This window comes from Pseudonocardia hierapolitana, assembly GCF_007994075.1.
In the GTDB taxonomy this organism is placed as follows: Bacteria; Actinomycetota; Actinomycetes; order Mycobacteriales; family Pseudonocardiaceae; genus Pseudonocardia; species Pseudonocardia hierapolitana.
This window is the reverse complement of the sequence record NZ_VIWU01000001.1, coordinates 4,753,367-5,214,739: the sequence shown is the minus strand read 5'-3', so window position 1 is coordinate 5,214,739 and position 461,373 is coordinate 4,753,367. Positions and strand designations below refer to the sequence as shown.

Sequence of the window (461,373 nt, the reverse complement as noted above, 5' to 3'; positions counted from 1 at the left end):
AGCCGATCGGCGGCATCCCGATCCGGCCGCGCGAGGAGCTGGACCAGGTCGAGTCGGTGTGCCCGTACTGCGGTGTGGGGTGCGCGCTCACCTACAACGTCGACCGCGAGCGCGGAGCCATCGTCTTCGCCGAGGGCCGCGACCAGCCGGGTTCGCAGAGCAGGCTGTGCGTGAAGGGCCGCTACGGCTGGGACTACGCCGCCTCGCCCCAGCGGCTCACGGTGCCGCTGATCCGCAAGGACTCCTCGTACCCGAAGGGCGCGCTGTCGGCTGACGTCCGCGGTGACGGGAACGGCTACAACGACCGGGGCCGCGCAGGGGCGGGCGGCGATCGCAGCGGCGGAGGCATGAGGCCGGACGGCCGGCCGGGCAAGGACCGGGGCCGCAAGCCCGGCGGGCTCGTCGACTACGACGAGGTGCTGCCGCACTTCCGCGAGGCCACCTGGGAGGAGGCGCTCGACCTCGTCGCCCGGCGCCTGAAGGAGATCCACGCCGAGGGCGGACCGGGCGCGATCGCAGGCTTCGGGTCGGCGAAGTGCTCCAACGAGGAGGCCTACCTCTTCCAGAAGCTCATCCGCACCGGGTTCGGCACCAACAACGTCGACCACTGCACGCGGCTGTGCCACGCATCGAGCGTGGCGGCGCTGTTCGAAGGGGTCGGTTCCGGCGCGGTCTCCACCACGTACGGCGACGTGATCAACGCCGACGTCGTGATCATCACCGGCTCCAACCCGACCGCCAACCACCCCGTCGCGTCTTCGTTCTTCAAACAGGCCCGCCGCCGCGGCACGAAGATCATCTACGTCGACCCGCGCGCGTCCACCGTCGCCGAGCACGCCGACGTGTTCGTGCAGCTCAAGCCCGGCACCGACGTCGCGTTCTACAACGCGCTGATGCACGAGGTGATCCGGAACGGGAACATCGACCGCGACTTCATCGCCAACCGGACGTCGAACTACGACGCGCTCGCCCGGACGGTGGCGGAGTACCCGCCGGAGCGGGCCGCACAGATCACCGGGGTCGACGCCGACACGATCCGCGAGGTCGCGCGGCTGTGGGGAGAGGCCCGCGCGGGCGTCGTCTACTGGGGGATGGGGATCTCCCAGCACACCACCGGCACCGACAACGCGCGCTGCCTCATCGCGCTGTGCTCGATCACCGGCAATGTCGGGCGGCCCGGAACGGGCCTGCACCCGCTGCGCGGGCAGAACAACGTGCAGGGCGCGTCCGACGCGGGGCTGATCCCGATGTTCTACCCGGACTACCAGGGCGTCGACCGCGAGGCGACGCGCCTGCGGTTCGAGCAGGCGTGGGGCACGCAGCTGGACCCGAATCGGGGGCTGACGGTCACCGAGATCGTCAAGTCGGCGCTGGAGCCCGGCGGTGTGCGCGGCATGTACATGCTGGGCGAGAACCCGTTCCTGTCCGACCCGAACATCAACAAGGTGCGCAAGGCGCTCACCGCGCTCGACTTCCTCGTGGTGCAGGACATCTTCCTCACCGAGACCGCCGAGTTCGCCGACGTGATCCTGCCCGCCACCTCCTACCTGGAGAAGGACGGCACCTACACCAACACCGACCGGCGGGTGCAGCTCGGGCGCAAGGTCCTCGACGCGCCGGGCCAGGCCCGTCCGGACTGGGAGATCGTGCAGGACATCGCGCGGCGCGTCGGGCTCGACTGGCAGTACGAGAGCCCGAGCGACGTGTTCGACGAGATGGTCGAGCTCATGCCGTCGTACGCGAACCTGCGGTGGGACAACCTGGGCGCCTCCGGCAAGCTCTACCCGAACGCCGACCCGGAGCACACCGACGGCACGGTCGTCATGTTCGACGAGCGGTTCAACACCGAGGACGGTCTCGCCCACCTCGTGCCCGCCGAGTGGCTGCCGGCCAAGGAGCTGCCCGACGCCGAGTACCCGATGGTGCTCAACACCGGGCGGCTGCTCGAGCACTGGCACACCGGGTCGATGACGCGGCGGTCGTTCGCGCTCGACGCGATCTCGCCCGTCGCCGAGGTCTACATGCACCCCAAGGACGCCGCCGACCGCGGCCTCGTCCACGGGGAGCGGGCGCGGGTGCGCTCGCGCCGCGGCTCGATCGAGCTCCTGGTGCGGGTGAGCCACCGCGAGCAGCTGGGCAACGTCTTCATCCCGTTCCACTTCCGGGAGGCGGCGGCCAACCTGCTGACGATCGACGAGATCGACCCCTTCGGCAAGATCCCGGAGTTCAAGTTCTGCGCGGTCCAGGTCGAGGCCCTGTGAAGGTTGGGCCCCGGCCCGCGGGCAGGGAGTTCTTCACTGCGCGCACGGTGGCCGAGGCCCTCGCCGGGTTCCGGCCCGCCCGGCGCACCGCGGTGGGGGGCGTGCCGCTCGCCGACGCCCTGCACCGGGTGCCGGCGGGCGCCGTCCCGGCCACGGGGCCGCTGCCCGGCTTCGCCCGCTCCACCGTCGACGGTTACGCGGTGCGCGCCGCCGACACCTACGGTGCGTCCGAGTCCCTGCCCTCCTACCTCGACCTGCTGGGTGCGGTGCGGATGGGCGAGGCGCCGACGGTGGCCGTGCGGCCGGGCGGGGCGGTCGGGATGCCGACCGGCGGCGTCCTGCCCGAGGGTGCCGACGCCGTGGTGATGGTCGAGAACACGGCCGAGACGATGCCCGGCACGATCGAGGTCACCCGGCCGGTCGCGCCGGGCAGCGGGATCGTCCGCGCCGACGAGGACGTCGCGGCGGGCGCGGCGCTCGTCAAGGGCGGGCGACCGCTGCGCGCCCCCGACCTGGGACTACTCGCGGCGGCGGGCGTCACCACGGTGCCGGTGCACGCCCGGCCGCGGGTGGTGATCCTCTCCACCGGCGACGAGGTGGTGCCGCCGGACACGGCGACGCTCCTGCCGGGCCAGGTACGCGACGCGACCGCCCCCGCCCTGGCCGGCCTCGTCCGGGACGCGGGGGGCGAACCGGTGATCGCCGGGATCGTCTCCGACGAGCCGGGCGCACTCCGGGCCCGGCTGCAGGAGGTCCTTCCCGGGGCCGACCTCGTGGTCGTCTCCGCGGGCTCATCGGTGGGCGCCCGCGACGAGACCGCGGGCGCCGTGGCCGCGCTCGGCGACGTCTGGTGCCACGGCCTCGCGATCAAGCCGGGCAAACCGACCCTGCTCGCCGAGTGTTCCGGCGTGCCCGTCGTCGGCCTGCCCGGCAACCCGCTGTCGGCGCTGGTGGTGTTCCGGCTGGTCGGGGTGCCGCTGGTGTGGCGGCTGGCCGGGTGCGCCGCCCCGCCTCCCGAGCCGTCCACCCGCGCCCGCCTCGCCCGCGACCTGCCCTCGGCCGCCGGACGGCTGGACGTCGTCCAGGTCGCACTGCGGGACGGCGAGGCGGAGCCGATCTTCGGCCCATCGGCTCTCCTGTCGGTCCTAACCCGGGCGGACGGCTACCTGGTGGTTCCGGAACCGGCGACGGGCCTGGACGCCGGGACGGAGGTAGAGGTCACCCTCTACCGCTGACGTGTTCCTGCCTTACTGGAACAGGCCCTTCGGATCCCGTTCCGCCGCCAGCTCCGCGCGGCCTGCCACCTCGATCGGCCAGTCCTTCGCGGCCTGCTCGCCGAAGCGGAAGTTCGGCGTGCGGCCCGCCGTCCACGGGGCCACCGCGTCCATCAGTTCGCGGTGCAGGCGGCCGGGCACGTCGGTGCCGTCGACCAGCGAGAGGATCTGCAGGAGGTACGGGGCGTCGCGGTGCGCAACGGCGTCGGGCACGGCGGGCGGGCGGGCCAGTGCACCACCCATGTGTCGCAGTCCCAGCACGCACATCACCGGCGCGTCGGGCCCGGTGATGTCCAGCGCCGCGTCCAGCACGGCCGGGTCGAGCTCGCGCAGCATCGCGTTCGTGCCGGTGTAGGGGTGCGGCTGGTCCGGCTCGTTGAAGATCGTCGCTGCCTGCGTGTACGGCAGCTCGCCGAGCGATCCCGTCGTCGGCACGGCCGCGCGCAGGGGTGCGACGAGCCGTTCCCCCTCCGCCGCCGAGCCGGTCCAGGCGATCCGCACCTGCGCGACGTACCGTCCGCGCAGGTGCTCCGGCACCATCGGCAGGTCGGGGTAGGGCAGCGCGCCGATCGACGAGGTGAGCCCGTCGGGCAGGTCGGCCGTCCACTCCCGGTACGCGCCCAGCAGGGCGCGCACGTGCTCGCCCGCGACGGACAACGCGCCGCCGTAGATGCGGTCGCCCGGCGCGAGCTCGATCTCCATCGCCGTCACGACGCCGAGGCCGTGCCCGGCCCCGCGCAGCACCCGGAACAGCTCCGGGTCCGAATCGGCGGTGACGCGACGCAGCAGGCCGTCGGCGGTGACGAGGTCGATCGTGCGGACCCGGTCGCTCGCCCATCCCAGCTCGCGGGCCAGCACACCGATGCCGCCGCCGAGCGTGTAGCCGACCACACCGGCCTCGGGCGAGGAGCCGCTGGGCGGCACCAGGCCGTGCGCGGCCGCCGCCGTGACCACCTGCGCCCAGCGCGTGCCCGCCTCGACCCGTGCCACGCGGGTCACCGGGTCGATGTGGACCCCGTCCATCCGCCGCGTGCTGATCAGCACGCCGCCCGTGAGCGGCACCGCACGCCCGTGGCCGCTGGTCTCCACCGCGACGGGCAGCCCGTGGTCGGCGGCGTACCGCACCGCGGCCTGCACGTCGTCGGCGGTCTCCGCCCCGACGACGAGGTCCGGCCGGTGCGGGTGGGCGGCCTGGTACCCGGCGAGCTCCCCGTCGAACCCACCGTCCTCGGGCCGGAACACCGGCCCCTTCACGTTCTCGATCCCCTTCATGCAGCCGACGCTACGGACCCTTCCGGACAGGACCTGTCCGGAAATGGTCGCTGCCGACGATCAGCCGCTCGCAGGTCTGGACGAGCACGGCGGCCGCCTTCCGCAGCTCGACCCCGGTGAGCGGGTTGGCCGCGCGACGCTGCCAGCTGGCCAGCTGCTCGGCCGCCGCATGCGCGACCTCCTGCTGCGCCGCATCCGGCGCGAGTCCGAGCCGCGTCCGAGGGTCCGCTCCCGCCGCGCCGAGCAGCCGCTCGACTGCTCGGCGCTCGCTGTCCGGGAGGTCCAGCTCTCCCGCCCGCACCGCGTCCACCACGTCCAGCTCGGTCAGCTCGAACGCCCTGGAACGGATCCGGTCCAGCCGATAGCGCAGCCCGTCGCCACCCACGGGTGGCGGCTCGTGCCGCACCAGGTCCTCCAGGGCGAGCAACACCCCGCGTGACTTGACCGCATCCGCGCGCCGGGTCAGCCGCTCCGCCATGAGCTCGCGCAGCCTGGGCAGCCCGCTGCCCTGCTCGAGCGCGGCAGCGAGCGCCTCCCGGGTCGGGGCTCGCCCGGACCGGATCTCCGTGACGGCGAACCGCACGGCCGCACGCTCGAACGGGACCGGCCGCTCCCGCTCGGGGACATCAGCTGCGGGCACGACGAACGCCGGAGCACCCGCGCCGCGACCGGCCGGGACGGCGCGACGGCCGTCGGCCCGGATCGGGCCCGAGCCGACAGCCGCCACGGGAACGGTCGCCGCCTCGCCCAACGGTTCCGCGATGTCGTCGTCGAAGCCGCCGTCCGCGGACCCGCCCTCCGCCCGGACCTGCAGGATGCGGAACTGCTCGTCGGACAACCGTTCACCCGCCCGCGCGAACGCAGGTGCCACGGGCACGACGACATGGCACAGCTGCCGCACCTCGGGCCCCGCCGCGCACGCGACCGCCACCCGCTGCGCGGCCTCGTCCACCGGCCCGTCGACCAGGAGCGCCCCGATCGCGTGAGCAGAGCGATGCCACGCCGTGCCGAAGGGCTGATCGGGCAGGAGCACGTTGCCGCCGGCGTCACGGCGCAGCAGCACCACGAAAGCATCGGCATGCGGCGCCGGGCGTCCCGCCGGTACCGCGACATCGATCAGCGCAGCATCGCCCGGTGTCCCGTCCGGGCCGAGTGCCGCGAGGGCCTGCCGTAGCGCCACCGACGCCGCGCCGTCGCCCGACACCCCGATCCGCAGCGGCGCGTCGAGTCGCTCTGCGAGCACGCCCACGGCATCGGCGCGTGGGGTGCTGCGGTAGCGGTCTCGTGCCTCCCGGACGGCGTCGCGTACCTGGTCGATGAGGGGATGGGTCGCCTCGGCGGCGACGTCCGGAGCAGCCGGACGGTTCCCGGCGGCCGCCGCGACGGGGGACGGGCCACCGGTCGACGTCGCGGACGGCTGCGGAAGGGGCACCGAGCCGTCCACCGTCGTGCCTTGCCCGGGAGCGGACCGGACGTCGATCCGTCCGCCGACGGTGGAGATCCGGGTGGTGACGTTGCGCAGGCCCCGCCCCGGCGACCCGGTCGCGCGGCTCTGGTCCCAACCCGGACCGTCGTCCTGCACGACGAAGCGCAGGTGGCCGTCCTCGGTGTACAGGCGCACACCGATCGTGGCCCCCTGCGCGTGCTTGCGCGCGTTGTTCACGGCCTCCAGGCAGCTGAAATACACCGCCGACTCCACATCGTGGGAGAACCGGCCGTCCCCGGCCACGCCGCTCGCATCCACCGCGACCGGTGGCTCGCCCCCCGCCAGCTCCTTCTCCAGCGCCCTGAGGAGCCCCAACTCGGCCAGCAGCGGCGCCGACACCCCCATGGCGGTCTCCGCGAGGATCGACTCCGCCACGTCGATCTGATCGCTGACCTGCTCGAGCCGCGCCCGCGCCTTGCCGAACTGGGCCGTGGAGACCTGGTGCTCCACCAGGCCGAGCGCGAGCCGCAGCGACACGAGGTGGTGCTGCGCACCGTCGTGCAGGTCTCGCTCGATGCGCCGCCGCTCCCCGTCCATCTCGGCGACGACGGCACGCCGCGACGCGGCGATCTCACTCGCGTGCGCGAGGGCAGCCCGCAGCTGCCGCTCCAGCTCGATGCCGTACCGGCTCGCCTGCAACACGGCGCCGAGGCTGTCGGCGACGTCCTCCAGCAGGTGCTGCCGCTGCTCCTGCAGACCCGCGACGGCGGCGTAGTCCACCGCGAGCGTGCCGATGGCCTCCGTCCCGTGGCGGACGACCACCTGGACGAGCTCGTCCGGATCGCGCGCCTCCCCCTCGGCCCAGGTGTAGCTGCGGTCGCGCAGCCCGGGCCGGGTGACCGTCAGCCGGCAGGTGGCGGCCCCCAGCCCGCGCCCGACGGCCTCCGCGACGCGCGCCAGGTCCGGGGCGTCGGTCGCGGTGACGCGGGAGAGCGCCGTGACCCCGGCGAGCACGCTGTACGGGGTGGGCCGGGTGCCGAAGAGGAGCCGATCGGTCCACCGTTCGACCCGCACGTAGGCAGGACGCAGCGTCACCGCCGCCAGGACGGTCGCGAGCACGGCGGAGAGGAGCACGCCGTCCTCGAGCAGCAGACCCGCCGTGCTGGTGCGCACCAGGCAGTAGCCGCCTCCGATCAGCGCCGCTGTCAGCCCCGCCGCCAGCCCGCGGCTGAACAGGCGCTCTGCGTTCCACAAACCACCGGGCCGGGTCGCGACGAACACCGCACCCGCGATCGCGATGCTGGCGAGCCGGGAGAACCAGAACAGCAGCGCGGTCGGCTCGCCGCTCGCCTCGGCGGTCGGGTCCGCCAGGAGGAGCAAGCTGCCCCAGCCGGTCGTCCACATCAGGATCGTGATCACGGCGAGGACGATCGCGATGGCGGATGCGACCGCGACCACGCTGAACAGCAGTCGCGCCTGCGTGCGCGCCGTCGCCGTCGGGGCGGTCCTGATCTGACTGGGCAGGACCATGACACCGACGACCGGCCCGAGGAACCCGAAGAACAGCACGCAGCTCACGATGGGCGACAGCAGTACGGAGCCGAACCCGGCCAGCAGCAGCGCTCCGGCACCGGCCAGTACCAGTGCGGTGCGGGCCGACCGGACGGCGCCGGGCTCGCGCTCGGGCGGGAAGACCAGCAACGCGAGGACGTAGGCCGCAACCGCGATCGCCGGGAGCAACTCCTGGTGGAACAGGCCGATCTGCAGGCCCGTCGCCACGTCGACCACCATGACCACGGCAATCGCCTGCACGTTGAAGGCCCCGGCCGACGCGACCATCGCGAGCAGCAGCAGCCGGCTCGACCAGCTCTTGTCCCTGCCGGCGACCAACACACCCGCGGCGACGAGCGCGAGCACGCTGAGGCCGTAGTCGAGGACACCCTGCAGACCGAGCCAGCCGATCAGCGGTTCCCGGGACGCCGCCCACCCGACCGCGCCGGCGGCGAGCGACAGCAGTGACAGCACGGCGCAGGCGACCACGAGCGCCCAGAAGGCGGCGACGGCGAGGACACGGCGCGCGACGGCGGTCATGGTGTCCTCAGCTCATCGCCGACACTGCTGTCGACGACCGGCTCGAGCCGGTCGGGCAGGCGGATGCACAGCTCGACCGAGCCTCCCGCCGCCTCGGTCGTCATGGTGTCCGCCGTGATCGTGAAGTCACCGCCGAGCGCCGTGAGCCGCTCGCGCTCGTCGGCGAGAGCGCCGCGGAGGGCCTCCGGGCTCTTGGTCGCGGCCGGGTCCTCGATGCGCACCATGACCGTGCCGTCCGCGCGGTCGAGGTGCACGTGCAGCTCACCGTCACCCGCGCCACCCGCGAGAGCGGCCAGAGCCGCCGTGACGACGTAGTAGACCCCCGATTCGATCTCGTAGTCCAGGCGACCGCCGAGGCCGCCGGTCAACCGCACCGGCCGGGCCAGGTCGGCCGCGACGTCGTCGAGGGCCGCCGCGGGCCCCTGGTCGCGCAGCACGGCCGGGTAGACGCCGCGGGCGATCAGGCGGAACCGGTCGAGGAGCTCGTCGAGCGCGACCCGGGCCCGTGTGAGCGCACGCTGCACCGACTCCGCGTCCTCGGGGGTGTGGCAGAGCTCGGCACCGGCGGCCGCGACGTCGCTGCGCAGGGCAGCCAGCCGGACGCTCGTCGCGTTGCCCAGCTCCATGACCAGCCGCCTGCGCTCCACCTCCCGCGCCCGCGCGAGGCGTTGCCGCGATGCCTGCAGCTCCTGGGCGAGGTCGTCGGCGCGGCGCACCCGCTCCGCGAGCTCGGCGTTGAGCGCCACGCCGCGCAGCAGCAGCGCGGCACCGTTGGCGACGTCCCGGACGAGCTCCTTGTCGCCGGGGGTGATGGGCGCGCCGGGCTTGGTGATCGTGAGCGCCGCGCGTAGGACCGTGCCGTCCAGCACGGGGACGACGTGGTCGACTTCCGGTCGAGCGAGCAGCACCGCCAGGTTCTCCACGGCATCGGCCCGGTTCTCGGAGCCCGGCGACGGGTGCTCCGCCGCTCCCACCAGCCGGTCGCCGACGGCGAGCCACACGACCGCCCTGGTGGCGCCGGTGCCGTCGGCGAGCACCTGCGCGAGCCCCGGCAGCGCCTGCTCCAGCGCTCCCGCCCGGATGCGCGCCGCGGCCGCCGCGAGCGACGAGTACGGCGTGACCTCGCGGTGGTGGGTGAGTCGTTCGACGACGCGATCGATCCGCGGCTGGACGGCCCCGAGCCCGAGCGCGGCGAGAACGACGGCCACGAACGGCATCAGGATCTCGAGCGGGCCGGGCCCGAGCACTCGGCCCGACCATTCGACCACGACGACGAGCACGACAATCACGCCGCAGGCGACGAGCAACGCCCGCAGCGACCGCGCCACGATCGTCCGATTCATGGTGCTCCCGATCCACGCCTGATCGGGTCCGGGTCCAGCTTCGTCACGCTATGCGCCACGGCGACGCAGGCCAATCGGGCGGACGGGCGAGGGGAAGCCATCGATGGTCGTCAGTCGCCGTCGCGCTGGGAGCGCAGGTAGGTGAGCACAGCCAGCACCCTGCGGTGGTGCTCAGTGGTGTCGGCGTGCAGGTTCAGCTTCCCGAAGATGTTGGCGATGTGCTTCTCGACCGCCTTCGGCGTGACGAAGAGCTGCCCGGCGATGCCGTTGTTCGACCGGCCTTCCGCCATGAGACGCAGCACGTCGAGCTCGCGCTCGGACAGCGTGGAGATGACCCCCTTCCGCTCCCCGCGCGGACGCTCCACCAGCCGCCTGGCGAGCACCGGCTCGATGACGATCTCACCGCTGCTGATCCGCGCGAGCGTGTCGCTGAGGACGTCAACGCTCCCGACCTTCTCCTTGAGGCGGTAGCCGATGGCCTCCGTCCCGATCTGCAGGATGCGCATCAGGTAGTGCGACTCGGCGTAGTGGGACAGGAACAGCAGCCCCATGTCCGGGTGCGCGGCACGCAGGCGTTCCGCCGTGACCAGGCCGCCGTCCGGCTCGGGCGGCATGCGGATGTCGAGGATGGCGATGTCCGCCGGTTCCTCGGCCAGGAGCTTGACGAGGGAGTCGCCGTCGGCGGTGCTGCCCACGACCTCGTGCCCCGCCGCCTCCAGGAGCATGAGCAGGCCCTCGCGGAAGAGAGCTCCGTCCTCGGCAAGCGCTACTCGCATGGGATCCTCACAGTGATAGTGCCGAAGTGCGGTCCGCCCGCCACGTCGATCGCACCGTCCAGGCGCCGGACGGCCCCCAGCATCGCGTCGGCGTGGCGCACCTCGACGCCGACGACGTCCACGGCGAGCGTGTGGTCCTCCCGCCGCACGACGACGTCGAGAGTGGCTGTGCCGGCCGGAAGGGCCTCCAGGCACCCGACCACGGCGAAGTAGGCGGCGCCCTCGGCCGCGGGTCCGAACCGGTCATCGGGGGCGTCCACCCGCACCGGCACGTCCATCCGGTCGGCCGCCTCACGCAGGGCCGGCCCGAGGCCTGCCTCGTCGAGCAGCGGGGGGTAGATCTTGCTGGAGACGTCCCGCAGTTCCTGCAGCACGGCGTGCAGCTCGTTCTGGAAGTCGTCGATGTGAGCATGGAGGTCGCATTCGGCCTTCGCGGCACGATGGCGCAGCAGCCCGAGCTGCAGCGTGAGCGCGGAGATCCGCAGTGCTGCGCCGTCGTGCAACTGCCGTTCCACGCTGCGGCGCATCCACCACTGCTCACGTTCGGCGCGGAGTCGGGCCTCCCTCGTGGGGGCGGAGAGTCGGGTGACGGGTTCGGGGGACGGCGCCGGGGGGCGCGGCGATTCAGGAGACGGGCCCTGCTCGGAGGCGGTGCGGGGAGCGTCGCCGGCGCGCTGCGCTGGCTCGAGCATCATGCAGTCATCGTCCGGCGACGCCATGTATCAGTGAATGGGGTGCACCCCACCTCGGGTAGGGCTGTCCCCCTTGTTCGCCCAGGATCCGGCCAGAACGGTAATAGCAGGCCCCCGGGCGGCGACGGGGCACACGAGCCGTTCTCGGGAGGAGACGTGGGCTATCACCTCGGAGTGGACCTCGGAACGACGTTCGTCGCGGCCGCGCTGGCCAGCGACACCGGAGTCGAGATGTTCACCCTCGGCGACCGCTCGGTGGTGACACCCGCCGTGGTGTACCTGCGCGAGGACGGCGCCCTCGTCTCCGGCGACGCCGCCGCCCGCCGGGCGGTCAGCAGCCCGGACCGGATCGGACGCGAGTTCAAGCGCCGCCTCGGCGACCCGACGCCGGTGATGCTCGGGGGCACGCCGTACGCGGTCACCGTGCTGCTCGGCACCCTGCTCCACGACGTCCTCACCCGGGTCACCGAGACCGAGGGCATCAAGCCGGACAGCGTGGTTCTCACTCATCCGGCCAACTGGGGGCCGTTCCGGAGGGAACTGTTCGACGAGGTCCCCCACATCGCGGGGCTCACGGCACCACGGATGGTCACCGAGCCGGAGGCCGCGGCTGCCCACTACGCCGCGTCCCGCCAGCTGTCCGACGGCGAGATCATCGCCGTGTACGACCTGGGCGGGGGCACCTTCGACGCCACCGTACTGCGCAAGCACGCCGGCGGCATCGAGATCCTCGGCGTTCCCGAGGGGATCGAGCGCCTCGGCGGCGTCGACTTCGACGAATCGATCCTCTCCCACGTCAACTACGTGGCCGGCGGTGCGCTCAGCGAGCTCGACATGAGCGACCCGCAGACCGCCGTCGCGCTGGCCCGGCTGAACCAGGACTGCGTGCTGGCCAAGGAAGCGCTCTCGATCGACACCGAGACGACGATCCCGGTGTTCCTTCCCAACCGACATTTCGACGTGCGGCTGACGAGGGCCGAGTTCGAGGACATGATCCGCGCCCCCGTCGAGTCCACGATCGGCACGCTCGTTCGCACGCTGCGCTCGGCCCAGGTCGAGCCGAGCCAGCTCTCCGCCGTGCTGCTGGTCGGCGGATCGTCACGGATCCCACTCGTGTCGCGAATGATCTCCGAGGAGCTCGGCCGTCCGACGGTGGTCGACGCACACCCGAAGTACGCCGTTGCCCTGGGTGCCGCCGGCCTCGCGCGCGTCGGCGGGGGCACGGTGCGCGGCGATGGGGCCGGTGGGGCCCCGACCACGCCGGTCGGCGAGTTCCCGAAGGCCGTTCCCGCTGATGCGCCGGCCGGCGCATCAGCGGGAGGTCACGGCGCACCTGCGGTCCCGCAGGAACGCGACGAGGGCGGTGGGCTCGCGGCAACGCGCATGACACCGCCCCCCGTGGCCGGGACGGGCGCTCCACCGCACCAGGCGGCGCCCGCCGGGCACCCGGGATCCGATCGTCCACGATCGGGCGCTCCCGACGTGACGCAAGGCCGACCGGGGTTCGGACCACCCCCCGGTCCACCGCCGCCACCCCCTCTGGGCGGCAGCCGGAGCGGCCGGAACCGCGTTCTGCTCGTCGTGGCAGCGGTGATCGCACTGCTCGCCGTGGTCGGCGGGATCGGTTACGTCGCGGTCGATCAGTTCCGGGCCGACGAGCAGCCGCCCACCGCGCAACCGGCACCTCCGGCGGCTGTGCCGGAGCCTCCGGCAGCCGCGCCCGGGCCACCGGCAGCAGCGCCGTCACCCGCCGCCGCTCCGGCGTCGAGCGTGCCGGTGCCGTCGCTGGGCCCCACGGTTCCGGCCGGAGCCACCTCCGGATTCGTCGTCGTCTCGCCCAACGGGCGGCAGGCCTACATCGCGAACCGCGCTGCCGGTGTCGTCACGGTCGTCGACACCGCGGTGAACCGGGTGACGGCCACGATCCCGGTGGCGGCGGGCCCGCCGCAGTTCCTGTCGTTCGCACCGAACGGCAGGACCATCTACGTCAGCATCTGGAACGACGCCCGCACGATCGCCGCCGTCGGTGTGCTCGACACCACCACCAACTCGATGGTCGCCACGATCCCCGTGCGCACCAGGCCGTACCTCGCCGCCGTCACTTGCGACGGGAAGTCGCTGTACGTGCCCAACCACGACTCGGGCACGGTCTCCGTCATCGACACCGCGACCAACACCGTCACGACCGAGATCACGGTGGCCCCCAACCCGCACTGGATCGAGTTCTCGACCGACGGCACGCGCGGCTACATCGCGAACCACGAGTCCAACGTGGTGTCGGTGCTCGACATGTCGAACAACACCGTGATCGCCGAGGTACCCGTGGACACCAGCCCGCACAGCGTGGCGGTGCATCCGACGCGACCGCTCGTGGCCAACGTCAACTACGACTCCAGCACCGTCACGATGATCGACACGGGCACCGAGCAGGTCGTGGCGAGGATCCCGGTGGGGAAGAAGCCCCAGGACATCACCTGGGCACCGGACGGCCGGTTCGCCTACACCGCCAACGTCGAGGACAACTCGGTGTCGGTGATCAACGTCGACACGATGACCGTGACCGCCACCATCCCGACCGGGGCATCGCCCACGTCCGTCGCGGTGCACCCGGACGGCACCACCGGCTACGTCACGAACCTCGAGGACGGCACGCTCACCCTGCTGAACCTCGCCGGCTGAGCCGGGTGGGGTTGACCCCACCCGAGAATGGCGGGTCGCCCCTCTGGTTTGGTAGGGACACCGTCATGTATCAACTCATGATCGGCGGGCATCCTTCAAGGGTCACGGAAACTCCGGCCCGGAAGGAGAACGACGATGAGCACCACCGCCGCCCCCCTCACCAATCGTGATCGTGCTGTTCTCCGGGCCGTCGCCGCCGGCCGGTGCCGAATTTCCCCGGCCGGCGGTGCACTAGTCGTCGACGGTTTGTATTTCGCCGACCAGTTCGCCGGGTCCCGTCTCACCGAGGCCGGCCTGATCGCCGCTGCCTCGGACACGGGATCGGCCCTGCTCACCGCGTCCGGCCGTGCGCTGATCGGGACGGAGGCGGCGTGATGACCACCGCCGTCGCCCACACCGTCCACGCCGCGCTCACCCGCCACGACCGCTGCGACCGCTGTGGCGCTGCAGCGCAGGTCAGGGCGCTACTGCCGGCCGGAGGGGAGCTCCTGTTCTGCGGCCACCACGCCCGTGCGCACGCCCCGCGGCTGCGCGAGATCGGTGCCGACCTCAGCCCCGGACCCTGAACCACCAACGCCTCGTCCCGAGCCCGGTCGCCTCCCCGCGCGGCCGGGCTCGCTGCATGTCCGGCCTCGTCGGGAGGAGGGGTGTCCCCCACGGGAGCGCGGGTGCCAGCTCCCCGGGTCGTGGGGTCTGCTCGATGTTTTCGGCGCCCGTCGTTCGCCATTCTATTCCCGGGCAGAAAAACTGCGGGAATCGGTCCCGCGGCCCGTTTCCACCGAAAGGCGGAGAGCATGTCGGACTGCGAAGACTACGAAGAGGTCGACTTCGAGGACGAGCACGAGGACGAGGACGAGGAGGACTTCGAGGAGGTCGACTACGAGGACGAGGACGAGGACTGCGAGGACTACGAGTACGCCTGATCCTCGCCACCGCACTCGGACCGAGATCATGAACGCGCAGCCCGTGCCGGAGACCGCAGCTCGGACGCCTCAGGACGTCCCGGGTGCGGCCAGCGGCGCAGCGCGGGCCGGAGGCCGGTCGGACCTCACCGACCGGCCCCCGGCGTCTCGGCACCACGCGGCCACCCCGATCACCGTGCAGGTGGCCGGCGGCACGCAGCAGGACCGGACCGCACTCGCGACCGCCCTGCTGAGCGCCGGGTCCGACCGTGTCACGTTCACCGGAGACCACCCCGGCGGCCCGCTGGGCACCGCGGTCGACGCCGTCGTGCTCATCGCCTCCGCCACGCACGTGATCGGGGCCGCCGAGCTCGACCTCGTGCGCACCCTGCGCCGCCGCTCCCCCACCATCCTGCTCGCCGTCACCGCGATCGACCGGCACTCCTCCTGGCGGGAGGTGCTCGACGCCGACCTCGAGCGGTTGCGGGCCACCGGCACCGCCGTCGCTCCCTTCGCGGTGTCGGTCGACGTGCACGGCCAGGCCGTCGCCGCGGGCGACCGCGCGCTCGCCGCTGCGTCCGGCATCCCCGCGCTCGCCCGGCGCCTCGACGACATCGCCGAGCGGGTTGCGCACGACACCGGCCGGACCGTTGTCCCTCCCTCGCCCCGCACCGCCGGACGCCGGCCTCGCACCGCGTCCGACCGCAAGAGCCCCGAGCGCCCGCGCTGGCAGCAGGTGCTCTCCGACGGCATGGCCGCCGCGTCCTCCGACGTGGACTTCGACCTGCGCTGCCGCGTGCGCGCGGCGATCGCCGACGCCGAGGGCGTCGTGGAGGCGAGCGACCCCAGGCGGGACTGGAACGACCTCGACACCTGGCTTCGCGCCCGCCTCGCGTACGAGGGCGAGCAGACGGTCGCGCTGCTGGCGGACCGCACCGCTGAGGTCACCGCGGCACTGGAGCGGGAGCTCGGCGGAGAGCCGTTGCCGCGGCCGGCACCTGCCGAGCCGCCCGACCTCTTCGGCCACCTGCCGGCCCGCGACGCACCCAGAGGGGTCCGCCGTCCCCTCGCGACGCGCAGCCGCAGCCTGGTGATGTCCGCGTACGGCGGCCTGATGATGGCGCTGATCCTGCCGCGCTTCGCGGGGGTGAGCCTCCCGGTGTGGGTGATCGTGGCCGGCGCGCTCGCCACCGCACTCCTGCTGGGCGGCGCCACCCTGACCGGGGAACGCAAGCGGCAGCTGGAGACGAGCCGCACGAGAGCGAAGTCACGCGTCCGCCACTACGCCGACGCCTTCCTCCTGGTGGCGACGAAGGCAACCCGCGACGGTCTCCGCCGCACCCAACAACACCTACGCGACGAATGCACCCGGCGCACTATGGAGCCATAGTGCTGTTTCCACGGGCCGAGAACAGCACTGTGGCTCCATAGTGCTCAGCTCGGGATTGCTGCTCGTACCGTCTGCAGCATTCCTTGCACGTTGCGTAGCAATGGGGCCGTTACGAAGACCACTCGCCAGTTCAGCGCGTGGACGCGGTTCAAGCGGTCTCGGTCGCGGTTCAGCGCCCACGACTCGCCGTCGCGCCAGTCGCCGTCGTACTCGATCGCGAGCTTGTGCTTCGGGAGCGCGAGATCGACGCGGGCGATGCGACCGCCGGTGTCCTCGATCCAGTACTGGGGCACGGGTCGAGGCCATCCAGCACGAGGTGCACACGCATCTTCGACTCCGGCAGCGACTCGGCGCGCGGATCGGTGAGCTCGACGGCGCGGCGCGCGAGGACGATCCCGTTGTCGGACCGCTCCGCGACCATCTGCGCAACGGCCGCTCGCCCGACCTTCCCGGCGCGCAGCACGGCATCCAGGTCTGCGACCGCATCAGGCAGCGGGCGGGCGAGCAGCAGGTCGAGGGCCATGCGGAGAGGTGTGGCGATCCGGCCATTCGACCACGGCTCCCATTCGTCCGGCGCGATCGCGGTCCGCCGAACGTCCAGACCGCTGCGTCGGCCGAGCCGCGCCTCCAGCGGCGCGAGGACCTGAACATCGTCCTCCGGCCAGCACAGGCGCACTCCACGCAGCGTGGCGGCCGATCGACCGGTGATCACGGTGCCCTGCGGGAGCGCCATCGCGACTGCGCGGCAGCGCAGCTCGTGAGTGAGCCGCGTACCGGACGCCGTGTAGACGTCCCGGCAGAGCCTGCGCACCCCGGTTCCGCGCAGCTGGGCGCGCGTGAGTACACCGCATGCCACGGCCTCGGACCCACACAACAGCGGAGGCAACGGAGGAAGAGCCACAAGAGCAAACTGCAGCAGAAGCCAGTGCAGGTCAAACAGCCATCCACAGGCTATCCACAAGCACACTATGGAGCCATAATGCGGTTTTCAGCCTTCTCAGACAGCACTACGGCTCCATACTGCGGTCCAGGTGGCGGCGTTGGCGGCGGGACAGCGCCCTCAGGAGCATTACCAGGGCCGTTGTGGCGGCCAGCACCGCAGTCACCGTTGTCGCTTTGCCTGCTGGGGTCGCCGGGGGCGGCGGGGGGACGGCGATCGCCTTACCGTGGTGGTCGCCGTGATCGGCCGCCACCGGCGCGGGTCGGGGGGTGCCCAGGGCGAGTTTCAGCGCGTCGTGCGCCGGTTTCGGACCGCCCTCGGCCCAGCTGTCCGTCCACTCGACCGTGCTCCCGGCCGCGTCCGTGCGGGACGCCCGGAAGCGGACCGGACCCGCCCCTTCCGGCATCAGGTCCACGTGCAAGGTGAAGTCCACCGCTCCGGCGGCCCGGGGCTCCGTGGCCGTCCACGCGACAGCCGACACGATCTCGGTCACGGGGCCGTCCGCGCTCGGGGCGGGACCCGGGAGCACGGTCGTGGTGAGTTCCACCGCCCACCCGGGCGGGGTCGGCGCCGTGACGCCGACCAGCGGCCGCCCGGTGGGCAGGAACAGCCGGAACCCGGTGGCGGGCGCCGCGCCGTCGGTCATGTGGAAGACGAGCGTGACGTCCCGGGCGCCGGGCTCGACGTGGTCCGGCTCGATCACCAGCCCGGACCCGCCCGGCGCCGCAGTGGCGATCCCGGCCCCCACCAGCAGCGACGCGAGCGGGACCAGGACCGCCACGAGCCGCAGCGCGGCAGACAGCACGAGTACCCCCCAGGCAGAGTGCGCCCGCCGAGCCGTCAGCCGTGGCGGCTCAGGTCGTGGAAGAAGCCGTCGATGACGTGCAGCTCACCGGAGCGGGCCACCTCGTCGTAGACGTACTTGCCCACCGCGAGGTCGAGCACGCCGAGGCCGAACGGCGAGAACACGACCGGGCGGTCCGCCGGCACGCTCAGGCGCCCGGCCATGACGTCGTCGAGTGTGCCGTGGAGGAAGTCCCGGCTGCCGGTCAGCTGCTCGACCAGGTGCGGCGAGGTGTCGGCTTTGAGGCAGTGCTCGACGTCGTCGACGATGTTGGTCGACGCGAGCAGGATCTCCGGCGCGAGGTCGCGCAGGGACACGTGCAGCACCACCGGGTTGTGCGCGAACCACGACACGTCGTGGATGTACGGCTTGCTCGCCACGGTGGCGAAGACGACCAGGTCGGACGACCGGATCAGCTCCTCGGCGGTGTCGTGCACGGTGATGCGGCCCGCCACCCCGGACCGCTCCAGGTGCGCGCGGAAGCCGGCCGCGCTGTCGGCGGACAGGTCGTGCACGCCGATCTCGTCGAACGTCCAGCCCGTACCGGCCAGGAAGGTGTGGATGTAGCGGGCGATCAGGCCCGTCCCGACGAACCCGATGCGCGCCGGACGCGCCCGCCCCCGCGTGAGCCGGTCGGCCCCCAGGGCTGCCGACGCCGCTGTCCGCGTGGCGCTGATGATCGAGCTCTCCAGACAGGCGAACGGGTAGCCGGTGTCGTGGTCGTTGAGGATCAGCACGGCCGAGGCCCGCGGGATCCCGGCAGAGACGTTCTCCGGGAAGCTGGAGATCCACTTGAGGCCATCCACCTTGATCGGCCCGCCGATCGACGCGGGAAGCGCGATGATCCGGGCGGTCGGGCGGTCCGGGAACCGCAGGAAGTAGGACGGTGGGTTCACCGAGTCGCCGGCGCCGTGCAGCCGGTAGGTGGCCTCGACCAGCTCCACGACCTGCTTCTCCCGGCCCTGCAACGCGCGCTGGACCTGGGCACCCGAGATCACCGCGAACGGCGGCACGCCGGTCACTGGACACCCGCCGGCACCGGCATGCGCAGCGGTGCGCTCATGCCCACGAGCACCTCGCGCTCCCCCTCGTAGGGCTCGCGGCTGTGCGCCATCCGCACGTTGTCGACGAGCAGCAGGTCACCGGCCTGCCAGGGCTCGCGGAGGGTGTTCGCCTCGTAAACCCGGTTGAGCAGCTCGACGATGTCCGCGCCGACCGGTTCGCCGCCGCCGAAGCAGGTCGTGAACGGCAGGCCGTCGGCGCCGTAGGCCTCCACCAGGTACTCGTGCACGTCGGGGTCCATCGTCCACTCGTTGAGGAAGGCGATCTGGTTGAACCAGCACGCCTGCCCGGTGGTGGGGTGTCCGACCAGCGCGTGGCGGCGCTGCCGGGTGCGCAGGCCGCCGTCCGGCCGCCACTCGAACTGGATCGCGTTCGCCCGGCAGTAGGCCTCGACGGCGCCGCGGTCGTCCGTGCCGAACGCGTCGGCGTAGGACGCGCCGATCTCGTCGTTGTAGTTGCGGACGAGCATCCACCCCTCACGCGCGAACCGCTGCACCAGGTCCGGGGGCAGTTGGTTCATCACGGCCGACGAGTCGGCCACGCCGGTCACTCCGCCGGCCTTCGGCGGGGTGAGACAGGCGAACAGCATCAGCGACGGGACCTCGAGGGTGTAGCTCAGCTCGTGGTGCATGCACATCGGCTGGTTCGCGGGCCACTTCGTCGAGGAGTAGATGCCCTCGACGTAGGTCTGGCGCGGCGCGAAGGCCTCCCGTTCGGCCATCAGGCCGGTGCCGAGGCGCTGGTACACGGCGGCGACCTCGGCGGCGTTCCGCAGACCCAGGCCACGGACGAGAACGGCGCCGTGCTGCGTCACGACGGCCCGCAGCCCGTCCCGGTGCTGGGCCGTCCAGCCCGCGGCGTCGGCGGTGGGCTCGACGTGCAGGAGCGGGGTCCGCCCGGGACGCAGCTCGACGTCGAGCGGTGGCGCCAGGTGTGGGGACGACATTGCGATCTCCTCTGGTCGGGTTCGTTCGCGTGGTGGACTCGGATCGGATCAATCAGGCGTATCGGCAGGAGACGGCGAGGTTCCGGTCGGTGTCCGCCGGCTCCTCGGCCGGGGGCCTGCTGTCGATCAGTTCGGCGAGATCGGCCAGCACCGGGTGCTTGATGACGTCCTTCAGGGACACGACGCGATCGAGAACGACCGCGAGCTTCACCGCGGACAGCGAGGATCCGCCCAGGTCGAAGAAGTGGTCCCGCCGGCCGATCCGGTCCGCCTCGACACCGAGCATCTGCGCCCACACGGTCGCGAGCCGCACCTCGGTGGGCGTGACCGGCGGGGTGCGGTCGTCCTCGTCGGTCGTGACCACCAGGTCGGCGGCCAGGGCGGTGAGCGCCTTGGTGTCGATCTTGCCGTTGGCCGTCAGCGGCAGGCTCTCCCGCCAGTGGAACGCGACCGGGACCATGTAGTGCGGGAGCGACGCCCCCAGCCGGGCCCGCAGGAGGTCCACCTCGACGGCTTCCTCGCCGGCGTAGAAGGCGATCAGGTGCTTTCCCCGGTCGGGCCGCTCGGCCACGACGACCGCGCCGTCGCGGACGCCGGGCACGCGCAGCAGGGCGTTGTCGATCTCGCCGATCTCGATGCGGAAGCCGGAGATCTTCACCTGGCTGTCGCGACGCCCGAGGAACTCCAGCTTGCCGTCCGGCCGCCAGCGGCCGTAGTCGCCGCCCTTGTAGAGGCGTTGGCCGGGGCGGTGCGGGTCGGTCAGGTACGCGGCGGCGGTGCGCTCGGGATCGTTGATGTACCCGCGCCCCACGCAGACGCCCGAGAAGGCGATCAGGCCCGGAGCCCCGAGCGGCACCGGATCGAGGTGCTCGTCGACGACGTAGACGTTGACGTTCTGCACCGCGGGGCCGAGCGGCATGCGGTCCCCGTCGGGCGCGCTGTGCATGACCTCGTGGTTGGTGTCGTCGGAGGTCTCGGTCAGCCCGTAGGCGTTGACCAGGGCGGTCCCGGGCCGGGCGGCGAAGAAGCGCTGGGCGAGCTCGATCTTGAGGGCCTCGCCCGTTGCCGAGACGCAGCGCAGATGCGGCAGCTCGTGGGGGTGCTGCTCCAGGTAGGAGAGGACGACCTCGAGGTAGGAGGGCACGACCTGCGCGACCCCGACCTGCTGGCGCTCGACCGTGTCGATGAAACGCGCGACGTCCAGGATCACGTCCTGCTCGACCAGGACGGTCCGCCCGCCGACCAGCAGCGCCGACACCAGCTGCCACAGCGAGATGTCGAAGCACTGCGGCGCGACCTGCGCGACCACATCGCCCTCGCGGATGCCGAGGTCGGCGATCTTGGCGTGGAGGTGGTTGAGCATGCCGGCGTGCTCGCACATCGCGCCCTTCGGCTCGCCGGTGGAGCCGGACGTGAAGTAGATGTAGGCGAGCTGGTCCGCCGTCACCACCACGCCGAGGTCGTCCTCGCCGTGCTCTTCCGCGTACGCGGCGTCGACGAACACCTGCTGCACCCCCGGGAGGCTGACGAGGGCCTTGTCCAGCGTGGTGGTGCTGCCGAGCTCGGTCAGCACCAGCGTGCAGTCCGCCCGGGACAGCGTCCTCGCGATGCGGTCGGCTGGGAAGTGCGGCTCGATGGGCAGGTACACCCCGCCTGCCTTGAAGATCGCGATCACGGCGGCCATCCAGTCGAGGTTCCGCTCGGTCACCACCGCGACCACGCCCTCGCGGCGCAGCCCGCGCGCCAGCAGCGCCCGCCCCAGCTGGTTCCCCCGCGCGTTGAGCTCCCGGTAGGTCCACTGCCGGTCGCGGTGCACGGCGGCGACGGCGTCCGGATGCATCCGCACGCGCTCCTCGAACAGCTCGTGGAAGCGGCGGTCGGGCAGCTCCCGGCGCGGTCCGGCGAGCCCGTCGAGCTGGATGCGCAGCTCCTCGGCCGACAGGAGGCGCGCCCGCCCGTGCTCGGCGTCCGGGTCGGCGGCCATCGACGCGAGCGCAGCGACGTGGTAACCCGCGATCCGCTCCACGCTGCGGGCGTCGAGCGCGTCGGCGCGGTACCTCAGCCGCAGTGCGCCGCCGCCGTTCGTCAGCCCGACCCGGAGCACGACGTCATCGGCGAGATCGGGCCCGGTGACGAGGGTGTCGATCGGGTCGAACTCGGTCTCGAACCTCGGCCCGGCGACGCCCAGCTCGTCCTTCAGCTCGTCCACGTCGAACGCCCGGTGCCGCACGACGTCCATCTCGACCGGCGCGGCGGCCTCCAGCATCGACCGCCACGAGCGGGGCTCGGTGGTGAGCGGGCAGGGCAGTGCCCGCCCGGCCGGCCCGGCGGCGTAGCCGGTCACGACGTCCTGCTCCCCGGACAGCGCCGCCAGCACCTTCGCGTGCGCGGTCAGCACGAGCGAGTGCAGCGGCAGCTCCATCCCGCCGGCCAACCGACGCATCGCTGCGACGAGGTCGCCGGACAGCGGCGTGACGTGCTCGGCGACGCCCGGGACCGGGTCGAGCGTCCACCGCGGGATGGCGGTCGCGCCGCCCGCGGAGAGGACTCCCCGCCAGAACTCCCGGCCGGTCTCGATCTGCGTGTTCATCGAATCGTTCCTCTCCTTGCCGGGTCCTGTTCGCCGCGGACGAGCACAGCGGCGCGGTTGTCGTCGATGCTGATCCGGCGCACCTGCAGATCAGCGGATTGCTCGCGCATCTTCTTCGCGGGGTTTCCGCCCCACCGCGCGTTCGGCGGCATCTCCTCGCCCTTCATGAGGAAGGAGTCGGCGGCGAGCACCGAATGCTCGCCCATCGTCACGCCGTAGTGGACGAATGCGCCGACACCGAGGGTGCAGCCGGCACCGATCGCGGTGCGGTCGGACTTGAAAGCACCGTCCTCCTGCGAGTGGCACTGCACGATGCTGCCGGCGTTGAGCGTGCACCCGTCGCCGATGCTGACGAAGGTCTTCTCGACGAACGCGCAACCGTCGTCGAACACCCGCTCGCCGATCCGGACGCCCAGCATCCGCCAGATCACGTTCTTGAACGGCGTGCCGTTGAACATCAGCAGGTACGCCTGGGCAGGCACCTTCCAGAAGCGTTCGTGCCGCCAGAAGGAGCGGTCGTAGATCGAGCAGCCATCCGGCCGCAACGCCTGCAGTCCGGTGACGGCCCGCTCGACCAGTACGAACCAGGTGACCCCGACCAGGAGGGCGAGGGCGTTGGCGGGCACGACCACCGCTGCACCCCACGAGTGGTGGAGGTCGGCGGCGAGCATCGCGATGAGCGTCAGCGCGAAGACGTAGAACCACCGGACGAACAGGAACAGCACCATCGTGACGAGGTTGTGCCTGTTCTTGGCGGCGAGGCGACGACGCTGCTCGCCGCTGTCCAGGTCGAACCCGATGTCACGCTGCACCGATCGCGGGATCTCGAAGCTGGGCGAGCCCAGCAGCCCGACACCTTCCCGGATCGGCCCGTCGATCGGGACCATGACCTTCGTGGCGAGCAGGCAGTTGTCGCCGGTACGCCCCTGGGACGGGTACGCGATGTTGTTGCCGAGGAAGTTGTGGGCGCCGATCGACGTCCGGGACACCCGGAACGAGGTGCTCGAGAAATCGGCATTGATGATCGACAGCCCGTCCGCGACCACGGTTCCGGTGCCGACCGAGCTCAGGAACGGGTTGTCGTGCTTCACCCGCTGGCCGAAGTTCGAACCGGTCTGTTCCACGCGGGAGAGGTCGTAGCCGAGGCCACGCAGGTAATGGACGATGTACGAGCTGTCCCCGAAGAGGAACGCGAAGAACTTGACGTTGGTCAGGCGCGCGATCGTCCGGTGGGCCCAGTAGTGGAAGCCGTACAGCGGGTAGACCTTGCCCGGCCGGATCGCGAGACCGAGCACTCGCGGGACGGTGAACACGAACACCAGTCCGACGAACAGGAAGCCGAACATCAGCGCGGCCGATGCGACCAGCGCGTACAGGTAGAACGTCCAGTCCCACAACGCCAGCGGTCCGTTGCCGAGCAGTGCCGTGACCTGCGGGACCGCGGCGAGCAGCAGGATCACGCCGCCGGTCGCCAGCGGCAGGGTCAGCAGGAGCAGGTTCAGCAGCTGCACGACCGTGAACACGACCCGGCGCACCGTGCCGCACGCCGTGTCGCCGACGCGGCGGTAGTCGACGTCCGTGCGCTGCGCGGGGGAACCGTGCCAGCGCTCCCCGTCGGGGACCGTCTGGCCTGCGTGCAGTGACGAGGAGTGGCCGAGCTGGGCACCCTCGCCCAGGGACGTCCAGATGTCGAGCACGGTGTGATCGCCGACGAGGGCGTCCTTGCCGAGGGTGACCGCGCCGGTCTGGACCACGCCGTTGTGGGCTCGGTAGCCGGTGAAGAACGAGTCCTTCATGATCACGGCGCCGTCGCCGAGGGTGAGCAGGTCGGTGCAGACGGGCACGTTCTTCGAGAAGACCGCGACGCCGCGCCCGACCTTCGCACCCAGCATCCTGAGGTAGAACGCGTAGAGGGGCGTGCCGACGAACAGGGCCATCGGGTTCCGCTGGACCAGCGTCCTGACGACCCAGAAGCGGAAGTACGCGAGGCTCCAGACGGGCACCTCCTGCGGCTTCCACCGGCCGACGAGCACCCACTTGAGCAGGACCGGAAGCCCGCAAAGGCCTACGAACGACGCGACACCGACCACGACCGACCGCAGGTAGATGTCGACCGGCGCGGTGGCGTCCGCGATCCAGTCGACGCCGCCGATGAGGGCGTAGCCGGTGAGGGACGGGTAGGCGACGAGGAACAGGAGCTGCAGCGCGCCGCAGAGGAGGTACCGCTGCTTGCGGGTCGGCGCCTGCCGGTGCCGCGCGACGCGGACCGTGCGGACCGCCCGGACGGCACTCAGGATCTGCGTTCCGAGCACCGGCGGCTCCGACGAGTCGGCCGGGCCGGCGGTCGCGGACGCCCGCGTGCCGAACGCCGTGGCCAGCTGGGTGACCGTGGGATGCGCGTAGACGTCCTTCATCGCGACGGAGGGCAGGTCGTCGCGCTTGCGGAGCCTGGCGCAGAAACGCGCCATCACCATCGAGTCGGCGCCGAGGTCGTCGAAGAAATGCGCATCGACAGGGACCTCGGCAGCGACGACCTCGGCAAGAACCGTGGCGAGCGCGGTGGCCAGACCCTTGTCGACGGAGCCGGACGTCGGCGCGAAGGCACGTGCGAGGGCCGCGATGCTCGGGTTCGCGTAGACGTCCTTCATCGCGACGGAAGGCAGGTCGTCGCACTTGCGGAGCCTGGCGCAGAAACGCGCCATCACCATCGAGTCGGCGCCGAGGTCGTCGAAGAAATGCGCATCGACAGGGACCTCGGCTCCGATGACCTCGGCCAGCAGGCCCGCGAACTCCCGCTCCACGTCCGACGTCGCCCCGCCGGCGGGCGGAGTCGGCGACTCCACCACGTCGACGGCCCCGACGGCCGCGATGACCTGCGTCGGCTGGGTGTCGACGAACGGTGTCGGGGGGGACGCGTTCTGCGGGACGGGGAGTTCGAACGCCCGTGGCACCGGAAGCGCGACCGCCTGCGGAACAGGCAGCTCGACCGCCTGCGGCACGGGAAGCTCGACCGCCTGCGGCACGGGAAGCTCGACCCCCTGCGGCACGGGAAGCCCGACCGCCTGCGGCACGGGAAGCCCGACCGCCTGCGGCACGGGAAGCCCGACAACCTGCGGAACCGGCAGCGGGGCGGCCTGCGGCTCCGGGAGCGGGGCGGCCTGCGGCACCGGGAGCTCGATCGCCTGCGGCACCGGGAGCTGAACGGTCTGCGGCGTGGGCAGCTCGACCGCCTGCGGCACCGACAGCTGCACGGCCTGCGGAACCGGCAGCGGGGCGCCCTGCGGCACCGGGGCCTCGCGAGCCGGCGGCATCGCGGACTCGCTCTCGTCCAGCTCGGCGCGGTAGCCGCACGCCGCTCCCCGCCGGTCGAGCCGGCCGTGGTACTCGATCTCGCCGTCCGGGTTGACCCGACCGAGGTCACCGGTGCGGAAGATCCGACCCGACGGGTTCGCCGGGATGCCCAGGAAGTCGGGGATGAAGGTCTTCTCGGTGAGGTCATCGCGGTTCTGGTAGCCGCAGGTCAGCCCGATGCCGGCGATGCCGATCTCACCGATCTGCCCGTGCGGGAGGGCGTGGAACGGGTCCGCGACGTCGAGGACGACCGTGCTGTAGGTGGGCAGGGGGATCCCGATGGTCGCCGGCTTGTCCGGGTGCAGCTCGGTCCACGCGGCCGAGACCGTCGCCTCGGACGGACCGTAGACGCTCAGGAACCGCCGGCCGGGCTTGTACCACCGCCGGACGAGGTCCGGTGGGCAGGGCTGCCCGGCCACCAGCAGGAACCGCAGGTCCGGGAGATCCTGCTCGAGCGTGGCGAGCAGGCTCGGGATGCCGCACATCGCGGTGACGCGTTGCGCGGTCAGGAAGGCGTGGAGGTCCTGGCCCAGCAGGTTGACGCCGGCGGGTCGGGGCACCAGTGTCGCGCCCACGGCCCAGGGCACCCAGATCTCCTCGACCGAGAAGTCGTCGGCGACCGGCACGCCCTGGTAGACGCGGTCCCACGGCCGGATGCCGTACATCTCGGCGGCGACCTTGACGAAGTTGCAGACGCTCCGGTGGTCGACGGCGACGCCCGTCGGCGTCCCGTCCGGACCCTGCCGGTAGGTGATGTAGGCGAGCGAGCAGTCCCGCGTGCCCCGCTCGGCGTCCGTGAGCCGGTACGACCTCTGCTCGTTGATCAACCGCGCTGCCTGGTCGAGGCGAACGATCTCGGCACCGAGCAGTCCGACCTGCTCCACCCGGTCGACCACGTCCGAGGACGACAGCACGGTGCGCACCCGGGCGTCCTCGACGATGGCGGCCATGCGGTGTGCCGGGGAGCCCGGGTCCACGGGGACGTACACGGCCCCGATCTTCAGGACGGCGAGGATCGCCAGGTACGCGTCCGCGGGACGGTCGAACAGCAGGCCGATGCGGTCGCCGGCGTTCGCACCGCGCAGGCGCAGGAAGCGGGCGAGTTGGTTGGTCCGGGCGTCGAGCTGGTCGTACGTGAGCGACTGTTCGGCGGAGTCGACCGCGAGCTGGCCCGCCCGGCCGTAGGTGCGGACCCAGTCGCAGCGTTCCTCGAACAGGCGGTCGAGGCGCTCGTCGTTGCGGACCCGCCAGCCCTGCGCCTCGTACCGGTCGACCAGCACGAGCTCGGACATCGGGATGGACCGCCGGATGTCGTCGCGCTCGGCGAGCGGGACGAGGTGCTGCGTGCTCTGCTCCCGCGGGGCCTGCAGCTCGGCCGCGGGGTCAGGCATCAGCGTGCTCATCTCATGCCTCTCAGGCTGCCCGGGCACCGGACAGCTCGTCGACGTCGAGCACGTCGCCGTAGAGGTCCTGCACCCAGTTGCTCTGGTAGATCGTGTCGAGGTAGCGCTCACCGAGATCCGGGGCGATGGCGACCGCGGTGAGGTCACGCGCGTCGTGGCGGGCCAGCCAGGCCGTGGCGCCGCTGACCACGGTGCCGGTGGAGCCGCCGAACAGGAACCCGCGTCGGGCCAGCTGGTGGCAGGTGCGGATCGCGTCGGCCTCCTCGACGTGGAGGACCTCGTCCACGTAACCCTCGTCGAGCAGCGGCGGGCGGACGTTCATGCCGAGGCCCGGGAGCATCCGGCGGGCCGCGGGCGTGCCGAAGCTGACCGAGCCGACGGGGTCGATGGCGACGATCCGGACGGACGGGTGCCGGTCCTTGAAGTAGCGCGCGCAGCCCATCAGCGTCCCGGTCGTGCCGGCCCCGACGAAGAGCACGTCCAGCCCCGGGAATTGACGTGCGATGGCGGGGCCCGTGGTGCGGTAGTGCGCCTTCCACGCATTGGCGTTGGTGTACTGGTTGAGCCACACGTAGCGCTCGTCGGAGGCGCAGAGATTGCGGACGTAGTTCAGGCGCGCGCCGAGGTATCCGCTCTCCGGGTCGGGATCGCTGATGACGTGCACCTCGCTGCCCAGAGCCTCCATCAGCAACCGGGTCGCCAGGTTGCAGCGGGAATCGGTGACACACCGGAACCTGTAGCCCTTGCTCGCCGCGATGATGCTCAGCGCCACGCCCAGGTTCCCGGACGAGGACTCGACCAGCACGGACCCCGGCCGCAGGACACCGCTGCGCTCCGCGGCCTCGACCATCTCGTTCGCGGCCTTCAACTTGACCGAGCCGGCGAAATTGAATCCCTCGCACTTCAGGAACAACGGGTGACCGAAGATCGGTCGCAAGTCGACGTAGAGGTCGTCCTCGTTGAACTCCTGGGGAACGGAGATGATCGGCATGATGCCCCCTCATTGCTGAACCGACCTGGATGCCCTGATCGGTCGGTGCGCTGTTGGGCACAAGAATGCTTCCGGGGACGGCGTGGAACGATGGGGGCAGCACGCCGCTCGGTGCGGGGCACCCCCGGATCCACGTGGGGTTGTCCCGACCGCGGTGAGCGGGGGGTGGACCCCACCCGCCCGGAACGTCGTACCGTTCCCAAGTGGTCGCCGACTCGCCGTTCGTGTCCGACGTCCCCGCCGATCAGGCGCTCGACGCGTGGCGGGACGCGTGTGCGACCGCGGGGTGCCCTCCGCGGGTGGACGCCGTGCGGGTGCCCGTCGGCGAGGCGGTCGGGCGGGTGACGGCCGAGCCCGTGTGGGCCCGGCGCTCCTCCCCCGCGTTCGATGCGGCCGGCATGGACGGGATCGCGGTGCGCGCCGCCGACACCGTCGGGGCGGCCGAGACCACACCCGTGCTGCTCACCGACTTCGCCGTGGTCGACACGGGCGACCCGCTGCCCGACGGCTACGACGGCGTGGTCATGCGCGAGCACGTGCACCGCGTCGGGGACGCCGCCGAGGTGCGCGCCGCCGTGCCGCCCTACCAGCACGTGCGCTCGATCGGCGAGGACGTCTCCGCGTCCGAGCTGCTGCTCCCGGCAGGCCACCGGCTGCGGCCGGTCGACGTCGCGGCCGCCGCCGCGGCCGGTGTGGTGGAGCTGGCCGTCCGGCGGTCGCCGTCGGTCGTGATCGTCCCGACCGGCGACGAGATCCGCCCCATCGGCACCGAGCCGGCACCGGGCGAGATCGTCGACACCAACTCGCTGATGCTCGCGGCGCAGGCCCGGGAGCTGGGCTGCACCGCGCGCGTCACACCGATCGTCCCCGACGACCCTGCGCTCATCACCGAGGCGATGCGCAAGGCCGCGGCCGACGCCGACCTCGTGGTGCTCGTCGCCGGCTCGAGCGCGGGGCGCGACGACTACACGGCGCGGGTCGTCGCGGGGGCGGGCACGCTCGCCGTGCACGGCGTCGCGGTGCGTCCGGGCCACCCGGTCGTCCTCGGCACGGTCGACGCGACCCCGGTGCTCGGCGCCCCCGGCTACCCGGTGTCGGCCGCGCTGACCTTCGACATCTTCGCCGCGCCGCTGCTCGCCGCCCTGGAGGGGGCCGCACCCCGGGAGCGGCCGGTGGCGACGGCCCGGCTGGCCCGCAAGCTCGCCTCCAACATCGGCATGGACGACTGGGTGCGGGTGCGGCTCGGGCGGGTCGGCGGGGAGATCGTCGCCACGCCGCTGCCGCGCGGGGCAGGCGTGCTCACCTCGCTCGTGCGGGCCGACGGGCTGCTGGTCGTCCCGGCCGGGCTGGAGGGCCACCACGCCGGGGAACGGGTGCGGGTGGAGCTCCTGCGCGGGCTCGGCGAGATCGGGCGCACCATCGTCGCGATCGGGTCGCACGACCTCGTGCTCGACGTGGCCGCGTCCGCGCTGCGGGCCGACGACCCGCTGGTCACCCTCGCCGGCGCGAACGTCGGGTCCCTCGGCGGGCTCGTCGCGCTGCGGGACGGGCTGTGCCACCTCGCGGGTTCGCACCTGCTCGACCCGGCCACCGGCGAGTACACGCTGCCGTACGTCGAACGGGTCCTCGGCGACGAGGACGTCGCCGTGGTGCGGCTCGTGCACCGCGACCAAGGCTTGATCGTGGCGGCCGGCAACCCGCTCGGCCTCACCGGGATCGACGGCCTCACCCGGGTCCGCTACGTGAACCGGCAGCGCGGCGCGGGCACCCGGGTGCTGCTCGACCACGAGCTGGCGAACCGGGGCATCGACCCCGCGGCGATCGACGGCTACTCCCGGGAGGAGCACACCCACCTGGCCGTGGCCGCGGCCGTCGCGGCCGGCCGCGCCGACGCCGGGCTCGGCATCCTCGCCGCGGCGCGGGCGTTCGGGCTGGACTTCGTGCCGGTCGCCCGCGAGCCCTACGACCTGGTCCTGCGCGCTTCGATGGTCGACGACCCGCTGCTCGCACCACTGTGGGAGCTGCTGGCCCGCCCGGAATTCCGGGCGGAGGTGGAGGCGCTGGGCGGCTACGGGTGCACGGAAATGGGCCGCAGGATCCGCTAGCTCCGTTCCGACGAACGGCGCGTTGGTCGGAACCTATCCGGCGAACGCGCCGTTCGTCGGAATCCGCCCCGTGACGCTACTGGGATCGGGCAGCTACCGTCAGTGTCTGGAAAGAGATCGTGTTCGGCGTCATGGACGCAGTAGGTTGCCGAACCGTGCCCGGCACTCGTCCCGAACATCGGCAGCTCGACCACGGAGTCCGGCTGGAGTGGGGCCGCGAGGGCGCGGCCCTGCTGGCCGCGGACTGCGCGGTCGTGATCGTGGTCGACGTGCTGTCGTTCTCCACCGCGGTCGACGTCGCCGTGGGCCGCCGGGCGGCGGTCCTCCCCCTGCGTTCCGCGGAAGCCGACCGGCCCGTTCCACCGGACGTCGTCCGCGCCGGTCCGCGGCGCGGGCCGGGTCCCTCGCTCTCCCCCGCGTCGCTCACCGGGCTGCCCGCCGGCACGCGCCTGGCCCTGCCCTCCCCCAACGGCGCCACGCTCTGCGCCGCGGTGGCCGCCACCGGGGCCGTGCTGCTCGCGGGATGCCTGCGCAACGCCTCCGCCGTGGCCTCGGCGGCGCGGGCGGTGGGCGGGCCGATCGGGATCGTCCCGGCCGGCGAGCGGTGGCCGGACGACACCATGCGCGTCGCCGCCGAGGACGCGCTCGGCGCAGGCGCCGTCGCGGCCGCGCTACGGGACCGCTCCCCGGAGGCCGATCTCGCGGCCGCGCAGTTCGCCGTCGCGCGCGACCGGGGGCTCGGTGCAGTGCTCGCGGCGACGTCCTCCGGGCGGGAGCTGCTCGCCGAGGGCTTCGCGGCCGACGTGGAGCTCGCGGCCGCCCTCGACGCGAGCACCGCCGTCCCACGCCTGCAGGACGGCTTCCTGCGGGCGGAGTGATGGACGGGCGCTGGGTCGAGGTCGGCGACGGCGTTCTCGCCCGCCGGTACACCGAGCTCGACCTCACCGTCGGGCTGGTGCTCGGCGCCGAGCGCGCGCTCGTCGTCGACACCCGCGGCGATGCAGGCCAGGGCGCCGAGCTCGCCGCCGCGGTACGCGAGCTCACCGCGCTGCCGCTGACCGTCGCGATCACGCACGCGCACTTCGACCACTGCTTCGGCACCGCCGCCTTCGCCCCGGCCCCCGTGCACGCGCTACCCCGCTGCCGCGCGGTGCTCGCCGCCACCGCGGCGGCCCAGCGGACCCGGTGGGCCGCGTACTACCGCGACCACGGCGACCACGGCACCGCCGACGCGCTCGCCACCACCGAACCCCCGCTGCCCGACGCCGACGCGCCCGCCACGCTGGACCTCGGCGGCCGCCCGGTCGAGCTCCTGCACCTCGGCCGCGGCCACACCGACCACGACCTGGTCGTCGCGGTGCCCGACGCCGGCGTCGTCTTCGCAGGCGACCTCGTCGAGCAGGGCGCCCCGCCCGACCTGGAGGACGCGATCGTGCCGGAGTGGCCCGCCACCTTGGACGCGCTCCTCGCGCTGCGGCCCCGCACGGTCGTGCCCGGCCACGGCGATCCGGTCGGCCCCACCTTCGTGGCCGGGCAGCGGGCGGAGCTGGCCGAGGTGGCGGCGCTGCACGCCGCGGTGGCAGCGGGCACGCTGTCCGCGGCGGACGCCACCCGCCGCTCCCCCTACCCCCGCGTCCCGTGGCCCGAACGCCCGTGACCGACGTCCGAGATTCCGCCTGCCTGCGATGCCAGCATGCCTAGGTCATCGCGTTGGGCCGCGGGGCCTCCGTGCGGCTGTCGCTCACGCTGCGGAGCGTTCGGCGACCGGCCGGCGACGCAGGCTCACGGTCGTGACGGGCGGCGGTGCGTAGGTCACCTCGTTGGGACCGGCGTCGGTACCGGGCGGGGCGACCTCGTCGATCCGGTCGAGGATCTCGTCGTCCAGGGTGACGTCGGCGCCGGCCAACAGGTCGTCGAACTGTTCCATGGTGCGCGGCCCCATGATGGCCGAGGTGACGCCGGGGTGAGCGATCGCGAACGCCATGGCGAGGTGGGTCATCGGCAGGCCCGCCGTCTCGGCGAGCGGGATGAGCTGTTCGACGACGTCGAGCTTGCGTTCGACGTCGAAGTGGTGCGGCATCAGGCCGTAGCGGTGGCTGTCGTACTGCTTGCCCTTCCGGAACCGTCCGGTGAGCAGGCCCTGGCCGAGAGGGCTCCAGACCAGCGTGCCCATGCCGTAGCGCTGGCAGACCGGCAGCACCTCGCGTTCGATGCTCCGATTGATGATCGAGTATGCCGGCTGCTCGGTCCGGAAGCGCTCAAGGCCACGACGCTCGGCGACCCACTGCGCCTCGACGATGTCGGAGGCGGGGAAGGATGACGTGCCGATGGCGCGCACCTTGCCGCTGTGAATCAGATCGGACAGCGCCGACAGTGTCTCCTCGATATCGGTTGTCGGGTCGGGGCGGTGGATCTGGTACAGATCCAGGTGGTCGGCCTGGAGACGTCGCAGAGAGTTCTCGACCTCGGAAATGATCCAGCGCCGTGAATTTCCCCGGTGGTTGGGATCATCGCTCATCGGCAGATGCGCCTTGCTGGCGAGTACGATGTTGTCGCGGCGACCCTTGAGGGCCTTTCCGACGATCTCCTCGGATTCACCGAGGGAATACGCGTCAGCAGTGTCGATGAAATTGATCCCCGCGTCCACAGCCTTGTGGATGATGCGAATCGATTCGTTGTGGTCGGAGTTTCCCATGCGCCCGAACATCATGGCACCCAGACAGTAGGCGCTGACCCGGATCCCGGTTCGGCCAAGTGTGCGGTACTTCATGTGTCGTATCCTTCGACTCGTCTTGTGCGCGCTCGTTGAATGATCAACCCGCCGCCTGGTGGTCCTGCTGCTGCGCATCGGACAACAGGCATGCCGGTCAGGTGCCAGCGGCCGTCGATGCGGCTGCGGTACTGCACACCTCTCCCCTTTGGCGCCACTCGGCGATCGTCCCGGAATCAGGGGAGCGTTCCGGTATCTCCATGCAAGCATCGCCGCCGACGGAAGGCTAGCAAGATGGTCTCGCTTCCTTGCACGATCCTCTTCGCTCAGAAGATCTTCATGGCAGCGCCGCGGCGACTGCGCCCGCCTCGTCGCGCATGCGAACCGCGTCGATGCTGGGCGGGACGCCGAATTGGCGGCGGTATTCCCGGCTGAACTGGGAGAGGTTGTCGTATCCGACGCGCCGGCTGACGCTGGTGACGTCGCGCGGCCGGTTCGCCAGCAGCAGCCTGGCCACCTGCAGCCGTATGTGCTTCTGGAACTGGATCGGGGTCATCGCGGTCACTGCCTGGAAGTTCCGGTGGAAAGCGGAAACGCTCATCCCCGAAAGCCGTGCCACTTCCTCGACCCGGAAGGGCTTGGTGTAGTTGTCCCGGATCCAGCCCACCGCGCGTCTGATGTGGCTCAGGCTGCTGTCGGCCAGGCCGAGTTGACGCACGAGGTGACCTTGTTCCCCGGTGATCAACCGCCACAGGATTTCGCGCTCGACCAACGGAGCCAGGGCCTTGCGGTCCCGTGGCCGGTCGAGCAGACGCAGCAGCCGCACGAGGGCGTCGAGCAACTCGTCCGGGGCGTCACCGACCGCGATTCCCGGTCCCGGGGCTCCGGGAGACCGCGGCAGGTCACCGGGTCCGGCGGCCAGCAGCAGCTCCGCGATGGCAGCGGGGTCCAGGGTCATCCCGAAGCCGAGTGACGCCTCGCCCGGCACCGTGTCGACGAAGTGGCCGGTCAGCGGGAGATCCACCGAAGCGACGAGGTACTGGCCTGCGCCGTATTCCACGACGCGGTCGCCCAGCGCCAGGCGCTTGCGACCCTGGGCGATGATCGCCAGCACCGTGCCGGACATCGCGGTCTCCGGTCCGACGGCGTGGTCGGCCCTGCAGATCCGGACGCTGTCGATCGCGGTGGTCCCGTCGGGGCGCACATGGCGGTCCAGCAGATCGCGAAGCTGGCCCAGCAACATGTCACGAATTCCAGCACACGATCCACCGGTGGCCGTCGGATGCGAGAGGATCGTGCAAGAACGCACGAGTTCTGTCACAACGGCGTGGAGGGCTCATAACGGCGGTTCGGATCACTAGGGTCGCCCCCGTGACGTTCTCAGCGCAGCTGCGGGAGATGACCGCCCCCACGTGGGACGCCGCCGTCGGGCACCGGTTCGTCGACGAGATCTGGCGCGGCGGTGTCGACACCGACGTGCTGACGACCTACCTCGTGCAGGACCACCAGTTCGTCGACGCGTTCCTCGCGCTGATGGGCGCGGCCGTGGCGTCGGCCGACCGCGCCGACGCGCGCGTGGTGCACGCCCGCCAGCTCGGGATCGTCGCGGGTCCGGAGAACGACTTCTTCGCCCGCGCGCTGGACACCCTCGACGTCCCGCTGGCCGACCGCACCGAGCCCGAACTGCTGCAGCCGACCAGCGACTTCATCGAGCTCATGGACGACGCCCGCCGCAGCGCCGACTACCCGTCGTGCCTCGCCGTCCTGCTCGTCGCCGAGTGGCTGTACCTGGAGTGGGCCACGCGCCCCGAGGAGACGCCGCCGGACGAGCCGCTGCAGGCCGAGTGGATCACCCTGCACAGCGGCCGCGCGTTCGCGGGATGGGTGGAGTTCCTGCGCACCGAGTTCGACCGCGTGTGCGCGGACCTGGAGCCGACGCACCGGGACCGGGTGCAGGAGCTGTTCGTCCGCGCCGTCGACCTGGAGCTGGCGTTCTTCGACGCGGCCTACACCTGACCCGGCGCGGGAGACGCGCGTCACATCCCTTCCCGTCGACCTCACATTCCGCCGGGCCCCGGTGTCGATGACGTACAGCCACCGACAACCGGAGGGAACCCATGCAGTCCGCTCCCGGCTCCGTCGCCGTCCCGGACTACCGGGCCGGCACCTGGAAGGCCGACCCGGCGCATTCCGAGATCGCGTTCTCCGTCCGGCACCTCATGATCAGCAAGGTGCGCGGCCGGTTCACCGGCTTCGACGTCACGATCGTCACGAGCGAGGACCCGATGGGCTCGTCGGCCACGGCGACGATCGACCTCGCGTCCGTCGACACCGGCAACGAGACGCGCGACAACCACCTCCGCTCCGCCGAGTTCCTCGACGTCGAGAAGCACCCGACGATGAGCTACCGATCCACCGGCATCCGGCGGGCCGACGACGGCTGGATCGTCGACGGCGACCTGACGCTGCACGGCGTCACCCGGGCCGTGCCTCTCACCGTCGAGATGAACGGGTTCGCCGCGGATCCCTGGGGCGGGCAGCGGGCAGGCTTCTCCGCGTCGGCGCAGGTCAACCGGCGCGACTTCGGCGTCGGCCCCACCGTCGCGGCCGACGGTGGTGGCGTCGCGCTCGGCGAGAAGGTGTCGATCACCCTCGAGATCCAGGCAGTCCTCCAGGAGCAGCTCCCGCCTCCCGTGTGACAACCGAGCAGCACGGACGTCACATCCGTGTGGCAGCGTCAACCCCATGAGTGACGTGCCGCTGCTCGGCGTCGAGGAGGAGTTCCACGTCGTCGACCTGGAGACCCGCCGCTCCGCACCGGAGGTCGACGCGCTGCTCGCCCAGCTGGACGGCACGGAGTTCGCCCCGGAGCTGCAGCGGTCGCTGGTGGAGACGAACACACCGGTGTGCGGCACGCTCGACGAGCTGCGCGGGCACATCAGGCGGCTGCGCAGCCGCCTCGAGGCCGTCGCCGAACCCCTCGGGCTGGGAGTCGTGGCCGCCGGCACCGTTCCGCTCGCCGAGACGGGCGGCGACGCCATCTCGGCCGGGGCCCGCTTCGAGAAGATGCAGCACGAGTACCAGATCCTGGTGCGCGAGCAGCACATCTGCGGCGCGCAGGTGCACGTGGACGTGCCCGACCGCGACCTCGCGGTGCAGGTCGTGCGCCGCGTCGCCCCGTACCTGCCGATCCTGCTGGCGATCTCGGCCAGCTCGCCGTACTGGAACGGCCGCGACTCGGGCTACGCGAGCTTCCGGTCGATGGTCTGGTCGCGCTGGCCCACCGCGGGCCCGCCTGCGCACGTCGAGACGGCGGCGGACTACGACGCGCTGGTCGCCGACCTCATCGCGTCCGGCACGATCAGCGACCCCGGGATGGTCTACTTCGACATCCGGCCCAGTGCCCACCTGCCCACCGTCGAGCTGAGGGTCTGCGACGCCTGCCCGGACGCCGAGGACGTCGTGCTGATCGCCGGGCTCTTCCGAGCCCTGGTCGGGAAGGCCCGGGCGGACGCGGAGGACGGCCTGCCGCTGCCCGACGTGCGCCACGAGCTGCTGCGCGCGGCGTCGTGGCGGGCGGCGCGCTCCGGGCTGGAGGGCGACCTCGTCGACCTCGTCGGGCCGTCCCTCGTCGCACCGCCGCTCCTGATCGGTCAGCTCGTCGACCAGCTGCGCCCGCAGCTGGAGGAGCTCGGCGACTGGGAGCAGGTGCTCGAGCTCTCGCAGGCGGCGCTCTCCCGCGGCAGCGCGGCGGCCCGCCAGCGCCGCGCGTTCGGCCGCAGGGGCGAGCTGAGCGACGTCGTGGACGTGCTGATCGCCCACACGCAGGGCCGCACGGTGCGCACCGAGCCACCTGCCACGGTGCCGAGCACCCCGCAGCTGCTCGTCGGCTACCACGCGGGCGGCGGTGAGCTGGCCGCGTTCGACGAGGCGGTGAGCGAGGGCGGCACCGTGCTGCCGCACTACGGGTGGATGTTCCGCACGCTCGATCGGCTGGGCACCCGCGGCATGGTGGCCGCAGAGTCGGCGCTGCGCACCGAGCAGCAGGCGCGCGGCGTCACGTTCCGGGTGGGCAACGGCGACACCGACCGGCTCTTCCCGCTCGACCTCATCCCGCGGATCATCACCTCCGAGGACTGGGAGAGCCTCACCGCCGGGCTCGCCCAGCGCGTGCGGGCCCTCGAAGCCTTCGTGCGCGACGTGTACGGCGAGCGCCGGATCATCGCCGACGGTGTGCTGCCGACCCAGGTCGTCGACGGCGCACCGGGCTGGAGCCGGCTGGGCAAGCTCGTGCCGGCCGACGCCGTGCGCATCGCGGTCGCGGGCATCGACCTCGTCCGCGACCGAGCCGACCACTGGTACGTGCTGGAGGACAACCTGCGCGTGCCCTCCGGCATCGGCTACGCGCTCATCAGCAGGCGGCTGATCCGCAGCGCGATGCCCGACCTGGAGCCGCCCGCGGGCGTCGTCGGGCTGGAGGCCGTGCCCGGCATGCTGCGCTCGGCCCTGCTCTCGGCCACCGAGCCGGACGCTCCGGGCCACGACGAGGTGGCACTGCTGTCCGCAGGCCCGTCCGACTCCGCGTACTTCGAGCACCGGCTCCTCGCCGACCGGATGGGCGTGCCGCTGGTGACCCCGCGCGACCTGCAGGTCACCGAGGACGGCGTCTACCTCGTGAGCACCGGGGCCCGGCGGAGGCTGTCGGCCCTCTACCGCCGCCTCGACGAGAAGGAGCTGCTCACGGCCACCGGCGCCGACATGCGCCCCATCGGGCGGGCGATCTCCAACGCGGTGGCCCGCGGCACCGTGGCCGTGCTCAACGCGCTGGGCAACGGGGTGGCCGACGACAAGCTCGTCTACGCCTACGTGCCGCAGATGATCCGGTACTACCTGGGCGAGGACACGCTGCTCGACAACGTCCCGACCTACCCGTGCGTCGACCCCGACCGGCGCGAGGAGGTGCTCGACCGACTCCACGAGCTCGTGCTCAAGCCCGTGGACGGCTACGGCGGGCAGGGCATCGTGATCGGCCCACAGGCCGACCGCGCCGAGCTCGCCGAGGTGGCGGAGAAGGTGCGGGCCGAGCCCGCGGGCTGGGTGGCACAGGACCTCGTGCAGCTGTCCACCCACCCCACCTTCGCGAACGACCACCTGGAACCGCGGGCGGTGGACCTGCGCGCCTTCGTGCTCCAGTCGCGGGTGGGCGACCGCACCGCCGTGGACGTCGCCCCGGCCGCCCTGAGCCGCGTGGCACCGGGCGGGAGCATGATCGTCAACTCCTCGCGCGGGGGCGGGGCGAAGGACACGTGGGTGCTGCGATGACCTGCACGAATCGGTGCCGCGCTCGTCGTGGCAGCGGGTCGGGTCAGAGTGGGGCGGCCGGGGTGCCGACCCCGCGGAGCAGGGTGTCGATCAGCTGGGTGGCGAGGGTGTCGATGTCGGGGTCGGACTCGGCGACGACGTCCTGGCAGGCCTCGTGGATCAGGGCGTAGTACACCCGGCGGGCCCAGACCGGGTCGACGTCGGCGCGCAGTGCCCCGGTGTCCCGCAGGCGCCGGAACAGCCGGTCGCACGTGTCGAGCATCCGGCACTGGATCTCCTCGACCTCGTCGCCCTTGGCGAGAGCGGTGTCCATCGCGAAGCCCCACGAGGTCTTCACCCGGAGCACGTTCGCGGTCGCCTGGTACAGCGCAACCAGGGGCGGCGCGGTGTCCGGGCGGGCCTCGTCGACGGCGGCTCCGAGCTGCCGGCTGGCCCAGCCCGCGAGTGAGGCGATCAGCGCTTCGCGGGTGCTGAACCGGCGGTGCACCGTCGTGCGCGCGACCCCTGCGGCGGCGGCGATCTCCTCCATCGTGGCCGCCGGATCGCGCGCGAGGACCCGCTCGGCCGCCTCCAGGATCGTCCGCACGGTCCGCTCTGCGTCCGCACGCAGAGGGCGGGTGCTGACGTCGCTCACCCTTGGAGCCTACTCGACTGTCTCGAATTCAGACATAGTTGCAACATCGTTGATGCAACTTGTACGTTCATGAGGTCAGTCACGACGCAACTCGAGAGAGGGGTCCAGCGTGGATCTCCAGTTGAAGGACAAGACCGCGCTCGTCACCGGTGCCAGCCGGGGGATCGGCCTGGCGACCGTCGAGCGGCTGGTCGAGGAAGGTGTCCGCGTCGTGGCGGCCGCCCGGACCGAGACGCCGGACCTGCAGCGCACGGGCGCGCACGTCGTACCGGTGGACCTGACCGATCCGGACGGGCCGGAGCGGCTGGTCGCAGCGGCCCGGCAGGAGCTCGGGGAGCTCGACCTGCTGGTGAACAACGTCGGCGGCGGTGAGGGCGACGCGACGGCAGGCTTCCTCGGGGTCGACGACCAGATGTGGCAGCAGATCTTCGGGCTGAACTTCTTCGCGACCGTGAAGACGACCCGGGCGGCGATGCCGAGTCTGATCCGCCGGCGCGGTGCCGTCGTCAACGTCTCGTCGAGCGGTGCGCGGATCCCGTCGGGCGGGCCGGTCGCCTACACGACCGCGAAGGCCGCGCTGACCGCTCTCGGCAAGGCGCTGGCCGAGGAGTTCGGACCGCAGGGCGTGCGCGTCAACACGGTGTCGCCCGGGCCGGTGCGGACGGCACTCTGGGAGCATCCGGAGTCCTACGGCGGCCAGCTCGCGGCCAAGCTCGGCGTACCGCACGACCAGCTGCTGGCAGCCCTGCCCGCACAGTCGGGGATGCTGACGGGGCGGCTCATCGAGGCCGGTGAGGTCGCTGACCTGATCGTGCAGCTCTGCTCGCCGCGCGCCGGCAGCATCACGGGCGCCGACCAGCTGATCGACGGCGGACTGGTGAAGAGCGCGTAGGGCCGACCCCGCGGACGCACCTCACGCCCACCACCCAGGGCCGGTGCGTGGCCGGTGGGCTCCCACCGATCCTCGAAGGACAGCACTCCTTGCCCCGTCAACGGATCACAGAGCAACAGCGACGTGACGCTGGAACGCTCTGGCGCTACCACCAGCTCGACCACCCGATACGTGCCTGCGATGCCGCCATCGGCCTCGGCAGCCATGATCTGGGAGTCGCCACGTGCGCGGCGGACCTCTACCTTCGCGGGCTGTTCCCGGTCGTCGTCTTCACCGGCAGCACCTCCGCCACGACCCGGGCGCGGTTCCCGCGTGGGGAGGCGGTCCACTACCGGGAGCACGCTCTCGCACTCGGCGTGCCGGGATCGGCGGTCCTCGTCGAACCGACGGCCACGAACACGGGCGCGAACATCACCAGGTCACGAGCAGTCCTGGAAGCGGCGGGCCACCACCCCGCGAGCGTTCTGCTGATTTGCAAGCCCTACGCCCAGCGCCGCAGCCACGCGACGATCCGCAAGCTGTGGCCGGAGGTGGACGTCGTGTGCGCCTCGGCACCGACCGGCTACCAGGACTACGTGGCGGCCATCGGGGACGAACATCTCGTCATCAGCATGATGGTGGGCGACCTGCAGCGGATCCTCGAGTACCCGGAGCGGGGGTTCACGGTTCCGCAGGAGGTGCCGCGAGCAGTCGAGGATGCGTATCGGCGACTTCGCGACGCGGGCTTCGACGCCCGTCGGGTACACGCGGGCGCCGCTGCTACCGGCCCCGCTTCGCGCAGGCCGCGATGAGCGGCAGCGGGTCGGGCGCCTCCCCGGTGGGCTGGAACACCACCGTGCTGGCCCCGACCTCGGCGAAGGTGGCGATCGACGCGTCGATCCGTTCCGCCAGGTCGGAGGAGGCGGTGTCGACCTCGACGAAGACGACCGTGTCGAACGGCCCGTCGGTCCGCCCGGCGGCCTTGCTCGCGGCCGCGGCGTTCGCCACCCCCTCCCGGACCTGGTCGAGGCTGAGCACCGAGTCGAGGATGACGCCGTCGGCCACCTCGCCCGCGAGGCTCACCGTCTTGGGCCCGCGCCCGCCGACGAGCAGCGGCGGCGGGGACGCGGGCGGCCAGTCGAGGGTGACGTCGCGCAGGTGGACGTAGCGCCCGTCGACGTCGACGGTGCGGCCGTGCAGGAGGTCGCGCACCGCGGTGGTGTACTCGCGCAGCAACGTCATCGGCGACGGGACGCGCGCGCCGACCTGCTCCATCCACTCCAGCACGCCGTGGCCGAGCCCGGGGCGGAACCGGCCGGGGAACATCCGGGCGACGGTGGCGATCTCCATCGCGGCGAGCGCCGGGTTGCGCAGCGGCACCGGCAGCAGCCCGACGGCGACCTGCAGCCGCTCCGTCCAGGCCAGCGCGGCGGTGGCCGTGCTGAGACCGCCCTCGCAGAAGCAGTCCTCCCACAGCCACAGCTGCGCGATGCCCGCCGCCTCCGCCGACAGCGCCACCTCGCGCAGCGCTTCGGGCGGGGACTGCGGGCGGAAGGTCACGCCGATCGTGGGATCCGTCATGCGCTGATCACACCACGGAGTCCGACACGAACCTGAAACACGCCCCACCTTGCGCACACCCCCCGCGCCGTCGTCCACTCGACTGTCGAGGAGCGGAGGACGGGCATGTGCGGTATCGCCGGCGAGATCCGGTTCGACGGCGCCGAGCCGGACGTGCCGGCGGTCGCGCGGATCACCGCCGAGATGCACCGCCGCGGCCCGGACGGGTCGGGCGTGTACGCCACGGGCGCGGTCGCTCTCGGGCATCGGCGGCTGAAGATCCTGGACCTGTCCGAGCGCGGCGCGCAGCCTATGGTCGACCCCGAGCTGGGCCTCGTCGCGGTGTTCAACGGGCTGATCTACAACTACCGCGAGCTGCGCGCCGAGCTCGAGGCCGCGGGTTACCGGTTCTTCTCGACCTCCGACACCGAGGTGCTGCTCAAGGCGTTCCACCGGTGGGGGCCCGCGTGCGTGGAGCGGTTCCTGGGGATGTTCGCGTTCGGGATCGTCGAGCGCGACAGCGGTGTGCTGACGCTCGGGCGCGACCGGCTGGGCATCAAGCCGCTCTACGTCAGCGAGGCGCCGGGGCGGCTGCGGTTCGCCTCGTCGCTGCCCGCGCTGCTCGCCGCAGGCGGGGTCGACACGACGATCGACCCGGTCGCCCTGCACCACTACATGACGTTCCACTCGGTCGTCCCGGCACCGCGCACGATCCTCGCAGGCGTACGCAAGCTGCCCCCGGCCACGGTCCGCACCGTCCGGCCGGACGGGAGCAGCAGCGATCGGGTGTACTGGCGCCCCGAGCACGTCCGGAAGCCCGAGCACGCCGGCATGAGCGCCCGCGACTGGAGCGACGCTTTGCTTGCGGCGCTGCGGCTCGCGGTGCGGCGGCGCATGGTCGCGGACGTCCCGGTGGGCGTGCTCCTGTCCGGAGGCCTGGACTCCTCGTTGGTGGTCGCGCTGCTGGCGCGGGAGGGCCAGACCGGGCTCGGGACGTTCAGCGTCGGCTTCCACGGCACCGCGGGCGAGGCGGGCGACGAGTTCTCCTACTCCGACCTGATCGCGCGCGAGTTCGCCACCGACCACCACAAGATCCTCGTCGACCCCGCGCGGATGCTGCCCGCCGTCGACGCCGCGATCGGCGCGATGGCCGAGCCGATGGTCAGCCACGACTGCGTGGCGTTCCACCTGCTCGCCGAGGACGTGTCGAAGTCGGTCACCGTGGTGCAGTCCGGCCAGGGCGCCGACGAGGTGCTCGCGGGCTACGACTGGTACCCGCCGCTCGCGGACGTGCCGCGGGAACGCGGGCCGGAGGCGTACGCGGCGGTGTTCACCGACCGTCCGCACGCCGAGCTGGCGGAGATCCTCGAACCCGAGTGGCTGCTCGACCACGATCCCAGCCGCGCGTTCGTCTCCGAGCACTTCGGCGCCCCGGGCGCCGACGAGACGCTCGACGCGGCACTGCGGCTCGACTCGACCGTCATGCTGGTGGACGACCCGGTGAAGCGGGTCGACAACATGACGATGGCGTGGGGGCTCGAGGCGCGGGTCCCGTTCCTCGACCACGAGCTGGTGGAGCTGGTCGCGGCCTGCCCGCCCGGGCTGAAGCTCGCCCACGGCGGCAAGGGGGTGCTGAAGGACGCGGCGCGCGGGGTGGTACCGGACGCCGTCATCGACAGACCGAAGGGGTACTTTCCGGTTCCGGCGATCAGGCACCTCGAAGGGCCGTTCCTGGACCGGGTGCGCGACGCCGTCACGGATCCGGTCGCGAAGGCGCGCGGCCTGGTGCGCCGGGACTGGCTGGACACCATGCTGGCCGACCCGAACACGAAGAGAACGAACCTGGGATCCAACGCGTTGTGGCAGGTGGCGCTGTTGGAGATGTGGCTGCAGGAAAGGGGGCTGTGAGGATGGAGCAAGCGGGGTTCACCGAGCGACGGCTCGCGCGACTCGGCGGCGCCACGGATGCGCCCGGGCTCTTCCCCGTGCGCTACTCCCATCCGGCCCCGTCACCGGACGGCGCACTGCTGGCCTGGATCTCCGACCGCGACGGCCGGCCGCGCGCCTGGGTCGCGCCCCTTCCGCCCGGCGGCAGGCAGGTGGTCGAACCGGACCGGCCGCTGCCCGCAGGCGGCGATGTCGAGACGATGTGCTGGTCACCCGACGGCCTGTGGATCGCCTGCCAGGTCGCGCCGCACGGCGGCGAACGCACCGGCGTGCAGGTGGTCTCGCCGGACGGCAGCCAGGTGCGTGACCTCGCACCCGGCGCGGCGGCCGCCACCCTCGGCGTCTGGTCGCCCACCGGCCGCCAGCTCGGCGTCACGATCTACGTGGAGGGCTCCGGCGACGGTCAGGCCTGCCTCGTCGACCTGCGCGACGGCACGTCCACCGTGCTCGCCTCCGGCCCGGCGGCCCGGGTCTGCGCGGTGAGCGGCGACGGCAGGCGCGCGGTCGTGCGGCTCGGCCCGCGCGGCGCCCGCAGGCTCGAGCTGGTGGACCTGCGCAGCGGCCGGCGCACCGAGCTCCTGCCCGGTGGCGCGAACGTCGCCGACGCCCGGTTCGGCGTCACCGGCCGGCAGCTGTACGTGCACACCGACGCGGGGCGCGAGCGTCCCGCGCTGCTCGCCGTCACGCTGCGCGGCTCCAGCGGCGTGTCCACCGTCTACCCCATCGCGGAACGTCCCGACGACGACCTCGACCTGGTGGCCCTCGACCCCGCGGGCGTACGCGCCGCGCTCTCGTGGAACGTCGACGGGCGCAGCGAGGTCGAGCTGCTCGACCTGCGCTCCGGCCTGCTCGAACCGGTCGTCCCGGTGCCCGGCGACGTCGTCACGAACCTCGCGTTCACCCTCGACGGCACGGCCCTGCTCGTCGCGAACGAGGGACCCGCGGTGTCCCCGCGGCTCTCGCGGATCGGGCTCGACGTGCACGGGGTCGCCACACCGCTGCTGCGCCCCGTCAAGCAGTTCGGCTCGAGGGACCTCGGAAGGACGCTCGTGGAGCCCACGCTGCACGAGTTCCGCGCCGAGGACGGGCTGCGCCTGTCGGGCTGGCTGTTCCGGCCGAGCGGCGCACTCGGCCCGCTGCCCACGCTGCTCTGGCTGCACGGCGGTCCCGAGGCGCAGGAGCGGCCCACGTTCCAGCCGCTGTTCCAGGCGCTGGTGGCCGAGGGCGTCGCCGTCTTCGCCCCGAACGTGCGCGGCTCCGGTGGCTATGGGCGCACGTTCACCACGGCCGACGACGGCGAGCGCCGCTTCGCCGCCATCACCGATGTTCGCGCGGCCGTCGACTTCCTGGTCTCGGCCGGTCTCGCCGACCCGGCCAGGGTCGGGGTCTCCGGCCGCTCGTACGGCGGCTACCTCACCCTCGCGGCGCTGGCCTGGTTCCCCGACCGGTTCGCCGTCGGCGTGGACGTGTGCGGCATCTCCGACTTCGCCACGTTCTACGCGCACACCGAGCCGTGGATCGCCGCCGCGGCCACCACCAAGTACGGCGACCCGCACGCCGACGCCGCCCTCCTACAGGAGCTCTCCCCGCTGTACCACGCCGACCGCATCGCCGCCCCCCTGCTGGTGGTGCACGGCGCGCACGACACGAACGTGCCGGTCGAGGAGGCCCGACAGGTGGTCGACGCGCTGCGCGAGCGCGGTGCGAGCCCGGGGTTCCTGCTGTTCGAGGACGAGGGCCACGAGGTGCACGGCACCGACAACCGGGTGGTGTTCGTCCGCGAGGTGGTGCGCTGGGTGACCGCACACCTGATGGGACTGTCCGAGCAGACCGCCTGAGCCGGGATGGCCGACGAAGCGACGCTGCGGGCGTGGTGGCACCACCGGCAGGGCCTCGACGGGCACCTGACCGGGCTCGCCGCCGCCGACGTGCTGGCCCGCACGGGGTGGGCCCGTTCGGTGGGCGGCTCCGCGCCGTACCTCACGCTGTTCGCGCGCGCCGGGATCGGTCGGGACGAGGTCGACGAGGCGGTCGCCGCCCAGGAGATCTGCGAGCTGCCGTCCGCACGCGGATGCACGTACGTGCTGCCCGCCTCCGACTTCCCGATCGGGCTCACCTGTGGCGCTGGCACCGCCGAGGCCGAGCTCGCGGCGGCGGTGAAGCACCTCGGCGTCACCCGGCCCGAGGTCGGGGAGCTGTGCGACGCAGTGCTGCGCATGCTGGAGGGTGCCGGCCGGCCGCTGGAGCCGTCGGCCCTGCGGCGCGAGCTCGGCCCGGCCGTCCGCAACCTCGGCGAGGCCGGCAGGAAGCGCGGCACCACCTCCACGCTCCCGCTCGCACTCGGCCTGCTGCAGGCACGCGGCCGGATCCGCCGGATACCGGTGAACGGGCGACTCGACGAGCAGCGGTTCGGGTACGTGCCGTGGGTCCCGTCGCCGCTCGTCGACGCGCCGAGCGGCGAGGCGGCCCGCACTGTGCTGGCCGCCCGCTACTTCCACTGGGCCGGTCCCGCGTCGCTGAAGCACTTCCGCTGGTTCTCCGGGTTCGGCGCGGCGGCCGCGGCGGCCGCCGTCGCGCCACTCGGTCTGGTTCCGGTCGGCGACCTGCTGGCGCTGCCCGAGACCGCCCGCGAGCTGGCGGCCTTCGAGCCGCCGGACGAACCGTCGTACGCGCTGGTCAGCTGGATCGACGGCATCCACCTCCTGCACCGCGACCTGGGGCGGTTGCTCGATCCCGTCGACGCGGCGCGTCCGGAACCGGCGTCCACCCGCGGGCGCACGCTGGGCGAGCTCACCGACCCGCCGTGCCAGCTGATCGTGGACCGCGGTCGGGTGGTCGGGCTGTGGGAGTACGACCCGGAGGCGCGGGAGGTGGTGCGGCAGCTGTTCGTGCCGGAGGACGACGCCCTGCGCGCGGCCGTCGAGCGCACCGAGGAGTTCGCCCGCGAGCAGCTCGGCGACGTGCGCGGCGGGAGCCTCGACTCGCCCGCCTCCCGCGTGCCGCGCCTGGACGCGTTGCGGTAGCGCTTTACAGGCGGCTGAACGACTCGATGATCGTCTGGCCGTCGGAGCCGGTGCCCATCACGAACCGGTACGGCTCGCTCGATGTGGAGCCGTCGCGGCGGGTGAACACGACCGTGCCCTCGACGGTGCTGTCGCTGGTGCGGCGGACGTTCTGGAGGTTCACCGACGCCATCTCCGACCAGAAGCGGTCGTAGCCGCCTCGCCCGTTGGACTGGCGCTGTGCCTCCGAACCGAGCAGCTGCCACGCCGAGTCGGTGTCGCCGGGCAGCAGGCCGTAGTAGCTCTGCACGAACGCGACCGGGTCGGAAGGGGGCGTCGACGGCGATGTGGGCGCGGTGGTCGGCGCTGTCGTGGCCGGCACGGTGGTGGCCGGGGGCGGCGTGGACGCCGCCGGGTCGCTGGTCGGTGCGGGGACGGCGGGTGCGCTGGTGGCAGGCAGGGCGGCCGGGGTGCCCCCGGACTCGGCGCCCCCGCCGCTGGTGAGGATCGCCGCGGTGACACCGGCGCCGAGGGCCAGCACGGCGACCAGTACACCGAGGAGCACCGGTGTCCGCCGGTTGCGCCGGGGCCCGGGACGGCCCGGCGCCGGGCTCGGCAGGTCCGACAGGGTGGGCGGCCCGGACTTGGCGGGCGGCGTCATCACGGCGGTGCTCGCCGGCGTGGCCGCGAGCGGCGCGAGCCCGGCGTCGCCGCCGGTACCGATGGCCGCGAACGCGTCGCGGGCCTGCGCGGCCGACGGCCGGTCCTCGGGCTCCCGGCTCAGCAGCCGCATGATCACGTCGATGACCGGGCCCTCCTGCTTCGGCGGCCGCACCTGCTCGGTGGCGACCTTGTGCAGCAGGGCGTAGGCGTTGTCGTCGAGCCCGAACGGCGGAGTGCCCTCGGCGGCGGCGTAGAGCGTGGCGCCGAGCGCGAACACGTCGGACGCGGCCGTCGGGGTGAGCCCGCGCGCCACCTCGGGGGACAGGAACGCGGGCGTACCGGCGATCAGGCCGGTGCGGGTGAGCTGCACGTCGTCGACGGCGCGGGAGACGCCGAAGTCGGTGAGCTTGACCCGGCCGTCGTCGGCGATCAGCACGTTGCCCGGCTTGACGTCGCGGTGGGTGACCCCGGCGAGGTGTGCGGCGGCCAGGCCGTCGGCCACCTGGCGGCCGATGTCGGCGACCTGCTCCGACGGCAAGGGGCCCTTCTCGCCGAGCAGCTGGGCCAGCGACCGCGACGGCAGGTACTCCATCACCAGCCACGGCCGGTCCTCGTGCACCACGACGTCGAACATGCTGATCACGTGCGGGTGCTGCAGCCGCGCGCCGATCCGGCCCTCACGCAGGATGCGCTGGCGCGACACCTCGAGCGCGTCGATACCCGCCGCGGTGGGTGGCGCGGCGGCCGCGAGCAACTCCTTCACCGCCACCGTGCGGTTGAGCAGCTCGTCGGTGCCTCGCCAGACCGCACCCATGGCACCGGCGCCGATGCGCTCGTCGAGCCGGTAGCGGCCGCCGACGCGGACGGGGGTGTCATCGGATGCGGGGCTCATCGCCCGCAAGGGTAGCCAGGAGCGCTGAGAGCATGCTTAGCACGGGGCACACCCCCGGTCGAGTGAGCACGGATAGCCCAGAAGGGCTAACGGCGACGCCGGGAGAGTGCCCACAGGAGTGCGGTGACACCAGAGGTGAGAGCGGCGCAGAGGAAGGCAGGACCGTCGGCGAGGGTGCCCATCACCGCGACGCCGACGGTCGCGCCCGTCTGGCGGACCGCGTTCAGCAGGCCGCTCGCCCTTCCGGCAGTGCCCGGCGGGGCGGCCGCCACCACGACCGTGACAAGGGCGGGCAGCGTCAACGACACCCCGGTGCCGATCAGGAGCAACCCCGCGGCGAGTACCGGGTACTGCGCCTCCGGCCAGGCCGCGAGCAGGGCCGGGCCCGCCGTGAGCAGCACGAGCCCGGTGAGGACGGGCAGCCCGGGACCGCGAGCGGCCACGACGCGCGCCGTGAACACCGGCCCGGCCGCGGTCGGGAGCGTGAGGGGCAGGAACGCGAGGCCCGCCTGCAGCGGAGTGAGGTGGTGGGCGCCCTGCAGGAGCAACGTGGTGGTGAACAGAACGCCTGCGAGCGCGAGGTTGACCGCCGCACCTGCCAGCAGGCCGGGGCCCACCCCCGGCGCGCGCAGGAGTGCCGGCGGGACGGTGGGCGTCTCGCTGCGCCGCTCCCAGCGGACGAACAGCAGAGCCCCGATCACCGCAGGCACCACGGCGAGCGGCTGCGCGGCGACGACCCCCTCCGTCACGGAGGCGAGGACGAGGCACGCGGCGAGCTGCTGCCGCCAGCCGACCCGGCCGGACATCGGGCGGTCGAGCCCGCCGACGCGCCCGGTCAGGACCAGGCTCAGCGCGGCGAGCGGGACGTTCACGAGGAAGACGGCCCGCCAGCCGCCCAGGTCCACGAGCACCCCACCGGTGAGCGGCCCGGCGACGAGCGCGGTGCCCGTCGTGGCCGCCCAGGCGCCGAGCGCCCTCGCCCGGCGCGCCGGATCCGGGTACAGCTGCGTGATCAGCGCGAGCGAGCTCGGCAGGCATGCCGCACCGGCCACCCCGAGCAGCGCGCGCAGCCCGATCAGGACGCCCGCCGTGGGCGCGCCCGCGCAGACCAGCGACAGCAGGCCGAACGCCCCGACGCCCCAGCGGAAGACGCGCGAGGCACCGAGGCGGTCCGCCGCCGCGCCGCCGCCGAGGAGGAACGCGGCGAACGTGACGGTGTAGGCGTCGACCACCCACTGCTGTTCGGCGAGCGACCCGCCCGTCGAGACACGGAGATCGGGGAGGGCGACGGTCAGGACCGTCGTGTCGAGGAGAACGAGGAAGTACGCGAGGGAGATCCCCAGCAGGCGCGGGGTGGAGGCCCGGGTGGCCGGAACGGTCGTCACGCCGCCGACTCTGAAGACGGTCGACGCCCTCACCAACCGGGCGGCCCGGACAGCGCGTTCGGTGTTCCCGAACGCGCGCGACCTAGGCTGAGCACGTGGACCTGCGTCACCTGCGCGTCTTCCTGGCCGTCGCCGAGACGGGCACCGTGGCGGCCGGCGCCGAGCGCGCCGGGCTGTCCCGCGCCACCGTCTCCGAGCAGGTCCGCGCCCTCGAGGGCACGCTCGGCGTCGCGCTCTTCGAGCGCAGGCGTGACGGGATGGCGCTCACCGGGCCGGGCAGGAGGCTCGTGCCCGCCGCGCGGCAGCTGCTGGAACACGCCGACGCCGTGCGCCGCCTCGTCACCGGCGTCCCCGCGACCGTCCGGGTGGGCGCGCTGGAGACGCTGGTCGCCACCCGGCTCCCCGCCGTGATCGCCCGGCTCGCCGACCGGCGACCCGACCTCCGACTCGACGTGGCGTCGATGATGCGCGGGCCGCTCCTGCGGGCCGTCGCCACCGGCGAACTGGACGCCGCGCTCCTGCTGGACGCCGGGACATCCCTCGGCGAGCTCGGATTCGACGCCGGGGGTGGTGCGCTGCAGTTCGTCGACATCGGCACGGTCCGGCTGCACCTCGCCGCGCGGCCCGGGCACCCGCTCGCGACGGCCGGGCCGCTCGCGCCCGCGGACCTGGCCGACGAGCCCGTGCTCGTGACGCCGCCCGGCTGCTCATTCCGCATGGCCGCCGACCGGCTCCTCGGCGACGGCGGCCGGCGCACCGAGCTCGCCAGCGTGTCCACCGCGAAGGCCTGGGCGGGGCAGGGCATCGGCGTAGCGCTGCTGCCGGACTTCGCGGTGGCAGGCGAGCTCACCGACGGCACCCTCGTGTCGCTCCCGTTGCAGGGCCCCCCGGTGGAGCTGGCCCTGCGCCTCGTCTGGCGCGGCGCCGACGAGAGCCGCGAACTGCGTGACGCGCTCTATGCAATTGCGTCTTGATCAGAGAGGTCCCGGCCGCACCTACCGTTCGGCGCACAGGATCAGGCATCGGTGACGGACCGTGCGTCTTTCCGGTGACGACGCCCTCGCGTGGAGGCGGGACGGGCCCCGCGGGGGCACGATGGTCACACCGCGCAGCGCGGGCGGGCGCTGGGCGAACTCACCGCAGCCGGCAGCGAAGGGGAGAAGATGAAGATCGCCGACATCCTCGACACCAAGGGATCCACCGTTCACTCCGTGCTGCCGTGGCTCACGGTGTCAGAAGTCGTCGAGCGCCTCGGGAGGCTCGAGATCGGGGCCGTGCTGGTGTGCGACGAGCACGGCGCCATGAAGGGCATCGTGTCCGAGCGGGACATCGTCCGGAGCCTGCGCAAGCACGGCACCGCCCTGCTCACGATGCCCGTGAGCGAGGTGATGACCCGCTACGTCCAGACCGCCGGCCCGGAGGAGACGGTCGCCCACGCGATGGCCCGGATGACCTCGGGCCGCTACCGGCACCTCCCGGTCGTCGAGGGCGGCCGCCTCGTGGGCATGGTCAGCATCGGTGACCTGGTCAAGCACCGGGTGCGCGAGATGGAGCTGGAGACGGGCGTCCTGCGCGACGCGCTGATCGCCCGCTACTGACCCGTCCGCGCCCTACTGCTGGTCGCCGACGATCTGGTCGAGCCGGGTGGGGGTGTTGCTGTCGAGCGCGTCGAGCACGAGGCCCAGGCGCTGGCTGAAGCCGGTCACCATCCCGTCGAGCGTGATCCGGGTCTTCAGCCCGGCCTGGAAGATCGGATCCTGCGGTATCTCGAGGGTGAAGTTGTCGAACTGCTGCAGGCCGTCGAACGCCATCTCGAGGGTGAGCAGCGGGCTGAAGTGCCCGCCGCCGGCCAGCAGGTGCTTGAGCGCGTTCAAGGCGCGGGTCAGTCGGTCCGCATCGACCGCGCCGGACCCCCGCTCCATCTCGACGAGCCTGGTGAGGCCCGTGCGGAGGTGCAGGTCGGCGTTCTCGTAGTTGCGGGGCTCCACCTCGCACAGCAGGACCCCGAGGCGGAACCGCGTCTCCTGCGCCGCCAACCGGCCCTCGACGGCGTGCGGTGGGATGAACTGCTCCGAGTCGAGCGTCACATCGGCGAGCGCGAGTGCCACCAACCGCACTCCGGTGTTGTCGATCCGCTGCAGCAACGCCATCAGATCGGCAGCGGATGTGTGGAGCTCGGTGGCGAATCGGAGGTAGGGCCAGGTCAGCTCCGAGATCATCTGGATCTTGCGGTCCGCTGGCGCGTCGGCGAGCGGCTTCAGCCGGTCGCTCTGCTTCTTGCCGGCCTCGAAGATGCGCAGCAGCATGTCGTTGGCCGGGAAGGGCGTCGCCGGCTGTTCGGTCGCGTCGTGGACGATGGCCAGCTGCAACGCCCGCATCCAGAAATGCACGGTGAGGTCGAGCTGCTCGCCGCCCAGTGCCGCCTCGCCACAGGTCCAGAGGACGTTGGGCGCTGCGGCGACCGTCGCGTCGTGGCGAGCGAGGCAGTCGAGGGCGAACGGGACGAGTTCGCGCCGGGCCAGATCGAGGGCGGTGCCCGGCGCCCCCGAGCTGAGCCGGCCGGATACCTGCTGTGCGATCTGGTCGAGCTCGGCGAGTTCGGTATGACGGCTCGGCTGCCGTCTCGCCTTTCGAAAGAAACTCATGCTGGCCCCCCGGAACGGCGTCGTGTAGCTCCGCCTGATCAGCATGGCATTCCCCGGAGCGTCCGCAGAACCCTCGACGAGGCCGCCGGCGCGGCACCGGGGCCTTGATAGGTGGTCGGGTGCCCACATCCAGGCCCACCGGATCCGTGCCAGGCCGGTGGCTCGCCCCGAGTTCCTCGTCGTAGTCGGTGCTGGTGGCAACCTCGGCGAGGGAGGGCGGCAGGAGCTCGAGACAGGCGTCCTCCGCGACGCCCTGATCACCCGCTACCGACCCTCGAGGTCAGCGAAGCCACTTTCATGTCATCTCGTGGCGTGAAAGTGGCTTTGCTGACGTCGGGGTCGGGGATCAGCGCGTGACGAACGCGCTCAGGAGTGCCTGCACCTCGTAGACGTCGACCCCTTTGCCGAACTGCTTGGCGATGGGCGTCGGGCTGCCGGAGAGCCAGATCTTCAGCTCGGCGTCCAGATCGAACGTACCCGCAGTCTCCACGCTGAAGTGCGTGATGCTCCGGTACGGCACGGTGTGGTACTCGACCTTACGTCCGGTCATACCCTGCTTGTCGACGAGAATGAGCCGGCGGTCGGTGAACAGGAACGCGTCCCGCACGAGCTGGTACGCCGCGTGCACCTGCTCCCCGTGAGCCAGGAGCCGGCCATACTCCCGTGCCGCCGCGGCCGGGTCGATTCGGGACGCATTGCCGATGATGCCGTCGAGGATTCCCACGCCGGGGCACTCTCCGATCCGTGGTTGGGGAGCCGAGACCTGTGTGGATCTCGTGCTCCTCTGCTGATGCGTTAACCGGCCCTGCCAGCTTCACGCCGAGGGCCCCATCCCGGCTCCAGTGGCGCACCGCAAGTCGGCCGACGCGACCCGTGGACGGCGCGCATGGCCGAGAACAGGGTGCGTCCGCCGAATCGAGGTGCGCGAGCAGTCCCTCTGACGTACCTCGCCTCCGGCCCGCACCCCCTTCTCGGCCCACGCGCCCATCGACGAGGCGCGTGGGCGGAAACGGGGTGCGGTTCGGGCCGGCTAGTCGAACGCCGGGTCCTCCGTGCGGGTGCGCTTCAGCTCGAAGAAGTGGGGGTAGGACGCGAGCAGGCGGGCGCCGTCGAAGACGCGACCGGCGTCTTCGCCCCGCGGGATGCGGGAGAGCACAGGGCCGAAGAAGGCCGTCCCGTCGACGTGGATGGTCGGAGTGCCGACGTCGAGGCCCACCGGGTCCATGCCGCGGTGGTGGCTCGCCTTGAGCTCCTCGTCGTACTCGGTGCTGGTGGCGGCCTCGGCGAGGGCGGGGGGCAGGCCCAGCTCGGCGAGCGCCTCCTTGATCACGACGTCGAAGTCCTTGTTGCCCTGGTTGTGGATGCGGGTGCCGAGGGCGGTGTAGAGCGGTTCGAGGATCTCGTCACCCTCGGCGCGGGCGGCGGCGATCGCGACGCGGACCGGGCCCCATCCGCGGTCCATCACCTCGCGGTAGCGCTCGGGCAGGTCACGGCCCTCGTTGAGCACGGAGAGGCTCATGACGTGCCACTTGAGCTCGATGTCGCGGACCTGGCGCACCTCGAGCATCCAGCGGGACGTGATCCACGCCCACGGGCAGAGCGGGTCGAACCAGAAGTCGACGCGGGCGGTCTCACCGGCACTCGTCACGGCCACTCCTCGGGTCAGGTGCTCGCTGTTCCCCGGCACCAACCCGATGGGTGTACCCGGCATTCCGTGACGTGCCCGATCTCGACGGCGCGCGCCGAGCTCACGTGGTTGGATCGGCAGCCAGTCCGAGCCGTCCCACCGACCCAGGAGTGCCGAGTCCGTATGGCCCCTCCCAACCTGACCCGCACCGACGCCGAGCGCCGGGCCGCGCTGCTGGAGGTCGTCGACTACGCCGTCGAGCTCGACCTCACCGACGGCGCTGGAAAGCCGGGCGACGCGACGTTCGCCACCACGACGACCGTCCGCTTCCGCTGCGCCGAGCCCGGCGCCGAGAGCTGGATCGACTTCGTGGGTGCCGGGGTCGCCGAGGCCACGCTGAACGGCGAGCCGCTCGACGTGTCCGGCTACCGCGAGGAGGACGGGATCGCGCTGCCCGGGCTCGCCGCCGACAACGAAGTGCGGGTCGTGGCCACCGGCCGGTACATGAACACCGGTGAGGGTCTGCACCGGTTCGTCGACCCGGTCGACGGCGCCGTCTACCTGTACTCCCAGTTCGAGACGGCCGACGCGAAGCGCATGTTCGCCTGCTTCGACCAGCCCGACCTCAAGGCGCGCTACACGCTCACGGTCACCGCGCCGCAGGACTGGAAGGTCGTCTCCAACGCGGCCGCCGAGAGCGTCGCGGACGGAGTGCACCGGTTCGCCACCACCGAGGTCATGAGCACCTACCTGGTGGCACTGATCGCGGGCCCGTACAGCGAGTGGCGCGACGAACACGACGGGATCCCGCTCGGCATCTACTGCCGCGCCTCGCTCGCCGAGCACATGGACGCCGAGCGGCTGTTCACCGAGACCAAGCAGGGTTTCGACTTCTACCACCGCAACTTCGGGGTGCGGTACCCGTTCGGCAAGTACGACCAGCTGTTCGTGCCCGAGTTCAACGCGGGCGCCATGGAGAACGCGGGCGCGGTGACGTTCCTCGAGGACTACGTCTTCCGCTCCCGCGTCACCCGCTTCCTCTACGAGCGCAGGGCCGAGACCGTGCTGCACGAGATGGCGCACATGTGGTTCGGCGACCTGGTCACCATGCGCTGGTGGGACGATCTGTGGCTGAACGAGTCGTTCGCCACATGGGCGTCGGTGATCTGCCAGGCCGAGGCCACCGAGTACCGCAACGCGTGGACCACGTTCGCGAACGTGGAGAAGTCGTGGGCCTACCGGCAGGACCAGCTGCCCTCCACGCACCCCGTCGCCGCCGACATCCCGGACGTGCAGGCCGTCGAGGTGAACTTCGACGGCATCACGTACGCCAAGGGCGCGTCAGTGCTCAAGCAGCTCGTCGCGTACGTCGGGCTGGAGCCGTTCCTCGCGGGCCTGCGCACCTACTTCCAGCGGCACGCGTGGGGCAACGCCACCTTCGACGATCTGATCAAGGCGCTCGAGGAGTCGTCGGGCCGCGACCTGTCCGACTGGGGAACCCAGTGGCTGAAGACCACGGGGCTGAACCTGCTGCGCCCGTCGTTCGAGCTGGACGACGAGGGCCGGTTCACCCGGTTCGCCGTGGTGCAGGGCGGCGCGCGGCCCGGCGCGGGCGAGCTGCGCACCCACCGGCTCGCCGTGGGCGTCTACGACGACCGCGACGGCAAGCTCGTGCGCACCCACCGCGTCGAGGTCGACGTGTCGGGCGAGCGCACCGAGGTGCCGGAGCTCGTCGGGGTGCCCCGGGGCAAGCTCGTGCTGGTCAACGACGACGACCTGACCTACTGCGCCCTTCGCCTCGACCCGGGGTCCCTCGCCACGCTCGTCGACCGCATCGGCGACATCGCCGAGCCGCTGCCCCGCACGCTGTGCTGGTCGGCCGCATGGGAGATGACCCGCGAGGCCGAGCTCAAGGCGCGCGACTTCGCGGCGCTGGTGGCCGGCGGGTTCGGCGCCGAGTCCGAGGTGGGCGTGGTGCAGCGGCTGCTGATGCAGGCGCAGACCGCGGTGGCGTCCTACGCCGACGAGCAGTGGGCCGCTGAGCGCGGCTGGCCGATGCTGGTCGACGCGCTGCTGTTCCGCCTGGACACCGCGCCCGCGGGCTCCGACGCGCAGCTGGCGGTGGTCAACGCGCTCACCGGCAGCGTCCTCTACACGACGGTGCTCGACGGGATGCGCGGCTGGCTGGACGACGTCGACGTGCCGGACGGGCTGACCGTCGACACCGACCTGCGCTGGCGGCTCCTGCACGCGCTGGTGGCGCACGGCTACGCCCGTGAGCCGGAGATCGACGCCGAGCTGGAACGCGACCCCACCTCCACCGGGCAGCGGCAGGCCGAGCGCGCCCGCGCGCTGATCCCGACGGCCGCGGCCAAGGAGCGGGCCTGGACCCGGGCCGTGCACGACGACGACATCCCGAACGCCGTGCAGGAGGCGATCATCAGCGGCTTCTCGCACCCGGTCCAGCGCGGGCTGCTCGGCGGGTACGTGGAGCGCTACTTCGCCGAGGTGGCCGAGGTGTGGTCCCGGCGCACGAGCGAGCGGGCCCAGCAGGTCGTGGTGGGCCTGTTCCCGTCGTGGTCGGTGGACAAGTCCACGGTCGAGGCCGCCGACGCGTGGCTGGCCGACGAGTCCCACCCGCCCGCCCTGCGCCGCCTGGTCTCCGAAGGCCGGGCCGGCATCGTCCGCGCGCTCGGCGCACGGGAGTTCGACAAGTCCTAGCCCCACCCGCGCACGTTCCGACGAACGGCGCGCTCGTCGGAACCCATCCGACGAACGCGCCGCTCGTCGGAACTCAGGAGGCGCCCAACGCCTTCGCGAGGGCGTCGCGGACCTCGTCCTCATGCGGGGCCTTCTCGCCTCGCTCCTCGGCCAGCACCTGCAGGGACGTGATCGGGTCGGCCAGGCCGCAGGAGACGAACTGGTCGAAGGCCGTCATGTCCGGGTCGACGTTCAGGGCGAAGCCGTGGCTGCTGACCCCGCCGCGGATCCGCATGCCGATCGACGCGATCTTGCGATGGACTGTGTCCGTTTGCCGCGGCTCCGCCGCGGCGTGCGAGCGGGCCTGGGAGAGGCCCGCTCGCGGTGTCCACACGCCGACGAGGCTGGATCCGCCGGGCGGGGTCTGCCTGCGGACGGCGGGGACGCCCAGCTCGGCCAGGGCGGCGATGATGCCCTGCTCCATCCAGCGGACGACGTCGGCAGGGCCGCGCTCGCGCACGTTGGCCACGAGGTAACCGACGATCTGGCCGGGGCCGTGGTAGGTGGCCTGCCCGCCGCGGTCGACCTCGACCACGGGCAGCCCGGACGCGGCTGCGGGGAGGTCGGCGGGCGAGGTCCTCGAGCCGTAGGTGACGACCGGTGGGTGGGACAGCAGGAACAGCCGGTCGCCCGCGGTGCCTGCCTGGCACTGCGCAACCCAGCCGTGCATGGCCGCGACGGCCGCCTCGTACTCGACCTCGCCCAGGTCGACCCTGCTGAGGCCGGGGAAGACCTGCACCGTCAGTGGGTGAACCCCATGCTGCGCAGGAAGCGGCGCCAGGCGCTGTTGGCCGGGCGGTACTCGGCGCAGGCCCTGCGGCCGCAGGCGCCGCAGTCGGAACCGGGCCGGTAGTGCTCGTGCGCCTCGGGACCGTGGCCGCACGTGCACGGATCGACGACGGTGTGCTGCGCGGGCGGCTGCGGCGGGTCGGCGGGGATCGGCAGGGACTCCCGCCGCTGCACCGGGAGGGAGCTCTCGAGGTTCGGGATGACCGGCATACCCGTGGGTGGCGTGAGGACGGACGAGCCGGCAGTGCCCCGCCGGCCGCGACGCTGCCCATCGCCGGCTGAGTGTCCCGTTGCCGCGTCACCCATGTAGGTCCCTGCCCTTCATCAGTCCGTGGCCCTCTGAGAAGGCCGTGGACGCACAGTATGCGACGTGGGCCACTGCGTCGACCACCGCCAACTCGGGGCGAAGCTCGAAGGTTACGGCTGATCTGTCACCGGTCGCGCTCCGCGCATGAGCCGGGAACCCCACGGTGAGCGGTCGGGAAACGGCGGCCTGCCTTCGGAGGGCGAGCTCAGCGGGTGCGGCGGGCGCCGGCCTGGTCGGCCAGCATGCGCAGGCCGCTCAGCAGGCCACCGAGCAGGTCGCCCTCCTTGAAGGAGGCCACCATGCTCATGACGGCGAGCTTGGCGCCGCGGTCGGGCAGGCGGGTGCGGGCCTCGGCACCGCTGAGCACCTCGACGAACCGCTGCTCCGGGCTCACGGCCACGAGCACGGCGTCGGCGGAGCCCTCGAGCTGGTCGTGCAACGCGGCCACGCGGGCCGACGGGTCGGGGCCGAGGTCACCGAGGTACACGCTGAAGAGCAGGCCGGTCTCGCGGCTGGCGAGGGTGAGCGCCTCGTCGAGGCGGGCCATCTGGACCGGGGTGAACGGCTGCTCGGCCCGTGACGGCTCCTGGTACTCCTCCGCGCGCGAGATCCGGCCCGACGCCGTGACGACCGCCCCGACGGGCAGGTCCTCGCTGCCCGGCCGGACGACGGCGGTGCCGGTGCCGCCGTGGTCGGTGGTGCTACCCGGGTGTGCCTCACCAGCTGCCACGGGCACCTCCTCGCTCGGCGCCGGCGCGCGCACCCACGAGGGCGGGGCCGCGGTCGGCGGTGTGATCATCTGAGTGGTCGACGGGCGGCAGGTGCGCGCCCTGCGGGTTGGCGGTCCACCACATCGGCTCGTGGGGCCACGGCTGCCCCACCCGGTATCGGGGCCTGCGGGCCATCCGCGGTGCGACCACCAGCAGCGCGATACCCAGGTACAACGCCACCGAGGGCACCACGAAGTAGAGGATCGTCTCCCACACGCTCACGTGCGAGGACGATAGTCGACAGGGCCGCGGCGGCCGCACCCGGCGGGCGGGCACAGGGTCACAGTCGCTCCGCCTCGGCCGACCTGACCCGGTTGCGCGTGTCGAGGATGCGGGCGGACCACCGTTCGAGCAGTGACCAGTCCAGCGCGTCGTGGTCGGTGAGCACGAGCACGAGGTCGGCACACTCGACGTGCTCGGTCGTGAGCGGCACGACGCGGACGAACGGCGGCACCTGCTGGGGATCGATCAGCGGATCCACGGCGGTGAGCAGGGCCCCGCGATCCGCCAGCCGGCGTGCGACCTCGAGTGCCGGCGACTGGCGGGCATCGCCCGAGTTCGCCTTGTAGGCGAGGCCGACCAGCAGGATCGAGCTGCCGTTGACGGCCTTGTACCTGCGGTTCAGGTGCTCGGCCACGCGCGTGACGACGTAGTCCGGCATGTGATCGTTGATGTCGTTGGCGATGTCGATGAACCGGAAGTTGCTCCCCACCGCGCGCCGCACCTGCCACTGCAGGTAGGAGGGATCGATCGGGAGGCAGTGGCCGCCGACGCCGGGCCCGGGGGTGAACTTCATGAACCCGAACGGCTTGGACGCCGCGGCATCGAGGACCGACCAGATATCGATCCCGAGCCCGTGGCAGTACATCGCGAGCTCGTTCACCAGCGCGATGTTCACGTGCCGGAACGTGTTCTCCAGCAACTTGGCCAGCTCGGCCTCGCGGATCGTCCGGACCGGCACGACCTGGTCGACCAGCTGCTCGTAGAACCCGACGACCGCATCGAGCGACCGCTCATCCAACCCGGACACGATCTTCGGCGTGTTCTTCAGCGTCCATCTCGGGTTGCCCGGATCGATCCGCTCCGGGCTGTACCCGACGCAGTAGTCGCGCCCAGCTCGCAGCGCACTCCCCGCCTCCAGCAGCGGGATGAAGACGTCCTCCGTGGTGCCGGGATACGTCGTCGACTCCAACACCACGCAGCAGCCGGTCCGCAAGTGCGGGCCGAGCTCGACGGCGGCGGCCTTGACGTAGCTCAGGTCCGGCACACCGTCTCGCAGCGGCGTCGGGACCGACACGACCGCGACGTCGAACCCTGCGAGAACCGTGGCGTCCGCCGTGGGGCGATACCGGCCGGAGGCCAGCATCGTCGCCAGCTGCGCATCGGTGACATCGTCGATGAACGTTTTCGCGCGTTGGAGCAGATCCACACGACGCTTGTCGGTGTCGTAGCCCACGACCTCGAACCCCACCTCGACCGCGCGAACCGCGAGAGGCAGCCCGACGTAGCCCTGTCCGATCACGACGATTCGAGTCATTGGTCGGCCCCCTCGCCTAGATCGACTCGCGGTACCACGCGAACGTCCGCCGCACGCCTTCCTCCAACGGCACCCGCGGCTCGTAACCCGTGAGTGCGCGGAGCTTGGTCAGATCGGGAACCCGCCGGGCGACCGCGCCGGGCGGCGCCGGCAGCACTTGGAGGTCGGGGTTGAAGTCGGCCAGCCGGAGCACCAGCTTGGCGAGGTCCGCGATGACCGTCTCGGTGTCGGAGCCGATGTGCACGATCTCCCCGACCGAATCGTCTGTGGTCATCAGGCGGACGATGGCGTCGGTCGCGTCGTCGACGTAGCAGAATGCGCGGGCCTGGTCGGCCCCCCACACGCGGAACGGGTTCTCGCGACGAATCGCCCGCGCCGACATCTCACCGATCACGTGGTCGGTGCCCCCTCGCGGGCCATAGACGTTGTGGAACCGGCCGATCACGAAGGGGAACCCCTTGGCCCGCGACGTGTGTACGACCGCCGCCTCGCCCCACATCTTGCTGATCGCGTAGGTGAACCGGGGTGCCGTGACGTCCTCGACCATCAGCGGGACGGTCTCGGGCGTGGGAACGCCCACGATCCCCGCATTGACCCCGCCTGCGTAGGTCTCGCTCGTCGATGCGAAGAACAGGCGCGCGTCCGGCTCGATCCAGTCGAGCATGTTCATCACGGCGAGCGTGTTCACGTGGAGCACCCGCGCCGGATCGTTGATCACGTTCCGCACCCCGAGGACGGCCACGAGCATGTATACCTCGTCCCAGCCGCGCGGAAGCTGGTCATAAGCGTCGCGGTTGGTGAGGTCCGCGTGGACGACGGGGACGTCGAGCCGGGCCAGGTCCTGGTCCTGCCGGCCGCGGGAGAAGTCGTCGACGATCGTCACCGACCGCCCCGCCTCGAGTAGCCGCCGTGTGAGGTGCACCCCGATGAAGCCGGCCCCACCCAGCACGAGCGCTCTCACGCGAACACCCCTCCCGTCGGTGCCGGAGACCTGTCCGGGCCCTTGAAGCCGAGTGCCGCGTAGTGCACGCCGCAGGCGGTCACCTGGTCGGCGTCGAGGATCCGCCACGAGTCGAACACGAACCGGAGCCTCGAGCCGGCGATCGCCGCGGCCACGTCCATACCCCGGTATTCGGGATGGTCGGTGACGATCAGAACGCCGTCGGCCGCCCGGAACCCCTCCGCGAGACCGACGGGCTCCCCGCCGTAGGCACGGATGACCTCGCCCCGCACCCGCGGATCGTGTCCCAGCACCCGGATCCCGGCGGCGGCGAAGACGGGCATCATGGCCGCGATCGGCGTGCCGCGCATGTCGTCCGTCGGCGGCCACCCCTTGTAGGCCCAGCCGAGGACGGTCAGCGTGCCGCCGCGGCCGTCGGGCATGAGGTCGACCACGCGTCGCGCGACGTGAACCGGCAGGTTCTCGTTCAGCGTGCGCGCAGCTTTGATCAGCTGCGGGGTGTACCCGTGGCGCTCGGCTCCCGAGAGCATGAGGTACGGGTCTTTCGACAGGCATCCCCCGCCCACGTACCCGGGCTTCGCGATGTCCGGCCGCGGGTAGTCCAGGTTCGTCGCCCTGATGACCTCCAGCGGGTCCAGACCGAGGCGCTCGGTCAGCATGGCGATCTCGTTGCCGAACGAGTAGATCACGTCCGTGTGGCAGTTGTTCGCGAGCTTGACCAGCTCGGCGGCCTCCAGGCTCGACACCGGGACCAGCTGCCTGGCCAGCCCGCTGAAGAGGTCGACACCGAGTTCGAGGCTCTCCTGGTCGAGCCCCCCGATGACCTGCGGCAACTCGGCCAGCTCACGGAGGGCCTGCCCTTGGATCGTGCGTTCCGGCGCCATCACGAGACGCGCTTCCCCCCAGGCCTGCAGCAGCGGCGGGAGGACGAACTGGCGGCTGGCCCCCACCGGGACCGTGCTACGCACCACGACGAGCGTGCCGGGCCGGCACCGCTCGGCCACGTGTTCGGCCGCCGCAACGAGGTTGTCGAGGTACGGCTCGTGCGTCGCGCCGTCGACGGGGGTGGAGACGCAGATGACGACCGCGTCCAACGCGCCGTCCGGCAGCTCCGACGCCACGAAGATCTTCTCACCGACGAGTTCCTCGAAGGCCTCGCCCACCCCCGGCTCGAAGATGTGCGGTTCACCCCGTGACAGGCTTTCGACGACCGCGGGCTGCACATCGACGCCGTGCACCTCGTAGCCGCCCCTGCGGGCCATGGCCGCGGCCAGCGTGAGGCCGACGTACCCCATTCCGACGATTCCGACTTTCCAGCTCCGTGTCACGGACGGTCTCCAGCCATTTCCTGCATTTCCGCTCACGAGGCGAAACCAACCTGCGAAACGGGTCGAACGGGCGGCAGGAGGATGGACCGGTATTCCTCGAAGGAACGGTTTGCCTCGTCGTAGTCCTCCGGACGACCGATGTCGAGCCAGTAGCCGTCGAACTCGAACGCACGCGGCTTCTGACCGCGGGCCAGGAGGTCCAGGACGAGATCGTCGAAGCCGAACGGCACGTTCCGCGGATACGGCGCGAGCGTTTTGCGGGACATCGCGTAGACACCCATGCTCACGCGATAATTCAGTGTGGGCTTCTCCTGGAACCGCACGATGTGGCCACCGTCGGTCTCCAACGTGCCGAAATCGATCTTCACGTTGCGCTGGTACGTGGCAACCGTCAGCGGCGCACGGGTGTCGATGTGGCATTGCAGCAGCTCGGCGTAGTTGAGATCCGTGAGGACGTCCCCGTTCATCACGATGAAGTGCTCCGGAAGTCGATCGAGGAAGTTCAGGACCGGCCCGATCGTGTACAGCGGTCTCCGTTCCTCGGAGTAGTCGACCTCGAGGTTCCACCGCGACCCATCGCCCACGAATGCGCGTATCAGCGAGCCCAGGTGGCCGATCGCGAGAGTGATTCGGGTGAATCCCTGAACCCTCAACTGCTGCAGGATTATGTCGAGGACCGCATACTCCTCGCCGATGGGCACCAGCGGCTTCGGAAAGGCGGTGGTGTAGGGCCTCAGCCGAACCCCCCGGCCTCCGGCAAGAATCGCAACGTGCATGGTCTATCTCCCCCTCACGTACGCCTTTCTCGTGCATCTGTGGTTTGTAACGCCCCGTACGCATGCAGAGACGCACGGACACCGCGTGATCACGGCTTGCTCGGGCCGCGCAGGATCTGCTGCACGAGCCGGTGGGCAAGTCACCCCGCTCTCAGCGGGCCCACGACTCCCGGTCGACGAGTTCGGTGGACATGCTCGGGCAAAGGCATCGTTCCCCCAATCCGGCTGGCAGCCCCCTCACTACCATAAAAGCGTTATCGCGCGTCCCCGGCACGGCGTTTCCGAGCCTCGCGGCCGTTCACCCGTTCGCTAGGCCGGATCACGGGCGTCCGCCAAGCGTGGAAGGCAGGCCCGTATGAGGCACACGCAGCCGTAAGGCTGTGTTACTCGGATCACACGCCAGCTGCAGCCCGGAGGCGACCACTCGATCAGTCGAGCGCGCTTCACCCTGCTGCCGTCCTGTACGAACGTGCTACCCCGGGTTGAGCCCGTTCGTGTGGATACTTCAGGGGTAGCCCAGAAGAACCAATTGCTTGGTCTGATCCGGTCAGCAAGGCCGGCTTGCTCTCAGGGAAATCTCAGACCGCCACGCCGACGGCCCGGCACAGCGCCGCCACGACCCTCTCGACGTCAGAAGTGTCCAAGGCCGGGTGTAGCGGCAGTGTCAGCTGGCGGTCGCTGAACCGCTCGGTGTTCGGGAGGGAGGTTTCCCCACACGAGCGGCGGTAGTACTCGAACTGGTGGATGGCCGGGAAGTGCACGCTGGTCTGCACGCCCTCCGCGCGCATCTCGGCCATCACCTTCGCCCGGTTGCACCCCTCCGGCAGCAGCACCGGCATGATGTGCCCGGACGTCCGGTGCGCGGGATCGAAGGGTACGACGATCTCCGGCGCCCCTCGGCCCAGCTCCGCGCGGTAGTGGGCCACGAGCTCGCGGCGGGCCTTGTTCCAGCCGGCGAGCCGTTCGACCTGGACGAGCCCGAGCGCGCCGCGCAGCTCGTCCATCCTGAAGTTGTGGCCGCACTCGACCACGTCGTACCCGACAGCACGGCCACGCGTGCGATCCAGGGTGTTCGCCGTCATGCCGTGCGTGCGGAGCAGCCGAGCTCGCTGCCGCCGCTCGGCATCGCGCATCACGACCATCCCGCCTTCGGCGGTCGTCATGTTCTTGTTCGTGAAGAAGCTGAAGGCCGCCGCATCGCTGACGGCACCAGGCCCCACCAGGCCGGCCACGTGAGCAGCATCTTCGAAGAGCAGCAGATCATGGCCGTCGGCGAGCGCACGCCATGCAGCGACGTCCATCTCGTAACCGCCGTAGTGCATTATCATGATCGCTCGGGTGCGATCTGTGATGTGCCGGCGGGCGTCGTCGATCGACATGTGCGGGCGATCGACGCCCTCGACGTCGACGAACACCGGCGTGGCGCCAACGTGGACGACGACGGAGGCGGTCGCCACGAAGCTCATCGACGGGACCAGAACCTCCATGCCCGGACCGATGTCGCAGGCAGCGAGGCTCAACTGCAGTGCCGCGGTCCCCGAGTTGACGGCCACCGCGTCCTCGACCTCGTGCAGCCCGGCGAAGGCCTGCTCGAACCTCCGCACCCGATCACCCATCGTGAGCCATCGACCGTCGATGACCTCGGCCAGCGCCTGCTTCTCCGGTTCGCCCAGCATCGGAGCAGCGAGTTCGATGACGGGCAGTCCTGCTTGGATCATGCTCCCCCGCTCCCCCACACCGACCTCCCGGTAGTCGTTGTCGCGCGCTGGCCAACACCGTCCCACGTCTTCGTCGCCTCGCACCACGGTGCAGGTTCGGGGCATGTTCGAAAGAGCCGGTCGTGCGATTTACTACCGGGCAGGGGTGAGCGCAGGCCCGAGGAGGGGAAATGGCGCGACGGGGTAGGACGGTCCTGATGCTCCACGACGTGCTTCCCGACGATCGGCAGCTCGGCGAGAGCGGCTTCACCGGTCCGGGACCCGACCGCTACAAGATCAGGCAGTCGCTGTTCGAGTCGATGGCCGGGCGGGCTCGTGCTTCCGGCACGATCCTCACCTTCGACGACGGTGGCCGCAGCGCCCTCGACGTGGTGGCGCCGGTGCTCGCCGAGCACGGCCTGCGCGGCGAGTTCTTCATCGCGACGGCGCGGCTCGGCACGCCTGGGTTCCTCGACCGGAAGGGCCTGGGCGAGCTCGCCGCGGCGGGCCACGTCATCGGCAGCCACTCGCACACGCATCCCGAAGTGATGACGGAGCTGTCCGACGAGGAGATCCGCACCGAGTGGCGGACGAGCATCGCGGTGCTGGAGGATGCCACCGGCATGCCGGTCGAGCGCGCCTCCGTCCCCAACGGGTTCACGAACCGGGCCGTCCTCGCGGCGGCGCACGAGTCCGGGATCCGGACGCTGTACACCTCGACCCCCACCCGGCGCCGACGGACCTACGCGACCATGGACGTCATCGGCCGGTTCGCCGTGCTGGGGGTGGACGGCTCGGGCTGGGCCGTCGCACTCGCCTCGGGTGCAGTGGCGCCACGCCTGAAGCAGCAGGCCCGCTGGAACACGCTGGCGCTGTCCAAGAAGCTGCTGGGCGCGCGATACCCAGCCGTTCGGTCCAAGATCCTCGGGGTGCTGTCAGGGAGGTCGGCATGAGGGCGTCGGCGACCTCGACCGTTCGCGCGATCACGGTGCCGGCCGGCACGCCGACGGTCTCGATCATCTTCCCGGTCCGCAACGAGGAGCGGTTCATCGAGGCCTGCCTGGAATCCGTGCTCGCGCAGGACTACCCGGCGGATCGGGTCGAGATCCTCCTGGTGGACGGCAAGTCGAGCGACCGGACCCGCGAGCTGGCCGCCGCCGTGCTCGCCGACCGGATCGCCTGCGGCAGTGCCCGCATCCTGGACAACCCGCAGGGCATCGCCCCGACCGCGATGAACATCGGGATCGGCGCGTCCACCGGAGACGTGATCGTGCGGGCCGACGGGCACACCGTGCTCCCACCCGACTACGTGCGCCGCTCCGTCGAGGTGCTGCAGGAGACGGGGAGCCAGTGCGTGGGGGGCGCGATCCGGACGCTCGGATCAGGCGCGGTCGGGCGAGCCATCGCCGCCGCCCAGAGCTCGCGGTTCGGGGTCGGCGGCGTCGCGTTCCGCACCGGACGCGCCACGGCCGGGCCGGTCGACACCGTGCCGTTCGGGGCGTGGCCACGCGAGGTCTTCGCCTGCATCGGTGAGTTCGACACCGAGCTCGTCCGCAACCAGGACGACGAGCTGAACCACCGGATCCGGCAGGCGGGCGGCACGGTCTGGTACGACCCGGCGATCTGCACGGACTACTTCGCCACGCCCACGCTCCGCCGGTTCTGGCGCCAGTACTTCCAGTACGGCGAGTACAAGATCATGGTCGCGCAGAAGCGCAACGGGTTCGCCTCCGTCCGCCACGTCGTGCCGGCGACCTTCGTCGTGGCGACCGCGACGTCCCTGCTCCTCGCCGTCGTCCGGCGCGATCCCCGGTGGGCACTCGCGTTGCTCGGGCCGTACGCCGTGGCCAACGGCGCGGCCAGCATCGCGGCGGCCCGGCGGACGCAGGCCCACCCCGCACGCATCGCCGTCGCCTTCGCAGTGCTGCACACGAGCTACGGCACCGGCTTCCTCAAGGGCGTGTGGCGCTGGCGGCGGGCCGCTGGGTGGCGGCCGTAGCAACCTCGCCCCTGCCGCCCGGCCCGTCCTCGGTGGTCGGCGGCCAGTCGCGGGGAGCGAGGGCGCACAGGACGATCAGCGCGAAGAAGCCGTGCGTCAGGATCGCGGTGAGGATGGCCGACTCCGCGAGCGATATCGCCGGCACCACGAACATCATGCAGGCGAAAGGCGCGGAGAGCCCGCGGGCGGCGTCGTCGACCGCCCACAGGAGCAGGATGAGCACGATCGTGGCGGCGAGCATCCCGAGATAGCCGAAGTTCGCGTAGCCGTCGGCGAGCCAGTTCCCGTTGGCGTGCGTGTCCGGGTTGCCGAAGAATCCCGCACCGACGAGGTCCGGCGGCTCCTTGTCGTACGGGTAGTGGACGTACGACGACAGGACCGAGTGGCCGAGCTGAGCCTTCGGGGCGTCGTCGAAGACCTGGACGTAACCGGCCGTCGTCAGGCCGGGCAGCACCAGCGTCCGCCGGATGAACAGCGACGTCAGGTCGTTGGACGCGAGCAGCCAGTCCACCGTCATCACGACGACCGACCCGATCGAGGCGGCCACCAGCACCGTGCTGCCGGTCGGCCGGCGCATGCGCAGGAACAGGAAGGCCGCGACCAGGGCGATCGGGGCGAGGGACGCAGTCTTGTTGCCCTGCTCGGCGTACAGGTACAGCTCTCCGACCGTCCCGGCCAAGGCCCAGCCCCAGCGCCGGGTGAACAGGCCACGCACGATCATGAGCGGGTTGACGATCTTGTCGAGCATCGGCACGACGTAGCCCAAGGCGGGGAACTCCGCCTCTTCGATCCGGAACTCGCCGCGCACGCCGTAGACGTCGTTGAACGACGGCAGCGTCCAGTTCACCCCGATGGCGAGCAGGACGTAGCAGTTCAGAACCACGAACAGCAGCGCGATGAGCGCCCACCACGTCCGCGGCCGCAGCGGCATGAGCGGGACGAAGCCGCGCAGCGGCTGGCGGGTTCCGATGACCGCGACCAGCAGGAAGCACCCGCCGCCCCACAGCGCAAGCTCCAACGCCGCCGGCCTGCTCAGGGCGGGCGCGTACTGCGGCACGACGAGGCTCGGCAGCACCGCGATGAGGAACAGCACCCATGCGATCAGGTGCGAGGGCCGCGCGATCTGCCGCGGGAGCACCAGTGCGATGGCGACGACGAGGGCGATCGCCACGGCGTAACCGAACGGATCCGGACTGCGGTAGCCGAACTGCAGGTACGTGAAGATCGGCGCGATGTGGTTGGCGTAGGCGTAGTGCAGGATCGCGACGTAGCCGAGAACGACGAGCACGGCGACCGGTGCGCGCCCGAGCACCGGTCGCCGGGCCGGAGCTACGGCCGTCGGCGGCACGCCTCGGACAGTAGCAATTCGAGCCTGTGACCGGCGGCTAACGTGGAGGGCGTCCCGGGCGATCCCGTCCACGTGGGCTCGTCGACCGAAGTCACATCGCGGAGGCACCGGGGGCGCCCGGTCGTGGGGAGCAACCGCACGTGAACGACATCGCACATGTCCGTCCGAGGATCCGGCACCTGACCTCGGTGCACCGCGTGGAGGACACGCGGATCCTGCACCGGGAATGCGCGAGCCTGGTGCGGGCGGGCCACGACGTCGCGCTGATCGCCGGCCGGCCGGCCCGCGAACCCCTGGCCGGGGTGCGGGTCGTCGGGGTAGGGCTGCCGCGCAACCGCATCGACCGGGCGTTCCGCCTGTCGTGGCGGGTGTTCCGGGCCGCGCGGCGCGAGCGCGCCGACATCTGCCATTTCCACGACCCCGAGCTGATCTGGGTCGGTCTGCTGCTCAAGCTCCTCGGCTGCCGCGTGGTCTACGACGTTCACGAGGACGTCCCGCTGCAGATCATGAACAAGTGGTGGATCCCGTGGTACGCGCGGCGGTTCCTGGCCTGGGGTGCCGCCGTGGCCGAGTGGATCGGTGGCAGGGCCTTCGACGCGATCGTCGCCGCCACGCCGACGATCGCCGAGAAGTTCCCGGTGGCGAAGACGGTGGTGGTCCAGAATTTCCCGGAGGCCGAGATCGCGCAGCGACCGGAGCCGGTGCCCGTGGAGGAACGCCGGTACGCGTTCGCATACGTGGGCGGGCTCAAGGCCGTCCAGGGCGCTCGGGAGATCCCGGAGGTCGCCGCGGCGCTACCCGAAGGGGCGAGGGCGGTCGTCGCGGGCTGGTTCGACGACGAGGCCGTGGAGCGCGACGCGCGGTCGAGCGAGGGCTGGCCGCGGGTGGACTACCTCGGCGGCGTCGCCCACGAGCGTGCGATCGAGGCGATCCGCGACGCGGTGTGCGGGATCGTCGTCGACCACCCCATCAGCAACTACCTCGACTCCTACTCGACCAAGATGTTCGAGTACATGGCTTGCGCCGTGCCGGTGGTGTGCTCGGACTTCCCGCTGTGGGTCCGGCTCGTCGGCGACGCCGACTGCGGGATCACGGTCGACCCGATGGATCCGCGCGCGGCCGCCGCGGCGATCGAGAAGCTGCTCACGGATCCGGACGAGGCACGCAGGCTGGGCGCCAACGGCCGCCGCGCGATCCTCGAGCGCTACAACTGGGAGACCGAGTTCGCGAAGCTCGACGCGCTCTACCCGCGTCTCGTGTAGACGGTGTCCGGCTCGCGGCGGCGGTCGGCCAGTGCGTCGATCAGCAGGGCGACGCCGAGCACGGCGGCGACCGCGACGAGGAAACCGCCGACGGCGTCGGTCGCGTAGTGCCAGCCGGCGGCGACGAGCAGCACGGTCATCGAGGTGCCGGCCAGCGCGCCGATCCCGGCGATGAGCGCGGCCGCCCGCGGCGGGTCGGGCCGCAGCAACGCGGCCAGCACGAACGCCGCGAGGAGGGCGAGTGACGTCGCCCCGGCGGTGTGACCGCTGGGGTAGGCCCAGTCGCCCTCGATGGTGCGGCCGACCAGCGGTTGGAACAGCATCGCGCACGCGCCGGCCGCGCCGGGCCCGAGGACCGCGAGCAGCGCCAGCCGGCGACGCCGGAGCAGCAGGCACACGAGCGCGGTCAGGAAGGCGGTGACGACGACGACCAGCGGGCTGCCGACCTCGATCAGCAGGACGATCCAGCGGCTGCGCGGCGTGAGCTCGTCGACCAGTTTCTCGGTGCGGTGGTCGAGCCAGCGGGCACTCGACCCGCCCGCGTACCGCGCGGCCAGCAGGGCGAAGACGACGACGGCGACCACCACGACCACGGTGGTCCGGCGCCGCAGGGCCGTCGGGAGAAGGGGCGGCTCGACGCGATCACCCACCACCTCGTCCACGCTACCGATCAGCGCGCAGGACCCGCCGGAACCTGAAAACCCGCTGAGAACCGGGACGAACTGAGGTGGAAAGTGCTTCCCCGAGCGAGTAACGGTTGGGCCTCGAGCGCGACGACCTGTATGGGGAGTTGTGAGATTGCCAACAGATCCTGGGCGCTGGCGCCCGGGAGACGGGGGTTGCGTGTGACACCGCGGGAGTGTCTGGACGTACTCGGCGCTCGATGGCGGTCCGTCATAGCCGGGCTTCTGCTGGGCCTGCTCGTCGCCGTTGGTGTCACCGTGCTCGTGCCGCCGACGTACGCGGCTTCGGTCACCATCTTCGTCTCCGCGCGATCTCCCGGTGGTGACGTGGCCGCGGCCGTTGAGGGCGGTGACCTGTCCGCTCAGCGGATGGCCACCTACCTCGAGGTGCTGCGCAGCCAACGGGTCGCCTCGCAGGTGGCGGAGCGGATGGGGGGCGGGATCACCGCCGACGAGGTGCTGGACAAGATCAGCGCGAGCACCACACCGGACACCCTGTTGCTCACCGCGACCGTCGAGGACGAGTCGCCGCAGCGGGCCGCGGACATCGCGAACACCCTGGCCGAGAGGTTCAACGCCAACGTCGCAGAGCTGGAGCAGCCGGACCCGCAGACCCCACCGGTGGTCACCGCCCGGACGTTCGAGTCGGCCGTCCCACCGACATCGCCGACACAGCCGCGGCCGCTGCTGAACATCGCGCTCGGTCTCGTTCTCGGGCTCCTCGCCGGAATCGGCTACGCGCTGTTGCGCAACGCCCTCGACCGGTCCGTCAAGTCCCGCGATCAGCTGCGCCGCGCCGTCGACGCCCCGGTGCTGGGGGTGATCGCCGACGACAACGACGTCCGGGCGCACCGCCTCGCCTTCCGCGAGCGCCCCAGGGGCCGGGTGGCCGAGGCGTTCCGGCAGCTGCGCGCCAACCTGCAGTCCATCAACGTGCACGACGCCCACCGGACGATCCTGCTCACGAGCGCCGGCCCGGACGAGGGCACGACGACGACGGTGTGCAACCTCGCCCTGGCGATGGCCGACGCGGGCAAACGCGTGCTGGTGATCGAGGCCGACTTCCGCCACCCCCGCGCCGCGGACCTGTTCGGGATCGACCGCACCGTCGGGTTGACCAATGTCCTCGCCAGCCGCGTGAACTGGATGCCGGCCGTGCACCGGTGGCACGACGCCGTCGACGTCCTGCCCAGCGGGCCGCTGCCACCGAACCCCAGCGAGCTGCTCAGCCAGCCGACGATGGACCGGCTCCTCGCTGACGTGCGCGCCCGGTACGACGTCGTGATCATCGATTCGCCACCTCTGGGCGCCGTGTCGGACGCATCCGTCCTCGCTCCGCGGGTGGACGGTGTCGTGCTGGTGGTGCGCTGGGGGAAGACGACGACGTCGGCGGCCGAGGAAGCGACGCTTGCCCTCCGCACGGTGTCCGCACGGCTGCTCGGCTCGGTGCTGACGATGGTTCAGGGCAAGAACGACGGCGGGGACGACGCGTACCTCGCCAGCAGCGTCGGCACCCAGTACGCCGTCGGGCCGTGGTCTGTGTCGCCCGGCTCCTCATCGCCGGTGCCGGGAGGGCGCGACGGTCCGCCCCCGCCGCCGCAGGCACCGGCACCGGTGGCACATCCGCCATCCGAGGCGGTGCTCGCCGCCACCGCGCAGCGCCCGTCGCCGCGACCGCGTCCACGGCCTGAAGGGGGATGAGGGGGCAGATGTCCGCAGAGACGACCGCCGGACCGGCACCGCGGGTGGTGTTCATCGGAGGGCTCGACGACGGTCGCCGCGCCGTCGAGGTCCTCCTCCGGCACCCGCGGGCCGACCTGGTCGCCGCCTTCGTCCTCGACGATTCCGAGGCGTCGCGGGTCTCGGGCTTCCGCGCATTCGACGACCTGGTCGAGCCCGGTCGGCTGCGCAAGATCAGGCGCATCAAGCACCACGTCGACGAGATCCGGGAGCTCGCCCCGGATGTGATCATCGTCGTCGGCTTCTCCCAGGTCATCCCGCCGGCGATCCTCGACGTCCCGCCCGGCGGGGTCATCGGCTTCCATTCGGCCGTGCTGCCGGGCCGCCGCGGCTGCTCGCCGCTCATCTGGGCCATGGTCGACGGGCTGACCGAGACCGGCATCTCGATGTTCTACATGGACGAGGGGATCGACACCGGCGACGTCATCGCGGTCGAGCGGTTCGCCATCGAGGAGGACGACGACGCCGCGGACGTGCTGCGCAAGGCCGACGACGCCACTGTCCGCCTGCTCGAGAGGCATCTCGACGCCGTCCTCGACGGCACGGCACCACGCACCCCGCAGCCGGAGGGCGCTGGCACGTACACCCGCAGGCGCACGCCCGCCGACGGCGAGATCGACTGGACCAGGCCTGCCCACGAGGTCGTCAACCTGATCCGGGCACTCGCGCCGCCGTACCCGGTGGCCCACACCTACGCCGGCGACGGCGTACCGGTGCTGATCGAGAAGGCGCGCGCAGCCCCCGAGCTGCAGCTCCCGCCGCCGCGGCGGCTCCAGCACGACCCGATGTACCAACAGGTGCTCTGCGTCGTGGCCCATCCCGACGACGAGACGCTCGGGGTCGGCGGCACGCTCGCGCTGCACGCCGAGGCCGGCAGCGAGGTCACGGTCGTGATCATGTCGGAGGGCGAGGAGGAGAAGCTCGCGCACACCCCCCGGTGCGAGACACGCCGTGAATGTGCCCTCGCCGCGGCCGAGGAACTGGGCATCGCGACGGTGGAGTTCCACGACTTCCCCGACCAACGGTTGGACTCGGTCCCCTTCATCGAGCTGATCAAGACGGTCGAGGCGGCAATCGGGACGCACCGTCCGACCGTCATCTACACCCACCACGGCGGCGACGCGAACACGGACCACCAGGTGGTCTTCAAGGCGGTCTACGCGGCCAGCAGGCCGATGACCCCGCTGGGATCGACCGTCAGCCGCTTCCTGACGTTCGAGACACCGTCGTCCACCGACCAGGCGCCACAGGTCGGAGACTACGTCTTCAACCCCACCACGTACATCGATGTCGAGTCCGTGTGGGACCGCAAGGTCAAGGCGCTGGAGTGCTATCCCACCGAGATGATCGGAGGGCGGCACCCGCGCAGCTTCGAGTACATCGAGGCCCTGGCGAGAGTCCGCGGTGGACACTCCGGGTACATGCTCGCCGAGGGCTTCGTGTCGGTGCGCGAACGGCTAACCAGGCCCGTCTTCCCCGGTCGGGCCTGATTCCCCACCCCTGGCCCGACGAGCGTCGGCCGCTGCGCGCGCGAGGCGTGTCGCAGCACTGCGGGCGGCGAGCATCGGCCGCACGTGCGGCCGAGTACGTGAAACGAAGAAGTACGGCACCTGGCGCGCTCCGAAGGCACGGTTGAACCGCTCGACGGACTCGATCATCGAGCCGAGGAAGTCGAAACTCTGCGACGTCTCACAGGCCCTGCGGATCGCCTCCCAGACGACGAGGCTGTGCGCACCGCTGGAGCGCAACTCCGGATCGGCGCCGCCGAAGAGCGAGTAGGTCGTCGTCGCGTCCCGCACGAAGAACTGGGCGGCGTGGACCCGCTCGCGAGCGTCGACCGCGGCCAGAACGCTCCGCACCCCCCGCGCCTGGCAAGCGCGGTCGAGCCGGTGTGCCAGCGCGTCGCTGAAGGACACCGGCAGTCCCTGCCGGGCGAAGACCTTCCGGTTGATCCGAAGGACGTCGTCGACGCCCAGGTCGGTACGCACCTCCAGCAGCCGGCTCGCGCGGCGGACGTGGTTGCGGACGTTCTTGCCGACGCCGTCCCACAGGCGGTCGGGATCGCTGAGATCGTCGAGCCGGTAGGTGTACCGCACCGTGGCGTCGAAGCCGGCCCAGTAGAACGGCAACCAGTTCGTGACAGTCGGGGCGAAGCTCGCGCGGTACGCATCGAACCTCGGCAGCTTCGCGATCAGCTCGGTCATCAGATCGCGCTCGTTCCTGAGCCGAGCCTCGTACCTGCTTGCCGAGGCATGAAGCCACGGACCGAAGAAGCGGGTCAGCGGCGGCTGGCTGAGCACGGTGACACCCAGCCGACCGCGGCGCACCCAGGGAAGCCTGGCCACGATCTTCCCCTGGCGCTCGACGAGCGTCTCCCCCCACTGGCCGGGGGCCACGGCCTCCAACCACCACCGCTGCTCGAACGGGGTGTGCGCCCAGGGGATCTCGTCGATCACGCCAGCTTCGCTCGGTAGCTCATCGGCAAACGGGCATGGTGTCATCGGACGCAGCGCAGACACAACCGCCACGCGAGCTCACCTGCGAAGTGCGCTCAGCCAGACGTGCCTTCCCCCGTCGGGGTCGACTCCTCGCCTCCACGGCGACGGGCGTCGGTCAGTGCGCGCGCGAGGCGTGCGGCGTCGCGGGCCCCGAACAGCAGCCGCGCGTGCGGCCGAGTACGCGAAACGAAGAAGTACGGCACCTGACGGGCGCCGAAGGCGCGGTTGAACCGCTCGATGGGCTCGATCATCGAGCCGAGGAAGTCGAAACTCTGCGACGTCTCACAGGCCCTGCGGATCGCCTCCCAGACGACGAGGCTGTTCGCGCCACTCGAGCGCAACTCCGGATCGCCGCCACCGAACAGCAGATAGGTCGTCGTCGCATCATGCACGAAGAACCAGGCGGCGTGGACCCGGCCGTCGGCGTCGACCGCGGCCAGGACGCTCCGCGCCCTCCGCGCCCGGCATGCGTGGTCGAGCCGGTGTGCCAGCGCGTCGCTGAAGGACACCGGCAGCCCCTGCCGGGCGAAGACCTTCCGGTTGATCGTCAAGACCTCGTCGACGCCCAGGTCGGTGCGCACCTCCAACTGCCGGCTCGCGCGACGGACGTGGTTGCGGATGTTCGAGCGGAGACCGTTCCACACCCGGTCGGGATCGCTGAGATCGTCGAGGCGGTAGGTGTAGCGCACCGTCGCGTCGAACCCCGCCCAGTAGAACGGCAACCAGTTCGTGATCGCCGGGGCCAAGGATGCGCGGTACGAGTCGAACCTCGGCAGCCTCGCGATCAGCTCCGCCATCAGTTCGTGCTCGGCGACGAGCCGGGTCTCGTACTTGCCCTCCCCGGTCTGGATCCACGGACCGACGAACCGGGTCAGCGGCGGCTGCGTGAGCACGGTGACTCCGAGCTTGCGGCGGCGCACCCAGGGAAGCCTGGCCACGATCTTCCCCTGCCGCTCGACGAGCGTCTCCCCCCACTGACCGGGGGCCACGGCCTCCAACCACCACCGCTGCTCGAACGGGGTGTGCGCCCACGGGATCTCGTCGGTGACGCCGGCTCCGGTCACGAGCTCGTCTGCCGCCGACGTTGTGCCACCTGCGTCACTCCGGACCGAGCTCGCTTGCTCCACATACGCTAACGCGTTGCCCCGAGTGCAGACGTTACAGGGCATCGCGGATTCACGCCGAACGGCTCATCGACACCGCCGTGGTCAAGTCCATCCGGAGCACGTGGCACGATGCGGAGAGATTCCTCGGTTGCGGCATCGATCACGCACCCATAGAGGGAGATGGGAGCATTGCGCCTCAGCGGGCCACTGCGTGGGGTCGCCAGCATCGTCAGCGGCAGCGTCGCCGGACAGGCCGTCGTGATCCTCACCTACCCGCTGCTGACCAGGCTCTACGATCCCGGCGACTTCGGCCTGTTCACCGTGTTCGCCTCCGTGGTGAGCATGATCGCCGTCGCGAGCACCGCCTCGCTCGAGTCCGCGGTCCCGCTGCCGGTCGACGACCGGGACGCCGCGGCCGTGGCCTGGGCGGCCCTTGCTTTCGTGGCGGCAACGGGCCTGGTCACGGCGCTGGTCGGCGCCGTGGCGGCGGCGCCGCTGGCCGCGTTGCTCGGCGCGCCCCGGCTCGCCGGGTACTGGTGGCTGGTCGTGCTCACCGTGCTCGCCTTCGGGACCTACCTCGTGCTGTCGGACTGGATGGTCCGCGACCGGAGCTACGGTGCGCTGGGCAGGCGGAACCTGCTGCAGGGCATCGGTCAGGTCGGCACGCAGCTCGGCCTCGGACTCGCCGGCGTGCGGCCCGTCGGGCTCCTGATGGGCCTCGGCGTCGGCCGTGTCATCGCGCTCGGGGGCCTGGTCTCCCGGAGAGGACTGCTGCGCCAGCCACGGCCGACCGTGGCCGCGATCCGGGCCGCCGTGCGGCGCTACCGCCGGTTCCCCCTGATCGCCATGCCGTCCGCTCTCGTCAACTCCGCGGGGCTCGAGGTTCCTCTGCTCCTGGTCGCCGCCCTGTACGGCGACGTGCGCGCGGGATTCCTCGGCCTGACCGTCCGGGTCATCTCCGGACCGTTCACCGTGATCGGCCAGGCCGTCAACCAGGTGTTCGCGGGCGAGTCCAGCGCGGCGATCCGCACGCCGAACGGCACGCTCGGCCGGATCGTTCGGACGTCGGTGCGCCGGCTCCTGCTCGTGGGAGCAGTTCCGGCCGCCGTTCTTCTCGCCGCCGGCCCGGCATTGTTCGGCGTCGTGTTCGGCCAGGAATGGACCGAGGCCGGCGAGTACGCCCGCCTGCTGGCGCTCGCCTACCTGGGTCAGCTCGCCGTGGTCCCGGTCTCCTCGACGCTCTTCCTGCTGGAGCGGCAGCACCACGAGCTGGCCTGGGTGGTGCTCCGGTTGCTGCTCACGGCGGGCGGCCCCCTCGTGTGCGGGATCGCCGGCGCTCCCGTCACCACGGCGATCGCGGCACTGGCGGCCGGGCACGCTCTGTCCTACGTCCTGCTGTACCTGTTGTGCATCCGAGCCGCGGACGACGCCGACCGGCGCTTCCGCGCGGGGTCTTCGTGACCTCACGACGATCAGATGGTTCGTCTATAGCATGGTCGGGTAACTGGGCGTGCGCTGGGGCTCCCCGGCGCTGCAGGTAGCCATCCCGACGGGACGGAGCCGGATGAGGTACGGGCGGACGATCACCGCGGCACTGGTCGTGGCGGCCCTGGCGGCGTGCGCCCAGGAATCCCCCGAGCCATCACCGCAGAGGCCACCCAACAGCGTCTACCCGGCGCCGCCGACGGCACCAGCCCTCGACGCCGCCGCGCTCGTCGTCGCTCTCGACGGTGACGACGCCGCGGAGGGCACGGCCGCCGCGCCGCTGCGCACGATCGACGCGGCCGCGGGGCGCGCCCAACCCGGGGACACGATCCTCGTCCGGGCCGGCACCTACGAGGGCGACGTCCGCACGGCGGCCAGCGGCACCGAGAGCCAACGCATCACGTTCATCGCCGAGTCGCCCGACACCCGGATCGTCGGCGTCGGAGGCACGGACGGAGCCTGGGAGAACGAGGGCGCCTACGTCGACATCGTGGGGTTCGACATCACGGGACCGAACGCGGACGGGCTGTACAACAAGGGTTCGCAGGCGCGGCTGATGAGGAACCGGGTGCACGGCATCGCCGGCAACTGCATCTACGTGCAGAACGAGGACTACAGCGTCACCGACGTCGATGTGCTCAGCAACGTCACGTTCGACTGTGGGGAGGACAAGCTCGACCACGGCATCTACGTCACCCACCGGGGTGGCCGGGTGGCCAACAACATCTCCTACGGCAACACCGGTTACGGCATCCAGTGCTGGCACGCCTGCAACAGTCTCGCGATCGTGAACAACCTCGTGTTCAACAACCCGGAGGGCGGGATCGTCGTCGGCGCGGATGACGACGAGTACGAGACCGGCAACTCCCTGATCGCCAACAACATCGTGGTCGACAACGGTCGCGAGGGTATCCGGGAGACCGGGGAGTCGGGCGACGGCAACCGGTTCGTGAACAACCTCCTGTGGGGCAACGACCGGGACGCCATCCAGATCAACGGCGGCGACGAGGCGGGCACGATCGTCGCGGACCCGCAGTTCGTGAACTTCGCGGCGGACGGATCGGGCGACTACCGGCTCGCGCCGACCAGCCCGGCCATCGACACCGGGGAGCCGGAGGTAGCCCTGCGATTCGCATTCGACCGTGCGCCGCGGCCCCAGTCTCAGGGGTTCGACGTCGGGCCGTACGAACAGTAAGCAGCGGATGACCCTCCTCGTCTCGGCTCCAGCTGGATACCAGGAGGAGCGCCGCTACGTCCTGGGCGTCGTTCTCGGCGACTGGCTGGGGCTCGACTGGAGCCTCGTGACGCACGAGCGTCCGGACGTCAGGATCGGCCTCGCCGAGGATCCGGACGGTGCAGCCGTGACGACGCCGGATGCCCTCTTCAGCACTGCGCCCGACCAGTGGTTGACCGACTCCGCGCTGCCGTCGAGACCGCTGCCGAGACGGCGAGTGGGTCAGGCCGCGGCCGGGGTGCTGGATGCCGAGGAGCAACTGCCCGTCCTCTACGGCGGTTCCTCGCCCCCGTCGGCCAACCTCGCCGAGCAGTGCGAGCAGGGTGTGCGCCTCGACGTCGACGTGTTCGGCAGCGCATTCGCGATGCTCACGAGGTACGAGGAAGTCGTCATGGCTGCTGCGCGCGACACCTACGACCGCTTCCCCCTGGCATCGACGCTCGCGTTCGCCGAGGGCTTCGTGGAGTCACCAGTGGTCGACGCGTACGTCGCACTGCTCGCCGCGGCCCTCGGCAGGGTGTGGCCGCGCATGGAGTTCCGGCGCCACCGATACCAGGTGATGTTGACCCACGACGTGGACGACCCGTTGTCGACCGTAGGACGCCGCCCCCGCATGCTGGCCCGTCAGTTTGCGGGCGACCTGGTCCGGCGCCGAGACGTCGGGCTCGCGCTGCGTCGGGTGCGTGCGGTCGTCGACGCACGCCGCGGGCGCTACGACACCGACCCGAACAACACTTTCGAGTTCCTCATGGACGTCAGCGAGCGTCACTCCTTGCGCAGTTCCTTCTACTTCCTCGCCCGAGGCGACGCGGATCCGGCAGCTCCGCGCTACCAGTTGTTCGATCATCCCTGGGTCCAGGACCTGATGAGACGCGTCCATCGGCGCGGTCACGAGATCGGATTGCACGCGGGGTTCGGCACGTATCGCGACGCTGCGGCCACGGCGGAGGAGTTCGACCGCCTGCGCACCGCGGCCGAGGGTCAGGGCATCGCTCAGGAGTCCTGGGGCGGCCGGCAGCACTACCTGCAGTGGAGGAATCCGCACACATGGCGGAACTGGGGTGCAGCAGGGCTCAAGTACGACTGCTCGGTCGCCTTCAGTGAAGCCGTGGGCTTCCGGACGGGCACGAGTCGTGAATTCCCCGTATTCGATCTGCTGGCGCGCACACCGCTGGACCTCGTCGAGAAGCCGTTCCAGGTGATGGACGTGTCCCTTTTCGGCCATATGTCTCTCGTCCCGGACGACGCCGCCCGCGCGACGCTGCGCATCGCCCAGCAGTGCCGACGATACGGCGGCACCATCGGCATCCTCTGGCACAATGACGAGGTACTACGCACCGCGCGGGAGAAGCACTGGTACGAGGAGTTGATCGCGACTGTCGCCGCTCTCTGAATTCCAGCGGTAGATCGTGATCAGATGTCGGTCGGCGACTGAGGGGGAGCTGAGGTCATCAGCGAGAACGCCCGGGTGCCACGTTCGCCGCAAGCCCGCGACAGCCGGGGAGCGGTGGACCGCGGGCGGAATGCCGGCCGAAGCCCGAAGAAATCGGTCCACTGGATGGATCCGCCTTCTGCTTGCCTTCATCTCGCCGGGCGACCACCGGTCGGTTCCTGCCCGACGCCCCCGGATCGACGTCACTCAGCCATCCGCCTGAGCGCAGGTGCGGCGGCAGGCCCCTGACCTGCACGAGGGCCTGAACAACGGAGAGGAGCGAGGCATGTTCGCGAGGCGCATCGCGGTCATCGGCGCCGGCTACGTCGGACTGACGACTGGGGCGTGTCTCGCCTCACTCGGGCACAGTGTCGTGTGCGCCGATGTCGATGCCGCGAAGGTGGATCGGCTCCAGCAGGGGCAGGTGGACATCCGGGAGCCCGGCTTGCCGGATCTGGTGACCGAAGGGGTTGCAGCAGGTCGGCTCTCCTTCGTCGTCGGCGCGCGTGCGGCGATGTCCGGACCGGCCGGGCCCGTCGATGTCGTCTTCCTCTGCGTCCCGACCCCGATGGGGGTAGGCGGCATCGCCGACCTCACCGCTGTCGAGGCCGTGATCGACGAGATCCGCGATGCACTCCCACCCGGCTGCGTCGTTGTCAACAAGTCGACCGTCCCGGTGGGCACCGCGACCAGGACCGTAGAGCTGCTCGACCGCGACGAGGTCGCCGTCGTGAGCAACCCGGAGTTCCTGCGCGAGGGGTCGGCCGTCCGCGACTTCCTCAACCCCGACCGGATCGTGGTCGGTTGCGACACACAGAACGCCGCCGAACGGGTCGCGGCGCTCTATGCGCGGCTCGGCGGGCCGACGGTGCTCACTGACGCCGCGAGCGCGGAGATGGTCAAGTACGCGGCCAACTGCTTCCTCGCCATGAAGCTGTCCTACGTCAACTCGCTGGCGGAGTTGTGTGAGCGACTCGGCGCCGACATCGTCGACGTAACCGAGGGAATGGGCTACGACCACCGGATCGGACAGGCGTTCCTCAGCCCGGGACCCGGCTGGGGCGGATCCTGCCTCCCCAAGGACACCCACGCGATGCTGCAGGTCGCCGACTCCGCCGACTTCGAGTTCCGGCTGCTGCGCGCCGCCATCGAGACGAACACTCGGCAACGCCAGCGCATGGTCGAGAAGGTTCGGCTCGCTGTGACGGGCTCCCGCACCGGAACGCTGTCGCGGACCCGACTCGGGGTGCTCGGACTGACCTTCAAGGCAGGCACCGACGACCTCCGCGACTCACCGGCACTCGCGGTGGCGGCTATGCTCCGGCAGGCCGGTGCGGAGCTCCTCGGCTACGACCCCGTTGTGCCCGCGTCCGCGAGCTCGTCCGAGTTGGCATCGATCACCGTGGTCGACGACCCCGCGGCGAGCGCAAAGGACGCCGACGCGCTCGTCCTACTCACCGACTGGCCGGAGTTCCGCAGCCTCGACTGGTCCGAGCTCGCGACCGTCGTCCGTCGGCCGATCGTCATCGACACCCGCAACCTGCTCGACCCCGATGTGATGCGGCGCGCCGGATTCACCTACCACTCACTCGGCCGACGCTGAGCCGCGGCGTGGCCGCGACCCAAAAGGCGACCAGGCAAAGGAATTCCGACCAGAAACCGAGGCCCCCGTGTCGAACGATGTCATCGGAAAACCTCACGTAACGGTGATCATGCCCATCCGCAACGAGGAGCGGTTCATCGCGCGCAGCCTCGGCGCCGTGCTGGGCCAGCACTACCCGCCGGACCGGATGCAGGTGCTCGTCGCCGACGGGATGTCCGAGGACTCCACCCGCGCTGTCGTCGAGGACCTGGCAAGGACGCATCCGCAACACGTGGTTCGGATCGTGGACAATCCTGGACGCATCGTCCCAACCGGGTTCAACGCCGCACTCGCGCTCGCCGACGGCGACGTCATCGTTCGTGTCGACGGTCACACCGTCATCGAGCCCGACTACGTCGCCGAGTGCGTCCGAGCGCTCGATCGGTCCGGCGCAGACAACGTCGGTGGGCGGATGGCGGCGGTTGGCGACGGCCTCGTCGCCCAGGCGATCGCCCTGGCGACCTCATCGCCCTTCGGCGTGGGCAACTCCCACTTCCACTACGTCCGGGGTGAGAAGTGGGTGGACACGGTGTACATGGGTGCCTGGCCCCGATCTGTGTTCGACCGCATCGGACCATTCGACGCCGAGTTGGTCCGCAACCAGGACGACGAGTTCAACTACCGCCTGAGGTCCGAGGGTGGGCGGATTCTCCTCACGGACAGGATCCGGTCGGTCTACTACAGTCGCAGCTCATTGCGGACGGTCTTCCGGCAGTACCGGCAGTACGGCATGTGGAAGGTCCGGGTGCTGCAGAAGCACCCTCGGCAGATGAGTGCACGCCAGTTCGTGCCCCCCGCGTTCGCCGCGACGCTGCTGGCCGGCACGGTGCTCACCCCGGCCAGCGGTGCGGCGCGACGAGGACTGCTCGCCACCATCGTCGCCTACGGACTCGCCGCAGGGGCGGCGTCGGTCTCGATCGCCCGCGAACACGGCTGGCGACACCTGCCGGTGCTACCAGCCGTGTTCGCGGCGCTGCATGTCGGCTACGGCATGGGTTTCCTCGGCGGGCTCGTCAAGTTCCGCACGCGGTGGACCCGCCCCAGAGACGGAACCCGACGTTCGCGAGGTAGTCGAGGCAACTGAGCCCTGGGGCGAACGGCGGGAACGCTTGCGGGTACTCGAACGGCTCGAAACGGTGGTACTGCAGCTTCACTCCTTCGGCGGGGAACATCTCCGGCTCGAGGTAGTTGCTGCCGCTGGGACCGGACAGGTACGTCTCGCCGCCGACCGCTTTGGTCAGGTTCAGCATGAGCCGCGACGAGCTGCCTTGACAGCCGAGTTCCGACGCCATGAGCAGCTGCGTCGTGATACCGAGGCGCTCGACGACGCCGCGGATCAGCGCGGTGTTGAAGTCCGCGAGGTTGTGCAGCTCCTCCTTGGCGTAGATCGGATCGAGGAAGTCCAGCACCTCGTCGCGGTGCGGAGCCTTGGCGAGCACGCTCTGCAGCGTCCGGAGGTGCACGCTCCGCCAGCCGCGGCTTTCGTCGATCTCGACGTCACGGGTGAGCTGGTCGTACCGTCCCTTCGAGATGACGGGGATCGTCAGCCACTGCGGCCCGCCAGTCCCTTTGATCTTCGCCCGGTTCTGGTACCCACGCTTGATGAACTGGACCGAGTCCAGCAGGACCATGACGTCGGAGTGCACCATCTTGTCGAAGAACCCGAGCCACGGTGCGAAGTTCGGTTGGTGCACCGAGACGATCACAGACGGATCCTGATCATCTCGTACGCCTCGGCGAACTCGGTCTTCACCTGCACGCCGCGGACCCTCGCCATCGACTCGATGAAGTCGTAGCGGAAGTACGGCCTGGCCATCTCGAGCTGGCTCTCGTACTTCGTCAAGGCGGCCCACTTCCGGCGGAGGTGCTCCTCCTGGAGCACCACGAACGCCTGAGTCGGGAACGTGATGTGGTTCCACGGCAGCTCGTAGCCCATGATCGTCAGATGTCGGAACACCCGGACGCACTCGTTGTGGACCACGGCGTGGTCCTGGTGCAGGTCGGTTCCGGACGGCGAGAGGATGACCTCGGGCTCGAGCTCCCGGTTGAGACGGACCATCTGCTCGAGCACCTCCTGACGGTGGTAGCCGAGCTCCCGGACCGGGTAGTCGAAGATGAACCGGTTCGCCCGTGGGACGCCGATCTCGTCGAGCGCCAGGTGGCACTCGTCCTTCAGGCGGTACTCCTTGGAGCCCGGAGGCAAGGATTTCTCGGCGGTCGAGAACGCGGCCGTGAACATCTCCGCGCCCTCGTCGATCCAACGGGCCATCGTGCCCCCGCAGCCCAGCTCCGCGTCGTCCGTGTGCGGGGACAGGACGAGAACTCTCTTCGGCGTGATCACGACGTGGCTCCCCCCTTCGTCCGTTTCAGTTGACGGCGAACTCCGCGACCATCCCGAGAGCGGCATGCGGAGGGCCCGTGCCGTCCGCCGTCGGCGTCGTTCCCTGCGGGACGGGGCACGCAACCCCGTACCGGCCGGGGATGAGGGTCATGAACTCGGTATCGGCGGCGCCCGGGCTGGCACTGATCTCTCCGACCGAGGTGAGCACGACATCCCTCTGGTCGTCCGGCAGCAGGACGAGCTCCGGGAAGGGCTGTGGAACGCCCTCGTTGATCCGGTACACGTCCAGCTCGTGCGTCTCCGCACCCTGGTTGGACATCGTGAACGCGACGGTGCCCGCCGGAAGTGCCGGAGGGATGCCGTCGAACCGGTACTCGACGGCAGTGACCCGGACCTGTTCGAACCGGCACTCGGTGATCATGAACGCGCGCAGCCTGCTCGCCGCGGTGTCGTATTCGGGAGTGTTGAGCGGTGCCTCGTCGTTGGTGGCGACGGCATAGCGCGCCTGCCGAGCGATCGTGGCGATGTCCTGCTGCAGGGCGGGGGGCACCGACTGCTCCATCGCCGTCAGCGGCGGCTCCAGCCGCGCCTGGTACTCGTCGAAGGCGGCCGCCACGTCCTCCGGGGGAGGTGGCGGGTTGGGGACGTCGGGGCCGTCGTTCACCACCGCCGCGAGGTCGACCGCAGCGGTGCAGAACCCGGCCGTCTCCGCGGGCAGCCCCTGCCCGGTCGGCGGAACCGGTGCGTTCGGGCCCGGGCCCGTTCCTCCCCCGCCACATGCGGATGTGACCACGGCCAGCAGAAGCACCAACGCTGACGCGGCGCCTCGGCGCGGCACCGCGCGGATCTCGGTTCTCGCGACCATCCCGGCCCCCTGGGCTCGCGAACTGTGAGTCGCCCAGTATCTGCCCCAGCCAGCTGACGTGCACCGCCCGAGACCCGGCTCGACAGCTGCAGGCCTCATCTGCTGCCGCGACCCAGGCGCAAGACCGGTACTCCGGGCCACCGCGCGGGGTCCAGGACCCCCCGTCCGTCGAGAACCACCTTCACCCCGGGTAGGTCGCTCGGCGTCAACTCCTGGTACTCGACGTGGTCGGCCTGCAGCACAGCGGCGTCGACGACCGTGCCGGAGCGGTACGGCTCCAGGCCGAGACCGGAGAGCTCCTCCGCGGTCAGCAGGGGATCCTCGACCTGGGGCCGTGCTCCGCGCCGGCGCAACGCGTCGACCGTCGCGAAGACCCCCGAGAACGCCGTCTCCTTCACCCCGCCCCGGTAGCACGCGCCGAGCACCACGACGACCGCTCCGGTCAGGTCGCCGTACCGCTCGGCCAGCATGTCCACACAGCGTTCCGGCATCGCCCGATTCGCCTCGCGAGCAGCACGCACGATCGTCGCCGCCGGGTCACCACCCAGGTAGAACCACGGGTACACCGGGATGCAGTGGCCGCCGACCGCGATACCGGGACGGTGCAGGTGGCTGAACGGTTGCGAGTTGCAGGCCGCGGCGACCTCGAGGAAGTCGACGCCGATGCTCTCCGCGTACAGCGCGAACTGGTTCGCGAGGCCGATGTTCACGTCGCGATAGGTCGTCTCCGCCAGCTTGGCCAGCTCGGCGGCTTCCGCCGACCCCAGGTCCCATGCCCCGTTCCGCCGCGGGAGGTCGTCGCGTTCCTCGAAGTCGAGCGCGCTGTTGTAGAAGTCGACGGCGCGCCGGCCGCTCTCGTCGTCGATACCGCCGACGAGCTTGGGGTACCGGGCGAGGTCACGGAACACGCGGCCGGACGACACGCGCTCCGGGCTGAACGCCAGGAAGTAGTCCCCTCCGGCACGCAGCCCGCTCGCCTCCCCGAGCCGAGCGGCGATCCGGTTGCGCGTCGTACCGACCGGGAGTGTCGTCTCGTACGTGACCAGCGTGCCCGGCCGCAGGCCACGGCCGATGTCCCGGGTTGCCGCGTCGATCGCGGAGAACTCCGGCTCCCCACGGGCATCGACGTACAACGGGACCACCACGACGACGACCTCGCCGGCCGCGACCGCGGCGGCGGTGTCCGTCGTCGCCTCGAGAAACCCGTCCGCGACGACCTTGGCGAGTCGCTCGTCGAGATCGGCCTCGTTGGGGAAGGGGGGTCGCGCGTCCTCGACGGCCCGGATCACGGACTCGTCGATGTCCGCCCCGACGGTGTGATGGCCCCGTCCGGCGAACTGCACGGCGAGCGGGAGCCCGATCTTGCCCAGGCCCACGACGGTGACTCTCACAGGACGACCTCGACGGTGCGGCCCGCCCTGGCGGACTCGCGCATCAGCTCGGCCACCCGCACGGTGACGAGCCCCTCCTCCAGGGATACGACCTCCGCGGCCTCACCACGGACGGCTGCCACGAAGTTCGACAGTTCCGTGGACAGCGGTTCAGGTTTGGGGATCGCGTACCTGATCATGTCGCCCTCGGTCACCCCGCGGAAGGACGCCACCCGGTCCCACTGCACCGGCTCGGACCCGTTCTTGAAGAAGGTCAGGTCGGCCGTGACCGTGTCGGCGGTGAAGCACCCGCGCTCGCCCGTCACGGTCGTCACCCGTTCTTTGAGCGGCGACAGCCAATTGACCAGGTGCGTCACCACCACGCCGTTCTCCAGCTCGGCGACGGTGCTCACGAGGTCCTCGTGCTCGCGCCCGCTCCGGTGAGCGGTGCGCGCCGCGATCGAACGGTACGACGATCGGGTCACCCACGCCGTCAGGTCGATGTCGTGACTGGCCAGGTCCATGATCACACCGGAGTCGGCGATGCGCGCGGGGAAGGGTCCCTGGCGCCGGGTGAAAACCTGGTAGAGCTCGCCGAGCTCTCCGTGGTCGAGCCGTAGGCGCATCTGCTGCAGGGCCGGGTTGTACCGCTCGATGTGCCCGACGCAGCCGACCACTCCGGACCGCTGGAAGGCCTCGAGGATCTTCTGCGCCGACTTCGAGCTGTGCGAGACGGGCTTCTCGATGAGCGTGGCGACGCCGGCCTCGGCGAGCTCGAGCGCGATCTCCTCGTGGGTGCCGGTCGGTGAGGACACCACACACAGGTCGATCCCCCGCCGGACGAGCTCCGATACCGACTCCACCACCTCGAGACCGGTCGCGGCGCCACGCTGCCGCACGTCCTCGCGCGCGTCGACCGCCGCGACGAACTCGACGCCCGGCAGGCTCCGGAGCACACGCACGTGATGGCGGCCCATATGACCGAGGCCGACAAGCCCCGCGCGCAGGATGCCGTTCACGAGGACACCGCCCTCTCCACCGCGTCGATGATGTGGTCGAGTTGCGCCGCCGACAGGTTGGGGTGGACCGGCAGGGAAAGGACCTGCCTGGCCGCCTCAGCCGTTCGGGGTAGGTCGAGATCGAGGTCGTAGGCCGGGAGCCGGTGGATCGGGGTCGGGTAGTAGACCCCGGTCGGCACGCCGAGTTCCGACAGCCGCGCCACGACGTCGTCGCGGCGTGGCGCACGGACGGTGTACTGGTGCCACACCGGCTCCGCCGCAGGTGCGACCGAGGGCAGCACGAGACCCGAGCGTGCCGCCACCGCGCCGAGGGCCTCGGTCAGGAACGCCGCATTGCGCCGCCGGGTGTTCGTCCATTCCGGAAGACGGCTCAGCTGCACCCGACCGATCGCCGCCTGGAGGTCCGTCATGCGGGCGTTGTAACCGACCACTTCGTTGGCGTACCGCTTCTCCATGCCCTGGTTGCGGAGGAGCCGGACGCGCCGCGCCGTGGCGTCGTCCGCGCACACCACCATGCCGCCCTCGCCGGTGGTCATGTTCTTGGTCGGGTAGAAGCTGAAGGCCGCAACCGGTCCGAAGGTGCCCACCGGCCGGCCCGCCAGCCGGGCGAGATGCGCTTGAGCCGCGTCCTCCACGATGGCGAGCCCATGGGCGTCCGCGATCTCGGTGAGCAGCGCCATCGCGGCGGGGTGGCCGTAGAGGTGCACGGCGACGATCGCCGCCGTCCGCTCGGTGATCGCCGCGCGCACGGCATCGGGATCGAGATCGAAGTGGCGCGGCTCGATGTCGACGAACACCGGGCGCGCCCCGGCCAGAACGACGGTGTTCGCGGTGGCGGCGAAACTGAACGACGGCACGACGACCTCGTCGCCCGGTCCGATGCCGAGCGCGAGCAATCCGAGCAGGAGCGCGCTCGTGCCGGAGCTCACCGCGACACAAGGTCGCCCGGCCACGTGCTCGGCGAACTCCGCCTCGAACGCCGCGACCTCCGGGCCCTGGGCCAGCATCCCCGATGCGAGAACCCGTTCGATCGCCGCCCGCTCACCGTCGCCGAGCTGGAGGCCACTCGCCGGGATCGGCTCGATCCCGATCTTCTCAGGTGCGGAAGTCATCCAAGTTACCGTCCACTTCGTGGTAACGCTCTCCGGTCTGCGGACAGCTCCACAGACCGTCGTCCCCCTGCCGCAACGGCACGCCCGCCCGCCCGACCCACCCGATCCGGCGCGCCGGCACCCCGACGACAAGCGCGAAATCGGGGACATCCGACACGACGACGGCGCCGGCACCGACCATCGCCCACCGTCCGATGACGACGGGCGCGACGCAGACGGAGCGGGCACCGAGCGACGCGCCCTCGCGCACGGCCACACCGACGGGCGTCCAGTCGTCGCCGGACTTGAGCCGGCCGGCGCTGTCGACCGCGCGCGGGTGGAGATCGTTGGTCAGCACAGCCGCCGGCCCGACGAAGACCCCGTGCCCGAGCGATGCCGGCGCGTACACGAGCGCGTAGTTCTGGATCTTGACGTGGTCGCCGATCGTGACGCCGGGACCGATGCAGGCCCCCCGCCCGACGGTGCACGAACGACCGAGGCTCGCACCGTCCTCGACCTGGGCCAGGTGCCAGATACGGGTGCCGGGGCCGATTCGCGCGGTGCCGGCGACGTCGGCCGTGGCAGCCACCTGGTGGGTGTCCGGCTCCGCCGTCACCTGAGGAGCCCTGTCAGGGTGCGTGCGAGGATCCGGAAGTCACCTCGCAACGTCCAGTTCCTGACGTACCGGAGCTCGATGGCGAGCTTCTCCGGCAGGAGCTCGTTCAGGTAGTAGGTCTCGATGTCTGGCGGGTTGATCCGCTCGATGTACGCCTCCTCGTCGCCGAACCTGAGAAACGCGAGGCTGGCCAGGCCGGGTCGCACGGCGAGCACCTTCCGCTGCTCGGCCGAGTAGTAGGCGGCGTAGCGCGGATCCTCCGGACGCGGGCCGACGAGGCTCATCTCGCCCTTGACCACGTTGACGAGCTGAGGCAGCTCGTTCAACTTGGTCACGCGCAGCCAGCGGCCGAACCGTGTGATGCGCGGGTCGCCGGCTCGGGTGAGGCGTGGCCCGCCGTCACCGGGCGCCATGGTCGTGAACTTGAACATCGTGAAGATCTCGCCGCCCAGCCCCACGCGCTTCGCCCGGTAGACGACCTCACCGCTGGTGAGCATCAGCACCAGAGGGATGACGACGAAGGCCGGGAGGAAGACGATCAACGCGATCAGGGAGAGCGTGATGTCCACGACGCGCTTGGCCCTGCTCTCGACCGCCGCCGGGAGGCGCGTCACCGCGCGGCCGCCGCCCCCCGCCGAGCCTGCCTGCGACGGGATCAGCAGCGCGGCCGGCACGGGCTTGAGCAACTCGGCCAACGGCGCGACGACCTTCACCTCGAGGCCGGCGTCCGCGGCGACGCGCGTGATCTCGCGGATCGCGACGTCGTCGACGTGGTGGCCCGTGATCGCGAGGAGATCGGCCTGGGAACGGGCAGCCACCTCGGCGACGTCGGCGCTCGTGCCCTGCACGCCGACACCGGACACCCTGAGTGCGCGCCGTCGCGGGTCGTCGTCGAGGAACGCGACCGGCAGGTAACGGGCATCCGGGTCGGTGAACATCGACCACGAGAGCTGCTGGCCCTCGACCCCCGCCCCGAAAATGATCACACGTTGCGCGGTGCTGTGATCGGGCCGTGACCTGCGGTCGCGATACAACCCCACCCCGATGCGGGATCCGACAGCGATCAAAAGCATGATCGGAGTGCCGATGATCGCGACCGATCGCGGGATCCACTCGGCGACCGATACGACGTTGGCCACGAACACGACGAAACCGCTGAGAGCGATCGCCGCCGACGTGTCGACGATGTTGTCGACGCTCCCGATGCAATGTCGACCGCGGTATACCTGCAGGGCCACCCCGATGAGGACCTGGGCGACGACGGCGACGGCGATCAGCTGCACGATCCCCGAGACGTCGCGGGCATCGAGATCGAACTCGTACCGCAGCGCCAACGCCAGGGTCAGCGCGATCGCCCATCCGATGGCGTCCCAACCCACGAGCAACAGGCGGCGAACTCGCCAGCCCCCCGAGCGGTACGGCCACCCGGCCCCGCCAAATCCCCCCATTACGACCGTTCGGTCGGTCGATGTTCCTGCGACGACCCCCCTCGTCCCCTGAACACTCCCCTGTTGCTCAGCCGACTCCCCCATGAATCCTCACAATGTCGACTCTCAGTTCTTGCGCGCTGCCCCCACTCCCGCTTAGCGATCCCACCCGGTGGAGTGTTACAGAGCTCACATCATGCAGATCTTGGGGCGAACGCGCACCCTTGAGTAGTCGATCATCTTCAGGGTTTTCACAGGATCGAGTGATGCACCGGCGATTATCGGCAAGTGGCCTACAGTGCGTGAGGCTCTAGTCGGCCGTTCGCCGGAAGAGGGCCTCCATCTTGTCTAGGCACTGCTCCAGGCCGGCCCGGGAGATGTCGCGGGCGTCGGGGGTGCCGTAGCCGAACTCCCGTACGGTCAGCTCGGTGCGCCCACCCTCGGCCGGGCGGAGGGTGACCACGTGCCGGACCGCGCGCGGCACGCCCGGCGGGATGGCCTCGTCCGGCAGCAACGCCCGGTCCGCGTCGGTGAAGTCGAGCACGAACTCGAGCCGCTCAGGAGCCCGGACCTCCTGGTAGGTCCACGTGTTGTACATGTCCTGTCCGCCGTACTCGGCTGGGGCGCGCATGCAGACGAGCGAGGTGCCGCCCTCCCGCACGTCCATCTCCGCCAGCGGCGACGTGAAGCCGGTGGGCCCCCACCAGCGCATGACGTACTCGGGCTCGGTCCACGCCTTCCACGCCTCCTCGAGCGGGGCGTCGAGAACCCGGGTGGCGGCGAGGTCGTGCGTTGCGGGACCGCGGCTGCTGATCTGCTGCAGCGACCACTGGTTGCCGTCCGGGTCGCTGAAGTGCACGAAGCCGACGTTGTCGAGCGCGTCCCCGTCACGGGCCGGCCGGAAGGACGTGCCGTCCTCCGTGACGACCACCCCGCCGTTGTCCACCCCGCGCTCCACCAGCTCGGCGCGCGCGGCGCGGATGTCCGGGACGACCAGGACCAGGCCGCGCAGCGACCCCGGCACCATGTCGTCGAAGTAACCCGCCGCAAGCTGGATCGAACAGCCCGAGCCCGGTGGGGTCAGCTGGACGAACCGGTGCTCCTCGTCGGCCCGCACGTCGAAGTCGACCGCGAACCCGAGCTGCTCGGCGTAGAAGGCCTTCGCCCGGTCCACGTCCGCCACCGGGACCTGCACCACCTCGAGCGTCCACTGCATCGTCTGCCTCCTCGGTTCTCCTCCCGGGAAGCGTGCCGCCGCGGGCCTGGCCACCGGATCCGTGGCGACCACGCGACCGTCACGCGGACGTCACGTGCTCCAGCTCGGCCCACCCCTCTGCGGCGCGGTCGGGCAGGAGCAGGAGGGTGGCGGCGCGCTCGAACGCGGCGCCGATCCGCTCGAAACCGGCGACGGCGGCGGCGAGCGCGTCGTCGTCGCCGCGCAACCGGCCCGCGGCGCGGGCGAGGCAGGCAGCGGCCCAGGGGTGTCCGGCCGTCACGGCCTCGGCCGCCGCCAGCCGGTCGGCGGCGTCGGGCCGGCCGGCGACCACGGCCAGCTCGGCGTGCGCGGCGACCGCGTACGCGTGGTAGCGAGCTCCGGGGGTGCGGGCCGCCGGCTCGGGAACGCCGGCGGCGAACCCGACGTGCACGGCGGTCCGCGCCGCCGTGAACACGCCGAGCGGGGCGTGCTGGAGGTGGAAGACGTTCCCGGTCCCGGCCTCCGCCGCGCGGGCGTTCCACCGCGCGGCCTCCTCTGCGTCGCCGGACAGCCCCCACGCGAGCGCCGTGAACTGGGCCGATCCGGGCAGCCACACCGCGGGCGGGCGCCCGGCCCGCTCCCAGCCCTCCCACATAGCCGGTGCCCGGGGGCGCGCCCACCCGAGGTCCCCGGCCAGCACGAGCGCCGGCAGCACCGTGCTCACCGACAGGTGCGGGGAGTCGCCGTGCACATCGCCGTCGAGGATTCGGCCGGCGACCTCGAGAGCGGCCGCGATCTCCCCGGCCGCCACCGCGTCGGCGCACGCGACCGCGAGCACGTCCTCGATCTCGGCCGCACCCTCGGGGGCGGTGGGGTCGAGCGCCGGCACGAGCGCGAGCCGCTCGGTGGAGAGCCGGTGCGCGTCCTGGAGACGGCCGTCGACGACCGTGGCGCCGCGGAGCGCTCCGAGCGCGGCGCTCAGCAGCAACGGGTCGCCGGTGCGCCGGGCTGCGGTGACGGCCTCCTCGGCGAGCGCGCGGTCGGGCGAGAGCTTCTCCGCCCCCGCGTTCCACGCCGCCGCGATCGCGAGCCGCGTGGCGGCAACCGGGTCCGCCCCATCAGCGGCGCCGGTCGCCTCCGCGAGCAGCCCGCGCAACCGCTCGTAGGGCACCTCGACGGCGAACGTGGCGGGGCAGCGGCACGCCAGGTCGACCGCCAGCGCCAACGCCGTCGCCTTCGCGTTCCCGTCGGCGGCGACCCGGCCGGCCTCGACGAGCAGGTCGTACGCGCCGCCGGTGTCGTGGCCCACCTCTGCGCACTCCGCGGCCGAGCGCAGGTCGCGAGCCTGCTCGTCGGGAGTCCCGGCGTGCGCCGCCGCCTGCTCGTAGCGCGAGCGCGCCTCCTGCAGGAACCCGCGCGCGTGGGTGATCCGCCCGAGCGAGCGCGCCAGTGCGTGTGCCTCCGGGTCGGGCTCCGGCGGGTAGGACGCGAGCGCGTCGCGCAGGTCGTCGAGCACGAGGTCCACCTCCGCGCGGCTCGGCTTGGTGAGCGCCGCGGCTCGATCGACCGCCCACACCCGGTACCGGTGTTGCACGTCCGCGGTCTCCCCCGCCTCCCGCAGCTTGTCCGCGGCCACGGCCCGGATCGTGGCGAGCAGCCGCCACCGACCCTGCTCGTGCACCACGAGGCTCTTGTCCACGAGCCGGCCGAGCACGTCTGCGGCCACCGGGAGTTCGACCCCGCCGACGGCCGCCGCGGCCGGCAGGTCGAACCCGCCTGCGAAGGCGGCGAGCCGGCGGAACAGGGCGCGCTCCTCGTCGTCGAGCAGGTCGTGGCTCCAACCGATCACCGCGCGCAGCGACCGGTGCCGCACCTCCTGGCCGCGGCCCCCGGCGAGGAGCCGCAGGTAGTCGCCGAGGCCGGTGAGCAGGCCGGGTGCTCCCAGCGCCGCGCTGCGGGCCGCCGCGAGCTCGATGGCGAGTGGGAGCCCGTCGAGGCGGGCGCAGAGGTCCGTGACGGCGCCGGGATCGATGGGTGCCACCGCGCGGTCGGCGAAGAGCCGCTCGGCGTCCGACCCCAGCGGAAGGGGGCCGACCGCCACCACCCGCTCCCCCGGGACCGCGAGCCGCTCCCGGCTGGTGGCGAGCACCGTGACCGTGGGACAGGCGGCGAGCAGGCGCTCGACGAACCCGGCCACCGCGTCGACGACGTGCTCGCAGTTGTCCAGCACGAGCAGCGAGCGGCCCCGGCTCAACCTCCCGCCGATCGCGGCCTCGAGCGGCTGCTGCGGTCCCTCGGCCACGCCGAGCGCGGCCGCCACCGCCTGCGGCACCGAGTCGCCGCGGGCCGGCACCAGGTCGACGAACGCGCCGCCGAACGGGAACGCCGCGGCAGCGGCCGCCACCACCGCAAGTCGTGTCTTGCCCACGCCACCCGGCCCGGACAGCGTCACCAGCCGGTGCTCGGCCAGCGCGGCGAGCACCGCGGCCTGCTCGGCGGCCCGCCCGACGAACGACGTCCGCGCCGCAGGCAGCCCCGCCACCCCGCCCGGTGGCGGCGCCGGGCCGGCCTCCGGACCCACCAGCGCAGCCAGCTCCCGGCGGTCGGCCACCCCGTACTTGCGCAGCAACGACGAGACATGCCCCTCGACCGTGCGCACCGACAGGTGCAGCCTGCCGGCGATCTGCGCGTTGCTCAGGTGCGCGCCCACAGCCGCGAGAACCTCGGCCTCTCGGCCGGAGACCTCGACGGGATTCGCCATCGGTCTATTTTCGCCGACGCGCGGTAGCTTCGATGAGGTGTCGGCCATCGCTCCCCGCCCGGATCGGGCGATCCTCCCGCCCGGGCTGCACGCACCGGCCGCGGCCGTCTCGGTGCTAGCGCTCCTCGTCTTCGGCGTGTTCGCCGCGCGGTACGCGGACGACTCCACCGCAGGCCGGCTCGACCGGCGCGTCCAGCGGCTCGTCGGCTACCCGGACACCACACCGTCGCTGCCCGACATCGTGATCGCCTCCGGCGGCCTGGATGGGACCGTCGTGCTCGCGGTGGTGCTCTGCGGCATCGCGCTCGCGCTCGGCCACCGCAAGCTGGCCGTGCTGGCGATCGTCGGGCCGGGGCTGACCGGCGTCGCGACCACGACGCTCAAACCGATCATCGGACGGACGATCGACGGGGAGTTCGCCTTCCCGAGCGGCCACACCGGCGGGGCCACCGCGCTCGGCGTGGTCGCCGCGATGCTGCTCATCGTTGTACTGCGCACCCCAACCGGTGCAAGCGCCGTCCTCATCGTGACAGGTGCGGTGCTCTTCGGAGGCACGATGGCACTCGCGCTCGTCGCCGGCCGGGCCCACTACGCCACCGACACCCTCGGCGGGTTCTGCGTGGCGGTCGCGGTGGTGCTCACCAGCGCGTTGGTCATCGAGCGATGGCCCCGCGAGTTACCTCGATGGGGAGCGCGATAGCCCTCGGTCCATCATGGCTGTGGTGATCCATGACGACGAAGGTGCACGCATGACGGACCCGTCCCTGCCGAAGTCGGCGGCGCTGAACGCCCGCCTGCACGCCGCGGTGCCCGGCGGCGCCCACACCTACGCCAAGGGCGACGACCAGTACCCCGAGAACCTCGCGCCCGTGATCTCCCACGGCCGCGGCGCCCACGTCTGGGACGCCGACGGCAACCAATACATCGAGTACGGCTCCGGCCTGCGCGCCGTCTCCCTCGGACACGCCCACCCCCGCGTCGTCGAGACCGTCCGCCGCGAGCTCGACAAGGGCAGCAACTTCGTCCGTCCCGCGGTCATCGAGGTCGAGGCCGCCGAACGGTTCCTGCAGAACGTTCCCACCGCCGACATGGTCAAGTTCACCAAGAACGGCTCCGACGCCACCACCGCCGCCGTCCGGCTTGCCCGCGCCGCCACCGGCCGCACCCTCATCGCCCTGTGCCGCGACCACCCCTTCTTCTCCACCGACGACTGGTTCATCGGCGGCACCCCCATGTCCGCCGGCATCCCAGACCAGGCCACCGTCACCTTCCCCTACGGCGACCTCGACGCCCTCTCCTCGGTCCTGGAACAGCACGAGATCGCCGCGATCTTCCTCGAAGCCGCCACCCAGACCGAGCCGCCGCCCGGCTACCTCGACGGTGTCCGCGACCTCGCCACCCGCCACGGCGCCATCCTCGTCTTCGACGAGATGATCACCGGCTTCCGCTGGAGCGAGCACGGCGCACAGGGCGTCTACGGGGTCACCCCCGACCTGTCCACCTTCGGCAAGGCACTGGGCAACGGCTTCGCCGTCTCCGCCCTCGCCGGCAAGCGCGAGCTCATGGGACGCGGCGGGCTACGCACCGACGAGGAACGCGTGTTCCTTCTCTCCACCACCCACGGCGCAGAAACCCACTCCCTCGCCGCCGCCATCGCCGTGATGGACACCTACGCCGAAGAGGGCATCGCCGATCAGCTGCACTACCTCGGCGACCGACTCGCCGCCGGGGTCCGCAAGGTCGCCGCGAATGCAGGCGTCGCCGACCACGTCGTCGTCCGCGGCCGGGCCAGCAACCTCGTCTTCGCCACCCTCGACGCCGACGGCGAGTCGTCGCAGGACTACCGCACGCTGTTCCTGCGCCAGCTCATCACCGGCGGCGTGATCGGTCCGTCCTTCGTGGTCAGCGCCGCGCTCAGCGACGAGGACATCGACCGCACCATCGACGTCGTCGCCCAGGCCTGCGCCGTGTACCGCGAGGCGCTCGACAACGGCGATCCCAGCCCCTGGCTGGGCGGCCGGCCGGTCAAGCCGGTGTTCCGCCGCTACGCGTGACCGACTGATCAGAACACCGGGTGTTCGAGCGGACGATCAGCCGGCGCGGGCGACACCACCTCGAGTTCCGGAATCGGGAACACCAGCTTGCCGCCCCACTCGCGCACGTAGGACAGCTGGTCGAGCAGCTCGGCGCGCAGGTTCCACGGCAACACCAGCACGTAGTCCGGACGATCAGCCGCGATCCGCTCCGGCGCGTGCACCGGGATCCGCGTGCCCGGGGTGTATCGCCCGTGCTTGTACGGGTTGCGGTCCACCGTGTATGCCAGAAGATCCGGCCGGACGCCGCAATAGTTCAACAGCGTGTTGCCGTTGCCTGACGCCCCGTACCCAACGACCTTCTTCCCGGCCCGCCGTGCCTCGATCAAGAACGACACCAGATCGTCGCGAACCCGCGACACCGCCTCGGCGAAGCCGTCGTGCCCACGCGCCACGTGTAGTCCTGCGGCCTCCTCCGCGGCCAGCACCTCGGTCACCCTCACGCTCGGCTCCATGGCGCACTCGGTCGGCCGCGCCCAGATCCGGATCGCCCCACCGCGGATGTCGACCAACTCGACGTCCACGACCGACAACCCACCCGTGGCCAGCGCCCGCTGCCCGGTCAGCAGCGTGAAGTACTGGAAATGCTCGTGGTAGATCGTGTCGAACTCGGTGCGCTCCACCAGGGTCAACAGGTGCTGCACCTCGATCGACGCCCACCCGTCGTCGGCCACCAGCGACCGCAGCCCCCGCGTGAAGTCGGTTACGTCCGGGACGTCGCCGTACACGTAGTTCGCAATCACCAAGTCGGCCGGACCGTGGATCGCCCGCACCAGAGCACCGGTCTCCGCCGTGAGGAACTCGGTGAACGTCGGCGCCCCCTTCTCCCGCGCTGTCTCCCCCACGTTCACCGACGGCTCGATCCCCAGGCACCGGATCCATCGGCGCACCAGGTGCTGCAGCAGGTAGCCGTCGTTGCTGCCCACCTCGACCACGAACGAGTCGAGCCCCAGCCCGAGCCGCCGGACCGCGTCCTCGACCAAGGTGCGGGCCTGCTCCACCCGTGACGTCGAGTACGAGGAGAAGTAGGGGTAGTCGGTGAACGTCTCCTCCGGCGTGAACAACGGCGGCAGCTGCACCAGCAGGCAGCGTTCGCACACCCACACCTGGAGCGGGTAAGACACGTCGGGGGCAGCCACCGCCTCGGGAGTGAGGAACAGCTCGCACCGGGGTACGACCCCGAGGTCGAGGAACCTGCGCAGCTGGTTCGAGCCGCACAATCGGCAGGTGCGCCCGGCGGGACGCTCCAGCGGTCCGGTGCGACCGTCCTGCTCGGCAACAGCCGCAGCGGACATGGCGCCCCTCCCCCGCGTCGTCATGGTTTCGGCGTGGGTCTGACGTCGCCACCTCGGGCACCTTCGTTAGCCCCGGTGATTCATGAGGCCCCGGTGCCAGCCTCGGCCTCGTGATCATCTCCGGCTTTCCGGGTGGGATCGTGCGGAAGCATCCGGCCTGCCGTTCTGCCGGGTGCCTTGTGCCGTTCGTGTCGATCGGGAGTGGAGTTCAGCCGGCAGGGACGGGCAGGGCGTGGAGGCGGGCGAACGCGGACGTGAGGTCGATCGCCCAGGGCCAGATCCCCTGGATCCTGGCGAAGGTGCGGCGCTGACCTCGGGTGATGCGGGCGGCGACGTGCAGCAGCCGGTAGCGCAACGTCTTGGGCTCGGCCTTCGCGAGGGCGCCGTCGAGGAGCAGGTGCCGGGTCCAGGAGATCAGATCAACAGCGAGCATCACCACCGTCAGCCAGGCCGAGTTGATCGCGAGGGTGCGGGAGGGGAAGTGGTTCAGTCCGGTGTCCTTCGCGGTGCGGATGCGGTCCTCGACGCGGGCGTAAGCGCGGTGGCGGGCTTCGAGGAACGCCGACTGTCCGGCGGGGGTGTCGGTGGCGAAGCAGGTGTAGCGCCAGCCGTCGCGGGTTTCCATCAGGTCCAGCTGTGCGCCCGGGTGCGGGCGCTCGCGGCGGACGATGACCCTTGTGCCCCTTGGGTAGCCGTCCAGCGAGGCGGCGGGGAGCAGCCCGGTGAGCTCGGCGAGCCCGGCGCCGTCACGGTGACTGCCGTCGGCCTCGACCGCATCAGCCCACACCTTGTTCGGGACCGCGGCGATCGCGGCGCGTTCGCGGTCGGTGATGGCCCAGCCGACGGAGAACTCCACGGCGACCGCCTTGGCCTGCTGGTCGCGGCCGTGGGCGTGGGCGTGGGCGAGGAAGGCTTTCGTGCAGCCCGCGATGTCGGCGCGGATCAGAATCGGGCGGCCGTGGCGGTGTGGGTCGGGGATCTGGGCGAGGGCTTGGTCGAGGACCTGGATGTGGTCGGCGGAGGTGTTCGCGCCCGCGTTGCCGCGGCGTAGCACGCCAGCGAGGAACTCGGAGGTGTTGTCGCAGAACGCGAGCAGCGGGTGATAGCCGAAGGGTTCGCTTCCACGTCGGCGCGGCCTGTTACTTCTCCGAGTGGCAGATCACGATCGTCGCGTCCAGGTCGATGACGAGCAGGTTGAGCTCGTGTCCAGCGACCCGGGCCGGCGGGAACGCTCGCCCACGGTGTTCGGCGTGCTGGTCCCAGACGACCTCCCGCGCTCGGGCGCGAGCCGCCGCCACTGCCGCGAGCACGCTGCCGTCGAGGCGATCGAGCAGCCGCCAGCACGTCGAGTCCGACGCCACCTGGCCGAACAGCTCCGCCTGCTCGCCCGGCACCGCGATCTCCGAGATCGTCGTCGCGCCGCCGGCGACCGCGACGGCGAGGTCCACCAACACGCGGCCCGGGTCATGGCACGCCCGCGCCGGTCGCAACGGGTCCAGGGCCTGCGACAACTCGCCGGTCAGGGTGGTCCGGTCGGCGACGTCGGCCGGCAGGCGCGACCCGGCGTGCGACACCACCCCGCTCCCGTCGGCGATCACGATGATCTTCGGACGGGTGGTTGTAGCCTGCACTCGGAAAGTGCCTCCTCAACCGCGGCGGACATGGCCCTCAGCAAGCCCTGTCTTACCTGGTCACGAGGCACTTTCTTCTTTCGGGGGTCACCTACCGCGGAGCCCGCCATGAAGAGTCCGGGTTAACGCGATTCCGCGACGGGAGTGGCCTCGCGACGTGATCCTACCAGCTGGCGTTGATCGCATCCGATTCGCCGGGCTCCTCGGCACCTGGCGCCTGCGCAGCCGCGGTCAGTGAGGACTGTCGACCCTTGGCCATTCCGAGCGGGCACGTAGGGAGGGGTCGCGGCCGCAACGGGGTGGCAAGCGATCCTCTGGGCAAAGGGGGGAGGGCTACGAGCCTCACGATCTCGGTGGCATGAGAATCGACGGAGCCCGCGCGCTCCTCTTCGGCTACCCCGGGTCGGCAGCCCGTTTGACCAGGACCGACCTGTTCAATTCCTCCGAGCGCGTTGCTGTGCCCACGGCTGATGGAACTCATCGCTCACCCGCTACGGCGCGGCTACGTCCTCTCGCGCCGGACTCGGGTGGGCGACGACTCGTCACAACGGTGAAGCGAGCGCTGCGAGGGCGGGCGGACGTGATGATCAACGCTCACCACCGCAGCCACTCCCGATACCGGTAATGCCACTGCGTTAAGTCAATGTATTGCCTAGCCGCATCGTTGTACCATTCACCTGAGTAATGCCAGCCAGCGCATCCCCATAAATCACCTGCCGCGTAACTGGAATCGAGGTAGGTGATGTAGCCCTCGAAGCAGCCGCGCAGGACCGCCAGCGAGTAGTCGACGTTGAAGGCCGTATGGTCGCGCGAACCCGGCCACGATCCCGGACGGGTCGTGTACTTCAGCTGGAGGAGGCCGAAACTCGTAGGGCATGGCACCTCGTAATCGCCGAGACACAGCGCAGGGTCATCCACCAGGTCCCCGACGAACGATTGCCGCCAGAATGTCTCGGACACCGCCATCGCCCGCACGACGTTGGCGTCGATGCCCCACTTGCAGGAGCCCCACGCGATGATCTCATTCGTGCTACCGGTGAACTGACCATTTATCCGCGGTACGTACTCCTCGTTCACCTGCTGTGCCCAAAAGCTCGGCCACGCTGGCAGCGTGAGCCCGCCGGGGGTCGAGTTGTTGGGGGCTGTGTTCTCCGGCCGCACCTCGCGTTCGAGCCCGGCTGCACTCACGCGCTCAGCGCACTCCTTGTCGGAGGGGAGTTCCGCGCCTACCGGCAAGGTCGGGAACTGGGGGTCGGCGTCGTTGAGGGTGAAGGCCGGAGCCCCACTCCGGTCCTCGATGAGATCCTCGACGATCGCCGCGATCAGCACTGCGAGGGCTGCCACGACCACCAGCACAGTCCGTCTGATGTGCGTCGATTGGTGCATCTGCGCTCGCTCGAAACGACACGATGGCTGGCCATGCCGGCGGATTCAACATCATAGCCGGCTTGCAACGCGACGAGGGTCGCGCCTCGACCCCAGCGATGGCGAGGTCGACGGCGTCAACCCGAGTCTACCTGTCTGCGTTCTCGAACCAAGCGGTGCTGCGGCGACAGCCGCTTGCAGCTCCGCCGCGAGGTCGATCCCATCGTGCTCGAACTCGACCGGCACCCCGACTGCTGCGCGCGCAGACGAGATGTCCTCCCAGGTGGTGCCGGCCCATGCCGTATCCGTGGCCGCCGAGGTGGACAGGCAAGTGGTCTCACTGATGATCTCTAACTGAGCAACTGCTGATCTTCTTCCCGGTGACGGAGCGGGCCAGATTGGTCGGCCTGCCGTTCTACCGGTGCCTCGGCGCCGCGGGTTCAACCGCCCGGGGCTGATCACAAAGCGGCTGACCGCGATGATGATCGCGAACAACCAGCTCACGCTCTCCCGCGCCTGCGATCGCGGGTAGCTCGCGCTCACCGAGCGCCGCCAGCCGGCGCCGACATGTGGAATCCGCCGCAACCTACCCGAACAACGCAGTCGTCATCCTCGGCGACCGCTGGGAGCCGTGCCGGACGGCGAAGTCGGCGATGCGAATGGAGACGGGTCAGAGCAGGAGTACGGGGCGACTCCATTCTTTACCTTCACCGTGCCCTCGTGATCAATTTGCCGAGGAGGCGCTCAGGCTGGGCGATGAATCGTGCTGCGGAACCGTACCAAACGGTGCGGAGCAGCCCTCCCCGCCTTGTCGTCGAGGCGCGGAGCGCGGCTACGGCAGTCCAGTGGATGACCTCCAAATCGACCGCAGGCTGGTTGTCGATGTCTATCCGTCTAGAAAGCCGAAGCACCTTTTCCACGAGCCGAACAGACTGCTGATGTCGGAGCCTGCAATGCAGCGTCTTAGGGCGGGCGGCCTCAAACGCGGTCGAACCGAGGAGGTTTCCCAGGCTGACGTCAAGTGGCGGCAGATCGTTCAAGCTTTTCACAACAACAGGATCAAAGATATCAGGAACGCCAAAGTCGAAGAATGTAACTAGCCCTGACGGCACCTCAACAGCCATGTTGCGGAGATGGAGGTCGTAGTACGGCTCGGAGAACGTCAGGACATATATACGCAAGGCGTCGACGATTACCGCAGCAAGTTGGTCGAACTGTCGCTCAGTAAGAAGTACTCCCGCGAGATGGCTCGTAAGCGGCGCGCCTACTGCCCGTTCCATGCGGACGAAGGGAGGGCCTATCAGGTTTACTTCTATGGCCTTTGGGCAAGTAGCCAGTGCATATGTTGACAGGGCCGTGCGGTACCGAGACAGATGGTCAAATTCGCGCTCGGCAGCGTACCGCTCGGCAATCAGGTCCGGGCCGGTGAAGGTCTTCCTGACTGTAGCATTGTCGGCCTCTAGAGTGACAACTCTGCCAGGCTCGCACTGAAGCACTTCATCCATAACGGTCACTGCCGGCGGGCAGCCACGAACAGCTCACGAGCGAGCGTGGCTCGGCCGAGGACAGCGTCGAGGGCCCGCTCTGCGACAAGGAGTGACCGAGCGAGGACCGGTCGCGACGCTGCCCTATACACAATATCAGGACTCTTGTTGGAGCCTGACACCTCCAAGAGGTCGCACTCAAGACTCGTGACCAACTGCACTAGCTCGGATCGTGTTGTGCCGAAGTAGGTGATCGAGTAGCCACGCGAGAGGTGGCTGATGGATCGATCGTTGCACATGCTAAGAATAATCACTCCGCCCGGACGAAGACGAGCGGCCAATTTGATCAGAATTTCGGACCAGTTGCGACTGTACTTCAACATTCGAATGGCAGTCACCACGTCGTAAGCAGCTTCCACCGGAGGGTCTTCGATAGAGAGGTCACACACGTGCAGAGCCGCCACCTTGGGGTGGCCTCCGAACTTCTTTCGGCAAATCTCGATCATTTTCGGTGAGATGTCGAGACCGACTAACTGACTGACGTTTTCACAGCAGAGGAGGTGCTCGCTGATGCGGCCGTTGCCGATGCCCACGTCAAGAACGGTCAGGCCGCGACGGCTAGGAATATGACGGTCAATGAATGCAAGTTCTAGCCTGCTTACGCCGCTTCGCGCGGGATGAGACCAGTTGTCGCTATACGTGCTGCCTACGCGGTCCCAGTGCTGCTGGTTGGAGTACTCCATTGTCGCCCTTCTTCCACTTTCCGCGGATGCGCCCGCTCGGCCACGAGACGAGAATGGTGCTGTACTCGTCCCCCGCCGCTTGGCCGTTACAGAGCTTGACATCAAGAGGCCAAGATCGGACTGTATGCGTGATCAGCGGGCGATTGACCTTACCGCCAGAGGCAGTGGTGATGCGATTTAGCAACTCGTGCCGGGCAACGTCCCTGTCCGCGCATGGCCGCTGCCGAGCTGGCGCTGTTGACCATCGTTCCGCCACCTCGATCGGTTGGGACTGCCAGTTGGATGCGCTGGGCAGGACACCAGATGCTGCGGCCCGGCGGACGAAGGCAGCGAAGTCATCAAGCGCGCCCGGCAAATGATCGGTGGCGTAAAGGCCAACGGATCAAGCGGGTCTGGCACCGACGCCAGCAGCAGTGCCACGTCGTGACCTGGCCGGAGACGTCGTGGCCGATCGCAGCACAGGCGTCGTTGACCGAGCGCACCCGGGCCGCGGCCGCGTTGCGGGTCGGCCGCGGGAAGGAGTTCGCGGCCGCGGGGGCCCGCCGTTTCCGGCCGACTGGCGCGCAAATCATGGCTTCGTTGATGTTCGCGGTGCGCGACCCACGGACGCGCTGACAGAGGATCCCGGCCAGCTCGACTGGATCGCAGCAACGAGGGTGGACGAGATCGCGTTCAGCGCGGACACGACCACCGGCACGACCGAGTTCGTGACCGGGATCGTGGCCTGACCCGTCGGCCGGGCGCCGCCGCTCACTGCTGGACGTCGTCGAGGGCCGCTACGTGGCAGTGTTGCCTGCCGGATCACGCAGCGCGAGCCGGGATGGCGGGCGGACCGGGCGGCGGCGTATATGGATCCGTCCGGTCCAGGCGGGGCTAGTCCCAAGGCCGTGTAGTTAGTCGGTTGTTGTGATCGTCAAGGGTCTGTCGCTGCCAGGATGTTGATGGCCGTGGTGGCTTCGTAGCTGGTCCGGTCGATCGCTGGGCCTCGGGCTTGGTATTTGGAGATGGCCCGTTTGACGATGCGGGGACACACCCGTAGTCGGCGGGTGGGCATGAGGTTGGCCAGGACGTGGCGGCCGATTGTGCCGATCAGGTCGATGACTGTGCCGGCGATGACATCGGCGGCCTGGATGAGTTGGTCCGGGCGGTGTGCCAGGCGATGGTGAAGCTGGCGCGGTCGGGGTCGGTGTCGGGTCGGGTGCTGGTGGCGTCGGCGATGGCGGTGCGCAGTAGTTGGTAGACCACCAGCAGGGCGTAGACCTCTTGCTCGACGCCGGTCGGGGTGCGGGCGCGCAGCACGCGTCCGCCGAGGATGCTGGATTTGAGTTCCAGGTAGGCGGTTTCGATCTCCCACCGCTGGTGATACAGGGTGATCAGGTCGCTGGCGGGGTAGCGGCGGTGATCGAGCAGGGTGGTGGCGAGCCGGTAGACACCGGTGTGCCGGCCCGCTGTGGTGGTGATGGTGATCTCGGCCTCGATCACGCGCACGGGTAGGGCAGCGAGGGTGGACAGGTAGGAGCCGTCGGGGTAGCGGGCCAGGACCGGCATGGTGCGGCTGTTCTTCAGCCGCACCAGCACCTGGGCTCCGGTCGCTGCGATCTGGGCCAGTAGCCCGGCCGCGGCGAAGTTGCGGTCGGCCAGAAGGATCATCCCGGCGCGCAGGCTGGCCAGCAGGCGGGGCGTGTAGGTGGTCTCCCCCGCGGTGGTGGGGCCGAACACGGCGTCGATGAGGGTGCGGGTGCCGCAGGCCACCAGTGCGACCAGGCGGATCTGCGGATAGCCGCCGCCTCCGTGGTTGCCGCGCTGCTTGGTGAAGCGGGTCAACATCGCGGGGCTGTCGGGCACGGTCAGGGTGGTGCCGTCGATCGCGCAGACCAGCAGGCCGCGCCACCACGTTCCGGGCTGGCGGGAACTGGCCGTCGGGGTGCTGGCCGCGGGGCCGCGCAGCAGGTCGAACAGCCACCGCAGCGGTGCCGCGCCGATGCGGCGGCGGGCCTGGGCCAACCCGGCGCCGCTCGGCGTGGCGGTGGTGATGCCCTCCAGCCCGGCGACCAGCTTGCGCCACACGCCCAGATACCCGACCTCGGGGAACAGGCAGGCGGCCAGTAGTAGATAGACCACGACCCGGGATGGCAGGTCCCGCAGCCGCGACTGCGTGGTACGGGTGGCGCTCAGGGCCTCATCGACCATCTCGAACGGAACCTGCTGGGTGAGCTCGCCGAGATGGCCGGGAGCGAACCGGCCCCCGGCCACGGTCGTGGTGCGAGTGATGACAGACTTGGTGTCCAACGGAGTTCTTGCTTCTGGTGATCTTGGTCGACACCGTTCTAGCAGGAACTCCGTTGCTTGTTTCCAGGGGTTGACAACCCCACACACCCCTCAACTACACGGCCTTGGTACTAGACCGCCGACTCCGGCAATCTGCGAGTACATATCCGGCGGTTTCGGGGGTTCGGCCCGATCTGTGCCACGTTGTCAGAACACGGAGTACCGTCGCCTCTCTACGTTCTGCGGATGGCCGGATTGCGGCGCTCCTTGTCAGAACAAGCGCACCGACGAAGCAGTGGTCCTTCCCTGACGGCGGTTGTGCTGTCCGCTCGGCTCGATCGGTAGTACGACGCTTTCGACTCCCTCCCGGATCGAGCTGCAAGCCTGTTGTCGGGCCTACTGGCGGCTACCCGGAGCGGGCTTCCACCGGCGAGCGGCGACGAGCATGCGACCAGATCAACACCGCCTACTTCCATTCTGGTGGGCGCACGGAAGCCCTCGGGCAACTGCCGTCAGGAGGGCTCGACACCTGGGCCGCGGTTCTCGACCGTCCAGCTGGTCAGCGTTTCGGCGGGTTGAGCGGTGTCATCAGCCGAGGCGACGCTGCGGTAGTCTGAGCGCCACGCGCTCGGTGTCACGGTGCATCTAACCCATCCACGGTGCTCCCCGTCGAAGAATCGCACGTGCGGATTCGATGGAAGTGCAAGAGTGACATCCGCCGCCCACGGGCAACCTGACGAAATCGAGGGTCCCACGAACTCAGTGGCGACGGTGGGCGAGTCTGGATTCATCCAATCGATCTTCAGCTCGTTGACCCAACTCGAATGCCAATCGCCGGAAAGAACGACTGGGTTGACGACATGCCGGTCTGCGATACCTCTCAGCAGCCTGTCGCGCGCGATTTGAAAACCGTCCCATTGATCTTTATTCAATCTTTCTCCCGATTCGATATCATAATCGAACCTCGCCATCATTGTCTGTTGAGCGATGGCGTTCCATGTAGTGGGACTCCGCGCGAGCCCGTCGAGCAGCCAGTGCTCCTGCACCGGACCGAGCATACTAGCTGCAGAGTCAGGGAGTCGCGGATCCGAGCGGTACTGGCGCGTGTCGAGGACGCTGAGTTCGAGCAACTCACCGAAACGCAATCGACGATATGCCCGCATCCCCTGGCCATCCGGGCGAGCCGACAGGCGGAGAGGGAGGTGTTCGTAGTACGCCTGAAAGGCGGCACGACGTATTTGTGCAAAACGCCGCTGATCGTTGTTGTCGTAACCGGATGACGGGTATGCAGCCGCCCAGTCGTTCTGAACCTCGTGATCATCAAAGGTCGAGACGAAAGGGAACTGGCGATGTGCGAGTTGCAGATCGGGGGACGTCTTATACTTAGCATGCAGTACTCGATAGTCGGCGAGGCTCTCTGTCGCGTCCTCCTCATAGATGTAGTCGCCGACATGGACTACCAGATCGAGGTCCTCCATGGCCATGGTTCGGTAACTCGCATATCGACCACCAACCCACACTTGGCAGGAAGCGAGTGCAAACCGAATGCGTGCCGGAGCGACAGGCATAGTCACCGTCCGACCGACGGGGCTTTGTGCGTCGCCAGCACGGAATCGGTAGAAGTACTCGCGCCCGGAATCAAGACCCTGGACCTCGACGTGCACAGAATGCGCTAGTTCCGGTACAGCATACGCGCAGCCTCTGCGCACGACGTTCCGCACACGGTCATCTGTTGCAAGCTCCCACTCCATTGGCACCGTCACCGGGGGCATTCCACCAAGTCCATCTGGGGCGAGGGGCGCCGGCGCCAGCCTCGTCCAAAGCACGATGCCATCAACGGTTGGTTCGCCGGAGGCAACGCCAAGAGTGAAGGGATCTGAATCGAAGCGCGGGACGGCACGAACTCGCGCCGCACTCAGCCCCTCGGTCGCGAGTACGAATATTCCGAGGCCGCCAGCGGCGAGCACCTGGCGACGAGAGAGTCGGCCCATCGGATTGACCTTCGAGATCCAGGCGGCGTTCTAATCACTGACTCACGATATCAATCGTACTCCTTTCCATCTCGGGATCAAAGCCTCCGGTGTCCCGCCAGATTTATCTCGTCGATCTGTCTTCATCAGGCATCCGCAGGCTGCGCCGCTACGGGAAGGTGACGGCGGGTCACGGCGGTGGTTCTGTGCAGCGGCGGGATCGGCGACTCGACCTGGGCGGTTGGTCCGCTGCAAACTCGGCGAGGAGCCGGCACACCTACGTCACCGGCCTGCTGCTGGCCGGGATCCGCGTGTTCACAGCTCCGCACAGAGGAAGGATGTCCCTCAACTTGTCCCTGATCCGATGAGCGAGGTACTGCCCTCTCTTGACTTTGGCCCACCAGAGCGGCCTCAGTCTGATGGGCAGCGGAATCGCTATACCGTAAACAAGCAAGCCGGTCGCCTTAAAAAGCGACGAATAGAGATCGTCACCAAGCATCGCTCGGGCAAGGGAGGCGTACATCCTACAGAGGTCTCCGCGTGATTTGCCCTCAAAAAGGGAGATCCGGAATCTCGCTTGGAGGTACCGCAGGTTGCGTTCTAGGTCCAGCTGCTGTTGGTCGAGTCGCAACTCAGATAGCCGCTGGTTCACTCCGACAACAGTCCGACTTATCAAGTCCATCAGCTTCCGATCCGTATCCGGATCAGGCACGAGCGTTCCAAAGTTGTTCGCACCGTGGATCCGGTAGCAGGAAAGGGCCTTGTCGACGGCGCTGACCTGGGTGAGGAGTGGAGCCAACGTAAACACCAGAGCATCAGCGTTGGGTCGAAAGATTTCCTCAGGTACGGGGAACACGTATCTCGTTAATTCTGCCCGGAAACACATCGCACTTGTGATCATCGCGCGCCATCGGCCACCCCTTCTTATGACGTTCTCGGCAATCCATCCTTCCTCGAACTTGCGGTCGTGCGGCCACACGTCAATCTCTTGGCCGGTGGCATCAATCAGGGTCATTGGATGGACCGCGAATCCGCTTCCAGGAGCGTGGGCAAAGTGTCGCACAATCGTTTCCAGCTTGTCTGGCACGAAGGTGTCGTCGGCGTCCAACGTGCAGTAGATGTGCCCGCTGCTCTCGGAGTGCGCCGCATTCCAAGCCGAGGCCATCCCACCGTTCTGCTTTCGTATATGCTTCACGCGGGAGTCGCTCCGAGCAAAGCGTGAGATGACCGCATCGGAATTGTCGGTGGATCCATCGTCACAGACGATCAGCTCGAAGTGGCCGTAAGTCTGACTCAGGACGCTTTCTATTGACTGCCGCAGGTAGCGCTCGTAGTTGTAGTTAGCCATGATTACAGAGACCAACGGATTGCCCGGAAGAGGACCGAGACTTATCGGCTTCAGGTAGGAGATCGCATGCTCGCTCAAACGCTTCTGCATCGGGTTAGACCTCCATAGCATCACTTGACGTCGAGGGCAGTACACCTAGCCCTTTGCGCGTCCGCCGCGCAGCGTCCGTTTGACGATCTCGAGGAACCGGCCTCCGGTCCGCGACCGCTTCATGAAGTCGTACGCGAGGCGCAGCAGCGCGGGTGAGATGCGTTCGACCTGCTCGGTGTACAGGAACACCTCGCCGCCGAAGCTCGTCTTGAACAGCTGGGCCCCGGTCAGGTGAGAGGTGGGGTCAGAATTCCCGTCCATGAGGATTCGCGCCGCGTCCGCGGTGATGCCGCCCACGTCGTACGTGTGGTAGCCGTTGGCCTTGGCCCACAACATCGCGTGCCATACGGTCGCCGCGCTGACCCCTTCCTTGCGCGCCCGGTCCGACCGGTCCATCCCCCTCAGACGCTCCCTCAGCACATCATGGCACGGGGTGCAGAGGAGGGCCGCGGCCGGCGTGCCGTCGATCTCTGCGACGAACACAGCGACGTGCTGGTCGTCGTCCAGTTCCCGGTACAAGGTTCGGATGTAGTCCAGTGACAGGGGCTCGAAATGCTGGTGCTCGGACGTACGGGCTATGAGCTCGGCAACGACTGGAACGTCGTCCACTGAGCCCACTCGGACGGTAACGCCACGCTCGGCCCAGATGCGTGACCGACGCCGGTTGGATCTACTCAAGCCGCTACGGAGATCTTCGATGTCGCGAGTCAGATCTATCCGGATAGATGCGGCGGGAGCGATTCCCGACTCGCTATGCCGAAACCCCCGTGTGAGCAGCTCGGCGCTGACGTCGCTCGCGCCGACGGGCGGTTGTACGAATAGCACACGCAACCGCGTGCGCGCAAGGCTGTCCAGTGCTGCAGCGAGTACGTCCACCACCGGGCCGCGAGGAACGCCCGCGGCCACGACCGGGCCGTTCGAGACATAGCCGATAGGGCCGATTAGAGGCAGTCGGCGCTCCAGCACCAGCGCACCTCCCACGAGCCGACCTTCCTGGCGCGCGAAGACGTACAGCGGGCGGAAGCCGGCAGCCCGACGGATGCGGGCCCAGGCGGACAGCTGAGCAACGTCACTTCCGGGTGTGCGATCAACCAGCCGGTCCCATTCCTGCACAGCGGCGCGGCCAGGGTTGGCGCCAGCGGTCAGTACGACCGGCCGGCCGCCCGGCTCCCCGATGTCGATCTGGACATCGAGTTCGGGGCTTTCGTGCCTCACGTGGGGGCCGGTCATGCGTCGCCTCACGAGAACCTCTCCTCCGAACTGATCAACGGCGGTAGCTGCAGACGCAAATACATCTCACACACGACACATGCAGCGGGAGAGGCGACGCCGGCTGCCTCTGCCCCGGGTGTGAGGACAGGTCGCAGCGTCGGAAGAGCCCGAGGTCTATGAACCTGCGCAGCCCGTGTGACTCGCGCAGCCAGCACGTGCGCTCGGCCAGGCGCCGCGGGAGGCCGGTGCGGCCACCCGGCGCAGCGACAGCCACGGCAGTCATGGCGCCCCTCCCCCGCGTTGTGGTGGGATTCGGCGTGCGTCTGAGGTCGCTGCCCCGAGGGTCATCGTTACATCGCAAGATGCGATTGCGCGGCGGGATGAACCCGAGGACTGGTGTGCGGGCACCCGCCGAGTTCAGCGGCCGATACGTCGACGGGAACTGGCAGGCTTGCTCCTTGAGCAGGATCAACTCGCGCCTCCAGCTGATCCGCTCTGCGATCACGTGGCCGGCATCGTCGGACAAGCCTGAAGCTGCCGGCACCCAGCTGCTCGCATAGCACGTTTCGGCATCCCCCACGCCGGTCGGTCTTTCGCGCCCGGCGCCCCGCCCCGACCAGCACTGCCCGACACCGGCCGTTCAGCACCTCCTCAATCGCCGCCCCGCAGCAGCCAACCGTTGACCTCGAAGAGGCAACGCCTGTCCCCGCGGGGAGATCTCGTATAGCCGAACAGCATTGGAGCGGGACCACGCCCTGGTGGGCCTCATGCCCCTAGACGCTTTCACGAGGCGGGCCCGACCGGTCGCCAGTAGCGCTGCCTCCTCTTCTGGGTTTGCGTAGATGAGACGCACTACCCGAGGGTTCCGGTCCACGGAACTCACTAAATTATCGATCACCCGGTCGAACACCGGTCCCCTGAATGGATTATAGAGGAAGACGACTGTCACCTCCGCCGGAATATCATATTCGACCGCATCAGCGCATACAAGCGTCACGTTCTTACACCGAAGACGCCTGTGATTCTGGGCGAGGTTTGCGACGGCGATTTCGTGAAGCTCGCGGGAGAGCTCCACGCCGATGACACGACGAAACGGATAGGTGGCCGCAACAAGTACGATCCGCCCCTTACCTGATCCAATGTCGAGAAAGACGTCGTCTGACCCTACAGAGCTTCGAGGGAGCACTCTCCGCATGCTCAGCCAGCCGCTCGGGAGGTAATCGCTGCGATGTTCATCGTCGATGCCCAGGTCCGATAGCGGAATTCGGCCGTCCGTATCAACACCATAGCGCTGCTCGAAGACGAGCGCGGTGATCCACCCCCGGACCTTCACATACGGTGGCTTGATCAGGAAGCCAAAGACGCTTCGTACCGCCAAGGCCGCAACGTCCCGCAAGCCTGACACCGTTCCTAATTTGCCCGCACCGCTTCCTCGTTGCCTAGCCAACCGCACCTTCACGCTCCTCCCATAGTCCCGGCGGGAGCCAGGATGATGTTGCGCGACGTGTAGAAGCCGAAAATCCAAGACGTGCTGGTCCAGAGGTACTTACCCCCTCGTGCATCAGTTCCTGGTCGTGACCGACCTCGCGTCAGACCGCACCGTCGTCGTGTCGGAGCTGCCTCCGAGGCGGTGGTTGAGCGCGGTCACCGAGAGCGCGAAGAGCGCGACCGCCACGGCACCGAACATGAGCGCCAGCGGCACGTCGACGAGCGGCTCGTACCCCGTCCTACCGACAAGGATCCATCCAGCGCCGACCACGGGGAGCATCGTCAGCCCCGCGAGACCTGCGGTTGCGAGCTGCCTCGCATCGATCAAGCGCTCGGGCTGAATCGTGCGTCGCACCCGCCACAGGACCAGCGCGGCAGCAACGGCCTCGGCCATCAGAGTGGCGAGCGCTATGCCGAGGAGCCGTGCATTGCCATCAGCCAACCAAGCGGCTAAGAACCCAACGACGACCGTCACCGCGAAAGAGGTGGCCGCGGCCACGCACGGCCCCCGCACATCCAGCCGGGCAAACAGAGTCTGCCGGCCGACCTCGTGCACGGCTGCCGGGAGCTGCGCCACTGCGAGCACGGCGATGCACGTCGCGAGCGCGACGATCAGCTCGCGCTTGCTCAACTCACCGTGCGCGAGCGTCTCGGCGATCGCGGGCGCAAAGGCGATCAAGAGCAACGGTGGCGGCAGGCCGACGAGAACAACGTAGTAGAAGACCTGACGCCAGGCCTTCCCGAACCACTGCGCATCGCCGCGCGCGGCGGCTATCGAGAGTCCAGGGAGCGCCGCGGTGGACACGGCCCTGGCGCCCAGCGCGATTGTTGCTTGGTAGAGCTGGTAGGAGAGCTGCATGACGAGCACTCCACCGGGCAGCGTCGCCGCCACCATCAGCAGCGCATAGACGCTGAGGGAGGGGAAGGCTGCGACGGAGACGGAGGCCCGCAGCCGTCGCACGAGATCCCAAGTGGCCGGCTCCGACCGCCAGCCGAGTCGAGGACGCACAGTGATTCCCACGCGAGCCGCCCCGTACAGTTGCACCGTGGCGTGCAGGACGGCTGACCCGGTCGCGCCGCCTCCGAGCAGCACCACCAGACCGAGCGGAACCTCGCCGATCTCCAGCCCAGGTTCGTAGAGCAGGGCGACGGCGACCATCGTTGCCACCAAGCCAAGGTTCTCGAGGGCGGGTGCGGCCGACGCCAGGGCGAAGCGATCGCGCGCCTGCTGCACCGCGGCACCCAGCGTGGCCATGGTGTAGAGCACGACCTGCGGTGCGACGAGAACCACCATCAGCATGGTCAACGTGCGCGCCTGCGAACGTTCTGCCTGTGGAACGCCGACGGTGAGCGTGTAGGCGAGGACGGGAGATGCCAGCATGAGCACGGCTGCGACAGCGGCCGAACCTGCCAGCAGGAAGCCGGTCACGCGGCCGATCAGCTCGGCCGTACCCGGCTGCCCGCGGTCCCTCAGGGCTCGTACGACGGCCGGGACTATGACGGGGGACAAGACCGTACCCACGACCGCGGTGAAGGTGATCCCCGCAATCGTGTTTGCCGACACGAAGATGTTCGCGAAGAAGGTTGGGCCAAGCACCGCCCCGATCACGACTACCCGGAGGACGCCGGTGATCCGGCTCACCAGCGTCCAGATCGCGACGGTCACCGACCCGCGTGCAGTGCTCATCCGAACCTCGCTCACGCCAGCAGTGGGCGGCCACGTGCTCATGCCTTCCTCAGCAGCGCGCCAGTCACCCGCAGGCCCCGGACCGGCTCGTTGTGCTGGCCCGCGACGAGATCGACCAGTCTGATCAGCCGCACCTGATCGCCCTCCCCGGCCGGACGGGGGAAGGATCTTGTTCCGTCGTCGCGGCCATCTCCGCCGCCCCTTGTCGTCCACTGCTAGTCGGCCGGACGACGAACTGCGGTTACCGGACTCTTTGCCCCGAAGACCAGGTCCGCCACCAGGGCCCGGTAACGCCGCCGCTGGATCCTCCACGCGATCTCGTCGACGACTTCGGTCGCCCGCTCGACGTACTTCCGGGCCCGCTCGGGCTCGTCCCGCAATCGCTGGATCGCCCGTGCGAGATCATTTGCGTCGCCCGAGCGGAACTCCTCGAAACAGCCCGCCCCGAATGTCTCCTCGACGGAACGGGTTGTCGCCACGATCATCGGGATGCCCATGACGACGAAATCGAACATCTTCCCGGCAACCGTCAGATCACGGAACGGATCACGGCGCATCGCGACGACACCCACGTCAGCCGAAGCGAGCGCCGACACCAACTCCTCGATAGGCACGAACCCCTCGCTGAACCAAACGCGGTCACCGACCCCCTTCAGCCGCGCGAGCCGTCGCAGCTCTGCACGCTGGCTACCGTCGCCGAAGATCTGCAGCTGAAGCCCCGGCCACTCCGGCGCGAGCAGCGCGATCGCCTCGATCACCGTGTCAAGGCCGTACTGGGGCTCTATCGTTCCATGACTGATCATGACGAACCGGTCAGCGCTGGGAACGTACTCCGCCAACCGCCGCTCGCGATCGAAAACCGACTCGTCGGCACCGTCCATCACGACGTTCACCCGTTCGGCAGGTGCACCACGCTCGATAAACCGTCGCCGCATCGCGTCGGTGACGGTGATCGCAACGTCCGCGAACCGGATGCTCAACTGCTCCGCGACGGCGACGACGCGCACCAACGGGTTTCGAGCACCGACCCCGAACTTTGTCATGAAGAACTCGGGCATGGGCTCCTGGAGATCCAGCAGCACGCGTGCCCCGGTCAACCGCGGTACGGTCGCGACGAAGACCAGCACATCGGGCACCGAGTTGACTTGCACGACGGCGAAGCGTCGGCGCAGGTGCGACGCGGTCACCAGCACCGCGGCGAGCACGAAGAAGCCCGTGTACTCAGCGAGCAACCGCAGGGCTCCGGCGCCGGCGACGTGCCGCAGCGGCAACCGGTGGATGATCAGGGACTTTCCGCGCTCAAGGCGCGGTTCGTCGAGGTCACGCTCGCAGACCACGACGACTTCGTGGCCGGCCTCGATGAGGGTGGCCACCTCCCTCATCACGCGGCTATCGCGGTAGAGGTGGCATCTAACCACACAGATCCGAGCCACGATCCCGCCTTCATTCGTTCATCATGTGTGTCGACATCAGGTGGGCCTCCTGTGCACGAGCAGGGATTGGATCAACAGAAGTAGCGGTAGAGCAACGCTCCGGCCATAGCCGTGACGCGGCTCGGCACGTCGTCCTGGGTGAGCAGACGGGTCAGTTCGGTCAGCAGCCGTGTGACGTCGGCGCCCTCGTCGGACAACTGGTTTCCGGAGCGGATCGTCAGGATCTGGCGCTCCACGCTCGCCCATTTGCGCTTGTATGCGACGAGACCGGGCTGGTCGAGCTCCGAGAGGCCCCAGTCGATCGATGACAACCCGCGCGAACTCGCCCATTGCATCGCCGTCCAGAACAAGGCGTCGTTCGGGCGAGCCGCGAGGTGGGAGGCCAAGGAGGCACCGAACTTGTAGTACGCGACGTCCTGCCAGACGAGGAACAGCGCACCGGCAACGGGCTGCCCGTCGATGAACGCCAGCATGGTCACGATGCCGTCCTCGCGGTGGAACTCCGTCCAGATCCGCTCGAAGAACTCCACCGGCTGCGCAAGCAGCCGGTACTTCCGCTTCCGCAAGTCGAGATGCAGCGCGTGGAACTCCCGCACCGCCTCGAGAGTGGCGCTCACCGAGATCTCGACGCCATTCCGGCCCGCGACTCGGACGTTGCGACGCGCGCTGGGATGGAGGCGACCGAAGAGATCGGCGGGTGAGCCGGTCAGGGAAGTCCCGTGCCACGCCGCCCGGTGCTCCGTCCGGAACATCGGGTCGACCGCCGGCGGCGTGCCGTCGAGGCAGCGGAGCGTGAACGGCGCGTCGCTCCAGACGAGGCCGGAGGCGAGTGGGATCCAGGCTTTGGAGCTGCGCAGCACCGGATCGGCTCGATCGCTGAACGGCAGGCTCGAAATTCGCACGCCGCGGAAATCGCGGATCTCGACGTCTGCCAATCCGGCGATCGGCTCCCCTGCCACGTCCGTCGCCACCGTTCCTCGTGGTTCGAATCCGTAGGTGTCGCAGACCGCACGGATCCACGGCGAGCTCGTGAAGATGCTGCCGGTCGTGCTCCTTGTGAGCTGCTCCCAGCGCCCGTCATACCTCGGATCGACCACGTGGATCGAATCCGCGCCGGGGTGGCATTGTCTCGTCGTCGTCACGGGAGGCGACACCATCGAGTATCGATCATCACGTCATATCGCCCTCTGTCGTTGGACTGGGTCGCTACGCGAGTAGGCGGGACATAACTGTCGTGCTCAGCATGCGCGAGAAGTTCGGCGAGCCGATCTCCGAATATCGATTGATGCGGACAGCGGACCTTCAATTCACGCGGGGTGGGGCTCCCGCGCATCGGCGTGGCCGACGATAGGCAGAAGGGACATGCTAGGTCGGTTGTGATGAATGTCTACCCTCCGGCCAGTAGCGAGGGCGACATCGCTCGCGGCGAGGACCCGTACGATATCGAGCCCCCGCTGTCCGGGTGTGTTGGGCTGCGTCCCTGTCCGCGCACACTCCACGAAGTGCCGGTCCTGCAGTAAGAGCGGTTCCTGGAACTGGATGTAAGGGGATGTGATGTCACCGGTGCGGTACGAGACAGGCATCGCGTGACTCGCGCCCGGTTCGTCGACGTCTCGAGGATCCACCCCGATGTCGTAGACGCGGATGCGCTCGTTGTCCGAAAGATCGTCGTAGACAGCCATCTTCCGCTCTCCGACCACAGTAACCTGGCGCACCTTGTTCGGGTTCAGCCAGCTGACGTGGATAAATGCGTGTGTGGCGGCGCGCTCGAAGTCGAGCCGCAGGTAGGCGACGTCAGCATGGCGGATCCCGATGTTGCGGTCGGCCCAGACGGCTGCGGCGCTCGGGATGTCGTCGAGCAGGTAGGAGACGATCGAGAGGTCATGCGGGGCGAGATCCCACACCACGTTGACGTCACGCTGGTAACGGCCGAGGCTCAGGCGCTGCGCATTGATGTAGAGGATCCTCCCCAAGCTCCCCGCCTGAATTATTTCCTTGAGCTTCCACACAGCTGGGTTGTACTCGAAGGTGTGCCCGACCATGAGCACGGTACCGTTGCGCTCGGCTGATTCGACTAGAATTTCGGCCTCCTCGACCGACGTCGTCAGCGGCTTTTCGACAAGAGTAGGCTTTCCCGCCTCGCTGGCCAACGCGGTCAGGACACAATGCTCCGCCGGCGGAGTGGCGACGACGACCGCATCGATGTCATCGAGCACATCCTCGAGGGAGCGTGCGAATCGTGCAGCGGGGTAGTAGGCCGCGGCTTCTGCGAGCCGCTCGTCAACTACGTCCACAACGGTCACATCAACATCGGGAAGACTACTGAGAACGCGTACGTGCTTTGATCCCCAGTAGCCGTTACCAACGACCGCGATCCGGATCGATCCACTTCTCATGGTCACCTCCGCGCACGGGTGGCCCAATCAGATCACTGCTTGAGCAGCATGCACGGATGCTCGGCGACTGGCCGCAAGAGCGTTACACGCAGAACCTTGATCAGAGAACGACTCCGCCAAAGGTGATCAGTTGGCTCCGCAAAAGGTGATCAAGAGATGCTGGAGAGTGATCGACCCTGCCACGACCGATCAAGATTCGGCCCGATCAAGAATCCATCACCTCTTGTCCCCCACAGGGCCGCGACGCCTACGCCATGCAGCCCTGACCTGATAGCGATATAGGCGACCAGACGAGTGAACCTCCGGCGAAGGCGGAGATCGAGTATCACCGAGGCCGTAACAGTGCCCGCCACGCCATCGAGCGACCGGGGCAACTGGAGGTCCGCGGCGAGCAGCGACCTCCTGTTTGGACGATCGGGGAGCACGTTGACTCAGATCAAATTGGCATGGATCAAGCAGGTCCCAACAGCACGGATCATCCTGCTCCGGCCACCACGGACCGGATCGAAATGGCTCACCAGCCGCCCGGAGCTCGGCACGCGGCTCGTCCGCCCATGGGGCTCCGTCTGCGGAACACAGGGGCGACTCCCATGACCGCAGTGCCGTTCTTCGATCTTACAGCCATCAACGGCAGGGTTCGCGAGGATCTCGACCTGGCATGGAAATCGGTCCTGCAGCACTGCAAGTTCGTCGGTGGGCCGGAAGTCGCGGCGTTCGAGAGCGAGTTTGCTGCCTACTGCGGTGCCGACGGCTGCGTCGGCGTCGCGAACGGCACCGATGCGCTAGAGCTGATCTTCGCCGCGCTCGGCATCGGAGCGGGCGATGAGGTGATCGTCCCGGCCAACACCTTCGTCGCGACAGCGGAGGCCGTCGTCGCCGCCGGGGCGCGCCCCCGATTCGTCGATGTGCTCCCGGACACGCTGCTGATCGACCCGGATTCGGCGGCTGCCGCGGTGAACTGCCGCACGGCGGCGATCGTCGGCGTGCACCTGTTCGGCCAGATGGTCGACGTCGATGGGCTCTCCTCAATCACGGATCGACACGGGCTGGCGCTCATCGAGGACGCTGCTCAGGCACATGGCGCGCGGTTCGGCGGCCAGCGGGCAGGCAGTGTGGGCGCCGCAGCGGCGTTCAGCTTCTATCCCGGAAAGAACCTGGGGGCACTGGGGGACGGAGGCGCGGTCGTGTCGAACGACTGCGAGCTCATCGGGCGTGTCCGGTGCCTCGCCAACCACGGCCGATCGGCTGTGGAGCGGCATCGGCACGACGAGCGCGGTCGCAACAGCCGCCTCGATTCGATCCAAGCAGCCGCTCTTGCGATCAAGCTGGGTCACCTCGACGAGGAAAACGAGGCACGCCGGGCTGCAATGCGTCGATACGCGCGACAGCTGCCAAGTTGGTGCGAGCTCGTCCAGACCCATCGAAAAGCGGAGCCCGTGCACCACCTCGCAGTGGTGCAAGTGCCGAACCGTGCCGTCGTCGGCAAGTCTCTCACCGACGCTCACATCGGCTGGGGCGTTCACTACCCAATCCCTTGCCATCGGCAACCTGCGTACGCGGAGTTCGTCGAAGAACTGCCGGTCGCCGAAGCGGCCGCAGAAGCGGTCATGTCGCTTCCACTCTCACCGGGGATGCGCGGGGAAGAAATCGAACGAGTGTGCGACGCCCTAGCGAGGATCCAGTTATGAAGACGCCGGCCTCTGACTTTGACCCTGCGTCATCGCCATTGTCCCAGGAAGACGTTCGCGACGGGCAGAATGCGCGAGAACTCTCGTCCGACGAGACGACTGGCAAGTCGCTGCAGGCGCGCCTCTCGGTGCGAGACGTGATCAAGCTGGCCATCTTGGGCATCGTGATCACGATGACGGGCGTGGGCGTGGCGCTGGTCGTGACCTCGTTCATCCCGCCGCAATACGCCGCGCGAACGGAGCTGCTCTACCGGATCAGCTCTGAGTCGCCGACCGGGTTCCTGCGCGAGGACCGTACCTTGACCACGCAGGCCTTGCTTCTGGAGAGCCAGAGAGTGCTTGAGCCGGTCGCCGTTGCACACGGGATGGGTGTTGAGCAGCTCGCGGAGCAGGTGGACGTGAACATCGCGGAGGGCAGCCTGATCATAGAAGTTCAAGTGCGCAACGCCGATCGGGCGACCGGGTTGCAGTTGGTACAGGCAATCAGTGACCAGTACTTCGAGACTGTCGGGGTTCCGGACCAGCCGGAGCTACGGCAGTACTTCGAGAATGAGCTGCAGGAGATCAAACGGCGGCTGAGCGAACTTCCGGTCACGGCCGCCGAGCGCCCGGCGCTGGCTGTTCGGGAGGTGGACGTCAAGCGCCAGCTCGATGAGATCCGGCTCGGTGTTTCGGAGGCATCGCGAGCAGATGTTGTGATGCCGCCGTACTCCGTCGGATCCCCCGTATCCCCGCGTCCGATGCTGGCAGTCGCCACAGGTGCTCTGAGCGGACTGATGATCGCGCTCGTGGTCGTTGCGGTACTGGCCCGGCTTCGTTCCAGGGCCGGACGTTGATCGCACTTCGAGGCGAAGCCCGGCTCCGGGCGACCTCTGATCATGCAGCGGACGCTTGCGACGAGGAGAGGCGCCCAGGGTAGGCGAAAAAGGGGCGAGGCACATGACCAGGAGGGGTCAGCTGATCCGCGCCGACAGCGCGGAGAGGCTCGTTGTCGTGCTGGCATTGACCGGCTCCGCGGCAACTGCCTCTGTGCTTGCCGTGCTGGGGGCGAGTGCCTCGGGCACCATCGGTGGGCGGTACGTCGTGCTGGGCGTGGCTGCACTCGGCGTGGCTGCGCTGACCGCCTACCGCCCCATCGCGGCCACCTACATCTACCTTGCGTTGCTTCCGTTTCTCGCGGGGATCGAACGAGGGGCTCTCCTGCCGCTCGTGCGGCCGAACGAGGCGTTGCTCGTGCTACTGCTCGCGGGAGCCCTGGTCGGCGGTTACGTGCGATTCCTGCGAGGAGAGTCGATCCCATTCGGGCGAGACCGGCTGGATGCATCACTCGTGGCGTTCCTCGTACTCGCGACTCTCTGGCCGATCACATCCATGCTGCTGCGCGGTGTCCAGCCGGTTGGTGCGGATCTTGCTGCCCTCCTGCCCATCTGCAAGCAAATGGCGGTCCTGCTGCTGGTCCGCGCCACCGTGGTCTCGGACATACAGATGAGACGCTGCCTCCAGCTCGTGGTGCTCCCAGCCGCAGCAGTTGCGCTCATCGCCGTCCTGCAGACACTCAGGTTCGGACCTGTGCTTGATCTGCTGGAAACCTACTGGAACGCCAAGACGACGTCCTTCGACGAGAACGTGCGGGGCTCGACCACGCTCGCTCACCCAATCGCGACCGGAGACTACATCATTATCGGACTGATCCTGCTCGTCGTCGGGCGACTGAAAGGGATGTTCCGGAGCCGATACTGGTTGATCCCCGGCGCCCTGCTGACTGTCGGCGTTTTCGCTGCCGGGCAGTTCTCGTCCTGGCTGGCAGCAGGGATCGCGGGGGCAGTCCTGCTCTGGCGCTTCCCTGAAGCACGTCGGAAAGCTGCGCTACTAGTTCCACTAGCGCCGTACGCCGCAGTGCTGGGCGCTCCGGCAGTCCTCGGTCGGCTTGCGGACTTCCAGAGCGGTGAGCTTCCGGTCAGCTGGCGGGTCCGCTGGGACAACGTGACCCACTTCTACCTGCCGGAACTGACGGGGCACAGCATACTGCTCGGCGTATCGCCGAATTCCGTGATCGAGGCGCCCGAGACGTGGCGGCAGACGATTTACCTCGAGGCGGGCTACGTCCAGTTCCTGTGGATCGGTGGCGTCCCGCTCCTGCTCGCCTTCCTCTGGCTGTCCCGAGAGATCCTCAGACAGGCCGGACAGAGCCGGGATTTACCAGGTCCGTACGGTGTCTGTTGTGCGGGCCTCGAGGTGATCTGGTGGATCGTACTCGTCCTCACCGTGCTCGATCCGCACCTTTTCCTCCGCGGCGTCGGGGATCTGTTGTTCATCCTCATTGCCATCAGCACTAGGAGAGCTCATGAGCGCGAGCACTACTCGCAGGTCGTCCCGGGGTAGCGACTACGAGTTCTTTCAACGACTCACCGATCTAATCATCGCGACAACCGCGCTGGCTGTGCTTGCTCTACCTATGTTTGTGATCGCCGTCTGCGTGCGCGTGACGAGTCCGGGTCCGGCGTTGTTCCGTCAGGAACGCGTCGGTTACAGCCGCGAACCGTTCACACTGTACAAGTACCGCACGATGCGGATCGACGGCGATGACCGAGCTCATCGTGACCTCATGCTGCGTGAGCTTCGTGGCGAAGACACGTCCGTGGACGGAAGCTGCAAATTGCATGCAGATCCGAGGATCACGCCGCTCGGGCGATGGCTGCGCAGGACCAGTCTCGACGAGCTGCCGCAGCTCATCAATGTCGTGCGCGGGTCCATGTCGCTCGTCGGCCCCCGACCCTGCTTGGTGTGGGAGGCTGAACTGTTTCCGGAGGAGTACGAGGCACGCTTTTCTGTGCGCCCGGGTATAACCGGGCTTTGGCAGGTCACGGGACGCAGCACGCTCGGAACCCTCGATATGCTTCGACTCGATCTCGTGTACGTCGAAGAGCGCAGCCTTCGACGTGACATCGGCATTCTCATGCTGACCGTCCCAGCATTGCTGAGGGGACTGGGCGCCCGGTGAGGACAAACTTTCACCATCTGACCTTGAGCCTGCTGGTTCCTAGCCTGTCAGATGATCAGGAGGCTCGCGATCCTCTTGGTGCTGGCCGTGTGGGTCCTTCTCGCAGGATCATCCCGCCCGCATGCACGGCACCGCCAGTGGCACATCACCAACCTCGGCGGCCACCGCTTCGGCGTGATGCGCATCCACGACCTTCGACGACGGCCCGTCGGAACACGATGAGAGCACCGGTTGTGCGGATCCTGGTCGCCACCTGCGCGCTACTCGTCTCCGGATGCACGACCACGCCCGTCTCTACTGCTGCGCCCCCGCCGAAGACGTTCGTCAGCCTGACGTTCGACGATGGCCACGCGTCGCACTACGCAGCGGCCATGCAGATGCGTGCCCGCGGCCTGGCCGGCACGTTTTACATCAGCTCCGGTCTCATGGGTAGCAGTACCTACTACATGCCCTGGTGGCAGGTCTACAACATCGCCGAAGCCGGCAGCGAGATCGGCGGGCACACCATGCATCACGCCGACCTCAGCACGGCGGACGCGGTGACCGTCCGGAGGGAGGTTTGCGACGACCGCTACACGCTCTTGAACCAGGGCTTCTCGCCCGTCAGCGGCTTCGCCTACCCCGGTCCCGGGCTCAGCCCGGTGACCCAGGAGCTCGCCAAGGAGTGCGGCTACTCGACGGGGCGAGGCGTTGGCGGCCTGTTCAATCGTTACTGCGTGCAATGTCCGGCCGCGGAGACGATGCCGCCGGAGGACCCGTACAAGCTCAAGACGGCGTTCCCGGCCCGGGCAGCGACGACACTGGCCGATCTGCAGGCGGTGATCACCAACGCGGAGACGAACGGCGGGGGATGGGCCATCCTCGTGTTCCACGGCGTCTGCGACGACGGGTGTACCGCGGACCTCTCGGTGGCTACGGCGACGTTCACCGCCCTGTTGGACTGGTTGGCCCCACGTGCTGCGAACGGCACCGTGGTGCGAACAGTCGGCCAGGTCGCCGCCGGTGGAGCTGTGACGCCACAGGTCACCCCCTGGCTCTCCTGCACCTGATGGCAACCCCGCCTCAGCTCGACCTCGGCACGAGGCTGGGAGCGGCGAGCTGGACTTCTGACGATCCCCGTCAGTGGGCCGCCGCGCCCAGCACCGACGCCGTGGCCTCCGGCAGGTCAGTACGCCACGGCATCCACGGCGTGTGGCCGGCCTGGTACATGGCCTCGAGCGCGATCCGCTCCTTCAGCGTGTCGGCGGGCTGCCAGAACCCGCTGTACGGGTACGCGGCAAGGCGGCCCTCCTTGGCCAGCACCGCGCAGGCGTCGGCCACGAGGTCACAGTTCTCGGGCAGGTAGTCGAAGACCTCCTGCCGCAGCACGAGGTACCCGCCGTTCTCCTGCAGCCGCATGTCCTTCAGCGCGGTGATCGCCTCGATGCGGTTGCCGTCGTTCACCTCGACGACGTGGAACGCCGCCTGCGGCGGCACCGCGAGGAGCTGCCCGACCGCGTCGGGCGTGGCGGCGAACTGGTCGACCATCGCGTCGATGGGGGCGTCGGTGAGCACGTCGGCGTAGTTCGCGAGGAACATCTCCTCGCCATCGAGCAGGCGCCGCACCCGGCGCAGCCGCTCCCCGATCGGCGACTCGAGGCCGGTGTCGACGAACGTGATCGTCCAGTCGGCGATGTCGCTGGTGAGCAGCCGCACCTCCCCGCCCTGGAGGACGAAGTCGTTGGAGCCGGTCTCCTGGTAGTCGAGGAAGTACTGCTTGATGTGGTGCCCGCCGTACCCCAGGCAGAGGATGAAGTCCTTGTGCCCGTAGTGGGCGTAGTAGCGCATGACGTGCCAGAGCAATGGCCGCGGCCCGACCGGCACCATGGGCTTCGGGGTGTCGGAACTCCCGTCCCGCATGCGCATCCCGTAGCCGCCGCAGAAGAGCACGACCTTCACCGCTGTACCTCCTGCACGTCGCGACCGTCCGTATCCGACGCACTAGTCGGGCCGCCGACGAGGGCCGTTACACGCGCCCTCCGGCGTAACGGTGTACGGCGGAGGGCCGAGTTCGCCCTTGACCGCGTCGGTCCGCACCCTACGAGGAGACATCTGTTGAACCCTGCGTGCCGCCTGTGCGCCGCGCCGCTGACGCGCACATTCGTCGACCTCGGGATGTCTCCACCCTGCGAGAGCTACCTGCGGCCCGACCAGCTCGACGAGCCCGAGACCACCTACTCGCTCCACGTGCGGATCTGCGAGCGCTGCCTGCTCGTGCAGCTGCCTGCCCACGTCGCGGCCGAGGAGATCTTCACGGCCGACTACGCCTACTTCTCCTCCTACTCCGACAGCTGGGTCGCCCACGCCGGTCGCTTCGTCGACGACATGGCGGCGCGGCTGGGCCTCGGCGCGGGGAGCTTCGTCGTCGAGGCGGCGAGCAACGACGGCTACCTCCTGCAGCACGCCGTCGCGCGGGGGATCAGGGTGCTCGGCGTCGAGCCGTGCGGGGGTGTCGCCGACGCGGCGCGGGCACTTGGCGTGCCGACCGAGTCGGTGTTCCTCGGCGAGCGAACCGGAACCGAAATCGCCGAGCGCCACGGGCCCGCCGACCTCGTCGTGGCCAACAACGTGCTCGCGCACGTGCCCGACCTGCTCGACTTCGTCCGCGGACTGCGGGCGCTCGTCGCGGACGGTGGGACGGTCTCGCTCGAATTCCCCCACCTGCTGCGGCTCATCGAGGGCCGGCAGTACGACACGATCTACCACGAGCACTACTCGTACTTCACGCTGCGCACGGCCGCGGCCGCCCTCGCGGCGGCCGGCCTCGCGGTCGTCGACGTCGAGGAGCTGTCCACCCACGGCGGCTCCCTGCGCGTGCTCGCCCGGCCCGGCGAGCAACGGCCGTCGGAGATGGTGGAGAAGGTCCTCGCCGACGAGCGGGCCGCCGGGCTGCACACCGTCGAGGGCCACACCGGGTTCGCCCAGGAGGTCTTCGAGGTGAAGGCGGGCCTGCTCGAGTTCCTGTTGACTGCGGCGCGCGAGGGCCGGTCGGTGGCCGGGTACGGCGCCCCGGGCAAGGGGAACACCCTGTTGAACCACTGCGGGGTGCGGGAGGACCTGCTGCCGTTCACCGTGGACCGCAACCCGCACAAGCACGGGATGCACCTGCCCGGCACGCACATCCCGGTCCACCCGCCGGAGCGGCTCGCCGAGGTGCGGCCCGACTACATCCTGATCCTGCCCTGGAACCTGCGCGCCGAGATCGCCCAGCAGATCGCCTACACGCGCGAGTGGGGCGCTCGCCTGGTGGTACCGATCCCCCGTCTGGAGTTCGTGTGATGGCGCTCCCCCGGTCCGCCGCCCTGAACGAGCGGCTGCACGCCGCGGTGCCCGGCGGTGCCCACACCTACGCCAAGGGCGACGACCAGTACCCCGAGGACATGGCGCCCGTGATCTCCCACGGCCGCGGCGCCCACGTCTGGGACGCCGACGGCAACCAATACATCGAGTACGGCTCCGGCCTACGCGCCGTCGCACTCGGCCACGCCCACCCCCGCGTCATCGAAGCCGTCCGCGGCGAGCTGGACAAGGGCAGCAACTTCGTCCGCCCCGCCGCCATCGAAGTCGAGGCCGCAGAACGGTTCCTCGCCACCGTGCCCACGGCGGAGATGGTCAAGTTCACCAAGAACGGCTCCGACGCCACCACCGCAGCCGTGCGGCTCGCGCGGGCGGCCACCGGTCGCAGCTGCATCGCGCTGTGCCGCGACCATCCCTTCTTCTCCACCGACGACTGGTTCATCGCCGGCACCCCCATGTCGGCGGGCATCCCGCAACAGGACGTCGTCACCTTCCCCTACGGCAACCTCGACGCCCTGTCATCGGTGCTGGAGCAGCACGAGGTCGCCTGCGTGGTCCTCGAGGCCGCCACCCAGACCGAACCTCCGCCCGGCTACCTCGAAGGCGTCCGCGAGCTCGCCACCCGCCACGACGCCGTCCTCGTCTTCGACGAAATGATCACCGGCTTCCGCTGGTCCGAACACGGCGCCCAAGGCGTCTACGGCATCACCCCCGACCTGTCCACCTTCGGCAAAGCCATCGGCAACGGCTTCGCCGTCTCCGCCCTCGCCGGCAAACGCGAACTCATGGAACGCGGCGGGCTGCGCAGCCGGCACGAACGCGTCTTCCTCCTGTCGACGACGCACGGCGCCGAGACCCACGCCCTCGCCGCCGCCATGGCCGTCATGGACACCTACGCCGAAGAAGGCATCACCGACCGGCTCCACGCCCTCGGCGAGCGCCTCGCCGCCGGCGTGCGCGACGTCGCCGCCGGGATCGGCGTGGCCGATCACGTGCAGGTCCGCGGGCGAGCGTCCAACCTCGTCTTCGCCACCCTCGACGCCGACGGCAAACCCTCCCAGCCCTACCGCACCCTCTTCCTGCGCCAGCTGCTCAGCGGCGGGGTGATCGGGCCGTCGTTCGTGGTCAGCGCGGCACTCACCGACGACGACATCGACCGCACCGTCGAGGTCGTCGCCCAGGCGTGCACCGTCTACCGCAAGGCACTCGACGCGGGCGACCCCACACCCTGGATGGGCGGCCGCCCCGTCAAGCCGGTCTTCCGCCGCTACGCCTGAAGCGGGAGCACCAGCAGCCAGTCCGCGCCGCCCGCCGAGTTGCGGCCGGGCGTGGGGACCGTGCCGGAGGGACCGATCGCGGCCTCCACCGGCGGTGCCGTCGCGTCCGCGGGATCGACCCAGCGGGCCGTGGGGCGTGCGAGCTTCGTCGGGTCCACGGTGATCGTGCGCGCGGTCGGGACGTAGGCCACCAGCGAGCCACCCGCCCGGGCCGCGGTGACGTAGTCGCTGCCCATGATCCCGACCACGGCACCGGGGCCGACCGGTTCGCCGCGGCCGCCGACGAGGACCTCGGCCGACTCGTCCGGCACGAGCGTCCACCAGTCGAGAGACGCGAAGAATTCACGCAGCCGGCTCAGCTGAGCGACCGCCGGCGTGTCCAGCCGCCCCTCCCAGCCGGGGAGGAACTCCCAGTCGTCGGAGCCGTAGAAGTAGCCCGGCGAGCCCGATGTGAGCGCCCACACCATCTGCCTGCGCAGCACCTCGTCGCCCGTGACCGGCGTGCCGGGCAGGTTGTTCTCGCCCTCGTAGTTCGCCTCGGACAGCAGGGCGGGCAGGCGGTTGCGCCGGTACGCGTCCAGCACCGCCCGGTACGTCGGGAGGTAGGTGTAGACGAAGTTGAAGTCGACGTGCGGCGACCACTGCGGGCTGTCCGTCGAGATCGATGCCGGGTACCCGAGCTGTATCGAGAACGGCCGGGTGTCACCCGTCGACCGGATGCCCGAGAGCACCTCGTCGAACAGCTCGTCGTGCACCGGCGGCGAATCGTTCCGGCCGGGGAGGTCGCTCGGGAAGTGATCTCCACCGGCCATCCAGACGATGTTCGGGAAGCGCGCGTACCGGCTCGCGACCATCTCGCCGTAGCGTCGGGCGTCCTCACGCGTCGCGTTCCGGAACGCGTTGCCGGCGGTCCAGCCGTCGATCGGGTACAGGAACAAGGTGTTCCCGTGGGAGCACGCCGACCGGGCGTACTCGTCGACCCGCTGCCAGTACGCCTCGTTCCACCGGGTGACGTCGTCGCCGTCGAACGGCAGGAGGCCGTCGACGGTGCGACCGTCGTCATCTGGCCCGCCGTTCGCGCTCGCACCGATCAGCGAGATGATCGACGCGTTGAAGCCACGCGCCTCGCGGTCGGCGAAGTACAGCTCCGCCTGCTGCGGTGACCACCGCACCATCCCGGCCCACGGGGAATCACCGAACACCAGGAGCGGTGCGCCGTGCTGGTCGGTGAAGTACCGGCCGCTCGGGTCGACCGCGCTGACGTACCTGTGCTCCTGCATCTTCGCCTCGTCGCATGCCGCCTGCCCTCGCGTCACGGGGAGCGTTGGCACCGGCGCGCACGTTGCACCGACGCCGACGACCAGCGACAGGCCGACGAGCACCAGCGCGTGACGCACCCGGATCAGCGTATCGACGGATCGTCGACGAGCGAGAAGACGCGCTCGTACGCCGCCTTGCCGCGCTCGATCTGGGCACTCGCCCGCTCACGCAGCCCGGACCGGAGCGCCGGTGCCCGCTCCCACGCCGACCGCGCCGCGGACGCGACCCGGTCCTCGAGATCGGGGTCGTCCAGCCGGACGAGGTGCAACCCCTCCCCGCCGAACATCGCGTCGAGTCCGAGGAGCTTCTCGTCGTAGTAGCGGGACGACGACAGCCCAACCACGGGAATGCCCTGCGCGAGCGCGAACACCGCCAGGTGGTACGCGCCGGTCACGACCAGCCGGCAGCCGCCGACCCGGCGCGCGACCTCGACGGGAGTCACGAACCGCCCCTGCACCGGCGCCACGTCGAGGTACTCGGCCACCAGCGGCAGGGTGGACCGCCTGTCCTCCGCGCCCTGCTCCGAGATGACCAACGGGACCAGCCGCGCGCCGAACCCGCCCGCCACCGCACGGACTGCCCGTCCGACGGCTTCCTGGGCCCGCACGGCGACCGGCGAGTAGCCGGCGACGCGCAGACAGACGCCGAGGCCGGTGCCCAGCTCGTCCTGGCGGACCGCGTACGCGAGCTCGATCGCGTCGTCGCCGGTGACCACGATGCGGTCGGCGGGCACGCCGAGGCCGGCCAACAGGTCGGGCCCCACCCGGTCCTCCCGCAGCGCGATCAGGTCCACCCCGGGGAGCACCTCGGCGGCCCGAGCCACCAGCGAAGGCTCGGTCAGCGGGCCGAAGCCCTGCCCGACCATCGCCGTGGGAACACCACGCTGCATTCCGTGGTGCAGCAGGTCGAGCGTGCGGTGGAACTGCCACGGATCGACGTCGTTCATGTATCCGCCGCCGATCGCGAGCACGAGCGACGCTTCCCGAAATGCCGCTTCCACCGCCGGACGGCTCGAAATGTCCGGTCCGGCGCCGTCCGAGTCGCTCACCTCGGCGGACGTTGTCACCGGGGCGGCCCGCGGCGCATTGCGCAATCGCTCGACGACTCCCAGCAGCCCCTCGCGAGCACGGAGCGATCCCATCGATGCGAGCCCCGCGACGACCAGCCCGAGCCGCGATCCCGCGGCGGCGAGCGGCTCCCCGAGGAACCGGGGCATCCGGCCGTCGGAGACCGGCTGGATGTCGGGGTGGTAGGCGCGCAGCAGGGCCGGCGCACTGGTCATCACGTGCAGCGACGCGCCGGACCAGTGCTCCCGCATGCGGCGCAGCGCGACGGAGAGCATCGCCAGGTCGCCGATGTTGCGCATCCAGTGCTCGCCGTTCTGCACCACGACCCGAACGGGTGAATTGTCCACATTTCTCGTCATCGGACTCCCGCGGGACAAAATCAAGTGCCTGCCCGTCCGAACTCGCCGGACCGCTGTTACTCGTTCTCCGGCCGGCAGCGGTTAGCCGGAAACCCGAGTGACCTACGACTCGCGGTGGTGTTAACGCCGCGGGCCGCCGCAGCGAGCTTCGTAGCGAGCCACGCCGACCCATCCCCACGACCCCCCGAGGGAGCAGGTGGACACACCGCAGCCGGGCAGCACGCAGCTGCGGAAGAAGCTCACCCGCGTGGCGACGGCCTCCGCGGGCGCGCAGTTCATCACACAGGGTGTCTCACTCCTGCACACCATCGTGCTCGCACGCCTGCTGAGCCCGGCCGAGGTCGGCATCTTCGCGGCGGGCACGGTGCTCACCGCGCTCCTCGTCGAGTTCTCCGAGGGCGGCCTGCGCGCGGCACTGGTGAACCGGCAGCGCGACGTCGAGGCGGCGGCGGAGACGGTGTTCTGGGCGACGCTGGTGAGCGGCGTGCTCATCAGCGTCGGGGCGCTCGCAGCGGCACCCCTGATCGGCCTCGTGTTCAGCGACTCGACGGTCGGGCTCGTCGCGGCCGCCTCCGCGGGGGGACTGCTCCTCCACTCGCTGACGAACGTGCCCGAGGCACTCCTCCAGCGCGAGTTCAGCGTGTCGCGCAACATCGTCCTCGGCCCGGCCGTCTCGATCTCCTTCGCCGTCGTGGCCGTGGTCTGCGCCGCGCTGGGACTCGGCGTGTGGAGCCTCGTGATCGGCACGTACGCGTCGTCGGTGACGTTGCTGGTCGGCGTGTGGGTGCTGGTCTCGTGGCGCCCGGGGCGGGCGAAGGCCTCGGTGGCGCTGTGGCGCCAGCTCGCGCGCTACGGCTACCCGCTGCTGATCGACCACGTCGCCAGCCAGGTCCGCACCACCGCTGAGCCGGTGGTGATCGGTCGGCTCCTCGACACCGCGGCGCTCGGCTTCTACCGCTACGGCCTGCGCATCGCCCGGCTGCCGGTCAACGTCATGATCAGCGTGGTGGCGTACGCCCTCTTCCCGGCCTTCTCCCACATCGCGGCGGATCCGGACCGGTTACGCCAGACCTACCTGAAGGCACTGCGCTGGGTCACCTTCTGCGCGGCGCCGGTGTCCGGCCTCATGCTCGCGATCGGGGAACCCGCCGCCGTCGTGGTGCTGGGCGAGCCGTGGCGGGAGGCCGGGGTCGTGCTCGTCGCCATGGCAGGGCTGGGAATCGGCAAGGCGTTCGCGTCGGTCAGCGAGGAGGCGATCAAGGGCTGCGGCCGCACAGCGTTGATCAACTTCGCGACCGCCGTGGAGTTCGCGCTCGGGCTGTCCCTGCTGGTCCTGATCGTGCCGTTCGGCCTGCCCGGAGTCGGCCTGGCGATCTCGGTGTCGGCACTCGTCGTCGGTGTCCTCTGCCTCGGGCTGGCGCGATCGGCGCTCGGCGTGCATACCCTGCAGATCGTCCGCGCGACGCTGCCCTCGATGGTGGCCAGCCTCGCTGCCACGGCGACCGCCTACGCACTCGAACAGCTCGTCCTGCACTCCGACACCCGCGGCATCGTCGTCGCCGTGGCCTTCCTCGTGCTCGACGCCGTGGCGTTCCTGGTGGTGTACCTCGCGGTGCTCGCCGCCGCCGCCCCGTCGATGGCGGTCACGATCTGTCGTGTTGCCCGGTCGCGGCGGCTCGCCGGACGGGTTCAGCGCTCGGGCACCAATTGACTGTCTCGGGCTCGGACGTGGCCAGGCTCGGCAGCGCCGCTGACGATCCGAATCGCGTTGCCGACTTCCCGTACGCAGGCGTGCATGCGCCGGCCGATTTCGCCGAAGGAGATCGCGCGCAATCGGTGGAGATACCAGGAAAAGGGGGCGTGGATGACGATGCCGGTAAGCTGTGAGCCCGGACGGGGCAAGACCACGGTGACTCGCGTGAGGCTGGTACTCGTCACGGCGTTCCCGGTCGATCCGGGCGCGCCGCGCGGCGGTGTCGAGGGTGTGAGCGTGGTGCTCTGCGGCGCTCTGCGGGATCGTCGCGATCTCGACCTCCACATCGTGACGACCGGGGGCGTCGACGCGGTGCAGGTCGATGACTGGGGTGCGGCGCGCATTCACCGGTTGCCGTGGACCGCCCCGCGCCTGCTCTCGGGGGTGCTCGGGCGCGACGCCCGCCGCCTGCGCGAATATGTCAGCGGTCTCCGCCCCGATGTCGTGCACGCGCACGACACCTACGGGATCATGATGGAGCCGATCGGCACGCCGCGCGTACTGACGATTCACGGTTTCATCCATGCCGACACCCGGGTCTCGGGTACCTCGTTGGCCCGTCCGCGCGCACTTCTCTGGAAACGGATCGAGACGCGCGCGTGGGCGCGTTATCCGCACATCATCTCCATCAGCCCGTACGTGCGTGAGCGGCTGACCGGTATCGCGACCGGCGCGGTGCACAACATCGACAATCCCATCGCCGATGCATTCTTCGACGTCCGACGCACCGACGGTGCGGCGCAGGTGTTCTGCGCCGCGACGATCTCGCCGCGGAAGAACACGCTTGCTGTGGTGGACGGTTTCGCGCGGGCGAGAGCGCAAGGCCTGCGCGCCACGTTGCGGCTCGCCGGTCCGCAGCCGGTCCCCGCTTACGCCGAGGCGGTCCGCGCGCGTATCCGCCAGCACGGGCTCGACGATGCGGTCGTCCTGCTCGGCCAGCTGAGTACCGACGCCGTGCTCAGCGAGCTGGCCGGCGCCAGCGTCTCGGTGCTGATGTCGGTCGAGGAGAACGCGCCGCTGGCCGTGCAGGAGGCGATGGCCGCCGGTGTTCCGGTGATCGCCTCGAGCCGGTGCGGCATGCCCTATCAGATCGACGACGGTGAGAGTGGGTTCCTGGTCGAGCCGGACCGTCCCGATGACCTGGCGGCACGGCTGCTGCAGGTCATCGGCGACGACGGTCTTCGCGATCGGCTGGCGCGGCGCGCGCGCGACGTGGCGCGCGAGCGGTTCCACTCCGAGCGCGTCGCGACGAGGACCATCGGGGTCTACCAGCGCGCCTGCGGCATCCCCCCGCCGCCGGCCCGCCGATCGCCGTCGGCGCCACGTGCGGCAGCAACAACTGGTGGACGGCTGCCGGACTGAGCCGGTTCGGATCGCGGGGTCGAGGAAAGCAGTTTTGGTTACACCCGGCGGCCCGGCGGCGAGTACCTCGACGTGCCAGCAGACGACGCCGCGGCCCAGCCCGCCCTGACCATCCTCTCCGCTGTCGACGGCCCCGCGCCGCATCTCGCCGAAATGATCGACTCGGTGGTCGCTCAGACCGTCGACGACTGGGAGTTGGTAGTTGTCGCCAACGGGACGTCCGACGACGTCGAGCGGATCGTCGCCGAGTACGCCGAGGACCCCCGCATCCGGATGTTGCGCCAGCCCTACCAGGGTGTTGCGGGCGGGGTCAACGCCGCTGCGGCGGTGGCCCGCGGCGCCTACTACGCCGTCTTGCCAGGTGACGGACGACTCGAGCCCACGTTCTGCGGACGGGTCGCGGAGGTGCTCGCCGAGCATCCCGAGATCGACGTGCTGTGCATCGACGCGCTCCCCTTCCTCGAGGGCACGGACCAGTGGCCGAGCTTCCGGCAGCGTTGCGGGATCACCGATGAACCGGGGGTCGGGCACCGGGTCGGGCTGGCCGAGATCGTCCGTCGCCCCGCGCTGTACACGACGGCCGCCATCCGCGCGTCGGTCTGGAAGGCTGCCGGTGGCTACCCGGCGGACACGCCGCAAGTCGAGAGCCTGGCGATGTGCCTGCGCATGTCGGTCGCCGGGTGCGATCTGCGGGTGTTGCCCGAGCAGCTCGGCGGCTACCGCCTCCACGCCGACAACCTCGAGCACAGGCCGCGCGACCACGGCGAGTACGACGCCAGCGTGGAGCGGGCCTTCCTGCGGGTCGCTGCCATCACCGATGACCCGCAGGTGCTGGCCGAGCTGCGCTCGACGCTGCGACGGCACCGCTACGAGACGGCGTTGCGGCTGGCTCGTGCGGCGGTGCGCGAATCCGACCCGCGCACTGCGCGGGAGCATGCCTGGCTCGCGCTCCGGCAGCGTCCTTCGGTACGGCCTGCGGTCATGTGGGCCTTGCTCCGGGTGGCGCCGGGTGGCATCGACACCGTGAAGGCCGCGAAGCGGCGGATCACCGGACTGGTGCACTCCGGCGTGCAGCGGGGGTGATCGTCCTCCGGTACCGCTCGACGACAGCAAGAGCCCTGGGCGCGGAGGACGTCGATCCGCTTCGCCGCTGCCCCTGGACGCGGAGCACCAGCAGCCGGTCCTGCCGACCCGCGGAGGTGCGCCCTGGCCTGGTCATCGCGGCCGGACGCCGTGTGCCGCGAGTCAGCGCTCGCCGATGAGCCCGCGCTCGCGTAGGGCGGCGGCCCGCGCCAGCACCTGCGAGACGCGCCGCGTCAACCGTTGCTTGAGCGGCCGGATCACGCGCAGCGCACCCGGCGCCACGGTGACCCCGACGAGCACGGCCGTGCTGCGCGGGGTGCGCCGCGCGGCGAACGCCGCACGAGCCGCGGCGCGCGCACCGGCCACGTCCCCGTTCACGAACGCCCACCGGGCGCGCCGCAGCCCCTGCTCGTAGCGGAAGCCGCGCAGTCTCCGGTCGAGCAGGGCGAGCGTGGCCGCGTCCCCCGACTCCTCGGCGGCGGCGGTGTACACGCGCTGGCACGCCGCTTCGAACGCCTCCACGCTGCTCGGGTGTCGCGACGTCGAATCGCCCCTGAGCCGGTACCTCGTGAGCCGCTCGGGAAGGACGCGCACGTCGTAGCCTGCGACGATCAGACGCAGGTAGAGCGCGATGTCCTCGACGAGCTCGGTGCCGGCGGCGTACCCGCCCGCGGCGGTCCACGCCGCGCGCCGGAACGCGGCGAAGTACGGGATCACGTCGTGCTCACCGATCATGTCGGCCAGCGTGATCCGGTGCTCCAGGCCGAAGCGCGTGCGCAGGAACGAGCCGTCATGGTCCTCGCCCTCGCGGAAGACACGGGCGTCGCACGAGAGGACGTCGATCTCCGGCCGGGCGTCGAGCACCTCCGCCATCCGCTCGCAGAACCTCGGGGCGAGCATGTCGTCGCTGTCGAGCGGCACGAGGTACCGCCCGGAGGACGCCTCGACCGCGGTGGCGATACCACCGATCAGGCCACCGTTCTCCTGGCGGACGAGTCGGACGCGGGGGTCGCCGGTGTAGCGCCGGACGATGTCGGCGATCTCGTCCGACGGCCCGTTGTCGACGACGATCAGCTCCCAGTCCGGCAGCGTCTGCGCGACGACCGAGTCGATCGTCTCTGCGAGGTACGCCTCGCACTGGTACGCCGAGCACAGGACGCTGAACGCCGGTGCTCTCCTCTCGTCAACCATCGCTGGGGCTACCACCCGATCCCGACGTAGTTCGCGCTGCCGCGCCTGGTGTCCGCGTCTGCCATCCGCACGAGGTCGACCACCGCACGGTCGTCGATCCCGGTCATGGCCACCGCGATCTCGGGTGCGGCGGAGCCGACGATGAAGACCTCGGCGTGCGCGAGGACCTCGTCGAGATCGTCGGTGAGGAGCTGACCGATGTGCGGGAGGTGTTCCGCGATGTGCTCCCGGTTCGCGCCGACGAGCCGGGACACGGAGACGTTGGCGTCGTAGATGCGCAGGTCGTACCCCTTGCCGATGAGCCGCTCGGCCAACTCCACCAGCGGGCTCTCGCGCAGGTCGTCCGTTCCGGGCTTGAAGGAAAGGCCCATCAGCGCCACCCGCCTCCGTCCGCACGCGACGACCAGGTCCACGGCACGCCGCAGGTGGGCGTCGTTCGCGGGGATCACGTTGGCGAGCAGCGGCACGTCGACGTCGTGGCGCCGTGCGGTGTGCACGAGCGCGCGGAGGTCCTTGGGCAGGCAGGAACCGCCGAAGGCGAAGCCGGGCCGCAGGTAGGCCGGGCTGATGTTGAGCTTGGTGTCGGCGAGGAAGACGTCCATGACCTGGTGGGAGTCCAGGCCGGCGGCGCGGCAGACGGCACCGATCTCGTTGCCGAACGCCACCTTCAAGGCGTGGAAGGAGTTGTCGACGTACTTCGACATCTCCGCCACCGCGATCGACACGCGGAACCGAGGACCGGGCATCCCCTCGTACAGGCCCATCACCACGTCGCCGCTGCGTGGGTCGCTCTCCCCCACCACGGTCTTGGGCGGCGACTCGAAGTCGCGCACGCTCGTACCCTCACGCAGGTACTCGGGGTTGATGCACACGCCGAAGTCCACGCCCGCCCGCTTCCCGGAGGCGCGTTCGAGGGCGGGGACGAGGAGGCCCTCGCACGTGCCGGGCGTCATGGTGCTGCGGAAGACCACGACGTGCCACGACCGCTTCGCCGCGAGCGCCGCGCCGATATCGGCGCACGCCCGCTCGAGGAACACGGTGGAGAGGCTGCCGTTCGGGGCAGACGGGGTTCCGACGCACACGAGCGTGACGTCGGTGGCCGACACCGCCGCCTGCGTGTCGGCGACGATCCGCAGCCGCCCGGACCGCACGCCGTCGGCGACGATCTCGTTGATCCGTTCCTCGACGATCGGCGAGCGCCCGGAGCGCAGCAGTTCCGCCTTGTGCTCGTCGACGTCGACACCGACGACGTCGTGTCCGCGTGCCGCGAAGCACGCCGCCGACACGCACCCGACGTAGCCGAGACCGACGACGCTGAGCGCCGGGAGCGGCGCCGCGTGTTGCGAGCGGGTCATGCATTCACCCTCATCCTGCTAGGGAGCCGACGGACCGTTCTTCGGAGATGGGCGGACCACGTCCACGGACGTGCCGATCCGCCACTCGTCGAAGACGATCCGGCCGACCGAATCGATGCTGCGGTAGCGGTAGTACCCCGTCTTCACGGAACTGCGGGCAGAGCCGTCGTCCGGATTGACGTACAACGTCCCACCGGGCGGCGCGAACCGGGGGAGGACGAGCTGACCGTCGCGCCACACCTCGACGTAGCCGACGGTCGGATCAGGCGAGAACTTCACGTGCAGGATCCAATCGATCCAGCGGTCCTTGTCGGCATGACCGACCGGTTCGAGGAACAGCCGGGGGCCGTCCGGGTGCCCGTATCCCCCCTCGATGCGGAACTCGCCCTCCTCCACGGTCATCTCGAGGGGAGGTGAACCGTCGAAGTTCTGCTTGAACTGCATGATGGTCTGGAAATCGGCGTAGTACGTGGGGAAGTTCGCGTCCAGGTAGGTCGAGAACCCGAACCAGAGGTCTTCTCCTTCGACCATGTCCCGGAACTTCGGCTCGATCTCGTTCCGGGAGCCGCAGCAGATCCCGTCGTCGGGCGCCGTCGCTCCGACGAGCGACAGTTCGACGGCGTACCGGCCGCTGCGCACCGGTTGCTCGACGACCTTCGGCGGAGGACCACCGACGGTGTTCCACGGCGTCTTCTGGAACTGGGAGACATCGCCTGTTTCCATGTCGCCCGACCACAGGAGCATCCCGGGCGGCTCCGATGCGGTGCCCTGGCTGCACGCGGCCAGGACCGCCAGGGCCAGCAGGACCGACCCCCACCTGCTTGCTCGTGCGATGACCCTGCTCGTCATGCCAGCACCGGCAGGCTGTAAGCGACCGCGCCCGGCGTGCCCGTGTCGACCCGCACCGCGGGCCTCGTCGTTCCGTCCGTCCATGTCACTTCCACCCCGCCCGACTCGTCGCGGGCGATAGAGAGGTCCTTTACCCGGAGTTCGCGGTCCTCCGAGACGGTCAGCACCGTGGCGATCGCCACCGGGCACTCCGCGCTCTCGACGACCGCACCGATGAGCCAAGCCGGCGTGCGCGACTCGAAGCGCGGCGACCACCAGCCGAGCCCTTCGTCGTCGTCACCGCGCGCCCGGTACGGCCGCATCGCTGCCGTACTGGTGGTCACCACCTGCAGGACCGCTGACCCGTCACGCTCCACCACCTGCGTCGTCCCGTGGTCCTCGACGCCGAGGTCGGGGTGCAGGGGCCAGGACGTCCGGAAGCGGTGCTGCCCCGTTCCCTCCAGCAGGTCGAGGACGAGCGCCCAGTCCTGCTCGGGCGGAGCCACGAGGTAGCGGCGGTGGCGCACCGGGTCGTCGAGCCGGGTGTACCCGTCGTGCTCCGCCTCGACGACCCCACGTGCCAGGTCGATCCCGCGCACGCTTGTCGCCGCGTGTCGCGTCCACATGAAGGGTCCGCCGGCCACCGACTGGTCGAGGCCGTCGACCTCGACGGTGGCGTGCATCCTGGTGCGCCGGAAGGCGGCGCGCCAGGACGGCTCGGCGTAGTAGCTGCCGGTACCCGGATCCCCGACCAGGTCTCGGCCATCGGCGGCGATCGTGACGGCGAGGGCGTCGGCGTGCCCGTGCGCGGCCAGGGAGAGGTAGCCGAGCGGTCCGACGTCCATCATGATCCGCTGCTTCGGCCTGCGAAGGACCACCACGCCGCCTTGCGGGGCGTACCAGCTCCCCGTCCGCACCTCCGTGCGGGGCGCGCGGTCGGCGCCCGGGGCGGTGAGCCACCGCGCAGGCAGGTCGGCGGATGCGGCGAGGGGTCCGCCTGTGGTGCCCCCGACCAGCGCGAGATGGCGTTCGAGCGTATCGACCGGCTCCGGATGCAGCCGGAGGGCGAAGCCACCGTCCTCGTCGCCGTACCGCGGCAGTGGATCGCCGTCCCCGACGAGGTCGGCGAGGTACCCGGCGCTGCGCTCCACGGCGGCGCGGATCGCCGCGGGCGGCCGGTCGCCCCGCAGCTGCAGGAGGGCGGCGGGCACGAGCAGCAGCTGTGCACTGAACATCAAGTAGACCGAGGACTGCTCGGCACCGGAACCGTCGGGCAGGATCTGCCGGTCGGCCTCCCGCGCGAGGGCCGCGAGGGCGCGCCGCTCCCACCGCTGCGCCCCCGCCAGCTCGGGGAACAGGATGCCGACGGTCGCCGCACCGGCGAGCTCACCGAGCAGGTGGTTGTTGGCGGAGCTGAACCGGGAGCGGTCCCGCCAGCAGAGCTCCGCGCTCTCGGCCAGCATCGTCACGATCCGCCGGTACCGCTCGAGGGTCATCGCCGACGAGTCCCGCAGGCCCTGCACCGCGATCGCGACCGAGATCGCCCGCAGTCCCGCCTCGAACCCGCCGCGCCACGCGATCCCGCGGCCCGTCGGGTTCTGGTCGAGCCAGCTGTCGAGCTGGTCGAGCGCCGCTTCCGCGTAGGTCTCGTCCCCGGTGAACAGCCAGGCCTGGGCGAGCCACGGCAGGTGCTGCAGCCGGTTGAGCTCCCAGATCCACTTCGCGTCGCCGCGGTGCGTGCGGTGGTTGATGCGCGCCGCCGGCCTGTCCGGCCAGCGGCAGCCGGTGCGCGGGTCGAGGTTCCAGTCGATGCGGCCGGGGAACCGGACCGGGGGGTTGCCGAAGAAGGCGAACGTGCCGTCGCGGGCGGCGTCCGCCGCCCGAACGACCGCGCTCGCCTCGTCGGGCAGCTCTCGGGCGATCGCGGCGGCCCGGGCCCGGTCGAGCACGACGGGCCGGTCGGTGGCGTCCCGGAAGTTCCGGAACGCCCGCCCCCACGCCGAGCCGGTCGGGTCGCTCAGCACCCCCCGAGCGCGGACACGGGAGGTGAGCGTCCGCGTCGATCCGCCCGCCACCTTGGCGATCCGCCAGCCGACCTCGCGCGGCCCCATCATCCGGGCACGCGTCGCGTACCAGCCCAGCCTGCCCATGGTCACCGTGCTTCCTCGCCCTCCGTGCGTGCCCCGCTGCTCCCCCATCGACGACGGGACAGGGGCGATCCGTGCGTAGAAGTCCGTGAGGTTCCGCTGCGAGTGCGCCCACGACAGCTCACCCTCGACCCTCGCCCTCCCGATCTCGCCCATCACCTGCCGCCGGTGCGGGTCACCGAGCAGCTCGTCGATGCACTTCGCGAAGGCGAGCTCGTCGTCCGCGGGGACGTAGACGGCGGCACCGCCCGCCGAGACCTGCGCCTCGACGAGGTCGAACGCGACGATCGGCCGTCCGATCGCCATGTACTCGACGATCTTGTTCATCGAGGAGACGTCGTTGAGCGGCGTCCTCGGGTCCGGCGCGAGGCACACGTCCGCCGTGGACAGGCAGCGCTGCACGAACTCGTCCGGCACCCGTCCGGTGAACTCCACGCACTGGTCGAGCCCGAGCCGCGTGCACAGCTCGCGCACCTCGTCGAAGCAGTCCCCGCTGCCCATGAAGATCGTGTGCAGATCGTCGCGGCCGAGGTCGTGCCGCACGTGCGCGAGCGCCCGCAGCGCGTAGTCGATGCCGTCCTGGGGCCCCATGACGCCGAGGTACGCCGCCAAGTGGCGCTTGCCGCGGCGGAGGTCGGGATCGGCGTCCGTCGGCGTGAAGCGCTCGAGGTCCGGCGCGCTGCGCACCACCTGCACCAGGGCCGGGTCCTTGCGGCCCCGGTCGATCGCGACCTGCCGGTAGCTCTCGTTCGTGCTGATCACGGCGTCGGCGAGGGCGAAGGTCAGCCGCTCGCACAGCAGGGCGACCTGGAGCAGCCATCTCCCGCCGTCCGGGAACCGGGAGAGGAACAGCTCGGGCACGAGATCGTGCTGGTCGAAGACGAACTTCGCACCGAGGAACTTGAGCGGGAGGACGGCAGGTAGCAGCAGGTCCGGCGGGTTGCAGGCGTGCACGGCGTCGATGCGCCCCTCGCGGCGGACGCGCAGCGCGAGACGCGCGGTGTGCCACAGCGCCGTGCCGTACTCACGCACGTAACCCGCGGGGCCGGCGGACGCCGCCCGCAGCGGATAGCGCAGGATCCGCACGCCGTCGAGGACGACCTCCGGCTCCGCGTCCCGGCCGATCCCCATCGGGCAGATGACGACGACGTCGTAGCCGGCGTCCACCAGCGCCGAGCACTCCTGCCAGACCCGCCGGTCGAAGGGGACCGAGAGGTTCTCGACGAGGACGAGCACCCGCGGCGTGTGCTGACGCTCGCTCATCGGGCCACCAGCCCCACGAGCAGGTCCTGGTAGCCCTGCACCGTTCGCTCGATGGAGAACTCCCGTTCGGCGCGCGCCCTCGCCCGGGCGCCCATCTCCTGTCGGAGCGCGGGGTCGGCGAGCAGCGCGGCGAGCCGGCCGGCGAGCACCTCGGGGTCGCCGACGGGCACGATGTAGCCCTCTCGGCGGTCGGCGAGCAGGTCTCGAACTGCCCCGACGTCAGTGGCGACCATCGGAACGCCCGCGGCCATGGACTCCAGCACGGCGAGCGGTGCACCCTCGTGAACAGAGGACAGGCAGGAGACGTCGAAAGCCGGGAGGATCTCCGCCACGTCGTCGCGCAGGCCCGTGAGCAACACCCGATCGGTGATCCCCAGCTCCTCGACGAGTGCGCGGATCCGGTCCTCCTCCGGCCCGTGGCCCACGGCGACCAGCCGGAGCCGGGGATGCGTCGGAGCGAGCTGCGCGATGGCCCTGAGCAGGACGTGGTGGGCCTTCTGCTCTCTGAAGATCGCGACGATCCCGACCACGAGATCCGATGGATCGAGGCCGAGGCGGGCGCGAGCCGCAAGCCGATCGTCCGGCGTCGGGGCCGTCCCGAGCTCCGTCCCGTTCGGGATCACCACTTCGCGCGTCCGCCGCCAGGGGAACCGTCCGACGCCTTCCTCGTCGTGGAGGTACCGCCCCTGGCTGGGCGCCAGGAGCACCAGCGCGTCCGAGAGGAACAGGGTCTCGACGACGCTGCGGGGCAGCACGCGGTCCCCCACCCGGGTGACGTCCATGTCGTGCGCGGCGACGACGTTGGCGGGCACCCGGGCGAGCCGGGCCGCGATCCGGCCGAGCACCATCGCGGCCCTCTGGTGGTGGGTCACCAGGACCACGTCCGTCCCGGCAGCCCGGAACGAGCGCAGCAGCCGCACGAGGGTGGTCGGATCGAACCGTCCGCGGCGTCCCAGGTTCTCCACCGGCACGCCCGCTGCCTCGAAGTCGGCCCCCATCTCACCGGCCCGGCGGAGGCAGATCAGGTGCGGTTCGACCAGTGAACGGTCGATGCGCGCGCAGAGATCGAGCAGCAGGATCTCCACACCACCGGCTGTGAGCTTGTCCTGGACGATCGTCAGCCTGATCGGCCGCGCCGGCCGTTCCCGACCCGCGGTGCCGAACAGCGTGCGCCGAGCCTCGCCGGGACGCAGGTCGGGACCGACGAAAAGGAGTCGCAGCGGCCCTCTCCGCCGCACCTTCCTCCGCAGCAGGCTCATCGCTCGATCACCTCCAGGTACAGCGCGTCGAGCCTGCGCCAGATGACGTCGACGTCGAACTCCGACAGCACGCGTCGCCGTGCCGCACCGCCCAGGCGCTCACGCAGGTCCCGGTCGCCCACCACCCGGCGCAGTGCGTTCCCGAGGGAGCCGACGTCGTCGGGTGGCACGAGCAAGCCCGAGCGACCGTCCTCGACGAGTTCGGGGATCCCGCCGACCCCGCTCGCCACCACGCAGAGGCCATGGGCCATCGCTTCGAGGACGGACATCGGCTGCCCCTCGGAGCGCGAGGGCAGGACGAAGACGTCGGCGGACGCGAGGAGCGCGGCGACCTCGGACGCCGGCAACCAGTCCAGGACCTCTGCCGACCCCTCGATCCCGAGGTCCGCGATCGTGCGGCGCGCGTCATCGACGCCGCGGTCCCCGGCCAGTGTCAAGCGGACGGGAATGCGCCCGTCCCACTCCGCGGCGAGCTTCGCCCACGCCTCCAGCAGGGAGAACGCACCCTTGGCCTCGCAGATCGCGCCGAGGAACACGACGCTCAGCGGCCCATCGGCGGGCGGTGGCGCAGGCTCCGGCACGACGACGGCGTTGGGGAGGATCTCGACACGGGCCCGAGGAGCGATCCGACTGATGCGGGCCGCCCATCCCTCGCCCAGGGTCACCACGACCGCGGCCTGCGTCAGCATGCTGCGCACCGCCCAGCGGAGCGGAGCCGGTAGCCGGTCGTGGAACCGGTCGAACCGCCCTGAGTGGATGTGGACGAGCACCGGGACGCGGAACGCACGCGCGATCCAGAACAACGCCGCCTTCCGGAAGAAGCTCCCGGCCGAGGACATGTGGAGGTGGACGAGATCGGGCCGCACTCCCGCGAGGGTGCGCAGGTACCGCGGTACCGCCGAGGCGAACGTGCCGATCTTCCGCGCCCGACTCCCGTCGCGATGGGTGACCACGTGGTGGGTCTGCCACCGCGTCCAGAGCGGCGTTCCGCGGATGGTCCGCACATAGCTCGCGATGCCGCCGCGAGTGTCCAGGCTCGTCGAAACGCAGAGCACCCGTCCGACCGGTGCCTCCTCCATCGCACGGTCGTCCATCACACAGCCACTCCGTCCCGTCGTTCGATCGAGCTCGCGGTCGGATTCCGCGGATCTTCGGTCGAGCTTTCGATCGAGGCACCGACCGCGGCCCCGGCGATGAGGAACACCATCAGGTTCGCGAAATCGAAGAAGCGCAGGTCGACGGTCGCCCCACTGCCGAACCACACGAGGAGGGCAACGATCGCGATCACCCCGATGACCCGCCCGTTCATCCCTCCGGTCGGCAACCGCCGGAAGGCGCCGACGACCTGCCGCGCCAGGAGCGCGAGGACCGTGAGCCACAGTCCGAGCCCGACCAGTCCCAGTTCGACGGCGATGCCGAGCTCGTTCTCATGGGAGGAGTACCCGTACCCCGACTCCCACTTGACGTCGCTGGACCACTGCTTGTGGTGGTGGGTGTTGACCTGCTGGAACCTGGCGAATCCCCACCCCATGACGGGTTGCTCACCGATCGCCCAGAACGACGTCGTGATCATGTTGAGCCGATCGTGGATCTCGGACGCCGAACCGAGCCCGCCCTTCGTCCGGTCGGCACTGGTGATCGTCGCCCATTCCGCCGCGAGGAACACGCACGCCGCGATCAGCATCGCGACGAAGACGGTACGTGCCCCGCGCGCGATGAACGCGCACAGCACGAGCGCGAGGCCGAACACGATGAGCACGGCTCGGGTGTGCGTCAGGTAGACACCGACAACGCACATCGGCGCCACGAGGGCCGACAGCACCCGCTGCCACGTCGGCAACGACCGCTCCCGGGCGAGCAGTACCGCCGCGACGAATCCTGCCGACATGACGAGCCCGTTGCACACGGGCTGGTTGAAGACGCCGACCGCCCGTTCGGGCCACGAGGGGGAATCGACGATGTAGCGGGGCCAAACCAGTGCTTTCGGTCCCGTGAACTGCAGGACGCTGACCACCGCCGAATATGCGGCGAATGCGAGCAAGCTGAAAAGCAGGACCCGGATCCTTGACGCACTGCGGAAGTACGCCCGGCCCACGACGTACCCGACGAACGGGAAGACGGTGCCCATCAGGAGGAAGCGGTAGAGGACGATCTCCTCGCCGGTCTTGGGGACGACCGCCGGATACAAGTGCGGCCATACCATCGACACGATGTTCCAGAGCACGTACGCGGCCATTGCCGCTTCGAGCGGGCCGAAGTGGAAGCGGGTCCTTCCGCGGAGGCCGGCGATTGCTGCCGATGCGACGAGCGCGACGAACAGGAGTGTCATCGGCTCGGCCGGGAGGCCGCCCACCTGGATCGCCATCCGCACGAACGACGCGAGCAGCAGCAGCACGGTCGTGACCAGCGGCGAGCCGAGGACGACCGCACTGAGGGCGCACCCGGCGACGGTGAGCAGCAGGCCCGACGGCCCCGGCATCGGCCCGGCGTAAACCAGGCCGATGATCATGACGACGCCGATCGCCACTGCCAGCGCCGTCCGGCTGCGCTCCGACTGCGGCGCGAGGGACGGGACCGCGGCACTGCGGGGCCTGACGCGCTCCCTCAGCGGGAGCAGCGCGCTCAGCAGAGCGGTCACATCCCGTCCTTCGACCCGTTCGACTCGATCGACATGACGGCGGCACCGACCAGGCCGACGCGCGGGTACGGGGTGGGGGTGGTTCGGTCGTGCGGCGAGTCGCCGGGACGCTCGCTCGACTCGGGTCCGACGGCGGCACCGGCGCGGGGAGCCAGCGAACGCGCCTGCGGGGCCGCGTCCGCCGTGGTCGACGCGGGCAGGCGGGTGGCGAGCTGACCCCCCGTCCCGTCGATCACGATGCCTGCGACGTGCGCCTCCGCGGAACGGAGCAGACCGACGGCCTTCTGGACGTCGTCGCCGCGGGCGTGCTTCGCGTCGACCAGAAGGATCACCTGATCGACCGCCGCACAAAGCAGCTGGCTCTCGGGAGCCTCGAGCAGCGGGGGTGCCTCGACGACCACCAACGCGACGGCGCTCGACGCGTCCCGGAGGACACCGGCGACCAGCCGGGGGTCGGCGAGCGCGTAGGGGTCGAGGCCGGTGGCATCTCCCGGAGGAAGCACCCAGAGGCCCTCCGTCCGTGCGACCGCGGTGTCGAACACGCTCTTGCGGCCGTCCAGCACGTCGACGAGGCCTGGCATCTCGTCGTACGCGGGGCGGGGTGACCGCAGGTCGGCGACGACGTGCAGCGAGCCGCCCCGCCGTGCCGGCCAGGCGCTCGCGAGCTCGTGGGCGAACGCGGACAGGCCCTCGGTCCTGCGCGCGCAGACGACCGCGACGACCGTCGTCGCGCCGCCCGCGGTGGTCACACTGTTGAGGAGGTTCTGCATGCGGATGCTGCCGTCGTCTCCGCGCCGCAGCTCCGCGAGCACCGGCACTCCCGCCGCGTCCTGCACCTCCGCGGCGTTCCGCACCCGCCGGTCCATCGCCGCGAAGACGAGTGCGATGAGGATTCCGAGAACCGCACCACCGAACACGCCGCTGACGATGTCCACAACCGGGCTGGGCGTTGAGCTGTCGACGCCGGGTTCGGGCTGGAGTTGCTTGAGGTGGTTCGTGTCGTCGGCCAGGAACTCCGTGAGGCGGCCCTGCAGCGACCGGATCTGGTCGAGGAGCACGTTCTTCTCGACGTCCGTGCGCGCCAGCGAGTTGAGGGTCTCGACGTTCTTGTCGATCTCGGCCTGGAGGTCGTCCGCCGCTCGCCGGCGTTCCGCGACGAGGCTCTGCCGCACGTCCTCGCGGAACGCCTCGGTGGCCGACGTCGCGGCCTCGCGCACGACGTCCTCGGACGGACCCGATGCCGAGACGTAGATGATCGGACTGGACGCCCCGGTCTGCGCGGACAGCGTCACGTCGTCGGGAACGCCCGCCTTCGCGCGCAGCACCTGCTGATAGCTCTCCTGGTTGAAGTAGTCGACGTAACCGATGGCGAGGACACCGTCCTGCTCCGGCGCCCGGAGCTGCGACTGGCTGCTGAGCGCGGTTGTCGCGGTCCACGTGGTTGTCGCGGTTGAGACCGACCACACCGCCGCGAGGACACCGCCGGCGACGGCCAGAACCACAACCACGACCCACCATTCGGCGACGCGCAGGGAGTACTTCCGTAGGGGGCTCATCGGCTGCCTTTGCTGAAGTGCGGGAACGCCCATGTGCTCCGATACGAGCCGGAGTCCGGGCGTGGTTGCAGTGGAGTACTCGCCGCCCGGGGCCCGACCATTACGGGCCGCCGCGGATCTGTTCTCGCCGTGCCCATCAGTAGGCTCCGTGCCCCCTGAGCACGATCCCCAGGGTTTTCCACAGGATGAGCAGGTCGAGCGCCGGACTCCAGTTCTCGACATATCGCAGGTCGAGCCGGACCGACTCGTTCCACGACAAGTCGCTACGACCACCAATCTGCCACAAGCCGGTCAGGCCGGGTTTCACCAAGAGCCTGCGCCGCGCGTCCGCGCCGTAGTTCGCCACCTCGACGGGCAGCGGAGGACGCGGCCCGACGAGCGCCATCGTGCCGGCGGCCACGTTGAGCAGCTGCGGGAGCTCGTCGAGCGAGTACCGCCGCATCAAGGCGCCCACGCGGGTCACGCGGGGGTCCGCACGCATCTTGAAGAGCGGCCCCGCCCCCTCGTTCTGCTCGACGAGCGACTCCAGGCGCTGCTCCGCGTCCACGACCATCGAGCGGAACTTCAGCATCCGGAACTCGCGGCCGTGCCGGCCGATGCGCGTCTGGCGGAACAGGACAGGACCCCTGTCATCGAGCTTGATCGCGATCGCCACGGCGAGCAGGACGGGCAGGAGCAGCACGATCAGCACGACGGCGGAGAGCCGGTCGTAGCAGTGCTTCACCATCCAGGGGACGCCGGTGAACACCGGCTTGGTGAGACGCAGCAGCGGCATGCCGTCCACCGGCTCGACGTGCAGGCGCGGGCCCGCGACGTCCATGAGGCCGGGATCGACGACCAGGTCCGCCCCGACGCCCTCGAGGCGCCACGCGAACTCGTGCAGGCGCCGCGCCGACCAGCCGGGAGTCCTGCAGACGGCGACGACGCGGTGCTCGCCCCGCGAGACGACCTCCCCGGCCGCGTCGAGGTCGCCCAGGACCGGCACGCCGCTGATGTGGTCGGTGCCGTCCGCCCCGGTCCCGGTCGGCGTGCAGACCCCCGCCACGACCCAGCCCACGGTGTCGTCGCGTCGGGTGCGCTCGATGAGGTCCGCGACGGAAGCGGTGGTGCCGATCGCCAGTACCGGGACGAGGCACTGCCCACGCCTGCGCCGGCGGTGGAGGCGGACGCGCAGCACAAGACGCCCGATCGTCGCGAGCGCGCCCGCGAACGGGATCAATCCGAAGACCCACGGCCGCGCGGCCGTCGCCAGCAACGCCAGTCCCAGCATGCCCAGGACGACCGCGCTGATGACGAAGCCCTTGATCAACCGGCTGAACTCCTCGGAGCCGTGGCCGAGGACACGGACGTCCCACGCCCGCGAAGCGGTCAACGCCGCGAGGGTGAGCAGCCCGGCCAGTATCCCCACCCCAGGGGCGACGTCACCGAGGACCGGTACCACGTTCCCCAGCCCGAGGAGGTTCCCCACGAGCACGGCCACCGCAACGCCGAAAACGTCGGACGCGATCACGAGGGTTCGGTACTGCTGCTCCCACGCCGGCCGTCCGGGGTCGCGCACGGGCTCGACCTGGACGGACGTTCCCGTCAGCAGGCGCCGCCCGTTCATGGTCGACGACGAGCTACCGCTGGAGCGCGGCCGGTTGTGGCCGAGGTCAGAAGTCACGTGTCCCTCGCTCGTCCACGTCGTAGGAGAGCACGCCGTGGAAGGTGAAACAGGATGGTTGCGGCGATGCGGTCCCCGACCGGCATTGATCGCTGCTGAGGTCGCGCGTGTGCGTCCGGTCGTTACGCCCCCGCGCCCGACCGATCAGTACGCCCCGTCGCCGTGCACCACCGCGCGCGCGGTCAGCAGGAGGATCCGGGCGTCGAGGGCGAGGGTCCAGTTCTCGACGTAGCGCAGGTCGAGGCGCAGCGTCTCCTCCCACGACAGATCGCTGCGGCCGCTCACCTGCCACAACCCGGTCATGCCGGGCTTGACCAGCAGCCGCCGCCACGCCTCGGCCGCGTAACCGGCGACCTCGGCCGGCAGCGGCGGGCGCGGGCCGACCAGGGACATCGACCCGCCGAGGACGTTGAACAGCTGCGGCAGCTCGTCGAGGGAGAACCGGCGCAGGAACTGACCGACCCGGGTGACCCGGGGGTCGCTGCGCATCTTGAACAGCGGCCCCGCGCCCTCGTTCCGCTCCAGGAGCTGGGCACGCATCTGCTCGGCGTTGGGCACCATCGACCGGAATTTGATCATCTTGAACTCCCGGCCGCCCACGCCCACGCGCGTCTGCCGGAAGAACACCGGCCCGCCGTCGAGCACCACGGCGATCGAGAGCGCGATCAGCAGCGGTGCTGTCACCAACAGGAGCAGCAGCGACGCGACCCGGTCGAGCATCCCCTTGAGCAGGCGGGATGCACCCGTGAACGTCGGGTGGGTCAGCCGAAGCAGCGGAAGCCCGTCCAGCGAGTCGACGTGCAGGCGCGGACCGGCGATCTCCATCAGGCCGGGCTCGACGACCAGCTCGGTCCCGGTCACCTCGAGGTCCCAGGCCAGCTGCTGGAGCCGTCGCGGTGACCACCCGGGTGCCTGCGCGACGCTGACGGCGTCGAACTCCGTGCTCCGTGTCAGACCGGCGACCGCATCGAGGTCACCGACCACGGGCACACCCGCCAGGTCCGGGCCACCGCGTTCACCGCGCCCGGTGGGCGTGCACGCGGCGATGATCCTCCAGCCTTCGTGGGGAGCGCGGCGGGTCTGCGCAACGAGTGCGGTGATGGCTTCCTCGGTGCCGACGGCGAGCACCCGCGCCAGCGCCTTCCCGGCCCGTCTCCGCCGGTGCAGCTCCCAGCGCAGCCAGAGCCGCCCGGCCGTCGCAAAGGCGCCCGCGATCGGGAGCACGCCGAAGACCCACGGCCGTCCGGCGGGGAGCTGGCTGGCGAGGCTGACGAGCGCGACGACGACCGCGCTGCCGAGGAACCCGCGCAACAGCCGGCTGAACTCGGCCGATCCGTGTCCGACCACCAGCGGGTCCCACGCCCGGGCCACCCCGAGGGCGCAGGCGGTGAGGCCGAGCACGACCGCTCCCATGACGAGGACGACCGGGAGGGGGGCGCTGCCCCACTGCGCGTAGAGCGCCGCCGAGACGACGACCGCGAGCAGGTCCGTGACGATCGCGGCCCGCCGGTAGCCTCGCTGCCACCGCTTTCGGGTGGGCGTCCGTTGCACCGGCTTCCGCGGCAGCTGCCGGTCGAGCGGCGGATGGATTGTCCGGGACAGCGGACGGTCGACGTGAACAGCGTCACTGCTCATGTGCTGCTTCCCCCCTCACGGACTCCCCGGTCCGACGCTCCAACGGGGTCGATCTCGGCGAGCCGGGCGTTAGCGGCACGGGCATCAACACCATTCCGGGCGAGTCGCGGGGGAACCTCGAGCAGCCACAGCCTCGGTGCCCGCGCCGCTCACCAGCTGTTCGCGTAACAGAAGGAGGCTGAGACGCGACGGCCATCCCGCCAGCGGCTCCGTCAGGCCGCAATGACCGGCCGGATCGGAGTGGGAGAGGCATGCAGCAGCGCGAGGGCGGCCGACTGGTCGTGTTCGGATGGCACAACGTCGAGCCGACCTGGTACTTCGCCCCCCGGAGAGGATCCGGGCCCCACGGACTCACCCAGCAGCTGCGGCTCCTACGGACGTTCGCGAACGTCCTGCCACTCGAGTCCGCGCTGGCGGACCTCACCGCGGGACGCCCGCTGCCGCCGCGCGCCGTCGCGCTCACCTTCGACGACGGTTATCGCGACAACCTCACCGTCGCCGGGCCGATCCTGCGCGATCTGGGACTCCCGGCCACCTGCTTCCTCGTGCCGGGGCTCCTGTCCAGGACCACCAGGGCGTGGTGGGAGGAGCTGGCGCACGCTGTGGCGAACGCCACAGCCAACGAGATCGTCTGGAAGCAGCAGAAGTATCCGCTGCGCACCACGGCCGAGCGGCGCGCGACGCTCTCACCGCTCGCGCAGGCTCTGAAGGATCGGGACCGCACGTCACGGGAGGCCGCGGTGGACGAGGTCGTCGAGCTGCTCGCCCCGCGCCGCCGCTACCACGTCGACGAGACCTTCATGGACTGGGACGAGGCGGCGCGGCTGCGTGACTACATGACGATCGGGTCCCACTCGCTGCACCATGCGATCCTCGCCCAGGAGGACGACGACGCGCAGACGGCCGACCTCTGCTCGGCCCGGGCGCAGCTGCAGGACGGGCTCGGGGTCGAGGCGCCCGTCCTGGCGTATCCCAACGGCAGCGCGAGCGACTACGGAACAGGCACGTTCGAGGCGGCGCACCGCGCGGGGCACTCGCATGCGGTGACCACACGGCCGGGAGTGAACAGGGCCACCACTCCGCGGTACGAGGTCCGGCGGATCATGATGAACCCGGAACGGGGGGCCGTCGAGCTCACGAAGATCCTCCGGGACGCCGTGGCCGGAGGCCGATGACGCGCAGGGCGACGTCACGGGGAGGCAGTTCAGGACTCCGCAATTGCCACCGGGACGAGGTGGCACCCCATCGGGCCGTTCCTGAGTCACCGTCTCACCCACCGCGGTATGCACCTCGGCGACTTGCTCGCATTTCGCCGTGTCCTACACCGCGGCGCACATACCCCGCGATCCGAACCGGCTCAGTCCGGCAGCCGTCCACCAGTTGTTGCTGCCGCACGTGGCGCCGACGGCGATCGGCGGGCCGGCGGCGGGGGGATGCCGCAGGCGCGCTGGTAGACCCCGATGGTCCTCGTCGCGACGCGCTCGGAGTGGAACCGCTCGCGCGCCACGTCGCGCGCGCGCCGCGCCAGCCGATCGCGAAGACCGTCGTCGCCGATGACCTGCAGCAGCCGTGCCGCCAGGTCATCGGGACGGTCCGGCTCGACCAGGAACCCACTCTCACCGTCGTCGATCTGATAGGGCATGCCGCACCGGCTCGAGGCGATCACCGGAACACCGGCGGCCATCGCCTCCTGCACGGCCAGCGGCGCGTTCTCCTCGACCGACATCAGCACCGAGACGCTGGCGCCGGCCAGCTCGCTGAGCACGGCGTCGGTACTCAGCTGGCCGAGCAGGACGACCGCATCGTCGAGCCCGTGCTGGCGGATACGCGCGCGGACCGCCTCGGCGTAAGCGGGGACCGGCTGCGGACCGGCGAGCCGCAACGTGGCGCGCAGGCCTTGCGCTCTCGCCCGCGCGAAACCGTCCACCACAGCAAGCGTGTTCTTCCGCGGCGAGATCGTCGCGGCGCAGAACACCTGCGCCGCACCGTCGGTGCGTCGGACGTCGAAGAATGCATCGGCGATGGGATTGTCGATGTTGTGCACCGCGCCGGTCGCGATACCGGTCAGCCGTTCACGCACGTACGGGCTGATGGAGATGATGTGCGGATAACGCGCCCACGCGCGCGTCTCGATCCGTTTCCAGAGCAGTGCGCGCGGACGGGCCAACGAGGTACCCGAGACCCGGGTGTCGGCATGGATGAAACCGTGAATCGTCAGTACGCGCGGCGTGCCGATCGGCTCCATCATGATCCCGTAGGTGTCGTGCGCGTGCACGACGTCGGGGCGGAGACCGCTGACATATTCGCGCAGGCGGCGGGCGTCTCGCCCGAGCACCCCCGAGAGCAGGCGCGGGGCGGTCCACGGCAACCGGTGAATGCGCGCCGCACCCCAGTCATCGACCTGCACCGCGTCGACGCCCCCGGTCGTCACGATGTGGAGGTCGAGATCGCGACGATCCCGCAGAGCGCCGCAGAGCACCACGCTCACACCCTCGACACCGCCGCGCGGCGCGCCCGGATCGACCGGGAACGCCGTGACGAATACCAGCCTCACGCGAGTCACATTAGCCCCGCTTGTCCTGGCCTACAAGCTCGCCGGCTTCGTCGTTCACGCCCCTTGCTCGAATCTCTGCGGATTTCACTCGACGTTCTCCGGACGAAATCGGTTGGCGAATGCAGGCGGGAGCCAGCGACGCGATTCGGATCGCCCACGGGGTAGATCGGGAGGCGTCTCGACCGATCGACCGGACGACGGGCTCGACCTGATCCAAGATGATCTGCGCCGCGGGTTCGCGGGCCGCGCTCGTAACGGTGCCTGCTCAACCGTCGACATGCCGGATGGAGCTCCCCAGCCCCCGGCCACCCATCCGGCCGCCCCCTGACGTCGAGGGGTCACCACCTTGCGCAGCACCACCCTCGGGCACCGCGGCCTGATCCCCGTCGGCCGCGCGCTCGCCATCGACCTGCTCGTGCTCGCCGCCCTGTTCACGGGCGCCGTGCTGCTCGGTGTCCTGATCCACGGCCGGCACGCCGTCGCCCACGAGGCCGTCGGCGTGCTGGCGCTCGCGGCCGGGCTCGCCGCCGCCATCCTGCTCGCCGCTGTGGCCGGGCTCACCGGCAGCGCGCGCACCGGACGGATCGCGGGCGCCGTCGCCCTCTACGCGGGCGTGGCGCTGCTCGTGCGGGCCGCAGGCCTCGCGGACCCGATGAACATCTGGGTGCTGGCCGGTTCCGTCGCGATGCTCGGCGCCCTCGGGATGCTCGTGCTGGCGGTGCGCGGGCCGGTCACGGGGCGGGCCGGGCGGTGGGCGGCGGGCGCCGTCGGCGGGCTCACCGTGGCGATCGTCGCGGTGATCGGCGCCGTCGCCGTCGCGCTGCCCGGGCGGATGCCACCGGCATGGCTGGTGGCCACGCTCGACGTCGTCGCGTGGTCCGGTGCCGGCGCCGCCGGGATCATCGCGCTGGGTGCCGGCGCCCGGTCGCGACGTGCGCTGATCCGCCGCACCGGGATCGCCTTCGCCACCCTGTCGGCCGCCCATGCCGTGCGGATCATCGCGGGCCTACCGCCCGGGTCCGACCCCGGTGCGATCGACGCCGCGCTCGAGGTCACCGCCGTCGCGATGCTGCTCGTCGCCGCGGTCGCCTTCTTCGTCGCCGTCCTGCGCGGCCTGCGTACGCATGCGGCTGTGCCGGCTCCGGCCCCGGTCGACCCCGTCGAGCGCTCTCACGACCGCCGGGACGCCGACGCCCCGAGCCCGCTCGGCTCCGTCACCGTCGGCCCGGTCACGGACGGGATCCGGATCCTCACGCCTGCGCTGGTGGCCGGCGAACCCGCCGAGGGCCACGACCGCGCCGGTGGACCCCCACGCCGCTTGACCCGGACGAACCCCCACCGCCGCGGCCGCCCCGACCGCGGCCGCCCACCGGGCCGCACCCGCGACTGACCCCGCACCGCGACACGCGCGCACCGCAACTCGCGGCGGATCAGGCCGCGCGCTCCCCCAGCCACGGTTCCCAGGACGGCAGCGGTTCGACGGCCAGCACCAGGATCCCGCCTGCGGCGCGGTCGGGCGCCCGCGGCGTGACGGCGAGCGTCCAGCCGAGCTCCTCGATCAGCCGGTCTGCCTTCTTCGAGTTGCAGGTGCGGCAGGCCGCGACGCAGTTGGCCCAGGTGTGGGCGCCGCCCCTGCTGCGCGGGACGACGTGGTCGATCGTGTCGGCCCGCTTGCTGCAGTAGGCGCAGCGGCGCCCGTCGCGGCGGAGCACGCCGGCGCGGGTCATCGGCACGGCGTGCCGGTAGGGCACCCGGACGTAGCGGGACAGGCGCATCACCGATGGCGCGGGGATGGTGAGGGTCTCGGAATGGAAGGCGGCGCCGCCGCGGGTTTCCTCGACGCACTCGGCCTTGCCGGTGAGCATCAGGACGATGGCGCGCTTCGCCGTGACGACGGCGAGCGGCTCGAAGGTGGCGTTGAGAAGCAGGACCCGGGACCCCTTCGGGACCGCGCTCGGGTGCCGCGCGATCCCCGGTGCCTCCCCTGGATCGGGGTCGGCACCGATGGGGTCCGGTTGTCGGTGCTTCACGCGACCACCTCCCTGCCGCAGATAAGACCACAGCGGAGCGGCTTACGCACGTGTGATAGTGGACCGACTTTCCGATCACGCGGTCGGCGGCCGGGACCGCTAGTGCTTCCCGCCGGAGGTTCGTCGGGGGTATCGGGGGATCCAGCTTCTCGCTGGGCGTGGCGGCGAGCAGCCCTCGTACCGGGCGTACTCGGGCTGTTCGCCGCTGCGTCCAGCGTGGAGCTGGGCCGCCGAGACCCTCGGCGAACCTCCGGCGGGGAGCACTAGGTCAGCGGGTGATTGAGTCCAGCGCCGCGCGTACGTCGGAGACCAGGTCCGACTCGTCCTCGCAGCCCGCGGAGAAGCGCAACAGCCCGGGCGCCACGTCGTCGCCCCAACGCCGCCGGCGATCGACGGTGCTGCGCAGGCCGCCGAAGCTGGTGGCCGAGCCGATCAACCGCGAGGCGGCGAGGAACTCCCCGACGGCCGCCTCCGACGCGAGTGTGAATCGCAGCACTCCGTTCCAGCGCCGCATCTGCCGCGACGCCACGGCGTGCGCGGGATCGGCCGGGTCGCCGGGCCAGCGGACGTCGGAGACCGCGGGGTGCGCGCGCAGCACCGGGACGAGGGCGGCGGCGTTGCGCGCCTGCCGCTCGAGCCGCAGGTCGAGGGTGGCGAGGCCGCGGTGGGCGAGCCACGACTCCATCGGCCCGGGCACGGCGCCGCCGCGCGAGCGCGCCTCCCGCAGCCGCGCGACGAGCTCGGGGTCGCGCGCGCTGACGTGGCCGAGCACCACGTCGCCGTGCCCGGCGAGTGCCTTCGTGTCGGAGGCGATCACCAGGTCGGCGCCCAGCTCCAGCGGGCGCTGCCCGAGCGGCGTCGCGGTGGTGTTGTCGACGGCGAGCAGCGCGCCGGCCGCGTGGGCGGCCTCGGCCGCCGCGACGATGTCGGCGACGTCGAGCCCCGGGTTGGACGGCGTCTCCAGCAGCACGAGCGCCACGCCGTCCAGCGGCGGCAACGGGGCGGCCGTCGGTGTCTCGCGCACCTCGACGCCCAGCGGCGCGAGCTCCCCGTGCGCGAGCGAGCGCGCGAGGTAGTAGCCGTCGGAGGGCAGGACCAGCGCGCCGTCGGGGGCGGCCAGCCGCAGGACGGCGGCGATGGCGGCCATCCCGGACGCGAAGACCACGCACTCGCCGCCGTCGAGGTCCCCGATCGCGGCCTCGAGCGCCCGCCAGGTGGGGTTGTCGGAGCGGCCGTAGAAGTCGGCCGGCGTCGGTTCGGACGGGAGGCCGAGGTGGAATGTGGACGAGAGCACGGGCCCCGGATGCATCGGCGCCCCGGTCTCACCCGCTGGGTGCCCCCCGTGCACGCATCGCGTGCCATCCCCGATCACGCCGGCACCCTACGTTCCGCTCTGACCCCGGACTTCACACACCTGCTGTCTGCTTCACACAAGGCCGGCCTTGTGTGAAGCCAGCACGCGGTTCGTGAAGTGCCCTCACTCGGGGCGTGGGGCCCTGCTGATCAGCTCCTTGCCCATCTCCGCCGCCGAGAGGCCCTCGTGGCAGACCCGCCGCACGGCGTCGGCGATCGGGAGCTCAACACCCAGCCGGTCGCCCAGGGCGCAGATCGACTTGCACGACTTCACACCCTCGGCCACCTGCCCGTGGTTGGCCGCCTCGGCCTGGGCGAGGGACTCGCCGCGGCCGAGGTGCTCGCCGAAGGTCCGGTTGCGCGACAGCGGCGAGGAACAGGTGGCCACGAGGTCGCCGAGCCCGGCCAGGCCGGCGAACGTCAGCGGGTCGGCACCGAGCGCGGTGCCCAGCCGGGCGGTCTCGGCGAGCCCGCGCGTGATCAGCGACGCCATGGTGTTGTCGCCGAAGCCCATCCCGGCTGCGATGCCGCACGCCAGCGCGATGACGTTCTTGCCGGCGCCGCCCAGCTCGCAGCCGATGACGTCGGTGTTGGTGTAGGAGCGGAAGTAGCCGGTGGTGCATGCCTGTTGCAGCTCCACCGCGCGGTCGTGGTCGGCGCAGGCGATCACGGTGGCGGTCGGCTCCTCCGCGGCGATCTCCCGGGCGAGGTTGGGCCCCGAGACCACGGCCACCTGGTCGGCGGGCACGTCAGCGACCTCCCTGATCACCTCGCTCATCCGCAGCAGCGTGCCCAGCTCCACCCCCTTCGCGAGGCTCACCAGAGTGCGGCCGGGCGGCAGCAGGTGGCGCCAGCCCGCGAGGTTGGCCCGCAGCGTCTGGGACGGGACGGCGAGCACCACCGCGTCGGCGCCGTCGAGCGCCTCCGCGGGATCGGACGTGGCCGTCAGCAGCCCCGGCAGGACGATCCCGGGCAGGTAGTCGGGGTTGGCGTGGCGCTCGTTCACCGCGGCGGCCACCTCGGGACGGCGGGCCCACAACCGCACCTCGCGCCCGGCGTCCGCCATGACCTTCGCGAACGTGGTGCCCCACGAGCCGGCGCCGAGCACGGCGACGCGACGCACCGTCACGAGGCGGTCCTCCGGTAGAACTCCTCGGGGGCCGGCTCGCCCCGCACCTCGGCGAGCAGCTCGCGCACCCTCGTCATGATCAGGTCGGTGACCTCGCGCAGGACCGCGGCGTCGACCGGGCGGTCGCGGTAGGCGGAGAGGTCGACGGGCTCCGCGCACCGCACGACGATCGGCTTGCGCGGCAGCGGTCGGAACTTCTTGTTGTACCCGTCCAGCACCTCGCGCGTGCCCCAGTGGACGAAGGGCACCACCGGCACGTCCACCGACAGCGCCAGCCGGGCGACGCCGGTGCGCGCCTGCATCGGCCAGCCGTCGGGATCGCGAGTGATCGTGCCCTCGGGGTAGATCACCACGACCTTGCCCTCCTGGAGCGCGCGCGTGCCGTCGCGCAAGCTCTGCTGCGCGTCGGCCGAGTCCCGGTAGACCGGGATCTGGCCGCTTCCGGCGAGCGCCCAGCCGAGCACCGGCGTGCGCCACAGGCTGTGCTTGGCGAGGAACCGCGGCACCCGGCGGGCCCGGTGCACGACGAGCCCGCTGAAGATCGGGTCGAGGTGGGAGACGTGGTTCGCGACCATCAACGCGCCGCCGGACGGCGGTATGTGTTCCTTGCCCTCGAACCGGGAGCGGGCCACCAGCCAGCTGATCGGATAGAAGAAGACCGCGCAGAACGCGATCCAGAACCCGCCCCTCTCTCGCCTGACCACGCCCAGAGTCTTCCTGGCGCGGCTCCCGAGGTCCACTACCGGGTCAGGCACGATGGAGAGGTGACCTCGATCGACAGGGCGTCCGTGGACCTCGTCGTCCCCGTCAAGCCGCTCACCAAGGCGAAGTCCCGGCTCCGCGGTGCCGCGGACGGCGGCATCGGCGAGCCCCGCGCCCACGCCCGGCTGGCGATGGCCCTCCTGCGCGACACGATCGACGCGGTGCGAGCCGCCCCTTCCGTCCGGCACCTGCTGGTGGTCAGCTCCGACCCCGTCGTGGCCGCCGAGCTGGGCGTCTTCGGAATCGACGTCGCCCCGGACGGCCCGGTGGCCGGCCTCAACCCCGCGTACGACCGCGGCGCCGCCCTGCTGCGCGAACGCGACCCCGCCGCGGTCGTCGGCGCGTTGCAGGCCGATCTCCCCGCCCTGCGCCCCGACGAGCTCGGCGAAGCGATCGAGGCCGCTCTCGGCCTGTTCGCGGCCGGCGCGCGGCGGGCCTTCGTCGCCGACGCAGAGGGCACCGGCACCACCTTCCTGCTCGCCGCCCCCGGGGTGGCCCTCGACCCGCTGTTCGGGGCGGGTTCGGCGCGCCGGCACGAACGGTCGGGCGCCCACCCCCTCCTCGGGGAGTGGCCCGGCCTGCACCGCGACGTCGACACCGCCGCCGACCTGCGCGAGGCCGCCGCACTCGGCCTCGGCGAGCACACGAGCTGCGCCCTCGCCCTGATCCCGGGCTGCTGATCCCGTCCCGAGCAGCACGGTTCGCAACCAACCGTTCACTCCGATGTCCGCACGGACTCGACACATGACGGGTGCGGTGGGGAACAATCGGCGACGTGGTTGACGACTCGGGTAGGACCAAGGCGAACGGCTCGGGCGAGGTGACCACCCCTCGTCGGGCCCGGTCGGCGCGCAGCGCGCCCCGACCGTCGACGCGGCGGGTCAGTCCGGCCGGCACCACCACCACGAACGGGGTGACCGCCCCGGCCGCGCCTGCCACCGGCGCCCGCACGGCGAACGCGCCAACAGCGGCCGCGGTGCCGGTGAGCCCGCCTGCGCGCACCCGCGCCCCGGTCTCGGAGCTGCCGGAGGACCGCTACTTCAACCGCGAGCTGTCCTGGCTGGACTTCAACGCCCGGGTGCTGGCCCTCGCCGAGGACCCGAGCCAGCCGCTGCTGGAGCGCGCCAAGTTCCTGGCGATCTTCGCGTCGAACCTCGACGAGTTCTACATGGTCCGCGTCGCGGGCCTGAAGCGCCGCGACGAGACCGGGCTCGCCGTGCGCAGCGCCGACGGCCTCTCCCCCCGCGAGCAGCTGGCCCGCATCTCCGCGCGCACCCAGGCGATCCAGGTGGCGCACGCACGGGTGTTCCTCGACCACGTCCGGCCCGAGCTGGAGGCGCAGGGGATCCGCATCCTGCGCTGGGCGGACCTGTCCGACGACCAGCGCGCGCGGCTGTCGGCCTACTTCTCAGCCCAGGTGTTCCCGGTGCTCACGCCGCTCGCGGTCGACCCGGCGCACCCGTTCCCGTACATCTCGGGGCTCTCGCTGAACCTGGCCGTCACCGTCCGCGACCCGGACGGGCGCACCGAGCGGTTCGCGCGCGTCAAGGTGCCCAACAACGTGCCCCGGCTCGTGCGCGTCGACACCGAGGACGACACAGTCACGTTCCTGCCCATCGAGGACCTGATCTCCGCGCACCTCGGGGAGCTGTTCACCGGCGTCGAGGTGGCCGAGGTGCACGCGTTCCGGGTCACCCGCAACGCCGACCTCGAGGTCGAGGAGGACCGCGACGAGGACCTCCTGCAGTCGCTCGAGCGCGAGCTCGCCCGCCGCCGGTTCGGCCCGCCGGTGCGCCTCGAGGTCACCGACACCATGAGCGAGCACGTGCTGGAACTGCTCCTGCGCGAGCTCGACGTCGACCCGCACGACGTCGTCACCGTGCCCGGTCTGCTGGACCTCACCGCCCTGTGGGCCGTGCACGCGGTCGACCGGCCCGACATCAAGGACGACCCCTGGGTGCCGGCCACCCACCCCGCCTTCGCGGACCGGGAGACCCCGCGCAGCGTCTTCGCCACGCTGCGGGAGGGCGACGTGCTCGTGCACCACCCGTACGACTCGTTCTCCACGAGCGTGCAGCGGTTCATCGAGCAGGCGGCGTCCGACCCGAACGTGCTCGCGATCAAGCAGACCCTCTACCGCACGTCCGGCGACTCGCCGATCGTCGACGCCCTCATCGACGCCGCCGCGGCCGGCAAGCAGGTCGTCGCGCTCGTCGAGATCAAGGCGCGGTTCGACGAGCAGGCCAACATCCGCTGGGCCCGTGAGCTGGAGAAGGCGGGAGTGCACGTCGTCTACGGGCTGGTGGGACTGAAGACCCACTGCAAGACCTCGCTCGTGGTGCGCCAGGAGGGCTCGACGATCCGCCGCTACTGCCACATCGGCACCGGCAACTACAACCCCAAGACCGCCCGGCTCTACGAGGACATGGGCGTGCTCACGGCCGACCCGACGATCGGGGCCGACCTCACCGACCTGTTCAACTCGCTCACCGGCTACTCCCGCCAGACCTCCTACCGCAGCCTGCTCGTGGCGCCCTACGGCGTGCGGCGCGGGATCGTGCGCCGCATCGAGGACGAGATCGAGGCCAAGCGGGAGGGCCGCGACGCCGGGGTCCGCATCAAGGTCAACTCACTGGTCGACGAGCAGGTGATCGACGCGCTCTACCGGGCGTCGCAGGCCGGTGTGCCCGTCGACATCCTGGTGCGCGGCATCTGCGCGCTGCGCCCCGGCAGGCCGGGGCTCTCGGAGAACATCCGGGTGCGCTCGATCCTCGGCCGGTTCCTCGAGCACTCGCGGGTCTTCCACTTCGCCGCCGCCGACGAGTATTGGATCGGCAGCGCCGACATGATGCACCGCAACCTCGACCGGCGCGTCGAGGTGCTGCTGCGGGTGGCCGAGCCGCGGTTGTCCAAGCAGCTCGGCGACATGTTCGACTCCGCGCTCGACCCGGCCACCCGGTGCTGGACGCTGCATCCGGACGGGCCGTGGGAACCGTCGCCGCCTGCCGGCTCGGACATCTCCCACGTGCGCGACCACCAGGCCGAGATGATGGTCCGCCACGCCGCCAGCTCGCCGACGGACACCGAGTGACGGCGCCTCGCGTCATGGAACCCACCGCGGCGGACGTGCTCGCCGCAGGCGCGGTGCTGTGGCGCGCCGGAACGCACGGCGTCGAGATCGCGCTCGTGCACCGGCCGAAGTACGACGACTGGTCGTTCCCGAAGGGCAAGCTCGACTCGGGCGAGACGATGCCGTTCGCCGCCGTCCGGGAGATCGCCGAGGAGACCGGCCAGGCGTCGCGGCTCGGCCCGCTGCTCGGCGACGTCCGCTACTCCGTGCCGGAGGGCGGCAAGCTGGTGCGGTACTGGGCGGCGGAGGCCCGGCGCGGCGAGTTCACGCCGGGAGCCGAGACCGACGAGCTGCGCTGGCTGGACCCGCCGTCCGCCATGGAGCTGCTCTCCTATCCGCACGACCGCGACGTCCTGCACCGCTTCGCGGAGACCGGTCCGCCGTTCTCGGTGATCGCGCTCGTCCGGCACGGGAAGGCGGGCAGCCGCAGCCAGTGGGACGGCGACGACGCGTTGCGCCCGCTCTCCGGGTCCGGCCGGGAGCAGGCCCTGCAGCTCGACGGGCTGCTCGGGCTGTTCGGCCCGGACCGCGTGGTCTCCGCACCCCTGGTGCGCTGCCGCGACACGGTCGTGCCCCTCGCCGACCGGCTGTCCCTGCCGATCGGTGAGGAGCCGCTGCTCGGCGAGAGCGGCTACCGGGCGGATCCCGCGGCCGCCCTCGCCCGCTTCCGGGCGCTCGCCGCGGCCCCCGGCGTCACCGTCGTGTGCAGCCAGGGCGGGGTGATCCCCGAGCTCGTGGGGACCCTCGCCACCAGCGCCGGTCTGCCCGGGGTCGACCCGGGCGACGTGCCGGCGAAGAAGGGCAGCACCTGGCTGCTCACCTTCGGCCCCGACGCCACACTCCGAGCCGCCGACTACTACGTGCACCCGACCGGCAGCTGATCCTCTAGCTCAACATCAGCGGGGCGTCCCAGACGTCCGGGCCGACCGTGCCGGGGTGGTGGGCGAACGTCGCGAGCACGAGCGCCACGCCCGCCGCGCCCTGGAGCAGGCCGGGTTCGTCCACACCGACGACGCGTCCGGCTCGGGTCCGGTGCGCGTGGCGGAAGCCGAACGGCGCCGTGCGGTCGAGGTCGTAGAGCACCCGCTGCGCGAGCAGGCCCGCCGCGTTCAGCAGCACCGGGTCCGGGTCGCGTTCGCTGACGCGCAGCACGACCTGCAGGAGCCCGGCCGCGCCGTGGCAGATCGTCGGCCCGACGAGGTCCGCCTCGGACCACGGGCGCAGCGCCGCTCCCCGCAGCGCCTGCACCGCCGTTGCGCACAGCATGCGGTCACCGAGCGCGATGCCGGCCAGGTGCAGCGCGCGGGCGACGCCCGCCGTGCCGTAGCACCAGGCCGCCTTGACCGCGTCGGGGACGACCGGCTCGTCCCCGATCTCCTGCGCGAACCCGATCCGGGACGGCCACATCGGCCCGTGCTCGTCGCGCACGGCCCGGCGCAGCAGCCAGTCCACGATCGTGCGCATCGCATCGGGCATGCCCTCCACCCGGTGCCCGCGGTCGTGGGCCAGCGCCATCAGCGCGAGGGGCCCGGCGATGCCGTGCGCGAGGCCGACGTCCAGGTACCCCTGCGGGAACTCGACGCAGTCCCCGGGCCGGCACCACCATCCCGGGACGGCCGCGTCGTGCGCGGTGACGGGGCGGGTGCACGCGACGAGGTGGCCGAGCGCGGTGTGGAGCGCCTCGGAGCTGCGGTCGTCGCCGAGCGCCAGCAGGAGCCTGCCCTTGCCCGCGAGCCCGCTCACCACGTCGTAGTCGGCGACCGCGAGGCCGGGGCCATCGTGTGCGACCCGCCGGGCCTGCGCCTCGACCTGATGCGTGCAGGCCACCGCCACCGCTTCGGCGAGCGTGCGGAGGAGCTTCGGGTAGCCGCCGTGGACGCTTCCGTGCAACACGGCCGCGGGCACGAGGTCCGCTCCCGCTCCACCCGATGCCGCCGCCATGTGGGCGTGCGTGGCCGCGGCCCACGACGGGTCGGCGACCGACATCGTCGCGTGCAGGAGCGCGACGCCCGGGTGGCCGAGCAGCAGCGAGGAGGCGTCCCACACCGGGTGGCCCGCCGGGCGTCGGGCACGGCGGGCCGAGGCGGCGACCGGCTCTGGGGAGCGGAGCCGGTCGGCCACCTCGACGGCCACGGTGATCGCGCGCCGGCGCAGGTCCGGCGACACGGCGAGCGGGAGCGCGGTCACCGCCCGTGCCTCACCCGGTTCGCCCGCACGACCAGCGCCCGGTGCAGGAGCGCGTAGACGCCCCGTTCCCGGGCGCGGTCGACGCCGAAGAGGCGGTTGCAGTGCATGTGCGCGAGGCCGGCGCCGATGTGCGCCAGCCGTTCGGGAGTGCACCCGGTGCGCTCGAGCGTGGCGGCGTACGCCGCCAGTGCGCCGCGCCGGAAGCCGCCGGGGGCGACGAGCCGTCCGCCGGACGCCGGGAGGAGGTCGGCGAGCCGCCCACGCCGGGCTGCGGGCACGGCGTGCCGGTCGGCCACCGGCACCGCAGCGGCGAACCGCGCGAGCACCCCGCCCGAGGGATCCAGCCCGACCAGCAGGTCGTGCACGCTCGCCGCAACCCGCACGTCGGCGTCGTCACCGTCCAGGTACCGGGTGAGGGTGAGCGAGAGCGCGCTGTCGGCGTGGAACACCCGCTCGGCGTCGGCCATCGCCTCCGGCCCTCCGTAGCGCTCGACCTCGGGGTCGTAGCTGTCGAGCACGGCCGTGATCAGCAGCCCGTCCTGCCGCAGCCGCGTGGCCCAAGCGTGCAGGCGGGGCAGCAGCTCGCCCCACAGACCGTCCGGCTTGCCGTGCAACCGCAGCCGCAGGTGCGGGTCGGGGTCGCGGTAGCGCACGTAGAACCAGCCGTCGACGCCCGCCGCGGACAGCGCTGCCTCGTCCACCAGCTCGGGAAGGCGGGAGCGCAGCAGGGCCCGCTGCGCGGGCTCGGTGGCGTAGAGCTTCGCGTAGAGCCACTCGCCGCCGGGCAGCTGGAGCAGGTCCGACTCGCGCCGCAGCACCGGCCGGGCCACCACCGGCGCCGCGGGCTCGGCACGCCTGCGGAGCAGCTGCACCACCACCTCGCAGGTGTGCGTGCCGTGCGGGCCGCGCAGCCAGCCCGCGTCGGTGGGCGCCTCGAGCACCACGAGCTGCGGGTGCCTGCGCAGCTCGTCGCGGAACACGAGCTGGTGCAGCGGGTCGTCGAGGTCGACGGGGATGTGGTTGTCGGCGACCGTCAGCCGGACGTGCCGCGGTACGTCCCAGCGCTCCCGCCACCCGGCGAGGCACCGGACCCACCGATCCGCCGGGAGCGCCGCATCGCCCAGCTCGGCGGGCGGCGACCAGCGGGCGGGTGCGAGCACGGTGCGCCCGTGGCGGACCCGGGGCAGGTACGGCGCGGCGGCGAGCACACCCCAGCTCCACGGCCCGCACTGCGGCGTGTCCTGCCCGCCCAGCTCCAGCAGGAACCGCGCGACCGGCGGCAGGTGCCCGCTGCGGGGGTTGAGCATCGAGCCGGACACCGGGGCGATCCGGGTGCCGGTCGCCGTGTCCACCAGGCGGAGCCGCTGGGTGGTCGCGGTGACCGCGAGCCGGTGCAGCGGCAGGTCGGTCACCGACCCGTCGACCGTGCCGGGCGCCAGCGGGATGCGCAGCGGCAGCCGCTGCGGGACCGCCGCGACGTTCGCCGAGCGCGGTACGAGCGGGCGGAAGGCCACCTGCGCCGCCCGCACGCCGTCCGCGGGCGCGCCGGCGCGCACCAGGTCGGTCAGCTCGGCGTCCAGCTCGGGGAGCAGGTGGGCGAACCGGGCCACGGTGGTGCCTGCGAGCGCCGAACCGAGGCTCTGCCCGACGACGAGGCGGAAGTCGCCCGCGAACAGCCGCTCCCAGCCGTCGGCCAGCACTTCGACGCACAGCTCCATGGACGGCGGGGCGGGCTCGTCCTCGGCAAGCCGGTCGATCAGGGCGTCGTCCAGGACGATCTCGGCGCGCCGCTCGCGGGCCGCGGCCAGCAGCTCGGCGGCCAGCACCGGCGTGCGCTCCTCGTCGGCACCGGGTGCGGACACCGCCTCGTCCCACCGCGGCAGGCCGAGGCCCGTGTCGGCCAGGAGCTCGGCGACGGGCACGGCCCGCTCGGTGCCGTACCGCTCGAGGAACCGCTCGTGGTAGCCCGGCAACCACGGGGCGGCGACGGGCGCGGACAGCCGCCACAGCGCGGTGGCGGCCCGCTCGGCCTCGCGGGCGACCTCGTCCGGGAGGGTGAGATCCACGTCGAGGCGCAGGTCGGTCTGCACCGGCGACGCGTCGTCGCCCCTGTGCAGCCGCAGCATGCGCTCGGTGGCCGGCCTCCCGGCGCGCAGATCGGTGTCGATCCCCCGCAGCTGCGCGAACAGCTCGTGCGCATCGCCACCCGCGGCGAGCACGTGCGCGAGGGGATCGGTGCAGTCCGCGGGTGGATCGAGGTCGGTGAGCAGCGCCCCGAGCTCGACGAGCCGCCGCAGCACCGGCTCGAGCTCGCCCCGCTCGACGTGGAAGCGGCCGGCGAGACCGGCGAGGAGCTCGGGCCAGCGCACGGGCGTGGCCGCGGCCTCCAGCGCCGCGCGGACGACCGGCGTGAACCGGATCGACGCCTCCCGGCGCCGGCCGCCGGGCTCCGCGGGCCGCGCCGGGAGCAACAGCCGCCCGTCGCGCACCGACCGGACCGGGGTGGCGACGACGGTCGCCCGGGCCAGCACCGCGGGCACGGCGCGCACGCGGCCCAGCAACCCGTCGAGCCAGGCCGCGTCCGGACGGCTGACCGGCGCGTGCCGGTCCCCCGCCCGCAGCGCCGGACGCTCCCCGAACCGCACGGGTGCGACGCCGGCGAGGAGCCCGAACGGCGTCGCCCGGCCGGTCAGCCGCAGGTGGTACTTGGTGAGCGCGACGACGGCGCGCCGCAGGTCCTTCGCCTTCACCGGCGCTCCTGCGGCGATCGCCCGCACGTCCCGCGCGAGGCTCGGGCTGGCGGCGTCGACGGCCGCGAGGAGCTGCTCGTCGGCGGTGAGGTCGAGCAGACGTTCCCGCAGCCACACCACCTCGTCGGGCGGGGGCGGGAGGGCCGCCCGGCCGGCCCGGCGCGGCGCAGCCGCGGCCCGCAACAGGCCCACGGCAGCACTCGTGAAGACCGATTTCCGGGTCATGCCCGTTCCTCGTCGCATCGGACCGGCCGGACGGACATGATCACTTCCGGCAGGGCCAGAAGATGGTGGTGCAGATGTCGGTCACGCCGGTCTTCTGCGCGGACATCTCCGACTCCACGATCTCCGCGACCTCGAGATCCAGGTCGAAGTCGGCAGGGGCGAGCGTCTCCGTCGGCATCGTGCTGTCTCCGATCCTCGGTGATGGGTTGAGCGGCGCCGCGTCCATCACAGTAAGGATCGTTCAACGATCCGACAAGACGTTGATCCTTCGATCCTCCGAGGCTAGGGTCGCGCGGGCAGGACGGGGATATCTGCCTGCCCACGCAGCCGTTGTCGGCTCACGCTGCCGATCGGACGGGGAGCGCAGGCGGAGACGGGGTGCGTCAGCGAACGATGCCGGGACAGCACGGCGCGCTCGTCCGCCGAACGCGTTGGCGGCCGCAATCGGCTGTCGTGCACCGAGCGGCCGATCACGCCAGAAGCGTCGCCCTACTTCTTCGCCTTGGCCTTCTTGCCCTTGCCGGCCTTGTCCTGGTCCTTCTTGTCCTGGTCCTTCTTGTCCCGGCCCTTGCCCTTGGACTCCTTGGCGGCGGGCTTCGCCTCCTTGGCCTTGGCCTCGGCTGCCTTGCCACCCTTCGGTTGCTTCGCCGGCGCGGCTGCGGTGGCAGCGGATGCGGCGGGCGCGGACGCGGCGGCCGGCGCGGAGCCGTTCGGCTGCGCCACCGCCCCGACCGCGGCCCGGAACCCGGCGCCGGGACGGAAGGCCGGCACGGTGGTGGCCGGCACGGCCACGGTCTCGCCGGTGCGCGGGTTGCGGGCGGTGCGGGCGGCCCGCGCGCGGCTCTCGAAGACCCCGAACCCGGTGAGCGTCACCGTCTCGCCGGAGCGGACCGTCTCGACGACCGTCTCGAGCAGCCCGTCGACGGCTGCCGCGGCGGTGCGCCGGTCCCCGAGGCGCTCGGCGAGCGCGTCCACGAGCTGCGTCTTGTTCATGGGTTCACGGTAGAACCCGTTCCGGACGCCGCCGGAGGCGGCACGCCGGTCAGACCTGCGCAGTCGTGGGCAGCCGGCCGGGTCGGGTGGCCTCGAAGGAGGTGATCTCGTCCACGTGACGCAGTGTGAGCCCGATGTCGTCCAGGCCCTCCAGCAGCCGCCAGCGGGTGTAGTCGTCGATCTGGAACGGGACGGTCAGGTCGCGCGCCTGCACCGTCTTCTCCTCGAGGTCGACCGTGACCTCGACGCCCGGCTCGTTCTCCAGCAGCTTCCACAGCAGCTCGACGTCGGGCTGGGCGACCTGCGCCGCCACCAGGCCCTGCTTCGCCGAGTTGCCGCGGAAGATGTCGGCGAACCGGGAGGAGATGACGACGCGGAAGCCGTAGTCCATCAGCGCCCAGACCGCGTGCTCGCGGGACGAGCCGGTGCCGAAGTCGGGCCCGGCGACGAGCACCGAGCCGCGGGAGAACGGCTCCTGGTTCAGGATGAACGACTCGTCGTTCCGCCATGCCGAGAACAGGCCGTCCTCGAAGCCGGTGCGGGTGACGCGCTTGAGGTACACCGCAGGGATGATCTGGTCGGTGTCGACGTTGGAGCGGCGCAGCGGCACGCCGATCCCGGTGTGGGTGCGGAAGGCTTCCATCAGACCAGGTCCTCCGGGCTGCTCAGGGTGCCCCGCACCGCCGTGGCCGCGGCCACCAGCGGGGACACCAGGTGCGTGCGGCCGCCCTTGCCCTGGCGGCCCTCGAAGTTGCGGTTGGACGTGGACGCGCTGCGCTCACCGGGCGCGAGCTGGTCGGGGTTCATGCCGAGGCACATCGAGCAGCCCGCCGAGCGCCACTCGGCGCCGGCTGCGCGGAAGACCTCGTCGAGACCCTCGGCCTCGGCCTGGAACCGCACCCGCATCGAACCGGGCACCACCAGCATGCGGACGCCGTCGGCCACCTTGCGACCCTTGATCACATCGGCCGCGGCGCGCAGGTCCTCCATCCGGCCGTTGGTGCACGACCCGACGAACACCGTGTCGACCCGGACGTCCCGCAGCGGGGTGCCGGGCTCCAGCCCCATGTAGGTGAGCGCCTTCTCGGCGGCCACGCGCTCGTTCTCGTCGACGATCTGCGCCGGGTCCGGCACCCGCTCCGCCAGCGGCAGGCCCTGGCCGGGGTTCGTGCCCCAGGTGACGAACGGGGTGAGCGCGTCGGCGTCGATGTCGACCTCGGCGTCGAACACCGCGTCGTCGTCGGTGCGCAGCTCGCGCCACGCCGCCACGGCCTCGTCCCAGTCGGCACCCTTCGGCGCGCGGTCGCGGCCCTTCAGGTACTCGAACGTGGTGTCGTCCGGAGCGATCATGCCGGCGCGGGCGCCCGCCTCGATGGACATGTTGCAGATCGTCATCCGGGCCTCCATCGAGAGGTTCTCGATGACGTTGCCCCGGTACTCCAGCACGTAGCCCTGGCCGCCGCCGGTGCCGATCTGGGCGATGATCGCCAGCACCACGTCCTTGCTCGTGACGCCAGGGCGCAGCTTCCCGTCCGCGGAGTTGACGTTGATCGCCATCGTCCGGAACCGCTTGAGCGGCAGTGTCTGCGTGGCGAGGACGTGCTCGACCTCGGAGGTGCCGATCCCGAACGCCATCGCGCCGAACGCGCCGTGCGTGGACGTGTGGCTGTCGCCGCAGACGACGGTGAGGCCGGGCTGGGTGAGGCCCAGCTGCGGGCCCACGACGTGCACGATGCCCTGCTCGGCGTGGTTCATGGGGTACAGCGGCACCCCGAACTCGGCGCAGTTCTTGCGCAGCGTCTCCACCTGGGTGCGCGACACCGGGTCGGCGATCGGGAGGTTCGTGTCGATCGTCGGCACGTTGTGGTCCTCGGTGGCCACCGTGAGGTCGGGCCGTCGCACCTTGCGCCCGGCGAGCCGCAGCCCGTCGAACGCCTGCGGGCTGGTGACCTCGTGCACCAGGTGCAGGTCGATGTAGAGGAGGTCGGGCTCCTGCCCCTCTCCCTTGCGGACCAGGTGCTGGTCCCAGACCTTCTCGGCCAGCGTTCGTCCCACGGCGGCAGCCTCCTCGCTGGACGTCTCACATTTCGGGAAGTTAGTATCGGCTCGTGAGACAGCATAGCGGCATCGGCGTGCTCGACAAGGCCGTGGGGGTGCTGCGGGCCACGGCTGCCGAGCCCTGTGGCCTCGCCGAACTGTGCGAGCGCACCGGGCTGCCCCGGGCCACGGCCCATCGGCTCGCCGTCGGACTGGAGGTGCACGGGCTGCTGCACCGCGGCACCGACGGCCGGTGGCGGCCGGGGCCCGCGCTCGCCGAGCTCGCCGCCGGGGGCGTCGACCCGCTGCTCGAAGCGGCGGGCGCCGTGCTGCCGAGGCTGCGCGACATCACCGGCGAGAGCGTGCAGCTCTACCGCCGCGACGGGATCCACCGCATCTGCATCGCCGCCGCCGAGCCGGCCAGCGGCCTGCGCGACACCGTCCCGGTGGGCACGCGCCTGCCGATGACGGCCGGTTCGGGCGCGAAGGTGCTGGCCGCATGGGCCGAGCCGGCGGTCCAGCGCGCCGTGCTCGCGGAGGCCACGTTCAGCGACCGCGTGCTGGTCGACGTCCGCAGGCGTGGCTGGGCGCAGAGCGTGGCGGAGCGCGAGTCCGGGGTCGCGAGTGTGTCGGCGCCGGTCCGCGACGGCACGGGTCAGGTCGTCGCCGCCGTCTCGGTGTCGGGGCCGGTCGATCGCATCGGCCGCCGCCCCGGCGTACGGTGGGCCGCCGATCTGCTCGCCGCCGCCGAGGCGTTGCAGCACCGCCTCTAGCGGCGAGGGCCACTAGCTCCCGGGGCTCGGCACAGGGCACAGTCGTCCCGTCGGGGAGCGTCCGACCACGTGGAGGCTCGGGATGGAGGCAGGCGCGAAGCCGCCGGACCGAGATCCACCTGCACCCCACGACACCGTGCACGAGAGCGAACGCACCCGCATCACCCGGCTCGTCCTGTCCGGACGCACCGTCATCTGCAAGGAACCGCTCGGGCCGGACGCCGACCGCCGGCGGCGCCATGAACGGGCCGTACTCGAGCGGCTACGTGGCGTGCCGGGCGTCGCACAGCTTGTGACCTCCCCGAACGACCAGGACGCGATTCTGCTCGCGGACGGCGGCGGCACGAGCCTCGCGGAGCACCCGTTGCCGCTGGCCCCCGGCGAGCTGGTCGGGCTCGCGGCGGAACTGGCACGGGCGGTGGCCGGGATGCACGCGCGCGGCGTGATGCACCGCGACATCGCGCCGGCCAACATCGTCCTCTCCCGCGACGGTGCCCCGTGCCTGGTGGACTTCGCCCTGGCGACGTCGCTCGCCGAGCTCCGTCCCGAGTTCACCCATCACACCGAGATCCTGGGAACGCTCGCGTACATCGCGCCGGAGCAGACCGGACGCACCGGCCGCGCGGTCGATCAGCGCGCCGACCTGTACGCGCTGGGCGCCACCCTGTACGAGCTGGCGACTGGCGAACCGCCGTTCGGTTCCGGTGACCCGCTGCGTCTCACCCACGACCACCTGGCTCGGGTGCCGGCACCGCCCGCGGAGGCGAACCCGGCCGTACCGCCGGCGCTCTCGGCGATCATCCTGCACCTGCTGGAGAAGGAACCCGACAACCGCTACCAGTCGGCCGAGGGCGTGCTGCACGACCTGGAGCAGCTGCGGGCGGGTACCGGCCCGCAGGAGATCGGCGAGCGCGACGTCCCGCTGCGGCTCCCGCCACCCTCGCGCCTGGTGGGCCGCGACGACGAGGTCGCGGTGCTGCGGGCGGCGTTCGAGGAGTCGCTGGCGGGTGGCTGTCGCGGGGTGCTGGTCAGTGGCGCCCCCGGGGTGGGCAAGACGGCGCTGGTCGATCAGCTGCGGTCCGAGGTCACCGGAAGCGACGGCTGGTTCGTGGCCGGCACGTTCGACCAGTACCGGCGAGACCTGGAGTTCAACGCCGCGTACCAGGCGTTCCGGGCCTTGGGCCGGTTGCTGCTGGCCGAGCCGGAGAGCGAGCTCGTGGACGTCCGTGGGCGGCTGAGCGAGGAGCTGGGCCCGAACGCGCCACTGATCGCGGCGATCCTGCCGGAGTTCGCCGCCCTGCTGGCGACGCCGCCCGACCCGGGCGATCCGTTGTCCTCCCAGGTGCGGACGCAGCGCGCGGGCGCCGCGATCCTGCGCGCGATCGCGTCGCGGGACCGGCCGGTCGTGGTGTTCCTCGACGACCTGCAGTGGGGTGATCGGGCCCTGCTCGGCCTCGTCGACCTGGTGCTGAGCGAGGAGCGCGTCGACGGCGTGCTGCTGGTCGCCGCGTACCGCGAGACCGAGGTCGACGCGGCGTACCCGCTCACACCGCTGCTGTCGCGGTGGCGCGAGCAGAACCGGGTGCGGCACCTGCGCCTGGAGAACCTGCCCGGGTCGGGCTCCGTCGCGATGGTCGCGGAGATGCTGCACGTGGACCGGCGCGCGGCGGCCGACCTCGTCGACCTCATCGACGCGCGGACGGCGGGCAACCCGTACGAGATCGTGGAGCTGCTCAACGCGCTCCGCCGCGACGGGGTGCTCACGCCGACGGCCGCCGGGTGGCAGTGGGACGAGCCGGCCGTGCGCGCCCGCCTGGACCGGGCCGAGGTCGCCGGCCTCCTCGCGGCGCGGGCACGGGCGCTCCCGCAGCCCTCGCGCGAGCTGGCGGAGGCGATGGCGTGCCTGGGCGGGCGGGTCGAGCTCACCGTCCTGCAGGCCGCGACCGGAGATCCCGCGGCAGTGGTCGAGGAACGCCTGGCGCCCGCCCTCGGCGAGGGCGTTCTCGTCGCGGAGCCCGGAACGCGCACGGGGGGTGGGCCCGAAGGGCTGGGGGACGGGAAGGACGAGGCGGTGCGGTTCCGGCACGACCGCATGCGCGATGCGGTGCTGAGCGGGCTGAACGCCCGGCGACGACGCACCCTCCACCTGACGATGGCGCGGCGGCTCGCCGGAGTACCGGAGCTGCACGCGGTGGCTGCGGAGCAGTACCTGCCCGTGATCGACGCCGTCACCGGCCCCACCGAGCGGCGAGACGTCGTGCGGCTGCTGCGCCGCGCCACCGACCAGGCCTGGTTGGTCGGGGACTACGCGATGGCGGACCAGCTCCTGACGGCCGCGCTGAACCTGGTGGAGCCGGACGAGGCCGCCACCCTGGTGGAGCTGCACGTCGGCCGCCACCGGGCGCTGTACAGCATGGGCCGCCTGGAGGAGGCGGACGCGGAGTTCCGCACGATCGACGGTTCGGCGCCGTCGGCGACCGCCCGCGCGCTCGCGACGGCCGTGCAGGTGAGGAGCCTGACCCACCGGAAGCGCTTCGCGGACGCCGCCTCGTTGGGCGTCGCCTCGCTGCGCGAGCTGGGCATCACCGTGCCGCCTGCCGACCGGCTCGACGGCGAGCTCGACCGCCAGTTCGACCACCTCTACCGGTGGCTCGACAGCGGGACCGACGACACGGCCCGCCCGGCCATCACCGATCCGAGGCTGCTCGCCGCGACGCACGTGCTCAACGCGCTGCTGCCGACCACCTATTACAGCGACCACGCGATGTTCGGTTGGCTCTCGCTCGAGGCGGTGCGGATCTGGCGCCGGCACGGCCCGAGCCCCACCCTCGTCGGCCCGGTGAGCATCGCCGCGTTCAACGCGATCGCGCTGCGCGGGGACACCGAGGCCGGATACCGGGCCGTGCTGCGTGTACTCGCGCTCGGCGAGGCGCGGGCCTACGAGCCGGGAACGTCGCAGGCGCGCTACGTGTTCGCGTGCCTCGCATGGTGGCGCGAGCCGATCGAGAACGGAGTCGGCTCGGGCCGGCGCGCCATGGAAGGGCTGGTCGCTGGCGACGACCTGGCCAACGCCGGGTACTCCCTCTACGCCACCGTGCCGAACCTGCTGGACTGCGCGCCTTCTCTGGACTCGTTCGTCGAAGAGGTGGAGGCCGGGCTGACGTTCGTGCGGCGGACCGGCAGCGAGGAGATCGGCCAGTGGCTCGGCAGCTACCGCTGGCTGGTCGACGTGCTGCGCGGGGAAGGTCCCGGTCCCGGCGGTCGGGCCGCTCCCGTCGACAGGTTCGCCGACAACCCGGTCGCGCTGCTCGTCGCGCATCTGACCAGGGGGATCGCCGCCGCGGTCTTCGGCGACGCGGACGGCCTGGCCGAGCACGCCGCCGCCGCGATGCCGCTGCTGCCCGCGGCGCTCGGCCTCTACCCGACCGCGGTGGCCCACCTGTTGCATGGGCTCGCACTCGCCGGGCAGGTCCGTGCTGCCGGCGCGGACGAGCGGATCGGCCTGCTGGCCGAACTCGACGACGTGACGCGCTGGCTCGGGGCGCGCGCCGCGGACGCGCCGGACAACTTCCTGCACCTGCAGCGGCTGGTCGAGGCCGAGCGGGCATGGGCGATCGGGGACTTCCGCACCGCCGCGGTCGCCTTCGACGCCGCGCGCCGCGAGGGCGCGCGGCGGCAACGACCGTGGCACCAGGCCCTCATCACGGAACGAGCGGCCCGATTCTCCATCGAGAACGGCCTCGACCACACCGGGTACGAACTGCTCTCCCAGGCCCGCGCGCAGTACGCCGCGTGGGGCGCCACCGCGAAGGCCGGCCGGCTGGACTGGGCCTACCCTGCCGTGCTGCCACCTGCCGGCCTCCCCGAGCGACGCTCCACGGTGACGTCCGGGACGCTCGACCTGCTCGGCGTCCTGTCCGCGTCGCAGGCGCTGAGCTCGGAGACCGGCGTCGAACGGCTGCACACCCGCGTGGTCGAGGTGCTCAGCGCGATGACCGGCGCCACCGAGGTGCACCTCCTTTTCTGGAACGACGACCGGAACGACTGGGTCCTGCCCGCGCCGCAGACCGGCGCCACCGGCCCCGCGGTCCCGACCTCCGTGCTCCGGTACGCCCGGCGGCTGCGCGAGCCGCTGGTCGTCGCCGACGCCACGCGCGACGACCGGTTCGCCCGCGACCCCTACTTCGCCGGCCTCGGCTGCTGCTCCCTGCTGGCCATCCCCGTCCTCAGCCAGGGCGCCCTCCGCGCCGTGCTGCTGCTGGAGAACCACCTCATCCGCGGCGCGTTCACCGCGGATCGGCTCGACGCGGTCACGCTCATCGCAGGCCAGCTCGCCGTCTCGCTGGACAACGCCCAGCTGTACGCCGAGCTCAGCGCGTCTCGGGCGCGGCTCGTCGCCGCGGCCGACCACGAGCGCAGGCGGATCGAGCGCGACCTGCACGACGGTGCGCAGCAGCGGCTGGTCTCCCTCGCGCTCCACCTCGACGCGGCACAGGCCGCCGTTCCGCCCGATCTCGACGCACTCGCGGCGCACCTGCGGCACGCCGTCGCCGAGGCGAACGGCGCCGCCGACGAGCTGCGCGAGACCGCCCGCGGAATCCACCCGGCGATCCTGGTGGAAGGTGGCCTCTCTCCCGCGCTGAGGATCCTGGCCAGGCGCGCGCCGATCCCGGTCGACCTCGACATCCGCACCGAGGGCCGCCTCCCGGAACAGGTCGAGGTCAGCGCGTACTACATCGTCGCCGAGGCCCTGACCAACGCGGCCAAGCACGCACGGGCCTCGAGCGTCACCGTCATCGCGGAGGCCGACCCGGCCCGTGCCGTCCTGCGCATCATCGTCCGCGACGACGGAACGGGGGGCGCCGAGCTCACGCGGGGCACCGGCCTGGTCGGCCTCAAGGATCGCGTCGAGGCGATCGGCGGCCGGGTCCGCGTCGACAGCCCGCCGGGTGCGGGTACCAGGTTGAGCGCCGAACTACCGCTCAGCGCGGTGGGCGGCTCCGTCACCTCCCGCTAGTACCGATCGCGCGACCTGCCCGGCCATCATCCGAGTGGGCCGCTAACGTGATCGAACACCGGCTCGATGTGCACAGAGAGTCGCCACGGATGAAGACGGGGGACGATGAGCTACCTGCTCGGCATCGACCTGGGTACCACGCGCACGGCCGCCGCGATCGGCAGGCGTGACGCGCGCCCCGGCGAGACCGAGATCGTCAACCTCGGCGACCGGGCCAGTGCCGTCCCGTCGGTGCTCTACCTCGGTGACGACGGCAGCGTCGTCGTCGGCGAGGCCGCCGAGCGGCGGGCGCTGAGCTCGCCCGACCACGTGGTCCGCGAGTTCAAGCGCCGAATCGGCGACCCCACGCCGCTGATCGTCGGCGGCCGGCCGTGGGCGCCGGAGGACCTCTCGGCCCGGCTCGTGCGCTGGGTGGTCGATCGGGTGGCGCAGCGCGAGGCCGGGCCCGCCGCCCGCATCGCGGTCACGCTCCCCGCTTCGTGGGGCCCGCACAAGACCGAGCGGCTCGGCGGTGCGCTCGCGGCGCAGGGGTTGCAGGTCTCCTACATCGCGGAGCCGCAGGCAGCGGCGCTGCACTACGCGTCGGCCGAGCGGGTGGAGCCCGGCTCGACGATCGCCGTCTACGACTTCGGCGGCGGCACCTTCGACGCGGCCGTCGTGCACAAGGACGGGAACACCTTCAAGCTGCTCGGCCGGCCGGAGGGCGTCGACCGCCTCGGCGGCATCGACTTCGACGAGATCGTCTTCCAGCACGTCGTCGCGGGGATGCCGGATGCGTTCGAGGGCCTCGACGAGAACGATCCCGCCGTGCTGTCCGCGATCGCGGCGCTGCGGCGCGAGTGCGTGGAGGCGAAGGAGGCGCTCAGCAGCGACACCGAGGTGTCGATCCCGGTGCTGACGCCCAAGGCGCAGGGCTCGGTGCGGATGCACCGCAGCGAGTTCGAGGCCGCGATCCGCCCGCAGGTCGAGGACACGGTCGACGCGCTGCAGCGCGCGGTGGCCTCGGCCGGGCTGGCGCCGCCGCAGCTGTCGGCCGTGCTGCTGGTCGGCGGGTCGTCCCGCATCCCGCTGGTCGGTCAGCTCGTCTCGGAGCTGCTCGGCCGCCCCGTCAGTGTCGACGCCGACCCGAAGAACGCCATCTCGATGGGCGCGGTGCTGTCGCTCCTGCCGACGCCCGCCGGCACCGGGCCCCGCCCACGCGTCCCGGCCCCGCGGGCAGGCGGTTCGGCACGGTTCCCGATCGCGGCAGCCGCCGCGGGGGCGCCGCCCCACGTCGGGGGTACGGGTGGGCCGCAGGGGCCGTTCGGACCGCCCGCAGGCCCTCCGGGCGCATACGGTCCCGGCCCGATGGGCGGGGCCCCCAGCTCGAGCCTTCCGCCGTACCGACCGGCGCCGCCCCCGCGACCGCCGGTGGCACCGCCACCGCGCCCGGCCACTCCCGCCTACGCCGCCGACTTCGACGACGAGCCGCCCTTCGAGCCGCAGTACGACTACGCGCCCGAGCCTCGCGGCAAGTCGCCGTCGTTCCTGGTGACGCTCGGCGCGGTGGCGGCGGCCGCCGCCGTCTTGGCCGCGGTGTTCCTGTGGCCGCGCCCCGACATCGAGCCGGCGAACGCGTCGACGCCGCGTACCCCTGTGACTGCCGAGCAGACCACGGAGCCGGCCCCGACGCCGACGCCGCGGCCGACCCCGTCGGAGGAGCCGCCGGCGACCCGCCCGGTCCCGCCTCCACCGCCGCCGCCGAGGCCCACGGCACAGCCGACCGTTCCGCCGACCTCTGAGCCGCCGCCGACGACCGTCCCGCCGACGTCGGAGCCGCCGGAACCCACTGAGCCGCCGACGCCCACCCCGACCCCCGACCCGTCCGACGCCAACCAGGGTGACGGCAGCCAGACAGCCGAGGCGCCCCCCCTCTGACGCCCGCCGGGCGGCGGGTGGCGCACGTCACGCAACGCGATGTCACACGGATCGAGTTCCCGGCGTCTCGTGCTCGATCGGTTACCCCGACGAGCGTCGCCGGTTCGTCCGGTGGCAAAGGGAGAGACGCGTGATGACAACACCCCCGCACATCGTGGTCCTCGGCGCCGGCTACACCGGCCTGACCGCCGCCAACCTGCTCGCCAAGCGCACGGGCGCCACGGTCACGCTGGTCAACAACCGCGACCGGTTCGTGGAGCGGCTGCGCAACCACCAGCTCGCATCCGGACAGCAGCTGCGCACCCTGCCGTTGCGCGACCTGGTCAGGCGCACCGGCGTCCGGCTGGTCGTCGACCACGTCACTCGCATCGACCCCGAGCAGCGGCGGGTGGAGCTGACCGGCGGCGAGCCGATCGGCTACGACCTGCTGGTGTACGCGGCGGGCAGCCACGAGGATCTGGACACCGTCCCCGGCGCGGCCGAACACGCCACCGCCGTGGCCACGGCCGAGGAGGCCGAGCGGCTGCGCGGCCGGATGCGCACCGCCTCGGCGGTCGCCGTGGTCGGCGGCGGGCTGACCGGTATCGAGGCCGCCACCGAGCTGGCCGAGACCTACCCCGACCGCAGGGTGCGGCTGACCACCAGCGGGGTGCTGGGCTCCACGCTGCTCGAGCGCGGCCAGGAGCACCTGTACCGCACCTTCGACCGCCTCGGCATCGAGGTCCGGGAGCACGCGCAGGTGGCCAAGGTCGCCGCGGACGGTCTGCTGCTGGAGAACGGCGAGCACATCGACGCCGACGTCGTGGTGTGGACCACCGGCTTCCGGGTGCCGCGCCTGGCGCGGGAGGCCGGACTGGCGGTCGCCGACAACGGGCGCATCCTCGTGGACGGCACGATGCGGTCGGTGTCGCACCCGGAGGTCTACGCCATCGGGGACGCCGCGTCGGCCCGCAAGCCCGACGGGCAGGAGGTGCGCATGGGCTGCGGGCCCGGCGGTTTCACCACCGCGTGCGCCGTCCGGGCGATCGAGGACCGCCTCGCCGGCCGCACCCCGCGTGAGCTGCGCCTCGAGTTCGACGGGCAGTGCATCAGCCTGGGCCGGAAGGACGGCGTGGTCCAGTACACCAACGCCGACGGCGGCCTGATCGGGCCGATGCTCACCGGCCGCACGGCCGCGATGTTCAAGGAGGCCATCGTGCGCGGGGCAGGCGGAGTAGGCCTCCGCCACCCCACGCTCGCCCTGGTCACCGCCAGCCGCAGCCTGGTCTAGCGAGCGACGTCCAGGGGGTGCCAACGCGGCGAGGGCGCCGCCTGGACGTCTGTCACGCTCGTCACGTCAGGGATCTCCGCCTATTTCTTGATCTCGTAGCGCAGAAGCACCACACCGTTCTCGAACCCGGTGGCCTCGACCAGCTTCAGGTCCTGCCGATCCTCGAAGATGCGCGTTCCGGCGCCGCGTGACGCCGGGCAGACCAGCATCCGGATTTCGTCGATGACGCCGGTGTCGAGCAGGAAGTGCATGAGTTTCAAGCTCCCCCACAGCCAGATGTCCTTGCCGCTCTGCTCCTTGAGCTCACGGATGGTGGCGGCCGGGTCGCGCGTCACGGTCGCGGCGGGGAACTCGCCCCAGGGGGCGTCATCCAGCTTCGACGAGGCGACGAACTTGGTGAGGTTGTTGAGCTTCTCGCCGTACGCGCCCTGCTCGACGGCGTGCGGCCAGTAGTCCTTGGTCTGGGTGTAGGTATTCGCGCCGAGAATCATGGTGTCGACCGAGTCGATGAACCCCATCAGGTTGTTCTTGAAGGGGTCGTCGGTGACCTCGTCGTCGAACGGTTCCCCTGACACGAAGCTCAGCCCGCCGTCCTCCTCCGCGGCGATGTTGTCGACGGTGACCCACTGCTGGACCACGAGCTTTCGCATGGCACCCCGGTCGGTGTCGTTCATGATGATCTCCCCTCGGCTCGGCCGTGTGTGCCCAGGCGCGCTGGAGTCGTCTCCTCCGCGGATCACCGCCTGGGCGGCGGACACCCCGGGGACGGAGCTGCACGCGGAACTTCGACACCGCCGACTGTGACGTACAACACAACGCGTGCCGCAGGTCAGTTGGCGTTGCGGCGGGCGCCGTTCCCGACCCGGGCGATATCGGTGCGTCACTCCGCGGACCGGCCACTACCGTGTGTCGACGTCATCGGCCGGGCGGAGCCTTGGGGCGCGAGGCGGGGGTCCGGGGGCGGCGCCCGGGTGTCGGCGCCTCCCAGAAGCAAGAAGCGTCGTGCGGTCCACGTCTTCAATGAGCACCCCTCGCCGAGCCACCTCACCGACCGTGCGGAACCTTGGGCCCGAGGCGGGGGGTCCGGGGGGGCGAAGCCCCTCCGGGCGGGGTCTGGGGGCTGCGCCCCCAGAAGAAAAAGCGAAGCGAGGTATGTCCACGCTCTCCGTGGACATACCTCGCCTACTCGCGTAGCCCCGACGGGATTTGAACCCGCGCTACCGCCTTGAGAGGGCGGCGTCCTAGGCCGCTAGACGACGGGGCCGTGGGAATTGCTCCGGTTTTGAGTTTATCAGACCGCTTCTGGAGCGTTTCCGCTGGGGTACCAGGACTCGAACCTAGACTAACTGAACCAGAATCAGTCGTGCTGCCAATTACACCATACCCCAAGGGTCCGCGTTCACCCGGGGGTGTCCGCGCCCTGTGTCCACCACTCTAGCCGAGGCTCGCGGCGCGCTCCAAACCGGCCCTCAGGCGCGCGAGTGAGCGCTCGCGGCCCAGCAGTTCCATGGACTCGTAGAGCGGGGGCGACACCGTGCGCCCGCTCACGGCGACCCGCACGGGCGCGAACGCCTTGCGCGGCTTGAGGCCCAGCCCGTCCACGAGAGCCGCCTTGAGGGCGTTCTCGATCTGCTCGGTGGACCACTCCGGGAGTGCATCGAGGCCGGTCAGGGCGGCTTCGAGCACGGGAGCGGCGTCGGCACCGAGGTTCTTCTCCGCCGCGTCGGGCTCGAGCTCGAAGCCCTCCTCCGGGACGAACAGGAAGCGCAGCATGCGCGCCGCGTCGGACAGGACGACGCTGCGCTCCTGCACAAGCGGGGCCGCCGCGGCGAGCAGCGCGCGCCGCTCCTCGGTGAGCGTGCCGGTGATCACACCTTCTGCTTCGAGGTACGGCTCGACGCGGCGGGCGAACTCCTCGACGGGAAGCGCTCGCAGGTGCGCCGCATTGATCGCCTCTGCCTTCTTGAGGTCGAATCGCGCGGCATTGCTCGACACCCGCGAGATGTCGAACGCCTCGACCATCTCGGCCATCGTGAACACGTCGCGGTCGTCGGCGATGGACCAGCCGAGCAGCGCCAGGTAGTTCAACAGCCCCTCGGGCACGAATCCGCGTTCGCGGTAGAGGAACAGGTTCGACTGCGGGTCACGCTTGGACAGCTTGCGATTGCCCTCGCCGGTGACGAGCGGGAGGTGCCCGTAGCGGAACGGACCGTTCCCGATCCCCACCCGCTGCAGCGCCTCGAGCAGCGCGATCTGGCGCGGTGTCGACGGGAGCAGGTCCTCACCGCGCAGGACGTGCGTGATGCCCATGAGGGCGTCGTCGAGCGGGTTGGTGAGCGGGTAGAGCGGAGTGCCGTCGCCGCGGGCGAGGACGAAGTCGGCCACCGTGCCGGCCTTGAACGTGACGGGCCCGCGCACGAGGTCGTCGAACGAGATGTCGCGGTCGGGCATCCGCAGCCGGAACACCGGCGAGCGTCCCTCGGCGCGGTAGGCCGCCTTCTGCTCGTCGGTGAGGTCGCGATCGGCGTTGTCGTAGCCGAGCTTGGGGTCGCGGCCCGCGGCACGGTGCCGCGCCTCGATCTCCTCCGGCGTCGAGTACGACTCGTAGACCTCACCGGCCTGCACGAGGAGACCGAGCGCGTTGCGGTAGGAGTCGCGGCGCTCGCTCTGCCGGTACGGCCCGTGCGGACCCCCGACCTCCGGGCCCTCGTCCCAGTCGAGGCCGATCCAGCGCAGCGCGTCGAGCAGCGCGTGGTACGACTCGACGGAGTCGCGCCGGGCGTCGGTGTCCTCGATGCGGAACACGAAGGAGCCGCCGTGGTGGCGGGCGTACACCCAGTTGAACAGGGCGGTGCGGATCAGTCCGACGTGCGGGGTGCCCGTCGGCGACGGGCAGAAGCGCACCCGGACGTCGTTGCCTGCAGTCATGATGCGGGTAAGCGTATCGAGGGCTGGCCAGCGGGTTCCGACCGGCGTAGAATTCAACAAATGTTGAGCAGCGAGCGCACGACCTGCATCGTCGTCGGGGGAGGCCCCGCGGGCCTGGTCCTCGGTCTGCTCATGGCGCGTGCCGGTGTGGACGTCACCGTTCTCGAGAAGCACGCCGACTTCCTGCGCGACTTCCGCGGCGACACCGTGCACGCGTCCACCCTCACGCTGCTCGACGAGCTCGGCCTCGGCGAGCGCTTCGCCGCCCTTCCCCAGCGGAGGATCGACCGCGCGCAGATACAGCTGGACCAGGGCGTCGTGCAGATCGCCGACCTGTCGCGGCTGCCCGGGGCCCACCAGCACATCGCGCTGGTGCCGCAGTGGGACTTCCTCGACCTCGTGGCCGAGGCCGCCGAGGAGGAGCCGACCTTCACCCTGCGCCGCAACGCCGAGGTGATCGGCCTCGTCCACGACGGAGGGCGCGTGGCCGGTGTGCGCTACCGCGACCGCACCGACGGCTCCGAGCACGAGGTGCGGGCGAGCCTCACGGTCGCCTGCGACGGCCGGGGCTCCGTGGTGCGTGCCGCCGCCGGTCTCGTTCCGCGCTCGTTCGGGGTGCCGATCGACGTCTGGTGGTTCCGGCTGCCCCGTCGCGACACCGACCCGGTGGGTGGCGTCGGGCGGATCTCGAGCGCGCAGTTCGCCGTCATGATCGATCGTGGCGACTACTGGCAGTGCGCGTTCCTCATCCACAAGGGTGCCGACGCCGTGATGCGCGCTGCGGGCCTCGAGCGGTTCCGCGAGCGGATCGCGGCCCTGCTGCCCTGGATGGCCGACCGGCTCGAGGCGCTGGAGTCCCTCGACGACGTCAAGCTGCTGGACGTGAAGCTGGAGCGGCTGCGCACCTGGCACCGCGACGGGCTCCTGCTGATCGGCGACGCGGCGCATGCGATGTCGCCCGTGGGCGGCGTGGGCGTCAACCTCGCCGTCGCCGACGCGGTGGCCACCGCGAGGCTGCTCGCGCCCGCGCTGCGCTCCGGCGGGATCGTGCCGCGTTCGGTGCTGCGTCAGGTCCAGCGGCGCAGGTGGTGGCCCACCGCGCTGATCCAGGGTGGCCAGCGCCTCGCCCACCGGGCCGTGTTCACCGGCCGCGGTGCCACCGCGAGCACGCCGGCCGTGGACGCCGCCCCGGCGGGCCTCGCCGACGGCGCGGTGCCGATCGCCCCCACCGAGGCGCTCCCGCTCCCCCTGCGCCTGGTCCGCCGCTTCCCGGTGCTGCAGGGCGTGCCGGCGCGCCTCATCGCGATAGGTCCACTGCCCGAACACGCACCGGACTGGGCCCGCCGCACCACGGAAGTCACCGCCCGCTGACCCGCGGCAGGCCTGTCGACGCGGCGGCAGAGGCCCGTAGGGGCGTCTACCACCAGGTGCGGTGGAGATCCGGGTGGCGCTCACCGCCGGTCCGGACGGCTGACGCCATCCGGACCCGGCGGAGCACAGGTGCCGTCGTCGCGATCAGGCAGCAGGGGTGCGATGTCCGGTAGCGGAGTCCTCGCGGTTTCGCCAGAGCCTCGATCCGGCGATGCCTCCGACCGCGGCGGCAGCGGCGGCTGCGCCCAGTCCGAGGGCGGCCCAGCCGGCCGTGTCGCGGGCGGTGTCCAGCGCCCGAGCCGGGTCGACGGCCTGCTGTGCGGCCTGCGCAGCATCGGGTGCCTGGGAGGCGACGCTGGCAAGCGGCCCCAGCAGAGCGGTGCCACCGATCAGGGTGAGGGCGAGAATGCCGAGCACACTCAGCGTCCACACCAGGACACCGTGGAGCATTCCGTCACCTGCCGTGCGCCAGATCGTGCTGGCGCCGGCCGTGAGTCCGCCGACGAAGAAGGCGATGAGCGCCAGGACGCCCGTCACGACCCCCGCGGCGACACCGGACCCGTCGCGACCATCGAGCCCCAGGTCGAGCCAGCCCAGCGCGAAGAACAGCAGTTGCAGCACGATGAACACGGTCAGCACGACCGCCGCACCGGCCCAGATCGGGCCCCACCGCACGCGGTCGCGGCGGTCCTCGGCGCGATCGGTGGCGGGTCGTTGATCGGGATGTGGCGCGACGATCGAACCGGTCGACGTCGCCCGCGCCTGCGCGGGGTAGGGATCAGTTGCGATCGGGAAGTCCTCGGTGCTGGCGTGGGTCGAGCCGGCGGCGCGGTAGGCGCCCTGGTCACGAGTGGACATGTTCTGGTCCTTGTGTTCGGCAGTGCGGTGCTTGGAGTTCGGCGGAGCGGGTGGATGTGGGGCATGCGAGTCCGGTGTCCACCCCAACCGGTTCGTCGTGCTGACTGCTGCCGGCGGCATCGTCATACGGCGGAAAGCCACCGCGCGGGCTTGGCCAAGATCCCGGGTAGCTGCTGGCCGGGTCGCTGCTGCTCGCCCTCCACCGCGTTGAGCACGGCGATTCCGCCGGTGAGAGCGGGAACGAGCCATTGCGCGACCTTGAGCTGCTGCTGGGCCTTCGCCACACCGGCGGGGGTGTCCGACCCGGGGTCGGTGCCACCCTCGACCGGAGCGCCGTCGGCCTGCTCGAGCATCCTGCCCAGCACACGGCTGTAGGCGGTCACGCCGAGCGCTGCGATGGTCAATGCGGTTTTCGCGGCGGTGGAGGCGCCGACGCCACGCTGGGCGGCGACCCGCCCCTTGTTCGCGAACAGCAGCCCCGCGCCGCCGATCAGGTGGGCGGCGATCGCAGCCAGGTTGACCGGAGCCCACCGGGCCCACCCGGCGTTGGCGACGTGCAACCGCTGGTTCGGGTCGGAGACCTCGGCGGCGGCACCGTTGACGGCGACGGCGCCGGCGAGCGTGCCGCCGAACCATGCGGCGAGTCCGAGGTCGTGCATGCTGCGGACGATCGTGTTGCGCTGTGACATACATCTGTCCCTTCGGTGGTCATTCGGGCTGCACGGGCCGTGGCGGGAGCCCCCCTCACAGCTCCCGCCACACCTCGACAGCTCGTTCTCCGGATCCCGAGCCGTTCGCTCGGCTGGCCGAGGAGTGTCAGTTCTCGTTCCGGTCGCGGAGGCCGGAGTCGATGCCGTCGGTCTCGATCTGCTCCTTGCGGATGGTCTCGTCGACCTGCTGCTGCTCGGTGACGGTCTCGGTACCCAGGCGGACCCGCTCGACCGGGACGGTCTCCTTGTGCACCACGGCCCGCTCCTCGGTGAGGGTGATCTCGTGCTCCTCCTCGGACAGGTCCGGACCGGACACCGCCTCGCCGCGGTTGGCGGCGGTGATCGGCTCGCGTTCCACGGTGACCTCTTCGCGCGAGACGGGCACAGTGGTGGAGATGTTCTCGGTGACGATGTGCTTGCGCAGCCGGGCCCGCCCGGACTCGCGCTGCTCGGTACCGACGTGCAGCTGCTCCTCGGAGCGGGTCATCGCTTCGTCGGTCGTCGGACCGGAGATGTCGCGGCCCTCGATCTCGGGCTCGCCCGTGCGGTCGCGCGGCGAGTCCCCGCCGGATCCGACCTGTTCTCCGCCCGCGGGACCGGCGGCGCCGAGCCCGTAGTGGCGGTACAGGTCGTCCTCGTCGGCCGGACTGATCGCGGTGTCGGGATCGTGGTGCGGGGCATCGTTCAGCGCGGCCTTGTCGAACGGCACGGTGAGGGCGTTGCCGTCCCAGCTGCACGCGCCCAGCGGCACCAGCGAGACGTGGCCGCCGAAGATGCCGGTCTTCACCGCGGCCCATGCAGGCCGGTTCGTCTCGTTGTCGAAGTAGATGGAGTCGATCTTGCCGAGGCTCTCGCCGTCGGTGCGGTGCACCGGCGCGCCGATCATCGTGTTCGGGTCGGACATGTTCGCGGTCGTCATGGCGTCCTTCTTCGCCGCAGCACGTAGCGCTACGGCGGTTCGGTCGAAGCCCCGGATCGGGGGGCTGGATCAATACGGGCCAGGATCAACGGGCCAGGATCAATACGGGGCAGAGCACGCCCGGCTCCTGTATCACCCTTGTCCTGGATACCCGCCGGGGTGCCCCCCAACCCATTGCAGCGAAATCAGGTAGGTGATTTTTCTGGCCTTGTCGCCGTGGTCGAACGACGGTCGAGAATGGAGTCGAGTCCGCAGATCACGATCGGTGTCCGCACCGGGCGGTGATCCGTACCGGTGAGAACGAGGCGACCGCCGACCAGGCGCAATCGCGCCGCCAACTGCAGCAGCGCGGTGAGTCCCGCAGCTCCCAGGAAGCTCACGTCGCTCATGTCGAGAATGATCACGGCCCCGCCGTAGAGGCCATCGGCGAGGCCGGCCACCTGCGCGGCGTTGGAGCCGTCGATCTCACCCTTGAGCTGCACCGCGACAGTACCGGTCGGCACCTGACGATGTCGGACCCACATGATCGACAGCTGACTTGCGACCCGCGTCCCCACGTGATCAGCTTTCACCGGACGCTCCGTGTGTCATCAGATCGCCTGCGAGCACGGTTGACATGAGATCGATCATTCGAAACATCGCTCGGAAATCATCGTCTTTTCATCCCAGCGGCCGATGCAGCGAATGGCGTATCGAGTTCGAGGAGGCCGAGAATTCACTCGACGTCCCTCACGGGCGGGTACGCGCCGGACGCGCGCAAGAGGTTCATGGTCCTGACACGGCCCTCGAGATCGGGTTTTCGCCTCCAAAGGAAATGATGCCGACGATCAGCCGGTTCGGGCGCCGCCGGCGGTGACCAGGCGCAGCAGCACGTCGGCGTGCAGCGCGGGCAGGTTCAGGGCCTGTGTGAGGCGAGGGATGGCGTCGGTACCGATCCGGCGGCGGAGCTCGGAGATGTCGGCGTGGTCGTCGGCCGACACGCGGAGGTGCAGGTGCGGGTGCTGGTGCGGGCCCGTCAGGCTGGCGGTCGTCGATCGCACGCCCGGATAGTCCTCGATCTCCTCGGCGAGCGGGCGCACGGCAGCGGCACTGCCGATGTGCGTGGTGCCGGTGCTGGTGTCGGGTGAGAGCTGCCAGTTGCTGCCGGCGGGCCGCCGGACCGTCTGGGCGATCAGCCAGCGCAGCGCCAGCAGCCCGATGATGACGGCTACGGCGGCGGCACCCGGTGGCCCCCAACCCGGGACGACCAGTCCCGGCGGAAGCAACGGCGCATCAGCCGCAACGGGCAGAACACCGCCGAGGCGACCGGTGCCGATCAGCAGGACGACCGCGCCCGCAGCGAGGCAGAGCAGCCCGAGGAGGGCGAGAACGGTGCGGTTGAGCCGCGCGGGACGGTTCGGGTTCATCAGGCGCTCCGATCCGAGGTGACGGTCACCCGAAGTCGCGCGGGTCGGGCGAGGTCGATGTCGTCGAGGCGTTCGGTGACGAGCTCGCGGACCAGTTCGGGCAGCCCGGAGCGGTCCCGGAGCGGGGTGCGGGCGTTCACCGTGACGGTTCGCGCACCGACCCTGACGCGCGCGTCGGTGATGCCGTCCGCGCGCCGTGCGTGACTCGTCAGGTCACGGGCCAGGCTCCGACGAGAGATCCCGGCAGCGGTGAGGTCATCGCCCGGGGCCAGGGCCAGCACCTGCGGGCGCCCCGGAAGCAGGCCACACGCCAGCAACACGAGCCCGACCAGGGAAAGGATCCCACCTGCGGCGAGGACGCGAGGGTCGTTCCAGGTCGTGTCGCGCCCCAGCTCCGCGAGGGTGCGGAACGCAACCAACGGCGGGATACCGGCGATCAGCTGGATGCAGGAGATCGCCACGACCACGGCGGCGACGAGAAGCACCAGACCGACGATCGTCGCGGGCACGGTGCGGCGGGGGCGGCGGATCATCGGATCACCCGCCGAGGGCCGGCCGGGCGGTGCAGGGCGGCGACGATGACGTCGACCATGCCGACGCGCTTTCCGGTGAGTTCCCCGACCCGCTCGACCAGCCTCCGCCGGACCCGGTCGGTCACTTCGTGCACCGGGTCGGGGTAGGTCACCGACAGCCGGATCCGCAGCGACACCGTCTCGCCCGCCACGGTCGACTCCACCCGCGGGGCCTGCTCGGCATCCTCGCCGGTCACCGCCAGACCCAGCACACGCCGGGCCGCGCCGCCAACGCCGGGCTCCTCGGCGACGATCCGGGCAGCGATGGACTCGATGACCTGATGGCCGACCGTGGTCCGACCACGGTCGGCGACCGGGTCCAGCCGGTGCGCGGGCACGGTGAGGTCGACAGCCACGCCGCTCGGACGGACGCTGATGCGCCCGGCCGGATCGGCCGAGGTGGCGCCCCGGGCGGCCTGCCTCATCGCGGGCCGCGGTCTCGGGTGCCTGCACCGAACGCGGACAGGTCGAGCTGCCCGTCGAGGAACCGGCCGACCAACGCTCCGAGCGCGCCCATCAGTGCGACGATGGCCATCGCGCCGAAGCCACCCCACGCGGCCGTCACCCCGAGCACCAGACCCACGGCCAGGCCGATCACTGTGAGTTTCACGAGGATCACTCCTTCTCAGGCGGTTCTGGCGGCGTCGTCGATGGGGGACGTGCGGTCGTCTCCGGGTAGCCGTTCCCCGGGCAGCAGGAGGTCCTCGACGATGACCGTCACCGGCACGCCGGGCACGACCGCTCCCACCGCGGCTCGGACCTGGGAGGCGATCTCGGCAACACTCGCCGGATAGCAGCCGACGACCCCGACCACTGCCTCGTCGCTGGACAGCGTCACGCCGGGTACCCGTCGCCCGGGCAAGTAGGTGGTGCACCGGCCGAACAGTCCCCCGTGCAACCCGGCGACCGCGGGACAGGCCCGCGCAGCCTCGGCGATCAGGTCGACCACGTCGATCGGGTCGACCGGGTCGGGCCGGCCGCTCACGTGACGCGCGCGGGTTCCGAGGACTCGTCGGCGCGGTCCTCCTCGGGCAGGTGCAGGTCGTTGACGTTGATGTTGACCTCGACGACCTCGAGGCCGCTCATCTGCTCGACCGCCCCGATGACGTTGCGGCGGATCGACTGGGCCAACTGCACGATCGGGACCCCGTACTCGACCACGATGTCGAGGTCGATCGCGGCCTGCTTCTCCCCGACCTCGACGGTGACCCCACGACTCGAACTGGCTCGGCCACCCGGGATCCGCTCGGTGAACGCCCCGAGGGTCCGGGAGGCGCCCCCGCCGAAGTCGTGGACGCCGCTCACCTCACGAGCGGCACGACCGGCGATCTTCTGCACGACGGCGTCGGCGATCGTGGTGCGACCCTGGCTGCTCGCCAACGCCTCGCTGCCGGACCCGCCACCGGTCGTCGCTACGGCCCCGCTGGGTCTGGCCGTGTTGGCAACGCTCGTGGAACGCGTTGAGGGCTGCTCCTTGGCAGAACTGGTCATCCGCTCGATCTCCTTCGATCAGAACCGGTGGATCGCCCTCGCTGGTACCCACGAGAAGCGTTGCGGTCATGTCTGGTGGACACGGCGGAAGGGAGGACCTCACGTACGCCTGCTGTGACGTGCAGCACAGCGAGTGGGCGGTGTGGCAGGCAGCCCCGCCAAGACCTGCTGGAACGATGGCCGCGCTCCGGCTGCTCGAAGACCCGGCTATTCGAAGATGTCGTCGATGATGACCGTGACCTGCACCGGTTCGAGATCGGTGAGCGCCCGGACATCGGCGGTCACCGCCTCGCGGACGTGCTCGCCGAGGCGGTGCAGGTCGACTCCGTAGTCCGCGGCCAGGGTGATCTCGATGGCAGTGCTGCGTCCGGCGACACCCGCGACGACCTCGGCGTCACCGGCCGGGTTATCGGCGTTACCGTCGGCTCGGACGTCGGGCCCATCGCCGGTACGGCCGGTGATGCGCTTGCTGAGGGCCACCCGTACACCGGGCACCGCCTGAGCAGACTCTCGGGCGATCACGACCACGACCCTGGCGGAGATGCGGGTACGGCCCCGCGCCGACTCGAGCACCCCGTAGTCCATGTGCTCCACCGCGCCCCGGATCCGACGCAGAGCGGTCTCCACGACGCTGTCCGGTGCACTCGGCTTGTCCGTCGCCAGCTCCGTGAGCGGGGCCCACAGTCGCTCGTACTCGGCCAGGGCCGCGTGGCAGTGCGGGCACCGCCGCTGATGAGCGTCGCGTTCGCCGCCGCGGCCGGCGGCGACCTGAGCCAGCACGTCCTCGGCCCGCCTGCCGCACGTCAGGCGTTCGCCGCGGGCGTCGTCGCTCATGAGCGGTGCTCGCTCATGACCAGTTCCGCAGGGACGCCAGCACACTCAACCGCGCTCGATGCAGACGTCCTCGCACTGCGTCCTCCGAGATGTTGACGACGGCAGCAACCTCCCGATAGGTCAGACCCTCCAACTGGTGTAGCACGATCACGGCCCGCTGGTCAGGGGGTAGAGCCGCGATCGCCTCCATCGCCGCCCCCGCCCGCTGGCGCGCGATCACCGTATCCTCCGCGCCGGCCACCGGTTGTGGATCGCCCTCGAGTACGGGGCGGGTCCAGCGACGGCGTCGGATCTGGTTCAGACAGCGATTGACCACGATCCGATACAGCCACGTGGTGAACGAGCTCGCCCCGGTGAACCCGGCCAGTGCGGTCCACACCTGGATCATCACGTCCTGCGCGATGTCCTCCGCGTCGTGCCGATTGCCCAGCATTCGCAGCGCGATCCGGTAGATCCGGTCGCGGTGGCGGCGTACCAACACCTCGTAGGCGTCCAGGTCGCCGGTCCGCGCCTTGTCGATGAGCCACCTGTCGGCATCGTCATCGAACTGCCCGGCGCTCGCCCGCTCGGTGGCCCGGCCGGCGTTGACCTGATCGGCGTCGTCACGATGCACCGATGATCCGCCCGCTCCTCCGTGGCCGAGGTGAATCGCACCGGGTTCTGTGAAGGCCCTGAAGCCACGGGCGAGTGGACGGTCCCGCCCAGATCGTCCGAGCGCCCCGCGCGGTGCTCGGCCGGGTCGTCCTCAACCCGAGTAGAGGCGGGAACCGGCTGGGCCGGAACCGGTGTCGCGGCCTGCGGGGTGCTCGCTCATGACTCGCCTCCAGACGCTCGGTCTTCTGATACCCCGCATGCACGCGCCGAACCTGACGAAGCCGGCGACCACACCCCCGCCGGCTGCAGCACAGCGCCGACCGCGGTTCCCCGCGACCTGCATCGGAGTGCCCGTCACTTCGCTCGCGGACGAGATCGATCAACTCGGGCCCGAGCGACGGGGAGCAAGCGCCGCATTACCTCCGGAGTCATCGACCGCTGTACCTACGCGGCGACAGGCTGGAGGCCGTCACCGACCGAAGGAGGACGCCCCGATGCCCTACTTCACCAGCCAGGACGGCACCCACCTCGCGTACGAGGACTACGAGACGGGCAGCGGCACCGGCGAGCCGATCGTGTTCGTCGCCAGCTGGGTGCTGGACACCGACATGTGGGAGTACCAGATCCCGTTCTTCGCCGAGCGCGGGTACCGCTGCATCGCGCTCGACCGGCGCGGGCACGGCCGCTCCGACCGCCCCTCGACCGGCTACGACATCGACACCACGGCCGACGACCTCGCCGCGCTGCTCGAACACCTCGACCTCACCGGCGTCACGCTCGTGGGGCACTCGTTCGGCGGCGCCGAGGTGGCCCGATACCTGGCCCGCCACGGCGAGGGGCGAGTGGCGCGCGTCGCGCTCGTCTCCGCGGTCGTGCCGCTGTTGAAGCAGACCGACGACAACCCGGACGGGCTCCCGGAGGCCGCGCTGGAGGCCACGATCGCGCAGTTCCGGACCGACCGGCCGCACTGGTTCGCCCGGCAGGCGCAGGTCTGGTACGCCACCCACCTGGGCAACGAGGTGTCGCCCGCCCTGATCGACTGGACGCTTCGCAAGTGCCTCTCGGCCTCGCCGTGGGCGACCACCCAGCTGATGCGGTCGATGTTCCACGCCGATCACCGGGCCGGCTTGCGCGAGATCACGGTTCCGACGCTGGTGGTGCACGGCGCCGCGGACACGTCCGCGCCCGTCGACCTCACCGGACGGCGCACCGCGCAGCTCGTGCCCGGCTGCCGCTACGTCGAGTACCCGACGGCAGGGCACGGCCTGTTCGTGACCCACGCCGGACAGCTCAACGCCGACCTGTTGGAACTGCTCAAGAGCTGACGGCGACCGGGCCGCGGTCGCGAAGCGCCGCGTAGGCGAGCGCGTCGACGAGCGCAAGCCAGGACGCCTGGACCACGTTGCCGTGCACGCCCACCGTGGTCCAGGAGCCGGCGTGGTCGGTGGACTCCACCAGCACGCGGGTCACCGCATCGGTGCCGTGGCTGAGGATGCGGACCTTGTAGTCCGAGAGCTCCACCTTCGCCAGCCACGGGTAGTGCGGTGCCAGCGCGGCACGCAGCGCGGCGTCCAGGGCGTTGACCGGGCCGTTGCCCTCCTGGGTGGCGATCAACCGCTCCCCGTCCACGACGACCCGGACCGTCGCCTCCGCGACCACAGCGCCGTCTGCGCCGTGCTCGATGATCACGCGGTAGGACTCCAGCCGGAACGGCGCCGGCGCGTCCTCGCCGATCGCCGAGCGCATGAGCAGCTCGAGCGAGGCGTCAGCGGCCTCGAACGACCAGCCCGCCGCCTCCCTCTCCTTGACCGTGCGCGTCACCGAAGACACCGCGTCGGGATGGCCGGCCAGGTCCAGGCCGAGCTCGTTCGCCTTGAGCTCGACGCTGGCCCGGCCGGCCATCTCGGTGACCAGCACCCGCTGCCCGTTGCCCACGTCCACGGGGTCCATGTGGTTGTAGAGCTCCGGGTCCACCTTGATCGCACTCGCGTGCAGGCCCGCCTTGTGGGCGAACGCCGACGTCCCGACATAGGCCTGGTGGGTGTCGGGAGCGATGTTGGCGATCTCCGCCAACGCGTGCGAGGTGCGGGTCAGCTCGCCGAGCGCGCCGTCCGGTAGGACGGGCATGCCCAGCTTGGTCACCAGGTTCCCGACCACGGCGAACAGGTCGGCGTTGCCGGTCCGCTCGCCGTAGCCGTTGGCGGTGCACTGCACGTGCGTCGCGCCGGCCTGTACCGCGGTGACCGAGTTGGCCACCGCGGAGCCCGTGTCGTCCTGGCAGTGGATCCCGAGGCGGAAGCCGGTGCGCGCGGCCACCTCGGTCACCACCTCGGCGATGCCCAGCGGGAGCATGCCGCCGTTCGTGTCACACAGCACCGCGACGTCGGCGCCTGCGGTCATCGCCGCCTCCAGCACGCGCAGCGCCGTGTCCGGGTCGAACTTGTAGCCGTCGAAGAAGTGCTCGGCGTCGAGGAACACCCGCCTGCCCTCCGCGCGCAGGAACGAGACGGTGTCGGCGACCATCGCGCAGTTCTCGGCGACGTCGGTGCGCAGCGCCCGCTCGATGTGGCGCCGGTCGGACTTGGCCACCAACGTCACGGCCGGGGCCTGGGAGTCCAGCAGGGCCCGGACCTGCGGGTCCTGTGCCGCGGTCGTCCCGGCGCGCCGCGTCGAGCCGAACGCGACGAGCACCGCGTGGCGCAGCTCGAGCTCCCCCGCCGCGGCGCGGGCGAAGAACTCGGTGTCCTTCGGCATCGCGCCCGGCCAGCCGCCCTCGATGAAGCCGACACCCAACGCGTCCAGGTGGCGGGCGACGGCCAGCTTGTCGGCCACCGAGTAGCTGATGCCCTCGCGCTGGGCCCCGTCCCGCAGCGTGGTGTCGAAGACGTGGAAGTCGTCGCCGAGCGGGGTTCCGGCCGGTTCGGTTCGGGACATTCGTGGGGCTCCTGGCTGTCGGGGGCGCGATCCGGGCAACAAAAAAGACCCCCCGCGGGTGCGAGAGGTCTGCGCGTCGGCCGTGGTGCTGGTTAGCCGACGCGCTCGTCAATAATGATCACGCAGAGGTGCTGCACGCCGCGAGTGTGGCACGGCGCGTTCCACGGTGTCACACCGGCCGCCCACATGCTGGGATCGGCGTCCCCTTACCGCGCCGCTGCCGCGAGCCGCGGGACGAACTCGTCGAGCAGGTACGGGAGGCTGGGCACGCTGGAGAACGGCAGCGCGTCGTAGTCCGTGCCGACCGGATCACGCGTCGGCTTCCAGGCGCAGGTCGCGGCCGCGCGTCTCCGGCATCCGGATCGCCGTGCGACCCTAAGCGCCCGAGCGTGCTCCCGCAGGCTGGCACATCCGAAGTTCAGGAAAGCCACATTCAGGGCCGCTGAGGGCTTGAATGTGGCTTTCCTGAACTTGGTTGGGCCATTCCGGCCCGTCCATCCTCAGGCCCGGGGATCATCACCGAGCATGGCGTCACCGCGAACCCGCGCCCGCTTCGAGGCGGTGCGCTCCGCCTTCCCACTCGGCGTGGCGACTGCCCGACAGCTCGTCGGGATCGGCTTCAACGAGCGCACGGTGTACAAGCGGTGCCTGCCAGGTGGGCCGTGGCGCCGGCTGCTTCCCGGCGTCATCGGGCTCTTCACCGGCACCCCTACCGTCGAGCAGTACGTGCGTGCGGCACTGCTGCTGGGTGGCCCAGACGCGCTCGTCACCGGTCTGGAAGCCTGCCGACGACACGGCATCCGGCGAGGGCCTGTCCGCGCGGCCGAAATCAACGGGTCGCCACCCGAGGTCCACGTTCTGATCCCGGCAACTCGCCAGGTCCGCTCGGTGGGCTACGTGCACGTCGAGCGGACCAACCGGCTTCCAGCCCCGATCGTCAGGGGCGGCATACCGCTGGCGCCGGTCGCACGGGCATGCATCTACGCCACGCGTCGTCTCTCACGTCCCGGCGATGTGACCGAACTGCTGTCGGACGCCGTGCAGCGCGGGCTGTGCACGATCGGCGCACTCGGCGAAGAGATCGAGGACACCACGCGCCGCGGCACCGCGATCCCCCGCGGTGTCCTGCAGGACGTCGCGGAGGGTGTCCGCTCCGCGGCGGAACGCCAGGCGAAGGCCCTGTGGCAACGCGCAAGGCTGCCGGAAGCGCGCTGGAACGTCTCCGTGTACGACGAGGCCGGGCGCTTTCTCGGTATCGCTGACTGCTGGGTCGACGACGTGGCCATGGTCTGGGAGACAGAGTCCACCGAGTGGCACCTCAGCCCGGCCGATCACGATGCCACGGTCGAGCGGGCTGCAGCGTTCACCGCCGCAGGTGCCGTCTACACGGCGACCAAGCCGAAGAAGCTGCGCACAGACCCGCAGGGTGTCATCGCGATCCTCCGTGCGACTTACGAGCGAGCACGCGCCCGACCGCGGCCCCGTCTCACGGCGGGCCCTCCACGTTCAGGAAAGCCACATTCAGGGCTCGCAAGGCCCTGAATGTGGCTTTCCTGAACTTCCGGAGCCGCGCCGACACCTACGACGTCGGGGAAGGGGTGGCTCGCGCGCTCACCAGGGCTGCCAGGCGGTCGCCGATGGACTGGGTGTGGCCGGTGGCGCTGTGGTCGCGGGTGGCCAGGTCGAAGGCGACGGCGGCCTCGATGCGGCGGGCGGCGTCGCGGTTGCCCAGGTGGTCGAGCAGGAGGGCGACCGAGAGGACGGCGGCGGTCGGGTCGGCGATGCCCTGGCCCGCGATGTCGGGGGCGCTGCCGTGCACCGGCTCGAACATGCTCGGGTTGCGGCGGCTCACGTCGAGGTTGCCGCTGGCGGCGAGGCCGATGCCGCCGGTGACGGCCGCTGCCAGGTCGGTGAGGATGTCGCCGAACAGGTTGTCGGTGACGATCACGTCGAACCGGCCGGGGTCGGTGACCAGGTGGATCGTGGTGGCGTCGATGTGCTGGTATGCCACCGAGACCTCGGGGTGCTCCAGCGAGACCTCCTCCACGATCCGCGACCACAGCCGGCCCGAGAAGCTCAGCACGTTGGTCTTGTGCACGAGGGTGAGGTGCTTGCGCGGCCGCCGCGAGGCGCGCTCGAACGCGTCGCGCACCACCCGCTCCACGCCGAACGCGGTGTTGGTGCTCACCTCGGTGGCGATCTCGTGCGGGGTGTCCTTGCGCAGGATGCCGCCGGTGCCGACGTACGGGCCCTCGGTGCCTTCGCGCACGACGACCAGGTCGATCTCACCGGACGACGCGAGCGGCCCGCGGACGCCCGGGTAGAGCCGTGCGGGGCGCAGGTTGACGTGGTGGTCGAGCTCGAACCGCAGGCGCAGCAGGAGGCCGCGCTCCAGGATGCCGCTGGGGACCGACGGGTCGCCCACGGCGCCGAGCAGGATCGCGTCGTGCTGCTGCAGCTCGGTGAGCACCGACTCCGGCAGCAGCTCGCCCGTGGAGTGCCAGCGTGCGGCGCCGAGGTCGTAGGTGGTGGTCTCGGCCCCCGGTGATACCTCGTTGAGGACTTTGAGCGCCTCGTCGATGACCTCCGGCCCGATGCCGTCCCCCGGAATGACCGCAAGGCGCATTGCCGATGTCCTCTCTCCGTCTGGCCCCGAAGCAGCCGGGCGCACGTTACCGGCCGCGACGGCACCGCTCCGCCGTCCGCCACCCGATCGCGGTCACCCGGTCGCGTGAATCTGATGCGAAAGCGGATCACCACGCCGCCTTCCCGGCGCGGGACACGCCCCCGAGCGGGCCATTCTGCCCCTCCGGCCGACCGCCACGAACGGGGCCCCCGCTCTTGGTCAGCACCCGGTCGGCGGATGCCGATCCGTCCGAACGCGCGCACACAGTTGCGACCGGAACGGTTAGTGATCAACTTCCGGTGAGCGGCCACGACGCCAGCGGTGCGTAGCGGGACGTGCGCTCGGGTCCGGCGCCGAGCCGGCTGTGCACGAGGTGCAGCTCGCCAGCGGTCCAGCTCCGCCCGGTGAAGCCGGCCAGTGCGTCGACGACGGGCCGCAGGTCGGCTCCCTCGCGGCCGCGGGCGAGCGTGAGGTGGGGCCGGTAGGGCCGGTCCTCGACGTCGATCCCGGCCCTCGTGGACGCCGCCCGCACGGAGGCGGCGAGCCCGCGCAGCGCCACGAGGTCACCGGTGACCCGGGTCCAGAGCACCCGATCACCGAACCGGCCCGCCCCGTGCAGCGCGAGCCGCATCGGCGGGTGCCGGGTGGCCGTGCGGCCCAGCCGGCCCGAGAGATCGGCACGCGCCTCGTCACCGACCTCGCCGAGGAACGTCAGCGTGAGGTGCCACTGGTCGGGCCGGGTCCAGCGCAGCTGCGGGTGCGCCGCGCGCATCGCCGCTGTCGCCGAGCGCAGCTCGTCCAGCGCATCGGGCGGCGGGGTCACCGCCACGAAGAGCCGCATCATCCCCGCCTTGGCATCGGCACGCGGGCGAGGTCCTCGGCCACCACGACCTCGCCGCCGAACACCTCCGCCGCCTCGGCCGCGAAGGGTGCGGGGTCGGCGTAGCGCTGGGAGAAGTGAGTGAGCACCAGCCTGCGCACGCCGCAGTCGGCGGCGACCGACGCCGCCTGCCGCGCCGTCAGGTGCCCGTACGTGCGCGCGAGCTTCTCGTCCTCGGTGAGGAAGGTGGACTCCACCACGAGCATGTCCACCCCGTCGGCGAGCGCGTACACGGCGTCGCAGAGGCGGGTGTCCATGACGAAGGCGAACCGCTGGCCGCGCCGCGGCACGCTCACGTCCGCGAGCCGCACCTCGCGCCCGCCCACCACCAGCACCCCCTCCCGCTGCAGCCTGCCCACGTCCGGCCCGGTGATCCCGCGCTCGGCGAGCCGTACGGGCAGCATGCGCCGCCCGTCCGGCTCGGTGAAGCGGTAACCGAAGGCCTCGACCGGATGGTCCAGGCGCCGCGTCTCGAGCACACCGGACGGGCCGGAGGCGAGCACGCCGTCACGTTCGACCGGCTCCTCGCGCAGGTCCGCGATCTCGTGGAAGGAGCTGGCATGCCTCAGCCGCGCGAAGTACTCCCGCCCGGACGCCGGGTAGTGCGCGATCACCGGATGCGCGACGCCGTCCAGCGAGAGCCGCTGGACGACGCCGGGCACACCCAGGCAGTGATCACCGTGGAAGTGGGTGATGCAGATCCGGGTGATCGCGCTGCTGGGCACGCCCGCCAGCAGCATCTGCCGCTGCGCGCCCTCCCCCGGGTCGAAGAGGAAGCCCTCGCCGTCCCAGCGGAGCAGGTAGCCGTTGTGGTTGCGGGTGCGGGTCGGGGTCTGGCTGGCAGTGCCCAGCACGACGAGCTCCCGACCCGCCACCTAGCACCCCCCGCCGGAAGTCCACCGCGTATCTCGACGACCCGGCCTCCCGCTGGCCGCTCCGGCGAACCGGCCGAGTATGTCCAATACGAGGCGCGGTCCGCCGGCACCCCCAGCGAAAGCCTGGATCCGCCGATACACGCAGCGGACTCCCGGCGGGGGGCTATCAGTCGAACGAGATCAGGCGGGTGGTCCTGGCCCCGACGGAAGCGCCGATGGGCTCGAGGACACCCGGGTCCACCGGCCGGTCGACGCGCAGCAGCATGATCGCGTCGGTGCCGTCGGTGGTCTGGCTGATCTGCGCCGCCTCGATGTTGACGGCCGCCTCGCCGAGCAGTGAACCGACCCGGCCCATGACGCCCGGACGGTCGGCGTACTCCAGCAGGAGCACCTCGCCCTCGGCGCGCAGGTCGAAGTGCCTGCCGTTGACCTCGACCAGCTTCTCCACCTGGGCGCGGCCGGTGAGCGTGCCGGACACGGTGATCGACTCGCCGTCCGGCATCGCCGCGCGCAGCTGCACGACGCTGCGGTGGTTCTCGCTCTCCGGCGCCGTGGTCAGCTCGACGTCCACCCCGCGCTCGGCGGCCAGCGCCGGCGTGTTGACGAACGTGACCTGGTCCTCGACGACGTTGGTGAACACCCCGCGCAGGGCGGCGAGCTGCAGCACCGAGACGTCCTCGGAGGCGAGCTCACCGGCGACGTCGACCGTGACGGTGGTGGGCAGCCGCCCGGCGACGGCGTAGAGCACGGTGCCGAGCTTCTGCACCAGCGGCAGCCACGGCCGGACCTCCTCGCCGACCACGCCGCCCACCTGCACGTTCACGGCGTCCGGCACGAACTCGCCGGCCAGCGCCAGCTGCACGGACTTCGCGACGTCGGTTCCGGCGCGGTCCTGCGCCTCGTCGGTGGAGGCGCCCAGGTGCGGGGTGACGACCACCTGCGGCAGCTCGAACAGCGGGCTTGAGGTGGTGGGCTCGGTGACGTAGACGTCGATGCCGGCGCCGCCGACGTGCCCGCTGCGCACGGCCTCGGCCAGCGCGTCCTCGTCGACGAGGCCGCCGCGGGCGGCGTTGACGATGATCACGCCCTTCTTGGTGAGCGCGAGCTGGTCCTTGCCGATGAGGCCGAGGGTCTCGGGGGTCTTCGGCAGGTGGATCGAGATCGCGTCGGCGCGGCGCAGCAGGTCCTCGAGGTCGGTGAGCTCGATGCCCAGCTGGGCGGCGCGGGCCGGTGCGACGTACGGGTCGTAGGCGATCAGGTCGACGCCGAACGCGGCGAGCCGCTGGGCCACCAGCTGGCCGATCTTGCCGAGACCGACGATGCCGACGGTCTTGCCGTTCAGCTCGACACCGGTGAACGAGCTGCGCTTCCACTGCCCCTGCCGCAGGCTCGCGTCGGCGGCGGGGATGCGGCGCGCCGCGGCGAACAGCAGCGCGACGGCGTGCTCGGCGGCCGAGACGATGTTGGACGTCGGCGCGTTGACGACCATGACACCGCGGGCGGTGGCGGCGGGCACGTCGACGTTGTCCAGCCCGACACCGGCGCGGGCCACGACCTTCAGTCGCGTGGAGGCGGCGAGGGCCTCGGCATCGACCTTCGTGGCCGAGCGGACGAGCAGGGCATCGGCGTCGGCGATCGCGTCCAGCAGCGCGGGGCGGTCGGTGCCGTCCACGTGGCGGATCTCGACGTCGTCACCGAGAAGGGCCACCGCGGACGGCGCGAGCTTCTCGGCGAGGAGGACGACAGGGCGGGTTGCTGCCTGTCCTTGGCTGTGGACGGTGCTCACGGCGGTTGCAGGGCTCCCGGATCGAGGTCTGGTACGGCCCCGATCGTAGAGCCGCTGATGGGGCCGGGGACGGCGGCGTGGGCGGGGCGACACCCGAAGGGGACGAACCGCCCGCGCCCGCTCAGACCCGCTCGCCGATCGGAGTGAAGCGGAGGCGGTCAGACACGAGCCGGGCGCACCTGCTCCACGAGCAGCTCGGCGGAGCGGAACCACGCCGCCCGATCGACCACCGGGAACGTCACGATCAGCTCGTCGGCGTCCGCGCGGCGGGCGAAGTCGTCCAGGTACTTCACCACGACGTCGGGGGTGCCCGCGGCGGTGTAGCGCGTCATCGCCCGGATCTGCTGACCGGCGGGCGCCTCGAGCAGGATCTCGGCCTCCTCGTCGGTGAGGTCGTGGCCGCCGCGGGAGAGGAACCGCTTCACGCGGTCGCGCTGAACGGCGTGCAGCGCCTCCGCGGCCTCGTCGGCGGAGTCGGCGACGACGACGTTCACAGCGGCCATCGCGTGCGGCGCGGCGAGCTGCGCAGACGGCCGGAACTCCTTGCGGTAGAGGGCGACCGCCTGTTCGAGGGCGTCCGGGGCGAAGTGCGAGGCGAACGCGTAGGGCAGCCCGAGCGCCGCGGCCACCCGCGCCCCGTACAGCGACGAGCCGAGGATCGTGACCGGCACGTTCGTGCCGCGTCCGGGGTAGGCGTGCACACCCGGGATCAGGCTCTCGTCGGAGAGGAAGGCCTGCAGCTCCTGGACGTCCTGGGGGAAGCGGTCGGCCGCTCCCGGGTCGCGGCGCAGGGCGGAGACGGTGGCCTGGTCGGTGCCGGGCGCGCGACCGAGTCCGAGCTCGATCCGTCCCGGATGCAGGCTGGCGAGCGTGCCGAACTGCTCGGCGATCACGAGCGGTGAGTGGTTGGGCAGCATGACGCCGCCCGATCCGAGGGTGATCCGCTCGGTGTGTGCCGCGACGTGCGCGATCAGGACGCTCGTCGCCGAGGACGCCACCGCCCGCATGTTGTGGTGCTCGGCGTACCAGATCCGCCGGAACCCCCACTCCTCCGCCCGCTGCGCGAACGCCACGCTCGCCTCGAGGCCTTCGCGGATCGTCTCGCCGTCCCTGACGGTGGCGAGGTCGAGGATCGACAGCGGCAGGGGAACGGACACGGCGGCGACCTTTCGTTGCGGGACGCCATGGTCAACCCCCGAGTCCCCCCACGTCTTCCCGCGACGGTCGGCAGCGTCCGCTCACGGGGTCACTCGCCCTCCTCCGAGCGCCGGAGGATCCGCTCGACGATCTCCCCGATCGGCTGGGCGGGACCGGCGTCCGGGGGCCGGATGTTCGCCGGTCCGCCGAAGTCGGAGAGGGTGAGGGTGATGCGGGAGCGGATGTCGTACGAGCCGAACAGCCCGCCCCGGCCGGGCGGGAGCTCGAGCCGGCATTCGGTGACCCGGTCGGCGGCGTCGGTGCGGACCCTCCCGGTCGCGACCGCGTCGAGATGACCGGCCTGGTGGAAGGCCGTGCGGAGCTCGTCGCGCAACGGCGCGGGGCCGGCCTCGACCGCGCGCTGCGCGCTCATCGTCACGGCGTGGTCCCGGCTCTCGGCCGTCCGCACCTCCACCACCCCGTAGAGCCAGCCGAGTACGGCCATCAGGCTCGCCGACCCCCAGCCACCCATGTCCAGGACGTGCCACTGGTCGTCCGCCTCCTGGCTGTAGACGACCCCACCATCGGTGATCTGGAACACATCGGGGACGTCCCGCGGTAGCTCCGTCACCGTGTGGGCGACCGCGCGCCGGTGGGTGAAGTCGCAGATCCCGCGGCTGCGCGACCGCATCATCGCGGCGGGCTCGGACTCGAGCCACATCTCGAAGTACGTCGTTCCGGCGTTCACCGTCGCCTCGACCGCGGCCCGGATTCCCGCGGCGTCCGCCCCCATCGCTCCCCGTCCCCCTCCGCGCCCGTCCTCCACGCGGTTCAGCGCGCAAGGCCGGCGATCACCTCGACCGCGCGGTCCAGCTCGCTCTCGGTGTTGTAGTAGTGCGGAGACAGGCGCACCAGCGGGTGCACGTCGCGCACCTCCGTGTCGAACTGGGTGTCCTCGGGCACGGTGGCGGTCGCGTTGACCCCGGCGCGGGCGAGCGCGGCGACGACCTCGGCGGTCGGCACGCCGTCGACCTTCGCCGTGACGATCGCGCACCGGTTGCTGCCCAGGTCGTGGGTGGACACCCCGGGCACCGCGTCGAGCCGCTCGCGCAGCGTGGCGCCCAGCGCCAGGGTGCGTGCGGCGATGGCGTCCATGCCCAGGTCGAGCGCCTGCCGGACGGCGGCTCCCAGGCCGAGCTGGTTGACGTAGCTGTTCTCCCAGGACTCGAAGCGCCGTGCCCCGTCGGCCCATGTGAAGCCGCGCCCGCCGTCCCAGGTGGCGGAGCGGATCTCGGCGACGTAGGGGTCGAGCCGCTCCAGCGCGGCGGAGCGCACCCAGAGGAAGCCGGTGCCGCGCGGGCCGCGCAGGAACTTCCGCCCGGTGGCGGACAGCATGTCGCAGCCGATCTCGCGCACGTCGACCGGGAACTGGCCCACCGACTGCGTGGCGTCGAGCAGGTAGAGCACACCGGCCTCCCGCGCGATGCGCCCGACCTCGACGGCCGGGTTGACGAGCCCGCCGCTGGTGGGTACGTGGCTGAGCCCGATCAGCCGCGTGCGCTCGTCGACGAGGTCGGCCAGCGCGGTGGTGTCGAGCTGCCCGCTCCCGTCGTTCGGGACGACGACGACCTCGGCGCCGGTCCGCTGCGCCACCTGCAGGTAGGCCAGCACGTTGCTGCCGTACTCGGCGCGGCCGGTGAGGATCCGGTCGCCGGGGCCGAGCGGCACCGAGTAGAACGCGGCGTTCCAGGCGTGGGTGGCGTTGTCGAAGAACGCGATCTCCTCGCGCGCGCCTCCCACCAGCTCGGCGACCGCGGCGTACACCGCCGCGATGTCGTCCCGGGCGGCGTCCGCGGCCTCGTACCCGCCGATCTCCGCCTCCCAGCGGAGGTGCCCGACCATGACGTCCACTGTCGGCTGCGCGAGCAGGCCCGCGCCCGCGTTGTTCAGGTGCACCCGCTGGGCACACCCCGGGGTCCGTGCCCTGAGGGCGTCGACGTCCACCACCCGATCATGCAGGAACGGCCCGTCCGTCCAGTAGGGCTGGACGGACGGGCCGTTCGTGCGATCGGTGGGAGGCTCAGGTGGCCTTGGTGCCCACCCAGCTCATCAGGCCGCGCAGCTTCTCCCCGACCTGCTCGATCGGGTGGTCCTGCCCCTCCTTCTGGAGGCGGGTGAAGTTGGGGCGGCCTGCGTCGTCCTCGGCCACCCACTCGCGCGCGAACGTGCCGTCCTGGATCTCACCCAGGATCTTCTTCATCTCCTCCTTGACCGCGGGCGTGATCACGCGCGGGCCACGGGTGAGGTCGCCGTACTCGGCGGTGTCGGAGATGGAGAAGCGCTCGTTCGCGATGCCGCCCTCGTACATGAGGTCGACGATCAGCTTGAGCTCGTGCAGGCACTCGAAGTAGGCCACCTCGGGCGCGTAGCCGGCCTCGGTGAGCACCTCGAACCCGGTCTGCACCAGCGCGGCAGCGCCACCGCAGAGCACGGCCTGCTCGCCGAACAGGTCGGTCTCGGTCTCCTCCTTGAACGTGGTCTCGATGACGCCCGCGCGGGCGCCGCCGATCGCCGCGGCGTAGGAGAGGGCGAGTGCCTTGGCGTTCCCGCTGGGGTCCTGCTCGACGGCGATGAGGCAGGGCACGCCCTTGCCGTCGACGAACTGGCGGCGCACCAGGTGGCCGGGGCCCTTCGGAGCGACCATCGCCACGTCGACGTTCGCCGGGGGCTTGATCAGCTCGTAGCGGATGTTGAAGCCGTGGCCGAAGAAGATCGCGTCACCCTCCTTCAGGTTCGGCGCGATGTCCTCGGCGTAGATGTGGCGCTGCTTCGTGTCCGGCGCCAGGATCATGATCACGTCGGCCCACGCGGAGACCTCGGCGGGAGTGCCCACCTCGAGCCCCTCGTCCTGTGCCTTCTGTCGCGACTTCGAGCCCCCGGGCAGGCCGATCCGCACGTCGACGCCCGAGTCGCGCAGCGACAGCGAGTGGGCGTGGCCCTGGCTGCCGTAGCCGATCACCGCGACCTTGCGGCCCTGGATGATCGACAGATCGGCGTCGTCGTCGTAGTAGATGTTCACGCTCATGACGGGTGTGGTTCGTCCTCTCGTATTAGCGAACAGCTGCGGCGGTGATGGAGCGGGGACCGCGGCCGACGGCCACCATCCCGGACTGCACCATCTCCCGGATCCCGAAGGGCTCGAGGTTCTTGAGCAGCGCGCTGAGCTTCTCAGCCGTGCCGGTGGCCTCGATGGTGAGCGCCTCCGGCGTGACGTCGACCGCCTTGGCGCGGAACAGGTCCACGATCTCGAGCACCTGGCTGCGCACGCTCGGGTCGGCGCGCACCTTGACCAGCAGCAGCTCGCGCTGCACCGATGCCGCCGGCTCCAGCTCGACGATCTTGATGACGTGGATCAGCTTGTTGAGCTGCTTGGTGACCTGCTCGAGCGGGAAGTCGTCGACGGCGACGACGATCGTCATCCGCGAGACCTCCGGGTGCTCGGTGGGCCCGACGGCGAGCGACTCGATGTTGAACCCGCGGCGCGAGAACAAGCCCGACACCCGGGCGAGCACGCCCGGCTTGTCCTCGACCAGCACCGACAGGGTGTGCCTCTGGATCATGCTTCCCTCGTCATCTGCGTGCTGGCCGTCGCGTCGTCGGCGACGAGCTCGTCCGAGTCGAAGAGCGGCCGGATGTCACGGGCCGCCATGATCTGGTCGTTCCCGGTGCCCGCGGCCACCATCGGCCACACCTGGGCGTCGGCGCCGACCACGAAGTCGATGACGACCGGCCGGTCGTCGATCTCCATGGCCTGGTGGATCACCCGGTCGACGTCCTCCTTGGACTCCGCGCGCAGCCCCACGCAGCCCATGGCCTCTGCGAGCAGCTTGAAATCCGGGATCCGGTGCTTGTGCGTGCCGAGATCGGTGTTGGAGTACCGCTCCGAGTAGAACAGGTTCTGCCACTGGCGGACCATGCCCAGGTTGCCGTTGTTGATGACGGCCACCTTGATCGGGATGTTCTCGATCGCGCAGGTGGCGAGCTCCTGGTTGGTCATCTGGAAGCAGCCGTCGCCGTCGATCGCCCACACCACGGCGTCGGGGCGGGCCATCTTCGCGCCCATCGCGGCCGGCACCGCGAAGCCCATCGTGCCGAGGCCACCGGAGTTCAGCCAGGACCGCGGCTTCTCGTACCTGATGAACTGGGCCGCCCACATCTGGTGCTGGCCGACACCCGCGGTGTAGACGGCGTCCGGCCCGGCGATCTCGCCGATCCGCTCGATGACGTACTGCGGGGAGAGCGAACCGTCGGCCGGCCAGTCGTAGCCGAGCGGGTAGGTCTCGCGCAGCTCGTCCAGCTGCGCCCACCACGGCGTGAGGTCGGCCGTGCCGGCGGCCCGCTCGGCGCGCACGGCGTCGATCAGCTCGGTGATGACCTCCTTGCAGTCGCCCACGATCGGGACGTCCGCGCGGCGGTTCTTCGAGATCTCCGCCGGGTCGATGTCGGCGTGCACGACGGCGGCGTGCGGCGCGAACGTCGACAGCTGCCCGGTGACCCGGTCGTCGAACCGGGCGCCGAGTGCCACCAGCAGGTCGGCCCGCTGCATGGCCGCCACGGCGGCGACCGTGCCGTGCATGCCCGGCATCCCGACGTGCTGCTGGTGGCCGTCCGGGAAGGCGCCGCGCGCCATCAGCGTGGTGACGACCGGGATGCCGGTGAGCTCGGCCAGCTCGAGCAGCTCGGCCGTGGCCTCGGCCTTGAGCACGCCGCCGCCGACGTAGAGCACGGGCTGCCTGGCCGAGCACATGAGCTTGGCCGCCTCGCGGATCTGCTTGCCGTGCGGCCGGGTCGTCGGCCGGTAGCCGGGCAGCTTCATCTCCGGCGGCCAGGAGAACGTGGTCTTCTCCTGCAGCACGTCCTTCGGGATGTCCACCAGCACCGGGCCGGGTCGGCCCGTGGACGCCAGGTGGAACGCCTCCATGATCGCGCGCGGGATCTCCGTCGCGTCGGTCACGAGCATGTTGTGCTTGGTGATCGGCATGGTGATGCCGGTGATGTCGGCTTCCTGGAACGCGTCCGTGCCGATCAGCGGGCGGCTCTGCTGACCGGTGATCGCAACCACGGGGATCGAGTCCATGTGCGCGTCGGCGATCGGGGTGACCAGGTTCGTGGCACCCGGACCCGAGGTCGCCATGCAGACGCCCACCTTGCCGGTGGCCTGGGCGTAGCCGGTGGCGGCGTGGCCTGCGCCCTGCTCGTGGCGCACGAGCACGTGCCGCACCTTCGTGGAGTCGAGCAGCGGGTCGTACGCCGGGAGGATCGTGCCGCCCGGGATGCCGAAGACGACCTCGCAGCCCACCTCCTCGAGCGAGCGCACGAGCGACTGGGCACCGGTCATCGGCACCTCCTCGATGCGCCGTACCGGCTGGCCTGCGGTTGAGGACTGGCCCGCGGTGGTGGGCTGGCCCTGGCGGCCCGGAGGCGGCCCCGGCTTGGGGGCCGGCGGCCCGGGGACCGGGCCGGATCGGGGCGTTGCGGTGGTCATCTGCTGATCGCTCCGCATGGGGGTCGGGATCCGGACAGAAAAAAACCCTCGACCGTCGGGCTGACGGAACGAGGGTGGCGCGTCGACGACCGAGGGCTCGCTCAGGCGTGGACGCGCCTGAGAAGTACGAGCACCCGGATGGCGGACATGACGGCGACGCTAGCCGCCCGATCGTCGGCGCGTCAATTCCGTGAGACGCACGTACCAGATCGTGGGATTGTGGGGTCTCCCGAAGCGGGCGCTGGAGGATCCCGCCATCCACACGCGAGTTCCCCAGGTTGAGGAATGCCACGTTCAGGAACATCAGTGCGGTGCGACCATGATGGGCGTGAGCGCCCAGCCCGAGTCCCCACCGCGCGCCGTCTTCCGCGTCTCCCCGCTCGTCGTGCTGGCGGCGTTGACGTTCGCCGTCTGCGCCACCCCGGTGGCGTGGGCCGGGCCGTACCTGTGGCTGATCTACCTGGTCCCGATCGGGATCATCGTGTGGACGCTGCGGGTCCGCACCGTCGCCGACCCCGAGACCGTCTCGGTCCGCCGGATGGTCGGCGGCCGCGAGGTGCCGTGGAGCGACATCGCGAAGGTGCACCTCGCGCGTGCCCGCAACCCCGCTTCGGCCCGCGTCAGCGCCGTGCTCGCCGACGGTTCCGAGCTCGCGCTCCCGGCCGTGCACGTGCGCGACCTGCCCCGGCTCGCCGCGGTGAGCGGCGGCCGCCTCCCCGACCCTGCGACGAGCGGCGAGTAGCCCGGCACCATTCCGACGAGCGGCGCGCTCGTCGGAACCTATCCGACCAACGCGCCGGTCGTCGGAATCTCGCCGGTCTAGAAGGGCACCTCCACGCCGAGCAGGCCTTCGCCGTGGCCGCGACCGGACAGCACCCGGCAGAACTCGATCGCATCCGACTCCAGCTCGGGGCCGTTCCCCGAGCTCCAGCGCCCGCCGGCGGGGCCGGTCAGCGTGAGGGCGTAGGGCTGTCCGTGCCGGCCGGCCCACTCGGCAACGACGTCGGCGACGATCGCCCCGTCGTGCTCCGGCGTGAGCACGAGGTCGCGGCCCGTGGCACGTGCGGTGTCGACGCGGTGCATCCAGGTGTCGCGCGTGAGGATCGTGGCGAACAGGTACCCGAACGTCCAGCGCTCCGGCACCCCACCGATGGCCTGGGTGCCCGGCATCGGCGCCGCGCCCATGACGGCGCACCGGCGGCGCCTGCCCCGCACCGCCCGGGGCGCGACCTCCGCGTAGCGCGCGAGGAGCTCCTCCGTGCTCAGGCCGGCGTTCTCCTGCACCTGCAGGCCGGTGAGCGCGTCGATGAACACCCCGCCGTGGCGGGTCGCGGTGACGTTCTGCCGCGCCATGACCTTGAGCGAGGCGGCGAACTGCGCCATCCCGAGGCAGTGCCCTGCCATGGCCCGGACGTCGTCCCACGCCGGGCAGTCGGTCGGGCGCGTCCACTCGGCCGCGTCCAGGGAACGCAGCTGTTCGAGGTAGCGGCCGTACTCGGTGGCGGCGAGCCGCATCGCCGTGTCACGGTCGAGGGCGGACCGGCGCGGTGGGGCGGCCGAGCGGGTTCGGGTGGTGGTCATGTCTCCTCCTGGTCATCGTCGACCTGCGGAAGGTGGAGCGCGTCGGCGTACATGTCGACGGCGCGGTCGAGGAGCCGGGCGTAGCGCGTACCGCCCGGGTCGTTGGCCCACTGGGCGTCGGCGAGCCCGCCGACGAGCGCGATGAAGAGGTCGACGTCCCCGTCGTCGGTGATCCCCATGCCGGCCATGTCGGAGCGGAGGCGTTCGACGACCCGTACGGCGGGGGCGTAGCTCTCCGGGCTCGGGGTGAAGCCGGGGATCGTGCGCTGGTTCATCAGCTGGTTGCGGGGGAGGTCCGCCACCGCGAACTCGAAGAACCGCCTGGCCATCGCCCGGAGCGCCGCACGCGGCTGCGCCGGGAGGACGACGCCGTCGGTCAGCTCCTCGTAGGAGCGCCATGCCTGCCCGAACATCGCGTCGTAGATCGCGTTCTTCGACGAGAAGTGCGAGTACAGCGACGGTGCCCGCATGCCGACGCGCGCCGCGACCTCGCGCAGGGTCAGCGCGGCCAGCCCGTTCTCCCGCGCGACGGCCCATGCGGCTGAGAGGATCTCCTGCCGTGCTGCCTCACGTCGTTTGCTCTGCCAATCAGCAGTAGCTTCGCCTAACACAGTTAGAAATTGTCCTCCGCGGAGGACCGCCCGTCAAGAAGGGCTTCGCCCGACGCGTAACGTGGAGTCGATCCCGCTAGCGGCCCGCCCGACCACGCGTCCGGTCCTGCCCGCGCGGAGCGCAGCGACGCCGCCGAGCCACCGCACCCGCGGAGTCAGCGCGCACTTCCGGCCCAGCGAGAGGAAGAGACGTGCCGGCACTCCGGTCCCGAGTCACCACCCACGGTCGCAACGCCGCCGGAGCGCGCTCGCTCTGGCGCGCCACCGGCATGGGGGACGACGACTTCGGCAAGCCGATCGTCGCGATCGCCAACTCCTACACCCAGTTCGTGCCCGGGCACGTACACCTCAAGGACCTCGGCGACCTCGTCGCCGGTGCCGTCCGCGAGGCGGGCGGCGTGGCGCGGGAGTTCAACACCATCGCCGTGGACGACGGCATTGCGATGGGGCACGGCGGGATGCTCTACTCGCTGCCCTCGCGCGAGGTGATCGCCGACGCCGTCGAGTACATGGTCAACGGCCACGCCGCCGACGCGCTCGTCTGCATCTCCAACTGCGACAAGATCACCCCGGGCATGCTCAACGCCGCGATGCGGCTCGACATCCCCACCGTCTTCGTCTCGGGTGGGCCGATGGAGGCCGGCAAGGCCGTCGTCGTCGGCGGGGTCGCCCAGGCGCCCACCGACCTGATCACCGCGATCGCCGCCTCGGCGTCGTCGCAGGTGGACGAGGCCGGCCTCACCGAGGTCGAGCGCTCGGCGTGCCCCACGTGCGGCTCGTGCTCGGGCATGTTCACCGCCAACTCGATGAACTGCCTCACCGAGGCGCTCGGCCTCGCCCTGCCCGGCAACGGTTCCACCCTGGCCACCCACGCCGCGCGCCGCGAACTGTTCCTCGAGGCGGGCCGCACCGTGATGGCGCTCGCGAAGCGCTGGTACGGCGAGGACGACGCGTCCGTGCTGCCGCGCTCGATCGCCAACCGGCACGCGTTCGAGAACGCGATGGCGCTCGACGTCGCGATGGGCGGCTCCACGAACACGGTGCTGCACATCCTCGCAGCAGCGCAGGAAGGTGAGATCGACTTCGACCTCGCGGCGATCGACGAGGTCTCGCGCCGCGTGCCGTGCCTGGCCAAGGTCTCGCCGAACTCCAGCTACCACATGGAGGACGTGCACCGCGCAGGCGGCATCCCGGCCATCCTCGGCGAGCTGTGGCGGGCCGGCCTGCTGCACGAGGACGTGCACACCGTGCACGCGCCGACGCTCGCGCGGTGGCTCTCGGAGTGGGACATCCGCAGCGGCTCGGCGTCGGAGAAGGCCGTGGAGCTGTTCCACGCCGCGCCCGGCGGCGTGCGCACCACCGAGGCGTTCTCCACCGAGAACCGCTGGTCGTCGCTCGACACCGACGCGGAGGGCGGCTGCATCCGCGACGTCGCCCACGCCTACACCGCGGACGGCGGGCTGGCCGTGCTGCGCGGCAACATCGCCCCGGACGGCGCCGTGATCAAGACTGCGGGCATCCCCGAGGACATCTGGCGCTTCGAGGGCCCGGCGCGGGTGGTGGACAGCCAGGAGGAGGCCGTGTCGGTCATCCTCACCAAGCAGATCCAGCCCGGCGACGTGCTCGTCGTGCGTTACGAGGGACCAGCAGGCGGCCCCGGGATGCAGGAGATGCTGCACCCCACCGCGTTCCTCAAGGGCTCGGGCCTCGGTGCGAAGTGCGCCCTGATCACCGACGGCCGGTTCTCCGGCGGCTCCAGCGGCATCTCGGTGGGGCACATCTCCCCCGAGGCCGCGAGCGGCGGCGTGATCGGCCTGATCGAGGACGGCGACACCGTTCTCATCGACGTCAGGGCGCGGCTGCTCGAGGTCGAGGTCCCCGACGAGGTGCTCGCCGAGCGGCGCACCAAGATGGACGCGAGCGAGCGGCCGTGGCAGCCGAAGGAGCGCGACCGGCCGGTCAGCAAGGCGCTGCGCGCCTACGCGGCCCTGGCCACCAGCGCCGACAAGGGAGCCGTGCGGCAGGTCCCGTGAGTCGGACGAGCTGGATCACCACACCGGTCACCGCCGGCCTCCTGCGCGGTGCGCTCGAACTGGAGCGCACCGAGCACGGCCTGCTGCCGCACCGGCTCCCGGCGCGGGCTCGCGCCCAGTGCGGGGACGGGCAGCTGGCGATGGCCGAGGCCCAGCCGTCCGGCGTGCGCCTGGTGTTCCGGACCCGAGCCACCGCCGTCGAGCTGGACACGCTGCGCACCAGGCCCACCTACCGGGGCATCCCACCGCGCGCCGACGGGGTGTACGACCTGCTCGTCGACGGCCGCCTCGCCGGCCGGGCGACGGGGACCGGTGGCAACCTCCTGGTGCTCGACATGGCCACCGGTACCGCGGAGACCCAGCCCGGCCCGGTGGGGACCATTCGGTTCAGCGGCCTCCCCGAGCGGGTGAAGGACGTCGAGATCTGGCTGCCGTACAACGAGATCACCGAACTGGTCGCCCTGCGCAGCAACGCCCCGGTCGAGGCGGTGCCGCCGGGCGGCCGCAGGGTGTGGGTGCACCACGGCAGCTCGATCAGCCACGGCTCGAACGCCGCGAGCCCCACCACGACCTGGGCCGCACTGGCCGCGTCGCTCGGCGGCGTCGACCTGGTGAACCTCGGCCTGGGCGGCAGCGCGCTGCTCGATCCGTTCACGGCCCGCACCATCCGCGACACCCCGGCGGACCTGGTCAGTGTCAAGCTCGGCATCAACCTGGTCAACGCCGACCTGATGCGGCTGCGCGCCTTCACCCCCGCCGTGCACGGCTTCCTCGACACCATCCGCGAGGGCCACCCCAGCACGCCGCTGCTGGTCGTCTCGCCCCTGCTCTGCCCCATCCACGAGGACACGCCGGGCCCGGGCGCCGCCGACCTCAGCACCGGGACCCTGCAGTTCCGGGCCACCGGCGACCCGGCGGAGCGCGCCGCCGGGAAGCTCACGCTGCGGGTCATCCGCGAGGAGCTGGCCCGGATCGTGGAGCAGCGGGCCGCCGACGACCCGAACCTGCACCACCTCGACGGCCGCGTCCTCTACGGCGAGGCCGACTTCGCCGAGCTGCCCCTGCCCGACGGGCTGCACCCGGATGCCGCCACCCACCAGCGCATCGGCGAACGCTTCGCGAAGCTGGCGTTCGGCGCCGGGGGCGCGTTCGCCTAACGGCCGTCCAGCAGGGGACGGGTCGGGTCGTGGCCGGTCCCCCGCTTCTTCCAGGCCAGGCCCGACAGCGCCTCCAGCACCACGCGGTTGGCCAGCGCAGCGGTGATGTCGGCGTGGTCGTGGGGCGGCGAGACCTCGACGACGTCGATGCCGACGACCGGCAGCTCCATGCAGATGCGGCGCACGGAGTCGAGCAGCTGCCGGGCCGAGAACCCACCCGGTTCCGGTGTGCCGGTGCCGGGGGCGTGACCGGGGTCGCAGACGTCGATGTCGACGGACAGGAAGACGCCCTCACACTCGTCCGTGGCGATCGCGAAGGCCTCGTCGAGGCAGGCCGTCAGGCCCCGGGCACCGATCTCGGTCATCTCGAACGAGCGCATGCCCTGCTCGGCCATCCACGCGAGCGTCTCCGGCCCGGGCCAGTACCCGCGCAGCCCGAGCTGCAGAAAACGGTCGCCGCGCAGCGCGCCGGACTCGATCAGCCTGCGCATCGGCGCGCCGTGCCCCCACAGCGAGCCGGACTGGATGTCGCCGGTGTCGGCGTGCGCATCGAAGTGGATCATCGAGACGCGGCCGTGGCCGTGGTGGTTGGCCACCCCCTTCGCGTCGGCGAAGGCGATGGCGTGGTCGCCGCCGAGGACCAGCGGCAGCGCGCCGCTCCGCGCCACCGTCGTGACGGCCTCCTCGAGCACCCGCAGGCTTCGCTCGGCATCGCCGGAGAACATCTCCACGTCGCCGGCGTCGAGCACGTGCAGGTCCTGCAACCCGTCCACCCGCAGGGCGAGGCTGGGGCGGCTCCGGTCGTGCGGCAGGTAGTCGGTCGTCCGGATCGCCTGCGGGCCGAAGCGCGTGCCGGGCCGGTGCGACGTGCCACCGTCGAACGGCGCGCCGAGCACGACGACGTCGGCACCCGCGTAGCTGCCGGGCTCGTCGATCGTGCAGCGGTCGATGCCGAGGAACGTGACGTCAGGGCCGTACATCGGGCCGAAGCGCGGCATGACCGCAGCGTTGCAGGGCAGGACCGAGCTCGTCGAGCGCGCGGGCGGCCGTCTCGACCATGTCGGTGACGCGGGCGGCGCCCAGGTGGTCGGCGGCGAAGCCGAGGTACTGCACGTGCACCTGGACCTGCGCCCAGAGCCGCTCGACCTCCCGCAGCGCGGGCGGGAGGGCCGGCGGGTGGTACGCGGAGGGCGCCGCAACTCCTTGCGCGGCCAGCGTCGCGACGTCCAGCCCGGCCGGTGCGACGCGGGCGTTCCCCCAGTCGATCAGCACCGCCCCGCCGGGGGCGAGCAGCACGTTGCCGCGGTGCGCATCGCCGTGCGTGAGCGTGCGCGGGAGCAGTGCGAGCGCGGTACGCAGGCGGGCGTCGGTGGACCAGGCCTCGAGCAGCCCGACGATCTCGGCGAGCCGCGCGTCGCCGGTGCGATCGCGCGCGCCGCGGACGGCGGGCAGCGTGTGCCCGGTGACCATCCCCCACCACCAGCGCGCGTCGACAACGGGCACACCCCGCGGCCGCTTGCCGTGCCAGTGGGTGTGCACGCGGCCGAGCACGTCCCACACCTCGGCGGGGACCTCGCCGCCGTCCAGCGCCGGGCCCGCGTAGAAGGGCATGACCAGCCATGGGCCGTGCCGGTCGCGGCCGGTGGCGAGCAGGCGGGGCCGGTCCACGCCGGCCACCACCCCCAGCGCGCGCATCGCCGCCACCTCGCTCGGCCGCGCCCGTTTGAGGACGACCACCGCGGGACGGTCACCGGCATCCAGGTCGACGCGCTCGACGGCGGCGGCGACGTACCCGCCCGCGAGCGGCGCCCGCGCGGTCACCGTCACCGGCGCTCCCGCCCACCGCGCCACCGCCTGCAGCCACGCGGAATCCGGCGGTGGGGGCGTCACCGGAGCAGTACGAGCACCAGCACACCGGCCGCCAGGCCGATCACCAGGGCGAGAACCCCCCACGGAGCGGGGCGCAGGTTCCAGGTGCGCCCCTTGTCCACGGCGATCCGGCCGGCCCCGGTGAGCGCGAGCCCGGCCGCGGCCAGTCCCAGCACCACGTCGAGCTCCACCGCGTTCGCCCCGGCGGGCGAGGCGATGAAGAACCCGTTCCCGAACTTGACCGCGACCGAGTTGATCATCAGTGCGAGCAGCCCGGTCGCCGCGAGCGGAGTCAGGAAGCCGAGCACCACCAACGCGCCGCCGACCACCGCCGTGAGCCCGGCGACCCAGGCCAGGACGACGGGCTGCTGGTACGCGAAGCCCTCCAGGGTGCGCGCGAACCCGTCGATGCCCGGGCCGCCCCACAGGCCGGACACGATCTGCATCCCGTGGGCGAAGAACGTGCCACCGACCGCGAAACGCAGCAGGAGCAGCCCGATGTCGGTACCGGGATTCCACGCCAGCGGCCTGCGATTGGGCCGCGTCTGCGCGGGCTCCGGGGAACCGAACCCGCCCGCGCCGGGCAGGATCGACGTGGGCTGGTCGCTCATGGCGCCCGAGCGTAGCCGGGTTGAACGTCAGCAATGCCACTTTGCTGGAACGCGTGCCAGCAAAGTGGCTTTGCTGCCGTGCGGATCCCCGACGGTGGAGCGAGCCTGGTGGACGGCGACGCCCCGGCACTATTCACCGGCCGCTCACCCGCAGCCACATAGCCTGGACCTCGTGGGAGGACGGGTGCGGCGCACGGCCGCGGCGGCGCTGCTCGTGCTGACGCTCGGCGGGTGCGCCACGTTCCCCGAGCAGGGCCCGCGCGAGTGGCACGAGCAGCTCGAGGGCGCAGGCGAGCTGGGCGGGCCACCGCAGGTGCCCGAGCCCTCGCCCGCGCCCCAGACCCCACAGCCGCCGGGCGAAGAGGGGCAGACCGGTCCGCAGCAGGCGCCGTCGGGCTGCCAGGACCCCGACCCTCAGGTCGTCGCCACCTGCTTGGATCCGGTCGGCGCCATCGCCGTCCTCCCGGACGCTGCCTCCGCGCTGGTCGGCGAGCGGCGCACCGGGCGGGTGCTGCGGATCGAGCAGGGCAGCGAGCCGGAACTGGTGGCCACCGTGCCGGTGGACACGACCGGCGGCGGTGGCCTCACCGGGCTGGTGCTGTCGCCGTCCTACATCGAGGACCAGCTCGTCTACGCCTACATCACCACGCCGGAGGACAACCGCGTCGTCCGGCTCGCGGCGGGCGAGCCCGCCAAACCCGTCCTCACCGGCATCCCCCGCGGCCCGGCGAACAACGGCGGCGCGCTCGCCGTCGACGACGACGGCTCGCTGCTCGTGGCCACCGGCAACGCGGGCCAACCCGTCCCCGCTCCCGATTCCCTGGCCGGGAAGCTCCTGCGCATCGACCTGCAGGGCCGTCCGGCCAAGGGCAACCCGGACCCCCTCTCGCCGACGATGAGCTCCGGGCTGCAGTCCCCCGGCGGGATCTGCATCGATCCGCGACGCGGCGCGGCCTGGGTCACCGACCGGCGGGTGGGAGAGGACGCGCTGCACCTGATCGTGCCCGGCCAGCTCCCGGCCCCGGCGTGGCGCTGGCCGGACCGGCCCGGCGTGGCGGGCTGCACGGCGCAGGACGGAGCAGTCGCCGTTGCCCAGGTGCGTCCGCAGTCGCTGTTCGTGATCCGGACCGACCCGAAGAACCAGTTCGTCGGGGCCCCCGAGACCCTGCTGCAGGAGACCTACGGGCGGCTCTCCGCGGCCACGACGGCGCCCGACGGCCTGCTGTGGCTCGGCACCGTCAACAGGGCGGGGGGCTACCCGGTGTCCTCGGACGACCGTGTCGTCCGCATCCTGCCGCTCGCACCGGGTGGGGGTATGGACTGAGCCCGGGAGGCGGCTGATCAGGAGCCGGACGCGCAGCCGGTGCCGACCGGCCCCGCCCCCGAGCCGGCCCGCTCAGCTGCAGCGCTCGATGACCAGCTCCCGCACGCGCTTGGCGTCGGCCTGGCCCTTCGTCGCCTTCATGACCGCCCCGACGATGGCACCCGCGGCCTGGACCTTGCCACCGCGGATCTTCTCGGCGACGTCCGGCTGGGCCGCGAGGGCCTCGTCGACGGCGGCGAGCAGCGCGGTGTCGTCGGAGACGACGGCGAGGCCACGTGCCGCGACGACGTCGTCGGGCTCCCCCTCGCCGGCCAGCACGCCGTCGACCACCTGGCGAGCCAGCTTGTTGGACAGCTCGCCCGCCGCCACGAGCGCGATCACCCGCGCCACCTGAGCCGGGGTGATCGGGAGCCCTGCCAGCTCGACGCCACGGGCGTTTGCCTGCTGCGTCAGGTACGAGACCCACCACGAACGGGCCTCACCAGCGGGGGCGCCCGCCGCGACCGTGGACTCGATGAGGTCGAGCGCCCCGGCGTTGACGAGGTCCCGCAGCTCCAGGTCGGTGAGCCCCCACTCGGCCGTGATCCGGCGGCGGCGCTCCCACGGCAGCTCGGGCAGCGTGGCGCGCAGCTCCTCGATCCACTCCGCGGGCGGCGCGATCGGCACCAGGTCGGGCTCCGGGAAGTACCGGTAGTCCTCGGCGGTCTCCTTCGTCCGTCCCGCCGAGGTCGTGCCGGTGGACTCGTCGAAGTGCCGCGTCTCCTGGGTCACGCGCTCGCCGGCGAGCAGCACGCCCGCCTGGCGCGTCATCTCGTACCGGACGGCCCGCTCCACCGACCGCAGCGAGTTGACGTTCTTGGTCTCGGTGCGGGTGCCGAACTCGGTCGCGCCCTTCGGCATGAGCGACACGTTCGCGTCGCAGCGCAGCGATCCCTGGTCCATGCGCACGTCGGAGACGCCGAGGGCACGCAGCAGGTCGCGCAGCGCCGTGACGTAGGCGCGCGCGACCTCGGGCGCCCGCTCGCCCGTGCCGACGACCGGCTTGGTGACGATCTCGATCAGCGGGACGCCCGCCCGGTTGTAGTCGAGCAGGGAGTACTCGGCGCCGTGGATGCGCCCGGTGGCACCGCCGACGTGCAGCGACTTGCCGGTGTCCTCCTCCATGTGCGCGCGCTCGATCTCCACGCGGAACACCGAGCCGTCGTCGAGCGGCACGTCCAGGTACCCGTTCACGGCGATCGGCTCGTCGTACTGGGACGTCTGGAAGTTCTTCGGCATGTCCGGGTAGAAGTAGTTCTTCCGCGCGAACCGGCCCCACGGCGCGATCGTGCAGTTCAGCGCCAGCCCGATCCGGATCGCCGACTCCACCGCGGAGCGGTTGACCACCGGCAGCGCCCCCGGCAGCCCCAGGCACACCGGACACACCTGGGTGTTCGGCTCCGCCCCGAACGCGGTGGGGCAGCCGCAGAACATCTTGGTCTGCGTGTTGAGCTCGACGTGCACCTCGAGCCCGAGCACCGGGTCGAAGCGCTCCAGCACATCGGCGTAGTCGACGAGCGTCGGCGCACTCACGACGGAACCTCCAGCGAAGGGATGCGATCGATCACGGTGCCGCCCTCGGAGTTGCGCGCGGCCTCGAACGCCGCCGCCACCCGGTACATGACGGCCTCGCCCAGCGCGGGCGCCATGACCTGCAGGCCGACCGGCAGGCCGTCGTCGGCGAGACCGGACGGCACCGACATCGCCGCGGTGCCCGCCAGGTTGGTCGGGATCGTGGCGAGGTCGTTGAGGTACATGGCGAGCGGGTCGTCGACCTTGTCGCCGATCTTGAACGGGGTGGTCGGCGCTGTCGGCGAGACCAGCACGTCGGCCCGCTCGAACGCCGCGGCGAAGTCGCGGCTGATGAGCGTGCGCACCTTCTGGGCCTGCCCGTAGTAGGCGTCCCAGTAGCCGGACGAGAGCGCGTACGTGCCGAGGATGACCCGGCGCTTCACCTCGGGGCCGAACCCGGCCTCGCGGGTGGCGGCCATGACCTCCTCGGCCGACGCCCCGTGCTCGACGCGCAGGCCGTAGCGCATGGCGTCGAACCGGGCGAGGTTGGACGACACCTCGCTGGGCAGGATCAGGTAGTACGCCGCCAGCCCGTACTCGAAGTGCGGGCAGGAGACCTCCACCAGCTCCGCGCCGAGCTTCTCCAGCCGGCGCAGGGCGTCCTCGTAGGACGCGCGCACGCCGGGCTGGTAGCCCTCGCCGGACAGCTCGCGGACCACCCCGACGCGCAGCCCGGACAGGTCGGCGTCGGCGCCGCGGCGTGCGGCGTCGACGACCCCGGGCACCGGCTGGTCGATCGAGGTGGAGTCCATGGGGTCGTACCCGGCGATCACCTCGTGCAGCAGCGCGGTGTCGAGCACCGTGCGGGCGCAGGGGCCGCCCTGGTCGAGCGAGGACGCGCAGGCGATCAGGCCGTAGCGGGAGACGCCACCGTAGGTGGGCTTGGCGCCGACGGTGCCGGTGAACGCGGCCGGCTGGCGGATCGAGCCGCCGGTGTCGGTGCCGATCGCGAGCGGCGCCTCGAACGCGGCGAGCGCCGCCGCCGAGCCGCCACCGGACCCGCCCGGCACGCGGGTGGTGTCCCACGGGTTGCGGGTGGGCCCGAACGCCGAGTACTCGGTGGACGAGCCCATCGCGAACTCGTCCATGTTGGTCTTGCCCAGGATCGTGATCCCGGCCGCCCGCAAGCGGGCCGTGACCGTGGCGTCGTAGGGCGGGTGCCACCCGTCGAGGATCTTCGAGCCCGCCGTGGTGGGCATGTCGATCGTGGTGAACACGTCCTTGAGCGCCAGCGGCACACCGGCCAGCGGCGACGCGGGCGGGTTGCCCGCGGCGAGGCCCTCGTCCACCATCGCCGCCGAGGCGAGCGCTGCGTCGGCCGCGACGTGCAGGAACGCGTGCACCCGCCCGTCGACGGCCGCGATCCGGTCGAGGTGGGCCTGTGCGACCTCGACGGCCGACACCTCGCGGGAGTGGATCGTCGCGGCCAGCTCGGCCGCCGTCATCCGCGTGAGCTCGCTCATGCCTCCTCCCCCAGGATCTGCGGGACGCGGAAGCGGCCGTCCTCCGCGGCGGGGGCACAGGCCAGCGCCTGCTCCTGGGTCAGGCCGGGGCGCAGCTCGTCGGGGCGGAACACGTTCTGCAGCGGCACCGCGTGGGAGGTGGGCGGGATGTCGTCGGCGGCGACCTCGCCGACGCGGGCGACCGCACCGAGGATCACCTCGAGCTGGCCGGCGAAGACGTCCAGCTCGTCGTCGGTGACGGCGAGCCGGGAGAGCCGGGCGAGGTGAGCAACCTCCTCCCGGCTGATGTGCGCTGCCGCGGATTCGGCGGACATGTCCCTCCAGGACGGTGTGCGTGCGGAGGCCCGCAACCGGTGCGGACGATGGCGATCCCGATACCGCGCCAGGCGCCGGCATCGACCCCTGAGAGTCTAGTAGCGGGGCAGGTACGGGCTGTCGTCCGTACCGGATGTCGTGCCGAAACCGCCCGCTCCTGACACAATCCGGGGAGCAGTGCCGCCGCGTGAACCGCCCCGACTGCGGCGGGAGCAGTCCCGCGGTGGGGGGCGTGTACGCGAGAGGACGTGTGGTGTGTCGTTCCTGCTCCGGGTCGTGCTTCCGGACAAGCCGGGCAGCCTCGGGGCTGTGGCCACCGCGCTGGGCAACGCGGGTGCAGACATCCTCGGCGTCGACGTGGTGGAACGCGGCCAGGGCCATGCGGTGGACGACCTCGCCGTCGAACTGCCGCACGGCCGGCCGCCGGACGTGCTCATCACGGCCGCCGAGTCGGTGCCGGGCGTGGAGGTCGAGTCGGTCCGGCCCCACTCGGGCAGGCTCGAGACCCACCGCGAGCTGGAGCTGATCGACCAGATCGCCGGCGACCCCGACAACGGGCTCCAGCTGCTCGCCGACGGCGTGCCACGGATCTTCCGGGCCGGCTGGGCGCTCATCGCGGCGCGCGAGAACGGCTCGTCCTACCGGCTCGCGGAGAGCTCCGCCGCTCCCGAGACGCGCGCGGGCGACCTGCCGTGGCTGCCACTGGAGAAGGCGACGGTGCTGGATCCCGAGGTGCACTGGGTGCCGGAGCCGTGGAGCGCGCTCGACACCGAGCTCGCCGCGGCGCCGTTCGGCCCGAAGGACCGGGCGCTCGTCGTCGGGCGGCCCGGCGGGCCCGCGTTCCGCCCCTCGGAGCTGGCGCGCCTCACCCACCTCACGGGCATCGTCGTCACCGTCCTCGGGCCGTAAGTGGCAGTGGCGATGGACCGCCCCTGGTCCCGGGTACCGAGCTGGGTCGGCACCGCGCTGCGGCCCGAGCTCGCCGGCACGATCGACGGCATCATCGCCGCCGTCCGCGCGGAGGTTCCCGAGTACGCCCGGCCGCTCACCGGGCGCTTCGGCGCCCGGATCACCGAGGGCGTCTCGGTGGCGCTGGGTCAGTTCCTCGATCTGCTGGGCCGCGACGACCCCCTCGACGACGCCACCGTGTACCGCGCGCTCGGCCAGCTGGAGCACCGGGAGGGCCGCACGCTCGCGGCCTTGCAGACCGCGTACCAGGTGGGGACGCGAACGCTGTGGCAGCGCCTCGCCGCCAGCACCACCGCGCGGAGATTGCCCCCGGAGGTGATCTTCAGCCTGGCCGAGGCGCTGTTCGGCTACATCGAGCAGATCAGCGCCGCGTCCGTGGCCGGCTGGGCGGACGAAGAGGCCAGCCAGGCGGGATCGTTGCAGGCCCGCCGGCATGCGCTCGTGGAGCTGCTCGCCCGCCCGACGCCGCCCGTGGCCGCCGAGCTGGAACGGGCCGCCGCGGCGGCGGGCTGGACCGTGCCGGCCCGGGTCGCGGCGCTCGTCGTGGAGGACGCGGTGGCCGTCGCCGCCCGTCTGCCCGGCGCGGTCGGCGCCGACCTGGACCCGGTGGGGCTCGTCATCGTGGCCGCGCGTGGCGAGGCGGACTCGGCCTGGCTGGACCGCGTCCGCGGCGCCACAGGTGCACGGCGGGCCGTGCTCGGACCGGTGGTGGAACCCGCGAACGCACACCGCTCGACCGGGCTGGCCCAGGCCGCGTGGCCGCTGCACGCCGCAGGCCGGCTGGACGGCGACACGCCCCTCGTCCGAGCCGACGAGCACTTCCTTCCGCTGCTGCTCGCGGCGGCCCCTGAGCTCGCCGCCGCCCTCGCCGAGCGCGCACTGGCCCCGCTGCGCGCCCTGCCGGCCGGCGCCGCCGCACGCGCCGAGGAGACCCTGCGCGCATGGCTGGACGCCCATGGCGACGTCACCGCCACGGCCGCCGCGCTGCACGTGCACCCGCAGACCGTGCGCTACCGCCTCGCCTCCCTGCGCGAGACGTTCAGCGGGGCGCTCGACGACCCCACGGCCCGCCTGGAGGTGGCGGTGGCCCTGCGCACCGGCCCGGCCTGCGAGCCGGTCTCCTCATCGTGAGCGGACGCGTTCGGTGTCGCGGGCGCGGGTGACGACGGCCACCTGACAGGGGTCGAGTGCCAGCCGACCGGGTGAAGGCCGAGTTCGCCACGGTCGACGCCCTGTTCGCCAGGCGCGTTCCGCAACGCACCCCACGCCGCCGTGATCAGCGGCTCGGCGCGAACGCGGCTGAATTCAACCGTTCTCGCACCGACCTGCCGATCACGGGACCGGCCCATCAGCACGGGCTCGGTTCGTGACGAGCCCACGCAGGACGATGTCGAGCCCACGCCGGAACTCCTCGTCGGGCGACACCGACCGGGCATCGGTGGCCGTGCGCGCGAGCAACGGGTACTCGTCGGGTGACAGCTCGGACATCACGATCGTGCCGGGCCCCGACAGCGCGGCGAAGTGCTCGTTCTGCAGGAATCCGAGCAGGTGGCCGATCAGCGTGCGCTGGGCGAGCACCCGGTCGGTGCCGTCGAAGCCGCCGTCGGTGAGCACCGCCAGCATGGCCTCGATCAGACGCAGCGAGGCGGGCGCGGCCTGCCGGTGCCGCAACACCAGCGGAACCACCGCGGGATGCCGCGCCACGGCCACGCGCATGCGGTCCAGCAGTACGTGGACGCGCTCCTGCCAGCCGGCGTCCGGCAGCGCCAGGTCGACCGAGCGGAACACGTGGTCGACGACCAGCAGCTCCAGCGCCTGCCGGTCGGCGACGTAGCGGTACAGGCCCATCGTGGCCACGCCGAGCTCCTTCGCGACGGCGCGCATCGTCAGCGCCGACAGTCCGTCGCGGTCGACGACGGCGAGCGCGGCGGCGACCAGCTGGTCGTCGGTGAGCGAGCGGGGTCGGGGCACGGCTTGACAGCGTACAAGGTACGCGCATACTGGACGTACGCGTACCTTGTACTCTTAAGGAGCCGTCGATGCCGTCACCCGCCACCGTGCCCGCCCGCACGCTCGACACCGTCTCCGGCGCCCGCGTGCCGGTCCCCCACCCGGAGCGCCTCGTCCACCTGCAGTTCCGCCGGTTCGCCGGGTGCCCGGTCTGCAACCTGCACCTGCGTTCGGTGGCCAACCGGCTTGCCGAGATCGAGGCCGTCGGGATCCACGAGGTCGTCGTCTTCCACTCCAGCGCCGACGCCCTGCGTCCCTACACCTCGGACCTCCCGTTGGACGTCGTCGCCGACCCCAGCCGCATCCTGTACCGGGAGTTCGGCGTGGAGCGCGGACCGCGGGCCCTGCTCGATCCGCGCGGCTGGCCGGCGATCGCCCGCGCGATCACCCGGGAGCTGCGGGCCGTCCGGCGCGGCGACCGTCCCGCTCCGCCGGCCCACCCCGAGGGCGGTCGACTCGGCCTGCCCGCCGACGTCCTGATCGCCCCGGACGGCCGGGTGCTGGCCGCGAAGCACGGCGCGCACGTCGACGATCAGTGGTCGGTCGACGAGCTGCTCGCGCTCGTCCCCGCCGTGGCGGAGGACCGGCCGTGATGACCGTCGAGGTGCTCGTCACGGGCCGCCCGCTGACCGCCGACGCCGAACGCGAGCTGGCCGACCAGATCCTGCTGGCCCTGACCACCGAGGAGTCGGCGCCCGACGCTGTGCTGGAGTCGGCGCGCGAGCTCGTCCACGTCGTGGTCGGGCAGCCGGGGACCTGGGCCACCGGTGGTCCGTCACCGGACGGGGCGCCCCGCTACCTGGTGAGACTCACGGTGCCGCGGTCGTGGAGCAACGACCGGCAGTTCGGCCGGCACATCGTGCCGATGGTCACCGAGGCGATCGCCGCCACCGAGCCCGACCCCACTCGGCTGTACCGCGACCCGCACTGCGTCGTGCAGATCGTCGGCCTGCGCGAGCACTGCCTCGGCACGCTCGGCCGGGCCACCACGAGCACCGAGATCACCCGCCTCATGACCCGGGGCTACCGCGAGTCCGGCGAGCGTCCCGCCGCCCCCGCGGGCAGCACCGTCGACCCCATCTGCGGGATGCGCGTGGAGTGGGCCACGGCGCGGTTCACGCTCACCCACGACGGCGTCGACTACGCCTTCTGCGCCCCGTCCTGCCGCAAGGTCTTCGCCGAGGACCACGCCGTCGCGTGACTCGCACACCGACTCCGTCGCTCGGACACCGACTGCAGTCGGTGTCCGAGCACCACGATCGGTGTGCGAGGGCACGTCAGCCGGCCAGGCGGACCGGGGTGCCGACCGGCTTCGGGCGCGCCGGGAGCGCGGTGACCCCGGACTTCGGGGCGGCCTTCTCCCCGCCTCCGGGGAACGCGAGGCGGGCGATCTTGCGCAGCACCTTGCCGTACTGCCTCGGCAGCGACCCGGTGGTGTACGGCAGGCCGTAGCGCTCGCAGATGTCCCGCACCTTCGGCGCGATCTCCGCGTACCGGTTGCTCGGGACGTCGGGGAACAGGTGGTGCTCGATCTGGTGGCTCAGGTTGCCCGTCATGATGTGGAAGAGCTTGCCCCCGGACAGGTTGGCCGAGCCCAGCATCTGCCGGACGTACCACTGGCCCTTCGTCTCACCCTCGAGCCGCTCCTCCTCGAACGTCTCCGTGCCGTCCGGGAAGTGCCCGCAGAAGATCACCGCGTGCGACCAGACGTTGCGCACGACGTTGGCGGTGAGGTTCGCGAGCGCCGTGTGCAGGAAGCCCGGGCCGGACAGCAGCGGGAACAGCACGTAGTCCTTCGCGAGCTGCTTGCGGCTCTTGCGCCAGAAGGTCTTCAGCTCCGCCTTGGCCTGCGGCCACGGCTTGGTGCCGTCGCGCACCTTGTCCAGCTCGAGGTCGTAGAGCGCGATGCCCCACTCGAAGATCAGCGACAGGCCCAGGTTGGTGAGCGGCTGGAACAGGTTGGACGGCTTCCACTCCTGCTCCGGCGTGATGCGCATGATCGTGTATCCGAGGTCGCGGTCCTTGCCCCGGATGTTGGTGAACGTGTGGTGCTCGTAGTTGTGCGTCTTCTTCCACGCCTCGGCGGGCGTGGCGTGGTCCCACTCCCAGGTCGTCGAGTGGATCTTCGGGTCGCGCATCCAGTCCCACTGGCCGTGCAGGACGTTGTGCCCGATCTCCATGTTGTCGAGGATCTTGGCCACCGACAGCGCGGCCGTGCCGGCGATCCAGGCGGGCGGGAACAGCGAGAAGATCAGCACGCCACGGCCGCCGACCTCGAGGGCCCGCTGCACCGCGATCACGCGCTGGATGTACCGGGCGTCGCGCTCGCCGAGGCTGCCGACCACCTCGGCGCGGATCGCGTCGAGCTCGGCTCCGATGGCCTCGACCTGCTCGTCGGTCAGGTGCGCCGCAGCGCTGGGGGTGTCAGGCATGTCCGCTCCTACAGCTCGATCTCGACGTCGCCCGCGGCGCCGGAGACGCACGTGCGGACGCTCTGGCCAGGGGTGTCGTGCACGTCGCCGGTGCGCAGGTCGCACACTCCGCCGGAGCGCAGCTTCCCGACGCAGGTGTGGCAGATGCCCATGCGGCAGCCGTTCGGCAACAGGGCGCCGGCCGCCTCGCCCGCCGCCATCAGCGGGACGCCGGGGCCGGCTTCGGCGGTGATCCCGCTCGTGGTGAACGTGACGCGGCCACCGCTGCCGGTGTCCGCGGCGGGGGTGGGCGGCACGAACCGCTCGACGTGCAGCGCGTCCGGGTCGCCGTAGCGCGACCAGTGCTCCGTGAGCGCGTCCAGCAGGCCGCCGGGGCCGCAGGCCCACGTCTGCCGGGCGGCCCAGTCGGGGACGGCGTCGGCCAGCCCGTCTGGGGTGAGCCGTCCGTCGGCCGCCGTGTGCCGCTCGACGAGCCGCAGGCCGGTGGCACCGGCGAGCGCGCGCAGCTCCGGCCCGAACACCAGCTCCTCGGGGGTGCGGTCGCAATGGACGACGACGGCGCCGCCGAGCGTCTCGGGCCGGGTGGCTGCGAGGTCGCGCAGCATGCCCATGACGGGGGTGATGCCGCTGCCCGCCGTGACGAACAGCAGCTTCTCCGGCACCGGTTCGGGCAGCACGAACTCACCGGCGGGCGGTCCGATGCGCAGCAGGGCGCCCACCGGCGTGCGGTGCGCGAGCGCGCCGGACACCGTGCCGCCCGGCACCTCCGTGATCGTGACGGCCAGCAGCGGATCGTCGGGGCAGGAGGTGACCGAGTAGGTGCGCCACTGCCACACGCCGTCGAGCCGGATCCCGATCCCGACGAACTGTCCGGCCCGGTGCGGGGTGCGCGCCCGGCCGGTGCGTAGCAGCAGCGTGGTCGTGTCGGCGGCCTCCCGGCGCAGCCCCACCACCCGCGCGTGCGGTTCAGTGGCGGACCACAGCGGGTTCAGGGTGCCGAGCAGGTCGTCGGGCAGCAGCGGTTGCGTGAACCACGCCGCCGCGCCGCGGGCTCGTCTGCCGATGTCGCCGAGCACTCCCATGTAGGCGACGCTATTGCGCGCATCGCACACAATGCCACGGCTCCGGCCACGGCTACCCGGGCAGTTCTGTGGCGAAAGCCAAAACGAGTGCCCAGGCCCGGTGTGGGGCGCTCAGACGCGGTAGCCGCTGCTCCGGAGCTTGCGGCGGATGCCGAGCGCCTCCGAGACCAGATGGTCGTTGCCCGCGGCGAGATACCCGTTCGGGGTGACGAGCACGTCCTCGAACCCGATCCGAGTGTCGATGCCCAGCATCATCGCCTGCTCCAGCACCGGCCACGCACCCGTGTCCTCGCCGTGCAGCAGGATCGGCACCGGCATCGAGCCGAGTGCGCGGAGGACCCGGAGGCCCTCCGCCACCGCGGTGCTGGGGTCGGTGACGGTGGACTCGGCGAGCACCCGGGTGGTGCCGGGCGGCACACCGTTGGTGCGCAACGTGACGGCGTCGCCGCTGGTCCACACCCCGAGCTCGATGCCGATGCCCACCGAGCGGGCCGCGGCGCAGACGTCGACCCAGCCCTTCTCGTGCACGTTGACCGAGCACACGTCGGGCTTGCCGACGCCGAGGTGCCCCCAGGCGAGCACGGCCTCGATCCGCTTGCGGGGGTCGCGCTCGATCCAGCGGCCGGTGGTGACGCCGATCTCCATCGAGGGCACCTGCGCGCGGATGGCCGCGACCGTGTCGCCGACGAACACCGGGTCGAGCGTCTCGATTCCCGATGGGTCGCGAGGGTGCACGTGCACCGAGGTGATGTTGAGCTCGGCGACGGCGCGGGCGTCACGGGCGAGGTGGCGCGCGGTGACCGGGAGCAGGGGGTGCGCGTCGGCCGGCCACGACCCGTTCAGCACCGCCTGCAGCACGCTGGCACCCCCATTCCCGGGAATCCTAGCCGTCGGACGACCGGATCGTACGTGCTCCCGCTGGAGATGATCATGCCGGTCAGGACTCGACCGTGGCCACCCCCCTCGCGGCGTCGGGGCCCCGCTCCAGCAGAACGCGGAAGCCCGCCTCGTCGAGGATCGGAACGCCCAGCTCGAGCGCCTTGTCGTACTTCGAACCCGGCGACTCGCCCGCGACGACGAACGCGGTCTTCTTCGACACAGAACCCGCCGCCCGGCCACCGCGCGCCGCGATGGCCTCCTTGGCCTCGTCGCGGGAGAAGCCGTCCATCGAGCCGGTGATCACGATGGACATCCCCTCGAGGGTGCGCGGCACCGACGCGTCGACCTCGTCGACCATCCGGACCCCGGCGGCGCGCCACTTGCGAACGACCTCCCGGTGCCAGTCGACCGAGAACCAGTCGCGCAGCGCCGCCGCGATCGTGGGCCCGACGCCCTCCACACTCGCGATCGGGGCCAGCGCCGCGGCGAGCGCCTTGCCCTGAGCGCGAGCGGCGTCGCGCGCCGCGCGTTCCTCGACGGCGGCCCGCTCCTCCGCGGTGGGCTCGCCGTCGGTGACGGCAGCGACGGCCTCGGCGCCGGTGGCGGCCGGAGTCGCGGTGCTGCCGGGCGTGTCGTCGCCCGGGTCCTCCGCCGTGCCGTCGGAGGTGATCACGAGCCCGGCCTCCGCGGTGGCCCGGGCGGCCTCATCCGCCGCGGCCTCGATCGCGTCCATCGACCGGAACTCGCGCGCGAGCGCCTGCGCGGCCGTCGGCCCGACGTGCCGGATGGACAGACCCACGAGCACCCGCCACAGCGGCCGGTCCTTGGCCACCCCCAGGTTGGCGAGGAGGCGGTGGCCGTTGGCCGACAGCTCGCCGTCCTTCTTGCGGAAGAGCTCGACGTCGCGCAGGTCGGCCTCCGTGAGCCCGAAGACGTCGCCCTCGTCCTGCACCACCCCCGACTTCAGCAGTGCGACCGCCGCCTCGTACCCGAGGCCCTCGATGTCGAACGCGCCGCGCCCCGCCATGTGGAACAGCCGCTCCCGCAGCTGCGCCGGGCAGGACCGGTGGTTCGGGCAGCGCAGGTCGACGTCGCCCGCCTTCTGCTGGGCCAGCTCGGTGCCGCACTCCGGGCAGTGGGTGGGCATCACGAACTCGCGCTCGGTGCCGTCGCGCAGGTCGACGACCGGACCCAGCACCTCCGGGATGACGTCGCCCGCCTTGCGGATGACCACGCGGTCGCCGATGAGCACGCCCTTGCGCTTGACCTCCTGCGCGTTGTGCAGGGTGGCCAGCGCGACCGTGGACCCGGCGACGACGACCGGCTCCATCTGCGCGAACGGGGTGACCCGGCCGGTGCGCCCGACGTTGACCTGGATGTCGAGCAGCTTGGTCGTGGCCTCCTCCGGCGGGTACTTGTACGCGATCGCCCAGCGCGGCGCCCTGGACGTGGAGCCGAGTCGCCGCTGCAGCGCGACCTCGTCGACCTTGACGACGACGCCGTCGATCTCGTGCTCGATGTCGTGGCGGTGCTCGCCCCAGTACTCGACGTGGGCGAGCACCTCGTCGATGCCGGTGAGCACGACGCTGCGCTCGGACACCGGCAGGCCCCACGCCCGCAGCGCGTCGTAGCCCTGGGACTGGCGCTCGAGGGTGAACCCGTTGCGCTTGCCGAAGCCGTGGCAGATCAGCCGCAGCTTGCGCGACGCGGTGACCTTGGGGTCCTTCTGGCGCAGCGACCCCGCTGCGGTGTTGCGCGGGTTGGCGAACGGCGGCTTGCCCGCCTCGACGAGGGAGGCGTTGAGGGCCTGGAAGTCCTCCAGCCGGAAGTAGACCTCACCGCGCACCTCCACCAGCGCGGGCACCGGGAACTCGTCGGTGCCGGTGAGGGTGTCGGGCACCTCGTCGAGGGTGCGCATGTTGAGCGTGATGTCCTCACCGGTGCGGCCGTCGCCTCGGGTGAGCGCGCGGGTGAGCTTGCCGTTCTCGTAGAGCAGGTTGACGGCGAGCCCGTCGATCTTCAGCTCGCACAGGTAGTGGAGCTTGCCCTCGCCGACGTCGCGCGTGATCCGCTCCGCCCACGCACGCAGCTCGTCCTCGGTGAAGGTGTTGTCGAGGCTGAGCATCCGCTCGAGGTGGTCGTGCGCCGTGAACTCGGTGGCGAACCTGCCGACCACCTTCTGCGTGGGCGACTCGGGCGTGACCAGCTCGGGGTGCGTGCTCTCCAGCTCGACCAGCTCGCGCCACAACGCGTCGAACTGCCCGTCGGAGATGGCGGGCGCGTCGAGCACGTAGTAGCGGAACTGGTGGTCGGCCACCTCCGCGGCCAGCCGCGCGTGCCGTTCGCGCACGTCAGTGTCAGTGCTCACGAGCAGAGATTAGCGACGGGGACCGACATGCGGAGTCGGCGAGCACGGCCCCGACGGGTGGCGCCCGGCCGCCGGTGCGGAAACGGTAGCGTCCACGACCGCGACGAGAGCCGAGAGGGATGTCCCGCATGACGCTGGAGATCGAGCACCGGCCGTCGGCGTCGCCGTACGTCGAGCGCGTGTGGCGCAGCCGCAGCGACGACGTCGCCCGGATGACGGCGGTCGCGACGCCGCGTTGGAGTCTGGTCTTCTGGAAGCAGTCCGGCCGGACGTACGGTGCGGTGCAGGGCCCGGGGTCGAAGGCGAGCCATGCGCCGGTGCCCGAGGATGCCACGTTCTTCGGGATCGACTTCGCGGTCGGCACGACGATGCCGCACCTCCCGGTCGGCCGGCTGGTCGACGGGCACGCGGACATCCCCGACGCGACGGGCACGTCGGTGTGGTTGGCCGGGTCGGCATGGCATCTCCCCGACTACGACAACGCGGAGACGTTCGTACGGCGACTCGTGCGTGAGGGGGTCGTGGTCCGGGATCCTCTCGTGGCAGACGTGGTTCGTGGGGCGGAGCCGGATGCGTCGGCACGCACGGTCCAGCGGCGGTTCGTGGCGGCCACCGGCCTCACTCGCGGCGCCGTCCGGCAGATCGATCGCGCCCGACAGGCCGCGGTGCTGTTGCGGCAGGGCCTGCCGACTGCCGAGGTGGTCAACCGGCTGGGGTACTTCGACCAGCCTCACCTCGCCCACTCCCTGAGCCGCTACATCGGGCGTACCGCGACCTCGCTGAGGGATGGAGGCGGCGGCGAGCCGTTGTCGCTCCTTTACAAGACGTAGGCGCAGGTGCGCCTCTAGCGTTCCGATCTCGCAGACACGGAACTACAGGGGGCATCGTGCGAAAGCTCGTAGTCGGCTCGTTCATGACTCTGGACGGCGTGGTGCAGGCGCCCGGCGCGCCGAACGAGGATCAGGAGGGCGGTTTCGCCCACGGCGGCTGGACCGTGCCCCTGTTCGACGACGAGCTCGGACAACGCATGGTCGCGCTGACCGACCGGGCCGACGCGCTGCTGCTGGGCCGCAAGACCTACGAGGGCTTCGCGGCCAGCTGGCCGCTGGTCGGGGACGAGGACCCGATCGCCGCCAAGCTCAACCGCATCCCCAAGTACGTCGTGTCCCGCACGCTGACGACCGCCGAGTGGGCCAACACCACCATCCTCTCCGGCGATGTCGCCAAGGAGGTTGCCGAACTCCGGGAGCAGCCCGGCGGCGAGATCCACGTCTCCGGCAGCGGCACCCTCGTCCAGACACTGCTGCGGCACGACCTGGTCGACGAGTTCGTCCTGGTGGTGTTCCCCGTGCTGGTCGGGCCCGGCAAGCGGCTGTTCGCGGAGGGGACGGCGCCGGCCACGCTGGAGCTGGTGGAGACCAGTGCCACCGGCACGGGGGTGGTGATCAGCACCTATCGACGGCGCGGCCCGCTGGAGGTCGGCGCCATGGGTCCTGAACAGGAAGGCAACGCGTAGCCGATGTTCGTGACCGGAGCGGGCATCGTCGCCAGGTGTACGGCGGACGCTCGGACGGCACGCGGCCGCACGGGGCGTCCGGCGCTCACCGTTTCCGGCGCAGGGGCACGACCCGGGCCTTCCCCGTGCGGCCCAGGATGTCGATCTGCTCCACGTAGCGGGCGGGATCTGACGGCCCGCTCCCGGTGAGTGCGCCGTGCAGGTGCTCCACCAGCACCTCCCCGATCGCGTGCAGCACGTCGTGGCGGTCCATGCCGGTGGCCGACAGCCGCTTCGCCGACCGCCAGACCTCGGGCGGGTCGTCGTCCCACAGCTGGTTGGCGACGATCTCGTGCACCGTGATGTGCAGGCGCGGGCTCACCCCGTCCACCGTGTCGGACTCCGGCTCGGCGAGCGCCTCGTGGTACTCCGGATGCTCCCCCTCGATGAGCATGCCGCGGTCGTCCGGGTCGCTCGGGTCGAGGAACGGGAACTCCTCGTCCCCGATCCGGGTGCCGACGGCGGGCACCGCGAACATCCGGCGTTCGAGCACGTCGGGCAGGTCCTCCGGCTGCACGTCGTCCAGGTCGAGGCCTGCGAGGTAGGCGTCGGCGACGTCGGACGGGACGGCCTCCGGATCGCTCGGACGACCGATCGAGCAGACCATGTCGTCCACCTCGTCCAGCAGCACGGCCATCGCCGCCTCGGGCAGCTCGGCCCGCCGCCCCGCCCAGCTCGCCCACGCACGCACGGTGGCGGGCAGCGCCTCGAACTCGTCGTCCGAGATCTCCGGGCCGTCGTTGAGGGTCTCGTCGAGGAACCGGTCGACGAGGCCGGGCCCGACGCGCAGCGGCCGGGCCGGATCGACCGCGGACCCGAACTCGACGAGGAGTTCCGCGCAGCCGCGGGCCGCGGGCTGGAGGTCATGAGCCTCCTCGGAGCCGAGGAACTCGTCCACGACCGCGGTCCGGGCGGTGGCGTCGAGGGGGGCGGGAGCAGGCGCCGGTGCAGGGGCCGGCAGCAGCCGCACCCGGGCCACGGCCAGCGCCCGCGACGGCCCGAACTCCTCGTCCACCGGCGGTTCGAGATCGGCGCCCGCCAGGCGATCGGTCATCGCGAACGCCGGGACCAGGACGGCACCTGCTTCTTCCGGCGTGATGCCGCGGACGTGGGTGACGGCGTCGTCGATCTCCCGGATGTCCGCGAGCACCGCGTCCGGCTCGTCGGTGACGAACACGTCCTTCACGATGCCGTCGAGGGTGTGGTCGACCAGCGCGACCACCCCGTGCCGGGCGCCGGCGCGCTCGACGACGAGCAGCACTCCCGTCTGGTCGCCGAAGACGTCGCCGTACCTCCACGCCTCGGTGACCTGCTCGGTGCCGAGCTCCCGCACCCACCCCGGCTCGCGAACCCCGCTCTCGACGAGCGCGTCGGCGGCCGCGGCGGCCTGCTCCCGCTGCCGATCGGTCCCGAGCACCGCGATCAGCCGCAGCAGGCCGACCGCGCCCGAACGCCGGTTGCGGCCCGCGTACGCGATCAGGGGCTCACCGAACACGACCTCCGGATCGGCGTCGATCAGGTACTTGCCCCACCACACGCCGAGCAGCCCCGACGCGTGCAGCTCGGCCTCCAGCGCGTCGGATGCGGACTCCACGTCGCGGACGGCGGTGCGGCAGATCTGGGCGATCACCGCATCGGGTCCCTGCGGCTCGTTCCGGCGGCGCGCCCCCGACGTCTTGCGCTTCCGTCCCTTGCTCTGCGGACTCACCCCGACCACCGTGCCAGAATCGCTCACCAGTCCTCGGGCGGGTCGACGAACGCCTGCCCGAGATCGCGGACCAACGCCATCGCCCGCCGCGCCCACTCCGGAGTCGACCCGGCCAGCCCGCAGGTGGGCGTCGGAACGGCGAGCGCTCCGAGGCGGGACCGGTCGAACCCGAGCCGGTCGGCGAGCTCGAAAACGGGGCGCGCGACGTCGCGCAGCTGCGGCCGCGACGCCGGTTCGCGCGCAGGCACGAGGCCGAGCAGCAGCGGGGTACCGGCGTCCCAAGTCTCGCCGAGCGCGTCGAGCGCCGCCGGCACCGCCGTCTCCCCGCGGAACACCGGCAGCGTGGCGTCGATCCCGACACCCACCGCGCCGATCCCGGCGAGCAGCCGGACGGGCGGCCGGTCCGCGCAACAGTGCACGACCACCGGCGCCCCCAGCGCCGAGACGAGGTCCCGCAGGGCGTCCTGGGCCTCCGTGCGCCCGACCGCCCGCACCGTGCCGTAGCCGGACGCGGTGGGCAGCGCACCCGCCAGCACCGCGGGCAGCATCGGCTCGTCGAGCTGGACGAGGACGTGGGCACCGGTGCGGGTGGCCACCTCCGCGACGTGCGCGCGAAGCCCTTCCAGGAGGCTCGCCGCGAACTCCCGGACCGCGCCCGCGTCCGTCAGCACGCGGTGACCGCTGTGCAGCTCCACGGCGGCGGCCAGCGTCCACGGCCCGGCGGCCTGCACCTTCACCCACTCCGGCCGCACCGGGTCGCAGGCCTCGTCGAACGCGTCGAGGTCGCCGCGGAGCAGGTCGACGGCCCGGCGGTGATCCCGGCCCGGCCGTGCCGCCACGCGGTAGCCGCTGGGCACGACCTCGACCGCGATGTCGACGAGCAGCCCCGCCGTCCGGCCGATCATGTCCGCCCCGACCCCGCGGGCCGGCAGCTCGGGGAGGTGCGGCAGCAGCGGCAGCTCGCCCACCACGGTGGCGGCGGCTTCCCGGGGGTCGGTGCCGGGAAGCGAGCCCACACCGGTCGCCGCGCCGTCCGCCCAGCGCGCGGGCGGGCCGGCCGGATCCCCTTCCTCGGCGGGCTCGGGCACGACGAACGCGCCGCCACCCACCGTCTCCCCGGGCCTGGTGCCGGCCAGGCCGGCGGCGGCGAGGGCGGCCTCGAGCGGATCGGTACTCACGGCCGGTGTCTACCACCGCCACCCGCGCCCCATTCCACGGGTCGGCAACGACGCGCGCTCTACCGCGCTCGTTCGCCGGACTCGCCGTGCTGATTCGCGGGACTCGCCGTGCTGATTCGTCGGACTCGCCTAAATCTGCGCGCTGCTGTCCCGCGAGTCCGACGTTTCGCCTCGGCGAGTCTCGCGTCTCGTCACGGCGAGTGCGGCGTCTCGGCGCCTCCGGCTAGGCGGTCGCGGTGATCGTGGCGCTGCCCAGGACGACGTCGCCTGCCGGGTCGGGGCGGTACAGCGCGACGGCCTGGCCGGGGGCGACGCCGCGCAGCGGCTCCCGGAGCTCGACGCGCAGGCCGCCGGCCGTCGGCTCGGCGACGGCTGCGGCCACGCCGCCGTGCGCGCGGACCTGCGCGACGCAGTCGAACCGGGCCGCGGGTGCCACGCCCGCGCTCCAGACCGGGCGCGCACCCTCGATCGCGCGGACGTCGAGCGCGGTGGCCGGGCCGACGGTGACGGTGCCGGTGGCGGGCTCGATGCCCAGCACGTACCGGGGGCGGCCGTCGGTGGCGGGCGCGTCGATGCCGAGGCCCTTGCGCTGCCCGACCGTGAAGCCGTGCACGCCGTCGTGGCGGGCCAGCTCGGCCCCGGTGGCGGCGTCGACGATCGGGCCCGGCCGGACACCGAGCCGGGAGCCGAGGAACGTGCGCGTGTCGCCGGAGGGGATGAAGCAGATGTCGTGGCTGTCGGGCTTGTCGGCCACCCGCAGGCCGCGGGCGGCGGCCTCCGCGCGCACGGCCGGCTTCGGGGTGTCGCCGATCGGGAACATCGCGTGCGCCAGCTGGTGCCGGGTGAGCACGGCGAGCACGTACGACTGGTCCTTGTCCGCGTCGACGGCCCGGCGCAGCTCGCCCGCCACGAGTCGGGCGTAGTGGCCGGTGCAGACCGCGTCGAAGCCCAGTGCGAGCGCCTTGTCCAGCAGCGCCGCGAACTTGATCTTCTCGTTGCACCGCAGGCACGGGTTGGGGGTCTGGCCCGCCGCGTACGCGGCGACGAAGTCGTCCACCACGTCCTCGCGGAAACGGGCGGCGAAGTCCCAGACGTAGAACGGGATGCCCAGCACGTCGGCGGCCCTGCGGGCGTCGGCCGCGTCCTCCCGGGAGCAGCAGCCGCGGGAGCCGCTGCGCAGGGCGTCCGGGGTCTCGGAGAGCGCGAGGTGCACGCCCACCACGTCGTGCCCGGCGTCGACGGCGCGGGCGGCGGCCACCGCCGAGTCGACACCGCCGCTCATCGCGGCGAGGACCCTCATCTCGCCACTGCCTTCCCCGCGCGCCTGGCGCGCTCGACGACCGGGCCGATCACGGCGGCCACCGCGTCGACGTCGGCGGCGGTGGACGTGTGGCCGAGGGAGAACCGCAGCGAGCCGCGGGCGGTGGCCTCGTCGGCACCCATCGCGAGCAGCACGTGGCTGGGCTGTGCCACCCCGGCCGTGCACGCCGAGCCGGTGGAGCACTCGATGCCATGGGCGTCGAGGAGCATGAGCAGGCTGTCGCCCTCGCACCCGGGAAACGACAGGTGCGCGTTGCCGGGCAGCCGCGACGGCCCGCCCTCGACGACACCGGTGCCCGGATCACCGTTCACCGTGGCCTCCGGCGCCACGGCGGTGATCCTGGCGACGAGCTCGTCGCGCAGCGCGGCGAGCGCGGGGGCCCGCCGGGGCGCGTCGGCGACGGCGAGCTCCACGGCGGTGGCCAGTCCCACCACGGCGGGGGTGTCGAGGGTGCCGGACCGCACGTCGCGCTCCTGCCCGCCGCCGTGCAGCAGCGGGGTGAGCACCACCTCACGGCCCAGGAGCAGCGCGCCTGCGCCGATGGGGCCACCGAGCTTGTGGCCGGTGAGCGACAGCGCGTCGACACCCGACGCCGCGAAGTCGACCGGGAGCACCCCGACGGCCTGGACCGCATCGGTGTGCATCGGCACGCCGAACTCGTGGGCGATCGCCGCGAGCTCGCGGATCGGGTTGACCGTGCCGACCTCGTTGTTCGCCCACATCACCGAGATCAGGGCGACCCGCTCCGGATCCTTCGCGAGGGCGGCGCGCAGCGTCTCCGGGCGCACGCGGCCGACGTCGTCGACCTCCAGCAGCTCGACCTCGGCCCGCTCGTGCGCGCCGAGCCACTGCGCGGCGTCGAGCACGGCGTGGTGCTCGATGGCCGAGACCAGCACGCGCGTGCGTCGCGGGTCGGCGTCCCGGCGCGCCCAGTACAGGCCCTTGACGGCGAGGTTGTCGCTCTCCGTGCCGCCGGTGGTGAGCACCACCTCGGACGGCCGGGCACCCACGGCGGCGGCGATGCGCTCCCGCGCCTCCTCGACGTCCCGGCGCGCGCGGCGGCCGGAGGTGTGCAGCGAGGACGCGTTTCCGGTGCGGGTGAGCGCCTCCGTCATCGCCGCGACGGCCTCGGGAAGCATCGGCGTGGTGGCGGCGTGGTCGAGGTAGGTCGCGCTCGTGGCGGCCACCTCCCCGGGTCGAATCGATCGGGGCCAAGGATAGTCGCCCGCGATGCGGCACCCGTGGCACGTGGCGTCTTTGCGCACGCTCCCCGTTCCCGGACGCGCCGGGCTATGCCGCCATCTGCGCCCGCGCGCGGCGGGCCGCCGGGTGCCGTACCCCGGTCACCGCGGCGATCGCATCGCCTGCCTGCCGGGCCAGCTCGCGACGGTCGGCGGAGGGCGGGACCGCGGGCAGGATCGTGAGCTCGCAGTCGACGGCGGGCAGGCGCAGCACCCGCAGCAGCGAGTCCCAGAGCGTCTGCTCGCCGATGAACGCCGCGGCCGTCGCCCGCTCGCCGCCGGGCAGCCGCAGGACGACCGCGATCGGCCGCACCGGCGCCGCCGCGTCGATCGCGGCCTGGAACACGGCCCGCCGGAACGGCCCCGCCGCGGCCCCGCACCAGGTGGTGCCCTCGGGGAACACGGCGACGTCGGCACCGTCCCGCAGCGCGTCGGCCGTGGCCGCGACCGTGGCCCGCAGCCCGCGCAGCCCGGCCCGGTCGACGAACAGCGCGCCGCTGCGCCGCGCGACCCGCCCGATCACGGGCCACTCGCCCATCTCCCGCTTCGCGACCATGCGCACCGGGCGCAGCGTCCCGACCGCGAGCACCTCGATCCACGAGACGTGGTTGACGGCGAGCAGCTCACCGCCGTCGCCGAGCTCCCCCGCCACCCGCAGCCGCACGCCGCAGCACCTCAGCACGGCCCGGTAGCACGCGCAGAGCCACCGGGCCCGCGCACGGCCCGGCAGCAGCGCGACGCCGACGAGCGTGGTCACCAGGAGGGCAGCCAGACAGCAGAGCCGCGAGAACACCAGCGGCACCTGCGCACGGCCGGACGGGGGGTGGCAGCCGGCCCCGCACGGCGACACCGGCAGCCAGCCGGACGCAGGGGCCGCGGGGTGGAGCATCAGGGCTCGCCGAAGAAGAAGCGGGCGTAGCGCTCGTCCAGGTGGTCGAGGCCGAGGAGCACGAAGAAGTCGGCGCAGTCGAAGTCGGGGTCGAGGGCGGGCGGCCCGCAGACCCAGGCGCCCAGCCGCAGGTACCCCTGCAGCAGCGGCGGGATCGCGACCCGGCGGGGCCGGCGCAGCACCGGGGGCCGCCACGGCCGGAGCGGCCGGACCCGGTAGGCCTCCGGCGACAGGTGTCTGGCCAGCGCGCGATCCCAGACCGTGGACGCGGCCGCCCCGCCGTCAGCCAGGGGCACGCTCGCGCAACCGGCGAGCCAGCGGTTCCCGGTGAGGAGCATGTACCGCGCGATGCCGGCCCAGACGAGGCCGACGACAGCGCCGTTGCGGTGGTCCGGGTGCACGCACGAGCGCCCGGTCTCCACGAGCGACGAGCGCAGCGGCGCGAGCTCGTCCAGCACGAACTCGCCCTCGGAGTACAGGCCACCGGCCCGCGCGGCCGCTGCGGGCGGCAGCATCCGGTAGTTCCCGACGATCTCGCCGCTGCTCTCGTCACGCACCAGCAGGTGGTCGCAGAACGCGTCGAAGCGGTCGACGTCGAGCCCGGGTTCCGGGGTGTGCAGTGATGCCCCGAGCTCCTCGGCGAAGACGCGGTACCGCAGCCGCTGGGCGGCGCGCACCTCGTCCGGCTCGGTGGAGAGCAGCAGGGAGTAGCGGGTGGAGGTATCCGACTGCGGCGTACGGGCGAGCACCTGCGTCGAGGTCACGGGGGTCTTGGTACGGGCCGCAGGCAACACCCGGACCGGCCCGCACGGAAGCGGGGATGGCAGGACGGTGAACAGCGCGACTTCCCCGGAAGCGCGCGTGCCCCGGGCGAACACCGCCCGGGGCACGTCGGTCGTGCTGCGCTCAGCCCTTGCGCTTGGCGATCTCCTCCTTCAGCTGGGGGGCCACCTTGAACAGGTCACCCACCACGCCGAAGTCGGCGATCTCGAAGATCGGGGCCTCGGGGTCCTTGTTGACCGCGATGATCGTCTTCGAGGTCTGCATGCCCGCCCGGTGCTGGATCGCCCCGGAGATGCCGAGCGCGATGTACAGCTGCGGCGAGACGGTCTTGCCGGTCTGCCCGACCTGGAACTGGTGCGGGTAGTAGCCCGAGTCCACCGCCGCCCGGGACGCGCCCACCGCCGCCCCGAGGGAGTCGGCGAGCGCCTCGACCACCGCGAAGTCGTCGGCCGAGCCGACACCGCGACCACCGGAGACCACCACCGACGCCTCGGTGAGCTCCGGCCGGTCGCCACCGGTGATCGGTTCCCGGCTCACCACCGTGGCCGAACGCCCCGCGCTCGCCGGCACCTCCACCGCTTCCTCGGCGCCCGCGCCCGGCGCCGGCTCGGCCTCCACCGAACCCGGCCGCAACGTGATCACCGGGTGGGCACCGTTCGCCTTCGCCTCCGCGATGTAGGCGCCACCGAACACCGAGTGCGTGGCGCCCTCCGGGGAGACGGCCACGACGTCGCCCAGCAGCCCGGAGTTCGTGCGCACCGCCACCCGGCCCGCGATCTCCTTGCCGTCGGCCGACACCGCGATCAGCACCGCCGCCGGGTCCTTCGACTCCACCAGCGACGACAACACCGCCACCTCGGGCGAGAGGAACTCGCTCGAGTCGGTCTCGGCGACGTAGATCTTCGCCGCGCCGTACTCCTTGAGCCCGTCGGCCAGCTTCCCGGCCGTGCCGGCCGGACCGACCACCACCGCCGACGGCTCGCCCAGCGCCCGCGCCGCGGTCAGCAGCTCGAACGTGCTCTTCTTGATCTCACCCTCGAGGTGGTCGACGAGGACCAGCACCTCAGCCATGACTGTCCGTCTCCCTCTCTCAGATGAGCTTCTGCCCGACCAGGTACGCGGCGATCTTCTGGCCGCCGTCGCCCTCGTCGACGACCTTCTCGCCCGCGCTCTTGGGCGGCTTGGGCTGCGACGACGTCACGGACGTCAGGGCGTTGGCCAGGCCGACCTCCGACGCGTCGATCCCGGCATCGGCGAGCGACAGCGTGGTGACCGGCTTCTTCTTCGCCGCCATGATCCCCTTGAACGAGGGGTACCGCGGCTCGTTGATCTTCTCGCCCACGCTCACCACGGCCGGCAGCTCCGCGGTCAGGGTCGTGATGCCGTCGTCGGTCTCCCGCTTCACCGTGACCGACGAGCCCTCCACCGTGACCTCGCGGGCGTGGGTCAGCACCGGCAGGCCGAGCACGTCGGCCACCATCGCCGGCACCGCGGCGGATCTCCCGTCCGATGCCTCGTTGCCCGCGACCACCAGATCGACGCCCTCGACGGTGCCGATCGCCTTCGCCAGCGCCCGCGCCGTCTGCACCGCGCACGAGCCCGCCAGTGCCTCGTCCGACAGGTGCACGGCCTTGTCGGCACCCATCGACAGGGCCTTGCGGATCGCGTCCGTTGCCCGGTCCGGACCCATGGTCAACACCGTGACCTCGGAGCCGTCGTTGGCCTCCTTCAGCTGCAGCGCCGCCTCGACCGCCCGCTCGTTGATCTCGTCGAGAACCGCGTCGGTGGCGTCGCGGTCCAACGTGCCGTCGGACCGGAGTTTCCGCTCCGAATACGTATCGGGCACCTGCTTGACCAGCACGACGATGTTCATCGGACCTCTTCGACCTCCTGCCGGTGCGGACCTGCCGCGGTGGGTCTGTCGGACGCTCGGCGTCCTGCGCCGAAAAGTGCCACTAAACATGCCACTCCTGGACCGGTTCGGCGCGTCGGACGCCCGGTTCGGGCAATTGTTACCAGCCGGTAGCGGGGCGGCAAACGTCCCGCGGGTGAGACTCCTCACCCGTGCGGGGTGTTGGCGGGCCGGACCGTGGGTAACCCGGACCGATGGCACTTCTACACCGACTCCGCGCGTTCCTCGCGACTCCGCAGGGCAAGCGCCTCACCGACCAGGGCCGGCGGATGGCGGCCGACCCGCGCAACCGCGATCGCGCCCGCGGCTTCCTCACTCGCCTGCGCGGGCGCTGATCCGCGTGCGCTGATCCGTCGGGGCTGATCCGTCCGGGGGCGGACGGGAACGCCTACGGGCGAACCTGCCGCACCGGGTACCTCCCAGGGCCGATCCGCGGGTACTGTCCGGCCACCCCGACCCGCGGAGCGGCCCATGCTCGTACCGGCCCGTCACGGGCGAACCCGCCGCGCCAACGCCCGGCACGGAATCGGTGGCACTGTGGTGGGCGTGGTCGTCCACGCCGCCCGCCGGCCGCCCCGAACCGTTCCCGGGTGGCGCAGATGATCGTCACGGGTTACGACGACCGCCAAGGCTGCGGCTACGTCCTGCGCACCGGCGCGGACGCGGCGGACGGGGTCCCCATCGGCGAGGAGGTCCGCCACGACGGCGTCGCCGTGCGGGCCACCCCGGAGCTCGCCGCGCTGCTGCGGGACGCGCTCCGGAGCCGGCCCACCGCGTTGCTGAGCTGGCAGGGACCGCGGGTGCCGCTGACGCTCGAGGACGGCACGCTCCTCGCCTGGCTCATGCACGACGTCGGCGGCGTCCTGTCCGTCCGCGGCGCGCCCCGCCCCCCGGCTCCCGGCTGAGCCGCTACGCGAGCCTCCGGACGCGCAGGACGTTGTCCTCCCGGTAGCCGGGACGGCCGTCCGGGTCGGGGAAGTCGCGCCGGACGACCTCCTCGAGCTCCACGGCCCACCGCCCGGGCTCGAGGTCGAGCGCGTCGAGCACCTCGGAGGTCGTCGGGAAGTGGTGCTCGAAGGGCGGGGCCTCCTGCCACGACGGCCATCCCGCGTGCCCGGCGACGAGCAGGACACCGCCCGAGGCCACCGCTGCCGCGGCCCGGCGCAGGATCTCCTCGCGCTCGCCGTCGGCCGCGACCGGCGAGTGGAGGAACTGCGCCGAGACGAGGTCGAAGGAACCGTCCGGGAACGAGCGGGACAGGTCGTGCCGCTCCCAGTGGATCCCCGCCCCGACTCCGGCGTCCCGCGCGTGCTCCGCCCCGCGGCGCAGCGCCGTGGCGGAGACGTCGACGGCGGTGACCTGCCAGCCCTTGGTCGCCAGCCAGATCGCGTCCCCACCCTCCCCGCACCCGAGGTCGAGCGCCGTGCCCGGCGGGAGTTGTTCGACCTCCCGGACGAGGAGCGTGTTCGGCCGCCCGCTCCAGACCCTGCCCTCCGCGCCGTAGCGCTCCTCCCAGTACTGCTCCGCGCGCGTCGCGGTGTCGTGATCCATGAACGCACGGTGCCGCCGTTCCGCATCCGACGGCAACATGCCATGCCGTTCCGGCAAGGGGCCTTAGGTTGTGCGGCTGTGACCGTCGCACGCTCCGTCGCCCTGTTCGTCCTGGCCGCGCTCGCCGAGATCGGCGGAGCCTGGCTGGTCTGGCAGGGGGTGCGGGAACACCGGGGCCTGCTGTGGATCGGGGCCGGCGTGCTCGCGCTCGGCGCGTACGGGTTCGTCGCGACCCTGCAGCCGGACCCGCACTTCGGGCGGATCCTCGCCGCCTACGGGGGCGTCTTCGTGGCCGGCTCGCTGTTGTGGGGTGTCCTGCTCGACGGGTTCCGGCCCGACCGGTACGACATCATCGGCGCGGTGATCTGCCTCATCGGCGTCGCCGTGATCATGTACGCCCCGCGCGCGGCCTGAGACGGTGCGGACGTGACCCCCGACCCGCCACTCCCCCTGACCGGCGAACGCACCGTTCCGGGCATCCCGGAGGAGAACTACTGGTTCCGCCGCCACGAAGCCGTCTACGTCGCGCTGCGGGACCGGTGCGCCGGGGCCATGGTGCTGGAGGCGGGCTGCGGTGAGGGTTACGGCGCCGCGATGCTCGCCGAGGTCGCCGCCGGCGTGCTGGCGCTCGACCTCGACCCGGTGACGGCCGCGCACGTCGCCCGCCGCTACCCCCGGGCCGGCGTCGCACGGGCCAACCTCGTCGCGCTGCCGGTGCGGGACGCAGGCTGCGACGTCGTGGTGTCGCTGCAGGTGATCGAGCACCTGTGGGAGCAGGAGCGGTTCCTGCGCGAGTGCTTCCGGGTGCTGCGCCCCGGCGGGACGCTGATGCTGTCGACGCCCAATCGCCTCACGTTCTCCCCGGGTCGCGACACCCCGCTCAACCCGTTCCACACCCGCGAGCTGTCCGCGGCGGAGCTCGCAGGCCTCGTCCGGGACGCGGGGTTCGCCGACGTCGAGGTCCAGGGCCTGCACCACGGGCCGCGGCTGCGCGCCCTCGACGCCCGCCACAGCGGCTCGCTCGTCGACGCACAGGTGGCCGTGGTGCTCGGCGGCCGGAGCTGGCCGGACGCGCTCAAGGCCGACGTCGAGTCGGTGACGGTGGCCGACTTCGTGCTGCAGGCGGCCGGGGTGGACGCGAGCCTGGATCTGGTGGCCTTCGCGTCCCGGCCCCCGGCGCGGCCGTAGCGTCCCCCCGATGACGGAGCCCGTCGGGACGTTCTGCCTGGTGCTGCACAGCCACCTGCCGTGGCTCGCGCACCACGGACGCTGGCCCGTCGGCGAGGAGTGGCTCCACCAGTCGTGGGCGCACACCTACCTGCCGGTCCTCGACGTGGTGCGGCGGCTGGCCGCCGAGGGCAGGCGGGAGCTGCTCACGCTCGGCGTCACGCCGGTGCTCGCCGCTCAGCTCGACGACCCGCACTGCCTGCGCGGTGTGCACGGCTGGCTCGGCGGCTGGCTGCTGCGGGCGCACGGCGCCGCGGCCCGGCTGCCCGAGCTCGCCGCGCGGGAGCACCGGGCGGCGACGGCCGCCTTGGAGGTGTTCGAGCGCGACTGGCGCCACGGCGCGTCCCCGTTCCTGCGCACACTGGCCGGCTCCGATGCGCTCGAGCTGCTCGGCGGCCCGGCGACGCACCCGTTCGGCCCGCTGCTGCAGCCCGAGGTCCGCGCGTTCGCGTTGGAGACCGGGCTCACCGACACGGCCGTCCGGCTCGGTGCCCGACCGGCCGGGATCTGGGCGCCCGAGTGCGGCTACGCGCCCGGCATGGAGGTCGGGTACGCGGCCGCGGGGGTCCGCCGGTTCCTCGTGGACGGTCCGGCGCTGCGCGGCGACACCGCGCTCGCCCGGCCCGTCGGCGACTCGGGCGTGCTGGTGTTCGGCCGGGATCTCGAGGTCACCTACCGGGTCTGGTCACCGCGGTCGGGCTACCCCGGTGACCGGGACTACCGCGACTTCCACACCTACGACCACCCGTCGGGGCTCAAGCCGGCGCGGGTGACGGGTCGGCAGGTGCCGCCGGAGGCCAAGCGGCCCTACGAGCCCGCGCGCGCCGCCGCGGCCGTGGCCCGCGACGCGGCCGACTTCGTGCGCGTGGTCCGGGAGCGGCTCGTCGCGGTGCGCGAGCGCCTCGGGCGGCCGGGGCTCACGGTCGCGGCGTTCGACACCGAGCTGTTCGGGCACTGGTGGCACGAGGGCCCGGCATGGCTGGAGGCGGTGCTGCGCGCCCTGCCCGAGGCCGGGGTGCGGGTCACGACGCTGCACGGAGCCGCCGAGGCCGGGCTGGTCGGCGAGCCGGTGGTGCTGCCGCCGTCGTCGTGGGGGTCGGGCAAGGACTGGCGGGTGTGGGCGGGCCCGCAGGTGGCCGACCTGGTGGCGCGGCAGGAGCGGGTGCAGAAGGCGCTGCTCGGCGCGGCGGTCCCGGGGATCGCGCGCGACCCGGTCCGCGACGCGCTGGCCACCGAGGCCCTGCTCGCGCTGTCGAGCGACTGGGCGTTCATGGTCAGCAAGGACTCGGCGGCCGGTTACGCGCGGGAACGGGCGTCGGGGCACGCCGCGCGCGTCGAGGAGCTCGCGGGCCTGCTGGGCGCCGGCCGGCGCCGCGCGGCCGAACGCCGCATCGCGAGCTGGGGTGGCGACGACGCCGTGTTCGGCCACCTCGACGCCCGCCTGCTGATCGCTCCATGAGCTCCAGGACCCGCCCGACGGGCGCACCCGCCCTCGTCGACTCGCCCGACTCGCCGTACCGAGATGTCGGACTCGCCGCGTCGAGATGTCGGACTCGCCGTGCCGAGACGTCGGACTCGCGGGGTTCTCGGGCCGGGCGCAGGCGAGTCCTGCGTTTCGGCACGGCGGGTACGGCGTTCGGGCACGGGCACGTCGACGGCCGCTACCGAGCGGTAGGTTCGCCCCGTGCGTGTGCTGATGGTGTCGTGGGAGTACCCGCCCGTAGTGGTCGGCGGGCTGGGCCGGCACGTGCACGCACTGGCCATCGAGCTGGCGGCGGCGGGGCACGAGGTCGTCGTGCTGTCCCGGCAGCCCGCGGGCAGCGACGCCGAGACGCACCCGACCTGTGACGAGGTGTGCGAGGGCGTGCGCGTCCTGCGGGTGGCCGAGGACCCGCCGCACCTGGAGTTCGACCGCGACCTCGTGGCCTGGACGCTCGCGATGGGACACGGGATGCTGCGGGCCGCCCTGACCCGGCTGATCCCGCACTGGCGTCCCGATGTGGTGCACGCGCACGACTGGCTCGTCGCGCACCCGGCGATCGCGCTCGCGGACGTGCTCGAGGTCCCGCTCGTCGCGACGATCCACGCCACCGAGGCAGGCCGCTACGCGGGCTGGCTCTCCTCGCCGCTGTCCCGGCAGGTGCACTCCGCCGAGTGGTGGCTCGCGCGGCGCGCCGACACCCTGATCACCTGCTCCGCCGCGATGCGCGCCGAGGTGGCCGAGCTGTTCGAGGTGGACCCCGGCCGGATCGTGGTGCTGCACAACGGCATCGCACCGCGACGCTGGCGGGCGAACGCCGCCCGGGTGCGTGCCGTGCGGGAGCGCTACGCGCCCGGCGATGCGCCGGTGCTGCTGTACTTCGGCCGTCTCGAGTACGAGAAGGGCGTGCACGACCTGATCGCGGCGTTGCCGCGGATCCGCCGTGCCCACCGGGGCACGCGGCTGCTGGTGGCCGGCACCGGCACCGCACAGGACCAGCTCGTGGCCGCCGTCGAGAACCACCGGGTGGGGCGCAGCGTCACCTTCACAGGGCACCTGCCCGATGCCGATCTCGCCGCCATGCTCCGCGCGGTCGACGCCGTGGTGCTGCCGAGCCGCTACGAGCCGTTCGGGATCGTCGCGCTGGAGGCTGCCGCGGCGGGCGCGCCGCTCGTGGCCTCGACGGCCGGTGGTCTCGGCGAGGTGGTGGTCGACGGGGAGACCGGCCTGTCGTTCACGCCGGGGGACGTTCGTGGGCTGGCCGACGCGGTGGGAGCGGTGCTCGCCGACCGGGCGGCAGCCGCCCGGAGGGCCCGCGCAGCGCGGAAGCGTCTGGGGAGCGCGTTCCAGTGGGGCCGGATCGCCGCCGACACCGCAGAGGTGTACGCGGCAGCGACCCGCGGCGGCGCGGCCGAGCTCGGCCGTCCGAAGATCCCTACCGGGAACGTCTTCGGACGGGGGTAGCTCAGGCCGCGTCGCTGCGCAGCACCTCGAGCGCTGCGTCGGGGTACTCGCTGGCGAGCTGCTCCACGAGATCGTCGCGGTTCTCGCCGACGGCCGCATTCACCGCGAAGGTGTACTCCTCCTCGAGTGCCTGCAGGCGGCGGACGGTGGCGTCCTTCATGGTCGGAACGCTTCCTTTCGGAACGGGGTGTGATTCCACCGTGATGAACGGCGGGCGCCCCTTCTTCGTTCCCGGAAGCGATGTTCGCATGCCGGAGGTCACATCGATTCAGACTGCGCCAGCCTCGCCTCGACGGCCGCGGCGGACTTCCGCGCGATGTCGGCGAGCGCGGCACGCTGCTGCGCAGCGGCGTCGTAGTCGGCCTTCCGGTCGCGCACCACGCGCGCGGGGGCTCCGACCGCGATCGAGTATTCCGGCACGTCACCGCGTACGACGGCGTGCGCACCCAGCACCGAACCGCGGCCGACGCGGGAGCCGCGCAGCACCGTCGACTTGACCCCGAGCCAGCAGTCGGGCCCGATCCGCACCGGCGTCTTGACGATGCCCTGGTCCTTGATCGGGACGTGGACGTCATCGGTGCGGTGGTCGAAGTCGGTGACGTACACCCAGTCCGCGACGATCGTGGCGGCGCCGATCTCGACGTCGAGGTAGCAGTTGATCGTGTTCTCCCGGCCGAGCACGACCTTGTCGCCGATGCGGAGCGACCCCTCGTGGCAGCGGATCGCGTTGCCGTCCCCGATGTGGACCCACCGGCCGATCTCCAGCCGCCCGTAGCCGGGGCGCGCGTGCAGCTCCACGCGCTTGCCGAGGAAGACCATGCCGCGCAGAACCACGTGCGGGTTGCCGATGCGGAACCGCAGGAGCCGCCAGTAGCGCACCAGGTACCAGGGTGTGTAGGCGCGGTGGCGCAGCACCCAGCGCAGTGACGCGAGCGTGAGGAAGCGGGCCTGCCGCGGGTCGCGCCGGCCCGCATGACCCCACCTGCGGCGCAGCGGTGCGCCCCACATGCTCGTCATGGGGCGACCCTATGACCGCGGGCTCGGGCGGCTTGCGCCGGTGGCAGGTGATCGGCGAACGTCTGCGGCGTGTCCCGGATCGCCGTGATCGGCAGCGTCAACCTCGACCTCGTGGCCCGGGTGCCACGCCTACCCGAGCCCGGCGAGACGCTCGCCGCGAGCGGGCTGCGGCGCGTGCCCGGCGGGAAGGGCGCGAACCAGGCGCTCGCCGCGCGGCGGCTCGGCGCCGACGTGACGATGGTGGCCGCGGTGGGCGCCGACGCGGCCGCCGACGAGGCGCTCGCCCTGCTCGCCGCCGACGGGGTGCGGCTCGACCGCCTGCGCCGCGACCCCGACGAGCCCACCGGACACGCGCTGATCACGGTGGACGACGCGGGCGAGACCACGATCGTCGTGATCGCGGGCGCCAACGCAACGCTCTCCGTGACCCCCGACGACGTCCGCGGTGCCGACGCCGTGCTCACCGTCCTGGAGATCCCCGAGGCCACCGTGGCCGACACGGTGCGGCTCGCCGCGGGCATGGTCGTGCTCAACGCGGCGCCCGCCCGCCAGCTGGATCCCGAGCTGATCCGCCGCGTCGACCTGATGGTGGTCAACTCCGCCGAGTACGCCGCGATCGACGGGCTCGACGCCGCGGGCGCCGTTGCCGTGACCTACGGCGGCAAGGGCGCGGTGCTGCGCCGCGGGGGGCGCGAGGTGGCCCACGCCGAGCCGCCGCCCGTCACCGTGGTGGACGGCACCGCGGCGGGCGACACGTTCACCGCCGCGCTCACCGTGGCGCTGCTCGACGGCGCCTCCGACGAGGAGGCACTGCGCCGGGCCTGCGCCGCCGGGGCGCTGGCCGTGACCAAGGCGGGCGCGCAGCCGTCGCTGCCGACCGCTGCCGAACTGGAGGCCGTCCTGTGAGCACGCCGATCGTGATCGACACCGACCCCGGCGTCGACGACGCCGTCGCGATCATGCTCGCGCTCGCCTCGCCCGAGGTGGAGCTGAAGGCCGTCACCACCGTCTTCGGCAACGTCCCGCTCGACGCCACCACGGCGAACGCGGGTCGCCTCCTCGCGCTCTGCGGCCGCGCCGACGTGCCGCTCGCCGTGGGCGCGGCGCGACCGCTCGTGCACCCGCAGCGCGAGCTGGCGGCGGAGTGGCACGGCAACGACGGGCTCGGTGGCCGGGCGGGCACGCTGCCCGCCCCGGTCGCGCCGGGGCCGTCGAGCGCCGTCGAGCTGCTCGCCGACGTGCTGCGCGCGTCCGACCGGCCGGTGACGCTCGTGCCGATCGGCCCCCTGACGAACATCGCGCTGCTGCTGGCGGTGCACCCGGAGCTGGCCGGACGGATCGAGCGGCTCGTCTGGATGGGCGGGTCACTGGGCGCGGGCAACACGAGTGGGGTGGCCGAGTTCAACGCGCACTGCGACCCGGAGGCCGCGCACCGGGTGCTCACCCAGGCCGACGTGCCGGTCACGATGGTGCCGCTGGACCTCACGCTGCGCTGCCCCGCGGGCCCCGAGTGGATCGAGGCGCTCGCGGCCGCCGGCCCCCGGTGCGCGGCGCTCGCCGGAGTGATCACGCACTACCGGGCGGCGTTCAGGGAGCGTTACGGGATCGACGCGGTGGCCGTGCACGACGCGGTGGCGGTGCTGGAGGCCGTGCTGCCCGGGACGCTGCGCACCACCCCGAAGCCGATCGCGGTGGCCTGTGACCTGGGCCCGGCCCGCGGCGCCACCGTCGGGATGCCCGAGGGCTCGGGCCCGCCGGTGCAGGTGGCCCTGGACGCCGACACCGACAAGGTGCTCGCCGAGATCCTGGAGCGCCTGCGCCGCCTCGGCTGACCGCGACGCCCTCGAGTTCCTGAACCTCGCGATCGCGGGTCAGGCGAGGCCGCGTTCGATCGCGTAGCGGACCAGGGCGGCCCTGCTGTGCAGGTGCAGCTTGCGCAGCACGTTCTGCACGTGGTTCTCCACCGTGCGTGGGGAGAGCACGAGGCGCGTGGCGATCTGGCGCGCGGTGAGGCCCTCGACGACGAGCCGCACGACGTCGGACTCCCGCTCGGTGAGCTGGCGCTCGCGCTCGGCCGCCGGTCGGCCGAACTCCTCCAGCAGGACGTCGGCGAGACCGGGGCTGAACACCACCTCTCCCGCCGCGGTGCGCCGGACCGCACCGGCGAGTTCGGTGGGCTCGACCGGGCCGGCGAGGTGGCTGGTGGCTCCCGCGCGCACGGCGGCGAGCGCGACGGTGTGGTCGACCACGGCCGAGAGCGTGAGCAGCGGCACCTGCGGCACCGCGGCGGCGAGCTCGGCGACGGTGCCCAGCGCGGCGGTGCCACCGTCGAGCTCGACGACGACGACCTGCGGCCTGCGCTCCTCCACCAGCGGGAGCGCGCCCGACGGATCGGTGCTGCCGGCCACGTCGACCCCGCCGTTCACGAGCGCCGCCGCGACGTGCGGGACGGCGCGCGCGGTGGCGACGAGCACGGCGGAAGGCTGAGCGTTCATCCGGCCGACGCCGCCCACCGCCGCACGATCATGTCCGAATCCTCCCAAAGAGGGACGCCCCGCGGAGCCGGTTCGGAGGTGATCACCCGTACGGCGCACCCGGTGACCGACCGTGGTCACTCCTCGACGAGGCCCTTCTCGATCGCGTACCGGGCCAGCTGCACGCGGTTGTGCAGCTGGAGTTTGCGCAGCGTGCTCTGGACGTGGGTCTCGACGGTGCGGTGCGAGACACCCAGCCGCTCCCCGATCTGCCGCGCCGTCAGGCCCTTCGCGACCAGGCGCAACACGTCGGTCTCACGCTCGGTGAGCGCGGGGACCTCCGGACCGGAGCGCTCCGTGCCGGCGAGCCTGCGGTACTCCCCCAGCACCAGGCCTGCGAGGCCGGGCGTGAACACCGGGAAGCCGTCCGCCGTGCGTCGCACGGCCGCGAGCAGCTCCTCCGCGCTCGCGGACTTCACGAGGTAGCCGGCCGCGCCCGCCTTGACCGCCTCGAGCACGTCGGCGTGCTCGCCACTCGCCGAGAGCACGAGGATCCGCGTCTCGGGCAGCGCGTCCAGGATCCCCTCGATCGCCTGCACCCCCGACGTCTCGCCGAGGTTCAGATCCATCAGCACGACGCGCGGCCGCACGGCACGGGCGATCCGGACGGCGGCGTCCGCCTCCGGGGCCGTGGCCACCACGTCGAGGCCGCGCTCGGTGAGGTCGCGGGCCACGCCCTCGCGCCAGATCGGGTGGTCGTCGACGACCATCACCGTGATCCCGTCCGTCACGCCCCGTCCTTCCGCAGCTCGACGATCCACTCCGTGCCGCGCCCGGGCCCGGTGTCGCAGGAGATGGTGCCACCCAGATCGTGGACCCGGCCGCGCATCGACCGGGCCACCCCGAGCCGCCCCTCCACCTCGGCGGCGGCGAGCCTGCCCTCGGGGATGCCCGGTCCCTCGTCCCGGACGCTGATCTCCACGCCGGAGCCGACGTCCTCGAGCAGCACCCAGGCCGGCGCGTCCGGGCCGACGTGCAGCGCGACGTTCGCCAGCGCCGCGCTCACCACGGCCACCAGCTCGTCGACGGTGTGCGCCGGCAGCTCGACGGGGTGCGCGGGCGTCGACACCGTGATCCGGGAGGACGCGAGCACGCGCAGCGCGGCCGCGAGGTCGCGCCTGCCGCGCTCGTCGACCGGAGCCGACCCGGTGGTGAGCAGCGTGCGCAGCGCGAACTCCTGCTCCCCGGCCAGCGCGCCGAGCTCGCCGGCAGGGCCTCCGAGCGCCGCTCCTCGCCGCCGCACGTACCCGAGCACCTGCAGCACCCCGTCGTGCACGGCGCGGGCCAGGCGCTCGCGTTCGGCCATCGCGGCCTCGGAGGCGACGGCGCGGCGCACCCGCTCGGCGGAGCGGCGCAGCACGGTGGAGGCGAACCCGATGGTCAGCCCGGCGAGCGCGAGCAGCTGGATGTCCGGCAGCTCGGCCGCGACGCGGGCCTGGAACCCCACCAGCGCCGCCGACACGACCGCCGCGCCCGCGATCCCGCCCGGGACGCCGAAGGCGATCGCACAGGCCAGCACCGGGCCGGAGGTCCATATCGAGCCCATCACGGCCGCGTCGGCCGCCAGCTGTGCCGGGGTCTGCACGAGCGGGGTGGCCGCCATCACCGCGAACGTCACGACGACGTCGGCGCAGGCGACCCACGCGCGCCGGTCCGGGCCGGTGGGCCGGCGCAGGTAGAGGTAGCCGGAGCCGGCCGTCCACGCGGCCATCACGACGACCACCGCGATCGCGCCGGCCCGCGAGGCGTACTCGCCGAGGGACAGCAGCACGACGGCCACCGCGCTGACCAGCGTCAGGACCCGGTAGACGAGCATCCCGCGCCACAGGGGCTCGAGCGTGTGCTCGATGTCCGCACCGGGGAAGGTCACGGCGCCAGCATGCCGCGCGCCGCCAACCGGGACCTCAGCAGGATTACGGAGCGCACCGACGAGCCACGGCCGCTGATCGCGTTCGGACTCAGGCTTTCGTGCCGGTCACCAGCGCGTTGTAGAACCACGCCCGCGGCACCACTCGCGCCAGGACGTTCGCGTCCAGCCAGGACAGCCGCTGCCAGGACCGGTAGGCGAACATCGCCCAGCCCCACCCCAGCTTCCCCGGCGGCACCGCGGCCTCGAACGTGCGCACGGGCCAGCCGAGCATCGCCGCCGTGAACTCCTCGGTGGCCACCCGCGCGTCCCGGGCGCCTGCCCGGCGCGCGGTGGCCTCCAGCTCGTCCGGGTCGAACACGTGGATGTCCACCACTGCTTCCAGCGCCGCCGCGCGCGAGGACTCGTCGAGCTCCTCCTGCGACCGCCGCCACCCCCGCAGGGCGGGCAGGCGGGTGATCGTGGTGACGCCCTTCCAGGTCAGCGAGCCGAGCCGCCGGGCGTACCAGTCACCGACCTTCGTCGGCTCGCCGGCGAACACGAACCGCCCGCCCGGCTTCAGGACGCGCAGCACCTCGCGCAGGGCCAGCTCAACGTCCGGGATGTGGTGCAGCACGGCGTGCCCGACGACCAGGTCGAACGTCTCGTCGTCGTACGGGATGCGCTCCGCGTCGGCGACCCGGCCGTCGACGTCCAGGCCGAGGTGCTCGGCGTTGCGCAGGGCCGCCTGCACCATGCCCGGCGACAGATCGGTGACCGACCCGCGCGTGGCCACGCCCGCCTGCATGAGGTTGAGCAGGAAGAACCCGGTGCCGCAGCCCAGCTCCAGCGCCCGCTCGTACGGCCAGCCCGCCTCGCCCGCGGCGAGGCGGAAGCGGTCGGCGGCGTAGGTGGTGCAGCGCTCGTCGTACGAGATCGACCACTTCTCGTCGTAGGTGCCGGCCTCCCAGTCGTGGTAGAGCACGTTGGCGAGCTTCCGGTCCTGCCGCGCCGCCTCCACCTGCTCGGCGGTGGCGTGGGGATTCGGCGCCGGGTCGGGCGTACTCATGGGTAGGGACCCTATCCGGCACCAGGCCGTGTCTCGTGGATCGTGGGCGATGGGCTTCGACGATCTGGGCTCGAAGAGCGCGGGTCGAGATCTGCGAGGCACGGCCTAGGATCACGGGCGATGAACGACGTGCATGGACGATCCCGCCCACCGGCGCCCGCCGTCCCGCACGGGGCGTGGACCGGGGGCCACCAGCCACCGGAGCCGAGCGCGGGCCACGGCGTCGTCGTGGCGATCACGCTCGCGATCTCCGCGGCTCTCATCGCAGGCAGTGGGGCCGCTGGGGACGGCTTTCTCACCCTGCTCGTGCTGCTGCTCGCCATCGGCGCCCTCGTGGTCCCGGTCGCGGTGCTGGTCACCCTGTGGGCACGGGCCCGGCCAGCGGTACGGGCGCTGCTCGCCGGGGCAGGCGCCGCATGCGTGCTGCTGCTCGCGTGGGCGGTGGTCCGCATCGTCGCGGTCCTGCCGTCGGTCACCTTCCCCTGGTCGCTCTAGCTGACCTCAGCGCACTCGGCGAGCGGCTCACCGGCCGGTGAACTCCGCCTTCCCCGGCCCGTTGGCCACGAACGACTCCATGCCGATCCGCCGGTCGTCGGTGGCGAAGAGCGCCGCGAAGAGCTCCGCCTCCAGGTCGAGGCCGGTGCGCAGGTCGGTGTCGAGCCCACCGTCGATCGCCTTCTTCGCCGCGGCGAGCGCCACGGCGGGCCCGTTCACGAACTGCTCCGCCCACCGCCGGGCGGCGGTGTAGACCTCGTCGGCGGGGACGACCTCGTCCACCAGCCCGATCTCGAGCGCCTCCTGGGCCCCGACCATCCGTCCGGTGAAGATCAGGTCCTTGGTGCGCGACGGGCCGATGAGCCGGGCCATCCGCTGCGTACCGCCGCCACCGGGGATGACGCCGAGCAGGATCTCCGGCTGGCCGAGCTTCGCGTTGTCGCCGCACACGCGCCGGTCGCAGCCCAGCGCCACCTCCATGCCGCCGCCCAGCGCATATCCCGTGATGGCCGCGACCGTGGGCTTGGGCACCTCGGAGAGCGCCCCGAAGCAGGCCGAGAGCCTGCGGGCGACGGGAGCCATGTCCGCGTAGGAGAGGCCGGCCATCTCCTTGATGTCGGCGCCTGCGGCAAACACCTTCTCGCCTCCGTGGACGACCACCGCGCGCACGTCCGCGCGCCGTGTGGCCTCCTCCGCGGCGGCCTTGAGCTCCTCCTGCACCTGCCGGTTGAAGGCGTTCATGGGCGGCCGGTCCAGCCGGATCGTGCCGACACCGCCCTCGACGTCGAGCCTCACGAATTCGGTCACGCCCGTGACACTAACCCGACCCACCCCGCCGGCTCCGCAAGCTCCGCCGGCTTCCGTCCCCCAGTGCCTCCGCCAGTTCGACGGGTCGGCTGAGGGCGAGGAGGTGCCCGCCCGGCAGTTCCTCGACTTCCACGCCGGGCAGCCGCTCCGCCACCACCCGGCGCTGGAACTCCAGCGGGAAGAACCGGTCGTCCCGGCCCTGCAGAAACCGGGTGGGCACGTCCGGCCACGCCGTGAGCGGCCACGGCTCCTCGAACGGCGTGCCGGACTGCTCCGGCTCGCCCGCCGCCATCGCCTCGGCCACGACCTCCGGCGGAACGTCGTGGAAGAAGCCGACGAGCGGGTCGAAGGTGTCCGCGCTCCGGCCCTCCCGCTCGGCGTGGGCGGCACGAGCCTCCGCCTGCCCGGTGGCCTCCCACCACTCGCCCGCCGACTCACCCGGCTTGGGCACCATCGCGTTCAGCAGCACGATCCCGTCCACCGGCACCCGCTCGGCCACCAGCGGCACGGTGAACCCGCCCAGCGACTGGCCGACGAGGACGAGGCCACCCCTGCGGTCACCGATCGCCGCGACCACCGCGTCGGCGTACTCCGCGAACCCCGCGCCGTCGTCGGCGGCGGGGAGGTCGACCGCGATCGCCTGGTGGCCCCGGGTACCCAGCTCCGGAAGCAGGCGGTGCCAGTACCACGCCTGGCCACCGGCGCCGGGAACGAGCACGTAGGTCGTCATGACCACCCTCCCACGAACGTAGGCTCCTTATTTAGGAGTATTCACATCTATATCGCAAGCTACAGTTTTCTCATGGGAACCCGGCGGTACGACGACCCCTGCGGGGTGGCCCGCGCCCTGGACGTCGTGGGCGAGCGATGGACGCTGCTCGTCGTCCGCGAGCTGCTGTTCGGGCCGAAACGCTTCTCCGACCTGGCCCGCGGCCTGCTCGGGATGAGCCAGAACGTGCTGTCGCAACGGCTGCGCGAGCTGGCCGACGCCGGGCTCGTCGAGCGGCGACGGATGGGGCCGCCGGTGAGCGGGCAGGTCTACGAGCTCACCGAGCGCGGGGCGACGCTGCGCCCGGTGGTGATCGAGCTCGCGCGATGGGGCAGCCGGATCCCCACGACGTCCCGCGCCGACCTGTCCGCCGACGCGCTGGCCCTCGCGCTGCTCACGACCTTCGACCCGGACCGGGCCGAGGACGTCCGGATCACGCTGGTGCTGGGCGACGACCGGTTCGTCGCCGAGATCACCGACGGCCGCCTCGAGATCACCCGCGGGGAGGCCGAACGCCCGGACGCGGAGATCCACACCGACGCGGCGGGCCTGCGGTCGGTGGTGTTCGGCGGCCGCCCGCTGGCCGAGGCGATCGCGTCGGGCGAGGTCGAGGTCCGAGGCGACACGGAGGCGGCTCGACGGTTCGCGTCCCGCTTCCCCCGCCCGGCCCAGGTCGACGGCTCCTGATGTTCAGGAAAGCCACATTCAGGGCTTTGCCGGCCCGGAATGTGGCTTTCCTGAACTTCCGGGCTACCGCAGCCAGGCCGTGTAGCGGCCCCGCCGCTTCTGCACCGCCAGCGGCAGGTTGAACGTCGCGCTCAGGTTCTCGTCCGTCAGCACGTCCTCCAGGAGGCCGGAGGCCACCACGGCGCCCTCGCGCAGCAGCAGGGCGTGGCTGTAGCCCACCGGGATCTCCTCGACGTGGTGGGTGACCAGCACCGACGCGGGAGCGTCCGGATCGGCGGCGAGCGTGGTGAGGCGCCCGACGAGATCCTCGCGCCCGCCCAGGTCGAGGCCGGCCGCCGGTTCGTCGAAGAGGATCAGCTCGGGGTCGGTCATGAGCGCGCGGGCGATCAACGTGCGCTTGCGCTCGCCCTCGGACAGCGTGCCGTACTCGCGGTCGGCGAACCCCCGCATGCCCATGGCGGCGAGCAGGTCGTCCGCGCGGTCGGTGTCGAACGCGTCGTAGCGTTCCCGCCAGCGCCCGAGCACTCCCCACCCGGCGCTGACCACGACGTCGCGCACCTTCTCGTCGTTCGGCACGCGCAGGCCCAGCGCCGAGGAGGTCAGCCCGATCCGGGTCCGCAGGTCGAACACGTTCACGCGGCCGAGTTGCTCCCCGAGCACGTGCACCGTGCCTGCCGTCGGGTGCAGCTCGGCCGCGGCGAGGCGCAACAGGGTGGTCTTCCCGGCGCCGTTGGGACCGAGGACCACCCACCGCTCGTCGAGCTCGACGGTCCAGTCGACGTCGCGCAGCAGCGTGGACCCCCCGCGGCGGACGGTGACCCCCGACATCCGGACGACGGTGTCCGCAAGATCACCTACGGGCAGGGACGCTGCAGTTGGGGACTCAGAGCTTGATCCGGGCGCAGCCACGGGGCATATCCTCGCCGATCGTGCCGGTCTTCCCGCTGGGTGCCCATGCCGACGACGGAGGTGTGCGCTTCGCGGTCGCCTCCACCAGCGCGGATGCCGTCGAGGTGTGCCTCGTCGACGGCGTCGACCGCGCCCCGTCCGAGAAGCGGGTGGCGCTCACGGAGCGCACCTTCGGCGTGTGGCACGGCTATCTCGAAGGGGTGAGGCCGGGGCAGCGGTACGGCTACCGGGTGCACGGTCCGTACCGGCCGTGGGACGGTGTGCGGGCCAACCCGGCGAAGATCCTCGTCGATCCGTACGCGCGCCTGATCACCGGCGGCGTCACCGACCTCCGCGCCGCCCGTGGGTGGCTGGACGACCCGATGACCGGCCCGCCCAGCACCGTCGACTCGCTGGGGCACGTTCCGCTGTCGGTGGTGGCCGCGCCCGACGCGGCGGCGCCCAGCCCTCGCCCCCATGTGCCGTGGTCGGAGACGGTGATCGCCGAGCTCCACGTGCGCGGCTACACGAAGCTGCACCCTGAGGTGCCGCCCGAACACCGCGGCACGTACCTGGGCCTCGCCCATCCCGCCGTGATCGAGCACCTGTGCCGGCTCGGCGTCACGGCCGTCGAGCTGCTGCCGGTCGCGGCCGTCGCGGACGAGCCGCCGCTCCTGGAGCGCGGACGCTCGAACTACTGGGGCTACGCCACGCTGGGCTTCCTCGCCCCGAACCCCCGGTACGCGAGCCGGCAGGGCGCGGAGATCGAGGAGTTCCGCGCGATGGTGGCCGCGCTGCACACCGCAGGCATCGAGGTGATCCTCGACTTCGTGCCGAACCACACCGCCGAGGGCGGGATCGGCGGCACGACGCTGTCCTACCGCGGGCTGGACGCCCCCGCCTACTACTCGCTGCGCAGCGACGGCCACGACGCCGACATCACCGGCACCGGGAACACCCTCGACGCCGGCTCGCCCACCGTCATCCGCCTGGTGTGCGACGCGATGCGGTACTGGGTCACGGTGATGGGCGTCGACGGCTTCCGCATCGACCTGGCGAGCGTGCTCGGCAGGCCCCGCTCCGGCCCCTTCGACCCGCACGCGCCGCTGCTCACGGCGATCGCCGTCGATCCGGTCCTGTCGACGGTCAAGCTCATCGCCGAGCCGTGGGACGCCACGGGCGAGGGCTACCGGGTCGGTGGGTTCGGCGTGGCGTGGTCGGAGTGGAACGGCCGCTACCGCGACGCCGTGCGCGACTTCTGGCGTGGCCACGGCAGCATCGGCGAGGTCGCGTCGCGGCTCGCCGGGAGCTCCGACCTGTACCGGATCTCCGGGCGGCGACCGTGGGCGTCGATCAACTTCGTCACCGCTCACGACGGCTTCACCCTGCGCGACCTGGTCTCCTACGAGCGCAAGCACAACGAGCGCAACGGCGAGGACAACCGCGACGGCACCGACGACAACCGGTCGCAGAACTTCGGCGAGGAGGGCGAGACCGCCTCCCCGGCGCGCGCGGCCCGCCGGCTCGCCACCGCGCGGGCGATGCTGGGCACGCTGCTGCTGTCCACCGGCACGCCCATGCTGCTGGCAGGCGACGAGCTGTGGCGCACCCAGCAGGGCAACAACAACGCGTACTGCCTGGACGACGAGACGTCCTGGGTGGACTGGTCGCGGCGGGACGAGGCCCTCGCCGCGTTCACCGCCAGGGTGGCGCGGATCCGGCGCAGCTCCCCCGCGCTGCACCGCGACCGGTTCTACCGCGACGGCGAGGTGCTCTGGTGGCACCCGTCCGGCCGCCGCATCGGCGGGCCCGACTGGCACGACGCCGACCTGCGCACGCTCGGGCTCCTGCGCGGCGAGTGGCTGCTGCTCCTGCACGCGGGAACGGAGGCCGTGGCCGCCACTCTGCCCCCGGGCGGCCCGTACACGCCCGAGCTGGACAGCACGCGACCGGACGGGGTCCCGGCCACCTCGCGCCCGCTCCTCGGCGACACGACCATCACCCTCCCACCGCGCTCGCTCATCCTCCTCCGCACGCCGTGACCGCGTCGCCGACCGGGCTTCGGACGGACGTGCTCGCCGCGATCGCGGCGGGCGGCGTGCTCGGGGCGGAGGCCCGCTACGGCGTCGGTGCCCTGCTCCCGCACGCGGACGGCGCGTGGCCGTGGTCGACGCTGCTCGTCAACCTCTCCGGCTGCGTCCTGATCGGCGTGCTCATGGTCGTGATCACCGAGCTGCGGCACGCCCACCGGCTGGTCCGCCCGTTCCTCGGTGTCGGCGTGCTCGGCGGGTACACCACCTTCTCCACCGCAACGGTCGAGACGCTGACGCTGCTGTCGGCCGGTCGTCCGGGCGCCGCGATCGGCTACGTGGTGGCCACGCCCGCGCTCGCCGTGCTGGGGTGCGGAGGCGGGGTCGTCACCACCCGGTTGCTCGCGGGCCGGTCACCCGGCCGGCCGGCGGAGCCGATCCGATGAACACCGCGACCGTGCTCTGGGTCGCGCTCGGCGCAGCCGTGGGCGCGCCGCTCCGGTTCGTGGTGGACCGCGCCGTCCAGGCCCGGCACGGGAGCCGGTTCCCGTGGGGCACGTTCACGGTCAACATGATCGGCTCCTTCGTGCTCGGCGCCCTCACCGGCGCCGCGGCGGTGCTCCCGGCAGCCGTGTCGGCGGCCGCGGGTACCGGGTTCTGCGGAGCGCTGACCACCTACAGCACCTTCGGTTACGAGGCGTTCTCGCTCCTCGAGGGCAAGGCCCGCGGCACCGCGCTCGCGTACGTCGCAGGCAGCGTCGCCGCCGGGCTGCTCGCGGCCGCGATCGGCTGGTGGGCGGCGCTGACCGTGGTCACCTGACCGGCGATCCGCGACACTGATCCTCCAGACCCCGGGAGGACGCGATGAGCGACCCCACCCTGGTCGTCGGCCACGGCCAGGACCCGTCCAGCGACCACGCCCTGCACGCCGCGGTCGATCTCGCGCAGCGGCTCGGCGGGCGCCTGCACGTCGTGCACGTGATCGACCTGCACGACTACCCGATCAACATCGACGCCCCGGACTGGGAGCAACGGGGCGCCGAGGCCGTCGCCGCCGAGCGGCGCCACGTCGAGGGCATGCTCATCGACGCCCCGGTCCCGTGGACCTACGAGGCGCGCCACGGCGACCCGGCGAAGGTGCTCTGCACCGCGGCGGAGGAGCACGACGCCCTGCTGATCGTCGTCGGATCCCGCGGGGAAGGCCTGCGCCGCGCCCTGGGCAGGCTGATGGACCCGTCGATCTCGCACGGGGTCATCCAGCGCCAGCACCGGCCGGTGCTGGTGGTACCCGCGCACGAGTAGTGCCGCGAGGCATTCGTCCCCGCTGGGGGTTCGGCGATCAAGGGGAGATGGTGGCCGGTCGATCTCCAACCGCGACCATCAGCCCTTGGTCACCGCCTCTGGGCCCGGACGATCACGCGGCGTGGCCCACGCCGAGCCCGCGGGTCAGCCGCCGCAGCAACCGCCTCCGCAGCAGCCACCACCGGCCGGGGCCGGGGCCGGGCCGCCCCGCCCGCCCACGGCGACCGTGCTGAGCAGCTTGACGGTGTCGTCGTGCCCGTCCGGGCACCGGGCCGGCTCGGAGGCGTCGGCCATCGGGCGGCTGACCTCGAACGTCGAGCCACACTCACGGCAGCGGAAGTCATAGCGAGGCACGGGCGGAGTTTACGTCGCCACCGAGCCGGTAGTAGCTCTCCAGCTGTCGATCGTTGTGCCCGTGTGTCGAGGGCTTCCGGCGCAGGCGGGCGCTGGCATCGTCGTGATAGCCCAGGTGGATCTGACCTCGGTTTGCGCGCCGAGCGCGCTGATCACGGCCGGGTGCGTTCCGCGGAACGCACCCGGTGCTGTTGTGGCGCGCCCACCGGAACCTGCCGGACCAGGCCGACTCGATGGGACCCGATCGACAGGATGACCGCCCTGACGCCTGGCGGATGACCAGGCTCTGGAGCCACGGCCTCACCGGCCAGGACGCGCATGATCCGTGGATGGTCACGTCGACGCCATGGGTCTGCGCCGCGCGACCAGCACGTATGGGGTCGACCTGATCATGCAGAGCCGGCGGGGCGGCATCGAGTTCGGAATTGCCCGTCCCGGGATGGCGCGCAAGTGAACGTTGCGTTTCTTGGAGATGGACCGTAGCCTTCCTAGAGAACGGGTCGTTCTCTAGGGGGTCGGGATGGCACGCCACGTGTTGCCGGGTCTCATGCTCGTCATGCTGCTCGGCGCCCTCGACCAGACGGCGATGGCCGCGGCCCTGCCCGCCGTGGCCGCGAGCCTGGGGCGCTTCGACCTGATGCCCGCGGTGATCACGGCGTACCTGGCGGCCGCAACCGTCGCGATGCCGCTGCACGGCAAGCTCGGCGACCGGTTCGGCCGCAAGCCCGTGTTGCTGGTCGCGATCGTGGTCTTCGCGTTCGGCGCCTTCCTCTGCGCCACGGCCACCTCGATGACGGAGCTGATCATCTGGCGCGTCGTGCAGGGTGTGGGCGGCGGCGGGCTGATGATCGGCGCCCAGGCGGTGCTCGGCGAGGTGGTGAGTCCGCGGGAGCGCGGGCGCTACCTCGGCCTGCTCGGCTCGGTGTACGTCGTCGCGGCGGTGGGCGGGCCGCTTCTCGGGGGGCTCGCGGTCGACCACCTCACGTGGCGCTGGCTCTTCGCGCTCTACCCGCCGCTCGGCCTCGTGGCGCTGGTCGTCGTCGCCCGCACGCTGCGCCTGCCCGCGCCGCCGCAGCGCCCACCGCTGGACGTGCTCGGCATGCTGCTGCTCTCGCTCACCGTGACGGGTGTGGTCCTGCTCGGCAGCGGCCCCGGCTACCTCACCCCGCTGGTCGCGGTCGCCACCGTGCTGGCCGCTGCCGGCTGGGTCGCCACCGCCCGCCGCGCCGCCGACCCGGTGCTGCCGCTCCGCCTGTTCCGCACGCGTTCCATCGCGATCCCGACGGCCGTCAGCCTGATCGTCGGCTTCACCCTGTTCGGCACGATCAGCTACCTGCCGGCGTTCCTGCAGGTGGCAAGGGGCGCCTCGGCCACGCAGGCCGGCCTCGTGGTCACCGTGCTGATGGCGGGCGTCCTGCTCACCACCACGGTGTCCGGCCGGATCATCACCCGCACCGGCCGCTACAAGGCGTTCCCCATCGCCGGCACGGCCACTGCCGGCCTCGGGATGGCCCTGCTGGGCACCGTCGGAGCCACGACGCCGCTCCCGCTGGTGCTCGCCGCGCTGCTGCTGGTCGGGCTGGGCGTCGGGATGGTCATGCAGGTCATGGTGCTGGTCGCGCAGAACGGCGCCGAGCACCGCGACCTGGGAGCGGCCACCTCCGCGGTCACGTTCCTGCGCCAGATCGGCGCGAGCGCCGGGGTCGCCGCGATCGGCAGCCTGATCACGTCCCGGTTCGCGGCGGCGCTTCCCCCCGGCACCGACGTACGGATCGCCACCACGCTCGACCCGGAACGGCTCGGCCACCTTCCCGCCGCGGTGCGGGACGCGTTCGGCGCGGCCGTTCCTCCGGTGTTCGGGTTCGTCGCTCCCCTGCTCGGGCTGGCACTCGTGCTGGCCGTCGCACTCCCCGCCCAGCCGCTGCGCGACACCGCGCACGTCACCACGTCAGATCGAAGGAGGGCCTGATGACCCACGCCCCCGCCCGCCCGGCCACCGTGCTCCCGCTCACCGCCGTCGGCCGCGACGACCTCGCGGCGGCGGGCGGCAAGGGCGCGAACCTCGGCGAGCTGGTCCGCGCCGGGTTCCCGGTGCCGGACGGCGTCGTCATCACCACCGACGCCTACGCCGCCGTCGTGGAGCACGCGGGCCTCGCGGCCGCCGTCGCCGCGGCGGCCGAGGACGACGGCGCCGCGCTGCGGGCCGCCTTCGCCGCCGCCGAGATCCCCGACGACCTGCGCGGTGCGATCCTCGGCGCCTACGCGCTCCTCGGGAACGGGCCGGTCGCCGTCCGGTCCAGCGCGACCGCCGAGGACCTGCCCGGGGCGGCGTTCGCCGGGCAGCAGGACACGTACCTCAACATCGTGGGCGCCGACGCGCTGCTCGACGCCGTCCGCCGCTGCTGGGGGTCGCTGTGGACCGAGCGCGCCATCGCCTACCGGGCGCGCCGCGACGTCGATCCGGCGGGCGTGCGGATCGCCGTCGTGGTGCAGCGGATGGTGCCCGCCGCGTTCGCGGGCGTGCTGTTCACCGCCAACCCGGTGAGCGGCGACCGCACCGAGGTGGTCGTCGACGCGAGCAGCGGGCTCGGCGAGGCCGTCGTGTCCGGGCTGGTCACACCCGACCACTACGTCCTGGACGCGGACGGTCGCGTGCGCGAGCGGCGACGCGGGCTGCGCGAGATCGTCGTGCGCGGCGTCGCGGGGGGTGGGGTCGAGCACCGCAGGGGCGAGGCGCTCACGGAACTGCCCGACGCCGTGCTCGCGGAGCTGGCGGCGCTGGGCCGGAGGGTCGCGGCGCACTTCGGCAGGCCGCAGGACATCGAGTGGGCGTGGGCCGACGGGCGGGTGTGGCTGGTGCAGGCGCGGCCGATGACCGCGCTGCCCCCGCCACCGCTGCGCCTGTCCCGGATCCAGCGCATCACCGGCCCGCAGATCGTCGAGTACCTGCCGGTCCGGCCCTACCCCATGGACACGAGCGGCTGGATCGCGCGGGGCATCGGGCGCATGGTCCAGCGGATGCTCGCGGAGATCCCCGGCCTGCACGTCGACTTCGCCGACGTCCTCCCGGAGTCCGACGGCGTCGTGGACCGGTACGTCCCGCCGCGGCCGCGCCCGACCTGGAAGGTGCTCACCGCGCCGGCCCGCAACCTGCCGCGGATCCGGCGCTACCACCCGGCGGGCTGGACGCGCGACCCGCGGTTCGTCCGCTTCGACCGGGAGGCGCGCGAGCTCGCGGCCCTCGACGTGCGCGGTCTCGGCTGGGCCGAGCTGCGCCGACTGCCCCAGCGCACGTTCGACGTGGTGGACGTCGTCACCGACCTGCGGGTGGACTACCTGCCCCGGGTCGCGGTCGACCTGCTGCGGTTGCGCGTGCTGCAGGCGCTGCTGGGCCGCCGCGACGTCTCCGGGCTGACCCTCGGCACGCATACCCGCACCGAGGACGCCAACCGGGAACTGCTGGGGCTCGCCGAGCGCGTGCGCGCCGACGGGGCGCTGCGCGCCGTGTTCGGGCTCGAACCGGACGCCCTCGCGGAGCGGATCGAGCAGGATCCGGCGTTCGCCGACTTCCGCGCGGCGCTGTCGGCGTTCCGCGCCGAGTACGGCCACCGCGAGACGGCGAGCCCGCTGCTGATGTCCGCACCGACGTGGGGCGACGCGCCGGCCACCGTGCTGGGCATGGTGAAGGTCCTGCTGGAGGACGCGCCGCCCGCGCAGGCGGCCGACCGCGCGGAGCAGGCCGAACGGCAGCTGCTGGCGCACCCGCTGGTGCGCCTGACCCGCTCCGAGCGGCGGGTGCGCCGGCTGCTCGCCGACGCCAGGGCCGGGATCGCATTCCGCGAGGACAGCCACTTCCACGGCACCCGCACGCTGCCGGTGCTGCGCCGCGCCGTGCTGGAGGCCGGGCGACGGCTGGCCGAGGCCGGTGTGCTGCGCGAGGCGGACGACGTGCTGCACCTGCGCCTGGAGGAGCTGGAGAGCCTCGGTGACCCCGCCACACTCCCCCCGGCCGACGCCGAGCGGATCCGGGCCGCGGTGCGCGCCCGGTCGGCGCGCCGCGCGGAGCTGGCGGGCGTGCCGCTCATCGCACCCTCCGTGCTCTTCCCCGGCGGCGCGGCCGGCGGAGACGCCCTGGTCACCGGCACCGGAGCGAGCGGCGGGCGGGCGACGGGGCCGGTGCGGGTGATCCGCGAGGCCGCGGAGTTCGGGCGGCTGCGCAGCGGCGAGGTGCTGGTCTGCCCCTACACGAACCCCTCGTGGACACCGCTCTTCCAGCGGGCGGCCGCCGTGGTCGTCGACACCGGCGGCATCGGCTCGCACGCCGCGATCGTCGCGCGCGAGTACGGGATCCCCGCGGTGATGGGGTCGGCCACCGGCACGAGCGTGTTGACCGACGGGCAGGTGGTGACGGTCGACGGCGACACGGGCCGCGTCACGGGAGACTAGGGAGGTGAGTTCCCCTGCGCGCCCCATGGCAGAAGCGGACGTCGACCACCGGAAGCGGCCCCGCAGGCGCGGGGCCGTGCTGGAGGGCGCGATCCTGGAGGCGGTGCTCGGCGAGCTCGGTGAGGTGGGCTACGCGCGGCTCTCGGTGGAGCGGGTGGCCGAGCGGGCGGGCGCGAGCAAGGCGTCGCTGTACCGGCGCTGGCCCAGCAAGGTCGAGCTGGTGATGGATGCGGTCTACCACCTGCTCCCCGACCCGGCGTCACCGCCGGACACGGGCAGCTTGCGCGGCGACCTGCTCGCCGTCATGCGCGGGGTGGCCGAGCAGCTGGCCGGGCCGGCGGGACAGGCGCTCGGCGGTGTGCTGAGCGATGCCCTCGGCGACCCGGACCTGGCGCGCCGCGTGCGCTCCTACGCCCGTGGCTCCAGCCAGGTGGGCATGCGCGAGATCGCACGCCGTGCGGTCGCGCGCGGCGAGGTGGACCCCGCCGCGGTCACCGAACGCCGGCTGGAGGCGGGGCACGCGATGCTGCGGCACCACTTCATCACCCGGGGTGTGCCGATCCCGGACGAGGTGATCGTCGAGATCGCGGACGAGGTGATGATCCCGTTGCTGCAGCTGCCCATGGGGTGACGGGCGGGTGTTCAGCGCGGCAGGACGATCTTGGCGAGCTCCGCCGACGAGGCCAGCAGCGGGTGGGACGGCAGCACGCGCACCGTGTAGCCGGTGAGCCCCGCGTGCGGCAGCTTGACCACCGACTCGAAGCGCTCGCCCATGCCGTCCGCAGCGCCGACGTGCTCCATCCCCACCGTGACGGTCTCGGCGAGGTCGTCGGTCTCGCCGACGCGCCCGATCACCGCCTCGACGCAGACGTCCTTCGGGTCGAGGCCGGCGAGCTGCACGGACGCCCGCACGGTCATCGGCACGCCGACCTCCGGCGTGTCGGGCAGGCCGGAGGCGTCGACGCCGATGATCTCCACCGCCGGCCACGCGGCGTTGAGCCGGGCCCGGTAGGCGGCCAGCTCCCGCGCCGGACCGTAGCCCTCGGCGGAGATGCGGGCGGCGGCGCGCGCGGCGGGGGCGTACCAGTCCTCGACGTACTCGCGCACCATCCGGGTGGCCTGCACCTGAGGCCGCAGCGTGGTGAGCGTGTGGCGCACCAGCTCCACCCAGCGGGGCGGCACTCCACCGGCCCGCTCGTAGAACGCGGGCGCCACCTGGGTGGCGAGCAGCTCGTAGAGCGCGTTGGCCTCCAGGTCGTCGCGCCGGACCGGGTCCTCGATGCCATCGGCCGTGGGGATCGCCCAACCGTTGGCGCCGTCGTAGAACTCGTCCCACCAGCCGTCGCGGATCGAGAGGTTGAGCCCGCCGTTCAGCGCCGACTTCATGCCCGACGTGCCGCACGCCTCCAGCGGCCGCAGCGGGTTGTTGAGCCACACGTCGCAGCCCCAGTACAGGTACCGCGCCATCGACATGTCGTAGTCGGGCAGGAAGACGATGCGGTGGCGCACGGCGGGGTCGTCGGCGAACCGCACGATCTCCTGGATCAGCGCCTTGCCGCCGTCGTCGGCGGGGTGGCTCTTGCCCGCCACGACGAGCTGCACCGGCCGGTGCGGGTCGAGCAGGAGGTCGCGCAGCCGGTCCTTGTCGCGCAGCATCAGGGTGAGCCGCTTGTAGGTGGGAACGCGGCGGGCGAACCCGACGGTGAGGACCTCGGGGTCGAAGACGTGGTCGGTCCACGACAGCTCCGGGAGGGACGCGCCGCGCTGCAGCCACGCCTCCCGCACCCGGCGGCGCACCTCCGACACCAGCCGCGACCGCAGTGCGCCGCGCAGCTCCCACAGCATCTCGTCGGAGACGGGCTCGCGGGGCGTGGAGTTCGCGACGGGGCCCGCGTCGCCGAGCAGCGCGGTGACCTCCCGGGCCTCCCAGGTGGCGCCGTGGACGCCGTTGGTGACGGAGCCGATCGGCACCTCGTCGGCGTCGAAGCCCTCCCACAGCCGGCCGAACATGCCGCGCGACACGGCTCCGTGCAGCTGGGAGACGCCGTTGGCGCGCTGGGCCAGCCGCAGGCCCATGTGCGCCATGTTGAACATGTTGGGGTTGTCCTCGACGCCGAGCGCGAGGACCCGGTCCATCGGGACGCCGGGCAGCATCCCGTCGTAGAAGTAGTGGCGCACGAGGTCGACGGGGAACCGGTCGATGCCAGCCGGCACCGGCGTGTGCGTGGTGAAGACGGTGCCCGCCCGTACCGCGGCCACGGCCTCGTCGAACGAGAGCCCGTCGCGCTCGTGCAGCTCTCGGATGCGCTCGAGCCCGAGGTAGCCGGCGTGGCCCTCGTTGGTGTGGAACACCTCCGGCTCCGGGTGCCCGGTGACGGCGCAGAACGCGCGCACGGCCCGCACCCCGCCGATGCCGACGAGGATCTCCTGCTTGATGCGGTGGTCCTGGTCGCCGCCGTAGAGGCGGTCGGTGACGCCGCGCAGGTCCGGCTCGTTCTCCTCGATGTCGGAGTCGAGCAGCAGCAGCGGCACCCGCCCGACCGTGGCCTGCCAGACGCGCGCCTTCAGCACGCGCCCGCGCGGCATCCCGACCTCGACGAGCACGGGCTCGCCGTCCTCGCCTGCGAGCAGCTGCAACGGCAGGCCCTGCGGGTCGAGCACCGGGTAGTGCTCGAGCTGCCAGCCGTCCAGGGAGAGCGACTGGCGGAAGTACCCGGAGCGGTAGAGCAGCCCGACGCCGATCAGCGGCACGCCGAGGTCGGAGGCGGCCTTGAGGTGGTCGCCCGCGAGCACGCCGAGGCCGCCGGAGTAGTTCGGCAGCACCTCGCTCACGCCGAACTCCATCGAGAAGTAGCCGACGGCGGCGGGCAGCGAGGGGTCGTCCTCGCGCTCCAGCTGGTACCAGCGCGGCTCCTGCAGGTAGCTCGCGAGGTCGTCGGCCAGCTCCCGCACCGTGACCACGGTGTCGGCGTCCTTGGCCAGCTCGGAGAACCGGGTGGAGGAGATCTCCCCGAGCAGCCGCACCGGGTCGTGCCCCGCGCGCTCCCACGCCTCGGGGTCGAGGGTGGCGAACAGATCCTGGGTGGGGGTGTGCCAGGTCCACCGCAGGTTGGTGGCCAGGGTCTGCAGCGGCGCCAGCGCGGCGGGCAGCTGGGCGCGGACGGTGAACCTGCGAAGAGCCTTCACCCGGGAACCATAGATGAATGCATCCCGGGATCGGTCCAGTGCTCACCGGAGACGGTTGACACCCCAACCGAACTAGAACTAGCTTGGTTGCAGTTCGAGGGGGGTCACGTGGGCGTCAGCAGCAGGAGCGCGGTCGCGATCCACGCGCTCACCATGCTGGCGCGCTGGGACGACCGCTCGCTGACATCCGCGGAGATCGCCGACAGCCTGGCGAGCAACCCCGTTCTCGTGCGGCGCATCCTCGGCAGCCTGCGCGACGCGGGCCTCGTGTGGTCCACCGAGGGGCGTGGCGGTGGCTGGACCCTCGCCCGCGCCCCGCGCGAGATCACCCTCTACGACGCGTACGCGGCCGTCGAGATGGGGCCGATCCTGTCCCGGCACCCCCATCCACCCAGCGAGGCGTGCGAGGTCGGACGCCACATGCAGGCCGTGCTCGAGAGCGAGTTCCGCGACGCGGAGCACGCCATGGAGGAGCGGCTCGGCCGCACGACCATCGCCCACCTGGTTCAGCAGACGCTGGCGCGGGAGCGCGAACTGGCGCACTAGCGACGAACGGCGGAGGCAGCACCTCCGCCGTTCTTTTCGCCCTAACTGCAACTAGAACAGTGGCAGTTGATGCCACGGGAAGAGGCGCGGATGACGTCCACGACCCGACGGACCAGCTCGGGGCCCGCCCTGCTGGCCGTGCTCGTACCGGCGATGCTCGCCACGGTCGTCACCAGCGACATGGTCAACCTCATGCTCCCGTCGATCGGGGCGGAGTTCGGGGCCTCCGAGGCGGAGCTCGCGTGGGTCGTCACCGGCTTCCTGCTCGTGTTCTCCGTGGGCATCCCCTTCTACGGCCGCATCTCCGACCGGGTCGCGCTGCGGAGCCTCTTCGCCTTCGCCCTGCTGACCTACGCCGCCGGGAGCCTGGTCTGCGCGCTCGCCCCGGCCCTGCCCGTCCTCGTGCTCGGGCGGATCGTGATGGGGGTGGGCGCGGCTGCGATCCCCGTGCTCTCGATCATCGCGGTGACCAGGTTGCTGCCGGCGGCGCGGCGAGGGACGGGGATCGGTGTCGTCTCCGCGGCCACGGGTGTCGGCACCGCTGCCGGTCCGGCCATCGGCGCCGGCATCGGTCAGCTCCTGGGGTGGCCCGCGCTGTTCTGGTTGATGTTCGCGGTCGCGCTGGTGCTCCTCCCGGCGGCGTGGCGCGTGCTGCCCGGCGAACCGCCCGCGGGCACCGGCCGATTCGACGTGTGGGGCGGCGTCCTGCTGGGCCTTGCCGCAGGGCTGCTGCTGTACGGCATCACGCAGGCGCAGGTGGCGGGCTTCTCCGCGCCCTCGTCCTGGGCCGGCCTCGCGGCGGCGGTCGTGGCCGGCGCGCTCTTCGGACGGCGCACCGCCCGCCTCGCGCAGCCGTTCGTGCCGCCGGCGCTGTTCTCCAACCGGGTCTACCGCATCGCGGTACTCGTCGCGTCCCTCGCCATGGCCGTCAACCTCGGCGCCCTCGTCCTCGTGCCGCTGCTGGTGGTCGACGTCAACGGTCTCGCCCCCGGAGCCGGGGCCCTGGTCATGATCCCGGCCGGGATCGCCGTCGCCGGCCTGTCCCCGGTGATCGGCCGGCTCGCCGACCGCATCGGCACCCGTCCGCTGGTGCTGATCGGACTCGGAGCCGTCGCGCTGTTCGCGCTGTTCCTCTCGACGTTCACGACAGGTGCGTCGGCGGTCCCCGCGGGCGTCGGGACCCTCGGGCTCAGCGTCGGCGTCATCCTCGTGCTGACCCCCATCATCAGCGCCGCCGCGAGCGCGTTGCCGCCCGAGCAGGTCGGCGTCGGCCTCGGGATCCTCCAAGGCGCCCAGTTCCTCGGCGCAGGCACCGGCCCGGCGCTGCTGGGAGTCCTGGTGAGCGCCCGGCTGCAGAGCGGGAGCGGCGCGGTCAACCCGCTGTTCCCCGGTCACGAGGGCGCCGCCTTCTCCGACGCGTTCCTGGCCATGGCGGCGGTCGCGGTCCTCGCGTTGATCGTCGCGTTCCGGATGCGCCCGGACCCGGCTTCCGCCACGTGAAAGGGCCGATGGCGCGCGGGACGACCTCCGGGCACTGTGCTGCCACCCTCGCCCGCCGCGTCACCGGGAGCGCTCATGTCAGCGTCGACCGCGCAGCCCACTCCGACCGACGTCCGGAGGGTGGCGCTCGCCAGCCTCGTCGGCACGACGATCGAGTGGTACGACTTCTTCATCTACGCCCTGGCGGCGGTGATCGTGTTCCGCAGCCAGTTCTTCCCGGGCACGTCCGAGCTGGCCGGCACCCTCGCCGCGCTGGGGACGTTCGCCGTCGGGTTCGTCGCACGCCCGCTCGGCGGCGTGATCTTCGGGCACATCGGCGACCGGATCGGGCGGAAGATGACGCTCGTCACGACGTTGGTGACGATGGGCGTCGCGACCTTCCTGATCGGCCTGCTCCCCACGTACGAGCAGATCGGCGTCGCCGCGCCGATCCTCCTGATCGTGCTGCGCATCGCGCAGGGCCTCGCGGTCGGCGGCGAGTGGGGCGGCGCGGTGCTGATCTCGGTCGAACACGCCCCAGAAGCCCGCCGCGGCTTCTACGGCGCGTTCCCCCAGCTGGGCGTCCCACTCGGGCTGATCACGTCGAACCTCGTGTTCCTGGTACTCGCTCTGACGATGCCGAACGAGCAGTTCATGGCCTGGGGCTGGCGGATCGGGTTCCTGATCAGCGCCCTTCTCGTGGTCGTCGGGCTCTACGTGCGGCTGAGGGTCAGCGAGAGCCCCGAGTTCGCCGCCGCCCGCGAGACGCCGTCGATGCGGCTGCCGATCGTGTCGGTGGTGCGCGACCACTGGCGCCAGGTGCTCTGCGCGGCGGCGATCTTCTCCGGGATCAGCGCGATGGGGTACATGTGCGCGACGTTCGCGATCCAGTACGGCACCACCGCCCTCGGCATCGCCAACACCTTCCTGATCCTCGCGGTGATCGTCGGGGCGACCGTCGAGGTCCCGCTCTCGCTCTACTTCTCCGCGATGTCCGACCGCATCGGACGGCACCGGATGATCGTGTACGGCGCCTTCGCCGCACTGGTCGCCGCGATCGGATTCCTCCCGGTGATGGCCACGGCCGTCCCCGCGCTGGTCTTCCTCGCCATGTTCTTCGCCCGCATCTCCGGTTCGCCGATGTACGGCCCGGCCGCCGCCGTCGCCGCGGGCGCGTTCCCGGTCGAGGTGCGCTACACCGGGGCGTCGATCGGCTACCAGTTCGGCGCGATCGCGGGCGGCGCGCTGGCACCGATCATCGCCACCCTGATCCTGGCCTCGCCCGCCGGCGTGTGGGGCGTGTCGGTGTACCTGACGGCCATGGTCGCGGTGACCGGTCTCGGGGCGTACACGGCAGGCCGTCTCGCCGCGCGGCAGCCTGCGTAGGACCTACGCTCGCCCGATGGACCTCGACGAGGCGAGAGCGGTCGTCCGCGAGCAGCACCGGGCGGTGCTCGCCACGATCCGCGGCGACGGCACCCCGCAGATGTCCCCGGTCCTGGTCGCCGTGGACGACGACGGGCGCGTGCTGGTGAGCACCCGGGAGGGCGCGCTGAAGGTGCGCAACCTGCGCCGAGATCCGCGGTCGTGGCTGTGCGTGCTGCCGGACGGCTTCTTCGGGCGCTGGATCCAGGTGGAGGGCCGCACCGAGATCGTCTCCCTGCCGGACGCGATGGAGGGCCTCGTGGACTACTACCGGCGCGTCTCCGGCGAGCACGAGAACTGGGACGACTACCGCGCGGCCATGCAGCGGGAGCAGCGGGTGCTGCTGCGGATCGAGCTCACGCGCGCAGGCCCCGACCGCGCCGGCTGACGCCTCCCGATCAGCCTGCGCTCGCCGCCGTCCCGGCTCGACGGCGCCGAGCGCGAGCGGCTCGTCCGGCTGCTGGACCGCGCACTCGGAGGCCACGGCCGCACCCTCATCGCAGGTGCCGGGAGAACCAGCCGACGGCCAGCCGGTCCACCTCCGCGGCCGCGGGCAGCTGCGGCGCAGGCTCGATGCCGGGCTCCTCGGCGAACGCGTGCCCCATCCCCGGCACGACCACGAGCTCGGCCTGCACCGACCGCCGGGCGAGCGCGTCACGCAGCTGCCGGGCCGGCGCCTGGAAGCCCGACTCGTCGTCGTCCTCGCCCACCACGAGGAGCGTGGCCGGGCATGCCGCCACCTCGTCGGCGCGCGCCACGAAGTCCAGCCGACGGGCGATGTCGAGCGACGGCTCGGACCACGGGTAGCTCATGCCGAACTGCCGCCCGACCGCCTCGACCACCGCGCTCAGCCGGGACAGCGGGCTCGCCAGCACGGCGGCGGCGACGTCGAACCCGCCGTCCGCGACCACGAGCTGCGCGACGGCCGAACCGAGCGAGCCGCCGAGCAGCCCGATCGGCCCGTCCCGGAACCCGAGGCGCTGACGCAGCTCGGCGTACGCCGGGCCGAACTCCTCCGCCGCCTGGGCGCTGATCGGCCCGTACAGGTTCTGCACCGCGTCCGCGTAACCCAGCTGCATCAACGCCTCGACCCCGCCCTCGGGGAAGCGCATCCCGTGCAGAGGCAGGCCGAGGTAGAGGCGCCACGCGTCCAGGCCCGCGAGCGGCAGCGCCGCCGCCATCGCGACCTCGGTGCGCGGCGGGTCCATCAGGTGCCACGCGGCGACGACGGGCGCGCCGGCGCGGTCGCCCCCCGGGGGCACGGCGACGAACGGGACACCTGCGGCCATGCCGGTGATTGTGGTCTCGACGGTCATGTCTTCCTCCCTGAACTGTACGATGTCCAATAGTAGCTGGACGTTGTACAGTTCGCAAGGTGCGATCCTCCCGAGGCCCCGGCCAGCGCGCCGGGCTGAGCCGCGACCGCGTCCTCGACGCGGCAACCGATCTGCTCGCCGAGCGCGGCACCGTCACGATGCGCGCCGTCGCGCAGCAGCTGGGCGTCGCACCGAACGCCCTGTACAGCCACGTGGCGGACAAGACGGAGCTGGTGGACGGCGTGCTGGACCGGGTGCTCGCACAGGTCGAGGCCCCGACGCTCGACGAGGCGAGCGGTCCGGGCGACGCCTTGCACCGGCTGATGACGTCCACCCACGACGTCCTGCTGCGCCACCCGCAGCTGGTGCCGGCCTTCCTCGCCCGCCAGGGGGCGCGCGGCGAGAACGCGCAACGCCTCGGCGCGGTGATGCTCGAGCACCTCGCGACGGCCGGGATCACGGGCGACGCGGCCCGCGAGGCGCTACGGGTGCTGATCGTCTACACGATCGGCTTCGCGGCCTTCGACGGCGCCACGGACGAGCGCCCGCTGCCCCGTTCGGAGCTGCGCGCGACCTTCGAGCGCGGGCTCGGGTGGTTGATCACGGGGATCATTGGGTCAGTCGGGTGACCATCGGGTGAACGGCGGCGCCCCGTTCTGATCGACCGCGGATCGGGTAGGTACTTTTGTGACTTCCGCGACGGGTGCTCAGCTGGGGGTGTGCCGATGACCGGTCGGCTCGGGATCGATGACGTCACTCCTACCGTGAGCGGCGGGCGTCATCCCAGCAAGGCCGTCGTCGGTGAGGTCGTCCCGATCACGGCCACCGTGTGGCGGGAGGGCCACGACGCGGTCGCCGCCAACGTCGTCTGGCGCCGGATCGGCAGCCAGGGCGCCGCACACCACGTGCGCATGACACCGGTCGGCACCGGCAGCGACCGGTTCGCCGCCACCGTCGTGCCCGACGAGCCGGGCCTGTGGACCTTCCGGGTCGACGCCTGGAGCGACCCGTGGGCCACGTGGCGGCGCACGGTCACCGTCAAGCTGTCGGCGGGCCAGGGTGCCGAGGAGCTGGCCAACGACCTGGAGGTCGGCGCCCGGCTGCTGCAGCGGGTGGGCCGCCGCCCCGGCGAGCGCCCGCACCGCGACCTGCTCTTCGGCGCCGCCAACGCGCTGCGCGACACCGCGCTCCCGCTGCACGCGCGCGTGGCGCCCGCGTTGTTCCCGGCCGTCGAGAAGATCATGACCGAGCGCCCGGTCCGCGAGCTCATCACGCGCGGCCGTCCGCAGCAGATCTACGTCGACCGCGAGCGGGCGCTGTTCAGCTCCTGGTACGAGTTCTTCCCGCGCTCCACGGGCGGCGTCGACGAGCAGGGCCGCCCGATCCACGGCACGTTCCTCACGGCCTCCAAGGAGCTCGACCGCGTCGCCGCGATGGGCTTCGACGTGGTCTACCTGCCCCCGATCCACCCCATCGGCACGGTGCACCGCAAGGGCCGCAACAACAACGTCAACGCCGGCCCCGGCGACGTCGGCTCGCCGTGGGCGATCGGTTCGGCCGACGGCGGCCACGACGCCATCGAGCCCGAGCTGGGCACCATCGACGACTTCGACGCGTTCGTCGAGCGCACCCGGGACCTCGGGATGGAGGTCGCGCTCGACTTCGCGTTGCAGTGCGCCCCCGACCACCCGTGGGTGGCCGAGCACCCCGAGTGGTTCACCGTCCGCCCCGACGGCACGATCGCCTACGCGGAGAACCCGCCGAAGAAGTACCAGGACATCTACCCGATCAACTTCGACAACGACCCGGCCGGGATCTACGCCGAGTCCCTGCGGGTGGTCCTGCACTGGGTCGAGCACGGGGTGCGGATCTTCCGGGTGGACAACCCGCACACCAAGCCGCCGAACTTCTGGCACTGGCTGATCTGGCAGGTCAAGTCCCGCTACCCCGACGTGCTGTTCCTCGCCGAGGCGTTCACGCGACCGGCCCGGCTCTTCGGGCTCGCGCGGCTGGGCTTCACGCAGTCGTACACGTACTTCACGTGGCGCACCACGAAGCAGGAGCTCACCGACTTCGCGCTGATGCACGCCGAGCGCGCCGACGAGTGCCGGCCCAACTACTTCGTCAACACCCCGGACATCCTGCACGAGTCGCTGCAGACCGGCGGGCCCGCGATGTTCGCCATCCGCGCCACGCTCGCGTCCACGCTGTCGCCGACCTGGGGCGTGTACTCCGGGTTCGAGCTGTTCGAGTCCGCCCCCGTCCGCCCCGGCAGCGAGGAGTACCTGAACTCCGAGAAGTACGAGCTGCGCCCCCGCGACTTCGCCACCGCCCTCAACCGCGGCCGCTCGCTCGAGCCCTACCTCGGCAGGCTCAACGAGATCCGCCGCGCCCACCCGGCACTGCAGCAACTGCGCGACCTGCACTTCCACGAGGTCGACAACGACGCGATCATCGCCTACTCGAAGACCGACCCGGCCACCGGCGACACCGTGCTCGTGGTGTGCACGCTCGACTCCTCCAACGCGCAGGAGGGCACCACGTCGCTGAACATGCCGGCGCTGCGCGCGGACTGGAACGACCGCATCACGGTGCACGACGAGATCACCGACGAGACCTACCAGTGGGGCCAGCACAACTACGTGCGGCTGGAGCCGTGGAGGAACGTGGCGCACGTCTTCCGCGTGACGCGCCCCACGGGCTGACCCACCCCGCCCGCGAGTCCGGCAAACGCACACGGCGAGTCCCGCGTGCGGGCCGCCGAGTTGCGCGCTCGGCCGCCCGTCAGCGGAATGCGGCGACGGCGCTGCCGACCCACTCGGCGTAGGCCCGCGGAGACCGGCCGAGGACCCGCTGCACGTCGGGGCTCACCCGCTGCTCGGCGGGCATCGGGTCTCCGATGGCGTCGAGGGTCGCCTCGACGACCCGCTCGGGCATGAACCGCACCATCTGCGCCGCGGCCTCGGCGCGGGTCTGCTCGACGAGCCGCAGCTCCTCCCCCAGCGCCGCCCCGATCGCCGCGACCCGCTGCCGGGGTGAGACCGGTTCCGGCCCGGTGAGCTCGTAGGTCCGGCCGGCGTGCCCGTCGTCGAGCAGGACGGAGGCGGCGACGTCGGCGATGTCCGCGGGGTCGATGACGGGTATCGCAACGTCCGGGAACGGCGCGAACACCGTCCGCCCGCCCCGGATCGTCCCGGCCCACGCGAGGTCGTTCGAGGCGAATCCGCCAGGGCGCAGCAGCGTCCAGGCCGCCCCCGACCCCGTGACCGCGTCCTCCAGGTGGGGCGAGTGGCGGCCGGTACCGACACCCTGCGAGGACAGCAGGACGACGCGCCGCACACCGCTGGCCCGCACGACGTCGAGAACGGCGGCCAGGTCGCCACCCCCGGCGTGCCACTCGCCGGAGGTCAGCAGGAACAGCGCATCGGCGCCGTCCAGCGCGGACTCGAGGCTCTCCGGGCGCAGCAGGTCGGCCTGCACGGACACGACGCCGTCCGGCACGTCCGGCACCCGGCGCGCCACCGCCGTCACCTTCTCCCCGGCCGCGGCGAGCGCCTGCACCAGCGGCCGCCCGACGTTCCCGGTGGCTCCGGTCACCACGATCACGATCTGCTCCTCCCGTTCGTCCGGCTGGTCGGCCGGTACGAACGGACGCTAGTGTCGTGAGGCTAGTAGGTACCTAGAGGAAAGTGACTTTCCCGTGGGAGTACAGGCGTGCCCGATCACCCCGGTCGTCGACATCGTCTTCAGCCGGTGGACCACCCCGATCCTGTGGACCCTGCACGAGTTCGGCCGGCAGCGGTTCGTCGAGCTCCAGCGGCGCATCGAGACGATCACGCCGAAGGTCCTCACCCAGCGGCTGCGGCAGCTCGAGCGCGACGGCCTGGTGGTGCGCACCTACCACCCCAGCGTCCCCCCGCGGGTGGAGTACGAGATCAGCGAGCTGGGTCTGAGCCTGGCCCCGCTGTTCGCGCAGCTCGCCCTCTGGGCCGACGCCCATCTCGACGAGGTCGACCGGGCGCGCCACAGCTACGACGCGGCCGGCAGGCCGTTGAGCAGCTAGGAGCGCCCTGAACAGGACCCTCCTAGTGCTCCCCGCCGGGAAGCACTAACCCGGCGTGTGCAGCCACGGCTCCCGGATGTCGTGGTAGCGCAGGTCCTCGATGAGCTCCATGGCCTCCCGCATCACCTCGGCGGCCTCGGCCGGCATCTCGCCCCGCTCGCCGGCCCGTGCCTCCTCCTCCGAGGTGAAGTAGAGGACCTGCGTGAACGCGCCGTCCTGGTCGTCGTGCAGGGCGGTGATGTAGCCGAGCAGGTCGGGCCGCATGTCCGGGTAGTCCGAATCGAGGCGTGAGGTCATCTCGCGCAACCGCGCCACGTCGGCCGTCCGGCCCTGCATCACCTGCACGAACCCGGCCTCGTCGGATCCGCCGCGGCGCGCGACGTACACCTCGCTGCAGTCGTGGAACTCGACGCCCTGGGGGAACTGTTTCTCGACGCCCGCGAACCACTCGCCCTGCTGCGCCCGCCCGCTGTTGCGGCGCGCGGCATCGGCCGACTCGAAGCGGGCGACGCCGACCAGGTAGCCGTCGTCGGTCACGCCGATCGTGCTGCCGAGCCACCCCTCGGCGTCGGGGGCGAGCCGCTGCACCCAGTCCTCGGCGGCCTGCCGCATCTGCTCCGCGTCGCTGATCTGCCCCTGGAACACCTGTACGAACACGAGGCCGCTCCTTCCACTCGGGGGCGGTCCAGGGTCCTCCTCCCGACAGGTGCGCGCGCCGCCCATCCGGTGTAGGGACCGGCCCGGCAGGCACCATCAGAACCGTCACACGCGGTGCGACTACGGACGCGCTCAGCGACCCGTCTGAGGTGGCTGCCCCCGAGCTCCGCGACCCCGGGAGCTACGCTCCGACGCAGCCGCCGAGCCACGTCCTGCGCCCGGGCCCTCCGCCCGGTAAGACTGGCCGGGTGCCCCTTCCGCCATCCGTCCCCGCCCGGTAGGAACGCGATACGCCCATGTCGATCGACACCTCGACCCCTGAGCCCCGGCACACCGAAGACGATCAGCTCGTCGAGACCTCGTCGGAGGATTTCGAGCACGCGCGCACGCTCGATGTCGATCGAGAATGGTTCAAGCGGGCCGTCTTCTACGAGGTGCTGGTCCGGGCGTTCTCCGACTCCAACCGGGACGGCACCGGCGACCTGCGCGGCCTGACCGAGAAGCTCGACTACATCCAGTGGCTCGGCGTCGACTGCCTCTGGCTGCCGCCGTTCTACGACTCCCCCCTGCGCGACGGCGGCTACGACATCCGTGACTTCCGCGCGGTGCTGCCCGAGTTCGGCACCGTCGACGACTTCGTGGTGCTGCTCGACGAGGCCCACAAGCGCGGCATCCGGGTCATCACCGATCTCGTCATGAACCACACCTCCGACACGCACCCGTGGTTCGAGGAGTCCCGGCGCCACCCCGACGGCCCCTACGGAGATTTCTACGTCTGGGCCGACGACGACTCCGGCTACCCGGACGCGCGGATCATCTTCGTGGACACCGAGTCGTCCAACTGGACCTACGACCCGGTGCGCGGCCAGTTCTACTGGCACCGGTTCTTCTCCCACCAGCCGGACCTGAACTACGACAACCCGGCCGTGCAGGACGCCATGATCGAGGTGCTGCGGTTCTGGCTGGACCTCGGTATCGACGGCTTCCGGCTCGACGCCGTGCCGTACCTGTTCGAGCGCGAGGGCACGAACTGCGAGAACCTGCGGGAGTCGCACGAGTTCCTCAAGCGCTGCCGCAAGGTGATGGACGTCGAGTACCCGGGCCGCGTCATGCTGGCCGAGGCCAACCAGTGGCCATCGGACGTCGTCGAGTACTTCGGCGACGCCGACAGCGGCGGCGACGAGTGCCAGATGGCGTTCCACTTCCCCCTGATGCCGCGCATCTTCATGGCCGTGCGCCGGGAGAACCGCTTCCCGATCTCGGAGATCCTGGCCCAGACGCCTGCGATCCCTTCCGGCTGCCAGTGGGGCATCTTCCTGCGCAACCACGACGAGCTCACGCTCGAGATGGTCACCGACGAAGAGCGCGACTACATGTACGCGGAGTACGCCAAGGACCCGCGCATGAAGGCCAACATCGGCATCCGCCGCCGGCTGGCCCCGCTGCTCGACAACGACCGCAACCAGCTCGAGCTGTTCACGGCGCTGCTGCTCTCCCTGCCCGGTTCGCCGGTTCTGTACTACGGTGACGAGATCGGCATGGGCGACAACATCTGGCTCGGCGACCGCGACGCGGTGCGCAGCCCGATGCAGTGGACCCCGGACCGCAACGCCGGCTTCTCCACCTGCGACCCCGGGCGGCTCTACCTACCGCTGATCATGGACCCGCTCTACGGCTACCAGGCCGTGAACGTCGAGGCCCAGCTCAACAGCACCACGTCGCTGCTGCACTGGACCCGGCACATGATCGAGGTCCGCAAGCGGCACCACGCGTTCGGGCTGGGCGAGTACCACGAGCTCGGCGGCTCGAACCCGTCCGTGCTCGCGTACGTCCGCTCCTCCGGCGACGACGTGGTGCTGTGCGTCAACAACATGTCACGGTTCCCGCAGCCGGTGGAACTGGACCTCTCGGCATGGCAGGGTTGCGTGCCCCACGAGTTGACCGGTGGTGTGCCGTTCCCGCGGATCGGGGAACTCCCCTACCTGCTGACGCTGCCCGGGCACGGCTTCTACTGGTTCTCCATCACCCCTGCGGAGGAAATTGGATGAGCCTCGACGAGGAGCTCCCCGAACTTCTGCCCGAGTGGCTGCCGAAACAGCGCTGGTTCGCCGCGAAGGGCCGGCAGGTCCGGTCCGTCGCGATCGCGTCCGTCACACCGCTGCGCACGGATGGGGAGCCCCTCCTCGACCACCTGCTCCTCGCCGTCGACTTCGCCGACGACTCCCCGGTGCAGCACTACCAGCTCCTCGTCGCCCGGCGCGAGCACCCGCGCGGCGAGCTGGAACACGTCGTGATCGGGGCCGTCGGCGGTCACATCGCCTACGACGGCTTGTGGGACACCGGCGTCACCGAGTGGTTGCTCGACTCCATCCGCACCGGGCGGACGGTGGGCGAGATCCGCTTCGTCCCCGAGCCCGGCGCCGAGATCGCCCACGGCGTCCCGGGCCGGGTGCTCGGGGTGGAGCAGTCCAACACCTCGGTGTCGTGGGGCGAGCGCTCGATCCTCAAGCTGTTCCGGCGGGTGCTGCCCGGCGTCAACCCGGACCTCGAGCTGCACCGGGCCCTCCGGTCGGTCGGCAGCACCGAGGTGGCCGCCCTCCAGGGTGCGATCGAGGGCGTCCTGCACGGGGAGCCGGTCACGCTCGGCATGCTCCAGGACTTCGCCGCCAACTCCGCCGACGGCTGGGCGATGGCCCTGGCGAGCGTGCGGGACCTGTTCGCCGAGGGCGACCTGCGGGCCGACGAGGTGGGCGGCGACTTCGCGGCCGAGGCGTCCCGGCTGGGCGAGACGGTCGGCGTCGTGCACGCCGAGCTGCGCGAGGCGCTGGCCACGGGCGAGGCCGACCCGCGCACCCTGGCCAGGACGTGGCACGACCGCCTCTCCGCGTCCGTCGCCGAGGTGCCGGTGCTCGCCGAGCACGCCGAGCCGATCCACGCGATCTACGACGCCGTCGCGGCGCTCCCGGGGCCCCTGCCCACCCAACGCGTGCACGGCGACCTGCACCTCGGGCAGACGCTGCGCACCCCGCGGGGCTGGCTGGTGATCGACTTCGAGGGTGAGCCCGCCGCTCCGCTCGCGGAGCGCGTCCGGCCCGACTCGGCGCTGCGCGACATCGCCGGCATGCTCCGGTCGTTCGACTACGCCGCGTTCCACCAGCTCTCGCAGTGGGAACCCACCGACCAATGGACCGACCCGGACCACGACTCCCAGCTCGTGTGGCGCGCCCGGGAGTGGGCCGAGCGCAACCGCTCCGCGTTCTGCGACGGCTACGCCCTGCGCGCAGGCGCCGACCCCCGGGAGCAGTCCGTCCTGCTGCGGGCGTTCGAGCTGGACAAGGCGGTGTACGAGCTGGTCTACGAGACCCGGTTCCGCCCGACATGGGCCGCGATCCCGCTGGCGTCGATCACCCGCCTGACCACCGACGCGCAGTCCGACGCCGGAGTCTGACCGGAACCGTCGGTGCGGTCGGGCACACTCGCCCGCCATGAGCGAGTCTGCAGGCGACGTGGCAGAGGCCGAGTTCCCGCGTGACCGGGCCGGCGACGACGAGGCGTTCCACCGCCTGGTGGCGCCCCTGCAGCGCGAGCTCCACGCACACTGCTACCGCATGCTCGGCTCGCTCCACGACGCCGAGGACGCCCTCCAGGACGCACTGGTGAGGGCCTGGCGGGGCATCGACCGGTTCGAGGGGCGCAGCTCCGTGCGATCGTGGCTGTACACGATCGCCACGAACGCCTGCCTCGATGCGATCGCCCGGCGGGGCAGGCGGGCGCTGCCGATCGACCTCGGCCCGTCGGCGGAACACGCGGCGGTCGACGACCAGCCGCTCACCGACGTCGCCTGGCTCGGCCCCTACCCCGACTCCGACGTCGCCGACGGCCTCGCGGCCCCGCATGCGCGCTACGAGCAGCGCGAGAGCGTCGAGCTGGCGTTCGTCGCCGCGATGCAGCACCTGCCGGGCAACCAGCGCGCCGCGCTGTTGCTGTTCGACGTGCTGGGGTTCTCGGCGCGCGAGGTCGCCGAGACGCTGGGCACCACCACCGCATCGGTCAACAGCGCCCTGCAGCGCGCGCGGAAGGTCGTCCACGAGCTGCGGCCCGAGGAGAGCCAGCAGCAGACGCTGCGGGCGCTCGGCGACGTCCGGCTGCGCGAGCTCGTCACGGCGTACGCCACCGCTCTCGAGGAGGGCGACGCCGACCGGCTCGTCTCCATGCTCACGGCCGACGCCAGCTGGTCGATGCCGCCGCTGCCGAGCTGGTACCGCGGCCACGCCGCCGTCACCGACTTCCTCGTCCACCTGCCGCTGCGCCACCGCTGGCGGCACCTGCCGGTGCGCGCCAACGGCCAGCAGGCGGTGGCCTGCTACATCTGGGACGAGGAGGCCGGCGCGTTCGTCGGCCGCATCATCGACGTCCTCACGCTCCGCGGCGACCGCATCGCCGCCGTCACGGCGTTCATCGACGAGGGCAACTTCCCGCACTTCGGCCTGCCGGCCTCCCTACCCGCCTGATCACCCCGCAGCCGCCCGGTGGTGGGCGGCGGCGATCACCGCGGCCAGGCTCGCCTCCAGCACCGACGTCCCGGTGCCGGCCGCCCAGGCGACGCGGTCCGGGCAGCGGTGCTCCAGGTAGGTGATCGCCTGCGCGGCGCTGCCGGGGGCGAGCGACTGCTGGGTCAGGCCGAGCACGTCGACCGGCAGGCCGGCACCGGCCAGGATCCGGGTGAGCGCGTCCACCGGTCCGGTTCCGGTGGCGTTGTGGGTGGCGCGCTCGCCGCGGACCGTGAGGTCGACCTTGAGCTCGTCGACCCCCTCGCCCGCCGAGCTCGCCTGCCACTCGTGCAGCACCACGAGGGGCTCGGCGGGCGTCAGGTAGGTGGCCGTGAACAGCTCCCACAGCTGTTCCGGCGTCACCTCGGCGCCGATGGCGTCGGTGGCTCGCTGGACGTGGCGGGAGAAGTCGATCTGCAACGGCCGGGGCAGCTCGACGCCGTACCCGGCGTGGAGCAGGTACGCGATCCCGCCCTTCCCGGACTGGCTGTTCACGCGGATCACCGCGTCGTAGCCGCGGCCGACATCGGCCGGGTCGATCGGCAGGTACGGCACGTCCCAGCGCGCCCGCGACTCCGGTACGCCCGCCGCGGCCGCCGAGGCGCGGTGCTGCGCGAAGCCCTTCCTGATCGCGTCCTGGTGGGTGCCGGAGAACGCCGTGTAAACCAGGTCGCCCGCGTAGGGGTGGCGCTCGTGCACCGCGATCCGGTTGCAGTGCTCGACGGTGCGGCGGATCTCGTCGATGTCCGAGAAGTCGACCATCGGGTCGACCCCCTGGGCGTGCAGGTTCAGCGCCAGCGTCACCAGGTCGACGTTGCCGGTGCGTTCGCCGTTGCCGAACAGGCAGCCCTCCACGCGCTGGGCGCCGGCCAGCACGGCGAGCTCGGCACAGGCCACACCGGTGCCGCGGTCGTTGTGCGGGTGCACCGAGAGGATCACCGCGTCGCGCCGGGCGAGGTTGCGGTGCACGTACTCGATCTGGTCGGCGTAGACGTTCGGGGTGGCGACCTCCACCGTCGCCGGCAGGTTGAGGATCACCGGCCGCTCCGCGCGGGCGTCCCACAGGGCCGTGACCCGATCGCACAGGTCGAGCACGTAGTCCGGCTCGGTCAGGTTGAACACCTCTGGGGAGAACTCGAAGCGCACCCGCGGGTCGTCGCCGACCAGGCGGTGCACCTGCGCCGCGCCGGCGAGCACCATCTCCGCCAGCGTGTCGCGATCGAAACGCAGCACGACGTCGCGCCACGTGGGAGCGGTGGCGGTGTACATGTGCACGACCACCTCGCCCCGCATCCCCGCGACGGACTCCACGGTCCGCGCGATCAGCTCCGGGCGGGCGGGGGTGAACACCACGACGGTGACGTCGTCCGGCACGAGGTCGGTCTCGGCCAGCAGCCGCACGAAGTCGAAGTCGGTCTGCGACGCCGACGGGTAGCCGACCTCGATCTCCTTGTAGCCCATGGCCACCATCAGCTCGAAGAAGCGCCGCTTGCGCCCCGGGTCCATGGGCTCGACCAGCGCCTGGTTGCCGTCGCGCAGGTCGACGGGCACCCACAGCGGGGCCTCGGTGAGCCGGTTGCCGGGCCAGCGCCGGTCGGGCAGGGGCGGCACCGGTGTCCGGGCGAAGACGTCGCGGTAGCGGTGCGACGGCATCTGGGAGCGGCGCTGCCGGTTCCAGGCCGGGGCACCGGCCGGCACCGGGCCGGCCGGGGTGGACAGGGTGGGGAACGGGTGTGTCACGAGGAGCTCCTCGGGGATCGGTCCGGAACGGACCGGCGCGCGGCGGCACCCACGGCGGGGTGCCGGTCCTCAGGCCCCGCCGTGGCTGCGAAGGAGAAGGGCGCTCCACGACACGTCGGCTACGCTAACAGCCCTCAGGTTCTCAGACAAGCAGAGAGGTGTGCCGTGGCGAAGCTCGAGCGGCTCCCGCTGGCCACGCAGGCGGCGAAGGTGATCCTCGACCGGGTCGCCTCGCAGGAGTGGCCGGTGGGGTGGAAGCTGCCGGGGGAAGCGGCGTTGGCGGCCGAGCTGGGCGTCGGTCGCTCCACCGTGCGCGAGGCGATCCGGGAGCTGGCCGGGCGGGGGGTGCTCGCGACGCGGCAGGGCGCAGGCGTGTTCGTGATCTCAGCCGAGCCGGTGGAGGACTGGGAGACGGTGCTGCGCCGCGCCGGGATCGCCGACATCGTCGAGGGCCGGATCGCCATCGAGACCGAGTCGGCGCACCGGGCGGCCCAGCGGCGCACGCCTCGGGACCTGCTGGTGATGCAGAAGGCACTGGCCCGGCGGGCGGAGGCGGCCCCCGACGCGAGCGACGCCGAGTACGTCGACGTCGACCTGGAGTTCCACCGCGCCGTCGTCGCCGCGGCGCACAATCCGGTGCTGGCCGACCTGTTCGACTCGTTCCGGCCGCGCGTGCGCGAAGCGATGATCGACATGGTCGCCCTCGCCGGGCCCGCCGCGCGCTCCCCGCACGACCAGGACGTGCACGCCGACATCGTGGCCGCGATTCGCGACGCCGACCCCGAGCGCGCCGCGGCGGTGAGCCGGGCACACCTGGTCCGGATCCATCAGACCCTCTGATCACGAAGGGCGCAGTGCCGCGCATGGCGGACTTCATCAGCCGCCGGCCGAGCGCGGTCGACGAGGGTTTCAGTCGAGGGACAGCCCCGCGGCCGGGGTCACCCGAGCGGCCCGACGAGCCGGGAGAACACCGGCGAGCAGCCCGGCCAGCGCGGCAAGGAGGACGACGACGCCGAGCTGCAGCCACGGGACCTGCAGGGGGACCTCGTTGAGGGCCCGCTCCACGAACGTCTCGTAGCCGACCCAGCCGAACCCGATGCCGATCACGGTGCCGAGTCCGGTGGCCGCCACCGACAGCAGCATCGCCTCGGCCGCCAGCATCAGCCGCAGCTGCGTGCGGGTGAGCCCGAGCGCGCGCAGCATCGCGTGCTCCCGGGCGCGTTCGAGGACGGACAGGCCCAGGGTGTTCGCGATCCCGATCACGGCGATCGCCACGGAGATGCCGAGCAGGCCGAGCACCGACAAGGTGAGGTTCCCCAGCGTTCGGTCCTCCGCCGCCCGGGCCTGCAGCTGGTCGTCGACCTCTGCCCCGACCGTACCCGCCAGTTCGTCCAGGGCTCCGACGAGCTGCAGCGCGTCCGTGCCGGAGGTGACGCGGACCCAGATGGCGTGCGGCTGCGGGGAGTCGGTGAGCCTGGCCAGGGTGTCGGGCGCGACCACGCCGGCCGGGCCCCATCCGGAGGCCTCGTGCAGCTCGTGGGTCGAGCGCACGCCGACGACGACCCGCAGCCGGGCCTCCCGGTCGCCGATGCGCACCGTGACTTCGTCACCGGCCCCGATGTCGATCGGGTCGCTGCCCGGGTCGGCAGTCAACGCGTGGGGATCGATCCTGATCTCACCCGGCTCGACATGGGCGAACGCCCCGCCGTCGCGGGCGACCTGCGCCGCGTCGGGCGCGGTGAGGAGCGGGATCGGGTCGTCGAGCCCGGACATCCGGGCCACGGCGCCGTCGACCGGTATTGCCTGCTCGACGCCGGGGGTACGACGGACCTGGTCGAGCAGGTCGGCGCCGAGCGGCGTCCCGGACGAGGTGAGCGCGGCGTCGATGGGGTGCTCCACGCCGCGTTCGGCGTCCGAGGCGGCACGCATCGTCGCCGATCCGGTGAGCACGGCGGTCGTCAGGGTGACGCAGACCAGCAGGGAGGCGGTGGTGGCGGCGGTCCGGTGGGGGTTGCGCACGGCGTTCGCGGTCGCCAGTCGTCCGGCGGGGCCGAGCGGTGCTCCGGCGATCCGGATCAGGCGGGGCACGAGCATCGGCCCGACGAGCAGCACGCCGGCGGCCACCGCTGCTCCGCCGGCCAGCATCAGCACCGTGTTGTCCTGGGCCATCGCCGTCCCGAGCAGGACCGGCCCGGCGACCAGCCCGAGCCCGGCGAGCGCCAGCCGCGTCCGCCCGGTGGCCGTGCGTGCGTCGAGCGCGGCGTCCGTGCTCCCACCCACCCGCAGCGCCGCCAGCGGGCTCACCCGGACCACGCGCCGGGTCGGCAACCAGGACGCGAGCAGGGTGACCAGCAAGCCGACGGCGAATCCGCCCAGCAGCCATGGCCAGAACGCGGTCAGCTCGGGGGCGATCGCCGACATGACAGGCGAACGGGTATTGACGACGCCGCTGCGGGCCGTGGGCACGAGGGCGTTGATCAGGGCGATCAGCCCGTAGCCGAGACCGACGCCGACCAGGACGCCGGTCAGCGACGCGAGCACCCCGACGGCGGCCGCCTCCCGGCGAACCGAACCCAGCACCTGCCGGCGGGTCGCGCCGACGCAACGCAGCAGGGCGAAGTCGCGCACCCGCTGCGCGAACAGGATGGAGAACGTGTTCGCGATGACCAGGACCGAGACGACGACCGCGATGGCGGCGAACAACAGCGGCATCAACGACCACGTGTCCACCGCGTCGTGCATCTCGGCCTCGCGCTCGGTCGCGAACTCCTCCGGCGACTGCACCTTCGCGCCTTCCGGGAGCGGGCCTCGTATGTCCCCGCGCACCGCCACCGAGCCCAGGTGGAGGGGGTAGTCGCGCCATCGCAGCAGCTGCGGCCAGGTGACGTACGCCGAGGCCATGGCCCCCGCCGCGGGCGACTCCACCACGCCGACCACTTCGACGTCGGTCGCTCCTGAGCCCTCGCCGATCCGGATCCGGTCGCCGATCGCGATCTTCTCGGCCTGGGCGAACCAGTTGTGCAGCACCGCCTCGCCCTCGGTCGCCGGGAAGCGGCCCGTCACGAGCTGCTGCCAGCGCATCTCGGGAGAGCTCGCGATCGGCGCCACCAGAATTCTGGAGAGCGGCCGACCGTCCACGTGCGCCGGTGGGCGGCCCCGGCCGATTGCGGCGGCGTTCTCGCCGTGTCGTTCGGTGAACGCGATCACCTCGTCCCGGTCCATCTGGGACCCTGGCCAGACCGCAGGCGAGACCACGTGGTCGGCGTTGCGGAACGGCGACCCGGTGCCGTCCACGAGTCCGCTCTTGGCCCCGGCGGTGAGCACCCCGATCACGACGACGAACGCGACCGAGGCGATCACCGCGATCCCCGCTGCCACGTACCGGCGGACGTGGATGCGCAGGGAGGCGAGGAGGACGGTGCGCATCAGGCGATCAGCCCGTCCTGCATGGTGACCACGTCGTCGGCGAAGGCCGCGGCGTCGCGGTCGTGGTTGACCATCACGACGGTCTGGCCCAGCTCGCGCACCGACCGGCGCAGGTGCTCCAGCACCTCCGCCGAGGTGGTGGAGTCCAGGTTCCCGGTGGGCTCGTCGGCGAACAGCAGATCCGGCCCGGTGACCAGCGCCCGGGCGATCGCGACCCGCTGCTGCTGGCCACCGGACAGCTCCGCGGGCCGGTGCCCGAGCCCGTCGGCCACGCCCAGGGTCTCGGCGAGCGTCTGCGCACGTTCCCGGGTCGCGTCGTCGACCCGCACACCGCCCAGCAGCCGTCGGGGCGGGGCCATGTGCCGTGCCGCGGGCGCGCCGAGGGCGGAGGAGGACGAGGACACCGAAGACCGGGCTGCCGTTCGCGCTGGTCTGCGGTACGTCATGCCCCCAGTCAACGCAGCCGGGCGTTGCCGGCACGTATCCGGTTTTCGATATGCCGACGATATGCGCCGGCTCGTAGCATCGAGGCATCCGGGGCCCGGGGGTGAGGGAGCAGACCGTGGACAGGCGGCCCGGGTTGAGCGTTCGCCTCAAACTCACCCTCAGCTATGCCGGGTTCCTCATGCTCGCAGGTGGCCTGCTGCTCGCTGTTGTGTGGGTGTTCCTGCTGCGAAACTCGCGCAGCGGTGCATTCGTCCCCAACCTCTCCGGCCTCCTGCGGATCTTCGACTCAGCCGCCTTCGGCCCACGCGTCTTCGGCTCGGTGGCAGCCGCAGTGATGGCGTTCCTGCTGGTGTTCGGTCTCGTGGGAGGGTGGATCCTCGCCGGCCGCATGCTCGCGCCCCTGACTCGCATCACGGAAGCCACCCGCATGGCCACGAACGGATCGCTCTCCCACCGGATCCGGCTACCGGGCCGCGGAGACGAGTTCCGCGAACTCGCCGACGCCTTCGACACCATGCTCGCCCAGCTCGAAGCACACGTCGCCGAACAGCGGAGATTCGGAGCGAACGCCTCTCACGAGTTGCGCACCCCGTTGGCGATCTCGAAGGCACTGCTCGACGTGGCCCGCACCGATCCGAACTGCGCCACCGGCGAACTGGTCGACCGCCTCCACGCCGTCAACACCCGAGCGGTCGACCTCACCGAGGCACTACTCCTGCTCAGCCGCGCCGACCGGCGGACTTTCCCCCGAGAACCCGTCGACCTGTCCCTCCTCGCGGAAGAGGCCACCGAAACGCTGCTCCCCCTCGCAGAAAAACGCAGCCTCACCATCGCGACCTCCGGCGACATCGCCCCCGCCACCGGTTCACGCGCGCTTCTGCTGCAGGTGACCACGAACCTCGTGCACAACGCGATCGTCCACAACCTGTCCGAGAAGGGCACCGTGTGGGTCACGACCAGCGTTCACCCCCAGACTGTGGCGATCACGGTCGAGAACACCGGCGAGAAGCTCACGCGGGAGTTGGTTTCCACACTTGCCGAACCGTTCCAGCGCGGCACCGAACGCATGCACAACGACCACGCAGGTGTCGGCCTCGGCCTGGCGATCGTCACGACCATCACACAGGCACACGACGGAACCCTCACCCTCACCCCACGCCCCGACGGCGGGCTCCGCGTCACGGTGGAACTACCCGCCGCACCAGGACCGTCGGGGAGGATGGTGTAGGTGGCCCGACCCGCGACAGAATGCTGATCACACGAGGAACGAACGTCCTCGGCACTCATCGGGCGGGAGCATCATCGGAGGATGCGATTCGCGCTTCCCGCCGTCGGCGTCGTCCTCGTCCTGGTCGGCGCCGTGTGGACCCTGCAGGGCAGCAACTTGCTCGGCGGCAGCTTCATGTCCGGTTCCCGGCTGTGGCTGGTCATCGGGCTGGTAGCCCTGGTGGCCGGGATCTGGCTGTTGGTGCGGGCGGTCCGGCGCGCCTGAGCGGCACGGGCGCGCCCCGGTTCAGCGCGTCGCCACGAAGGGCCATTACGACGGGGGCGCTCCCAGGCCGGGTCAGCTCTGCGGGAAGGCTCCGCCGGCCGCGAGGTGGGCGATGAGCCCGTGCAGGTCGTTCCACGCCGTCCAGCGGCTCACCACGCACGCCGCCTGCGCGTAGACCTGCGCGTCCTCGCCTGCGTCCCGCAACCAGGCGTCGAGGGTCTCCGGCAGCGGCCCGGTCGGCTCGACGCGACACCGGTCGGGCGCTCCCTCGGGCAGGAGGTAGCGCGGGTCGTCCGACACGAGGACGGCGAGCCCCTCGTCGAACCACTGCGGCACGGACGCCCGCCCGAGCCGGGCGCGCAGCTCGACGTGGGTGAGCTCGTGCGCGGCGATGACCGGGTCGATGCCGCGCGGGGAGAGCATCACCGCGCGGTACAGCACGGCGATCCCGCGCTCGCGGCCACCGCCGATCCGCGTGTAGCACTCCTCCGTCAAGCAGACGAGGACGTCGGGTTCGCTGCGCAGGTCTCCGAAGTACTCCTTGACGCGCTGCGTCCCCTCGTCGACGGCGTGGATCACCTCCCGGTGCTGCACAGCGGTGAGGCCGGGCTCGACGTAGAGGCCCGGCCGCTCCTGCTCGAGCCCGTAGCAGCCGGGACAGGTGATGGCGGCGACCGACGGGAACGCCACCACCACACCGACGAGTGCGGCCACGAGGACCGCCACGACCGCGACCGCCGCGAGCCGCCACCACCTGCCGGACGCCGACACATGGCCCAGTTTGGCGGACCGTGACCGGGTCGTTGCGCCCAGAATCGGCGACCTTCCGCCCGGCGCAATAAGGTGCGCGCGTGGATCGTGAGGAGAACCGGACCCAGACGATCAGCGGTCGGATCGACCCGTGCCCGCCGGACCCGCACACGATCGACCGGCTGCTCGGCGGCGCGCACCATGACCCGCACTCGGTCCTCGGGGCGCACCCGCACTCGGACGGCACCGTGGTGCGCGTGCTGCGCCCGCACGCCGACGGGGTGGAGGTCGTGCGCGAGGGCGGGGAGGGGTTCCCGCTCGCCAAGGTGCACGACTCCGGCCTGTTCTCCGGTGTGGTGCCCGGGCCGCCCGCCGACTACCGCCTGGCGGTGCGCTACGGCGATCGGGTCGACGTCGTCGACGACCCCTACCGCTGGCTGCCCACGCTCGGCGAGATCGACCTGCACCTGATCGGGGAGGGCCGGCACGAGCGGCTCTGGGACGTGCTCGGCGCGCACGTGCGCAGCTACGACACCCCCGCAGGCCCCGTGACCGGCACGAGTTTCGCGGTGTGGGCCCCCACCGCGCAGGGCGTGCGCGTCACCGGCGACTTCGACGGCTGGACCGGCTGGGCCCACCCGATGCGCGTGCTCGGCGGCTCGGGTGTCTGGGAGCTGTTCATCCCCGGCATCGCGCCCGGCACCCGCTACAAGTTCCGCATCCTCGGCCGCGACGGGCGCTGGCGCGACAAGGCCGACCCCCTCGCCTTCCGCACCGAGGTCCCGCCGGCCACGGCCTCGATCGTCGATGCGTCGGGCCACGAGTGGGGCGACGAGGAGTGGATGGCGGCACGTGCGCTGCGCCAGGCGCACGCCGAGCCGATGAGCGTCTACGAGGTGCACCTCGGCTCGTGGCGGCCGGGTCTCGGCTACCGCGAGCTCGCCCACGAGCTGGCCGACTACCTCGGCCAGATGGGCTTCACGCACGTCGAGCTGCTGCCGGTGGCCGAGCATCCGTTCGGCGGCTCCTGGGGCTACCAGGTCACCTCCTTCTACGCGCCCACGGCCCGCTTCGGCACGCCCGACGACTTCCGCTACTTCGTCGACCACCTCCACCAGCGGGGCTTCGGCGTGATCGTCGACTGGGTGCCGGGGCACTTCCCCCGCGACGAGTGGGCGCTCGCCAAGTTCGACGGCGGCGCGCTCTACGAGCACGCCGACCCGCGCCGCGGCGAGCAGCCCGACTGGGGCACGCTCGTGTTCGACTTCGGCCGCCGCGAGGTGCGCAACTTCCTCGTGGCCAACGCGCTCTACTGGCTCGACGAGTTCCACATCGACGGCCTCCGCGTCGATGCCGTGGCCAGCATGCTCTACCTCGACTACTCCCGCCCCGAGGGCCAGTGGCTGCCCAACGTCCACGGCGGTCGCGAGAACCTCGACGCGGTGGCGTTCCTGCAGGAGATGAACGCCACCGTCTACCGCCACCACCCCGGCGTCGTCACGATCGCCGAGGAGTCCACGGCCTGGCCCGGCGTCACCCGCCCCACCCATCTCGGCGGCCTCGGCTTCGGGTTCAAGTGGAACATGGGCTGGATGCACGACACGCTCGACTACGCCGGGCGCGACCCGATCTACCGGGGCTACCACCACAACCAGATGACGTTCTCGCTGATGTACGCGTTCAGCGAGAACTTCGTGCTGCCGCTGTCGCACGACGAGGTCGTGCACGGCAAGGGCTCCCTGTGGGGTCGGATGCCGGGCGACGCCTGGAACAAGGCGGCCAACCTGCGCGCGCTGCTGGCGTACATGTGGGCGCACCCGGGCAAGCAGCTGCTGTTCCAGGGCGGCGAGTTCGGCCAGGAGCGGGAGTGGTCGGAGTCCCGGTCGATCGACTGGCACCTGCTCGAGGACCCGCTGCACGGCGGCGTGAAGACCCTGGTCGGGGACCTGAACCGGACCTACCGCGCCACGCCTGCGCTGTGGACGAAGGACTTCACCCCCGAGGGCTTCTCCTGGATCGACGCCAACGACGCCTCCGGCAACGTCCTGAGCTTCCTGCGCCACGGCGTCGACGCCGACGGCAAGCCCACCGTGCTCGCCTGCATCGCCAACTTCTCCGGCAGCCCCAAGCGCGACTACCGCGTCGGGCTGCCCTTCGCCGGCCGGTGGCGCGAGGTGCTCAACACCGACGCCCAGATCTACGGCGGCTCCGGGGTCGGGAACCTGGGCGCCGTCGAGGCCGAGCGGACGATGTGGCACGGACGGCCGGCGTCGGCCGTGCTGCAGCTCCCGCCTGCCGGCGTGCTGTGGCTCGTGCCGGAGCCGGGTGCCGGTGCGGTGCGCCGCCGAGCCGCGACGGCCCCGGCAGCGGCCCCGGCGGAGACGGCGACGGCCGCCCCGGCGCTCACCGGGACCGCCCCCACCGGGCCTGCGGCCGACGAGCCCGACCTCGCCGCCGAGGTCCCCGCGTCCGACTCGCCCGAGCGCGCGCCCGCTCCGGATCCGGTCCCGAGCGAGAGCACGGGCGATCCGGCCCTCGACGCGGAGGTCCCGGCGTCCGACGCGCCCGAGCGGCCGTCGGCCGTCGCCGGTCCGGCCGCGGTCAGCACGGGCACCAGCGCACCGGTGACCCGTCCGGCCACCGGCCCTGCCGAGCCCGCGCCGTCGTCGCCGAACGGCCTCCGCCACACGGCGCCGGATGCTGCGGCACCGGGCGCCACGCCGCCGGATGCCACGGCGCCGGAGGCCAGTGCGTGGGATGCCGCGCCGTGGAGCGCGGCACGGGCGGGCGACACCGCCCCAGCCGCCCCACCCGCCGAACCGGGCCCGGACCCGGATGAGATGGACACCGGCGAGCTGCCCACCGTGTCCGGCACCGCGTCCGGTCACGCCGTCCCGGAAAGCCCTCCCGCGGGGGCTGACACCGTGCTCGACGACGGCCCGGCCGCCCCGGTCGCCGCCGACGCCCCCGATGAGGCGCCGCCGACGCCCGCGGTTCAGCCCGACGCCACCGGGTCGGCCACGGGCTCGTCCGCCACCCGTCGCACGGACGACGACAGCAGCACCGCCCAGTAACCGACCAGGATCGCGCAGTAGAGCGAGCGGGCCAGATCGGCGCCGACGCCCTCGGGCGGCCAGTCGGCGTTCCACGACACCGGGATGACGGCGAGCGCGAGCCCGGCCGCCGTGAGCGCGCCGAGCCCGAGCGGCACCAGCGCGAGAGCGCCGGGGAACAGCAGCATGAGGTAGTTGTGCCAGGCGATCGGGGAGAACAGCAGCCCGGCCGCGAGCACCGCCCACGGCGCGGTGCCGGCCGGGTCGATCCGATCCCGGCGGCGCCCGATCCAGACGAGGGTGCCGACGAGCACGGCCAGCCCCGCCAGCATGCCGAACACGGACGGCACGCCGAACCGCACGGCGAGCCCGGGCAGCGAGGCGTTGTCGACGGTGTCGGGCACCGGCTCGGTGAAGGCGATCTTCAGCCACTCGACCGCGCTGGACGGCCCGGCGACGAGCACGCCCGCGAGGGTGGCGATCGCCGCCGCTGCGACACCGGCCCGCAGCGGCACCCAGCGGCGCTGGACGGCGAGCAGGAGCAGGACCGGCGCGAGGGAGGGCTTGAGCGCAACCGTCACGCCGTACAGGACGGCGGCGAGCACCGGGTGCCCGCGCCGCTCCGCGATCCAGCCCGCGACGAGCCCGGCGAGGAGCAGCGGGTAGATCTGGCCGAGCACGAGCGTGCCGTGCAGCGGGGAGGAGGCCAGCACCGCGACGAGCGCGAGCGCGGTGGCGGTGCGGGGCAGCCGCAGCTCCCTGGCCACGGCGAGCACCGCGGCCGCCACCAGCAGCAGCGTGAGGACCATGAACACCCGGTAGGCGGTGAGCGCGTCCAGCCAGGCGAACGGCACGAGCAGCACCGTGAGCAGCGGCGGGTTGAGGTTCGTCAGCTTCGCCGGTGTGTCGTAGATGTCACCGCCCGCCACGAGGGCGACGGCGGAGTGCCAGAACGTGTCGAAGTCGACGTGCAGGTCGCGCATGTCGGGCCCCGGCAGCATCGTCACCAGCGCGTCGGAGTGCCGCACGTGCAGCACCACCGTCGCGACGAGCGACGCCAGCACGAGCACACCGGATACCACCCGGCGCGCCGTCACGAGGCTCCCGCGCGGCGCCGGAGGGGCCCGATCGGGTCCTCGGCTCAGCAAGGGCCGTCCGTTCGTCAAGGACACGGTGCCTGACGCTATCCGGCCGCGACGTGTTCGGCCGAACCGCTCCCCCGCAACGGCTCGGCAGGTCATCATGGGGCGCGTGTCAGCACCGATCGACCGGCTCGCCGGCCTCGTTGCCGCTGTCCTGATCCTGACGAGCGCATGCAGCCAGGTGGTGTCCGGGAACGCCCGGCCACTGGCCACGGCTCCCACGCCCGCCACCCCCGCGAGCACGGCCCAGTCCGATCCCGCGGGGCGGGTCGCGGAGGCCACCGCCACGGCGCTGCAGGAGTTCTGGCGTGCCGAGCTGCCCGCCGCCTTCGGCCGCGAGTGGCGCGACATCAGCTCGTTCACCGCCGTCGAGACGCAGGACCCGGCGACCCCGCCACCGCCGTGCGTCAACCGTGCTGCCGACCTCGCCGACCAGGCCTTCTACTGCCCGTCGGCCGACGCCGTCGCCTGGGACGCCGACGGGCTGATCCCGGCGCTGCACGACCGGTTCGGCCCGGTGGGCGTTGCGGTGGTGATCGCGCACGAGGTGGGCCACGCCGTGCAGTCGCGGCTCGGCGTCGACGACCAGCAGGGCCGCGATCCGCAGCGGTTCCCCACGATCCTGCTGGAGTCGATGGCCGACTGCTATGCGGGCGCCGCGCTCGCCCACTTCGCCGAGGAGCCGGTCGCGGGCCTCCCGCTGGGGCTGCAGGAGCGCGACAAGGCGATGCAGGCGCTCGTCGGGTTCCGCGACCCGCTCGGTGTGGCGGCGGGCGACGAGTCGGCGCACGGCAACGCGTTCGACCGGGTCTCCGCGTTCCAGGACGGCTGGACCGAGGGCGCCACGCTCTGCGCCGGCATGACGCTCGAGAACCGCACGTTCACGCAGCGCCGGTTCGGCTCCGAGGCCGACCTCGCGCGGGGCGGCAACCTGCCGCTGCGGGAGCTGCTCGCGTTCGTCGAGCGCGACGCCGCGGAGTTCTTCGGCGGCCTCGCGCCCGGTTGGGACCCGCCGCAGCTCTCCACCGGTGGCGCCTGCCCCGTCCCCGAGCTGGCCGCGCAGGGGCCGGCCGCGTACTGCCGCGAGGACGGCGGGGTCGCGGTCGACGTCGCCGCGCTCGAGCGGCTCCACGAGGAGATCGGCGATTTCGCCGGCGCCACCGTGGTGGCCGGCCGCTACGGGATCGCGATGCTCGACGCCTCCGGGCGATCACCGGTCGGGACGCCGGCGGGCGCGGCCACGACCTGTCTCACCGGCGCCTACACCGACAGGCTGTTCGACGCCGCCGAGGGGTTCCAGCTCTCCCCCGGCGACCTCGACGAGGCCGTCCAGGTGCTGCTGGCCGCCGACTGGGTGGCCCGCGACGCGGCAGGCGCGTCCGACCCGGCCGACCACGGGTTCGAGCGCATCGGACGGTTCCGCACCGGGCTGCTCGAGGGAGCGGCCGCCTGCTGACTGCTTCACCGCGCCCGCGGTCATCCCGTTGTAGAACCAGCGCTGCAGGAGCAGGAACACCACCAGCGTCGGCACGATCACGATCTCGACGTCCGGGTGGACCTCCTTGAAGCGCCGCTCGTAGTCGGTGAAGACGGTGTCGACGATGTCCGTGCGATGGGTGAGCACGGTGATCTCGCCCGAGATCGGGCCTCCCCCTCCCGAGCTGCCTGGGCTCTCCCGCCACCACCGCAGGCGGCCAGGGTGAGCGCCGCGACGGCGGCGAGGGACACGATCGTCGTCGATCTCACGGCTGCTCCTCGGGGCGGAGTCCGCCGGGCCAACGTAGGAGGACGGAGGTTAACCGGTCGAGAGGCCGGTGTCGTGCAATGCGGGAGCGTCTGTGGCCCGTGGGTGAGAACCCGTTAACCTTCGCCCGATGCACCGTCCGACCATCTCCGACATCGCGGCCAGGGCAGGCGTGTCCAAGGCCGCGGTGTCCTACGCCCTCAACGGCCGCCGGGGTGTCTCCCCCGCCACCCAGGCGCGCGTCATCGCCATCGCCGAGGAGCTCGGCTGGACGGCCAACAACGCCGCCCGCGTGCTGTCCGGGGCGAGGGCGGGGGTCGTCGGGCTCGTGCTCGCCCGCCCGGCCCGCACGCTGGGTCTCGAACCGTTCTTCATGGAGTTCATCAGCGGGCTCGAGCAGGAGCTCTCCAGCCGCGACACGGCCCTGCTGCTGCAGCTCGTGCCCGACCACGCCGCAGGCCTGAAGACCTGCGCACGCTGGCAGGGGGCCCGCCAGGTCGACGGCACGATCGTCGTCGACCTCTTCGACGACGACGACCGGCTCGTCCCGCTGCAGGAGATGGGCCTGCCCTTCGTCGTGGTCGGAGACGCGCGCGACCACCCCGGCGTCACCTGCGTCCGGACCGACGAGGTCGCCGGCATGACGCAGATCGTCGAGTACCTGGCGGCGCTCGGCCACCACCGCATCGGCCGCGTCGCCGGCCTGGAACGGCTGCGGCACACCGTCCAGCGCACGGAGGCGTTCCGCGCAGCGGCTGAGCGGCTCGGGCTCGAGGAGGTCGTGCAGCAGTCGGACTACTCGGGGGAGGACAGCACGCGCGCCACGCGCACGCTGCTCGCCCAGCGCGACCGACCCACGGCGATCGTCTACGACAACGACGTCATGGCAGTCGCGGGGCTCGCCGTCGCGAGCGAGATGGGCGTCGAGGTGCCCCGGCAGCTGTCGGTCGTCTCCTGGGGCGACTCGGTGCTCTGCCGGCTCACCCACCCCGCGATCACCGCGCTCGCGCACGACCCGATGGCCTACGGCGCGCACGCCGCCCGGCGGCTGCTCGAGGTGATCGACGGCGCTCCGCCCCGTGCGTTCCTCGAATCCGCCCACACGCTCGTACCGCGGGGAAGCACCAGCCCGGCTTGACGCGACGGGCACCGGCCGAGAAGCTGTGGCTCATGGATCTCCGGACGGCCGAGCTGCTCCGGCGGCCGCTGTACGGGCAGTGCTACGACCGGGGCGACGCCGACTGGTAGAGGCGTACCGCCGCCCGCCGTCCCGTCCCGCTCCTTCCGAGAGGTCCGTCCGTGTCCACGTCATCCGTGGCGGCGTTCGTCGCTGCCCTGCCCAAGGTCGAGCTGCACCTGCACCTGGTCGGCTCCGCCTCGCTCGACACCGTCCTCGCACTCGCCCGCCACCACCCCGACGGTGGCGTCCCCACCGACCGCGACGAGCTGCGCCGCTTCTACACGTTCACCGACTTCCCGCACTTCCTCACCGTCTACCACCGGGTGAACCTGCTGGTCACGACCGGCGCCGACGTCGTCACCCTGCTCGACGGACTGGCAGGCGAGCTGGCCACGCGCAACGTGCGCTACGCGGAGGTGCAGGTCACGCCCGTGCGCAACCGCATGGCCGGGATCAGCTACGCCGACCTCGCCGCGGCGCTCGCCGACGGCCGGACGCTCGCGCGCGAACGACACGGCGTGCAGCTGGGCTGGGTATTCGACGCCGACGCCACCCTCGGCCCTGCGGGGGCCGAGGAGACGGTCGACTTCGCCATCGGGCACCGGCCGGAGGGCACGGTCGGCATCGGCCTCGGCGGGCCGGAGGTCGGCGTCCACCGGGCCGACTTCGCCCCCGCCTTCCGCCGCGCGGTGGCCGCCGGGCTGCACAGCGTGCCGCACGCGGGCGAGACCGTCGGCCCGGACGAGGTGTGGGCCGCGGTCACCGAGCTGCGCGCGGAACGGATCGGGCACGGGATCGGCGCCGCCGGGGACCCCCGGCTCATGGAGCACCTCGCCGAGCACGGCATCCCGCTCGAGGTGTGCCCCATCTCGAACCTGCGCACCGCCGCGGTTCCGGACATCGCCGCGCACCCGCTCCCGACGCTCGTGGCGGCCGGCGTGCCGGTCACCCTGGCCACCGACGACCCCGGCATGTTCCACACCGACCTCGACGCCGAGTACCTCATCTGCCACGAGGCGTTCGGCATGGGTGTGCCCGAGCTGGCCGAGATCGCCCGCACGGGCGCCCGCGCCGCCTACTGCTCGCGCGAACTCCGCGACGAAGTGCTGTCCGAGATCGACCAGGTGGAGGCCGCGCACACCCCCTGACTCGGCACGTTGGAGCAATATCGCTGATGTCGGGTCGCCCAACAGCGCTATGGCTCCAAGGTGCCGTCAGTAGAGGGCGCGGGCGAGCGCGCGCCGGGCCGCGCTGACGCGCGCGTCGTCGACCGGGAACAGCTCGAACAGGCCCACCAGGTGTTCGCGCACGCGGTCGCGGTCGTCGTCCGCCGTGCGCGCCACCGTCGCGACGAGGCGGTTGAACGCCGCCTCGACGCGGTCGCCGGCCACCTCGGCATCCGCGGCGGCCAGCTGCGCGTCGACGTCGTCGGGCGCGGCGTCGGCGCGGGCCACCGCGGACGGGTCGGCCGACTCCGCTCGCGCGAGGAACCGCACCTGCGACAGCGCGGCCTTCGCCTGCTCGTTGGCCGGCTCGGCGGCGAGGATCTGCTCGTAGGCCGCCTCGGCGGCGGGGTAGTCGCCGCGCTCGAGGGCCTCCTCGGCCGCGGTGAACCGCGGGTCCTCGGGCTCCTCGGCGGGCTCGCCGTCCGCCGCCCCGGCCTCGGCCTGGGCGATGGCAGGCATCCGCTCGCGCAGCGCGTCGAGCAGAGCACCGATCCACTGCCTGACCTGCGGCTCGGGGAGGGCACCCGTGAACGCGTCCACCGGCTGCCCGCCGGCGACGGCCACCACCATCGGGATGGACTGGACACCGAACGCCTGCGCGATCCGCGGGTTCGCGTCGACGTCGACCTTGGCGAGGATCCACGCCCCGTTGCCGGCCTCCGCCAGCCGCTCGAGCACCGGCGAGAGCTGCTTGCAGGGCCCGCACCACTCGGCCCAGAGATCGATGACCACCGGGACCTGCAGCGAGCGCTCCAGCACGTCGGCCTGGAAGCTCTGTTCGGTGACGTCGAGGACGAACCGGCTCGCGCCGCCGTCGCCCTCGGACAGTGGCGCCGCCTTCTGGCGGGTGGCCGCCTCGGAACGGGCCTTCAGCGCGGAGAGATCCACCGCACCTGCCATCGCACGCGAGAGTGCGGCCGTCTGTGCAGCCTGACGAGGATCGGGTCGAGACACGTCGTTCATCCTGCCACCGGCGACGGAACCGCGCGCGGCCGTCGAACATCCACCGAACGGGTGCTGATCGAACGGGAACTCGTCATCGCGCGCACTCACAGTGTGCGATCCCACGATCGCGCTCCGCCACCGATCACCGGACCGGGCGAGCACCAGACCAGCCGGGCACTCGTTGAGCATATGGGAGTGATCAGATGGTCGCTCTGCGTAGACATCCGCTCGGCCGCACCCCGCGGCTTCCCTCACGCGAAGGAACCTGCATGAGCACGGAGAACACCGTCGCCGACCGCCTGCTCGAGGACGCCCGCAAGAAGACCGCCAAGAGCGAGAGCCCGGTGCTGGGCAAGGTGGCCCTGATCGTGGGGGCGATCGCCCTGCTCGTCAGCCCGATCTCGATCGTCGGCTGGATCGTCGGCGCCGCGGCCATCGGCCTCGGCGCCGCCGCGATCCGCCGCCCCGCCTCCGCCAAGCAGGCGAAGATCGCGATGGGGCTCGGCGTCGCGGCGATCCTGATCGGCGTCTTCTTCTTCACCCTGAACGTCGCCATGGGCTGACGGCACGGGACGCGAGAGGGCCGCACGGCGATCGTGCGGCCCTCTCGGCTTCTCAGCCCTCGTCGAGGGCGGCCTCGACCCGTTCCACCTTCGACCGCAGCTGACCGGTGTAGCCGGGCCGGATGTCGGCCTTGAGCACCAGGCTCACCCGCGGCGCGTGGGCCTGCACCGCCTCGACGGCACGCTTGATCACCGCCATCCCCTCGTCCCACGTCTCCGCCTCGATCGTGGTGAACATCGACGTGGTCTCGTTGGGCAGGCCCGACTCCCGGACCACGCGGACGGCGTCGGCGACCGCCGCACTCACACTGTCGCCGGGCGTGCCGGCCGGCGCGATGCTGAAGGCGAAGAGCATGGCGCCCACGATGCCCCAGCCGCCCCGACGGACGCGACCCGAGGCGAGGGCGCGGCGTCAGCCCCCCGGAGGCGGCCGGAACGGCACACCCACGAGTCGATCACCACCGCTCGACAGCAGGCGATCGGCTCGCCGCGATCGGCGCCTCCATCCGGTACCGGACGGCGACCTGACCTGCCCGCACTCCCCGGCTCGTGACAGCAACACTGCTAACGTCGCGACTCATGGCCAGTCGGCAGCCGCTGCCCTTCGACCCGATCCTGCGCGCCGCCGAGCTCTGGGACGAGCGGATCGGCCCGGCCCGCACCATGGCCGCGGTGACCAGCGTGATGCGGGTGCAGCAGATCCTCCTCTCCGCCGTGGACGGCGCACTGCGGCCGCACGGCCTGACCTTCGCCCGCTACGAGGCGCTCGTGCTGCTCACCTTCTCCCGGACCGGACGGCTGCCGATGCGCGTGATGGGCGAACGCCTGCAGCTGCACCCCACCAGCGTGACCAACATCGTCGACCGGCTCCAGGCCGACGGTCTCGTGCGCCGGATCCCGCATCCCACCGACCGGCGTGCCACCCTCGTGGAGATCACCGATGCCGGCTCGTCGCTCCGGGAGGCGGCCACCAAGTCGGTGACCGCCATCGACTTCGGACTGAGCGGCCTCACCCCTGACGAGGAGTCGCAGCTCACCGCCCTGCTGGGCCGGGTGCGGCGGGCGGCGGGCGACTTCGAGGAGCGCGACGGGGAGTCCCGCCCCTGACTCCCGCACCGGCATGCGCGCTCGCACGTCGACCGCGGTCGGCGCGCCGACGCCGAGGCCGGCGTGAGAGCTCCCGGCCCGGCGCGGCCACCCCCTGATCGGCGCGCGTGAGGCCCGCCCTCCGCCTGCGCGTCCCGCTCACCCCTGCGCACCCTTCCCGCCCTCGCCGTCAGCAGGCGGCACCGGGTGCCCGGTACGACCGGGCCACGAGCGCATGGGCGCCGCACGGCCCGACCGGCTCCGCCTCCTTCTCCGCCGCGCGCCATGACGGTTGCCGCCGCCGGAGGACGCCCCCGTCCGCCTGCGCCTGCGCCGCCCGGCCGCGCAGTACCCACCGATCGCGCCACCCGCCGAAGCGGCCAGCGCCCAGACCGAGCACGTCGTGATATCCACCAGCGCTCTCCTTTCCGCTGCTGTCGCCCTGTTGCGGCAACCCCGTTGACACTAGGTCGCATCCCCGACATCCTGGAATCGCGACGGACCGAACTGCGGGGGGATGAGCTGTGAAGGGTCGGCTGATGCTGCTGGCCACGGTGCTGTCGGCGATCGCGATCAGCGTGGCCACCACCGTGGTGCTCGTGCTCGTCGAGCCCACCGCCCCGCGGTCCGAGGCCATCCGCACGGGAGCGCTGAGCGGAGGCGCGGTCGTCGCGCTGTACGCCCTGTGGCTCAACGACCGCAGGCGCCGGGTCGAGGAGGACCGCCACCAGCTGGAGGGCGTCAAGGTCGCCGACGAGCGGTTCGCGCGATCGGTGGAGTTGCTCGGCAACGAGGCCGACCAGGTACGGATCGGCGCGCTGCACTCGCTGGTCTGGCTGGCCGGCTCCAATCCGCGCTACAAGCAGACCGTCCTCGACATCCTGTGTGCGTACCTGCGCAGGCCGTTCGACCACCCGGAGCTGCGGGACGAGCCCGCGGCCCCGGGCGCCGCAGCGCAGAGCGCCCCGGAGGCCGACCGCGAACGGGAGGTGCGGTTCACGGCCCAACGGCTGATCGCCGACGTGCTCCCGTGGGGCGAGGATCCGGACCGGCGCACCTACAACCTCGATCTCTCCGGTGCGTGCCTGGATCACTTCCGGCTGGAGGGCAGGCGGATCGGGCGGTTCACCGCTCGCCGCACCCGGTTCCACGGCGTCACGCGGCTCGGTCGGATGGAGGCGGCCAAGCCCGTGCTGTTCACGGATGCCTCCTTCTTCGGGCGGCTCGACCTGCGCGAGGCGCGGCTCGACGGCGGAATCTCCTTCCAGCACACCCGGTTCGGCGACGAAGTGGTGCTCGACAAGGCCGCCATCTCCACGTTCCTCGACATCAGCACCACCGCACCCACGGGTCAGCAGGGCAGGATGGCCGTCAGCCCGCAGACCCGCATCGACGGCACCGTCGAGGGCTGGGCCCTGGACGGGGTCTAGCACCATGACCGGACGGGTCGGGAAGGCCGAGCTGCGGGCGGCGCGGGCGGCGCGTGGCTGGTCGCAGTCCCAGGCGGCACGGGAGCTGGCTGCGCTCGCCCGGTCGAGCGGCGCCCCGGTGGCGGGCGCGGCGAGCCTCAAGACGCTGCTCTCCCGGTGGGAGAACGGCCACGCGGTGCCCGAGCCGCAGTACCGGGCCCTGCTCGGCGAGCTCTATGGCCGCACGCCTGCGGAGCTCGGCATCGCGGGCCCGCCCGCCGATCCGGAGGTAACCGGCGCAGCGGCCCGGTTCAGGGCCGCACTGGCCGCGGCCGCGGCGGTGGACGATGCCGTTCTGGAGCTGTGGCGCGAGCAGCTCGACGTCGCCACTCGGCTCGACCACGAGCTCGGTACGGCGGGTGCAGGAGAGGTCGTGCGGGCACTGGTCGAGCGGCTGGACGAGACGGTCCGCCACGTGATCGACCCGCCCCGCCGCACGGCGGTGGCTGCCGTGCTGGCCCCGGCGGCGGCCATCGCCGGGGCCCAGGAGCTGGATCGCGGCCGGCCGGACCTCGCGTGGCACCGCTACGGCCGCGCCCGCACCGCGGCCATCGAAGCGGGCCTGCCCGAGACGGCCGCCGACGCGGTCGCCGGACAGTCCACGGTGCTGGTCGACGTCGGCGAGGCCACGGCGGCCGTCGCCCTGCTGGACGCGGCCGATGAGCAGCTCCCCCGCCCCGCACGTGCGCGGCTCGCGGGCGCGCGTGCCGTCACCGCGGCCGCGCTGGGGGATGCCGCGGGCGCTCGCCGCGCGATCGCCGCGGCAGACACCGCCGCGCCCACCGTCGGGGTCGAGCTCGTCGACCTGGACCGCTGGCACGGCCACGCGCTGGCCGTCCTCGGCGACCCGGCGGCTGCCCACCCCCTGCGCCGCGCGCTGGCCGCTCCACCCCGCTCGGTTCGCCACCGCGCCGCCGTCCACGCCGACCTCGCGCTGACGCTGGCCGCCGAACACCCCGACGACGCGGCGATCCACGCCCGAGCCGCCCGCGAACTCGCCGAACGCATCGGCTCGACCCGTACCCAGGAGCGCTTGGCCGCACGGCACCCACCGCCGCCTGCCCCGTGAACCGGCCTGCGCCCACGCACCAACACCCCGCCCACGCACCCCGAACGGGCCCACGCACCCGTCGATCGGCGGAGTCGCCGGCGCGCTATCGCGGCCCGCTGAGCCTGGCCGTCAGCTCGTCCGCCGCTCCGTACGGGTCGAGCTCGCCCGCCAGCACCCGCTCCGCGAGCTGCGGCAGGCCGGCGACGCCGCGGATGTCGCCGATCCGGCTGCGGTGCTGCTCGAGCGCGATGGCCTCGATCTCGGCCTCCGCCCTGGCGCGCCGGCGCAGGGCGCGCTCCCCGCTGCGATCGAGCCAGTCCCGGTGGGCGTCGAGCGCGGCCACCAGGTCGTCCACACCCTCGCCGCGGGCGGCCACGGTGCGCACGACCGGCCGGCGCCACGCGGGCTCGGCGCCCTGCTCCCCGAACGCGAGCATCTGCCGCAGGTCGCGAACGGTCTGAGAGGCGCCGTCGCGGTCGGCCTTGTTCACCGCGAACACGTCGGCGATCTCGAGGATGCCGGCCTTCGCGGCCTGCACTCCGTCACCCATTCCCGGGGCGAGGAGCACCACGGTGGTGTCGGCGAGGGCCACCACCTCCACCTCGGACTGGCCCACGCCCACGGTCTCGACGAGCACCACGTCGCAGCCGGCCGCGTCGAGCACGCGCATGGCCTGCGGCGTGGCCCAGGCCAGCCCACCGAGGTGCCCCCGAGTGGCCATCGACCGGATGAACACGCCGTCGTCCGTGGCGTGCTCCCCCATCCGCACCCGGTCGCCGAGCAGAGCCCCGCCGGAGAACGGCGAGGAGGGGTCGACGGCGAGCACCCCGACCTTCCGCCCCTGCTTCCGCAGGAGGCCGACCACCGCCGAGGTGGTGGTCGACTTCCCGACGCCGGGCGGCCCGGTCAGGCCCACGACGTGCGCACGTCCGGTGTGCGGGCCGAGGGCGGCTGCCACCTCGCGCAATGCGGCGTCGGCGCCGTCCTCGACGAGCGAGATCAGCCGTGCGACGGCCAGCTGCTCGCCGCGTCTGGCGCGCTCGACCAGCTCGGGAACGTCGGCCCGCCGCGGCATCCCTAGTGCGCCGCGGGCACCCGGATGATCAGCGCGTCGCCCTGGCCGCCACCGCCGCAGAGCGCGGCGGCGCCCACTCCCCCGCCGCGCCGGCCGAGCTCCAGCGCGAGGTGCAGCGCGATCCGGGCACCGGACATGCCGATCGGGTGGCCGAGCGCGATCGCGCCGCCGTTGACGTTGACCTTGTCCGGGTCGATGCCGAGCTTCTTCGTGGACACCAGCCCGACGGCAGCGAACGCCTCGTTGATCTCGACGAGGTCGAGGTCGGCGGCGGAGATGCCCTCCTTCTCGCAGGCCTTCTCGATCGCGTTGGCGGGCTGCTCGTGCAGGCTCGCGTCCGGGCCGGCGACCACGCCGTGGGCGCCGATCTCGGCGAGCCAGGACAGGCCCAGCTCCTCGGCCTTCGCGCGGCTCATCACCACCACGGCGGCGGCGCCGTCGGAGATCTGGGAGGAGGACCCGGCCGTGATCGTGCCGTCGGAGGAGAACGCCGGGCGCAGCTTCGCGAGGCTCTCGCCGGTGGTGTCGCCGCGCACCCCCTCGTCGGTGGAGACGACGAGCGGGTCGCCCTTGCGCTGGGGCACGGTGACGGGCGCGATCTCGGCGTCGAACGTGCCGTCGACCGCGGCCTTCGCGGCGAGCTGGTGCGACCGGGCGGCGAACGCGTCCTGATCCTCACGGGTGACGCCGTAGCGGGCGTTGAACTTCTCGGTGGACGCACCCATCGGGAGCTGGTCGAAGGCGCAGAACAGGCCGTCGTGGGCCATGTGGTCGAGCATCGTGACGTCACCGAACTTGAAGCCCGCGCGCGACTTGGGCAGCAGGTGCGGCGCCTGCGTCATCGACTCCTGCCCGCCGGCCACCACGATGTCGAACTCGCCCGCGCGGATGAGCTGGTCGGCCAGCGCGATCGCGTCGAGCCCGGAGAGGCACACCTTGTTGATCGTGAGTGCCGGCACGTCCATCGGGATGCCGGCGCCGAACGCCGCCTGCCGGGCGGGGATCTGACCGGTCCCCGCCGTGAGGACCTGACCCATGATCACGTACTGGACCTGGTCGGGAGCGACGCCTGCCCGCTCGAGCGCAGCCTTGATGGCGACGGAGCCCAGTTGGGCACCGCTGAAGTCCTTCAACGCGCCGGACATCTTGCCCATCGGCGTGCGGGCCCCGGCGACGATCACGGATCCGGACACGGCTGACCTCCATCGGCTGCGCTGGCGGGCGATCCGACGATACCCGCCGGTAGGGCCCATCGCGCCCGTGACGACTCGCACACCTGCCGGCACCCTGCGCGTCCGGTTATCGTCCGGAAATGGGAGAACACACGGTCCTCGCGATCGACCACGTCGGGATCGCGGTGGCGGACCTCGACGCGGCGATCGAGTGGTACGCCTCCACTTTCGGCCTGGTGGCCACGCACACGGAGACCAACGAGGAGCAGGGCGTCCGGGAGGCGATGCTGTCCGCCCCCGGCGACGCGGGGGCGGCCGTCCAGCTGCTCGCCCCGCTGCGGGAGGACTCGGCGATCGCGAAGTTCCTCCACCGCAGCGGCCCGGGCATCCAGCAGCTCGCATATCGCGTGGCCGACGTGGACGCGAGCTGCGAGGCCCTGCGGGCGAAGGGGCTGCGCCTGCTGTACGACGAACCGCGCCGCGGCACCGCAGGCTCGCGCATCAACTTCGTCCACCCGAAGGACGCAGGCGGCGTGCTCGTGGAGCTCGTGGAGCCGGCCGCGAACCACTGACGTGGGCACCGTCACGCCCCCGATCTGCACAGATCACGGTTACCCTACCGCCCAGTAATGAGTGCCCCCGACTACGAGTAGCCACGACTCGAGCCAATGGAGGCCAGCCGTGCAGGAAATCCGCGACGCCATCCTCGCCGAGCAGGACGACGCCCTCGCCGGGCTGGGCGTGCCCGACCACTACCGGGGCGTCACGGTGCACGCCGACGAGGTGGAGATGTTCGCCGGCATCCCGACGCGCGAGAAGGATCCGCGCAAGAGCCTGCACCTCGACGAGGTCGCGACACCGGAGCTGGGCCCCGGCGAGGCGATCGTGGCCGTGATGGCGAGCGCCATCAACTACAACACGGTGTGGACCTCGATCTTCGAGCCGATGCCGACCTTCGGCTTCCTGCGCCGGTACGGCCGGGTGTCGCCGCTCACGAAGCGCCACGACCTGCCCTACCACGTGGTCGGTTCGGACCTCGCTGGCGTGGTGCTGCGCACCGGTCCCGGTGTCACCCGCTGGAAGCCGGGGGACCGGGTGGTGGCGCACTGCCTGTCCGTCGAGCTGGAGAGCCCGGACGGGCACGACGACACGATGCTCGACCCGGAGCAGCGCATCTGGGGCTTCGAGACCAACTTCGGCGGGCTCGCGGAGCTCGCACTGGTCAAGTCCAACCAGCTCATGCCCAAGCCGGCCCACCTGACCTGGGAGGAGGCGGCCTGCCCCGGGCTGGTCAACTCCACCGCCTACCGCCAGCTCGTCTCCCGGCACGGCGCGGCGATGAAGCAGGGCGACACCGTCCTGATCTGGGGCGCGTCCGGCGGGCTCGGCTCCTACGCCACGCAGTACGCCCTGAACGGGGGCGCGATCCCGGTGTGCGTCGTGTCGTCGCCGCAGAAGGCCGAGATCTGCCGCAGGATGGGCGCCGAGCTGATCATCGACCGCAGCGCGGAGGGCTACCGGTTCTGGAAGGACGAGCACAACCAGGACCAGAACGAGTGGAAGCGCTTCGGCGCCCGGATCCGGGAGCTCACCGGGGGTGACGACCCGGACATCGTCTTCGAGCACCCGGGGCGCGAGACCTTCGGGGCGAGCGTCTACGTCACGCGCAAGGGCGGCACGATCGTCACCTGCGCCTCGACGTCGGGCTACGAGCACACCTACGACAACCGCTACCTCTGGATGAACCTCAAGCGGATCATCGGGTCGCACTTCGCCAACTACCGGGAGTCGTTCGAGGCGAACCGGCTGATCGACAAGGGCCTGATCCACCCGACGCTGTCGAGGGTCTACCCGCTCGACGAGACCGGCCAGGCCGCGCTCGACGTCCACACCAACAGCCACCAGGGCAAGGTCGGCGTGCTCGCGCTCGCCCCGCGGGAGGGACTCGGCGTCACCGATCCGGACAAGCGCGCACGACACGTGGACGCGATCAACCGCTTCCGTGGTGTCTGATCGTCCTCGCACCACCCACAGGGGTGAGGCTGTTCACCCCCGCAACGCTCAGCCGACCACCCTCTGAGGGCCGCCCGGTACGGTGAGTCCATGGCCGGGAACCCCTCTCCACCCCCGTCCGATGCCGGATTCGAGGTCGTTCGCAGGGGATACGACCAGGGGCAGGTCGACGCCCACCTGCGCCGGTTGGACGCCGAGATCAGCATCCTCGTGACCGATCGCGACGCGGCGCTCGCGCAGGCCGTGCAGCTGTCGAGGGAGCTGGACGAGGCACGGGTGCGGGCGGAGAAGCTGCGGTCGCAGGTCCGCACGCTGGCCAGCCCGAGCCAGAGCCCGCAGGGCACCACCGAGCGGATCCGGGCGATGTTGCGGCTCGCGGAGGACGAGGTCGCCGACATGCTCTCCCGCGCCGAGACGGAGGCGAGCCGGCGCACGAGGGAGGCCGAGGCAGAGGCCGCGCAGACCATCGCCGCGGCTCAGGCCGACGCCGACGCCATCCGCGAGGAGGGCCGCATCGACGCCGAGAAGATGCGGCAGGAGCTCGAGCAGGAACGCGAGGCGTTCGCGCTGGAGCGCGCCGCCGCCCTGGAGCGGCTGGCCGCCGAACGCACGTCCACCGAGGCCGACCTGGCGGCGCGGATCGAGGCGGCGGAACAGGAACGGGCCAGGGCGTGGGCGGAGTCGGAGGCCCGTCGCAAGATGGTGGAGGAGGACTTCACCATCGCCATGGACCAGCGGCGGGCCGAGTCGCTCTCCGCGCTCGCCGCCAAGCACGCCGCCGCCCTCCGGGAGGCCGAGACGCTGCGTGACTCGGCCGCGGCCAGGGCGCGCGAGGTGATCGCCCGGGCCGAGGAGCAGGCCCGGGAGCGCATGTCCGAGGCCCAGCAGCGGGTCGACGAGCTGGTCGCCGTTCGGGCCGGCATGGCCGAGCAGCTCACGCGCACCCGGACGATGCTCGAGGACACGCTCAGGTCGTTGGCCGTGCCGCCCGAGCAGCTCATCCCGTCCGCACGCACCGCGAGCGACGTTCCGGCTCCGCCTCCGTCGGACGTCGACGACGCCGGCGCGGTGGATGAGGAGGCCGACGAGGACGGGGAACCGGCCGACGGCGCGGACGACGGTTCCGCCGCGGACCCGGCCACCCAGACGGCGGCCGGCACCCCGGCCCGCCCCCCGTCGCGCCGCAGGCGCCGCCGCTCGAGGGCCGGCACGACCCACCGCTGACAGCTCGGTCGGAGCCTCTCCCGCCTCCGCCCCGACTCACCCGCATCGAGACCGCGACTCGCGCGTGCTATCGGCCTCCCGGCCGCCGCCGCGCGCGGGCCTCCCAGCAGGCCCGGTGCCAATGCCTACGGTCTGTGACGGAGCCCAGCTCGTCGGCAGGCCATGCCACGACGTGCCCGGTGCCGGGGCGGATCAGCTGCTGGCAGCCCGGACAGCGGTAGTCCTTCCCGGCCGCCGAGCCGGGCACGCTGCGCACCACCCAGTCGCCGTCGGGACCGGACTCGCGGCGCGTGACGGCCGCCGAGCGCAGCGGGACGTGCTCCGTACGGCGGGGACGGTTCGAACGGGGCACTAGCGGGGGTTGTAGTCCCGGAACCCGTGGCCGGTCTTGCGACCCAGCCGACCGGCCGTCACCAGGTGTTCCAGTAGGGGCGCCGGCGCGAACCCGGAGAGCCGGAACTCCTGGTAGAGCGTGCGCTCGATGGCCAGCGACACGTCCAGGCCCACCACGTCGAGCAGCTCGAACGGGCCCATCGGGAGCGCGCAGCCGGTCTTCATCGCCGCGTCGATGTCATCGGCCGTGGCGTAGTGCGCCTCCAGCATCTTGACCGCGTCGTTGAGGTACGGGAAGAGCAGCGCGTTGACGATGAACCCGGCCCGGTCCCCGCACGAGACGGCGACCTTGCCGAGCCGATCGCACAGTGCGATCGCGGTGGCGGCGACGTCGGCCGAGGTGGTGATCGTGGAGACGACCTCCACCAGCTTCATCACCGGCGCCGGGTTGAAGAAGTGCAGGCCGAGCACGTCCTGCTGGCGGGTGGTGGCCGCCGCGCACTCGACGACGGGCAGCGACGACGTGGTGGTGGCGAGGATCGCGCCCGGCTTGCAGATCTCGTCGAGCGCTGCGAAGACGGCCCGCTTGACGTCGAGCTCCTCGGCGACCGCCTCGACCACGAGGTCGACGTCGGCGAAGTCCTCGAGACGCGTGGTGGTGGTGATCCGGCCGAGCGCGGCGTCCCGGTCGGCCTCTTCGAGCTTGCCGCGCACCACGGCCTTGTCCAGGGACTTGCGGATGCCCGCGAGCGCACCCTCGGCCTTCGACGCGCTGCGCCCGCGCACCAGGACGTCGAACCCGGCCTTCGCGAAGACCTCGACGATGCCCGAGGCCATCGTGCCCGTGCCGACCACGCCGACCCGCTGCACCTCGCGCACCGGTACGTCCGCGGGGATCTTCGAGGCCGGGGTGAGCGCGTCGGGCACCACCTCGGAGCTGTGCGGCTTGGCGTAGGTGTAGAAGCCCCGCCCGCTCTTGCGCCCGAGCAGGCCCGCGGTGGTCATCTGCTTCAGGATCGGCGCCGGCGCGTGCAGCGGGTTGCGCGACTGCCGGTACATCGTGTCGAGGATCTCGTAGGACGTGTCGAGCCCGATGAGGTCGAGCAGCGCCAGCGGGCCCATCGGGTAGCCGCAGCCGTAGCGCATGGCGGCGTCGAGGTCCTCGCGGGTGGCGTAGCGCGCCTCGTACATCCGCGCGGCGTGGTTGAGGTAGCCGAAGAGCAGGGCGTTCGCGATGAACCCGGCGCGGTCGCCGATGACGACCGGCACCTTGTCCAGCGACGCGGCGAACGCGCGGGCGTCCTCGATCACGTCCGGCTCGGTGACGACCGTGCGGACGAGCTCCACCAGCTTCTGCACCGGCGCCGGGTTGAAGAAGTGCATCCCGACGACCTTGCCGGGCCGGCCGGTGCGCACGGCCAGCTCGGTGACCGACAGCGAGGAGGTGTTGGACGCGAGGATCACGTCGGGCCGGCACACCCGGTCGAGCTCGCCGAGGACCTGCGCCTTCAGGTCCAGGTGCTCGGGCACCGCCTCGACCACGAGGTCGGCCTCGGCCAGGTCGGCGAGCGACGTGGTGGTGGTGATCCGGCCGATGAGCTCGTCGGCGGCCTCCTGGGTGAGCTTGCCGCGCCCGACCGCCCGTGCGGTGGACGTCTCCAGGTGCACCCGCCCGCGCTCCACGGCCTCGGCGTCGACCTCGGCGGCCAGCACCCGCAGCCCGTTGCGGGCGAACACCTCGACGATGCCCGCTCCCATCGTGCCCAGGCCGACGACCCCGACCGTCCGGAACTCGCGCACGCTTGACCTCCCGCTTCCCCGAGGGACGAACCGCCGCGATCCTCCCATCCGGGGCAGGACGCGGCCGCGGACTGTGACCGCTGTATCAATTGCCTCCGCTTCGCTTCGGCGAGCTCGCAGGCCTTCGAGGCGCTGCCCTCCCGCTCGCTACCTCCCGTGGCGGACGCGCACGAGCCCGACCAGCGCCTTCATGGTGCCCGCGGCGCGGGAGAAGCTGGTGACGGGCACGGGCAGCGGGAACCGCTGGCTGGCCACGGCCTGCGGGCGGGCGAACTCGCGCAGCCCGTCCTCACCGTGGATGCGCCCGAAGCCCGAGTCACCCACTCCCCCGAAGGGGAGGCCCGGGATGCCTGCGAACGAGATCACCCCGTTGACGGCGACCATCCCGCAACGCAGCCGCCCGGCGATCTCCTCACCGCGCGCCCGGGAGAACACCGACGCCCCGAGGCCGTAGGCGGTGGCGTTGGCGCGCAGCACCGCCTCGTCGACGTCCGGCACGCGGTTCACCACCAGCAGCGGACCGAAGGTCTCCTCCGTGACCGCGCAGCTGTCCTCGGGAACGTCGACGATCACGACGGGCTCCACGAACGGCGGCTGCACCGACTCGGCCCCGCCGACGACCGCCCGCCCGCCGCGGGCGAGCGCGTCCTCGACGTGGCGGCGCACGATGTCGACCTGCGTCGGCATCGTCATCGGCCCGTAGGCGCCGCCCGAGCCGGACCGCAGCCCGCGGGACTTCGCCACGACCTTCGCGACGAACTCCTCGGCGACCGCGTCGAGCACGTAGACCCGTTCCACGCCCGCGCAGGTCTGGCCCGCGTTCGACATGCCGCCCCACACGGCCGCGTCCGCCGCGGCGTCGAGGTCGGCGTCGACGTCCACGATCATCGGGTCCTTGCCGCCGCACTCGACGAGAACCGGCGTCAGGCTCTCGGCACACGCGGCCATCACGCGCTTGCCGGTGGCCGTCGACCCGGTGAAGGCGATCTTCCCGATGCCGGGGGCGCGGCAGAGCGCTGCGCCCGTCTCGCCGAAGCCGGTGACGACCTGCAGCACGGGGCGCCCGTCGACGATCTCGGCGAACGTGTCGGCGAGTGCCACGCCGACGCCCGGGGTGAGCTCGCTCGGCTTGAACACCACCGCGTTGCCGGCGGCGAGCGCGTAGGCGATCGAACCCATCGGCGTGAACACCGGGTAGTTCCACGGTCCGATCACGCCGATCACGCCGTACGGCCGGTACGTCACGCTCGCGGCCTGGTTGCCCATCAGCAGGCCGGGAGCCACCTTGCGGCGGCCGAGCACCTTCTCCGCGTGCTTGGCCGCCCAGTCGAGGTGGTCGATCGCGAGGACGAGCTCGAGGCGCGCGTCGTCGAGCGGCTTGCCGGTCTCCTCGACCACGACGGCGGCCAGGTCGTCGAGCTTGCGCACGAGCGCCGTTCGCCAGGCGAGGAGGAGGCGCTTGCGCTCCGCGGCGCCGATCCCGCCCCACCACTGGGCGCCCGAGGCCGCCCTGGCCACCGCGGCGCGCACCGCGGCGGCGTCGTGCACCGGGTGCGTGCCCACGACGTCGCCGGTGCGCGGGTCGAGGGACTCGAAGGTCGCCGGGGCAGGCGCTTCGGTGGCGGTCATTACTCAAGAGTAGGGCGCGCGGCTCGGCCCGCACAGGCCGACGAGGGCCCGCCCGGGCCTATCCCTCGCGCTGGGGCGGGACGAAGCCGGATGGGGGGACCCGCACCTCGCACGGCGCGTGCGCTCCCGCGAGCCGCCGGTCCGTCGTCACGAGCGGACAGCCCAGCTCGTCGGCCAACGCCACGTACAACCCGGCGGTGACCCGGATGTGCTCGCGGAAGGCGAATGCCCGCCGGAGGTGGGCAGCGGACGGCGGGACCACGTGCTGGGGACCCCCCCAGTGTGCCCCCCAAGATCTCAGAACAGGAGCAGGTCGTCCCGCTGCATGCCGCGCAGGGCGTCGTAGTCGACGGTGACACAGCGGATGCCGCGGTCCTCGGCCAGCGTGCGCGCCTGGGGCTTGATCTGCTGCGCCGCGAACACCCCGGCGACCGGCGCGAGCAGCGGGTCGCGGTTCATGAGCTCCAGGTAGCGCGTGAGCTGCTCGACGCCGTCGATCTCGCCGCGGCGCTTCACCTCCACGGCCACCGAGCCGCCGTCGGCGTCGCGGCACAGCAGGTCCACGGGGCCGATCGCGGTCATGTACTCCCGGCGCACGAGCGTGTAGCCCTCGCCGAGGGTCGTGGGATGGGCGGCGAGCAGCTCCTGCAGGTGCGCCTCGACGCCGTCCTTCACCAGCCCGGGGTCGACGCCGAGCTCGTGCTTCGAGTCGTGCAGCACCTCGTCGATCGTGATCACGAGCGACTCCTCTGCCTTGTTGCGCACCGTCCACACGCCGGGCTGTTCCTCGAGCCAGCACGGCGGGCTCATCCAGTTCAGCGGCTTGTAGGCGCGGTCGTCGGCGTGGATGCTGACCGACCCGTCGGCCTTGACGAGCAGGAGCCGCGGCGCCATGGGCAGGTGGGCGGTGAGCCGCCCGACGTAGTCGACCTGGCACCGGGCGATGACGAGACGCACGGAGCCGAGCGTAGGGGGTCAGCGCGGCGCGTTGCGGGCGGCCAGCGCCATGCCCGCCGCGGCGAGCCCGGCCCGCAGCTCCGGCGGGTCGAGACCCTCGACCTCCCCGCCGAGCGCGGTGAGCTGGCCGGCCGCCACCTCGATGCTCTCGACGTCGAGCTCCAGCTCGCACCACCCCTCGGCGTCCGGCGGGCCGGCGTGTGCGATCGCGCGCAGCGCGGCGTCGTGGTCGACCGCGCGCGGCAGGATCTTCAGCCCGAGCCGGCTCACCCGCAGGCGAACCGTGGTGCGCAGCATCTGGCTCTCGAAGCGGCCGGCAGCGCCCGCCCACCACTCGGCCAGGTCGAAGTCCACCGGGCGCTCGAAGCGCTCTCCGGTGGCCTGCGCGTCGGCGATCCGGTCGACCCGGTACGTGCGGACGGTGCCCTCGACGCGCGCAGCCAGGTACCAGGTGCCCGCCTTCAGCACGAGCCCCAGCGGGTCCAGGGTTCGCTCCACGACCTGATCCCGACCGCGCCGGTAGCCGATGCGCAGCCGCTGCTGGTCCCACACCGCCTCGGCGACGGCGGCCAGCTGGGTCACCTGCTGCGGGGTGTGGAACCAGCCGGGCGCGTCCAGGTGGAACCGCTCCGCGACCGCTCGCGCGTGCTCCTGGAGCTCCGCGGGCAGCGTCGCGAGGAGCTTGGCCTGCGCGCCGGCGAGCGCCGCGCTCATCCCGAGCTCGGCGAGCACCTGCGGGGCGCCGACGGCGAAGATCGCCGCCGCTTCCTGGGCCGTCAGACCGTCCAGCCGCGTCCGCCAGCCGTCGAGCATCCGGATCCCGCCGCCCCGGCCGGGCTCGGTCCACAGCGGCACTCCCGCCGCGGACAGCGCCGCGACGTCGCGGTAGATCGTGCGCTCCGACACCTCCAGCTCCCGGGCCAGCTCGGCCGCCGTCGCCCCGCGCCTGCGCTGCAGGGTGAACAGCAGGGTGACGAGCCGGGACGCGCGCACCCCGGAATCGTGCCCGATGCGGCCACCGGGCACGGTGGGTGGCGTGGAGAGGATCAGCAGCCGGCAGGTGTACGCCAACTCGTGGATGACCGTCCGGGAGGACACCGTCCGGCGCGAGGACGGGACCGAGGGGATCTACGGGGTCGTCGACAAGCCGACCTCGGCCATCGTCATCCCCCGCGACGGCGACCGACTGCACCTGGTGGAGCAGTTCCGCTACCCGGTCGGGAAGCGGCGCTGGGAGTTCCCGATGGGGACCGCGCCCGATCGCGCCGAGGTCGACCCGGCCGAGCTGGCCGCGCGCGAGCTCGCGGAGGAGACCGGCCTCGTCGCGGGACGCATGGAGTTCCTCGGCGACCTCGACCTCGCCCCTGGCACGTCCAGCCAGCGCGAGCACGTGTTCCTCGCGACCGACCTGCGCGAGGGTCCCATCGGCCGCGAGGACAGCGAGCAGGACATGCGGGCGCGCTGGTTCACGGTCGCGGAGTTCGAGGACATGATCCGGCGCTCCGAGGTGGTCGACGCCCAGACGCTCGCCGCCTACCTCCTGTTGGTGCTGCGCGACCGCGCGTGACCCAGTGCCCCGAACCGGAAGTCCACCACATAACTCGACGGCCCAGCTCCCCGCTGAGCACACCGGCGAACCGCCCGAGTACGCCCGGTACGAGGCCGGCCCGCCGGCGCACTCAGCGGAAACCTGGATCCGCCGATTTATGCACCGGACTTCCGGTTCGGGACACTAGTTCGTCGTGACCGTCACGCAGAGCTCGCCACCGCCCGCCCTGACGGTGATGGGCTGGTTCACCGACTCGTCCGGTCCGAGCTCCTCCCGGTCCTGCAGCACGTAGTAGGTGCCGGGGCGCAGCCGGATCGTGCTCGACGGCCTGCCCGCCGCTCCTGGGCACGACTCCGTTCCCGCGGCGTACGAGGCGGGACAGCCGGGGCAGGCGGGCAGGGTGACCTCCTGCGCCGTCGGCCCGGCGACCAGCACCCGGACCTCGGTGCCCGCCGCGTTGTAGACGAGCACCGGCTCGCTCGCGGGCGCGTCGATCGGTGCGGGGAGCGGCAGCGGCACGCCCGCGGCCCGGCCCACCTCGGCGGTGATCAGGGCCGAACGCGCCTGCGGGACGGCGGGGTCGTTCGGGTAGTCGGTCATCAGCGCCTCGAAACGATCAGTGGCCCCGCTGTAGTCCCCGGCGCTGAAGTTCGCGAGCGCGCACTCGGAGAGCGAGCGCGCCCGGTTGCCGTTGGCCACCGCCGCGACGCCCGCCGCGTCGGGCAGCGTGATCGCGTAGTCGAGCACGGGCAGCGCGTCGCAGAACCGCCCCTCGACGAACGGTGAGTTGGCCTCCGCGAACGTGTCGAGGACGGCCTGCGGGACCCCGGCGGCGGTCGAGGTGTCGGCGAGCTCCCGCCCCACCAGCAGCAGATCGTCCATCGCGGCGCGCATCGCGTCGGCCCGGGCGTCCCCGGCGGCCCCGGCCATCGTCGCCCGCGCCGCCGATGCCCGCTCGACGTGCGTGGCCGCGAGGTCCTCGCGCACCTGCGCGGCGCCCGGCTCGCTGCCGAGCTCCTGGAGCAGCTCGCGGTAGCGGCTGATCGCACCGCCCAGGTCACCCGCGCCACGCAGCACCCCCGCCCACGCGAGCAGCACGCGTCGCGTGCCCTCGCGGGCGAACGGCTCGAGCAGGCTGCCGGCGTGGTCGCGCCGGAACGCCTGGTAGGCCGCCACCGCCCCCGCGAGCGCACCGGCCTGCTCGGACTGCTGGGCGCCGAGGAAGGCCGCGCACTCGGCACGCCGCTGCACCGCGGCCGGGACGTCGCGGCTCAGGGTGAGCTCGTACGGCCCGGCGAGCGCGTCGAAGGAACGGTTCGCCTCCGCGCAGTCGGCCCGGCCCTGGGCTTCGAGACCGGCCGAGTACGTGGCGCGCGCCGCGCCCGCGTACCCGATGTGGCTGCCGACGATCACGACGACGGCCACGAACCCGAGCGCGACCGGCCGCAGCCACTGCGCGCGCGTGGCAGGCCGCGGGAGCGTGCGGGCCAACCCCCATGCGTCCGCCGCCGTGGCGACGGCCCACGTCGCGGCGAGGATCCGCCACAGCCACGGTGTACCGGACGCGTCGTTCGCGTAGGCCACCCACACCATCAGCGCCACGATGACGAGGCAGGCGGTGGCACGCAGCCAGCGCCGCAGGTAGAGGTATCCAAGCCCGAGCCCGGTGAGGTTGAGCAGCACCGCGGCCGCGGCCGACCACCCGACCTGCTCGGGTGGGGGCGACGCGTTCGGTTCCTCGTTCCGCGTCGGGTTCGACGGGTTGGAGATCGATACCGTGGAGACCGCCACCGCGGGGCTCGACCCGGCCGGCAGGTCCACCGTCGGCTCCGCCTCGTCAGCGGGCGCCTCGAGCGGTTCCTCGGGCGGTTCCTCGAGCGGTGTGGCCTCCGGCTCCTCCGGTTCCCGCGCCTCCGGCGGCTCGGTGTCCACCGGCGAGATCTCCACGGTCTCGTCGCGACCGCCTCCGCCCGAGGCTTCGCCGGTGCCGTCGCCGCCCATCGCCCTCACCCCTCTCCAGCCCCCTCACCGGAGAGAGTTGACCACCGACGGCCGGGGAGCAATCCCCAGTCGGGATCCGGGCGTGGACGGCGACGGCACCCAGTTCGCGAGCGGCTACCCCAGCCGCACCGGGAGCCGGGCGAGACGCCGCATTCCGGGCACCGGCACCCACTCGGGTTCGGCGTCGGCGAGGGCGAGCCGGGGGAACCGCTCGACCAGCGCCCGCAGCGCCACCTCGCCCTCCTGCCGGGCCAGGGCGGCCCCGAGGCAGTAGTGGAAGCCGTGCCCGAACCCGACGTGGCCCTCACCGCGCCCGGCCGGCCGCCGCGTGACGTCGAGCCGCTCCACGTCCGCGTACTCGCGGGGGTCGTGGTTGGCCGATACGAGCACCGGCTGCACGACCTCGCCCCGCCGGATCGTCACGCCCCCGAGCTCCACGTCCTCGGCCGCGTAGCGCATGCGCGCGAGCTGCACGGGCCCGCACCAGCGCATCAGCTCGTGGATGGCGCCGGTCCACAGGCCCGGGTCGGCGCGCAGCAGTGCGAGCTGGTCGGGACGGGTGAGCAGCGCGAGCGTCGCGTTGCCGATGAGGTGCGCGGTGGTCTCGTGGCCCGCGATCACGAGCGTGATGATCATGGTGACGAGCTCGTCGGCGCTGAGCCGGTCGCCGTCCCCCTCCTGCACCTGCACCAGGGCGGTGAGGAGGTCGTCGGCCGGCTCGGCGCGACGGCGGGCGATCTGCTCGAGGACGTGGCCGACCATCTCGCGGGCGGCCGGGCCGACGGCATCGGGCTGCATCCGCATCAGCGCGCTGCTCCACCGGTGCCAGGCCGGCCGGTCCTCCTCCGCGACACCGACGAGCTCGCAGATCACCGTGATCGGCAGCGGGTAGGCGAACTCGGCGATCAGGTCGACGGGTTCCGCAAGACCGGCCATGCGGTCCAGCAGGCCTGCGGTGATCTCCTCCACGCGCGGGCGCAGTGCGCCGACCCGACGCACGGTGAAGGCTCGGGACACGAGCTTGCGCAGGCGGGAGTGGTCCTCGCCGTCGTGGTCGAGGATCGAGTCGGAGAAGTAGTGCGCGATGTCGGCGGGGAAGCCCGCCATCTCGATCAGCTTGTCGCGCACGCTGTCGACGCTCGTCCCCGGCACCGACCGGGCGCTGTTGACGAAGCGCGGGTCGGACAGGACCGTCCGCACATCGGCCTGCCGGGTGACGAACCAGGCCGGGCCGCCGTCCGGGGTCCGGCCGCGCACCACGGGCGCCTGTTCGCGCAGCTGCCCGTAGCCGCCGACCGGGTCGGCGATCAGACCCGGGTCCATGATGTCCGGTACGGCAGGTGGCGTCGCGGTCATCGGGTCTCCGTTTCCCCGCGCGTGGCCGGATCAGCGGACACGGCGGCTCCACTCCTCGTCGATGTGCACGAGCAGCGCCCGGTAGCGCTGCGCGATCTCGGGTGCGATCCGCTCGAGCACGGCGGCGGGCGGGTCGGGCACCTCGAGGGCGGCGGCGAGGGTGCGCTCGAGCAGGTCGGCGCGCGCCTCGCCCTCCAGCTGGGGGATCCTGCTCCCGATCCCGTCGACAACCACGAAGCCCGTGCCGACCGCGGAGAAGGCGTACAGGGCGGAGTCGGCGTCGTACCCGGGACGGAGGCAGCCGCCGTCGGCGAGCAGGCGGAAGTGCTCGACGATGGCCTGCTGGCGGCGCGTGGTGAACTCGCCGAGGGTGTCGGCCGCCTCGTGCGCGAGCCTCCCGAGCACCTCCACGTCTCCCATGTAGAGCGACCGCGTGACCGGGTCTGCCGCCATCTCCTCGTAGACGTGCCGCATCATGCGGCTCGGGAGCACCTCACGCGGGTCGGCGGCCATCCGATCGGTCATCCGCTCGACGACATCGCGGTGCACCCGCATCAGCACGCTGAGGAAGAGCGCGTCCTTCGACCTGAAGTGCAGGTAGACGGTGCCCTTGCCGATCCCGGCATGGCGGGCGACGTCGTCGATCGTCACCCGCTGGTAGCCCCAGCGCACCAGCAGCTCCGCCGCACTGTCGAGCACCCGCTCGACGCGCGGTTCCGGTGCCGCCATGTCCCCACCTCAGAACTCCGTGACCAGATTTGCTCATCCAGTCATGCGGTCACCGTACGACCTCTGGGCGGGCACGGCAACAGCGGGCTACCGTCAGGACATGGGCGACTACGAGCACCTGCTGGTGAAGCAGGACGGTCCGACCGTCCGGATCACGATGAACCGACCCGAGCGGCGCAACACGCTCACCGAGGCCCACCTGCGCGAGCTGCTGGACGCGTTCGAGACCGCGGGACGCTCCGACGCCACCGGCATCGTGCTGGCGGGTGAGGGCAAGGCCTTCTCTGCGGGACACGACTTCGCCGACGTCGCCGCCCGTGATCTCGCGGGTGTGCGCGACCTGCTGCAGCTCTGCACGCGGGTGATGCGCACGGTCGAGTCGGTGCCGCAGGTCGTGATCGCCCGCGTCCACGCGATCGCGACGGCCGCCGGCTGCCAGCTCGTGGCGTCCTGCGACCTCGCCGTCGCGGCGGAGTCGGCGTCCTTCGCCCTCCCCGGCGGCAAGGGCGGCTGGTTCTGCCACACGCCCGCCGTGCCGGTCGCCCGCAACATCGGGCGCAAGCGGCTGATGGAGATGGCGCTCACCGGCGACGCGATCGACGCGCACACGGCCGCCGAGTGGGGCCTGATCAACTACGCCGTACCGGACGCCGACCTCGACGCCCGCGTCGACGAGCTGCTCGCCCGCGCCACCCGGGGCAGCCGGTTCGGGAAGGGCGTGGGGAAGCAGACGCTGTACGCCCAGCTCGACCGCCCCGAGGCCGACGCCTACGCGATCGCCGTCGAGGTCATGGCCTCCCTGTCGCAGTCCCCGGACGCGAAGGAAGGGATGTCGGCGTTCCTGGAGAAGCGCGCACCGGTCTGGCGTTGATCCACCCGTCCCTGCCGCGGCGGCGACACCTACGCTGTCCGGGATGCTTTCCCGACGGCGGCTCCTCGCGCTCGCCGTCCCGGCCTGCGCTGCCGTGGCCTGCGGTCGGCCGTCGGGCAGCGCTCTGGAACGCGCCCGTGCGGCGGGCGCGATCCGCATCGGGATCTCCGGCGAGCACCCCTACTCCTACACCGACGCCGACGGCCGCGTGACCGGTGCGCAGCCGGAGGTGGCCCGCGTCGTGCTCGAACGCATCGGGGTGCCCGGCCTCGATGCGGTGCAGGTGCCGTTCCACGAGCTCGTGCCGCGGCTGCGCGAGGGGCAGTTCGACCTCGTGGCCGCCGGGATGGCGGTCACGCCCGACCGCTGCCGCGAGATCGCCTTCACCCGCCCCGACTTCGTGGCGTACCCGGCGTTCCTCGTGCGCGAGGGCACCACGCAGCGGGTCGCGTCGTTCCGGGACGTCGCCCGCTCCCGCGTGCGGCTCGCCGTGCTCGCCGGCGCGATCGAGATCGACTACGCGCGGGCCGCCGGTGTGCCGGACGACCGGTTGGAGATCGTCGACAGCCCGTCGGAGCTGTTCCGCACCGTGGCCGACGAGCGCGTGGCCGCCGGTGCCCTCACCAGGATCTCGCTGGTGGACGCGCTGCGCCGCAACCCCGGCTCAGGGCTCGCGGTCACCGACGCCGTCGAGCCCGTGGTGGGCGGGCGCCGGGTCGTCCCCGGCGCCGCCTTCGCCGCCCGCATCGGGGAGACCGACCTGCTCGCGGCCTTCGAGCGCGAACTCGCGGCGATGCAGGCCTCCGGCGAGTGGCTGCGGATCACGGAGCCGTTCGGGTTCACCCGCGACAACCTCCCACCGCCCGACCTGACGACGGAGGCCCTCTGCCGGCCCTAGCGGGCCAGGACCGCCTTGAGGAACTCCTGCGTACGTGGGTGGTCCGGCTCGGTGAAGAGCTTCCCCGGCGGCGCGTCCTCGATCACCTGACCGCCGTCGAACATCATCACCCGGTGCGAGAAGTCGCGGGCGAAGCCCATCTCGTGCGTGACACAGAGGATGGTGATGTCCGTGCTCTCCCCGATGTCGCGCAGGAGGGCGAGCACGCCGGCCACCAGCTCGGGGTCGAGCGCCGAGGTCACCTCGTCGAGCAGCAGGACGTCGGGTTGCATGGCGAGCGCCCGCGCGATCGCCACGCGCTGCTGCTGCCCACCCGAGAGCCGGGACGGGTGCTCGTCGATCTTCTCCCCCAGCCCGACCAGGTCGAGCAGCTCCTTCGCCCGCGCGTTCGCCTCGTCCTTCGACAGTCCGAGGACGCGGGTGGGCGCCTCGATGAGGTTGCCGCGGACGGTCATGTTCGGGAAGAGGTTGAACTGCTGGAACACCATCCCGATGCGCTTGCGCACCTCGCGGGAGTGCTTCTCGTCGGCCGGGACGAGCTTGCCGTTCTTCTCCATGTGCGACAGGCCCTTGCCCGCGACCTGGATCGTGCCGCCGGTGACGGACTCCAGGCACATCAGCAGCCGCAGGATCGTGGTCTTGCCCGACCCGGACGGCCCGATCAGCGTGACGTGCTCGCCGGGGGCGACCGTGAAGCTGAGGTCGGAGAGCACGACGTTGTCGCCGAACCGCTTCTCGACCTCGTCGAACACGATCATCGGCTCAGATGGTTCCGACACGGCGTTCCAATCTCCGCACCAGAAGGGACGCGGGGTAGCTCAGCAGGAGGAAGAACAGGCCCGCCATGGTGTAGGGCTCGACGTAGCGGAAGTAGGTGTTGCCAGCCTCCTCCGCCCGCCCGACCACGTCCAGGACGCTGATCCCGACCAGCAGCGGGACCTCCTTGAACATCGAGATCACGTAATTGCCGAGCGCGGGAATCACCCGCGGGACCGCCTGCGGCAGCACCACGCCCGTCCAGACGCGGGAGCGCGGGAGGCTCAGCGCCGTCGCCGCCTCCCACTGGCCGCGGGGAACCGCGTCGATGCCCGCCCGGTACACCTCCGACGTGTAGCACGCGTAGTGCACACCGAGCGCGATGACGCCAACCGCCAGGCCGGGCAGGACGATGCCGAACACCGGCAGCCCGAAGTACAGGAAGAAGATCTGCACCAGCAGGGGCGTGCTGCGGACGAACTCGACGAAGAGGCGCACGACGATCGCCACTGGGCGCGGTCCGCGCTGCAGCACCGCGAACACCAGGCCGAGCAGCATCGCGACGATCGATCCGAGCACCGTCGCGACGAGCGTGAGCCCGAGCCCCTCGATCAGGGCGGGCAGGATCGAGAACGCGTAGTTCCAGTCCCAGACGGTCATCAGTGGGTCCCCGCCAACGCTCGCTGGGCTCCGCGGGTCAGGCGGCGGCCGAGCCGCGCCGCGGTCGTCCGCTCCAGCGCCCGCATCACCGCGGTGACGACCAGCGACATCACCAGGTAGTAGAGCAGGAGGAGGAGCATGATCTGGATGACCCACGGGTTGAAGTTCGGGATGAGCACCTCGGTGGCCTGCCGGGTGATCTCCGGGATGAACACGAACGACAGGATCGACGTGCTCTTGAGCAGCTGGATGAACAGGTTGTTGAACGGCGGGATCATCTCGGCAACCGCCTGCGGGAGGATCACCCGGCGCATCCGCTGCGCGGGCGAGAGGCTGAGCGCGAGCGCACCTTCGTACTGCGCACGCGGCACCGACTGCACGGCCCCCCGGACGATCTCGGCACCGTAGGCGCCGTGGTTGAGGCCGAGCACGGCCACGCCACCCCAGAGCGGGATGAACTCGAACCCGACCAGCACGGGCAGCGCGAAGAAGATCCAGAACAGTTGCACGACCTCGGACGTGCCGCGCAGGCCCTCCACGTAGATCCGGCTGATCACGCGCACCCACCGCCACGGGGACAGCAGCGCCAGCCCCGCGACGAGCGACAGCACGATCGTCAGGACGATGCCGCCGATCGTCGCGATCAGGGTGTACGGCAGGCCCTGGTTGAGGATCGACAACCAGGTGCCGATGTTCTCCACGGCCGGCTCAGGCCGAGCAGAGCTGCTCGGTCGTCAGCCCGTCGGCGGGCAGGTTGTCCGCGGAGAAGCCGAACGGGCTCGCGGCCGTGAGCCAGCGCCCGTCGTCGTGGGCCTTCTGCAGCTCGGTGTTGAACGCCTCCCGCAGATCGTTGTCGGCCTGCCGGAACACGAAGCCGCCCGCGGAGACGACCTCCTGCCCGTTCTCCGTGGGTGTGAAGCCGTCGGTGACCTCGACTCCGGCGTTCGGGTTCTTCCCGGCCAGCCACTTGAGCGAGATGTCGGTGAGCGCCGCGGCGTAGGCGCGCCCCGAGGTCACCGCCTGCAGCAGCGCGTTCTGGTCGTCGTACACGCTGATGTTCCCGGCGGGCACACCGGCGGCCTCGGCGTATCCCTGCTCGACCGCGGCGCTGAGCACGGCGAGCGGGACACCCTTGGCCGCGACGTCCTCGAACGTGGCGACCTGCTGGGGGTTGCCCGTGGGCACGAGGAACGCGGTGAGCGCCGAGTAGTCCGGGATCGAGAACGCAGCCTGTCCGCAGCGCTCCGGGGTGATGTTCATCCCCGCGCAGACCATGTCGTACCGGTTGGCGTTCAGCGCCGGGATGAGCGAGCCGAAGTCGACCTGCTCGGCCTGCACCTCGCCGATGCCCATGGCCTGCAGCACCACGCGGGCGACCTCGGGTGCCTCACCGGTGACGCTGCCACCGACGTCGGTGAAGCCGTACGGCTCCTCACCCGCGATACCGATCTTGATGGTGCCGGCGCTCCGCGCGCGCTCCAGGACGCTTCCACCCCCGCCCCCGGGGCCACCGCCCGTGGCCTGGCACGCCCCCAGCACCGTCCCCCCACCCAACGCGACCGCCCCGGCCGTCGCCGTACGGCGGAGGAAATCCCGTCTGCTCCAGCCCTGCTGACTCATGTGGCTCTCCTTCCCGTCGGACGGCGGCCCCCTCCGGCCACCGGCGTCGACGTCCGAACGTAGGTGAACTCCACCTGGGAGCATTCACCCGGGCGCCCTAGAGCACCACTCGTTACGCGACCGCAATGACCAGGACCTATTCGGCGCAACTTCACTCGATCGGACGCCATGAACGGCGGCGGATCGGGGTACGCCTAGCGTCTTTCCTGACGGTCCCGGCCCGGGTCCCGCCGCGCCCGCGGGCTCCGGATGCGACAGGATCGGGGCCATGCTGCGCATCGCCGGGCTACCGGTCTGGGTGGGCCCGTCCGACGTCGTCGCGGGGGCCCGTGCCGTCGTGGGCTGGAGCGACGAGGCCGTGCAGGTGGTCTCCTCCCTGCCGGCGCGGGTGACAGGCCTGCTCGACGAGGCCGACGGACTGGTCCGGCGGATCACCGCCGTGGCCGACCGCGCCGACGTCATCGTCGAGCGCACGGACGGGATCATGCAGGCCGTCGACGAGCTGCTCGGCACGGTGCGGGGGGCGGTGGGGCGGGTCGACGAGGTGCTCCGCGACGCCGACAACATGGTCCGCACGGTGGACGCCCTGCTGCGCGAGGTCCGCACCGTCTCCGATGCGGCGAGCACGCTGGTCGCACGTGCTGGAGGGGTCGCCGAGGACGCGGCGGGGCTCGTCGGCCGGGCCGGCACGGTCGCCGACGACGCTGCAGGGCTCGTCGCACGCGCCGACGGGGTCGCCGAAGGTGCCGCCGTCCTCGTCAGCAAGGCGGGCTCCGTGGCCGACGACGCCGCGACGCTGGTGTCCGGGGCCGGCACCGTCGCGGAGGACGCGCGCACGATCGTCGCCACGGCGGGCGGCGTGGCCGACAGCGCCGGTGTGGTGATCGGCAAGGCCGCGGCGGTGGCCGACCGAGCGGACGGTGTGATCGACCGGGCGGCGGGCGCCGCGGACGGCGCCTCCGAGCTGCTCGCCGTCTACCAGCCGATCGCGCAGCGGGCCGCCCCGCTCGCGGAGCGGTTCGTGCAGGAGTTCTCCGAGGAGGAGGTCCACGCCGCGGTCCGGCTCGTCGACCAGCTGCCACAGCTCACCGAGCACATGGAGCGCGACATCATGCCGATCCTGGCCACGCTCGACCGCGTCGGCCCCGACGTCCACGAGCTGCTCGAGCAGCTCAAGCAGGTGCGCCAGGCGATCCAGGGCATCCCCGGCCTGCGCTTCTTCAGCCGCCGCGGCGAGCGGGACGACGCCGAGGAGAACAACCCCGGCTGAGCACCGATGAGTTCCGGGCGCGCCGGCGGTCCATACACCGACCGCTTCCACCCCACACGTACGGAGCCCTCGATGACCGCCACGACCGCCACCCGCCCCACCACCGGCCGCGTCGCCCACGTCGCCCTCTGGACGCTGCAGGTCCTCCTCGCCGCCGTCTACGCGTTCTCCGCGTTCGGGAAGCTCACCGCCGAGGCGCAGAACGTCGCCGGGTTCGAGGCCATGGGCCTGGGCACCACCGGCATGTACGTCATCGGTGCGCTGGAGCTGGCCGGCGCGATCGCGATGTTCGTCCCGCGCCTCACCGGCCTCGCCGCCACGTGCTTCGTCGCCCTGATGATCGGCGCGGTGGTCCTCACGCTGGCGATCGGCGGAGGCGCGCTGGTCGCGATCCCGGCGACCGTCGGCGTCGTGGCCGCGGTGGTGGCGTGGGGCCGCCGCGACAGCACCCGGCGCCTGGTCGCGCAGCTCCGCCGCTGACGCACCACCAGGCCGCCGCGTCCGCCGGGTTATCCCGCGGCCGGGGGGACGCATGGGTGTGGAGGAGGCCCCGGCCGTGGTCGCCGGGCGCTACCGGCTGTGCGACGTCGTCGGTGCGGACGGCATGGGCGCCGTCTGGCGAGCCGTCGACGACCTGTGCGAGATCGCCGAGACCGCGGCCCGCGGTGCCGTCGCCGCGCTGGCCGACGGGGTGATCGGCACCCGCCCGGCAACGGCGCTGGCCACCGCCGCCGCGCGCAAGCTGCCGCCGCCGAGCTGACCGCGCGGCTCAGCCCGCGTCGTGTGCCGCGAGAACGAGCGAGACGATCTCGTCCATCATCGCCGTGAGCTGGTAGTCCTTCGGCGTGAACACCGCCGCCACGCCGCGCTTGCGCAGCTCGGCGGCGTCCTCGGCGGGGATGATCCCGCCGACCACCACCGGCACGTCGTCCGCACCCGCGGCACGCAAGCCGCCGACCACGGCGGGCACGACCTCGAGGTGGGACCCGGAGAGCACCGAGAGGCCCACCACGTGCACGCCCTCCTGCACGGCCGCGGCCACGATCTGGGCGGGCGTGAGCCGGATGCCCTGGTAGACCACCTCGAACCCGACGTCGCGGGCCCGCACGGCCACCTGCTCCGCGCCGTTGGAGTGCCCGTCGAGGCCGGGCTTGCCCACCAGCATCCGCAGCCGCGACCCGATCGTCTCGCTCGCGGCCCGCACGCGCTCGCGCACCTCGGCGATCTCGGTGGCCGCCGAGCCCCCGACCACCGCGGCGGACACCCCGGTGGGGGCGCGGAACTCGCCGAACACCTCGCGCAGCACCCCGGCCCACTCACCGGTGGTGACGCCGGCCTTCGCGCAGGCGATCGAGGCGTCCATCAGGTTCGCGTCGGTCTTGGCCGCGTCGCGCAGCGCGTCCAGCGCCGACTCGACGGCGGCGGCGTCCCGGCCCGCCCGCCAGGCGCGGATCGCCTCGATCGCGGCGGCCTCGGTGGCCGGGTCCACCGTCTCGATCGCCGCGGCGCCCTCTGCCTGCAGGGGGCTCGGTTCGGTGGTCTGGAACCGGTTGACACCGACCACCACGTCCTCGCCGGCCTCGATGCGCCTGCGCCGCTCGGCCAGTGCGCTCACCAGCTGCCCCTTGATGTAGCCGGACTCGACGGCCGCGACGGCCCCGCCCATCTCCTGCACCCGGTCGATCTCGGTGCGGGCCCCCTCGACGAGCTCGGCCACCTTCGCCTCGACGACGCGGCTGCCCTCGAACAGGTCCTCGTACTCCAGCAGGTCGGTCTCGTAGGCGAGCACCTGCTGCATGCGCAGCGCCCACTGCTGGTCCCACGGGCGGGGCAGGCCGAGTGCCTCGTTCCACGCGGGCAGCTGGATCGCGCGCGCCCGCGCGTCGCGCGAGAGCGTGACGGCGAGCATCTCCAGGACGATGCGCTGCACGTTGTTCTCCGGCTGCGCCTCGGTGAGCCCGAGCGAGTTGACCTGCACGCCGTAGCGCAACCGCCGCTGCTTCGGGTCCTGCACGCCGTAGCGCTCGCGCGTGATCTCGTCCCAGAGGCGGGCGAGGGCACGCATCTTGCACATCTCCTCGACGAACCGCAGCCCGGCGTTCACGAAGAACGAGATGCGCCCGACGACATCGCCGAACCGCTCCTGCGGCACCTGCCCCGAGTCGCGCACGGTGTCGAGCACGGCGATGGCCGTGGAGAGCGCGTACGCCAGCTCCTGCGGGGGCGTGGCCCCGGCCTCCTGCAGGTGGTAGCTGCAGATGTTGATCGGGTTCCACTTCGGGATGTGCCGCACCGACCACGCGATCGTGTCCGAGATCAGCCGCATGCTCGGCGCAGGCGGGAACACGTACGTGCCGCGCGACAGGTACTCCTTGACGATGTCGTTCTGCGTGGTGCCGGCGAGCTGGTCGCGCGGCGCGCCGTGCTCGTCGGCCACCGCGACGTAGAGCGCGAGCAGCCACATCGCCGGTGCGTTGATCGTCATCGAGGTGTTGGCCTCGGCCATCGGGATGCCGTCGAAGAGGGTCCGCATGTCCCCGATGTGGCTGACCGGCACGCCGACCTTGCCGACCTCACCCTTCGCGAGCTCGTCGTCGGGGTCGTAACCGGTCTGGGTCGGCAGATCGAACGCGACCGAGAGCCCGGTTTGTCCCTTGGCCAGGTTGCGACGGTAGAGCGCGTTCGACTTCTTCGCGGACGAGTGGCCCGCGTACGTGCGGATCACCCAGGGGCGGTCGCGCTCGCGGTCGGTCGGGTACGGCACCGGGCACCTCCGCGTCGAGATGGGCGAGAAAGCCGATGCTACTGGCGCGTAGCCCCCGCAGCGCCGCTTCACGAGCGGCGTCACACCCTCGGATCGATCCAGGTGGATAGGCGGATTCGCAGGGTAGGACGGACAATCGAGGAGTGCCAGACGCCCGGCTCACCATGATCCTCGGCGCGGTCCTGATGCTCGGGATCGTGCTGCTCGCGCTGCGCTGGACGTTCGGCACCGGCCGGGACCAGCCCGCGCCGCACGTGCCCGATCCGGACGACCCCACCGGCGACGGCCTGCTCACCGAGGTCTCCCGGGTGCCGACGGAGGCCGCGGCGCAGGTGCTGCGCTCCCGCCTCGCCGATGCCGGGATCCGCTCGACCGTCGGGCGAGCGGGAGAGGGCTACCGCCTGCTCGTGTTCCGCGCCGACCTGGTGAACGCGCGGCTGGTCGTCGGTCGGAGCCGGTGATGGCGGACGAGGTGGTCGTGCTCCGCACCTCGGGAGCACGACCACCTCTCCTACCCGGAACGGGCGCCGCCCCCACGGTCGCCCGGTCCGTTCAGCGCCGCTCGGGCGCTTCCCCCACGGCGATCGCCACGGTCGGTGCATCGGCCGCGACCTGCTCCCCAGCCGGTTGACGGCGCTTGCTCACCGCCCGCACGATCAGCGCGACCACGACCGCCCCGACCACCACGGTCGTGACCGTCGGTCCGAGCAGGTGCGCGGACTCCCGGATCGCGATCGACGCGGCGCTGCCGAGCCCGACGTAGACCAGGCCCCACAGCACCGCACCGAGCGCGGTGCACCGCGCGTACCGCCCCCACGGCATGCGCAGCGTGCCGGCGATCACGGGCACCAGCGAGTGGGCCACGGCGAGGAACCGCGACGCGACGATCGCGCGCCCCGTTCCCCCGCGCAGCACCCGCTCGGCCCGCAACCAGTTCGCCTCGCCGATCTTGCGACCGCCCCAGCTCGCCCGGATCCGGCCCCCGAACGTCCGGCCGAGCAGGTACCCCCCGGTCTGACCGGCGAAGCTGGCCCCCGCCGCGATCGCGGCGAGCGCCAGGTAGTCCCCCGTGCTGCCCACGGTCGTCGCCGCGGCGAGCAGGACGACCTCCCCCGGGGTCACGAGCCCGACCAGCACGGTCGTCTCGAGCACCAGCAGCACGCCGACCACCGAATAGAGCTGCCACGTCGGGATCGCGTCGATCAATGCGAAGAACGAGCCGAGCCATTCGGTGATCACCCGTCCACCCTGTCGCGGACGGGCGCCCGAGCCCATAGGGGCACCCCCTGAACCGGGGTGGGGATGTCCCCCGGGTTCGCTCGGGGGTTGCACCGGTGCTGTGACATTTCCTACGTCCGCACCGCTGCATGATCCACCAGGAGCTCGATCATGCGCGCGACCTTCGACGCTGGGACCGATTCCTTTCCGGCCCGCCCCGGGTCTCCCTGTTCACGGCCGGACGGTCCGGCCGGGAACGGAGTCCCCTCATGCGCAAGCTCACCGTGCAGACCTTCGTCACGCTCGACGGTGTGGTGCAGGACCCGGGCGGGTTCGGAGAGCTCGACCGCGGCGGCTGGGCCCTCGGCTTCTTCGACGAGAGCTCGGCCGAGCACGCGACGCAGAGCCTGCTGGCGAGCGACACCTTCCTGCTGGGCCGCCGGACCTTCGAGATCATCGAGAAGGCCTGGTCCCGCAACACCGGGCCGTACGCCGAGGCGATGCACCGCATCCCCAAGGCCGTCGTGACCAACACGCTGCGCGGGCCGTTGCCGTGGAACGCCACCGCGCTCCCCGGCGACCCGGCGCAGACCGTGGCGGGGCTCAAGGAGGCGCCCGGCGGCGACATCCTGACCTACGGCAGCTTCACACTGGTGCGCTCGCTGCTGCGGCACGGCCTGGTCGACGAGCTCGTCCTCGGCGTTCACCCGGTCGTCCTCGGTACCGGCACGCGGTTCTTCGACGAAGGACTGCCGAACCCGCTGAGGCTCGTGGACGCGACGCCGACGGCGACGGGGGTGGTCGCACTCACCTACCACGCGTAGCGGGTCAGCGCTGGGGTTGCGCCTGCATCCGTGCGACGTCGGCGCCCAGGGCGCTGAGGTTCTCGACGAACCGCGGGTAGCCGCGGTCGATGTGCTCGACGTCCCAGACCTCGGTCACCCCGTCGGCGCACAGCCCGGCCAGCACGAGGCCGGCTCCCGCGCGGATGTCGCTCGCCCACACCGGGGCGCTGGACAGGCGATCCACGCCGCGGACCACCGCGTGGTGGCCGTCCGTGCGGGCGTCGGCGCCGAGGCGCACCATCTCGTCGACGAAGCGGAACCGGGCCTCGAAGACGTTCTCGGTGATCATCGACGTGCCGTCGGACACCGCGGACAGCGCGATCGCCATCGGCTGCAGGTCGGTGGCGAAACCGGGGTAGGGCAGGGTCACGAAGTCGACGGCGCGCGGCCTGCGGTCCATCCGCACCGTGAACTCCTGCGCGCCGATCGCGGTCTCCGCCCCCGCGGAGCGCAGCTTGTCCAGCACCAGGTCGATGTGGTGCGGGTCGACGCCGCGCACCGTGACCTCGCCGCGGGTCATCGCGGCGGCGAACGCCCATGTGGCGCCGACGATCCGGTCGCCGATCACCCGGTGCTGGGTGGGCTGCAGCTGCGTGACGCCGTGCACGGTGAGCGTGGAGCTGCCCACCCCGTCGATCTTGGCACCCATCTGCTGCAGCATCGTGCAGAGGTCGACGATCTCCGGCTCGCGCGCGGCGTTGTCGATCACGGTGGTGCCGTCGGCGAGCACGGCGGCCATCAGGATGTTCTCGGTGGCGCCGACGCTGGGGAAGTCGAGCCAGATCTGCGCCCCGCGCAGCTCCTCGGCGTGGGCGACCACCCGCCCGTGCTCGATCTCGGTGGTCGCGCCCAGCTTGCGCAGGCCTGCCTGGTGCATGTCCAGCGGGCGGGAACCGATCGCGTCGCCGCCGGGCAGCGGCACCACGGCACGCCGGCAGCGCGCCACGAGCGGCCCGAGCACGCACACCGACGCGCGCAGCCGCGACACCGACGCGTAGTCGGCCTGGGCGCCGGGCCTCGCCGGGACGTCGATCGTGACCGTGCCGTGCTCGACCTCGACGGTGCAGCCGAGGCTGCGCAGCACGTCGGCCATCAGCGGGACGTCCAGGATCTCCGGGCAGTTGGTGATCGTCGTCGTGCCCTCGGCCAGCAGCGCCGCCGCCATCAGCTTCAGCACGCTGTTCTTCGCCCCGACCACGTCGACGGCGCCGACGAGCCGGGCGCCACCGTTCACCGCGAAGTGCTCCGCCACGCAGGCGACGCTATCCGGTGCCGACAGTGACGGCGCGGGCGGCCACCACGGCGTCCCATCCGGCCAGCACGCAGTCCACCACGGTGTCGAGCTCCTCGCGGGTCGCTCCGTCGCGCGCCTGCAGCGAGAGCCCGTACTGCACCGACATGACGTACGCGGCCAACGCACCCGTGTCGGCGCCGGGTGGTACGTCGCCGTCGGCCCGCCCCCGCTCGAGCCGCTCCTGTACCGCCGCCGTGCCGGCGCGGCGTTGCTCGGCGAGGAAGTCGCGGATCCCCTCGGTGCTCGGCGTGTACGTGGTGGCGGCCAGCACGACCATGCAGCCCGTCGGCCGGCCGGGCTCGGTGTAGGAGCGCACGTTCGCCCGCAGCATCGCCTCGATGCCGGCGGCGGCGGTGGGCGCCTCCTGCAGCGCCTGCAGCGGCGGCTCCCCCTCCATGCCCTCGTAGAGCGCCACGGCCTCGCGGAACAGCGCCTCCTTGTTCCCGAACGCCGCGTAGAGGCTGGGCGGCCGGATGCCCATCGCGGCGGTCAGGTCCCCGAGGGAGGTGCCCTCGTAGCCGTGCTCCCAGAACACCTCCATGGCACGGCGCAGCGCCACGGCGCGGTCGAACCCGCGCGGGCGTCCTCGCTCGGCCATGGCGCCGCCTTTCTGTAGCGTTCCCTCAAGATACCCCTTGACGGCCGACGGGTCCCGCCCCACAATTTCTTAGCGTTCACTACAGAAAAGGGGCACTCATGGACGACCTCACCGGCCGCGTCGCACTGGTGACCGGGGGCAGCCGCGGGATCGGGGCCGCCGTCGCGCTGCGGCTGGCCCGCGACGGCGCCGACGTGGCGATCACCTACCGGTCCGCCGCGGACCAGGCGGCCCTGGTCGTGAAGGAGATCGAGCAGCTGGGCAGGCGCGCGCTCGCGGTGCAGGCCGACAGCGCGGACGCGGCCGCCGTCGGCAGCGCCGTCGACGCCGCCGTCACCGAGCTGGGCCGCCTCGACGTCCTGGTCAACAACGCCGGCGTCTTCCCGTACGGGCCGTTCGAGGAGGTGACCCTCGACGAGCTGGACCGGACGCTCGCGATCCACGCCCGGGCCGCGTTCGTCGCGGCCCAGGCGGCATCGCCGCACCTCGGATCGGACGGACGCATCATCAGCATCGGCAGCAACCTCGCCGAACGGGTGCCCTTCCCCGGCATCGCCCTCTACGCCATGTCCAAGTCGGCGCTGCTCGGCCTCACCCGCGCCCTCGCCCGCGAGCTGGGCCCGCGCGGCATCACGGTGAACCTCGTGCAGCCGGGCTCGACCGACACCGACATGAACCCCGCCGACGGCGACTCCGCCGAGCACCAGCGCTCCCTCACCGCGCTCGGCCGGTACCAGACCGCCGACGAGGTTGCCGCCACCGTCGCCCACCTGGCCGGGCCGGGCGGGCGGACGATCACCGGCGCCTCTCTGCTGGTCGACGCGGGGACGAACGCCTGACGGGCGGCTCCGGCGGCACCCCCTCGACCAGGCCTTCGGTGGCGCCGCGCATCGTGCGGAGCCGCCCCTCGCCTCTGCGACCCCTCCGGGCAGCACAACGCGGGCAGGCCAGGGCCTGCCCGGAGGGCGCGCGGCGCCACCGAAGGCGGTCCGACGGACATGATCGAGGCTTCGGCGCGCCGTGCTGATCGGAACGATCTGCGCCGCTCACGCACCCGTTCTCCGCCCACGCGCCCCGTCGACCGGGCGCGTGGGCCCACACGGGGCGCGCGAGCCACCGGAGCGGGCCGGGCGGCCTCCGCGGTCGCCGCCCCGGCCACGGCCAGATAGTAGCCATGTACATAATGTCCATGTACTGTGATCCCGTGCGATCACGACCGCAGGGAGCCGCCGCCGGAGCCATCGTCTGGCGCCTCGCGACGAAGTGGCGCGTCGCCGTCGACCGCGCCCTGGCACCACTGGGCCTGACCCACGCCCAGTACGTCCTGCTGGCCGCGCTGCACGGACTGGAACGCGCGGGCCGGCGGCCGAGCCAGCGCGAGCTGGCCGACGACACCGGCCTGGAGGCCCTGTACGTCTCCAAGCTGGCGCGCACGCTCGAGGCGAACGGTCTCGTCGCCCGCCACCGCGACCCGCACGACACCCGGGCCGTCCGGCTCTCCGTCACCGACCACGGCCGCGAGCGTCTGCGGCCCGCGCTGCAGGCGGTCCAGGAGCTCCTCGAGCGCCTCCTGGCCCCGCTCGGGGGTCGCGACAGCGCGCGCACCGCGGCGCTCGTCGGTGAGCTGGCGGAGCTGCTCGACGCCCCGCTCGACCCACCCACCGGATCCTCCTGAAGGGACCTCCACGATGCCCGAGACCGCGGTCCTCGACTCGACCATCCACCACACCGAGACCGGCAGCGGGCCGGCCGTCGTCCTCCTCCACGGCAACCCCGCCTCCTCCCACATGTGGCGCAACGTCCTCCCCCACCTGGGGCCGGGACGGCTGATCACCCCGGACCTGATCGGGATGGGAAGGTCGGGCAAGCCCGACATCCCGTACCTGTTCGCCGACCACGCGCGCTACCTCGACGCCTGGTTCGACGTGCTCGAACTCGACGACGTCGTGCTGGTCGGCCACGACTGGGGAGGCGCGCTGGCCTGCGACTGGGCCGCGCGGCACCCGGAGCGGGTGCGTGGCCTGGCGGTCTTCGAGGCGATCATCAAGCCGATCGACCCGGACACCCTGACCCCGGCGGCCAGGGCACGCGCCGAGATGGTCCGCACCCGCGGGGAGGATCTGCTGGAGTCCGACGAGCTGATCCGGATGGCCTACACCCGAGCCGTGCGCACGCCCGTCCCGGACGACGTGCTGGCCGAGTACCTCGCCCCGTTCCCGACACCGCAGACGCGGCGCCCGGTGCTGGCCTGGGCCCAGCAGATGCCCATCGGCGGCGAGCCGGCCGGGCTCATCACCCGCATCGAGGCCTTCGACGCGTGGCTCGCCACGAGCGCGGATGTGCCGAAGCTGCTGCTGACGTTCGAGGGGTCGCCCACGGTCCAGGGCCCGGAGACGGCCGCCTGGTGTGCCGAGAACATCGCCGGCCTCGAGATCGTGCCGTGCGGCGAGGCCGGGCACCACGCCGCCGAGGACCGCCCCGGGGAGATCGGCGCCGCCATCGCCGCGTGGGCCGAGCGGAAGGGGCTGCGCTGACCCTCCGCCCGGCGGCGACCGCCGGGAACGCGGGCCTACCGCCGCGGCCGGTTGGACCGCGCGACGACCGCGACGACCGCCGCCGCGACAAGCAGTCCGACCAGCGCGAACCAGAACGCGCTGCGAATCCCCGCCGCGGTCGCCGCACCCCCGGCGGTCCCCGACGCGACGGCGGTGCCGACGAGGACCGTGAGGCCGACGGCGCCACCGAGCTGGTCCACGGAGCGCTGGACCCCCGAGGCGACGCCCGCGTCCGCGTCGGTCACTCCCTGCAGCGCGGCGTTCTGGAGGGCGATCAGTCCGACGGCCATCCCGACGGCCACCGCCACCATGCCCGGGACGACGTCGATCCACAGCCGGGCGGAGTCGGGCAGCCGGGCCAGCGACGCGACGCCGGCGGCGGTGGCCAGGAGCCCGGCGATCGCGGTGTGCTTCGTGCCGAGCCTGCGGATGAGCGGCGCGACCTGCGTGACGGCGATGAGCAGGACGGTGCAGAACGGCAGGAACGCGAGCCCCGCCTGCAGCGGCCCCAGACCGAGCACCCGCTGCAGGACGAACGTGGCGAGGAAGAACGTGGTGGACAGCGCCGCGCTCAGCAGGACGGTCGCGGCGTTCGCGGTCAGCCGGGTGCGGTGGGCGAAGAACGACAGCGGCACGAGCGGGTGCCGCGAGCGGGCCTCGACCAGGACGAACGCGCCGAACGCCGCAGCGGCCAGCAGCAGCGGCCCGAGCACGGAGACCGACCACAGCGGGGTCCGGGCGGCCTCGACGATCCCGAAGATCAGCGCCAGGGGCGCGACGGTCAGGAGAACGGCGCCGGGGACGTCCAGCGGTGCGCGCGTGACCGGGGCGTCGCGAGCCAGCAGCAGCGGGGTCGCGACGAGGACGACGAGCACCAGGGGCGGGTTGATCAGGAAGATCCAGCGCCAGTCGAGCAGCTCGGTGAGGGCCCCCGGAGAGCAGGACCCCGATGACCAGGCCGCTGCTGGAGATGGCCCCCCACACGCCGAGCGCCTTCGCCCGCTGGTCCGGTTCGGGGAACATCAGGGCGATCAGAGCCATCGCCGCGGGCGAGGCCAGCGCCTCGCCCGCGCCCTGGGCGAACCGGGCCACGACGAGCGTCGGGAGATCGGGCGCGAGACCGGCGAGCAGCGACGCAGCACCGAACAGCGCCGCGCCCGCGAGGAACATGCGCCGGCGCCCGAACAGGTCGCCGACGCGCCCGCCGAGCAGCAGCAGACCGCCGCCGACGACGGTGTAGCCGGTGACCACCCAGGTCAGGGCAGTTGGGCCGGCGCCGAACGCGGAGCCGATCGACGGCAGCGCGATGTGGACGACCGTCACGTCGACGGCGATCAGCAGTTGCAGCAAGGACAGGAAGGCCAGGACCCACCACCGGTTCCTGGCCTGCTCGGCCGGGACGTGACGTGCGGTGGAACGGAAAGAGCTCATGAGCAGGCGACTCCAGGCGAGCACCGAGCCGTGGACGGCTACGAGGTGCACAAGGGGATGAGGGGACGCGTCCCTCGCCGGCCGGCGGCCGCACCGATCGGGCGACGAGACGACGTCGCCGCGGCATCGTGCGGTGCCGAGCCGCGAGCCCGGAGTTACTCGGTGACTGCTGCTGCGCCCACGAGGCGAAAGTACCCGACATAGGCTGTCGACCATGGCCGTGCACCTGACCAGGATCTACACGCGGACCGGCGACGACGGCACCACCGCGCTCGGCGACTTCAGCCGCGTCCGCAAGACCGACGTCCGGCTCGCGGCCTACGCCGACACCGACGAGTGCAACGCAGCGCTCGGCGTCGCCGTCACCGTCGGCGGGCTGGCCGAGCGCCTGCTCGGTCCGCTGAGGCAGGTGCAGAACGACCTGTTCGACGTGGGTGCCGACCTGTGCGCCCCGATCGTCGAGGATCCGCAGTACCCGCCGCTGCGGATCACGGAGGACTACGTCACGCGGCTCGAGGGCTGGTGCGACGAGTTCAACGAGGGGTTGCCGAAGCTGGACTCGTTCATCCTGCCCGGCGGCACGCCCGGCGCGGCGTACCTGCACGTGGCCCGCACGGTCGCCCGCCGGGCCGAGCGATCGGTGTGGGCGCTGCTGGAGGCCGACGCCGAGCGCACCAACCCGCTCACGGCGAAGTACCTCAACCGCCTGTCGGACCTGCTGTTCATCCTCGGCCGCGTGGCGAACCCGGACGGCGACGTCCTCTGGCAGCCCGGCGGCCCCGAGCGCTCGTAGCGTCAGGAGGCCTGGCGGTAGCCGGTGCGGCCGGGTGGGGTGGCCTCCACCCAGGAGAGGAAGCCCGTGAGGACGCCGGGGGCCATGGCGAGCTCCAGCTCCACGCCCTGGATGCGGCAGTGCAGCACGGACGCCCCCTGCGGGATGACGTCGGCCTCGGGATTCACCGGCGTGCGCCGGTCGACGATCTCCAGTTCGGTGCGGTCGACGACGATCGTGGGCCCCGGCCGCAGCGACGTGAGGCGGAACCAGGCCAGCTCGTCGCCGCGGTAGCGGCCCACGCCGAAGTGCCATCCGGCGGTTCCGTCGTTGGCGCGGAACCGGGAAAGACGAGCGGGGCGGCGGCGCAGACAGACGTCCACACCACCGCCCCGCATGAGTCGCACTCTCCGAAAGGCGAGGTATCCGAGACAGAGGCAGGCGAGCAGCAACAGGATGCTGACGAGCAGCGTCGTCGCTCCCACCTGCAGCCTCGGCTACTCGGAAGCGCCGGCGGCTTTGAGCCGCACGTTCGCCCTGGCCGTCGCGGCAGCTCCCTCTGGCTCCGACGAGTCGGCCCGCTGGAGCGCGTTGCGGGCGCGCGCCACGTCGATCTCGTCGGCCAGCTCGGCGTACTCCGCGAGCACCGTGACGTTCTCCGGTGTGATCGACAGGAACCCGCCGTGCACGGCCAGCGTGGTGGACGTGCCGTCGGTGCCGTCGACGCGGACGACCGCCGTGTCCTCCAGCTGCGCGAGCGTGGGCTCGTGACCGGGCAGAACCCCGATCTCACCCACGGTGGTGCGGGCGAGGACGAAGTTGGCCTCACCGGACCAGATCCGTCGCTCGACCGCGACCAGCTCGACGTTCATGTGCGCCACGATCAGCCCTCGAGCTTCTTGCGGTTCTTGTCCAGGTCGTCCAGGCCACCGCAGAGGAAGAACGCCTGCTCGGGCACGTCGTCGAACTCACCCTTGGCGATCTTGTCGAACGCCTCGATGGTCTCCTTGAGCGGAACCGTGGAGCCCGGCTGGCCGGTGAACTGCTCGGCGACCAGGAGGTTCTGCGACAGGAAGCGCTCGATGCGCCGGGCCCGCCCGACGAGCTGGCGGTCCTCCTCGGAGAGCTCGTCGATACCGAGGATCGCGATGATGTCCTGCAGGTCGTTGTAGCGCTGCAGGATCCGCTTCACCTCGTTGGCCACGCGGAAGTGGTCGTCGCCGATGTACTGCGGGTCGAGGATCCGGGAGGTCGACGTCAGCGGGTCCACCGCCGGGTAGATCCCCTTCTGGGAGATCGGGCGGGAGAGCTCGGTGGTGGCGTCGAGGTGCGCGAACGTGGTGGCGGGCGCCGGGTCGGTGTAGTCGTCCGCTGGCACGTAGATCGCCTGCATCGAGGTGATCGAACGGCCGCGCGTCGAGGTGATCCGCTCCTGCAGCTCGCCCATCTCGTCGGCCAGCGTCGGCTGGTAACCCACCGCCGAGGGCATGCGGCCCAGCAGCGTGGAGACCTCGGAGCCTGCCTGCGTGAACCGGAAGATGTTGTCGATGAAGAGCAGCACGTCCTGGTTCTGCTCGTCGCGGAAGTATTCCGCCATCGTCAGCGCCGACAGGGCGACGCGCATACGAGTGCCGGGCGGCTCGTCCATCTGCCCGAAGACGAGCGCGGTGTCGTTGATGACGCCGGACTCGGTCATCTCCGTGATGAGGTCGTTGCCCTCACGGGTGCGCTCGCCGACGCCGGCGAACACCGAGGTGCCACCGAAGTTCTTGGCCACACGGGTGATCATCTCCTGGATGAGCACCGTCTTGCCCACGCCGGCGCCGCCGAACAGGCCGATCTTCCCGCCCTGCACGTACGGGGTGAGCAGGTCGATGACCTTGATGCCGGTCTCCAGCATCTCGGTGCGGCCCTCGAGCTGGTCGAACCTCGGCGCGGGCCGGTGGATGCCCCACAGGTCACCGGTGGGCGTGAACTCCGGGTCGTCCAGGCAGTCGCCGAGGGCGTTGAAGACGTGCCCCTTGACCTGGTCGCCGACCGGCACCGAGATCGGACGCCCGAGCGAGGTGACCGTCTGGCCACGCACGAGGCCGTCGGTGGGCTGCATCGAGATCGTGCGCACCAGGTTGTCGCCCAGGTGCTGCGCGATCTCGAGGGTGAGCTTCTTGGCCAGGTCTCCGAACTCGACGTCGACCGTGAGGGCCGTGTAGAGCTCCGGCACCGCGTTGCGGGGGAACTCGACGTCGACGACCGGGCCGGTGACGCGGACGACCCGGCCGGTCGTGGTCTGGGTATCTGCGGTGGCGGTCATCTCAGCTCTCACTCCCTGCGCTGACGAGAGCGTCGGCCCCACCGACGATCTCACTGATCTCCTGGGTGATCTGCGCCTGACGGGCCTGGTTGGCCTCCAGTGTCAGGGTACGGATCAGCTCGTTGGCGTTGTCGGTGGCGGCCTTCATCGCCCGCTGGCGGGCAGCCGACTCCGAGGCAGCGGCCTCGAGCAGCGCGGCGAACAGCCGCGCCCCGATGTACTTGGGCAGCAGCGCGTCGAACAGCGAGTCGGGGCTCGGCTCGAACTCGTAGAGCGGCTTGGCCTCGCCCGCCGACTGCTGCGCGGCCTCGCGCCGCTCCTCGATCTCGCCGCCGGGGGCGCCGACGGTGTCGGTCTCGTACTCGACCTCGAGCGGAGCCATTCGCCGCGCCTGCGGCACCTGGGTGACCATGTTCTTGAACTGCGTGTACACGAGGTGCAGCTCGTCGACACCCTCGGCACCGTCCTCGGTGCCCGTCATGAACGCCTCGACGAGGACGCGCGCCGCCTCGGCGGCGTCCGCGTAGGTCGGCTGCTCCGAGAAGCCCGTCCAGGACTGCTCGACGTTGCGGCGCCGGAACTTGTAGTAGCTCACGCCCTTGCGGCCGATGACGTAGAGCACCGGGTCCTTGCCCTGCTCGCGCAGCAGCTGCTGCAGCTGCTCCGCCTCCTTCAGGACGTTGACGTTGTAGCCGCCGCACTGGCCGCGGTCGCTCGTGACCACGAGGACGGCGGCGCGCTTGGCCTGCTCCCGCTCGACGAGCAGCGGGTGGTCCAGCGCCGAGTTGTTGGCCAGCTCGGTGAGGACGGCCGTGATCTGCTCGGCGTAGGGCCGCGAAGCGTCGACCCGGGCCCGCGCCTTCATGATCCGCGAGGTCGCGATGAGCTCCATCGCGCGCGTGATCTTCTTGATGGACTGCGTCGACCGGATCCGCCGCCGCAGCACGCGAATCTGTGCCGCCATGCGCTACTCCCTCAGCTCCCGGCCGACTAGCTCGAGGCCGGAGCCGGCTTGTTGACCTTGACCGAGTCGCGGTCGACCTCGTCCTCGTCGAGCGCCTCGGCCGCGGCCTCCTTCGGCACCACCGACGAGCCGTCGGTCGCGGTGAACTCCTGCTTGAAGCCCTTCACGACATCGGCGATCCGGTCGGCGAGCTCGTCGGAGAGCTTCCCGGTGTCCCGGATCTCCCCGAAGATGCCGTCGTGGTTGCGCCGGACGTGGTCGAGGAAGTCCGTCTCGAAGCGGCGCACGTCGGCCACCGGCACGGAGTCGAGGTGCCCACGGGTGCCGAGGAAGATCGAGACGACCTGCTCCTCGACGGGGAACGGCTGGTACTGCGCCTGCTTCAGCAGCTCCACGAGACGCGCGCCGCGCCCGAGGGCCGCGGCCGATGCCGCGTCGAGGTCGGAACCGAACGCGGCGAACGCCTCCAGCTCGCGGTACTGCGACAGGTCGAGCCGCAGCGAACCGGACACCGTGCGCATCGCACGGACCTGCGCGGAACCACCCACGCGGGACACCGAGATACCGACGTTGATGGCCGGCCGGACACCCTGGTTGAACAGGTCCGACTCGAGGAAGCACTGGCCATCGGTGATGGAGATGACGTTCGTCGGGATGTAGGCCGACACGTCGTTCGCCTTGGTCTCGATGATCGGCAGGCCGGTCATCGAGCCGCCACCGAGGTCGTCCGACAGCTTCGCGCAGCGCTCCAGCAGACGGGAGTGCAGGTAGAACACGTCGCCCGGGTAGGCCTCGCGGCCCGGCGGGCGGCGCAGCAGCAGCGAGATCGCGCGGTAGGCCTCGGCCTGCTTGGACAGGTCGTCGAAGACGATCAGGACGTGCTTGCCCTGGTACATCCAGTGCTGCCCGAGCGCGGAGCCCGTGTAGGGCGCGAGCCACTTGTAGCCCGCCGGGTCGGACGCCGGGGCGGCGACGATGGTGGTGTACTCCAGCGCGCCCGCGTCCTCCAGCGACTGCCGGATGCCGGCGATCGTGGAGCCCTTCTGCCCGATCGCGACGTAGATGCAGCGCACCTGCTGCTTCGGGTCGCCGGTGGCCCAGTTCTGCTTCTGGTTGATGATCGTGTCGACGCAGACGGCGGTCTTGCCGGTCTTGCGGTCGCCGATGATCAGCTGGCGCTGGCCGCGGCCGATCGGGGTCATCGAGTCGATGGCCTTGATGCCCGTCTGCAGCGGCTCGCGAACCTCCTGCCGCTGCACCACCGACGCCGCCTGCAGCTCCAGCACGCGGTCGGCCTCGGCCTCGATGTCGCCGAGGCCGTCGATCGGCTTGCCCAGCGGGTCGACGACCCGGCCGAGGAACCCGTCGCCGACCGGCACCGAGAGGATGCTGCCGGTGCGCTTGACCTGCTGGCCCTCCTCGATGTGGGCGTAGTCGCCCAGGATGACCGCACCGATCTCGTGCACGTCCAGGTTCAGCGCGACACCCCGCACGCCACCGGGGAACTCGAGGAGCTCGTTGGTCATCGCCGAGGGCAGGCCCTCGACGTGGGCGATGCCGTCGCCGGTGTCGGTGACGATACCCACCTCTTCGCGGGAGGTGTCCGTCTCCAGCGACGAGACGTAGCTGGAGATCGCACTCCGGATCTCCTCGGAGGAGATCGTCAGCTCTGTCATGGCTGTCGTCTGTTCCTTCTTCTCGAACGTTCGGTGGTCAGCTCGGGAGGGAGCGGCGCGCCGCGGCGAGCTTGCTCGCCACGCTGCCGTCGATGACCTCGCCGCCGACCTGCACGACCAGACCACCCAGCAGGCTGGGGTCCAGCTCGATCTGCAGCGACATCCGGCGCCCGTAGAGCCGGGTCAGCGAGTCGGTGAGCTTCTGCTCCTGCTCCGGCGAGAGCGCGACCGGGGTGGTGACACGGGCGACCGACCGGTCGCGGCGTCCCGCCGCCAGATCGGCCAGCTCCTCGCACACGGCGTCGATGTGCCGGTCGCGCGGGAGCCGGACCGTGTGGCGCAGCAGTGCGGTCGTGACCGGCGAGGTCTTGCCCTCCACCAGCCGGTCGAGCAGCGTGACGCGCCCGTCGGCGGGTGTCGCCGTGTCGACGAGCAGGCTGCCCAGCTCCGGCTCCCGGTCCACGAGGCGGCCGAAGCGGAACAGCTCGTCCTCGACGTTGTCGAGCGAGCCGTCCTTCTCGGCCACGGCCAGCAGTGCCTGCCGGGCGACCGACTCGAACGCCGTGACCAGGTCTCCGGGCCGCGACCAGCGCGCCCCGACGAGCCCCTTGGCGACGTCCTGCGCCGGCGCGCCGACCTGCTGTCCGAGCAGTCGCTCCAGCAGACCCGTACGGGCCGCCTCCGGCGACGACGGGTCGGCGAGCAGCCGCCGCAGCGACCGCTGCTCGACGAGCAGGCGTGTGACCGCGAACAGCTCGTCGCCGAGCCGCTGCAGGTCGGCGGCCTGCGCCGAGTCGGCGTACGCGTCCAGCCGGACCTGCGCCGAGGCCATCGACTCCCGGCTGGCTGCCTGCAGGGCCTCGGCCATCAGCTCGCCCCGCCGGCGGGAGCGGCCTCCCGCTGCTGAGCCATCTGGTCCAGCTCGGCGAGGAAGGTGTCGACGGTGGCCGAGCGGCGCGCGTCGTCGGCGAGCGAGTCGCCGATGAGGCGCTCGGCCAGCTGCACCGAGAGCCCGCCGATCTCACCGCGGAGCTGGCGCACGGCCTGCTCGCGGGCCGCGGCGATCTGCTCCTCGCCGCGCTGGCGGATCCGGGCGGCCTCCTCCTCGGCCTGGGCCCGCAGCTCGGCCTTGATCTGCTGCCCCTCGGCACGGGCGTCGTCGCGGATGCGCGCTGCCTCGGCCCGCAGACCGGCCAACTGCTCCTCGTACTGCCGCTTGAGCTCGTTGGCCTGCTCCTGGGCCTCCTCGGCCCGCTTCAGCCCGCCCTCGATCTTCTCCGTGCGCTCGGCGTAGACCTTCTCGAACTGCGGGAACGCCGTCTTGCGGAGGACGAGGAACAGCAGGATGAACGCGATGGTTCCGACGATGATCTCGACGGGATGCGGTACGAGGGGGTTCAGCTCCTCGGCCGCGAGAAGGGTGGTCGTCATGGGGGTCTCCTCCGCCTACCCGGCGTTCGGCTGGGTCAGGCCTAGAGCGCGAAGGCGAGCACGAGGCCCAGGATCGCGAGCGCCTCGGAGAGCGCCATGCCGATGAACGCGATGCCCTGCAGCTGGCCGCGGGCCTCCGGCTGGCGGGCGACGCCGTTGATGAACGCGGCGAAGACGATGCCCACGCCGATGCCCGGGCCGATCGCGGCGAGACCGTAGCCGATGGCGTTCAGGTTGCCGGTGATCTCGATTGCGCCCTGAGCGAGGGGGGTCATTGCACTTTCCTTTCGTCCGGTCCGGGGCACGTCCCGCGGACCCGTCAGTTCTGGCGAGTCGCGACGATCTAGTGGTCGTCGGCGAGGACGGTGCCGATGTACGACGCCGTGAGAATCGTGAAGACGTAGGCCTGCACCACCTGGATGAAGGCCTCGAAGAACGTGAAGACGATGCCCATGCCGAACGCGAACGGCGACAGGACGCCGAGCAGGATCGACTCGGAGTGCAGCAGCATGTACTCGCCGCCGAGGATGAACACCAGCAGCAGCAGGTGGCCGGCGAACATGTTCCCGAAGAGCCGCAGCGACAGCGTGACCGGCCGCAGCAGAATGTTCGAGAGGAACTCGATCGGCGTGAGGATGATCCGCACCCACCACGGCACCCCGGGCGGCCAGGTGGACACCCGCAGGTAGCCGACGAAGCCGTGCCTGCGGATCCCGACCACGTTGTAGATCAGCCAGGACATGATCGCGAGGGCGTACGCGACGCCCGGGTGGGAGAACGACGGGAACTGGATCAGCGGAACGATCCCGAACAGGTTGTTCACCAGGATGAAGGCGAACAGCGTGGTGAGGTACGGGACGTACTTGAGGTACTCCGGCCCGATGTTGTCGCGGGCGATCGAGTTCCGCACCATGCCGTGGAACGACTCGCCGAGGAACTGCGCCTTGCTCGGCACCAGCTGGGGTCGCCGCGACGTGTAGGCGAAGAAGGCGTACACGATGATCGCGGCGAGCACGAAGAGCAGAACCGGCTTCGTGACCCCGTCGAAGATCGGCGGTAGCTGGAAGTCCTCGACACCCGGGGGGTCGAAGCCCGGGGCGGGTGCGGTGGCCAGGATGGTCACCCAGTACTCCTTCCGGTTCCACCGTCCGGGTGATCCGGTACGGCAGAATCGTGACGATCAGGACTTAACGTACCTGATGTAGATCAAGTACAGCGAGGCAGCCCCACCGAACAGCAAGCCGACCGGCAGGAACACACCCGTGCCCAGCAGTGCGTCCAATCCCCAGCCGATCCCGCCGAACAGCAGGAACCCGGACAGGAGATAGGACAGAGCGGTCCACGCGTCACCCGGCGGTGGCGGCTTCGCACCGCCGCCATGCGACTGGTCCGGCTCCATCAGGACGGACCATATCAGGCGAGTAAGCCGCTCTTTACCAGGGATGACCTCGGCGGACGCCGAGACGGCCCGCCAGCGGTGGCTCTTCGGGTCCCCGGCGGCGCCGACCTGGCTCTATCGGCCGTAGAACAACGCACGAACGTGACACGGATCCCAGGGAGAGCCCACTCACAGGCTCTGATGTTCACCCGTTCAGAGCACTCACAGGTCCACCGCCGGTATCCGAGTGCGCACGAATCCGACGACCTCGCCGACGATCCACGACGCCGTGACGGCCAGCATGGTGAACGCGAACGTGCGACTGTCGAACAGCGTGGTGCCCTGGAAGAGCAGCAGGAACACCAGCATGAAAAGGATCTTCACGCCGAACGCGGTCATGGCGCCGATCATCACGCCCGCCGGGGTGGCCCGTGCCGTCCGCGCCATCACCCACGTGCCCAGCCAGCCGAGGCCGCCCGCGATCACGGCCCCGACCAGTGCCCCGACGAGCCCGGGCACCCCGCGCAGCAGGAACGCCACCACCAGCGCGATCACGGCGACGACCGCTGTGACGATCGCGGCAGAGCGCTGCATGCCCGAGGCCAACCGCAGCACGGAGGCGACGTGCGGTGCGTCCTTCATCGGTTCGGGTGCGGTCATCTTGGAGCCCTCACTCTCGGGATGGCGGAGGCGAGCACGGCCACGACCAGGCCGATCCCCACCGCCCACAGCACGATGAACGGGTCGTCGATCAGCGCCAGCGCCACCGCGCCGAACGCCAGCACGCCGGCCCACAGGTAGATCAGCAGTACCGCGCGGCGCTGGCTGTGCCCGATCTCGAGCAGGCGGTGGTGCAGGTGCATCTTGTCCGGCGAGAACGGCGAGAGGCCCTTGCGGGTGCGCCGCACCACGGCCATCAGCAGGTCGAGCAGCGGCACGAACACCACGGCGGCCAGCACGATGAGCGGCGCGAAGAGCGCCAGCACGTCCTTGCCGTCCGCGCCGATGATCGAGATCTTGCCCGAGGCGCTCGTGGTGGCGGCGGCCAGCAGCACGCCGATCAGCATGGAGCCGGAGTCGCCCATGAAGATGCGGGCGGGGTTGAAGTTGTGCGGCAGGAAGCCGAGGCACGCACCCGCCAGCACGGCCGCGATCAGAGCGGGCGAGTACACCGACGGGTCGTTGCCGACCCGCCCCACCAGCCCGATCGTGAACAGGCCGACGGCCGCCGCCGCGATCATCCCGACGCCCGCGGCGAGCCCGTCCAGCCCGTCGACGAAGTTCATCGCGTTGACCAGCGCCACCGTGAGCAGCACCGTGAGCAGCACGCCCTGCTCCTGGCCGAGCACCAGGAGTGAGCCGGACTCGCTCGAGTCGGAACCGCCCCACGGCACGAAGAACACCGTCCACTGCACACCGAAGATCACCAGGATCCCGGCGGCCGTGGTCTGGCCCGCGAACTTGGTGAGGGCGTCGAGGTCGTAGCGGTCGTCCAGCGCACCGACGGCCGCGAGCAGCAGCGCGGCGAGCAGCACGCCACCCACCTCTGAGGCGTTGTTGTCGAACGCCAGCCGCAGCGCCGGGAGCTGGTAGGCCATCCCGACGCCGGCGAGCACGCCACCGAGCATCGCCAGGCCACCCCAGCGCGGGGTGGGCGTGACGTGCACGTCGCGCTTGCGCGGCCATGCCACCGCGCCGAGCCGGAGCGCGAGCACCCGTACCGGCCCGACCAGCAGGAACGTCACGACCGTCGCCGTCAGACCGGCGAGCAGGAACTCCCGGATCGGCAGGACGAGCGTGGGGACAGCCACGGCAGCGGAGCGTACGGGCAGGGGGGTTACGCGCGCGGGTACGCGGGGGCTCGCGCGACGAGCGCCGACACCGCGTCGGCCACCTCGGCCAGCTCCGCGTCCCCTGTCGCGGTGCCGTGCTCGGCCCGTACCGCGCGTCCCAGCAGCGTGCCGATCTCGGCCATGTCCGTCTCGGTCATCCCCTGCGTGGTGACGCTCGGCGAGCCGACGCGCAGGCCGGAGGGCTTGAGCGGTGGCGCCGGGTCGTAGGGGATCGAGTTCTTGTTCAGGGTGATCCGCGCCGCGTCGCAGCGGGTCTCGGCCTGGTCGCCGCTGACCCCGATGGGGCGCAGGTCCACCAGCGCGAGGTGGGTGTCGGTGCCACCGGAGACCGGGCGCATCCCCTCGGATTCGAGCGCCTTGGCCAGCGCCTGGGCGTTGGCGATCACCTGGCTCGCGTAGGCCTGGTACTCCGGCTGGGCCGCCTCCCGCATCGCGACGGCCTTCGCGGCGACCGAGTGCATGAGCGGGCCACCCTGGGAGAACGGGAACACCGCCTTGTCGACGGCCTTCGCGTGCTCGGCCTTGGCGAGGATCATTCCGCCGCGGGGGCCGCGCAGCACCTTGTGCGTGGTGGCGGTGACGACGTCGGCGAACGGGACCGGCGACGGGATCGCCTTACCGGCCACCAGCCCGATGAAGTGGGCCGCGTCGACCATGAGCTTGGCGCCGACCTCGTCGGCGATCTGCCGGAACGCGGCGAAGTCGATCAGCCGCGGGTACGCCGTTGCACCGGCGATGATGAGCTTGGGGCGGTGTTCGAGGGCGAGGTCGCGCACCTCGTCGTAGTCGATCAGCTCGCTGTCCTCGCGCACGGTGTAGGACACCGCGTTGAACCACTTGCCGGAGAAGCTGACCTTGCTGCCGTGCGTCAGGTGGCCGCCCTGCTTGAGGTCCATCGCGAGCACGGTGTCGCCGGGCTGCGTGAACGCGGCGTAGACGGCGAAGTTGGCCGATGCGCCCGAGTGCGGCTGCAGGTTGACGTGGTCGGCCCCGAAGAGCTCCCTGGCCCGGGCGTTGCCGATCTCCTCGGCGCGGTCGACGACCTCGCAGCCGCCGTAGTAGCGCCGGCCGGGGTAGCCCTCCGCGTACTTGTTGGACAGCGTCGACCCGAGCGCCGCCAGCACGGCAGGGCTGGTGAGGTTCTCGCTGGCGATGAGCTGGAGTCCGCCGCGCAGCCGGTCCAGCTCGTCGAGCACCACTCCCGCGATCTCCGGGTCCTGGTGCTGCAGCGCGTCGAAGTCCGGGCCCCAGAACGGGGTGCTCTGCTCGCTCACGGTTGAACGGTACCCGCTGCGGCCCCGTACCCGACCGGGCGTCCCGGAGCATCGATCGCATTTGTTGCCACTGCTCTCGCATTCGTGCCAGACTTCCGACGTGACCGCCCCCGGAGCCCGTGCGCGCGTGCGCGCCGAACTGACCCGCGAAATCGTCGAGGCGGCCCGCCGCCACCTGGCCACCGAGGGCGCGGCGGGGCTGTCGCTTCGGGCCGTCGCCCGCGAGCTCGGCATGGCCTCCTCGGCGGTGTACCGCTACTTCGCGAGCCGCGACGAGCTGCTCACGGCCCTGATCGTCGAGGCGTACGACGCGCTCGGGGCGGCGGCGGAGCGGGCCGAGTCGGCCGTGGCGCGCGCCGATCTGCGCGGGCGCTGGCGGGCCACCTGCCGCGCGGCGCGGGAGTGGGCGCTGGCGCACCCGCACGAGTACGCGCTGGTCTACGGCTCCCCCGTGCCGGGCTACGCCGCCCCGGAGGCCACCGTCGGCCCGGCGTCGCGGGTCGGTGTGCTGCTGTGCCGGGTGGTGGCCGACGGCGTCGCCGCAGGCACCGTCCAGGCGCGGCCGGACGGACCCACCGCGGGCGCGGTACTCACCCCGGGCGTCGCCGAGCGCCTCGGCCTGCCGGAGGCGCTCGCTCCGAGGGTGGTCACGGCATGGAGCGGGCTCTACGGGGCGGTCAGCTTCGAGGTGTTCGGCCAGACCCACAAGGTGGTGGCCGACCACGCGGCCTACTTCGACGCCGCGGTCGAGCGCCTCGCGGACCTGGTCCCGCTCCCCTGAGCCCACCACGGTTCCGACGAACGGCGCGTTCGTCGGATAGGTTCCGACGAACGCGCCGCTCGTCGGAATCCGGTCAGGCCGGGAGCACCTCTCGGCCCAGGACCTCGGCCACCGCCTCCGTTGAGACCGCGCCCTCGCGGAGCACGCGCGGCGCGTCGCCGGTCAGGTCCACGATGGTGGACGCCACCGGCTCCCCCGACGGGCCGCCGTCGAGGTAGACCGCCACCTTGTCACCGAGCTGCTCCTGCGCCTCCGACGTCGACGCGGCAGGCGGCTGCCCCGAGACGTTCGCGCTGGAGACGGCCATCGGACCGACGTCGCGCAGCAACTCCAGGGCCACCGGGTGCAGCGGCATCCGGAGCATCACGGTGCCCTTGGTCGAGCCGAGGTCCCACTTCAACGACGGGGCGTGCGGCAGCACCAGCGACAGCCCACCCGGCCAGAACGCCTCGATCAGGTCCCGGGCGGACTTCGGCACGCCGAGCACGAGACCGTCGATCGTCGACCACGAGCCGACGAGCACTGGGACGGGCATGTCCGGGCCGCGCTGCTTCGCACCGAGCAGGTTGCGCACGGCCGCGCTGCTGAACGCGTCGCAGCCGATGCCGTAGACGGTGTCGGTGGGCAGCACGACGAGCCGCCCGGCCCGCACCGCCTTCGCCGCCTCGGCGAGACCCTCTGTGCGCTGGTCAGGGACCGCGCAGTCGTACGTGGAAGCCACGGCCGGAGCCTATGCCGCCGGCCCACGCGCCCCTTCTCGGCCCACGCTCCCCATCGATGGGCGGCTCGGGCCGACGCGTGGCCACCGCACCCGTCGTCGGCCCACGCCACGCGTCGACGGGGGTGCGTCGGCGGAGAAGGGCAGCGTCAGGCGGGGTGGAGGGGGCGGCGGCGGGCGGTGGCGAAGCGGGGGCGACCGGCCAGGTCGAAGTGCTCCTCCACGTCCGTCAGCACGCGGCGGCGGCGCATCAGGGCGGGGACGGCCTCGCCGTGGGTGTCGTCGTGCTCGATCGCGAGCCCGCCGCCGTAGCGCAGCAGGGCCGCGGACGCCGAGATGACGGCACGGATGATCTCCAGCCCGTCCGGCCCGCCGTAGAGGGCCGTGGGCGGGTCCCAGCCGGTGACCTCCGGCGGCAACGGGGTGCCGTCGGGGACGTAGGGCGGGTTGCAGAGCACGAGGTCGACGTGGGTCTCGAGCTCGACGAGCAGGTCGGGCCGGCGCACGTCGGCAGCGTGCAGCGTGACGGTGGTGCCGCCCGCGGCGACGTGCTCGGCGACGTTGCGGTGCGCCCAGCTCAGGGCGGCGGGGTCGAGCTCGACGGCGTGCACCACGGCGTCCGGGCGGCACGCCGCGACGGCGAGGGCGAGGGCTGCGGTGCCGGTGCACAGGTCGACGACCACCGGCGCGGCGACGTCGGCGATCTCGCGCAGCCCCCACTCGAGCAGCAGCTCGGTCTCGGGGCGTGGCGTGAACACCCCGGGCCCCACGGCGACCTGCACGGGCCCGAGCGCCGCCGTGCCGAGCAGGTGTTGCAGCGGCTCACGCGCGGCCCTGCGGTCGACCAGCTTGCGCAACGCGTCCAGGGCGGGAGCGTCGACGAGGGGGTGCATCATCAGCTTGCCCCGCTCGACGCCGACGACGTGCGCCGCGAGCATCTCCGCGTCCACCCGGGGCGAGGCCACCCCGGCCCCGGCGAGCACCCGCTCGGCCTCGAGGATGGCCAGCCGCAGCGGCTTCCGGCTCACGAGCCCACGGCCTCCGCGCGCTCGGCCGCCTGCAGCGCATCCACCACACCGTCCAGGTCGCCGTCCAGCACGGCCGAGAGGTTGTGGGCCTTGTAGCCGACGCGGTGGTCGGAGATGCGGTTCTCCGGGAAGTTGTAGGTGCGGATGCGCTCGGAGCGGTCGACCGTGCGCACCTGGGAACGCCGGTCGGCCGACGCCTTCGCCGCGGCCTCCTCCTCGGCGAGGGCCTGCAGCCGCGAGCGCAGCACCTCCATGGCGCGGGCCCGGTTCTGCAGCTGCGAGCGCTCGTTCTGGCAGCTCACGACGATGCCGGTGGGAAGGTGCGTGATGCGGACGGCGGAGTCGGTGGTGTTGACGCTCTGCCCGCCGTGGCCGGAGGAGCGGAACACGTCGATGCGCAGGTCGTTCTCGTCGATCTCGACGTCGGCGTCCTCGCCGGTGTCCGGGTAGACGAGCACGCCCGCGGCGGAGGTGTGGATGCGCCCCTGCGACTCGGTGACCGGCACCCGCTGCACTCGGTGTACCCCGCCCTCGAACTTCAGCGCCGACCAGACGCCGTCGGCGACCGGCTCGCGCGAGCGCACCAGGACCGTGAGGTCCTTGTAGCCGCCGAGGTCGGACGGCACCGAGTCGATGATCTGCGTGGACCAGCCGCGGCGCTCGGCGTAGCGCAGGTACATGCGGGCGAGGTCGGCCGCGAAGAGGGCCGACTCCTCGCCGCCCTCCCCCGACTTGATCTCCATGATGACGTCGTCGCCGTCGTGGGGGTCACGGGGCACGAGCAGCTCGGCGAGCCGTCGCTCGAGCACCGGGATCTTCTCGGCCAGCTCCTGGGCCTCGGCGGCGAATGACGCGTCCTCCGCCGCGAGCTCGCGGGCGGTGACGATGTCGGCGCGGGCCGAGGCGAGCTCACGGGCGACGGCGACGATCGGCCCGATCTCCGAGTACCGCCTGCCCAGCTTGCGTGCCGTGGCGGGGTCGGCGTGCACGGACGGGTCGGCGAGCCGCAGCTCCAGCTCGGCGTGCTCGGCGAGCACGGCCTCGACGGCCGGCGCTGTCGTCATGACGGCTCCCTCCTCCCTCGTCCGGACATGCCGACGGCGCCCACCGAATCGCGGTGGGCGCCGTCGAGTGAGCTACTTCTTGTTGCCGGCCCGCTTGCCGTAGCGCGCCTCGAACCGGGCGACGCGGCCGCCGGAGTCGAGGATCCGCTGCTTGCCGGTGTAGAACGGGTGACACGCCGAGCACGTCTCGACCGTCATCTTGCCGCTGGTCTTGGTGCTGCGGGTGGTGAACGAGTTGCCGCAACCGCAGACGACCTGCGTCTCGACGTACTCGGGGTGGATGCCTGAACGCACGTTGGTTCCTCTCGATGTGGCGCCGGGTCCCTGCGACACGCAGGGTGAACCGGGGCCGGAGCGTGACGTCCCATTCAACCATCCGGGCCGCCCGCGGATTCCCGCGGGCGGCCCGGATCGGCTGGGTCGGGTCAGTCGTTGTCGGCGCCCGGGGTGCTCTTCGCGACCTGCATCAGGAACTCGATGTTGGTGCGCGTCTTGCGGAGCTGGGTGAGCAGCAGGTCGATGGCCTGCTGGTCGTCCAGCGCCGCGAGCACCCTGCGGAGCTTGACCATGACGGCGTACTCGTCCGGCGACATGATCAGCTCTTCCTTGCGGGTGCCGGAGTCGCCCACGTCGATGGCCGGGAAGACCCGCTTGTCGGCGATCTTCCGGTCGAGCCTGAGCTCGGCGTTGCCGGTGCCCTTGAACTCCTCGAAGATCACCGTGTCCATCGTGGACCCGGTCTCGACCAGCGCCGTGGCGAAGATCGTCAGCGAGCCGCCGTCCTCGATGTTGCGCGCGGCGCCGAGGAACCGCTTCGGCGGGTACAGCGCCGTGGAGTCGACACCACCGGACAGGATGCGGCCCGACGCCGGCGCGGCCAGGTTGTAGGCCCGGCCGAGGCGGGTGATGTTGTCGAGCAGCACGACCACGTCGTGGCCCAGCTCGACGAGCCGCTTCGCCCGCTCGATCGACAGCTCCGCGACCGTGGTGTGGTCGGTCGGCGGCCGGTCGAACGTGGACGCGATGACCTCGCCCTTCACCGACCGCTGCATGTCGGTGACCTCCTCCGGCCGCTCGTCGACGAGGACGACCATGAGGTGGCATTCGGGGTTGTTCGTGGTGATCGCGTTGGCGATGTTCTGCATGATCGTGGTCTTGCCCGCCTTCGGCGGCGACACGATCAGCGCTCGCTGCCCCTTGCCCACCGGCATGACCAGGTCGATCACGCGCGTGGTGAGCTTGTGCGGCTCGGTCTCCAGGCGCAGCCGCTCGTTCGGGTAGAGCGGGGTGAGCTTGGTGAACTCGGGCCGCTGCTTCGACGTCTCCGGGTCCTGGCCGTTGATCGTGTCGACGCGGACCAGCGGGTTGAACTTCTGCCGCGACTGCTCGCCCTCGCGGGGCTCGCGCACGGCGCCGGTGATCGCGTCGCCCCGGCGCAGCCCGTACTTGCGGACCATCGACAGCGACACGTAGACGTCCGTGGGCCCGGACAGGTAGCCGGTGGTGCGGACGAAGGCGTAGTTGTCGAGGATGTCGACGATGCCGGCGACCGGCAGCAGCACGTCGCCGTCGCGCACCTCGGTGTCGACGTTGCCCTGGCCGCCGCTGCCGCTGCTGCGGTCGCGGTCGCGGTCCCGGCCCCGACGGCGGTCGCGGAACCGGCGGCCGCGCCTGCCCCTGCCGTCGCCGTCGTCGTCGCCGTCGTCGTCCGGACGGTTGTCGCGGGGGCCACGGGTGTCGGAGCGGGTGTCGCTCCGGTTGTCCGGACGGTCGCCGCGGTTGTCGCGGTTGCTGTTGTCGCGGTCGCGGTTGTTGTCCCGGTCGCGGCTGCTGTCGCGGTCGCGGTCGCGGTTGTTGTCGCGGTCGCGGTTGGTGTCACGCGCGTCGCGGTTGCTGTCCCGGTTGTCCCGCCCGCCGCGGTCACGACCGCCCTCGCGCCGGTTGTCGGGGCGCGCGTCGCCGCTGTCGCGGCCGCCCTCGCGCTGCTCCTCGGCCGGGGCGGCGCTCGTCGTGGCCTCCGCCTGCTGCTGTGCCTGCTCGGCCTGCTGCTCGGCGCGGTTGCGCCGGCTCTGCCGGGTGCGCCGGGTGGGCGCGGCGGTGTCGGCGGCCTCGGTGCCGGTGCTGGTACCGGCCGCGGGGGCGGAGCCGTCGGTGTCGGCGGGCTTCTCCGCCTTCTCCACCTTCTCGGCCTTCTCCACCTTCTCCGCGGTGTCTGCCGTGTCGGCAGCGGGAGCGGCGGTGGTGGCCGGGGCGGCAGGAGCGGCGTCGGCGACCGCGGCACCGTTCACGGTGGACGTGACGGACGGCGCGCCCGCAGGCCGCGAGGCTGCCCGGCGACGCCGGGTGGGGGCCGCCGCGGGGGCGGCGTCGGCAACGGGAGCGTCGGCAGCGGGGGCGGAGGCAGGAGCAGCGCCGTTGACGGCGGGCGCTTCGGCGCTCGCCGGAGCGGCGGCGGCCTCGTCACCGGTGCCGGGGAGGGTGGGCTGGGCGGCGGCGGAGCGCTTGCGGCTCGGCGGCGCACCCTGCTTCTCCTTGATGGCGGCGATCAGGTCGCCCTTCCGCATCCCGGCGATGTCCGGGATGTTCAGCTCGCCGGCCAGCTGGCGGAGCTCCGCCAGCACCATGCCGCTGAGGCCGCCGCGCTTGCGAGGGGCGGGGGCAGCCTCGGTGCTGACGAGATCGGTCTCGCTCACAGATGTCCTTCCTGACCGACCGGGCCTCCAGCCCTGGTCAGCGGGATTCACACACTCGCCCGGACGGTGTGCCGGACGACATATCGGTCAACGGGTCGCGGGAAGTGCGGCCGCCCCGACAGCAATGGGGACGATCGCCGCGACGCTCCGGGGAAGAGGCCGCTCGGGTCGGAACCGGTCTGGCGCGATGGATCTTGCGGATTCCGGCTCGAGTGGCCACGCGGATGCCGCGTGGATCGCCGTTGCGGTGCCGAGCGTAGACGGTCTGCCCTGATCGCGGCAACAACCCCCTGTCATGGCGCGCCGGGAGGACGGACTCAGTCGATCTCCACCGTCGCACCCACCCCGTCGACGGGCAGCGCGAGGGCGGTGAAGCCGTGAAGGTCCAGGTCCGGCGGCAAGGTGCCGTCGGTGGTGAGGGCCAGCACGGTGGGGCCCGCTCCCGAGATCGCGGCCGGGATGCCGCGGTCACGCAGCGTGTCGACCAGGGCGGCCGACGCCGGATAGGCCGGGCGCCGGTAGTTCTGGTGGAGCCGGTCCTCCGTGGCCGCGAGCAGCAGCTCGGGGCGCTGGGTGAAGGCCAGCACGGCGAGCGCGGTGCGGCTGCCGGTGAAAGCGGCGTCGGCCAGCGGGACGCGCTCGGGCAGCAGCCCGCGCGTGGTGCTGGTGAGCGACTCGATTCCTGCGACGAGCGCAACCGGATGGATGCCCGGGTGCGTCTCGAGCCGTACAGCGTGGAAGGGCCGCGGGTTATTCCCGGTCGCTTCCCAGGCGACAACGAACCCGCCGAGCAGGCTGGCCGCCGCGTTGTCGGCGTGGCCCTCCATCCCCGCCGCGACGTGCAGGATCGTGTCGCGCTCCAGCTCCGCGTCGCGCCCGGCGAGCACGACGGCCGCCGTCGCGCCCGCCACGGCGGCGGCCGCCGAGCTGCCCAGCCCGCGCGAGTGCGGGATCGCGTTGTTGCACCGCATCCGGATGCCGGGCGGGGCGTCCCCGACCACGTCCCATGCCGAGCGCATCGCCCGCACCACGAGGTGGGCCTCGTCGCACGGCACGCGGCCCGCGCCCTCCCCGGTCACCTCGATCGCGACGCCGTCGGACGCCACCGACACCTCGACCTCGTCGTACAGGCCGAGCGCGAGCCCGAGCGTGTCGAAGCCGGGCCCGAGGTTCGCCGACGAACCCGGCACCCGCACCCGGACCTCGCGGGGGCGACCCATCAGCGCAGTTCCAGGGCGGCGGCGACCGCTCCCGGGTCGATCGGCACCACGGTGGGCTCGGGCGCGGTGAGCAGCGCGCTGTCGGGGTCCTTCAGCCCGTGACCCGTCACGGTGCACACCACGAGTGAGCCGCGGGGCAGCGTGCCGTCGGACGCGGACTGCAGCAGCCCGGCCACGCTCGCGGCCGACGCCGGCTCGACGAACACGCCTTCCCGCGCCGAGAGCAGGCGGTACGCGGAGAGGATCTCGTCGTCGGTGACGGCGGCGAAGCGGCCGTCCGACTCGTCGCGCGCGGTCATGGCGCCCGCCCACGAGGCCGGTGCGCCGATCCGGATCGCGGTGGCGATCGTCTCCGGCGCCGCCACGGGCGCGCCGTGCACGAGCGGGGCGGCGCCCGCGGCCTGGAACCCGAACATGCGGGGCGGCGTGTGGATCAGCCCGTCGGCGAGGTAGGCCTTGTACCCCTGCCAGTACGCGGTGATGTTGCCCGCGTTGCCCACCGGCAGGCAGTGCACGTCGGGGGCGCGGCCGAGCTCGTCGCAGATCTCGTACGCCGCGCTCGCCTGTCCGGCGATCCGGGTGGGGTTCACCGAGTTGACCAGGGCGGCAACCGGGTAGTCGGCCGTGGTCTTGCGGGCGAGCTCGAGGCAGTCGTCGAAGTTGCCGTCGATCTGCAGGATCCGGGCCCCGTGCGCCACGGCCTGGGCCAGCTTGCCGAGCGCGATCTTGCCCCGCGGCACGAGGACGGCGCAGGTCATCCCCGCGCGTGTGGCGTATGCGGCGGCGGAGGCGGAGGTGTTACCGGTGGACGCGCAGAGCACACCCTGCTTGCCCTCGGCGAGCGCGTGCGTGACCGCCATGGTCATCCCGCGGTCCTTGAACGAGCCCGTGGGGTTGGCACCGTCGACCTTGAGGAGCACCTCGCAGCCGGTGGCCGCGGACAGGTGCGGCGCCGGCAGCAGCGGCGTGCCGCCCTCGCCGAGCGTGACGACCGTCCACCCCGGCTCCACCGGCATCCGCTCCCGGTAGGCCTCGATCACCCCTGGCCAGCGGGTGAGCTTCTGCGCGGCGGTCATCCCGCAACTCCCTTCCGGCCCAGGTCCTCGACCCGAAGCACGCTGTGGACACCGTGCACGACGTCGAGCCCGGCCAGCACGTCCACCGTGGCGGCGAGCGCCGCCTCCGGCGCCTTGTGCGTGACGACGACGATCCGCGCGGACCCGTTGTCGTCGCCCTCGCCCGTCTGGCGGGCCGCGGCGATGCTCACACCGTGGTGGGCGAACTCGCCGGTGATCGCCGAGAGCACGCCCGCGCGGTCGGCCACCTCGAGGCTCACGTGGTACCGGGTGCGCAGCGTGCCCATCGGCCGCACCGGCAGGCTCGCGTACGCCGACTCGCGCGGCCCGCGCCCGCCCAGCACCCGGTTGCGCGCCACCGCGACCAGGTCACCGAGCACGGCGCTCGCCGTGGGCGCGCCGCCTGCGCCCTGTCCGTAGAACATCAGCTGTCCCGCCGCGTCCGCCTCGACGAACACCGCGTTGTACGCGCCGTCGACGGACGCGAGGGGGTGCGCGGCCGGGATCATCGCCGGGTACACGCGCGCCGAGACCGACTCGGGGACGCCGTCCTCGGCAGGGGTGCGCTCGCAGATCGCGAGGAGCTTGATCACGCAGCCCATCGCCGACGCCGCCGCGATGTCGGTCGCGGTGACCGCGCGAATGCCCTCGCAGTGCACGTCCGCGGCGTTGACGCGGGTGTGGAAGGCCAGCGAGGCGAGGATCGCGGCCTTGGACGCGGCGTCGTAGCCGTCGACGTCGGCGCTCGGGTCGGCCTCGGCGTAGCCCAGCCGCGTGGCCTCCTCGAGGGCGTCGGCGTAGCTCGAACCGGACGCGGCCATGGCGGAGAGGATGAAGTTCGTGGTGCCGTTGACGATGCCGGCGACCCGCGTGATCCGGTCTCCGACGAGCGACTCGCGCAGCGGGCGCAGCAACGGGATCGCCCCGGCGACGGCCGCCTCGTAGTACAGGTCGACGCCGGATGCGTCCGCGGCCTCGGCGAGCGCGGGCCCGTCTTCGGCGAGCAGCGCCTTGTTGGCGGTGACCACCGACTTGCCGCTCTTGAGCGCCTCGAGCAGCAGCGTGCGGGCCGGCTCGATGCCGCCGATCACCTCGACGACCACGTCCACGTCGTCGCGCGTGACGAGGCCGGACGCGTCGGTGGTGATCAGGTCACCGAGGTCGGAGTGCTTGTGGGGGCGGCGCACGGCCACCCCGGCCAGCTCGACGGGCGCGCCTGCGCGGGCGGCCAGCTCGTCGGCCTGCTCGCGCAGCAGCCGCACGACCTCGCGGCCGACGGTGCCGCAGCCCAGCATGGCCACGCGGATCGGTTTCACGCCCCGATCCTCGCTGGTGCGCTCCCGTGAACGGCACCCCGGGTGCGCACTCTTCGCTCTCCCTCGCTGCGCTCGGTCGGCTTCGCCGGGCACTGTGCCGATGGCACGCTCGCAAGCTCGCGTGCGGGGCGCAGGCGCTGTGACGTTGATTCGCTCGCAAGCTCGCTCATGACGCCGAGGCCTCCAACCGGAACTGGTCCTCGAGCGTCTCGCGGCGCAGCAGGGCCCGCGCCTCGCCGTCGCGCACGGCCACCACCGCGGGGCGGGGCAGGCGGTTGTAGGAGCTCGCCATCGAGTAGCAGTAGGCGCCGGTGGCGGCCACGGCCAGCAGGTCGCCGGGGGCGAGGTCGGCGGGCAGCCAGCAGTCGCGCACCACGATGTCGCCGCTCTCGCAGTGCTTGCCGACCACCCGCGAGAGCACCGCGTCGCCGCTGCCGTCGCGCTCGGAGGAGCGGGAGACGAGCCTGCAGTCGTACACGGCGTCGTAGAGGGCGGTGCGGATGTTGTCGCTCATCCCGCCGTCGACGCTCACGTAGCGCCGCATCGAGGCCCCACCGAGCGGCACGTCCTTGATCGTGCCGACGGTGTAGAGCGTGATCCCCGCCGGTCCGGCGATCGCCCGGCCGGGTTCGACCGCGATCTTCGGTACGTCGAGGTCCTCGGCGTGGCACTCCCGCTTGACGATCCCGCGCAGCTCCTCGGCGAGCTGCGGTACGTCGACCGGGGTCTCGTCGGCCCGGTAGGCGATGCCGAACCCGCCACCGAGGTCGAGGGTGGTGAGCGCGTGCAGCGCGTCGGCGCCGTGTTCCTTGTGCAGCCGGGCGAGGAACCGCACGACGCGGTGGGCGGCCACCTCGAAGCCCTCGGTGTCGAAGATCTGGCTGCCGATGTGGCTGTGCAGGCCCACGAGCTGCAGGCCGTCGGCCGCGAGCACCCGCCGCACCGCCTCGGCGGCCGCGCTCGCCTCGCCGCCGGAGATCGAGAAGCCGAACTTCTGGTCCTCGTGGGCGGTGGCGATGAACTCGTGCGTGTGCGCCTCGACGCCCACGGTGAGGCGCACCATCACCGGCACGACCACGCCGCGCTCGCGGGCCACCGCGTCCAGGCGGGCGATCTCGTGGAACGAGTCGAGCACGACCCGGCCCACGCCCGCCTCCACGGCGGCGACCAGCTCGTCGAGGGACTTGTTGTTGCCGTGCAGCGCGATCCGCTCCGGCGGGAAGCCGGCGCGCAGCGCGACGGCCAGCTCGCCGCCGCTGGCGACGTCCAGGCTCAGGCCCTCCTCGGCGACCCAGCGCGCCACCTCGGTGCACAGGAACGCCTTCGCCGCGTAGTGCACCGCCTCGGCGCCGAACGCGGCCGCGAACTCGGCAGCGCGGGACCGGAAGTCGGCCTCGTCGATCACGAAGAGCGGGGTGCCGTAGCGCTCGGCGAGGTCGCGCACGTCGACGCCTGCGATCTCCACCGCGCCGCCTGCTGAGCGGGCGGCGGTGCGCGGCCACACCGCAGGCGCCAGCTCGTCGAGCCCGGCGGCGTCGACGGGACGGGCCCCCGCGGTCTCCGGCGGGACCGAGATCCCGGCGTGCAGCGGGCCGGCCGGATGCGCGTTCACATCCGCTCCGGAGCCGAGACGCCCAGCAGCCCGAGGCCGTTGGCGAACACCTGGCGCGCGGCGACGCAGAGCGCCAGCCGGGCCCGGTGCAGGTCGGTGACCTCCTCGTCGCCCATCGGCAGCACGCGGCACGTGTCGTAGAACTTGTGGTACGCGCTCGCCAGCTGCTCCAGGAAACGGGCCACCCGGTGCGGCTCGCGCAGCTCGGCGGCCGCCGCCACGACGGACGGGAACTCGCCGATCGTGCGGATCAGGTCGCCCTCGCGCGGGTGCTCCAGCAGGCCGTAGGCGTCCCCCGGCTCGACGCCCATGTCCGCGGCGTTGCGCGCGAGCGAGGCCAGCCGGGCGTGCGCGTACTGCACGTAGAAGACCGGGTTGTCGTTCGAGCGCTTGACGAGCAGGTCGAGGTCGATGTCGAGCGGCGAGTCGACCGACGAGCGCACCAGGGAGTACCGCGCTGCGTCGACGCCGACGGCCTCGACGAGGTCGTCCATCGTGACCGTGTTGCCCGCGCGCTTGCTCATCCGCACCGGCTTGCCGTCCTTGACGAGGTTGACCAGCTGCCCGATCAGCACCTCGACCACGGCCGGGTCGTCGCCGAACGCCGCGGCGGCGGCCTTGAGCCTGCCGATGTAGCCGTGGTGATCGGCGCCGAGCATGTAGATGCACAGGTCGAAGCCGCGCGAGCGCTTGTCGCGCAGGTACGCCAGGTCGCCCGCGATGTAGGCGGGGTTGCCGTCGCTCTTGATGACCGGCCGGTCCTTGTCGTCGCCGAAGTCCTTGGACCGCAGCCACCACGCGCCGTCGGCGAAGTAGAGGCTGCCGGAGTCCTTCAGCCGCTGCACCGCCGCGTCGACGGCACCCGACTCGTACAGCGACTGCTCGTGGAAGAACACGTCGAAGTCGGTGCCGAACTCGTGCAGCGTGCGCTTGATGCTGTCGAACATCCGCCCGACGCCCACGCGCCGGAACACCTCGTCGCGCTCGGCGTCGGGGAGGTCGAGCACCCCCGGCTCGGCCGCAACGACGTCCTGGGCGACCTCGCCGATGTAGGCACCCGCGTAGCCGTCCTCCGGGGTCGGACGGCCCAGCGCCGCCGCGACGAGCGACCGGACGAACCGGTCGATCTGCGAGCCCGCGTCGTTGAAGTAGTACTCGCGCGTGACCTTGGCGCCCCGCGCCGACAGGACCCGGCCCAGCGCGTCGCCGACCGCGGCCCAGCGGGTGGCGCCCATGTGCAGCGGGCCGGTCGGGTTGGCGGAGACGAACTCCAGGTTGACGTTGCGACCGGAGTAGTCGTCGCCGGCGCCGTAGCCCTCGCCCGCCGCGAGAACGTGCCCGACGAGGGCGCCCTGGGCGTCGGCCCCCAGCCGGATGTTGATGAAGCCGGGACCCGCCACCTCGGCGCCGGCAACGCCATCGCGCCCGGTGAGCTCCTCGGCCAGCCATCCGGCCAGGTCACGCGGGGCGACGCCGGCCTTCTTGGCGGTGCGCATGGCCAGGTTGGTGGCGTAGTCGCCGTGCTCGGGGTTGCGCGGCCGTTCCACCGTGACGTCCGCGGGCAGCGCCGTGAGGTCCAGGCCGCGTCGCGTCAGGACCTCGGACGCAGCGGCACGGACCAGTTCGGCAAGCACGTCGGGAGTCACCCGTCAAGTTTAGGCAGGTGCGCTCACGGGTTTCTCATGCGCCGCTCCTACACTCGGTTGTCGCAAGGGCCGTCCGAGTGATGGCGCGCGCACCCCGAGATTCCGAGGTCTGGACGGTTCATGGTCAGCGGCAAGACGAGCAAGGCGGTCCGCAAGTCCCGGCCGACGGTGGTCGTGCAGAAGTCCACCCCGTGGGGACTCATCGCCGCCGTCGTCGTCGTGGCGCTCTTCGCCGGCGTCGTCTTCGGCTACGCGTTCATGCGCAGCCAGGAGAACCAGGCCCAGGCCGACGCGATGGCGCCGTTCACGCCCACCGCGGAGAAGCAGGACCCGTCCACCCAGATCGCCGGCGTGGTGGTCCAGCCGTACGAGGGCGGACTGCACGTCGACCGGGCCACCCGCGTCGCGTACACCCACAACCCGCCGATGGGCGGCGCCCACGACTACAGCTGGGCCACGTGCAACGGCGTCGACTACCCGGTGGCCATCCGGAGCGAGAACGCCGTGCACTCGATGGAGCACGGGGCCATCTGGATCACCTACAACCCGGACCAGGTCACCGGCGCCGCGCTGGAGACGCTGCGCAGCAAGGTCGACGGCCAGCCGTACACGTTGATGTCACCCTTCCCCGGGCAGGACCAGCCGATCTCCCTGCAGTCCTGGGGTCACCAGCTCAAGCTGGCGGACGCGAACGACCCGCGGATCGACCAGTTCATCCACGCGCTGCGGCTGAACCAGTACCAGTACCCCGAGCCCGGCGCGAGCTGCAACGAGGTCGGCCCGCAGGAGGGCGGCTTCCAGCAGGACAACCCGCCGCCGTTCGAGCCGGCCCCGGCTCCTGGCACTCCCGGCGCGTACCCGGAGAGCACGGTGCCGGCACCGGCCGGAGCAGCGCCCGCCGCCGGCTCCTGATGGCCGTGGGCACCCCCACCGCACCCGCCGAGGCGGAGCGGCCCGCTCCGCAGGAGGCGCGCTGGATCCGGCCCGTCCTCGCCGTCGTCGCGGTCGTCGGGCTGCTGCTGCTCGGCGCGGCGGGCGGGCTGCTCATCAGCGGCGTGCCCGGCTCGGGTCCGCCCGCCGTCCCGGCGACGGACTCGGTGGACGTCGGGTTCTCCCAGGACATGACCGTCCACCACCAGCAGGCCGTCACGATGGCCTCGTGGGAGCGCGACCACACCACCGACCCGGTCCTGCACCAGCTCGCCGCCGACATCGAGGCCACGCAGACCGCGCAGATCGGCCGCATGCAGGGCTGGCTGGAGCTGTGGGGCGCCTCGGCTCTCCCGGCCGGCGGACACATGGCCTGGATGACCGGGGCGACGCACGACCACGCCCCGGCACCCGCAGGCGGAGCCAGCACCATGCCGGGGATGGCGAGCGACGAGGAGCTCGCCGCCCTGCGCGCCGCGAGCGGCCCCCAGCTCGACGTCCTGTTCCTGCAGCTCATGCTGCGCCACCACGAGGGCGGCGCCGGCATGCTGCAGTACGCAACCGAGCGCGCGTCCGTCCCGCAGGTCCGGAACCTGGCCGCGCAGATGCTCCGCTCCCAGACCAGCGAGAGCGACTACCTGCGCCAACTGCTCACCGCGCGCGGGGGGCAACCCCTGCCGCTGTAGATCCGGGCGTGCGCTAGGGTTTACCTCATCGCACGGCCCCCGTAGCTCAGGGGATAGAGCACCGCCCTCCGGAGGCGGGAGCGCAGGTTCGAATCCTGCCGGGGGCACTCGATCGGCCGAGGTGTGCTCGCGGAGTGCGCGAGCCATCATCGAGTGCATTCGCCTTGCGGGGGCCAAGCCCCCGCACCCCCTGCCGGCGGGGCTCCGCCCCCCGGACCCCCCAGAACCGAGCTGCTCCGGCCAGAAGTCGGCGCACGGGCCCGCCGGAGGTGTGCCGCCGAGGGGCCGGTTCCGGCCATCTGTGCCCATTGCGCGCCCAAGTGGTGCCCGCCCTTCCCGCGGTCTTCCACCTGCCTCCCAGTCGCTGCGGGGCGTTGGTCACACAACCCCGCTCGTGATGCGGCTCCGTTGACACTTTCCGATATAGGCATATGATCGCCGCCATGGCACGAGCGGCGACGACCTCGGACGCGTTCAACGCGATCGCCGAGCCGCAGCGGCGGGAGATCCTGGTCCTGCTGCGGGGCGGCGAGCGGCCGGTGACCGAGCTGGCGCGGGATCTGGGGATGAGCCAGCCGCAGGCGTCCAAGCACCTGCGGGTGCTCCGGGAGGTCGGGCTCGTGCGGGTCCGCGGGGCGGGCAAGCAGCGGCTGTACGACCTGGACGCCCACGGGCTGCGGCCGGTGCACGAGTGGCTGGGCGGCTTCGAGCGGTTCTGGAGCGGGAGCTTCGACCGGCTGGACGAGTACGTGCAGGACCTGAAACAGGAACGGCGGGAGGAACCACCGGATGGCGACGACCAGTAGCGGCGGCGAGCCCGAACACGCGACCGCGGACCGCGAGATCGTGATGTCCAGGGTCATCAGCGCACCACGGGAGCTGGTGTTCGAAGCGTTCACGCAGGTCCGGCACCTGTCGGGGTGGTGGGGACCGGAGGGTTTCACCACCACCACGCGGTCCTTCGAGTTCCGCGTCGGCGGGGCCTGGGACTTCGTGATGCACGGGCCGGACGGGACCGACTACCAGGAGTGGATCACCTGGCGGGAGATCGTCCCGCCGGAGCGGATCACGCTGCTGCACGGCGAGTCCCGCGACGACCCCAACGCCTTCGAGTCGGTCCTGGCCTTCGAGCCGGCCGGGGACGAGACCCGGATCGTGATGCACACGGTGTTCCCCACCAAGGAACTCCGCGACGAGGCGGTGGAGAAGTACCACGCGATCGAGGGCGGCGAGCAGACCCTGCGCAACCTGGCGGCCTACGTCGCCGAACTCACCCGGAACGAGACCACCCCGAAGGGAGCGGAGAGCTGATGGCCGGGAAGGTGTTCTTCAGCGTGACGATGTCGCTCGACGGTTTCATGGCACCCGAGGCCGTGCCGGCCGAGGACGCCTTCTCGCCCGAGAAGCAGGACGACCCGGGCGTCAGGCGCTGGACGTCGAAGTGGTCGGAACTGCAGGCGTGGCTGTTCCCGCAGCGCTGGTTCCGGGAGAACCTCAAGCTCGGCGAGGGCGGCGAGGAGGGCGTCGACAACGACATCGCACGGGCGACGTACGAGCGCACCGGCGCGAGCGTCATGGGCAAGCGCATGTTCGACCTCGGCGAGCAGGCATGGCCGGCGGAGGCCCCGTTCCACACCCCGGTCTTCGTCGTCACCCACACCGAGCGCGACCCGTGGGAGCGGCCGGGCGGCACCACCTTCCACTTCGTCAACGACGGCATCGAGAGCGCGCTCGACCAGGCCCGCGAGGCCGCAGGCGACCGCGACGTCCGCATCGCCGGCGGCGGCGAGACGATCCAGGAGTACCTGGACACCGGCCTGATCGACGAGTTCTCGGTCACGCTCGCGCCCGTGCTGTTCGGCACCGGCATCCGCCTGTTCGACCGCGTGGACCCCGACCGCCTGGCCCTGAACCAGGTCCGCTCCGCCGCCTCGACCCGGGTGACCCACCTGACCTACACCGTCGGCAAGCGGTAGCCGGCGCCACGCCGGCCACACGTTCGCGTCGCCGTGCACGTGTTCGACGGCGTGCACCGTCACCGGGGCATGTGCACGGTGACGCGGACTCGCCGCTCAGCGGTAGGCGCGGAGGAACGCGTCCACGCCGTCGGTGATGATCTCCTGGATCTCCGACCTGCTCACCGCACCTGCCGGGTCCCCGTCGATCGCATCGAGGACGAGGCGCATGGTCAGCGCGTTGAAGTGCTGCACGGCACGGCGCGGATCGCTCACCTCGAGCTCGCCGGCCGCCGCGAGCTGCGCGAACCGCTCCTCCAGGAGCCGCACGCGCTCCTCGCCCGACCTGTCCGGCAGCCGTGGCGCCGACGCCGCGCGGGCGTTCAGGCGCCGGAAGGTCGCGTAGGTCGGTGACGGGACCGCGTCCGTCGTCATCCGCTGCAGGAAGGCGAGCAGGGCCTCGCGCAGGTCGCGCCCGTCGGTGAGCTCCTGCTCGATCGCCGTGCGCACGGTCGTGAGCATGGCGTCGTCGACGCGTCGGAGGACGCTCCGGAAGAGGGACAGCTTGTCACCGAAGTGGTCGTAGACGGTGCGCTTGGACACCCGTCTTCGCGCACCGCACTGCGATGGTCGTCGTGGGCATCGTGACCTCCGGATCCGCGGTGCTCAACATCGCTTCCCGGTTCCTCGTCGAGCGACTGGCCGTGGAGGTCGGCTTCCAGGTCCTGTTCGTGGTCGCGGCCGTCGTCGCGGCCGCGATGGCGATCTGCGTGGTCCTCGTCATCCCCGAATCCCGGGTCAGGACGCCGGGCCGGATCGATGTGGCCGGTGCGCTGCTCCTCGGCAGCGGCCTGGCCGGGGTGCTCAGCTACATCAGCCTCGGGTCGGAGTTCGGCTGGCTCGCCGCCGGTCCGCTGGTGCTCCTCGTCGCCGGCGCCGCGGCACTGGCCCGGTGGTTCCTGGTGTCGAGCCGCAAACCCGAACCCTTGATCGACGTCCGGAACCTCGGCCTGCCGCTGGTGCTCACGCTCCTCGTCCTCTTCCTCGCCGCCGGTTCGTACCAGAGCGTGCTGCAGCTCATCCCGCTCATCGCCGACGTCTCGGCGGGCCAGCAGCTCGGCTACGGGCTCGCCGACCAGGGATCGGTGGCGCTGTTGCTCGCCCTGCCCGCGATCGGCGTCACGCTCGGGGGTCCGCTGTCCGGTCTGCTCGCGGCGCGCATCGGGCCGGCCGTGACGCTGGCCGGTGCTGTGCTGCTCGGGCTGGTGGGCATCCTCGGGATGTTCCTCGGGGCCTCCCAGCTGCCCGCTGCGCTCGGGTCCGCGTTCCTGCTGGGTCTGACGGTCGGAGCGCTCGGGACAGCCGGCTTCAACATGGCGGGCAGCCTGGCGCCCGCCGACCGGCAGGGCGTCGTGTCCAGCCTGGTGATGGTCGTGATCGCGATCGGTTCGGTGGTCCTCAACTTCGTGGGTGCGGCGGTGCTCACGTCCACCACCGCGGTCGTCGACGGCGACACGGTGAACACCGCCGCGGGTGTCTTCGGCTGCATCGCGATCGCCGCCGTCGCGTTCGCGGCCGCCGCGGTGCTGGCCGTCGAGTTGGTGCGCGGATCGCGACCGATCCGCGCGGAGTCGAGGAGTTGACGAAGGACATGGCAACGGCGACGAAGGGCACGGTCCTGGTCTCCGGCGCGAGCATCGCCGGCCCGGCCGTGGCGTACTGGCTGCACCGGTACGGGTTCGCGGTGACGGTGGTGGAGAAGGCTCCCGGGGTGCGCGGCGGCGGGTATCCGATCGACGTGCGGGGCACCGCGTTGGAGGTGGCCCGGCGGATGGGGATCCTGCCGCAGCTGCAGGAGGCGCACATCGAGTCGCGCCGCCTGACCTTCCTCGATGGCGACGGCAGCACGGTGGCGTCGGTCCATCCGCAGGCGGTGACCGGTGGGGTCGAAGGACACGACGTCGAGGTGCGCCGAGGGGACCTGACCGGTGTCCTGTACCGGACGGTGGCCGACGACGTCGAGTTCGTGTTCGACGACTCCATCGATGGCTTGACCCAGCACGAGCACGGTGTCGACGTCACCTTCCGCAGCGGCGTCCACCGCAGCTTCGACCTCGTGGTCGGGGCCGACGGCCTGCACTCGCGGACCCGGGAGCTCGTGTTCGGCCCCGAGGAGCAGTTCCACCGCTACCTGGGCTACTGCTTCGCCGGGTTCACGATGCCCAACACCTTCGGCCTCTCCCACGAGGGCGTGCTCTGGAGCACCCCCGGCCGGGGCGCGGCGCTCTACGCCGTCCGGGACAGCGCCGAGCTGCACGGCTTCCTCGTCTTCGCGCGCCCCGGACCGCCCTTCGACGCCTTCCGCGACCCCGCGGCCCAACGCGACCTCGTCGCCGCCGCATTCGCCGACGACGGGTGGGAGATCCCGGCGATGGTTGCCGCCATGCGCGACGCGGACGACCTGTTCTTCGACGTCGTGAGCCAGATCCGCCAGCCGCGCTGGACCAGCGGCCGGGTGGCGCTCGTCGGCGACGCCGCCGCCGCACCGTCGTTCCTGACCGGGCAGGGCTCCAGCCTCGCGCTCGTCGGCGCCTACATGCTCGCCGGAACGCTCGCCACCCATCGCGACCACACCGCCGCGTTCGCCGCCTACGAACGCGATACCCGCGGGTTCGTCGAGCTGAACCAGGCGCAGGTCGGCGAGGGCGCTGCCGCGCTCTTCCCGGCCACCGCCGAGGCCCTCGCGCAACGCAACGAGCGGCTCCGCGGCCTCACCACCCTGCCGCCGGAGACCGGGCGGCCTGCGCACACCGCCCTCACGTTGCCGACCTTCGCGGCGTAGGCGCACGCGGCCTGCCGAAACGAAGATGTCGAGCTCAGAAGGGCGGGCGGGTGCTCGCGACCTCGAAGGCCGTCACATCGACGTCGTGGAACGCGATGCCGGTGTCCGGCGCATGAGCCCGCGCCCGCCACGCCTCGATCGCGTCCCACGAGTCCCACCGCTCGTAGTTGTTGATCCGCCGGGGATCGACCGGGTCGGCCGTGATGGCCACGTCGAGACAGCCCGGTGCCTGGCGGGCCCGCTCGACGAGATCGCGGTGCTCCTCGACGAACCGGTCCCGCTCGTCCGCGTCGACGGTCACATGGCCGGCAATGATCCACATCAGGCAGCTCCCAGGTCGGCATCGTCGTACACCCCGGTATGACCGGCAGGCGCGGGGCGATTCATCGGTCGCCCTGGACCGGACCGCACTACCGTGCCGATGTGGATCTCTTCTCACGTTCCTGGGCAGCCTTGCGCGCGACGGTGGCCGGGCTCCCGGACACCGCCTTCGAACAGCCGTCCGGCTGCCGCGGCTGGCTCGTGCAGGACCTGGTGTACCACCTGATCGTCGACGCCCAGGACGTCCTGATCACCCTCGTCACCCCCACCGACGCGGAACCGACCCGCAACGCCGTCACCTACTGGGACGTCGTCGATGCTCCGGCCGGTGACGACCCGCTCGCCGCGCTGACCGTCCGCGTCGCCGCGGCGTACGGGGAGCCGGGGCTGCTCCGGTTCCACCTGGACGACGTCGGCTCCGCCGCCGGACGCGCGGCCGAGCTCGCCGACCCCGATCTCCGGGTCGGCACCAAGGACCAGGTCCTCACCGTGGGCGACTACCTGTCCGCGTACGTCCTGGAGTGGACGCTGCACCACCTCGACCTGATCACCCGTCTCCCGGACGTGGCGGGGCCCGCCGCCGACGCGCTGTCCCATTCCCGCGCCACGCTCGAAGCGCTCGCGGGGACGGCGTTCCCCGCGTCGTTCCCGGACGTGGACGTGCTGCTGATCGGCACCGGACGTCGTGCGGCGAGCGAGAAGGAGAAGACCGAGCTCGGCGAGGTGGCCGCGAGGCTCCCGCTCGTCCTCGGCTGATCGCCACCCCGCTCGAGGGAATCCGTGGGACCCGGTGTCGATCCCGGCGCTCCCCGTTCGACCTGGGGAGTGAGAGGGTCCGGACGGGACCCGCCGACACCAGGGGATGACCGTGAAGTACATGCTGATCATGCGCGCGACCGACGAGTCGTTCGCGGCGTACGCCGACGTCGACTTCGACCAGATCATCGAGTCGATGGGCAGGTACAACGACGAGCTGATCCAGGCAGGCGTGCTCGTCGCCGCCGAAGGGCTCGCCGACGCCGCCGAGGGTGTGGTGGTCGACTACTCGGCGGAGACGCCCGTCGTGACGGACGGGCCGTACGGCGAGACGAAGGAGCTGTTCGGCGGCTTCTGGATCCTCGACGTCGCGTCCAAGGAGGAGGCGGTCGAGTGGGCGAAGCGGGCACCGATGACCGGCCCCGGGGTGAAGGCCGAGATCCGCCGGGTGACGAGCATCGACGAGCTCCCGCAGGACAACGTGTGGATCCAGAAGGAGCGGGCATGGCGGGAGGCCACCGGCCAGCTGTGAGCCGCACCGAGCCCGGAAGCGGGCGAAGGGCGGTCGAGGCGGTCTGGCGGATCGAATCCGCGCGGATCGTCGGCGCCCTCGCCCGCTACACCGGCGACTTCGCGCTCGCCGAGGACCTCGGCCAGGAAGCGCTGGCCGAGGCGCTCGTCACGTGGCCGCGCGACGGCGTCCCGCACAACCCCGCGGGCTGGCTGCTCACCGTGGGCCGTCGGCGGGCCATCGACGGGTTCCGCCGCCGGTCGGCGCTCGACGACCGGTACGCCGCACTCGGCCGCGAGCTCGGCGAGGGCGACGCTCCGCCGGACGCAGACGTGCTCTGGGATCCCGACCGGATCGGCGACGACGTGCTGGCGCTGGCGTTCATCGCCTGCCATCCGGTGGTGTCGCGCGAGGCCCGGGTGGCGTTGACGCTGCGCGTGATCGGCGGCCTGACGAGCGACGAGATCGCGCGGGCGTTCCTGGTGCCCACGGCCACCGTGCAGGCGCGGATCACCCGCGCCAAGAAGACCCTCGCGGCGGCGCGCGTGCGGTTCGAGGTGCCGACGGGGCAGGAGCGCCGCGAGCGGCTGGGATCCGTGCTCAGCGTCGTGTACGTGATCTTCACCGAGGGCTCGACCGCGACGTCGGGTCAGGAGTTGATCCGCACCGATCTCGCGCACGAGGCGATCCGCATGGCGCGGATCCTCGCCCGCCTGATGCCCGACGAGCCGGAGGTCCTCGGCCTGCTCGCGCTGCTGGAGCTGACTGCAGCACGGTTCCCGGCCCGCACCGGCCCCGACGGCGAGCCGGTTCTCCTGGAGCAGCAGGACCGGGGTCGGTGGGACCGGGCGGCGATCCGCCGCGGACGCGCGGCGCTCGCGCGTGCCGAACGCGTCGGACGCGGGCTGGACGCGTACGGGCTGCAGGCGGCCATCGCGGAATGCCATGCCACCGCGCCGTCGGTCGGGGAGACGGACTGGGAGCGGATCGTCCTGCTGTACGACGCGCTCAACCGGCTCGCGCCCTCCCCCGTCGTCGAGCTCAACCGGGCGGTCGCGATCTCGATGGCCGAGGGACCGGCCGCGGCGCTGCGCGTCGTCGACGACCTCGCCGCGGCAGGCGCGCTCACCGGGTCCCACCTCCTGCCGAGCGTCCGCGGCGAGCTGCTCAGGCGCCTCGGCCGCGTGGAGGAGGCCCGGTCGGAACTGACCCGCGCGGCCGAGCTGAGCGGCAACGCCCGAGAGCGGGACCTGCTGCGACGGAAACGGGACGCCCTGACCACCGGCGCCACTTCACAGATCGAGTGGTGACGTCACACAGGGCCGGCGTTGTGTGAGGTTCGCACGGGATGTGTGAAGTACGAAGGGGGTGCGGGTGGCCGACCTGGCGGGGCTTCGGCCGGGGGTCGCCCTGCGCCGGCACCAGGTCGACGCGCTCGACGGGGTGGGCAAGGTGCTGGCGCGGGGTGGACGGCGGGCGTGGGTCGTGCTGCCGCCGGGGGCGGGCAAGACCGTGGTGGGGCTGGAGGCGGCGCGGCGGCTGGGGCAGCCGATCGTGGCGTTCGCGCCGAACACGGCGATCCAGGGGCAGTGGCTCGCCGAGTGGTCCCGGTTCACCCCCGATCCGCCGGCCGGGTCGGCCGACCGGGGTCTGGACGCGGCCCTCACGGCGCTGACCTACCAGTCGCTCGCGACGTTCGACCCCGACGCCGAGATCGACCCGGACGGGCACGACCGCGACGTCCACATCCATCGGCTGCGTTCCTCGGGCCGCGAGCTCGTGGACGCGCTGGGCAGGCGACCGGTCACGCTGGTGCTCGACGAGTGCCACCACCTGCTGGACGTCTGGGGCGAGCTCCTCGCCGAGGTGCTCGAACGCCTGCCCGACGCCACGGTCATCGGTCTCACGGCCACCCCGCCGAGCGCCCTGACCCGCGACGAGCGCGCGCTCGTGGACCGCCTCTTCGGGCGGATGGTCACCGGGCCGTCGATCCCGGCGATGGTGCGCGAGGGCGAGCTGGTGCCGTTCGCCGAGCTCGCCTGGCTCACCACGCCGACCGGGCGGGAGCAGGCGTGGCTCGCGGCGCAGGCCGAACGGTTCGCCGACCTCACCGCGGACCTGGTCGACCCCGGCTTCGCGACCGTCGGTTTCCTGCCATGGCTGGACCGGTACGCGGTGCGTCGTGAGCACCTCGCGGGCGAGGGCCCCGCGGTGCCGTGGCACCGGTTCGCCCGCGAGCACCCCGAGGTGGCCGACGCGGCGCTGCGGTTCCACCACGCCGGGATGCTGGAGCTCCCGGACGGGGCACGACTCCACGAGCGGCACCGGCACCCACCGACCGCCGACGACTGGATGCGGCTGCTGCACGTCTACGCCCGCCGGTTCCTCGCCCGCAGCGACGACCCGCGCGACGCCCACGCGTACGACTCGGTCCGCGCCGCCCTGCCCGGCATCGGCTACCGGCTCACCCGGCACGGCGTCCGCAGCGGCCGCTCCCCGGTCGACCGGGTGATCGCGCGCAGCGCCGCGAAGATCGACGCGGCCGGCCGGATCCTCACCGCCGAGCACGAGGCCCTCGGCGAGCTGCTGCGCGCGGTGGTGATCTGCGACCACGAGCAGGCCCGCGCCACGCTGCCATCGGGCCTCGTCGGCGTGCTCGACGCCGACGCGGGCTCGGCCCGGCTCGCGCTGCGCCACCTCGCGACGCTGCCGGGGCTGCGACCGCTCCTGGTGACCGGCCGGACGGTGGCCGCGGACGCCGCCGTCGCGCGCGCCTTCTTCGAGTACGCGGCGCGGGTCGCTGCCGACCTGCGGCTGGATCCGATCCCTTCCGACGCAACGGGAGTCGTGCAGATCACCGGCGGGTGGACCTCACGTCGCTGGGTGCCGTTGGCGACCGGGTTCTACGCGGCCGGCGGCTCGCTGACGCTGATCGGGACCCGCGCCATCCTCGGCGAGGGATGGGACTGCGCCGCCGTGAACACGCTGGTGGACCTCACCGAGGCCACCACGGGCACGTCCGTCGTGCAGCTGCGCGGGCGGGCACTGCGCAGGGACCCGGGCCGGCCCGGGAAGGTCGCGCACACCTGGTCCGTGGTGTGCGTCGCGGACGACCACCCCAAGGGGGCGGCGGACTTCGAGCGGTTCGTCCGCAAGCACGACGCCTACTACGGCGTCACGGAGCAGGGGAACGTCATGGCCGGGGTGACGCACGTCGACCCGGCGCTCTCCGCCTACGCGGCGCCGCCCTCCGCGGAGTTCGACCGGTTCAACCAGCGGATGCTCCTGCGCTGCGGCACCCGTGACCAGGTGCGCGAGCTGTGGCGGGTGGGCGAGCCGTACGCGGACCGCCCCGTGCACGCCGTTCGCGTTGTGGGACGCGCTCCCGTCCGCGCTCGGGCGGCGCCGCGACCGCCCGCGGTGGTGCCGGCGCGCCTCGGCCTGTCCACCGACACGCGGACGCCGTGGCCCGTCGCCGCCGTCGTCACGGCGATCGCCGCCATCGCGTTCCTCGCCGCCGGTGCCGGGGCGGTGGCCGCCGTCCCGGTGATCGCGGCCCTGCTGTGCACGAGCGCCTACGCCGGGCAGGCGCACCGCCGCGGCCGGCTGCTCCATGAGATCGCGGTCTCGACACCCGACGTGCCGGCGATCGCCTACGCCACCGCCGATGCGCTCCACGCCGCCGGCAAGATCGATCGCGGAGCCGAGGCCGTCACGATCGCGCCCGACGAGACGGGGGCGTGGCAGTTCCGCCTGACCGGCGCCGATCCGGCTGTCTCCGAGCGGTACGCGACCGCGCTGGACGAGGTGCTCAGCCCGCCCGCCGACCCGCGCTACCTGATCGGCCGCTACGTGCCGCCCGATCCGGGAACCAGGTGGCCGGCCACGCTGCTCGCCGGGTGGCGCCCGCCCGCGCGCTGGGCACGTCCCCATGCGGTGGCCTACCACGCGGTGCCGGCCGCGCTGGCCGAGCACCGACGTCATGCGGACCTCTTCACCCGGGCGTGGCGGCGCTGGGTCAGCGACTGGCCCCGGCCCGTCTACACCCGCAGCCCCGAGGGGTCGCTGCTGCTCGCCTCCCGGCGCGGCGTCTCCCCGCTGGACGCCCGGACGGCACTGCGTCTGACGTGGGAGTAGCCTCGTGACCAGATGATGAATCTGGTCACGAGTCAAGGAGGCGGGATGTCGGACCGCGGCGAGCGGATCCTCGACGCAGCCGCCGACCTGGTGCTGCGGTGGGGCTACAAGCGGGTCACCATCGAGGAGGTCGCGAAGCGCGCCGGCATCGGCAAGGGCACCGTGTACCTGCACTTCAGGTCGCGCACCTGGCTCTTCGTGTGCGTGCTCATCCGCGAGTCGCTCGGCCTCGTCGACGAGCTCACGGCGGCCGTCCGCCGGGATCCGACGGCGGCCGTGATCGCCGAGCAGGTCCGCCTGACCTATCTCGAGGTGCAGCGGCGTCCGCTGCTGCGGGCGCTGTTCGCGCGCGACGACGACGTGCTGGGCGAGCTGGCGCACGGGTCGGACGCCGATCCCGTGCACGCCTGGAGGGGCGAACTCGCCGCCGACCTCTTCCGGCTGCTCCGCGAGCACGGGCTGATGCGCACCGACCTGGACGTCCCCACCCAGATGTACGTGGTGGGCGCCGTGCAGACCGGCTTCTACCTCCAGCAGCCGGCTCTCGGTTCCCCGGAGGAGACCGCGGCCGCGCTGCACCACACCGTCCACGCCGCGGTGGAGCCACCGACGGCCCCCGACCCGGTCGCCCTCGCGGCCGTCGCCCCGGCGGTCCTCGCGCGGTACGAGCGGTTCCGCGCCACGCTCGCGGCCGCGATCAGCACGCAGAGAGGACCCGCGTGACTCGCATCGTCATGACCGGCATGCCCGCGGCCGGCCACGTCAACCCCAGCCTGCCGCTCGTCAGGGAGCTGGTGCGCCGGGACGTCCGGGTCACCTACTACTCCACGGAGCAGTTCCGGGACGTCATCGAGCGCACGGGCGCCGAGTTCCGCCCCTACCCGGCCGGGACGATCACGGCCGACGACATCGCCGAGGCCACCCGCACCGGCAGCCCGGTACGCGTGGTCGTTCGCGGGCTGGCCTCCACGGAGATCCTGGTCCCGTTCCTGCAGGACGAGCTCCGTGCCGACCCGCCCGACGCGGTGGCCCACGACTCGAACGCGATCTGGGGCCACATGGTGGCGAGGAGCCTGCGCCTGCCCACGGTCTCGTTCATGACCACGATGCTGGTGGGAACCGACGCATTCCGGAGCCAGACGGCGCGGGAGTGGTTGCAGTTCCTCCGCGCCGCCGTGCGCGACATGCCCGCCGCGGTGGCGGCCCGGCAGCGGGTGGTGCGCCGGTTCGGCAAGGACCTCTTCCCGCCACGACCCGCCTTCCCGACGCTCGGCGACGTCACGCTCTTCCCGATCCCGCGCTGGCTGCAGCGGCCCGATCCGCGTATCGACGACCGGTGCCACTACATCGGGGCCACCATCGACCCGCAGACCCGCGTGAGCGATCTCGACGCCGAGCTCGCCGCCCACGTCGACGGCCCGGAACCGCTCGTCCTCGTGTCGCTGGGCACGCTCCACTCGGGCGCCGACGCCTTCTTCCGCACCTGCTTCGACGTGCTCGCCGACCTGCCCGCGCGGGTGCTGATCGCGGTCGGCTCCCACACCGACCCCGCCCGACTCGGCCCGCCGCCGGCGAACACGCTGGTCCGCGCGTCCGTCCCCCAGCTCGAGGTGCTCCGGCGCACCGCGGTGTTCGTCACCCACGGCGGCATGAACAGTGCCCTCGAAGGCCTGGCGAACGGCGTGCCGCTCGTCGTCATCCCCCAGCAGTTCGAGCAGCTACTCATCGGCCGGTCCGTCGCCGAACGCGGCGCCGCGGTCGTGCTGCGGCACAACCTGTCCAATCGCCCGGTCCCGCCCGGCGAGCTCCGCGCGGCCGTCGAACGCACGCTCGCCGACCCGTCCCGCCGCACGGCCGCGAAGGCACTGGCCGACACCGTGGGCGAGGGTGGCGGGGCGGCAGCGGGCGTCCGGGCGATCAAGGATCTGCTGGCCGCAACCGGCTGAGGAGCTCGACCACCGCCGCGGACGGCCGGGGCGGGTGCACGACGTGGACCTCGCGGACCGGAGCGCGACCCCGCAGGTCCCGCACGACGACCCCCCGCTGCCCTCCCAGCAGGCTCGCCGGCACGAAGGACACACCGAGCCCTGCCTCGACGAGCGCGAGCGTGACCTCATAGTCCCTGGTCTCGTACGCCACGTGCAGCGGGCCGAGCGAGTCCAGGCACACCCGGTTGGGCACGCCGGGCGCACCGGAGACCCAGTCCTCGTCGGCGAGGTCGGCGAGCGCGATCTCCGGGGCGGTGGCGAGCCGGTGCCCCCGCGGGAGCACCAGGCGCAGCGGATCCCGGAGGAGGAGCCGGCGGCGCAGGCCGCGGACCGCCGGCAGCGCCACCCCCGGGTAACGGTGGGTGACGAGCAGGTCGAGCTCGCGCGCGGCGACCAGGCCGTACCCGTCGGGCGGCTCGATGTCCACGAGCGAGGTGCGGATCCCCGGCCGCTCCTCCTTCAGGGCGGCCAGCGCCCGGGGCAGCAGCGTCCGGGCCGCGGTCGAGAACGCGCCGACCGCGATGCGCCGCGGCTCCGCGCCCGCGGCAGCGCGCACGGCCTGCTCGGCGTCGCGCAGTTCTCCGAGCACCCGCTCACCGTGCTCCAGCAGAACCTGTCCCGGCCCGGTCAGCCGCGTGCCGGCTCGTCCCCGTTCGATCAGGGCCGTGCCGACCTCGCGCTCCAGTTTCGCGAGCTGCTGCGAGAGCGCCGACGGCGTGAACCCCATTCGCGCGGCCGCCGCGGCGATCGAGCCGGCATGAGCCACCTCGACGAGCACCCGCACCCGGCCCGCGTCCAATGCCATCAGTGTTCCTAATGCTGGTTGAGCAAGTCGAACTACAGCTTAACGATCGGGACGGCGCATCCTCGGCGTATGACGCCCCTCCCGACCGCCGCCGACGTCGCCACCGCCGCGACCCGCGTGGCCCCGCACGTCCGACGGACCCCGATCCTGCGCGCCGACGTCGACGGCCGGCCGGTGCTGCTGAAGCTCGAACACCTGCAGCGCAGCGGGTCGTTCAAGATCCGGGGAGCCCTGAACGCGCTGCTCTCCGCCGAACCGCCGGAGCGCGTGGTCACGGCGTCCGGCGGCAACCACGGGCTCGGCGTCGCCACCGCGGCCGGCGTCCTCGGCGTCCCGGCGGTCGTCTACGTGCCGCGCGAAGTGCCCGAGAGCAAGGCGAGGCGCATCGAGGCGACCGGGGCCAAGCTGATCCGCCACGGCGAGACCTACGCCGACGCCGCGGTGGCCGCCCGCGCCGAACCCGGCCGGTACGTGCACGCCTACGACGACCCCGCCGTCGTGGCCGGGCAGGGGACGGCCACGGCCGAGGTCGTCGAGGACTGCCAGGACGTCGACGCGATCGTGGTCGCGGCGGGCGGTGGCGGCCTGGCCGCCGGCACCGCACTCGCCGCCGGGGGCCGCACGGTCGTCACCGTCGAGCCGACCGGCTGCCGGGCGGTGCACGCCGCGCTCGAGGCAGGCACACCGGTTGACGTGGAGATCGACTCGGTGGCCTCGTCCGCCCTGGGCGCCACCCGGATCGGCGAGGTGCCCTTCGCAGTGCTGCGGACCGCCGGCGCGGTGCCGCTGCTCGTGGGCGACGCCGAGATCGTCTCGGCGCAGGAGCGGCTGTGGGAGGAGTTCCGGCTGCGCGTCGAGCCCGCCGCGGCGGCCCCCTTCGCGGCGTGGCTGGCGGGGCGCGTCCCGGGTGAGCTCCCGTGTCTCGTGCTGTGCGGGGCGAACTCATGAGGACAGGACCGATCGCCTCGACCCCGAACCCATCCTCGACGCCCTCCTCCCCCGCCGGGTCAAGTCGGCAGCCTGAACGGCACGACGCTGCGTTCCGGCAGCCGGGAGGTTTCCGGCACCAACTGGCTGGAATGGGATCGAGCGCGTCACGATCATGGAACCGTGAGCCGACCCGACCTCGCTGGTAGCCCCACCGACCCGGTTGCCGTCCCCGCCGTCATCGCGAAGCTCGCGGGCGGAGATCCGCTCGTCCCGGTGTGGCAGAACCTGCTGGGCGGGCTCACCTTCCGCCTGGGCGGTGGGGAGGGCCGCGTCCGGTACGCGAAGTGGGTCGCCACCGGCACCCCGGAGATCGACCTCGCCGGCGAGGCGGAGCGACTGAGGTGGGCACAGGGACGAGTGCCGGTTCCCCACGTGCTCGAGCTGGGCGGGGACGCGGACGGATCATGGCTGGTGACGGAGGAAGTGCCGGGCCGCTCGGCGGTGGACCCGAGGTGGATCGCCGAGCCGGCCACCGCGGCGACGGCGATCGGGCGCGGCCTGCGCCTGCTCCACGACGCCCTGCCCGTCGAGGAGTGTCCGTTCGACTGGAGCGTCGAGCGCAGGCTCGCCCGCGCGGAGCCCCGGCATCCGGACCTCGCCGAGCCGCCGCCGATCGACCGCCTCGTGGTCTGCCACGGCGACGCCTGCGCCCCGAACACCCTCCTGCACGACGACGGCACGTTCGCCGCACACGTGGACCTCGGTTCGCTCGGCGTGGCCGACCGGTGGGCCGACCTCGCTGTCGCGTCCTGGAGCACGGAGTGGAACTACGGGCCGGGCTACGACGGCTTCGTCTACAAGGGGTACGGGATCGCGCCTGACCGGCGGCGGATCGCCTACTACCGGTTGCTCTGGGACATGTCGTGAGGAGCGAGCACGTTCCGCCCACGATGCGCCGCGCCGGAACCGGGGAGATCGCAGACGTGCTCGCCGTGCTCGACGAGGTGGCGGGCTGGCTGGACGCGCGCGGCGTGCGGCAGTGGCCGCCCCGCTTCGAGCGGGTACGGGTCGAGCCGGCGGTGCTCGCAGGCGAGACCTGGCTGGCGGTCGACGACGAGCACGTCCTCGCCACGGTGACGCTCGACCGGGCCGACAGGTTGTGGGCCGACCATCCGGCCTCCGCCACCTACGTGCACCGGCTCGCGGTCCGCCGCGTCGCCGCCGGGCTCGGCGGCCGGATCCTCGGCTGGGCAGCGAGGCGGGCGGCCGCGGAGGGATGCCACTACCTGCGGCTGGACTGCGTGGCGTCGAACCGCAGGCTTCGCGACTACTACGAGGCGGCCGGGTTCCGCCATCGTGGCGACGTCGAGGTCACCGGACCGCCCGGTGGGCGCGGAGAGCCGGGGTCCGCGGTCGGCGTCAGCCGGTACGAGCTGGCGCTGCCGGGGTGAGCGGGAACACTCCGCGCACACGTGGAGTTGCCGAAGCGGCGCACTGACGGCGGGTCGGCCCGCCGGCGTGACGCCGTCAGGCCGGGTACGTGGACGTCCGCCGGAAGCGGACCTCATCCAGCGGGACCTCGACGCCCTCCTCGTCCACGAACGCCACGTGCAACGGGCGGCCGTCGGCTGAGCGGCGAACCACCGTCGGGCCCGGCTCGTAGGGGCGGTGCTGGTCGCCCCACTGCTGCAGCGCCCCGAGCACGACCTTCAGCTCGTGGCCCGCCTCCGTGAGGTGGTAGCTGTCGCGCGCCCGCGCGCCGGGTTCGCGGTAGGGCCGCTTCTCCAGCACGCCCGCGTCCACGAGGGTGGCGAGGCGGTCGGAGAGGATGTCCGGCGCCACGCCGAGCGCGGACCGGAAGTCGGCGAAGCGCGAGGTGCCCGACAGCGCCTCGCGCAGGATCAGGAACGTCCAGCGCTCGCCGAGCACCTCCAGCGAGCGCGCGATCGAGCACGTCTGCTCCGTCACAGCCACGGGACCATCATACCGAGCTGGGTTGGCTTTTCCTATGCAGAGGGCTAACTTGGAAGAACCTACACAGCCTGGGAGGGCATCATGGAGATCCGGAACTCGGTCGCGCTGGTCACGGGGGCGAACCGGGGCCTGGGGCGGCGCCTCGCCGCCGGTCTGCTGGAGCGCGGGGCGCGGAAGGTGTACGCGGCGGCCCGCAACCCGGAGGCCGTGGACCTGCCCGGCGTCACCCCGCTGCGGCTGGACATCACCGACCCGGTGTCGGTGGCCGCCGCAGCGGCCGCGGCGGCCGACGTGACCGTGCTGGTCAACAACGCCGGCTCGAGCACCCGCGCCACCCTGCTCGACGGCGACCCGGCCGCCATCCGCCTGGAGATGGAGACCCACTACTTCGGAACACTGGCCGTCACCAGGGCCTTTGCCCCGATCATCGCGGCGAACGGCGGCGGGGCGGTGCTCAACGTGCTCTCGGTGCTGTCCTGGTTCCACCCGGCCACGTCGGGCGCCTACAGCGCCGCGAAGGCGGCCGAGCTGGCGCTCACCAACTCCCTGCGCCTGGAGCTGGCGCCGCGCGGCATCACCACCACGGCCCTGCACGTCGGGTACATGGACACCGACATGGTCGCCCACCTCGACGTGGCCAAGAGCGACCCGGCGGTGATCGCCGCGCTCGCCCTCGACGGGGTCGCGGACAGCGCGCTCGAGGTGGTGGCCGACGACGTCAGCCGCACGGTCCGCAGTGGGCTCTCGGCCGAGCTGCCGGTGCTCTACCCGCAGCTCACGGCCGCTGCGCCAGCTGGAAGTGCCAGATGATCTCGACGGGGACGCCTGCGTCAGCCGCCCTCGCGGCCTCCGGCACCACCGCGGCGAGCGACCACGGCCAGACCTCCCACGGCCCCAGCTCCGTCGCCGGAGGCCCGAGAGGGGAGGGTTCCGTGACGGGCTCCTCGCAGCGGCGCAGCTCCAGACCCGCAGCGAGCGCTGCGCGCAAGTAGTCACCCACGAGGTGGCGGTGGCCGGGCAGCCGGCCGGGGCGTCCGTCCGGGTCGCGGAGGGTGGGGTTGGCGCCACGCAGGATGCGCTCGGGGTGCATGTCGGAGATCACCAGGTGGCCACCGGGACGCAGGACCCGCGCGAACTCCGTGAAGGCCGGGCGGAGGTTGGGGACGTGGGACAGCGCCAGGCCGCAGGTCACGAGGTCGGCGGACGTGTCGGCGACCGGCAGTGCGGCGAGCTCGCCCGACCGGAAGTCCGCGCCTGCGACGTTCGCCCGGGCCCGGGCGAGCATCTCCGGCGAGCTGTCCACTCCGATCACCCGATGCCCGCGCGCGGCCAGCAGCGCGGAGAACCGGCCGGTGCCGCAGGCGGCGTCGACCGCGACCCCCGCGGGGACCGCGTCCACGATCTCCTCGACGATCGGCTCGTCGAAGTCGAACGCGGTGTTGCGACCGTCGTCGTAGGTGGCCGACCAGATCCGGTAGCCCTCGACTGTGCCCACCCGTTCGACGGCGACGGCCGCGCCGGCCAGCGTCTCGTCGGCGAGCAGCCGGCGGACCTCCGCGATCCGCGCTTCCACGAACTCGCGGTCGTACTCGCCGACGAACCCGCGCAGCAGGGCGACGCCTTCGATCCCGAGCAGGTAGGCCAGCGGGTGCTCGTAGATCACGCCGGGGACCGTATCCGTGGTCCTCCGGTCACGGCGAGCGACTTCTGAGGAGCCGGTGCATCGCGACGATCCCGACGAGAGGGCCGACGGCGAGCACGGCGAGCGCCCAGTGCCAGCCGGCTGCCTGCTCGATGGCGGGAACGAGCCAGATCGTCGCGCCGGTGAGCAGGAACCCGAGCGCCATCTGCACGGTCAATGCGGTGCCGACGTAGCTCTGGTCGGCCAGCTCCGTGACGAGCGTGGAGAACTGGGTGGAGTCCCCGACCACGCTGTAGCCCCACACCAACCCGACGACGACGAGCAGCCACAACGGCGCATCGAGCAGCAGCCCGATCGTGGCCGCGCATGTGCCCGAGACGGCCAGCATCGCGATCGCGGTGCGCTCGCGGCCGATCCGGTCGCCCAGGGCGCCGCAACTCCAGTTGGCGAGCCCGCCGACCGCGAACACCGCGAACGTGACGTACGCGGCCAGCACCGGGTCGTCCAGCCCTCGGCGGTGCATCGCCGCGGTGAAGAAGACGAGGAACCAGGCCCACATGGCGTACAGCTCCCACATGTGGCACAGGTAGCCGATCACGGCGAGGCGGGTGCCGCGGTCGCGCAGCACGGCCCGGACCTGCCTCGGGTCGAACACAGCTGCCGGGAACGGGAAGGGGCCCTCCGCGATGGCGACGAGCGTGACCACGCCGCCGGCGACGGTGAGGACCGAGGTGGTGACGATGACGATCCGCCAGTCCAGCCCGCCGAGGCCGTTCACCAGGTGCGGCACCCCGGAACTGACGCTCAGCGCACCGACCAGCAGGCCCATGGCCGCGCCCCGCCGGTGCCGGTACCAGGTGGAGATCAGCTTGAGCGCTGGCGGGTAGACCCCCGCGATGAAGAACCCCGTGGCGAACCGGGCGGTGACGCCGAGGGCGAGGCCACCGGTGGCGAGGAGGAGCAGGTTGGCGCCTGCCGCGCCGAGCGAGGACAGGAAGATCAGCCGGGTGGGCGCGATCGCGTCGGCCACGGTGAACGCGGCGGACAGGAGCGCGCCGGCGACGAAACCCCACTGCACCGCGATCGTCAGCCACGCCACGCCCTCCCCCGAGAGCCCCCACTCGGCGCGCACCTGTGGGATCACCGCGGTGGCGGAGAACCACGTCGACTTCAGCAGCAGCAACGTCACCGACAGCACGGCGAGGGTGCCGCGCGGCGTCCGGCACCGCACGGTTCAGGAAGCGCGCCGGGCCCGGAAGGCCGCCGCCGAGCTGCGGTTCTGGCACGCCCGCGAGCAGTAGCGGCGCCGAGGGCCGCGCTGGACGTCGGCGTACACGCGGTCACAGCCCGCGGCCTTGCAGCACCCGAGCCGCTCGGCGCCGTGCTCGCACACGGCCAGCGCGAGGCCGAACGCCGTGTTGGCCCGCACCCGGTCGACGAGACCCGCGCCCGGCTCGCCGTAGTGCAGGTGCGGGCCGAGGCCGTGGTCGGAGATGTGCGGCTGCAACGGCACGTCCGCGAGCAGCTCGTTGAGCAGCGCGATCACCCCGGGGCCACCGAACGCGGGGCGGAGCCGGTGCGCCCAGTCCCGCAGCCGGTCCACGTCCGCCGCGGACGGTTCGGGCACCAGGTAGCGATGCGCGCCGAGCAGCTCCGCGAGCCCGCGGTCCGAGCTCCCCGCACCCGAGGTGACCGCGTTGACCAACGCGACCGCCGTGCCTGCGCCGTTGATCCGGTATCCGCTCGTCTCCATGCGACCCCCGTAAGCGCAATATCAGCACAATAGCCTTACGCCACTGCCCGCGCGTTCCACCGACAGGGCGTAATGCGCCGCTCAGCGCGGGGCGGGAGCCGGAATGCGGGCCCGCAGCGCCAGCACCGCGGGCGTCGAGCCGCCGCTCTCGACGAACCGTTCCGGCACCATCCCGGCGTCCAGCACGGCGTTCAGCAGCTCCGCGAGCGGGAAGTGGCTCGCGCCGATCTTGTCCCGGATGCCCTGGTCGGTCCAGGACTCCTTCGTCCAGTGCCGGTCGCCGTATCCCGGGCGGATCACCACGGCGTCCGGATCGGAGCGGTCGGCGAACCCGCCGCAGAAGCACGGGTGCACGCCGACGTGGACGAACACGCCGCCCGGGCGCAGCACCCTCGCGACCTCGCGGAGCACGGCCGCGTAGGCGGACATGTCGGTGTGGACCATCATCGCGATGGCCGCGTCCACCGCCCGGTCGGCCACCGGCAGCCGTTCGGCGTCGGCGCGGGCGCACGCGAGCCGGCCCCGTGCGTGCCGGAGCATGCCGGCCGAGACGTCGACACCGACCGGCGTCCAGCCCAGCGCGCGCACGCTCGCCGCGTGCACCCCGGTGCCGCAGCCGATCTCGAGGCAGATCCCGTCGCCCGGCCCGAGCAGGTCGCGAAGCGACCGGTCGACCCCGAGCGGATCGTCCGCCGAGCTGCGGGGCAGGAACTCGGTCTCGTACCAGTCCGCGATCTCGTCGTACGACGCCGGCGCCGCCATGGCCCGCCCTCCTTCGCAGTCGCGGCCGAGGCTAGCGGGATGCCTGATCCCGCTTCACACGCGTCTCACGCAGCCGCGCCGCGCGCGTGTAGCGCCCGGCGAGGAGCGCGATGTGCTCCACCAGCTCCGGCGGGTCGGCCACCTCGAAGTCCACGCCGAGCAGGCCGAGGTGCACGGCGAGGCTGTCGAGGCTGTCCGACCCGGTGTGGAGGACGCACGTCCCGGCGTCGCGCGCCTCGACGTGCCCGACCGCTGCCGTGATGCGCGCCGCGATCTCGTCGGCGGGTGCGTGCACCACCACGCGCGCCCGGTACCGCCACGCCGCGGCGGAGACGCGGCCGGACAGGTAGGCGGTGACGTCGTCGGCGGGCAGTGGACGCGGGGTGAAGCGCGGCCCGGTGGGGATGCGCGGGGTGATGCGGTCGGCGCGGAAGGTGCGCCAGTCGCCGCGCTCGACGTCCCAGGCGAGCAGGTACCAGCGCCGGCCCCAGGCGATCAGGCGGTAGGGCTCGACGTCGCGCCGCGAGTCGCCACCGCCGTGGGTGCGGTAGTCGAAACGCAGCCGCTCGGAGTCCCGGCAGGCGGCGGCGAGCGTGGTGAGCACCTCGGCGTCGACCTGCGGAGGGGGCGCGTCGTCGGGCACGCGCAGCGCGTACTCGCCCAGCGCCGCCACCCGCCGACGCAGCCGCCGGGGCAGCACCTGCTCGATCTTCGCCAGCGCGCGCAGCGAGACCTCCTCGACCCCGGCGAGCCCGGTGGCCGCCCGCAGGCCGAGCACCGTGGCCACGGCCTCGTCGTCGTCGAGCAGCAACGGCGGCAGCTGCGCGCCCGCGCCGAGCCGGTATCCGCCCACGGCGCCCCGGTTGGCGTCGACCGGGTAGCCGAGCGAGCGCAGCCGCTCGATGTCGTTGCGGACGGTCCGCTCGCTCACCTCCAGCCGCTGGGCGAGCTCCGGCCCGGTCCATTCGCGGCGGGACTGCAGGAGCGACAGGAGGCGCAGCAGTCGCGCAGAGGTCTCCAACACGGCGTGAAGTCTGCCCGACCATCAGGAACGAACCTTGCCTGATTCGCCTATAGCGTCGCGTTCATGGAGATCACGCCCTTCCGCATCGACATCCCCCAGGCCGACCTCGACGACCTCGCCGACCGCCTCGCCCGCACCCGGTACACCGAGGAGCTGGCGACCGGCGGCGACCACGGCGTGCGCGTCGACCCGGTGCGCGAGCTGGTGCGCCGCTGGCGCGACGAGTTCGACTGGCGGGCCGTCGAGAAGCGGCTCAACGAGATCCCGCAGTTCACGACCACGATCGACGGGCAGAACATCCACTTCCTGCACGTCCGCTCCCCCGAGCCGCACGCCTTCCCGCTTGTCCTCACGCACGGCTGGCCGGGCTCGTTCGTCGAGTTCCTCGACGTGATCGGCCCGCTCACCGACCCGCGGGCCCACGGAGGCGACCCCGCACAGGCCTTCCATCTCGTGATCCCGTCGCTGCCGGGCTACGCGTTCTCCGGCCCGACCACCGAGCCCGGCTGGAACCGCTACCGCACCGCGCGGGCCTGGAAGGAGCTGATGGCCCGGCTGGGTTACGAGCGCTACGGCGCGCACGGCAACGACGCGGGCTCGTTCGTCTCCCCGGAGCTGGGGCGAATCGCCCCGGAGCACGTGGTGGGCGTGCACGTCGACCAGATCTTCTCGTTCCCCTCGGGCGACCCGGCGGAGTTCGAGGGGATGTCGGAGGCGGAGATGGCCGAGCTCGCCACGCTGCAGAGCTTCGCCGCGGAGAAGTTCGGCTTCAACGAGCTGCAGTCGACGCAGCCCCAGAACGTGGCGCACGCACTCGCCGACTCACCGGCGGGCCAGCTGGCGTGGAGCTACCAGCTGTTCGGCGACGCCGTCGACCCCGACTTCGTGCTGACCAACGTCGCGATCTACTGGTTCACCCGCACCACCGCGTCGTCGATGCGGTTCTACTGGGAGGACCGGCACACCCCGGACGCCGACAAGCCGCAGGGACCCACGACGGCGCCGCTCGGGCTGGCCTCGTTCGCGCACGACTTCTCGGGCATCCGGCGCTTCGCCGAGCGCGACCACGCCAACATCGTGTCGTGGACCGAGTTCGACCGCGGCGGCCACTACCCCGCCCACCAGGCGCCGGAGCTGCTCGTCGGGGACCTGCGGCGGTTCTTCGCCGGGTTGCGGGGCTGATCCCGTGACCCAGGTGCTCGGCCCGCGCGCGCTGAACCGGGCCACCCTCGCCCGCCAGTTCCTGCTGGAACGCACCACCCGGCCGGTCCCCGACGTGGTCGAGCACCTCGTGGGTCTGCAGGCGCAGACCCCGCACACCTGGTACGTCGGGCTGTGGAGCCGCATCGCTCGCTTCCGCCCCGAGGCCGCGGCCGACCGGCTCGCCGACCGGACGCTGGTGCGGATCGCCCTGATGCGCTCGACCATCCACCTCGTCACGGCGGCGGACGCGCACGGCCTGCGCGCAGCCGTTCAACCCGTGCTCGACCGGGACCTCCTCCACAACCAGCTGCACGGCGCCGCCGTGCGTGGGCTCGACCTCGAGGAGGTCGTGGCGGCGGCCCGCCCGCTGCTGGCCGAGAAGGCCCGCACCTCCCGCGAGCTGGGCGGGCTGCTGCAGGCGCGGTGGCCCGACCGGCCCGCCGCGGGCCTCGCGTACGCCGTGCGCAACCGGCTGCCGCTCGTCCAGGTGCCGCCGCGCGGGCTGTGGGGACGCAGCGGCCCGATCGCGCACACCAGCACCGAGGCGTGGCTGGGTGAGGGCCCCGGGTTCTCGCCCGAGACGCTGGTGCTCCGCTACCTCGCGGCGTTCGGCCCCGCCACCGTGGCGGACGTGCAGACCTGGTCGGGGCTCACCCTCCTGCGCGAGGTGATGACGCCGATGCGCTCGCGGCTGCACGTGTTCCGCGACGAGCACGGCCGCGAGCTCTACGACCTCCCCGACGCCCCGCGCCCCGACCCCGACACACCTGCGCCCGTGCGCTTCCTCTACGACTTCGACAACCTGCTGCTCTCGCACGCCGACCGGACCCGCGTCTGCACCGACGAGTTCCGCCGCGCCTTCGTCCGGCGCAGCGGGCCGGTGCCGGGCGCGGTGCTGGTCGACGGCTTCACCGCGGCCCACTGGACGCTCACCCGGGACCGGGACGGCGCGACGCTGGAGGTGCACCCGCACCGCCCGCTCACGCCGGACGAGGCGGCCGCCGTGGAAGCCGAGGCGACCGGGGTACTCGCCTTCATGACCGCCGGCCAGGCCCCGGCTCCGCATGCCGGCAAGGTGGCTCTGCTGGTATGACGCGGCCGCGCGGTCGAAGAGCGAGACCCGTGGCGAACACACGCACGATGCGAGGGTGCACCACGTGACGACCAGGTGGTCGCCACGGATGCCCGAGGCGTCCCGCGAGCGCACGCTGGTGCCCTCACGAACCGGAGGAGGGACGCCATGGGCAAGGTCGTCGTCCAGGCGACGATGTCGCTGGACGGGTTCATCGCGTACCCGTCAGGCGGGGTCGGGCCGCTGTTCGACTGGTACCGCAACGGCGACGTCGAGTTCCACGACAACGAGCGGACCTACCGGGTCTCCGCGGCGAGCGCCGAGTACCTGCGCTCGGCGTGGAGCAACGTCGGGCCCGGCGTGATGGGCAGACGCCTGTTCGACCTGACCGACGGCTGGGGTGGGACTCCCGCGGTCGGCGACGCCGCCTTCGTCGTGACGCACCGGGTGCCGACCGAGTGGATCGATGCCCACCCGGACGCCCCGTTCACGTTCGTCACCGACGGGGTGGAGAGCGCGATCGCGAAGGCGCAGGCGGTGGCGGGCGGCCGCGTCGTGTCGCTCACCGCGGGGGACATGACCGGGCAGGCCCTCGCCGCCGGGCTCGTCGACGAGCTGCGCGTGGACCTGGTGCCGGTGCTGCTGGGCACGGGCGTGCGCTACTTCGGCGGCTTCACCGGCGCCGAGCACCTGCTGGAGAACCCCACGGTCGTGCAAGGCGACCGCGTGACCCACCTGCATTACCGCGTGCGCAAGGAGGCGCCATGAAGATGCTGCTCGAGCTCGTCCCCGTGCCGGTCGCCGACATCGACCGCGCCAAGGAGTTCTACGTCGGCGCGGGGTTCACCGTCGACGTCGACGTGGAGCCGGCCGAGGGGGTGCGGGTCTGCCAGCTCACCCCGCCCGGCTCGGCCTGCTCCATCACGCTGACCAAGGGCCTGCCCTCCCTCGCCGACGCGGCCCCCGGGTCGCTGCGGGGCCTGCACCTCGTCGTCGCCGACGCGGCGGTGGCGCGGGACGAGCTCGCCCGCCGCGGCGTGCCCGTCGGGGAGATCGACGAGCACCCCCAGGGGATCAAGTACGTCCCGTTCAGCGACCCGGACGGCAACACGTGGGTGCTGCAGGAGATGCCGTGGCGGGCGGGCGACTTCGCGTCGTCACCCGAGTGAACCCAGGTGTGGGAGATCGTGGCCGAGTCGGTCGCGCTTCGCCGTGAGGTAGCGGACGTTGTGTTCGTTCACGGGCTCCAGCAAGGGGACGCGCCCGCTGACCGTGATCCCGTGCTCGGTGAGCGCCAGCACCTTGTCCGCGTTGTTCGACAGGAGCCGGACCGACGCGACACCGATGTGGTGCAGCACCCGCGCGGCCGCGCCGAAGTCGCGCACGTCGACCGGCAGGCCCAGCGCGGTGGCCGAGTCGACGGTGTCGAGGCCCTGCTCGTCCTGCAGCACGTGGGTGCGGACCTTCGCGACGAGGCCGATCCCGCGGCCCTCGTGGCCGCGCAGGTACACGAGCACCCCGCAGCCCTCGTCGGCGATCGCGTCGATCGCCGACCGGAGCTGCGCCCCGCACTCGCACCGCAGCGCGCCGAACACGTCGCCGGTGAGGCACTCCGAGTGCACCCGGACCAGCACGTCCTTCTGCCCGCGCGGTTCGCCGCGGACGAGTGCGAGGTGCTCGTTCCCGTCGTAGGGGTCCCGGAAGGCGACGGCGCGGAACGGGCCTCGCCTCGTCACGAGATCCGACTCCGCGACCTCGGCCAGTTCACCGTTTCGCGTGTCCTGCATGAGCTGCCCCTCTCGTCCCCTCTCGCGAACCGTGAGAAGGTCCATCGCGATGGATCTCCTCCCGGCCGACACAACGCTCGACGCGCGCGACCGCGGCACGGCCGTCACGCTGCTGCCCATCGGCAGCTTCGAGCAGCACGGCCCCTACCTGCCGCTCACGACGGACACCCTCGTCGCCAGCACGATCGCGGCCGAGCTCGCGACCGTGTACCCCGTTTCCAGGCTGCCACCGATCACCATCTCCTGTTCGCACGAGCATGCGGCATGGCCGGGCACGGTCAGCATCTCGGCAACCACGCTGGCCGCGATCGTGCGCGACGTGGCGGCGTCGGTCCAGCACGCGGGTGCGAGCACGCTGGTGCTCGTGAACGGGCACGGCGGCAACTACGTGCTCGGCAACGTGGTGCAGGAGGCCAGCCTCGGCACGCTGCGGATGGCCCTCTTCCCCACCGAGCCGGACTGGGACGACGCCCGCGCCGAGGCCGGTCTGACCACCACGGGCCTGTCCGACATGCACGCCGGCGAGCTGGAGACCTCGATACTCCTGCATGCGCTTCCGGATCTCGTCAGGCCGGGGTACGAGCGAGTCGACCACCTGGCAGACGATCGCCGGTACCTGCTGACCCGGGGGATGCAGGCGTACACGGAGTCGGGAGTGGTGGGCCGGCCGTCACTGGCATCCGCGGAGAAGGGACGCGCGGTGCTCGCGAGCCTCGTGCGGTCGTTCGCCGGACACCTGTGAGACGGGTGTTCGTGAGGCGGGTGTTCGTCAGGCGCAGCAGGAGCACGGCCCCGCCCGGCAGGCAGGCCACCATGCAGAGCACGCCGTAGGCGACGGCGGCGGCGAAGCCCTGCGCCGCCCCGAGCCCCACCGCCCCGAACCCGACGGCGGCGACGGCCTCGCGGGGCCCCCAGCCGCCGACGTTGAGCGGCAGTGCCATCACCAGGAGCGCGAGCACCAGCAGCGGGAGCAGCTCGGTGACGGGCGCGGTCGCGCCGACGGCGCGGGCGGCCACCACGAACGTGGCGAGGTAGCCGGCGAGCGTCGCCACGGAGAGCCCCAGGATCCCCGGCCCCGCGCCGGAGCCAAGCACCGCCCGCACGTCGGCGGTCATGGGACGCAGGCGCCCGCGCAGCAGCCAGCCGAGCACCGGCAACGCGACCAGGACGGCGATCCCGATCCACCCGGCTCCGGGCACGAGCCCTCCGAGCACACCGAGCAGTGCGGGCTCCGCCGCCAGCACCACCGCGGCGACACCCACCAGCACGACCAGTCCCACCAGCCGTTCGAGGACGACCGCGCGCACACCGCGGCCGATGTCACCGTTGCGCCTGCCGTGCCCGACGGCCCGGTGCAGGTCACCGAGCATTCCCGCGGGTAGAACGGCGTTGAGGAAGAGGGCCTGGTAGCAGTCGGCGACCGCCGTGGGGAGCGAGAGCCGCATGCCCAGGCCGCGCGCCACGAGGCACCAGCGCCACGCGCTGCACACCGTGGTGACGACTCCGAGTCCGAGAGCAGCCAGCACCGGGCCTGCCTGCAGCGCGGCGAGCGCGTCGAGGACGGCCTGCGGTCCCGACCACCACACGAGCGCACCGACGAGCGCGGCGACGGCCAGCGGCCGCGCCACCTGCGCGGGCGTCACGACCGGATCTCCGGCAGCGCGAGCAGATCAGCGTGCCCCACGACGACTCGCAGGTCACCGCGGGCGGACGCCGCGAGCCTCCTGGCCAGGTAGGCCTCCGCCTCCGGGACGAGCCCCGGGCGGTGTTCGCACGCGGCGGCGATCCAGCCGCGCAGCCACTGCTCGATCAGCCTGCCGTCGCCGGGGCCGAGGCGCCACGGGCTCGACGCCCGTACCACGGCCACGCCGTGCCGGCCGAACGCCGCCGCGGCCGCGGGCGCGGCGTCCGGGCCGAGCAGCCGTCGCCCGTCCACCGTGCGCCGCTGGTGGGCGTCGAAGGCGGCGGCGAAGGCGGCGTCGAGCGGGTCGACGGGCGTGAGCAGCACGCTGCCGGTGACCGAGAGGGCCAGCAGCGCTGCGCAGCCGGCGGCCGCGCACGCCGCGGCGAGGCGTTCCACCTCGTCGGCGGTGAGCAGGTCCAGCAGTGCCGACGCCGTGACCACGGACGTGCCGGCGAGCTGCGCGGCGTCGAGTGCGGTGAGGTCGCCGACCCGCGGCTCGGCGGTGACGCCGGCCGGCATGCCCGCCAGGGCCCGGTCGACGAGGGCCGGGTCACGGTCGTGCAGCAGCCAGTGCTGCGGCCCGGGCAGCCGTCCGGCGAGCCAGCGGCCCATCGAACCGGTGCCGCAGCCGAGGTCGCGCACCACGAGCGGGCCATCGGACCTGCTCGGCAGCCACCCGTACAGGCGGTCGGCGAGCTCGGTGGCCCGGGCGGCGGCGTCGGCGGGCTCGCGCAACGCCAACCAGTCCGGGGTGACCGGAGCCCCCGGCACGCTCACGTCAACGCGCCGGCCAAGCACCGCGCGGTCACCTCCCAGTCGGTGAGGGCATCGCGCCGCTGCCGGGCCGCCGCACGCGCGGACTCTCGCAGCCGCGGCTCGTCGAGCCAGCGATGCAGGGCGGCGGCCAGCGCATCGACATCGGCCGGCGGCACGAGGAGGCCGGGTAGCGCGCCGTCGGGCGTGCGGCCGAGGGTCTCCGGGACGCCGTCGACGGCGGCCGCGAGCACCGGGATCCCCCTGGCGAGCGCCTCCGTCACGACCATGCCGTACGACTCGGCGCGCGACGGCAGCACCAGCAGGTCGGCCGCGGCGTACACCGCGTCGAGCGCCGGGCCGGTGCGCGGGCCTGCGATCTCCACGCGGTCGCGCAGCCGGTGCCGCTCGACGAGCTCGCGAACGGCCGCCACGTGCGCGGGGTCGCGGACGAGCGGGCCGACCAGCCGGCACGTCCACGGGCGGTCGGTGATCCGGGCGAGCGCCTCGACGAGCAGGTCCTGCCCCTTCGTCGGCGTGATCGAACCGACGCACAGCAGCCGGGTGCCGTCCTCGTCGGCGCTCACGAGCGGGGCGGGCTCCACACCGGGCGGCACGACGTGGATCCGGTCGGCCGCGAGACCGTGCACCTCGACGAGCCGGCGCGCCGCCCACGAGCTGGTGGCCACCACGGCGGCGGCGAGGTGGAGGGTGGCGCGCTCACGGGCGGTGCGGTCGACGGCGACGGCCGGGGGGAGCCCCACCTCGTCGCCGAGCGGGAGGTGGACGAGCACGACCAGCCGCAGGCGGCGTGCGTGCGGCGCGAGCACGTCGGGCACGGCGCAGGCGACGAGCCCGTCGAGCAGCACGTCGGAGCCGTCCGGGACGGCCGTCAGCAGGCGGTGGAGCTCGGCGCGCGCGGCGTCGTCCGGTTCGGGCCACGTCCCGGCGGCGGCGATCTCCCGAACGCCACGGCCCGCGGCCGGGAGTGCCCGGCAGACGCGCCGGTCGTAGGCATTGCCCCCGCTGGGCCGTGCGGGGTCGTCGATGTCCGCGGGGACGACCACGTGCACCGGGGGCGCGATCACGGGAGCCGTCACAGGGACCGCTCGTAGCTCGCCCACGCGACGTGCGACTCGTGCAGGGTCACCACGATCGTGGTGATCCCGCGCGCGTTGTCGCCGAGCGCGCCCGCGTCCAGCCGCTCGGCGAGGCGGTCGGCGACCACCCGGGCCAGGAACTCCGTGGAGGTGTTCGCGCCCTCGAAGGCCGGCTCGTCGTCGAGGTTGCGGTAGTTCAGCTCGGCGAGCACCTCGCCGAGCTGCTGGGTGGCCAGCCCGATGTCGACCACGATGCCGTCGCTGTCGAGCACCGGACGACGGAACGTCGCGTCCACCACGAAGGTCGCGCCGTGCAGGCGCTGTGCCGGACCGAACACGGCGCCCCGGAAGCTGTGGGCGACCATCATGTGGTCCCGGACCGTAATGCTGAACACTCTTGCTCCCTCGCCGCGGCTTGATCCCGTTCCTACCCCACACGTCCCGCTACCCCGGGAAGTTCACCGCCCCCGGTGAAACGCGGCCGAAGGCTAGCGACCGCCGGCGGGCGTGGTGTCAGGCAACCGGTGTGTCCCCCGCCCGTCAGGGGTAGCGCAGGCGCAGGCACAGCGCGGGGAACGTGCCGTCGGCCAGACGCGGCAACAGGGCGGGCAGCTCGTCGAACGGGTGCTCGGCCGTGACCAGCGCGTCGAAGCGCGGGTCGGCGAGCAGTCGCATCGCCACCGCCATGCGCCCGGCGTAGCCGCGGCGGGCCCTGCGGGGCGACACCGTGCCGACCTGGCTGCTGCGGATCGTGAGCCGCTTCGAGTGGAACGCCTCGCCGAGCGGCACGCCGACCCGCTGGTCCCCGTACCAGGACACCTCCACGAGCTCCCCCTCTGCGGCAAGGAGCTCCAGCGACCGGGCGAGGCCCGCCTCGGTGGCGCTGGCGTGCACGACGACGTCGCAGTCACCCGCGGCGGCCTCCGGCGTCGCGAACCCGACGCCGAGCTCGGCGGCGACCGCGGCGCGGGCCGGATCGGCGTCCACCAGCTCGACCCGGGCGCCGGGGAGCCCGGCGAGCAGGGCGGCGACGCTGCACCCCACCATCCCCCCGCCGATCACCGCGATCCGGTCGCCGACCAGCGGCGCGGCGTCCCACAGCGCGTTCACCGCGGTCTCGACGGTGCCGGCCAGCACGGCGCGGGCGGGCGGAACACCCTCGGGAACCGGCGTCACGGCGGATGCCGGGACGACGAAGCGCGTCTGGTGCGGGTAGAGGCAGAAGACGGACTTCCCGACGAGATCGGGTGGCCCGTGTTCGACCAGGCCGACCGCGAGGTACCCGTACTTCACCGGAGCGGGGAACTCGCCCTCCTGGAACGGAGCGCGCATGGCGATGTGCTGGCTCTGCGGCACGCCGCCGCGGAAGACGAGGGTCTCGGTGCCGCGGCTCACCCCGGAGTACAACGTGCGGACGACGACGTCGGCGGGGCCGGGTTCGGGCAGCTCGACGGCCCGGATCTCGCCCTCGCCGGGGGCACGTAGCCAGAACGCTCGGGCTGTGTGACCCATCTCATCCCTTCCCGAGGTGAACCGACCGGCGCGTGCGGACGTGATGCGGAGGTGGAACGCGGAGTGGTCACCAGCACCTGCACAGTAGTGAAGGGGGGCCCGGAGCAGGCGGCAGCTGCCAGCGCGCAGCTGCTCATCCTGGCCGGGCTCGCCGCCGCGTTCGGGCTCGGACCGCTCGGTGTGCTGGTCGGAGTGGTGTACGCGGCGGGCCTGCTGGGGCTGCTGTCCGCCGCGATGCACCGTGCCGGGCGGTCCGTGCTCGGGCCCGCCGACATCGTCACGCTCGCGAGGGCGCTGCTCGTCGGCGGAGTCACCGCGATCGTGGCCGAGAGCCTCCTCACCGGTTGGACGGCGCGGGCTGCGCTGGTGGCGCTCGCCTCGGTGGCCCTCGCGCTCGACGCCGTCGACGGGAAGGTGGCTCGGCGCACCGGGACGGTTTCCCCGGTCGGCGCCCGGTTCGACATGGAGGTCGACGCGTTCCTCGTCCTCGTGCTGAGCGTGCACGTCGCCGGGATCGTCGGTCCGTGGGCGCTCGCGATCGGCGGGATGCGGTACGCGTTCGTCGGCGCGGGCCGGCTGCTGCCGTGGCTGCGCGGGCCGGTGCCGCCGAGCTACGTCGCGAAGACGGTGGCGGCCGTGCAGGGCGTGGTGCTCGTGGTCGCGGCCTCCCAGCTGCTCCCCGACCCCGTCACCGTCGGGCTCGTGGCCGTCGCGCTCGCGCTTCTGGTCTGGTCGTTCGGGCGCAGCGTCCGGCTGCTGTGGCAGGCCGAGCGGGCGCCGTCCGTGATCTGACCCGCGTCAGGGGAGCGCCTCGATCCGCTCCATGTGCTCCTCACCCCACTCACCGAGTGGCGCCATCGCCGTGTTGAGCGAGTGCCCGAAGTCGGTGAGCGAGTACTCCACCTTCGGCGGCACCTGGTGGTACACCTCGCGGTGCACGAGGCCGCTCGCCTCCATCTCGCGCAGCTGCAGGATCAGCATCCGTTCGCTGATGCCGGGCACGGCACGGCGCAGCTCCCCGAAGCGCACCGGCCCGTCCTGCAATGCGAACAGGATCAGGCCCTTCCACTTGCCACCCATGACGGCGATGGCGGCGTCGAGACCGCATGTGTACTTCCCCACCGGCCACCTCACACGAACAAGAATGTCAGTACCCAACAGAATTGTAGGTACTTGATCAAATGTAAGTGGCGGCCCAGCATGGATTCGTGACCGAGAACGTGACCGTCATCGGGCTGGGCTCGATGGGCAAGGCGCTCGCCGGGGCGTTCCTGCAGGCAGGACACCGCACCACGGTGTGGAACCGCACGCCGGAGAAGGCAGGCCCACTCGTGGCGCGGGGCGCCGTCCTCGCGCCGACCGTGCACGTGGCCGTCGCCGCGAGCCCACTCGTGATCACCTGCCTCACCGGCTTCGACGAGACGCGCGGTGCGCTCGAGCCCGCCGCAGGCGCACTGGCCGGAAGCACGCTCGTGACGCTCAACAGCGGGGCGCCCGCACAGGCGCGCGAGACCGCGGAATGGGCAACCGGCCACGGCGCCCGGTTCCTGGGCGGCGCGATCAAGAACGTGCCGTCCGCCGTGGGGGCGCCTGACACGCTCCTGTACTACGGCGGCGACCGTGCCGCCTTCGCCGAGCACGAGTCCACGCTGCGCGTGCTGGGCGGCGACACCCTCCACCTCGGCGACGATGCCGACCTGGCCGCCCTGTACGAGATGGCCGTCGGCGCCACGCTGCTGCCGGCACTCGTCGGGTTCTTCCAGGGCGCGGCCGCCGTGCGGACCCGCGGGCTCGCGGCGAGCACGCTCGTGCCGTTCACCGTCAAGTGGCTGGAGATGATCGGCTCGCTCCTGCCCACGTTCGCTCGCGAGATCGACACCGGCGACTACACCGACGCCCAGTCGTCCGTCGGCCTCTTCCTCGCCGGCGAGGAATGGGATCTGGAGTTCGGCCGGGAGACGGGCGTCGACGTGTCGTGGGCCGCCCCGCTGTACGAGCTGGTGCGCCGCGCCGCCGACGCCGGGCACGCCGACCACAGCATCTCGGCGCTCACCGAGGTCCTCCGGCGGTAGGCCGCGTCCCCGGAGGGCGAACTGCGTGGCCCCCGTCGAGACGTGATCGGTACCGTCGAGGGCCCGAACGACAGGAGCTCCTCGATGACCGGCCCCGGCACCGGCCACCCCGACGCCGAGTCGACCGAACCGCAGACCACCCCGGCGGCGGGAGCTTCGCTGGTGATCTGGCTGCTGGTCGGCTCCGCGTTCGTCATGATCCTCAATGAGACGATCATGAGCGTCGCGCTGCCGGCGCTCATCGCGGACCTCGACATCACCGTCAGCACCGCACAGTGGCTGACCAGCGGCTTCCTGCTGACGATGGCCGTGGTCATCCCGATCACCGGGTTCCTGCTGCAGCGGTTCCCTCCCCGGCGGGTCTACCTCACCTCGATGCTGCTGTTCAGCACGGGCACCGTCGTCAGCGCGCTCGCCCCGGGCTTCCCGGTGCTGCTCGCCGGTCGGATCGTGCAGGCCGCCGGCACCGCGGTGATGGTCCCGCTGCTCATGACCACCGTGCTGCGCCTCGTCCCCGCCGAGCGCAGGGGCGCCACGATGGGCACGATCACGATCGTCATCGCGGTCGCGCCCGCGGTGGGGCCGACGCTCTCCGGCGTCATCCTCAGCACGCTCGGCTGGCGGTTCATGTTCTGGGTCGTGCTGCCGATCGCCCTGGTCGCGCTCGCGGCGGGCGCCCGATGGCTCCACGTGGCGGCCGAGGTGCGCCCGGTTCCCCTCGACCTCAGCTCGGTCGCGCTCTCGGCCATCGGGTTCGGCGGCCTCGTGTTCGGGCTGACCGGCGTGGGCGAGTCCGCCCGCGGGCACGTGCTGGTCACACCGTGGATCCCGACCGTGGTCGGGCTGGTGGCGCTCGCGGTGTTCGTGGCCCGTCAGCTGCGGCTGCAGGGCGACGGCAACGCGCTGCTGGACCTGCGGCCCTTCGGGCACCGGCCGTTCGTCCTCGCGATGGTGCTCGTGGTGCTCAGCATGATGGCGCTCTTCGGCGTGCTGATCCTGCTGCCGCTCTACCTGCAGGACGTGCTGCACGTCAGCGCGTTCGTCACCGGGCTCGCCGTGCTGCCCGGCGGGCTCGCGATGGGCCTGCTGGGTCCGGTGGTCGGCCGCCTGTACGACCGGCTCGGCCCGCGCAGGCTCGTCATCCCGGGGGCGGTGGTGCTCACCTGCGCCCTCTGGGCCTTCACCACGCTCCGGGACGGCTCGCCGCTGTGGACGATCATCGCGTTCCACGTCGTGCTGGTGCTCGGGATCTCGCTGATGCTCACCCCGCTCATGACCGACGCGCTGGGCCGGCTGCCCGGGCACCTCGACTCGCACGGCAGCGCGATCATGGCGACCCTGCAGCAGGTGGCGGGCGCGGCCGGCACGGCGCTGTTCATCACGGTGATGGCGGTGGCGTCCGCGGGGGAGACGATGGGAACGGACGTGTCCGGCGCACGGGCCGCGTTCATGGTCGCCGCGATCATCTCGACGGTCGCCCTCCCGCTCACCTTCCTCGTCGGGGGCCGCAAGGAGGCTGCGGTCTAGGCCCGCCGGTAGTGCAGGCCGACGGCGCCGTGCGCGAGCGTGGCGGCGCCGGCGAGCGTCCAGCGTGACGCCGGCAGCCCCTCGGGGAACAACCGCAGGCCACCGCCCACGATCACCGGCACCACCGCGAAGCGCACGTCGTCGACGAGGTCGGCGCGCAGCAACGCCTGGATGACGCTCGCGCTGTTGATCACGAGGATGTCCCGGCCGGGTTCGTCCTTGAGGCGCTTCACCTCGGCCTCGAGGTCCCGGGCGATCCGGGAGTTCTCCCACGGCGCGTCCTGCAGCGTGCGGGAGACCACGACCTTCTCGACCGAGTCCAGCCACCGGCCCAGGTCGCGGGTGCGCGGGTCGGTGGCCGGGTCGCTGGTGATCCCCGGCCACACGCTGTGGAAGCCCTCGTAGTTCGTGCGGCCGAGCAGCGCGATGCTGGCCCCGCGCCACACGCCCTCGAAGTACTCGCCCGTCTGGTCCTGCATCGCGTGCTCGTACAGCCAGGTGTCCTGTGCCGGGCCTCCGGGCCCGCTGGTGAACCCGTCCATGCTGATGCTGACCCAGGTGACCACTCGCCTGCTCATCTGCACCCTCCGTTCGCCGGTAGGAGGGACGGTAGGGATCGACGCGGCACCCGGAATCCGCATCGGTATCAGCACTTCCTCGTGCTCACCCCGGCGCGAACGTCCCGTCCGGCGGCAGGGGTGAGGCGGCCGCGGTGGCGTCGTGCACGGGACGGGCCCCGGCGCGGAACCGGTCGAGCTCGGGTCCGTGCAGCAGGCGGGCCGGGGATCGGTCGCCCGCGGCCCGCGCCGTCAGGAGGTCGACCGGCAGCGGGATCCGGCCCCCGACGAGGATCAGGTTCCCGAACCGCCGACCGCGCAGCACCGCCGGGTCGGCCACCAGGCAGGTGTGCGGGAACACCGACTGCAGGGTGGCCACCTGGCCACGTGCGAATGCCAGCGCGCCGCCGTCGGTGAGGTTCGCCGCGTACGTCGCGGCCGGGGCCATCACCTCCACGACGGCCTGCAGGAACTCGGCCGAGGCGAGGTGCGCAGGCGTGCGGGCCCCGGCGAACACGTCGAGGACGACGAGGTCGAACGCGCCGTCGCGGAGCCGGCCGACCACGTCCCGGGCGTCGCCCGTGCGCGTCCGGACGCGCCAGGAGCGGTCGAGGGGCAGCTCCCGGCGCACGAGCTCCACCAGCGCCCCGTCCAGTTCGACGACCTGCTGGGCGGACCGCGGCCGGGTGGCCGCGACGTAGCGGGCCAGGGTGAACGCCCCGCCGCCGAGGTGCAGCACGCGCAGCGGGCTGCGGGGCCGGGCGGCGAGGTCGACGAGGTGGCCGAGCCTGCGGACGTAGTCGAACTCCAGGTGCGTCGGATCGTCCAGGTCGACGTGCGACTGCGGCGTCCCGTCGAGCAGCAGCGTCCAGCCGCGCCGACGGTCGGGGTCCGGCCGCAGCTCCGCGGTGCCGGAGGCGACCTGAGCACGGATCCCGTCCCGCCCGCTCCCCCGCCGCCCCGCCACCGGCCCAGTATCGACCGTCCCGCGCTACCCGGGCCGCAGCACCGTGACCACCGGGTGGGCGCCGAAGAGGCTCACCGGGATCGTGCGCTCGGCCACCAGCCCGGCGGGCGGGCGCGGGTCCGGCAGCAGCGTCACGATCCGGCCGCCCGGTGCCAGCACCCGGGTCACCTCGCGCCAGAGCCGGGCCGGGTCGACGGCGAGGCGGCCGCGCGGTCCGACCTGCCTGGCCCATGGCGGGTTCACCACGACCCGGTCGACGGTGCCGTCCCGTAGCGGCAGCGCGCCTGCGTCGGCCACCGACCAGGCCACGGCGGCACCACGGCCGTTCGCGACGGACGCGGCCACCGCGGCCGGGTCGGCATCCGAACCGAACGCCCGAGCGCCGATGCCGGCCGCCTCGATGGGGAGGGTGCCCGCGCCGCAGCACGGGTCGAGCAGCACGTCCCCCGCGCCGACCTCCGCTACCCGCAGCATCGCCGCGGCCAGCGGCGGGTGCAGCGTGCCCGGCACCGACGCGGCCTTGTACGGCCTGCGGTGAAGGGGCCGGGCCGGGATGCGCAGCGCCACCGTCGCGCGGTCGTCGACCACGGTGACCCGCCAGCTCAGGCCCTGCGCCGGCGGCCGGGCGCCCGATCGCCGCGAGCGGTAGGGCAGCCCGAGCCTGCGGGCGAGCACCTCGCCCGCGGCGTCCTCCAGGTCGTAGCGGTTGAAGGCGCGTCTGCCCAGCACGGACGCCGACACGTCGAGCGTCCCCCCACCGGGCAGGCCACCGCAGCGGTCCCGAACCCGCAGGACGCGGTCCAGGTCAGCGGTGGCCACCGCACTCGTCAGACGGTGCAGATCGGCCCGCGCCCGGCCGATCCCGCCCGTTTCGCCCGCGATCACGAACACGTCGTCGGCCGTCGCGATGCCCAGCACCGCCGGGCCGGGGCGAGCGGTGAAGCGCACCTCGCGGTGTCCCACCGCCTGCACCGTGCCGAACCCGCGGACCTCGTCGGCCAGCACTTCCTCGATACCCCGCACGCACCGCGCCACCAGGCGCGCCGCCGTCATCGGACGGCGGCACGACCGGGACGCGCAGCAGCGGAGCCGACGCGCAGAGCTGCGCGCAGCATGGATCCACCATCCCCACGTCACGACCCGGGACGGCGCGACACCGTCCCGCATCACCGGCGGCGGGGAAGCCCGGAGGCCGCCGGCGGGTCAGTGACGTCGGAAGTTCATGAACACGGGGATGAAGCTAGATCACTCGAGGTCCGCCGCGCACGCCGGTTTCGGGCTGACGGGTGTCGAGCCGCCCGACTCGCCGTGCCGAGATGTCGGACTCGCCGGGACCGAATGTCCGACTCGCCGGGTCCGAATGTCGGACTCGCCGGGGTGAGACGTCGGACTCGCCGGGTGCGAACGTCGGACTCACCGGGGCGAGATGTCGGACTCGCGGGGGGCGAGATGTCGGACTCGCGGGGCTGGGGCTCGGACTCGCGGGCGAGTCCGACGTTCGGGCACGCCGTGTGCGGCGTACGGCACGCGGGCAGGGGCGCTACGACCAGAGGCCGACCGTCAGCGCGGCTGTCGCCGCGGTGCAGGCGAGCGCGCGGACGTGGTTCCACGCCGTCCAGCGCCGGAGGAAGTCGGCCCAGATCGCGGCGCCCTGGTCGGTGAGGGGGTTGGCGGCGTCGAGTCGGTTGTTCATCGGGACATTCACCACCATGGTCAGCCCGATGTTGCCGACGAGGTACAGCAGCCCGCCGATCACGATCCACACCGTGCCCGGGCGGCCGCTGAACGGCGCTCCGATCACGAGCAGCAGGCAGAGCAGCCCCGTGCCCATGAACACGAGGAGGAACAGCGGGTTCAGGATCACGCGGTTCACCTGCTGCATCGCCTCCATGCCCGCGGCGGGGCGCACCCGGCGCAGCGCCGGCATCACCGCCGTGGAGAAGGCGAGGTACAGCCCGGCCATGAGGCCCGAGCCGATGACGCCGAACAGCGCGACGACGGGCAGGACGGTGGCGATCACGATGCCTCCTCGAGGAGCTCGGACACGACGTCCTCGAAGCGGGTGGGCGTCGTGGTCTGGGTGGTGCGTCCCTCGTGCGCGATGATCGTGCCAGCCGACATCGCGTTCCCCATCTCGACGTGCAGCGCGGCGGCATCCGGCGTGAACCCCGCCTGCGCGAGCGCCGCGGCCATCTCGCCGCCGGGCAGTTGCACGTACGGCAGGTCGGGGCGCCCCATCGCGGCGCCGAGGATCCGCGTGGCCTCGCTGTAGGTGAGGTCGCGCGGGCCGAGCAGCTCGCGGACGTCACCGTGGGTCCAGTCCCGCGAACGCAGCGCCGCGGCGGCGGCCTCGGCGACGTCGCGGGCGGCGACCATCGGCAGCGGGACGTCCGGGTCGACCACATCGGCGTTGACGCCCGTCGCCTCGACCATCCCGGCCGCCGCGACGATGCTCTCGAAGAACAGCGTGGGCCGCAGGAACAGCACGTCCACGCCCTCGAGCGCCCGCAGCCGCTGCTCCTGGCTGTGCAGGCTCGCGGCGATGAAGCCGGTGCCTGCGGGCAGCTCGGCGCCGAGGCTGCTCTGCGCCACCACCTTGCGCACGCCGGAGTTCCGGATCGCGGTGACGATCGCCTCGCCGAGCCTCGCCTGCTCCGCGCGGAAGTCCGGCGCGGTCTGGCTGTACGGCAGCATCGTGTGCACGGCGTCGGCGCCCCGGAAGGCCGCGGTCAGGAATGCGGCGTCGGCGGCGTCTCCCGCCCGCGGCTCGGCCCCGGCCGCGGCCAGCTCGGCGAGCGCCTGCGGGTTGCGACCCACGGCGCGAACGGGCTCGCCCGCCTCCAGCAACCGATGCACGATCTTGCGTCCGACGTTGCCGGTCGCGCCCATCACTGTGATCATCTCGTTCTCCCTTCCTCGCCATCCAGGCTGCCGGGGAGATCCGGGACGATCCATGGCCGCGAATCCGGGCTTCTTGCTCGTTCGTCCAGGCTTCGTGGACGCACGGTCACTCCTCGGCGCACACTCGCCGTCGTGACGACGGACCCGATGCACGCCGAGGACCCGCTCGGTGAGGCGCTGCACTTCCTGCGGGTGACGGGCAGCTTCTACTGCCGCTCGGAGCTCACAGCGCCCTGGGGCCTGTCGATGCCGAGCTGGCCGGACTGCATGTGGTTCCACATCGTCACGGCCGGCAGGTTCCAGCTGGAGGTGGGGACCGCCGAGGCACGGGTACTGCAGGCAGGCGACCTCGCCCTGGTCCCGCACGGCCAGGGGCATGTGTTGCGGAGCGAGCCGGGCGCGATCGCGCCGGACGTCATGAACCTCGAGCACGAGTTCCGCAACCGGTACGCGATCCTGCGGCACGGCGGCGGTGGCGCGATCACCACGCTGGTGTGCGGCGCCGTGCGGCTCGACCACCCTGCCGCGCACCACATCGTCTCGCTGCTGCCCGACGTGATCCACGTCGCGCCCGGCGGCGGACCGCAGGACGAGTGGATGCAGAGCACGCTCCGGCTGATCGCCGCTGAGGCCGCCTCACTGCGACCGGGCGGCGAGGCCGTCATCACGCGCCTGTCGGACATCCTCGTCATCCAGACCCTGCGCGGCTGGATCGAGCACGACCCGGCCGCCCAGCGCGGCTGGCTCGGCGCCCTGCGCGACCGCCACATCGGCAGGGCGATCTCGCTGATCCACCGCGAGCCGGCCCGGGACTGGACGGTCGCCTCGCTCGCGAGCGAGCTCGCGATGTCCCGCTCGGCGTTCTCGGCGCGGTTCACCGAGCTCGTCGAGGAGCCCGCGATGCGCTACGTCACGCGCTGGCGCATGCAGGTCGCCCGCACCTGGCTCGCCGAGGACGGCGCCACCGTGAGCGAGGTGGCCGGACGGCTCGGTTACCAGTCCGAAGCCGCGTTCAGCCGGGCGTTCAAGCGGACGGTCGGGGTGCCACCCGGGACCGTCACGCGCCGCTGATCAACCCGGCGAAAGCCGGCCCGTTCACCCGTACTAGTGTCGCCCGTCCGAGTGATGCATACAGTATGGAAACGGGCAAATGGATCTTTCTCGACGAACCGTCCTCCTCGGCGTACCGGCCCTCGCCGCCACCGCACTGATCACCCCGTCGGCGGCCGCCGCACCGCCGCGCCAGAGTCCGATCCACATCCGCTCGCGCGAGGCCGTCACGGCGCCCGACCTCCCCGCGCTCGAGATCGACTACCCGCGCCACGTCGATCTGCGGGTTCACTACGTACGCAAGGACGAGAGCGACCCGGCGGGATGTTCGGTGCGCGGCCGGGAGGAGGTGGTCGAGGCGGAGGTTCCGGAGGGCGCGGCCGGCGTCCGGATCGGCGGCACGCGCTACGAGCTGCTGCAGTTCCACTTCCACACCCCCGCTGAGCACCGCCTCGACGGCCGCCGCTTCCCGGTGGAGCAGCACTTCGTGCACCGCGGCCCGGACGGGGAGACGCTCGTGGTGGGGCTGTTCCTGACACCGGGCGGGCACGGCGGCACCGTGCAGGACGCCGTGCTCGGCGGCCTCCCCGAGGAGTGCGGACCCGAGCGCGAGGTGGCGGGCGACCTGGCCGCCGCGCTGCCCCGGGAGCTCTCGACGTTCCGCTACCAGGGCTCGTTGACGACGTCCCCGTACAGCGAGCCCGTGTCGTGGCTCGTGCTGGCACGCCAGCAGAAGGTGGCGGCCGCGAGCCTCAACGGGTACCGGAAGCTGTTCCCCGAGGGCGACGCGCGCGAGACGCAGCCCCTCAACGGGCGGGTCGTGCAGTTCCGGCCCCAGTAGCCCACCCGCTCGGCCCGACGCGCCTCAGCTCGAGCCACGCGCCCGATCGACGGGTCGCGCGCGCCGCGAGGGGTGCGCAGGCCATTACAGGGTGCGTGCGCGGTGACGCCGGGCCGCAGCCCGACTGCGGCCCAGCACACCCCGTTTCGGCCCACGCTCCCTGTGCGCTGGGCCTTCGGTGGCGCCCCGCATTCTGCGGGGCCGCCCCTCAGAGCTCAAGGACGCCTACGGCGTCGCTCCGCGATCGCTGCACGACCCTTGACCTCCGAGCCTCTGCGACCCCTGAGGGCAAGCCATGGGCAGCCCAGGGGCCTGCCCTTCGGGCGCGCGGCGCCACCGAAGGCGGTCCCACGGCCAAGATCGAGGCTCCGGCGCGATAACACCGAGCAAGAGACGGGTAGTGCCTCATGATCGGCGATCTGGTGCACCCACAGCTGTCCGACCCACAGCAAGTGCACCGGATCGGCGATCTTTCCCCAGGGAGGGCCGACCACGGCCGCGCGAGCGGAGCCCTGGTCGGCGATCAAGGGGAGATGGTCGCTAATTATCTTCAACAGGAAGCCTTGATCGCTAGCCTGCGCGGCCCGGGAGGCGCGGGACCAAACGGCGTGTGAGGGCCTCCGCCATCGGCCGGGAGCCGTCGTGACCGTGCCGCGCGATCCGGCTCGCGGCCTCGGCGACGAGCCACAGGGCGCACGGCGACGGGACGTGCGGCGTGCCCGTACCGGGGAAGCCACACCCGCGGCAGCGCCCCTTCCGGTCGGGTACGTGCTCGGCCAGCAGCCGCGCCACGACGTCCGGCATGCGCGCCAGCTGCCCCGCGATCCCCGACGGTCCGATAACGTCCAGCACTGGTCCGCACCTGCTTTCTCCAGGTCGGATCGAGGCCCTCGGCCGGTGTGCCCGCACCAGCCGAGGGCCGCCACGCTTTCAAGGCGACATCCAACCTAGCGAAAGTGAGCAAAGTGAGCAAGGCGGGAGTAGTCAGCAAACCGGGCGAGATCGGTGGGTTCGCGCGGGGTGGGCACATACCGTCGTCGAATGCCCGACCGTGCCGAGCGGCTGCTCTCGACCGGCGAGGCCGCCCGCGCGCTGGGCATCTCCCGTCGCACGCTGGCCCACTACGCCAGGACCGGCCAGCTCGAGCCGACGCTGGTACTGCCGTCCGGCTACTACAAGTGGGACCTCGAGGACATCCGCCGCCAGCTCCGCGAGCTGCGTGAGCGCGGTTCAGACACGTAACCGGCACCCATCCGGGTCATCCAGACCTCGAGATCCGCGCTCATCCGCCCGCTGATGTCGGTGAGCGGCACCGGTTGGCGACTTGCGAGAGCCGGAGCGGCGGCGCCCACCGATGACCGGCTCCGGCTCCCCCGAACGGGGCAAAAGGCGCACCGCTCGTCGCTAGCTGCCGCGCTCTCGTCCGATCCGACAGGCCTCTGACGTGCGACGATCTCGCAGGTTGCTTACGTTGCCTCTCGGATCCATGACGGCACGGTCACGAAAAGGACACGGGACTCCCCACCCGCCGGCACCCCCGAAGCCGGACGTCCTTACCGGGCCGTCGATCTGAAAGGCAGGTCGTGGCTCGGCATCGCTCCCCCCGGGGCCGAGGCGCGCACCAGCACCCGCTCACCGTGGTGGCCCCCCACCGCCGTCGACGAGCGAGTGCGAGCGCGCTGCGGTCCGTACCGACCCCGCTTCGGCGGGGTGCCGCCGCCGTCGCCGTAACCGGCAGTGCGTTCTCGCTGGTCGGCGGCGCAGCACCCGAACCGGAGACGCGTCCCGACGCGGCAGTCGTGCCGGTCGCACAAGCGAGCCCGGACGACGACCCGGTCACCGGGGTCTTCGAGACGGCCGTCCAGCTGGTCGACCCGGAACCGGAGATCGCCGACGCGGCCGGGCTCGTGAAGGCCGCGCAGCTCGCGGAGCAGGAGGTCGCGCGCGCAGCCGAGCAGGCCGCCGCCGAGGCCAAGGCTGCGGCCGAGGCGAAGGCCGCTGCGGAGCGCGCCGCCGCCGAAGCCGCGCGCGGACCGGTGAGCTGCGACTTGCCCACGTCGAGCCTCGGTGCCGTCAAGTCGAACGTGCGCACGGCCGCCGTGCAGCTCGGCTGCACCTTCGGCCAGCCTGCGATGCACGGGGTGGCCGGACGCGCCGGCACGTCCGACCACCCGGGCGGCCTTGCCGTCGACTTCATGGTCAACCGGGCCACCGGCGACCGGCTCGCCGCCTGCGCGCTGGAGAACATGGACGCCCTCGGCATCAAGTACGTGATCTGGCGCCAGCGGATCAACCACGGCAACGGCTGGAAGCCAATGGAGGACCGCGGCGGCGCCACCGCGAACCACTTCGACCACGTGCACATCTCCTTCAACCGAGGCGCGGGCGGCGGCACGATGCGCGGCTGCTGACACACGGAGGGTGATGGCTGGTTTCGGTCCGTGACCGATCCGCTATCGTGTGCGCCGGACCGACGCGCGTCCCGGCTCCCCTGCAGGCAGATCCCCCGATAGCCCGCACGGGTCGCGCGGTCCGGAAGGCAGGTCGTGTCTCGGCACCGCTCCCCCGGCGGCCGGAACGCGCACCCGCGCCCCCTCGCGAGCGCGGCCGGTGCGCAGGCCCCTCGTCCGGCGCGCCACCGCGCGCCGCGGGAGTCCGCCGTGCGCAACGGGATGGCGGCAGCAGCCGCGGCGGGCGGAGCCCTCGTCGTGACCGTGCCTGTGGTGAGCACCCCGGCCGCATCGGCCGTCGCCGAGGACACCTACCTGTCGGCCGCGGCCGCGGAGACCGACGACGTGCGGATGATCGCGAGCATCGTCCCCGTGACCGCCACCCACGAGCCCGTGCCACCCGAGCTCGACGTATCGGACCTCGTGAAGGCCGCCGGCCTGTACGAGGAGGCGCGCGAGCTCGCGGAGCGGCAGGCGGCGGCGAACTGCGACGCCGACCTCAGCGACCTCGGCCGCGTCAAGCCGTGGGTGCGCAGCGCGGCGCGCTTCCTCGCCTGCCTCTACGACGAGCCCGACCTGATCGGCGTTGCCCAGCGGGCCCGCGCCTCCGACCACCCGCGCGGGCTGGCGCTCGACCTCATGGTCCGCGGCGAGAAGGGCGACCGGATCGCCAAGTGCGCCCTGGCCAACAAGGACGAGCTCGGCGTCGACTACGTGATCTGGAAGCAGCGGGTCAACTACGGCGACGGCTGGGAGCGCATGGCCGACCGCGGCGGGATCACCGAGAACCACTACGACCACGTGCACATCTCGTTCAAGCGGGGCGCAGGCGCGGGTGGCGCCCCCCTGGTCGACCGCTGCTCGTAGCCCCCGCGAACGTCAGCAAAGCCACTTTTCACGACGCCAGAGGTCATGAAAGTGGCTTTGCTGACATCGCCTACGCGCCGATGCGGCCCGGCTGGCCCGCTCGGCCCGTCCGCCAGATGTTCACCACCGACGGGCGGGGCTGGGCGCCGGGGCCGTCGGGCCAGGTGCTCGCGGGGGCGTCGGGGCTCGCGTCGTCGAGGTCGCCCGGGTGCTGCGGCGAGATCAGCACGAAGTTCTCCGTGACGACCGGGCCGCAGCACTCGGCACCCACCGGCACGCTCGCGAAGAGCGTGGTCCGCCCGCGCGTCTCCCCCTCCAGCGACACGGCGTAGAGGCCGTCGTTGATCTGCAGGGCCTGGCCGGAGTCGGTGGAGATCCAGAGGTTGCCGTAGGGGTCGAAGGCGAGGTTGTCCGGCGAGGTGATCGGGCTGACCTGGGTCTTGTCGAACCCGCCGAAGTAGGTGTTCGGGTCGTTCGGGTCGCCGCAGACGAGCAGGATCGACCAGCCGAACGCCGTGGCGGTGGGGTCGTCCCCCTCCTCGATCAGCTCGATGACGTGCCCGTGCTTGTTGTCGACGCGCGGGTTCGCCTCGTCCGGTCCCTCGGTGCGGGTGGCGTCGGCCTTGCCGCGGTCGGAGTTGTTGGTGAGCGCGATGTAGACGTTGCCGGTCCGCGGGTTGGCCTCGATGTCCTCGGGCCGGTCCATCTTGGTGGCGCCCGCCTTGTCGGCCGCCTCGCGGGTGAAGACGTAGACCTCGGCGGCGGTCATGCCGTCGACGAAGGACCGGTCGCCCGCCGCGAGCGGGATCCACTCGCCGCGCCCGTCGAACGTGCCGTCGGCGGGGAGCTTGCCACTGCCGTCGATCTCGCCTGCCGGGCTCGAGCCGGTGAACCGGGCGACGTAGAGCGTGCCGTGGGTGAGCAGCGTGCGGTTGTGCTCGCGCGCGGCCCGGGTCTCGCCCTCGGCCATCGGCTCGTCGGAGACGTACTTGTAGACGTAGTCGAACCGCTCGTCGTCGCCCATGTACGCGACCACCCGCCGGTCGGAGGCGAGCCGGATGGTGGCGCCCTCGTGCTTGAACCGGCCGAGCGCGGTGTGCTTGACGGGCGGGGCCGCCGGGTCGAGCGGGTCGACCTCGACGACCCAGCCGAAGCGGTTGACCTCGTTCGGCTCCTGGGCCACGTCGAAGCGGGACTCGAACCGCTCCCACAGCCGCTCGGTGGCCGCCTCCTCGACGCCGTACCGCGCGAGACGGTCCGCCGCCACCGGCTCGGTCACCGACGAGGCGTTGGCGAAGTACCCGTTGAAGTTCTCCTCGCCGGACAGGAAGGTGCCCCACGGGGTGACGCCGCCCGAGCAGTTGTTGAACGTGCCGAGCACGCGGGTGCCGGTGGGGTCGGCGGAGGTCCTCAACCAGTCCGAGCCTGCGGCCGGGCCGTCGAGCACGAACTCCGACGTGCCGGTGTAGCGGCGGTTGTACTGCGGGTCGAGCACGGGCGTGATCCGCCCGCTGCCGCGGTCGCGCTCCACGACGATCACGGTCAGGCCGTGGGCCGCGAGCCCGATGCGGCACTGCTCCTCGGTCGGGTCGGCCGGGTCGTAGCCGCGGAACATCAGCGGTTCGATCGTGTACTCGTGGTTCGAGAACATCAGGTACCGCTCGCCCGGGCCACGCAGCGGCAGCAGCCCGCAGAAGTCGTTGTTGTAGCCGAACTGGGCGGCCTGCGCCTCCGCCGTCTGGTTGTCGAAGTCGAACGCGGGCGCGCCGGGCACGACCGGGTCGCCCCACCGGATCACGACGTTGCTCTCGTAGCCGGGCGGCAGCGTGACCGCGTCGGTGGTGTTGGGGGCCACCGGCTCGAAATCGAGGCCGCGCGGGCCGCCCGGCGCGGCCTCGGCCTCCGTGCTCTCGGCTCCGGGGGAGCACGCCGCGAGGGCCGTGGTGGTGCCGGCGGCAAGGGTCAGGACGGCGCCGGCCCGCAGCACGCCGCGGCGGCTGACCGCGCGCGCCAGCACGTCGCCGAAGTACTCGTTGTCCGAGGTGTTGGGCTCGTCGTGGGCGCACGCGTTGGCGCAGCGGTACCGGCAGGTGAGGCCCTGCCGGCCACCGTGGACCTTGGTGAGCAGCGGGAGCGGGATGCGGCCGGACGGGCGCGGCTGGGCCACGTCATCCTCCAGGGGAGTTCGGGGAACGGGCCGACCCTAGGCACTCCCGGCGAGTGCCCGATGGCCCCCAGGTGGAACAGACGTGAACGGGCCGACCGGGCGACGAGGCGTTGCTCACCCTCGGCGAACACCGCGGCCGACAGCGAACACACCGTCCCACCGGTGGGGCTCCGGCCTAGCGTCGGGGCACGCCGACGAGAGGAAACCCCATGCCGATCCAGGACGCCGTGCACCACCCGCGGCCACCCGTCCCGCCGCCGTACCCGCCCTACCCGCCCTACCCACCGGAGCCACCCCGCCAACCGACGCCGCCCCCGGCGCAGCCACGGCCGCCGGTGGGCGGACCGTTCGTGCACACCGAGGTCGCGTTCCCGCCGGGCGCCGACCCGCTGCTGGACGAGCTGCTCGAGCAGCGGATCGTCTTCATCGGCCGCGAGATCGACGACGAGGTCGCCAACCTGGTCGTGGAGCAGCTGCTCCTGCTCGCAGCGCGGGACCCGGAGCGCGACATCGCCATGTACATCAACTCGGCGGGCGGCTCGGTCACCGCGGGCATGGCCGTCTACGACACGATGCGGCTGATCCGCCCCGACGTCGCCACGTGGGCCGTCGGGATCACCGCTTCGACGGGCCAGTTCCTGCTCTCGGCGGGCGCGGTCGGCAAGCGCTACGCCCTGCCGCACGCCCGCGTCCTCATGCGCAGGCCCTCCGCCGGCAGCGGCGGCCGGACCACCGACGTGGCGATCCGGGCCGGCGTGTACGCGGAGATGAAGCACGAGATCGCCGAGCTCACCGCCCGCCACACCGGCCAGGCCGTCGAGACGATCATCGCCGACTCCGACCGGGACCGCTGGTTCACCGCGGCGGAGGCACAGGCGTACGGGCTGGTGGATCACGTCGTCGCGCACTGAGGTGGCGGGTCACTGCTGCGCGAGCGGGAACGTGGCGAACAGCGACGTGCCCTTCCCCGGGGGGCTGATGATCGTGAACTCCCCGCCTGCCGCCTCCACGCGGTCGACGAGGCCGATCAGCCCCGAACCGCGTCCGATGTCCGCCCCGCCCACGCCGTCGTCGCGCACGGCGATCCGCGCCATCCCGTTCGTCGAGGCGACGTCGATGTCCACCTCCGACGCCTGCGCGTGTTTCGCGGCGTTCGTGAGCGCCTCCGACACGACGTAGTAGGCGGGTACCTCGATCCGTTCCGGCAGCCGCCCGGACACGCGCATGTTGAGCGTGGTGGGCACCGCGGATCGCCGGGCGAGCGACCGCAGCGCGTACGCGAGACCACCCTCGGACAGGATCGCCGGGTGCAGGCCGCGGGAGATCTCGCGGAGCTCGTCGAGCACCGCGGTCAGGCCGTCGACGATCCGCCCGATCGCTGCCGTCAGCTCGGGCGGATCGGCAGGCGCCATCGACTCCACCTCCCGCAGCCCGAGCGCCAGCGACACGAGCCCCTGCTGGACCCCGTCGTGCAGGTTCCGTTCGAGTCGCCGCCTGGCGTCGTCCGACGCGGCCACCACGCGTGCCCGCGAGGCGGTGAGCTGCGCGCGGGCGTCCGCGTTGGAGATCGCGATCGCCAGCAGGTCCGCGAACTTGGCGATGCGGTCCTCGGCCTCCGCGGGCAGCCCGGTCAGGCTGATCCCACCGGCGTCGGACGGCAGCCCGGTCCGGGGCGCGGACATCGCGGTCGCGGCTCCCCAGAGACGGTCCCCGATGACGATCGGAGCCCCCACGGCCGAGACGTCGACGTCCGGTAGCGCCTCCACGATCGGCCCGGACGCGCCGCGGTAGCTGTCCATGCGGGCGGGACGGCCCGTGCGGAACACCGTCGCGGCCACGCTGTCGCCCTCCAGCGGCCATGTCGAGCCCACCTGCATCGGGACGTCGACGCGGCTGCTGCTCGCGACGACCGTCAGCGTGTCGTCGCGCTCGAAGCGCACCACGAACCCGCCGTCGACGTGCGGGATCCGGGCTATCTCCTCAGCCACGCTCGCGAAGATGACGCCGGGTCGCCCCCCCTTGGCCACGAGCGTCGCCACCCGGCGCAGCGCCGCCTGCTCGTCGGCGAGCCGCACGACCTCGGCCCGCGCGTGCGCGTTCGAGATCGACGTGGCGACGAGCCGCGCGAACTCGGCGATGCGCGACTCCGCGTCCGCGGGCGGCTCGGCGGCGGGCCAGCCGGCGATCATCACGCCCCAGAGCCGTCCCTCGACCTCGATGGGACTCGCGGTCGCCGAGCGGAGCCCGCACCGGCGGATGTGGTCGGCGATCGGTCCGCCCACCGGGAGCGATCCGCGGTTCATGCGGGTGGCACGGCGCTCGCGGAGGACGAGGCCCGCGAGCGCGTCACCGTCCACCGCGAGCCTGCTGCCGAGCACGATCTCCCGGCCACGCACGTCCGGGTCGGTCCAGCCGGCCACCACCGTCGCCGTCGCCGTCGCCGTCGTCTCCCCGGCGGCGTCGAACCGGAGCATCTGCGTCAGGCCCGCTCGCAGCAGCCGCCCGACCTCCTCCGTGACGCTGGCGAGCACCTGTTCCGGCTCCGGCTGGCGGGCGACGAGGGTGGCCACCCGGCGCAGCGCGGCCTGCTCGTCGGCGAGCCGCTCGAGCAGCGCCTGGTGGCCGCTCAGGGTCGCGAGCAGGTGGGCGTTCTCGGCGCTCTGCCGCTGGCTCTCCTTGCGCAGGGAGCGCTCGTCGTCGAGATAGCGGAGCATCCGCAGGGTCATCGACGTCACGCGCGCCATGGCGTGCAGGAGCCCGAGCTCGTCGGCGCTCAGTTGATCCGGACCCGACCGCGCGACCACCAGGCGCGCGCCCGCCGGATGCTCGAGCGGCACGACGGTGGCCGGGCAGCTCCCCGCGCCGGGAACCGCGAGCTCGGCGCGCTGTCCCCCGGCAACCGCGGCGAGCTCGGCGACGGGGGTGGCGCCCTCCGGATAGCCGATGGCCGCGACGACAGCGGCGCCCGACACGATCGCCGCGACCTCGGCGCCGAGCGACTCCGCCACCCGCTCGACCGCGCCCTCCACGGCCGCGGCCTCCGTGGCGAACGACGACACCGCCGCCAGGAACTCCGCGAGTTTCTGGGCGGACCATCCCGCGGGGATCGACATCTCAGGCGACCGAGAGGACGACGAGGGTCTGGTTGTGGAAGCCGATCACCCCCTGCTCGCGGGCGATCTCCCCGTACGTGTAGAAGCCGGCAACCGGTGCGCCGCCGGAGCACTTCGTGATCTCGTCGATCTCCACCTGGGCCCCCTCCTGGCCGAGCACAGGACGCCTGCCGACGCACTCGAACGCCAGCAGGCCGAGCGGCGGGTGGCCACCGAGCGCCGCGAGCGCATCGCTGCACGCGGCGCCGCCTGCCCACCGGACCGACTCGGCGTCACCCTCCATGAGCCAGACGAGCGCTGCCTGCGGCACCTCGGCGATGCACACGAGTGACCGGTCGGCGAAGTCGCCGCCTGCGATGAGCCGGATCTCCTCCTCACCGTCGCGGTGGTCGAGCCCGAGGGGGTGCACCAGTGCGAGCCTGGCGAACTCCTCCTCGTCGGTACCTGCCTCGGCGGGCGCGCCGAGACGCTCCAGGTACACGTCCAGCGCAGGCCGCCCGTTGAGCGTGTGGACCCGGTTGCCGCCGCTGCTCGTGACGAGCATCGGATCGCCGACCCTCCGCCACCCGTGGCGCACCCCGATCCCCAGCGGCGCGTCGGAGCCGATCGCGGCCGCGACCACCGAGTCGGTCAGCACCTGGTCGCCGTGCATCTGGAACGTCCGCGCCACCCCCTCGGCGCCCGAGCACCCCCCGACGAGCGGCACGCCCGCCCCGAGCACCCGGTAGACGCCGCGCAGGATCTCCCGCTGGTCGCCTGCCAGGCCGTCGGTGAGGAGCAGCAGGACGCGGTGCGGTCGTTCCTCCAGACCCGTCAGGCAGCGGGCCGTCGTCGCCCCCGCGGCCCGGAGGTCGCGCGACGCCGAGCCGGCCGCCGCCGTGCGGATCGAGAAGCCGTCACCGCCCAGCGCCGCGACCACGACGCTCCCCTCGCCCGAGCCGTTCGGCGCGATCTCGCCGGACGTCGAGCACCCGATCAGGGGCACGCCGCCGGACCGCGCGTCGACCTGCCGGAGGACGGCGACCGGGTCGAGAGCCTCGGAGCAGAAGACGACCAGCAGCTTCGCGTCCGCGTGCACGAGTGCGCGGTCTGCCGCTCGTGCTCCCGCCTCCGGCTCGGAACCCTTCGCCTGTCCGACACCGAGCCACCGCTGCGCGCCCATAGCCACCCCGGTTCGAGGAATCCCCACACGCTACTCGCGAGCACAATGCGCCACACGAGCGAACTGTGCGTGTCCGCCGGGCTCGTCACGCCGAGCCTGAGGAGGCGGAGCGGGTGGCGCCGTCGCGGTGAGCCGGGCCTGCCGATAGCGTGACGCACTCGCCACCTTCTGCATCGATGGAGAGGTCACGAGCCATGCGCGTCGGCGTGCTCACCGGGGGCGGGGACTGCCCCGGACTGAACGCGGTCATCCGGGCGATCGTCCGCAAGGGCGTGCCGGAGTACGGGTACTCGTTCCTCGGATTCCGCGACGGCTGGCGCGGCCCGCTCGAGGCGCTCACCCGGCCGCTCGACATCCCCAGCGTGCGCGGCATCCTCCCCCGGGGCGGCACGATCCTCGGGTCGTCGCGCACCAACCCGTTCGCCGTGGAGGGCGGCGTCGAGAAGATCCGCCGCAACCTGCAGAACCTCGGCGTCGACGCCCTCATCGCGATCGGCGGTGAGGACACCCTCGGCGTCGCCACCAAGCTGCACGAGATGGGCGTCAACGTCGTCGGCGTGCCCAAGACGATCGACAACGACCTCTCCGGCACCGACTACACCTTCGGCTTCGACACCGCCGTCAACATCGCGACCGACGCCATCGACCGCCTGCACACCACGGCGGAGTCGCACCACCGCGCGCTGATCGTCGAGGTGATGGGGCGGCACGCCGGCTGGATCGCCCTGCACTCGGGCATGGCGGGCGGTGCCAACGCGATCCTCATCCCCGAGGTGCGGTTCGACCTCGACCAGGTCTGCCAGTGGGTGGAGTCGCGGTTCCAGCTCGACTACGCGCCGATCATCGTCGTGTCCGAGGGCGCGAAGCCCAAGGACGGCGAGGAGGTGCTGCAGAGCGGCGACAAGGACGCGTTCGGCCACGTCCGGCTCGGCGGCATCGGCGACTGGCTAGCCCACCGGATCGAGGAGCGCACCGGCAAGGAGGCCCGCACCACGGTGCTCGGGCACGTCCAGCGCGGCGGCACCCCCACCGCCCGCGACCGCTGGCTCGCCACCCGCTTCGGCCTGCACGCGATCGACGCCGTCCACGAGGGCAAGTGGGGGCAGATGACCGCGCTGCGCGGCACCGACATCGTCACCGTGCCGCTGGCGGAGGCCACGAAGGAGCTCAAGGTCGTCGACCCCGCCCTGTACGCCGAGGCCGAGGTCTTCTTCGGTTAGGACCAGCCACCCGGTGCGGCGATGCGGGGCATGCGGACCGGGGTCGCGACCGGGAGGCGGGCCGCGACCTCGCGGGCCGCGGTGAGGCAGACTTCCTCACGATGGCGTGGGCCGATGAGCTGCACGCCGAGCGGCTGCCCGTCGACCACGCCGGTGGGGACGGCCACGGCAGGCACGCCGACACAGGTGGTGGCCGTGCAGAGCCGCATCCCGAGCATGGCCCGCAGCCCGTGGTCGGCGTCGAACGGGTCGACGTCGAACGGACGCTCGGTGTAGACGGGCCCGAGAACCAGCGGATAGCGCTCGGAGAACGCGTCCCAGGCCCGCATCGCCCCGAACCGGGTGGCCGTCGCGGCGAGGTAGCCCTCCAGGTCGGCCGGTGGCCGCTGCGCCATCGAGAGCTCCATGTGCTGCGCCGACTCCTCAGTGAGCAGGCGCCGGATCGACGGCCAGCGGAGCCCGAACTCCGCGGTGATCAGCGTGCCGTAGGCCGTCAGCGCCTCGGCGATCTGCGGCGGATCGGCCTCGACCACCTCGTAGCCCGCATCGGAGAGCGCCACGGCCGCCCTCGCGAGCTCGGCACGGATCTGCGGGTCGACACCGAGCCCTGCCGGGTCGGTGCACAGCGCAACGCGGCGGGGCAGCGGGGCTCCCGCCGCCCTCGGCACCGAGCGCGGATCGGCCGGGTCGGCCCCGGAGAGCGCGTCGAAGGCGAGCTCCAGGTCCTCGACCGTGCGCGCGATCGGCCCGTCGACCGGGAACAGCTGCGACGCCAGCGTCGGGTCCGCCCCTCCGACGCGGTGGTCCTGGGCGATGCCGCCGTAGCTCGGCTTGAGGGCCGCCACCCCGCAGAACATCGCGGGCAGCCGCACCGACCCGCCGGAGTCGTTGCCCAGACCCAGCGGGACCATCCCCGCCGCGACCGCCGCACCGTCCCCGCCGCTGGTGCCCCCCGGCGTCCGGATGTCCCCCCACGGGTTGCGGGTCTCCCCGAACAGCTGGCTCGCCGTCGTGTTCCCGGCGAGCGCCAGGTCCGGCATGTTGCTGTGCCCGATCGGGATCGCCCCCGCGGCGCGCAGCCGACGCACCGGAGGCGCGTCCGCGGGCGCCACCACGTCGCGGAAGTGCGGCACCCCGTGCGTCGTGGGGTAGCCGGCGACGTCGATGTTCTCCTTCACGGTGAACGGCACCCCGGCCAGTGGGCCGACGTGCTCCCCGGCCCGCACCCGGGCGTCGATCCGGTCGGCGTCGGCGAGCGCCTCCTCGAACCGAACGGTGACGGCGTTCACCGCCGGGTTCACATCGTCGATGCGCGCGAGGCACGCCTCGACCACCTCGCGCGCCGTCGCCTCGCCCGCGCCGACCGCCCGGCCGATCGCGGCCGCGGTCCATCCCCAGATCTCGTCCACACGAGGAAGATACAGAGCTGTATCTGGATACGCCTCTGTATTGTCAGTCGCGGGTCCAGAGGCGGTCCAGCAGCGCCACCGCGTCGACGACGACGTCGGCCGGCAGGCGGTCGGGCGCGAGCATCCGTTGGAGGAGCAACCCGTCCTCCAGCGCGTGCACGATCAGCGCGAGCTGCTGCGGGTCGGCGGGTGGCTCGACCCCGCGAGTGCGGAACCGGGCGGCGATGGCGTGCGCGTGCGCGTCGCGGGCCATGTCCTCGCGCTCCGCGAGGGCGGGCCGCACCTCGGGGTGCCGCAACGCGTGCAGCAGCAACTCGAGGCGCAGCGCCAGCCACTGCTCGAGGTGCTCGGCCCGCTCGCGGTTCCACTCCCGCAGCCGCTCGTCGCCGCCCTCGCCCGCGGTCAGGGCGCGCACCTCTGCCAGCTCCCGCTCGGTGCGCCGCTGCAGCAGCTCGCGGACCAGCTCGTGCTTGTCGGCGAAGTTGCCGTAGAAGGCACCCCGGGTGAAGCCGGCCCGCTCGGCGATCTGCTCCACCGACGTGCCGTTCACCCCGCGCTCCGCGAACAGCTGCGCGGCCGCCTCCAGCAGCAGGTCCCGGGTGCGGGCGCGGCTCTCCTCGCGGGTCAGGCGCTTGCTCGGCACCGCGTCACGATACGGGGCGCGAAGAATGTGTTCGAGAAGCGCGCGTGTGGGCCGCAGATGCCAGCGATCCAGCATCCCGGCTGCCCCGGGCGGCCCGCTCCGCGCTTCTCTCGAACACATTCTCAGGCCGCGACCGGCGTCGGCATCGGCACCCGCTCCACCACGGCCGCGGTGCCGGAGCGCAGGCGCCGCACCAGGCCGGCCACCGACCCGATCGCCGTGCCGATGCCGAGGCTCACCGCGAGTGCGACGAGCGGGTCGCTGGCGAACGCTGCGCCGCCGAGGAACCCCAGCATCGCGACGTACGCGGCCGACATGGTGGCCCCGAGCGCGCTGTAGCCCACGTACCGGCGGACCGGGAACCGGCTCGCCCCCGCGGCCAGCGCCGCCACCGTGCGTCCGGCCGGGATGTAGCGGGCGGTCAGCAGGATGAGTCCGCCCCGCGTCGTCAGCGCGCGCTCGGAGCGGGCGAACAGCTCGGCCCGCGACGAGCCGGGCGCGAGCCTGCCGCGCACCGCGGCTCCGAACCCGCGGCCGACGAGGAAGGCCGTGCACTCGCCGATGAACGAGCCCGTCGAGGCCGCGGCGATCACGGCGATCAGGCTCTGGTCACCTGCGGCCGCCCCCACGCCTGCCGCGATGATCAGCGCCTCGCTCGGCACCATGGGCAGCAGCGCGTCGACGACGGCGAGCCCGACGATCACGAGCAACAACCACTGAGATGCCAGCGCCCCGTCCAGCAGCAGCCGCAGTCCGTCGATCACACAGACCAGGCTATGGACGGCGCGGCCGGCAGCACATCGGTCGAAAGGTCCCGCGCTCCCCGATTTCGTCTCAGGGTTTGCCCTTAGTGCTAGACGATCCCCTGCCGCGTCGCCGTGTAGACGATCTCCGTGCGCCGCCGCACGTCGAGCTTGTCGCGCAGGTTCCGCACGTGGAACTTGACCGTGGCCTCGCTGATCACGAGCCGCCTTCCGATCTCGCGGTTGGACATGCCGACAGCGAGCAAGCGCAGCACCTGGTTCTCGCGCTCGGTCAGCATCGCGCCGCCGAGTCCGCGCACCGGTGGGCGGTCCTCGTCGCGCAGCACGTCCATGACGGCGGAGCCGGCGGAACCGCCGGTGTCGAACACGCTCTCGCCGCGCAGCAGCGTGTGCACGGCGCGGACGATGTCGGCGGTGTCGGCGCCCTTGCGCACGTAGCCGTGGACGCCGAGGCGCACGGTCCGCAGCATGACGTCGCGGTCGCGGCAGCCGGTCAGCACGAGCACCCGCACCCCGCGGTGGCGTTCGAGCAGCATCCGGGCGAGCTCCACGCCCGCGGCGTCGCCCCGGCCGAGAGCGACGTCGAGGATCACCAGATCGGGTGGACATCGATCGGCGATCACGAGCGCGTCGCGGGGCGTGGCGGCCTCCCCGATCACGGATACGTGGGGGTCCGGCGCGAACAGCTGGCGCAGCCCGAAACGGACGATGGCCTCGTCGTCAACGACGAGGATGCGAGCGGTGCGCCGGCTGGTGGTGGTGGGGGCGCTGGTCACCGTGTCGAGCACGGCGCGGCGGTCGAGCAGTGCGTCAGCAGTCATCGGGTCCCTCCCTTGTCGTGGTCGGGTGGGAAGAGGCTAGGAACCGCGACGTTGCCTGTACGTTGCACGCGCAACGTCTGGCGCGCTTGCTGCCCGTGCTGCCCTGGGCGATGATGGCCGGGTCCTGGGGCGATGACGCTCGGAGTGCTGATGACCATCGATGGAGTGTTCGACCCCACGGCCCATGCCCACCTGCTGCACCAGGTGTTCGAGGCCGTGCTGGCAGGCGATCGGGCACCCACCGCACCTCGCTCGCTCGTCTCCGAGTCGTGGCAGCGCAGCCTCGCCGCGCACGTCGACCCGGACCGGCGCACGCCCCCGGTCGTCGTCGAGGAGTCGGAGATCCCCCATCTGCGCGCTGCCCACCCGCTCAACGCGGTGATGCCGCTGCTGCGCAGCACCCTGGTGAGCATCGCCGACGAGGCCATGCACGTCATGCTCGTCACCGACGCCGACGGCACCATCCTGTGGCGCGAGGGCGCCGCCGCCGTGCTCAACTCGGCCGACGAGGTCGGCCTGATGCCGGGCACCCGGTGGTCCGAGGCCGCCATCGGCACCAACGCGATGGGCACCACGCTCGCCGTCGACGCGCCGGTGACGATCCACTCCGCGGAGCACCTGGTGCGCACCTACCACGCGTGGACCTGCGCGGCCGCGCCCGTGCACGACCCGGACACCGGCACGATCCTCGGCGCCATCGACATCAGCGGCCCCCTGCACACGGTGCACCCGGCCATGAAGCAGCTTGTGTCGGCCACCGCCCAGCTCGCCGAGCACCAGCTGCGCGTACGCCTCGCCATCGAGGACGAGCGGTTGCGCCTGCGCAACATGCCCCACCTCACCAACCTGCGCGGACAGGCCGGCGCGCTGGTCACCGCGACCGGCCGGATCGTCGCGGGTGAGCCGTACGGGGTGTGGCCGGAACGGGTGGCCGTGCACCCCGGCGTCGACCGGCTCGTCCTCGACGACGGCCGCGAGATGGTGGTGGAACAGCTCGCCGAGGGCTACCTGCTGCGCGCGCCGCACCACAGCACCCCCTCCAGGCCGCGCTCGGCGCTGTCGCTGCGCTTCACCGGGGATGGCGCGCCGACGGCCGTCCTCGACGGCCGGACCATCCCGCTGACGCTGCGCCCCGCCGAGCTGCTCACCGCGCTCGCCCTGCATCCCGACGGGCTCACCGCCGAGCAGCTCGCGCTCCTGCTCTACGGCGAGGAAGGCAACCCCACCACGGTCCGCGGCGAAGTGCTCCGGTTGCGCGGTCTCATCGGCTCCGACGTCCTGCGCACCCGCCCGTACCGGCTCGCCGCCAGCGTCGACACCGACTTCCAGGCCGCGCGCCGCGCGATCCGCGCCCACCGCCTGGCCGATGCCCTGCGCACATGCGCGGGGCCGCTGCTTCCGCGCTCGGACGCCCCGGCGATCCGCGAGCTGCGTGCCGAGCTGGAGGTCGGGCTGCGCGGCATCGTGCTGGAGAGCGACGACGTCGACCTGCTCGCCGAGTTCGCCGTCCACCCCCTCGGCCGCGACGACCTCGAGGTGCACGACCGCCTCATGGCGCTGCTGCCCCCGTCCGACCCCCGCCGCGCGCCGATCGCGGCGCGGCGGGTGCACCTGCTCTTCTGATCACTCCACCGTGACGCTCTTGGCCAGGTTGCGGGGCTTGTCCACGTCCCGGTCCAGGGCGACCGCGGCGTGGTAGGCGAGGACCTGCAGCGGGATCGACAGCAGGATCGGGTCCAGCTCAGGCTCGGCCCGCGGCACCACGATGGTGCGGTCGGCGAGGTCGGAGGGCAGCTCCCGGTGCGCCACCGCGATCACCGGGCCCTTGCGGGCCTTGATCTCCGAGAGCGTCGAGGTGTTCTTGTCGAGCAGGTCGTCGTCCGGGACGACCGCGACGGTCGGCATCTCCGGGCTGATCAGGGCGAGCGGACCGTGCTTGAGCTCGGCCGACGGGTAGGCCTCCGCGTGGACGTAGGAGATCTCCTTGAGCTTCTGCGCGCCCTCGCGGGCCACCGGCCAGCCGCGGCGGCGACCGACGAACATCACGCTGTGGCTCTTCGCGACCTCCTTTGCCACCTCGGCGATCGCGTCCGACTGTTCGAGGATCTGCCCGATCTGCGCGGGCAGCGCGTTCAGGCCCGCGATGATGCGGCGGCCCTGCTCGGGTGCGAGGTCGCGGATGCGGCCAAGGTGCAGCGCGAGCAGCGCGAACGCGGCGACCGTGGACGTGAACGACTTCGTGGCGGCCACCGACATCTCCGGCCCGGCGTGCAGGTAGATGCCCCCGTCGACCTGGCGGGCGATCGTGGAGCCGACGACGTTCACGATGCCGATCACCCGGCCGCCCTTGCGCTGCAGCTCCTGCACGGCGGCGAGGGTGTCGATCGTCTCGCCGGACTGGCTCACCGCCACGTACAGCGTGTCCGGCTCCACCACGGGGTTGCGGTAGCGGAACTCCGAGGCCGGCTCCGCGCTCGCCGGCACCCGCGCGAGGTCCTCGATCAGCTGCGCGCCCAGCTCACCCGCGTAGCAGGCGGACCCGCAGCCGAGGATCTTCACGCGGCGGAACTCCCGCGCCTCGCGGACGGACATGTTGAGCCCGCCGAGGTGCGCGGTGGCGAAGCGCTCGTCGATGCGCCCCTTGAGCGCACGCTCGATCGTCCGCGGCTGCTCCTGGATCTCCTTGGCCAGGAAGTGCGCGTGGTCGCCGATCTCGGCGCCCACCACGTCCCAGTCGATCGTGGACGGGCTCTTGGCCACGGCCCGGTCGTCGAGGGTGTACGTGCGGTAGCCGGTGGCGGTGATCGTGGCGAGCTCACCGTCGTCGAGGTAGACGACCTGGCGGGTGTAGCCGATCAGCGCCGCGACGTCCGACGCCACGAACATCTCCTTCTCGCCGACGCCGAGCAGCACGGGGCTGCCGTTGCGGGCCACGACGATCCGGTCCGGGTGCTCGGCGTCCAGGACGGCGAGGCCGTAGGCCCCCACCACCTGCCGCAGCGCCTGGCGCACCGCCTGCTCCAGGTCTTCCGCGCCTGCGGCGAAGGCGGCGGCCACGAGATGCGCCACGGTCTCGGTGTCGGTCTGCGAGGCGAACTCCACCCCGTCGGCGGTGAGCTTCGCGCGCAGCTCGTCGGCGTTCTCGATGATGCCGTTGTGGACCACCGCGATGCGGCCCGTCGAGTCGGTCTGCGGGTGGGCGTTGGCCTCGCTCGGCTCACCGTGCGTCGCCCAGCGGGTGTGGCCGATGCCCGGCGCCCCCTTGAACCGGGGCGGCAGGTCGGCGGCCAGCTCGGCGACCCGCCCGCTCACCTTGCGGATCTTGAGCCCGCTCCGCCCGCGCACCGCGAGACCGGCGCTGTCGTACCCGCGGTACTCCAGGCGCCCCAGCCCCTCCAGGAGGATCGGGGCAGAGTCCTGGGGTCCGACGTATCCGACGATGCCGCACATGGAAGTCCCTTCACGTTCAGCCGTAGACGATGCGCCGCAGCTGCCGAGCCGACAGCGGCGGCGGGGCCACCCGCCGCGTCGCCAGCTCCGCGCTCAGCACCGCGTATATCTGCTCGTTCGTGAGACCGCGGCGTTTCAGCTCCGCGTGCCTGCGCCTCACGAACTCCGGTAGCTGCTCGGAGAAGTAGCCGAGAACCTCGGCCACCACACGTGCCGCCTCCCCTGCGTCGAGCGGGGTGCTGCGGACCAGGTGCGCGATGAGATCGTCGTACGGTCCGGCGGGCACGAGGGAAGATAGTGCCTTGCGAGCGTCCACAACTTCAAACTTCCTGCCCGATATCGGGCAGATCCCACTCGTTCAGGCCGCCGGTTCCATCTCCCCGGCCCGCCAGAGTCGCGCATAGTGACCGCCCGCGGCGAGCAGCTCGGCGTGCGAACCCACCTCGACGATCCGGCCGCCGTCGAGCACCGCGATCCGGTCGGCCCGCGCCGCCGTGCCCAGCCGGTGGGCCACGACGAACGCGGTGCGGCGGGCGGTGACCCGATCGCCTGCGGCGTGCACCGCGGCCTCCGTGGCGGGGTCGAGGGCCGCAGTGGCCTCGTCGAAGAGCAACACGTCGGGGTCGGCGAGTTCGGCGCGGGCGAGCGCGATGAGCTGCCGCTGCCCCGCCGACAGGCCCTGCCCCCGCTCCCCGACCGGATGCCGGAAGCCGCCGGGCAGCGCCCGCACCATCTCCAGCGCACCGACGGCGCGGGCGGCGGCCTCGATCTCGGCCGGGCTCGCGTCGGGACGGGCGTAGGCGATGTTGGCGGCGACGTCGCCGCTGAACAGGTGCGGCTCCTGCGGCACGATGCCCAGCCGCCGCCGGTAGGCGGCCAACGGGTAGCGCCGGACGTCCACGCCGTCGACGAGCACCGCGCCCGTACCCGTGTCGTAGAAGCGGGCGATCAGCTTGACCACGGTGGACTTGCCCGCGCCCGTGGCGCCGACCAGCGCGATCGTCTCGCCGGGCGCGACCCGCAACGAGACACCGTCGAGCGCGGGCGACCCCGCGCCGGCGTAGGTGAAACCGACGTCGCGCAGCTCGACCTCCCCGCGCAGCCGCTCGGGCACCGGCACCGGGTCGCCCACCGGCTCCGGCGGCACCGACGTGGGCGTGCGCAGCAGGTCGCCGATGCGCGACAGGCCGATGCGGGCCTGCTGGTAGCCGTCGAAGACCTGCGACAGCTGCTGGACGGGGGCGAAGAACAGCCCGAGGTAGAGCAGGAACGCGGTGAGCACGCCCGGGGTGAGGTCGCCCGCCGCCACCCGCGCCGCGCCGACGCCGAGCACCGCGGCCGTGGCGACGTCCGACAGCAGCGCGACGCCCGGGAAGTAGGTGGCGATGTAGCGCTGCGCGCGCAGCCGGGATCGCCGGTACGCGGCACTGCGCTCGGCGAACGTGATGGCGCTGCGCTCCTCGCGGACGTAGGCCTGCGCGACCCGCACCCCGGTGACGTTCTCCTGGAAGTCGGCGTTGACGATGCTCACCCGCTCGCGGGCCTCCGCGTACGCCGCCGACGACACCCGGCGGAACGCCACCGTCGCGACGGCGAGCACCGGCACCACCGCGAGCGCGACGAGCGCGAGCTGCGGGTCGGTGACCAGGAGTGCCGCGGCGACCCCACCGATCGTGAGCACGCTGACCACCGCCTGTGCGAGCCCCGTCTGGAGGAACGTCGAGAGCGCGTCGACGTCGGTGGTCATCCGGGTCATGATCCGGCCGGACAGCTCGCGCTCGAAGTAGTCCAGCCCCAACCGCTGCAGGTGGGCGTAGCTGCGCACGCGCAGCAGGTAGAGCAGGCTCTCCCCGGCCCGCGCGGTGACGACGGTCTGTGCGGCCACCACGAGCCAGCCCGCGACGACCAGCCCGATCCCCAGCAACGAGGCCGTGACGAGCACGCCGGGCGCGCCCGCCGTGATACCGCCGTCGATCGCCAGCCGCGTGATCCCGGGGAGCGCGAGGCTGCCCAGCGCGTCGAGCGCCACCAGTACGACCCCGAGCAGCAGCGGCCGGCGCACCGGGCGCAGCAGGCGGGCGAGCCGGAACTGCGGATCGGGCGCTGTGGGGTCCTCGCCGGGCACGCGGGGCGCCTCCGTGGCAGGCGGCAACGCCTCGACCGCGGCGAGCAGCTCGGGGGTGGGCGCCATGTCGCCCGCGGCGCCCATCCCGGGGCCGCCGCGAGGGGCCATCCCGATCGACCGGTTCGACGTCCGCGCCGCCGGAACCGTGCCCTCGGTGCCCGGCTCCGGCCACAGCTGCGCCGAGTCCTCCGTCTCGACGTGGTGAGTGGCGCGTTCGCGCACGTCGTCCGGCACCGCGAGCAGATCGCGGAACAACGCGCAGCGCTGCATCAGCTCCGCCTCGGTGCCGACGTCGACGACGCGGCCCGCGTCGAGCACGGCGACGCGGTCGGCGAGGGCGAGGCTGGAGCGGCGGTGCGCGACGAGCAGGGTGGTGCGCCCGGCGGTGAGCGCGCGCAGCGTCTCGTGGATGGCGGCCTCGGTTGCCGTGTCGACGGCCGAGGTGGCGTCGTCGAGCACCAGCACGCGCGGGTCGGTGAGCACGGCCCTCGCGAGGGCGATGCGCTGGCGCTGCCCGCCCGACAGCGTGAGCCCGCGCTCGCCGACGAGCGTGTCGTAGCCGTCGGGGAGCGCATCGACGAACGTGTCCACCTGCGCGGCGCGCGCCGCCGCCCGCACCTCCTCCTCGCTCGCGTCCGGGCAGCCGTAGGCGATGTTGGCCCGGATGGTGTCGGAGAACAGGAACGCCTCCTCGAACACCACGCCGAGCTCGCGACGCAGGTCGGCGAGGCGCAGCTGCGGCAGCGGCACCCCGCCCAGCCGCAGCTCGCCCTGCTGGGGGTCGTAGAAGCGCGGCAGCAGCAGCGCGATCGTGGACTTGCCGGAGCCCGCGGTGCCGACCACGGCGAGCGTCTCCCCCGGCTCCACGCGGAGCGTGACGGCGTCGAGCACCGGGTCGCGGCGTGAGTAGCCGAACGTGACGTCGTCCAGCTCGACCGACAGCGGACCCTCCGGGAGGGCGGCCGGGGAGGCCGGGTCGACGACGTCGGGCTGGGAGTCGATCAGGTCGTGCACCCGCTCCACGCCCGCCCGGGCGAGCTGGGCGGTGACCACCACCGACCCGAGCAGGCGGGCGGGCCCGACCAGCTGGGCGACGTAGGTGGAGAAGGCCAGGAACGTGCCGATGCTGATCGAGCCCTCCAGCGCGAGCCAGCCGCCCATGGCGATCACGCCGACCTGGCCGAGCGTGGGCAGGGCGAGCAGCGTGGGGTTGAGGCGGGCGGTGAGCCGCGCGGTCCGCATCCGCTCGGCGAAGAGCCGGGCTGCGCCCCGTTCGAGGCCTGCGGTCTCGCGGGACTCCTGGCCGAACCCCTTCACCACCCGCACGCCGGTGACGGTCTCCTCCACGTGCTGGGCGATGTCGGCCGCCCGCTGCTGCGCCGACCAGGTGGCCGGGAACAGCTTCGCCCTGGTGCGCAGCGCGATCCAGCCCACGGCCGGCAGCACCACCAACGCCACGAGCGTGAGCAGCGGCGAGAGCCACAGCATGGCCGCGACCGAGGCGACGACGAGCACCACCGCACCCAGCGCCAGCGGTGCCATCGACAGCAGCGTCTGCACCAGCTGCAGGTCGGTGATCGCCCGCGACACGACCTGGCCGGTGCGCAGCGCGTCCTGCCGCTCGCCGTCGAGGCGCTGCATCGCGGCGAACACCTGCCGCCGCAGGTCGTGCTGCACGTCGAGGGCGAGCCGGCCGGCGAGGTACCGGCGCAGGAACGCCGCACCGAACCGCACCAGCGCGAGCGCGACCACCGCCGCGACGATCGGGGCGAGCACGGCCGTGGACCCCGCGACGGCGTCGTCGACGGCCACGCGGGTGAGCAACGGCCCGACCGCCTCCAGGCTGACCCCGAACACCGACGCCACGAGCGCGCCCACCGCCACCGCGCGGTGGCGGAGACAGGCGCGGACGATCCGGCGGATCCAGCCGGGGGAGGGAGCATCGGGCACATCTGACACGTTATGCCGCCGCACCGACGCTCCGTCCGTCCAGGATCCCGGCATCACACGACGCCGGCCCGGGCGTTCCGGCGACGATCACGAATTGGTGTCCGGTTCGGGTGGACGGGAACACCGCGGTCGATCGTTCGCGCTGCAATGGCCACCACGTGCGATGCTGACCGCCCGGTCGACGCACCCCAACCGACAGGAGACCCCCGGTGCGCTCCAAGCTCATCACAGCGGCCACCGCGCTGCTGGTCGCCCTCGGCATCGCAGGCTGCGGCGGTGGATCCGACGCCGACACCCTCCGGGTCGGCACCGAGGGCACCTACAGCCCGTTCAGCTTCCAGGGCCCGGGCGGCGAGCTCACCGGGTACGACGTCGAGGTCGTGCAGGCCGTCGGCGCGAAGCTGGGCAAGCAGGTCGAGTTCGTGCAGACGCCGTGGGACGCGATCTTCGCCGGGTTGGAGGCGGAGCGCTTCGACCTGGTCGCCAACCAGGTGACGATCAACGACGAGCGCAAGGCCAAGTACGACCTGTCGGAGCCCTACACCGTCTCCGAGGGCGTGATCGTCACCCGCGCCGACAACGCCGACATCACCAGCCTCGCCGACCTGCGGGGCAGGACCACCGCGCAGTCCGCGACCAGCAACTGGGCCACCGTGGCCCGGGACGCCGGTGCCAACGTCGAGGCGGTGGAGGGCTTCGTGCAAGCCGTCCAGCTGCTGAAGGACGGCCGGGTGGACGCCACCGTCAACGACACGCTCGCCGTCGCCGAGTACCAGAAGGTGCGGGGCGACGCGAGCGTGAAGATCGCCGGGACCACCGGCGACACGAGCCAGCAGGCGTTCGCCGCGCGCAAGGACAGCGGGCTGATCGCCGACGTGAACCGGGCCCTGGGCGAGCTGCGCGCGGACGGCACGCTGAAGCAGATCTCGGAGAAGTACTTCGGCACCGACGTCAGCGGCCCGTAGTCCCGTGGATCCAGGCACCTGGGATCTGATCTGGCGCAACCTGTGGCCGATGCTGGTGGCCACCGTCACGCAGACCCTGCCGCTGACGGCCATCAGCTTCGTGCTCGGGCTGGTGCTCGCGCTGTTCGTCGCGCTGGCCCGGATCTCCGGCATCCGCCCGCTCTCGCTGCTGGCGCGCGGGTACATCTCGGTGATCCGGGGCACGCCGCTGCTGGTCCAGCTGTTCATCGTGTTCTACGCGCTGCCGCAGCTGAACATCGTGATCGACCCGTTCCCGGCTGCGGTGATCGCCTTCAGCCTCAACGTCGGCGGCTACGCGGCCGAGGTCGTCCGGGCGGCCATCCTGAGCATCCCGAAGGGGCAGTGGGAAGCGGCGCAGACGATCGGCATGGGCTACTCGACGACGCTGCAACGGATCATCCTGCCGCAGGCGGCCCGCACCGCGGTGCCGCCGCTGTCCAACACGTTGATCTCGCTGGTCAAGGACACGTCCCTGGCCTCGACCATCCTGGTGACCGAGCTGCTGCGCGTCGCCCAGCTCGCCGCGGCGCCGACGTTCGACTTCTTCGCGCTGTACGGGGTGGCGGCGGTGTACTACTGGGTGATCTGCTTCGTCCTGTCGTTCGGGCAGATCCGGCTGGAGACGAGGCTGGAGAGGTACGTGGCCAGGTGACCGACCTGCTGACCGTCCGTGGCGTGGAGAAGTCCTTCGGCGAGCACCGGGTGCTGCACGACGTCTCGTTCGACGTGCCGGCCGGCACGGTGACCGCCGTGATCGGGCCGTCGGGATCGGGCAAGACCACGGTGCTGCGCACGTTGAACGCCCTGGACCGCGCCGACTCCGGGGTGATCACGATCGGTGACCTGTCGGTGGACTTCGCCGCGGACGTCGATCGCGCCACCCTGACGCGCTTCCGGTTGCAGAGCGGCATGGTGTTCCAGAGCCACAACCTGTTCCCGCACATGACGGTCCTGCAGAACGTCATCGAGGGCCCGGTGATCGTGCAGAAGCGGCCGCGGGACGAGGCCATCGCCGATGCGCGGCGGCTGCTGGAGCAGGTGGGGCTGGCCGAGAAGGCCGACCAGTACCCGTTCCAGCTGTCCGGCGGCCAGCAGCAACGGGTCGGCATCGCCCGCGCGCTCGCACTGGCGCCCAAACTGATGCTGTTCGACGAGCCGACATCGGCGCTGGATCCCGAGCTGGTCGGCGACGTGTTGCGAGTGATCAAGGATCTGGCGAACGACGGCTGGACGATGGTGATCGTCACCCACGAGATCCGGTTCGCCCAGCAGGTGGCCGACCAGGTGCTGTTCCTCGACGGCGGGGTGGTGCTCGAGTCCGGGCCGCCGGAGCAGGTGCTCACCGAGCCCACCGAGGCCCGCACCCGGCAGTTCCTGGAGCGCATCCTGAACCCGATCTAGGTTCGGCACCGGGGGTGCTGTGCCAGCCGCGTCAGTTGATGTCGCGGCGGGCGGCGACCAGCCAGCCGACGGCCCCGACGGCGGCCGTCCACGCCGCGAGGACCAGCAGGGCCACTCCCCATCCCGGCGGGTTGGTGACGCCGGCGAGGAGCTCGACGACCTGGGGACCGGTGGCCGGGCCCGCGATCTCGACGGCCGGGATCCCGTAGACCGCCACCTCGCCCGCGTTGCCCGGCAGGTAGGACGACAGGGAGCGGACGGCATCGGACTCCGTCGCCTCGAGCAGCGCCGCGGCCAGCAGCTCGCCGACCATCAGGTAGAGCAGAAGGGCCACGAGGGCACTGACCTGGTTGCTCACCGCCGTGCCGAACGCGGCGCCGAGCGCGCCCCACAGCGCGGACACCGCGACACCGATCAGTGCGGTGGCGACGAGCGGCGCGGCGCCGGGGAACCCCGCACCACCGTCGGCGGCGGTGCCGGCGAGCACCCCCGTCACGAGGGTCGTCACGGCGTAACAGGCCCCGACCACCGCGCTGACGAGCATCTTCGCCAGCAGCACCGGTGTCCGGCCACGGGTGGTGAGGTAGGTGGTGGTGATGGTGCGGTGGCGGTGTTCGCCCGCGGCGGCCACGACGCCGTGCACGGCGGCGAACACGCTGGTCAGCCCCAGCGCGTAGGCGAGGGACCCGAGCAGCAGCGGCAGCCGCTCCGCCTCGGGGAAGGCCGAGGTGAAGACGCCGCCGAAGAGGTTGATCATGCTCGACACGAGCGTGACCGGGATCAGCAGACCCCACCACAGCTTCGTGGACGTGACCTTGCGGAACTCCGCGCGGACCGGCGCCCCGATCGCGGGCACCCTCACCGCCACGGCTCCGCGGTGAGCTGGAAGAACAGCTGCTCCAGCTCCACCCGCTCGTGCACCATGCCGTAGATCGCCACCCCCGCGCCCAGCGCCACGTCCCCCACGTGGACCGGGTCGGTGCCCGCCACGCCGAGCCAGCCGTCGGAGAGCGTGTCGATCTCCAGCACGCCGGTGCCCGCGAGCGCGTCGGCCAGCCGCACGGGATCGGCGCAGCGCACCAGCACGCGGGCGCTGCGCGAACCCTGCAGCTGCGCGAGCGACCCCTGGTAGACGCAGCGGCCACGGCTGATCACCACGAGGTGGTCGGCCGTCTGCTCCACCTCGGCGAGCAGGTGGCTGGAGATCAGCACGCTGCGGCCCTGCGCCGCGAACGCCCGCAGGAACGCGCGCAGCCACGCGATCCCCTCGGGGTCGAGCCCGTTGCCCGGCTCGTCGAGCACCAGCACCTGCGGATCCCCGAGCAGGGCGACGGCCAGCGCGAGCCGCTGCCGCATGCCGAGCGAGTACTCGCCCACCGACCGGTCGCCCGCGTCATCGAGCCCGACGGTGCCGAGCGCGTGCTCCACCGCGTCGTCGGGCACCTCGATCGCGGCCGCGCAGGTGAGCAGGTGCGCGCGGGCCGTGCGGGCGGGGTGGAAGCCCTGCGCCTCCAGCACGGCCCCCACCACGCGGGCCGGCCGCGGCAGCTCCCGGAACCGCATCCCGTTGATGCGCGCCTCGCCTGCGGTGGGCGTGACCAGCCCGAGGATCATCCGGAGCGTCGTGGTCTTCCCGGAGCCGTTCGGCCCGAGGAATCCCGTGACGGCTCCCGGTTCCACCGAGAACGTCAGCCCGTCGACAGCCTGTACCGCGCCGAACCGCTTGCTCAGCTCGCGGACGGTGATGCGGCCGGTCCGGTCGTCCTGCACCCGGTCGTTGGATCCGCTCTAGTCGTCCACCGGCTCGGCGCCGGCAGCCGGCTTGCTGTCGCTGATCGGCTTCGCGTCGCCGCCTGCCTCGTCGTCGGCGGCCGGCTTGCGGTCGGCGGCGGGCTTCTTCGTCTCCTCCGCAGGCACCACGGGCAGCTCGGGGTCGGTGGAGGGCGCGATCTCGGCCGGCGGGCCGTCGATCGCGGCGAGGACGGCTTCGGCCCACCCGGCGTGCTCGACGTCGCCGAGCGGGGTCTTCTCCCGCCCCCGGCTGCCGGGCCCGAACCGGGGCGGGAGCTCGGCCACCCGCAGCCGGTGCCGGGCGGCCTCCTCACGGGTGATCGCGTCGAGCGCGGCGGCGAGCCCGCCACGCGCACCGCGGGCGAACGTGCCGACCACCGCGCCCGACGGCAGGGAGGCGAGCAGCTGCCGCAGCGACACGTCGATGCCGGGGACCCGGCGGGCGATGTCCTCGGCGCCGACGATGCAGCTGACCAGGCCCGCGGTCTCGTCCCTCGTCAGCTCGATCAGCTCGGGGAGCTGGCGGGTGAGCACGTCGGTGATGCCCGCGCCCGCGCGCGACAGGTTGATCACGCGCCACGCGTCGCGGTGGCGCAGCCGCTCGTGCACCACGCTGACGTAGCCGGTCTCCCGCCGGGTGGCCCCGAGCCCCTGGCTGGCCGAGTCGCCGAGCACGATCCACAGTGGGCCGGTGGCCCGCCGGGCCTCGAGGTTGGCCGCGGCCCAGTCGTCGGCGAAGGCCCTGATCTGCAGCCTGCGGGCGGACGCGCCGGGAAGCACGCCACCGAGGAAGCGCTCGCCACCCGCCTTCATCCGCCGCGCCGCGGCGCGCATCCGAGGGACCTGCAATGGAGAGCTCATGGGGAACTCCGAGTGGTCGTGACTACCCGCCGGCACGGGGGCTGCACGCGGCTGGGATCGTCACCGTATCCAGTGGCGGAAGCGGGCGACCAGCCGGGGCGCCGCCGTCAGAAGCCGAAGGCCGTGATCGTCGCCAGGGCGTTCTCGCGCAGGCCGTCGAGGACGTACCGCTCGTGGGGCACCACCGGGTCGGGAAGCGCGGCCAGCGGGAACCACTCCAGGTCGGCCGCCTTCGCCGCCTCCATCAGGCGCGGCTCGCCCGCCCAGCGGTGGCAGCCGAAGAAGAAGTCGACGCGCTCGTCGATCGGGTCGTGGTTGGCGTGCGTGCGGTGCATCGTGGTGAGCGGTTCGAGGTCGGCCGGCTCGATCTTCACCCCCACCTCCTCCGCCGCCTCGCGGCACGCGGCCGCGAACACCGACTCGTCGGCCTCGACGTGCCCGGCCGCCGCGGCGGCCCAGTGCCCGTCCCGGTACCCGGTGTTCTGGCGCAGCTGCAGCAACACCTCGGCTCCGGCGCCGGTGCCGCGGAGCAGGAGGACGTAGGCGGCCGGGACGACGCGGAACCTCACACCGGCACCCTAGGCTCCCCCCGTGCCCAGCTCCCACTACGAGACGATCACGACGCCGGACGGCACGTTCGACGCGTTCTGCGCTGTTCCCGAGGCCACCCCTGCGCCGGCAGTACTGATCTTCCAGGAGGTCTTCGGGGTCAACGACAACATCCGCGGGTTGGCCGTGCAGCTCGCCGAGGCCGGGTACCTGGCTCTCGCACCCGACGTGTTCTGGCGGATCGAGCCGCGGTTCGAGCGCAAGGACGAGTCCGGCCTCGCCGACGGCTTCGCCCACGTCCAGCAACTGGACTTCGACCTGGTGCCCGGCGACCTCACCGCCACCATGGCGCACGCGCTGGGGATGCCGGAGTGCAACGGCCGCGTCGGCGGGGTCGGCTTCTGCCTCGGCGGAACGCTCGCGTACCTGTTCGCCGCGACGGCCAGGGTGGACGGGCGCGGGCCCGACGCCGTGGTGTCCTACTACGGCTCCGCGATCAACGGGATGCTCGACCTCGCACCGCGGGTCGAGTGCCCGGTGCTGTTCCACTACGGCGCCGACGACCCGTACATCCCCGCGGAGAAGATCGACGAGGTCGAGCAGGCCTTCGCCGGCCGGAGCGACGTGGTCCTGCACCGCTACGCCGCGGGCCACGCCTTCTCCAACTGGGACGCGCCGTCGCTGTACGACGAGAAGGCGGCGCGCACGGCCTGGCCCCGCACCGTGGACTTCCTCGGGGAGCACCTGCGCTGAGACGGGCACTTCACAGACCCTGTGCCCGCTTCACACAGCGCCGGCCCTGTGTGAAGCGGGGGCTGGGTCTGTGAAGTGGTGTGGTCGGGCCGGGTGGGGGGCGCGGCGGTGCCCTCCACATCGAGCAGCCCTTACTTGACTCGTCGGTAACATCTCGCACCATGCTCCTGTCGACCCAGCTCCAGTACGGCGACGACCCCGTCAGCAGCGCCGAGTCGGTCGTCGAGATGGAACGAGCAGGCCTCGACGTCGTGTGGGTCGCGGAGGTGTACAGCTTCGACGCGGTCTCGCTGATGGGCTACCTCGCCGCTCGCACCGAGCGCGTGCAGATCGGCTCCGGGATCCTGCCGATCTACAGCCGGACCCCCGCGCTCACCGCGATGACGGCGGCCGGGCTCGACGCGCTGTCGGGCGGCCGGGCGATCCTCGGGCTCGGCGCGTCCGGGCCGCAGGTGATCGAGGGGTTCCACGGCGTGCCCTACGACAAGCCGATCGCGCGCACGCGCGAGATCATCGAGATCTGCCGCAAGGTCTGGCGGCGCGAGCGGCTCACCAACGAGGGCCTCTACCCGATCCCGCTGCCGGAGGGGCAGGGCACCGGGCTCGGCAAGCCGCTGAAGCTGATCAACCACCCGCGGCGGGTCGACATCCCGATCTGGGTGGCCGCGCTGGGCGACAAGAACGTCGAGATGACGGCCGAGCTCGCGAACGGATGGCTCCCGCACGTGCTGATGCCGGAGAAGATCCGCGAGGTTTTCGGATCCGCCCTCGACGCGGGCCTCGCGAAGCGTGCGCCGGAGCTCGGCCCGCTGCAGATCACCGGCGGCGGGATCCTCGCGCTCGAGGAGGAGATGTTCGAGCCGGCCCGCAGGCTCGCCCGCGGCATGTACGCCCTGTACATCGGTGGCATGGGGGCGCGCGGGCGCAACTTCTACAACACGGTCTTCGCGCGCCAGGGCTATGCCGACACCGCCAGGGTGGTGCAGGACCTCTACCTCGACGGGCGCAAGGACGAGGCGGCCGCGGCGCTCCCCGACGACTTCATCGACAAGGTCACGCTGATCGGCCCGCCGTCGCACGTGAGGGAGCGGATCGAGGCGCTGCGCGCGGCGGGGGTCACGCACCTGCACGTCAACCCGGTGACGACGGACGCGCCGAAGCTGCTCGGCCAGGTCAAGGAGTGGATCGCCTAGTGCTTCCCGCCGGAGGTTCGTCGGGGGTATCGGTGGATCCAGCTTCTCGCTGGGCGTGGCGGCGAGCGGCCCTCGTACCGGGCGTACTCGGGCTGTTCGCCGCTGCGTCCGGCGTGGAGCTGGGCCGCCGAGACCCTTGGCGAACCTCCGGCGGGGAGCGCTAGCGCCGCGACCGCCGCAAAGGGGACCCTCGTGCGGACGACGGAGTGTCACCAGACCACACTCCATGCAACGGATCCCCCGACCGGCAGGAGCCAGCGTTGCACGATCACGCCATCGCCGTGTCCGACCGCCCGGTGGCGCCGCACCAGTACCGCTTCGTGGAGACCCATGCATGGTGGCTCGGCACGTTCGGTCCCCACCAGCACCTCACCGAGCACCGGCTGCGGCAGTGGATCCCCGCGAACCCCGAGCGGGAGTGGCTGCTCGAACGGGAGCTGACGGGAGCGCAGACCTGGCTCACCGGCTCGGCGGACGAGGCCCGCGAGGACGGGTTCGACCTGCACGACGTGGCGCCCGTCGGACGCTTCCGCGCCCGCTACGGCGACTTCCACACCGCCCCGGACGACGACATGGGGATCGAGCTCGACACCGTGTTCTGCCCGCGACCGAGCCCGCCGCGGCGCGGGAGCTGGCAGGCGCCCACCCCGGAGTTCCTGCAGCGCCTGCCCCACGACCCGGACGCGCTCCTCGCCCGGCTCCGCGAGGACAACCCGGGCAGCTGGTTCGGGCCGTTCGCGGCCGCCGTCACGGCGCTGCGCACGGCGCTCGTGCCCGCGGAGCTGCGGGCGACGTTCTTCCGGGCGCTCTCCGCGCTCCCCGGCGTGAGCTTCACCGACGAGGCCCGGAACGTCGACGGGCATTCGTGCGTCGCGCTCGTCCACGACGCCGGGCGCACCCGCACCGAGCTGCTCCTCGACCCGGCCGACGGCCAGTTCGCAGGCGAGCGCGACACCCTGCGCACCGACTCCCGGTGCGGGCTGAGGGCGGGCACCGTGATCAGCGCCACTGCGGTGCGGACCGCCGTGGTGGATGCCGAGGGCGAGCTCCCGGCGGCCTGACTTTCACTGAACCGACCCCTTGACCGGTGCAGCCGATCACCTCCCGTGTGCAGTACCCGCCTCCTGAGCGCGGGGACTAACCTGGCGTGCAGTCCTCGGCGATGTCGATGAGATCCGATCAAGGCGGTCATCAGCGTGTCCAGCAGCAGTACGTCCAGTCCAGCAGGCGAGTTCGGGCCGAACGAATGGCTCGTCGAGGAGATGTACCAGCGTTTCCTCGACGACCCGAACACCGTCGACCCGGCATGGCACGAGTTCTTCGCGGACTACCGCCCCACGGACGCGCCATCCCCCACCGCTGCCGCCGACACCGCCGACGACTCGGCCGGCACCGGTTCCGTCCAGGAGACGGCCCAGCGTCCCGGCCGTCCCTCCGCCCCGTCCGACGCGCCCACGGCGCCTGCCCCCACCCCGGTCGCCGAGCCCGCCGAGCCGAGTGAGCGCACGCGGGCCGCCGACCGCAGGGCGCTCACGCCCACCGGTGGCACGAACGGCAGCGCGGTCACGCAGAAGCGCGCCACCGGCGCGAAGCCGGCCGCCGGCAGCACCTCGCAGGCGGCCCGCCCCGCCACGCGGGCTGCTGCCGACCCCGGCACGGGCACCACCACCCCGCTGCGCGGCGCCGCGAACGCGGTCGTCAAGAACATGAACGCCTCGCTGTCCGTGCCCACGGCCACGAGCGTGCGCGCCGTGCCGGCGAAGCTGCTCGCCGACAACCGCGTGGTCATCAACAACCAGCTCAAGCGCACCCGCGGCGGCAAGGTCTCCTTCACGCACCTCATCGGGTACGCGCTGGTCAAGGCGCTCGCCGACTTCCCGGTGATGAACCGCCACTTCAGCGAGCAGGACGGCAAGCCGGTCGTCGTGCAACCCGACCACGTCAACCTCGGGCTCGCCATCGACCTGCCGGGCAAGGACGGGCAGCGCTCGCTGGTCGTCGTCTCGATCAAGGGCTGCGAGACGATGAACTTCGCGCAGTTCTGGTCGGCCTACGAGGCCATGGTCCACAAGGCCCGCGCAGGCAACCTGCAGGCCGAGGACTTCGCGGGCACCACCATCACGCTCACCAACCCCGGCACGCTGGGCACCAACCACTCGGTGCCGCGGCTGATGCAGGGCCAGGGCGCGATCATCGGCGTCGGCGCGATGGAGTACCCCGCCCAGTTCCAGGGCGCGAGCTCCGAGAAGCTCGCCGAGATCGGCGTCAGCAAGATCATCACGCTGACGTCCACCTACGACCACCGGATCATCCAGGGCGCCGAGTCCGGCGACTTCCTGCGCCGGGTGCACGCGCTGCTGCTCGGCGAGGACGAGTTCTACGACGAGATCTTCCGCTCGGTGCGCGTGCCGTACGAGCCGGTGCGGTGGGTGCAGGACATCCCCGAGGGCGCGATCGACAAGACCGCCCGGGTGATCGAGGTGATCGACGCACACCGCACCCGCGGCCACCTCATGGCCGACACCGACCCGCTGAACTACCGCCAGCGCCGCCACCCCGACCTGGACATCCTGTCCCACGGGCTCACGCTGTGGGACCTGGACCGGGAGTTCGCGGTCGGCGGGTTCGCCGGCAAGCAGCACATGAAGCTGCGCGACGTCCTCGGTGTGCTGCGCGACGCGTACTGCCGCACCATCGGCACCGAGTACATGCACATCGCCGACCCCGAGCAGCGCGCCTGGCTGCAGGAGCGCATCGAGGTCCCGCACCAGAAGCCGAACCAGGCCGAGCAGAAGTACATCCTGTCGAAGCTCAACGCGGCCGAGGCGTTCGAGACGTTCCTGCAGACCAAGTACGTCGGGCAGAAGCGGTTCTCGCTGGAGGGCGGCGAGACCGTCATCCCGCTGCTCGACGCCGTGCTGGACAAGGCCGCCGAGCACGAGCTCGACGAGGTCGTCATCGGCATGCCGCACCGCGGCCGCCTCAACGTGCTGGCCAACATCGTGGGCAAGCCGATCAGCCAGATCTTCCGCGAGTTCGAGGGCAACCTCGACCCCGGCCAGGCCCACGGCTCCGGCGACGTGAAGTACCACCTGGGCGCCGAGGGCAAGTACTTCCGGATGTTCGGTGACGGCGAGACGGTCGTGTCGCTGGCGTCCAACCCGTCGCACCTGGAGGCCGTCGACCCGGTGCTCGAGGGCATCGTCCGCGCCAAGCAGGACCTCCTCGACAAGGGCGAGGGCGGCTTCACGGTGCTGCCGCTGATGCTGCACGGCGACGCCGCGTTCGCCGGCCAGGGCGTGGTCGCGGAGACGCTCAACCTCGCCAAGCTGCGCGGCTACCGCACCGGCGGCACCGTGCACGTGGTGATCAACAACCAGGTCGGGTTCACCACCGCGCCGGAGCACTCGCGCTCGTCGCAGTACTCCACCGACGTCGCCAAGATGATCGACGCGCCGGTCTTCCACGTGAACGGCGACGACCCGGAGGCGTGCGTCTGGGTGGCCAAGCTGGCGGTCGACTACCGCGAGCGCTGGCACAACGACGTCGTGATCGACATGATCTGCTACCGCCGCCGCGGCCACAACGAGGGCGACGACCCCTCGATGACGCAGCCGGCGATGTACGACATCATCGACGCGAAGCGCAGCGTCCGGAAGATCTACACCGAGTCGCTGATCGGCCGCGGGGACATCACCGTCGACGAGGCCGAGCACGCGCTCAAGGACTTCTCCAACCAGCTGGAGCACGTCTTCAACGAGGTCCGCGAGCTGGAGAAGACACCGCCCGCGCCGAGCCCGTCCGTGGAGAAGGAGCAGTCGGTCCCCACCGACCTCGACACCTCCGTCTCGCTGGAGGTCGTCCACCGGATCGGCGACGCGCACGTGGAGCTCCCCGACGGCTTCACCGTGCACCAGCGCGTCAAGCCGGTGCTGCAGCGGCGCTTCCAGATGTCGCGCGACGGCAACATCGACTGGGCGTTCGGCGAGCTGCTCGCCTTCGGCTCCCTGTTGATGGACGGCAAGCTCGTGCGGATCTCGGGTCAGGACACCCGGCGCGGCACGTTCGTGCAGCGCCACTCGGTGATCATCGACCGGCGCACGGGCGAGGAGTACTACCCGCTGCGCAACCTGTCGGAGGACCAGGAGCGGTTCCTGCCCTACGACTCGGCGCTCTCGGAGTTCGCCGCCGTCGGCTTCGAGTACGGCTACTCGGTGGCCAACCCCGAGTCGTTCGTGGCCTGGGAGGCCCAGTTCGGCGACTTCGTCAACGGCGCCCAGTCGATCATCGACGAGTTCATCTCGTCCGGTGAGGCGAAGTGGGGCCAGATGTCCGACGTCGTGCTGCTGCTGCCGCACGGCCTGGAGGGGCAGGGACCCGACCACTCCTCGGGCCGCATCGAGCGGTTCCTGCAGCTGTGCGCCGAGGGCTCGATGACCGTGGCCGTCCCCACCGAACCCGCGAACTACTTCCACCTGCTGCGCCGGCACGCGATGGACGGCGTCCGCCGCCCGCTGGTGGTGTTCACGCCGAAGTGGATGCTGCGCGCCAAGCAGGTCGTCAGCTCGGTCACCGACTTCACCGGCAGCCGGTTCCGCCCGGTCATCGACGACCCCCGGTTCCGGGACGACAACGGGGCCGGCGTGCAGCGTGTGCTGCTGTGCAGCGGCAAGATCTACTACGAGCTGGCCGCCGCGCGGGAGAAGCGGGGCATCCAGGACATCGCGATCGTCCGCATCGAGCAGCTGTACCCGGTGCCGGACCGCCAGCTCGCGTCCGTGCTCGACCGCTACCCGAACGCCGAGGACGTCCGCTGGGTCCAGGAGGAGCCCGCCAACCAGGGCGCGTGGCCGTTCTTCGGACTGGAGCTGCCGGAGAAGCTGCCGCGCCTGGCCGGGTTCCGGCGGGTCTCCCGGCGACGGATGGCCGCGCCGGCCGCGGGCTCGTCGAAGGTGCACGAGGTCGAGCAGGCCGCCCTGCTCGACGAGGCCCTGGGCACTTCTGATTGATCAACGCCGCTGGGCGGAGATCGAATCAGGGAAAGCGGAGCGTTGAGCATGTACGCCACGGACCGGGGAATCGAGGAGCTCGTCGAGCGGCGCGGTGACGAGCAGGTCAGCGTGGAGTGGCTGGCCGAGCGGCTGCGCACGTTCGTCGACCTGAACCCGTCGTTCGAGGACGCGGTCGAGCGGATCGCGAGCTTCCTCGCCCGCGACGACGCCGACGACCTGGAGGGCTGAGCCGCTCGCACCTGGCGCCCGTGGCGGGAGGCGGAGCTGTGGGTGCCGGTGCCGGCGGCGCGAGTCGGTGGGGCCGGCGCGGTTCGGGTGCCCTCGCGTCGGTCCGTCGGAGATTCGCTCGGCAGGTCCGCTCGCCCTCGCGGCTTCACCATCGGAACGCGACCTCGCATGATCAAGTCGACGCCACGGGGCTCGGAGCAAGATCGAACACCCGTGGCGTCGACATGACCATGAAAAGGCCCGTCCCGGGCCGGGCATGATCGTTGCGAGAACACGCTGGGCCTCGTGGAACCTCCGGTCGCGGCCCAGGAGGTCCTCGGGCGCCGAGAGGCTCGCTCCACCAGATACGTTGCCAGCCACGTAAATGCGCTACACTTACGTGGTCAGCCACATGAACAGCCGGTGGAACCCCTACCCCGAGCGAGCCATGACCACCCCCACACCCCACATCCCCACGACGGCCGGCCGGGGACCGATGAGCTACGCGATCTTCCAGCTCGCCCGCGCTCACCGCGGCTACGCCGCCGCCATGCTCCGCGAGATGGACCTGCATCCCGGACAGGAACTGCTGCTGATGCACCTCCTCGACCGGGACGGCCAGACCCAGTCCGAGCTGCTCGAAAGCGTCGGCCTGGACCACTCCACCGTCTCCAAGTCCCTACGCCGCATGCAGGACGCCGGCCTGCTCATCCGCGAGCCTGCCGAACACGACCGGCGCGTCATGGTCGTCCACCTCACCGACAAGGGCCGTGCCATGCGCGAGCCCATCGCAGCCATGTGGCAGGCCCTGGAGGAGGCCTCCGCGCGGAACCTGTCGGCGCAGCAGGCAGAGTCCTTCGTCGGCTCCGCCTACGCCATCGTCGACGCGATCAACAGCCGCGCTCTTCCGCAAGAAGAGTCCGAGTAACGCCCCCGTTCGCCCTCCGTTCCGGCCTGGCTGCATTCCCGGGAAAACCCCGGTGCGCCGAGGCGGCGGATCTGGCGGGGTCACCGCTCACCCCCGTACGTCATGGAGAACGGGTGGTTGCGGAGCCTCAGCATTCATGGACGAGCGCGAGCGGTCCGGTGCAGGCCGGGCGGAACCATCCGGGGAAAGGGCCCGGTCCCGCCGGGACGGCGAGCCCTTCCCCGTCGCCGGCCGGCTGCACATCGAGGACGGCCGCATCACCCGCGTCCGAGTCGCCTTCGACCTCGACAAGCTCTGCAGGCCGACGGGCGCCCACGGCCGCGGCCACACTGCCCCGCCCCAAGCCTCCACTACTGACCTGATGAAAGTGAGACCCCCATGACCACCAGCAACTCCACCACCCTCCCGGTCCTCGTCGTCGGCGCGACCGGCTCCCTCGGGGGCAAGGTCGTCGACGAACTGCTCGAGCGCGGCAAGAACGTCCGCGCCCTGGTCCGGCCGACCACCGACGCGAGCGGGCTCGAGAGCCGGGGTGTCGAGATCGCCCGCGGCGACATGCTCGACCTCGACTCGCTCGTCGCCGCCATGAACGGCGCCGATGCCGTCATCACCACCGCTGCCGGCTACACCCGCGGCGGCAAGAACGCGCACGACATCGACACCGTCGGCAACGCCAACCTCGCCGAGGCCGCCCACCGCGCCGGCATCCGACGGTTCGTCCTGACCAGCATCCTCACCTGCGACCAGACGCCCGATGTCCCGCACTTCTGGCACAAGAAGGTCGCCGAGGACAAACTCGAACAGCTCGGCGTCCCGTTCGTCGCACTGCGCCCGGGGGCGTTCCTCGACCAGATCGCGAGCATGGCGGGTGACCCGATCGACAAGGGCCGCCTGACGTGGATGGGCAAGACCACCGTCCCGCTGACCTTCGTCCACACCGCCGATCTCGCGGCGTACCTGGCGGCCGCGGTCGACGCCGATGTCGACGACGGTGAGCGCATCGACATCGGCTGGGACCGTCCGGTCAGCATGCGCGAGATGGCCGACCTGATGGGCAGCCGGGCCGGAAAGAAGATCAAGGTGTGGGCCGTCCCTTCGCCCGTCACCCGCGCCGCAGGAGCCGTCGCCGGCCGCTTCATGCCGATCGTCAAGGACATGGCCGCGATGTTCGGCTGGTTCGACACCGGCCGCTACGTCGCCGACCCCCGTCGGCAGGAGCAGCTGTTCGGCCCCGTCCCCACGGCCGAGGGCACCCTCGCCCGGCTCACCGACGAGCTGGGCAAGGCCCAGCATCGGTGACGGACCCGCATCCCGGTCCCGCGACGGCGCGCCGAGCGGCCGCACGGAGAGGAACGGGACGACGCCTCCCGGTGCGTGCGGCCGACAAATCCTCGGTTGACGAGTTCTTCACCGGATTCTGACTGTTGGCTGGTACTTTTCACCACCCGAGAAAGGAGGCTCGTCCGTGGATCATCCCTTCTCGCCGAGGCCCACAACGCGGTCCGGGAGCATTCTGGAGGGCAGGGTGTTCCGGGATGTCACGCCCGAGCATGCCGGCGACGTCGGCGATGGCACGGTCTTCGAGTATCACGAGGATGACGACGCGACCGTCTGGGCGAGGTACTCCGGCGGCGGCGTCCGGCTCGGGTACCTCGTCGGGACACGCTCGGCGAGAACATTGGATTTCCGCTACGTGCACGTGACGACCGAAGGGCAGACGGCCAGCGGACATTGCGTCAGCCGCGTCGAGTTGCTGGACGACGGCCGATTGAGGATGCACGAACAATGGAGCTGGGACAGCAAGCCGGGCTCCGGGACCAGCGTGGTGGAGGAGGTCCCCGGATCCCCGTAGCGCCGATGCGGCACGTGCGGGGGTGTGGGTGATCGGTTGTCCCATCAGCGCTCTGATGCGACGCTCGGCTCGTGGTCACGGTGTCGTCCGAGGCGCCCGCGCAGACCGAGGCCCGGTTGCGCGGCGTCTTCCGGCGTTCGCAGGCCGTCTGGCTTCCCGGCTCCTGGGAGTTCGTGGAAGGAGCCGAGGTTGCCGGTCGTGACGATGCGATCGCCGTGATCCGCGACGAGGGTCAGGTGAGCGCGGACGGGCGACGGCAGCTGACGGAGCACTTCACCTGGTCCTCTGGCGAAGGCAGCGGCACCAATCAGCTCCGGGAGGCGAACGCGTGACTGCGCACCGGCCAAGACCGTGGCCGGATGCCCGAGCTCACGCTGCTCGGGTCGGAGAGGTCGTCGCTGTTCCGGGGATGGATCGACGGCGATTCGGCTCGGGCTGACAGCCGGTGCTGCGGCCATACGAATCGAATATCGGAGGGCCATGTCCATGTGATTGGCGCTATCGGTTTCGTGCTGCTTGCCTGGAGCGCGTGATCGCCAGAGACGACGTCGGCAGTAGCGCGAGGCGGCCGGTTCCCACCGGGTCGCCGCGGTGAGTCGCCGCGGACCCGACGGGGTCGCGGCGTCGCCGCCCGCCCCAGCGGCCGACCGGGAACTGCACGCGTCCCCGCCTCGGTCGCGATGTGGCCGTCGGACGGCCTCGGTGTGGTGGCGAGCCCGTCGACTGGTGGGGATCGTGCTGGCCGTCGCGACGATGACGCCGGTCACCGGGTGCGGCATGTTCGGCGGGGGTCCCGAGGCTGCCGTGCAGGCGTTCCTGGAGGCGCTCACGGCCGGCGATGTGCCGGCGGCAGCCGCCCTGACCGATGACCCGGCCGCCGCTGCCGAACTGTTGCGCTACCGGAGCGCGCTCGAGCCCCTGGCCGTGCGGGCCGAGGGCCTGCGGGTCGCGGAGGAGGGCGCGACGACCACGGCCTCGTTCACGCTCTCCTGGGACTTCGGCGCCGGGCGGATCTGGACGTACGAGAGCACGGCCGCGCTCCGCGACACCGCCGACGGCTGGCGGGTCGCCTGGTTGCCGTCGGTGCTGCACCCCGACCTGGGCAGGGGACAGCGGCTGCGGCTGGACACCCAGGACGCCCCGGTTCCGGCCGTGGTCGACCGTGACGGGACCCAGCTGATGTCCTCGCAGCGGGTTGTGACGATCCTGCTGGATCCCGCAGTAGCGGATGCCGCCACCGCGCGTTCGCTGGCGGCATCGTTGCAGGCGTTCGACCCGACCATCACCGAACAGTCGATCCTCGACGGGATGGCAGCCACGCCGAGCGGCCGGCGCGCTCGGGTCATCACGTTGCGCGGGCCGGACCACGACTCGATCCGGCCCGCGCTTGCGGACCTTCCCGGAGTCGGCACCGTCGAGGACACCCGCCTGTTGTCCGTCGATCCCGACCTCTCCTCGCCGCTGCTGCCCGGTCTCGCCGCCGAAGTCGAGAACCTGCGCTCCGCCGAACCGGGGTGGCAGGTCGTGGCCGTCGGGCTCGACGGCGTGTCGGAGGTGCTGCACACCGAACCGCCCTCGGCGGTGCCGCCGCTGGTGACCGCTGTCGACGTCGACGCGCAGCGCGCCGCGCAGCAGGCGCTCGCCCCGCTCGAGCAGCAGGCGATGCTCGTCGCCGTTCAACCCTCGACGGGCGAGGTGCTCGCGGTGGCGCAGACACCCGCCGCCGACCGCGAGGGCGCACCGGCCCTCGTCGGCCGCTACCCCCCGGGCTCCACGTTCAAGATCGTGACGACGGCGGCGGTGCTGCAGGCGGGTGCCGCCACCGCCGACACGGTGCTGCCCTGCCCGGGCACGGAGAACATCCAGGGACGGCAGATCAACAACGACGACTTCGCCCTCGGCCACGTTCCCCTGCACACCGCCTTCGCGAACTCGTGCAACACGACCATGGCCCGCCTCGCTGTCGACCTTCCGCCCGACGCTCTCGCCCGGACCGCCGCGCAGCTGGGCCTCGGCATCGACCACGTCGCCCCCGGGATGACCACGTTGACCGGGGCGGTGCCGCCGGCGCCCCGTCCCGACCAGCGGGTGGAGTGGTCGATCGGGCAGGGCGAGGTGCTGGCCAGCCCCTTCGGGATGGCGCTCGTCGCGGCGGCCGTGGTGCGCGGCGAGGCCGTGGTCCCCGTGCTGCTGCCCGGGCGTCCGACGACGTCGGACCGCACGCCCCCGCCGCTGGACCCCGCTGTGACGCAGGAGCTGCGCGACATGATGCGGGAGACCGTCACCGCCGGCCGCGCCACTGCGCTTTCCGACCTGCCCGGCGTCGCCGGAAAGACCGGCACCGCCCAGTTCGGCGACGGCTCTCGCGCGCACGGCTGGTTCGTCGCCACCGCAGGGGACCTCGCGCTGGCCGTGCTCGTCGTCGACGGTGGCTCGTCCGCCCCTGCCGTGCAGGCGGCGGGGCGGTTCCTCGAGCCCCTGCTCAGCTGACGAGGGAGGACGTGTGCGTCTGCTCGTCGTCCGCCCACGATCGCCGTCCGACTCTCATCGGACTCTGCTACCGCCGGTTCGCACAGGCAGCCTCGGGTGCGCCGTGGTGCCTCCGGTCACGAGGCTTCTCGATGCGGACCTTCTCGTCGCCTGACTCTGCCTGCCGCTTTCGAATCTGCTCCCGGTCGGCTTCGGTAACCCTGCGCTCGACCGGCTTGCCGTCCCGGCAGGTGATCACCACTCCATCTCCGTCTCCGGGCGCTCCGGCCGCCGGTGTGGCGGCGCTCGCCGCCCCCGTGACGGTGACGCTGAGGGCGGCAGCCACGAGGGCGGCCCCGGCGATGCTGCGCATTCGCATGGAGACTCCTTCACTCGGTTGTGGGAAGCACTGATCAATCTGGCCTCCGCCCTTGTGAGCGACCTGTGGCCCGGGTATGGAGTCCCTGGTGCGGTGACCACGTACGTTCGGCCGGGGAAGTAGCGGACCGAACTGGTCGAACGCGAAGCAGCGGTTCGGGGGAACGGCTCCTCGATCCGGTCCAGCGTGTGCGACGGGCGCTCAGCGTCGGCGGAACGCCTCCAGGAGGGCCTCGCGCGCCGGATCGGGCAGCCGGCCCGGCGGCAGCTCGCCGAGGGCGCGGGCGGTCGCCCGCATCTGGTCGAGGTAGGTGCTGCAGCCGTCGCACTCGGCCAGGTGGTCGACGACCTGCCGTTCGGTGACCGGGTCCAGCGCGCCCTCGACGAAGTCGGTGACGAGCTCGACGAGCCGGTCGCAGTCAACGGGCATCGAGATACACCTCCAGCCGGGCCCGGACGTGGGCGCGGGCCCGGTGCAGCAGCACCCTCTGGTTGGCGGGTGAGATCTCCAAGATCGCGCACACCTCCTCGGCAGGCCGTCCCTGGACGTCCCGCAGCGTGATCACGGCCCGCTGCCGCTCCGGCAGCCCGGCGAGCGCGTCCTCGAGCCGGGCCTGCAGCTCGGCGTCGAGCGTGCGTTGCTCGGGCGACGGCACGAGGTCGGGCCACGGTGAGGGCAGGGTCCGCCAGTGTCCCGGGTAGGGCTCGTCGGGCCCCTGGAACCGGTCCGGGTCGACGGTCGGGCCGGTGGCCGCGGGGCGCAGGCTGCTCATCGGCACGAACCTCCGCTCTCGCGCGGCCCGCCGCTTCGCCGTGTTCACCAGGATCCGGTACACCCACGTCCGCAGGGACGAGCGGCCCTCGAAGCGGTCGAGCGCCTGGAGGACCGCCATCCAGGTGTCCTGCACGACCTCGGCCGCCGAGTCCGGCGTGGAGACGAACGACCGGGCGAGCCGGAGCATGCCCGGCGACCACTGGTCCAGGAGCAGGGCGAACGCTGCCTCGTCGCCGTCCCGGAGCCGGCCGACCAGCTCCGCATCCGGCGGCAGCGCGACCCGCATCCGCACGAGCCTACGAGCCGTCAGCCCACGGCGACCAGCCGCCGGTCCAGCGCGAGGCTCCCCGGGCCGGCCACCAGCAGGTAGACGTTCGCGGCCAGCAGCGCGGGCGCCAGGCCGAGGTGGAACGGACCGCCCACGGTCAGCCCGGCCGTCAGGATCGCGCCTGCCATCACGACGGCCAGCCCGAGCGCGGCGAGGCGAGTGGCGAGGCCGACCACCAGCATCAGGCCCGCCGCGACCTCGAGCAGGCCGACCAGATGCACGACAAGGGTCGACTCCGGGAAGCCGAACCTGACGAACTCGGCCACCTCGATCTCGGTGATCAGGAACTTCAGGCCTCCGAAGAACAGGAAGACCACCCCGACGAAGATGCGCACCCCCGCGGTCACGCGGGCGGCCCGACCGGTGACGCGGCTGCTGGCGACGCGGTGCAGAAGATCGTTCATGACTCCTCCAGTGCTCGACGACACCGGTTCAGAGCCACGACCCCGCGCGGGCGTTACACGGTCAGGCGATGGAACGTTCGAGCGCGTCGACGAGCCAGGCCTGGGCGCCTCCGACCGTGACGGGCTCGCCGGTGACCTCTCCGACGAGACGCCAGTAGCGGCGCAGCCGCGGGTCGCGGTCGACGGTGGCGGTGGTGAGCAGATCGTGCCGGAACCGCGTGGTGTCCCGGCTCCGCTGCACCGTGGCGTACGCCGCCACGTACCGGTCGAGCGCCGGCCCGGGCGCGGGCGGTCGGCCGGCGAGCAGCAGCGGCCGGGCCAGCTCGCACGCCTCGCCGATGCCCATGAGCAGTTCGGCCTCGTCGGACATCCGCTCGAGGTTGACCCGCGCCCGTTCCCGCATGCGGCGCACCAGCGTCCGGTCGCGGGTCAGCCCGACCATCTCGGCGTACGCCACCACCTGGCGCGGTGTCGGGTCGGCGGGCGGTGCCGGGACGCTGACCTCGAGGAACATGTCGACCAGGTCGGCCGGTAGCGGGGCGATGAAGAGGTGGTGCCAGAAGTCGACGAGGGCGGCCCGGGCCGTCATGTGGTCCTGCACGGCGCCGAGCAGCTCCAGACGGGCCGCCCGCTCGATCGGGCCCGCCTCCTCGACGGCGCGCAACGACGCCCGCCGCCAGGCCAGCGCCGCGAGCTCGACGTCGAGCGCGGCGCGTTCGGCCGCGACGGCCTCGCCGATCGAGCGCTCACCGGTGAGGACGGCCGCGATCGCCGGCAGGCCCAGCCCGAGCCCGCGCAGCCGCCGCACGAGGTCGAGCCGCTCCACCGCCGACGGCGCGAACCGGCGGTGCCCTCCCGCGCTCCGGCGGGAGTCGAGCAGGCCCTCGTCGCAGTAGAAGCGGATGGTGCGCACGGGGACCCCGGTCAGGGCCGCGAGATCGCCGATGCCCAGCTCGGCCGTGTCCTGCGTCACAATCGGTCGAACCTCCAGCAGGGTGGAGTTCCTACGGTACGTCCCGTGGATCGGATTCAGAGCCTCGAGTTGGACCTCGACCGCCTGGTCACGGGCTTGCAGGAGGTGACGTCAGCGTTCGCCGGCACGGTCGCGGGCCTCGACCCGCAGGCCACCGTGCCGACGTGCCCGGAGTGGCGCGTGCGGGATCTCGTCGGGCACATCGGGCAGGCCTACCGCTGGAGTGCCGGACTGGTGCGCAGCCGGGCGGCCGCTCCCCCACCGGATCCCCGGGACGCGGAACCCGGCGGACCGCAGGAGTGGACCACGTGGCTGCGCGACAGCGCCGCCGACCTCGTCGCCGCGATCACCGACGCCGGCCCGGAGACCGACGTGTGGACGTTCGTCGGCGAGCAACCGGCGAGGTTCTGGCTGCGCCGCATGCTGGCCGACTCGGCGGTGCACCTCGCGGATGCGGCGATCACCGCGGGACGGCCGTTCACGATCTCCCCGGACCTCGCCGCCGACACGATCAGCGAGGGGCTCGGCCTGATCTCCACGGCCGGGGCGGCCGGCCTGAAGCCCGAGCTGGGCGAGCTGCGCGGCCACGGCCAGACGCTCCAGCTCCGGCCCACCGACGTCGAGCCCGGCTGGTTGATCACGCGCGAAGCGGACGGCGTGACGTGGGAGCGCCGAACGGCCGACGCCGACGTTGTGGTCGAGAGCCCCGTGCGCGATCTGCTGCTGGTGTTCTCCCGGCGGACCACGCCCGACGACCCCCGGCTCACGATCAGCGGCGACCAGGCGCTCGTCGACCACTGGTGGGACCACACGTCGTTCTGACGGCAAGAACCGGGCGAGGATTGTCGCCATCGTCCCTTCCATTGCGATGCCACCGCTGCCAAGGTGATCATGACCCGGCAGACCGCGATCCCCAGCGCGTGACTCCTCGGGCACCTCCCACTTGGCTCGAAAGGCATTCGCCCACCCATGAGGAAGCGACTCACCCTGCTCGTCGCGGCCATGCTCGCGACCGGCACCGCCACCGCCCACGCCGCACCGCCGGAGATCAAGATCCTGGCGGAGCGGGCGATCAACTGCAGCAACAACGCGAACGTCGACTCCCGGCTGATCGCCGCCACCCTGGCACGCAGCGCGGAGGGCGACGCCATCGTGTTCGACGGCACCTGCCTGGTCACCGAGACCATCCCGCTGCTGGGCAACCGCTCCTACCAGGGGCGCTCCCGCACCGGCACCGTCATCCAGCAGGCCGACGGCGCCAACCTGCCGGCGATCTTCGCCAGCGACAGCTACCTCGACAACTCCCCGACCACGGGGCGCGGCACCGCGCTGCGCACCATGACGATCAAGGCGAACAGCGCCACCAACCCGAACGCGGGCGACGCCGTGGTGCTGCGCTCGTGGCAGACGTTCCTCGAGGACGTGCAGATCTCCGACGCCCGCAGGCACGCCATCCGGCTGACCAACCTGTCGGCAAACGGCACCCCGCTGACCAACACGCAGGTGAACGGGCGCATCGCGGAGAACCAGATCAACCGCTCCGGCGGCAGCGGCCTGTTCGTCGAGGACACCGGCAACTCCGTCACCGACTGGCAGCTCGAGGACAACTACATCGCCGGCACCGGCGGTGACGGGATCCACCTGGAGAACGCCGCGGGCTGGATGATCAACGGCAACCACGTCTACGACGTCGACGGCGACAACGCCCTCTACGCCCACCGCCTGTACGGCTCCTCGATCAGCGACAACTACATCGAGGACTTCGGGACGGTCGGCGTCGTCGCGCGGGTACAGGGCGGCGCCGCGAGCACGATCACGGGCAACCGGATCTTCCAGAACGCCGGCCGCGGGGGCACCTTCCTGCAGGTGCTCGGCAACTACGGCAACGCCAAGGCCGCGGTCAACAGCAACACCATCCGCGGGCGCGGCACCGGCATCGGGCTGGACTACCAGCGCGGCAGCGCCGAGAGCCTCGAGGTCACCTCCAACGGCAACCTCGTCACGGACGTCGAGATCGACCGCCAGGTCGGGGAGGGCGTCACCATCAACCCCGGCGTGCTGCGCCTCGGTCAGCCCTGACGCGGGGCGCTCCTGCGCCCACCGGATCGGCGTCGCTCGCGCACCCCGTCCCAGCCTTGCGATGCGCCTGCACGTTCCGACAACTCGGCGGTCGCCTCCCAGAGGCGCCGCTCCCGGTCGCGGTCGTGGGCACCCAGTCGCTGCAGCTCTGACCGGATGCCGTGGGTGCGACCCAGCTCACATCCGCGGCCGGTCACACCGACCCCTCGCTCCGGGTCAGGACGGTGAACCCGATCGCGAAGGAGAACGGATCATGGAAGCCCGCATCGACTACTACGCCAATCCCGTCGCCGCGAAGTTCGCCCGCTACATCAACTCGGCCGGGAAGGTCGTCTCCGACTCCACACTGCCGCCCACCGTCCAGGATCTGGTGAAGATCCGTGCCAGCCAGATCAACGGCTGCGCCGTCTGCCTCGACATGCACACCAAGGACGCCGCCCACGCCGGGGAGACGCCGGTGCGGCTCGGCCTGGTCGCCGCATGGCGCGAGGCGACCGTCTTCACCGACGCCGAGCGGGCAGCGCTCGCCCTCACCGAGGAAGGCACCCGGGTCGCCGACGGTGCGGGCGGGGTGAGCGACGAGACATGGGAGCTGGCTCGCGGGCACTTCGACGAGGACCAGCTCGCCGCCCTCGTCTCCCTCGTCGCGCTCATCAACACCTACAACCGCATGAATGCGATCGCGCGGATCCCCGCGGGGGACTACGAGCCCGGCAAGTGGGGCTGAGCCCCCGCCGTTGGTCCCGAAGCCGGCCGCGGGCAGCACGTGCGCCGACGCCGGTGCTGTCAGCGGCGGGGCAGGCCCCAGCGGCGGCGGGTCGCCTCCAGCAGCTCCGCCGCCCTCGCCTCCACCTCGTCGTCCCGCTCGTCGATGGCCGCCGGGTCGGCCCGCCTGTCCGGGCCGGGGCGGGGGCGCAGCTTCATCCAGGACTCCACCCAGAGGGCCTCGAGCGCGGCCTCCCAGTGCAGCTCGACGCCGAGGCGGGTGAGGCCGGCGCGCTCCTCCGCGCGTGCCATGGCCTCGCCCAGCCCGACCAGCTCGCGGTTCAAGGCCGCCGCGCGCTCGCGGTCGCGCTCGCGCAGGGCCTCGGCCGCCGCCGCGATGCCGGCGACGACCTCCTTGTACTCCCGCGCCGCGGTCACGACCGGTCCTCCAGCGACGCCACGATGACCACCTCCGGCTGGGTGTGCTGGGCCCGGTCGAACAGCAGTCCCCGCCCGGGCCGGGGTGACCACGTGACGAACATGCCGGGCACGAGCGGCTGCACCTCGGAGCCCTGGACGTCGAGGGCCACCCACGCCCCCAGGTCGTCGGGCGAGGCGCCCATCATGAGCAACGCCTTCAGCCGCGCCGGGCTGCGCCACCAGCCGAGCACGTGCACCCCGGTCTCCGGGCCGAAGTGCATGATCTTCCGCAGCGCCTCGGTGCCGGCCCGGTCCAGCGCCGTCTCGGCGGCGTCTGCGGCGTAGAGCACGAGCGCCACGGGATGGCGCGACGCGGTGCCGGCCAGCCGCTCGGTCACCTCCTGCGCCAGCGCCTCGACGCGCGCCCGGAAGCCGTCCAGCCGGACCGTCTCGACCCGCTGCCCCGCGCCGGCCACCCGCTCGGCGAGCCGATCCGCAGGCTCGAACGCCTCCGCGATCAGCGGGGCGATCACCACGTCGAGCGTGTCGCGCGCGTGCTGCCCCGCCAGTGACGCGGCGGCAGCCCCCAGCACGCGCACCGCCTCCCGCACACCGGAGGCGAGCACGCCGAGGTTGCGCCCCGGCGCGTCCGGCAGCCCGATCGCGGCCGCACTGCCCGCCACGTCGATGCACTGCCCCACGAGCGCCCGCGGCACGTCGCCCGCAGGCAGGACGGCGAGCAGCTCGGCGAGGCGCGGCGAGCGGCTCCCGTCGAACAGCCGGGGCTCCGGCCTGTTCTCGGCGTGGGCGTCGTGGAGGATGCGCTGCACCTCGTCGACCGACCCCTTGCCGGTGGCGTCCGGGATGCGCACCACCTCGTTGCCGTGCGTGATGCCCGACTCGTGGTTGATCACAGCGTGCCAGCGCGGGAGGCCGAGCGTGGCGTCGTTCAGCTCGGCGAGCACGCGCCGCGCCCGCGGCAGCGCGATCCGCAGCACGAACTGCTCGAAGATCGCCGGACGCCCCCAGAACGCCTCGATCCCGGACACGTCCTGGCTCGCGAGCACCAGGTGGATGCCCTGGGAGCGCCCACGCCGCGCCACGTCCTCCAGCAGGAGGGTGGCCTGGCGCGTGACGGCGTCGCGTTCGGCGAACAGGTACTGGAACTCGTCGATCACGGCGACGATCCGCGGCCACCGGCCCGTCGGGTCCTCGCGGCGCAGCTCCTCCAGCTTCGTCACCTCGTGCGCCTTGGCCGCCTCCGCACGGCGGCGCATCTCGTCGGAGAGGAACTGCAGGAGCGCGAGCCCGAACTCGCGGTCGGTGTTGATGTTGACGCCGATCAGCCGCGCGTGCGGCAACCACGTCCGGTCCCGCCGCCCCGGGGCGAACTGGGCGAAGGACACGCCCTCCTTGAAGTCGAGGAGGTAGAACTCGAGCTCGTCCGGGCCGTAGCGGGCGGCCATCGAGCTGATCATGGTGAGCAGGAGGTTGGTCTTCCCCGACCCGCTCGGGCCGCCGATCAGCGCGTGCGGGGATGCGTCGGCCAGCGAGACGTGTGCCGGTAGGCCGTCGGTGAAGCCCACGGGTGCGTGCAGGCCGCTGATCGACCGGGACCCGCCCCACTTCTCCCGCGAGGGCAGCAGGTCGGCGAACGTGCCGATCCGGCTGCGCCAGCGCTCGTGCTCGTCGGCGATGGCGTGGGCGGCGCGGGTGACGTCGGCGGGCGGCAGCGGTGGGTCCGGCTCGACCGCGACGTACGGGCCGGTCATCGAGGAGGTGGCGACCCCGGCGTCGTCGAGGCGGACCGTCTCGATGGGCGCGTTGACCGTCATGGGCACGTCCAGCAGCACCAGCTGCACCCCGCAGGCCGGGCCGTCACGCGCCACCCGCTGCAGCTGGCGGTGCTCGGTGTCCTTCAGCGCCGCCCGGTTGCCCAGGAGCACCGCGACGATCCACGGCTCGGTGCGACCGCCGTTCGTCTCGGCCATCGCCCGCAGGGACGGGTGCCCGTCGACGAGCACGCGGGTGTGGACGCGGCGGATCCGGTCCGACAGCTCCTCGAGCAGCTCGTCGAGCATCCCGGGGTCGTGCACGGTGAGCAGCCCGGTGCGGGTGAGCGGGTAGAGGCCGGGCAAGGAGCCGGTGAACCGGCCGACGTCCCAGACGTGCACCTGCACGACCCCCGGCCGGAAGCTGCTCATCACCCGCAGCAGCAGGTTCTCCACCAGCGCCTCGGCGCGGGCGCGGCTGTCGTGGGTGGACGTGATCTGCAGGTGCGACTCGTCGAGCAGGGGAACCGCGACCGGGAACCCCGGCTCCGCACCGCCGATCCGCCCGGTGCCGATCGTCCAGAGCGACGGCACCGGGCCCATTCCGTCGATCTTGCCGACCTGGCCGAGCCACTCGTCGGGATCGCCACCGGCTGCGTCCGGCGCCGCCTCCGCGAGGATCTGCGTGAGCCGCCGCGGACCGGTGGCGAGCCACTCCCGGAACGCGGCCTTGCGATCGAACTCCACCCGCTTGATCGGCCTGGCGAGCGCGGGGTTCGCCAGCAGCCTGCGCAGTCCGGGATCGGTCTCGGCCGCGTCGAGCCCCTCCTCGCGCAGCCACATCTCGACCATCGCCTCGGCGTGCGCGCGCACCGCCGACTCGCGCGCCCCTTCCGCGGCCCCGAGCGCCCGCGCGATCGCGTCGCACAGCGCGTCGAACGCCGTGGCGATGCGCTGCTGCCGCTTGCTGGGCCCGCGTGCCATGTGAGACCTACAACCGCGCGTCGATGTCGGCCACCGCGGACGCGCCGCCGGTGATCAGCCCCAGACCGCGCTCCAGCTCCTCCGTCGCCTGCAGCAGCTCGGCGGGCACCAGCGGCTCCGAGTGCTGCTCACCCAGCCCGTCGAGCACGGCCACGGCATCCTCGAGCCGGGCACGGGCGATCCCGGCCTGCTGGTAGGCGCTGCCGAGCTGCTCGGCCACCCCTGCCAGGACGGCCCGCACCTCCCCCAGATCGCTCACAGCCTGTTGGCGACGCCTTCTGACGCCTGGATCGCGGCCTGCACCTGGTTCTGCACCTCGCTGATGCTGCCGACGGCCTGGGCGAGCAGCCCGTTCGCCTCCGAGACGTCGGCCTGCGTGCTGCCCTCCGTCACCTGCTGCAACGCCCCCTGCGCCTGCTCGAGGGAGGAGTGCGCCTGCTGCAGCGCCCCGAGGCTCTCCGAGGCCTTGTCGTTGGCCAGCGCGATGCCGGCTCTGACCTCTTCGATGCTCGCCATCTTCCGCAACTCCCCGTGGTACCCGAACCCAGCCGTACGGTGCGAATCTAGCCGCGATACGGCTACCCCACGCATGCGGCTCGCTACTCGCTTTCCCCTTTTTTCACGCAGTCGTACGCTCGCCCGTCGTGGCGAACGGGGGACGGGCCGAGGCGAGCACGCGCGGTAGCCGGGGCGGCCCGGTCCTGATCGGCGCACTCGCCGTCGACTCGTTGGGCAACGGGCTCTTCCTCCCCCTGTCCCTCGTCTACTTCGTCGAGCTCACCGACGTGCCGTTGGCGCTGGTCGGGGTGCTGCTCACCGTCGCCAACGCGGTGACGCTGCCGATCCCGATCTGGGTCGGCACGCTCGCCGACCGGTTCGGGGCGCTGCCCCTCGTGGTCGGCGCGCAACTGCTGCAGGCCGTCGGCTTCCTCGCGTACGCCTGGGTGAGCGGGCCGGTCGGGATCCTCGTGTCGTCCGCGCTCGTCGCGATCGGGGTGCGGTTCTTCTGGTCGGCCGTGTTCACCGCGATCGCCGACTTCGTCGACGGCAGCACGAAGACGCACTCCCGCGACACCTGGTACGCGCTCGCCAACGGCGCCCGCACGGCCGGGCTCGCGGTGGGCGGGCTCGTCACGGGGTTCGTCGTCTCCGACGGACGCGACGCCACCTACCGGGCCGTCGCCTACGCCGCTGCCGCGTGCTTCACGGTCGCGGCCGTGCTCATCACGGCGTTCGTCCGCACCGGGTCCGGCCACGCGCACGAGCCGCTCGAGCGCTCCGGCTACGCCACGCTGCTGCGCGACCGGCCGTTCCTCGGCCTGATCGCGCTCAACTCGGTCTACGCGCTCTCCAGCATGATGCTGGGCGTCGCACTCCCCACGGTGATCCTGATCGGCATCGACGGGCCCGCGTGGCTCACCTCGGCGCTGCTCGCGGGCAACGCGGTGCTGATCGCCGTGCTGTCGGCGCCCGTCGTCGCGCGGCTCACCGGGTTCCGCCGCACGCGCAGCATCATCGCGGCTGCCGCGCTGTGGGCGGCGTGGTGCGTCTCGCTCGCGGTGCTGGTGCCGGGGCAGCCGGGCTGGGTGCTGCCGGTCCTGGTCGCCGGCACGTTGCTCTTCACGGCGGCCGAGGTCGTGCACGCCCCGGTGTCGATGGGACTCGCCGCCGCAGCGGCGCCACCCGCCGCCCGCGGCCGCTACCTCGCCACGTTCCAGTACTCGTTCACGATCTCCTCGATCATCGCGCCCGCGTTCTTCGCCACCCTCTTCGAGCTGGCCACAGCGGCCCCGTGGATCGCGCTGGGTCTGCTGAACATCGCCAGCATCGCCGGAATGCTGCTGTTGGAGCGCCACCTCCCGGAATCGTCGCTGAAGGACCCCGCCCCCTCCCCCTCCTGATGCTCACACCATCCCCAGCAACATCACCGACATCGTCGCGGCCGTCACCAGCTGCGCCCCCGCGGCCAGTTGAGGGGCCACCAGCGTGCGGGTCCGCGTGGCCACCACGCCGGGAGCGGGTTCGGCGCGGCGGCAGCCGTCGGCGCAGCGCAGGGCGTGCCAGGCGAAGTAGCCGGTGAGCGCGAGCGCGAGCACGGACGCCAGCCCGAGCGTGCCCGCCACCCCGCGGCCGTGTGCGCTGTGTCCCGCGGCCAGCATCAGCAGCATCGCGCCGCTGCCGACGACGTGATGACCGGCGTCGCCACCGAACGTCCTGCTGCGCAGCACCGCGCCGCCGAACCATACGACGCCGAGGACGAACACGACCGTCCACACCGGGCCGGGCACCGGGTTGCCGAGCGGCGAGAGCATGGCAGCCATGCCGAGGCCCATCGCGGCGTGCGAGAGCTCGGCTGCGACGTCCCGACGCCGCAGGGCCACGCGGAGCACGTGCAGCAGGCCGGTTCCGAGGCAGGCGGCCGCGAGCCCGCCGGACACCCAGTCCATGACCGCCATCCCGCCCCCCGATCCCCGCCGGTTCGAGCGGACCACAAGCGCGGATCGGGTGGCAACCATGTCCGCCATGACACGAGTGCGTGACGGGCTCCGCACCGTCCCGGATTGGGTCTTGCGAGCGAGCCCGTCCGCGTTCGAAGGTGTCCCCTTCTGGGCGATGACGTCGGAGGTCTGGCGATGGCGGGAGAGTCCCGGGTGGTGCGCGCGGCGCTGTTGCAGGCGAAATGGACGGGCGACACCGCCTCGATGATCGAGGTGCACGAGAAGTACGCACGGTCGGCCGCCGAGCAGGGCGCGCAGATCATGGGCTTCCAGGAGGTCTTCAACGCGCCGTACTTCTGCCAGGTGCAGGAGGCGGAGCACTACCGGTGGGCCGAGCAGGTGCCGGACGGTCCCACCGTCCAGCGGATGCAGGCGCTGGCCAAGGAGCTCGGCATGGTGCTCGTCGTGCCGGTGTTCGAGATCGAGAGCGCGGGCAACTACTACAACACCGCGGCCGTGATCGACGCCGACGGCAACTACCTGGGCAAGTACCGCAAGCACCACATCCCGCAGGTCAAGGGCTTCTGGGAGAAGTTCTACTTCCGCCCGGGCAACCTCGGCTGGCCGGTCTTCGACACCGCGGTGGGCCGCGTCGGCGTCTACATCTGCTACGACCGGCACTTCCCGGAAGGATGGCGCGCGCTGGGGCTGGCCGGGGCGCAGATCGTCTACAACCCGAGCGCCACCAGCCGCAGCCTGTCGTCGTACCTGTGGAAGCTGGAGCAGCCGGCCGCCGCGGTGGCCAACGAGTACTTCATCGCCGCGATCAACCGGGTCGGCGTGGAGGAGTACGGCGACAACGACTTCTACGGCACCAGCTACTTCGTCGACCCGCGCGGGCAGTTCGTCGGTGAGCCGGCGTCCGACCGCGACGAGGAGCTCGTGGTGCGCGACCTGGATCTCGCGCTGATCGACGAGGTGCGCCAGAACTGGGCGTTCTACCGCGACCGCCGTCCCGACGCCTACGGACCGCTGGTGGAGGCATGACCGACAACCTGCTGGCCCGCACGCGCGCCGTCCTCCCATCCTGGCTGGCGATCTACTACCAGGAGCCGATCGAGATCGAGCGCGGCGAGGGCCGTTACGTCTGGGACGCCGACGGCAACCGCTACCTGGACTTCTTCGGCGGCATCCTCACCACGATGACGGCCCACGCGCTGCCCGAGGTGACCAAGGCCGTCAGCGACCAGGCCGGGCGGATCATCCACAGCTCCACGCTCTACCTGAACCGGCCGATGGTGGAGCTGGCCGAGCAGATCGCGGCCGTCTCCGACATCCCCGACGCGAAGGTCTTCCTCACGACGTCGGGCACGGAGGCGAACGACACGGCGTTGCTGCTCGCCAGCTCGCTTCGCCGGTCCAACCAGATACTGGCGATGCGCAACAGCTACCACGGGCGGTCGTTCTCGACGGTGGCGATCACCGGGAACCGGACGTGGTCGCCCACATCGCTCTCGCCGTTCCAGGTCTACTACGTGCACGGCAGCCAGCGGTACCGCTCCCCGTTCGCGCACCTGTCGGACGGCGAGTTCATCGCCGCGTGCGTCGCCGATCTGAAGGAGGTGCTCGACCAGGCGGGCGGCGACGTCGCCGCGCTGATCGCCGAGCCGATCCAGGGCGTCGGCGGCTTCACCTCCGGCCCGGACGGGCTGCTCGGCGCGTTCGCCGAGGTCCTGCGCGAACGCGGCATCCTGTGGATCAGCGACGAGGTGCAGACCGGGTGGGGCCGCACCGGCGAGCACTTCTGGGGCTGGGAGTCCCACGGCGCCACACCCGACATCGTCACGTTCGCCAAGGGCATCGGGAACGGGCTGTCGATGGGCGGGGTGATCGCCCGAGCCGAGGTGATGGACTGCCTCACCGCCAATTCCATCTCGACGTTCGGCGGCTCGCCGCTGACGTCCGCCGGCGCGCTGGCCAACCTGCGCTACGTGCTCGACCACGACCTGCAGGCCAATGCGGCCCGGCACGGCCCCACGCTGCTCGACGGCCTGCGCGCGCTCGGCTCGTCGATCGTCGGCGACGTGCGCGGCAAGGGCCTGATGATCGGCGTCGAGCTGGTGCGTCCCGGGACGGGAACGCCCGGCGAGCCGGCTCCCGAGCTCGCCACCGCCGTGCTCGAGGCGTGCAAGCGGCGCGGGTTGCTCATCGGCAAGGGCGGGCTGCACGGCAACGCGCTGCGGATCGCCCCGCTGCTCACCCTCACCGCCGAGGAGGCGGCCGAGGGCCTCGCCATCCTGGTGGCCGCGATCGAGGAGGTCACGCCATGACCCGCACGCTGATCCGGAACGGCCTCGTGATCACCGCGTCCGACGAGAGCGCGGTGGACGTCCTGATCGAGGACGAGAAGGTGGTGGCGCTGGCCGACCCGGCGTTCGCGCAGGGCTGGACGGCCGACACGGTCATCGACGCCACCGGCAAGTACGTCATCCCGGGCGGGGTCGACGCCCACACGCACATGGAGCTGCCGTTCGGCGGCACGTTCGCGTCCGACACGTTCGAGACCGGCACCCGCGCGGCGGCCTGGGGCGGCACCACCACGATCGTCGACTTCGCGGTGCAGTCGATGGGCAAGTCCCTGCGCGAGGGCCTGGACGCCTGGCACGCGAAGGCCGACGGCAACTGCGCCATCGACTACGCGTTCCACATGATCATGGCGGACGTCAACGAGGGCTCCCTCAAGGAGATGGAGGGCCTCGTCGGCGAGGGCATCACCAGCTTCAAGCTGTTCATGGCCTATCCCGGTGTCTTCTACAGCGACGACGGCAAGGTCCTGCGCGCGTTCCAGAAGGGCGCCGAGACCGGCGGCCTGATCATGATGCACGCCGAGAACGGCATCGCGATCGACGTGCTCGTGGCGCAGGCGCTCGCCCGCGGGCAGACCGACCCGAAGTACCACGGCGTGGTGCGGCATGCGCTGCTGGAGGCCGAGGCGACGCACCGCGCGATCCGGCTGGCGCAGGTGGCGGGCGCGCCCGTCTACATCGTCCACCTGTCGGCCACCGAGGCCCTCGCCGAGGTGAGCCGGGCCCGCGACGAGGGCTACAACGCGTTCGCCGAGACCTGCCCGCAGTACCTGTTCCTCGACGTCGACGACCTCGCGCGGCCGGGCTTCGAGGGCGCGAAGTACGTCTGCTCCACACCGCTGCGGCCCGCCGAGCACCAGGCGGCGCTGTGGCGGGGCCTGCGCACCGACGACCTGTCGGTGGTCTCCACCGATCACTGCCCCTTCTGCTTCAAGGACCAGAAGGAGCTCGGCCTCGGGGACTTCTCGAAGATCCCGAACGGGCTACCCGGCGTCGAGACCCGGATGGACCTGCTGCACCAGGCCGTCCTGGACGGGCACATCGGCCGCAGGCGCTGGATCGAGATCGCCTGCGCCACCCCGGCGAAGATGTTCGGGCTCTACCCGCGCAAGGGCACGATCGCCCCCGGCGCGGACGCCGACATCGTGGTCTACGACCCGAACGCGCAGCAGGTGCTCTCCGCCGAGACGCACCACATGAACGTCGACTACTCCTGCTACGAGGGCCGCACCGTCACCGGCAAGGCCGAGACGGTGCTCTCGCGGGGCCGGGTGGTCGTCGACAAGGGCGAGTACCTCGGTGCACCCGGCCACGGCCGGTTCGTGCGCCGCGACACCTGTCAGTACCTGCGATGACCTCGACGGTGCGGGCGGCGTGCGTCCGCGCGAGCGGGCCGGCGCCGTCCTGCGGGCGAGGCGCGCAGGGAGCGAGGGACGAGCGACCGAGCACCGGAGGAGCAGGGCGGCGCCTCGAAGGCCCGCGAGCCCGCCGAAGCGGAGCGGAGGCGCAATGGACATAGGCCTGGTCCTGCAGACCGACCCGCCTGCGCAGACCGTCGTCGACCTCATGGTGCGGGCCGAGGAGCTCGGGTTCAGCCACGGCTGGACGTTCGACTCGCACGTGCTCTGGCAGGAGCCCTACGTCATCTACCCGCGCGTCCTGGAGCGGACGCAGCGGTTGGTGGTCGGGCCGATGGTCACCAACCCGGCCACCCGCGACTGGACGGTCATCGCGTCGCTGCACGCCACGCTGAACGAGCAGTTCGGCAACCGCACCATCTGCGGCATCGGCCGCGGCGACTCCGCGGTGCGCGTGCAGGGCCGCCCGCCCACCACGCTGGCCCGGCTGGAGGAGTCGATCCACGTGATCCGCGAGCTCGCGGAGGGCCGGTCCGTCGATCTGCACGGCACGACCGTGCAGATCCCGTGGATCGCCGAGGGAGCGGCGCTCCCGGTGTGGATGGCCGGGTACGGGCCCAAGGCGCTCGACCTCGTCGGGCGCGCCGCCGACGGGTTCATCCTGCAGCTCGCCGACCCGTACCTCGTCGAGTGGACCGTCAAGACCGTGCGCGCCGCCGCCGAGGCGGCCGGCCGGGACCCGGCCGAGATCACGGTCTGCGTGGCCGCCCCGGCCTACGTCGGCGACGACCTCGGGCACGCCCGGGACCAGTGCCGCTGGTTCGGCGGGATGGTCGGCAACCACGTGGCCGACCTCGTCACGCGCTACGGCGAGACGTCCGCCGCGGTGCCCGCGGCGCTCACCGGTTACATCAAGGGCCGCGCGGGCTACGACTACAGCCACCACGGCCGCGCCGACAACCGGTCCACCGACTTCGTGCCCGACGAGGTCGTCGAGCGGTTCTGCCTGCTCGGCCCGCCGGCGGCGCAGCTGGAACGGCTCGCCGAGCTGGAGGAGCTCGGCGTGGACCAGTTCGCGATCTACGCCATGCACGACGCCCGCGAGGCGACGATCGAGGCCTACGGATCGGCGGTCATCCCCGCACTCCCCTGACGTCGGGAGGATGGCCGAGATCCGCAACCGGTACAGCAGATTGGCTCCGAACCGGTCCACGTCGATGGACCGGTTCGGGGCTAGCGTCGCTCCCGTGCAGTCCTCGAACTCCATCTTCACCTCGCTCGCCCACCAACCCCTGCCCGCGGTCCCCGACGACGCCGAGGTCATGACGGCCACCGTGGAGGTGCCGCCCGGCGACCCGGGCACCCCGCCCCACCGCCACTCCGGCCCGGTGTACGGCTACGTCACCGAGGGGGCGATCGTCTGGGAGCTGGAAGGCGAGCCGGAGCGGGTGATCCGCGCGGGCGAGGCGTTCTGGGAGCCGGGCGGCGACGTGATCCACTACCAGGCCGGGAACGCGCTGGCCGATGCGTGGAGCCGCTTCGTGGTGGTGATGGTCCACGCGCCGGGCGCGCCCATGCTCACCCTCGTCGACGAGGCCGAGCTCGCCGAGCGACGCCACCTGCGGGCCCCGCGGCCGGTCACGGCATGACCCGCATCCTGCTGGCCGGGTCCACCGGCGTCGTCGGCAGGCGGCTCGTCCCGCTGCTGGTCGAGAACGGCCACCACGTCACAGCGCTCACCCGCAGGCCGGAGCACGTGCCCGCGCTGCGCGCGGCCGGGGCGGACCCCGCGGTCGTCGACGTGAAGGACGCCGTCGCGCTCGCGGCGACGGTCCGCGACGTCGCGCCCGAGGTCGTGGTGCACCAGCTCACCGACCTCGGCGCGGCCGACCTCTCCGCCAACGCGGAGCTGCGCGTGACCGGCACCCGCAATCTCGTCGACGCCGCGCTCGCCGCGGGCGCCCGCCGGGTCGTCGCGCAGAGCATCGCCTGGGCCTACGCGGGCGGGGACGCCCCCGCGGGCGAGGACACCCCGCTGGACCTCGACGCGCCAGAGCCCCGTGCCACGTCCGTTCGCGGGATCTCCGCGCTCGAGGCGGCGGTGCGTGAGGCGCCGGCGTGGGTGGTGCTGCGCTACGGCATGTTCTACGGCCCGGACACCTGGTTCGCCCCCGGTGGTCTGCGTGCCGCCGACGCGAGAGCCGGCCGACTGGTGGCCGATGGCGACGTCACGAGCTTCCTGCACGTGGACGACGCGGCCGCGGCGGCGGTGGCCGCGCTGGAGTGGCCGTCCGGCGCGGTGAACGTCTGCGACGACGAGCCGGCGGCGGGCCGGGACTGGGTGCCCGCCTTCTGCGAGGCGGTGGGGGCTCCGGCACCGCCGGTCTCCGATGCCCCTCGCCGGGAGTGGGCCCGCGGTGCGGACAACCGGCTCGCGCGGGAGGAGCTCGGCTGGATGCCCGAGCACCGCTCGTGGCGCCAGGGCTTCGCGCTCACCGGAGCAGCAGCTCGGTGAGGGCCTCCAGCGCCGTTCGCCACGCGTGGTCCGGGGGCGTCGCGTAGCCGATCACGAGCGCGCCGGGCCGGTCGGGGGTCGACCGGTGCCAGTAGTCGCCGGTGTGCAACCCGTGCAGCCGCACGCCGGCGCGCCCGGCGGCCGCCACGATCCGCCGTTCCTGCTCCGCCGATTCGAGCGGGATCAGGGCGTGCAGCCCGGCCGCCACACCTGCAGGCGGCGGCGCGCCGATCTCCGCGAGCCGGGTGCCCAGCTCCTGCCGGCGCGCCCGGTAGGCCAGCCGCATCCGCCGCACGTGCCGGTCGTACGCGCCGCGCGAGAGCAGGTCGGCGAGGGCGAGCTGGTCGACGGCCGGGACCCCCGCCCCGAACGCCGTCATCTCGACATCCAGAGGGCCCCGCAGCGCCCGCGGAACCACGAGCCAACCGATGCGCATGCCCGGCGCGAGGGTCTTGCTCACGCTGCCGGCGAACACCACTCGGTCGGGATCGAGCGGCTGCATCGCGCCCACGGGCTGGCGGTCGTAGCGGAACTCGCCGTCGTAGTCGTCCTCCACGACGAACCCGTCGCAGCGCCTGGCCCACTCGACGACCGCGGAGCGCCGGGCCGGTGCCAGCACCACGCCGTACGGGTGCTGGTGGGCGGGCGTGAGCAGCGCGAGCGCAGGCGCCTCCGGCAGCGCGGCCGGGTCGGCGCCGGCACCGTCCACGGGCAGCGGCACCAGGGCCGCCCCGGCGGCGGTGAGCACGTTCCGGTGGCGGGCGAAGCTCGGGTCCTCGACCCCGGCCCGCCTGATCCCGAGCCGGTGCACGACCCGCGCCAGCAGCGCGAGGGCCTGCGTGAACCCGGCCGTCACGACGACCGCGTCCGGGGTCGCCCGCACCCCGCGCGTGCGTGCGACGTGCTCGGCGACGGCGGCACGCAGCACCGGGAGGCCGGCCGGCTCGACGTAGTCCAGCAGCGCGGCGCTCCCCGTGAGCGCCCGCCGGACGGCGCTCGCCCACGCCGTGCGGGGGAAGGCGCTGAGATCGGGCCGCCCCGGGCGCAGGTCGATTCCGCGAGGGGTGCCGTCCGGTGCTGGTCGACGGTCGGGCTCGGGCGGGTCGGAACGGGCCGGGATCGCACCGACCACCGTGCCGGAGCCCGCCACGCCGACGAGCCATCCCTCCGCGACGAGCTGGCCGAAGGCCTGCACGACGGTCCCGCGGGACAGTCCGAGATCGGCCGCGAGGCTGCGCGTGCCCGGCAGCCGGGTGCCGGGGGTGAGGCGTCCGGACCGCACCGCGTCGCGCAGGGCCGCCTCCAGCGCGCGCCCGCGCCCCCTGCCCTCCCCGACGTCCAGGTGCAGGTCGAGTCCGCGGACGTACCCCGCGGTCACCGCGGGCGGGCAGGCGGTATGCGGGCCTCGAGCCCGGCCCGGAAGTTCGGGCACTCGATGAAGTCGGGCGCCGGGCACCTCAGCCCGTGGCCGATCAGCTCCCGGGCCGCGGTCGCCGACGCGATGCGGCGTTCCAGCTCGGCGTCGTGCCGGGCCAACACCTCCTTGCGCGCGGCGGGGTCGCCTGCGTCCAGCATCGCCCGCACCTGCTCCAACCCGAACCCGAGCTCCTTGCACTGCTGGATGAACGCCACCCGCGCCAGCACGTCCTGGCCGTAGCGGCGCCACCCGTTCACGCGGCGGGCCGGAGCGAGGAGCCCGACCGCCTCCCAGTGCCGCAGGACGTGCGTGGCGAGGCCGAACCGATCGGCCAGCTCGCCGATCGTCATCTCGTCCCTTGACTTCACGTCAACATGAAAATGCAGGGTCTGGTCCATGGACAAGGCCTTCCTCGAGATCCTGCTCGCCTTCGACCGTCGGCCGGATTCCGTGCGCCTGCGGCAACGGTCCTACTCGTTGCTGCACGCCGGGCCGGGCAGCCGGGTGGTGGACGTCGGGTGCGGCGCCGGCACGGCCGTCGCCGAGCTCGCGGCCGTCGGCGCCGACGCCGTGGGCATCGACGCCGCCGAGGAGGCCATCACCTTCGCCCGCGAGCACCACCCGGACTGCCGGTTCGAGGTGGGAGACGCACACCGGCTGCCGTTCCCCGACGAGAGCCTCGACGGCTACCGGGCCGAGAAGCTCTACCACGCGCTCGACGACCCGGACAAGGCCTGCGCCGACGCGCGCCGGGTGCTCGTGCCGGGCGGGCGCATCGTCCTCGTCGGTCAGGACTGGGAGCTCTTCGCGGTCGAGTCCGACGACCCTGCGCTCACCAGGACGATCCTGACCGCCAACGCCGAGGAGATGGTGCACGGGCGGGTGGCCCGGCGATACCGCAACCTGCTGCTGGACACCGGCTTCGACGACGTCTCCTGCGAGGTGCACACGGCCGTCCTCACCGATCCGGCACTGGCACTCTTCACCGCCACCCGGCTGGCCACCGGTGCCGTGCGGGCCGGCGCGGTGAGCGAAGAACAGGCCGACGCATGGCTCGCCGACCAGCGCCGCCGTGCCGACCGCGATCGGCTCTTCGTCGCGATGCCGCTGTTCCTCGCGTCCGGGCGCCGACCGGTCACACCGTCCTGATCGTCGCCATCATCGCCATGTCCTCGTGCTCGAGGTTGTGGCAGTGGAAGACGAACCGGCCGGCGTGGTCGGAGAACCGGACGGCCACCTCGACGACCTCGGCCGGGCGCACGTCCACGGTGTCCTTCCAGCCCACGTCGTAGTCGCTCGGCCCCTCGCCGCCGCGGCGCAGCACCTGGAAGGGGTCCAGGTGCACGTGGACGGGGTGGTGCACGTCGGTGACGAAGCGCCACACCTCGGTCTCGCCCAGCCCAACGTCGGCCAGCGAGGTGTTCGCGTCGAACGAGGTGCCGTTGATCGTCCAGCCCTTGTGGTCGCCCACCTTGCCGCGGCTGAAGCGGAAGGTGCGCTGCGGCGCACCGGCAGGCGGTGTGAGGGGCTCGACCTCGGCGAGCCGATCCGGCACCCGGCTGTCGTCGCGCGCGGTGCGCACCACCCGGAACCGCATCACCCGGCCCGCCGGGCCGCCGTCCAGGCCGTTGACCATCGTCACCTGGGTGCCGGGAGGCAGCACCGAGAAGTCCACCACCACGTCGAACCGCTCCCCCGGCGCGATCTCGATCGCCTCGTGCCCCACCGGCGCCGCGAGCAGCCCACCGTCCGATCCGATCTGGACGAACGGCACGTCGGGCCCGCCGGGCACCGTGAGCGCGAGCCGGTAGCGGCGGGCGTTCGAGGCGTTCAGCAGCCGAAGCCGGTACCGCGCGGCGTCGACCTCGTGCACCGGCCACGGCGCCCCGTTGACCAGCACGACGTCGCCGAGCACGCCCTCCATCCAGTCGTCCTCCACTCCCGGCAGCGACCGCATCCCCTGGTCCAGCCCGGGGTAGGCGAAGGAACCGTCGGCGGCGAACGCCCGGTCGCAGATCATCAACGGCAGCTCCCGCTCGCCGCGGGGCAGCGGCAACGCGTCCTCGACGTCGTCGCGCACGATGTGGAACCCGGCCAGCCCGCGGTAGACGGCCGGTCCCGTGAAGTCCATCCGGTGGTCGTGGTACCAGAGCGTGGCGGCCCGCTGGTCGTTCGGGTAGCGGTGCTCCCGCTCACCGGCGGCGAGGTCGCCGACCATGCCGTGATGGCTCCAGCCGCTCGTGTCGCCCACCGGGAGCACGAGGTCCAGGGGCCACCCGTCGTGCTCGGCGGGCGTGTGCCCGCCGTGGAGGTGGACCACCGTCGGCACCGGCAGTTCGTTGCGGTGGCGCACCACCACCGGCTGCCCGCGCCGGGTGTCGAACGTCGGTCCGGGGAAGATCCCGTCGTAGCCCAGGATCGGCGTGCGCACCCCGGGCAGGATCTCCGCGTCGGCCACCCGCTGGGTCACCCGGTACACCTGCGCACCCGCACCGTCCACACCCACCGGCCGCGCCACCGGCGGCACCGGCAACGGCACCCGGAACGGCTCCGGCAGCGGCACCGCGCTCGCCAGCACCTCCCCGGTGGAACCGGCCGTCGCCCCCGACCCGCAGGCCGGGAGCGCCGCGAGCGCGGCCGCCCCACCCAGGAGACCGAGGAACCCCCGCCGCGAGAAGCTCATCGCGCACCTCGCGGGCGCGCGGCCGACGGTGTCCAGACCCATGCGGCGAGCAGCACGGCGGCGACCACGATCGCGACACCGAGCGGGACATGCAGGTGCAGCTGCCGGGAGTAGCCCATCCCGATCTGGAAACCCTCGGCGAGGAACAGCAGCACCATGACCGGCAGCACCCACAGCCGCCCTCGCCCGCCGACGACGTACGCGAGGGCACCTGCGATCAGGACCATCGCGACCAGCGCCATCAGCGAGCCGATGAGGCCGTGCGCCTTCATCGCGTCGACGTCGCCGGTGAGGTAGCGGCCGGCGAGCACCGGCTGGGCGAGCACGGCCACGAGGTGCCCGGTGAGCAGGAACCGCAGGGTCCAGAGCGTGGCCCGCGGTCTCCTTGCCGGAGCCGCGGTCCGGGGCGTAAGGGTGTCCACGCGGCGGACGCTATATGTAGATTGCCTACCTATAGATCCGGGACATCCCTGATGCTGAACCGGATGTGTGGCCGCGGCGAATAGGTAGGATCCCTGTACATGAAGCCCGACGCCGTCCGCGGCCACCTCGACGGGCTGATCCTCGCCGTCCTGGAGGACGGCCCCCGCCACGGCTACGCGATCATCGAGGCGCTGCAGGCCCGCAGCGGCGGCCGGCTCGACCTGCCCACCGGCACCGTCTACCCCGCGCTGCGCCGCCTGGAGCGGGCGGCGCTGCTGTCGGGCACGTGGAGCACGGTGGGCGGGCGCGAACGCCGCACCTACACGCTCACCAGGGCCGGCCGCCACGCCCTCGCCGGCCAGCGCGCCGACTGGAACGAGTTCAGCGCAGTGGTCGACGCCGTCCTGCGGCCCGCGGCAGGCACGTCATGACGGCCGTGTTCGACCCGGTCAGCGCACACGTCGCCGAGCTCGACCATGCGCTGCGCGGGCCCGCCGCCGTGAAGCGGAGCATGATCGCCGAGGTGCGCGACGGCCTCGCCGACGCGGTCGCCGACCACCGGGACCGCGGGCTCGACCCCGAGCGTGCCGCCGCCGCGGCCGTCCGCGAATTCGGCTCGGTGCGCGAGGTGGCCCCGCTGCTGCAGGAGGAGCTCACCGCTCGGCAGGGACGACGCACGGCCCTGCTGCTCCTCCTGTCGTTCCCCGCCCTGCTGCTCATCTGGGATGTGCTCTGGAAGTCGGGGCACGGGTGGTCGGTGCCCCCGACGCCCACGGTCTCCGTCCTGGCCCGCGCGGTCGACGTCCTGACCGTGCTGATCGCC

419 protein-coding genes, 3 tRNA genes and 5 pseudogenes (2 of these 427 only partly in view) are annotated in these 461,373 nt (G+C 72.1%); 181 read left to right on the top strand and 246 right to left on the bottom strand.

Annotation, left to right across the window (positions count from 1 at the left end; translation table 11 throughout):
* Together fdhF and FHX44_RS24765 are read left to right on the top strand one after the other, a co-directional pair.
* Positions 1–2,261: the 3' portion of a formate dehydrogenase subunit alpha gene (fdhF, locus tag FHX44_RS24770; protein WP_147257984.1), read on the top strand. Its footprint begins 655 nt before the window's first position; the window shows 2,261 of its 2,916 coding nt (coding positions 656–2,916); the start codon falls outside the window, past its left edge; the stop codon is at positions 2,259–2,261.
* Positions 2,258–3,496 (top strand): molybdopterin molybdotransferase MoeA, encoded by a 1,239-nt coding sequence (locus FHX44_RS24765; protein ID WP_147257983.1) that lies wholly within the window; start codon positions 2,258–2,260, stop codon positions 3,494–3,496. Before fdhF ends, FHX44_RS24765 begins: the two co-directional genes overlap by 4 nt.
* Positions 3,497–3,508: 12 nt before the next feature.
* On the opposite strand, the gene FHX44_RS24760 is transcribed toward FHX44_RS24765, so the two are convergent.
* The 5 genes from FHX44_RS24760 to FHX44_RS24740 all read right to left on the bottom strand — a co-directional run bounded on the left by FHX44_RS24760 (position 3,509) and on the right by FHX44_RS24740 (position 10,970).
* A complete protein-coding gene (locus FHX44_RS24760; RefSeq protein WP_147257982.1) occupies positions 3,509–4,807 on the bottom strand; it encodes an FAD-binding oxidoreductase in 1,299 nt (432 codons plus the stop codon).
* Positions 4,808–4,817: 10 nt separating this feature from the next.
* Positions 4,818–8,324: an ATP-binding protein gene (locus FHX44_RS24755; RefSeq protein ID WP_147257981.1), complete on the bottom strand. Its 3,507-nt coding sequence runs from the start codon at positions 8,322–8,324 to the stop codon at positions 4,818–4,820.
* Positions 8,321–9,667 carry a hypothetical protein gene (locus FHX44_RS24750; RefSeq protein ID WP_147257980.1) on the bottom strand — a complete coding sequence of 449 codons (1,347 nt, stop codon included), beginning with the start codon at positions 9,665–9,667 and terminating at the stop codon, positions 8,321–8,323. The genes FHX44_RS24755 and FHX44_RS24750 overlap by 4 nt, the downstream gene beginning before the upstream one ends.
* A gap of 110 nt (positions 9,668–9,777) precedes the next feature.
* Positions 9,778–10,443, bottom strand: coding sequence for a response regulator transcription factor (locus FHX44_RS24745; protein ID WP_147257979.1), 666 nt, complete (start codon positions 10,441–10,443; stop codon positions 9,778–9,780).
* Positions 10,434–10,970, bottom strand: a complete 537-nt coding sequence (locus tag FHX44_RS24740; protein ID WP_170309031.1) for a sensor histidine kinase — start codon at positions 10,968–10,970, stop codon at positions 10,434–10,436. Before FHX44_RS24740 ends, FHX44_RS24745 begins: the two co-directional genes overlap by 10 nt.
* 339 nt (positions 10,971–11,309) lie before the next feature.
* Here FHX44_RS24740 and FHX44_RS24735 point away from each other — a divergent pair, with 339 nt between their 5' ends.
* The 5 genes from FHX44_RS24735 to FHX44_RS24720 all read left to right on the top strand — a co-directional run bounded on the left by FHX44_RS24735 (position 11,310) and on the right by FHX44_RS24720 (position 16,106).
* Positions 11,310–13,814: an Hsp70 family protein gene (locus tag FHX44_RS24735; RefSeq protein ID WP_246170566.1), complete on the top strand. Its 2,505-nt coding sequence runs from the start codon at positions 11,310–11,312 to the stop codon at positions 13,812–13,814.
* Positions 13,815–13,949: 135 nt separating this feature from the next.
* Positions 13,950–14,189: a hypothetical protein gene (locus FHX44_RS24730; RefSeq protein ID WP_147257976.1), complete on the top strand. Its 240-nt coding sequence runs from the start codon at positions 13,950–13,952 to the stop codon at positions 14,187–14,189.
* Positions 14,189–14,380 carry a DUF7455 domain-containing protein gene (locus FHX44_RS24725; RefSeq protein WP_147257975.1) on the top strand — a complete coding sequence of 64 codons (192 nt, stop codon included), beginning with the start codon at positions 14,189–14,191 and terminating at the stop codon, positions 14,378–14,380. Before FHX44_RS24730 ends, FHX44_RS24725 begins: the two co-directional genes overlap by 1 nt.
* Positions 14,381–14,608: 228 nt before the next feature.
* Positions 14,609–14,737: a hypothetical protein gene (locus FHX44_RS43890; RefSeq protein WP_281287912.1), complete on the top strand. Its 129-nt coding sequence runs from the start codon at positions 14,609–14,611 to the stop codon at positions 14,735–14,737.
* A gap of 28 nt (positions 14,738–14,765) precedes the next feature.
* Positions 14,766–16,106: a P-loop NTPase family protein gene (locus FHX44_RS24720; protein WP_147257974.1), complete on the top strand. Its 1,341-nt coding sequence runs from the start codon at positions 14,766–14,768 to the stop codon at positions 16,104–16,106.
* Positions 16,107–16,275: 169 nt separating this feature from the next.
* Here the strand turns inward: FHX44_RS24720 and FHX44_RS42870 are convergent, their stop codons facing one another.
* Genes FHX44_RS42870 through sbnA form a run of 7 tightly spaced genes read right to left on the bottom strand, consistent with a single transcriptional unit; the run spans position 16,276 to position 28,233 of the window.
* Positions 16,276–17,067, bottom strand: a complete 792-nt coding sequence (locus tag FHX44_RS42870) for a hypothetical protein (protein ID WP_212612630.1) — start codon at positions 17,065–17,067, stop codon at positions 16,276–16,278.
* 46 nt (positions 17,068–17,113) lie between these two features.
* Positions 17,114–17,851, bottom strand: coding sequence for a DUF1775 domain-containing protein (locus FHX44_RS24710; protein WP_147257972.1), 738 nt, complete (start codon positions 17,849–17,851; stop codon positions 17,114–17,116).
* A 35-nt stretch (positions 17,852–17,886) separates the two neighbouring features.
* Complete coding sequence (sbnB, locus tag FHX44_RS24705) at positions 17,887–18,912, bottom strand: 2,3-diaminopropionate biosynthesis protein SbnB (RefSeq protein ID WP_147257971.1); 1,026 nt, start codon at positions 18,910–18,912, stop codon at positions 17,887–17,889.
* Complete coding sequence (locus tag FHX44_RS24700) at positions 18,909–19,898, bottom strand: TauD/TfdA family dioxygenase (protein ID WP_147257970.1); 990 nt, start codon at positions 19,896–19,898, stop codon at positions 18,909–18,911. Before FHX44_RS24700 ends, sbnB begins: the two co-directional genes overlap by 4 nt.
* 52 nt (positions 19,899–19,950) lie before the next feature.
* Positions 19,951–22,488, bottom strand: coding sequence for a non-ribosomal peptide synthetase (locus FHX44_RS24695; protein WP_147257969.1), 2,538 nt, complete (start codon positions 22,486–22,488; stop codon positions 19,951–19,953).
* On the bottom strand, positions 22,485–27,230 hold the full coding sequence (locus FHX44_RS24690; RefSeq protein ID WP_170309030.1) for a Pls/PosA family non-ribosomal peptide synthetase: 4,746 nt from the start codon (positions 27,228–27,230) through the stop codon (positions 22,485–22,487). Before FHX44_RS24690 ends, FHX44_RS24695 begins: the two co-directional genes overlap by 4 nt.
* Before the next feature lie 22 nt (positions 27,231–27,252).
* The gene (sbnA, locus tag FHX44_RS24685; protein WP_147257967.1) at positions 27,253–28,233 is read right to left on the bottom strand and encodes a 2,3-diaminopropionate biosynthesis protein SbnA; all 981 of its coding nucleotides are present in this window, start codon (positions 28,231–28,233) and stop codon (positions 27,253–27,255) included.
* A gap of 203 nt (positions 28,234–28,436) precedes the next feature.
* On the opposite strand from sbnA, the gene FHX44_RS24680 reads away from it, so the two are divergent.
* The 3 genes from FHX44_RS24680 (at position 28,437) to FHX44_RS24670 (ending at position 31,995) form a co-directional block, all read left to right on the top strand.
* Positions 28,437–30,338 (top strand): molybdopterin biosynthesis protein, encoded by a 1,902-nt coding sequence (locus tag FHX44_RS24680; RefSeq protein WP_147257966.1) that lies wholly within the window; start codon positions 28,437–28,439, stop codon positions 30,336–30,338.
* A 155-nt stretch (positions 30,339–30,493) separates the two neighbouring features.
* Positions 30,494–31,216: a 2-phosphosulfolactate phosphatase gene (locus tag FHX44_RS24675; protein ID WP_246170565.1), complete on the top strand. Its 723-nt coding sequence runs from the start codon at positions 30,494–30,496 to the stop codon at positions 31,214–31,216.
* Positions 31,216–31,995: an MBL fold metallo-hydrolase gene (locus FHX44_RS24670; RefSeq protein WP_147257964.1), complete on the top strand. Its 780-nt coding sequence runs from the start codon at positions 31,216–31,218 to the stop codon at positions 31,993–31,995. The genes FHX44_RS24675 and FHX44_RS24670 overlap by 1 nt, the downstream gene beginning before the upstream one ends.
* An 84-nt stretch (positions 31,996–32,079) precedes the next feature.
* Here FHX44_RS24670 and FHX44_RS24665 read toward each other — a convergent pair whose 3' ends face one another.
* Positions 32,080–33,108: an aldo/keto reductase gene (locus FHX44_RS24665; protein ID WP_147257963.1), complete on the bottom strand. Its 1,029-nt coding sequence runs from the start codon at positions 33,106–33,108 to the stop codon at positions 32,080–32,082.
* 277 nt (positions 33,109–33,385) lie between these two features.
* Positions 33,386–34,291, bottom strand: a complete 906-nt coding sequence (locus tag FHX44_RS24660; protein ID WP_147257962.1) for an AraC family transcriptional regulator — start codon at positions 34,289–34,291, stop codon at positions 33,386–33,388.
* Between the two features lie 128 nt (positions 34,292–34,419).
* On the opposite strand from FHX44_RS24660, the gene FHX44_RS24655 reads away from it, so the two are divergent.
* The 3 genes from FHX44_RS24655 to FHX44_RS24645 all read left to right on the top strand — a co-directional run bounded on the left by FHX44_RS24655 (position 34,420) and on the right by FHX44_RS24645 (position 38,370).
* The gene (locus FHX44_RS24655; protein WP_147257961.1) at positions 34,420–35,064 is read left to right on the top strand and encodes a TenA family protein; all 645 of its coding nucleotides are present in this window, start codon (positions 34,420–34,422) and stop codon (positions 35,062–35,064) included.
* Positions 35,065–35,165: 101 nt separating this feature from the next.
* Complete coding sequence (locus FHX44_RS24650) at positions 35,166–35,747, top strand: YceI family protein (RefSeq protein WP_147257960.1); 582 nt, start codon at positions 35,166–35,168, stop codon at positions 35,745–35,747.
* Between the two features lie 46 nt (positions 35,748–35,793).
* Positions 35,794–38,370 carry a carboxylate--amine ligase/circularly permuted type 2 ATP-grasp protein gene (locus FHX44_RS24645; protein ID WP_147257959.1) on the top strand — a complete coding sequence of 859 codons (2,577 nt, stop codon included), beginning with the start codon at positions 35,794–35,796 and terminating at the stop codon, positions 38,368–38,370.
* A gap of 43 nt (positions 38,371–38,413) precedes the next feature.
* On the opposite strand, the gene FHX44_RS24640 is transcribed toward FHX44_RS24645, so the two are convergent.
* Complete coding sequence (locus tag FHX44_RS24640; protein WP_147257958.1) at positions 38,414–39,004, bottom strand: TetR/AcrR family transcriptional regulator; 591 nt, start codon at positions 39,002–39,004, stop codon at positions 38,414–38,416.
* A gap of 109 nt (positions 39,005–39,113) precedes the next feature.
* Here FHX44_RS24640 and FHX44_RS24635 point away from each other — a divergent pair, with 109 nt between their 5' ends.
* Together FHX44_RS24635 and FHX44_RS24630 are read left to right on the top strand one after the other, a co-directional pair.
* Positions 39,114–39,896, top strand: coding sequence for an SDR family NAD(P)-dependent oxidoreductase (locus FHX44_RS24635; protein ID WP_147257957.1), 783 nt, complete (start codon positions 39,114–39,116; stop codon positions 39,894–39,896).
* Positions 39,897–39,985: 89 nt separating this feature from the next.
* Positions 39,986–40,687 carry a YdcF family protein gene (locus tag FHX44_RS24630; RefSeq protein WP_147257956.1) on the top strand — a complete coding sequence of 234 codons (702 nt, stop codon included), beginning with the start codon at positions 39,986–39,988 and terminating at the stop codon, positions 40,685–40,687.
* Here the strand turns inward: FHX44_RS24630 and FHX44_RS24625 are convergent.
* On the bottom strand, positions 40,656–41,456 hold the full coding sequence (locus FHX44_RS24625; protein WP_147257955.1) for an LLM class flavin-dependent oxidoreductase: 801 nt from the start codon (positions 41,454–41,456) through the stop codon (positions 40,656–40,658). The genes FHX44_RS24630 and FHX44_RS24625 overlap by 32 nt on opposite strands.
* Before the next feature lie 105 nt (positions 41,457–41,561).
* Here FHX44_RS24625 and FHX44_RS24620 point away from each other — a divergent pair, with 105 nt between their 5' ends.
* From FHX44_RS24620 to FHX44_RS24610, 3 genes are read left to right on the top strand one after another with little or no spacing between them, the layout of a single operon-like run.
* Positions 41,562–43,343 (top strand): N-acetylglutaminylglutamine amidotransferase, encoded by a 1,782-nt coding sequence (locus tag FHX44_RS24620; protein WP_147257954.1) that lies wholly within the window; start codon positions 41,562–41,564, stop codon positions 43,341–43,343.
* A 2-nt stretch (positions 43,344–43,345) separates the two neighbouring features.
* Positions 43,346–45,220, top strand: coding sequence for a S9 family peptidase (locus tag FHX44_RS24615; RefSeq protein ID WP_147261437.1), 1,875 nt, complete (start codon positions 43,346–43,348; stop codon positions 45,218–45,220).
* 6 nt (positions 45,221–45,226) lie between these two features.
* Positions 45,227–46,405: a DNA glycosylase AlkZ-like family protein gene (locus FHX44_RS24610; protein ID WP_147257953.1), complete on the top strand. Its 1,179-nt coding sequence runs from the start codon at positions 45,227–45,229 to the stop codon at positions 46,403–46,405.
* A 4-nt stretch (positions 46,406–46,409) separates the two neighbouring features.
* Here the strand turns inward: FHX44_RS24610 and FHX44_RS24605 are convergent, their stop codons facing one another.
* On the bottom strand, positions 46,410–47,939 hold the full coding sequence (locus FHX44_RS24605) for a serine/threonine-protein kinase (protein WP_147257952.1): 1,530 nt from the start codon (positions 47,937–47,939) through the stop codon (positions 46,410–46,412).
* Between the two features lie 86 nt (positions 47,940–48,025).
* Complete coding sequence (locus FHX44_RS24600; protein ID WP_212612628.1) at positions 48,026–49,324, bottom strand: MFS transporter; 1,299 nt, start codon at positions 49,322–49,324, stop codon at positions 48,026–48,028.
* Positions 49,325–49,419: 95 nt separating this feature from the next.
* Here FHX44_RS24600 and FHX44_RS24595 point away from each other — a divergent pair, with 95 nt between their 5' ends.
* Positions 49,420–50,298: a LysR family transcriptional regulator gene (locus FHX44_RS24595; protein WP_147257951.1), complete on the top strand. Its 879-nt coding sequence runs from the start codon at positions 49,420–49,422 to the stop codon at positions 50,296–50,298.
* A gap of 189 nt (positions 50,299–50,487) precedes the next feature.
* Entirely contained in the window at positions 50,488–50,922 is a 435-nt protein-coding gene (locus FHX44_RS24590) for a CBS domain-containing protein (protein WP_147257950.1), read from the top strand.
* Between the two features lie 12 nt (positions 50,923–50,934).
* Here the strand turns inward: FHX44_RS24590 and FHX44_RS24585 are convergent, their stop codons facing one another.
* The 4 genes and pseudogenes from FHX44_RS24585 to FHX44_RS24570 all read right to left on the bottom strand — a co-directional run bounded on the left by FHX44_RS24585 (position 50,935) and on the right by FHX44_RS24570 (position 53,617).
* On the bottom strand, positions 50,935–51,969 hold the full coding sequence (locus FHX44_RS24585) for a hypothetical protein (RefSeq protein ID WP_147257949.1): 1,035 nt from the start codon (positions 51,967–51,969) through the stop codon (positions 50,935–50,937).
* A 130-nt stretch (positions 51,970–52,099) separates the two neighbouring features.
* Positions 52,100–52,192: pseudogene (locus FHX44_RS43415) on the bottom strand (disulfide bond formation protein DsbA); the annotation flags it as partial.
* A 123-nt stretch (positions 52,193–52,315) separates the two neighbouring features.
* Positions 52,316–52,693 carry a PH domain-containing protein gene (locus tag FHX44_RS24575; RefSeq protein WP_147257948.1) on the bottom strand — a complete coding sequence of 126 codons (378 nt, stop codon included), beginning with the start codon at positions 52,691–52,693 and terminating at the stop codon, positions 52,316–52,318.
* A 306-nt stretch (positions 52,694–52,999) separates the two neighbouring features.
* Positions 53,000–53,617: a mycothiol-dependent nitroreductase Rv2466c family protein gene (locus FHX44_RS24570; RefSeq protein ID WP_246170564.1), complete on the bottom strand. Its 618-nt coding sequence runs from the start codon at positions 53,615–53,617 to the stop codon at positions 53,000–53,002.
* 162 nt (positions 53,618–53,779) lie between these two features.
* On the opposite strand from FHX44_RS24570, the gene pepN reads away from it, so the two are divergent.
* On the top strand, positions 53,780–56,317 hold the full coding sequence (gene pepN / locus FHX44_RS24565) for an aminopeptidase N (protein WP_147257946.1): 2,538 nt from the start codon (positions 53,780–53,782) through the stop codon (positions 56,315–56,317).
* Positions 56,318–56,390: 73 nt separating this feature from the next.
* Here the strand turns inward: pepN and lipB are convergent, their stop codons facing one another.
* The 9 genes from lipB to FHX44_RS24520 all read right to left on the bottom strand — a co-directional run bounded on the left by lipB (position 56,391) and on the right by FHX44_RS24520 (position 64,542).
* Complete coding sequence (lipB, locus tag FHX44_RS24560; protein ID WP_246170563.1) at positions 56,391–57,095, bottom strand: lipoyl(octanoyl) transferase LipB; 705 nt, start codon at positions 57,093–57,095, stop codon at positions 56,391–56,393.
* Between the two features lie 2 nt (positions 57,096–57,097).
* A complete protein-coding gene (locus FHX44_RS24555) occupies positions 57,098–57,355 on the bottom strand; it encodes a hypothetical protein (protein ID WP_147257945.1) in 258 nt (85 codons plus the stop codon).
* 302 nt (positions 57,356–57,657) lie between these two features.
* A complete protein-coding gene (locus tag FHX44_RS24550) occupies positions 57,658–58,182 on the bottom strand; it encodes a DUF5130 family protein (RefSeq protein WP_425469151.1) in 525 nt (174 codons plus the stop codon).
* Positions 58,169–58,444, bottom strand: coding sequence for an aa3-type cytochrome oxidase subunit CtaJ (gene ctaJ / locus FHX44_RS24545; RefSeq protein ID WP_147257943.1), 276 nt, complete (start codon positions 58,442–58,444; stop codon positions 58,169–58,171). Before ctaJ ends, FHX44_RS24550 begins: the two co-directional genes overlap by 14 nt.
* A 58-nt stretch (positions 58,445–58,502) precedes the next feature.
* Positions 58,503–59,759, bottom strand: a complete 1,257-nt coding sequence (locus tag FHX44_RS24540) for a nucleotide sugar dehydrogenase (RefSeq protein ID WP_147257942.1) — start codon at positions 59,757–59,759, stop codon at positions 58,503–58,505.
* Between the two features lie 16 nt (positions 59,760–59,775).
* Positions 59,776–60,720, bottom strand: a complete 945-nt coding sequence (locus FHX44_RS24535; protein WP_147257941.1) for an NAD-dependent epimerase/dehydratase family protein — start codon at positions 60,718–60,720, stop codon at positions 59,776–59,778.
* Positions 60,717–62,048, bottom strand: a complete 1,332-nt coding sequence (locus tag FHX44_RS24530; protein ID WP_246170562.1) for a nucleotide sugar dehydrogenase — start codon at positions 62,046–62,048, stop codon at positions 60,717–60,719. The genes FHX44_RS24535 and FHX44_RS24530 overlap by 4 nt, the downstream gene beginning before the upstream one ends.
* A gap of 32 nt (positions 62,049–62,080) precedes the next feature.
* Complete coding sequence (locus FHX44_RS24525) at positions 62,081–62,824, bottom strand: nucleotidyltransferase family protein (protein WP_147257940.1); 744 nt, start codon at positions 62,822–62,824, stop codon at positions 62,081–62,083.
* Positions 62,825–63,402: 578 nt separating this feature from the next.
* A complete protein-coding gene (locus FHX44_RS24520; protein WP_147257939.1) occupies positions 63,403–64,542 on the bottom strand; it encodes a DegT/DnrJ/EryC1/StrS family aminotransferase in 1,140 nt (379 codons plus the stop codon).
* Between the two features lie 197 nt (positions 64,543–64,739).
* Here FHX44_RS24520 and FHX44_RS24515 point away from each other — a divergent pair, with 197 nt between their 5' ends.
* Positions 64,740–65,474: a polysaccharide deacetylase family protein gene (locus tag FHX44_RS24515; protein ID WP_170309029.1), complete on the top strand. Its 735-nt coding sequence runs from the start codon at positions 64,740–64,742 to the stop codon at positions 65,472–65,474.
* Positions 65,471–66,520, top strand: a complete 1,050-nt coding sequence (locus FHX44_RS24510; RefSeq protein WP_147257937.1) for a glycosyltransferase family 2 protein — start codon at positions 65,471–65,473, stop codon at positions 66,518–66,520. The genes FHX44_RS24515 and FHX44_RS24510 overlap by 4 nt, the downstream gene beginning before the upstream one ends.
* On the opposite strand, the gene FHX44_RS24505 is transcribed toward FHX44_RS24510, so the two are convergent.
* Positions 66,474–67,868, bottom strand: a complete 1,395-nt coding sequence (locus FHX44_RS24505; protein WP_147257936.1) for a hypothetical protein — start codon at positions 67,866–67,868, stop codon at positions 66,474–66,476. The genes FHX44_RS24510 and FHX44_RS24505 overlap by 47 nt on opposite strands.
* A 140-nt stretch (positions 67,869–68,008) precedes the next feature.
* Here FHX44_RS24505 and FHX44_RS24500 point away from each other — a divergent pair, with 140 nt between their 5' ends.
* Positions 68,009–69,130: a glycosyltransferase family 4 protein gene (locus FHX44_RS24500; RefSeq protein ID WP_147257935.1), complete on the top strand. Its 1,122-nt coding sequence runs from the start codon at positions 68,009–68,011 to the stop codon at positions 69,128–69,130.
* Here FHX44_RS24500 and FHX44_RS24495 read toward each other — a convergent pair.
* Positions 69,112–69,783: a phosphatase PAP2 family protein gene (locus tag FHX44_RS24495; RefSeq protein ID WP_147257934.1), complete on the bottom strand. Its 672-nt coding sequence runs from the start codon at positions 69,781–69,783 to the stop codon at positions 69,112–69,114. The two genes, FHX44_RS24500 and FHX44_RS24495, sit on opposite strands and share 19 nt — an antisense overlap.
* A gap of 129 nt (positions 69,784–69,912) precedes the next feature.
* Here FHX44_RS24495 and FHX44_RS24490 point away from each other — a divergent pair, with 129 nt between their 5' ends.
* Positions 69,913–71,514 (top strand): tyrosine-protein kinase domain-containing protein, encoded by a 1,602-nt coding sequence (locus tag FHX44_RS24490; RefSeq protein ID WP_246170999.1) that lies wholly within the window; start codon positions 69,913–69,915, stop codon positions 71,512–71,514.
* An 8-nt stretch (positions 71,515–71,522) separates the two neighbouring features.
* On the top strand, positions 71,523–73,043 hold the full coding sequence (locus FHX44_RS24485; protein WP_170309027.1) for a PIG-L family deacetylase: 1,521 nt from the start codon (positions 71,523–71,525) through the stop codon (positions 73,041–73,043).
* Here FHX44_RS24485 and FHX44_RS24480 read toward each other — a convergent pair.
* On the bottom strand, positions 73,011–74,009 hold the full coding sequence (locus FHX44_RS24480; protein ID WP_170309026.1) for a GNAT family N-acetyltransferase: 999 nt from the start codon (positions 74,007–74,009) through the stop codon (positions 73,011–73,013). The two genes, FHX44_RS24485 and FHX44_RS24480, sit on opposite strands and share 33 nt — an antisense overlap.
* A 95-nt stretch (positions 74,010–74,104) precedes the next feature.
* Entirely contained in the window at positions 74,105–75,115 is a 1,011-nt protein-coding gene (locus FHX44_RS24475) for a GNAT family N-acetyltransferase (protein WP_170309025.1), read from the bottom strand.
* Positions 75,116–75,337: 222 nt separating this feature from the next.
* Between FHX44_RS24475 and FHX44_RS24470 the strand changes: the two genes are divergently transcribed.
* The 5 genes from FHX44_RS24470 (at position 75,338) to FHX44_RS24450 (ending at position 82,034) form a co-directional block, all read left to right on the top strand.
* On the top strand, positions 75,338–76,618 hold the full coding sequence (locus FHX44_RS24470) for a lipopolysaccharide biosynthesis protein (RefSeq protein WP_147257929.1): 1,281 nt from the start codon (positions 75,338–75,340) through the stop codon (positions 76,616–76,618).
* A 103-nt stretch (positions 76,619–76,721) separates the two neighbouring features.
* Positions 76,722–77,837, top strand: coding sequence for a right-handed parallel beta-helix repeat-containing protein (locus FHX44_RS24465; protein WP_147257928.1), 1,116 nt, complete (start codon positions 76,722–76,724; stop codon positions 77,835–77,837).
* A 7-nt stretch (positions 77,838–77,844) separates the two neighbouring features.
* Entirely contained in the window at positions 77,845–79,269 is a 1,425-nt protein-coding gene (locus FHX44_RS24460; RefSeq protein WP_147257927.1) for a polysaccharide deacetylase family protein, read from the top strand.
* A gap of 325 nt (positions 79,270–79,594) precedes the next feature.
* Entirely contained in the window at positions 79,595–80,911 is a 1,317-nt protein-coding gene (locus FHX44_RS24455) for a UDP-glucose dehydrogenase family protein (protein ID WP_147257926.1), read from the top strand.
* Between the two features lie 67 nt (positions 80,912–80,978).
* Complete coding sequence (locus FHX44_RS24450; RefSeq protein WP_342792915.1) at positions 80,979–82,034, top strand: glycosyltransferase family 2 protein; 1,056 nt, start codon at positions 80,979–80,981, stop codon at positions 82,032–82,034.
* Here FHX44_RS24450 and FHX44_RS24445 read toward each other — a convergent pair.
* The 10 genes from FHX44_RS24445 to FHX44_RS24400 all read right to left on the bottom strand — a co-directional run bounded on the left by FHX44_RS24445 (position 81,964) and on the right by FHX44_RS24400 (position 93,635).
* Positions 81,964–82,656: a WbqC family protein gene (locus tag FHX44_RS24445; RefSeq protein WP_147257924.1), complete on the bottom strand. Its 693-nt coding sequence runs from the start codon at positions 82,654–82,656 to the stop codon at positions 81,964–81,966. The genes FHX44_RS24450 and FHX44_RS24445 overlap by 71 nt on opposite strands.
* Complete coding sequence (locus tag FHX44_RS24440; RefSeq protein ID WP_170309024.1) at positions 82,653–83,291, bottom strand: PIG-L deacetylase family protein; 639 nt, start codon at positions 83,289–83,291, stop codon at positions 82,653–82,655. Before FHX44_RS24440 ends, FHX44_RS24445 begins: the two co-directional genes overlap by 4 nt.
* Before the next feature lie 25 nt (positions 83,292–83,316).
* Positions 83,317–84,156 (bottom strand): hypothetical protein, encoded by an 840-nt coding sequence (locus FHX44_RS24435; protein WP_147257922.1) that lies wholly within the window; start codon positions 84,154–84,156, stop codon positions 83,317–83,319.
* A 95-nt stretch (positions 84,157–84,251) separates the two neighbouring features.
* On the bottom strand, positions 84,252–85,547 hold the full coding sequence (locus FHX44_RS24430; RefSeq protein WP_147257921.1) for a nucleotide sugar dehydrogenase: 1,296 nt from the start codon (positions 85,545–85,547) through the stop codon (positions 84,252–84,254).
* Positions 85,544–86,545, bottom strand: coding sequence for a Gfo/Idh/MocA family protein (locus tag FHX44_RS24425; RefSeq protein WP_281287910.1), 1,002 nt, complete (start codon positions 86,543–86,545; stop codon positions 85,544–85,546). The genes FHX44_RS24430 and FHX44_RS24425 overlap by 4 nt, the downstream gene beginning before the upstream one ends.
* Entirely contained in the window at positions 86,542–87,657 is a 1,116-nt protein-coding gene (locus tag FHX44_RS24420) for a DegT/DnrJ/EryC1/StrS family aminotransferase (protein ID WP_147257920.1), read from the bottom strand. The genes FHX44_RS24425 and FHX44_RS24420 overlap by 4 nt, the downstream gene beginning before the upstream one ends.
* The gene (locus FHX44_RS24415; RefSeq protein ID WP_147257919.1) at positions 87,641–88,252 is read right to left on the bottom strand and encodes an acyltransferase; all 612 of its coding nucleotides are present in this window, start codon (positions 88,250–88,252) and stop codon (positions 87,641–87,643) included. The genes FHX44_RS24420 and FHX44_RS24415 overlap by 17 nt, the downstream gene beginning before the upstream one ends.
* Positions 88,249–89,631 (bottom strand): sugar transferase, encoded by a 1,383-nt coding sequence (locus FHX44_RS24410; RefSeq protein ID WP_170309023.1) that lies wholly within the window; start codon positions 89,629–89,631, stop codon positions 88,249–88,251. Before FHX44_RS24410 ends, FHX44_RS24415 begins: the two co-directional genes overlap by 4 nt.
* A gap of 358 nt (positions 89,632–89,989) precedes the next feature.
* Entirely contained in the window at positions 89,990–90,895 is a 906-nt protein-coding gene (locus FHX44_RS44035) for an SRPBCC domain-containing protein (protein ID WP_212612627.1), read from the bottom strand.
* Between the two features lie 79 nt (positions 90,896–90,974).
* Positions 90,975–93,635, bottom strand: a complete 2,661-nt coding sequence (locus FHX44_RS24400) for an ATP-binding protein (RefSeq protein WP_170309022.1) — start codon at positions 93,633–93,635, stop codon at positions 90,975–90,977.
* 37 nt (positions 93,636–93,672) lie between these two features.
* On the opposite strand from FHX44_RS24400, the gene FHX44_RS24395 reads away from it, so the two are divergent.
* Both FHX44_RS24395 and FHX44_RS24390 read left to right on the top strand, forming a co-directional pair.
* Positions 93,673–94,335, top strand: a complete 663-nt coding sequence (locus FHX44_RS24395) for a phosphatase PAP2 family protein (protein WP_170309021.1) — start codon at positions 93,673–93,675, stop codon at positions 94,333–94,335.
* Positions 94,336–94,384: 49 nt separating this feature from the next.
* Entirely contained in the window at positions 94,385–95,689 is a 1,305-nt protein-coding gene (locus FHX44_RS24390; protein ID WP_147257915.1) for a glutamate-1-semialdehyde 2,1-aminomutase, read from the top strand.
* A gap of 8 nt (positions 95,690–95,697) precedes the next feature.
* Here the strand turns inward: FHX44_RS24390 and FHX44_RS24385 are convergent, their stop codons facing one another.
* The 14 genes and pseudogenes from FHX44_RS24385 to FHX44_RS24320 all read right to left on the bottom strand — a co-directional run bounded on the left by FHX44_RS24385 (position 95,698) and on the right by FHX44_RS24320 (position 116,138).
* Positions 95,698–97,023 (bottom strand): class I SAM-dependent methyltransferase, encoded by a 1,326-nt coding sequence (locus FHX44_RS24385; protein WP_147257914.1) that lies wholly within the window; start codon positions 97,021–97,023, stop codon positions 95,698–95,700.
* A 208-nt stretch (positions 97,024–97,231) separates the two neighbouring features.
* Positions 97,232–98,654 (bottom strand): annotated as a pseudogene (locus FHX44_RS24380) (IS1380 family transposase).
* 594 nt (positions 98,655–99,248) lie between these two features.
* Entirely contained in the window at positions 99,249–100,010 is a 762-nt protein-coding gene (locus FHX44_RS24375; RefSeq protein ID WP_147257913.1) for a hypothetical protein, read from the bottom strand.
* A gap of 716 nt (positions 100,011–100,726) precedes the next feature.
* Complete coding sequence (locus tag FHX44_RS24370) at positions 100,727–101,533, bottom strand: hypothetical protein (protein ID WP_147257912.1); 807 nt, start codon at positions 101,531–101,533, stop codon at positions 100,727–100,729.
* Positions 101,530–102,246, bottom strand: coding sequence for a class I SAM-dependent methyltransferase (locus tag FHX44_RS24365; protein WP_170309020.1), 717 nt, complete (start codon positions 102,244–102,246; stop codon positions 101,530–101,532). Before FHX44_RS24365 ends, FHX44_RS24370 begins: the two co-directional genes overlap by 4 nt.
* Before the next feature lie 1,089 nt (positions 102,247–103,335).
* Positions 103,336–104,622 carry an IS4 family transposase gene (locus tag FHX44_RS24360; RefSeq protein ID WP_212612626.1) on the bottom strand — a complete coding sequence of 429 codons (1,287 nt, stop codon included), beginning with the start codon at positions 104,620–104,622 and terminating at the stop codon, positions 103,336–103,338.
* 404 nt (positions 104,623–105,026) lie between these two features.
* Positions 105,027–106,505 (bottom strand): alkaline phosphatase D family protein, encoded by a 1,479-nt coding sequence (locus FHX44_RS24355; protein WP_147257910.1) that lies wholly within the window; start codon positions 106,503–106,505, stop codon positions 105,027–105,029.
* A gap of 256 nt (positions 106,506–106,761) precedes the next feature.
* The gene (locus FHX44_RS24350; RefSeq protein ID WP_170309019.1) at positions 106,762–107,922 is read right to left on the bottom strand and encodes a glycosyltransferase; all 1,161 of its coding nucleotides are present in this window, start codon (positions 107,920–107,922) and stop codon (positions 106,762–106,764) included.
* Positions 107,923–107,967: 45 nt separating this feature from the next.
* Complete coding sequence (locus tag FHX44_RS24345; protein WP_147257908.1) at positions 107,968–109,152, bottom strand: lipid II:glycine glycyltransferase FemX; 1,185 nt, start codon at positions 109,150–109,152, stop codon at positions 107,968–107,970.
* A gap of 622 nt (positions 109,153–109,774) precedes the next feature.
* Positions 109,775–110,530, bottom strand: coding sequence for a methyltransferase domain-containing protein (locus tag FHX44_RS24340; RefSeq protein ID WP_212612625.1), 756 nt, complete (start codon positions 110,528–110,530; stop codon positions 109,775–109,777).
* A 165-nt stretch (positions 110,531–110,695) separates the two neighbouring features.
* Entirely contained in the window at positions 110,696–112,309 is a 1,614-nt protein-coding gene (murJ, locus tag FHX44_RS24335; protein ID WP_170309018.1) for a murein biosynthesis integral membrane protein MurJ, read from the bottom strand.
* A gap of 215 nt (positions 112,310–112,524) precedes the next feature.
* The gene (locus FHX44_RS24330; RefSeq protein WP_147257906.1) at positions 112,525–113,691 is read right to left on the bottom strand and encodes a glycosyltransferase; all 1,167 of its coding nucleotides are present in this window, start codon (positions 113,689–113,691) and stop codon (positions 112,525–112,527) included.
* Between the two features lie 122 nt (positions 113,692–113,813).
* Positions 113,814–114,884: a lipid II:glycine glycyltransferase FemX gene (locus tag FHX44_RS24325; RefSeq protein WP_170309016.1), complete on the bottom strand. Its 1,071-nt coding sequence runs from the start codon at positions 114,882–114,884 to the stop codon at positions 113,814–113,816.
* Between the two features lie 165 nt (positions 114,885–115,049).
* A complete protein-coding gene (locus FHX44_RS24320) occupies positions 115,050–116,138 on the bottom strand; it encodes a Gfo/Idh/MocA family protein (RefSeq protein ID WP_147257904.1) in 1,089 nt (362 codons plus the stop codon).
* 590 nt (positions 116,139–116,728) lie between these two features.
* Here FHX44_RS24320 and FHX44_RS24315 point away from each other — a divergent pair.
* The 5 genes from FHX44_RS24315 to FHX44_RS24295 all read left to right on the top strand — a co-directional run bounded on the left by FHX44_RS24315 (position 116,729) and on the right by FHX44_RS24295 (position 121,876).
* Complete coding sequence (locus tag FHX44_RS24315; RefSeq protein ID WP_147257903.1) at positions 116,729–117,826, top strand: DegT/DnrJ/EryC1/StrS family aminotransferase; 1,098 nt, start codon at positions 116,729–116,731, stop codon at positions 117,824–117,826.
* The gene (locus FHX44_RS24310) at positions 117,823–118,662 is read left to right on the top strand and encodes a YveK family protein (RefSeq protein WP_147257902.1); all 840 of its coding nucleotides are present in this window, start codon (positions 117,823–117,825) and stop codon (positions 118,660–118,662) included. Before FHX44_RS24315 ends, FHX44_RS24310 begins: the two co-directional genes overlap by 4 nt.
* Before the next feature lie 157 nt (positions 118,663–118,819).
* Positions 118,820–120,208: a hypothetical protein gene (locus FHX44_RS24305; protein WP_147257901.1), complete on the top strand. Its 1,389-nt coding sequence runs from the start codon at positions 118,820–118,822 to the stop codon at positions 120,206–120,208.
* Positions 120,171–120,827, top strand: a complete 657-nt coding sequence (locus tag FHX44_RS24300; protein ID WP_147257900.1) for a sugar transferase — start codon at positions 120,171–120,173, stop codon at positions 120,825–120,827. The genes FHX44_RS24305 and FHX44_RS24300 overlap by 38 nt, the downstream gene beginning before the upstream one ends.
* Positions 120,828–121,060: 233 nt before the next feature.
* A complete protein-coding gene (locus FHX44_RS24295; RefSeq protein ID WP_170309015.1) occupies positions 121,061–121,876 on the top strand; it encodes a polysaccharide deacetylase family protein in 816 nt (271 codons plus the stop codon).
* 70 nt (positions 121,877–121,946) lie between these two features.
* Here FHX44_RS24295 and FHX44_RS24290 read toward each other — a convergent pair whose 3' ends face one another.
* Positions 121,947–122,765, bottom strand: coding sequence for a sugar phosphate nucleotidyltransferase (locus tag FHX44_RS24290; protein WP_147257898.1), 819 nt, complete (start codon positions 122,763–122,765; stop codon positions 121,947–121,949).
* Positions 122,766–122,921: 156 nt separating this feature from the next.
* Between FHX44_RS24290 and FHX44_RS24285 the strand changes: the two genes are divergently transcribed.
* Both FHX44_RS24285 and FHX44_RS24280 read left to right on the top strand, forming a co-directional pair.
* On the top strand, positions 122,922–124,145 hold the full coding sequence (locus FHX44_RS24285; RefSeq protein WP_281287909.1) for a class I SAM-dependent methyltransferase: 1,224 nt from the start codon (positions 122,922–122,924) through the stop codon (positions 124,143–124,145).
* A complete protein-coding gene (locus tag FHX44_RS24280; RefSeq protein WP_147257897.1) occupies positions 124,145–125,440 on the top strand; it encodes a glutamate-1-semialdehyde 2,1-aminomutase in 1,296 nt (431 codons plus the stop codon). The genes FHX44_RS24285 and FHX44_RS24280 overlap by 1 nt, the downstream gene beginning before the upstream one ends.
* Here the strand turns inward: FHX44_RS24280 and FHX44_RS24275 are convergent.
* Together FHX44_RS24275 and FHX44_RS24270 are read right to left on the bottom strand one after the other, a co-directional pair.
* Entirely contained in the window at positions 125,431–126,837 is a 1,407-nt protein-coding gene (locus tag FHX44_RS24275; RefSeq protein ID WP_147257896.1) for an apiosidase-like domain-containing protein, read from the bottom strand. The genes FHX44_RS24280 and FHX44_RS24275 overlap by 10 nt on opposite strands.
* A gap of 5 nt (positions 126,838–126,842) precedes the next feature.
* Positions 126,843–128,186 (bottom strand): polysaccharide pyruvyl transferase family protein, encoded by a 1,344-nt coding sequence (locus tag FHX44_RS24270; RefSeq protein WP_147257895.1) that lies wholly within the window; start codon positions 128,184–128,186, stop codon positions 126,843–126,845.
* 196 nt (positions 128,187–128,382) lie between these two features.
* Between FHX44_RS24270 and FHX44_RS24265 the strand changes: the two genes are divergently transcribed.
* From FHX44_RS24265 to FHX44_RS24255, 4 genes are all read left to right on the top strand, one after another.
* Complete coding sequence (locus FHX44_RS24265; protein WP_147257894.1) at positions 128,383–129,897, top strand: oligosaccharide flippase family protein; 1,515 nt, start codon at positions 128,383–128,385, stop codon at positions 129,895–129,897.
* Between the two features lie 17 nt (positions 129,898–129,914).
* On the top strand, positions 129,915–130,073 hold the full coding sequence (locus FHX44_RS42280) for a hypothetical protein (RefSeq protein ID WP_170309014.1): 159 nt from the start codon (positions 129,915–129,917) through the stop codon (positions 130,071–130,073).
* Between the two features lie 31 nt (positions 130,074–130,104).
* Complete coding sequence (locus FHX44_RS24260) at positions 130,105–131,301, top strand: glycosyltransferase family 4 protein (protein ID WP_170309013.1); 1,197 nt, start codon at positions 130,105–130,107, stop codon at positions 131,299–131,301.
* A gap of 72 nt (positions 131,302–131,373) precedes the next feature.
* Positions 131,374–132,384 carry a glycosyltransferase gene (locus FHX44_RS24255; RefSeq protein ID WP_147257892.1) on the top strand — a complete coding sequence of 337 codons (1,011 nt, stop codon included), beginning with the start codon at positions 131,374–131,376 and terminating at the stop codon, positions 132,382–132,384.
* A 162-nt stretch (positions 132,385–132,546) separates the two neighbouring features.
* On the opposite strand, the gene FHX44_RS24250 is transcribed toward FHX44_RS24255, so the two are convergent.
* From FHX44_RS24250 to FHX44_RS24200, 10 genes are all read right to left on the bottom strand, one after another.
* On the bottom strand, positions 132,547–133,575 hold the full coding sequence (locus tag FHX44_RS24250; RefSeq protein ID WP_147257891.1) for a glycosyltransferase family 2 protein: 1,029 nt from the start codon (positions 133,573–133,575) through the stop codon (positions 132,547–132,549).
* Between the two features lie 8 nt (positions 133,576–133,583).
* Positions 133,584–134,930 carry a nucleotide sugar dehydrogenase gene (locus FHX44_RS24245; protein ID WP_147257890.1) on the bottom strand — a complete coding sequence of 449 codons (1,347 nt, stop codon included), beginning with the start codon at positions 134,928–134,930 and terminating at the stop codon, positions 133,584–133,586.
* 18 nt (positions 134,931–134,948) lie between these two features.
* Positions 134,949–135,779, bottom strand: a complete 831-nt coding sequence (locus FHX44_RS24240; RefSeq protein WP_170309012.1) for a polysaccharide lyase family 20 protein — start codon at positions 135,777–135,779, stop codon at positions 134,949–134,951.
* A complete protein-coding gene (locus tag FHX44_RS44030; RefSeq protein WP_212612624.1) occupies positions 135,776–139,168 on the bottom strand; it encodes a heparinase II/III domain-containing protein in 3,393 nt (1,130 codons plus the stop codon). Before FHX44_RS44030 ends, FHX44_RS24240 begins: the two co-directional genes overlap by 4 nt.
* Positions 139,165–140,427: a glycosyltransferase gene (locus tag FHX44_RS24225; RefSeq protein ID WP_147257888.1), complete on the bottom strand. Its 1,263-nt coding sequence runs from the start codon at positions 140,425–140,427 to the stop codon at positions 139,165–139,167. Before FHX44_RS24225 ends, FHX44_RS44030 begins: the two co-directional genes overlap by 4 nt.
* Positions 140,424–141,521 (bottom strand): glycosyltransferase family 4 protein, encoded by a 1,098-nt coding sequence (locus FHX44_RS24220; protein WP_212612623.1) that lies wholly within the window; start codon positions 141,519–141,521, stop codon positions 140,424–140,426. The genes FHX44_RS24225 and FHX44_RS24220 overlap by 4 nt, the downstream gene beginning before the upstream one ends.
* Positions 141,521–143,065, bottom strand: a complete 1,545-nt coding sequence (locus FHX44_RS24215) for an O-antigen ligase family protein (RefSeq protein ID WP_147257887.1) — start codon at positions 143,063–143,065, stop codon at positions 141,521–141,523. Before FHX44_RS24215 ends, FHX44_RS24220 begins: the two co-directional genes overlap by 1 nt.
* Complete coding sequence (locus FHX44_RS24210; RefSeq protein ID WP_147257886.1) at positions 143,062–144,621, bottom strand: hypothetical protein; 1,560 nt, start codon at positions 144,619–144,621, stop codon at positions 143,062–143,064. Before FHX44_RS24210 ends, FHX44_RS24215 begins: the two co-directional genes overlap by 4 nt.
* A gap of 136 nt (positions 144,622–144,757) precedes the next feature.
* Positions 144,758–146,284, bottom strand: a complete 1,527-nt coding sequence (locus FHX44_RS24205; protein ID WP_246170559.1) for a sugar transferase — start codon at positions 146,282–146,284, stop codon at positions 144,758–144,760.
* A 144-nt stretch (positions 146,285–146,428) separates the two neighbouring features.
* Positions 146,429–147,919 carry a sugar transferase gene (locus tag FHX44_RS24200; RefSeq protein WP_147257885.1) on the bottom strand — a complete coding sequence of 497 codons (1,491 nt, stop codon included), beginning with the start codon at positions 147,917–147,919 and terminating at the stop codon, positions 146,429–146,431.
* A 251-nt stretch (positions 147,920–148,170) separates the two neighbouring features.
* Here FHX44_RS24200 and FHX44_RS24195 point away from each other — a divergent pair, with 251 nt between their 5' ends.
* On the top strand, positions 148,171–149,094 hold the full coding sequence (locus tag FHX44_RS24195) for a polysaccharide deacetylase family protein (protein ID WP_147257884.1): 924 nt from the start codon (positions 148,171–148,173) through the stop codon (positions 149,092–149,094).
* 182 nt (positions 149,095–149,276) lie between these two features.
* On the opposite strand, the gene FHX44_RS24190 is transcribed toward FHX44_RS24195, so the two are convergent.
* Positions 149,277–150,473, bottom strand: a complete 1,197-nt coding sequence (locus tag FHX44_RS24190) for a glycosyltransferase family 4 protein (protein ID WP_170309011.1) — start codon at positions 150,471–150,473, stop codon at positions 149,277–149,279.
* Positions 150,474–150,819: 346 nt separating this feature from the next.
* Here FHX44_RS24190 and FHX44_RS42275 point away from each other — a divergent pair, with 346 nt between their 5' ends.
* Positions 150,820–151,863: a hypothetical protein gene (locus FHX44_RS42275; RefSeq protein WP_170309010.1), complete on the top strand. Its 1,044-nt coding sequence runs from the start codon at positions 150,820–150,822 to the stop codon at positions 151,861–151,863.
* A 40-nt stretch (positions 151,864–151,903) separates the two neighbouring features.
* Here FHX44_RS42275 and FHX44_RS24180 read toward each other — a convergent pair whose 3' ends face one another.
* From FHX44_RS24180 to FHX44_RS24165, 4 genes are all read right to left on the bottom strand, one after another.
* Positions 151,904–152,503 (bottom strand): HNH endonuclease, encoded by a 600-nt coding sequence (locus FHX44_RS24180; RefSeq protein WP_147257882.1) that lies wholly within the window; start codon positions 152,501–152,503, stop codon positions 151,904–151,906.
* A 268-nt stretch (positions 152,504–152,771) separates the two neighbouring features.
* Positions 152,772–153,875, bottom strand: a complete 1,104-nt coding sequence (locus FHX44_RS24175; protein WP_147257881.1) for a cystathionine gamma-lyase — start codon at positions 153,873–153,875, stop codon at positions 152,772–152,774.
* A gap of 105 nt (positions 153,876–153,980) precedes the next feature.
* Entirely contained in the window at positions 153,981–154,979 is a 999-nt protein-coding gene (locus tag FHX44_RS24170; RefSeq protein ID WP_147261426.1) for an NAD(P)H-dependent glycerol-3-phosphate dehydrogenase, read from the bottom strand.
* A gap of 2 nt (positions 154,980–154,981) precedes the next feature.
* Positions 154,982–155,689 carry a lysophospholipid acyltransferase family protein gene (locus tag FHX44_RS24165; protein WP_147257880.1) on the bottom strand — a complete coding sequence of 236 codons (708 nt, stop codon included), beginning with the start codon at positions 155,687–155,689 and terminating at the stop codon, positions 154,982–154,984.
* 60 nt (positions 155,690–155,749) lie between these two features.
* Between FHX44_RS24165 and cofC the strand changes: the two genes are divergently transcribed.
* From cofC to FHX44_RS24150, 3 genes are all read left to right on the top strand, one after another.
* Entirely contained in the window at positions 155,750–156,427 is a 678-nt protein-coding gene (cofC, locus tag FHX44_RS24160; protein ID WP_246170557.1) for a 2-phospho-L-lactate guanylyltransferase, read from the top strand.
* Between the two features lie 95 nt (positions 156,428–156,522).
* Positions 156,523–158,838, top strand: a complete 2,316-nt coding sequence (locus FHX44_RS24155; protein ID WP_425469150.1) for an RNA degradosome polyphosphate kinase — start codon at positions 156,523–156,525, stop codon at positions 158,836–158,838.
* 14 nt (positions 158,839–158,852) lie between these two features.
* Positions 158,853–159,758, top strand: coding sequence for an NUDIX hydrolase (locus FHX44_RS24150; protein ID WP_147257879.1), 906 nt, complete (start codon positions 158,853–158,855; stop codon positions 159,756–159,758).
* A gap of 4 nt (positions 159,759–159,762) precedes the next feature.
* Here the strand turns inward: FHX44_RS24150 and FHX44_RS24145 are convergent, their stop codons facing one another.
* From FHX44_RS24145 to leuC, 6 genes are all read right to left on the bottom strand, one after another.
* A complete protein-coding gene (locus FHX44_RS24145; protein ID WP_147257878.1) occupies positions 159,763–161,064 on the bottom strand; it encodes a lanthionine synthetase C family protein in 1,302 nt (433 codons plus the stop codon).
* A complete protein-coding gene (locus FHX44_RS24140) occupies positions 161,061–164,039 on the bottom strand; it encodes a lantibiotic dehydratase (RefSeq protein ID WP_170309009.1) in 2,979 nt (992 codons plus the stop codon). The genes FHX44_RS24145 and FHX44_RS24140 overlap by 4 nt, the downstream gene beginning before the upstream one ends.
* 40 nt (positions 164,040–164,079) lie before the next feature.
* Positions 164,080–164,217 carry an FDLD family class I lanthipeptide gene (locus FHX44_RS42270; RefSeq protein ID WP_170309008.1) on the bottom strand — a complete coding sequence of 46 codons (138 nt, stop codon included), beginning with the start codon at positions 164,215–164,217 and terminating at the stop codon, positions 164,080–164,082.
* A 311-nt stretch (positions 164,218–164,528) separates the two neighbouring features.
* The gene (locus FHX44_RS24135; RefSeq protein ID WP_147257876.1) at positions 164,529–165,032 is read right to left on the bottom strand and encodes an HU family DNA-binding protein; all 504 of its coding nucleotides are present in this window, start codon (positions 165,030–165,032) and stop codon (positions 164,529–164,531) included.
* Positions 165,033–165,081: 49 nt separating this feature from the next.
* Positions 165,082–165,675 (bottom strand): 3-isopropylmalate dehydratase small subunit, encoded by a 594-nt coding sequence (gene leuD, locus FHX44_RS24130; RefSeq protein ID WP_147257875.1) that lies wholly within the window; start codon positions 165,673–165,675, stop codon positions 165,082–165,084.
* Entirely contained in the window at positions 165,675–167,087 is a 1,413-nt protein-coding gene (leuC, locus tag FHX44_RS24125) for a 3-isopropylmalate dehydratase large subunit (protein ID WP_147257874.1), read from the bottom strand. The genes leuD and leuC overlap by 1 nt, the downstream gene beginning before the upstream one ends.
* A 53-nt stretch (positions 167,088–167,140) precedes the next feature.
* Between leuC and FHX44_RS24120 the strand changes: the two genes are divergently transcribed.
* The 4 genes from FHX44_RS24120 (at position 167,141) to FHX44_RS24105 (ending at position 176,046) form a co-directional block, all read left to right on the top strand.
* Positions 167,141–167,842 (top strand): IclR family transcriptional regulator, encoded by a 702-nt coding sequence (locus tag FHX44_RS24120; RefSeq protein ID WP_147257873.1) that lies wholly within the window; start codon positions 167,141–167,143, stop codon positions 167,840–167,842.
* Positions 167,843–167,924: 82 nt separating this feature from the next.
* Positions 167,925–172,859, top strand: coding sequence for an AAA family ATPase (locus FHX44_RS24115; RefSeq protein WP_147257872.1), 4,935 nt, complete (start codon positions 167,925–167,927; stop codon positions 172,857–172,859).
* A gap of 105 nt (positions 172,860–172,964) precedes the next feature.
* A complete protein-coding gene (locus FHX44_RS24110; protein ID WP_147257871.1) occupies positions 172,965–174,776 on the top strand; it encodes an Hsp70 family protein in 1,812 nt (603 codons plus the stop codon).
* 133 nt (positions 174,777–174,909) lie between these two features.
* On the top strand, positions 174,910–176,046 hold the full coding sequence (locus FHX44_RS24105) for an NAD(P)/FAD-dependent oxidoreductase (protein ID WP_147257870.1): 1,137 nt from the start codon (positions 174,910–174,912) through the stop codon (positions 176,044–176,046).
* A gap of 80 nt (positions 176,047–176,126) precedes the next feature.
* Here the strand turns inward: FHX44_RS24105 and FHX44_RS24100 are convergent, their stop codons facing one another.
* From FHX44_RS24100 to gltX, 4 genes are all read right to left on the bottom strand, one after another.
* Positions 176,127–176,720 carry a dihydrofolate reductase family protein gene (locus tag FHX44_RS24100; RefSeq protein ID WP_246170556.1) on the bottom strand — a complete coding sequence of 198 codons (594 nt, stop codon included), beginning with the start codon at positions 176,718–176,720 and terminating at the stop codon, positions 176,127–176,129.
* A 517-nt stretch (positions 176,721–177,237) separates the two neighbouring features.
* Positions 177,238–177,310 (bottom strand) — tRNA-Glu (locus FHX44_RS24095).
* A 52-nt stretch (positions 177,311–177,362) separates the two neighbouring features.
* Positions 177,363–177,434 (bottom strand) — tRNA-Gln (locus FHX44_RS24090).
* A gap of 46 nt (positions 177,435–177,480) precedes the next feature.
* A complete protein-coding gene (gene gltX, locus FHX44_RS24085; protein WP_147257869.1) occupies positions 177,481–178,974 on the bottom strand; it encodes a glutamate--tRNA ligase in 1,494 nt (497 codons plus the stop codon).
* 60 nt (positions 178,975–179,034) lie between these two features.
* Here gltX and FHX44_RS24080 point away from each other — a divergent pair, with 60 nt between their 5' ends.
* On the top strand, positions 179,035–180,345 hold the full coding sequence (locus tag FHX44_RS24080) for an FAD-dependent oxidoreductase (protein WP_147257868.1): 1,311 nt from the start codon (positions 179,035–179,037) through the stop codon (positions 180,343–180,345).
* Between the two features lie 144 nt (positions 180,346–180,489).
* On the opposite strand, the gene FHX44_RS24075 is transcribed toward FHX44_RS24080, so the two are convergent.
* The 12 genes from FHX44_RS24075 to FHX44_RS24020 form a co-directional block, all read right to left on the bottom strand.
* Entirely contained in the window at positions 180,490–181,203 is a 714-nt protein-coding gene (locus FHX44_RS24075) for a permease (RefSeq protein ID WP_147257867.1), read from the bottom strand.
* Between the two features lie 122 nt (positions 181,204–181,325).
* A complete protein-coding gene (locus FHX44_RS24070) occupies positions 181,326–181,892 on the bottom strand; it encodes a hypothetical protein (RefSeq protein ID WP_147257866.1) in 567 nt (188 codons plus the stop codon).
* Positions 181,893–182,019: 127 nt separating this feature from the next.
* On the bottom strand, positions 182,020–182,832 hold the full coding sequence (locus FHX44_RS24065) for a DUF2382 domain-containing protein (RefSeq protein WP_170309007.1): 813 nt from the start codon (positions 182,830–182,832) through the stop codon (positions 182,020–182,022).
* 185 nt (positions 182,833–183,017) lie between these two features.
* The gene (locus FHX44_RS24060; RefSeq protein WP_147257865.1) at positions 183,018–183,404 is read right to left on the bottom strand and encodes an anti-sigma factor antagonist; all 387 of its coding nucleotides are present in this window, start codon (positions 183,402–183,404) and stop codon (positions 183,018–183,020) included.
* 255 nt (positions 183,405–183,659) lie between these two features.
* Entirely contained in the window at positions 183,660–184,238 is a 579-nt protein-coding gene (locus tag FHX44_RS24055) for an Asp23/Gls24 family envelope stress response protein (RefSeq protein WP_147257864.1), read from the bottom strand.
* Positions 184,238–184,771: a DUF6286 domain-containing protein gene (locus FHX44_RS24050; protein WP_147257863.1), complete on the bottom strand. Its 534-nt coding sequence runs from the start codon at positions 184,769–184,771 to the stop codon at positions 184,238–184,240. Before FHX44_RS24050 ends, FHX44_RS24055 begins: the two co-directional genes overlap by 1 nt.
* Positions 184,768–185,235: an Asp23/Gls24 family envelope stress response protein gene (locus tag FHX44_RS24045; protein ID WP_147257862.1), complete on the bottom strand. Its 468-nt coding sequence runs from the start codon at positions 185,233–185,235 to the stop codon at positions 184,768–184,770. The genes FHX44_RS24050 and FHX44_RS24045 overlap by 4 nt, the downstream gene beginning before the upstream one ends.
* Positions 185,232–185,420, bottom strand: a complete 189-nt coding sequence (locus tag FHX44_RS24040; protein WP_147257861.1) for a hypothetical protein — start codon at positions 185,418–185,420, stop codon at positions 185,232–185,234. Before FHX44_RS24040 ends, FHX44_RS24045 begins: the two co-directional genes overlap by 4 nt.
* A gap of 15 nt (positions 185,421–185,435) precedes the next feature.
* Positions 185,436–185,795: a hypothetical protein gene (locus FHX44_RS24035; RefSeq protein WP_212612622.1), complete on the bottom strand. Its 360-nt coding sequence runs from the start codon at positions 185,793–185,795 to the stop codon at positions 185,436–185,438.
* Positions 185,792–186,301: an Asp23/Gls24 family envelope stress response protein gene (locus tag FHX44_RS24030; RefSeq protein WP_147257860.1), complete on the bottom strand. Its 510-nt coding sequence runs from the start codon at positions 186,299–186,301 to the stop codon at positions 185,792–185,794. Before FHX44_RS24030 ends, FHX44_RS24035 begins: the two co-directional genes overlap by 4 nt.
* Positions 186,302–186,508: 207 nt before the next feature.
* Complete coding sequence (locus FHX44_RS24025) at positions 186,509–187,135, bottom strand: Asp23/Gls24 family envelope stress response protein (RefSeq protein ID WP_147257859.1); 627 nt, start codon at positions 187,133–187,135, stop codon at positions 186,509–186,511.
* A 13-nt stretch (positions 187,136–187,148) separates the two neighbouring features.
* Entirely contained in the window at positions 187,149–187,748 is a 600-nt protein-coding gene (locus tag FHX44_RS24020; protein ID WP_147257858.1) for an RNA polymerase sigma factor, read from the bottom strand.
* A 475-nt stretch (positions 187,749–188,223) separates the two neighbouring features.
* Here FHX44_RS24020 and FHX44_RS24015 point away from each other — a divergent pair, with 475 nt between their 5' ends.
* On the top strand, positions 188,224–189,054 hold the full coding sequence (locus tag FHX44_RS24015; RefSeq protein ID WP_147257857.1) for an alpha/beta fold hydrolase: 831 nt from the start codon (positions 188,224–188,226) through the stop codon (positions 189,052–189,054).
* Here the strand turns inward: FHX44_RS24015 and cimA are convergent.
* Complete coding sequence (gene cimA, locus FHX44_RS24010) at positions 189,044–190,663, bottom strand: citramalate synthase (protein WP_147257856.1); 1,620 nt, start codon at positions 190,661–190,663, stop codon at positions 189,044–189,046. The genes FHX44_RS24015 and cimA overlap by 11 nt on opposite strands.
* A gap of 561 nt (positions 190,664–191,224) precedes the next feature.
* Between cimA and FHX44_RS24005 the strand changes: the two genes are divergently transcribed.
* Positions 191,225–192,205: a hypothetical protein gene (locus FHX44_RS24005; protein ID WP_212612621.1), complete on the top strand. Its 981-nt coding sequence runs from the start codon at positions 191,225–191,227 to the stop codon at positions 192,203–192,205.
* Positions 192,206–192,242: 37 nt separating this feature from the next.
* Here FHX44_RS24005 and FHX44_RS24000 read toward each other — a convergent pair whose 3' ends face one another.
* The 10 genes from FHX44_RS24000 to FHX44_RS23955 form a co-directional block, all read right to left on the bottom strand.
* Positions 192,243–193,289, bottom strand: a complete 1,047-nt coding sequence (locus FHX44_RS24000; RefSeq protein ID WP_147257854.1) for a 3-isopropylmalate dehydrogenase — start codon at positions 193,287–193,289, stop codon at positions 192,243–192,245.
* A 289-nt stretch (positions 193,290–193,578) separates the two neighbouring features.
* Positions 193,579–194,130: an RNA 2',3'-cyclic phosphodiesterase gene (gene thpR / locus FHX44_RS23995; protein WP_170309006.1), complete on the bottom strand. Its 552-nt coding sequence runs from the start codon at positions 194,128–194,130 to the stop codon at positions 193,579–193,581.
* Entirely contained in the window at positions 194,130–195,044 is a 915-nt protein-coding gene (locus tag FHX44_RS23990) for a ribonuclease Z (protein ID WP_147257852.1), read from the bottom strand. The genes thpR and FHX44_RS23990 overlap by 1 nt, the downstream gene beginning before the upstream one ends.
* 166 nt (positions 195,045–195,210) lie before the next feature.
* A complete protein-coding gene (serA, locus tag FHX44_RS23985) occupies positions 195,211–196,830 on the bottom strand; it encodes a phosphoglycerate dehydrogenase (protein ID WP_147257851.1) in 1,620 nt (539 codons plus the stop codon).
* A gap of 158 nt (positions 196,831–196,988) precedes the next feature.
* Complete coding sequence (locus tag FHX44_RS23980; protein ID WP_147257850.1) at positions 196,989–197,987, bottom strand: LLM class flavin-dependent oxidoreductase; 999 nt, start codon at positions 197,985–197,987, stop codon at positions 196,989–196,991.
* A gap of 89 nt (positions 197,988–198,076) precedes the next feature.
* Positions 198,077–198,760, bottom strand: a complete 684-nt coding sequence (locus FHX44_RS23975; protein WP_147257849.1) for a hypothetical protein — start codon at positions 198,758–198,760, stop codon at positions 198,077–198,079.
* 38 nt (positions 198,761–198,798) lie between these two features.
* Positions 198,799–199,971, bottom strand: a complete 1,173-nt coding sequence (locus tag FHX44_RS23970) for an aminotransferase class V-fold PLP-dependent enzyme (RefSeq protein ID WP_147257848.1) — start codon at positions 199,969–199,971, stop codon at positions 198,799–198,801.
* 76 nt (positions 199,972–200,047) lie between these two features.
* Positions 200,048–201,052: a ketol-acid reductoisomerase gene (gene ilvC / locus FHX44_RS23965; RefSeq protein WP_147257847.1), complete on the bottom strand. Its 1,005-nt coding sequence runs from the start codon at positions 201,050–201,052 to the stop codon at positions 200,048–200,050.
* A 25-nt stretch (positions 201,053–201,077) separates the two neighbouring features.
* Positions 201,078–201,584: an acetolactate synthase small subunit gene (gene ilvN / locus FHX44_RS23960; protein WP_147261421.1), complete on the bottom strand. Its 507-nt coding sequence runs from the start codon at positions 201,582–201,584 to the stop codon at positions 201,078–201,080.
* Positions 201,584–203,512, bottom strand: coding sequence for an acetolactate synthase large subunit (locus tag FHX44_RS23955; RefSeq protein ID WP_147257846.1), 1,929 nt, complete (start codon positions 203,510–203,512; stop codon positions 201,584–201,586). Before FHX44_RS23955 ends, ilvN begins: the two co-directional genes overlap by 1 nt.
* Positions 203,513–203,840: 328 nt before the next feature.
* Here FHX44_RS23955 and FHX44_RS23950 point away from each other — a divergent pair, with 328 nt between their 5' ends.
* Positions 203,841–204,254 carry a PH domain-containing protein gene (locus FHX44_RS23950; RefSeq protein ID WP_170309005.1) on the top strand — a complete coding sequence of 138 codons (414 nt, stop codon included), beginning with the start codon at positions 203,841–203,843 and terminating at the stop codon, positions 204,252–204,254.
* Positions 204,255–204,331: 77 nt separating this feature from the next.
* Here the strand turns inward: FHX44_RS23950 and FHX44_RS23945 are convergent, their stop codons facing one another.
* Entirely contained in the window at positions 204,332–205,093 is a 762-nt protein-coding gene (locus FHX44_RS23945; RefSeq protein ID WP_212612619.1) for a maleylpyruvate isomerase family mycothiol-dependent enzyme, read from the bottom strand.
* Positions 205,090–205,704, bottom strand: a complete 615-nt coding sequence (locus FHX44_RS23940) for a TetR/AcrR family transcriptional regulator (RefSeq protein ID WP_147257844.1) — start codon at positions 205,702–205,704, stop codon at positions 205,090–205,092. Before FHX44_RS23940 ends, FHX44_RS23945 begins: the two co-directional genes overlap by 4 nt.
* 191 nt (positions 205,705–205,895) lie before the next feature.
* Between FHX44_RS23940 and ilvD the strand changes: the two genes are divergently transcribed.
* Both ilvD and FHX44_RS23930 read left to right on the top strand, forming a co-directional pair.
* A complete protein-coding gene (ilvD, locus tag FHX44_RS23935; protein WP_147257843.1) occupies positions 205,896–207,737 on the top strand; it encodes a dihydroxy-acid dehydratase in 1,842 nt (613 codons plus the stop codon).
* Positions 207,734–208,894, top strand: a complete 1,161-nt coding sequence (locus FHX44_RS23930) for a GDSL-type esterase/lipase family protein (RefSeq protein ID WP_147257842.1) — start codon at positions 207,734–207,736, stop codon at positions 208,892–208,894. Before ilvD ends, FHX44_RS23930 begins: the two co-directional genes overlap by 4 nt.
* Here the strand turns inward: FHX44_RS23930 and speB are convergent.
* The 3 genes from speB to FHX44_RS23915 are packed head-to-tail and all read right to left on the bottom strand — an operon-like array spanning position 208,891 to position 211,374.
* The gene (speB, locus tag FHX44_RS23925; RefSeq protein WP_147257841.1) at positions 208,891–209,892 is read right to left on the bottom strand and encodes an agmatinase; all 1,002 of its coding nucleotides are present in this window, start codon (positions 209,890–209,892) and stop codon (positions 208,891–208,893) included. The two genes, FHX44_RS23930 and speB, sit on opposite strands and share 4 nt — an antisense overlap.
* Entirely contained in the window at positions 209,861–210,784 is a 924-nt protein-coding gene (locus FHX44_RS23920; protein WP_170309004.1) for an aminoglycoside phosphotransferase family protein, read from the bottom strand. Before FHX44_RS23920 ends, speB begins: the two co-directional genes overlap by 32 nt.
* Positions 210,781–211,374, bottom strand: coding sequence for a DoxX family protein (locus tag FHX44_RS23915; RefSeq protein WP_147257839.1), 594 nt, complete (start codon positions 211,372–211,374; stop codon positions 210,781–210,783). Before FHX44_RS23915 ends, FHX44_RS23920 begins: the two co-directional genes overlap by 4 nt.
* Positions 211,375–211,546: 172 nt before the next feature.
* Here FHX44_RS23915 and FHX44_RS23910 point away from each other — a divergent pair, with 172 nt between their 5' ends.
* Positions 211,547–212,698, top strand: a complete 1,152-nt coding sequence (locus tag FHX44_RS23910) for a PQQ-dependent sugar dehydrogenase (protein ID WP_246170554.1) — start codon at positions 211,547–211,549, stop codon at positions 212,696–212,698.
* Between the two features lie 72 nt (positions 212,699–212,770).
* On the opposite strand, the gene gatB is transcribed toward FHX44_RS23910, so the two are convergent.
* The 3 genes from gatB to gatC are packed head-to-tail and all read right to left on the bottom strand — an operon-like array spanning position 212,771 to position 216,086.
* A complete protein-coding gene (gatB, locus tag FHX44_RS23905) occupies positions 212,771–214,270 on the bottom strand; it encodes an Asp-tRNA(Asn)/Glu-tRNA(Gln) amidotransferase subunit GatB (protein WP_147257837.1) in 1,500 nt (499 codons plus the stop codon).
* A complete protein-coding gene (gene gatA / locus FHX44_RS23900) occupies positions 214,267–215,772 on the bottom strand; it encodes an Asp-tRNA(Asn)/Glu-tRNA(Gln) amidotransferase subunit GatA (protein ID WP_147257836.1) in 1,506 nt (501 codons plus the stop codon). The genes gatB and gatA overlap by 4 nt, the downstream gene beginning before the upstream one ends.
* Positions 215,769–216,086 (bottom strand): Asp-tRNA(Asn)/Glu-tRNA(Gln) amidotransferase subunit GatC, encoded by a 318-nt coding sequence (gene gatC, locus FHX44_RS23895; RefSeq protein ID WP_147257835.1) that lies wholly within the window; start codon positions 216,084–216,086, stop codon positions 215,769–215,771. The genes gatA and gatC overlap by 4 nt, the downstream gene beginning before the upstream one ends.
* A 256-nt stretch (positions 216,087–216,342) precedes the next feature.
* Between gatC and FHX44_RS23890 the strand changes: the two genes are divergently transcribed.
* Both FHX44_RS23890 and FHX44_RS23885 read left to right on the top strand, forming a co-directional pair.
* The gene (locus FHX44_RS23890) at positions 216,343–216,996 is read left to right on the top strand and encodes an ACT domain-containing protein (protein ID WP_147257834.1); all 654 of its coding nucleotides are present in this window, start codon (positions 216,343–216,345) and stop codon (positions 216,994–216,996) included.
* Between the two features lie 12 nt (positions 216,997–217,008).
* Positions 217,009–218,187, top strand: coding sequence for a helix-turn-helix domain-containing protein (locus FHX44_RS23885; RefSeq protein WP_147257833.1), 1,179 nt, complete (start codon positions 217,009–217,011; stop codon positions 218,185–218,187).
* 201 nt (positions 218,188–218,388) lie between these two features.
* Here FHX44_RS23885 and FHX44_RS23880 read toward each other — a convergent pair whose 3' ends face one another.
* Positions 218,389–219,027, bottom strand: coding sequence for a TetR/AcrR family transcriptional regulator (locus FHX44_RS23880; RefSeq protein ID WP_147257832.1), 639 nt, complete (start codon positions 219,025–219,027; stop codon positions 218,389–218,391).
* Positions 219,028–219,095: 68 nt separating this feature from the next.
* On the opposite strand from FHX44_RS23880, the gene FHX44_RS23875 reads away from it, so the two are divergent.
* On the top strand, positions 219,096–219,659 hold the full coding sequence (locus FHX44_RS23875; RefSeq protein WP_147257831.1) for a peroxiredoxin-like family protein: 564 nt from the start codon (positions 219,096–219,098) through the stop codon (positions 219,657–219,659).
* Entirely contained in the window at positions 219,656–220,267 is a 612-nt protein-coding gene (locus FHX44_RS23870; protein ID WP_147257830.1) for a YHS domain-containing protein, read from the top strand. Before FHX44_RS23875 ends, FHX44_RS23870 begins: the two co-directional genes overlap by 4 nt.
* A 76-nt stretch (positions 220,268–220,343) precedes the next feature.
* Here the strand turns inward: FHX44_RS23870 and FHX44_RS23865 are convergent, their stop codons facing one another.
* The 4 genes from FHX44_RS23865 to ligA form a co-directional block, all read right to left on the bottom strand.
* Positions 220,344–221,498, bottom strand: coding sequence for a fatty acid desaturase family protein (locus tag FHX44_RS23865; protein WP_147257829.1), 1,155 nt, complete (start codon positions 221,496–221,498; stop codon positions 220,344–220,346).
* A gap of 8 nt (positions 221,499–221,506) precedes the next feature.
* Positions 221,507–222,580, bottom strand: coding sequence for a ferredoxin reductase (locus tag FHX44_RS23860; protein ID WP_147257828.1), 1,074 nt, complete (start codon positions 222,578–222,580; stop codon positions 221,507–221,509).
* A 111-nt stretch (positions 222,581–222,691) separates the two neighbouring features.
* Positions 222,692–223,438 carry a 3-keto-5-aminohexanoate cleavage protein gene (locus FHX44_RS23855; protein ID WP_147257827.1) on the bottom strand — a complete coding sequence of 249 codons (747 nt, stop codon included), beginning with the start codon at positions 223,436–223,438 and terminating at the stop codon, positions 222,692–222,694.
* A gap of 79 nt (positions 223,439–223,517) precedes the next feature.
* Positions 223,518–225,827, bottom strand: a complete 2,310-nt coding sequence (gene ligA / locus FHX44_RS23850; protein WP_246170553.1) for an NAD-dependent DNA ligase LigA — start codon at positions 225,825–225,827, stop codon at positions 223,518–223,520.
* A 128-nt stretch (positions 225,828–225,955) separates the two neighbouring features.
* On the opposite strand from ligA, the gene FHX44_RS23845 reads away from it, so the two are divergent.
* Both FHX44_RS23845 and FHX44_RS23840 read left to right on the top strand, forming a co-directional pair.
* Complete coding sequence (locus tag FHX44_RS23845) at positions 225,956–226,657, top strand: helix-turn-helix domain-containing protein (RefSeq protein WP_147257825.1); 702 nt, start codon at positions 225,956–225,958, stop codon at positions 226,655–226,657.
* Positions 226,658–226,713: 56 nt separating this feature from the next.
* On the top strand, positions 226,714–227,343 hold the full coding sequence (locus FHX44_RS23840) for a dihydrofolate reductase family protein (protein WP_147257824.1): 630 nt from the start codon (positions 226,714–226,716) through the stop codon (positions 227,341–227,343).
* 85 nt (positions 227,344–227,428) lie between these two features.
* Here the strand turns inward: FHX44_RS23840 and FHX44_RS23835 are convergent, their stop codons facing one another.
* The 8 genes from FHX44_RS23835 to FHX44_RS23800 form a co-directional block, all read right to left on the bottom strand.
* A complete protein-coding gene (locus tag FHX44_RS23835) occupies positions 227,429–229,090 on the bottom strand; it encodes a DUF1841 family protein (protein WP_147257823.1) in 1,662 nt (553 codons plus the stop codon).
* Positions 229,091–229,113: 23 nt separating this feature from the next.
* Positions 229,114–230,178 (bottom strand): uroporphyrinogen decarboxylase/cobalamine-independent methonine synthase family protein, encoded by a 1,065-nt coding sequence (locus FHX44_RS23830; protein ID WP_246170994.1) that lies wholly within the window; start codon positions 230,176–230,178, stop codon positions 229,114–229,116.
* 313 nt (positions 230,179–230,491) lie between these two features.
* Positions 230,492–231,568: a tRNA 2-thiouridine(34) synthase MnmA gene (gene mnmA / locus FHX44_RS23825; protein WP_147257821.1), complete on the bottom strand. Its 1,077-nt coding sequence runs from the start codon at positions 231,566–231,568 to the stop codon at positions 230,492–230,494.
* A complete protein-coding gene (locus FHX44_RS23820; RefSeq protein ID WP_147261419.1) occupies positions 231,565–232,728 on the bottom strand; it encodes a cysteine desulfurase family protein in 1,164 nt (387 codons plus the stop codon). Before FHX44_RS23820 ends, mnmA begins: the two co-directional genes overlap by 4 nt.
* Positions 232,729–232,879: 151 nt before the next feature.
* A complete protein-coding gene (locus FHX44_RS23815; protein ID WP_246170552.1) occupies positions 232,880–233,719 on the bottom strand; it encodes a lysophospholipid acyltransferase family protein in 840 nt (279 codons plus the stop codon).
* A complete protein-coding gene (locus tag FHX44_RS23810) occupies positions 233,719–234,483 on the bottom strand; it encodes a GNAT family N-acetyltransferase (RefSeq protein ID WP_147257820.1) in 765 nt (254 codons plus the stop codon). Before FHX44_RS23810 ends, FHX44_RS23815 begins: the two co-directional genes overlap by 1 nt.
* Before the next feature lie 142 nt (positions 234,484–234,625).
* On the bottom strand, positions 234,626–235,573 hold the full coding sequence (locus FHX44_RS23805; RefSeq protein ID WP_147257819.1) for an electron transfer flavoprotein subunit alpha/FixB family protein: 948 nt from the start codon (positions 235,571–235,573) through the stop codon (positions 234,626–234,628).
* 19 nt (positions 235,574–235,592) lie between these two features.
* A complete protein-coding gene (locus tag FHX44_RS23800; protein WP_147257818.1) occupies positions 235,593–236,375 on the bottom strand; it encodes an electron transfer flavoprotein subunit beta/FixA family protein in 783 nt (260 codons plus the stop codon).
* A gap of 233 nt (positions 236,376–236,608) precedes the next feature.
* On the opposite strand from FHX44_RS23800, the gene FHX44_RS42265 reads away from it, so the two are divergent.
* Together FHX44_RS42265 and FHX44_RS23795 are read left to right on the top strand one after the other, a co-directional pair.
* Positions 236,609–236,749, top strand: a complete 141-nt coding sequence (locus FHX44_RS42265) for a hypothetical protein (protein WP_170309002.1) — start codon at positions 236,609–236,611, stop codon at positions 236,747–236,749.
* Positions 236,750–237,013: 264 nt separating this feature from the next.
* A complete protein-coding gene (locus FHX44_RS23795; RefSeq protein WP_147261417.1) occupies positions 237,014–237,319 on the top strand; it encodes a hypothetical protein in 306 nt (101 codons plus the stop codon).
* A gap of 4 nt (positions 237,320–237,323) precedes the next feature.
* Here the strand turns inward: FHX44_RS23795 and FHX44_RS23790 are convergent, their stop codons facing one another.
* Complete coding sequence (locus FHX44_RS23790; RefSeq protein WP_212612618.1) at positions 237,324–237,965, bottom strand: class I SAM-dependent methyltransferase; 642 nt, start codon at positions 237,963–237,965, stop codon at positions 237,324–237,326.
* Positions 237,966–238,043: 78 nt separating this feature from the next.
* Between FHX44_RS23790 and FHX44_RS23785 the strand changes: the two genes are divergently transcribed.
* The 4 genes from FHX44_RS23785 (at position 238,044) to FHX44_RS23770 (ending at position 242,136) form a co-directional block, all read left to right on the top strand.
* On the top strand, positions 238,044–238,379 hold the full coding sequence (locus FHX44_RS23785; RefSeq protein WP_147257816.1) for a YnfA family protein: 336 nt from the start codon (positions 238,044–238,046) through the stop codon (positions 238,377–238,379).
* A 12-nt stretch (positions 238,380–238,391) separates the two neighbouring features.
* Positions 238,392–239,153 carry a class I SAM-dependent methyltransferase gene (locus tag FHX44_RS23780; RefSeq protein ID WP_147257815.1) on the top strand — a complete coding sequence of 254 codons (762 nt, stop codon included), beginning with the start codon at positions 238,392–238,394 and terminating at the stop codon, positions 239,151–239,153.
* A gap of 10 nt (positions 239,154–239,163) precedes the next feature.
* Positions 239,164–240,651: a 1,4-alpha-glucan branching protein domain-containing protein gene (locus FHX44_RS23775; protein ID WP_147257814.1), complete on the top strand. Its 1,488-nt coding sequence runs from the start codon at positions 239,164–239,166 to the stop codon at positions 240,649–240,651.
* A 225-nt stretch (positions 240,652–240,876) separates the two neighbouring features.
* Positions 240,877–242,136, top strand: a complete 1,260-nt coding sequence (locus tag FHX44_RS23770) for a glycosyltransferase family 4 protein (protein WP_147257813.1) — start codon at positions 240,877–240,879, stop codon at positions 242,134–242,136.
* Position 242,137: 1 nt separating this feature from the next.
* Here FHX44_RS23770 and FHX44_RS42260 read toward each other — a convergent pair whose 3' ends face one another.
* Both FHX44_RS42260 and FHX44_RS23765 read right to left on the bottom strand, forming a co-directional pair.
* Positions 242,138–242,296, bottom strand: a complete 159-nt coding sequence (locus FHX44_RS42260; RefSeq protein ID WP_170309001.1) for a hypothetical protein — start codon at positions 242,294–242,296, stop codon at positions 242,138–242,140.
* A 98-nt stretch (positions 242,297–242,394) separates the two neighbouring features.
* Positions 242,395–243,153: an acyltransferase gene (locus FHX44_RS23765; RefSeq protein WP_147257812.1), complete on the bottom strand. Its 759-nt coding sequence runs from the start codon at positions 243,151–243,153 to the stop codon at positions 242,395–242,397.
* Positions 243,154–243,222: 69 nt separating this feature from the next.
* Between FHX44_RS23765 and FHX44_RS23760 the strand changes: the two genes are divergently transcribed.
* Together FHX44_RS23760 and FHX44_RS23755 are read left to right on the top strand one after the other, a co-directional pair.
* Entirely contained in the window at positions 243,223–244,059 is an 837-nt protein-coding gene (locus tag FHX44_RS23760; protein WP_147257811.1) for a ribokinase, read from the top strand.
* Positions 244,056–244,985 carry a nucleoside hydrolase gene (locus FHX44_RS23755; protein ID WP_147257810.1) on the top strand — a complete coding sequence of 310 codons (930 nt, stop codon included), beginning with the start codon at positions 244,056–244,058 and terminating at the stop codon, positions 244,983–244,985. The genes FHX44_RS23760 and FHX44_RS23755 overlap by 4 nt, the downstream gene beginning before the upstream one ends.
* A 39-nt stretch (positions 244,986–245,024) precedes the next feature.
* On the opposite strand, the gene FHX44_RS23750 is transcribed toward FHX44_RS23755, so the two are convergent.
* The 4 genes from FHX44_RS23750 to FHX44_RS23735 all read right to left on the bottom strand — a co-directional run bounded on the left by FHX44_RS23750 (position 245,025) and on the right by FHX44_RS23735 (position 248,602).
* Positions 245,025–245,627, bottom strand: coding sequence for a response regulator transcription factor (locus FHX44_RS23750; protein WP_212612616.1), 603 nt, complete (start codon positions 245,625–245,627; stop codon positions 245,025–245,027).
* A 137-nt stretch (positions 245,628–245,764) separates the two neighbouring features.
* On the bottom strand, positions 245,765–246,397 hold the full coding sequence (locus FHX44_RS23745) for a response regulator (protein ID WP_425469197.1): 633 nt from the start codon (positions 246,395–246,397) through the stop codon (positions 245,765–245,767).
* A 17-nt stretch (positions 246,398–246,414) separates the two neighbouring features.
* The gene (gene macS / locus FHX44_RS23740) at positions 246,415–247,557 is read right to left on the bottom strand and encodes a MacS family sensor histidine kinase (protein ID WP_246170551.1); all 1,143 of its coding nucleotides are present in this window, start codon (positions 247,555–247,557) and stop codon (positions 246,415–246,417) included.
* 88 nt (positions 247,558–247,645) lie between these two features.
* Positions 247,646–248,602: a class I SAM-dependent methyltransferase gene (locus FHX44_RS23735; protein ID WP_147257808.1), complete on the bottom strand. Its 957-nt coding sequence runs from the start codon at positions 248,600–248,602 to the stop codon at positions 247,646–247,648.
* Between the two features lie 120 nt (positions 248,603–248,722).
* Here FHX44_RS23735 and FHX44_RS23730 point away from each other — a divergent pair, with 120 nt between their 5' ends.
* Positions 248,723–249,097, top strand: a complete 375-nt coding sequence (locus FHX44_RS23730) for a hypothetical protein (protein WP_147257807.1) — start codon at positions 248,723–248,725, stop codon at positions 249,095–249,097.
* A 27-nt stretch (positions 249,098–249,124) separates the two neighbouring features.
* Here the strand turns inward: FHX44_RS23730 and FHX44_RS23725 are convergent, their stop codons facing one another.
* Positions 249,125–249,904 carry an enoyl-CoA hydratase/isomerase family protein gene (locus tag FHX44_RS23725; protein WP_147257806.1) on the bottom strand — a complete coding sequence of 260 codons (780 nt, stop codon included), beginning with the start codon at positions 249,902–249,904 and terminating at the stop codon, positions 249,125–249,127.
* Between the two features lie 10 nt (positions 249,905–249,914).
* Positions 249,915–250,634 carry an alpha/beta fold hydrolase gene (locus FHX44_RS23720; protein WP_147257805.1) on the bottom strand — a complete coding sequence of 240 codons (720 nt, stop codon included), beginning with the start codon at positions 250,632–250,634 and terminating at the stop codon, positions 249,915–249,917.
* A 72-nt stretch (positions 250,635–250,706) separates the two neighbouring features.
* Here FHX44_RS23720 and FHX44_RS23715 point away from each other — a divergent pair, with 72 nt between their 5' ends.
* The gene (locus FHX44_RS23715) at positions 250,707–251,360 is read left to right on the top strand and encodes a winged helix-turn-helix transcriptional regulator (RefSeq protein WP_246170550.1); all 654 of its coding nucleotides are present in this window, start codon (positions 250,707–250,709) and stop codon (positions 251,358–251,360) included.
* A 63-nt stretch (positions 251,361–251,423) separates the two neighbouring features.
* Here FHX44_RS23715 and FHX44_RS23710 read toward each other — a convergent pair whose 3' ends face one another.
* Positions 251,424–252,188 carry an ABC transporter ATP-binding protein gene (locus FHX44_RS23710; RefSeq protein WP_147257804.1) on the bottom strand — a complete coding sequence of 255 codons (765 nt, stop codon included), beginning with the start codon at positions 252,186–252,188 and terminating at the stop codon, positions 251,424–251,426.
* A gap of 101 nt (positions 252,189–252,289) precedes the next feature.
* Between FHX44_RS23710 and glgX the strand changes: the two genes are divergently transcribed.
* The 4 genes from glgX to FHX44_RS23690 are packed head-to-tail and all read left to right on the top strand — an operon-like array spanning position 252,290 to position 255,580.
* Complete coding sequence (gene glgX, locus FHX44_RS23705) at positions 252,290–254,290, top strand: glycogen debranching protein GlgX (protein ID WP_147257803.1); 2,001 nt, start codon at positions 252,290–252,292, stop codon at positions 254,288–254,290.
* On the top strand, positions 254,287–254,724 hold the full coding sequence (gene crcB, locus FHX44_RS23700) for a fluoride efflux transporter CrcB (RefSeq protein ID WP_246170549.1): 438 nt from the start codon (positions 254,287–254,289) through the stop codon (positions 254,722–254,724). Before glgX ends, crcB (FHX44_RS23700) begins: the two co-directional genes overlap by 4 nt.
* Positions 254,721–255,098 (top strand): fluoride efflux transporter CrcB, encoded by a 378-nt coding sequence (gene crcB / locus FHX44_RS23695; protein WP_147257802.1) that lies wholly within the window; start codon positions 254,721–254,723, stop codon positions 255,096–255,098. The genes crcB (FHX44_RS23700) and crcB (FHX44_RS23695) overlap by 4 nt, the downstream gene beginning before the upstream one ends.
* A 44-nt stretch (positions 255,099–255,142) precedes the next feature.
* Positions 255,143–255,580 (top strand): universal stress protein, encoded by a 438-nt coding sequence (locus tag FHX44_RS23690; RefSeq protein ID WP_147257801.1) that lies wholly within the window; start codon positions 255,143–255,145, stop codon positions 255,578–255,580.
* Positions 255,581–255,724: 144 nt separating this feature from the next.
* Here the strand turns inward: FHX44_RS23690 and FHX44_RS23685 are convergent, their stop codons facing one another.
* Positions 255,725–255,934, bottom strand: a complete 210-nt coding sequence (locus tag FHX44_RS23685; RefSeq protein WP_147257800.1) for an FmdB family zinc ribbon protein — start codon at positions 255,932–255,934, stop codon at positions 255,725–255,727.
* A 520-nt stretch (positions 255,935–256,454) separates the two neighbouring features.
* Between FHX44_RS23685 and FHX44_RS23680 the strand changes: the two genes are divergently transcribed.
* From FHX44_RS23680 to FHX44_RS23670, 3 genes are read left to right on the top strand one after another with little or no spacing between them, the layout of a single operon-like run.
* Complete coding sequence (locus FHX44_RS23680) at positions 256,455–257,903, top strand: MFS transporter (RefSeq protein ID WP_147257799.1); 1,449 nt, start codon at positions 256,455–256,457, stop codon at positions 257,901–257,903.
* Complete coding sequence (locus FHX44_RS23675; protein WP_147257798.1) at positions 257,903–260,380, top strand: PEP/pyruvate-binding domain-containing protein; 2,478 nt, start codon at positions 257,903–257,905, stop codon at positions 260,378–260,380. The genes FHX44_RS23680 and FHX44_RS23675 overlap by 1 nt, the downstream gene beginning before the upstream one ends.
* Positions 260,381–260,384: 4 nt before the next feature.
* Entirely contained in the window at positions 260,385–261,011 is a 627-nt protein-coding gene (locus FHX44_RS23670; RefSeq protein ID WP_246170548.1) for a TetR/AcrR family transcriptional regulator, read from the top strand.
* Positions 261,012–261,022: 11 nt separating this feature from the next.
* On the opposite strand, the gene glgP is transcribed toward FHX44_RS23670, so the two are convergent.
* Complete coding sequence (gene glgP / locus FHX44_RS23665) at positions 261,023–263,566, bottom strand: alpha-glucan family phosphorylase (protein ID WP_147257797.1); 2,544 nt, start codon at positions 263,564–263,566, stop codon at positions 261,023–261,025.
* A gap of 108 nt (positions 263,567–263,674) precedes the next feature.
* Between glgP and FHX44_RS23660 the strand changes: the two genes are divergently transcribed.
* From FHX44_RS23660 to FHX44_RS23645, 4 genes are all read left to right on the top strand, one after another.
* On the top strand, positions 263,675–264,112 hold the full coding sequence (locus FHX44_RS23660) for an RrF2 family transcriptional regulator (protein ID WP_147257796.1): 438 nt from the start codon (positions 263,675–263,677) through the stop codon (positions 264,110–264,112).
* Positions 264,113–264,202: 90 nt separating this feature from the next.
* A complete protein-coding gene (locus FHX44_RS23655; RefSeq protein ID WP_147257795.1) occupies positions 264,203–265,612 on the top strand; it encodes an MFS transporter in 1,410 nt (469 codons plus the stop codon).
* A 75-nt stretch (positions 265,613–265,687) separates the two neighbouring features.
* Positions 265,688–266,977 (top strand): MFS transporter, encoded by a 1,290-nt coding sequence (locus FHX44_RS23650; protein ID WP_147257794.1) that lies wholly within the window; start codon positions 265,688–265,690, stop codon positions 266,975–266,977.
* Positions 266,978–266,993: 16 nt separating this feature from the next.
* Positions 266,994–267,404, top strand: coding sequence for a PPOX class F420-dependent oxidoreductase (locus FHX44_RS23645; RefSeq protein ID WP_147257793.1), 411 nt, complete (start codon positions 266,994–266,996; stop codon positions 267,402–267,404).
* Positions 267,405–267,510: 106 nt separating this feature from the next.
* Here the strand turns inward: FHX44_RS23645 and FHX44_RS23640 are convergent, their stop codons facing one another.
* On the bottom strand, positions 267,511–268,332 hold the full coding sequence (locus FHX44_RS23640; RefSeq protein WP_147257792.1) for an alpha/beta hydrolase family protein: 822 nt from the start codon (positions 268,330–268,332) through the stop codon (positions 267,511–267,513).
* Positions 268,333–268,391: 59 nt separating this feature from the next.
* Here FHX44_RS23640 and FHX44_RS23635 point away from each other — a divergent pair, with 59 nt between their 5' ends.
* Both FHX44_RS23635 and FHX44_RS23630 read left to right on the top strand, forming a co-directional pair.
* Positions 268,392–268,961: a TetR/AcrR family transcriptional regulator gene (locus FHX44_RS23635; protein ID WP_147257791.1), complete on the top strand. Its 570-nt coding sequence runs from the start codon at positions 268,392–268,394 to the stop codon at positions 268,959–268,961.
* Positions 268,962–269,057: 96 nt separating this feature from the next.
* The gene (locus FHX44_RS23630; RefSeq protein WP_147257790.1) at positions 269,058–271,037 is read left to right on the top strand and encodes an alpha-1,4-glucan--maltose-1-phosphate maltosyltransferase; all 1,980 of its coding nucleotides are present in this window, start codon (positions 269,058–269,060) and stop codon (positions 271,035–271,037) included.
* 79 nt (positions 271,038–271,116) lie between these two features.
* Here FHX44_RS23630 and FHX44_RS23625 read toward each other — a convergent pair whose 3' ends face one another.
* Positions 271,117–271,938 carry an NAD(P)H-binding protein gene (locus FHX44_RS23625; protein ID WP_147257789.1) on the bottom strand — a complete coding sequence of 274 codons (822 nt, stop codon included), beginning with the start codon at positions 271,936–271,938 and terminating at the stop codon, positions 271,117–271,119.
* Positions 271,939–272,032: 94 nt separating this feature from the next.
* Between FHX44_RS23625 and FHX44_RS23620 the strand changes: the two genes are divergently transcribed.
* Positions 272,033–272,395 (top strand): winged helix-turn-helix transcriptional regulator, encoded by a 363-nt coding sequence (locus FHX44_RS23620; RefSeq protein WP_147257788.1) that lies wholly within the window; start codon positions 272,033–272,035, stop codon positions 272,393–272,395.
* A gap of 45 nt (positions 272,396–272,440) precedes the next feature.
* Here FHX44_RS23620 and FHX44_RS23615 read toward each other — a convergent pair whose 3' ends face one another.
* Complete coding sequence (locus FHX44_RS23615) at positions 272,441–273,052, bottom strand: hypothetical protein (protein WP_147257787.1); 612 nt, start codon at positions 273,050–273,052, stop codon at positions 272,441–272,443.
* 296 nt (positions 273,053–273,348) lie between these two features.
* Here FHX44_RS23615 and treS point away from each other — a divergent pair, with 296 nt between their 5' ends.
* From treS to FHX44_RS23600, 3 genes are read left to right on the top strand one after another with little or no spacing between them, the layout of a single operon-like run.
* Positions 273,349–275,100, top strand: coding sequence for a maltose alpha-D-glucosyltransferase (gene treS, locus FHX44_RS23610; RefSeq protein ID WP_147257786.1), 1,752 nt, complete (start codon positions 273,349–273,351; stop codon positions 275,098–275,100).
* Entirely contained in the window at positions 275,097–276,500 is a 1,404-nt protein-coding gene (locus FHX44_RS23605) for a maltokinase N-terminal cap-like domain-containing protein (protein ID WP_147257785.1), read from the top strand. The genes treS and FHX44_RS23605 overlap by 4 nt, the downstream gene beginning before the upstream one ends.
* 37 nt (positions 276,501–276,537) lie before the next feature.
* Complete coding sequence (locus tag FHX44_RS23600) at positions 276,538–277,563, top strand: sigma-70 family RNA polymerase sigma factor (protein WP_147257784.1); 1,026 nt, start codon at positions 276,538–276,540, stop codon at positions 277,561–277,563.
* Here FHX44_RS23600 and FHX44_RS23595 read toward each other — a convergent pair whose 3' ends face one another.
* On the bottom strand, positions 277,564–279,255 hold the full coding sequence (locus FHX44_RS23595) for a 2-isopropylmalate synthase (protein WP_147261411.1): 1,692 nt from the start codon (positions 279,253–279,255) through the stop codon (positions 277,564–277,566).
* Positions 279,256–279,507: 252 nt separating this feature from the next.
* Between FHX44_RS23595 and FHX44_RS23590 the strand changes: the two genes are divergently transcribed.
* Complete coding sequence (locus FHX44_RS23590) at positions 279,508–280,182, top strand: FadR/GntR family transcriptional regulator (RefSeq protein WP_147257783.1); 675 nt, start codon at positions 279,508–279,510, stop codon at positions 280,180–280,182.
* A 69-nt stretch (positions 280,183–280,251) separates the two neighbouring features.
* Here FHX44_RS23590 and FHX44_RS23585 read toward each other — a convergent pair whose 3' ends face one another.
* The gene (locus FHX44_RS23585) at positions 280,252–282,768 is read right to left on the bottom strand and encodes an ABC transporter permease (RefSeq protein WP_147257782.1); all 2,517 of its coding nucleotides are present in this window, start codon (positions 282,766–282,768) and stop codon (positions 280,252–280,254) included.
* Positions 282,768–283,127 (bottom strand): ATP-binding cassette domain-containing protein, encoded by a 360-nt coding sequence (locus FHX44_RS23580; RefSeq protein WP_281287907.1) that lies wholly within the window; start codon positions 283,125–283,127, stop codon positions 282,768–282,770. Before FHX44_RS23580 ends, FHX44_RS23585 begins: the two co-directional genes overlap by 1 nt.
* A gap of 203 nt (positions 283,128–283,330) precedes the next feature.
* Between FHX44_RS23580 and FHX44_RS23575 the strand changes: the two genes are divergently transcribed.
* Together FHX44_RS23575 and FHX44_RS23570 are read left to right on the top strand one after the other, a co-directional pair.
* Positions 283,331–284,443, top strand: a complete 1,113-nt coding sequence (locus tag FHX44_RS23575; protein WP_147257781.1) for a sensor histidine kinase — start codon at positions 283,331–283,333, stop codon at positions 284,441–284,443.
* Positions 284,444–284,524: 81 nt separating this feature from the next.
* The gene (locus FHX44_RS23570) at positions 284,525–284,707 is read left to right on the top strand and encodes a hypothetical protein (RefSeq protein WP_147257780.1); all 183 of its coding nucleotides are present in this window, start codon (positions 284,525–284,527) and stop codon (positions 284,705–284,707) included.
* Between the two features lie 72 nt (positions 284,708–284,779).
* Here the strand turns inward: FHX44_RS23570 and FHX44_RS23565 are convergent, their stop codons facing one another.
* Positions 284,780–285,478, bottom strand: a complete 699-nt coding sequence (locus FHX44_RS23565; RefSeq protein ID WP_147257779.1) for a hypothetical protein — start codon at positions 285,476–285,478, stop codon at positions 284,780–284,782.
* Between the two features lie 110 nt (positions 285,479–285,588).
* Between FHX44_RS23565 and glgB the strand changes: the two are divergent.
* Positions 285,589–287,778 (top strand): annotated as a pseudogene (glgB, locus tag FHX44_RS23560) (1,4-alpha-glucan branching protein GlgB); the annotation flags it as partial.
* 674 nt (positions 287,779–288,452) lie between these two features.
* Here the strand turns inward: glgB and FHX44_RS23555 are convergent.
* Complete coding sequence (locus FHX44_RS23555) at positions 288,453–289,607, bottom strand: glycosyltransferase family 87 protein (protein ID WP_170309000.1); 1,155 nt, start codon at positions 289,605–289,607, stop codon at positions 288,453–288,455.
* A gap of 154 nt (positions 289,608–289,761) precedes the next feature.
* On the opposite strand from FHX44_RS23555, the gene FHX44_RS42255 reads away from it, so the two are divergent.
* The 3 genes from FHX44_RS42255 (at position 289,762) to add (ending at position 293,724) form a co-directional block, all read left to right on the top strand.
* Entirely contained in the window at positions 289,762–291,108 is a 1,347-nt protein-coding gene (locus tag FHX44_RS42255) for a neutral zinc metallopeptidase (RefSeq protein WP_170308999.1), read from the top strand.
* A 418-nt stretch (positions 291,109–291,526) separates the two neighbouring features.
* Complete coding sequence (locus FHX44_RS23540; RefSeq protein ID WP_147257777.1) at positions 291,527–292,534, top strand: LacI family DNA-binding transcriptional regulator; 1,008 nt, start codon at positions 291,527–291,529, stop codon at positions 292,532–292,534.
* Positions 292,535–292,695: 161 nt separating this feature from the next.
* Entirely contained in the window at positions 292,696–293,724 is a 1,029-nt protein-coding gene (gene add / locus FHX44_RS23535; RefSeq protein WP_246170547.1) for an adenosine deaminase, read from the top strand.
* A gap of 66 nt (positions 293,725–293,790) precedes the next feature.
* On the opposite strand, the gene FHX44_RS23530 is transcribed toward add, so the two are convergent.
* Positions 293,791–294,702, bottom strand: a complete 912-nt coding sequence (locus FHX44_RS23530) for a tetratricopeptide repeat protein (RefSeq protein ID WP_147257776.1) — start codon at positions 294,700–294,702, stop codon at positions 293,791–293,793.
* A gap of 314 nt (positions 294,703–295,016) precedes the next feature.
* Between FHX44_RS23530 and FHX44_RS23525 the strand changes: the two genes are divergently transcribed.
* On the top strand, positions 295,017–295,310 hold the full coding sequence (locus FHX44_RS23525; RefSeq protein ID WP_147257775.1) for a hypothetical protein: 294 nt from the start codon (positions 295,017–295,019) through the stop codon (positions 295,308–295,310).
* A gap of 52 nt (positions 295,311–295,362) precedes the next feature.
* Here FHX44_RS23525 and FHX44_RS23520 read toward each other — a convergent pair whose 3' ends face one another.
* Positions 295,363–295,665, bottom strand: a complete 303-nt coding sequence (locus FHX44_RS23520) for an MTH1187 family thiamine-binding protein (protein WP_147257774.1) — start codon at positions 295,663–295,665, stop codon at positions 295,363–295,365.
* A 224-nt stretch (positions 295,666–295,889) separates the two neighbouring features.
* On the opposite strand from FHX44_RS23520, the gene FHX44_RS23515 reads away from it, so the two are divergent.
* The 3 genes from FHX44_RS23515 to FHX44_RS23505 all read left to right on the top strand — a co-directional run bounded on the left by FHX44_RS23515 (position 295,890) and on the right by FHX44_RS23505 (position 298,934).
* On the top strand, positions 295,890–296,417 hold the full coding sequence (locus tag FHX44_RS23515) for a MarR family winged helix-turn-helix transcriptional regulator (protein WP_147257773.1): 528 nt from the start codon (positions 295,890–295,892) through the stop codon (positions 296,415–296,417).
* Between the two features lie 503 nt (positions 296,418–296,920).
* A complete protein-coding gene (locus FHX44_RS23510) occupies positions 296,921–297,826 on the top strand; it encodes a pentapeptide repeat-containing protein (RefSeq protein ID WP_147257772.1) in 906 nt (301 codons plus the stop codon).
* Positions 297,827–297,830: 4 nt separating this feature from the next.
* Complete coding sequence (locus tag FHX44_RS23505; RefSeq protein ID WP_147257771.1) at positions 297,831–298,934, top strand: NsdA family TPR-like regulatory protein; 1,104 nt, start codon at positions 297,831–297,833, stop codon at positions 298,932–298,934.
* An 85-nt stretch (positions 298,935–299,019) separates the two neighbouring features.
* Here FHX44_RS23505 and meaB read toward each other — a convergent pair whose 3' ends face one another.
* Together meaB and FHX44_RS23495 are read right to left on the bottom strand one after the other, a co-directional pair.
* Positions 299,020–299,991: a methylmalonyl Co-A mutase-associated GTPase MeaB gene (gene meaB / locus FHX44_RS23500; protein WP_147257770.1), complete on the bottom strand. Its 972-nt coding sequence runs from the start codon at positions 299,989–299,991 to the stop codon at positions 299,020–299,022.
* A 2-nt stretch (positions 299,992–299,993) separates the two neighbouring features.
* Positions 299,994–301,184, bottom strand: a complete 1,191-nt coding sequence (locus tag FHX44_RS23495; protein WP_147257769.1) for an acetyl-CoA C-acetyltransferase — start codon at positions 301,182–301,184, stop codon at positions 299,994–299,996.
* Positions 301,185–301,303: 119 nt separating this feature from the next.
* Here FHX44_RS23495 and mce point away from each other — a divergent pair, with 119 nt between their 5' ends.
* From mce to FHX44_RS23480, 3 genes are all read left to right on the top strand, one after another.
* Entirely contained in the window at positions 301,304–301,735 is a 432-nt protein-coding gene (mce, locus tag FHX44_RS23490; protein ID WP_147257768.1) for a methylmalonyl-CoA epimerase, read from the top strand.
* A 109-nt stretch (positions 301,736–301,844) separates the two neighbouring features.
* A complete protein-coding gene (gene ccrA / locus FHX44_RS23485) occupies positions 301,845–303,176 on the top strand; it encodes a crotonyl-CoA carboxylase/reductase (RefSeq protein WP_147257767.1) in 1,332 nt (443 codons plus the stop codon).
* Positions 303,177–303,266: 90 nt separating this feature from the next.
* Entirely contained in the window at positions 303,267–304,400 is a 1,134-nt protein-coding gene (locus FHX44_RS23480) for a coiled-coil domain-containing protein (RefSeq protein ID WP_147257766.1), read from the top strand.
* A gap of 67 nt (positions 304,401–304,467) precedes the next feature.
* Here the strand turns inward: FHX44_RS23480 and FHX44_RS23475 are convergent, their stop codons facing one another.
* From FHX44_RS23475 to FHX44_RS23455, 5 genes are all read right to left on the bottom strand, one after another.
* Positions 304,468–304,752, bottom strand: coding sequence for a hypothetical protein (locus FHX44_RS23475; RefSeq protein ID WP_212612614.1), 285 nt, complete (start codon positions 304,750–304,752; stop codon positions 304,468–304,470).
* A complete protein-coding gene (locus FHX44_RS23470; RefSeq protein ID WP_281287906.1) occupies positions 304,752–306,533 on the bottom strand; it encodes a 3-hydroxyacyl-CoA dehydrogenase family protein in 1,782 nt (593 codons plus the stop codon). Before FHX44_RS23470 ends, FHX44_RS23475 begins: the two co-directional genes overlap by 1 nt.
* Before the next feature lie 147 nt (positions 306,534–306,680).
* Positions 306,681–308,162 (bottom strand): aldehyde dehydrogenase family protein, encoded by a 1,482-nt coding sequence (locus tag FHX44_RS23465; protein WP_147257764.1) that lies wholly within the window; start codon positions 308,160–308,162, stop codon positions 306,681–306,683.
* A 297-nt stretch (positions 308,163–308,459) separates the two neighbouring features.
* A complete protein-coding gene (gene nucS, locus FHX44_RS23460; RefSeq protein ID WP_147257763.1) occupies positions 308,460–309,119 on the bottom strand; it encodes an endonuclease NucS in 660 nt (219 codons plus the stop codon).
* An 18-nt stretch (positions 309,120–309,137) separates the two neighbouring features.
* The gene (locus FHX44_RS23455) at positions 309,138–310,112 is read right to left on the bottom strand and encodes a helix-turn-helix transcriptional regulator (RefSeq protein WP_147257762.1); all 975 of its coding nucleotides are present in this window, start codon (positions 310,110–310,112) and stop codon (positions 309,138–309,140) included.
* A gap of 43 nt (positions 310,113–310,155) precedes the next feature.
* On the opposite strand from FHX44_RS23455, the gene FHX44_RS23450 reads away from it, so the two are divergent.
* Positions 310,156–310,686: an NUDIX domain-containing protein gene (locus FHX44_RS23450; protein ID WP_147257761.1), complete on the top strand. Its 531-nt coding sequence runs from the start codon at positions 310,156–310,158 to the stop codon at positions 310,684–310,686.
* A gap of 165 nt (positions 310,687–310,851) precedes the next feature.
* On the opposite strand, the gene FHX44_RS23445 is transcribed toward FHX44_RS23450, so the two are convergent.
* The 3 genes from FHX44_RS23445 to FHX44_RS23435 all read right to left on the bottom strand — a co-directional run bounded on the left by FHX44_RS23445 (position 310,852) and on the right by FHX44_RS23435 (position 314,754).
* The gene (locus FHX44_RS23445; RefSeq protein WP_147257760.1) at positions 310,852–312,669 is read right to left on the bottom strand and encodes a hypothetical protein; all 1,818 of its coding nucleotides are present in this window, start codon (positions 312,667–312,669) and stop codon (positions 310,852–310,854) included.
* 114 nt (positions 312,670–312,783) lie between these two features.
* Positions 312,784–314,025 (bottom strand): cytochrome P450 family protein, encoded by a 1,242-nt coding sequence (locus FHX44_RS23440; RefSeq protein ID WP_212612613.1) that lies wholly within the window; start codon positions 314,023–314,025, stop codon positions 312,784–312,786.
* A gap of 30 nt (positions 314,026–314,055) precedes the next feature.
* A complete protein-coding gene (locus FHX44_RS23435) occupies positions 314,056–314,754 on the bottom strand; it encodes a TetR/AcrR family transcriptional regulator (RefSeq protein ID WP_147257759.1) in 699 nt (232 codons plus the stop codon).
* 100 nt (positions 314,755–314,854) lie between these two features.
* Here FHX44_RS23435 and FHX44_RS23430 point away from each other — a divergent pair, with 100 nt between their 5' ends.
* Together FHX44_RS23430 and FHX44_RS23425 are read left to right on the top strand one after the other, a co-directional pair.
* Positions 314,855–315,625, top strand: a complete 771-nt coding sequence (locus FHX44_RS23430; RefSeq protein WP_147257758.1) for an enoyl-CoA hydratase-related protein — start codon at positions 314,855–314,857, stop codon at positions 315,623–315,625.
* 43 nt (positions 315,626–315,668) lie between these two features.
* Complete coding sequence (locus FHX44_RS23425; RefSeq protein ID WP_147257757.1) at positions 315,669–316,523, top strand: transporter substrate-binding domain-containing protein; 855 nt, start codon at positions 315,669–315,671, stop codon at positions 316,521–316,523.
* Here FHX44_RS23425 and ehuA read toward each other — a convergent pair.
* Genes ehuA through ehuB form a run of 4 tightly spaced genes read right to left on the bottom strand, consistent with a single transcriptional unit; the run spans position 316,520 to position 319,559 of the window.
* Positions 316,520–317,281 (bottom strand): ectoine/hydroxyectoine ABC transporter ATP-binding protein EhuA, encoded by a 762-nt coding sequence (gene ehuA / locus FHX44_RS23420; RefSeq protein WP_147257756.1) that lies wholly within the window; start codon positions 317,279–317,281, stop codon positions 316,520–316,522. The genes FHX44_RS23425 and ehuA overlap by 4 nt on opposite strands.
* 4 nt (positions 317,282–317,285) lie before the next feature.
* Positions 317,286–317,939 (bottom strand): ectoine/hydroxyectoine ABC transporter permease subunit EhuD, encoded by a 654-nt coding sequence (gene ehuD / locus FHX44_RS23415; protein WP_425469149.1) that lies wholly within the window; start codon positions 317,937–317,939, stop codon positions 317,286–317,288.
* Positions 317,939–318,640 carry an amino acid ABC transporter permease gene (locus tag FHX44_RS23410; protein ID WP_147257755.1) on the bottom strand — a complete coding sequence of 234 codons (702 nt, stop codon included), beginning with the start codon at positions 318,638–318,640 and terminating at the stop codon, positions 317,939–317,941. Before FHX44_RS23410 ends, ehuD begins: the two co-directional genes overlap by 1 nt.
* Positions 318,641–318,647: 7 nt before the next feature.
* Positions 318,648–319,559 carry an ectoine/hydroxyectoine ABC transporter substrate-binding protein EhuB gene (ehuB, locus tag FHX44_RS23405; protein ID WP_147257754.1) on the bottom strand — a complete coding sequence of 304 codons (912 nt, stop codon included), beginning with the start codon at positions 319,557–319,559 and terminating at the stop codon, positions 318,648–318,650.
* Between the two features lie 268 nt (positions 319,560–319,827).
* On the opposite strand from ehuB, the gene FHX44_RS23400 reads away from it, so the two are divergent.
* The 3 genes from FHX44_RS23400 to FHX44_RS23390 all read left to right on the top strand — a co-directional run bounded on the left by FHX44_RS23400 (position 319,828) and on the right by FHX44_RS23390 (position 321,589).
* Positions 319,828–320,829 carry an alanine--tRNA ligase gene (locus FHX44_RS23400; protein ID WP_147257753.1) on the top strand — a complete coding sequence of 334 codons (1,002 nt, stop codon included), beginning with the start codon at positions 319,828–319,830 and terminating at the stop codon, positions 320,827–320,829.
* A 72-nt stretch (positions 320,830–320,901) separates the two neighbouring features.
* Complete coding sequence (locus FHX44_RS23395) at positions 320,902–321,309, top strand: DoxX family protein (RefSeq protein ID WP_147257752.1); 408 nt, start codon at positions 320,902–320,904, stop codon at positions 321,307–321,309.
* Positions 321,310–321,361: 52 nt separating this feature from the next.
* The gene (locus FHX44_RS23390) at positions 321,362–321,589 is read left to right on the top strand and encodes a hypothetical protein (RefSeq protein ID WP_147257751.1); all 228 of its coding nucleotides are present in this window, start codon (positions 321,362–321,364) and stop codon (positions 321,587–321,589) included.
* A gap of 9 nt (positions 321,590–321,598) precedes the next feature.
* Here the strand turns inward: FHX44_RS23390 and FHX44_RS23385 are convergent, their stop codons facing one another.
* Positions 321,599–323,593, bottom strand: coding sequence for a protein meaA (locus FHX44_RS23385; protein WP_147257750.1), 1,995 nt, complete (start codon positions 323,591–323,593; stop codon positions 321,599–321,601).
* 143 nt (positions 323,594–323,736) lie between these two features.
* On the opposite strand from FHX44_RS23385, the gene FHX44_RS23380 reads away from it, so the two are divergent.
* Positions 323,737–324,054, top strand: a complete 318-nt coding sequence (locus FHX44_RS23380) for a hypothetical protein (RefSeq protein ID WP_246170546.1) — start codon at positions 323,737–323,739, stop codon at positions 324,052–324,054.
* 91 nt (positions 324,055–324,145) lie between these two features.
* On the opposite strand, the gene FHX44_RS23375 is transcribed toward FHX44_RS23380, so the two are convergent.
* Positions 324,146–324,832: a DedA family protein gene (locus FHX44_RS23375; RefSeq protein ID WP_170308998.1), complete on the bottom strand. Its 687-nt coding sequence runs from the start codon at positions 324,830–324,832 to the stop codon at positions 324,146–324,148.
* A gap of 248 nt (positions 324,833–325,080) precedes the next feature.
* Here FHX44_RS23375 and FHX44_RS23370 point away from each other — a divergent pair, with 248 nt between their 5' ends.
* On the top strand, positions 325,081–325,635 hold the full coding sequence (locus FHX44_RS23370; protein ID WP_147257748.1) for a dihydrofolate reductase family protein: 555 nt from the start codon (positions 325,081–325,083) through the stop codon (positions 325,633–325,635).
* Between the two features lie 4 nt (positions 325,636–325,639).
* Here FHX44_RS23370 and murA read toward each other — a convergent pair whose 3' ends face one another.
* Together murA and FHX44_RS23360 are read right to left on the bottom strand one after the other, a co-directional pair.
* Positions 325,640–326,908: a UDP-N-acetylglucosamine 1-carboxyvinyltransferase gene (gene murA / locus FHX44_RS23365; RefSeq protein WP_147257747.1), complete on the bottom strand. Its 1,269-nt coding sequence runs from the start codon at positions 326,906–326,908 to the stop codon at positions 325,640–325,642.
* 10 nt (positions 326,909–326,918) lie between these two features.
* Positions 326,919–327,548: a TetR/AcrR family transcriptional regulator gene (locus tag FHX44_RS23360; protein WP_147257746.1), complete on the bottom strand. Its 630-nt coding sequence runs from the start codon at positions 327,546–327,548 to the stop codon at positions 326,919–326,921.
* Between the two features lie 98 nt (positions 327,549–327,646).
* On the opposite strand from FHX44_RS23360, the gene FHX44_RS23355 reads away from it, so the two are divergent.
* From FHX44_RS23355 to FHX44_RS23345, 3 genes are all read left to right on the top strand, one after another.
* Positions 327,647–328,387 carry an SDR family NAD(P)-dependent oxidoreductase gene (locus FHX44_RS23355; protein ID WP_147257745.1) on the top strand — a complete coding sequence of 247 codons (741 nt, stop codon included), beginning with the start codon at positions 327,647–327,649 and terminating at the stop codon, positions 328,385–328,387.
* A gap of 365 nt (positions 328,388–328,752) precedes the next feature.
* On the top strand, positions 328,753–329,223 hold the full coding sequence (locus FHX44_RS23350; protein ID WP_246170545.1) for a MarR family winged helix-turn-helix transcriptional regulator: 471 nt from the start codon (positions 328,753–328,755) through the stop codon (positions 329,221–329,223).
* 13 nt (positions 329,224–329,236) lie between these two features.
* A complete protein-coding gene (locus FHX44_RS23345) occupies positions 329,237–330,082 on the top strand; it encodes a haloalkane dehalogenase (RefSeq protein WP_147257743.1) in 846 nt (281 codons plus the stop codon).
* Between the two features lie 35 nt (positions 330,083–330,117).
* On the opposite strand, the gene FHX44_RS42855 is transcribed toward FHX44_RS23345, so the two are convergent.
* Positions 330,118–330,993, bottom strand: coding sequence for an MFS transporter (locus FHX44_RS42855; protein ID WP_425469196.1), 876 nt, complete (start codon positions 330,991–330,993; stop codon positions 330,118–330,120).
* Positions 330,994–331,111: 118 nt separating this feature from the next.
* Positions 331,112–331,405, bottom strand: a pseudogene (locus FHX44_RS44270) (MFS transporter); the annotation flags it as partial.
* Here FHX44_RS44270 and FHX44_RS43390 point away from each other — a divergent pair.
* Positions 331,347–331,508 (top strand): hypothetical protein, encoded by a 162-nt coding sequence (locus tag FHX44_RS43390; RefSeq protein ID WP_246171067.1) that lies wholly within the window; start codon positions 331,347–331,349, stop codon positions 331,506–331,508. The pseudogene FHX44_RS44270 and the gene FHX44_RS43390 overlap by 59 nt on opposite strands.
* 240 nt (positions 331,509–331,748) lie before the next feature.
* Positions 331,749–332,327, top strand: coding sequence for a cob(I)yrinic acid a,c-diamide adenosyltransferase (locus FHX44_RS23335; protein ID WP_147257742.1), 579 nt, complete (start codon positions 331,749–331,751; stop codon positions 332,325–332,327).
* A 2-nt stretch (positions 332,328–332,329) separates the two neighbouring features.
* Here the strand turns inward: FHX44_RS23335 and FHX44_RS23330 are convergent, their stop codons facing one another.
* From FHX44_RS23330 to FHX44_RS23270, 13 genes are all read right to left on the bottom strand, one after another.
* A complete protein-coding gene (locus FHX44_RS23330) occupies positions 332,330–332,791 on the bottom strand; it encodes a DUF2550 domain-containing protein (RefSeq protein WP_147257741.1) in 462 nt (153 codons plus the stop codon).
* A 12-nt stretch (positions 332,792–332,803) separates the two neighbouring features.
* Entirely contained in the window at positions 332,804–333,178 is a 375-nt protein-coding gene (locus FHX44_RS23325; protein WP_212612611.1) for a F0F1 ATP synthase subunit epsilon, read from the bottom strand.
* A gap of 11 nt (positions 333,179–333,189) precedes the next feature.
* Positions 333,190–334,617 (bottom strand): F0F1 ATP synthase subunit beta, encoded by a 1,428-nt coding sequence (gene atpD, locus FHX44_RS23320; RefSeq protein ID WP_147257739.1) that lies wholly within the window; start codon positions 334,615–334,617, stop codon positions 333,190–333,192.
* A gap of 1 nt (position 334,618) precedes the next feature.
* Positions 334,619–335,581 (bottom strand): F0F1 ATP synthase subunit gamma, encoded by a 963-nt coding sequence (locus FHX44_RS23315; RefSeq protein ID WP_147257738.1) that lies wholly within the window; start codon positions 335,579–335,581, stop codon positions 334,619–334,621.
* A 26-nt stretch (positions 335,582–335,607) separates the two neighbouring features.
* Positions 335,608–337,257 carry a F0F1 ATP synthase subunit alpha gene (atpA, locus tag FHX44_RS23310; RefSeq protein ID WP_147257737.1) on the bottom strand — a complete coding sequence of 550 codons (1,650 nt, stop codon included), beginning with the start codon at positions 337,255–337,257 and terminating at the stop codon, positions 335,608–335,610.
* Between the two features lie 37 nt (positions 337,258–337,294).
* Positions 337,295–338,125, bottom strand: a complete 831-nt coding sequence (locus FHX44_RS23305) for a F0F1 ATP synthase subunit delta (protein WP_147257736.1) — start codon at positions 338,123–338,125, stop codon at positions 337,295–337,297.
* Complete coding sequence (locus FHX44_RS23300; RefSeq protein ID WP_147257735.1) at positions 338,125–338,688, bottom strand: F0F1 ATP synthase subunit B; 564 nt, start codon at positions 338,686–338,688, stop codon at positions 338,125–338,127. Before FHX44_RS23300 ends, FHX44_RS23305 begins: the two co-directional genes overlap by 1 nt.
* A 41-nt stretch (positions 338,689–338,729) precedes the next feature.
* Positions 338,730–338,963, bottom strand: coding sequence for an ATP synthase F0 subunit C (gene atpE / locus FHX44_RS23295; RefSeq protein WP_142095748.1), 234 nt, complete (start codon positions 338,961–338,963; stop codon positions 338,730–338,732).
* Positions 338,964–339,031: 68 nt separating this feature from the next.
* A complete protein-coding gene (atpB, locus tag FHX44_RS23290; RefSeq protein ID WP_212612610.1) occupies positions 339,032–339,811 on the bottom strand; it encodes a F0F1 ATP synthase subunit A in 780 nt (259 codons plus the stop codon).
* A 57-nt stretch (positions 339,812–339,868) separates the two neighbouring features.
* Positions 339,869–340,087, bottom strand: a complete 219-nt coding sequence (locus FHX44_RS23285) for an AtpZ/AtpI family protein (protein ID WP_142095746.1) — start codon at positions 340,085–340,087, stop codon at positions 339,869–339,871.
* A 201-nt stretch (positions 340,088–340,288) separates the two neighbouring features.
* Positions 340,289–340,726: a Cg1360 family ATP-synthase-associated protein gene (locus FHX44_RS23280; protein ID WP_147257734.1), complete on the bottom strand. Its 438-nt coding sequence runs from the start codon at positions 340,724–340,726 to the stop codon at positions 340,289–340,291.
* Entirely contained in the window at positions 340,723–341,877 is a 1,155-nt protein-coding gene (locus FHX44_RS23275) for a glycosyltransferase family 4 protein (protein WP_147257733.1), read from the bottom strand. The genes FHX44_RS23280 and FHX44_RS23275 overlap by 4 nt, the downstream gene beginning before the upstream one ends.
* Before the next feature lie 26 nt (positions 341,878–341,903).
* The gene (locus tag FHX44_RS23270; protein WP_147257732.1) at positions 341,904–343,193 is read right to left on the bottom strand and encodes a serine hydroxymethyltransferase; all 1,290 of its coding nucleotides are present in this window, start codon (positions 343,191–343,193) and stop codon (positions 341,904–341,906) included.
* A gap of 100 nt (positions 343,194–343,293) precedes the next feature.
* On the opposite strand from FHX44_RS23270, the gene FHX44_RS23265 reads away from it, so the two are divergent.
* The gene (locus FHX44_RS23265) at positions 343,294–343,974 is read left to right on the top strand and encodes a TetR/AcrR family transcriptional regulator (protein WP_147257731.1); all 681 of its coding nucleotides are present in this window, start codon (positions 343,294–343,296) and stop codon (positions 343,972–343,974) included.
* A 73-nt stretch (positions 343,975–344,047) separates the two neighbouring features.
* Here the strand turns inward: FHX44_RS23265 and FHX44_RS23260 are convergent, their stop codons facing one another.
* The 10 genes from FHX44_RS23260 to argS all read right to left on the bottom strand — a co-directional run bounded on the left by FHX44_RS23260 (position 344,048) and on the right by argS (position 356,347).
* Positions 344,048–344,695, bottom strand: coding sequence for an L-threonylcarbamoyladenylate synthase (locus tag FHX44_RS23260; RefSeq protein ID WP_147257730.1), 648 nt, complete (start codon positions 344,693–344,695; stop codon positions 344,048–344,050).
* 146 nt (positions 344,696–344,841) lie between these two features.
* A complete protein-coding gene (prmC, locus tag FHX44_RS23255; protein ID WP_147257729.1) occupies positions 344,842–345,720 on the bottom strand; it encodes a peptide chain release factor N(5)-glutamine methyltransferase in 879 nt (292 codons plus the stop codon).
* On the bottom strand, positions 345,717–346,784 hold the full coding sequence (gene prfA, locus FHX44_RS23250) for a peptide chain release factor 1 (protein ID WP_147257728.1): 1,068 nt from the start codon (positions 346,782–346,784) through the stop codon (positions 345,717–345,719). The genes prmC and prfA overlap by 4 nt, the downstream gene beginning before the upstream one ends.
* Positions 346,785–346,856: 72 nt before the next feature.
* Positions 346,857–347,078 (bottom strand): 50S ribosomal protein L31, encoded by a 222-nt coding sequence (rpmE, locus tag FHX44_RS23245; protein WP_142050139.1) that lies wholly within the window; start codon positions 347,076–347,078, stop codon positions 346,857–346,859.
* Positions 347,079–347,209: 131 nt separating this feature from the next.
* A complete protein-coding gene (gene rho / locus FHX44_RS23240; protein WP_147257727.1) occupies positions 347,210–349,477 on the bottom strand; it encodes a transcription termination factor Rho in 2,268 nt (755 codons plus the stop codon).
* Positions 349,478–349,794: 317 nt separating this feature from the next.
* Complete coding sequence (gene thrB / locus FHX44_RS23235; RefSeq protein WP_147257726.1) at positions 349,795–350,697, bottom strand: homoserine kinase; 903 nt, start codon at positions 350,695–350,697, stop codon at positions 349,795–349,797.
* On the bottom strand, positions 350,697–351,773 hold the full coding sequence (gene thrC / locus FHX44_RS23230; RefSeq protein ID WP_147257725.1) for a threonine synthase: 1,077 nt from the start codon (positions 351,771–351,773) through the stop codon (positions 350,697–350,699). Before thrC ends, thrB begins: the two co-directional genes overlap by 1 nt.
* Positions 351,770–353,089: a homoserine dehydrogenase gene (locus FHX44_RS23225; protein WP_281287905.1), complete on the bottom strand. Its 1,320-nt coding sequence runs from the start codon at positions 353,087–353,089 to the stop codon at positions 351,770–351,772. Before FHX44_RS23225 ends, thrC begins: the two co-directional genes overlap by 4 nt.
* A 166-nt stretch (positions 353,090–353,255) precedes the next feature.
* The gene (lysA, locus tag FHX44_RS23220) at positions 353,256–354,701 is read right to left on the bottom strand and encodes a diaminopimelate decarboxylase (RefSeq protein ID WP_147257724.1); all 1,446 of its coding nucleotides are present in this window, start codon (positions 354,699–354,701) and stop codon (positions 353,256–353,258) included.
* A complete protein-coding gene (gene argS / locus FHX44_RS23215; RefSeq protein WP_147257723.1) occupies positions 354,698–356,347 on the bottom strand; it encodes an arginine--tRNA ligase in 1,650 nt (549 codons plus the stop codon). Before argS ends, lysA begins: the two co-directional genes overlap by 4 nt.
* A gap of 120 nt (positions 356,348–356,467) precedes the next feature.
* Here argS and FHX44_RS23210 point away from each other — a divergent pair, with 120 nt between their 5' ends.
* The 6 genes from FHX44_RS23210 to FHX44_RS23185 all read left to right on the top strand — a co-directional run bounded on the left by FHX44_RS23210 (position 356,468) and on the right by FHX44_RS23185 (position 359,939).
* Complete coding sequence (locus FHX44_RS23210; RefSeq protein ID WP_147257722.1) at positions 356,468–357,259, top strand: thioredoxin-like domain-containing protein; 792 nt, start codon at positions 356,468–356,470, stop codon at positions 357,257–357,259.
* Between the two features lie 5 nt (positions 357,260–357,264).
* The gene (locus FHX44_RS23205; protein ID WP_246170544.1) at positions 357,265–357,963 is read left to right on the top strand and encodes a DUF305 domain-containing protein; all 699 of its coding nucleotides are present in this window, start codon (positions 357,265–357,267) and stop codon (positions 357,961–357,963) included.
* Positions 357,964–357,998: 35 nt separating this feature from the next.
* Positions 357,999–358,070 (top strand) — tRNA-Arg (locus tag FHX44_RS23200).
* Between the two features lie 336 nt (positions 358,071–358,406).
* On the top strand, positions 358,407–358,769 hold the full coding sequence (locus tag FHX44_RS23195) for an ArsR/SmtB family transcription factor (protein ID WP_147257720.1): 363 nt from the start codon (positions 358,407–358,409) through the stop codon (positions 358,767–358,769).
* Positions 358,753–359,274 (top strand): SRPBCC family protein, encoded by a 522-nt coding sequence (locus FHX44_RS23190; protein ID WP_147257719.1) that lies wholly within the window; start codon positions 358,753–358,755, stop codon positions 359,272–359,274. The genes FHX44_RS23195 and FHX44_RS23190 overlap by 17 nt, the downstream gene beginning before the upstream one ends.
* Positions 359,274–359,939 carry a dihydrofolate reductase family protein gene (locus tag FHX44_RS23185; RefSeq protein ID WP_147257718.1) on the top strand — a complete coding sequence of 222 codons (666 nt, stop codon included), beginning with the start codon at positions 359,274–359,276 and terminating at the stop codon, positions 359,937–359,939. The genes FHX44_RS23190 and FHX44_RS23185 overlap by 1 nt, the downstream gene beginning before the upstream one ends.
* A 96-nt stretch (positions 359,940–360,035) precedes the next feature.
* On the opposite strand, the gene FHX44_RS23180 is transcribed toward FHX44_RS23185, so the two are convergent.
* Positions 360,036–360,521 carry a TetR/AcrR family transcriptional regulator C-terminal domain-containing protein gene (locus FHX44_RS23180; protein ID WP_246170543.1) on the bottom strand — a complete coding sequence of 162 codons (486 nt, stop codon included), beginning with the start codon at positions 360,519–360,521 and terminating at the stop codon, positions 360,036–360,038.
* A gap of 32 nt (positions 360,522–360,553) precedes the next feature.
* On the opposite strand from FHX44_RS23180, the gene FHX44_RS23175 reads away from it, so the two are divergent.
* Positions 360,554–361,561 (top strand): MFS transporter, encoded by a 1,008-nt coding sequence (locus FHX44_RS23175; protein ID WP_246170542.1) that lies wholly within the window; start codon positions 360,554–360,556, stop codon positions 361,559–361,561.
* 8 nt (positions 361,562–361,569) lie between these two features.
* Positions 361,570–362,760, top strand: coding sequence for an FAD-dependent monooxygenase (locus FHX44_RS23170; RefSeq protein WP_147257716.1), 1,191 nt, complete (start codon positions 361,570–361,572; stop codon positions 362,758–362,760).
* A 34-nt stretch (positions 362,761–362,794) separates the two neighbouring features.
* Here FHX44_RS23170 and FHX44_RS23165 read toward each other — a convergent pair whose 3' ends face one another.
* Positions 362,795–363,082: a putative quinol monooxygenase gene (locus tag FHX44_RS23165; protein ID WP_147257715.1), complete on the bottom strand. Its 288-nt coding sequence runs from the start codon at positions 363,080–363,082 to the stop codon at positions 362,795–362,797.
* A gap of 101 nt (positions 363,083–363,183) precedes the next feature.
* Here FHX44_RS23165 and FHX44_RS23160 point away from each other — a divergent pair, with 101 nt between their 5' ends.
* The 6 genes from FHX44_RS23160 (at position 363,184) to FHX44_RS23135 (ending at position 370,431) form a co-directional block, all read left to right on the top strand.
* Entirely contained in the window at positions 363,184–363,837 is a 654-nt protein-coding gene (locus tag FHX44_RS23160; RefSeq protein ID WP_147257714.1) for a maleylpyruvate isomerase N-terminal domain-containing protein, read from the top strand.
* 112 nt (positions 363,838–363,949) lie between these two features.
* Positions 363,950–364,369 carry a YciI family protein gene (locus FHX44_RS23155; protein ID WP_147257713.1) on the top strand — a complete coding sequence of 140 codons (420 nt, stop codon included), beginning with the start codon at positions 363,950–363,952 and terminating at the stop codon, positions 364,367–364,369.
* Entirely contained in the window at positions 364,342–365,658 is a 1,317-nt protein-coding gene (locus FHX44_RS23150; protein ID WP_147257712.1) for an RNA polymerase sigma factor, read from the top strand. The genes FHX44_RS23155 and FHX44_RS23150 overlap by 28 nt, the downstream gene beginning before the upstream one ends.
* Before the next feature lie 64 nt (positions 365,659–365,722).
* Positions 365,723–368,485 carry a DEAD/DEAH box helicase family protein gene (locus FHX44_RS23145; protein WP_170308997.1) on the top strand — a complete coding sequence of 921 codons (2,763 nt, stop codon included), beginning with the start codon at positions 365,723–365,725 and terminating at the stop codon, positions 368,483–368,485.
* A gap of 45 nt (positions 368,486–368,530) precedes the next feature.
* Complete coding sequence (locus tag FHX44_RS23140; RefSeq protein ID WP_170308996.1) at positions 368,531–369,208, top strand: TetR/AcrR family transcriptional regulator; 678 nt, start codon at positions 368,531–368,533, stop codon at positions 369,206–369,208.
* Complete coding sequence (locus FHX44_RS23135; protein ID WP_246170541.1) at positions 369,205–370,431, top strand: macrolide family glycosyltransferase; 1,227 nt, start codon at positions 369,205–369,207, stop codon at positions 370,429–370,431. The genes FHX44_RS23140 and FHX44_RS23135 overlap by 4 nt, the downstream gene beginning before the upstream one ends.
* On the opposite strand, the gene FHX44_RS23130 is transcribed toward FHX44_RS23135, so the two are convergent.
* Complete coding sequence (locus FHX44_RS23130) at positions 370,403–371,278, bottom strand: LysR substrate-binding domain-containing protein (RefSeq protein ID WP_147257709.1); 876 nt, start codon at positions 371,276–371,278, stop codon at positions 370,403–370,405. The genes FHX44_RS23135 and FHX44_RS23130 overlap by 29 nt on opposite strands.
* A gap of 69 nt (positions 371,279–371,347) precedes the next feature.
* Between FHX44_RS23130 and FHX44_RS23125 the strand changes: the two genes are divergently transcribed.
* The 3 genes from FHX44_RS23125 to FHX44_RS23115 all read left to right on the top strand — a co-directional run bounded on the left by FHX44_RS23125 (position 371,348) and on the right by FHX44_RS23115 (position 373,659).
* On the top strand, positions 371,348–372,226 hold the full coding sequence (locus FHX44_RS23125; protein WP_147257708.1) for a serine/threonine dehydratase: 879 nt from the start codon (positions 371,348–371,350) through the stop codon (positions 372,224–372,226).
* Between the two features lie 162 nt (positions 372,227–372,388).
* The gene (locus tag FHX44_RS23120) at positions 372,389–373,135 is read left to right on the top strand and encodes an aminoglycoside 3'-phosphotransferase (protein ID WP_147257707.1); all 747 of its coding nucleotides are present in this window, start codon (positions 372,389–372,391) and stop codon (positions 373,133–373,135) included.
* Entirely contained in the window at positions 373,132–373,659 is a 528-nt protein-coding gene (locus FHX44_RS23115) for a GNAT family N-acetyltransferase (RefSeq protein WP_147257706.1), read from the top strand. The genes FHX44_RS23120 and FHX44_RS23115 overlap by 4 nt, the downstream gene beginning before the upstream one ends.
* A gap of 76 nt (positions 373,660–373,735) precedes the next feature.
* Here the strand turns inward: FHX44_RS23115 and FHX44_RS23110 are convergent, their stop codons facing one another.
* Positions 373,736–374,182, bottom strand: coding sequence for a winged helix-turn-helix transcriptional regulator (locus FHX44_RS23110; RefSeq protein ID WP_147257705.1), 447 nt, complete (start codon positions 374,180–374,182; stop codon positions 373,736–373,738).
* An 81-nt stretch (positions 374,183–374,263) separates the two neighbouring features.
* On the opposite strand from FHX44_RS23110, the gene FHX44_RS23105 reads away from it, so the two are divergent.
* Entirely contained in the window at positions 374,264–374,992 is a 729-nt protein-coding gene (locus FHX44_RS23105; RefSeq protein WP_147257704.1) for an SDR family oxidoreductase, read from the top strand.
* Here the strand turns inward: FHX44_RS23105 and FHX44_RS23100 are convergent.
* From FHX44_RS23100 to FHX44_RS23080, 5 genes are all read right to left on the bottom strand, one after another.
* Complete coding sequence (locus FHX44_RS23100) at positions 374,958–375,845, bottom strand: class I SAM-dependent methyltransferase (protein WP_147257703.1); 888 nt, start codon at positions 375,843–375,845, stop codon at positions 374,958–374,960. The two genes, FHX44_RS23105 and FHX44_RS23100, sit on opposite strands and share 35 nt — an antisense overlap.
* A gap of 28 nt (positions 375,846–375,873) precedes the next feature.
* Positions 375,874–377,013, bottom strand: coding sequence for an MFS transporter (locus FHX44_RS23095; protein ID WP_212612608.1), 1,140 nt, complete (start codon positions 377,011–377,013; stop codon positions 375,874–375,876).
* 45 nt (positions 377,014–377,058) lie between these two features.
* A complete protein-coding gene (locus tag FHX44_RS23090; protein ID WP_147257701.1) occupies positions 377,059–377,577 on the bottom strand; it encodes a CGNR zinc finger domain-containing protein in 519 nt (172 codons plus the stop codon).
* An 81-nt stretch (positions 377,578–377,658) separates the two neighbouring features.
* Positions 377,659–378,339, bottom strand: a complete 681-nt coding sequence (locus FHX44_RS23085; RefSeq protein ID WP_147257700.1) for a class I SAM-dependent methyltransferase — start codon at positions 378,337–378,339, stop codon at positions 377,659–377,661.
* Positions 378,340–378,370: 31 nt separating this feature from the next.
* Positions 378,371–379,363 (bottom strand): helix-turn-helix transcriptional regulator, encoded by a 993-nt coding sequence (locus FHX44_RS23080; protein WP_147257699.1) that lies wholly within the window; start codon positions 379,361–379,363, stop codon positions 378,371–378,373.
* 63 nt (positions 379,364–379,426) lie between these two features.
* On the opposite strand from FHX44_RS23080, the gene FHX44_RS23075 reads away from it, so the two are divergent.
* The 4 genes from FHX44_RS23075 (at position 379,427) to FHX44_RS23060 (ending at position 382,807) form a co-directional block, all read left to right on the top strand.
* Positions 379,427–380,545: an epoxide hydrolase family protein gene (locus FHX44_RS23075; protein ID WP_147257698.1), complete on the top strand. Its 1,119-nt coding sequence runs from the start codon at positions 379,427–379,429 to the stop codon at positions 380,543–380,545.
* Positions 380,546–380,549: 4 nt separating this feature from the next.
* A complete protein-coding gene (locus FHX44_RS23070; protein ID WP_147257697.1) occupies positions 380,550–381,659 on the top strand; it encodes a winged helix DNA-binding domain-containing protein in 1,110 nt (369 codons plus the stop codon).
* 147 nt (positions 381,660–381,806) lie between these two features.
* A complete protein-coding gene (locus FHX44_RS23065) occupies positions 381,807–382,406 on the top strand; it encodes a dihydrofolate reductase family protein (RefSeq protein WP_147257696.1) in 600 nt (199 codons plus the stop codon).
* Positions 382,403–382,807 carry a VOC family protein gene (locus FHX44_RS23060; RefSeq protein WP_147257695.1) on the top strand — a complete coding sequence of 135 codons (405 nt, stop codon included), beginning with the start codon at positions 382,403–382,405 and terminating at the stop codon, positions 382,805–382,807. Before FHX44_RS23065 ends, FHX44_RS23060 begins: the two co-directional genes overlap by 4 nt.
* Here the strand turns inward: FHX44_RS23060 and FHX44_RS23055 are convergent.
* Positions 382,796–383,425 carry a GTP cyclohydrolase II gene (locus FHX44_RS23055; RefSeq protein ID WP_147257694.1) on the bottom strand — a complete coding sequence of 210 codons (630 nt, stop codon included), beginning with the start codon at positions 383,423–383,425 and terminating at the stop codon, positions 382,796–382,798. The two genes, FHX44_RS23060 and FHX44_RS23055, sit on opposite strands and share 12 nt — an antisense overlap.
* Before the next feature lie 49 nt (positions 383,426–383,474).
* Between FHX44_RS23055 and FHX44_RS23050 the strand changes: the two genes are divergently transcribed.
* A complete protein-coding gene (locus FHX44_RS23050) occupies positions 383,475–384,167 on the top strand; it encodes a creatininase family protein (RefSeq protein WP_170308995.1) in 693 nt (230 codons plus the stop codon).
* A gap of 88 nt (positions 384,168–384,255) precedes the next feature.
* Here FHX44_RS23050 and FHX44_RS23045 read toward each other — a convergent pair.
* The 5 genes and pseudogenes from FHX44_RS23045 to FHX44_RS23025 form a co-directional block, all read right to left on the bottom strand.
* Positions 384,256–385,053: pseudogene (locus FHX44_RS23045) on the bottom strand (lysylphosphatidylglycerol synthase domain-containing protein); the annotation flags it as partial.
* 11 nt (positions 385,054–385,064) lie between these two features.
* Entirely contained in the window at positions 385,065–385,886 is an 822-nt protein-coding gene (locus FHX44_RS23040; RefSeq protein WP_147257692.1) for a methyltransferase domain-containing protein, read from the bottom strand.
* Positions 385,883–386,962, bottom strand: a complete 1,080-nt coding sequence (locus FHX44_RS23035; protein WP_246170540.1) for a glycosyltransferase family 4 protein — start codon at positions 386,960–386,962, stop codon at positions 385,883–385,885. The genes FHX44_RS23040 and FHX44_RS23035 overlap by 4 nt, the downstream gene beginning before the upstream one ends.
* On the bottom strand, positions 386,959–387,357 hold the full coding sequence (locus FHX44_RS23030; RefSeq protein WP_147257690.1) for a 6-pyruvoyl trahydropterin synthase family protein: 399 nt from the start codon (positions 387,355–387,357) through the stop codon (positions 386,959–386,961). Before FHX44_RS23030 ends, FHX44_RS23035 begins: the two co-directional genes overlap by 4 nt.
* A gap of 145 nt (positions 387,358–387,502) precedes the next feature.
* A complete protein-coding gene (locus tag FHX44_RS23025) occupies positions 387,503–388,474 on the bottom strand; it encodes a zinc-dependent alcohol dehydrogenase (RefSeq protein WP_147257689.1) in 972 nt (323 codons plus the stop codon).
* Positions 388,475–388,561: 87 nt separating this feature from the next.
* Between FHX44_RS23025 and FHX44_RS23020 the strand changes: the two genes are divergently transcribed.
* Positions 388,562–389,266 (top strand): CDP-alcohol phosphatidyltransferase family protein, encoded by a 705-nt coding sequence (locus FHX44_RS23020; protein ID WP_246170539.1) that lies wholly within the window; start codon positions 388,562–388,564, stop codon positions 389,264–389,266.
* 6 nt (positions 389,267–389,272) lie between these two features.
* Here the strand turns inward: FHX44_RS23020 and FHX44_RS23015 are convergent, their stop codons facing one another.
* Positions 389,273–389,554 (bottom strand): winged helix-turn-helix transcriptional regulator, encoded by a 282-nt coding sequence (locus FHX44_RS23015; protein WP_147261401.1) that lies wholly within the window; start codon positions 389,552–389,554, stop codon positions 389,273–389,275.
* A 128-nt stretch (positions 389,555–389,682) separates the two neighbouring features.
* Here FHX44_RS23015 and FHX44_RS23010 point away from each other — a divergent pair, with 128 nt between their 5' ends.
* On the top strand, positions 389,683–390,546 hold the full coding sequence (locus tag FHX44_RS23010; protein ID WP_281287904.1) for an NAD(P)-dependent oxidoreductase: 864 nt from the start codon (positions 389,683–389,685) through the stop codon (positions 390,544–390,546).
* An 84-nt stretch (positions 390,547–390,630) separates the two neighbouring features.
* Positions 390,631–392,073: an MDR family MFS transporter gene (locus FHX44_RS23005; protein WP_147257687.1), complete on the top strand. Its 1,443-nt coding sequence runs from the start codon at positions 390,631–390,633 to the stop codon at positions 392,071–392,073.
* On the opposite strand, the gene FHX44_RS23000 is transcribed toward FHX44_RS23005, so the two are convergent.
* From FHX44_RS23000 to FHX44_RS22980, 5 genes are all read right to left on the bottom strand, one after another.
* Positions 392,070–392,651: a dihydrofolate reductase family protein gene (locus FHX44_RS23000; RefSeq protein ID WP_246170538.1), complete on the bottom strand. Its 582-nt coding sequence runs from the start codon at positions 392,649–392,651 to the stop codon at positions 392,070–392,072. The genes FHX44_RS23005 and FHX44_RS23000 overlap by 4 nt on opposite strands.
* Positions 392,652–392,736: 85 nt before the next feature.
* Positions 392,737–393,597, bottom strand: a complete 861-nt coding sequence (locus FHX44_RS22995) for a spermidine synthase (RefSeq protein WP_147257685.1) — start codon at positions 393,595–393,597, stop codon at positions 392,737–392,739.
* A 24-nt stretch (positions 393,598–393,621) separates the two neighbouring features.
* The gene (locus FHX44_RS22990; protein ID WP_147257684.1) at positions 393,622–394,650 is read right to left on the bottom strand and encodes a methyltransferase domain-containing protein; all 1,029 of its coding nucleotides are present in this window, start codon (positions 394,648–394,650) and stop codon (positions 393,622–393,624) included.
* Between the two features lie 487 nt (positions 394,651–395,137).
* Complete coding sequence (locus FHX44_RS22985) at positions 395,138–395,617, bottom strand: anthrone oxygenase family protein (protein WP_147257683.1); 480 nt, start codon at positions 395,615–395,617, stop codon at positions 395,138–395,140.
* On the bottom strand, positions 395,614–396,498 hold the full coding sequence (locus FHX44_RS22980; protein WP_147257682.1) for an NAD(P)H-binding protein: 885 nt from the start codon (positions 396,496–396,498) through the stop codon (positions 395,614–395,616). Before FHX44_RS22980 ends, FHX44_RS22985 begins: the two co-directional genes overlap by 4 nt.
* A 132-nt stretch (positions 396,499–396,630) precedes the next feature.
* Between FHX44_RS22980 and FHX44_RS22975 the strand changes: the two genes are divergently transcribed.
* Together FHX44_RS22975 and FHX44_RS22970 are read left to right on the top strand one after the other, a co-directional pair.
* Entirely contained in the window at positions 396,631–397,569 is a 939-nt protein-coding gene (locus FHX44_RS22975; protein ID WP_246170537.1) for an AraC family transcriptional regulator, read from the top strand.
* A 79-nt stretch (positions 397,570–397,648) separates the two neighbouring features.
* On the top strand, positions 397,649–398,389 hold the full coding sequence (locus FHX44_RS22970; protein WP_147257680.1) for a carbonic anhydrase family protein: 741 nt from the start codon (positions 397,649–397,651) through the stop codon (positions 398,387–398,389).
* Between the two features lie 570 nt (positions 398,390–398,959).
* Here the strand turns inward: FHX44_RS22970 and FHX44_RS22965 are convergent.
* On the bottom strand, positions 398,960–399,241 hold the full coding sequence (locus tag FHX44_RS22965; protein ID WP_147257679.1) for a hypothetical protein: 282 nt from the start codon (positions 399,239–399,241) through the stop codon (positions 398,960–398,962).
* A 189-nt stretch (positions 399,242–399,430) separates the two neighbouring features.
* Here FHX44_RS22965 and FHX44_RS22960 point away from each other — a divergent pair, with 189 nt between their 5' ends.
* From FHX44_RS22960 to FHX44_RS22950, 3 genes are all read left to right on the top strand, one after another.
* On the top strand, positions 399,431–399,631 hold the full coding sequence (locus FHX44_RS22960) for a MerR family DNA-binding transcriptional regulator (RefSeq protein WP_147257678.1): 201 nt from the start codon (positions 399,431–399,433) through the stop codon (positions 399,629–399,631).
* A 557-nt stretch (positions 399,632–400,188) separates the two neighbouring features.
* The gene (locus FHX44_RS22955; protein ID WP_147257677.1) at positions 400,189–400,800 is read left to right on the top strand and encodes a VldE C-terminal domain-containing protein; all 612 of its coding nucleotides are present in this window, start codon (positions 400,189–400,191) and stop codon (positions 400,798–400,800) included.
* A 249-nt stretch (positions 400,801–401,049) separates the two neighbouring features.
* Positions 401,050–401,706, top strand: coding sequence for a VldE C-terminal domain-containing protein (locus tag FHX44_RS22950; protein WP_147257676.1), 657 nt, complete (start codon positions 401,050–401,052; stop codon positions 401,704–401,706).
* 70 nt (positions 401,707–401,776) lie between these two features.
* Here FHX44_RS22950 and FHX44_RS22945 read toward each other — a convergent pair whose 3' ends face one another.
* Positions 401,777–403,873 carry a PhoX family protein gene (locus FHX44_RS22945; RefSeq protein WP_147257675.1) on the bottom strand — a complete coding sequence of 699 codons (2,097 nt, stop codon included), beginning with the start codon at positions 403,871–403,873 and terminating at the stop codon, positions 401,777–401,779.
* Positions 403,874–404,082: 209 nt separating this feature from the next.
* On the opposite strand from FHX44_RS22945, the gene FHX44_RS22940 reads away from it, so the two are divergent.
* Positions 404,083–404,784 (top strand): ATP-dependent Clp protease proteolytic subunit, encoded by a 702-nt coding sequence (locus tag FHX44_RS22940; RefSeq protein WP_147257674.1) that lies wholly within the window; start codon positions 404,083–404,085, stop codon positions 404,782–404,784.
* 9 nt (positions 404,785–404,793) lie between these two features.
* On the opposite strand, the gene FHX44_RS22935 is transcribed toward FHX44_RS22940, so the two are convergent.
* Entirely contained in the window at positions 404,794–406,986 is a 2,193-nt protein-coding gene (locus tag FHX44_RS22935) for a GAF domain-containing protein (RefSeq protein ID WP_147257673.1), read from the bottom strand.
* Position 406,987: 1 nt separating this feature from the next.
* Complete coding sequence (locus tag FHX44_RS22930) at positions 406,988–408,148, bottom strand: FIST signal transduction protein (protein ID WP_147257672.1); 1,161 nt, start codon at positions 408,146–408,148, stop codon at positions 406,988–406,990.
* Between the two features lie 194 nt (positions 408,149–408,342).
* Between FHX44_RS22930 and FHX44_RS22925 the strand changes: the two genes are divergently transcribed.
* Positions 408,343–409,368: a 6-phosphofructokinase gene (locus FHX44_RS22925; RefSeq protein ID WP_147261399.1), complete on the top strand. Its 1,026-nt coding sequence runs from the start codon at positions 408,343–408,345 to the stop codon at positions 409,366–409,368.
* Here FHX44_RS22925 and FHX44_RS22920 read toward each other — a convergent pair.
* The 4 genes from FHX44_RS22920 to FHX44_RS22905 form a co-directional block, all read right to left on the bottom strand.
* The gene (locus FHX44_RS22920) at positions 409,365–410,777 is read right to left on the bottom strand and encodes an amidase (protein ID WP_147257671.1); all 1,413 of its coding nucleotides are present in this window, start codon (positions 410,775–410,777) and stop codon (positions 409,365–409,367) included. The two genes, FHX44_RS22925 and FHX44_RS22920, sit on opposite strands and share 4 nt — an antisense overlap.
* A 43-nt stretch (positions 410,778–410,820) precedes the next feature.
* A complete protein-coding gene (locus FHX44_RS22915) occupies positions 410,821–411,420 on the bottom strand; it encodes a TetR/AcrR family transcriptional regulator (RefSeq protein WP_212612607.1) in 600 nt (199 codons plus the stop codon).
* A 122-nt stretch (positions 411,421–411,542) separates the two neighbouring features.
* The gene (locus tag FHX44_RS22910; RefSeq protein WP_147257669.1) at positions 411,543–412,184 is read right to left on the bottom strand and encodes a DedA family protein; all 642 of its coding nucleotides are present in this window, start codon (positions 412,182–412,184) and stop codon (positions 411,543–411,545) included.
* Between the two features lie 89 nt (positions 412,185–412,273).
* Positions 412,274–413,005 (bottom strand): LuxR C-terminal-related transcriptional regulator, encoded by a 732-nt coding sequence (locus tag FHX44_RS22905; RefSeq protein ID WP_147257668.1) that lies wholly within the window; start codon positions 413,003–413,005, stop codon positions 412,274–412,276.
* A 150-nt stretch (positions 413,006–413,155) separates the two neighbouring features.
* Here FHX44_RS22905 and FHX44_RS22900 point away from each other — a divergent pair, with 150 nt between their 5' ends.
* Positions 413,156–414,628: a helix-turn-helix domain-containing protein gene (locus FHX44_RS22900; RefSeq protein WP_147257667.1), complete on the top strand. Its 1,473-nt coding sequence runs from the start codon at positions 413,156–413,158 to the stop codon at positions 414,626–414,628.
* Here FHX44_RS22900 and glmS read toward each other — a convergent pair whose 3' ends face one another.
* The 3 genes from glmS to FHX44_RS22885 form a co-directional block, all read right to left on the bottom strand.
* Positions 414,629–416,455 carry a glutamine--fructose-6-phosphate transaminase (isomerizing) gene (gene glmS / locus FHX44_RS22895; RefSeq protein ID WP_147257666.1) on the bottom strand — a complete coding sequence of 609 codons (1,827 nt, stop codon included), beginning with the start codon at positions 416,453–416,455 and terminating at the stop codon, positions 414,629–414,631. It lies immediately after the preceding gene.
* A 16-nt stretch (positions 416,456–416,471) separates the two neighbouring features.
* A complete protein-coding gene (locus FHX44_RS22890) occupies positions 416,472–416,741 on the bottom strand; it encodes a hypothetical protein (protein ID WP_147257665.1) in 270 nt (89 codons plus the stop codon).
* 72 nt (positions 416,742–416,813) lie between these two features.
* Positions 416,814–420,584 (bottom strand): ABC transporter ATP-binding protein, encoded by a 3,771-nt coding sequence (locus tag FHX44_RS22885; RefSeq protein WP_147257664.1) that lies wholly within the window; start codon positions 420,582–420,584, stop codon positions 416,814–416,816.
* Positions 420,585–420,739: 155 nt separating this feature from the next.
* Between FHX44_RS22885 and FHX44_RS22880 the strand changes: the two genes are divergently transcribed.
* From FHX44_RS22880 to FHX44_RS22870, 3 genes are read left to right on the top strand one after another with little or no spacing between them, the layout of a single operon-like run.
* On the top strand, positions 420,740–421,495 hold the full coding sequence (locus FHX44_RS22880; protein ID WP_147257663.1) for an amino acid ABC transporter substrate-binding protein: 756 nt from the start codon (positions 420,740–420,742) through the stop codon (positions 421,493–421,495).
* 4 nt (positions 421,496–421,499) lie between these two features.
* The gene (locus FHX44_RS22875; protein ID WP_246170536.1) at positions 421,500–422,168 is read left to right on the top strand and encodes an amino acid ABC transporter permease; all 669 of its coding nucleotides are present in this window, start codon (positions 421,500–421,502) and stop codon (positions 422,166–422,168) included.
* The gene (locus FHX44_RS22870) at positions 422,165–422,917 is read left to right on the top strand and encodes an amino acid ABC transporter ATP-binding protein (RefSeq protein WP_147257662.1); all 753 of its coding nucleotides are present in this window, start codon (positions 422,165–422,167) and stop codon (positions 422,915–422,917) included. Before FHX44_RS22875 ends, FHX44_RS22870 begins: the two co-directional genes overlap by 4 nt.
* Positions 422,918–422,948: 31 nt before the next feature.
* On the opposite strand, the gene FHX44_RS22865 is transcribed toward FHX44_RS22870, so the two are convergent.
* The 4 genes from FHX44_RS22865 to FHX44_RS22850 all read right to left on the bottom strand — a co-directional run bounded on the left by FHX44_RS22865 (position 422,949) and on the right by FHX44_RS22850 (position 426,138).
* The gene (locus FHX44_RS22865; protein WP_147257661.1) at positions 422,949–423,779 is read right to left on the bottom strand and encodes an ABC transporter permease subunit; all 831 of its coding nucleotides are present in this window, start codon (positions 423,777–423,779) and stop codon (positions 422,949–422,951) included.
* The gene (locus FHX44_RS22860; RefSeq protein ID WP_147257660.1) at positions 423,776–424,687 is read right to left on the bottom strand and encodes an ABC transporter ATP-binding protein; all 912 of its coding nucleotides are present in this window, start codon (positions 424,685–424,687) and stop codon (positions 423,776–423,778) included. Before FHX44_RS22860 ends, FHX44_RS22865 begins: the two co-directional genes overlap by 4 nt.
* A gap of 18 nt (positions 424,688–424,705) precedes the next feature.
* The gene (locus tag FHX44_RS22855; RefSeq protein ID WP_147257659.1) at positions 424,706–425,569 is read right to left on the bottom strand and encodes an SGNH/GDSL hydrolase family protein; all 864 of its coding nucleotides are present in this window, start codon (positions 425,567–425,569) and stop codon (positions 424,706–424,708) included.
* Positions 425,570–425,676: 107 nt separating this feature from the next.
* On the bottom strand, positions 425,677–426,138 hold the full coding sequence (locus FHX44_RS22850; protein WP_147257658.1) for an NUDIX domain-containing protein: 462 nt from the start codon (positions 426,136–426,138) through the stop codon (positions 425,677–425,679).
* A gap of 22 nt (positions 426,139–426,160) precedes the next feature.
* Here FHX44_RS22850 and FHX44_RS22845 point away from each other — a divergent pair, with 22 nt between their 5' ends.
* The 10 genes from FHX44_RS22845 (at position 426,161) to FHX44_RS22800 (ending at position 438,553) form a co-directional block, all read left to right on the top strand.
* Positions 426,161–426,871 (top strand): dienelactone hydrolase family protein, encoded by a 711-nt coding sequence (locus FHX44_RS22845; RefSeq protein WP_147257657.1) that lies wholly within the window; start codon positions 426,161–426,163, stop codon positions 426,869–426,871.
* A gap of 161 nt (positions 426,872–427,032) precedes the next feature.
* Positions 427,033–428,064 carry an LLM class F420-dependent oxidoreductase gene (locus FHX44_RS22840; RefSeq protein ID WP_147257656.1) on the top strand — a complete coding sequence of 344 codons (1,032 nt, stop codon included), beginning with the start codon at positions 427,033–427,035 and terminating at the stop codon, positions 428,062–428,064.
* Between the two features lie 260 nt (positions 428,065–428,324).
* Positions 428,325–429,125 carry a hypothetical protein gene (locus FHX44_RS22835; protein ID WP_147257655.1) on the top strand — a complete coding sequence of 267 codons (801 nt, stop codon included), beginning with the start codon at positions 428,325–428,327 and terminating at the stop codon, positions 429,123–429,125.
* 201 nt (positions 429,126–429,326) lie between these two features.
* The gene (locus FHX44_RS22830) at positions 429,327–433,073 is read left to right on the top strand and encodes a multifunctional oxoglutarate decarboxylase/oxoglutarate dehydrogenase thiamine pyrophosphate-binding subunit/dihydrolipoyllysine-residue succinyltransferase subunit (RefSeq protein WP_246170991.1); all 3,747 of its coding nucleotides are present in this window, start codon (positions 429,327–429,329) and stop codon (positions 433,071–433,073) included.
* Between the two features lie 48 nt (positions 433,074–433,121).
* Positions 433,122–433,304, top strand: a complete 183-nt coding sequence (locus tag FHX44_RS22825) for a DUF6104 family protein (RefSeq protein WP_147257653.1) — start codon at positions 433,122–433,124, stop codon at positions 433,302–433,304.
* A gap of 475 nt (positions 433,305–433,779) precedes the next feature.
* The gene (locus FHX44_RS22820) at positions 433,780–434,211 is read left to right on the top strand and encodes a MarR family winged helix-turn-helix transcriptional regulator (RefSeq protein WP_246170535.1); all 432 of its coding nucleotides are present in this window, start codon (positions 433,780–433,782) and stop codon (positions 434,209–434,211) included.
* A 378-nt stretch (positions 434,212–434,589) separates the two neighbouring features.
* Positions 434,590–435,510, top strand: coding sequence for an SDR family oxidoreductase (locus FHX44_RS22815; RefSeq protein WP_147257652.1), 921 nt, complete (start codon positions 434,590–434,592; stop codon positions 435,508–435,510).
* A 166-nt stretch (positions 435,511–435,676) separates the two neighbouring features.
* Complete coding sequence (locus FHX44_RS22810; RefSeq protein ID WP_246170534.1) at positions 435,677–436,063, top strand: avidin-fold protein; 387 nt, start codon at positions 435,677–435,679, stop codon at positions 436,061–436,063.
* Positions 436,064–436,134: 71 nt separating this feature from the next.
* Complete coding sequence (locus FHX44_RS22805; RefSeq protein WP_147257651.1) at positions 436,135–436,395, top strand: DUF6196 family protein; 261 nt, start codon at positions 436,135–436,137, stop codon at positions 436,393–436,395.
* A gap of 394 nt (positions 436,396–436,789) precedes the next feature.
* Positions 436,790–438,553, top strand: coding sequence for a penicillin-binding transpeptidase domain-containing protein (locus tag FHX44_RS22800; protein WP_212612606.1), 1,764 nt, complete (start codon positions 436,790–436,792; stop codon positions 438,551–438,553).
* A 67-nt stretch (positions 438,554–438,620) separates the two neighbouring features.
* Here FHX44_RS22800 and FHX44_RS22795 read toward each other — a convergent pair whose 3' ends face one another.
* From FHX44_RS22795 to FHX44_RS22775, 5 genes are all read right to left on the bottom strand, one after another.
* Positions 438,621–438,911: a hypothetical protein gene (locus FHX44_RS22795; protein ID WP_147257650.1), complete on the bottom strand. Its 291-nt coding sequence runs from the start codon at positions 438,909–438,911 to the stop codon at positions 438,621–438,623.
* 201 nt (positions 438,912–439,112) lie between these two features.
* Positions 439,113–439,340 carry an anti-sigma factor family protein gene (locus tag FHX44_RS22790; protein ID WP_147257649.1) on the bottom strand — a complete coding sequence of 76 codons (228 nt, stop codon included), beginning with the start codon at positions 439,338–439,340 and terminating at the stop codon, positions 439,113–439,115.
* Positions 439,330–439,971: an RNA polymerase sigma factor gene (locus FHX44_RS22785; protein ID WP_147257648.1), complete on the bottom strand. Its 642-nt coding sequence runs from the start codon at positions 439,969–439,971 to the stop codon at positions 439,330–439,332. Before FHX44_RS22785 ends, FHX44_RS22790 begins: the two co-directional genes overlap by 11 nt.
* 20 nt (positions 439,972–439,991) lie before the next feature.
* Positions 439,992–440,417 (bottom strand): DoxX family protein, encoded by a 426-nt coding sequence (locus FHX44_RS22780; protein ID WP_147257647.1) that lies wholly within the window; start codon positions 440,415–440,417, stop codon positions 439,992–439,994.
* A 61-nt stretch (positions 440,418–440,478) separates the two neighbouring features.
* A complete protein-coding gene (locus tag FHX44_RS22775) occupies positions 440,479–441,390 on the bottom strand; it encodes a MerR family transcriptional regulator (protein WP_147257646.1) in 912 nt (303 codons plus the stop codon).
* A 45-nt stretch (positions 441,391–441,435) separates the two neighbouring features.
* Here FHX44_RS22775 and FHX44_RS22770 point away from each other — a divergent pair, with 45 nt between their 5' ends.
* The 3 genes from FHX44_RS22770 (at position 441,436) to FHX44_RS22755 (ending at position 444,196) form a co-directional block, all read left to right on the top strand.
* Positions 441,436–442,212: a maleylpyruvate isomerase family mycothiol-dependent enzyme gene (locus FHX44_RS22770; protein WP_246170533.1), complete on the top strand. Its 777-nt coding sequence runs from the start codon at positions 441,436–441,438 to the stop codon at positions 442,210–442,212.
* Between the two features lie 147 nt (positions 442,213–442,359).
* On the top strand, positions 442,360–443,469 hold the full coding sequence (locus FHX44_RS22765) for a right-handed parallel beta-helix repeat-containing protein (protein WP_246170532.1): 1,110 nt from the start codon (positions 442,360–442,362) through the stop codon (positions 443,467–443,469).
* A gap of 253 nt (positions 443,470–443,722) precedes the next feature.
* Complete coding sequence (locus tag FHX44_RS22755; protein WP_147257644.1) at positions 443,723–444,196, top strand: carboxymuconolactone decarboxylase family protein; 474 nt, start codon at positions 443,723–443,725, stop codon at positions 444,194–444,196.
* Between the two features lie 59 nt (positions 444,197–444,255).
* On the opposite strand, the gene FHX44_RS22750 is transcribed toward FHX44_RS22755, so the two are convergent.
* From FHX44_RS22750 to FHX44_RS22735, 4 genes are read right to left on the bottom strand one after another with little or no spacing between them, the layout of a single operon-like run.
* Positions 444,256–444,612, bottom strand: coding sequence for a hypothetical protein (locus FHX44_RS22750; protein ID WP_147257643.1), 357 nt, complete (start codon positions 444,610–444,612; stop codon positions 444,256–444,258).
* Positions 444,609–447,350 (bottom strand): FtsK/SpoIIIE domain-containing protein, encoded by a 2,742-nt coding sequence (locus tag FHX44_RS22745; RefSeq protein ID WP_147257642.1) that lies wholly within the window; start codon positions 447,348–447,350, stop codon positions 444,609–444,611. Before FHX44_RS22745 ends, FHX44_RS22750 begins: the two co-directional genes overlap by 4 nt.
* Positions 447,351–447,357: 7 nt before the next feature.
* Positions 447,358–447,609: a hypothetical protein gene (locus FHX44_RS22740; RefSeq protein WP_147257641.1), complete on the bottom strand. Its 252-nt coding sequence runs from the start codon at positions 447,607–447,609 to the stop codon at positions 447,358–447,360.
* The gene (locus tag FHX44_RS22735) at positions 447,606–447,866 is read right to left on the bottom strand and encodes a hypothetical protein (RefSeq protein ID WP_147257640.1); all 261 of its coding nucleotides are present in this window, start codon (positions 447,864–447,866) and stop codon (positions 447,606–447,608) included. Before FHX44_RS22735 ends, FHX44_RS22740 begins: the two co-directional genes overlap by 4 nt.
* 128 nt (positions 447,867–447,994) lie before the next feature.
* On the opposite strand from FHX44_RS22735, the gene FHX44_RS22730 reads away from it, so the two are divergent.
* On the top strand, positions 447,995–449,251 hold the full coding sequence (locus FHX44_RS22730) for an MFS transporter (protein WP_147257639.1): 1,257 nt from the start codon (positions 447,995–447,997) through the stop codon (positions 449,249–449,251).
* 3 nt (positions 449,252–449,254) lie between these two features.
* Here the strand turns inward: FHX44_RS22730 and FHX44_RS22725 are convergent, their stop codons facing one another.
* A complete protein-coding gene (locus FHX44_RS22725) occupies positions 449,255–449,806 on the bottom strand; it encodes a DUF5134 domain-containing protein (RefSeq protein WP_170308992.1) in 552 nt (183 codons plus the stop codon).
* 177 nt (positions 449,807–449,983) lie between these two features.
* Between FHX44_RS22725 and FHX44_RS22720 the strand changes: the two genes are divergently transcribed.
* The 6 genes from FHX44_RS22720 to FHX44_RS22695 all read left to right on the top strand — a co-directional run bounded on the left by FHX44_RS22720 (position 449,984) and on the right by FHX44_RS22695 (position 456,027).
* Positions 449,984–450,835, top strand: coding sequence for a nitrilase-related carbon-nitrogen hydrolase (locus tag FHX44_RS22720; protein ID WP_147257637.1), 852 nt, complete (start codon positions 449,984–449,986; stop codon positions 450,833–450,835).
* Positions 450,832–452,118: an aspartate aminotransferase family protein gene (locus tag FHX44_RS22715; protein ID WP_147257636.1), complete on the top strand. Its 1,287-nt coding sequence runs from the start codon at positions 450,832–450,834 to the stop codon at positions 452,116–452,118. Before FHX44_RS22720 ends, FHX44_RS22715 begins: the two co-directional genes overlap by 4 nt.
* Complete coding sequence (hydA, locus tag FHX44_RS22710; protein ID WP_147257635.1) at positions 452,115–453,509, top strand: dihydropyrimidinase; 1,395 nt, start codon at positions 452,115–452,117, stop codon at positions 453,507–453,509. The genes FHX44_RS22715 and hydA overlap by 4 nt, the downstream gene beginning before the upstream one ends.
* A 154-nt stretch (positions 453,510–453,663) precedes the next feature.
* Positions 453,664–454,665 carry a TIGR03842 family LLM class F420-dependent oxidoreductase gene (locus FHX44_RS22705; protein WP_147257634.1) on the top strand — a complete coding sequence of 334 codons (1,002 nt, stop codon included), beginning with the start codon at positions 453,664–453,666 and terminating at the stop codon, positions 454,663–454,665.
* Positions 454,666–454,759: 94 nt separating this feature from the next.
* Complete coding sequence (locus FHX44_RS22700) at positions 454,760–455,161, top strand: cupin domain-containing protein (RefSeq protein WP_246170531.1); 402 nt, start codon at positions 454,760–454,762, stop codon at positions 455,159–455,161.
* A complete protein-coding gene (locus FHX44_RS22695) occupies positions 455,158–456,027 on the top strand; it encodes an NAD-dependent epimerase/dehydratase family protein (RefSeq protein ID WP_147257633.1) in 870 nt (289 codons plus the stop codon). The genes FHX44_RS22700 and FHX44_RS22695 overlap by 4 nt, the downstream gene beginning before the upstream one ends.
* On the opposite strand, the gene pdxR is transcribed toward FHX44_RS22695, so the two are convergent.
* A complete protein-coding gene (gene pdxR / locus FHX44_RS22690; protein WP_147257632.1) occupies positions 456,005–457,405 on the bottom strand; it encodes a MocR-like pyridoxine biosynthesis transcription factor PdxR in 1,401 nt (466 codons plus the stop codon). The genes FHX44_RS22695 and pdxR overlap by 23 nt on opposite strands.
* Positions 457,402–457,812 (bottom strand): MerR family transcriptional regulator, encoded by a 411-nt coding sequence (locus FHX44_RS22685; protein WP_246170530.1) that lies wholly within the window; start codon positions 457,810–457,812, stop codon positions 457,402–457,404. Before FHX44_RS22685 ends, pdxR begins: the two co-directional genes overlap by 4 nt.
* A gap of 28 nt (positions 457,813–457,840) precedes the next feature.
* Between FHX44_RS22685 and FHX44_RS22680 the strand changes: the two genes are divergently transcribed.
* On the top strand, positions 457,841–458,593 hold the full coding sequence (locus FHX44_RS22680; RefSeq protein ID WP_147257631.1) for a methyltransferase domain-containing protein: 753 nt from the start codon (positions 457,841–457,843) through the stop codon (positions 458,591–458,593).
* Here FHX44_RS22680 and FHX44_RS22675 read toward each other — a convergent pair.
* Positions 458,580–460,127, bottom strand: a complete 1,548-nt coding sequence (locus FHX44_RS22675; protein WP_147257630.1) for a multicopper oxidase family protein — start codon at positions 460,125–460,127, stop codon at positions 458,580–458,582. The genes FHX44_RS22680 and FHX44_RS22675 overlap by 14 nt on opposite strands.
* Positions 460,124–460,549 carry a hypothetical protein gene (locus tag FHX44_RS22670; protein ID WP_147257629.1) on the bottom strand — a complete coding sequence of 142 codons (426 nt, stop codon included), beginning with the start codon at positions 460,547–460,549 and terminating at the stop codon, positions 460,124–460,126. The genes FHX44_RS22675 and FHX44_RS22670 overlap by 4 nt, the downstream gene beginning before the upstream one ends.
* A gap of 99 nt (positions 460,550–460,648) precedes the next feature.
* Here FHX44_RS22670 and FHX44_RS22665 point away from each other — a divergent pair, with 99 nt between their 5' ends.
* Together FHX44_RS22665 and FHX44_RS22660 are read left to right on the top strand one after the other, a co-directional pair.
* Positions 460,649–460,981 (top strand): PadR family transcriptional regulator, encoded by a 333-nt coding sequence (locus FHX44_RS22665; protein WP_147257628.1) that lies wholly within the window; start codon positions 460,649–460,651, stop codon positions 460,979–460,981.
* Positions 460,978–461,373: the 5' portion of a permease prefix domain 1-containing protein gene (locus FHX44_RS22660; RefSeq protein WP_147257627.1), read on the top strand. It continues 288 nt past the right edge of the window; 396 of the gene's 684 nt are visible here — the first part of the coding sequence; its start codon is at positions 460,978–460,980; its stop codon lies beyond the right edge, outside the window. The genes FHX44_RS22665 and FHX44_RS22660 overlap by 4 nt, the downstream gene beginning before the upstream one ends.

Coding starts and splice junctions, on each gene's coding strand:
- FHX44_RS23085 (WP_147257700.1), bottom strand. CDS start 378,339: ATGGCGGCGCCGGCGTCGTACGACGAGATCGCGGACTGGTACGAGACC.
- FHX44_RS24645 (WP_147257959.1), top strand. CDS start 35,794: ATGAGTGACGTGCCGCTGCTCGGCGTCGAGGAGGAGTTCCACGTCGTC.
- thrB (WP_147257726.1), bottom strand. CDS start 350,697: ATGGGTCGCCCCCGCGAGGTCCGGGTGCGGGTGCCGGGTTCGTCGGCG.
- FHX44_RS22930 (WP_147257672.1), bottom strand. CDS start 408,148: ATGGGCGCGCAGCGGTGGCTCGGTGTCGGACAGGCGAAGGGTTCCGAG.
- FHX44_RS24485 (WP_170309027.1), top strand. CDS start 71,523: ATGTCCGCAGAGACGACCGCCGGACCGGCACCGCGGGTGGTGTTCATC.
- FHX44_RS23335 (WP_147257742.1), top strand. CDS start 331,749: ATGGCCGTGCACCTGACCAGGATCTACACGCGGACCGGCGACGACGGC.
- FHX44_RS24610 (WP_147257953.1), top strand. CDS start 45,227: ATGGCCGACGAAGCGACGCTGCGGGCGTGGTGGCACCACCGGCAGGGC.
- FHX44_RS22735 (WP_147257640.1), bottom strand. CDS start 447,866: ATGGCGAGCATCGAAGAGGTCAGAGCCGGCATCGCGCTGGCCAACGAC.
- FHX44_RS24540 (WP_147257942.1), bottom strand. CDS start 59,759: ATGACTCGAATCGTCGTGATCGGACAGGGCTACGTCGGGCTGCCTCTC.
- FHX44_RS23585 (WP_147257782.1), bottom strand. CDS start 282,768: ATGCGCACCGTCCTCCTCGCCTCCCTGCGCATCCACGTCCGCCGGTAC.
- FHX44_RS23735 (WP_147257808.1), bottom strand. CDS start 248,602: ATGAGTACGCCCGACCCGGCGCCGAATCCCCACGCCACCGCCGAGCAG.
- sbnA (WP_147257967.1), bottom strand. CDS start 28,233: ATGCCGATCATCTCCGTTCCCCAGGAGTTCAACGAGGACGACCTCTAC.
- FHX44_RS23130 (WP_147257709.1), bottom strand. CDS start 371,278: ATGGCATTGGACGCGGGCCGGGTGCGGGTGCTCGTCGAGGTGGCTCAT.
- FHX44_RS23845 (WP_147257825.1), top strand. CDS start 225,956: ATGACGCTGGAGATCGAGCACCGGCCGTCGGCGTCGCCGTACGTCGAG.
- FHX44_RS22935 (WP_147257673.1), bottom strand. CDS start 406,986: ATGTCGATCCCCGCGGGATGGTCCGCCCAGAAACTCGCGGAGTTCCTG.
- atpA (WP_147257737.1), bottom strand. CDS start 337,257: ATGACAGAGCTGACGATCTCCTCCGAGGAGATCCGGAGTGCGATCTCC.
- FHX44_RS23630 (WP_147257790.1), top strand. CDS start 269,058: ATGACCGGTCGGCTCGGGATCGATGACGTCACTCCTACCGTGAGCGGC.
- FHX44_RS23370 (WP_147257748.1), top strand. CDS start 325,081: ATGCGCAAGCTCACCGTGCAGACCTTCGTCACGCTCGACGGTGTGGTG.
- FHX44_RS24465 (WP_147257928.1), top strand. CDS start 76,722: ATGAGGTACGGGCGGACGATCACCGCGGCACTGGTCGTGGCGGCCCTG.
- FHX44_RS23945 (WP_212612619.1), bottom strand. CDS start 205,093: ATGACCACCACCCGAACCCGCTCGGCCGCCCCACCGCGCCGGTCCGCC.
- FHX44_RS23400 (WP_147257753.1), top strand. CDS start 319,828: ATGCTGCGCATCGCCGGGCTACCGGTCTGGGTGGGCCCGTCCGACGTC.
- FHX44_RS23690 (WP_147257801.1), top strand. CDS start 255,143: ATGAGCGACCCCACCCTGGTCGTCGGCCACGGCCAGGACCCGTCCAGC.
- FHX44_RS24660 (WP_147257962.1), bottom strand. CDS start 34,291: ATGTTGCTGGGCCAGCTTCGCGATCTGCTGGACCGCCATGTGCGCCCC.
- FHX44_RS24280 (WP_147257897.1), top strand. CDS start 124,145: ATGGCGCTCCCCCGGTCCGCCGCCCTGAACGAGCGGCTGCACGCCGCG.
- ehuD (WP_425469149.1), bottom strand. CDS start 317,939: ATGACCGTCTGGGACTGGAACTACGCGTTCTCGATCCTGCCCGCCCTG.
- FHX44_RS23800 (WP_147257818.1), bottom strand. CDS start 236,375: ATGAACATCGTCGTGCTGGTCAAGCAGGTGCCCGATACGTATTCGGAG.
- FHX44_RS24055 (WP_147257864.1), bottom strand. CDS start 184,238: ATGAACCCGAACCGTCCCGCGCGGCTCAACCGCACCGTTCTCGCCCTC.
- FHX44_RS24115 (WP_147257872.1), top strand. CDS start 167,925: ATGGAGGCAGGCGCGAAGCCGCCGGACCGAGATCCACCTGCACCCCAC.
- FHX44_RS23865 (WP_147257829.1), bottom strand. CDS start 221,498: ATGCCTGACACCCCCAGCGCTGCGGCGCACCTGACCGACGAGCAGGTC.
- FHX44_RS24070 (WP_147257866.1), bottom strand. CDS start 181,892: ATGTCACAGCGCAACACGATCGTCCGCAGCATGCACGACCTCGGACTC.
- FHX44_RS24250 (WP_147257891.1), bottom strand. CDS start 133,575: ATGGTTGACGAGAGGAGAGCACCGGCGTTCAGCGTCCTGTGCTCGGCG.
- FHX44_RS23005 (WP_147257687.1), top strand. CDS start 390,631: ATGACCGGCCCCGGCACCGGCCACCCCGACGCCGAGTCGACCGAACCG.
- FHX44_RS23675 (WP_147257798.1), top strand. CDS start 257,903: ATGACCCACGCCCCCGCCCGCCCGGCCACCGTGCTCCCGCTCACCGCC.
- FHX44_RS22790 (WP_147257649.1), bottom strand. CDS start 439,340: ATGCCCGTTGACTGCGACCGGCTCGTCGAGCTCGTCACCGACTTCGTC.
- FHX44_RS23580 (WP_281287907.1), bottom strand. CDS start 283,127: ATGGCCCCGCCCCGACGGCTGCTGGGCGGTGTGCGGGTCGACGACGCG.
- FHX44_RS23745 (WP_425469197.1), bottom strand. CDS start 246,397: ATGGTCGTCGACGACCACCCGATCTGGCGCGAGGGCGTGGCCCGCGAC.
- FHX44_RS23525 (WP_147257775.1), top strand. CDS start 295,017: ATGAGCACGGAGAACACCGTCGCCGACCGCCTGCTCGAGGACGCCCGC.
- FHX44_RS24665 (WP_147257963.1), bottom strand. CDS start 33,108: ATGAAGTACCGCACACTTGGCCGAACCGGGATCCGGGTCAGCGCCTAC.
- mnmA (WP_147257821.1), bottom strand. CDS start 231,568: ATGAGGGTCCTCGCCGCGATGAGCGGCGGTGTCGACTCGGCGGTGGCC.
- FHX44_RS23425 (WP_147257757.1), top strand. CDS start 315,669: ATGCTTTCCCGACGGCGGCTCCTCGCGCTCGCCGTCCCGGCCTGCGCT.
- FHX44_RS24110 (WP_147257871.1), top strand. CDS start 172,965: ATGAGCTACCTGCTCGGCATCGACCTGGGTACCACGCGCACGGCCGCC.
- FHX44_RS23515 (WP_147257773.1), top strand. CDS start 295,890: ATGGCCAGTCGGCAGCCGCTGCCCTTCGACCCGATCCTGCGCGCCGCC.
- FHX44_RS23210 (WP_147257722.1), top strand. CDS start 356,468: ATGGTCAGCGGCAAGACGAGCAAGGCGGTCCGCAAGTCCCGGCCGACG.
- FHX44_RS24310 (WP_147257902.1), top strand. CDS start 117,823: ATGAAGACGCCGGCCTCTGACTTTGACCCTGCGTCATCGCCATTGTCC.
- FHX44_RS24200 (WP_147257885.1), bottom strand. CDS start 147,919: ATGAGCAGTGACGCTGTTCACGTCGACCGTCCGCTGTCCCGGACAATC.
- FHX44_RS24725 (WP_147257975.1), top strand. CDS start 14,189: ATGACCACCGCCGTCGCCCACACCGTCCACGCCGCGCTCACCCGCCAC.
- FHX44_RS22830 (WP_246170991.1), top strand. CDS start 429,327: ATGTACCAGCGTTTCCTCGACGACCCGAACACCGTCGACCCGGCATGG.
- FHX44_RS23050 (WP_170308995.1), top strand. CDS start 383,475: ATGGATCTCCTCCCGGCCGACACAACGCTCGACGCGCGCGACCGCGGC.
- FHX44_RS23720 (WP_147257805.1), bottom strand. CDS start 250,634: ATGACGACCTACGTGCTCGTTCCCGGCGCCGGTGGCCAGGCGTGGTAC.
- FHX44_RS23730 (WP_147257807.1), top strand. CDS start 248,723: ATGAACGACGTGCATGGACGATCCCGCCCACCGGCGCCCGCCGTCCCG.
- FHX44_RS23645 (WP_147257793.1), top strand. CDS start 266,994: ATGGACCTCGACGAGGCGAGAGCGGTCGTCCGCGAGCAGCACCGGGCG.
- FHX44_RS23355 (WP_147257745.1), top strand. CDS start 327,647: ATGGACGACCTCACCGGCCGCGTCGCACTGGTGACCGGGGGCAGCCGC.
- FHX44_RS23390 (WP_147257751.1), top strand. CDS start 321,362: ATGGGTGTGGAGGAGGCCCCGGCCGTGGTCGCCGGGCGCTACCGGCTG.
- FHX44_RS24075 (WP_147257867.1), bottom strand. CDS start 181,203: ATGTCCACTCGTGACCAGGGCGCCTACCGCGCCGCCGGCTCGACCCAC.
- hydA (WP_147257635.1), top strand. CDS start 452,115: ATGACCCGCACGCTGATCCGGAACGGCCTCGTGATCACCGCGTCCGAC.
- FHX44_RS24315 (WP_147257903.1), top strand. CDS start 116,729: ATGACCGCAGTGCCGTTCTTCGATCTTACAGCCATCAACGGCAGGGTT.
- FHX44_RS24515 (WP_170309029.1), top strand. CDS start 64,740: ATGCTCCACGACGTGCTTCCCGACGATCGGCAGCTCGGCGAGAGCGGC.
- FHX44_RS22795 (WP_147257650.1), bottom strand. CDS start 438,911: ATGCGAATGCGCAGCATCGCCGGGGCCGCCCTCGTGGCTGCCGCCCTC.
- FHX44_RS23025 (WP_147257689.1), bottom strand. CDS start 388,474: ATGGGTCACACAGCCCGAGCGTTCTGGCTACGTGCCCCCGGCGAGGGC.
- FHX44_RS24065 (WP_170309007.1), bottom strand. CDS start 182,832: ATGACGACCGCGAACATGTCCGACCCGAACACGATGATCGGCGCGCCG.
- gatA (WP_147257836.1), bottom strand. CDS start 215,772: ATGAGCGAGCTCACGCGGATGACGGCGGCCGAGCTGGCCGCGACGATC.
- FHX44_RS23435 (WP_147257759.1), bottom strand. CDS start 314,754: ATGGCGGCACCGGAACCGCGCGTCGAGCGGGTGCTCGACAGTGCGGCG.
- FHX44_RS24320 (WP_147257904.1), bottom strand. CDS start 116,138: ATGAGAAGTGGATCGATCCGGATCGCGGTCGTTGGTAACGGCTACTGG.
- FHX44_RS23165 (WP_147257715.1), bottom strand. CDS start 363,082: ATGTGGATCATTGCCGGCCATGTGACCGTCGACGCGGACGAGCGGGAC.
- cimA (WP_147257856.1), bottom strand. CDS start 190,663: ATGTCCCGAACCGAACCGGCCGGAACCCCGCTCGGCGACGACTTCCAC.
- FHX44_RS23570 (WP_147257780.1), top strand. CDS start 284,525: ATGCGATTCGCGCTTCCCGCCGTCGGCGTCGTCCTCGTCCTGGTCGGC.
- FHX44_RS22970 (WP_147257680.1), top strand. CDS start 397,649: ATGGATCTTTCTCGACGAACCGTCCTCCTCGGCGTACCGGCCCTCGCC.
- FHX44_RS24555 (WP_147257945.1), bottom strand. CDS start 57,355: ATGCCGGTCATCCCGAACCTCGAGAGCTCCCTCCCGGTGCAGCGGCGG.
- FHX44_RS24420 (WP_147257920.1), bottom strand. CDS start 87,657: ATGACTTCCGCACCTGAGAAGATCGGGATCGAGCCGATCCCGGCGAGT.
- FHX44_RS23605 (WP_147257785.1), top strand. CDS start 275,097: ATGAGCCTCGACGAGGAGCTCCCCGAACTTCTGCCCGAGTGGCTGCCG.
- FHX44_RS22755 (WP_147257644.1), top strand. CDS start 443,723: ATGGAAGCCCGCATCGACTACTACGCCAATCCCGTCGCCGCGAAGTTC.
- FHX44_RS22745 (WP_147257642.1), bottom strand. CDS start 447,350: ATGGCACGCGGGCCCAGCAAGCGGCAGCAGCGCATCGCCACGGCGTTC.
- FHX44_RS23540 (WP_147257777.1), top strand. CDS start 291,527: ATGCACCGTCCGACCATCTCCGACATCGCGGCCAGGGCAGGCGTGTCC.
- FHX44_RS22990 (WP_147257684.1), bottom strand. CDS start 394,650: ATGACGGCGGCGCGCCTGGTGGCGCGGTGCGTGCGGGGTATCGAGGAA.
- speB (WP_147257841.1), bottom strand. CDS start 209,892: ATGCCGCGCTTCGGCCCGATGTACGGCCCTGACGTCACGTTCCTCGGC.
- FHX44_RS23305 (WP_147257736.1), bottom strand. CDS start 338,125: ATGGCCGAGGCCCTGCAGGCAGCCAGCCGGGAGTCGATGGCCTCGGCG.
- FHX44_RS22785 (WP_147257648.1), bottom strand. CDS start 439,971: ATGCGGGTCGCGCTGCCGCCGGATGCGGAGCTGGTCGGCCGGCTCCGG.
- FHX44_RS24100 (WP_246170556.1), bottom strand. CDS start 176,720: ATGAACGACACCGACCGGGGTGCCATGCGAAAGCTCGTGGTCCAGCAG.
- FHX44_RS23530 (WP_147257776.1), bottom strand. CDS start 294,702: ATGGCAGGTGCGGTGGATCTCTCCGCGCTGAAGGCCCGTTCCGAGGCG.
- mce (WP_147257768.1), top strand. CDS start 301,304: ATGGGAGAACACACGGTCCTCGCGATCGACCACGTCGGGATCGCGGTG.
- FHX44_RS24385 (WP_147257914.1), bottom strand. CDS start 97,023: ATGTCCGCTGCGGCTGTTGCCGAGCAGGACGGTCGCACCGGACCGCTG.
- FHX44_RS24700 (WP_147257970.1), bottom strand. CDS start 19,898: ATGTCGTCCCCACACCTGGCGCCACCGCTCGACGTCGAGCTGCGTCCC.
- FHX44_RS24390 (WP_147257915.1), top strand. CDS start 94,385: ATGACGGACCCGTCCCTGCCGAAGTCGGCGGCGCTGAACGCCCGCCTG.
- ehuA (WP_147257756.1), bottom strand. CDS start 317,281: ATGATCGTGTTCGACGAGGTCGAGAAGCGGTTCGGCGACAACGTCGTG.
- FHX44_RS24300 (WP_147257900.1), top strand. CDS start 120,171: ATGAGCGCGAGCACTACTCGCAGGTCGTCCCGGGGTAGCGACTACGAG.
- FHX44_RS24525 (WP_147257940.1), bottom strand. CDS start 62,824: ATGCACGTTGCGATTCTTGCCGGAGGCCGGGGGGTTCGGCTGAGGCCC.
- FHX44_RS24470 (WP_147257929.1), top strand. CDS start 75,338: ATGGGAGCATTGCGCCTCAGCGGGCCACTGCGTGGGGTCGCCAGCATC.
- FHX44_RS23065 (WP_147257696.1), top strand. CDS start 381,807: ATGGGCAAGGTCGTCGTCCAGGCGACGATGTCGCTGGACGGGTTCATC.
- pepN (WP_147257946.1), top strand. CDS start 53,780: ATGGCCCCTCCCAACCTGACCCGCACCGACGCCGAGCGCCGGGCCGCG.
- FHX44_RS23600 (WP_147257784.1), top strand. CDS start 276,538: ATGAGCGAGTCTGCAGGCGACGTGGCAGAGGCCGAGTTCCCGCGTGAC.
- FHX44_RS22720 (WP_147257637.1), top strand. CDS start 449,984: ATGGCGGGAGAGTCCCGGGTGGTGCGCGCGGCGCTGTTGCAGGCGAAA.
- FHX44_RS22855 (WP_147257659.1), bottom strand. CDS start 425,569: ATGAGCTCTCCATTGCAGGTCCCTCGGATGCGCGCCGCGGCGCGGCGG.
- FHX44_RS23055 (WP_147257694.1), bottom strand. CDS start 383,425: ATGCAGGACACGCGAAACGGTGAACTGGCCGAGGTCGCGGAGTCGGAT.
- FHX44_RS22665 (WP_147257628.1), top strand. CDS start 460,649: ATGAAGCCCGACGCCGTCCGCGGCCACCTCGACGGGCTGATCCTCGCC.
- FHX44_RS24015 (WP_147257857.1), top strand. CDS start 188,224: ATGCCCTACTTCACCAGCCAGGACGGCACCCACCTCGCGTACGAGGAC.
- FHX44_RS23655 (WP_147257795.1), top strand. CDS start 264,203: ATGACGTCCACGACCCGACGGACCAGCTCGGGGCCCGCCCTGCTGGCC.
- FHX44_RS22900 (WP_147257667.1), top strand. CDS start 413,156: ATGACCATCGATGGAGTGTTCGACCCCACGGCCCATGCCCACCTGCTG.
- FHX44_RS23955 (WP_147257846.1), bottom strand. CDS start 203,512: ATGACCACCGCAACGCCCCGATCCGGCCCGGTCCCCGGGCCGCCGGCC.
- FHX44_RS23395 (WP_147257752.1), top strand. CDS start 320,902: ATGACCGCCACGACCGCCACCCGCCCCACCACCGGCCGCGTCGCCCAC.
- FHX44_RS23805 (WP_147257819.1), bottom strand. CDS start 235,573: ATGGCTGAGGTGCTGGTCCTCGTCGACCACCTCGAGGGTGAGATCAAG.
- FHX44_RS23190 (WP_147257719.1), top strand. CDS start 358,753: ATGGCGACGACCAGTAGCGGCGGCGAGCCCGAACACGCGACCGCGGAC.
- treS (WP_147257786.1), top strand. CDS start 273,349: ATGTCGATCGACACCTCGACCCCTGAGCCCCGGCACACCGAAGACGAT.
- murJ (WP_170309018.1), bottom strand. CDS start 112,309: ATGAGCACTGCACGCGGGTCGGTGACCGTCGCGATCTGGACGCTGGTG.
- meaB (WP_147257770.1), bottom strand. CDS start 299,991: ATGCCGCGGCGGGCCGACGTTCCCGAGCTGGTCGAGCGCGCCAGACGC.
- atpD (WP_147257739.1), bottom strand. CDS start 334,617: ATGACCGCCACCGCAGATACCCAGACCACGACCGGCCGGGTCGTCCGC.
- FHX44_RS24240 (WP_170309012.1), bottom strand. CDS start 135,779: ATGACGAGCAGGGTCATCGCACGAGCAAGCAGGTGGGGGTCGGTCCTG.
- FHX44_RS23195 (WP_147257720.1), top strand. CDS start 358,407: ATGGCACGAGCGGCGACGACCTCGGACGCGTTCAACGCGATCGCCGAG.
- gltX (WP_147257869.1), bottom strand. CDS start 178,974: ATGACTGCAGGCAACGACGTCCGGGTGCGCTTCTGCCCGTCGCCGACG.
- FHX44_RS24510 (WP_147257937.1), top strand. CDS start 65,471: ATGAGGGCGTCGGCGACCTCGACCGTTCGCGCGATCACGGTGCCGGCC.
- FHX44_RS24590 (WP_147257950.1), top strand. CDS start 50,488: ATGAAGATCGCCGACATCCTCGACACCAAGGGATCCACCGTTCACTCC.
- FHX44_RS24690 (WP_170309030.1), bottom strand. CDS start 27,230: ATGCCTGACCCCGCGGCCGAGCTGCAGGCCCCGCGGGAGCAGAGCACG.
- FHX44_RS24400 (WP_170309022.1), bottom strand. CDS start 93,635: ATGGCGAATCCCGTCGAGGTCTCCGGCCGAGAGGCCGAGGTTCTCGCG.
- FHX44_RS24620 (WP_147257954.1), top strand. CDS start 41,562: ATGTGCGGTATCGCCGGCGAGATCCGGTTCGACGGCGCCGAGCCGGAC.
- FHX44_RS24045 (WP_147257862.1), bottom strand. CDS start 185,235: ATGAGGCAGGCCGCCCGGGGCGCCACCTCGGCCGATCCGGCCGGGCGC.
- FHX44_RS24140 (WP_170309009.1), bottom strand. CDS start 164,039: ATGACCCGGAAATCGGTCTTCACGAGTGCTGCCGTGGGCCTGTTGCGG.
- FHX44_RS24585 (WP_147257949.1), bottom strand. CDS start 51,969: ATGAGTTTCTTTCGAAAGGCGAGACGGCAGCCGAGCCGTCATACCGAA.
- FHX44_RS42260 (WP_170309001.1), bottom strand. CDS start 242,296: ATGAAGGACGCCACCGTCCGCCGCCTGCAGGCACTCGAGGAGGAGTAC.
- FHX44_RS22905 (WP_147257668.1), bottom strand. CDS start 413,005: ATGACTGCTGACGCACTGCTCGACCGCCGCGCCGTGCTCGACACGGTG.
- FHX44_RS24625 (WP_147257955.1), bottom strand. CDS start 41,456: ATGACGGATCCCACGATCGGCGTGACCTTCCGCCCGCAGTCCCCGCCC.
- FHX44_RS23975 (WP_147257849.1), bottom strand. CDS start 198,760: ATGGGGGCGGACGCCGCGGGAATCCGGGCCGCGGTCGAGGCGACGGTG.
- FHX44_RS24520 (WP_147257939.1), bottom strand. CDS start 64,542: ATGATCCAAGCAGGACTGCCCGTCATCGAACTCGCTGCTCCGATGCTG.
- thpR (WP_170309006.1), bottom strand. CDS start 194,130: ATGCGGCTCTTCGTGGCGGTGACCCCGCCGCCCGATGCGCTGGACGAG.
- FHX44_RS24330 (WP_147257906.1), bottom strand. CDS start 113,691: ATGAGGGAGGTGGCCACCCTCATCGAGGCCGGCCACGAAGTCGTCGTG.
- FHX44_RS23300 (WP_147257735.1), bottom strand. CDS start 338,688: ATGACGACCACCCTTCTCGCGGCCGAGGAGCTGAACCCCCTCGTACCG.
- FHX44_RS23875 (WP_147257831.1), top strand. CDS start 219,096: ATGCCGTCACCCGCCACCGTGCCCGCCCGCACGCTCGACACCGTCTCC.
- FHX44_RS24460 (WP_147257927.1), top strand. CDS start 77,845: ATGACCCTCCTCGTCTCGGCTCCAGCTGGATACCAGGAGGAGCGCCGC.
- FHX44_RS23315 (WP_147257738.1), bottom strand. CDS start 335,581: ATGGCGGCACAGATTCGCGTGCTGCGGCGGCGGATCCGGTCGACGCAG.
- FHX44_RS23640 (WP_147257792.1), bottom strand. CDS start 268,332: ATGACCGTCGAGACCACAATCACCGGCATGGCCGCAGGTGTCCCGTTC.
- FHX44_RS24135 (WP_147257876.1), bottom strand. CDS start 165,032: ATGAACAAGACGCAGCTCGTGGACGCGCTCGCCGAGCGCCTCGGGGAC.
- FHX44_RS23505 (WP_147257771.1), top strand. CDS start 297,831: ATGACCGGACGGGTCGGGAAGGCCGAGCTGCGGGCGGCGCGGGCGGCG.
- FHX44_RS22940 (WP_147257674.1), top strand. CDS start 404,083: ATGCCGATCCAGGACGCCGTGCACCACCCGCGGCCACCCGTCCCGCCG.
- FHX44_RS22825 (WP_147257653.1), top strand. CDS start 433,122: ATGTACGCCACGGACCGGGGAATCGAGGAGCTCGTCGAGCGGCGCGGT.
- FHX44_RS23430 (WP_147257758.1), top strand. CDS start 314,855: ATGGGCGACTACGAGCACCTGCTGGTGAAGCAGGACGGTCCGACCGTC.
- FHX44_RS24350 (WP_170309019.1), bottom strand. CDS start 107,922: ATGCAGAAGCGTTTGAGCGAGCATGCGATCTCCTACCTGAAGCCGATA.
- FHX44_RS24730 (WP_147257976.1), top strand. CDS start 13,950: ATGAGCACCACCGCCGCCCCCCTCACCAATCGTGATCGTGCTGTTCTC.
- FHX44_RS24720 (WP_147257974.1), top strand. CDS start 14,766: ATGAACGCGCAGCCCGTGCCGGAGACCGCAGCTCGGACGCCTCAGGAC.
- FHX44_RS23360 (WP_147257746.1), bottom strand. CDS start 327,548: ATGGCCGAGCGAGGACGCCCGCGCGGGTTCGACCGCGCCGTGGCGCTG.
- FHX44_RS23170 (WP_147257716.1), top strand. CDS start 361,570: ATGGCAACGGCGACGAAGGGCACGGTCCTGGTCTCCGGCGCGAGCATC.
- FHX44_RS23285 (WP_142095746.1), bottom strand. CDS start 340,087: ATGGAGCCGGACCAGTCGCATGGCGGCGGTGCGAAGCCGCCACCGCCG.
- FHX44_RS23520 (WP_147257774.1), bottom strand. CDS start 295,665: ATGCTCTTCGCCTTCAGCATCGCGCCGGCCGGCACGCCCGGCGACAGT.
- FHX44_RS24745 (WP_147257979.1), bottom strand. CDS start 10,443: ATGCGAGTAGCGCTTGCCGAGGACGGAGCTCTCTTCCGCGAGGGCCTG.
- FHX44_RS23445 (WP_147257760.1), bottom strand. CDS start 312,669: ATGGGCGGCGACGGCACCGGCGAAGCCTCGGGCGGAGGCGGTCGCGAC.
- FHX44_RS23015 (WP_147261401.1), bottom strand. CDS start 389,554: ATGGGTGGCAAGTGGAAGGGCCTGATCCTGTTCGCATTGCAGGACGGG.
- FHX44_RS24755 (WP_147257981.1), bottom strand. CDS start 8,324: ATGACCGCCGTCGCGCGCCGTGTCCTCGCCGTCGCCGCCTTCTGGGCG.
- FHX44_RS42265 (WP_170309002.1), top strand. CDS start 236,609: ATGGCACTTCTACACCGACTCCGCGCGTTCCTCGCGACTCCGCAGGGC.
- FHX44_RS24080 (WP_147257868.1), top strand. CDS start 179,035: ATGTTGAGCAGCGAGCGCACGACCTGCATCGTCGTCGGGGGAGGCCCC.
- FHX44_RS24030 (WP_147257860.1), bottom strand. CDS start 186,301: ATGACCAGTTCTGCCAAGGAGCAGCCCTCAACGCGTTCCACGAGCGTT.
- FHX44_RS22680 (WP_147257631.1), top strand. CDS start 457,841: ATGGACAAGGCCTTCCTCGAGATCCTGCTCGCCTTCGACCGTCGGCCG.
- FHX44_RS23790 (WP_212612618.1), bottom strand. CDS start 237,965: ATGGATCACGACACCGCGACGCGCGCGGAGCAGTACTGGGAGGAGCGC.
- FHX44_RS22765 (WP_246170532.1), top strand. CDS start 442,360: ATGAGGAAGCGACTCACCCTGCTCGTCGCGGCCATGCTCGCGACCGGC.
- ilvC (WP_147257847.1), bottom strand. CDS start 201,052: ATGAGCGTGAACATCTACTACGACGACGACGCCGATCTGTCGATCATC.
- crcB (WP_147257802.1), top strand. CDS start 254,721: ATGAACACCGCGACCGTGCTCTGGGTCGCGCTCGGCGCAGCCGTGGGC.
- FHX44_RS22820 (WP_246170535.1), top strand. CDS start 433,780: ATGAGCTACGCGATCTTCCAGCTCGCCCGCGCTCACCGCGGCTACGCC.
- FHX44_RS22675 (WP_147257630.1), bottom strand. CDS start 460,127: ATGAGCTTCTCGCGGCGGGGGTTCCTCGGTCTCCTGGGTGGGGCGGCC.
- FHX44_RS23820 (WP_147261419.1), bottom strand. CDS start 232,728: ATGCTTCCCGAGGCCGTCGCGGCGATGACGGAGGCGCTCACCCGCACC.
- FHX44_RS24150 (WP_147257879.1), top strand. CDS start 158,853: ATGGAACCCACCGCGGCGGACGTGCTCGCCGCAGGCGCGGTGCTGTGG.
- FHX44_RS23345 (WP_147257743.1), top strand. CDS start 329,237: ATGCCCGAGACCGCGGTCCTCGACTCGACCATCCACCACACCGAGACC.
- FHX44_RS24345 (WP_147257908.1), bottom strand. CDS start 109,152: ATGACCGGCCCCCACGTGAGGCACGAAAGCCCCGAACTCGATGTCCAG.
- FHX44_RS23710 (WP_147257804.1), bottom strand. CDS start 252,188: ATGTCGGGGGTCACCGTCCGCCGCGGGGGGTCCACGCTGCTGCGCGAC.
- prfA (WP_147257728.1), bottom strand. CDS start 346,784: ATGACGACAGCGCCGGCCGTCGAGGCCGTGCTCGCCGAGCACGCCGAG.
- FHX44_RS22705 (WP_147257634.1), top strand. CDS start 453,664: ATGGACATAGGCCTGGTCCTGCAGACCGACCCGCCTGCGCAGACCGTC.
- FHX44_RS24670 (WP_147257964.1), top strand. CDS start 31,216: ATGGACGGGCGCTGGGTCGAGGTCGGCGACGGCGTTCTCGCCCGCCGG.
- FHX44_RS22925 (WP_147261399.1), top strand. CDS start 408,343: ATGCGCGTCGGCGTGCTCACCGGGGGCGGGGACTGCCCCGGACTGAAC.
- FHX44_RS23465 (WP_147257764.1), bottom strand. CDS start 308,162: ATGACCGCCACCGAAGCGCCTGCCCCGGCGACCTTCGAGTCCCTCGAC.
- FHX44_RS24225 (WP_147257888.1), bottom strand. CDS start 140,427: ATGAGCCTGCTGCGGAGGAAGGTGCGGCGGAGAGGGCCGCTGCGACTC.
- FHX44_RS23150 (WP_147257712.1), top strand. CDS start 364,342: ATGGCGGGAGGCCACCGGCCAGCTGTGAGCCGCACCGAGCCCGGAAGC.
- FHX44_RS24355 (WP_147257910.1), bottom strand. CDS start 106,505: ATGGGCCGACTCTCTCGTCGCCAGGTGCTCGCCGCTGGCGGCCTCGGA.
- glmS (WP_147257666.1), bottom strand. CDS start 416,455: ATGTGCGGCATCGTCGGATACGTCGGACCCCAGGACTCTGCCCCGATC.
- FHX44_RS22960 (WP_147257678.1), top strand. CDS start 399,431: ATGCCCGACCGTGCCGAGCGGCTGCTCTCGACCGGCGAGGCCGCCCGC.
- FHX44_RS23280 (WP_147257734.1), bottom strand. CDS start 340,726: ATGACCGCACCCGAACCGATGAAGGACGCACCGCACGTCGCCTCCGTG.
- ehuB (WP_147257754.1), bottom strand. CDS start 319,559: ATGAGTCAGCAGGGCTGGAGCAGACGGGATTTCCTCCGCCGTACGGCG.
- FHX44_RS23680 (WP_147257799.1), top strand. CDS start 256,455: ATGGCACGCCACGTGTTGCCGGGTCTCATGCTCGTCATGCTGCTCGGC.
- FHX44_RS23650 (WP_147257794.1), top strand. CDS start 265,688: ATGTCAGCGTCGACCGCGCAGCCCACTCCGACCGACGTCCGGAGGGTG.
- FHX44_RS24365 (WP_170309020.1), bottom strand. CDS start 102,246: ATGGAGTACTCCAACCAGCAGCACTGGGACCGCGTAGGCAGCACGTAT.
- FHX44_RS24245 (WP_147257890.1), bottom strand. CDS start 134,930: ATGACCCGCTCGCAACACGCGGCGCCGCTCCCGGCGCTCAGCGTCGTC.
- FHX44_RS23815 (WP_246170552.1), bottom strand. CDS start 233,719: ATGCTCCACCCCGCGGCCCCTGCGTCCGGCTGGCTGCCGGTGTCGCCG.
- FHX44_RS23125 (WP_147257708.1), top strand. CDS start 371,348: ATGACGCCCCTCCCGACCGCCGCCGACGTCGCCACCGCCGCGACCCGC.
- FHX44_RS23480 (WP_147257766.1), top strand. CDS start 303,267: ATGGCCGGGAACCCCTCTCCACCCCCGTCCGATGCCGGATTCGAGGTC.
- FHX44_RS24750 (WP_147257980.1), bottom strand. CDS start 9,667: ATGAATCGGACGATCGTGGCGCGGTCGCTGCGGGCGTTGCTCGTCGCC.
- FHX44_RS23090 (WP_147257701.1), bottom strand. CDS start 377,577: ATGGAGACGAGCGGATACCGGATCAACGGCGCAGGCACGGCGGTCGCG.
- FHX44_RS44030 (WP_212612624.1), bottom strand. CDS start 139,168: ATGAGCGAGCGTCAGCACACGCCGCGGGTGCTCGTCCTCGTCGAGAAC.
- FHX44_RS23000 (WP_246170538.1), bottom strand. CDS start 392,651: ATGAGCAGGCGAGTGGTCACCTGGGTCAGCATCAGCATGGACGGGTTC.
- FHX44_RS23795 (WP_147261417.1), top strand. CDS start 237,014: ATGATCGTCACGGGTTACGACGACCGCCAAGGCTGCGGCTACGTCCTG.
- FHX44_RS23325 (WP_212612611.1), bottom strand. CDS start 333,178: ATGAACGTCGAGCTGGTCGCGGTCGAGCGACGGATCTGGTCCGGTGAG.
- FHX44_RS24760 (WP_147257982.1), bottom strand. CDS start 4,807: ATGAAGGGGATCGAGAACGTGAAGGGGCCGGTGTTCCGGCCCGAGGAC.
- gatC (WP_147257835.1), bottom strand. CDS start 216,086: ATGTCCGCCGAATCCGCGGCAGCGCACATCAGCCGGGAGGAGGTTGCT.
- FHX44_RS42270 (WP_170309008.1), bottom strand. CDS start 164,217: ATGCCGACGGAGACGCTCGCCCCTGCCGACTTCGACCTGGATCTCGAG.
- FHX44_RS24210 (WP_147257886.1), bottom strand. CDS start 144,621: ATGAGCCCCCTACGGAAGTACTCCCTGCGCGTCGCCGAATGGTGGGTC.
- FHX44_RS24270 (WP_147257895.1), bottom strand. CDS start 128,186: ATGACGAGAAATGTGGACAATTCACCCGTTCGGGTCGTGGTGCAGAAC.
- FHX44_RS22885 (WP_147257664.1), bottom strand. CDS start 420,584: ATGCCGGGATCCTGGACGGACGGAGCGTCGGTGCGGCGGCATAACGTG.
- leuD (WP_147257875.1), bottom strand. CDS start 165,675: ATGGAAGCCTTCCGCACCCACACCGGGATCGGCGTGCCGCTGCGCCGC.
- FHX44_RS23885 (WP_147257833.1), top strand. CDS start 217,009: ATGGACCGCCCCTGGTCCCGGGTACCGAGCTGGGTCGGCACCGCGCTG.
- FHX44_RS24220 (WP_212612623.1), bottom strand. CDS start 141,521: ATGGACGACCGTGCGATGGAGGAGGCACCGGTCGGACGGGTGCTCTGC.
- FHX44_RS24195 (WP_147257884.1), top strand. CDS start 148,171: ATGCAGCAGCGCGAGGGCGGCCGACTGGTCGTGTTCGGATGGCACAAC.
- FHX44_RS24650 (WP_147257960.1), top strand. CDS start 35,166: ATGCAGTCCGCTCCCGGCTCCGTCGCCGTCCCGGACTACCGGGCCGGC.
- FHX44_RS23440 (WP_212612613.1), bottom strand. CDS start 314,025: ATGACCGCGACGCCACCTGCCGTACCGGACATCATGGACCCGGGTCTG.
- FHX44_RS22980 (WP_147257682.1), bottom strand. CDS start 396,498: ATGATCACAGTGATGGGCGCGACCGGCAACGTCGGACGCAAGATCGTG.
- FHX44_RS23140 (WP_170308996.1), top strand. CDS start 368,531: ATGTCGGACCGCGGCGAGCGGATCCTCGACGCAGCCGCCGACCTGGTG.
- FHX44_RS23075 (WP_147257698.1), top strand. CDS start 379,427: ATGGAGATCACGCCCTTCCGCATCGACATCCCCCAGGCCGACCTCGAC.
- FHX44_RS22725 (WP_170308992.1), bottom strand. CDS start 449,806: ATGGCGGTCATGGACTGGGTGTCCGGCGGGCTCGCGGCCGCCTGCCTC.
- FHX44_RS43890 (WP_281287912.1), top strand. CDS start 14,609: ATGTCGGACTGCGAAGACTACGAAGAGGTCGACTTCGAGGACGAGCAC.
- FHX44_RS24455 (WP_147257926.1), top strand. CDS start 79,595: ATGTTCGCGAGGCGCATCGCGGTCATCGGCGCCGGCTACGTCGGACTG.
- FHX44_RS23765 (WP_147257812.1), bottom strand. CDS start 243,153: ATGACGAGCATGTGGGGCGCACCGCTGCGCCGCAGGTGGGGTCATGCG.
- FHX44_RS24000 (WP_147257854.1), bottom strand. CDS start 193,289: ATGCGCCTTGCGGTCATTCCGGGGGACGGCATCGGGCCGGAGGTCATC.
- FHX44_RS22815 (WP_147257652.1), top strand. CDS start 434,590: ATGACCACCAGCAACTCCACCACCCTCCCGGTCCTCGTCGTCGGCGCG.
- FHX44_RS23860 (WP_147257828.1), bottom strand. CDS start 222,580: ATGGGAGTGCTCGGCGACATCGGCAGACGAGCCCGCGGCGCGGCGGCG.
- FHX44_RS24050 (WP_147257863.1), bottom strand. CDS start 184,771: ATGATCCGCCGCCCCCGCCGCACCGTGCCCGCGACGATCGTCGGTCTG.
- FHX44_RS24740 (WP_170309031.1), bottom strand. CDS start 10,970: ATGCGCCGCAGCGTGGAACGGCAGTTGCACGACGGCGCAGCACTGCGG.
- FHX44_RS24105 (WP_147257870.1), top strand. CDS start 174,910: ATGACAACACCCCCGCACATCGTGGTCCTCGGCGCCGGCTACACCGGC.
- FHX44_RS22715 (WP_147257636.1), top strand. CDS start 450,832: ATGACCGACAACCTGCTGGCCCGCACGCGCGCCGTCCTCCCATCCTGG.
- FHX44_RS23595 (WP_147261411.1), bottom strand. CDS start 279,255: ATGCCGTCGCACCGCTACCGCGACGTCTTCGCCCGGACACCGGTGCCG.
- FHX44_RS23775 (WP_147257814.1), top strand. CDS start 239,164: ATGACGGAGCCCGTCGGGACGTTCTGCCTGGTGCTGCACAGCCACCTG.
- FHX44_RS23715 (WP_246170550.1), top strand. CDS start 250,707: ATGGGAACCCGGCGGTACGACGACCCCTGCGGGGTGGCCCGCGCCCTG.
- FHX44_RS22840 (WP_147257656.1), top strand. CDS start 427,033: ATGCTCCTGTCGACCCAGCTCCAGTACGGCGACGACCCCGTCAGCAGC.
- atpE (WP_142095748.1), bottom strand. CDS start 338,963: ATGACCCCCCTCGCTCAGGGCGCAATCGAGATCACCGGCAACCTGAAC.
- FHX44_RS24025 (WP_147257859.1), bottom strand. CDS start 187,135: ATGAGCGACGACGCCCGCGGCGAACGCCTGACGTGCGGCAGGCGGGCC.
- FHX44_RS24615 (WP_147261437.1), top strand. CDS start 43,346: ATGGAGCAAGCGGGGTTCACCGAGCGACGGCTCGCGCGACTCGGCGGC.
- thrC (WP_147257725.1), bottom strand. CDS start 351,773: ATGACCGCCGCGCAGAAGCTCACCCGCTGGCCAGGGGTGATCGAGGCC.
- FHX44_RS24435 (WP_147257922.1), bottom strand. CDS start 84,156: ATGGTCGCGAGAACCGAGATCCGCGCGGTGCCGCGCCGAGGCGCCGCG.
- FHX44_RS22780 (WP_147257647.1), bottom strand. CDS start 440,417: ATGAACGATCTTCTGCACCGCGTCGCCAGCAGCCGCGTCACCGGTCGG.
- FHX44_RS23105 (WP_147257704.1), top strand. CDS start 374,264: ATGGAGATCCGGAACTCGGTCGCGCTGGTCACGGGGGCGAACCGGGGC.
- FHX44_RS24605 (WP_147257952.1), bottom strand. CDS start 47,939: ATGAGCCCCGCATCCGATGACACCCCCGTCCGCGTCGGCGGCCGCTAC.
- FHX44_RS23185 (WP_147257718.1), top strand. CDS start 359,274: ATGGCCGGGAAGGTGTTCTTCAGCGTGACGATGTCGCTCGACGGTTTC.
- FHX44_RS24490 (WP_246170999.1), top strand. CDS start 69,913: ATGGGGAGTTGTGAGATTGCCAACAGATCCTGGGCGCTGGCGCCCGGG.
- FHX44_RS23915 (WP_147257839.1), bottom strand. CDS start 211,374: ATGAGCGACCAGCCCACGTCGATCCTGCCCGGCGCGGGCGGGTTCGGT.
- FHX44_RS24695 (WP_147257969.1), bottom strand. CDS start 22,488: ATGAACACGCAGATCGAGACCGGCCGGGAGTTCTGGCGGGGAGTCCTC.
- FHX44_RS22695 (WP_147257633.1), top strand. CDS start 455,158: ATGACCCGCATCCTGCTGGCCGGGTCCACCGGCGTCGTCGGCAGGCGG.
- FHX44_RS44035 (WP_212612627.1), bottom strand. CDS start 90,895: ATGCAGTGGACGCTCGAGGTGGTGCAGGTCCCGGTGGCGGACGTGGAC.
- FHX44_RS23060 (WP_147257695.1), top strand. CDS start 382,403: ATGAAGATGCTGCTCGAGCTCGTCCCCGTGCCGGTCGCCGACATCGAC.